The 461,373-nt window shown below is 68.0% G+C and carries 420 protein-coding genes, 10 tRNA genes and 9 pseudogenes (1 of these 439 running past the window's edge); 171 read left to right on the top strand and 268 right to left on the bottom strand.

Annotated features, from left to right (window positions below; all coding sequences use genetic code 11):
• Nucleotides 1–18 precede the first annotated feature (18 nt).
• The 13 genes and pseudogenes from CLV29_RS08250 to CLV29_RS08305 form a co-directional block, all read right to left on the bottom strand.
• The gene (locus CLV29_RS08250; RefSeq protein ID WP_133754442.1) at nt 19–663 is read right to left on the bottom strand and encodes a YitT family protein; all 645 of its coding nucleotides are present in this window, start codon (nt 661–663) and stop codon (nt 19–21) included.
• A 109-nt stretch (nt 664–772) separates the two neighbouring features.
• Entirely contained in the window at nt 773–3,193 is a 2,421-nt protein-coding gene (locus CLV29_RS08255; protein WP_133754443.1) for a permuted SH3 domain-containing protein, read from the bottom strand.
• Nucleotides 3,193–3,471, bottom strand: a complete 279-nt coding sequence (locus CLV29_RS08260) for a hypothetical protein (protein WP_133754444.1) — start codon at nt 3,469–3,471, stop codon at nt 3,193–3,195. The genes CLV29_RS08255 and CLV29_RS08260 overlap by 1 nt, the downstream gene beginning before the upstream one ends.
• Nucleotides 3,472–3,511: 40 nt before the next feature.
• Nucleotides 3,512–4,093 carry a hypothetical protein gene (locus CLV29_RS08265; RefSeq protein ID WP_133754445.1) on the bottom strand — a complete coding sequence of 194 codons (582 nt, stop codon included), beginning with the start codon at nt 4,091–4,093 and terminating at the stop codon, nt 3,512–3,514.
• Between the two features lie 53 nt (nt 4,094–4,146).
• Entirely contained in the window at nt 4,147–4,986 is an 840-nt protein-coding gene (locus tag CLV29_RS08270; RefSeq protein WP_243831799.1) for an ABC transporter permease, read from the bottom strand.
• 92 nt (nt 4,987–5,078) lie between these two features.
• Nucleotides 5,079–5,387: pseudogene (locus tag CLV29_RS16790) on the bottom strand (ABC transporter permease); the annotation flags it as partial.
• On the bottom strand, nt 5,384–6,082 hold the full coding sequence (locus tag CLV29_RS08275; RefSeq protein WP_166649234.1) for an ABC transporter ATP-binding protein: 699 nt from the start codon (nt 6,080–6,082) through the stop codon (nt 5,384–5,386). The pseudogene CLV29_RS16790 and the gene CLV29_RS08275, both read right to left, overlap by 4 nt.
• Nucleotides 6,083–6,222: 140 nt before the next feature.
• Nucleotides 6,223–7,068, bottom strand: a complete 846-nt coding sequence (locus CLV29_RS08280; protein WP_133754446.1) for an efflux RND transporter periplasmic adaptor subunit — start codon at nt 7,066–7,068, stop codon at nt 6,223–6,225.
• Between the two features lie 42 nt (nt 7,069–7,110).
• The gene (locus tag CLV29_RS08285; protein WP_133754447.1) at nt 7,111–7,524 is read right to left on the bottom strand and encodes an efflux RND transporter periplasmic adaptor subunit; all 414 of its coding nucleotides are present in this window, start codon (nt 7,522–7,524) and stop codon (nt 7,111–7,113) included.
• A 260-nt stretch (nt 7,525–7,784) separates the two neighbouring features.
• Nucleotides 7,785–7,857: transfer RNA gene (locus CLV29_RS08290), tRNA-Pro, on the bottom strand.
• A gap of 49 nt (nt 7,858–7,906) precedes the next feature.
• Complete coding sequence (locus CLV29_RS08295) at nt 7,907–9,301, bottom strand: hypothetical protein (RefSeq protein ID WP_133754448.1); 1,395 nt, start codon at nt 9,299–9,301, stop codon at nt 7,907–7,909.
• Nucleotides 9,274–10,080, bottom strand: coding sequence for an Fpg/Nei family DNA glycosylase (locus tag CLV29_RS08300; RefSeq protein ID WP_133754449.1), 807 nt, complete (start codon nt 10,078–10,080; stop codon nt 9,274–9,276). Before CLV29_RS08300 ends, CLV29_RS08295 begins: the two co-directional genes overlap by 28 nt.
• Before the next feature lie 3 nt (nt 10,081–10,083).
• On the bottom strand, nt 10,084–10,536 hold the full coding sequence (locus CLV29_RS08305) for a ribose-5-phosphate isomerase (protein WP_133754450.1): 453 nt from the start codon (nt 10,534–10,536) through the stop codon (nt 10,084–10,086).
• A 55-nt stretch (nt 10,537–10,591) separates the two neighbouring features.
• Here CLV29_RS08305 and CLV29_RS08310 point away from each other — a divergent pair, with 55 nt between their 5' ends.
• A complete protein-coding gene (locus CLV29_RS08310; RefSeq protein ID WP_133754451.1) occupies nt 10,592–11,425 on the top strand; it encodes an extensin family protein in 834 nt (277 codons plus the stop codon).
• Between the two features lie 37 nt (nt 11,426–11,462).
• Here the strand turns inward: CLV29_RS08310 and CLV29_RS08315 are convergent, their stop codons facing one another.
• Nucleotides 11,463–12,080 (bottom strand): mycothiol-dependent nitroreductase Rv2466c family protein, encoded by a 618-nt coding sequence (locus tag CLV29_RS08315; protein ID WP_133754452.1) that lies wholly within the window; start codon nt 12,078–12,080, stop codon nt 11,463–11,465.
• Between the two features lie 209 nt (nt 12,081–12,289).
• Between CLV29_RS08315 and pepN the strand changes: the two genes are divergently transcribed.
• From pepN to CLV29_RS08335, 4 genes are all read left to right on the top strand, one after another.
• Nucleotides 12,290–14,875, top strand: a complete 2,586-nt coding sequence (gene pepN / locus CLV29_RS08320) for an aminopeptidase N (protein ID WP_133754453.1) — start codon at nt 12,290–12,292, stop codon at nt 14,873–14,875.
• A 2-nt stretch (nt 14,876–14,877) separates the two neighbouring features.
• Nucleotides 14,878–16,011, top strand: a complete 1,134-nt coding sequence (locus CLV29_RS08325) for a Nif3-like dinuclear metal center hexameric protein (protein ID WP_166649177.1) — start codon at nt 14,878–14,880, stop codon at nt 16,009–16,011.
• 74 nt (nt 16,012–16,085) lie between these two features.
• Nucleotides 16,086–17,570 carry a DNA-3-methyladenine glycosylase 2 family protein gene (locus CLV29_RS08330; RefSeq protein WP_133754455.1) on the top strand — a complete coding sequence of 495 codons (1,485 nt, stop codon included), beginning with the start codon at nt 16,086–16,088 and terminating at the stop codon, nt 17,568–17,570.
• Nucleotides 17,570–18,082 (top strand): methylated-DNA--[protein]-cysteine S-methyltransferase, encoded by a 513-nt coding sequence (locus tag CLV29_RS08335; RefSeq protein WP_133754456.1) that lies wholly within the window; start codon nt 17,570–17,572, stop codon nt 18,080–18,082. The genes CLV29_RS08330 and CLV29_RS08335 overlap by 1 nt, the downstream gene beginning before the upstream one ends.
• 4 nt (nt 18,083–18,086) lie before the next feature.
• Here CLV29_RS08335 and CLV29_RS08340 read toward each other — a convergent pair whose 3' ends face one another.
• Entirely contained in the window at nt 18,087–18,794 is a 708-nt protein-coding gene (locus tag CLV29_RS08340) for a TPM domain-containing protein (protein WP_166649178.1), read from the bottom strand.
• Between the two features lie 137 nt (nt 18,795–18,931).
• Here CLV29_RS08340 and pyrR point away from each other — a divergent pair, with 137 nt between their 5' ends.
• From pyrR to CLV29_RS08375, 7 genes are all read left to right on the top strand, one after another.
• Nucleotides 18,932–19,552 carry a bifunctional pyr operon transcriptional regulator/uracil phosphoribosyltransferase PyrR gene (gene pyrR, locus CLV29_RS08345; protein ID WP_133754458.1) on the top strand — a complete coding sequence of 207 codons (621 nt, stop codon included), beginning with the start codon at nt 18,932–18,934 and terminating at the stop codon, nt 19,550–19,552.
• Complete coding sequence (locus CLV29_RS08350) at nt 19,549–20,484, top strand: aspartate carbamoyltransferase catalytic subunit (RefSeq protein WP_133754459.1); 936 nt, start codon at nt 19,549–19,551, stop codon at nt 20,482–20,484. Before pyrR ends, CLV29_RS08350 begins: the two co-directional genes overlap by 4 nt.
• On the top strand, nt 20,481–21,767 hold the full coding sequence (locus tag CLV29_RS08355; protein ID WP_166649179.1) for a dihydroorotase: 1,287 nt from the start codon (nt 20,481–20,483) through the stop codon (nt 21,765–21,767). The genes CLV29_RS08350 and CLV29_RS08355 overlap by 4 nt, the downstream gene beginning before the upstream one ends.
• Nucleotides 21,768–21,776: 9 nt before the next feature.
• On the top strand, nt 21,777–22,427 hold the full coding sequence (locus CLV29_RS08360) for a mechanosensitive ion channel family protein (RefSeq protein WP_133754460.1): 651 nt from the start codon (nt 21,777–21,779) through the stop codon (nt 22,425–22,427).
• A gap of 114 nt (nt 22,428–22,541) precedes the next feature.
• Entirely contained in the window at nt 22,542–23,156 is a 615-nt protein-coding gene (locus tag CLV29_RS08365) for a hypothetical protein (RefSeq protein ID WP_133754461.1), read from the top strand.
• Nucleotides 23,153–23,464, top strand: a complete 312-nt coding sequence (locus tag CLV29_RS08370) for a hypothetical protein (protein WP_133754462.1) — start codon at nt 23,153–23,155, stop codon at nt 23,462–23,464. The genes CLV29_RS08365 and CLV29_RS08370 overlap by 4 nt, the downstream gene beginning before the upstream one ends.
• A gap of 67 nt (nt 23,465–23,531) precedes the next feature.
• Nucleotides 23,532–23,975, top strand: coding sequence for a globin (locus CLV29_RS08375; protein ID WP_133754463.1), 444 nt, complete (start codon nt 23,532–23,534; stop codon nt 23,973–23,975).
• A 22-nt stretch (nt 23,976–23,997) separates the two neighbouring features.
• On the opposite strand, the gene aztD is transcribed toward CLV29_RS08375, so the two are convergent.
• Entirely contained in the window at nt 23,998–25,233 is a 1,236-nt protein-coding gene (aztD, locus tag CLV29_RS08380; RefSeq protein ID WP_133754464.1) for a zinc metallochaperone AztD, read from the bottom strand.
• A gap of 144 nt (nt 25,234–25,377) precedes the next feature.
• Here aztD and CLV29_RS08385 point away from each other — a divergent pair, with 144 nt between their 5' ends.
• On the top strand, nt 25,378–27,093 hold the full coding sequence (locus tag CLV29_RS08385; RefSeq protein ID WP_133754465.1) for a glycoside hydrolase family 13 protein: 1,716 nt from the start codon (nt 25,378–25,380) through the stop codon (nt 27,091–27,093).
• A 93-nt stretch (nt 27,094–27,186) separates the two neighbouring features.
• Here CLV29_RS08385 and CLV29_RS08390 read toward each other — a convergent pair whose 3' ends face one another.
• The 3 genes from CLV29_RS08390 to CLV29_RS08400 form a co-directional block, all read right to left on the bottom strand.
• Complete coding sequence (locus CLV29_RS08390; RefSeq protein WP_133754466.1) at nt 27,187–28,008, bottom strand: acyl-CoA thioesterase; 822 nt, start codon at nt 28,006–28,008, stop codon at nt 27,187–27,189.
• Between the two features lie 44 nt (nt 28,009–28,052).
• The gene (locus tag CLV29_RS08395) at nt 28,053–29,897 is read right to left on the bottom strand and encodes an AMP-dependent synthetase/ligase (RefSeq protein WP_133754467.1); all 1,845 of its coding nucleotides are present in this window, start codon (nt 29,895–29,897) and stop codon (nt 28,053–28,055) included.
• Between the two features lie 215 nt (nt 29,898–30,112).
• On the bottom strand, nt 30,113–30,661 hold the full coding sequence (locus CLV29_RS08400) for a YceI family protein (RefSeq protein ID WP_133754468.1): 549 nt from the start codon (nt 30,659–30,661) through the stop codon (nt 30,113–30,115).
• Between the two features lie 228 nt (nt 30,662–30,889).
• On the opposite strand from CLV29_RS08400, the gene CLV29_RS08405 reads away from it, so the two are divergent.
• Entirely contained in the window at nt 30,890–31,393 is a 504-nt protein-coding gene (locus CLV29_RS08405) for a MarR family winged helix-turn-helix transcriptional regulator (RefSeq protein WP_133754469.1), read from the top strand.
• Nucleotides 31,390–34,230, top strand: a complete 2,841-nt coding sequence (locus CLV29_RS08410) for an FAD-binding and (Fe-S)-binding domain-containing protein (RefSeq protein WP_133754470.1) — start codon at nt 31,390–31,392, stop codon at nt 34,228–34,230. The genes CLV29_RS08405 and CLV29_RS08410 overlap by 4 nt, the downstream gene beginning before the upstream one ends.
• A 267-nt stretch (nt 34,231–34,497) precedes the next feature.
• Here CLV29_RS08410 and ettA read toward each other — a convergent pair whose 3' ends face one another.
• The gene (ettA, locus tag CLV29_RS08415; protein ID WP_133754471.1) at nt 34,498–36,180 is read right to left on the bottom strand and encodes an energy-dependent translational throttle protein EttA; all 1,683 of its coding nucleotides are present in this window, start codon (nt 36,178–36,180) and stop codon (nt 34,498–34,500) included.
• Nucleotides 36,181–36,442: 262 nt separating this feature from the next.
• Between ettA and CLV29_RS08420 the strand changes: the two genes are divergently transcribed.
• Nucleotides 36,443–37,105, top strand: coding sequence for an ArsR/SmtB family transcription factor (locus CLV29_RS08420; protein WP_166649180.1), 663 nt, complete (start codon nt 36,443–36,445; stop codon nt 37,103–37,105).
• Between the two features lie 5 nt (nt 37,106–37,110).
• Entirely contained in the window at nt 37,111–38,604 is a 1,494-nt protein-coding gene (locus CLV29_RS08425; RefSeq protein ID WP_166649181.1) for a serine hydrolase domain-containing protein, read from the top strand.
• Nucleotides 38,605–38,628: 24 nt separating this feature from the next.
• Here CLV29_RS08425 and CLV29_RS08430 read toward each other — a convergent pair whose 3' ends face one another.
• Both CLV29_RS08430 and CLV29_RS08435 read right to left on the bottom strand, forming a co-directional pair.
• Complete coding sequence (locus CLV29_RS08430; RefSeq protein WP_133754474.1) at nt 38,629–39,087, bottom strand: single-stranded DNA-binding protein; 459 nt, start codon at nt 39,085–39,087, stop codon at nt 38,629–38,631.
• A gap of 226 nt (nt 39,088–39,313) precedes the next feature.
• Entirely contained in the window at nt 39,314–40,738 is a 1,425-nt protein-coding gene (locus CLV29_RS08435) for a PrsW family intramembrane metalloprotease (protein ID WP_133754475.1), read from the bottom strand.
• A 122-nt stretch (nt 40,739–40,860) separates the two neighbouring features.
• Here CLV29_RS08435 and CLV29_RS08440 point away from each other — a divergent pair.
• Together CLV29_RS08440 and CLV29_RS08445 are read left to right on the top strand one after the other, a co-directional pair.
• Nucleotides 40,861–40,934 (top strand) — tRNA-Arg (locus CLV29_RS08440).
• A gap of 51 nt (nt 40,935–40,985) precedes the next feature.
• Complete coding sequence (locus CLV29_RS08445) at nt 40,986–41,312, top strand: GroES family chaperonin (protein WP_133754476.1); 327 nt, start codon at nt 40,986–40,988, stop codon at nt 41,310–41,312.
• 101 nt (nt 41,313–41,413) lie between these two features.
• Here CLV29_RS08445 and CLV29_RS08450 read toward each other — a convergent pair whose 3' ends face one another.
• The 3 genes from CLV29_RS08450 to CLV29_RS08460 are packed head-to-tail and all read right to left on the bottom strand — an operon-like array spanning nt 41,414 to nt 45,785.
• Nucleotides 41,414–43,444: a glycosyl hydrolase gene (locus CLV29_RS08450; protein WP_133754477.1), complete on the bottom strand. Its 2,031-nt coding sequence runs from the start codon at nt 43,442–43,444 to the stop codon at nt 41,414–41,416.
• On the bottom strand, nt 43,441–44,178 hold the full coding sequence (locus CLV29_RS08455) for an HlyD family secretion protein (protein WP_133754478.1): 738 nt from the start codon (nt 44,176–44,178) through the stop codon (nt 43,441–43,443). The genes CLV29_RS08450 and CLV29_RS08455 overlap by 4 nt, the downstream gene beginning before the upstream one ends.
• On the bottom strand, nt 44,175–45,785 hold the full coding sequence (locus CLV29_RS08460) for a glycosyltransferase family 2 protein (RefSeq protein ID WP_133754479.1): 1,611 nt from the start codon (nt 45,783–45,785) through the stop codon (nt 44,175–44,177). The genes CLV29_RS08455 and CLV29_RS08460 overlap by 4 nt, the downstream gene beginning before the upstream one ends.
• A 461-nt stretch (nt 45,786–46,246) precedes the next feature.
• Between CLV29_RS08460 and CLV29_RS08465 the strand changes: the two genes are divergently transcribed.
• The 5 genes from CLV29_RS08465 to CLV29_RS08485 all read left to right on the top strand — a co-directional run bounded on the left by CLV29_RS08465 (nt 46,247) and on the right by CLV29_RS08485 (nt 50,601).
• Nucleotides 46,247–47,449, top strand: a complete 1,203-nt coding sequence (locus tag CLV29_RS08465) for an MFS transporter (RefSeq protein ID WP_133754480.1) — start codon at nt 46,247–46,249, stop codon at nt 47,447–47,449.
• 36 nt (nt 47,450–47,485) lie between these two features.
• On the top strand, nt 47,486–48,103 hold the full coding sequence (gene orn, locus CLV29_RS08470) for an oligoribonuclease (protein WP_279586461.1): 618 nt from the start codon (nt 47,486–47,488) through the stop codon (nt 48,101–48,103).
• Between the two features lie 55 nt (nt 48,104–48,158).
• Nucleotides 48,159–48,234: transfer RNA gene (locus tag CLV29_RS08475), tRNA-His, on the top strand.
• A 154-nt stretch (nt 48,235–48,388) separates the two neighbouring features.
• A complete protein-coding gene (locus tag CLV29_RS08480; protein ID WP_133754481.1) occupies nt 48,389–49,384 on the top strand; it encodes a bile acid:sodium symporter family protein in 996 nt (331 codons plus the stop codon).
• A gap of 167 nt (nt 49,385–49,551) precedes the next feature.
• Nucleotides 49,552–50,601: a GNAT family N-acetyltransferase gene (locus CLV29_RS08485; protein ID WP_133754482.1), complete on the top strand. Its 1,050-nt coding sequence runs from the start codon at nt 49,552–49,554 to the stop codon at nt 50,599–50,601.
• Here CLV29_RS08485 and CLV29_RS16470 read toward each other — a convergent pair.
• Both CLV29_RS16470 and CLV29_RS08490 read right to left on the bottom strand, forming a co-directional pair.
• Nucleotides 50,573–50,839 (bottom strand): hypothetical protein, encoded by a 267-nt coding sequence (locus CLV29_RS16470; protein WP_208292812.1) that lies wholly within the window; start codon nt 50,837–50,839, stop codon nt 50,573–50,575. The two genes, CLV29_RS08485 and CLV29_RS16470, sit on opposite strands and share 29 nt — an antisense overlap.
• A complete protein-coding gene (locus CLV29_RS08490) occupies nt 50,833–51,843 on the bottom strand; it encodes an MFS transporter (protein ID WP_208292813.1) in 1,011 nt (336 codons plus the stop codon). Before CLV29_RS08490 ends, CLV29_RS16470 begins: the two co-directional genes overlap by 7 nt.
• Before the next feature lie 101 nt (nt 51,844–51,944).
• Here CLV29_RS08490 and CLV29_RS08495 point away from each other — a divergent pair, with 101 nt between their 5' ends.
• From CLV29_RS08495 to CLV29_RS08505, 3 genes are read left to right on the top strand one after another with little or no spacing between them, the layout of a single operon-like run.
• A complete protein-coding gene (locus tag CLV29_RS08495; RefSeq protein WP_133754483.1) occupies nt 51,945–52,256 on the top strand; it encodes an ArsR/SmtB family transcription factor in 312 nt (103 codons plus the stop codon).
• On the top strand, nt 52,246–53,145 hold the full coding sequence (locus CLV29_RS08500; RefSeq protein ID WP_208292814.1) for an EamA family transporter: 900 nt from the start codon (nt 52,246–52,248) through the stop codon (nt 53,143–53,145). The genes CLV29_RS08495 and CLV29_RS08500 overlap by 11 nt, the downstream gene beginning before the upstream one ends.
• Nucleotides 53,146–53,183: 38 nt before the next feature.
• Nucleotides 53,184–54,083, top strand: a complete 900-nt coding sequence (locus CLV29_RS08505; protein ID WP_133754484.1) for an aldo/keto reductase — start codon at nt 53,184–53,186, stop codon at nt 54,081–54,083.
• Nucleotides 54,084–54,192: 109 nt separating this feature from the next.
• On the opposite strand, the gene CLV29_RS08510 is transcribed toward CLV29_RS08505, so the two are convergent.
• From CLV29_RS08510 to CLV29_RS08525, 4 genes are all read right to left on the bottom strand, one after another.
• Nucleotides 54,193–55,488 (bottom strand): carboxylesterase family protein, encoded by a 1,296-nt coding sequence (locus tag CLV29_RS08510; protein WP_133754485.1) that lies wholly within the window; start codon nt 55,486–55,488, stop codon nt 54,193–54,195.
• The gene (locus tag CLV29_RS17215; protein WP_133754486.1) at nt 55,434–55,676 is read right to left on the bottom strand and encodes a carboxylesterase family protein; all 243 of its coding nucleotides are present in this window, start codon (nt 55,674–55,676) and stop codon (nt 55,434–55,436) included. The genes CLV29_RS08510 and CLV29_RS17215 overlap by 55 nt, the downstream gene beginning before the upstream one ends.
• 371 nt (nt 55,677–56,047) lie before the next feature.
• Nucleotides 56,048–56,120, bottom strand: a tRNA-Lys gene (locus tag CLV29_RS08520).
• A gap of 56 nt (nt 56,121–56,176) precedes the next feature.
• The gene (locus CLV29_RS08525; RefSeq protein ID WP_133754487.1) at nt 56,177–56,788 is read right to left on the bottom strand and encodes a TetR/AcrR family transcriptional regulator; all 612 of its coding nucleotides are present in this window, start codon (nt 56,786–56,788) and stop codon (nt 56,177–56,179) included.
• A 59-nt stretch (nt 56,789–56,847) separates the two neighbouring features.
• Here CLV29_RS08525 and CLV29_RS08530 point away from each other — a divergent pair, with 59 nt between their 5' ends.
• Nucleotides 56,848–58,338, top strand: coding sequence for an FAD-dependent monooxygenase (locus tag CLV29_RS08530; RefSeq protein ID WP_208292815.1), 1,491 nt, complete (start codon nt 56,848–56,850; stop codon nt 58,336–58,338).
• Between the two features lie 44 nt (nt 58,339–58,382).
• Here CLV29_RS08530 and CLV29_RS08535 read toward each other — a convergent pair whose 3' ends face one another.
• The 4 genes from CLV29_RS08535 to CLV29_RS08550 all read right to left on the bottom strand — a co-directional run bounded on the left by CLV29_RS08535 (nt 58,383) and on the right by CLV29_RS08550 (nt 62,801).
• On the bottom strand, nt 58,383–59,588 hold the full coding sequence (locus tag CLV29_RS08535; protein ID WP_133754488.1) for an acetate/propionate family kinase: 1,206 nt from the start codon (nt 59,586–59,588) through the stop codon (nt 58,383–58,385).
• The gene (pta, locus tag CLV29_RS08540) at nt 59,585–61,684 is read right to left on the bottom strand and encodes a phosphate acetyltransferase (RefSeq protein WP_133754489.1); all 2,100 of its coding nucleotides are present in this window, start codon (nt 61,682–61,684) and stop codon (nt 59,585–59,587) included. The genes CLV29_RS08535 and pta overlap by 4 nt, the downstream gene beginning before the upstream one ends.
• Before the next feature lie 62 nt (nt 61,685–61,746).
• Nucleotides 61,747–62,388, bottom strand: a complete 642-nt coding sequence (locus CLV29_RS08545; protein ID WP_133754490.1) for an MSMEG_1061 family FMN-dependent PPOX-type flavoprotein — start codon at nt 62,386–62,388, stop codon at nt 61,747–61,749.
• 17 nt (nt 62,389–62,405) lie between these two features.
• A complete protein-coding gene (locus CLV29_RS08550) occupies nt 62,406–62,801 on the bottom strand; it encodes a DUF3618 domain-containing protein (protein ID WP_133754491.1) in 396 nt (131 codons plus the stop codon).
• 77 nt (nt 62,802–62,878) lie between these two features.
• Between CLV29_RS08550 and bcp the strand changes: the two genes are divergently transcribed.
• Nucleotides 62,879–63,358 carry a thioredoxin-dependent thiol peroxidase gene (gene bcp, locus CLV29_RS08555; protein ID WP_133754492.1) on the top strand — a complete coding sequence of 160 codons (480 nt, stop codon included), beginning with the start codon at nt 62,879–62,881 and terminating at the stop codon, nt 63,356–63,358.
• A gap of 46 nt (nt 63,359–63,404) precedes the next feature.
• Nucleotides 63,405–63,478 (top strand) — tRNA-Leu (locus tag CLV29_RS08560).
• 13 nt (nt 63,479–63,491) lie between these two features.
• On the opposite strand, the gene CLV29_RS08565 is transcribed toward CLV29_RS08560, so the two are convergent.
• From CLV29_RS08565 to CLV29_RS08585, 5 genes are all read right to left on the bottom strand, one after another.
• Nucleotides 63,492–64,019 (bottom strand): dihydrofolate reductase, encoded by a 528-nt coding sequence (locus CLV29_RS08565; protein ID WP_133754493.1) that lies wholly within the window; start codon nt 64,017–64,019, stop codon nt 63,492–63,494.
• Nucleotides 64,019–64,813 carry a thymidylate synthase gene (locus CLV29_RS08570; RefSeq protein WP_133754494.1) on the bottom strand — a complete coding sequence of 265 codons (795 nt, stop codon included), beginning with the start codon at nt 64,811–64,813 and terminating at the stop codon, nt 64,019–64,021. Before CLV29_RS08570 ends, CLV29_RS08565 begins: the two co-directional genes overlap by 1 nt.
• Nucleotides 64,814–64,816: 3 nt before the next feature.
• Complete coding sequence (rdgB, locus tag CLV29_RS08575; RefSeq protein WP_133754495.1) at nt 64,817–65,431, bottom strand: RdgB/HAM1 family non-canonical purine NTP pyrophosphatase; 615 nt, start codon at nt 65,429–65,431, stop codon at nt 64,817–64,819.
• Nucleotides 65,428–66,159 (bottom strand): ribonuclease PH, encoded by a 732-nt coding sequence (gene rph, locus CLV29_RS08580; protein ID WP_133754496.1) that lies wholly within the window; start codon nt 66,157–66,159, stop codon nt 65,428–65,430. Before rph ends, rdgB begins: the two co-directional genes overlap by 4 nt.
• A 163-nt stretch (nt 66,160–66,322) precedes the next feature.
• Complete coding sequence (locus tag CLV29_RS08585) at nt 66,323–66,829, bottom strand: PDDEXK family nuclease (protein ID WP_133754497.1); 507 nt, start codon at nt 66,827–66,829, stop codon at nt 66,323–66,325.
• 1,027 nt (nt 66,830–67,856) lie between these two features.
• Between CLV29_RS08585 and CLV29_RS08590 the strand changes: the two genes are divergently transcribed.
• Nucleotides 67,857–68,201 carry a S1C family serine protease gene (locus tag CLV29_RS08590; protein ID WP_133754498.1) on the top strand — a complete coding sequence of 115 codons (345 nt, stop codon included), beginning with the start codon at nt 67,857–67,859 and terminating at the stop codon, nt 68,199–68,201.
• 529 nt (nt 68,202–68,730) lie between these two features.
• On the opposite strand, the gene murI is transcribed toward CLV29_RS08590, so the two are convergent.
• The 3 genes from murI to clpS all read right to left on the bottom strand — a co-directional run bounded on the left by murI (nt 68,731) and on the right by clpS (nt 70,476).
• Nucleotides 68,731–69,534 (bottom strand): glutamate racemase, encoded by an 804-nt coding sequence (gene murI / locus CLV29_RS08595; RefSeq protein WP_392507172.1) that lies wholly within the window; start codon nt 69,532–69,534, stop codon nt 68,731–68,733.
• Nucleotides 69,531–70,097 (bottom strand): DUF2017 domain-containing protein, encoded by a 567-nt coding sequence (locus tag CLV29_RS08600; RefSeq protein WP_133754499.1) that lies wholly within the window; start codon nt 70,095–70,097, stop codon nt 69,531–69,533. Before CLV29_RS08600 ends, murI begins: the two co-directional genes overlap by 4 nt.
• 112 nt (nt 70,098–70,209) lie before the next feature.
• Nucleotides 70,210–70,476, bottom strand: a complete 267-nt coding sequence (gene clpS / locus CLV29_RS08605; RefSeq protein ID WP_341799752.1) for an ATP-dependent Clp protease adapter ClpS — start codon at nt 70,474–70,476, stop codon at nt 70,210–70,212.
• A gap of 281 nt (nt 70,477–70,757) precedes the next feature.
• Here clpS and CLV29_RS08610 point away from each other — a divergent pair, with 281 nt between their 5' ends.
• Together CLV29_RS08610 and CLV29_RS08615 are read left to right on the top strand one after the other, a co-directional pair.
• Nucleotides 70,758–72,101, top strand: a complete 1,344-nt coding sequence (locus CLV29_RS08610; protein WP_279586484.1) for a nicotinate phosphoribosyltransferase — start codon at nt 70,758–70,760, stop codon at nt 72,099–72,101.
• A 13-nt stretch (nt 72,102–72,114) separates the two neighbouring features.
• Nucleotides 72,115–72,771, top strand: coding sequence for a nicotinamidase (locus CLV29_RS08615; RefSeq protein WP_133754501.1), 657 nt, complete (start codon nt 72,115–72,117; stop codon nt 72,769–72,771).
• A 35-nt stretch (nt 72,772–72,806) separates the two neighbouring features.
• Here the strand turns inward: CLV29_RS08615 and malQ are convergent, their stop codons facing one another.
• The 4 genes from malQ to CLV29_RS08635 all read right to left on the bottom strand — a co-directional run bounded on the left by malQ (nt 72,807) and on the right by CLV29_RS08635 (nt 79,545).
• A complete protein-coding gene (malQ, locus tag CLV29_RS08620) occupies nt 72,807–74,882 on the bottom strand; it encodes a 4-alpha-glucanotransferase (protein ID WP_133754502.1) in 2,076 nt (691 codons plus the stop codon).
• Between the two features lie 3 nt (nt 74,883–74,885).
• Nucleotides 74,886–76,787 (bottom strand): hypothetical protein, encoded by a 1,902-nt coding sequence (locus tag CLV29_RS08625; protein ID WP_133754503.1) that lies wholly within the window; start codon nt 76,785–76,787, stop codon nt 74,886–74,888.
• Nucleotides 76,784–78,571, bottom strand: a complete 1,788-nt coding sequence (locus CLV29_RS08630; protein WP_133754504.1) for an outer membrane protein assembly factor BamB family protein — start codon at nt 78,569–78,571, stop codon at nt 76,784–76,786. The genes CLV29_RS08625 and CLV29_RS08630 overlap by 4 nt, the downstream gene beginning before the upstream one ends.
• Before the next feature lie 101 nt (nt 78,572–78,672).
• The gene (locus CLV29_RS08635) at nt 78,673–79,545 is read right to left on the bottom strand and encodes an RDD family protein (protein ID WP_166649182.1); all 873 of its coding nucleotides are present in this window, start codon (nt 79,543–79,545) and stop codon (nt 78,673–78,675) included.
• 145 nt (nt 79,546–79,690) lie between these two features.
• Here CLV29_RS08635 and CLV29_RS08640 point away from each other — a divergent pair, with 145 nt between their 5' ends.
• Together CLV29_RS08640 and CLV29_RS08645 are read left to right on the top strand one after the other, a co-directional pair.
• Complete coding sequence (locus CLV29_RS08640) at nt 79,691–81,061, top strand: serine/threonine-protein kinase (RefSeq protein ID WP_166649183.1); 1,371 nt, start codon at nt 79,691–79,693, stop codon at nt 81,059–81,061.
• A gap of 78 nt (nt 81,062–81,139) precedes the next feature.
• A complete protein-coding gene (locus CLV29_RS08645) occupies nt 81,140–81,934 on the top strand; it encodes a transglutaminase-like domain-containing protein (protein WP_133754507.1) in 795 nt (264 codons plus the stop codon).
• Nucleotides 81,935–81,975: 41 nt separating this feature from the next.
• Here CLV29_RS08645 and CLV29_RS08650 read toward each other — a convergent pair whose 3' ends face one another.
• Nucleotides 81,976–83,745, bottom strand: a complete 1,770-nt coding sequence (locus CLV29_RS08650; protein ID WP_481819215.1) for a DEAD/DEAH box helicase — start codon at nt 83,743–83,745, stop codon at nt 81,976–81,978.
• A 327-nt stretch (nt 83,746–84,072) separates the two neighbouring features.
• Between CLV29_RS08650 and CLV29_RS08655 the strand changes: the two genes are divergently transcribed.
• Together CLV29_RS08655 and CLV29_RS08660 are read left to right on the top strand one after the other, a co-directional pair.
• On the top strand, nt 84,073–84,384 hold the full coding sequence (locus CLV29_RS08655) for a hypothetical protein (protein ID WP_133754509.1): 312 nt from the start codon (nt 84,073–84,075) through the stop codon (nt 84,382–84,384).
• Nucleotides 84,381–85,049: a biliverdin-producing heme oxygenase gene (locus CLV29_RS08660; RefSeq protein ID WP_133754510.1), complete on the top strand. Its 669-nt coding sequence runs from the start codon at nt 84,381–84,383 to the stop codon at nt 85,047–85,049. The genes CLV29_RS08655 and CLV29_RS08660 overlap by 4 nt, the downstream gene beginning before the upstream one ends.
• On the opposite strand, the gene CLV29_RS08665 is transcribed toward CLV29_RS08660, so the two are convergent.
• Nucleotides 85,005–85,604 (bottom strand): TetR/AcrR family transcriptional regulator, encoded by a 600-nt coding sequence (locus CLV29_RS08665; RefSeq protein WP_166649184.1) that lies wholly within the window; start codon nt 85,602–85,604, stop codon nt 85,005–85,007. The two genes, CLV29_RS08660 and CLV29_RS08665, sit on opposite strands and share 45 nt — an antisense overlap.
• Nucleotides 85,605–85,639: 35 nt before the next feature.
• Nucleotides 85,640–87,046 carry an MFS transporter gene (locus CLV29_RS08670; protein ID WP_133754512.1) on the bottom strand — a complete coding sequence of 469 codons (1,407 nt, stop codon included), beginning with the start codon at nt 87,044–87,046 and terminating at the stop codon, nt 85,640–85,642.
• Between the two features lie 62 nt (nt 87,047–87,108).
• Between CLV29_RS08670 and CLV29_RS08675 the strand changes: the two genes are divergently transcribed.
• Nucleotides 87,109–87,369, top strand: a complete 261-nt coding sequence (locus CLV29_RS08675; RefSeq protein WP_133754513.1) for a DUF3039 domain-containing protein — start codon at nt 87,109–87,111, stop codon at nt 87,367–87,369.
• 17 nt (nt 87,370–87,386) lie between these two features.
• Here CLV29_RS08675 and ahcY read toward each other — a convergent pair whose 3' ends face one another.
• The 6 genes from ahcY to CLV29_RS08705 all read right to left on the bottom strand — a co-directional run bounded on the left by ahcY (nt 87,387) and on the right by CLV29_RS08705 (nt 92,797).
• Complete coding sequence (gene ahcY / locus CLV29_RS08680; protein WP_133754514.1) at nt 87,387–88,838, bottom strand: adenosylhomocysteinase; 1,452 nt, start codon at nt 88,836–88,838, stop codon at nt 87,387–87,389.
• A 98-nt stretch (nt 88,839–88,936) separates the two neighbouring features.
• On the bottom strand, nt 88,937–89,557 hold the full coding sequence (locus tag CLV29_RS08685; RefSeq protein ID WP_166649185.1) for a vitamin K epoxide reductase family protein: 621 nt from the start codon (nt 89,555–89,557) through the stop codon (nt 88,937–88,939).
• Between the two features lie 89 nt (nt 89,558–89,646).
• Nucleotides 89,647–90,672 (bottom strand): SIS domain-containing protein, encoded by a 1,026-nt coding sequence (locus CLV29_RS08690; RefSeq protein ID WP_243831800.1) that lies wholly within the window; start codon nt 90,670–90,672, stop codon nt 89,647–89,649.
• 2 nt (nt 90,673–90,674) lie between these two features.
• On the bottom strand, nt 90,675–90,890 hold the full coding sequence (locus tag CLV29_RS08695; protein ID WP_133754517.1) for a Trm112 family protein: 216 nt from the start codon (nt 90,888–90,890) through the stop codon (nt 90,675–90,677).
• A 134-nt stretch (nt 90,891–91,024) separates the two neighbouring features.
• Complete coding sequence (locus CLV29_RS08700; RefSeq protein ID WP_133754518.1) at nt 91,025–92,386, bottom strand: phosphomannomutase/phosphoglucomutase; 1,362 nt, start codon at nt 92,384–92,386, stop codon at nt 91,025–91,027.
• Nucleotides 92,387–92,395: 9 nt separating this feature from the next.
• On the bottom strand, nt 92,396–92,797 hold the full coding sequence (locus tag CLV29_RS08705) for a DUF3499 domain-containing protein (protein WP_133754519.1): 402 nt from the start codon (nt 92,795–92,797) through the stop codon (nt 92,396–92,398).
• A gap of 211 nt (nt 92,798–93,008) precedes the next feature.
• Between CLV29_RS08705 and CLV29_RS08710 the strand changes: the two genes are divergently transcribed.
• Complete coding sequence (locus tag CLV29_RS08710) at nt 93,009–93,434, top strand: metallopeptidase family protein (protein WP_133754520.1); 426 nt, start codon at nt 93,009–93,011, stop codon at nt 93,432–93,434.
• Between the two features lie 33 nt (nt 93,435–93,467).
• Here the strand turns inward: CLV29_RS08710 and CLV29_RS08715 are convergent, their stop codons facing one another.
• The 3 genes from CLV29_RS08715 to CLV29_RS08725 are packed head-to-tail and all read right to left on the bottom strand — an operon-like array spanning nt 93,468 to nt 98,926.
• Nucleotides 93,468–94,877 carry a DUF5719 family protein gene (locus CLV29_RS08715; RefSeq protein ID WP_133754521.1) on the bottom strand — a complete coding sequence of 470 codons (1,410 nt, stop codon included), beginning with the start codon at nt 94,875–94,877 and terminating at the stop codon, nt 93,468–93,470.
• On the bottom strand, nt 94,877–98,629 hold the full coding sequence (locus CLV29_RS17020) for a glycosyltransferase (RefSeq protein WP_133754522.1): 3,753 nt from the start codon (nt 98,627–98,629) through the stop codon (nt 94,877–94,879). Before CLV29_RS17020 ends, CLV29_RS08715 begins: the two co-directional genes overlap by 1 nt.
• A gap of 33 nt (nt 98,630–98,662) precedes the next feature.
• Nucleotides 98,663–98,926 (bottom strand): WhiB family transcriptional regulator, encoded by a 264-nt coding sequence (locus CLV29_RS08725; RefSeq protein WP_133754523.1) that lies wholly within the window; start codon nt 98,924–98,926, stop codon nt 98,663–98,665.
• Nucleotides 98,927–99,434: 508 nt separating this feature from the next.
• On the opposite strand from CLV29_RS08725, the gene cofD reads away from it, so the two are divergent.
• Together cofD and cofE are read left to right on the top strand one after the other, a co-directional pair.
• Entirely contained in the window at nt 99,435–100,457 is a 1,023-nt protein-coding gene (gene cofD, locus CLV29_RS08730) for a 2-phospho-L-lactate transferase (protein ID WP_243831801.1), read from the top strand.
• On the top strand, nt 100,457–101,311 hold the full coding sequence (gene cofE / locus CLV29_RS08735; RefSeq protein ID WP_133754525.1) for a coenzyme F420-0:L-glutamate ligase: 855 nt from the start codon (nt 100,457–100,459) through the stop codon (nt 101,309–101,311). The genes cofD and cofE overlap by 1 nt, the downstream gene beginning before the upstream one ends.
• Nucleotides 101,312–101,326: 15 nt before the next feature.
• On the opposite strand, the gene CLV29_RS08740 is transcribed toward cofE, so the two are convergent.
• Entirely contained in the window at nt 101,327–102,403 is a 1,077-nt protein-coding gene (locus CLV29_RS08740) for a mannose-1-phosphate guanylyltransferase (RefSeq protein ID WP_133754526.1), read from the bottom strand.
• Between the two features lie 103 nt (nt 102,404–102,506).
• On the opposite strand from CLV29_RS08740, the gene CLV29_RS08745 reads away from it, so the two are divergent.
• On the top strand, nt 102,507–103,211 hold the full coding sequence (locus CLV29_RS08745; RefSeq protein WP_133754527.1) for a TIGR03089 family protein: 705 nt from the start codon (nt 102,507–102,509) through the stop codon (nt 103,209–103,211).
• Nucleotides 103,212–103,326: 115 nt separating this feature from the next.
• Here CLV29_RS08745 and CLV29_RS08750 read toward each other — a convergent pair whose 3' ends face one another.
• Nucleotides 103,327–105,027, bottom strand: coding sequence for an LCP family protein (locus tag CLV29_RS08750; RefSeq protein ID WP_133754528.1), 1,701 nt, complete (start codon nt 105,025–105,027; stop codon nt 103,327–103,329).
• Nucleotides 105,028–105,697: 670 nt separating this feature from the next.
• Between CLV29_RS08750 and CLV29_RS08760 the strand changes: the two genes are divergently transcribed.
• Entirely contained in the window at nt 105,698–106,621 is a 924-nt protein-coding gene (locus CLV29_RS08760) for an LCP family protein (RefSeq protein WP_133754529.1), read from the top strand.
• A gap of 18 nt (nt 106,622–106,639) precedes the next feature.
• On the opposite strand, the gene CLV29_RS08765 is transcribed toward CLV29_RS08760, so the two are convergent.
• The 4 genes from CLV29_RS08765 to purE all read right to left on the bottom strand — a co-directional run bounded on the left by CLV29_RS08765 (nt 106,640) and on the right by purE (nt 109,683).
• Complete coding sequence (locus tag CLV29_RS08765; protein WP_133755128.1) at nt 106,640–107,791, bottom strand: acyl-CoA dehydrogenase family protein; 1,152 nt, start codon at nt 107,789–107,791, stop codon at nt 106,640–106,642.
• Nucleotides 107,792–107,832: 41 nt separating this feature from the next.
• Complete coding sequence (locus tag CLV29_RS08770) at nt 107,833–108,309, bottom strand: hypothetical protein (RefSeq protein ID WP_133754530.1); 477 nt, start codon at nt 108,307–108,309, stop codon at nt 107,833–107,835.
• Between the two features lie 6 nt (nt 108,310–108,315).
• Nucleotides 108,316–109,110, bottom strand: a complete 795-nt coding sequence (locus tag CLV29_RS08775; protein ID WP_133754531.1) for an EI24 domain-containing protein — start codon at nt 109,108–109,110, stop codon at nt 108,316–108,318.
• A 78-nt stretch (nt 109,111–109,188) separates the two neighbouring features.
• Nucleotides 109,189–109,683 carry a 5-(carboxyamino)imidazole ribonucleotide mutase gene (gene purE, locus CLV29_RS08780; RefSeq protein WP_133754532.1) on the bottom strand — a complete coding sequence of 165 codons (495 nt, stop codon included), beginning with the start codon at nt 109,681–109,683 and terminating at the stop codon, nt 109,189–109,191.
• A gap of 280 nt (nt 109,684–109,963) precedes the next feature.
• On the opposite strand from purE, the gene CLV29_RS08785 reads away from it, so the two are divergent.
• Together CLV29_RS08785 and CLV29_RS08790 are read left to right on the top strand one after the other, a co-directional pair.
• Nucleotides 109,964–114,265: a glycoside hydrolase family 2 TIM barrel-domain containing protein gene (locus tag CLV29_RS08785; RefSeq protein ID WP_166649186.1), complete on the top strand. Its 4,302-nt coding sequence runs from the start codon at nt 109,964–109,966 to the stop codon at nt 114,263–114,265.
• 111 nt (nt 114,266–114,376) lie between these two features.
• A complete protein-coding gene (locus CLV29_RS08790; RefSeq protein WP_133754534.1) occupies nt 114,377–114,562 on the top strand; it encodes a hypothetical protein in 186 nt (61 codons plus the stop codon).
• Between the two features lie 6 nt (nt 114,563–114,568).
• Here CLV29_RS08790 and CLV29_RS08795 read toward each other — a convergent pair whose 3' ends face one another.
• The 6 genes from CLV29_RS08795 to CLV29_RS08820 form a co-directional block, all read right to left on the bottom strand.
• The gene (locus CLV29_RS08795) at nt 114,569–115,756 is read right to left on the bottom strand and encodes a 5-(carboxyamino)imidazole ribonucleotide synthase (protein ID WP_279586463.1); all 1,188 of its coding nucleotides are present in this window, start codon (nt 115,754–115,756) and stop codon (nt 114,569–114,571) included.
• A 156-nt stretch (nt 115,757–115,912) separates the two neighbouring features.
• Nucleotides 115,913–117,136, bottom strand: a complete 1,224-nt coding sequence (locus tag CLV29_RS08800; protein ID WP_133754535.1) for an acyl-CoA dehydrogenase family protein — start codon at nt 117,134–117,136, stop codon at nt 115,913–115,915.
• A 158-nt stretch (nt 117,137–117,294) separates the two neighbouring features.
• Nucleotides 117,295–118,332 carry a phosphotransferase family protein gene (locus CLV29_RS08805; RefSeq protein WP_133754536.1) on the bottom strand — a complete coding sequence of 346 codons (1,038 nt, stop codon included), beginning with the start codon at nt 118,330–118,332 and terminating at the stop codon, nt 117,295–117,297.
• An 86-nt stretch (nt 118,333–118,418) separates the two neighbouring features.
• Nucleotides 118,419–118,901 carry a GtrA family protein gene (locus CLV29_RS08810; RefSeq protein ID WP_279586464.1) on the bottom strand — a complete coding sequence of 161 codons (483 nt, stop codon included), beginning with the start codon at nt 118,899–118,901 and terminating at the stop codon, nt 118,419–118,421.
• Between the two features lie 29 nt (nt 118,902–118,930).
• Nucleotides 118,931–119,446: a PH domain-containing protein gene (locus CLV29_RS08815; RefSeq protein ID WP_133754537.1), complete on the bottom strand. Its 516-nt coding sequence runs from the start codon at nt 119,444–119,446 to the stop codon at nt 118,931–118,933.
• A gap of 144 nt (nt 119,447–119,590) precedes the next feature.
• The gene (locus CLV29_RS08820; RefSeq protein WP_166649187.1) at nt 119,591–120,442 is read right to left on the bottom strand and encodes a biotin--[acetyl-CoA-carboxylase] ligase; all 852 of its coding nucleotides are present in this window, start codon (nt 120,440–120,442) and stop codon (nt 119,591–119,593) included.
• 82 nt (nt 120,443–120,524) lie between these two features.
• On the opposite strand from CLV29_RS08820, the gene CLV29_RS08825 reads away from it, so the two are divergent.
• From CLV29_RS08825 to CLV29_RS08835, 3 genes are all read left to right on the top strand, one after another.
• Nucleotides 120,525–121,109 carry a GNAT family N-acetyltransferase gene (locus CLV29_RS08825; protein ID WP_208292816.1) on the top strand — a complete coding sequence of 195 codons (585 nt, stop codon included), beginning with the start codon at nt 120,525–120,527 and terminating at the stop codon, nt 121,107–121,109.
• A gap of 113 nt (nt 121,110–121,222) precedes the next feature.
• Complete coding sequence (locus CLV29_RS16160) at nt 121,223–121,417, top strand: acyl-CoA carboxylase epsilon subunit (RefSeq protein WP_166649188.1); 195 nt, start codon at nt 121,223–121,225, stop codon at nt 121,415–121,417.
• Complete coding sequence (locus CLV29_RS08835; protein WP_133754540.1) at nt 121,414–122,052, top strand: Maf family protein; 639 nt, start codon at nt 121,414–121,416, stop codon at nt 122,050–122,052. The genes CLV29_RS16160 and CLV29_RS08835 overlap by 4 nt, the downstream gene beginning before the upstream one ends.
• Nucleotides 122,053–122,076: 24 nt before the next feature.
• Here CLV29_RS08835 and CLV29_RS08840 read toward each other — a convergent pair whose 3' ends face one another.
• Nucleotides 122,077–122,502: a hypothetical protein gene (locus CLV29_RS08840; RefSeq protein WP_133754541.1), complete on the bottom strand. Its 426-nt coding sequence runs from the start codon at nt 122,500–122,502 to the stop codon at nt 122,077–122,079.
• Nucleotides 122,503–122,535: 33 nt separating this feature from the next.
• Here CLV29_RS08840 and CLV29_RS08845 point away from each other — a divergent pair, with 33 nt between their 5' ends.
• The 4 genes from CLV29_RS08845 (at nt 122,536) to CLV29_RS08860 (ending at nt 126,370) form a co-directional block, all read left to right on the top strand.
• Nucleotides 122,536–123,513 carry a decaprenyl-phosphate phosphoribosyltransferase gene (locus CLV29_RS08845; RefSeq protein ID WP_133754542.1) on the top strand — a complete coding sequence of 326 codons (978 nt, stop codon included), beginning with the start codon at nt 122,536–122,538 and terminating at the stop codon, nt 123,511–123,513.
• Nucleotides 123,510–124,868 carry a decaprenylphosphoryl-beta-D-ribose oxidase gene (gene dprE1 / locus CLV29_RS08850; RefSeq protein ID WP_243831802.1) on the top strand — a complete coding sequence of 453 codons (1,359 nt, stop codon included), beginning with the start codon at nt 123,510–123,512 and terminating at the stop codon, nt 124,866–124,868. The genes CLV29_RS08845 and dprE1 overlap by 4 nt, the downstream gene beginning before the upstream one ends.
• A gap of 29 nt (nt 124,869–124,897) precedes the next feature.
• A complete protein-coding gene (dprE2, locus tag CLV29_RS08855) occupies nt 124,898–125,653 on the top strand; it encodes a decaprenylphospho-beta-D-erythro-pentofuranosid-2-ulose 2-reductase (protein WP_133754543.1) in 756 nt (251 codons plus the stop codon).
• 123 nt (nt 125,654–125,776) lie between these two features.
• Nucleotides 125,777–126,370: a hypothetical protein gene (locus CLV29_RS08860; RefSeq protein ID WP_133754544.1), complete on the top strand. Its 594-nt coding sequence runs from the start codon at nt 125,777–125,779 to the stop codon at nt 126,368–126,370.
• Nucleotides 126,371–126,386: 16 nt separating this feature from the next.
• Here CLV29_RS08860 and CLV29_RS08865 read toward each other — a convergent pair whose 3' ends face one another.
• A complete protein-coding gene (locus tag CLV29_RS08865; RefSeq protein WP_133754545.1) occupies nt 126,387–126,968 on the bottom strand; it encodes a DinB family protein in 582 nt (193 codons plus the stop codon).
• 121 nt (nt 126,969–127,089) lie between these two features.
• The gene (locus CLV29_RS08870) at nt 127,090–127,671 is read right to left on the bottom strand and encodes a TIGR03086 family metal-binding protein (protein WP_133754546.1); all 582 of its coding nucleotides are present in this window, start codon (nt 127,669–127,671) and stop codon (nt 127,090–127,092) included.
• Between the two features lie 101 nt (nt 127,672–127,772).
• Between CLV29_RS08870 and CLV29_RS16805 the strand changes: the two are divergent.
• Together CLV29_RS16805 and CLV29_RS17275 are read left to right on the top strand one after the other, a co-directional pair.
• Nucleotides 127,773–127,940, top strand: a pseudogene (locus tag CLV29_RS16805) (helix-turn-helix domain-containing protein); the annotation flags it as partial.
• A gap of 590 nt (nt 127,941–128,530) precedes the next feature.
• Nucleotides 128,531–128,728 (top strand): WCX domain-containing protein, encoded by a 198-nt coding sequence (locus tag CLV29_RS17275; protein WP_166649074.1) that lies wholly within the window; start codon nt 128,531–128,533, stop codon nt 128,726–128,728.
• A 17-nt stretch (nt 128,729–128,745) separates the two neighbouring features.
• Here the strand turns inward: CLV29_RS17275 and CLV29_RS08885 are convergent, their stop codons facing one another.
• Entirely contained in the window at nt 128,746–130,101 is a 1,356-nt protein-coding gene (locus CLV29_RS08885) for a family 4 glycosyl hydrolase (protein ID WP_133754549.1), read from the bottom strand.
• 85 nt (nt 130,102–130,186) lie between these two features.
• Here CLV29_RS08885 and CLV29_RS08890 point away from each other — a divergent pair, with 85 nt between their 5' ends.
• The 9 genes from CLV29_RS08890 (at nt 130,187) to CLV29_RS08930 (ending at nt 141,955) form a co-directional block, all read left to right on the top strand.
• Complete coding sequence (locus CLV29_RS08890; RefSeq protein WP_208292817.1) at nt 130,187–131,341, top strand: carbohydrate kinase family protein; 1,155 nt, start codon at nt 130,187–130,189, stop codon at nt 131,339–131,341.
• Between the two features lie 343 nt (nt 131,342–131,684).
• Complete coding sequence (locus CLV29_RS08895) at nt 131,685–134,228, top strand: DEAD/DEAH box helicase (protein WP_133754551.1); 2,544 nt, start codon at nt 131,685–131,687, stop codon at nt 134,226–134,228.
• 204 nt (nt 134,229–134,432) lie between these two features.
• On the top strand, nt 134,433–137,468 hold the full coding sequence (locus CLV29_RS08900; protein WP_133754552.1) for a Na+/H+ antiporter subunit A: 3,036 nt from the start codon (nt 134,433–134,435) through the stop codon (nt 137,466–137,468).
• Nucleotides 137,465–138,202 carry a Na(+)/H(+) antiporter subunit C gene (locus tag CLV29_RS08905; RefSeq protein ID WP_243831803.1) on the top strand — a complete coding sequence of 246 codons (738 nt, stop codon included), beginning with the start codon at nt 137,465–137,467 and terminating at the stop codon, nt 138,200–138,202. Before CLV29_RS08900 ends, CLV29_RS08905 begins: the two co-directional genes overlap by 4 nt.
• Nucleotides 138,199–139,731 carry a Na+/H+ antiporter subunit D gene (locus tag CLV29_RS08910; protein WP_133754553.1) on the top strand — a complete coding sequence of 511 codons (1,533 nt, stop codon included), beginning with the start codon at nt 138,199–138,201 and terminating at the stop codon, nt 139,729–139,731. The genes CLV29_RS08905 and CLV29_RS08910 overlap by 4 nt, the downstream gene beginning before the upstream one ends.
• The gene (locus tag CLV29_RS08915) at nt 139,728–140,300 is read left to right on the top strand and encodes a Na+/H+ antiporter subunit E (protein WP_133754554.1); all 573 of its coding nucleotides are present in this window, start codon (nt 139,728–139,730) and stop codon (nt 140,298–140,300) included. Before CLV29_RS08910 ends, CLV29_RS08915 begins: the two co-directional genes overlap by 4 nt.
• Nucleotides 140,297–140,629, top strand: coding sequence for an MrpF/PhaF family protein (locus CLV29_RS08920; protein WP_133754555.1), 333 nt, complete (start codon nt 140,297–140,299; stop codon nt 140,627–140,629). Before CLV29_RS08915 ends, CLV29_RS08920 begins: the two co-directional genes overlap by 4 nt.
• Nucleotides 140,629–141,231, top strand: coding sequence for a monovalent cation/H(+) antiporter subunit G (mnhG, locus tag CLV29_RS08925; protein ID WP_133754556.1), 603 nt, complete (start codon nt 140,629–140,631; stop codon nt 141,229–141,231). The genes CLV29_RS08920 and mnhG overlap by 1 nt, the downstream gene beginning before the upstream one ends.
• Nucleotides 141,191–141,955 (top strand): SDR family oxidoreductase, encoded by a 765-nt coding sequence (locus tag CLV29_RS08930; RefSeq protein WP_133754557.1) that lies wholly within the window; start codon nt 141,191–141,193, stop codon nt 141,953–141,955. The genes mnhG and CLV29_RS08930 overlap by 41 nt, the downstream gene beginning before the upstream one ends.
• 81 nt (nt 141,956–142,036) lie before the next feature.
• On the opposite strand, the gene CLV29_RS08935 is transcribed toward CLV29_RS08930, so the two are convergent.
• Both CLV29_RS08935 and CLV29_RS08940 read right to left on the bottom strand, forming a co-directional pair.
• Nucleotides 142,037–143,566 carry an acyl-CoA carboxylase subunit beta gene (locus CLV29_RS08935; protein ID WP_243831804.1) on the bottom strand — a complete coding sequence of 510 codons (1,530 nt, stop codon included), beginning with the start codon at nt 143,564–143,566 and terminating at the stop codon, nt 142,037–142,039.
• 28 nt (nt 143,567–143,594) lie between these two features.
• On the bottom strand, nt 143,595–144,764 hold the full coding sequence (locus CLV29_RS08940; RefSeq protein WP_133754558.1) for an acyl-CoA dehydrogenase family protein: 1,170 nt from the start codon (nt 144,762–144,764) through the stop codon (nt 143,595–143,597).
• A 74-nt stretch (nt 144,765–144,838) separates the two neighbouring features.
• Here CLV29_RS08940 and CLV29_RS08945 point away from each other — a divergent pair, with 74 nt between their 5' ends.
• The 4 genes from CLV29_RS08945 (at nt 144,839) to CLV29_RS08960 (ending at nt 148,510) form a co-directional block, all read left to right on the top strand.
• Nucleotides 144,839–145,279: a MerR family transcriptional regulator gene (locus CLV29_RS08945; protein WP_133754559.1), complete on the top strand. Its 441-nt coding sequence runs from the start codon at nt 144,839–144,841 to the stop codon at nt 145,277–145,279.
• A gap of 71 nt (nt 145,280–145,350) precedes the next feature.
• Nucleotides 145,351–147,141 (top strand): acetyl/propionyl/methylcrotonyl-CoA carboxylase subunit alpha, encoded by a 1,791-nt coding sequence (locus CLV29_RS08950; RefSeq protein WP_243831805.1) that lies wholly within the window; start codon nt 145,351–145,353, stop codon nt 147,139–147,141.
• Between the two features lie 91 nt (nt 147,142–147,232).
• Nucleotides 147,233–147,514, top strand: a complete 282-nt coding sequence (locus CLV29_RS08955; RefSeq protein ID WP_166649190.1) for a hypothetical protein — start codon at nt 147,233–147,235, stop codon at nt 147,512–147,514.
• A gap of 168 nt (nt 147,515–147,682) precedes the next feature.
• The gene (locus CLV29_RS08960) at nt 147,683–148,510 is read left to right on the top strand and encodes a hypothetical protein (RefSeq protein WP_133755136.1); all 828 of its coding nucleotides are present in this window, start codon (nt 147,683–147,685) and stop codon (nt 148,508–148,510) included.
• A 41-nt stretch (nt 148,511–148,551) separates the two neighbouring features.
• Here the strand turns inward: CLV29_RS08960 and CLV29_RS08965 are convergent, their stop codons facing one another.
• The 3 genes from CLV29_RS08965 to CLV29_RS08975 form a co-directional block, all read right to left on the bottom strand.
• Entirely contained in the window at nt 148,552–149,406 is an 855-nt protein-coding gene (locus CLV29_RS08965) for a Sir2 family NAD-dependent protein deacetylase (protein ID WP_133754561.1), read from the bottom strand.
• Nucleotides 149,390–150,784, bottom strand: coding sequence for an NAD(P)H-quinone dehydrogenase (locus tag CLV29_RS08970; RefSeq protein WP_133754562.1), 1,395 nt, complete (start codon nt 150,782–150,784; stop codon nt 149,390–149,392). Before CLV29_RS08970 ends, CLV29_RS08965 begins: the two co-directional genes overlap by 17 nt.
• A gap of 130 nt (nt 150,785–150,914) precedes the next feature.
• Nucleotides 150,915–152,561 (bottom strand): alpha/beta hydrolase, encoded by a 1,647-nt coding sequence (locus CLV29_RS08975; protein ID WP_133754563.1) that lies wholly within the window; start codon nt 152,559–152,561, stop codon nt 150,915–150,917.
• 154 nt (nt 152,562–152,715) lie between these two features.
• Here CLV29_RS08975 and CLV29_RS08980 point away from each other — a divergent pair, with 154 nt between their 5' ends.
• The 7 genes from CLV29_RS08980 to CLV29_RS09010 all read left to right on the top strand — a co-directional run bounded on the left by CLV29_RS08980 (nt 152,716) and on the right by CLV29_RS09010 (nt 159,334).
• Nucleotides 152,716–153,525 carry a purine-nucleoside phosphorylase gene (locus tag CLV29_RS08980; RefSeq protein ID WP_133754564.1) on the top strand — a complete coding sequence of 270 codons (810 nt, stop codon included), beginning with the start codon at nt 152,716–152,718 and terminating at the stop codon, nt 153,523–153,525.
• The gene (locus CLV29_RS08985; protein ID WP_133754565.1) at nt 153,522–155,192 is read left to right on the top strand and encodes a phospho-sugar mutase; all 1,671 of its coding nucleotides are present in this window, start codon (nt 153,522–153,524) and stop codon (nt 155,190–155,192) included. The genes CLV29_RS08980 and CLV29_RS08985 overlap by 4 nt, the downstream gene beginning before the upstream one ends.
• A 61-nt stretch (nt 155,193–155,253) precedes the next feature.
• On the top strand, nt 155,254–155,838 hold the full coding sequence (locus CLV29_RS08990) for a uridine kinase family protein (protein ID WP_133754566.1): 585 nt from the start codon (nt 155,254–155,256) through the stop codon (nt 155,836–155,838).
• Nucleotides 155,839–155,878: 40 nt separating this feature from the next.
• A complete protein-coding gene (locus CLV29_RS08995; RefSeq protein ID WP_133754567.1) occupies nt 155,879–156,430 on the top strand; it encodes a hypothetical protein in 552 nt (183 codons plus the stop codon).
• A 168-nt stretch (nt 156,431–156,598) separates the two neighbouring features.
• The gene (locus tag CLV29_RS09000; RefSeq protein WP_133754568.1) at nt 156,599–157,450 is read left to right on the top strand and encodes an ABC transporter ATP-binding protein; all 852 of its coding nucleotides are present in this window, start codon (nt 156,599–156,601) and stop codon (nt 157,448–157,450) included.
• Nucleotides 157,447–158,232, top strand: coding sequence for an ABC transporter permease (locus CLV29_RS09005; protein ID WP_243831806.1), 786 nt, complete (start codon nt 157,447–157,449; stop codon nt 158,230–158,232). Before CLV29_RS09000 ends, CLV29_RS09005 begins: the two co-directional genes overlap by 4 nt.
• A complete protein-coding gene (locus CLV29_RS09010; protein ID WP_133754570.1) occupies nt 158,225–159,334 on the top strand; it encodes an ABC transporter substrate-binding protein in 1,110 nt (369 codons plus the stop codon). The genes CLV29_RS09005 and CLV29_RS09010 overlap by 8 nt, the downstream gene beginning before the upstream one ends.
• Nucleotides 159,335–159,373: 39 nt before the next feature.
• On the opposite strand, the gene CLV29_RS09015 is transcribed toward CLV29_RS09010, so the two are convergent.
• The 8 genes and pseudogenes from CLV29_RS09015 to CLV29_RS09050 all read right to left on the bottom strand — a co-directional run bounded on the left by CLV29_RS09015 (nt 159,374) and on the right by CLV29_RS09050 (nt 168,255).
• Complete coding sequence (locus tag CLV29_RS09015; RefSeq protein ID WP_133754571.1) at nt 159,374–159,817, bottom strand: PPOX class F420-dependent oxidoreductase; 444 nt, start codon at nt 159,815–159,817, stop codon at nt 159,374–159,376.
• A gap of 51 nt (nt 159,818–159,868) precedes the next feature.
• Nucleotides 159,869–161,542: an NAD(P)/FAD-dependent oxidoreductase gene (locus CLV29_RS09020; RefSeq protein WP_133754572.1), complete on the bottom strand. Its 1,674-nt coding sequence runs from the start codon at nt 161,540–161,542 to the stop codon at nt 159,869–159,871.
• Between the two features lie 99 nt (nt 161,543–161,641).
• Nucleotides 161,642–162,423: pseudogene (locus CLV29_RS09025) on the bottom strand (cholesterol oxidase substrate-binding domain-containing protein).
• Nucleotides 162,424–162,462: 39 nt separating this feature from the next.
• Nucleotides 162,463–163,344, bottom strand: a complete 882-nt coding sequence (locus CLV29_RS09030) for an FAD-binding protein (RefSeq protein WP_133754574.1) — start codon at nt 163,342–163,344, stop codon at nt 162,463–162,465.
• A 3-nt stretch (nt 163,345–163,347) separates the two neighbouring features.
• A complete protein-coding gene (locus CLV29_RS09035) occupies nt 163,348–163,905 on the bottom strand; it encodes a hypothetical protein (protein ID WP_133754575.1) in 558 nt (185 codons plus the stop codon).
• A gap of 358 nt (nt 163,906–164,263) precedes the next feature.
• Nucleotides 164,264–166,048: a methionine--tRNA ligase gene (gene metG, locus CLV29_RS09040; protein ID WP_133754576.1), complete on the bottom strand. Its 1,785-nt coding sequence runs from the start codon at nt 166,046–166,048 to the stop codon at nt 164,264–164,266.
• 164 nt (nt 166,049–166,212) lie between these two features.
• A complete protein-coding gene (locus CLV29_RS09045) occupies nt 166,213–167,139 on the bottom strand; it encodes an aminoglycoside phosphotransferase family protein (protein WP_133754577.1) in 927 nt (308 codons plus the stop codon).
• A gap of 36 nt (nt 167,140–167,175) precedes the next feature.
• On the bottom strand, nt 167,176–168,255 hold the full coding sequence (locus CLV29_RS09050) for an adenosine deaminase (protein WP_133754578.1): 1,080 nt from the start codon (nt 168,253–168,255) through the stop codon (nt 167,176–167,178).
• Between the two features lie 168 nt (nt 168,256–168,423).
• Here CLV29_RS09050 and CLV29_RS09055 point away from each other — a divergent pair, with 168 nt between their 5' ends.
• Nucleotides 168,424–169,791, top strand: coding sequence for an MFS transporter (locus CLV29_RS09055; RefSeq protein WP_243831807.1), 1,368 nt, complete (start codon nt 168,424–168,426; stop codon nt 169,789–169,791).
• Nucleotides 169,788–170,522, top strand: a complete 735-nt coding sequence (locus CLV29_RS09060; protein ID WP_133754579.1) for a 3-hydroxybutyrate dehydrogenase — start codon at nt 169,788–169,790, stop codon at nt 170,520–170,522. Before CLV29_RS09055 ends, CLV29_RS09060 begins: the two co-directional genes overlap by 4 nt.
• 104 nt (nt 170,523–170,626) lie before the next feature.
• Here CLV29_RS09060 and CLV29_RS09065 read toward each other — a convergent pair whose 3' ends face one another.
• Genes CLV29_RS09065 through CLV29_RS09080 form a run of 4 tightly spaced genes read right to left on the bottom strand, consistent with a single transcriptional unit; the run spans nt 170,627 to nt 174,867 of the window.
• Complete coding sequence (locus tag CLV29_RS09065) at nt 170,627–171,484, bottom strand: carbohydrate ABC transporter permease (RefSeq protein WP_133754580.1); 858 nt, start codon at nt 171,482–171,484, stop codon at nt 170,627–170,629.
• Nucleotides 171,481–172,413, bottom strand: a complete 933-nt coding sequence (locus CLV29_RS09070) for a carbohydrate ABC transporter permease (protein WP_208292818.1) — start codon at nt 172,411–172,413, stop codon at nt 171,481–171,483. The genes CLV29_RS09065 and CLV29_RS09070 overlap by 4 nt, the downstream gene beginning before the upstream one ends.
• Nucleotides 172,414–172,415: 2 nt before the next feature.
• Complete coding sequence (locus CLV29_RS09075) at nt 172,416–173,702, bottom strand: ABC transporter substrate-binding protein (protein WP_208292819.1); 1,287 nt, start codon at nt 173,700–173,702, stop codon at nt 172,416–172,418.
• 13 nt (nt 173,703–173,715) lie between these two features.
• Nucleotides 173,716–174,867: an LLM class flavin-dependent oxidoreductase gene (locus tag CLV29_RS09080; protein WP_133754581.1), complete on the bottom strand. Its 1,152-nt coding sequence runs from the start codon at nt 174,865–174,867 to the stop codon at nt 173,716–173,718.
• A 161-nt stretch (nt 174,868–175,028) separates the two neighbouring features.
• Between CLV29_RS09080 and CLV29_RS09085 the strand changes: the two genes are divergently transcribed.
• Complete coding sequence (locus CLV29_RS09085) at nt 175,029–176,075, top strand: hypothetical protein (protein WP_133754582.1); 1,047 nt, start codon at nt 175,029–175,031, stop codon at nt 176,073–176,075.
• A gap of 97 nt (nt 176,076–176,172) precedes the next feature.
• On the opposite strand, the gene CLV29_RS09090 is transcribed toward CLV29_RS09085, so the two are convergent.
• The 9 genes from CLV29_RS09090 to trpS all read right to left on the bottom strand — a co-directional run bounded on the left by CLV29_RS09090 (nt 176,173) and on the right by trpS (nt 186,589).
• Nucleotides 176,173–176,718 carry a type 1 glutamine amidotransferase domain-containing protein gene (locus CLV29_RS09090; protein WP_133754583.1) on the bottom strand — a complete coding sequence of 182 codons (546 nt, stop codon included), beginning with the start codon at nt 176,716–176,718 and terminating at the stop codon, nt 176,173–176,175.
• 219 nt (nt 176,719–176,937) lie between these two features.
• Nucleotides 176,938–177,342 carry a cytidine deaminase gene (locus CLV29_RS09095; protein ID WP_208292913.1) on the bottom strand — a complete coding sequence of 135 codons (405 nt, stop codon included), beginning with the start codon at nt 177,340–177,342 and terminating at the stop codon, nt 176,938–176,940.
• Nucleotides 177,343–177,347: 5 nt separating this feature from the next.
• Nucleotides 177,348–178,769 carry an ABC transporter permease gene (locus CLV29_RS09100; protein ID WP_243831808.1) on the bottom strand — a complete coding sequence of 474 codons (1,422 nt, stop codon included), beginning with the start codon at nt 178,767–178,769 and terminating at the stop codon, nt 177,348–177,350.
• Nucleotides 178,766–180,016: an ABC transporter permease gene (locus CLV29_RS09105; RefSeq protein WP_133754585.1), complete on the bottom strand. Its 1,251-nt coding sequence runs from the start codon at nt 180,014–180,016 to the stop codon at nt 178,766–178,768. The genes CLV29_RS09100 and CLV29_RS09105 overlap by 4 nt, the downstream gene beginning before the upstream one ends.
• Nucleotides 180,009–181,547: an ABC transporter ATP-binding protein gene (locus CLV29_RS09110; RefSeq protein WP_133754586.1), complete on the bottom strand. Its 1,539-nt coding sequence runs from the start codon at nt 181,545–181,547 to the stop codon at nt 180,009–180,011. The genes CLV29_RS09105 and CLV29_RS09110 overlap by 8 nt, the downstream gene beginning before the upstream one ends.
• Nucleotides 181,544–182,656, bottom strand: a complete 1,113-nt coding sequence (locus CLV29_RS09115) for a BMP family lipoprotein (protein ID WP_133754587.1) — start codon at nt 182,654–182,656, stop codon at nt 181,544–181,546. The genes CLV29_RS09110 and CLV29_RS09115 overlap by 4 nt, the downstream gene beginning before the upstream one ends.
• Before the next feature lie 120 nt (nt 182,657–182,776).
• Nucleotides 182,777–184,045, bottom strand: a complete 1,269-nt coding sequence (locus CLV29_RS09120) for an amidohydrolase (RefSeq protein ID WP_133754588.1) — start codon at nt 184,043–184,045, stop codon at nt 182,777–182,779.
• Between the two features lie 110 nt (nt 184,046–184,155).
• Nucleotides 184,156–185,367: an aminoglycoside phosphotransferase family protein gene (locus tag CLV29_RS09125; RefSeq protein WP_133755141.1), complete on the bottom strand. Its 1,212-nt coding sequence runs from the start codon at nt 185,365–185,367 to the stop codon at nt 184,156–184,158.
• A gap of 226 nt (nt 185,368–185,593) precedes the next feature.
• Complete coding sequence (gene trpS / locus CLV29_RS09130) at nt 185,594–186,589, bottom strand: tryptophan--tRNA ligase (protein WP_133754589.1); 996 nt, start codon at nt 186,587–186,589, stop codon at nt 185,594–185,596.
• 108 nt (nt 186,590–186,697) lie between these two features.
• On the opposite strand from trpS, the gene CLV29_RS09135 reads away from it, so the two are divergent.
• On the top strand, nt 186,698–187,825 hold the full coding sequence (locus CLV29_RS09135) for a GNAT family N-acetyltransferase (protein WP_133754590.1): 1,128 nt from the start codon (nt 186,698–186,700) through the stop codon (nt 187,823–187,825).
• Nucleotides 187,826–187,829: 4 nt separating this feature from the next.
• Here the strand turns inward: CLV29_RS09135 and CLV29_RS09140 are convergent, their stop codons facing one another.
• Nucleotides 187,830–189,134, bottom strand: coding sequence for a PucR family transcriptional regulator (locus CLV29_RS09140; RefSeq protein WP_208292820.1), 1,305 nt, complete (start codon nt 189,132–189,134; stop codon nt 187,830–187,832).
• 605 nt (nt 189,135–189,739) lie between these two features.
• On the opposite strand from CLV29_RS09140, the gene CLV29_RS09145 reads away from it, so the two are divergent.
• From CLV29_RS09145 to CLV29_RS09165, 5 genes are all read left to right on the top strand, one after another.
• On the top strand, nt 189,740–190,699 hold the full coding sequence (locus tag CLV29_RS09145) for a helix-turn-helix transcriptional regulator (protein ID WP_166649193.1): 960 nt from the start codon (nt 189,740–189,742) through the stop codon (nt 190,697–190,699).
• Nucleotides 190,700–190,757: 58 nt separating this feature from the next.
• The gene (locus CLV29_RS09150; protein WP_133754593.1) at nt 190,758–191,315 is read left to right on the top strand and encodes a hypothetical protein; all 558 of its coding nucleotides are present in this window, start codon (nt 190,758–190,760) and stop codon (nt 191,313–191,315) included.
• Nucleotides 191,316–191,397: 82 nt separating this feature from the next.
• Nucleotides 191,398–192,048, top strand: a complete 651-nt coding sequence (locus CLV29_RS09155; protein WP_133754594.1) for a TM2 domain-containing protein — start codon at nt 191,398–191,400, stop codon at nt 192,046–192,048.
• A gap of 61 nt (nt 192,049–192,109) precedes the next feature.
• On the top strand, nt 192,110–192,982 hold the full coding sequence (gene purU / locus CLV29_RS09160; protein ID WP_243831809.1) for a formyltetrahydrofolate deformylase: 873 nt from the start codon (nt 192,110–192,112) through the stop codon (nt 192,980–192,982).
• Between the two features lie 236 nt (nt 192,983–193,218).
• A complete protein-coding gene (locus tag CLV29_RS09165; RefSeq protein WP_133754595.1) occupies nt 193,219–194,211 on the top strand; it encodes a malate dehydrogenase in 993 nt (330 codons plus the stop codon).
• Between the two features lie 15 nt (nt 194,212–194,226).
• Here CLV29_RS09165 and CLV29_RS09170 read toward each other — a convergent pair whose 3' ends face one another.
• From CLV29_RS09170 to CLV29_RS09185, 4 genes are all read right to left on the bottom strand, one after another.
• Nucleotides 194,227–194,517 carry a DUF3017 domain-containing protein gene (locus CLV29_RS09170; protein WP_166649194.1) on the bottom strand — a complete coding sequence of 97 codons (291 nt, stop codon included), beginning with the start codon at nt 194,515–194,517 and terminating at the stop codon, nt 194,227–194,229.
• Between the two features lie 93 nt (nt 194,518–194,610).
• A complete protein-coding gene (gene purH, locus CLV29_RS09175; RefSeq protein WP_133754597.1) occupies nt 194,611–196,203 on the bottom strand; it encodes a bifunctional phosphoribosylaminoimidazolecarboxamide formyltransferase/IMP cyclohydrolase in 1,593 nt (530 codons plus the stop codon).
• On the bottom strand, nt 196,184–196,777 hold the full coding sequence (gene purN, locus CLV29_RS09180) for a phosphoribosylglycinamide formyltransferase (RefSeq protein ID WP_133754598.1): 594 nt from the start codon (nt 196,775–196,777) through the stop codon (nt 196,184–196,186). The genes purH and purN overlap by 20 nt, the downstream gene beginning before the upstream one ends.
• 10 nt (nt 196,778–196,787) lie before the next feature.
• Nucleotides 196,788–198,014 carry a cell division protein PerM gene (locus CLV29_RS09185; RefSeq protein WP_133754599.1) on the bottom strand — a complete coding sequence of 409 codons (1,227 nt, stop codon included), beginning with the start codon at nt 198,012–198,014 and terminating at the stop codon, nt 196,788–196,790.
• A gap of 99 nt (nt 198,015–198,113) precedes the next feature.
• Here CLV29_RS09185 and CLV29_RS16175 point away from each other — a divergent pair, with 99 nt between their 5' ends.
• Complete coding sequence (locus tag CLV29_RS16175) at nt 198,114–200,177, top strand: hypothetical protein (protein ID WP_166649195.1); 2,064 nt, start codon at nt 198,114–198,116, stop codon at nt 200,175–200,177.
• A gap of 185 nt (nt 200,178–200,362) precedes the next feature.
• Here the strand turns inward: CLV29_RS16175 and sucD are convergent, their stop codons facing one another.
• Together sucD and sucC are read right to left on the bottom strand one after the other, a co-directional pair.
• A complete protein-coding gene (sucD, locus tag CLV29_RS09205) occupies nt 200,363–201,253 on the bottom strand; it encodes a succinate--CoA ligase subunit alpha (RefSeq protein WP_133754603.1) in 891 nt (296 codons plus the stop codon).
• Nucleotides 201,254–201,269: 16 nt separating this feature from the next.
• Entirely contained in the window at nt 201,270–202,442 is a 1,173-nt protein-coding gene (gene sucC / locus CLV29_RS09210; RefSeq protein WP_133754604.1) for an ADP-forming succinate--CoA ligase subunit beta, read from the bottom strand.
• Between the two features lie 495 nt (nt 202,443–202,937).
• Between sucC and CLV29_RS17025 the strand changes: the two genes are divergently transcribed.
• Nucleotides 202,938–204,032: a M23 family metallopeptidase gene (locus CLV29_RS17025; protein WP_133754605.1), complete on the top strand. Its 1,095-nt coding sequence runs from the start codon at nt 202,938–202,940 to the stop codon at nt 204,030–204,032.
• Between the two features lie 156 nt (nt 204,033–204,188).
• Nucleotides 204,189–204,563, top strand: coding sequence for a hypothetical protein (locus CLV29_RS09220; RefSeq protein WP_133754606.1), 375 nt, complete (start codon nt 204,189–204,191; stop codon nt 204,561–204,563).
• 40 nt (nt 204,564–204,603) lie between these two features.
• Here CLV29_RS09220 and CLV29_RS09225 read toward each other — a convergent pair whose 3' ends face one another.
• On the bottom strand, nt 204,604–207,105 hold the full coding sequence (locus tag CLV29_RS09225) for a UvrD-helicase domain-containing protein (RefSeq protein ID WP_133754607.1): 2,502 nt from the start codon (nt 207,103–207,105) through the stop codon (nt 204,604–204,606).
• Nucleotides 207,106–207,200: 95 nt separating this feature from the next.
• On the opposite strand from CLV29_RS09225, the gene CLV29_RS09230 reads away from it, so the two are divergent.
• The gene (locus CLV29_RS09230) at nt 207,201–208,424 is read left to right on the top strand and encodes a phospholipase D-like domain-containing protein (protein WP_243831811.1); all 1,224 of its coding nucleotides are present in this window, start codon (nt 207,201–207,203) and stop codon (nt 208,422–208,424) included.
• A gap of 33 nt (nt 208,425–208,457) precedes the next feature.
• On the opposite strand, the gene CLV29_RS09235 is transcribed toward CLV29_RS09230, so the two are convergent.
• Nucleotides 208,458–208,820: a hypothetical protein gene (locus CLV29_RS09235; protein ID WP_133754608.1), complete on the bottom strand. Its 363-nt coding sequence runs from the start codon at nt 208,818–208,820 to the stop codon at nt 208,458–208,460.
• 118 nt (nt 208,821–208,938) lie between these two features.
• On the opposite strand from CLV29_RS09235, the gene CLV29_RS09240 reads away from it, so the two are divergent.
• Nucleotides 208,939–209,202: a GlsB/YeaQ/YmgE family stress response membrane protein gene (locus CLV29_RS09240; RefSeq protein WP_133754609.1), complete on the top strand. Its 264-nt coding sequence runs from the start codon at nt 208,939–208,941 to the stop codon at nt 209,200–209,202.
• Nucleotides 209,203–209,525: 323 nt separating this feature from the next.
• Here CLV29_RS09240 and CLV29_RS09245 read toward each other — a convergent pair whose 3' ends face one another.
• Together CLV29_RS09245 and CLV29_RS09250 are read right to left on the bottom strand one after the other, a co-directional pair.
• The gene (locus tag CLV29_RS09245) at nt 209,526–210,209 is read right to left on the bottom strand and encodes a response regulator (protein WP_133754610.1); all 684 of its coding nucleotides are present in this window, start codon (nt 210,207–210,209) and stop codon (nt 209,526–209,528) included.
• The gene (locus CLV29_RS09250; protein WP_133754611.1) at nt 210,206–211,573 is read right to left on the bottom strand and encodes an ATP-binding protein; all 1,368 of its coding nucleotides are present in this window, start codon (nt 211,571–211,573) and stop codon (nt 210,206–210,208) included. Before CLV29_RS09250 ends, CLV29_RS09245 begins: the two co-directional genes overlap by 4 nt.
• A gap of 143 nt (nt 211,574–211,716) precedes the next feature.
• Between CLV29_RS09250 and CLV29_RS09255 the strand changes: the two genes are divergently transcribed.
• From CLV29_RS09255 to CLV29_RS09260, 3 genes are read left to right on the top strand one after another with little or no spacing between them, the layout of a single operon-like run.
• The gene (locus tag CLV29_RS09255; protein WP_166649196.1) at nt 211,717–212,988 is read left to right on the top strand and encodes a PspC domain-containing protein; all 1,272 of its coding nucleotides are present in this window, start codon (nt 211,717–211,719) and stop codon (nt 212,986–212,988) included.
• The gene (locus CLV29_RS16180) at nt 212,985–213,161 is read left to right on the top strand and encodes a hypothetical protein (RefSeq protein WP_166649197.1); all 177 of its coding nucleotides are present in this window, start codon (nt 212,985–212,987) and stop codon (nt 213,159–213,161) included. The genes CLV29_RS09255 and CLV29_RS16180 overlap by 4 nt, the downstream gene beginning before the upstream one ends.
• Nucleotides 213,162–213,207: 46 nt before the next feature.
• Nucleotides 213,208–213,489 carry a PspC domain-containing protein gene (locus CLV29_RS09260; protein ID WP_166649198.1) on the top strand — a complete coding sequence of 94 codons (282 nt, stop codon included), beginning with the start codon at nt 213,208–213,210 and terminating at the stop codon, nt 213,487–213,489.
• A gap of 171 nt (nt 213,490–213,660) precedes the next feature.
• Here CLV29_RS09260 and guaA read toward each other — a convergent pair whose 3' ends face one another.
• A complete protein-coding gene (gene guaA, locus CLV29_RS09265; protein ID WP_133754614.1) occupies nt 213,661–215,244 on the bottom strand; it encodes a glutamine-hydrolyzing GMP synthase in 1,584 nt (527 codons plus the stop codon).
• Between the two features lie 179 nt (nt 215,245–215,423).
• Here guaA and cysK point away from each other — a divergent pair, with 179 nt between their 5' ends.
• From cysK to CLV29_RS09285, 4 genes are all read left to right on the top strand, one after another.
• Entirely contained in the window at nt 215,424–216,353 is a 930-nt protein-coding gene (gene cysK / locus CLV29_RS09270; RefSeq protein WP_133754615.1) for a cysteine synthase A, read from the top strand.
• Between the two features lie 99 nt (nt 216,354–216,452).
• The gene (gene epsC, locus CLV29_RS09275; protein ID WP_133755144.1) at nt 216,453–217,058 is read left to right on the top strand and encodes a serine O-acetyltransferase EpsC; all 606 of its coding nucleotides are present in this window, start codon (nt 216,453–216,455) and stop codon (nt 217,056–217,058) included.
• A 77-nt stretch (nt 217,059–217,135) separates the two neighbouring features.
• On the top strand, nt 217,136–217,339 hold the full coding sequence (locus tag CLV29_RS09280; protein ID WP_208292821.1) for a ribbon-helix-helix protein, CopG family: 204 nt from the start codon (nt 217,136–217,138) through the stop codon (nt 217,337–217,339).
• Entirely contained in the window at nt 217,336–217,713 is a 378-nt protein-coding gene (locus CLV29_RS09285; RefSeq protein ID WP_243831812.1) for a type II toxin-antitoxin system death-on-curing family toxin, read from the top strand. The genes CLV29_RS09280 and CLV29_RS09285 overlap by 4 nt, the downstream gene beginning before the upstream one ends.
• A gap of 18 nt (nt 217,714–217,731) precedes the next feature.
• Here CLV29_RS09285 and CLV29_RS09290 read toward each other — a convergent pair whose 3' ends face one another.
• Genes CLV29_RS09290 through guaB form a run of 3 tightly spaced genes read right to left on the bottom strand, consistent with a single transcriptional unit; the run spans nt 217,732 to nt 220,740 of the window.
• Nucleotides 217,732–218,043, bottom strand: a complete 312-nt coding sequence (locus tag CLV29_RS09290; RefSeq protein WP_133754616.1) for a chorismate mutase — start codon at nt 218,041–218,043, stop codon at nt 217,732–217,734.
• 58 nt (nt 218,044–218,101) lie between these two features.
• Nucleotides 218,102–219,205 (bottom strand): GuaB3 family IMP dehydrogenase-related protein, encoded by a 1,104-nt coding sequence (locus CLV29_RS09295; protein ID WP_133754617.1) that lies wholly within the window; start codon nt 219,203–219,205, stop codon nt 218,102–218,104.
• Nucleotides 219,206–219,222: 17 nt separating this feature from the next.
• On the bottom strand, nt 219,223–220,740 hold the full coding sequence (gene guaB / locus CLV29_RS09300; RefSeq protein ID WP_424991527.1) for an IMP dehydrogenase: 1,518 nt from the start codon (nt 220,738–220,740) through the stop codon (nt 219,223–219,225).
• A 126-nt stretch (nt 220,741–220,866) separates the two neighbouring features.
• Between guaB and CLV29_RS09305 the strand changes: the two genes are divergently transcribed.
• Both CLV29_RS09305 and CLV29_RS09310 read left to right on the top strand, forming a co-directional pair.
• Entirely contained in the window at nt 220,867–221,241 is a 375-nt protein-coding gene (locus CLV29_RS09305) for an ArsR/SmtB family transcription factor (protein WP_243831813.1), read from the top strand.
• Nucleotides 221,238–222,938: a SulP family inorganic anion transporter gene (locus CLV29_RS09310; protein WP_133754619.1), complete on the top strand. Its 1,701-nt coding sequence runs from the start codon at nt 221,238–221,240 to the stop codon at nt 222,936–222,938. Before CLV29_RS09305 ends, CLV29_RS09310 begins: the two co-directional genes overlap by 4 nt.
• Nucleotides 222,939–222,957: 19 nt before the next feature.
• On the opposite strand, the gene CLV29_RS09315 is transcribed toward CLV29_RS09310, so the two are convergent.
• The 7 genes from CLV29_RS09315 to CLV29_RS09345 form a co-directional block, all read right to left on the bottom strand.
• Nucleotides 222,958–224,337 carry an aldehyde dehydrogenase family protein gene (locus CLV29_RS09315; RefSeq protein ID WP_133754620.1) on the bottom strand — a complete coding sequence of 460 codons (1,380 nt, stop codon included), beginning with the start codon at nt 224,335–224,337 and terminating at the stop codon, nt 222,958–222,960.
• On the bottom strand, nt 224,334–225,125 hold the full coding sequence (locus CLV29_RS09320) for an SDR family oxidoreductase (protein ID WP_133754621.1): 792 nt from the start codon (nt 225,123–225,125) through the stop codon (nt 224,334–224,336). Before CLV29_RS09320 ends, CLV29_RS09315 begins: the two co-directional genes overlap by 4 nt.
• A 61-nt stretch (nt 225,126–225,186) precedes the next feature.
• Nucleotides 225,187–226,662, bottom strand: a complete 1,476-nt coding sequence (gene mptB / locus CLV29_RS09325; protein WP_133754622.1) for a polyprenol phosphomannose-dependent alpha 1,6 mannosyltransferase MptB — start codon at nt 226,660–226,662, stop codon at nt 225,187–225,189.
• A gap of 68 nt (nt 226,663–226,730) precedes the next feature.
• Nucleotides 226,731–227,636 (bottom strand): TIGR01777 family oxidoreductase, encoded by a 906-nt coding sequence (locus CLV29_RS09330; protein ID WP_243831814.1) that lies wholly within the window; start codon nt 227,634–227,636, stop codon nt 226,731–226,733.
• Between the two features lie 138 nt (nt 227,637–227,774).
• Nucleotides 227,775–229,376 carry a chaperonin GroEL gene (gene groL / locus CLV29_RS09335; protein ID WP_133754623.1) on the bottom strand — a complete coding sequence of 534 codons (1,602 nt, stop codon included), beginning with the start codon at nt 229,374–229,376 and terminating at the stop codon, nt 227,775–227,777.
• Between the two features lie 15 nt (nt 229,377–229,391).
• Entirely contained in the window at nt 229,392–229,685 is a 294-nt protein-coding gene (gene groES / locus CLV29_RS09340; RefSeq protein ID WP_133754624.1) for a co-chaperone GroES, read from the bottom strand.
• 227 nt (nt 229,686–229,912) lie between these two features.
• The gene (locus CLV29_RS09345; protein WP_133754625.1) at nt 229,913–231,067 is read right to left on the bottom strand and encodes a class I SAM-dependent methyltransferase; all 1,155 of its coding nucleotides are present in this window, start codon (nt 231,065–231,067) and stop codon (nt 229,913–229,915) included.
• Between the two features lie 98 nt (nt 231,068–231,165).
• Between CLV29_RS09345 and CLV29_RS09350 the strand changes: the two genes are divergently transcribed.
• Entirely contained in the window at nt 231,166–231,915 is a 750-nt protein-coding gene (locus tag CLV29_RS09350) for a sulfite exporter TauE/SafE family protein (RefSeq protein WP_133754626.1), read from the top strand.
• A gap of 68 nt (nt 231,916–231,983) precedes the next feature.
• Here CLV29_RS09350 and CLV29_RS09355 read toward each other — a convergent pair whose 3' ends face one another.
• The 8 genes from CLV29_RS09355 to tsaE all read right to left on the bottom strand — a co-directional run bounded on the left by CLV29_RS09355 (nt 231,984) and on the right by tsaE (nt 237,151).
• A complete protein-coding gene (locus tag CLV29_RS09355) occupies nt 231,984–232,418 on the bottom strand; it encodes a Fur family transcriptional regulator (RefSeq protein WP_133754627.1) in 435 nt (144 codons plus the stop codon).
• A 71-nt stretch (nt 232,419–232,489) separates the two neighbouring features.
• Nucleotides 232,490–232,861, bottom strand: coding sequence for a pilus assembly protein TadE (locus tag CLV29_RS09360; RefSeq protein ID WP_133754628.1), 372 nt, complete (start codon nt 232,859–232,861; stop codon nt 232,490–232,492).
• Nucleotides 232,862–232,905: 44 nt separating this feature from the next.
• Nucleotides 232,906–233,358 carry a pilus assembly protein gene (locus tag CLV29_RS09365; protein ID WP_133754629.1) on the bottom strand — a complete coding sequence of 151 codons (453 nt, stop codon included), beginning with the start codon at nt 233,356–233,358 and terminating at the stop codon, nt 232,906–232,908.
• On the bottom strand, nt 233,355–233,723 hold the full coding sequence (locus CLV29_RS09370) for a TadE/TadG family type IV pilus assembly protein (protein ID WP_166649199.1): 369 nt from the start codon (nt 233,721–233,723) through the stop codon (nt 233,355–233,357). Before CLV29_RS09370 ends, CLV29_RS09365 begins: the two co-directional genes overlap by 4 nt.
• A gap of 211 nt (nt 233,724–233,934) precedes the next feature.
• Complete coding sequence (gene tsaD, locus CLV29_RS09375; protein WP_133754631.1) at nt 233,935–234,978, bottom strand: tRNA (adenosine(37)-N6)-threonylcarbamoyltransferase complex transferase subunit TsaD; 1,044 nt, start codon at nt 234,976–234,978, stop codon at nt 233,935–233,937.
• The gene (locus tag CLV29_RS09380; RefSeq protein ID WP_133754632.1) at nt 234,971–235,396 is read right to left on the bottom strand and encodes a GNAT family N-acetyltransferase; all 426 of its coding nucleotides are present in this window, start codon (nt 235,394–235,396) and stop codon (nt 234,971–234,973) included. Before CLV29_RS09380 ends, tsaD begins: the two co-directional genes overlap by 8 nt.
• Before the next feature lie 104 nt (nt 235,397–235,500).
• Nucleotides 235,501–236,187, bottom strand: a complete 687-nt coding sequence (tsaB, locus tag CLV29_RS09385) for a tRNA (adenosine(37)-N6)-threonylcarbamoyltransferase complex dimerization subunit type 1 TsaB (RefSeq protein WP_133754633.1) — start codon at nt 236,185–236,187, stop codon at nt 235,501–235,503.
• The gene (tsaE, locus tag CLV29_RS09390) at nt 236,180–237,151 is read right to left on the bottom strand and encodes a tRNA (adenosine(37)-N6)-threonylcarbamoyltransferase complex ATPase subunit type 1 TsaE (RefSeq protein ID WP_208292822.1); all 972 of its coding nucleotides are present in this window, start codon (nt 237,149–237,151) and stop codon (nt 236,180–236,182) included. Before tsaE ends, tsaB begins: the two co-directional genes overlap by 8 nt.
• Before the next feature lie 129 nt (nt 237,152–237,280).
• Between tsaE and CLV29_RS09395 the strand changes: the two genes are divergently transcribed.
• Nucleotides 237,281–237,856: a TetR/AcrR family transcriptional regulator C-terminal domain-containing protein gene (locus CLV29_RS09395; RefSeq protein WP_166649200.1), complete on the top strand. Its 576-nt coding sequence runs from the start codon at nt 237,281–237,283 to the stop codon at nt 237,854–237,856.
• 88 nt (nt 237,857–237,944) lie between these two features.
• The gene (locus tag CLV29_RS09400; RefSeq protein ID WP_133754634.1) at nt 237,945–239,075 is read left to right on the top strand and encodes a glycosyltransferase family 4 protein; all 1,131 of its coding nucleotides are present in this window, start codon (nt 237,945–237,947) and stop codon (nt 239,073–239,075) included.
• 124 nt (nt 239,076–239,199) lie between these two features.
• On the opposite strand, the gene CLV29_RS09405 is transcribed toward CLV29_RS09400, so the two are convergent.
• The 6 genes from CLV29_RS09405 to ngcE form a co-directional block, all read right to left on the bottom strand.
• Entirely contained in the window at nt 239,200–240,273 is a 1,074-nt protein-coding gene (locus CLV29_RS09405) for an alpha/beta fold hydrolase (protein ID WP_133754635.1), read from the bottom strand.
• 30 nt (nt 240,274–240,303) lie between these two features.
• A complete protein-coding gene (alr, locus tag CLV29_RS09410) occupies nt 240,304–241,479 on the bottom strand; it encodes an alanine racemase (protein WP_133754636.1) in 1,176 nt (391 codons plus the stop codon).
• Complete coding sequence (locus CLV29_RS09415) at nt 241,476–242,933, bottom strand: NAD(P)H-hydrate epimerase (RefSeq protein ID WP_166649201.1); 1,458 nt, start codon at nt 242,931–242,933, stop codon at nt 241,476–241,478. Before CLV29_RS09415 ends, alr begins: the two co-directional genes overlap by 4 nt.
• 334 nt (nt 242,934–243,267) lie before the next feature.
• On the bottom strand, nt 243,268–243,627 hold the full coding sequence (locus CLV29_RS09420) for a holo-ACP synthase (RefSeq protein WP_133754638.1): 360 nt from the start codon (nt 243,625–243,627) through the stop codon (nt 243,268–243,270).
• Nucleotides 243,628–243,674: 47 nt separating this feature from the next.
• Nucleotides 243,675–245,537 (bottom strand): glutamine--fructose-6-phosphate transaminase (isomerizing), encoded by a 1,863-nt coding sequence (glmS, locus tag CLV29_RS09425; protein ID WP_133754639.1) that lies wholly within the window; start codon nt 245,535–245,537, stop codon nt 243,675–243,677.
• A gap of 51 nt (nt 245,538–245,588) precedes the next feature.
• A complete protein-coding gene (gene ngcE, locus CLV29_RS09430; RefSeq protein ID WP_133754640.1) occupies nt 245,589–247,040 on the bottom strand; it encodes an N-acetylglucosamine/diacetylchitobiose ABC transporter substrate-binding protein in 1,452 nt (483 codons plus the stop codon).
• Between the two features lie 570 nt (nt 247,041–247,610).
• Between ngcE and CLV29_RS09435 the strand changes: the two are divergent.
• The 4 genes and pseudogenes from CLV29_RS09435 (at nt 247,611) to CLV29_RS17030 (ending at nt 253,698) form a co-directional block, all read left to right on the top strand.
• Nucleotides 247,611–248,921, top strand: a pseudogene (locus CLV29_RS09435) (ISL3 family transposase).
• A gap of 990 nt (nt 248,922–249,911) precedes the next feature.
• Nucleotides 249,912–250,889, top strand: a complete 978-nt coding sequence (coaA, locus tag CLV29_RS09440) for a type I pantothenate kinase (RefSeq protein WP_133754641.1) — start codon at nt 249,912–249,914, stop codon at nt 250,887–250,889.
• Between the two features lie 245 nt (nt 250,890–251,134).
• Nucleotides 251,135–252,109: an endonuclease domain-containing protein gene (locus CLV29_RS09445; protein ID WP_166649202.1), complete on the top strand. Its 975-nt coding sequence runs from the start codon at nt 251,135–251,137 to the stop codon at nt 252,107–252,109.
• A gap of 1,001 nt (nt 252,110–253,110) precedes the next feature.
• On the top strand, nt 253,111–253,698 hold the full coding sequence (locus tag CLV29_RS17030; protein ID WP_208292823.1) for a hypothetical protein: 588 nt from the start codon (nt 253,111–253,113) through the stop codon (nt 253,696–253,698).
• Between the two features lie 62 nt (nt 253,699–253,760).
• Here CLV29_RS17030 and glmM read toward each other — a convergent pair whose 3' ends face one another.
• The 4 genes from glmM to CLV29_RS09475 form a co-directional block, all read right to left on the bottom strand.
• Complete coding sequence (gene glmM, locus CLV29_RS09460) at nt 253,761–255,110, bottom strand: phosphoglucosamine mutase (RefSeq protein ID WP_133754644.1); 1,350 nt, start codon at nt 255,108–255,110, stop codon at nt 253,761–253,763.
• Between the two features lie 4 nt (nt 255,111–255,114).
• Nucleotides 255,115–255,642 carry a 30S ribosomal protein S9 gene (gene rpsI / locus CLV29_RS09465; RefSeq protein WP_133754645.1) on the bottom strand — a complete coding sequence of 176 codons (528 nt, stop codon included), beginning with the start codon at nt 255,640–255,642 and terminating at the stop codon, nt 255,115–255,117.
• The gene (rplM, locus tag CLV29_RS09470) at nt 255,639–256,100 is read right to left on the bottom strand and encodes a 50S ribosomal protein L13 (protein WP_133754646.1); all 462 of its coding nucleotides are present in this window, start codon (nt 256,098–256,100) and stop codon (nt 255,639–255,641) included. Before rplM ends, rpsI begins: the two co-directional genes overlap by 4 nt.
• A gap of 318 nt (nt 256,101–256,418) precedes the next feature.
• Entirely contained in the window at nt 256,419–257,918 is a 1,500-nt protein-coding gene (locus CLV29_RS09475; protein ID WP_133754647.1) for an MFS transporter, read from the bottom strand.
• A gap of 526 nt (nt 257,919–258,444) precedes the next feature.
• Between CLV29_RS09475 and CLV29_RS09480 the strand changes: the two genes are divergently transcribed.
• From CLV29_RS09480 to CLV29_RS09525, 9 genes are all read left to right on the top strand, one after another.
• Complete coding sequence (locus CLV29_RS09480) at nt 258,445–259,725, top strand: citrate synthase (RefSeq protein WP_133754648.1); 1,281 nt, start codon at nt 258,445–258,447, stop codon at nt 259,723–259,725.
• A 1,553-nt stretch (nt 259,726–261,278) separates the two neighbouring features.
• Complete coding sequence (trmB, locus tag CLV29_RS09490; protein WP_133754650.1) at nt 261,279–262,001, top strand: tRNA (guanosine(46)-N7)-methyltransferase TrmB; 723 nt, start codon at nt 261,279–261,281, stop codon at nt 261,999–262,001.
• 17 nt (nt 262,002–262,018) lie between these two features.
• Entirely contained in the window at nt 262,019–262,246 is a 228-nt protein-coding gene (locus CLV29_RS16190; RefSeq protein ID WP_166649203.1) for a hypothetical protein, read from the top strand.
• Nucleotides 262,243–263,055 (top strand): tRNA pseudouridine(38-40) synthase TruA, encoded by an 813-nt coding sequence (gene truA, locus CLV29_RS09500; RefSeq protein WP_133754651.1) that lies wholly within the window; start codon nt 262,243–262,245, stop codon nt 263,053–263,055. The genes CLV29_RS16190 and truA overlap by 4 nt, the downstream gene beginning before the upstream one ends.
• On the top strand, nt 263,048–263,644 hold the full coding sequence (locus CLV29_RS09505; protein ID WP_133754652.1) for a class I SAM-dependent methyltransferase: 597 nt from the start codon (nt 263,048–263,050) through the stop codon (nt 263,642–263,644). The genes truA and CLV29_RS09505 overlap by 8 nt, the downstream gene beginning before the upstream one ends.
• A 100-nt stretch (nt 263,645–263,744) precedes the next feature.
• Nucleotides 263,745–263,951 (top strand): CsbD family protein, encoded by a 207-nt coding sequence (locus CLV29_RS09510; RefSeq protein WP_133754653.1) that lies wholly within the window; start codon nt 263,745–263,747, stop codon nt 263,949–263,951.
• A gap of 131 nt (nt 263,952–264,082) precedes the next feature.
• On the top strand, nt 264,083–265,246 hold the full coding sequence (locus CLV29_RS09515) for a prenyltransferase/squalene oxidase repeat-containing protein (protein ID WP_133754654.1): 1,164 nt from the start codon (nt 264,083–264,085) through the stop codon (nt 265,244–265,246).
• Nucleotides 265,247–265,352: 106 nt separating this feature from the next.
• Complete coding sequence (locus CLV29_RS09520) at nt 265,353–265,961, top strand: superoxide dismutase (RefSeq protein WP_133754655.1); 609 nt, start codon at nt 265,353–265,355, stop codon at nt 265,959–265,961.
• Between the two features lie 190 nt (nt 265,962–266,151).
• Complete coding sequence (locus CLV29_RS09525) at nt 266,152–267,348, top strand: MFS transporter (protein WP_133754656.1); 1,197 nt, start codon at nt 266,152–266,154, stop codon at nt 267,346–267,348.
• Between the two features lie 12 nt (nt 267,349–267,360).
• Here the strand turns inward: CLV29_RS09525 and CLV29_RS16195 are convergent, their stop codons facing one another.
• The 3 genes from CLV29_RS16195 to CLV29_RS09535 form a co-directional block, all read right to left on the bottom strand.
• On the bottom strand, nt 267,361–268,260 hold the full coding sequence (locus CLV29_RS16195) for a RodZ family helix-turn-helix domain-containing protein (RefSeq protein ID WP_166649204.1): 900 nt from the start codon (nt 268,258–268,260) through the stop codon (nt 267,361–267,363).
• Entirely contained in the window at nt 268,257–268,433 is a 177-nt protein-coding gene (locus CLV29_RS16200; RefSeq protein WP_166649205.1) for a hypothetical protein, read from the bottom strand. Before CLV29_RS16200 ends, CLV29_RS16195 begins: the two co-directional genes overlap by 4 nt.
• Before the next feature lie 159 nt (nt 268,434–268,592).
• Complete coding sequence (locus CLV29_RS09535; protein WP_133754657.1) at nt 268,593–268,952, bottom strand: hypothetical protein; 360 nt, start codon at nt 268,950–268,952, stop codon at nt 268,593–268,595.
• A gap of 175 nt (nt 268,953–269,127) precedes the next feature.
• On the opposite strand from CLV29_RS09535, the gene CLV29_RS09540 reads away from it, so the two are divergent.
• From CLV29_RS09540 to CLV29_RS09550, 3 genes are all read left to right on the top strand, one after another.
• Nucleotides 269,128–269,637, top strand: coding sequence for a VOC family protein (locus CLV29_RS09540; protein ID WP_133754658.1), 510 nt, complete (start codon nt 269,128–269,130; stop codon nt 269,635–269,637).
• Nucleotides 269,638–269,726: 89 nt separating this feature from the next.
• A complete protein-coding gene (locus tag CLV29_RS09545; RefSeq protein ID WP_243831887.1) occupies nt 269,727–270,110 on the top strand; it encodes a DUF4186 family protein in 384 nt (127 codons plus the stop codon).
• 167 nt (nt 270,111–270,277) lie between these two features.
• Entirely contained in the window at nt 270,278–271,762 is a 1,485-nt protein-coding gene (locus CLV29_RS09550; protein ID WP_133754660.1) for an MFS transporter, read from the top strand.
• Nucleotides 271,763–271,851: 89 nt separating this feature from the next.
• On the opposite strand, the gene rplQ is transcribed toward CLV29_RS09550, so the two are convergent.
• The 7 genes from rplQ to infA all read right to left on the bottom strand — a co-directional run bounded on the left by rplQ (nt 271,852) and on the right by infA (nt 275,709).
• Entirely contained in the window at nt 271,852–272,505 is a 654-nt protein-coding gene (rplQ, locus tag CLV29_RS09555) for a 50S ribosomal protein L17, sunset domain variant (RefSeq protein ID WP_133754661.1), read from the bottom strand.
• A gap of 43 nt (nt 272,506–272,548) precedes the next feature.
• Nucleotides 272,549–273,571, bottom strand: a complete 1,023-nt coding sequence (locus CLV29_RS09560) for a DNA-directed RNA polymerase subunit alpha (protein WP_133754662.1) — start codon at nt 273,569–273,571, stop codon at nt 272,549–272,551.
• A 115-nt stretch (nt 273,572–273,686) separates the two neighbouring features.
• Nucleotides 273,687–274,298: a 30S ribosomal protein S4 gene (gene rpsD / locus CLV29_RS09565; RefSeq protein WP_133754663.1), complete on the bottom strand. Its 612-nt coding sequence runs from the start codon at nt 274,296–274,298 to the stop codon at nt 273,687–273,689.
• Between the two features lie 28 nt (nt 274,299–274,326).
• Complete coding sequence (gene rpsK, locus CLV29_RS09570; protein WP_133754664.1) at nt 274,327–274,731, bottom strand: 30S ribosomal protein S11; 405 nt, start codon at nt 274,729–274,731, stop codon at nt 274,327–274,329.
• 12 nt (nt 274,732–274,743) lie between these two features.
• Nucleotides 274,744–275,112, bottom strand: a complete 369-nt coding sequence (gene rpsM, locus CLV29_RS09575) for a 30S ribosomal protein S13 (RefSeq protein WP_133754665.1) — start codon at nt 275,110–275,112, stop codon at nt 274,744–274,746.
• Nucleotides 275,113–275,303: 191 nt separating this feature from the next.
• Nucleotides 275,304–275,417, bottom strand: a complete 114-nt coding sequence (gene rpmJ, locus CLV29_RS09580; RefSeq protein ID WP_020575560.1) for a 50S ribosomal protein L36 — start codon at nt 275,415–275,417, stop codon at nt 275,304–275,306.
• Between the two features lie 70 nt (nt 275,418–275,487).
• Nucleotides 275,488–275,709, bottom strand: a complete 222-nt coding sequence (gene infA / locus CLV29_RS09585) for a translation initiation factor IF-1 (RefSeq protein ID WP_133754666.1) — start codon at nt 275,707–275,709, stop codon at nt 275,488–275,490.
• A gap of 238 nt (nt 275,710–275,947) precedes the next feature.
• Between infA and CLV29_RS09590 the strand changes: the two genes are divergently transcribed.
• The gene (locus CLV29_RS09590; RefSeq protein ID WP_133754667.1) at nt 275,948–276,958 is read left to right on the top strand and encodes a DUF2332 domain-containing protein; all 1,011 of its coding nucleotides are present in this window, start codon (nt 275,948–275,950) and stop codon (nt 276,956–276,958) included.
• A 115-nt stretch (nt 276,959–277,073) separates the two neighbouring features.
• On the opposite strand, the gene CLV29_RS09595 is transcribed toward CLV29_RS09590, so the two are convergent.
• The 7 genes from CLV29_RS09595 to CLV29_RS09625 all read right to left on the bottom strand — a co-directional run bounded on the left by CLV29_RS09595 (nt 277,074) and on the right by CLV29_RS09625 (nt 285,556).
• Nucleotides 277,074–277,814 carry a hypothetical protein gene (locus tag CLV29_RS09595; protein WP_133754668.1) on the bottom strand — a complete coding sequence of 247 codons (741 nt, stop codon included), beginning with the start codon at nt 277,812–277,814 and terminating at the stop codon, nt 277,074–277,076.
• Nucleotides 277,815–277,825: 11 nt separating this feature from the next.
• Complete coding sequence (locus tag CLV29_RS09600) at nt 277,826–279,394, bottom strand: M15 family metallopeptidase (protein ID WP_133754669.1); 1,569 nt, start codon at nt 279,392–279,394, stop codon at nt 277,826–277,828.
• Between the two features lie 408 nt (nt 279,395–279,802).
• Nucleotides 279,803–280,690, bottom strand: a complete 888-nt coding sequence (locus tag CLV29_RS09605; protein WP_133754670.1) for a carbohydrate ABC transporter permease — start codon at nt 280,688–280,690, stop codon at nt 279,803–279,805.
• Nucleotides 280,687–281,628, bottom strand: a complete 942-nt coding sequence (locus CLV29_RS09610; protein WP_133754671.1) for a carbohydrate ABC transporter permease — start codon at nt 281,626–281,628, stop codon at nt 280,687–280,689. The genes CLV29_RS09605 and CLV29_RS09610 overlap by 4 nt, the downstream gene beginning before the upstream one ends.
• Nucleotides 281,625–282,974, bottom strand: coding sequence for an ABC transporter substrate-binding protein (locus CLV29_RS09615; protein WP_133754672.1), 1,350 nt, complete (start codon nt 282,972–282,974; stop codon nt 281,625–281,627). Before CLV29_RS09615 ends, CLV29_RS09610 begins: the two co-directional genes overlap by 4 nt.
• A gap of 408 nt (nt 282,975–283,382) precedes the next feature.
• Nucleotides 283,383–284,267, bottom strand: a complete 885-nt coding sequence (locus CLV29_RS09620; RefSeq protein ID WP_133754673.1) for a GTP-binding protein LepA — start codon at nt 284,265–284,267, stop codon at nt 283,383–283,385.
• Between the two features lie 167 nt (nt 284,268–284,434).
• On the bottom strand, nt 284,435–285,556 hold the full coding sequence (locus CLV29_RS09625; protein WP_133754674.1) for an isochorismate synthase: 1,122 nt from the start codon (nt 285,554–285,556) through the stop codon (nt 284,435–284,437).
• Between the two features lie 76 nt (nt 285,557–285,632).
• Here CLV29_RS09625 and CLV29_RS09630 point away from each other — a divergent pair, with 76 nt between their 5' ends.
• Entirely contained in the window at nt 285,633–286,577 is a 945-nt protein-coding gene (locus CLV29_RS09630) for a glucosamine kinase nucleotide-binding domain-containing protein (protein ID WP_133754675.1), read from the top strand.
• A 105-nt stretch (nt 286,578–286,682) separates the two neighbouring features.
• Nucleotides 286,683–287,249 carry a VOC family protein gene (locus tag CLV29_RS09635; RefSeq protein ID WP_133754676.1) on the top strand — a complete coding sequence of 189 codons (567 nt, stop codon included), beginning with the start codon at nt 286,683–286,685 and terminating at the stop codon, nt 287,247–287,249.
• Nucleotides 287,250–287,253: 4 nt separating this feature from the next.
• Here the strand turns inward: CLV29_RS09635 and CLV29_RS09640 are convergent, their stop codons facing one another.
• Nucleotides 287,254–287,628 (bottom strand): DUF1707 SHOCT-like domain-containing protein, encoded by a 375-nt coding sequence (locus CLV29_RS09640; RefSeq protein ID WP_133754677.1) that lies wholly within the window; start codon nt 287,626–287,628, stop codon nt 287,254–287,256.
• A gap of 101 nt (nt 287,629–287,729) precedes the next feature.
• Between CLV29_RS09640 and CLV29_RS09645 the strand changes: the two genes are divergently transcribed.
• The 4 genes from CLV29_RS09645 (at nt 287,730) to CLV29_RS09660 (ending at nt 292,327) form a co-directional block, all read left to right on the top strand.
• On the top strand, nt 287,730–288,857 hold the full coding sequence (locus tag CLV29_RS09645) for a GNAT family N-acetyltransferase (protein WP_133754678.1): 1,128 nt from the start codon (nt 287,730–287,732) through the stop codon (nt 288,855–288,857).
• A gap of 55 nt (nt 288,858–288,912) precedes the next feature.
• Nucleotides 288,913–289,899, top strand: coding sequence for a 1-phosphofructokinase family hexose kinase (locus tag CLV29_RS09650; protein ID WP_133754679.1), 987 nt, complete (start codon nt 288,913–288,915; stop codon nt 289,897–289,899).
• A 32-nt stretch (nt 289,900–289,931) separates the two neighbouring features.
• Nucleotides 289,932–290,783 carry a class II fructose-bisphosphate aldolase gene (locus CLV29_RS09655; protein WP_133754680.1) on the top strand — a complete coding sequence of 284 codons (852 nt, stop codon included), beginning with the start codon at nt 289,932–289,934 and terminating at the stop codon, nt 290,781–290,783.
• Between the two features lie 86 nt (nt 290,784–290,869).
• Nucleotides 290,870–292,327: an NAD-dependent succinate-semialdehyde dehydrogenase gene (locus tag CLV29_RS09660; RefSeq protein WP_133754681.1), complete on the top strand. Its 1,458-nt coding sequence runs from the start codon at nt 290,870–290,872 to the stop codon at nt 292,325–292,327.
• Nucleotides 292,328–292,357: 30 nt separating this feature from the next.
• On the opposite strand, the gene CLV29_RS09665 is transcribed toward CLV29_RS09660, so the two are convergent.
• Nucleotides 292,358–292,939 (bottom strand): ABC transporter ATP-binding protein, encoded by a 582-nt coding sequence (locus CLV29_RS09665; protein WP_133754682.1) that lies wholly within the window; start codon nt 292,937–292,939, stop codon nt 292,358–292,360.
• A gap of 68 nt (nt 292,940–293,007) precedes the next feature.
• The gene (locus CLV29_RS09670) at nt 293,008–293,964 is read right to left on the bottom strand and encodes an ABC transporter substrate-binding protein (protein WP_208292825.1); all 957 of its coding nucleotides are present in this window, start codon (nt 293,962–293,964) and stop codon (nt 293,008–293,010) included.
• Between the two features lie 26 nt (nt 293,965–293,990).
• Between CLV29_RS09670 and CLV29_RS09675 the strand changes: the two genes are divergently transcribed.
• A complete protein-coding gene (locus tag CLV29_RS09675; RefSeq protein ID WP_208292826.1) occupies nt 293,991–295,031 on the top strand; it encodes a FecCD family ABC transporter permease in 1,041 nt (346 codons plus the stop codon).
• Nucleotides 295,032–295,080: 49 nt separating this feature from the next.
• Complete coding sequence (locus CLV29_RS09680; RefSeq protein WP_208292827.1) at nt 295,081–296,073, top strand: FecCD family ABC transporter permease; 993 nt, start codon at nt 295,081–295,083, stop codon at nt 296,071–296,073.
• Between the two features lie 21 nt (nt 296,074–296,094).
• Here the strand turns inward: CLV29_RS09680 and CLV29_RS09685 are convergent, their stop codons facing one another.
• The 16 genes from CLV29_RS09685 to rplN form a co-directional block, all read right to left on the bottom strand.
• Nucleotides 296,095–297,030 carry a DUF2510 domain-containing protein gene (locus tag CLV29_RS09685; protein WP_133754684.1) on the bottom strand — a complete coding sequence of 312 codons (936 nt, stop codon included), beginning with the start codon at nt 297,028–297,030 and terminating at the stop codon, nt 296,095–296,097.
• Between the two features lie 168 nt (nt 297,031–297,198).
• Entirely contained in the window at nt 297,199–298,044 is an 846-nt protein-coding gene (map, locus tag CLV29_RS09690; protein ID WP_133754685.1) for a type I methionyl aminopeptidase, read from the bottom strand.
• A 6-nt stretch (nt 298,045–298,050) separates the two neighbouring features.
• Complete coding sequence (locus CLV29_RS09695) at nt 298,051–298,620, bottom strand: adenylate kinase (RefSeq protein ID WP_208292828.1); 570 nt, start codon at nt 298,618–298,620, stop codon at nt 298,051–298,053.
• 162 nt (nt 298,621–298,782) lie between these two features.
• Entirely contained in the window at nt 298,783–300,108 is a 1,326-nt protein-coding gene (gene secY / locus CLV29_RS09700) for a preprotein translocase subunit SecY (RefSeq protein WP_133754686.1), read from the bottom strand.
• Nucleotides 300,109–300,252: 144 nt separating this feature from the next.
• Nucleotides 300,253–303,399 (bottom strand): DEAD/DEAH box helicase, encoded by a 3,147-nt coding sequence (locus tag CLV29_RS09705; protein WP_133754687.1) that lies wholly within the window; start codon nt 303,397–303,399, stop codon nt 300,253–300,255.
• A gap of 102 nt (nt 303,400–303,501) precedes the next feature.
• Complete coding sequence (locus CLV29_RS17035) at nt 303,502–304,731, bottom strand: resuscitation-promoting factor (RefSeq protein ID WP_133754688.1); 1,230 nt, start codon at nt 304,729–304,731, stop codon at nt 303,502–303,504.
• Nucleotides 304,732–304,899: 168 nt separating this feature from the next.
• A complete protein-coding gene (rplO, locus tag CLV29_RS09715) occupies nt 304,900–305,340 on the bottom strand; it encodes a 50S ribosomal protein L15 (protein WP_133754689.1) in 441 nt (146 codons plus the stop codon).
• A 1-nt stretch (nt 305,341) separates the two neighbouring features.
• On the bottom strand, nt 305,342–305,524 hold the full coding sequence (gene rpmD, locus CLV29_RS09720) for a 50S ribosomal protein L30 (RefSeq protein ID WP_133754690.1): 183 nt from the start codon (nt 305,522–305,524) through the stop codon (nt 305,342–305,344).
• Nucleotides 305,524–306,126: a 30S ribosomal protein S5 gene (gene rpsE, locus CLV29_RS09725; protein WP_133754691.1), complete on the bottom strand. Its 603-nt coding sequence runs from the start codon at nt 306,124–306,126 to the stop codon at nt 305,524–305,526. Before rpsE ends, rpmD begins: the two co-directional genes overlap by 1 nt.
• A 49-nt stretch (nt 306,127–306,175) precedes the next feature.
• On the bottom strand, nt 306,176–306,559 hold the full coding sequence (gene rplR / locus CLV29_RS09730) for a 50S ribosomal protein L18 (protein ID WP_133754692.1): 384 nt from the start codon (nt 306,557–306,559) through the stop codon (nt 306,176–306,178).
• A 2-nt stretch (nt 306,560–306,561) separates the two neighbouring features.
• On the bottom strand, nt 306,562–307,104 hold the full coding sequence (rplF, locus tag CLV29_RS09735) for a 50S ribosomal protein L6 (protein ID WP_133754693.1): 543 nt from the start codon (nt 307,102–307,104) through the stop codon (nt 306,562–306,564).
• 23 nt (nt 307,105–307,127) lie between these two features.
• On the bottom strand, nt 307,128–307,535 hold the full coding sequence (rpsH, locus tag CLV29_RS09740) for a 30S ribosomal protein S8 (RefSeq protein WP_133754694.1): 408 nt from the start codon (nt 307,533–307,535) through the stop codon (nt 307,128–307,130).
• A 90-nt stretch (nt 307,536–307,625) separates the two neighbouring features.
• Entirely contained in the window at nt 307,626–307,811 is a 186-nt protein-coding gene (locus tag CLV29_RS09745) for a type Z 30S ribosomal protein S14 (RefSeq protein WP_133754695.1), read from the bottom strand.
• A gap of 7 nt (nt 307,812–307,818) precedes the next feature.
• Nucleotides 307,819–308,439, bottom strand: coding sequence for a 50S ribosomal protein L5 (gene rplE, locus CLV29_RS09750; RefSeq protein ID WP_133754696.1), 621 nt, complete (start codon nt 308,437–308,439; stop codon nt 307,819–307,821).
• Nucleotides 308,439–308,807 (bottom strand): 50S ribosomal protein L24, encoded by a 369-nt coding sequence (gene rplX / locus CLV29_RS09755; RefSeq protein WP_133754697.1) that lies wholly within the window; start codon nt 308,805–308,807, stop codon nt 308,439–308,441. The genes rplE and rplX overlap by 1 nt, the downstream gene beginning before the upstream one ends.
• 1 nt (nt 308,808) lies before the next feature.
• Nucleotides 308,809–309,177 carry a 50S ribosomal protein L14 gene (gene rplN / locus CLV29_RS09760; RefSeq protein WP_133754698.1) on the bottom strand — a complete coding sequence of 123 codons (369 nt, stop codon included), beginning with the start codon at nt 309,175–309,177 and terminating at the stop codon, nt 308,809–308,811.
• A gap of 513 nt (nt 309,178–309,690) precedes the next feature.
• Here rplN and CLV29_RS09765 point away from each other — a divergent pair.
• The 6 genes from CLV29_RS09765 to CLV29_RS09790 all read left to right on the top strand — a co-directional run bounded on the left by CLV29_RS09765 (nt 309,691) and on the right by CLV29_RS09790 (nt 315,625).
• On the top strand, nt 309,691–310,680 hold the full coding sequence (locus CLV29_RS09765) for a siderophore ABC transporter substrate-binding protein (RefSeq protein ID WP_133754699.1): 990 nt from the start codon (nt 309,691–309,693) through the stop codon (nt 310,678–310,680).
• 129 nt (nt 310,681–310,809) lie between these two features.
• A complete protein-coding gene (locus tag CLV29_RS09770; protein ID WP_133754700.1) occupies nt 310,810–311,790 on the top strand; it encodes an ABC transporter permease in 981 nt (326 codons plus the stop codon).
• Entirely contained in the window at nt 311,783–312,820 is a 1,038-nt protein-coding gene (locus CLV29_RS09775; RefSeq protein ID WP_208292829.1) for an iron chelate uptake ABC transporter family permease subunit, read from the top strand. Before CLV29_RS09770 ends, CLV29_RS09775 begins: the two co-directional genes overlap by 8 nt.
• Nucleotides 312,817–313,572, top strand: a complete 756-nt coding sequence (locus CLV29_RS09780) for an iron ABC transporter ATP-binding protein (RefSeq protein WP_133754701.1) — start codon at nt 312,817–312,819, stop codon at nt 313,570–313,572. Before CLV29_RS09775 ends, CLV29_RS09780 begins: the two co-directional genes overlap by 4 nt.
• Nucleotides 313,573–313,637: 65 nt before the next feature.
• The gene (locus CLV29_RS09785; RefSeq protein WP_133754702.1) at nt 313,638–314,552 is read left to right on the top strand and encodes a LysR family transcriptional regulator; all 915 of its coding nucleotides are present in this window, start codon (nt 313,638–313,640) and stop codon (nt 314,550–314,552) included.
• A gap of 131 nt (nt 314,553–314,683) precedes the next feature.
• Nucleotides 314,684–315,625: a TauD/TfdA dioxygenase family protein gene (locus CLV29_RS09790; RefSeq protein ID WP_133754703.1), complete on the top strand. Its 942-nt coding sequence runs from the start codon at nt 314,684–314,686 to the stop codon at nt 315,623–315,625.
• A 49-nt stretch (nt 315,626–315,674) separates the two neighbouring features.
• On the opposite strand, the gene glpX is transcribed toward CLV29_RS09790, so the two are convergent.
• From glpX to CLV29_RS16475, 8 genes and pseudogenes are all read right to left on the bottom strand, one after another.
• On the bottom strand, nt 315,675–316,658 hold the full coding sequence (gene glpX / locus CLV29_RS09795; RefSeq protein WP_208292830.1) for a class II fructose-bisphosphatase: 984 nt from the start codon (nt 316,656–316,658) through the stop codon (nt 315,675–315,677).
• 79 nt (nt 316,659–316,737) lie between these two features.
• Nucleotides 316,738–318,372: a GTPase family protein gene (locus tag CLV29_RS09800; protein WP_133754704.1), complete on the bottom strand. Its 1,635-nt coding sequence runs from the start codon at nt 318,370–318,372 to the stop codon at nt 316,738–316,740.
• A complete protein-coding gene (locus CLV29_RS09805) occupies nt 318,372–320,384 on the bottom strand; it encodes a dynamin family protein (RefSeq protein ID WP_133754705.1) in 2,013 nt (670 codons plus the stop codon). Before CLV29_RS09805 ends, CLV29_RS09800 begins: the two co-directional genes overlap by 1 nt.
• Before the next feature lie 99 nt (nt 320,385–320,483).
• Nucleotides 320,484–322,064 carry an NAD(P)/FAD-dependent oxidoreductase gene (locus CLV29_RS09810; RefSeq protein WP_133754706.1) on the bottom strand — a complete coding sequence of 527 codons (1,581 nt, stop codon included), beginning with the start codon at nt 322,062–322,064 and terminating at the stop codon, nt 320,484–320,486.
• Nucleotides 322,064–324,174, bottom strand: a pseudogene (locus CLV29_RS09815) (molybdopterin oxidoreductase family protein). The gene CLV29_RS09810 and the pseudogene CLV29_RS09815 overlap by 1 nt, the downstream one beginning before the upstream one ends.
• A gap of 12 nt (nt 324,175–324,186) precedes the next feature.
• Complete coding sequence (locus CLV29_RS16840; protein ID WP_243831818.1) at nt 324,187–324,753, bottom strand: MFS transporter; 567 nt, start codon at nt 324,751–324,753, stop codon at nt 324,187–324,189.
• Nucleotides 324,750–325,580 (bottom strand): MFS transporter, encoded by an 831-nt coding sequence (locus tag CLV29_RS16845; RefSeq protein WP_243831819.1) that lies wholly within the window; start codon nt 325,578–325,580, stop codon nt 324,750–324,752. The genes CLV29_RS16840 and CLV29_RS16845 overlap by 4 nt, the downstream gene beginning before the upstream one ends.
• A 138-nt stretch (nt 325,581–325,718) precedes the next feature.
• Complete coding sequence (locus CLV29_RS16475) at nt 325,719–326,582, bottom strand: CbiX/SirB N-terminal domain-containing protein (protein ID WP_243831820.1); 864 nt, start codon at nt 326,580–326,582, stop codon at nt 325,719–325,721.
• A 24-nt stretch (nt 326,583–326,606) separates the two neighbouring features.
• Between CLV29_RS16475 and cobA the strand changes: the two genes are divergently transcribed.
• The 5 genes and pseudogenes from cobA (at nt 326,607) to CLV29_RS09845 (ending at nt 331,759) form a co-directional block, all read left to right on the top strand.
• Nucleotides 326,607–327,473, top strand: a complete 867-nt coding sequence (cobA, locus tag CLV29_RS16850; protein WP_243831821.1) for a uroporphyrinogen-III C-methyltransferase — start codon at nt 326,607–326,609, stop codon at nt 327,471–327,473.
• Between the two features lie 194 nt (nt 327,474–327,667).
• A pseudogene (locus tag CLV29_RS17220) lies at nt 327,668–327,943 on the top strand (uroporphyrinogen-III synthase); the annotation flags it as partial.
• Entirely contained in the window at nt 327,943–328,716 is a 774-nt protein-coding gene (locus CLV29_RS17045; RefSeq protein WP_279586465.1) for a uroporphyrinogen-III synthase, read from the top strand. The pseudogene CLV29_RS17220 and the gene CLV29_RS17045, both read left to right, overlap by 1 nt.
• Nucleotides 328,713–330,416 carry a long-chain-fatty-acid--CoA ligase gene (locus CLV29_RS09840; RefSeq protein WP_133754708.1) on the top strand — a complete coding sequence of 568 codons (1,704 nt, stop codon included), beginning with the start codon at nt 328,713–328,715 and terminating at the stop codon, nt 330,414–330,416. Before CLV29_RS17045 ends, CLV29_RS09840 begins: the two co-directional genes overlap by 4 nt.
• A 101-nt stretch (nt 330,417–330,517) precedes the next feature.
• On the top strand, nt 330,518–331,759 hold the full coding sequence (locus tag CLV29_RS09845; RefSeq protein WP_133754709.1) for an amidohydrolase: 1,242 nt from the start codon (nt 330,518–330,520) through the stop codon (nt 331,757–331,759).
• On the opposite strand, the gene CLV29_RS09850 is transcribed toward CLV29_RS09845, so the two are convergent.
• The 15 genes from CLV29_RS09850 to rpsJ all read right to left on the bottom strand — a co-directional run bounded on the left by CLV29_RS09850 (nt 331,747) and on the right by rpsJ (nt 341,636).
• Complete coding sequence (locus tag CLV29_RS09850) at nt 331,747–333,474, bottom strand: D-apionate lactonase family protein (protein WP_133754710.1); 1,728 nt, start codon at nt 333,472–333,474, stop codon at nt 331,747–331,749. The genes CLV29_RS09845 and CLV29_RS09850 overlap by 13 nt on opposite strands.
• A complete protein-coding gene (locus CLV29_RS09855) occupies nt 333,471–334,235 on the bottom strand; it encodes an SDR family NAD(P)-dependent oxidoreductase (protein WP_133754711.1) in 765 nt (254 codons plus the stop codon). The genes CLV29_RS09850 and CLV29_RS09855 overlap by 4 nt, the downstream gene beginning before the upstream one ends.
• Complete coding sequence (locus tag CLV29_RS09860) at nt 334,232–335,017, bottom strand: sugar phosphate isomerase/epimerase family protein (protein ID WP_133754712.1); 786 nt, start codon at nt 335,015–335,017, stop codon at nt 334,232–334,234. The genes CLV29_RS09855 and CLV29_RS09860 overlap by 4 nt, the downstream gene beginning before the upstream one ends.
• Before the next feature lie 228 nt (nt 335,018–335,245).
• The gene (locus tag CLV29_RS09865; protein WP_133754713.1) at nt 335,246–335,983 is read right to left on the bottom strand and encodes a FadR/GntR family transcriptional regulator; all 738 of its coding nucleotides are present in this window, start codon (nt 335,981–335,983) and stop codon (nt 335,246–335,248) included.
• A 176-nt stretch (nt 335,984–336,159) separates the two neighbouring features.
• Nucleotides 336,160–336,444, bottom strand: a complete 285-nt coding sequence (rpsQ, locus tag CLV29_RS09870; RefSeq protein ID WP_133754714.1) for a 30S ribosomal protein S17 — start codon at nt 336,442–336,444, stop codon at nt 336,160–336,162.
• A 2-nt stretch (nt 336,445–336,446) separates the two neighbouring features.
• Nucleotides 336,447–336,707, bottom strand: coding sequence for a 50S ribosomal protein L29 (rpmC, locus tag CLV29_RS09875; RefSeq protein WP_133754715.1), 261 nt, complete (start codon nt 336,705–336,707; stop codon nt 336,447–336,449).
• A complete protein-coding gene (gene rplP, locus CLV29_RS09880; RefSeq protein WP_133754716.1) occupies nt 336,707–337,126 on the bottom strand; it encodes a 50S ribosomal protein L16 in 420 nt (139 codons plus the stop codon). The genes rpmC and rplP overlap by 1 nt, the downstream gene beginning before the upstream one ends.
• Nucleotides 337,127–337,130: 4 nt before the next feature.
• Entirely contained in the window at nt 337,131–337,958 is an 828-nt protein-coding gene (rpsC, locus tag CLV29_RS09885) for a 30S ribosomal protein S3 (RefSeq protein WP_133754717.1), read from the bottom strand.
• Between the two features lie 2 nt (nt 337,959–337,960).
• Complete coding sequence (gene rplV, locus CLV29_RS09890) at nt 337,961–338,413, bottom strand: 50S ribosomal protein L22 (protein ID WP_133754718.1); 453 nt, start codon at nt 338,411–338,413, stop codon at nt 337,961–337,963.
• An 18-nt stretch (nt 338,414–338,431) separates the two neighbouring features.
• Nucleotides 338,432–338,713, bottom strand: a complete 282-nt coding sequence (gene rpsS / locus CLV29_RS09895; RefSeq protein WP_133754719.1) for a 30S ribosomal protein S19 — start codon at nt 338,711–338,713, stop codon at nt 338,432–338,434.
• A 16-nt stretch (nt 338,714–338,729) separates the two neighbouring features.
• Nucleotides 338,730–339,566, bottom strand: a complete 837-nt coding sequence (gene rplB, locus CLV29_RS09900) for a 50S ribosomal protein L2 (protein ID WP_133754720.1) — start codon at nt 339,564–339,566, stop codon at nt 338,730–338,732.
• A gap of 30 nt (nt 339,567–339,596) precedes the next feature.
• The gene (gene rplW, locus CLV29_RS09905) at nt 339,597–339,905 is read right to left on the bottom strand and encodes a 50S ribosomal protein L23 (RefSeq protein ID WP_208292833.1); all 309 of its coding nucleotides are present in this window, start codon (nt 339,903–339,905) and stop codon (nt 339,597–339,599) included.
• Nucleotides 339,902–340,657: a 50S ribosomal protein L4 gene (rplD, locus tag CLV29_RS09910; protein WP_133754721.1), complete on the bottom strand. Its 756-nt coding sequence runs from the start codon at nt 340,655–340,657 to the stop codon at nt 339,902–339,904. Before rplD ends, rplW begins: the two co-directional genes overlap by 4 nt.
• The gene (rplC, locus tag CLV29_RS09915) at nt 340,654–341,313 is read right to left on the bottom strand and encodes a 50S ribosomal protein L3 (protein ID WP_133754722.1); all 660 of its coding nucleotides are present in this window, start codon (nt 341,311–341,313) and stop codon (nt 340,654–340,656) included. The genes rplD and rplC overlap by 4 nt, the downstream gene beginning before the upstream one ends.
• Before the next feature lie 14 nt (nt 341,314–341,327).
• A complete protein-coding gene (gene rpsJ, locus CLV29_RS09920) occupies nt 341,328–341,636 on the bottom strand; it encodes a 30S ribosomal protein S10 (protein ID WP_055964267.1) in 309 nt (102 codons plus the stop codon).
• A gap of 739 nt (nt 341,637–342,375) precedes the next feature.
• On the opposite strand from rpsJ, the gene CLV29_RS09925 reads away from it, so the two are divergent.
• On the top strand, nt 342,376–343,296 hold the full coding sequence (locus CLV29_RS09925; protein ID WP_166649206.1) for an endonuclease/exonuclease/phosphatase family protein: 921 nt from the start codon (nt 342,376–342,378) through the stop codon (nt 343,294–343,296).
• A 42-nt stretch (nt 343,297–343,338) separates the two neighbouring features.
• On the opposite strand, the gene CLV29_RS09930 is transcribed toward CLV29_RS09925, so the two are convergent.
• Together CLV29_RS09930 and CLV29_RS09935 are read right to left on the bottom strand one after the other, a co-directional pair.
• Nucleotides 343,339–345,516 (bottom strand): YhgE/Pip domain-containing protein, encoded by a 2,178-nt coding sequence (locus tag CLV29_RS09930; RefSeq protein WP_133754724.1) that lies wholly within the window; start codon nt 345,514–345,516, stop codon nt 343,339–343,341.
• 140 nt (nt 345,517–345,656) lie between these two features.
• Nucleotides 345,657–346,670 carry an ATP-binding cassette domain-containing protein gene (locus CLV29_RS09935; RefSeq protein ID WP_133754725.1) on the bottom strand — a complete coding sequence of 338 codons (1,014 nt, stop codon included), beginning with the start codon at nt 346,668–346,670 and terminating at the stop codon, nt 345,657–345,659.
• 143 nt (nt 346,671–346,813) lie between these two features.
• Here CLV29_RS09935 and CLV29_RS09940 point away from each other — a divergent pair, with 143 nt between their 5' ends.
• From CLV29_RS09940 to CLV29_RS09950, 3 genes are all read left to right on the top strand, one after another.
• Nucleotides 346,814–347,755 (top strand): ornithine cyclodeaminase family protein, encoded by a 942-nt coding sequence (locus CLV29_RS09940; RefSeq protein WP_133754726.1) that lies wholly within the window; start codon nt 346,814–346,816, stop codon nt 347,753–347,755.
• 92 nt (nt 347,756–347,847) lie between these two features.
• On the top strand, nt 347,848–349,437 hold the full coding sequence (locus tag CLV29_RS09945; RefSeq protein ID WP_133754727.1) for an aldehyde dehydrogenase (NADP(+)): 1,590 nt from the start codon (nt 347,848–347,850) through the stop codon (nt 349,435–349,437).
• 81 nt (nt 349,438–349,518) lie between these two features.
• Nucleotides 349,519–349,923 (top strand): hypothetical protein, encoded by a 405-nt coding sequence (locus CLV29_RS09950; protein WP_133754728.1) that lies wholly within the window; start codon nt 349,519–349,521, stop codon nt 349,921–349,923.
• Here CLV29_RS09950 and CLV29_RS09955 read toward each other — a convergent pair.
• A complete protein-coding gene (locus tag CLV29_RS09955) occupies nt 349,907–350,914 on the bottom strand; it encodes an acyl-CoA dehydrogenase family protein (protein WP_133754729.1) in 1,008 nt (335 codons plus the stop codon). The two genes, CLV29_RS09950 and CLV29_RS09955, sit on opposite strands and share 17 nt — an antisense overlap.
• A complete protein-coding gene (locus CLV29_RS09960; protein ID WP_133754730.1) occupies nt 350,911–352,029 on the bottom strand; it encodes an acyl-CoA dehydrogenase family protein in 1,119 nt (372 codons plus the stop codon). Before CLV29_RS09960 ends, CLV29_RS09955 begins: the two co-directional genes overlap by 4 nt.
• A 105-nt stretch (nt 352,030–352,134) precedes the next feature.
• On the opposite strand from CLV29_RS09960, the gene CLV29_RS09965 reads away from it, so the two are divergent.
• Together CLV29_RS09965 and treY are read left to right on the top strand one after the other, a co-directional pair.
• Nucleotides 352,135–352,917: a crotonase/enoyl-CoA hydratase family protein gene (locus CLV29_RS09965; RefSeq protein ID WP_133754731.1), complete on the top strand. Its 783-nt coding sequence runs from the start codon at nt 352,135–352,137 to the stop codon at nt 352,915–352,917.
• Between the two features lie 55 nt (nt 352,918–352,972).
• Nucleotides 352,973–355,249, top strand: coding sequence for a malto-oligosyltrehalose synthase (treY, locus tag CLV29_RS09970; protein ID WP_133754732.1), 2,277 nt, complete (start codon nt 352,973–352,975; stop codon nt 355,247–355,249).
• Between the two features lie 182 nt (nt 355,250–355,431).
• Here treY and CLV29_RS17050 read toward each other — a convergent pair whose 3' ends face one another.
• The gene (locus tag CLV29_RS17050) at nt 355,432–355,563 is read right to left on the bottom strand and encodes a hypothetical protein (protein ID WP_279586466.1); all 132 of its coding nucleotides are present in this window, start codon (nt 355,561–355,563) and stop codon (nt 355,432–355,434) included.
• A 259-nt stretch (nt 355,564–355,822) separates the two neighbouring features.
• Between CLV29_RS17050 and CLV29_RS09980 the strand changes: the two genes are divergently transcribed.
• Nucleotides 355,823–357,196, top strand: a complete 1,374-nt coding sequence (locus CLV29_RS09980) for an HNH endonuclease signature motif containing protein (RefSeq protein ID WP_133754733.1) — start codon at nt 355,823–355,825, stop codon at nt 357,194–357,196.
• 433 nt (nt 357,197–357,629) lie between these two features.
• Here the strand turns inward: CLV29_RS09980 and CLV29_RS17055 are convergent, their stop codons facing one another.
• On the bottom strand, nt 357,630–357,761 hold the full coding sequence (locus CLV29_RS17055; protein WP_279586467.1) for a hypothetical protein: 132 nt from the start codon (nt 357,759–357,761) through the stop codon (nt 357,630–357,632).
• A 386-nt stretch (nt 357,762–358,147) separates the two neighbouring features.
• On the opposite strand from CLV29_RS17055, the gene CLV29_RS09985 reads away from it, so the two are divergent.
• Together CLV29_RS09985 and CLV29_RS09990 are read left to right on the top strand one after the other, a co-directional pair.
• Complete coding sequence (locus tag CLV29_RS09985) at nt 358,148–360,085, top strand: cytochrome c oxidase assembly protein (protein ID WP_133754734.1); 1,938 nt, start codon at nt 358,148–358,150, stop codon at nt 360,083–360,085.
• Entirely contained in the window at nt 360,082–362,340 is a 2,259-nt protein-coding gene (locus CLV29_RS09990) for a heavy metal translocating P-type ATPase (protein ID WP_133754735.1), read from the top strand. Before CLV29_RS09985 ends, CLV29_RS09990 begins: the two co-directional genes overlap by 4 nt.
• A 44-nt stretch (nt 362,341–362,384) precedes the next feature.
• Here CLV29_RS09990 and CLV29_RS09995 read toward each other — a convergent pair whose 3' ends face one another.
• The 14 genes from CLV29_RS09995 to rpsL form a co-directional block, all read right to left on the bottom strand.
• Nucleotides 362,385–362,831 (bottom strand): hypothetical protein, encoded by a 447-nt coding sequence (locus CLV29_RS09995; RefSeq protein ID WP_133754736.1) that lies wholly within the window; start codon nt 362,829–362,831, stop codon nt 362,385–362,387.
• A complete protein-coding gene (locus CLV29_RS16205) occupies nt 362,828–363,895 on the bottom strand; it encodes a phosphotransferase (protein WP_166649207.1) in 1,068 nt (355 codons plus the stop codon). The genes CLV29_RS09995 and CLV29_RS16205 overlap by 4 nt, the downstream gene beginning before the upstream one ends.
• Nucleotides 363,892–365,019, bottom strand: a complete 1,128-nt coding sequence (locus CLV29_RS10005; protein WP_133754737.1) for a phosphotransferase family protein — start codon at nt 365,017–365,019, stop codon at nt 363,892–363,894. Before CLV29_RS10005 ends, CLV29_RS16205 begins: the two co-directional genes overlap by 4 nt.
• 35 nt (nt 365,020–365,054) lie before the next feature.
• Nucleotides 365,055–366,863, bottom strand: coding sequence for an ABC transporter ATP-binding protein (locus CLV29_RS10010; RefSeq protein ID WP_133754738.1), 1,809 nt, complete (start codon nt 366,861–366,863; stop codon nt 365,055–365,057).
• Entirely contained in the window at nt 366,860–368,044 is a 1,185-nt protein-coding gene (locus CLV29_RS10015) for a glycosyltransferase family 4 protein (protein ID WP_133754739.1), read from the bottom strand. The genes CLV29_RS10010 and CLV29_RS10015 overlap by 4 nt, the downstream gene beginning before the upstream one ends.
• A gap of 2 nt (nt 368,045–368,046) precedes the next feature.
• Entirely contained in the window at nt 368,047–369,294 is a 1,248-nt protein-coding gene (locus CLV29_RS10020) for a glycosyltransferase family 4 protein (RefSeq protein ID WP_243831822.1), read from the bottom strand.
• 25 nt (nt 369,295–369,319) lie between these two features.
• Nucleotides 369,320–370,510 (bottom strand): glycosyltransferase family protein, encoded by a 1,191-nt coding sequence (locus tag CLV29_RS10025; RefSeq protein WP_208292835.1) that lies wholly within the window; start codon nt 370,508–370,510, stop codon nt 369,320–369,322.
• Nucleotides 370,511–370,642: 132 nt separating this feature from the next.
• The gene (locus tag CLV29_RS10030; RefSeq protein ID WP_133754740.1) at nt 370,643–371,314 is read right to left on the bottom strand and encodes a response regulator transcription factor; all 672 of its coding nucleotides are present in this window, start codon (nt 371,312–371,314) and stop codon (nt 370,643–370,645) included.
• Nucleotides 371,299–372,861, bottom strand: a complete 1,563-nt coding sequence (locus CLV29_RS10035) for a sensor histidine kinase (protein ID WP_133754741.1) — start codon at nt 372,859–372,861, stop codon at nt 371,299–371,301. Before CLV29_RS10035 ends, CLV29_RS10030 begins: the two co-directional genes overlap by 16 nt.
• Before the next feature lie 15 nt (nt 372,862–372,876).
• Nucleotides 372,877–373,314 (bottom strand): DUF6918 family protein, encoded by a 438-nt coding sequence (locus CLV29_RS10040; protein ID WP_133754742.1) that lies wholly within the window; start codon nt 373,312–373,314, stop codon nt 372,877–372,879.
• A 177-nt stretch (nt 373,315–373,491) separates the two neighbouring features.
• Nucleotides 373,492–374,685 carry an elongation factor Tu gene (gene tuf / locus CLV29_RS10045; protein WP_133754743.1) on the bottom strand — a complete coding sequence of 398 codons (1,194 nt, stop codon included), beginning with the start codon at nt 374,683–374,685 and terminating at the stop codon, nt 373,492–373,494.
• Nucleotides 374,686–374,859: 174 nt separating this feature from the next.
• Nucleotides 374,860–376,956 carry an elongation factor G gene (gene fusA / locus CLV29_RS10050; protein ID WP_133755158.1) on the bottom strand — a complete coding sequence of 699 codons (2,097 nt, stop codon included), beginning with the start codon at nt 376,954–376,956 and terminating at the stop codon, nt 374,860–374,862.
• An 88-nt stretch (nt 376,957–377,044) separates the two neighbouring features.
• Nucleotides 377,045–377,515: a 30S ribosomal protein S7 gene (gene rpsG, locus CLV29_RS10055; RefSeq protein WP_133754744.1), complete on the bottom strand. Its 471-nt coding sequence runs from the start codon at nt 377,513–377,515 to the stop codon at nt 377,045–377,047.
• Nucleotides 377,515–377,886 carry a 30S ribosomal protein S12 gene (gene rpsL / locus CLV29_RS10060; RefSeq protein ID WP_133754745.1) on the bottom strand — a complete coding sequence of 124 codons (372 nt, stop codon included), beginning with the start codon at nt 377,884–377,886 and terminating at the stop codon, nt 377,515–377,517. The genes rpsG and rpsL overlap by 1 nt, the downstream gene beginning before the upstream one ends.
• A gap of 431 nt (nt 377,887–378,317) precedes the next feature.
• On the opposite strand from rpsL, the gene CLV29_RS10065 reads away from it, so the two are divergent.
• A complete protein-coding gene (locus CLV29_RS10065) occupies nt 378,318–378,863 on the top strand; it encodes an AAA family ATPase (protein ID WP_243831823.1) in 546 nt (181 codons plus the stop codon).
• Between the two features lie 41 nt (nt 378,864–378,904).
• On the opposite strand, the gene selB is transcribed toward CLV29_RS10065, so the two are convergent.
• The 3 genes from selB to CLV29_RS10080 form a co-directional block, all read right to left on the bottom strand.
• Entirely contained in the window at nt 378,905–380,728 is a 1,824-nt protein-coding gene (selB, locus tag CLV29_RS10070; RefSeq protein ID WP_133754746.1) for a selenocysteine-specific translation elongation factor, read from the bottom strand.
• 4 nt (nt 380,729–380,732) lie between these two features.
• Complete coding sequence (gene selA / locus CLV29_RS10075) at nt 380,733–382,046, bottom strand: L-seryl-tRNA(Sec) selenium transferase (protein ID WP_133754747.1); 1,314 nt, start codon at nt 382,044–382,046, stop codon at nt 380,733–380,735.
• 28 nt (nt 382,047–382,074) lie between these two features.
• Nucleotides 382,075–382,170: transfer RNA gene (locus CLV29_RS10080), tRNA-Sec, on the bottom strand.
• Nucleotides 382,171–382,237: 67 nt separating this feature from the next.
• Between CLV29_RS10080 and selD the strand changes: the two are divergent.
• Nucleotides 382,238–383,161 (top strand): annotated as a pseudogene (gene selD / locus CLV29_RS10085) (selenide, water dikinase SelD); the annotation flags it as partial.
• 78 nt (nt 383,162–383,239) lie between these two features.
• On the opposite strand, the gene nrfD reads toward selD, so the two are convergent.
• The 3 genes and pseudogenes from nrfD to fdh all read right to left on the bottom strand — a co-directional run.
• Complete coding sequence (gene nrfD / locus CLV29_RS10090) at nt 383,240–384,331, bottom strand: NrfD/PsrC family molybdoenzyme membrane anchor subunit (RefSeq protein WP_133754748.1); 1,092 nt, start codon at nt 384,329–384,331, stop codon at nt 383,240–383,242.
• Complete coding sequence (locus CLV29_RS10095; protein ID WP_133754749.1) at nt 384,328–385,389, bottom strand: 4Fe-4S dicluster domain-containing protein; 1,062 nt, start codon at nt 385,387–385,389, stop codon at nt 384,328–384,330. The genes nrfD and CLV29_RS10095 overlap by 4 nt, the downstream gene beginning before the upstream one ends.
• Nucleotides 385,390–385,506: 117 nt before the next feature.
• Nucleotides 385,507–388,701, bottom strand: a pseudogene (gene fdh / locus CLV29_RS10100) (formate dehydrogenase); the annotation flags it as partial.
• 241 nt (nt 388,702–388,942) lie between these two features.
• On the opposite strand from fdh, the gene CLV29_RS16865 reads away from it, so the two are divergent.
• Complete coding sequence (locus CLV29_RS16865; RefSeq protein ID WP_243831824.1) at nt 388,943–389,776, top strand: GNAT family N-acetyltransferase; 834 nt, start codon at nt 388,943–388,945, stop codon at nt 389,774–389,776.
• A gap of 62 nt (nt 389,777–389,838) precedes the next feature.
• On the opposite strand, the gene CLV29_RS10120 is transcribed toward CLV29_RS16865, so the two are convergent.
• The 9 genes from CLV29_RS10120 to CLV29_RS10160 all read right to left on the bottom strand — a co-directional run bounded on the left by CLV29_RS10120 (nt 389,839) and on the right by CLV29_RS10160 (nt 405,099).
• Complete coding sequence (locus CLV29_RS10120) at nt 389,839–390,660, bottom strand: transporter substrate-binding domain-containing protein (RefSeq protein WP_208292837.1); 822 nt, start codon at nt 390,658–390,660, stop codon at nt 389,839–389,841.
• Between the two features lie 68 nt (nt 390,661–390,728).
• Nucleotides 390,729–391,364, bottom strand: a complete 636-nt coding sequence (locus CLV29_RS10125) for a class I SAM-dependent methyltransferase (RefSeq protein WP_243831825.1) — start codon at nt 391,362–391,364, stop codon at nt 390,729–390,731.
• 41 nt (nt 391,365–391,405) lie between these two features.
• On the bottom strand, nt 391,406–392,230 hold the full coding sequence (locus CLV29_RS10130) for an alpha/beta fold hydrolase (RefSeq protein ID WP_133754752.1): 825 nt from the start codon (nt 392,228–392,230) through the stop codon (nt 391,406–391,408).
• A 112-nt stretch (nt 392,231–392,342) separates the two neighbouring features.
• A complete protein-coding gene (locus tag CLV29_RS10135) occupies nt 392,343–393,698 on the bottom strand; it encodes an APC family permease (protein ID WP_133754753.1) in 1,356 nt (451 codons plus the stop codon).
• A gap of 264 nt (nt 393,699–393,962) precedes the next feature.
• Nucleotides 393,963–397,817, bottom strand: a complete 3,855-nt coding sequence (locus tag CLV29_RS10140) for a DNA-directed RNA polymerase subunit beta' (RefSeq protein WP_133754754.1) — start codon at nt 397,815–397,817, stop codon at nt 393,963–393,965.
• Between the two features lie 98 nt (nt 397,818–397,915).
• The gene (gene rpoB / locus CLV29_RS10145) at nt 397,916–401,410 is read right to left on the bottom strand and encodes a DNA-directed RNA polymerase subunit beta (protein ID WP_133754755.1); all 3,495 of its coding nucleotides are present in this window, start codon (nt 401,408–401,410) and stop codon (nt 397,916–397,918) included.
• Between the two features lie 402 nt (nt 401,411–401,812).
• The gene (gene codB / locus CLV29_RS10150; protein ID WP_133754756.1) at nt 401,813–403,105 is read right to left on the bottom strand and encodes a cytosine permease; all 1,293 of its coding nucleotides are present in this window, start codon (nt 403,103–403,105) and stop codon (nt 401,813–401,815) included.
• Entirely contained in the window at nt 403,102–403,554 is a 453-nt protein-coding gene (locus tag CLV29_RS10155; protein WP_243831826.1) for a nucleoside deaminase, read from the bottom strand. Before CLV29_RS10155 ends, codB begins: the two co-directional genes overlap by 4 nt.
• A gap of 111 nt (nt 403,555–403,665) precedes the next feature.
• Complete coding sequence (locus tag CLV29_RS10160; protein ID WP_133754757.1) at nt 403,666–405,099, bottom strand: short-chain fatty acid transporter; 1,434 nt, start codon at nt 405,097–405,099, stop codon at nt 403,666–403,668.
• Nucleotides 405,100–405,224: 125 nt separating this feature from the next.
• Here CLV29_RS10160 and CLV29_RS10165 point away from each other — a divergent pair, with 125 nt between their 5' ends.
• Complete coding sequence (locus tag CLV29_RS10165) at nt 405,225–405,587, top strand: TraR/DksA family transcriptional regulator (RefSeq protein WP_166649208.1); 363 nt, start codon at nt 405,225–405,227, stop codon at nt 405,585–405,587.
• A gap of 21 nt (nt 405,588–405,608) precedes the next feature.
• Here CLV29_RS10165 and CLV29_RS10170 read toward each other — a convergent pair whose 3' ends face one another.
• The gene (locus tag CLV29_RS10170) at nt 405,609–406,394 is read right to left on the bottom strand and encodes an SDR family oxidoreductase (RefSeq protein WP_243831827.1); all 786 of its coding nucleotides are present in this window, start codon (nt 406,392–406,394) and stop codon (nt 405,609–405,611) included.
• Nucleotides 406,388–407,692, bottom strand: coding sequence for a hydroxyacid-oxoacid transhydrogenase (locus tag CLV29_RS10175; protein WP_133754759.1), 1,305 nt, complete (start codon nt 407,690–407,692; stop codon nt 406,388–406,390). The genes CLV29_RS10170 and CLV29_RS10175 overlap by 7 nt, the downstream gene beginning before the upstream one ends.
• A 173-nt stretch (nt 407,693–407,865) precedes the next feature.
• Here CLV29_RS10175 and CLV29_RS10180 point away from each other — a divergent pair, with 173 nt between their 5' ends.
• On the top strand, nt 407,866–408,822 hold the full coding sequence (locus CLV29_RS10180; protein ID WP_133754760.1) for a cyclase family protein: 957 nt from the start codon (nt 407,866–407,868) through the stop codon (nt 408,820–408,822).
• A gap of 68 nt (nt 408,823–408,890) precedes the next feature.
• Here the strand turns inward: CLV29_RS10180 and CLV29_RS10185 are convergent, their stop codons facing one another.
• The 17 genes from CLV29_RS10185 to CLV29_RS10265 all read right to left on the bottom strand — a co-directional run bounded on the left by CLV29_RS10185 (nt 408,891) and on the right by CLV29_RS10265 (nt 426,804).
• Nucleotides 408,891–410,054, bottom strand: a complete 1,164-nt coding sequence (locus CLV29_RS10185) for an NAD(P)-dependent malic enzyme (RefSeq protein ID WP_133754761.1) — start codon at nt 410,052–410,054, stop codon at nt 408,891–408,893.
• Between the two features lie 254 nt (nt 410,055–410,308).
• The gene (gene rplL / locus CLV29_RS10190; protein WP_133754762.1) at nt 410,309–410,701 is read right to left on the bottom strand and encodes a 50S ribosomal protein L7/L12; all 393 of its coding nucleotides are present in this window, start codon (nt 410,699–410,701) and stop codon (nt 410,309–410,311) included.
• 86 nt (nt 410,702–410,787) lie between these two features.
• A complete protein-coding gene (gene rplJ / locus CLV29_RS10195; protein WP_133754763.1) occupies nt 410,788–411,405 on the bottom strand; it encodes a 50S ribosomal protein L10 in 618 nt (205 codons plus the stop codon).
• A 244-nt stretch (nt 411,406–411,649) separates the two neighbouring features.
• Entirely contained in the window at nt 411,650–412,348 is a 699-nt protein-coding gene (locus CLV29_RS10200; protein ID WP_133755165.1) for a response regulator, read from the bottom strand.
• Complete coding sequence (locus CLV29_RS10205) at nt 412,348–414,903, bottom strand: DUF4118 domain-containing protein (RefSeq protein WP_133754764.1); 2,556 nt, start codon at nt 414,901–414,903, stop codon at nt 412,348–412,350. The genes CLV29_RS10200 and CLV29_RS10205 overlap by 1 nt, the downstream gene beginning before the upstream one ends.
• A 1-nt stretch (nt 414,904) precedes the next feature.
• Nucleotides 414,905–415,516 carry a potassium-transporting ATPase subunit KdpC gene (kdpC, locus tag CLV29_RS10210; RefSeq protein WP_133754765.1) on the bottom strand — a complete coding sequence of 204 codons (612 nt, stop codon included), beginning with the start codon at nt 415,514–415,516 and terminating at the stop codon, nt 414,905–414,907.
• A gap of 24 nt (nt 415,517–415,540) precedes the next feature.
• A complete protein-coding gene (gene kdpB, locus CLV29_RS10215; RefSeq protein WP_133754766.1) occupies nt 415,541–417,715 on the bottom strand; it encodes a potassium-transporting ATPase subunit KdpB in 2,175 nt (724 codons plus the stop codon).
• A 4-nt stretch (nt 417,716–417,719) separates the two neighbouring features.
• The gene (kdpA, locus tag CLV29_RS10220) at nt 417,720–419,390 is read right to left on the bottom strand and encodes a potassium-transporting ATPase subunit KdpA (protein WP_133754767.1); all 1,671 of its coding nucleotides are present in this window, start codon (nt 419,388–419,390) and stop codon (nt 417,720–417,722) included.
• Nucleotides 419,391–419,754: 364 nt separating this feature from the next.
• Nucleotides 419,755–420,807 (bottom strand): zinc-dependent alcohol dehydrogenase, encoded by a 1,053-nt coding sequence (locus CLV29_RS10225; protein WP_133754768.1) that lies wholly within the window; start codon nt 420,805–420,807, stop codon nt 419,755–419,757.
• 145 nt (nt 420,808–420,952) lie between these two features.
• The gene (locus CLV29_RS10230) at nt 420,953–421,456 is read right to left on the bottom strand and encodes a Dps family protein (protein WP_133754769.1); all 504 of its coding nucleotides are present in this window, start codon (nt 421,454–421,456) and stop codon (nt 420,953–420,955) included.
• Between the two features lie 227 nt (nt 421,457–421,683).
• Nucleotides 421,684–422,388 (bottom strand): 50S ribosomal protein L1, encoded by a 705-nt coding sequence (gene rplA, locus CLV29_RS10235; RefSeq protein WP_133754770.1) that lies wholly within the window; start codon nt 422,386–422,388, stop codon nt 421,684–421,686.
• Nucleotides 422,389–422,489: 101 nt separating this feature from the next.
• On the bottom strand, nt 422,490–422,921 hold the full coding sequence (rplK, locus tag CLV29_RS10240) for a 50S ribosomal protein L11 (RefSeq protein WP_133754771.1): 432 nt from the start codon (nt 422,919–422,921) through the stop codon (nt 422,490–422,492).
• 88 nt (nt 422,922–423,009) lie between these two features.
• The gene (nusG, locus tag CLV29_RS10245) at nt 423,010–423,891 is read right to left on the bottom strand and encodes a transcription termination/antitermination protein NusG (protein WP_133754772.1); all 882 of its coding nucleotides are present in this window, start codon (nt 423,889–423,891) and stop codon (nt 423,010–423,012) included.
• Nucleotides 423,891–424,346 (bottom strand): preprotein translocase subunit SecE, encoded by a 456-nt coding sequence (secE, locus tag CLV29_RS16870; protein ID WP_243831828.1) that lies wholly within the window; start codon nt 424,344–424,346, stop codon nt 423,891–423,893. The genes nusG and secE overlap by 1 nt, the downstream gene beginning before the upstream one ends.
• Before the next feature lie 108 nt (nt 424,347–424,454).
• Nucleotides 424,455–424,527, bottom strand: a tRNA-Trp gene (locus CLV29_RS10255).
• A gap of 262 nt (nt 424,528–424,789) precedes the next feature.
• The gene (locus CLV29_RS10260) at nt 424,790–425,419 is read right to left on the bottom strand and encodes an Arc family DNA-binding protein (protein WP_133754773.1); all 630 of its coding nucleotides are present in this window, start codon (nt 425,417–425,419) and stop codon (nt 424,790–424,792) included.
• A gap of 131 nt (nt 425,420–425,550) precedes the next feature.
• A complete protein-coding gene (locus tag CLV29_RS10265; RefSeq protein ID WP_133754774.1) occupies nt 425,551–426,804 on the bottom strand; it encodes an aspartate aminotransferase type Ic in 1,254 nt (417 codons plus the stop codon).
• 98 nt (nt 426,805–426,902) lie between these two features.
• Between CLV29_RS10265 and CLV29_RS10270 the strand changes: the two genes are divergently transcribed.
• Nucleotides 426,903–428,381, top strand: a complete 1,479-nt coding sequence (locus tag CLV29_RS10270) for a long-chain-fatty-acid--CoA ligase (protein WP_133754775.1) — start codon at nt 426,903–426,905, stop codon at nt 428,379–428,381.
• Here the strand turns inward: CLV29_RS10270 and treZ are convergent.
• Genes treZ through CLV29_RS16210 form a run of 4 tightly spaced genes read right to left on the bottom strand, consistent with a single transcriptional unit; the run spans nt 428,374 to nt 432,029 of the window.
• Nucleotides 428,374–430,128 carry a malto-oligosyltrehalose trehalohydrolase gene (treZ, locus tag CLV29_RS10275; RefSeq protein ID WP_133754776.1) on the bottom strand — a complete coding sequence of 585 codons (1,755 nt, stop codon included), beginning with the start codon at nt 430,126–430,128 and terminating at the stop codon, nt 428,374–428,376. The genes CLV29_RS10270 and treZ overlap by 8 nt on opposite strands.
• A 2-nt stretch (nt 430,129–430,130) precedes the next feature.
• Nucleotides 430,131–431,153: a UDP-N-acetylmuramate dehydrogenase gene (locus tag CLV29_RS10280; RefSeq protein ID WP_243831829.1), complete on the bottom strand. Its 1,023-nt coding sequence runs from the start codon at nt 431,151–431,153 to the stop codon at nt 430,131–430,133.
• Nucleotides 431,146–431,556, bottom strand: coding sequence for a MaoC/PaaZ C-terminal domain-containing protein (locus tag CLV29_RS10285; RefSeq protein WP_133754778.1), 411 nt, complete (start codon nt 431,554–431,556; stop codon nt 431,146–431,148). The genes CLV29_RS10280 and CLV29_RS10285 overlap by 8 nt, the downstream gene beginning before the upstream one ends.
• Nucleotides 431,553–432,029, bottom strand: a complete 477-nt coding sequence (locus CLV29_RS16210) for an FAS1-like dehydratase domain-containing protein (protein ID WP_166649209.1) — start codon at nt 432,027–432,029, stop codon at nt 431,553–431,555. The genes CLV29_RS10285 and CLV29_RS16210 overlap by 4 nt, the downstream gene beginning before the upstream one ends.
• Before the next feature lie 213 nt (nt 432,030–432,242).
• On the opposite strand from CLV29_RS16210, the gene CLV29_RS10295 reads away from it, so the two are divergent.
• Nucleotides 432,243–433,121 (top strand): alpha/beta fold hydrolase, encoded by an 879-nt coding sequence (locus tag CLV29_RS10295; RefSeq protein WP_133754780.1) that lies wholly within the window; start codon nt 432,243–432,245, stop codon nt 433,119–433,121.
• A 136-nt stretch (nt 433,122–433,257) separates the two neighbouring features.
• Nucleotides 433,258–433,461, top strand: coding sequence for a hypothetical protein (locus tag CLV29_RS10300; protein ID WP_133754781.1), 204 nt, complete (start codon nt 433,258–433,260; stop codon nt 433,459–433,461).
• Between the two features lie 157 nt (nt 433,462–433,618).
• Here the strand turns inward: CLV29_RS10300 and rpmG are convergent, their stop codons facing one another.
• From rpmG to CLV29_RS10315, 3 genes are all read right to left on the bottom strand, one after another.
• Complete coding sequence (gene rpmG, locus CLV29_RS10305; RefSeq protein ID WP_133754782.1) at nt 433,619–433,786, bottom strand: 50S ribosomal protein L33; 168 nt, start codon at nt 433,784–433,786, stop codon at nt 433,619–433,621.
• Between the two features lie 45 nt (nt 433,787–433,831).
• Nucleotides 433,832–433,905 (bottom strand) — tRNA-Met (locus CLV29_RS10310).
• A 30-nt stretch (nt 433,906–433,935) separates the two neighbouring features.
• Nucleotides 433,936–434,008: transfer RNA gene (locus CLV29_RS10315), tRNA-Thr, on the bottom strand.
• Between the two features lie 180 nt (nt 434,009–434,188).
• Between CLV29_RS10315 and cls the strand changes: the two genes are divergently transcribed.
• Nucleotides 434,189–435,667, top strand: coding sequence for a cardiolipin synthase (cls, locus tag CLV29_RS10320; RefSeq protein ID WP_133754783.1), 1,479 nt, complete (start codon nt 434,189–434,191; stop codon nt 435,665–435,667).
• Nucleotides 435,668–435,794: 127 nt separating this feature from the next.
• Here the strand turns inward: cls and CLV29_RS10325 are convergent.
• Nucleotides 435,795–435,876: transfer RNA gene (locus tag CLV29_RS10325), tRNA-Tyr, on the bottom strand.
• A 207-nt stretch (nt 435,877–436,083) separates the two neighbouring features.
• Here CLV29_RS10325 and CLV29_RS10330 point away from each other — a divergent pair.
• Together CLV29_RS10330 and CLV29_RS10335 are read left to right on the top strand one after the other, a co-directional pair.
• Nucleotides 436,084–436,776, top strand: coding sequence for a DUF4190 domain-containing protein (locus CLV29_RS10330; protein WP_133754784.1), 693 nt, complete (start codon nt 436,084–436,086; stop codon nt 436,774–436,776).
• A gap of 93 nt (nt 436,777–436,869) precedes the next feature.
• Nucleotides 436,870–437,361, top strand: a complete 492-nt coding sequence (locus tag CLV29_RS10335) for a YajQ family cyclic di-GMP-binding protein (RefSeq protein WP_133754785.1) — start codon at nt 436,870–436,872, stop codon at nt 437,359–437,361.
• On the opposite strand, the gene CLV29_RS10340 is transcribed toward CLV29_RS10335, so the two are convergent.
• The gene (locus CLV29_RS10340) at nt 437,352–438,137 is read right to left on the bottom strand and encodes a class I SAM-dependent methyltransferase (protein ID WP_243831830.1); all 786 of its coding nucleotides are present in this window, start codon (nt 438,135–438,137) and stop codon (nt 437,352–437,354) included. The two genes, CLV29_RS10335 and CLV29_RS10340, sit on opposite strands and share 10 nt — an antisense overlap.
• A 125-nt stretch (nt 438,138–438,262) precedes the next feature.
• On the opposite strand from CLV29_RS10340, the gene CLV29_RS10345 reads away from it, so the two are divergent.
• The 10 genes and pseudogenes from CLV29_RS10345 (at nt 438,263) to CLV29_RS10385 (ending at nt 448,650) form a co-directional block, all read left to right on the top strand.
• A complete protein-coding gene (locus CLV29_RS10345; protein WP_133754786.1) occupies nt 438,263–439,891 on the top strand; it encodes an FAD-dependent oxidoreductase in 1,629 nt (542 codons plus the stop codon).
• Between the two features lie 74 nt (nt 439,892–439,965).
• Nucleotides 439,966–440,187: pseudogene (locus CLV29_RS17125) on the top strand (MarR family winged helix-turn-helix transcriptional regulator); the annotation flags it as partial.
• Nucleotides 440,188–440,313: 126 nt separating this feature from the next.
• The gene (idi, locus tag CLV29_RS17130) at nt 440,314–440,892 is read left to right on the top strand and encodes an isopentenyl-diphosphate Delta-isomerase (protein WP_341799753.1); all 579 of its coding nucleotides are present in this window, start codon (nt 440,314–440,316) and stop codon (nt 440,890–440,892) included.
• Between the two features lie 28 nt (nt 440,893–440,920).
• Entirely contained in the window at nt 440,921–442,018 is a 1,098-nt protein-coding gene (locus CLV29_RS10355; protein WP_133754788.1) for a polyprenyl synthetase family protein, read from the top strand.
• Nucleotides 442,015–443,487, top strand: a complete 1,473-nt coding sequence (locus tag CLV29_RS10360; protein ID WP_133754789.1) for a phytoene desaturase family protein — start codon at nt 442,015–442,017, stop codon at nt 443,485–443,487. The genes CLV29_RS10355 and CLV29_RS10360 overlap by 4 nt, the downstream gene beginning before the upstream one ends.
• The gene (locus CLV29_RS10365) at nt 443,484–444,428 is read left to right on the top strand and encodes a phytoene/squalene synthase family protein (RefSeq protein ID WP_243831831.1); all 945 of its coding nucleotides are present in this window, start codon (nt 443,484–443,486) and stop codon (nt 444,426–444,428) included. Before CLV29_RS10360 ends, CLV29_RS10365 begins: the two co-directional genes overlap by 4 nt.
• The gene (locus CLV29_RS10370) at nt 444,425–445,450 is read left to right on the top strand and encodes a Rieske (2Fe-2S) protein (RefSeq protein ID WP_133754790.1); all 1,026 of its coding nucleotides are present in this window, start codon (nt 444,425–444,427) and stop codon (nt 445,448–445,450) included. Before CLV29_RS10365 ends, CLV29_RS10370 begins: the two co-directional genes overlap by 4 nt.
• Before the next feature lie 73 nt (nt 445,451–445,523).
• Nucleotides 445,524–446,660: a lycopene cyclase family protein gene (locus tag CLV29_RS10375; RefSeq protein ID WP_133754791.1), complete on the top strand. Its 1,137-nt coding sequence runs from the start codon at nt 445,524–445,526 to the stop codon at nt 446,658–446,660.
• Nucleotides 446,661–446,746: 86 nt separating this feature from the next.
• Nucleotides 446,747–447,544 carry an exodeoxyribonuclease III gene (locus CLV29_RS10380; RefSeq protein WP_424991533.1) on the top strand — a complete coding sequence of 266 codons (798 nt, stop codon included), beginning with the start codon at nt 446,747–446,749 and terminating at the stop codon, nt 447,542–447,544.
• A gap of 95 nt (nt 447,545–447,639) precedes the next feature.
• On the top strand, nt 447,640–448,650 hold the full coding sequence (locus CLV29_RS10385) for a 3-hydroxyisobutyryl-CoA hydrolase (protein WP_133754793.1): 1,011 nt from the start codon (nt 447,640–447,642) through the stop codon (nt 448,648–448,650).
• Nucleotides 448,651–448,661: 11 nt separating this feature from the next.
• Here the strand turns inward: CLV29_RS10385 and mptB (CLV29_RS10390) are convergent, their stop codons facing one another.
• Both mptB (CLV29_RS10390) and mptB (CLV29_RS10395) read right to left on the bottom strand, forming a co-directional pair.
• The gene (gene mptB, locus CLV29_RS10390) at nt 448,662–450,203 is read right to left on the bottom strand and encodes a polyprenol phosphomannose-dependent alpha 1,6 mannosyltransferase MptB (protein ID WP_133754794.1); all 1,542 of its coding nucleotides are present in this window, start codon (nt 450,201–450,203) and stop codon (nt 448,662–448,664) included.
• Nucleotides 450,203–451,729 (bottom strand): polyprenol phosphomannose-dependent alpha 1,6 mannosyltransferase MptB, encoded by a 1,527-nt coding sequence (gene mptB, locus CLV29_RS10395; protein ID WP_133754795.1) that lies wholly within the window; start codon nt 451,727–451,729, stop codon nt 450,203–450,205. The genes mptB (CLV29_RS10390) and mptB (CLV29_RS10395) overlap by 1 nt, the downstream gene beginning before the upstream one ends.
• 234 nt (nt 451,730–451,963) lie before the next feature.
• Here mptB (CLV29_RS10395) and rarD point away from each other — a divergent pair, with 234 nt between their 5' ends.
• Nucleotides 451,964–453,055: an EamA family transporter RarD gene (gene rarD, locus CLV29_RS10400; RefSeq protein ID WP_133754796.1), complete on the top strand. Its 1,092-nt coding sequence runs from the start codon at nt 451,964–451,966 to the stop codon at nt 453,053–453,055.
• Entirely contained in the window at nt 453,048–454,322 is a 1,275-nt protein-coding gene (locus tag CLV29_RS10405; RefSeq protein WP_133754797.1) for a hypothetical protein, read from the top strand. Before rarD ends, CLV29_RS10405 begins: the two co-directional genes overlap by 8 nt.
• 51 nt (nt 454,323–454,373) lie before the next feature.
• Here the strand turns inward: CLV29_RS10405 and CLV29_RS10410 are convergent, their stop codons facing one another.
• Nucleotides 454,374–454,757: an ArsR/SmtB family transcription factor gene (locus CLV29_RS10410; RefSeq protein WP_243831832.1), complete on the bottom strand. Its 384-nt coding sequence runs from the start codon at nt 454,755–454,757 to the stop codon at nt 454,374–454,376.
• 77 nt (nt 454,758–454,834) lie between these two features.
• Between CLV29_RS10410 and CLV29_RS10415 the strand changes: the two genes are divergently transcribed.
• The gene (locus CLV29_RS10415; protein WP_208292838.1) at nt 454,835–455,764 is read left to right on the top strand and encodes a methyltransferase domain-containing protein; all 930 of its coding nucleotides are present in this window, start codon (nt 454,835–454,837) and stop codon (nt 455,762–455,764) included.
• Nucleotides 455,765–455,896: 132 nt separating this feature from the next.
• Here the strand turns inward: CLV29_RS10415 and ppsA are convergent, their stop codons facing one another.
• Both ppsA and CLV29_RS10425 read right to left on the bottom strand, forming a co-directional pair.
• Nucleotides 455,897–458,266 (bottom strand): phosphoenolpyruvate synthase, encoded by a 2,370-nt coding sequence (gene ppsA / locus CLV29_RS10420; protein ID WP_133754799.1) that lies wholly within the window; start codon nt 458,264–458,266, stop codon nt 455,897–455,899.
• Nucleotides 458,263–459,132, bottom strand: coding sequence for a pyruvate, water dikinase regulatory protein (locus tag CLV29_RS10425; RefSeq protein ID WP_133754800.1), 870 nt, complete (start codon nt 459,130–459,132; stop codon nt 458,263–458,265). Before CLV29_RS10425 ends, ppsA begins: the two co-directional genes overlap by 4 nt.
• 157 nt (nt 459,133–459,289) lie before the next feature.
• Here CLV29_RS10425 and CLV29_RS10430 point away from each other — a divergent pair, with 157 nt between their 5' ends.
• Together CLV29_RS10430 and CLV29_RS10435 are read left to right on the top strand one after the other, a co-directional pair.
• Nucleotides 459,290–461,221 (top strand): M13 family metallopeptidase, encoded by a 1,932-nt coding sequence (locus tag CLV29_RS10430; RefSeq protein ID WP_133755170.1) that lies wholly within the window; start codon nt 459,290–459,292, stop codon nt 461,219–461,221.
• Nucleotides 461,218–461,373 carry the beginning of a glycosyltransferase family 87 protein gene (locus CLV29_RS10435; protein WP_133754801.1) on the top strand. Its footprint extends 999 nt past the window's final position, so the window shows 156 of its 1,155 coding nt (coding positions 1–156); the start codon lies at nt 461,218–461,220; its stop codon lies off the right edge, out of view. Before CLV29_RS10430 ends, CLV29_RS10435 begins: the two co-directional genes overlap by 4 nt.

The raw sequence follows: 461,373 nt of genomic DNA on the forward strand, positions 1-461,373 counted from the left end.
ACCGGAGGCGACAGGGCCTCAGTGGCCGATGTAGCGGCCCGGCCGATGGTTCAACGCGATCACCAGATTCAGCACCAGTGCGCCGAGTGCGCTGAGCAGCACCATCGGCCAGTCGAGGACGGTCAGCGACAACAGGACCACGCAGCTGTCGAAGATCATCAAGGTCCAGCCGGCCCGGAATCCGGTGCGATCGTGCAGGACCAGGGCGACGATGTTGAACCCGCCGAGGCTGGCCCCGTGACGGAACAGGACCAGCAGGCCGACTCCGCAGATCAGGTTGCCCAACAGCACCCCGTACAGCGGCGGGAAGTCGGCCAGCGGCAGCACTGCAGCGTTCCACGCCGACATCAGTGAGACGCAGACGATCGCCAAGGCGGTACGCAGGGTGAATGCCCATCCACGCTGCAAGACTGCCAGCACCGCGAACGGCAGATTGACGAGCGAGAACAGCACCGGGAACCCCAGTGGCGTGAGCTGGCCCAACAGCAACGAGAGCCCGGCGGTTCCCCCGGTGACGGCACCGATCGCCCGGAGCATGGCCAGGCCGAACGCTGCCAGGACGATCCCGGTGACGAACCCGACGATGTTCTCCGCCAGGCTGTGCGAGGTGTCCTTCCACTCATAGACGATGCTGGGTTGTTCCTGCTCCGATGGCGTGCCCACGGGCGCACCCTACGTCGGTTCCTCCGACCGCCGCAGCCGCGCGGCCCGATGTGACCCGGCCGGACGGGTTGCCACGGCGACCGGGTCGCCGGGGCCGTCGGCCGGAGGCTCAGTTCGGAGGCATACCGCCACCCATGCCACCGCCGCCCACGCCACCACCGCCCATGCCGCCACCGCCCATGCCGCCACCAGCCGGCGCACCACCGCTGCCGCCGCCGAAACCGGTCCCGGTGTCATCACCGCTGGGCAGGGCCTGCTCCAGATCGGCCAGGACGACGACCTGTCCTGCATCCAGGCCGTCGGCGATCTGAGCCGTGGTGGCGCTGACCACGCCCAACGTCACCTCGACGGTCTGCAGTTGTTCGCCGTCGAGAACGTTGACCGTGGTCCGGCCGTTCTCGGTGGTGTAGGCCGACCGTGGGATGACCACGGCGTCGCTCGCCGAGCCGGTCGTGATCTCGGCGCTCGCCGGCAGATCGGGTACGGGTTGCGCGGCCGGATCGACCTCGGTGAGATCCAGGGTCAGCGTGACCGGGAACTCCGGACTGCCCGAGCTGGTGTCGGCGATGTCGGAGACCGCACTCACCTCGGCCGGGATGGCGGTATCGGCACCGGCCGGGGTGACGGTTGCCGTCTGTCCCACTTCGAGGTCGGCGATCTGGTCCTCGTCGGCCGTGGCGCTGATGGTGGTCGCACCGTCCCCGACCACCGTGATCACCGTCGTACCCGCAGTCACGCTGTCGCCTTCGGCGACGCCGACCGAGACGACCTCACCGGAGCTGCGAGCCCGAACGGTCGCACCCGCCAGATCGTCATTGGCTGCTGCGACCGCGGCCTCGGCGCTGTCGATGTCGGCCTGGTCCTGGGCCAGGGTCGCCGCGGTCACCTCCTGCCCGCCGGCCTCGGTTCCGGCCGCGCCGGTGGCATCAGCAGCGCCGGCCGAGGCAGCACCGGTGCCGGATGCGGCGGAGGCATCTCCGGTCGGCACCTCACCGGAGGCCGCTGTCTGGTCGGATCCGCCACCGGCAGCCGCGTCACCGGACGCAGTGTTCGCACCGGCTCCGCTGGTGCCGGTCGTCGACGGTGCCTGGGTCGAACCGGAATCCGCTGCCGCGCCTTCTCCGGTGCCCGTTTCCGGGGCACCCGACCCCTGACCGGTGGACCCGTCGGCGGAACCGGTCTCGGCCGGTTGCGAACCCGATCCCGCGCTGGCTGCCTCGAGGGTCCCGCTCAGTTCGGTCAGGGCCGTCTGCAAGGAGTCCTGGGCAGCAGCCGCCTGACCCTGAGCGCGTTGGACCTCACCCAGTGCGGCCGTGCACTCCGCCAATGCCCCGGCAGTTCCCTCCTCAGCGCCGGAATCCTCCCCAGGGCTGGCCGGGGACGAAGCGCTCGCACTCGCTGCCGGTTCGGCCGGGCCGGTACCGGCCGAGGCCGTCGGACTCACCGTGACCGCCGTCGTCGGTGAGACAGTCGGGTCGGTGTCGGTCGTCGCAGTCGCTGTTGGCGAGGCGGTCGCATTCGGTGATGCCGAAGCACCGGCTGCGGCACTCGAGGAGGCCGCGGCGCTGGGGCTGATCGACGCGCTCGGTGTCGCCACACTCGGGGTGGACGAGACACCCGCGGTGGCAGAATCGCTCGGCGTGGACGGAGCACTCGGGGTGGATGAGGCACTCGGGGTGGATGAGGCACTCGGGGTCGGGGTGGCCGATTCCTCGCCCTCGGATCCGCCGTAGGCATCGCTGCAGATGTCCTGTTGCTGCTGCAGCGCGTCGTCGGCGGCCTGCAGGGCTGCTCGACTCTCCGAGGCGGCGCTGGTGACCGCCTGTTGCTGCCGGCCGAGTTCGGCCAGCGCCTCCGAGACCGCCGAGTCCTCTCCGGCATCGGCCGGTTCTCCTGCGTTCGCCTCCTCGCCTCCACTGGTCTCCTCGGGCCCGCCGGCCTGAGCTTCCCCGCCAGCCTGAGCTCCCCCGCCGGCCTGTGCACCTGAGTCGGCCTGTGCTCCCCCATCGGCCTGTGCTCCTGCATTGGCCTGCTCGCCGGTCGTACCGGCCACGCCACTGCCCTGCGCAGACGTCCCGGCGCCCGTACCGGAGGCCGCCGACGGTGAGGCGGACGCACCGGTGGCATCGGCCTGTGCCGACTCCGCCACCGCGTCGGCCTGGGCCTCGGTGTCGGTCTCCAACTGCGCCTGCGCTGTTGCGAGCTCGGCCTCGGCGTCGAGCAGTGCGCTCTGCAGCGGCTCGGTGTCCAGCTCGGCCAGGACGTCGCCGGCACTCACCGTGTCGCCGACGCCCACCGCGACCTCACTGACGGTGCCGTCGGTGCCGAAGCTCTGGTCATGCCGTCCCGCCAGCACGACGGTGCCGGACAGTTCGGTGACCTGTTCCACCGCTCCCTGGGTGGCGACCACCGTCCGGTACGGCGATCCCTCCGATGCCGCCGACCAACCGGCCCAACCCGCGATCAGGACACCGACTGCCAGTACCGGTACGCCCGCACGCAGCCAACGGCGTGCCCGGGTGCGCGCCATCAGGAGGTCGCCTGTCCGCTCGGCGCCACACCACCACCGCGAGCTCCCATGCCCGGGCCGGCCATACCTGCGCTGCACTCACCGTCGGAACTCTCGGAGACGGCGATTGTCGAGGCGGCCATCGCCCCGGTGTCATCGGTCTCCCCCTGCGCACTCAGGCAGACACCGGTGACCACCGCGTCCGGATCGGCATCGACCGTCGCGGTGTAGTCGGTGTCGTCGCCGACGGTGACCGTGACCTCGGTGGTCTCGTCCCCGGCGTCGGGTCCGATGGGCATCGACGCGACCGTGAAGCCGTCATCGGCCACCGCGGTCACCTCACCGCGGGTGATCCCACCGGCCATCCCGCCGGCGCCACCCGGACGGCATCGCATCGGGGCGAGCGGACGGCATCCCTGCGGGTGCTTCACCCTCGGCGGGCGCCCCGCTCGGTGGTTGGCCGCCGCCGGGAGCCTGCTCGGCCTCGCTGCAACCCTCGTCCCCGGTGATCCCGACCGAGGTGGCGCTCACGGTGCCGTCGACGCTCTCACCGATCACGGTCACGCACACCCCGACGGTGACCTCGGCGAGCTCTGCCGACTCCTCGGCACTGAACGAGGTGTCGTCGTCCCAACTCACCGCGGTCTGTGCCTCGTTTCCTTGGACCTGAGCGGTGTCACCGTCGACCGCGGCGACCAGTCCGGAGACCCCCGGACCGGAAGAACCCGGGTTGCGTCCACCACCACCGGCTGCCGGCGCGGGTGCGGCCGTCGACCCGGTTGCCTCCGCGCTCGATGCCCCGTCCTCGCTGCCGCAGGCGGTGAGACCGAGGGTGAGTGCACCGACGACGGTGGCGCAGAGCACCACCCGGGAGAGCCCGGAAGTGCCGGACGGGCTCGAGCCCTGGCCGTGGGTGATCATGGAAGTCCTTTCGTGGAGCGTTCGATGGTGGGGATCGGCGGACCGGCCGATCATCAGTCCGACCTCAGCGCGTCGATCGGGGTCAACCGGGCGGCTCTGCTCGCCGGGTAGACGCCGAAGCCCACACCGAGCGCGAGTGAGGTCACCAGGGCGGCAGCGGTGGCCAGCCACGACAGTGTGACCGCCTGGTCGACGAGGGCGGGCAGCACGAGCGCACCGACCGCACCGATGGCCACTCCGATCGCGCCGCCGATCAGGCCGAGGATCGAGGCCTCGACCAGGAACTGTCGACGGATCGTGCTGGGTGTGGCACCCAGTGCCTTGCGCAGACCGATCTCCTTCACCCGTTCGGTGACCGAGACGAGCATGATGTTCATCACCCCGATACCGCCCACCAGCAAGGAGATTCCGGCGACCCCGGCGAGCAGGACGGTGAAGGTCTCGCTGGTCTCACTGGCCGTCTCCAGCAGCGAGGTCTGGCTGGTGATCGAGAAGTCGGCATCCTCGGTGCTGACCCCGTCACGGGCGAGCAGCAGGGAGTTGATCTCCTGGTAGGCGGCGCTGAGTTGATCGGCGCCGGCGGCCTCGACGTAGATCATCGAGACCGTCAGCTGATCACCACTGGACTCACCGCTGAGCTGCCCGGCGGTGGACATGGGGACGATGATCTGATCATCCTCCGAACTCGTCCCGGACGACGAACCGGTGCTGTCGAGGATGCCGATCACCGTCAGTGTCGCGCCATCGACGCGTACTGTCTCACCGACCGGGCTGATCGAAGAGTCACCGAACAGCTCGGAGGCGGTGTCAGGGTCCAGCACTGCCACCGGTGCTCCCGAACTGGCCTCTGCGTCGGTGAAGAAGCGACCGGCATCGAGGGTCCGGGTACGCACGTCGAGCCACGATGTGCTGGTGCCGACCGCGAGGTGGTCCAGTTCGTGGCATCGACGGTGGCCGTCACCGACGTCGAGGTCGTGGCCGCCACCTGCGCCACATCGGGTACCGCGGATCTGTCACCGATCGCCTCGGCGTCGGCGAGGGTCAAGGTGGAGGCCGAGCCGAACCCACCCCGGGTGCCGTCGCTGGACGTGGTCGATCCGGGCGCGACGATCAGCAGGTTCGAGCCGAGTGAACTGATCGGGTCCTCGACCTCCTCCTGTGCCCCCTGGCCGAGGCCGACGGTGAGGATCACCGAGGCGATGCCGATCACGATCCCGAGCATGGTCAGCACCGAGCGCAGCCGGTTGGCGCGTACCGCGTCGAAGGCGGTACGGAAGGTCTCCGCCCAGTTCATCGGCCGACCCCCACCGCGGCACCGGTGAGCACGTCGTCGACGATCTGCCCGTCGGCGATCACCAGATTCCGGGCGGCCCTGGCCGCCACCTCGTTCTCGTGGGTGATCACGATGATCGTGCGTCCGGCGGCGTGCAGATCGTCGAGCAGCCCCAGGACATCGGCGGTGGAGGTGGACTCCAGGTTCCCGGTCGGTTCGTCGGCCAGCACCAAGGCCGGTTCGGTGACCAGGGCACGGGCGATCGCCACCCGTTGCTGTTGTCCTCCGGACAGCTCGCCGGGACGGTTCTCCACCCGATCGCCGAGTCCCACCTGCTCCAGTGCGGTGATCGCCCGCCGGCGTCGTTCGGCGCGCGGGGTTCCGCGATAGACCAGGGGCAGTTCGACATTGCGCCAGGCCGGCAACGACGGCAACAGGTGGAACTGCTGGAAGACGAAACCGATCTGCCGGTTCCGCACCTCGGCCAGTTCGGCCTCGCTCATGTCCGCGACCGGATCACCGGCCAGCCGGTAGACCCCGGCGGTGGCGACATCCAGACAGCCCAGGATGTGCATCAGCGTCGACTTGCCCGAACCCGACGGACCGATCACCGCGACGTACTCGCCGCGTTCGATCTGCAGGCTCACGCCCCGCAGCGCCTCGAACTCGATCGCACCGGTGCGATAGGTCTTGCGTACCGCGTCGAGTTCGAGGATCGGGTGACCGGCCGCTTCGGAGCCCTCGGCCCCACCGGCATCCTGCACCGGCAGCCGCCGGGTCGGGTCGTCGTCGAAGTCCCACTCGCTGGTCTCGCGGACAACGGTCGGATCGTCCTCACCGAAGTCGTCGCGGCCGCTCACTGACCACCGTCCATATTCGGCACCGCGCCACCGCCGGGCATCTGTCCCGATCCCCCGGGCATACCCTGCCCACCACCGGGCATACCTTGGCCACCACCGGGCATACCTTGGCCACCACCGGGCATACCTCCGGCACCGCCTTGTTGCCCACTCCCGGTCGGCAAGGTGATCCCCGGCACCTCGACGACATCACCGTCGGCCAGGCCGGAGACGATCTCGGTCGACATACCCGACACCTCGCCGATCTCGACCGGGACCCGTTCGGTCGCGGTGACCGCACCGTCCTCGTCGGTCACGGTGACGAGGTCGACATAGGTGGCATCGTCCTCGCCGGTCTGGATCGCGGCGATGCTGACTGCCAGCACGTCGGTCCGCTGGGAGACCATGATCGACACATCGACGCTCACCCCGGCATACAGGTCGTCGCGTTGGCCGGTGATCTCGATGGTGACCGGGAACCCGGCCGATCCCGCATCGTCCACCTCGGGCAGCACTGCCACCTCCGAGACGGTGCCGAAGACAGGTTCGGTGAGATCGGTGGCGGTCAGTTCGACCTGCATCCCGTCGGTCACCTGGTCGACCTCGTCGGCGCTGACGGTGGCGTCGACGACGAAGGTGCCGTCGGAGACCAGGGAGATCGCGGCGCTCTCGGCCGTGGACTCGGTGCTGGTCGACGTGCTGGTCGAGGTGCCCGTACCCGTACCACCGGCGGCCGCCTGTTCGGTCGAGGTGTCGGTCGACCCGCTGGTCTGACCGGTCCCGGTGCCGACGACATCACCCACCTCGTACCCGACCTCGGTGACGATGCCGTCGATGTCGGCGGTCAGGGTCGCATTGTCCAAGGCGGTCTCGGCATCGGTGACCGCGGACTCGGCCTGGGCGAGCTAGGTGGTGGCAGCCGCCTCGGTGGCATCGGTGTCGGCCTCGTCGACGGCTTCCTGCGCTGCTTCGTAGGAGGCTTCGGCAGCGGTCAACTCGGCAGCCGGGACGGTGTCGTCAACCACCGCCAGTTCGTCACCGGCGCTGACGCTGTCCCCGGCCTCGACCAACACCTCGGTCACGGTTCCGGAGACCTCGAAGGATTCCTCGGCACTCTCCGCAGCGGCGACGGTCCCGCTGGTGGAGATGGTCTGTTCGAGTGTGGTGGTGGCCACCGTTGCCGTCGTGCTCCGGGCTGCCTCCTGATCTGCCGGATCCCGAAGGACGAGCCGGCCGCCGACGGCGACCAGCGCAACGACAATCAGTCCAGCGGCGATGATCATGATTCGACCTCGCCGTTTCAGGGCGTGCTTCGCCACGCAGGTCCTCCTCGTCGGAAGTCCGGGCCGGGAATGCGAATGCGTGCGCACCCCTACGCGGTCACGGACTCGACAACTGTGTCGGTACCGACTGTGGGGTTGGTCGAATCCTCATGTGTTTCCCCTGTGGGGAAGGGTTCGAAGCTGTGAGTTCGTGCGTCATCGCGGGCTTCACCACCGATGCCGGATCGCAGTTCGTGGTCGGAGGCCGATCTCGCCTCCCGCACTCGGCCTCGGCCGACCCACCGCGGATTTCTCGGTCGGGGCGACAGGACTCGAACCTGCGATCCCCTGCTCCCAAAGCAGGTGCCCTAGCCACTGGGCCACGCCCCGGTCACCCCGACGGGGGCGAACCGCGTACGAGTCTAGCCGAAACGCCGCCTCATCCGCGTACGAGTTGCTGGTGGATGGCCAGCCAGGCGATCGCCCGCAGGTCCTCGACGCTGAACGGCGCCTGTGGTCGCAACCGCGCCAGTGCCCAGCTCTCGGCCCGATCCAGGATGCTTCCCGGCAGATCGGCCAACTGTTCACCCGTTCCACCGGCCGGGCCCAGCTGTGCCCATACCTCGTCGGGCTGGGTGGCTGCCCAGGCCAGCAGTTCGCCCACCTCGGCCGGGGACAGCCCATCGGACTCCCCCGGCAGCCCGGCTCCCAGCCGCAGCAGCACCTGATCGGGGCTGGTCGCCATCCGCGGTGGCGCCGGGGTCGCCTCGCCGAGCAACAGTGCTGCCCCCCGGACGTGCATCCGGGCGAGGTCGCCACCGGGCCCGGTCATGGTCTGCGCGGCGGCGGCGAACTCGGCCGGGACGACCCCGTCGTACCACCCGGCCGTGCTGGCTCCGGTGGCCGCAGTGATCACCGCCAGCGGATCGGTGGGGGGCAGCCGCTGAGCCGTCTCCTCGGCCAGGGCGACGGCATCGGGATGGGCTCCTCGGGCCGAGGCGTGCAACAACACCAACGCCTCGGCGATCCGCCCTTCGTCACTGCGCACCCCGGTCTGTTCGGTCGCCGAGGCCACGGCCTCGATCAACGCGTCCAGCCGGTACGGCAGGCTCAGCGTCAACTCGGTGGTGCCGGTCCCCTGGTGCACCAGCACCTGTTGCACCCCGGGAGCCTCGCCGTGATGCACCAGCGCGGCATCCGGCAGGTCCAGCTCGAGTGCGGCACCGGGCTCCAGCTCGAGCCGGCGGGGCAGCCAGCGCGGCAGGCCCCTCGCAGCGGCGGCCGGATCGGGAAGGCGCTCGGCCCGCCACAGGACGACATGCTGCTCGCCCGGCGCCAGCTCACGGGCATCCATGATCACCGCCGCCTCGGTCCCTGCCATCGGAGTGGTCGAAGCAGCCGGATCATTCAGCTGCAGGGTTCCCAACCGCGGACGCAGCGACCAGACCGGACCGATGCCTCGCGGGGGCAGATTCACGATCAACCCGTCGGCACCGGCCAGCCAGCTCCGCCGCTGCCACCCGTCGGTGGCCTCGATGTCGAGTACCGCAGCGACCCGGGTCGCCGTCTGCCGACGGTTCGCCAACCGGATCCGCCAGTTCCAGATCCCATCGGCTCCATGCCGTTGTTCGACACCGATGCCGTCGATCTCGGTCCGACACTCCACCTCGTCGACATCGGCCCGGAGGTCCCAGCGCCCGGCCGGCCGGAACTGTCCGTCGACGACCAGACCCCGCAGCGCCAGCCGTACCCCCGCAGCAGCCGCCACCGCCTCGGAGTCGATCACCACCGGGGTCTGGTCGATGATCAACTGCGCCGCTGACAATTCCCGCACCAGAACAGATTACGCCCCTCCACGACCTTGGTCCGGATCCGGGAACCGCAGACCAGGCAGGGAAGATCGTTGCGGCGATAGACGTAGACCTCGCCACCATGATCATCGACGCGTGGATCGCGGCCCATCGCTTCGGGGGTGTGCTCGGGCCGGACGGTGTCGATCCGGTTGTCCCGCACCCCCAGCGGCATCAGCTGCACCAGGTCGGACCAGATCGCCAGCCAGCTCGTGCGCTTCAGCCGACTGCCCGCGGTAAACGGGTTGATCCGGTTCCGGAACAGGACCTCGGCGCGATAGACGTTGCCGATGCCGGCGATCACCGACTGGTCCATCAGCAGTGCGGCGATGGACTTGCCCGAGCGATGGATCCGCTGCCAGGCGATCTCGGGGTCGGCATCGGCACGCAAGGGATCGGGCCCGAGTCGGGCGACCACCGCCACCAACTCCGCCGGGGTGATCAACGCACAGGTCTGCGGACCGCGCAGTTCGGCGAAGTGTTCGTCCACCTCGATCCGAAGGCGTGCCGGGGCGGCCAGCGGCTGGTCGAAGCGAAGGCTGCCGATCAGTCCCAGATGGATGTGGATCACCAACTCCGAGCGGTCACCGAACCCGAGGAACAGATGCTTGCCGTAGCTGTCGGCCCCGGCCCACGGCTGGCCGTCGACCAGTGCCGCGGAATCGGCGAACCGGCCCTGCGGACTGCTGATCCGCGGACGGGTGCCGGCGAACACCGCGTTCAGGTCCTGGGCCAGCCGCCGGAGTGTATGTCCCTCCGGCATCGCTCAGCGCTTGGACTCTTCGTAGGCGGTCAGTTCATCGATCCTGCGCTGGTGCCGGGGTGCCTGGGAGAAGGGGGTGGACAAGAACAGCTTGGCCAACGCGATCGCCCCCTCGGTGGTGTGCATCCGGGCACCGATCCCGGCGACCTGGGCGTCGTTGTGCTCGCGGGCGGCGAGGGCGGTCTCCTCACTGTGGACCAGGGCGGCCCGAATGCCCTCCACCTTGTTCGCCGCGATCTGCTCACCGTTGCCCGAGCCGCCGATGACGATGCCCAACGCATCGGTCTCCTCGCGTACCGCCTCGGCGCACTCGATGCAGAATCCCGGGTAGTCGTCCTCCGGGTCGTAGGCGAAGGCACCGTGGTCGGTGACGTCGTACCCGTCGTCGACGAGCGCCTTCAGCAGTTCGGCCTTGAGTTCGAAACCGGCATGGTCGGCAGCCAGATGTACACGCATGGGTCAACTATGGCGCATCGGACCGGCTCTTGGCGGGCCGCTGTAGCCTCCGAACGTGCCATTCACAGGTCCCGGCGGCCCGCAGCGACCCGCACGCTGGTCGCGTCGGGCCGCGCTCGGCCTGGGGATCGGTCTGGGTACGGCAGCGGTGACCGGTTGCAGCGACCAGGGCGACTCCACCGGGCAGAGCGGCGCTACCTCCACCGCCTACTGCGTGGATCGCGCCGAACTCGCCACCCGGGAGCGGATCGCCGACGTCCGACTGGCCTATGAGGAGACCAACCAATTCGACTCGGTACGCATCGACGGCGGCTTCGCCGACCAGCTCGACGAGTGGCTGGGCTTCTTCATCGAGAACTCCGGCCTGCCGAGGCCGGACCGGATCCGGCACTTCGGGACCTGGGTCGACGGCAGCGGCTCCGACAACTGCACCTCCTGGCACAACTCCGGCCGGGCGATCGACTTCACCCGGTTCGTCGCCGGCGACGACGAGTTCGTCTCGCTGCGCTACGACCAGTGGCGAGATCGCGATGACCTCGAGCAGATCCGGCGACGCTATTGGGCAACGGCAGCCAGCCTGTGCCGGCACTTCTCCTATGTGGTCACCTATCTCTACAACGACGCCCATGCCAACCACATCCACATCGACAACGGCTTCTCGGGCTCGTCCATGGCCTGGTTCACCAGCGGCTCGCAGACGCAGGTGCAGGCCGCCCAGGCCATCTGCACCTATTTGTTCGACGTCGAGGTGGAGATCACCGGCAGCTGGGACCGGGCGACCCGCCGCGCCACCGACCAGGTGCTGGAGCAGATCGGGGTCGGCGGCAGCCTGACCGATGACGGTGCCTGGACCGAGTTCACCGGTGCCGCCACCGGCCGGGGTGCCTGAGTCGGCGACCCGGCCGGTGGCGTGGCGCCACTGCAGCTCAGTCGAAGACCAGATCGGTGTCCCGGCTGCGCTTCAGCTCGTAGAAGTAGTCGAACTCGGTGACCAGGGAGAAGCCGTCGAAGAGTCGGCCGGCCGCCTCACCCTTCGGCGCCCGGGTGATCACCGGGCCGAACAGCGACTTGCCGTTGATCCGTACCACCGGCGTACCGACCTCGTCGCCGACCGGGTCCATGCCCTGGTGGTGGGATTCCCGCAATGCCACGTCATTGGCATCGGAGTCACCCAGCTCGATCAGCTCGGCCGGCAGTCCGAGATCGGCCAGGGCGCCGACGATGGCGTCCTTGCGGTCCTCCTTCTGCACGTGGATCCGGGTGCCGATGGCGGTGTAGAACTCCGCCAGTTTCTCCGATCCGTACTGTTGCTCCACGGCCAGGGCAACCCGGACCGGGGCCCAGGCGGTGGCCAGCATCTCCCGGTAGTCGGCCGGGATGTCCTTGTTCTCGTTGAGCACGGCAAGGCTCATCAGGTGCACGGCCACCTTCACCGGTCGTACCTTCTCCACCTCGAGCAGCCAACGTGAGGTCAGCCAGGCGAAGGGGCAGACCGGGTCCACCCAGATGTCGACCTGCGCATGTTCGTTTGCCGGATTCGTCATGTTTTCAGCCTAGACCCCTCCCAAATCCCGGGTTTGGGTTGTCCAGTAGGCCAGAATCGAGGGCAGGGAGAGCCGTCGCGGCGGCACCCTGACGCAGTGATCGGCCGTTTCGGTCCGATCACAGACAAGATCGCACGATCAGGACAAGGTCGACCCCAAGGCCAGGTGATCACCGCCCGGGTGTCGTCGCCGAGAAAGGTTGCCGGGGCATGTACGCCAACATCACGCGAGCCGAGGCCCAGGCCCGCTCAGCACTGATCTCCACCCACCACTACCACGTGACGGTCGACCTCACCGGACGCTTCCCCGACGGCTCCCCACTGCCCGAGCCGGAGTCGACCTTCGGTGCGAGCTCCTCGATCACCTTCACCTCCGGTGCCGGACAGACCCATGTCGACGTGATCGCCGAGCGGCTGCTCGGCGCCCGGCTGGACGGCGAGCCGATCCCGACCGACGGATTCGACGGTACGCGGCTGCCGATCACCCTGACCGAAGGTGATCACCGGCTGGAGGTGACGGCCATCCACCGGTACAGCCGTTCCGGGGAGGGTCTGCACCGCTTCGTCGACCCGGCCGACGGCAAGATCTACCTCTACACCCAGTTCGAGACCGCCGATGCACGGCGGATGTATGCCAACTTCGAGCAGCCGGACCTGAAGGCGACCTTCGACTTCGTCATCCGCGCACCGCAGGGCTGGACGGTGATCAGCAACACCGTCGCCGACTCCCCCGCCGACATCGGTGACGGCTTCGCCCAGTGGACCTTCGCCACCACCGCACCGATCTCCACCTACATCACCGCGCTGGTGGCCGGTGAGTACCACCGGGTGACGCGGGAACACACCACCGCTGCCGGCACTCGCGTACCGATGTCGCTGGTGGCCCGCCAGTCCTTGGTCGACCATCTCGACGCCGACCGGATCTGGGACACCACGACCGCCGGATTCGACGTCTTCGAGAAGCACTTCGGGCAGCAATACCCCTTCGGCAGCTACGACCAGGCCTTCGTCCCCGAGTACAACATGGGCGCGATGGAGAACGCCGGTTGTGTCACCTTCCGCGACGAGTACCTGTTCCGCTCCCGGGTGACCGAGGCGGCCTACGAGAGCCGCGACAACACGATCCTGCACGAACTCGCCCACATGTGGTTCGGCGATCTGGTGACCATGAAGTGGTGGGACGACCTGTGGCTGAACGAGTCGTTCGCCGAATGGGCCTCGCACTTCGCGCAGTCGCAGATCATGGATGATCCCGATCATGCCTGGGCGATCTTCGGCTCGGCCCGCAAGACCTGGGCGTATCGGGTCGATCAACTTCCCACCACCCACCCGATCGCGGCCGACATGGTCGACCTGGCCGCGGTGGAACTCAACTTCGACGGCATCACCTACGCCAAGGGCGCCTCCTCGTTGCGGCAACTGGTGGAGTACGTGGGTCAGGATTCCTTCCTGGCCGGGCTCCGGGACTACTTCGCCGAGCACAAATGGGGCAACACCGAACTCGGTGACCTGCTCGTGGCACTGGAGAAGGTGTCGGGGCGGGACCTCGGGAGCTGGTCGGCGGCCTGGCTCGAACAACCCGGGGTGAACACCCTGCGCGCGGAGTTCGCTGTCGACGACCAGGGCAATTTCACCGAGTTCGCGGTCCGGCAGAGAGCCCCCGAGCTGTGGCCGACCCTGCGGCCGCACCGGATCGGCATCGGCCTGTACCGGTTGACCGACGGGAAGCTGACCCGTACCCAGCTGATCGACACCGACGTCGACGGCGAGCGCACCGAGGTCCCCGAACTGGTCGGGCTCAGCCAACCGGACCTGGTCCTGTTGAACGACGGCGACCGCACCTACGCCAAGGTACGGCTGGACGACCGTTCCCTGCAGACGGTGATCGAGCACCTGCCCGAACTCGATTCCGAACTGGCTCGGGTGGTCGTCATGGCCGCAGCCTGGGACATGTGCCGCGATGCCGAGTTCTCGGTGGCCGGATACGTCGATCTGGTGGTCGGCAGTGTGGGCAGCGAATCGGATCTGACCGCGGTCCAGCGCACCCTGGGCCAGGCCTTGCTCGCGGTGCGCCGCTATGCCACCGATCCGGCACCGGGCAATGCCCTGGTCGCCGGATTGGTCGGTCTGTTGAAGGATGCCGCCCCGGGATCGGACCACCAGTTGGTCTTCGCCCGCTCCCTGGCCAGCGCGGTGAGCAACGCCGCCGGGATCGACCTGCTGCAGGGCTGGCTGGCCGGTGAGGAGGTCCCGCAGGGGCTGACCATCGACCAGGACTTCCGCTGGCACCTGATCACTCAGCTCTCCCGTCTCGGGGGTGCCGACCTGGCGGTGATCGAGAACGAGGCCGAGACCGACAACACGATCACCGGTTCGGAGCGGGCGGCTGCGGCCCGGGCAGCGGGAAACACCGCCGAGGCCAAGGAATGGGCCTGGCAGACTGCGACCGCCGATCCCTCGGTGCCGAACGAGACGCACCGGCAGATCTGCACCGCGTTCAACCAGCCGGGGCAGACCGAGCTGCTGGCGCCCTACCTGGGCCGCTACCTGGACGTGGCGAAGGAGATCTCCGAGGGCGGTTCCTGGAACGATCGCGGTTCGCAGGCAGCGCAGAATGTGCTGGAGTACCTGTTCCCGGCGGCGGCTGCCGATGATGCGTTCCTCGGCCGGGCCGAGGCATGGCTCGCCGAGACCTCACCGAGCGACACTGTACGACGGGTGTTCACCGAGCAGCTCGACGACGTCGCCCGGACCCAGCGCTGTCGGGAGTTCAACTCCACCCCCACGGCCGGTTGATCATGGCCGGCACCGTGGGCGAGCTGACCGAGCTGGTGCACCGGCACTGGCCGCCGAGCACTGCCGAGTCCTGGGATCGGGTCGGTCTGGTCTGCGGCGACCGCGAGGCGACAGTGGACAAGGTCCTGCTCAGTGTCGACGTCACCTGGGAGGTGGTACGCCAGGCGCAGCAGGTCGGTGCGCAGATGATCATCGCGCACCACCCCTTGCTGTTGAAGGGAATCCATTCGGTCGATCCGCAGACACCGAAGGGACGGATCCTGACCGAGTTGATCAGTTCCGGCATCGCCTTGGTCTGTGCCCACACGAATGCCGACATCGCCGCCGACGGCGTCTCCCAGGCGATGGCCGAGGCGATCGGCCTGATCGATCTTCGTCCGTTGGTCCAGCGACAGCGCCAACCAGCTCGTGATCAACTCGTCGTCCAGGTGCCGACCGATCACCTGACCGAGCTCGTCGATGCCCTGTCCGAGGCGGGTGCGGGCGCGATCGGTGACTACGACCGCTGCTACTTCGCCAGCGACGGCACCGGCAGCTTCCGGCCCGGGGCCGGGGCGAATCCGTACCTGGGCACACCCGGTGAGATCGAGCAGGTGGCCGAGACCCGGGTGGAGATGATCATGCCTCGCACGCGGCGCGATCACGTGGTCGCGGCGCTGCGGCGGGCCCATCCCTATGAGGAACCGGCCTGGCATGTGATCGAGTTGCCGCCCGAACCGTCGGCGGAGGGTCTGGGCCGGATCGGCACCGTGCGGCCGCCGATGCGGTTGGCCGATTTCGCCGCCCGGGTCGCCGATGCGCTACCCGCCACCGTCTCCGGGGTACGCGTCAGCGGTGACCCCGATGCCCTGATCGGCACCGTTGCCCTGCTGGGCGGGGCGGGTGACTCCGAGCTGTCCACCGCGGCAGCCGCCGGTGTCGATGCCTATCTGACCTCCGATCTGCGTCACCACCCCGCCAGTGAGTTCCGCGAGGCCGCCGATGCCCCGGCACTGCTCGATGTCTCCCACTGGGCTGCGGAATGGACCTGGTTGCCGCTGCTCGGACGGATCATCGCCGCCGAGACCTCGGCTGCTGCGGTGGTCTCCGAGTTGCGCACCGACGCCTGGAACTTCGCCGTCCACCGGGCCGGCTGAACGGATCGGCGTCCTCGGGTCGCCATGTCCGATTTCCGCCAGAGCCGCTCGCTCGGCAGTGTCATGCTGGAGCCATGACCAGCACCGGCCCGATCACCGCACCGCCCGCCGGCGGTGCCGGGCAGTTGCCCGATGAGGCGACCTGCTACCGGGCGCTGAGCGGTCGCGACCCCCGGTTCGACGGTTGGATCTACGTCGGCGTCACCTCCACCGGCATCTACTGTCGCCCGTCCTGCCCGGCCCGTACCCCGAAACCGGGCAACTGCCGCTGGTTCGCCGCCGCCGGCGCCGCCCAGCAGGCCGGATTCCGCGCCTGCCGCCGCTGCCACCCCGATGCGGTGCCCGGCTCCCCGGCGTGGAATCTGCGCAATGACGTCGCCGGCCGGGCGATGCGGTTGATCGCCGACGGCACCGTCGACCGGGAAGGGGTGGCCGGTCTCGCCAGTCGGCTGGGGTACAGCGAGCGACAGTTGCAAAGGGTCCTGATCGCCGAGACCGGCGCACCGCCGCTGGTGCTGGCCCGCGCCCAGCGCGCCCATGCCGCCCGGCTGCTGATCGAGAACAGCGCCCTGCCGATGACCGACATCGCCTTCGCCGCCGGGTTCTCCTCGGTGCGCCAGTTCAACGAGACGGTACGCGAGGTGTTCTCCCTCACCCCGACCCAGTTGCGTACCGCCCGCAAGGGCGTGGCGCCCGGCCCCGGGGTCCTCCGGTTGCGCCTGCCCGTGCGCCAACCCTTCGCCGGCTGGGCCCTGCTGGAGTTCTTCGGCCGCCGCACCGTCACCGGGCTGGAGGCATCGAGGTTCACCGACGAGACGGTCAGCTTCACCCGTTCGGTACGCCTGCCTGCCGGTGCCGCCACCTTCACCCTGCACTACGACGGCGAATCCCTGCAGGCCCAGGTTCGGCTGCAGGAACTGTCCGATCTCGGACCGTTGGTAGCCCGGTTACGACGGATGTGTGACCTCGATGCCGATCCCGAGGCCGTCGATCGCAGCCTGGCCCGGCATCGGGGTCTGGCGGCCATGGTCCGGGCCCGGCCGGGACTTCGGATCCCGGGCACCCCGGCTGCCGACGAACTGGTGATCCGGGCGCTGCTCGGTCAGCAGATCTCCCTGCAGGGCGGAACCACCGCCACCTCACGGCTGGTCGCCGAGTACGGCGAACCGTTGCCGGACAACCTGGTCGACGGATCGGTCACGATGCTCTTTCCGAGTGCCGAGCGGCTCGCCGCGGCGGACCCGGAGGCATTGGCGATGCCCCGGGCACGCGGCCGGGCGCTGGTCGGACTGGCGAGTGCCCTGGCCACCGGCGCACTCGACCTGAGCCCCGGCAGCGACAGCCGTCAGGTCTGCCGACAGCTGCTGTCATTGCGCGGGATCGGGCCCTGGACCACCGGTTACACGGCCCTGCGCGGGCTCGGCGATCCCGATGTGTTGTTGTCCTCCGACCTGATCATCGCCCGCCAGCTGCAGCGCCACGACCTGACCGACGACACCTCGTACCTGGCACCGTGGCGCAGCTACGCCACGGTCCATCTGTGGAATGGAGCCTGCTGATGACCGACCGATCCCCCGCCTTCACCGCCACCATCTCGACCGTCGGCGGCGAGTTGACCTACCTGTGGCGCGACCGCGGGGGCGCACCGGTGATCATTGCCAGTGGCTGGGCAGAGGCAAAGACGCTGCAGGCGCTGGTCCATCCGGATCTGCGCCCCGAACAGGTGAGCCGGCGATCCCACCCGGCGGTCACCGAGGCGGTCGGCGGCTGGGCCGACGGTGCGGCCGACTCACTCGATGCGATCGCAGTGGAACAACGCGGAGGGGCGTTCATCGGCCACGCCTGGCAGGTCCTGCGGACGGTACGCGGCACGATCACCTACACCGAGTTCGCCGCCAGGTCAGGCAACCCGCGGGCGGTACGGGCAGCGGCCACCGCCTGTGCCCGGAACGCTGCAGCCCTGTTCGTGCCCTGTCACCGGGTGCTGCGCAGCGACGGCTCGCTGGGCGGATTCCGCTACGGTCTGCAGGTCAAACAGGCACTGATCGCCCACGAGAAGCGTGCCGGCTGAGAAGTCAGTGCTCGAGCGCGAACTCGGAGCTGCGGCGACGGTTCGGCAGGTCCCGCCCGGCACGCCCGAGCAGATTCAGACCGGCCAGGATGCCGTCGGCCGTCTTGCCGAGGGCGACCTCCTGCTGAATCGTCGACGCGGCTCGGGCACACTCGGCATCGCTGATCCGCCGCGCGGCCTCGGTCCCGGTGGCGACCTCCACCGCCAGCGAATCAGGATCGACCACCAGGACCACACTGGAGGCGGGTTCACGCTGGCCGGAGATCACCTTCTTCGCGAACTCCTTCGGGTCACCGTCCGGGCCGCCGACGAACAGGCAGAAACGCATCCCGGAGCGGTCCTCGGCCTCGACCAGTGCGCTCTTGAACGCCTCGATCTCGGCGGAGTTGAAACTGGCGCCGGGCTCCTCCAGGTAGGACCAGGACTGCCGGGTGGCGGGGGCTCCGGCGCCGTGGGCGGGAACGGTCCGATTCAGATGCGCCAGCCCCGGTGAGTACACCGCACCCAGCCACAACGGCTTGCGGGCGAAGCTCTTGTCATCACCGCGCTTGGCCAGGGCGGGGGCGTAGACCAGCAGGGCCAGCAGCAGCGCCAGCCCGACCGGAATGCCGATGATCCCGAGCAGGAGTTGCAGACCGGACAGCTGATCTGCCGCCGGCCAACCGGGCAACGTCTCAAGGGGCACGATGGAGATGCTGAAGATTCCGCTCACGGCCCCTAGGCTAGTGCAGCCGCGCCCCCGACGCGCGCCCACCCGTAGCATGTGTGGCCGACCCGATCGTCGACCGCCCGCTGCGGCAGGGTGTGGTCGACCGGGCCCCAGTGGCCGAGGAGAGACGGAGACCGCACGTGACCACCGATCCTGCACCGCAGCCCACCGGTGACGGTGGGGACACCGGTACCGAGGCATCCGATTCCCGGGCCCGGGTGGTGCTCGACAGCGAGGAGATCGGCCGGACGGTCACCCGGATGGCGCACGAGATCCTGGAGGCCAACCGCGGCGCCGAGAACCTGGTGCTGCTGGGCATCCCGACCCGAGGAGTACCACTGGCCGAACGGCTGGCCGGCGCGATCGGCGCCGTCGAAGGCACCCCACCCCCGCTCGGTCAGCTCGACATCACGATGTACCGCGACGATCTGCGCCGGCAACCGACCCGCAGTGTCGGGCGGACCAGCATCCCGAACAGCATCGACGACGCCACCGTGGTGCTGGTCGACGACGTGCTGTTCTCGGGCCGCAGTGTCGCCGCGGCACTGGATGCGCTGAAGGACCTGGGCCGGCCACGGGCGATCCGGTTGGCGGTGCTGGTCGACCGCGGGCACCGGCAGCTGCCGATCCGTGCCGATCATGTGGGCAAGAATCTGCCGACGGCAGCCGAGGAACGGGTTCGTGTGCGTTTCGCCGAGACCGACCCGGCCACCGAGGTGACGATAGAGCCCGAACCGCGCAAGGAGGGTGAACGCCTGTGAGGAACCTGTTGTCGGCGGCGGATCTGAGCGCCGAGGAGGTGTTCTCCATCCTGGACCTGGCCGAGGAGATGTCGGAGGTGCAGGCGCGGCCGATCAAGAAGCTGCCCGCACTGCGTGGCCGGACCGTGGTGAACCTCTTCTTCGAGGACTCCACCCGTACCCGCTCCTCCTTCGAACTGGCCGGCAAGTGGCTGTCGGCCGACGTGATCAACGTCTCGGCGAAGGGTTCGAGTGTGTCCAAGGGTGAATCCCTGCGGGACACCGTGCTGACCATCGCCGCCATGGGGGTGGACGCCATGGTGATCCGCCACTCCGCCTCGGGTGCGCCGGCACAGGCAGCCGCCTGGACCCAGATCCCGGTGCTCAACGCCGGCGACGGTACCCATGAACACCCGACCCAGGCACTGCTGGACGCCTTCGCGATCCGTCGGCACCTGCGACGCAGCGACCCCGAGGCCGAGATCGCGGGGAAGAAGATTGCGATCGTCGGCGATCTCACCCACTCCCGGGTGGCCCGCTCGGGGGTCTCGCTGCTCCGTACCCTGGGCGCCGAGATCGTCCTGGTCGCCCCGCCCACGCTGATGCCCAGCGGCGTCGGGACCTGGCCGGTCAGCCTGTCCACCGATCTGGACGAGGTGCTGGGCGAGGTCGATGTGGCGATGATGTTGCGGGTGCAACGCGAACGGATGTCCGGTGGCTACTTCCCCACCCCGCGGGAATACACCGTCGGGTACGGATTGACCAGGGATCGGCTCGCGAAGCTGAAGCCCGGCGCTGCGATCTGCCACCCGGGTCCGATGAACCGCGGCCTGGAGATCAGCGCCGATGCCGCCGACGCCGCCTCCTCCCTGGTCCTGGAACAGGTCGCCGCCGGGGTCGCGGTGAGGATGAGCGTGCTGTACCACCTGTTGGGTGGGGAGGAGGACCAGTGAGCACATCACAGCGACCGCTGTTGATCACCGGCGTCGAGTTCGTCGACGGTTCCGGCGGGGATCTGTTGATCATCGACGGTGCATTCGTCGATCCGGACCGGGCGCCGGCCGATGTCGAGCGGGTCGATGCCACCGGTCTGCTGGCCCTGCCCGGGCTGGTCGATCCGCACACCCATCTGCGCGAACCCGGCCGGGAGGACACCGAGACGATCGCCACCGGTACGGCTGCGGCCGCCCGTGGCGGTTTCACCGCGGTGGCGGCGATGGCCAACACCCAGCCGGTCACCGACACCGCCGAGGCGGCCGAGTTCGTCCACGACACCGCGATCCGCGAGGGTGCGGCGAAGGTGCAGCCGGTGGGCGCGGTCTCCAAGGGCCTGGCCGGGGAGGAACTGGCCGAACTGGGGTTGATGGCGCGCAGTCGGGCCGGGGTGCGGATGTTCTCCGACGACGGTCGATGCGTCGCCGACCCGCTGCTGATGCGACGTGCGTTGGAGTATGTCCGCGCCTTCGACGGTGTGATCGCCCAGCACGCCCAGGATCCACGACTGGCCGGACCGGGAGCCTGTTGTCACGAGGGTGAGATCTCGGGCCGGCTCGGACTGGGGGGATGGCCGGCCGTTGCGGAGTCGGTGATCGTCGCCCGGGACGTACAACTCGCCGAGCTCACCGGATCCCGGTTGCACGTCTGCCATGTCAGCACCGCCGAGAGCGTCGAGGTCCTCCGGTGGGCCAAACAACGCGGGATCAGGGTGAGCGCCGAGGTCACCCCGCACCACCTGCTGCTGACCACCGACGAGGTGCTCGGTTACGACCCCACCTACAAGGTGAATCCGCCGCTGCGGCCGGCCGAGGATGTGCAGGCCCTGCGCCAGGCACTGGTCGACGGCACCATCGACGCGGTCGGCACCGACCATGCACCGCATGCGCGACAGGACAAGGAACATGCCTTCGCCGATGCCGCGTTCGGCATGCTCGGCCTGGAGACCGCGCTCGGGGTGGTGATCGAGACCATGATCGATTCCGGGTTGATCGACTGGTTCCGGCTAGTCGAGGTGATGAGTGCAGCCCCGGCCAGGATCCTCGGCCTCTCCGACCAGGGGCAGCCCCTGGTCGAAGGGTCACCTGGCAACCTGACCCTGATCGATCCCGGTGCCCGGGCGAGGGTGGATGCCGGTGATTCACTGTCGTTGTCGCGGAACAACCCGTGGCACGGCCGGGATCTGCCGGACCCGGTCCAGCTGACGGTCTGGTCGGGCCGGATCACCTACCGACGCAGCTGAGGAGCGCCCATGCTGGACTGGATTCCCACCCAGGTCGTGGAGGTACTGCAGTCGGTCCCGTTCCGGATCCTGATCCTGATCGTCCTGGCCCTGGTGGTACGCGGTGTGCTGGCCCGGATGATCACCAGCGCCTTCCGCCGCGCCGCCGACAGCCGGCCGTACCTGTCGCTCGGCTCGAAGCCCGACGTACGGCGTGCGCAGCGGTTGAAGGCACTGGGGTCGATGGTCCGGTCGGTGACCAGTGTCCTGGTCTTCGTGATCTTCGCCTCGATCATCCTGGCCGAGTTGGGATTCAACATCACCGGGTTGTTGACCGGTACGACGATCGTCGCCGCCACCGTCGCCTTCGGTATGCAGAACGTGATCAAGGACCTGGTGGCCGGTGTCAGCATGTTGATCGAGGACCAGCTCGGGGTCGGTGACTACGTCGACCTCGAGGAGGCGTCGGGAACGGTCGAACGCGTGGGGCTGCGTACCACCACCGTGCGCGATGACAACGGCAACGTCTGGTACGTCCGCAACGGTGAGGTGACCCGGGTGGGCAACTTCTCCCAGGGCGGGACCGCTCGCCCGGTGCCGACCGACCAGCAGGTGTTGCCGGTCCGGTTGGTCGAGCCCGCGGACGAACAGCAGCGGGGTCCCGCGGACGGGGAGATCTGACCCTGTGCGAGTCGGCCGTCGGGCCAGGAGCACTGCCCGCACGCCGACTCCGGACAACAGTGCCGGCGCCGAACGGGGCCCGGCCACTTTGATCCGCCGACTACCCTGTCGGTCGTGTCAAACCTGTCGATCCTGCGAGGCTGCGTGGTGGCCTGTGCGATCGGCATCATGGGGTTGAGCGGTGGTTGCGGGACGACCGAGGCCGGACCGGTGGATCTCCCCTCCCCCAGTAGCGCTGTGCCGGACAGTCCGGCGACCACCGAGGCGCCGCAATCGACCCAGGACCCGGCACCCGAGCCTTCCCCGAGCAGCGATGCCGGCGACCAGCCGGAGTCCGATGCGGACGGTCCGGCCGATGCGGACGATCCGGCCGATGCGGGCACCGGGGATTCGGGCACCGGGGATTCGGGCAACGACGATCAGGGCGACGACGGTTCCGCCGATTCCGACACCGGATCGGCCGAATCCGGTCCTGAGGCGGAAGAGCGCGACGGGGCCAAACCCGACCGCGACGAGGTCCGGGCGGGGCTGCAGGAACTGGCCAACCTGGCCGCCGGTGACTCCGAGGGGCGACTGGAGCCCTACTACGACTGCGTCGTCGATGAGCTCTACGACGAGCTGGATGCCGACAGACTCCGCGAGATCGCCGACAGTGAGCTGCCCGGCGATGCAATCGGTCCCCTGCGCAGCGCCGTCCTGGCCTGCGTCGACGAACACGGATCCGCATGAACCTCCCCTACCGCCGACCGATCGGCCTGCTGGGCGGCACCGCTGTTGCGGTGCTGCTGCTGGGTGGTTGCTCCCCCGCGATTCCCGCCGACACCGAACTGCACAGCGGCGTGACCACGATCATGACCGATCTCGGCCTCACCGAGGTCGGTGCCGCCAGGGTCGCCGACTGCATGACACCGCAGTTGCTGTCCTGGGCCGATCCGGACAGTCTGCAACGCCTCGCCGAGGGGCGGCACGCGGTCGTACCGGCCGACGAACGCACGGTCAGTGCCCTCGAGGCCCAGTGCCTGCTCGCTGCGCAATGAACCCGGCCTGTGGGGCGCCGACAGCGGATCGGCCGGACGGTACGACAACGCGTAGGCTGGTCATGTCATGACGAACTCCCCTTCCACCGATCACCCGGTGACGCAGAGCTTCTTCGAACGCATCGGCGGGCACCCGACCTTCGACAAGCTGACCTCCGAGTTCTACAAGGGGGTGGCCGGTGATCCGCCGTTGCGGGAGATGTATCCCGAGGAGGACCTCGGTCCGGCCGAGGATCGGCTACGGATGTTCCTGGAGCAGTACTGGGGTGGTCCGACCACCTATTCGCAGTTGAAGGGACATCCGCGGCTACGGATGCGCCACGCCCCGTTCACCATCACCCCCGACATGCGCGACCGTTGGCTGCTGCACATGCGCAATGCCGTGCTGTCGCTGGGACTGGCCGACGACGATGCGCAGGAACTCTGGGACTACCTGTGGCGAGCAGCCCACGCGATGGTCAATGCCGCCGATGACCTCGGCCCGGGCGAGGGACGCACCAGCCTGATCTGACCGACGCACCCCCCGCCCCGGGTCAGTGCGCATGCACCTCACCCACGCCGCTGATCTCGTTCGGCACCTGCGGCAGCTCGACCGAATCGACGACCTTGTTCTGCGGCAGGTAGACCACGTGGATGGTCGAGGTGCTCGGTTCGGTGACATAGGCGATGTCCTCGTCCACCATCAGCGTCGGTCGCGGCTGCTGCCAGTCGGTGGGTTCGCTCCAAGGTGCGGTCACCGCGATCCGCTCGGTGACCTCGCCCGAATCGGGGTCGATCACGTGCAGGGAACCGTCGGTGCCCAACACCAGTGCCTCTCCGTCAGGACCACGCCCCAGGGAACGGAACGAGTAGCTGGTACCCAGTTCCACCAGTTGCAGTTCCTCGGACTCGGTGTCGACCAGGCTGATCCGGGTGGGTTCCTCGAGCTCGGCATCGGGATCGGTCTTGTAGTCGCCGAGGATCACCTCGGACTCCTCCGACCCGGCCTGGTTGCCGATCCGGCCGTAACTGTCGGGGCTGTCGATCTTGCTGAACTCACCGTCCTTCCACAGCAGTACTCCGTCGGTGCAGCCGGCCAGCACCGTGCCGTTGCCGGACGTCGCCTCACCGTGCAGATCCGGGCACTGGTCATTGGCGGCCAGTTGATTGCCCTGCGCATCGACGATCGCCGCTCCGCTGCGCCCTTCTGAGTCCCCCACGCTGACGAACAGTCCGCCGTCGGCCAGTGGTACGGCAACCCCATGATGTGGCTGCGGAGCCGTCCAGACCGGTGCTGCCGGCGGTTCCATCACATCGTGCGGGTCCAGGACCTGGACGGTTCCGGCGCCGTCGCTGAACAGGGCGACCTTGTCGGCATGGCGGACCACATGACCGGGCTCGGGTGCGGTGAACACCTGATCGGTGAGCTGTGCATCCCCGGCGTAGTAGTGGTTGTGATCACCGTGGCCCTTGACCTCCACCCCGGTGTCGAGGACCTGGAACCCTTCGGCGGTGGAGACGAACAGGTGCTGGGCGTCACCGACCGGGTTCAGGCGGAGGAATCCGGGCAGGGCGATGTCGGCCACCGGTTGCAGGCTGTCGGGGTCGAGCACGAGCAGACCACCGTCGTAGGTGACGGTGATCCGGGTGCCGGTCACCTCGACCGGGGCACTGGGTCGTTGTTCGGCCTCGCCCGGTTCGGCGGGGGTTCCGGCGCATCCACTGACCAGGGCAGCACCGAGCAGCACGCCGGCCGCTGCGGTGATCCTGGGGTGTCGGGAAGGACTCATGGGGCCCCCTATCGATAATGGTTTTCATTTCGAGACAGACCGTAGTCGAAACCGGACCGCAGTGCCACCCGGTGCGGGCGCGAATTGTCCGCCTACCCCTCGGCAGGGCACAGTGAAGCCGTGGCGATTCCAGATTCCGCACCCGTGACCCGTTCGCTCGGCGATGCCGACTGGTGGCGCAGCGCCGTCGTCTACCAGATCTATCCGCGCTCCTTCGCCGATGCCGATGGCGACGGCACCGGTGACCTGCGCGGCATCATCCAGCACCTGCCGTACCTGGCGGAGTTGGGTGTCGATGCCTTGTGGATCAGCCCGTGGTATCCCTCCCCGCTGCTCGACGGCGGGTACGACGTGGCCGACTACCGGGACATCAATCCCGACTTCGGCACCCTCGACGATGCCCGCGAGTTGATCGACTCCGCCCACCGGCTCGGCATCCGGATGCTGATCGACCTGGTGCCCAACCACTCCTCCTGGGACCACCCGTGGTTCGCCCGGGCGATCGCCGATCCAGCCGCCCCGGAGCGCGGCCTCTACATCTTCCGCGACGGTCGCGGTCCCGACGGTGACGAGCCGCCGTCGAACTGGCCGGCGGTCTTCGGCGGCTCGGCCTGGCGGCGGACGACGAATCCGGATGGCTCCCCGGGGCAGTGGTATCTGCACATGTTCGACGTCTCCCAGCCGGACTGGGACTGGAGCAACCCGGCGGTGGCCGAGGAATTCGACTCGATCCTGCGGTTCTGGTTCGACCTGGGTGTGGACGGCTTCCGGATCGACGTGGCCGACTCGATGGCCAAGGACCTGGCCCTGCCCGACGTACCGATCGATCCCCGGACCGGCGAACCGACCGTCGACAAGTTCGTCGGCTCCCCGATCTGGGATCACACCGGAGTGGACGGGATCCACCGACGCTGGCGCGCGGTGGCCGACAGCTATGCCGATGACCCGCTCGGTGCCCGGGTGTTCGTCTCCGAGGCCTACCTGACCCCGTCCGAACGCCTGGTCCGCTACGTGGAACCGGGGCGGTTGCACACCACCTTCAACTTCGACGCCCTGTTGGCCGAGTGGACCGCGCAGACCCAGCGCAATGTCATCGACGCCACCATCGCCGCCCACGCCGCGGTCGGTGCTCCGTGCACCTGGGTGCTGTCCAACCACGACAACCAGCGGGTCGCGACCCGGTACGGCAAGGCGACCACCGGTTCGTCCTTCGGCCCGGGTGGTGTGATCACCAGCGACAACGGCCAGCCGAACATGATCACGAACGACGAACCGACCGACATCGCATTGGGTCGTCGGCGCGCCCGCGCCGCCGCACTGCTGGAGCTCGCCCTGCCCGGCGGGGCCTACATCTACCAGGGCGATGAATTGGGCCTGCCCGAGGTGGAGGACCTGCCGATCGAGGTGTTGCAAGACCCGATCTGGGAACGTTCGGGCCATACCCAGAAGGGCCGCGACGGTTGCCGGGTCCCCCTTCCCTGGTCGGGTACCAGCGCCCCCTACGGTTTCAACTCCGGATCCGAACAGCCCTGGCTGCCCCAACCCGACGACTGGGCCGAGTACACCGTCGCTGCCCAGGAGCGGGCACCACGTAGCCACCTGCAGTTGTACCGCGCGGCACTGGCCGAACGGCACCGCAATCCCGCCCTCGGTGACGGGGATCTGACCTGGGACGAACTGGACAACCGCGATCTGCTGTCGTTCAGCCGGACGCCGGGATTCCGTTGTGTGATCAACTTCGGCACCGAATCGGTGTCCCTGGAGTCCCTCTCCCCCGGCGCCACCGTGCTGCTGCATTCCGGCGACCCGGACAGCGGCGTCCTCGGAGCCGACGAGGCGGTCTGGCTGTCGGTCGGCTGAACCGGGAATCCCCTGCGACGATCATCCGCCGCTGATCCAGCCCCCGTTGATCGACGGGGGTTTGATCAACTGGGTTTGATCAACTGGGTTTGATCAACTGGGGTTGATCGGGACCGGTCTGCCTTCGGGATCGACCGCCACCAGGACGGTGTTGGCGGTGGCGAACACCCGGCCCGTGTCCGGATCGTCGATCTCGGCGGCGAGCTGCACCGAGCTCCGGCCGACCTCGGCCACCGTGGTCCTCACGCGGTACGGCTGCAGCCGATGGGTGATCTGGTCGACGTACTTCACGTCCTGGCGCGCCACCACCCAATGGGCGTCGATGAGCAGGAGATGATCATCGAGGAACCTGACCCTCGCCTCCTGCAGGTAGTCGAAGAAACGGACGTTGTTCACATGTCCGTAGGAGTCCAGGTCCGACCACCGTACCGACAACGGCCACTCGGCCACCTCCGATGCCTTCTCGACCGAGACCTTCGGCAGCGTTCGCAGGTCGGCCCGTACCTCTTCGCGCACGGAGGCGAAGAAGTCGCGCTCGGTCCCGGTCAGCCGACGGACCCGACCGGCGGTGAAGTCGTAGGGACAGGCCACGGTACGGGCGACCAGCGCCTCCCGACCACCGCTGCGGAGCACGTACCCGAGGGAGAACCGCGCTGCCCCGAGCTGCTCCACCCACAACTCGGCCTCCACCGGAGCCGAGGTGTCGGTGATCGAGTACCGGTGTTCCACCTGGTGCTCGGCGACGATCACACCGCCCCCGAGCAGTTCGCTCACCGGGCCGGTGCCGTCGGGACCGCGAAGCAGCAACGCCACCCGGGCCTCCTGCAGACAGTCCACGTAGGCACCGTTGTTGACATGACCGTAGGCGTCGAGGTCACCCCAACGCAGGGGGACCTCCACCGCGAAGCGGGGCAACGACGTGTTCTCCTTCTCGTTCGGGCCGAGTGGGCCGAACGTCCTCAGTCCTCGGGATACAGATCGTCGAGCTGGTCCTGGTAGCGCCGGACGACGGCCTTTCGGCGGATCTTCATGCTCGGCGTCACCTCGCCGGCCTCGACCGAGAGTTCAGAGCCGAGGATCACGAAATCCTTCACCGTCTCCCAACGTTCCAAACGGGTGTTCGCCTGATCGACATAACCCTTGATCAGTTCGCGAACCTTGGGCTCGTCCACCAACTCCTCGACCGACTTGCCCGACAGACCGTTCTCCTCGGCCCAGGCGGTGATCGCCTCCGGGTCCAGTGCGATCAGGGCGGTGATGAACTTGCGGCCGTCACCGTAGATGACCACCTGAGAGGCGTACGGACAGTTGGCGACCACCGTGCCCTCGACCTTCTGCGGGGCGACGTACTTGCCGCCGGAGGTCTTCATCAGGTCCTTCTTGCGATCGGTGATCCGCAGATAGCCGTGATCATCGAGTTCGCCGATGTCGCCGGTGTGGAACCAACCGTCGACGAAGGACTCCGCGGTCTCCTCCGGCTTGTTGTGATACCCGCGCGCAACGCCCGGACCGCTGAGCAGCACCTCACCGTCGTCGGCGATCTTCACCGCCATACCCGGCATCGGCGGACCGACGGTGCCGAACCGGGTGGCCCGCGGGTCGTTGACGAAGCTCACCGCAGAGGTCTCGGTCAACCCGTACCCCTCGATGATCAACAGTCCGGCCGCGTAGAACCAGTCCTGCACCTGCTTGGAAAGCTTCGCCGAGCCCGAGACCATGAAACGCATGTTGCCGCCGAGACGGTCGCGAAGTTTGGAGAACACCAGCTTGTCGGCGAGCTTCTCCTGCCGGGCCAGCCCCTTGGGGATCGGCTTGCCCGCAAGGCGGTACGGGGCGGTGCGCTGGCCGACGGAGAAGGCCCAGCGGGCGATCTTGCCCTTCAGCCCGCCCTGGGTGCCCATCATCACCTTCGCCCGGACCTTCTCGAAGATCCGGGGTGCGCCGGCCATCCAGGTCGGCTTCACCTCGGCCAGGCCGTCGACGATGGATTCGATCCGGCCGTCCACCGCGGTCCGGAAGCCGATCTGCAACTGGATCGACAGCAATGCCTTGCCGAAGACATGGGACAGCGGCAGCCACAGGAACTGCACGTCGTCGGGGTCGAGGATCCCGAAGAGCTCCACCGCGCGACCGATGTAGGACCACGAGTCGTGCGGGATCTCCACACCCTTCGGCCGGCCGGTGGTGCCGGAGGTGTAGATCAGGGTGGCCAGATGCTCCCCGGTGAGACCGGCGACGATGTCGGTGATCAGGTCGGGCTGGTCGGCCAGCTTCTCCCGGCCGAGCCCGCGCAGCTGTTCCCAGCTGTGGACCTTCTCATCGGCAGCCGAACCGTTGATGATCACCAGCGCAGTCAGCCGGTCGTAGAGCTCGGGATGTTCGCGTACCTTCTCCAGCTGCTCGGCGTCCTCGACGATCGCGATGCTGACGCCGGCATCGTCCATGATGTAGGCAACGTCGTCGTGCTGGGTGGTCGGGTAGACCGTGGTGACCGCTCCACCGGCACACATGATGGCCAGGTCGGCCAGGATCCACTCCATCCGGGTGGTGGCGGCGATGGAGACCCGCTGCTCGGGCTGCAGTCCGAGGGAGATCAGACCGGCGGCGAGTTCGAAGACCTGGGTCTGGGTCTCGCGCCAGGTCAGGGTCATCCATTGCTGATCGGCTCCGCGATACCGGAATGCCTCACGATCGGCGGATTTGACCCCCTGGTCGACGAACATCTGGGCCATCGACGCCGCTCGGTCGGTCAACTCGTCAGCCAGTCCCGGATTGTTCCCGGTGTGCACGGGCGCTTCGGTCATCAGGTCCTCCTTGTCCCCTCGCGGAAGCCTACCGCGGAGTAGCCCCGTTCTGAATCCGCCCCTGGATCGCCCACCTGGGATCGACGACGAATGGTGCTCGATCCCGGGCTCGAATTCGCGTCCCCGGCAGAACGCCGAAGGCGGCCACCCGCTGCGCGGGTGACCGCCTTCGGACGGTTCGTCGGACAGGCCATCGGGCCTGCCGGACGACGCGATCAGGACTTGGTGGCCTCGACGCTCAACTCGATGTCGACCTTGTCGCCGATCAGCGCACGACCGCCGTCGAGCGGGATGTTGAAGTTGACTCCGAACTCCTTGCGGACGATCTGGGTACGAGCCTCGGCACCCAGGCGGGTGACACCGTAGGCATCGACGTCGACACCGAAGAACTCCGCCTCCAGGTCGACCGACTTGGTCACACCGGTGATGGTGAGGTCGCCGGTGATGGTGTAGGCGTCACCACCCTTGGCGGTGATCCCGGTCGAACGGAAGGTGATGGTCGGGAACTGCTCGGCGTTGAACACGTCGGCGGTCTTCAGGTGACCATCGCGCTGTTCGTTGTTGGTGCTGACCGAGGAGACGTCGATGGTGACCTCGACCGTTGCCTGGGTCAGGTCGTCCGACGGGGTCTGGATGGTGCCGGAGAAGGAGGTGAAGATGCCGCGCACCTTGCTCATCAGGTGACGGACGACGAAGGCGACCTCGGAGTGGGCCGGGTCGATCTCCCACGTGCCGACGATCTGCTCGGAAGTGGTCTGGGACATGTGCATCTCTCCTGGGTCGTGAGTCGTGGCGACTCACGGGACGATTTAGATTTCAACTACAAGGCCTACGTTACCCCGGCTCCCTCTGCCCGGTCAAGGAGGACCACTCGAGAATTGCACACTTCGGATCGTGAGCCGTCCGATCCCAGTGATGAAACCTTCAACTACTACTCTGGGGGCTGTTTCATCGTGCCCGACGCCCGGGCTCTCGACGCTAAGGTGGAGATCATGTCGATAGCACCACGACCGGCTTCGGCAGCCTCGCCCGCTGCTCGCTGGTTGACCCCGGATCAGCAGCGTGTCTGGCGTACCTATCTGCTCGGGGTCGCCCGGCTCGACGAGTACCTCGATGCTGACCTGCGCAAGCACGGTCTGGATCTCGGTGAGTACGAGATCCTGGTCTGCCTGGAGGAGGTCGAGGGACGACAGCTGCGGATGTCGGAACTGGCCGACCGCGTCCACCAGTCCCGGTCCCGGCTGACCCACACCATCGCCCGGATGGAACGGGCCGGCCTGGTCGAACGGCTCACCTGCCCGACCGACCGCCGCGGTGTCTGGGCGCACCTGACCGAGGCCGGGTACGAACTGTTGTCGGCCGCGGCTCCCGGACATGTGGCGGCTGTCCGACATGCCTTCCTGGAGGCGGTCGGCGAGGAGGACTTCGCTGCCATCGGCCGGGCGTTCACAGCCGTACTGGAGGCGACCGAAGAGAACCGCCAGGATCCAGCTTGACCGCCACCCCCACCGCGACGACCTCGAACTGGACCGAGTTCCGACGCGGTCTGGAACTCGCCGGGTTGTCCGATCTGGTGGACGACTCGACGCTGACCCGCGCTCTCTACTCCTCCGACGCCTCGCTGTACCGGATTCCGCCCCGGGCGGTGGCCAAACCCCGCGACCGAGGACAACTCGAACAACTCGTCCGGATCGCCCTGGACAACGAACTGCCGATCACACCTCGGGGGACCGGCACCTCCTGTGCCGGGAACGCGGTCGGTCCCGGTCTGGTGATCGACTTCCGCGCCGGCCTGAACCGGATCATCGAGCTCGACCCCGAGCAGCGGACCGCGGTGGTCGAACCCGGTGTGGTGCAGGCCGACCTGCAGCGCGCTGCGCTGCCCTACGGACTGCGATTCGGCCCTGACCCGTCGACCCACACCCGCTGCACCATCGGCGGCATGATCGGCAACAACGCCTGTGGCCCCCGGGCCCTGGGTTACGGGAAGACCGCGAGCAATGTGCTCGGGCTGAAACTGCTCACCGGCACCGGTGACCTGCTGCGCGTGGGAGCCGGCGCCGAGGGTGGTCCCCGTGGGACCCAGCTCGACCGTCTGCAGGCACTGGTGCAGGCCAATCTGGCGACGATCCGGACCAACTTCGGCCTGTTCGATCGACAGGTCTCCGGCTACAGCCTGGAGCACCTTCTCCCGGAGAACGGCTTTGCCGCCCATCGTTTCCTGGCCGGCACCGAGGGCACCATCGGGGTGCTCACCGAGGCGACGGTCAACCTGGTGGCCGATGCCCCGCATTCGATCATGGTCGCGCTGGGCTACCCCTCCATGCCGGAGGCCGCCGACGACATCCCGACCGTGCTGCCGTACCGCCCGACCGCGGCCGAGGGCCTGGACAGTCGGATCGTCGATGTGATCATCGACCACCACGGCCCCGGTGCGGTCCCGCCGTTGCCGCAAGGGAAGGGCTGGTTGTTCATCGAACTCGTCGACGACGACCCGGTACGCCTGCGCGAGCGCGCCGAAGCGGTGCTCGCCGACAGTCACGCCCTCGACGGTGTCGTGGTCACCGATCCGGCCAAGGCACGTGCCCTGTGGAAGATCCGCGAGGACGGGGCAGGCCTGGCCCAGGTCTCCCTCGGTGCCCCCGCCTACCCGGGATGGGAGGACGCGGCCGTTCGCCCCGCGCAACTCGGCGCCTATCTCCGTGACTTTGATCTACTGCTGCGTGAGCACGGATTGCAGGGTCTGCCGTACGGGCACTTCGGCGACGGGTGTGTGCACTGCCGGATCGACTTCCCGCTGACCAGTCCCGGCGGTTCTGCCCGTTATCGCGCCTTCATGTTCGACGCCGCCGCCCTGGCCGCCCGCTACGGCGGCTCCATGTCGGGTGAGCACGGTGACGGGCGTGCCCGCTCGGAACTGCTTCCGATCATGTACAACGAGGCGTCGTTGTCGCTGATGGCACAGGTGAAGTCGATCTTCGACCCTGCGAACCTGCTGAACCCCGGTGTTCTGGTCGATCCCGACCCGACCGATGCCGACATCCGAGCGGTGGAGAGCATCGGTACGCCCCTCACCCTGATCGAGCCCGAGTTCGCCGCCGCGGTCCACCGGTGCAGCGGCGTCGGGAAATGCGTCGCCGACATGACCGGCAGCGGCGGTGTGATGTGCCCGTCCTATCAGGCGACCGGACAGGAGAAGGACTCGACCCGGGGACGTGCCCGAGTCCTGCAGGAGATGATCAACGGGTCGATGATCACCGACGGCTGGCGTTCACCTGAGGTGCACGAAGCGCTGGATCTGTGCCTGTCCTGCAAGGGATGTCGTCGCGATTGCCCCACCGGGACGGATATGGCCAGCTACAAGGCTCAGGTGTTGGACAAGGCCTACGCCGGTCGGCTCCGCCCGCGTTCGCACTACACGATGGGCTGGTTGCCGCTGTGGGCCCGGTTGATCACCACTGTCCCGGGCCTGGCCGCGTTGGTGAATGGTGTCGGCAAGGCACCGGTTCTCCGCAACCTGTTGAAATGGACCGCCGGAGTCGATCAACGCCGACCGCTGCCCCAGTTCGCTCCGAAGTCGGCCAAGGCCCGGCTGCGGCGGCACCGCCCACCCTCGGGGCGCACCGTGATCATCTGGGTGGACTCCTTCGACAACGCCTTCGCCGGCAGTCCGAATGTGGAGGCCGCTCTGGAGGTACTGAGTGCGGCCGGGTACGCACCGCAATTGCTGCAGCGCAATGCCTGTTGCGGCCTCACCTGGATCAGCACCGGCCAGCTCGACGGTGCACGACACCACCTCCGGCAGTCCTTGGACGTGCTGCACCCGCTGATCGCCGACGGAACCCCGGTGATCGGTCTGGAACCGTCATGTCTGGCGGTCTGGCGCTCCGACGCCGAGGAACTGTTGCCCGACGATCCGCGGGTGCCGGAGGTCGCCGCCGGGTTGAAGACCCTGGCCGAATTCCTGCGTACCGCCCCGGAGTTCTCGCCTCCCGATCTCAGCGGCCGCCGGATCATCGCGCAGCCGCACTGCCACCACGCGGCAGTGATCGGGTTCGGCCCGGATGCGGAGTTGCTGAAGCGCACCGGCGCCGAGGTGACCACTCTGGGCGGTTGTTGCGGCCTGGCCGGGAACTTCGGTGTCGAGGCCGGACACTACGAGGTCTCGGTGAAGGTCGCCGAACACGATCTGTTGCCGGCGCTCGACGCCGATCCGGACGCGATCGTGCTCGCCGACGGATTCTCCTGCCGGCTGCAGGCCGATCAGCTCGCCGGCCGGAAGGCGATCTCGTTGGCCGAGTTGCTGGCCGACGCGGCTTCCGGATCGATCTGACGCGATCTCGACGAGCCGGCCGAGCCGGCGAGCGCCCGCTGGATCGCACGCATCCGTGTCGCCCGCGGCGGCGGGATGGGCCCGGGCCGGTGGCGATCCGGTGTGGTGATCAACCGGATCGGCACCTGGGGCACCGGCGGAGACACCGACTGACCACCTCGCTCCGCCCCGTATCAGCGCGCGCCGCCGAGATCATCTCGGAGACAGAACGCGAGGGCCCGCCGGGATCACTGGATCCCGACGGGCCTGCTCGAGCGTTGCCCCGGCTCAGCCGCGGGTGAGCCTGCGGTGCGTGGTACGGGTCGGACGAGCCGCCTCGGCGCCGAGACGTTCGACCTTGTTGGTCTCGTAATCGGCGAAGTTGCCCTCGAACCAGAACCAGTTCGCCGGGTTCTCCTCGTTACCCTCCCAGGCCAGGATGTGGGTGGCCACACGGTCGAGGAACCAGCGGTCGTGGGAGATCACCACGGCACAGCCGGGGAACTCCAACAAGGCGTCCTCCAGTGACTGCAGGGTCTCCACGTCGAGGTCGTTGGTCGGCTCGTCCAGGAGCAGCAGGTTGCCACCCTGCTTCAGGGTCAACGCCAGGTTCAACCGGTTGCGTTCACCACCGGACAGCACTCCGGAGGGTTTCTGCTGGTCCGGACCCTTGAACCCGAAGGAGGCGACGTAGGCCCGCGACGGCATCTCGAAGTTGGCGACCTTGATGTAGTCCAAGCCGTCGGAGACGACCTCCCAGACGTTCTTCTTCTCGTCCAGACCGGAACGGCTCTGGTCGGTGTAGCTGATCTTGACGGTCTCGCCGAGTTCGAGCTTGCCGCCATCGGGAGTCTCCTCGCCGACGATCATCTTGAACAGGGTCGATTTGCCGACACCGTTCGGGCCGATCACACCGACGATCCCGTTGCGGGGCAGGGAGAACGAGAGGTTGTCGATCAGCACCCGTTCGCCGAAGCCCTTCTTCAGGTGGTCGGCCTCCAGCACGGTCGATCCCAGGCGCGGACCGGCGGGGATGTTGATCTCCTCGAAGTCCATCTTCTTGTTCCGCTCGGCCTCGGCTGCCATCTCCTCGTACCGGGCAAGGCGGGCGCGGTTCTTCGCCTGCCGTGCCTTCGGGTTGGACCGGGCCCAGTCGAGCTCACGGGCCAGGATCTTCGCCCGCTTGGCATCCTTCTTCCCTTCGACCTGCAAGCGCTCGCGCTTGGTGTCGAGGTAGGTGGAGTAGTTGCCCTCGTAGGGGTGCAGGCGGCCGCGGTCGACCTCACAGATCCACTCGGCGACGTTGTCCAGGAAGTACCGGTCGTGGGTGATCGCGAGGACTGCACCGGGGTAGGACTTGAGGTGACCCTCCAGCCAGTTCACCGACTCCGCGTCGAGGTGGTTGGTCGGCTCGTCCAAGAGCAGCAGATCGGGCTGCTGGAGCAGCAGTTTGCACAACGCAACCCGTCGACGCTCACCACCGGACAGGTTGTCGACGATGGCATCGGAGGGCGGGAGCTGCAGGGCGTCCATCGCCTGCTCGAGCTGGTTGTCGATGTCCCAGGCGTTGCGGGAGTCGAGCTCGGTCTGCACCTCGCCCATCTCGGCCATCAAGGCATCGAAGTCGGCATCGGGTTCGGCCATGGCCATCCCGAGTTCCTCCAACTTCGTCTGCAGCCCCTTGATGTCGGCAACGGCCTCCTCGACGTTCTCGCGGACGGTCTTGCCCTCGGTGAGCGGCGGTTCCTGCAACAGGATTCCGACGGTCGCGTCCTTGGCCAGGTGGGTGTCGCCGTTGTTCACCGGTTCCAGACCGGCCATCACCTTGAGCAGCGTCGACTTTCCGGCGCCGTTGGGTCCGACGACGCCGATCTTGGCGCCGGGGTAGAACGACATCGTGACGTTGTCGAGGATCACCTTGTCACCAACGGCCTTGCGGACACGGGACATGGAGTAGATGAATTCAGGCATGTCGCGGAGTTCAACCTCTGAATGATCGGGGGTGCCGGGGTACCGGCGGGACCGTCCCAGTATGCCAGCAGACCGAGGACCCGGCCCCAGTCCGGGTGTTCCCTGCCGGACGATGTCGGCATTTGCGGTCGTCACACGGACATTGCTGCCGAATACGGCAGCTGTTGCCGTCTGACGACCCCCTTTCTGCCCGGACCCCATGATGTGCCCGCCCGATCGAGCTGGGATTGACCTAACTACAGAAGTACGTAATTCTGTAGTTGTGGATCTAGAGAGGCGGCTCACTGCCTTGGAGTCGGTCGTCGCCGACCTCCGGCGGCGGCTGCACGAGCATGTTCCGGCCGATGGCGCGGGCAGCACCGAGGCGAACGCCCGTCATCCGGCTGAGGACACGGGCGGCACCGAGGCCAACTCGAGGTCAGATCCAGCCGCGGGCGCGGCCGACGCCGAGCCGAACGACCCGAACATCAGTCCTGCCCCGACCGCGGGCAGTGGCGACCCGAACACCGATCGCCACTCGGCCGCGGTGCCGTGGCTGGTCGGGGAATCCGAGCGCGACGGGTCGCCCGGTGGCACCGTTGCCTACGGGGGTGAGGTCGACCTGCCGACCGGTGAGCATTACCAGTGGGAATGGCATCGCCCCACCACCGCGGTGCTTTCACTCGGCTGGGATCAGGTCGCGGACCGGCTCGATGCCCTCGGCAGCCCGGTCCGGCTGCGCATCCTGCAGGCGGTCCTGAACGGTACGCAGACCACCGCCGGGCTCAGCGAAGTTCTCGGCCTGGGCACCGGCGGGCAGTTGCATCATCACCTTCGATCACTGTCCGCGGCGGGATGGCTGACCTCGACCGCCCGCGGGCACTGGACCGTGCCCGGGCCCCGGGTGATCCCGCTGCTCACCACCATCCTTGCGACAGGAGAATGAACGCGATGACCGAACGGTTCACCGACCGACGGACCCTCCTGATCAGCCTGGGGATCAACCTGTGCGTCGGCCTGGCCATCGCCCTGCTGATCGCCCCGACCACCCATCTGGGTGACCGAACCGACGGGGACCCAGCACTGGCCGAAAGGGTCCGCAAGACCCTCGGATCGGGTGCCGGCTACGGTTCCGTCGCAGCCGCGGAGATCACCACCGATTCGGTCAGCCACGCCGGTCTGGGGCCGGAGGGCGAGGTCCCGAACGCCGATTCGAGCTTCGAGCTCGGATCGATCACCAAAACCTTCACCGCGAGCCTGCTGGCTCTGGCGATCGAGCGCGATGAGGTCACCCTGGACGATCCGGTCGCCGATCATCTGCCCGAGCTGGCCGCCAGCGAAGCCGGCACCGTCACCCTGCGGGAACTGGCCACGCACACCTCCGGCATCCCCAGCATCCCGCCGGCCATGGCGACCCGCTGGTCCTTCTTCGGCCCCGGGACGTTCACCGCGGTCGGCGGAAACCCGTATCGGGGTGTCGCGACCGCCACCTTGCTCCAGTGGGTGGCACAGACTCCGCTGGACGGCCGCGGAGAGGACCGCTACTCCAATGCCGGGGTCGCGGTACTGGGCCACGCGCTCGCGGCAGCGGCCGGCACCGACTACTCGACGCTGCTGCAGGATCGGCTGCTCGACCCGCTCGGGATGGAATCCACGGTGTTGCTCGGTGACGACTCTGCCGAACCGGAGCAGTTCAGCGGATCACACATGACCAACGGCATCCGTGCGGTCCCGTGGTCAGGTGAGGCATTCGCCCCGGCCGGCACCTCTACCCGTACCACCGCCGCAGACATGAGCCGCTATGCCCAGGCGCTGCTCGACGGCACCGCCCCGGGCGCCGCTGCCATGGAGCCGATCGCAGAGGTGGTCTCCGACGGCGTCCCCACCCCCGGCGCCATGCTGTGGCAGTTGGAGGACGTCGACGGCACATCGATCACCTGGCACAACGGAGGCACTGCCGGCAGTTCCTCGATGCTGGCGATCGACCGGGAGGCGGGGCGGGCGGTGCTGTTGTTGTCCAACCATTACAACGACGAGTCCGGCGCGACCACGGATGCCGGCATCTTGCTGGTGACCGATTCCGAAGCCTCCACAGATAGCCCGCCGCTGACCCTCACGAGTTTCGTGCCGGTGCTGATCGGGTTGTTCTTCGGGCTGTCACTGCCGATCGCCGCCTTTCGCCGCAAGTCACCGACCCGTCTGCAGGTGGCCGACGGCGTGGTCTGGGGGCTGGCCGGGGTCCTGGTGATCCTGATCGGCGGGCCCTGGGCGAACATCCCGCCAGCCCTGCTGGCGGTCCCGATCGCGCTGCTGCTCGGGGCCTCCTCCCCCGCTGTCCGTCGTCTGCTCACCGACGACACCACGAAGACCGGTTGGTGGTCGATACCGAGCCTGCTGATCGGAGCGGCCGTCCTCGCCTACTGTCTGGCCTGCGTCGCCCGCTGAGGCCTCCGGATCCCGGACCAGGTCTCAGGCGGCGATCTCACCGGTGACCGGGTCGACCGATTCACCGTCGGCCATGGTGACCGGAGCGGACTCGGCGTCATCGGATTCGGGACGCGGCTGTGGCGACTCCCGCTTCTTGAACACCGTGGTGCCGTAGGTCAGGTCGTGGCCGACCACATCGGCATGGATCACCAGCCGCTCCCGCGGTTCGCCGTCACGGTTCTCCCACTGCTCGGTCCGCAACCGTCCCTGGACCAGGACCGGCTCGCCCTTGCCCAGCGAGAAGCCGACGTTCCAGGCGAGTCGACCGAAGACCTTCACCGTCACCCAGGTGGTCGGCAGGTCCGTCCACTCCCCTGATGAACCATCGCGCTGACGCGGGGTGCAACCGAGCCTGAACGTCGCCACGCGCACCCCCTGCGGTGGTCCGTGGACCTCGATCGGCCCGCCCACTCGTCCGCTCAACATCACGCGCGCTTCCATCTCTGCCTCCGATGTTCCGACATCCCGGACCGCCCGGGCTCATCGAGACAATGGGTGCTCGGGCACCTGACGCGCGGACGCGCGGAGAATCTGTGGAGAACTTCGAGAACCACCCGAGCTGTGGAAAGTGGCCGGGACACCGATCCGCCGGCGGCCGGGGAAACAATCCGCCGGCGGCGGAGGGAGACGATCCACCGGCGGCGGACCGACCCGAGACCGACCCCGGTCAGCGACCGGAGGAGATGTACGGCGAGTGCGTCCCGGTCGGCTGCCGGCCGGCATCCGGTGGCGCGAACTGCGGGCCGAGGTGCGGCTCCGCCGGCCGACCACCGAGCATCGGAGCGTTCGACACCTGAGCGCGCCGCCGCCGACCCGGCAACCGTGGCCACGGTGTCTTGGTGAACGGCTCCACCACCGCCTGCGGCCGATTCTGCGCGATCACCGCCAACAACTCCCGTTCGCGCTCGTGCCCGGCGCCGTCGACCAACCCCCGGGTCATCGCATCGCGCAGGTACGCCAGCTCGATCATCGCCCGTTGCAACCGCCAGGTGGCAGCCACCCGCCTGGTCAGCACGGCGTGGAAGAAGCCGACGAACCGCTTCCGCAGGCTGGACATGACCACCGGGTCACCGGCCTGCAACTGACCGGTACGGGCGTAGTCGGTGAGCCTGGCCCGGACCAGCTTCGACTCCCGGAACAGCTGACGAATGGCGAAGATGGTCATCGTCACCACCAGCCCCCAGTAACCGAAGATGTAGATCAGCGTCTGCTGGGCACCGGCCTGGCTCAGGCTCGCGACCGAGTTGAAGATCATGTGCAGCAGCACGGCGACGACGAACCCGACCAGCGGCGCCATCACCCGTACCAGCTTGGACTTCGCCCGGATGCCGATGGCGATGCCGAGGCCGATCATCATGGTGAACAGCGGGTGGGCGAAGGCCAGCATCAGCCCCCGCATCTGTGCGAGCTCGGCCATCGCCTGTTCCGGCGGTGCGGCGCCGATGGTCTCCCGGGCGGCGAAGCCGACCCGGCCGTAATAGATCATGTTCTCGATGAAGGCGAAACCGACTCCGGACAGGGCACCGAGGACCAGTCCGTTCAGCCGATTCACCCACAGATTGCGGGCGAACACCGCCAGCAGGAACAGCACCGTTCCCTTCGTCGCCTCCTCCACGAACGGCGCCACGAAGATGGCTGCCCTCGGCGCGGTCTGCGGGTCACCGGCACCGGCGATGCTCAGGTAGGCAGTGGCACAGGTGTTGATCATCAGCGACGCATAGGTCGCGGCGCCCGCGCCCCAGGCGAGGCAGACGATGGAGGCGAACGGGCGGGGTCGCCACCGACCGGCGAGCAGGAAGAGCAGCACCAGCACCGCCGCGGTCGGCCAGGCGAATCGGAAGGCCATCTCCCAGAAGTCGCCGATACCGACCACCCGGTCGCTGCCGGCCTCGGTGTCCCGGCAGACCAGCGCATCCCGGGTCGGCACCACCTGTTGAACCAGCGCCCACAGCCCGATCAGCGAGACCACCAGCAGCCCGAGATAGATCCAGGTGAGCCGATCGGTCAGCACCCGCTTGGGGAACGGTACGTCGGAGCGATCCGGCGGCAGACCGGAGCGCTGACGTTCCTTCACGGCAGGATCGGACGACATGGCCGCCAGCGTACCCAAGCCACGGACCGACCCGGTTGTCCCGATCAGGCACGGCCCCCCACGCCGGCTCCTCGTGCAGCGACTCTGCCCGACGAGATCGACCCCCTACAATGTCGGGTCGGGCCCCCGTAGCTCAGCTGGATAGAGCAGGTGACTTCTAATCTCCAGGCCGCAGGTTCGAGTCCTGCCGGGGGCGCTCGGTGTCCCGACCGCCGACCTGCTCGGATCGGGCCTAGACTTCGTGGCGATGACTGCCACCGATCACACCAGCCTGGGCGTGCAGATGTTGAACGACCGGGTGCTGGTCAAGCCGAGCAATCCGGGCGAGCGGACCACCCGGGCCGGGATCCTGATCCCCGCCACCGCCGAAGTCGCCAAACGCCTGATCTGGGGTGAGGTGGCTGCGGTCGGCCAGCACGTACGCAGTGTCAAGGCCGGGGAGATGGCGTTGTTCAGCCCCGAGGATCGCTCCGAGGTGGAACTCGGCGGCGACATCTATGTGGTGTTGCGAGAACGCGACCTCGACGCAGTCGCCAGCGACCGCAATGCGGGCGGTACGGGGCTCTACCTCTGAATCGCGGTTCGTGTCGGTGGTGCCCGGAACACCGACCGGCACCGCTGCCGATCGGCAGACCCGCCGACGCGACCAGCCAGAGCCTGTCAGGACACCGGTCATCACGGCTGGGTCAGGATCCAGGCCAACAGATAGGAGCGTGAGTTCCCGTCGTCCAGGAACTCCTCGGGCAGAGAGGTCGCCTCGGCGATGGCACGCTCCCGGTCCTCACCCCCGGCCATCGCCAGATACATCAGCAGATAGTCGCCGAACGCCTGGTCGAACCCGGCGGCGGACGCCTCGTCGACCCGCTGCCGGATCCGCTCCGGATCGGTCGCCAGATAGGACATCGACGGGTTGAGCGGAATCAGCAGGATTCCCAGTTTGGCTGCCGGCTCGGGTGAGAACCAGGTCGCATACTCCCGTTTGCCCGACCAGTTCAACGAGACGATGTCGTGGTCGTAGCCGGAATAGACCGGATCGGACAAGTCGATGTCGGTCCAGTACTGCAACCCCGACGCCGCCTCCAACGACAACAACCACTCCGCCTCGTCCAGCAGGTCGGTGTTCTCACTGGCTCGGGCCCACAGCGCCAGGCCGGTCCAGGCGTTGACCGCCTCGGAGATCGACTCCTGGTTGTTGCCGTCCCCGAACGGAGCGGTTCCCGAGGCCCAGGAGTGGCCCATGTAGGTGTCGAACACCCGGCGCTGCGGGAAGCTGTCATTCGCCTCCGAGGTGGCGATGTCGGCGGCCAGAAGGTCCATCACCGGTGACAGCTGATCACGCAGCTCCGGCTCGTACAGCAGCAGGATCGCTGCAGCGTAGAGGAAATGTCCGTAGTGGAAGTGATGATCATTGAACTGTTCGGAGCCGAACGCGGTGACCTGGCCGATCATCCCCTTGGCCTCGGGGTCGTAGACGAAGCAGCGCTCGGCCCGCGAGGCACACCCTTGTTGTTCGGCCCACAACAGCAGTTGCTCGCGCAGCCGGGCGCGGATCGTGTCCGCCTCCGCGGTCAGCTCCAGTCCGCTCGCCAGGTTCAGCAGTTGGGCCTCGCGTTGCAGCGCCTTCCCGCCGAAGTAGCTGTCTGCCGGGAACTCCGGTACGGCGGCAGCATCGGCCTTCACCGTCTCGATCAGCAACTCGCGATCGGCATCGTCGAGGGAATCCAGGTCCAGATCGGTGACCACATCGATCACCGGGGTACGCCAGCTGAGCCGGCTGCCGGTGCACAGTGCGAGTGTCCCGGTGACACTGGCGTAGGCCGCGCTGATGCACTCCTGATCGCCGCCGGCTCCCCCGGTGCGTTGATGTGGTTCCACCACATAGGCCGTGCTCCCGGAGTCGGTCACGTAGTCGAGGGTGGTGATCAACTCCTCACCGTCGCGCTCACGATGCAGTTCGACATCGGTCACCGGGGAGGTCGCTGCCTGCGCCAGCGCCGTGGTCTCTGCCCCCTCGGGTACCGGCCACCAGCCGATCACACCACCCTGGTCGATCGTGACGCTCGAACCGTCCAGGCTGCCGTCGGTGATCGCCATGCCGTACCGAGACCCCGCGACGGTGGTCTCCCACACGCCATCGGCCACCTCCGTCGGTGCACCGTCAACGGTCAACGTACCGGCCTCGTCGGCGGTCCAGGTGATGAACGGCGACCCCCGTGTCAGTTGCACCGTGCCGACCGCTCGCTCACCGGTGACCGCGATCTTGACGATGAACTCGTCATGCTCGGTCACCGTCGCCGCGGCCGCCCCCGTACCGACGGTGATCGCCGGCGTGTGGGATCCAGCGATCAGGTCCGCGGTCGTGGTCACCGGCGGCAGACCGAGGCCGAACCCCTCCGCAGTGAGGCCGAACGACATCGGGACCGGGTAGACCGCCATCGGCTGCTCGCCGTAGACCAGACCGGAGTACCACCGGTTGGTTGCCGGCGCGACACCGTCGGCCAGCCGCGATGCAGGCAGGCCCCCCAGTGATTCCTGGGTCTGTGCCTCGACCAGCGGTTCCACGACCGATTCGTCCATCGCCCGGTCGCCGAGCTCGCCGCTGGGTCGACCGGTCCCACCACCGTCCGGATCCGGGGCACCCGGGGTGCAGGCGGTGGCCAGCAGACAGATCACCAGAACCGGAATCGCCCCTCTCAGTCGACTCACCGCAGACCCACCTGATGCAGGAAGTCCAGCCAGAGGTCGTTGACCCCGGCAAGCGGACCGGTGTCGACCAGATCGATCGTCACCATCACCGGCGTGCCCGGCGCCGTCAGACTGGCCGGCTCGACCGTGTTCAGTCTCCTCGACTCGACCACCACGGTGCTGGTCGTGCCTGTCTCGTCGGTACTCACCGAAACCGCCTGCACCTGTCCGTCGATGATCGAATTGTCCGGCAGGGTCACCCGCGCCGGCGACCCGATCGACAACCGCCCGTACTCCCGGGCGGTCAGGTGGAACTTCGCCTGCACCCGGCGCCGCTGGTCGACGGTCAGTTCGGCCAGCGGTTGGCCGAAGGCCAAGGAATTGCCTTTCTGGGCGTTGATCTCGGTGACCGTCCCGTCGACGACCGCTCGGTAGGTCAAGGTGCCGGTCTCGGTGTCGACGGTGTAGGCATCGTTGTCGGTCACCATCAGGCCGTTCTCGATGTCCTGCAGCAGCTGCAGGCTCTGCACCGCGAACAGCCGGTCCCCTTGTTGCACCTGGTCCCCCGCCCGGACCCACTGCTCGACCACGGTGCCACCGTGGTCGGCTCCGACCACGTAGCGATCGGCGACCACCTCACCGCTGAACGAGGCCAGTTGGTTCTGTCGCTGATTGAAGACCAGCACCAGTGCCGCACTGATCACCAAAGTCAGGATCAGGGTACCGAGCAGGCGGAATCGGCTGCGCCAGGTCATGCTGTTACCTCGACGATCTCGGTCTGGTTCCGGGCGGCCACGGTGATCGATTCGGGATCGACCGGTTCGCTCGCCTTTTGCTTCCTGGCCTCACGTCGAGCGATCCGGGCCTCGCGGCGCATGGCCGAGGATTCCCGCAACGCCAGGATCACGAAGGCGAGGATGATCAACGTGTTGATCACGTTCCAGATGGTTGCCAGTGTCAAGTGCCAGTTGGCGGTGTCCCGCCAGACGGCGACAGCGGAGGTGACCAGCAGGAAGACGAGCACCGCGACCTGAGCCTGGATGGAGTTGAACGGCGAACTGCGTTGGCCGGCCGAGCCGGTCACATGCCACTTCTGGTCCCGGCCCAGGAATGCGTTGATCAAGGCCTTGCCGTAGATCGGGAAGGACACCGCCGCCAAGGTCAGCACCTCCCAACGGAAGGACCCCACGGTGTAGGCGGCGAGCAGGATCTGCATCCCGTACAGACCGCAGTAGAACAGCAGCCAACTGGACACCGAGATGCTCAGGTCCATCGGCCGCAGATCCAGATAGATCTCCAGCGCAGGTACGAACAACAGGATCCCCGGCGCCAGCCCGGTCATGTAGTGCGTCGCCGTGACCAGGTACATCAGCCGCTGGTCGAGGGTGAGCGACACCCGGGGACTGAGCGGGTTCCTGTTCAGCAGAATCTCGAAACCTCCGGTGGCCCACCGGGTCTGCTGCCGGGTGTAGTCCTCGATGGTCTCGGGTGCATCGCCGACCGCCAGCGGGTCGGAGATGTAGATCGTGCGCCATCCTCTTTCGTGCAGCATCAGGCTGGTCCACACGTCCTCGGACTTCGATCCGGTGTACATACCACCGACGTCGTTGATCGCGGCCCGCCGGAAGATCACGTTCGTACCGACACAGAAGGCGGCGTTGAAGTGGTTGCGACCGGGTTGGATGAACCGGTAGAAGACCGACTGCATGTACCCGGCCCCGCGGGCGATGAAGCTGTGCATGTTCCCGTACACCTGCGGAGTCTGCACGAAGGCGACATTCTGATCGACGAAGAAGGGGACGGTCTCGACCAGGAACTCCGGGTCGGGTACGAAGTCGGCATCGAAGATGCAGAAGAACTCACCCCGGCTGAGGCTCAGGGCGTGGTTGATGTTCCCGGCCTTCGCGCCACCCGAACTCAGCCGCCGAACGTAGCGGACCCCGAGTTCGGCGGCCATCGCCTTCACCTCGTCGGAATGCCCGTCGTCCAGCACCCAGGTGAGGTGTTCACCCCGAAGATCTCTGGCCGCCAGCACGGTACGCCGAAGGATCTCCACCGGTTCGCCGTAGGTGGTGATGAACACATCGACTGCGACCCTGTGGCCGGCGATCACCATCGGCGTCCCGACCGACGGTTCGGCCCCGCCGAACAAGGCCGTCCTGGCCGCCCAGAACGCCTCGTCGCGCGGGCCTTTGGCACCGGCCAGGATGGTGCACATCGCCAGCATGATGTGGAAGACGATGACCGCCTCGGCGATGATCACCATCAGGTATGGCAGCAGGTCACCGCGGTTGTCGGGGTTGAGCAGGAAGGTGGCGTAGGCGAGCACCCCGAAGGTCGCCAACAGGCTCAGCAAGATCATCACCGGTGAATAGGGTCGGCGCACCCGTGCCCGGCGGCTGTTCGGTTCGTGGTTGTCGACAGGGGCAAGATCGTGGACAGGTTGCAATGCACACAGCCTTCCGGACAACGGGCACCCGGGCCCGTTGATGTCGTCGTGGGCGCACCCACGACGGACCGCAAACTCACATGCTCGGCGTCCGAGTCAGATGGTCTCGGACCGTGGTCGATGATCGACCGACAATGACCGCCGTGTCACCGGGTGGGGCACTCAGGGGCGTCCGGGCTGACCTACTCCTGGCCCGTAGCAGCCATTCCCACCGAACTGGCTGGCACCAGTCTAGACAGACGGTGGCCTCGCGGGAGGTCAATTTAGGGTGAACTCTTCGCCTCCGCCGACTCCCCCTGTCGGTACCGTGCCGGTCGCTCGCCACTCGGAGCGTTCGCCCGGACCGGAACGGATCGGAGTTGTACGTTCGGAGGGTGTCCCAGCCCTCCATCGGTTTGGCCCGACTGGCCTTCTCCACCTACGCTCCCACCCTGGTCTCGACGATCGGGCTCGGCGCGGTCTATCCGCTGATCGCGCTGACTGCCCGCGACCTCGGCGCTTCGGTCGGCACCGCTGCATTCATCGTCGCCCTGTTGGGTGTCGGGCAGTTGTTGGGAGACCTGCCGGCCGGTCAACTCGCATCGCGGTTCGGTGAGAAATGGGCGCTGGTCGGTGCCTGCGTCATCGACGCCGTTGCCTTCTGCGTGGCATGGCAGGCACCGAATGTCGGAGTGCTCGGTGCCGCGGTGCTGGTGGCCGGGATGTCGGCCGCGGTGTTCGGGCTCGCCCGCCAGGCGTACCTGACCGATGCGATCCCGAGCCACCAACGTGCCCGCGCGATGTCGACCCTGGGCGGGGTGTTCCGGATCGGGATGTTCATCGGACCGCTGATCGGCGCCTTCGTGGTCACCCATTTCGGGCTCCAGGAGGCCTATCTGCTGGCCGCTGCCACCAGTCTCCTGGCGGCGGTGATGAATCTGAGCCTGCCTCCGCTGCCCGAACGTACCGACCAGGCCGTGGCCGGTCAGCGGTTGGGCTTCTGGCGGTTGTTGTCCGATCACCGCAAGGTCTTCGCCACCTTGGGGGTCGGGGCGCTGCTGATCATGATGGCGCGTGCGGCCAGACTCAGCCTGGTCCCCCTGTGGGCGGAGTCGCAGGGCATCGATGCAGCGACCACCAGCATCATCTTCGGCATCTCGGCTGCTGCCGACATGCTGCTGTTCTATCCCGGCGGGATGATCATGGACCGCTTCGGACGGTTCTGGGTCGGCGTACCGGCCATGGTGGTGATCGGTGCCGGTCTGGTGCTGCTCGCGCTGACCCACGATCCGGTGACCGTCGGTGTGGTGGCGGTGCTGATCGGCCTGGGCAACGGCATCTCCGCCGGCATCGTGCTCACCCTGGGAGCCGATCATGCCCCGGTCGCCGGCCGACCGAAGTTCCTGGCCCTGTGGCGACTGTTCGCCGACGGTGGCAATGCACTCGGCCCATTGCTGGTCTCCGCCGTGGTCGCGGTCGCGCCCTTGGCGGCCGCGGTGGTGGTGATGGGCGGTCTGACCCTGGCCGGCGCAGGCTGGCTGGCGCGCTGGCTGCCGGTGGCACCACGGCTTCGACGGCTCGACCCCGGTGATCGATGACCGATCCGCCGGTGATGATGCGTAGAGTTGGCCCATGTGAGTCCCAAACAGAACACGCTGGTCTGGATCGACTGTGAGATGACCGGGCTTGACCTCGACAGTGATGCGTTGATCGAAGTCGCGGCCCTGGTCACCGACAGTGAGCTGGAGATCCTCGGCGACGGCATCAAGGTCGTCATCAAACCGACCCCCGAGGCGCTGGCGGCGATGGGCGACTTCGTCCGGGAGATGCACACCAAATCAGGTCTCATCGATGAACTGGACGACGGGTTGACCATGGCCGAGGCCGAGCAGCGGGTGCTCGACTACGTCCGGGAGTACGTACCCGAACCGAGGAAGGCCCCGCTGGCCGGCAACACGATCGGCACCGACCGGATGTTCCTCGCCCGTGACATGCCGACCCTGGAGAGCCACGTCCACTACCGCAACGTGGATGTGTCCTCGATCAAGGAACTGGCCCGCCGGTGGTACCCGAAGGCGTTCTACCAGGCGCCGCCGAAGTACGGGAACCACCGGGCCCTGGGCGACATCGTCGACTCGATCAACGAGTTGCGGTACTACCGCGAGGCGGTCTTCGTGCCACCACCCGGACCGCAGAGTGCCGAGGCCAGGGAGATCGCCAGCCGGGTGACGAAACCGCACCAGCTGAACTGATTGGCCCCCGAGCCGGGACACGGGCTAAGATGTGGCGGTCCCGGAAACGGGCATGGTGGCTATAGCTCAGCTGGTAGAGCATCGCGTTGTGGTCGCGAGGGTCGCGGGTTCAAGTCCCGTTAGCCACCCCAACTTGCGGCGAGGGAGTCCTCCTGCTGAGACGGTGTTGCCACCGTCGGAGTGATGTTCGACGATGAGCCGGACAACGTAAGCAGCCACCAAGCCCCCGGTTGCGCAGCATCGGTCCGGGGGCAGACACGAGACACGAGACACGACGGAGTGTTGATGAGCCACGAAGTTCCCGTCACCAACAGAGAGGCAGAGGACCGTCAGGGGTACTTCGCCGTGCTGGTCTTCCCGGTGTTGATCATCCTCGGCGGAGCGGTTGGTTACTTTTTCGCCGAACCCGTGAGCGGACTGTCCGGCTTGGTGAATCCCCTGCTCGGCGTGGTGATGTTCACCATGGGCCTGACCCTGCGGCCGGTGGACTTCGCGCTGATCGCCAAACGGCCGCTGCCGGTGCTGATCGGAGTGGTCGCCCAATACGTGATCATGCCCTCGGCGGCGGTACTGGTGACCGTCCTCCTGCAACTGCCACCGGAGCTGGCGGCCGGGGTGATCCTGGTCGGCTGCGCCCCTGGTGGTACGGCATCCAATGTCGTGTCCTACCTGGCCCGCGGTGATGTCGCCCTGTCGGTGACGATGACCTCGGTCTCCACCCTGCTGGCGCCGATCATGACGCCGCTGCTGACGCTCTGGCTGGCCGGTCAGTACATGCCGGTGAATGCCGCGTCGATGGCGATCACGATCGTCCAGTTGGTGTTGCTACCGGTGGTCGCGGGTCTGCTGATCCGGCTGCTGTTGCCAAGGGTCGTCGACCGGTTGCTGCCGGTGCTGCCCTGGTTGTCGGTCGCCACCATCGCGGTGATCGTCGCCGTGGTGGTCTCCGGCAGTGCCGACAGGCTGATCTCGGCCGGGCTGCTGGTACTGGCTGCGGTGGTGCTGCACAACGTGATCGGCATGGCGCTCGGGTACGGTGTCGCCGCGCTCACCGGGCAGCCGTACTCGGTGCGGCGTACCGTCGCCATCGAGGTAGGGATGCAGAACTCCGGTCTCGCCGCCGGCCTGGCGGCGCAGTACATGAGCCCGCTGGCGGCCCTGCCGGCAGCCGTCTTCTCGGTCTGGCACAACATGTCCGGGGCGCTCTTCGCCCTGCTCTGCCGACGCCGTGACCAGCAGCGCGCGCTGGGCGCGCCGGCCCCCGATCCGCTGCCCCGCTGACCGACCGGGTGGATCCCCGACACACGCGGGCCCACCCCGGATCTGTGGCCGCGGTGACGCGGCCGTACCCCGCTCCTCGACCTCCCCCGAGTTGGCCGATTCCCGCACTTGGGTAGGTTGGGACCGATGCGGACCGTTCGAATCCAGTCCCGGGGGTTTACCGACTGATGTCCTTCGACCTGCTGCCCGACGACGTCGCGCGCGCCGACGTCCCGGTGATCGCTCACCAGGATGTGACCCTGCGAGAACCCGGACCCGGGGACACCGCGGTCATGGCCGAACTTGCCAAGTCACCGTGGACCTCGTGGTGGCGTACCGACACCACCCCACCGAATCAGGTGTTCTGGGTGGTCGAGCACGACTCCGAGGTGCTCGGCATCATCACCTGGGCCCCGACACCCGTGGTGGCCGACCTCCGCTTCACCGTCCACCCCGATGTCGAGGACCTCGCCCCGATGGTGCAGGCCGTCTCGATGGTCCTGGACCACGCGTTCGCCGAGGGGACGACCAAGTCGGTCCGCTGGACGGCCATGGCCGGCGACCTCGCGGGAACCAAGGTGGCCCACGCCGCGGGCATCCGGTTGCACCAGCAGTTGCCCGACCATCTGGCCGACGGCGACGGCAACCTGCACGATGCCTGGCTCGGCAGCATTCGCGCCGAGGAGGACCGGGAGCCGAAGACCGTGTGGCGGTGGACCGAACTGCGTACCGAGCGTTTCCTGCTGCGCCCGCTCGCCGAATCCGACGATCCGCGGATCCGGGAGACCTTGGACGATCCGATCTCCCGTACCTTCCTGTTCGATCGACCGAAGCCGTTGACCGATGCCCATGCTGGCGCCGAGCGGATCACCAAATGGTGGAACGCGGCCCGCGGACTGAGCTGCACCTGGGCAGTGGCCGACGCCGGGACCGACGACTACCTCGGCGACATCTCGCTGTTGAAGATCGACGCCACCACCGGTGCCGAGCTCGGCTTCTACACCCATCCGGGGGCCCGTGGTACGGGTGTCCTGGCCGAGACCGTACCGGTGATCGTCGCCCATGCGTTCGACGACCTGGACCTGCGGCGACTCACCCTGATGGCCGCCGAGAGCAACCTCGGTTCACAGAAGCTTGCCGAGAAGGCCGGGTTCCACCACTTCGGCACCCAGCCGTCGGCTGCCCTGTCCGGTGAGGTGATGGAGGACCTCATCGGGTACGAGCTGCTGCGGGACTGATCCTGGCGGCGCCGATCGAGGCCACCACGAAACCGATCAGACAGACGACCAGCAGGCCCAGACTGATCCCCACCGCAACGGCCCAGCCCTGCTGGTAGACAGCGGGCTGCCCGAACGCCCCGCCGGCCACAGCCTCCCCGACCGGAGCGGGCAGGATCGCGGTGATTTTGGTCGTCACCACGCCGGCGAACAGTGCGACGAAGATCGCCTCGGCACCGATCCGGAACAGGTTCAACACACCCGCTGCGGCACCTGCTCGCTCCGGCGGTACGGCAGCCAGGGCTTCGGCGTCGACGAAACCGAGTGGTAGCCCGAACCCAGGCCCAGCAGGATCATCGGCACGACCAGGACAGCGAGCGGCAGTTCGGCGCGGAGCAGGAGCATGCCGGCGGCACCGAACAGCAGACAGAGCAGTGACAACACCACCACGGTGGTGGTCGAGATGGGCACGGCGGCCCGCAGGCGGTGCACGGCGGCGGGGGCGACCAGCACCGGAATGGTCATGATCAACAACATCGACCCGGCGGTGCCGGGCTGTACCTCGTGAACGGCGTGCAGAGCACTCGGCAGATAGATCAGCAGGCAGACGAAGCCGATCGCGCCGGCGACGGGCACGATGGTCATCGCCAGGAACCGGTGCGAACGCAGGGCACCGAAGTCGAACAGCCGCGCCCGGGATGCGGCGGGTTGTCGGCTGCTCGACGGGATCCGGCCACTGGCCGCCAGCGCGAGCAGCAGGACCAGTGCATGGGCCACGAAGATCGCTCGCCACCCCGCGATCGTGAGCAGTACGCCGGACAGGAACGGTCCGGCGGCCAGGCCGAGACCGTTGACGGTGCCGAAGAGAGCGAATGCCCGGCTGCGCGCCGCTCCACTGAACAGCGCATTGATGATCGGTGCCGCGCCGGTGAGCACCGCGGCGGCCCCGATCCCGGCGATCACCCGCGCGAGGTCGAGCAGCAGCAGGTTGCCGGCCACGGCGGAGACCGCGGACCCCAGGGCGGCCAACCCGACACCGATCCGGAACGACCGGGTGTGCCCGATCCGGTCCGAGGCGACTCCCCAGACCACGGTGCACAGGGCGAATGCCAGGTTGAAACCGTTGACCACACCGGGCAGTCCGACCGGATGGAAGCCGAGCTCGGCCCCGATCTGCGGCAGGGCGACCGCCGAACCGGCGATCGACAACGGGATCACGAATTGGGCCGACAGCACCACTGCCAGCACACCGCGTTGCTGCATGGACGTTCCTCCAGACGAACGATCAAACTCGTAGGTTCCATTTTGGTCGAACCTAAGACACGATGAGGTACGATGCAACTCGAACCTTCACGAGGAGCCGGATGTCGATCGAACCCACCACGGATGAGCTCGAACTGGGTCCCGTACTGACCGCACTCGCCGATCCTCACCGGCGACGGGTGATCCAGGACCTGATCGAGGACTCGACCGGTGCCGAACGCACCTGCACCAGCTTCGGCCTCCCGGTCTCGAAGTCCACCCGGAGTCACCACTTCAAGGTGCTGCGGGAGGCCGGGCTGGTCCACCAGGTCGATCGCGGGAACATGAGCGGCGTGACCTTGCGCCGGGAGGAGATAGAGTCCCGCTTTCCGGGCCTGCTGGAACTGCTGCGGAGCGAGCCGGTTGAGCCCTGAGACCGACGACCGGCGCCGATTGGCAGGTGGACTGGCTGCCTCCCTCGGCGCCTCGGTCAGCAACCAGACCGGGGCCGCGGTCGGCGCCCTGGCCTTCGCGATGATCGGTCCCACCGGGGTGGTCGCGGTACGCCAGGTGGTGACTGCCACCGCCTTGGCCGTGATCGCCCGCCCGCGGATCCGGTCACTGAGTCTTCATCAACTGGCACCGGCCCTGGCGCTGGCCGCGGTCTTCAGCGTGATGAACATCAGCCTCTATGCCGCGATCGACCGGATCGGCCTCGGCCTGGCCGTCACCATCGAATTCCTCGGCCCGCTCGCGGTCGCGGTCGCCGCCTCCCGCAAGCCTCTCGACCTGTTGTGCATCCTGGGCGCCGGGATCGGCGTCTGGGTGCTGGTCGATCCCTCCCCGACCAGTGACCTGCTGGGCATCGGACTGGCCCTGCTCGCAGCGACCGCCTGGGCGGTCTACATCCTGGTGAACCGCTCACTGGGCGCCCGACTGCCGGGAATCGAGGGTACGGCCGTCGCCAGCATCCTCAGTGCCGGTGTCTGGGCGCCGATCGGGCTGCTCTGGTTCCTCCTGCATCCACCGAGTGCGGTTGCCATCGCACTGGCCGCGGTCTGCGGCCTGCTCGCTTCCGCACTGCCGTACTCACTGGACGTGATCGCGCTGCGTCGGATCCCCGCGGGACTGTTCGGCACCATCACCAGTGTGAACCCGGTGCTGGCCGCCCTGGCCGGACTGCTGATCCTGGGCCAGACCCTGTCCGGCAGGGAATGGCTCGGGATCGCGATCGTGGTGGTCTGCAACATCGTCGTCACCGCCCGGCAGTTCCGGCAACGACGACCCGGCCCGGCTCCGGCCGATCTGGATCCCCCGGCCTGATCGCCGCGCTGACGGTGCCACGTACTAGCGTCGGAGCCATGCGTACTCGACAACTCGGCCCGTTCACCGTCTCCGCCATCGGTCTCGGTGGCATGCCCTTGTCCATGAACTCCTCCGGCCTGCCACCCACCGACCGGGCGATCGCCACCGTCCATGCCGCCCTGGACGCCGGCGTCACCTTCATCGACACCGCCGACATCTATGCCCCGAGCTGGGATGCGATGGGCCACAACGAACGGCTGATCGCCGAGGCGCTGAATGCGTGGTCGGGCGACAAGTCGACCATCGTGGTGGCCACCAAGGGTGGTATCACGCGCGGCGAGGGTGAAACCTGGGGTCGCGACGGTACGGAGGCGTACCTGCGGGCTGCCCTGGAGAAGTCGCTGGACGCACTGCAGCGCGACACGATCGACCTGTACCAGTGGCATCGCCCCGACCGCAGCCTTGTCTATGCCCAGGTGATCGAGACCTTCGCGAAGTTCAAGGCCGAGGGGCTGATCTCGGCGATCGGCATCTCGAACGCCAATGTGGAGGAGATCGCGGTGGCCCTGGACGCCCTCGGCGACGGCGGCCTGGCGAGTGTGCAGAACCGCTTCTCGCCGCAGTTCCGCTCCTCTGCCGATGAGCTCGAACTGTGCACCCAGGAGGGGATCGCCTTCCTGCCCTGGAGCCCGCTGGGCGGCATCGGCAACGATGCGGAGAAACTGAATGCCGACTACCCCGGAATCGCAGCAGTGGCCCGGGCACATGCGGTCAGCCCGCAGCAGGTGACGCTGGCCTGGGAACTGGCACTGGCGCCGAATGTGATCCCGATCCCCGGTGCCAGTCGTCCGCAGTCGATCACCGATTCGGTGAAGGCCGCCGAGCTGGACCTGAGTGATGCCGAAGTGCAGCAGATCAGTGATTCCTGGGGCCCACAGATCCCCTACGCCGACTGACCACAGCTCGATCCGGCGAGGAACACGCGGACCACCCTGTGCGGCCTCGACGCCGGCCACCGCGGCGTCGAGGCTGTGCTCGGGAGCCGGATCGCATCGTCGTACCCCATCAGCGATAGTAGGGGAACTGCTCCCACGCCTCGCGGCGATCGGCCCGAGGATCTGCTTCGACGTGCGGGCGCGGGGTGACGATGAGGGTGCTCCGATCCGGCGCTACGTACTGGTCCCATTGCTGGCTGTGGCGGGTGACCATCTGCATCCACGTGGCTTGCATGGTGGCGGTGACGCGAGCGAGGTCCTTGCGTCCGCCGAGGAGGTGGGCCTTGCGTCCGAGCTCACTGTTCGCCGGGCCGAAGACGGCCATCAGATCCATGCCGTGGGTCGCCCCCAGGCGCAGGGCGCGCAGCAACGGCGTGGCGTAGTCGTAGCGGTACATCCACACCGGGGCGATGCGCGCCTGACCTTCGGCGGCACGGACGCTGGGAGCCCAGAAGAGGAAGTCACCACTGAGCGCGATGGCAGCACGGGATCTGGGTAGACCGGGATAGGCGGCACGCAGCCGGGAGGCTGCCGCCGGGCCCGCGTGCGTGAGCAGGGTCTCCACCTGCTGCGCGGGCGAGACCTTCGCTCCCCGCGCGAAGAGCGTGCCTTCGTTGTCGGTGGTGCCGATCAGCAACGGCACCGGATGCGCACGCCCCTCGGCGAGCACGTCCAGAGGGTGTTCGGGCAGCAGCTCGCCGTCGACGACCGATGCGTAGCTGAGGATGCCGGGGAACTCGTCCTGCTCGGACGCGAGCCCCGTGTCGGCGGCGGCGAGCAGGCGCGGCGAGTCGGCCTCCGCGAGCGCCTCGGCGGGGGTGCGATCGGAGGCACCGAGGGCCTCGACGACGCGCCGGGCGCGGTCGTCACCGCGGGCGCGGTCGACGACGGAGGCGACGGGTGAGGACTGTGCGATCGCTGCGTGGAAGAGCCCGGCCGCGCGCGGCACGGTCATCAGGGTGCTGACGCCAAGGGCGCCGGCGGACTGTCCGGCCAAGGTGACGTTGCCCGGGTCGCCACCGAAGGCGGTGATGTTGCGGTTGACCCACTCGAGGATCGCGAGCTGGTCGCGCAGTCCGAGGTTGCCGTCGATGGGGTGTTCCGGGCTGGAGTACCTGCTGAAGTCGACGAAGCCGAAGGGGCCGACGCGGTAGTTGCCGGTGACGTAGACCATGTCGTCGGCCTCCAGGAACGGAAGACCCTCGAACATCGGGTACGAACTCGTACCGCCGATGTTGGCACCGCCGTAGAGGAACACCAGCACGGGCCTCGGGCCGGGCGCCGTCGTGTGGCGGCGACTGACGTTGATCGTCAGCGCGTCCTCGCTGATGTGCCCCTCGCTGGCACCGAGCCCGACCCGCTGGATGGGGGCTCACCGAACTGGCTGGCATCGCGCACTCCCTCCCACGCGTGGACCGGTTGCGGCGCGCGGAATCGGAGCGGCCCGAGCGCAGGCGCGGCGAACGGAATGCCGCGCCACGTGTCAACGGGACCACGCCGGACGCCCCGCACGGACCCCCCGTCGACCGTGACGGTCAGGGCATGGTCGGGCACGTCTCCTCCTGGGGGATGCGGGCGAGCGTCTTGCCGATGTTCGTGTCGCGCATCAGGTCGAGGATGAAGACGTCGACCAGCGCCGCGAGGACCGCGAGCAGCAGACCACCGATGATCAGATGATCATTCGGGTCCCTCCGTGAGCGAGCACCAATTCTGTAATGACCAGTTCAGTATGCCGGCGACCCGACCGACAGAAGTGAAGCCATGACACCGGCACCCGACGTCGGGCTGCGCGTCGAGGAACGCGACCGTTCGAGACGCTGCGCGCCGCGACCAACACCGACACCCTCACCTGGGCCGCAGACGCGAACAAGGCCCGAACCCCGGGCCCTTGCTTCCTGGGCCACGGTTCGAGCCTTGTACTTGGGTGCGCCGCGAGGGAATCGAACCCCCAACCCGCTGATTAAGAGTCAGCTGCTCTGCCAATTGAGCTAGCGGCGCGCGATGAGAAAATATACCCGCAGTGGGCCCGGTTGTGAAATCGAGGTCCCCTGGGATCAACGGACCACCTCGGAACCGGACAGGTCGCCGGTCAGGTATCTCTGCACCGAAGGCCCGACCAAGGACACCAGCTCATCGATGCCCTGGTCGGCGAGCGGGCTGATCCGTACCACGTACCTGGCCATCGCCAGTCCGATCAGCTGCGATCCGGCCAGCTGCACTCGCAGTCGGACCCGGTCGCCATCGAGACGGTCGACCACCGGGTCGAACAACCGCTGAGTGACGATCTCGCGGAGCACGGCCGCCGCCTGCTCGTTCGTCGCTGCCGAGCGCAGCATCGCCAGCGCCACCGGTGCGGATCGCGGGGATTCCCACACCCCCAGGTAGATCTCGACCAGCCGCTCCCCCAGGCCGTCCACCGGGCACGAGTCCAGACCCAACTCACCCCGGCCGGTCAATGCCAAGCCCATCACCGCACCGAACAAACCGTCCTTGGAGCCGAAGTAGTGCAGGACCAGCGACGGGTCGACGCCGGAACGGCGTGCCACCTCCCGTACCGACGACCGGTCGTAACCGCGTTCGGCAAACAGCTCCAGCGCAGCCTGCAGGACACCGGCGCGGGTGTCGGGCTCCCCGGGACGACGCCCCCGCAGCTTCGGTTCGGTCATCCCCCGAGCGTAATTCATCAGCCATTGAATTCGACGCGTGTTGGATTTACGCTGAGCGGGTGCACACCGAGGTGATCATCTGCGGAGCCGGCCCGACCGGCTTGATGCTGGCCAACTGGCTCCAGCGGCTCGGTGTCGCCCACCGGATCCTCGACCCCAAACCGGGTCCGACCAAGCAGTCCCGGGCGTTGGCCGTCCAGGCGCGTTCGCTGGAAATCTACGACCAGCTCGGGATGATCGATCAGGTACGCGATCGGCTGGTTCCCGCTCGGGTGGTGCAACCCGGATGGCGGGACCGTCCGACCCGTGGTTCGATACCGCTCGCACGTCTCGGTGCCGAGCTGTCCCCCTACGGCGGAATGCATGTGCTGGAACAGTCGGAGAACGAACGCCTGCTGCTCGAGCAGCTACGTGCGAGCGGCGGCAAGGTCGACTACGGCCAGGAGGTGATCGACCAACGCGAGCGGCCCGGCGGTGTGCACGTCGGCGTCCGGACCGGCGACCGTACCGAGACTCTCACCGGTCGATGGCTGGTGGGCGCCGACGGCAGTTCCTCCCCGACTCGCGAACGCGCCGGGATCGCCTTTCCCGGAAGCACCCACGAGCAACACTTCTGGGTGGCCGATGCCTTCGAGGTACGCGGCCTGCGGGAGAACGCGGTGAACCTGCGCCTGTCCGAGGAACACCCGTTGATCGGTTTCCCGATGACCGGCAGCAGACACCACCGACTGGTCGGGGTCCTGCCGCGGCAGACCGAACCGACCGAGGAAGCGGCCCGGGCGGATCTGGCCCAGCGGTTCGGTGTGCGATGGGGACGCTCGGAGTGGTTCTCCCCCTACCGGGTGCACAGCCGGGTCGCCGAACACTTCCGGCGCGGCGCAGTACTCCTGGCCGGTGACGCCGCCCATGTGCATTCCCCGGTCGGCGGACAGGGTATGAACACCGGTCTGCAGGACGCGCACAACCTGGCCTTCACACTGGCGGCGGTGATCGGCGGCGCACCGGACAGTCTGCTCGATCTGTACGAAACGGAACGTCGCCCCGTGGCCAGGCGGTTGGTGTCGACCGTCGACCGCATCTACGCCTTCGCCGTCGACCCATCGGCACTCGCCCGAACCACTCGCCGGCTGCTCGTACCCGTGGCCGCGCCGGTGGTGGCAACCATGCTGCCACGGTTGCCGTTGAGTCGTCGGTTGATCGGCTACGTGCAACAGACCCGGATCCGTTACCCAATGCCTTCACCGGACCGAGGACGACGAAGCGACCCGGTGGTGGGTCGGCGGCTGCCCTGGACCGGGGACAACCACCAGGTGCTGCGCAGCGCGGACTGGCAGGTGCACAGCTATGGAGCAGCGTTGCCCGCGGTTGCCGAACTGCCACCCCAGATCAGGCGGGTGCACCGGTTCGAGCCGCGACGAGACCTCGGCCTCGATGCCGAACGCTGGTTCCTGATTCGTCCCGACGGATTCGTCGCCGCCGCCGCGCGACCGGCCGAAGCAAGAACGATCTTCGTCGACGTTCTGCGCGCGCAGGCGGCGCCGGCCGATTGATCATGGAAGTCGCTGGTCAGGGAACCTGCGCAGCTCCTGGATGATCAGCTGCCGTAGCTCTCCGCGATCACCTCGGCGGTTTCGCGGGCGATCTCCCACTCCTCGTTGGTCGGGATCACGAACACCTTCACCGCCGAGTCGGCGGTGCTGATCTCGCGGGCGGTCTTCCCCGGTGACTCATTGGCGACCGGATCGAGTTCGATGCCGAGCACCCCAAGATCCTGCAGGGTGAGAGCACGCACCACTGCCGAGTTCTCCCCCACCCCGGCGGTGAAGGCGATCGCGTCCACCCGGCCCAGCGCGGCGGTGTAGGCACCGATGTACTTCCGTAGCCGATAGCAGTACACCTCCAGCGCCGTTGCCGCATCGGTGTCACCATCGGCCACGGCCTGCTCCAGGTCACGCATGTCCTGGCGCCCGGACAGTCCGAACACCCCGGACCGCTTGTTCAGCAGGGCATCGATGTCATCGACACCCAGCTCGGTGGAACGCAGCAGGTGCAGCACCACAGCCGGATCGAGATCGCCACTGCGGGTCCCCATCACCAGGCCCTCCAGTGGCGTCAACCCCATCGAGGTGTCGACCGAGATCCCCCCGCGTACCGCACAGGCCGAGGCCCCGTTGCCCAGATGCAGCACGATCACGTTCACCTGCGCCGGCTCGGCCCCCAGCATCGCTGCCGCCTGCCGGGAGACGAAGGCATGTGAGGTGCCGTGGAAACCGTAGCGGCGGATCCGGTGCTCGGCCGCCACCTGCTTGTCCAGCGCGTAGGTGTAGGCATGCTCGGGCATCGTCAGGTGGAAGGCGGTGTCGAAGACCACGACCTGCGGCAGGTGCGGGAACTGCGCCCGGGCCACGGCGATCCCGGCCAGATTCGCCGGGTTGTGCAACGGTGCGAGCCCGGCCAGATCCTCGATGATCGACACCACCCGATCGTCGATCAGCACCGAACGGCCGAAACGGGCGCCACCTTGGACCACCCGGTGGCCGACCGCCAGCAGATCCAGCGCAACCAGATCCGGGCCATGCTCGGTGAAGGCATCGGTCATCGCCTGCATGGCCGCTGCATGATCGGCGACCTCGCAGCCGTAGTCGTGGATGCCGTCGATCGTGGAATGCCGTACCCGACCACCGGGACCGCCGATCCGTTCCACCAGGCCGGTGGCACTGGCAGTGCCCGATTCGGCATCGACCACCTGGTACTTCATCGACGAGGACCCGGAGTTGATCACCAGCACATTGCCGCTCATGCCGACGTCCCCCCGGTCAACTCGCCGCGGCCCTGGGCCTGGATGGCGGTGATCGCCACGGTGTTCACGATGTCTTGTACCAACGCTCCCCGGGAGAGATCGTTCACCGGCTTGTTCAGCCCCTGCAGCACCGGTCCGACCGCCACCGCCCCGGAGGAACGCTGCACCGCCTTGTAGGTGTTGTTGCCGGTGTTCAGGTCCGGGAAGATGAACACGGTCGCCTGACCGGCCACCTGCGATCCCGGCAGCTTCTGCTGACCCACCGAGGCATCCACCGCGGCGTCGTACTGGATCGGCCCGTCGACCACCAGCTCCGGGGCCCGTTCGTGCACCATCTCGGTGGCGATCCGTACCTTGTCCACATCGGCACCCGACCCCGACGAACCCGTCGAGTACGACAGCATCGCCACCCGCGGTTCGACACCGAACTGCTTGGCGGTGGCGGCGGAGGAGATCGCGATGTCGGCCAGCTGCTCGGCGCTCGGATCGGGGTTCACCGCACAGTCACCGTAGACCAGCACCCGGTCGGCCAGACACATGAAGAAGACCGAGGAGACGATGGACACCCCGGGGACGGTCTTGATGATCTCGAACGACGGTTTGATGGTGTGTGCCGTGGTGTGCATCGCACCCGACACCATGCCGTCGGCCAGGCCGAGCTGGACCATCATCGTGCCGAAGTAGGAGACATCGACCACGATCTCCCTCGCCCGGTCCAAGGTCATTCCCCGATGCGCACGTACCTCGGCGTAGGCCTCGGCGAACCGTTCCCGCAACTCCGGGTCGGAGGTGGACAGAATCCTTGCCGGACCAAGATCAAGTCCGAGTTCGCTGCCGCGTGCGCGAATGGCGGCATCGTCGCCCAGGATCACCAGATCGGCCACGTCCCGGGAGATCAACGTGCTGGCGGCACGGAGGATCCGGTCGTCCTCACCCTCAGGAAGCACGATCGTCTTCCGCTGCGACCGGGCACGTTCGATTAGGTCGTACTCGAACATCAGCGGGGTGACCACGCCCGAGCGGGGCAGATCGACCGCCCGCAGGAGTTCGGCGCCGTCGACATGCTGGGCGAAGGTGGCCCGAGCCGTGTCCAACTTGCGCTGCGATCCCTTGGACAGCAGGCCTTTGGTCTCGGCGACGGTACGCGCGGTGTCGTAGGTACCAAGATCGGTGGCCACGATCGGCAACCGTTGCGGCAGCCCGGCGATCAGCCGGCTGACCTGCGGCGAGGGCTCGAAACCGCCGTTGAGGATCAGCCCGGCCAGGGAGGGGAAGTTCTCCGAGGCGTGGGCGGCCACCACTGCCAGCACCACATCGGAACGATCCCCCGGTACCACCACCACGGCCCCGTCGACCAACCGGTCGAGGATGTGGTCCATGGTCATCCCGCCGACGATCGTCGATTCGGCCTCCCGTTCGAGCAGTTCGACATCACCGGCCACCAACCGACCGTCCACCGCCGTCTGCAGATTGGCCAGGGTGGGAGCCGACAACAGCGGTACATCGGGCATCACCCAGGTGGGAATCGGATGCTGCGAATCCTGGGCTGCTGCCAGCTCGCGCCGCAACGGTTCGAGCTGATCGGGATCGGCCCGGTTGGTGATCACCGCCACCACCTCGGCATGGCCGGCACGCAGTTCGCCGGTGGCGATCTCGACCATCTGCCGTACCTCGTCGACCTGCCGGTGCAGGGCCGAGACCACCAGCACCACCGCCGACCCCAGGTTGGCCGCGATCCGCGCGTTGTAGGACAGCTCGGTCGGTCCGGCGACATCGGTGTAGTCGGAGCCGACGATCACCACCACGTCACACAGGCTCTCCATCTTCCGGTAGCGGCCGATGATCTCGGCCAGGGCGGCGTCCGGGTCGGCGTGCACCGCGTCGTAGGTGACACCGATGCACTGTTCGTAGTCCAGGTCGACACCGTCGTGCTGCAACAGCAGCTCCAGCACCGAATCGGGTTGCTCGTCGTCGCGGGCGATCGGCCGGAAGACGCCGACCCGTACCTGGGCGGCCAGCAGTTCGATCAACCCCAGTGCCACCGAGGACTTGCCGGTGTGCCCCTCGGCCGAGGTGACGTAGACGCTGCGTGCCATTCGTGCAGCCTTTCTCCTCTTCGCGCGCCGGTCCCGCCGAGCGGGGCTGCCCGCGTCAGCGGTCAGTACAGGTGATCGGCATAGCGCGGCCCGTAGTGGCGCCGGAGATCGCCGATCTCGGCCTCGGGCCGTTCGAGCTCCTTGGCGAGCTGCGCCCGCTCGGGCAGCTGATCGGGATGCCACTGCTCGGGCTGCCACAGTTTCGACCGCAGGAATGCCTTGGAGCAGTGGAAGAACACCTCGTCGATGTCCACCACCAGGGCCAGGATCGGTCGCTTGCCACGGACCGCCATCTCGTCGAGGAACGGCGCCTGGTCGACCAGACCGGCCCGGCCGTTGATCCGCAGCGTGTCGCCTCGTCCGGGAACCACGAAGATCAGACCGACATGCGGATTGCGCAGCACATTGTGGTACCCGTCCACCCGGCGGTTGCCGGGGCGTTCGGCGATCGCGATCGTGGTCGCGTCGAGCACCGTGACCAGGGAACCGGCCGGATCACCTTTCGGCGAGGCATCGCAGTTGCCCTCGTCGTCGGCGGTCGCCAGGACGCAGAAGGGGCTTGCGGCCAGCCATTCGATGTGCCGTTCGGCCAGCGCCGGGCGTACCTTGTCCCGGACCGCCGGCAGCGGTTCGCCGACCAGCTCGGTGAGCGCCTGCTGGGTCTCGATCCGTCGCCAACGAGACCGGTCGACCGAATCGGACACCGCAGGCACTCGCAGGCTCAGTTGCCGGACTTGTTGCGGGCGGCCGCCACGATCGCCCGCAGGACCAGCACGAAGACGGCGCTGCCGACGACCGCGCCACCGACGAGGGCGATCCGGTCCCACCGCGGCTTGTGGTCCTCGACGAACTGGGCCTTGGCATTGTCGAACTCGGTGCTGGCGAACTCCTTCGCCTCACCGATCACGCGCTCCTTCACCCGGTTGGGCTGAACCCGGTCGACGAACTCCTCGACATCGGCCGACAGTCGCGCCCGGGAGGCGGCGATGTCGGACTCGATCTCCTCGGCGCTGCGCGGGTCGCTCGCCTTGGTGTTCTGCTCGGACAAAGGGTCCTCCTCGGTCGGTCCGGCCCCGGGGCCGGGGGCAGTCACCTCGTACTCTAGCGGCACGGACATGGGACCGGTGGACCTCCCCGGTTGCGGCAGCGAACCAGCCGGTGGCGGTGTCGGCGCCGGTCGCTAGGCTGCGCGGTATGTCGACCCGTCTGGACGTTGGTTCCACCGCCCCCGCCTTCACCCTCACCTCCGCCTCCGGCGACCAGGTGTCGCTGTCCGACTTCGCCGGACAGCGAGTGATCGTCTACTTCTACCCGGCAGCGATGACCCCTGGCTGCACCACCCAGGCGGTCGATTTCACCGCCGCCGAACCGGATCTCAGCGGCGCCGGGCTGAAGGTGCTCGGTCTCTCCCCCGACCCGGTGGACAAGTTGCAGAAGTTCCAGCAGAAGGAGCACATCGCGATCGAGTTGCTGAGCGACCCCGACAAGGCGGTGCACAACGCCTACGGCGCCTACGGCACGAAGAAGTTGTACGGCAAGGAGGTGGAGGGAGTGATCCGCTCCACCTTCATCGTCGACGTCGACGACTCCGGAGTCGGCACCATCGCCGTCGCCCAGTACAACGTGAAGGCCACCGGGCACGTGGATCGTCTGCGCAAGCAGATCGGCGTCTGAGCCGGGTCTCTGGATCGGGCGGCCGAGCGGGTACGCTGGCGCCCGCGCGGCCGTAGCCCAATTGGCAGAGGCACAGGTTTTAGGTACCTGCCAGTGCGAGTTCGAGTCTCGCCGGCCGCACCGGTTGCCTCGTTCAGGAGCTGTTGTTCGCCCTGTCCGTACCGCGTTCGGGCAGCAGTTCCCAGGTCTGGAACTCATACCCCTCGCGGGGCTGGACCTGCGAGAGGAACCAGCGGTCGACGTCGATCACCGGGAAGGTGACGTCACCGGGTGCCTCGGCATCGACCTCGGTGACCTCGAGGCGGGTCAGCCGGTCCCAGTACAGCCGATAGATCTCGCCGCCGCCGCAGATGAAGACCTTCCGATCGCGGGCCCGAGCGCACTGCAGGGCCTGGTCCGGATCGGCGAACACCTCGACCCCGTCGTCGGACCAGTCCCGGTCCCGGGTGAGCACGAATGTCTGCCGACCGGGCAGTGGCCGGCCGATCGCCTCATGGGTCTTGCGGCCCATGATCAACACGCCCCCCATGGTGAGCGACTTGAACCGCTGGAAGTCCTCCGAGATCCGGAAGGGCTGGTCCGCACCGTCCCCGATCACCCCGCCGCGTCCCTTGATCACGATCGCGGTGAGGTCCTCGACGGCCGGAACTGCGGCAGGCATCAGACGGCCACCGGGGCCTTGATCCCCGGATGCGGGTCATAGCCCAGCACCTCGATGTGTTCGAAACCGAAACCGTCGATGTCGCGTACCGAGGGATCCAGCTGCAACCTGGGCAGCGGCCGGGGTTCGCGCTGCAGCTGGCGCTCGACCTGCTGCAAATGGTTCAGGTAGAGGTGGGTGTCGCCGGTGGTGTGCACGAAGTCACCGACCCCGAGTCCGCAGACCTGGGCGACCATGTGGGTCAACAACGCGTAGGAGGCGATGTTGAACGGTACGCCGAGGAAGACATCGGCCGAGCGCTGGTACAGCTGGCAGGAGAGCCTGCCGTCGGCGACGTAGAACTGGAACATGGTGTGACACGGCGGCAGGGCCATGGAGTCGAGTTCGCCGACGTTCCAGGCACTGACCAGGTGCCGGCGCGAGTCGGGTGAACGCTGGATGCCGTCGATCACGCCCTTGATCTGGTCGACATGGCGGCCGTCCGGGGTGGGCCAGGAGCGCCACTGGTAGCCGTAGACCGGGCCGAGTTCGCCGTTCGCGTCGGCCCATTCGTCCCAGATGCTGACTCCGTGGTCATGCAGCCAGGCGACATTGGTGTCGCCGCGCAGGAACCACAGCAGTTCACCGATCACCGACCTCAGATGCACCTTCTTGGTGGTCACCAGCGGGAACCCCGCGTTCAGGTCGAAGCGCATCTGGTGACCGAAGATGCTGCGCGTCCCCGTACCGGTCCGATCGGACTTCTCGACCCCTTCGGACAGGATCTTGCGCATCAGGTCGAGGTACTGCTGCATCGTCTACTCCCGGGTGAGGTCTGCGACCACCAGCGGTGCCATCAGTTCCAGCGCCCGGCCGCGGTGGGAGATCTGGTCCTTCTCCGCCGGTGTCAGTTCGGCCATGGTCATCGTATGTCCATCGCCGACGAAGATCGGGTCATAGCCGAAACCGTGTCGACCGCTCGGCTGTTCGGTCAGTCGTCCGCTGACCTCGCCGAGCACCACATCCTCGGCGACCTCACCGTCCTCGTTCGGCCGGACGAAGGCGAGCGCGCAAACGAAGTGGGCGCCGCGGCGTTCGGGCTCGACATCGGCCAGCTGCCGCAGCAGCAGTTCGACATTGTCCACATCGGTCGCGTCCGGGCCGTACCAGCGGGCGCTGCGGACTCCCGGCATCCCGTTCAGCACGTCGACCGAGATCCCCGAGTCATCGGCAAGCGCGGGCAGTCCGGTCTCCCGGCTGGCGGCACGGGCCTTGATCAGGGCGTTCTGCTCGAAGGTGCTGCCGGTCTCGGCCGGCGGCTCGGCGTCGGTGAGGGTGTTCAACCCGACGACCTCGATTCCCTGGCCGCCGAGGATCCGCTGCAGCTCCTGCAGCTTCTTGGCATTGTGGCTGGCCAGGACCAGCCGACTCATTGGTCGCTCGCACTCAGTGCCACCTGCTGGATGCCGGTCAGTTCGGCGCAGCCGGTGACGCCGAGGTCGAGCAACTGGTTGAGCAGGTCACGGTCGAACGGGTCGGCCTCGGCGGTGCCCTGGATCTCGACGAACTTGCCGGAGCCGGTCATCACCACGTTCAGGTCGACATCGGCGCCGGAATCCTCGGTGTAGCACAGGTCCAGCATCGGCGTGCCGCCGACGATGCCGACCGAGACCGCGGCCACCGAATCCTTCAACGGCTCGCCGGCCAGGGCGTTGCGTTCGCGCAACCAGCTGACGGCGTCGGCCAGGGCGACCGAGGCACCGGTGATGGCGGCGGTGCGGGTGCCGCCGTCGGCCTGCAGGACATCGCAGTCGAGGACGATCGTGTTCTCCCCCAGCGCCTTGTAGTCGATCACCGCGCGCAGGCTGCGGCCGATCAACCGGCTGATCTCGTGGGTCCGGCCGCCGATCTTGCCCTTCACCGATTCGCGGCCGGAACGATCGTGAGTGGCCCGCGGCAGCATCGCATACTCGGCGGTCACCCACCCCAGCCCACTGCCCTTGCGCCAGCGGGGCACACCCTCGGTGACGCTGGCGGCGACCAGCACCCGGGTGGCCCCGAACTCGACGAGCACCGAGCCCTCGGCGTGGTCCAGCCAATTTCGGGTGATCCGCACCGGGCGGAGCTGATCGAGGGCACGGCCATCTGCACGGGAGGTCATGGCCGAGACCTTACCGGGATCGACCGAGGAAGACCTCTCGGCGCCTGGAAGCACTCCTGCCGCCAGGTAGGAAGACCTCTCGGCGCCTGGAAGCACTTCTGCCGCCAGGTTCTGGTCACCTTCGGAGAGCAGTCGCGCACGAATCGTCCAGAACCCGGCTCGATCACGCGACGCCCTGCCACCACTCGGGGTCCGGAACGCTGTGGCAGCGGCGGCATCTCCCGGGATGTCCGTCCCATCCCCGCAGATGCAGGACCCGGGCCACCTGTGCAGCCACCGCACAGGGATCGCCGTGCACATCGGACCACCCGAAGCGGAGCGTCACCCTTCCCAGCAGCGCCTGGCCGTTGTCCCGTCGCAGATCCCGGACTGCACCACGTCCTGTGTGTCCTGCTCGGCCGTCCAGTTCGATCAGCAATCCGTACTCTTCGTAGGCGACATCCGAGCGGGTCCGGCTGCGGCCATGACGCAACTGTCGCCGTGCCACCGGCAGCGCATGTGCCCGCTCGACGTCGAGCAGGTATCGGTGTTCGAGCACGCTCTCGATCCCGCCGAGTTCGAGCAAGATCGCCAGTACCCGACGACGGTTCCTGAAGCAACGTTGCCGCGCACGCGCCAGGAGGCGTTCGAGGGTGGTTCGGCGAGCGTTCAGCACCGCGGTCAAGGCCATCGACGATCTCGTCGTCCCGGGACGCCGTTGTGCAGATGTCGAGGGTCAGGTCCTCGACGCCGATGGTCCTCAGCATCCCTCGTGCACGAGACGACCGGCCGACGCTGTCGCGACGAAAGTTCCACTCGGTTCGTTCGCTGCGCACCCGCGTCTGCGGACCGATCCAGTAGTCGATCCGACCCGGTTCTTCCCCCAGACCGAGCAGATGTGCCGCGGCCTCTCCCCCGACGGCTGCGCGGTCGCCGGCAGTGAGCAATCCAGCCCACACCAGCGATCGCCAGGGGATCGGCCCGTTGTGGCAGAGGTACATTCCCCGCGCCACACGCTGCCAACTCCCCCGGTCCAGCAGACCGCGGAGCTCGGGGCCGGTCAGACCGAGTCCCAGGGCCTGCTCCTTGGAGCAGACGTCGCCCTGCAGTCGGCACAACTCGAGCAGTGCACGGTCCGGGCGGCCACGTCGTCTCATGGCTCCGACCCTCACACCCAGTCGCACCCCATTGACACAGTTCGCCGGCAATCTGTGGATGCGAGCTCGACTTCTGGTCACTTCGAGACCGCAGATTGTCATCAAGTGACCAGAACCCGGAGCGGGCGGCCCGCCGGGTTGGTGTGGGCGGCCCGCAGTGTCGGTATGGGCAACCCGCAGTGTCGGTGTGGGCGACCCGCGGGGTGTCGGTGTGGGAGACCCGCGGGGAGTCGGCGAAGTCGGTACCCGCTTGGCCGCCGAGGACCGCCGGCTTGGCTGGGCGGGCATGGGCGAACCCGCGGGCTTGCCGTTCGACCTGGATCGATCAGGAAGTCAGCTGCCGGGTGGACAGGGTCCGGCGCCCGCGGGTTCGGGTAGCTCGTGTGGATTCGCTACCGCGTCCAAGGACTGGCCGCTGGATCAGCGACGAGCCACCTCACTTGTCCGTAAGTCATTCATGTATCGGACCACCTCCCTTCCGTGTACCGACCACGCTAGGTCCCCGATGCGGCGGGATCAATCGATTATTCGCGGTTCCTCGCGAGGTTCGCTCTCGGAGGAATGGGCCGGACCACGGCGCTGTCGCGCATCGGCATCGATCAGGCGACGGCTGTCGGTGAGGAACTGGTCGCAACGGGACGGTCGAGCTATCCGGTGATCGGGGCCAGCGTCACCACCGCCCAGGACGGCAGCGGTGTCCTGCTGCAGGAGGTGACCCCGGGCGGGCCGGCCGCGGCGACAGGGCTGAGCGCCGGTGATGTGGTGACTGCGGTCAATGGTGAACCGGTCACCGAACAGGTGGAGTTGATCGTGAAGATCCGGGCCGAGCGCCCCGGAGACGAGATCACCCTGAACATCCAGGGCAGGGGCGAGGTGCGCGTGGTCCTCGGCGGCGTGCAGGAGTGAGGCGCCCGGGTCATTCCGGTGGGGTCCTGTTCACACAGACTGCAGCAGGGTCCCGTCTGTCGCGCCTCGTCCCGCCACGGTTCTGGCCAAGTGGTGCCGCCAGTCGTGGCTCGGTGTTCCGCGCGGCGATTCGATCGCCCGAGCTTCAAGGCGATTCTTCGTCGATTGTGGCCCCCTGGATGGCCGCCAGGGGGCCATCGTTGCCGAAGAGTTCAGTACGCGCGTCCGGAGCGGCACTCAGTCACGCGGTCCGGGCGGTTGCACGAACAGGCCCGGCACTCCGCCGACAGCACGCGGCACGCTCGTACCCCCGCCCACAGCACCGCCCGCGAACAGGCCGGCACTTAGCCGACAGCACACGGCACGCTGGTACCTGCGCCCACAGCACCATCCCGCGAGCAGCCCGGCACTCCGCCAACAGCACCGCACCCGCGAGCGGCCCGGCACTTAGCCCACAGCACCGCCCGCGAACAGCCCGGCACTCGGCCAACAGCAGCGCACCCCGACGCTCGGGGAACCCGTCACCGACTCAGAGGAACTGCTCTGCCGAGGTCACGAACTCGCCCATCAGCCGCTGGCCGATGCCGGCGAACTGCTCGGGGTTTCCGGTGGTCAGGAATCGGTGATCGCGCTGCCGGGGCCGATCATGGACCAGGTTCCGGCGGGTGAGGGTGGCATAGGTCTCCTTCGCGCATTCCTCGGCGCTGGAGATCAACGTCACCCGATCACCGAGGACGTAGGAGATCACCCCGGTGAGCAACGGGAAGTGGGTCGAGCCGAGGATCAGCGTGTCCACCTGGGCGGAGCGCAGCGGCGCCAGGTAGTCCTCGGCACAGGCCAACAGTTCCGGCCCGCCGGTGATCCCGGCCTCCACGAACTCGACGAAGCGCGGACATGCCTTCGACACCACCTCGACCTGCGGTACGGCCGCGAAGGTGTCGGCATAGGCACCCGATGTCGCCGTCGCCTCGGTGCTGATCACACCGACCCGGCCGGACCGAGTCGCAGCGGCGGCCCGCCGTACCGCGGGGACGATCACCTCCACCACCGGTACCTCGTAGCGTTCCCGGGCATCGCGCAGCATCGCCGCCGAGGCGGTGTTGCAGGCGATCACCAGCGCCTTCACCCCCAGCGACACCAAGTGGTCGAGGCATTCCAGCGCGTTCTCCCGTACCTGCCCGATCGTCTGCACACCGTAGGGTGCACGGGCGGTGTCGCCGAGGTAGATGATGTCCTCGTTCGGAAGTTGATCAACGACCGCCCGGGCCACCGTGAGCCCGCCGAAACCGGAATCGAAGATGCCGATCGGGGCGTCGGTGTCGGGCAGGCTCACAACGATTCCACCAGGGTTTCCTGGGCGAAACCGAGCCACTCGAAGATCGAGTACATACCAGCCCGCGGATCGGCGTCACGCAGTCCGGCCAGCTCCTCCACACTCTCGGCATCGGTCACCCCGAGCCGGGTCGCCAGACTCAATCGCAGCGCCCCGAGCAGCTTCAACCACGGCTCCACCCCGTCACCGGTGATGGTCACCGGCTTGCGGCCGTCCTTGGTCCGCGACAGATCCTGCAGCACCCGCTCGGCATTGCCGACCAGTTCGTCGCGCAGCTCGCTGCGGCTGTAACGGCGGTACTCCGCAGCCGCCTTCGGATCATGCGGGTACGGATTGGGGAAGAGCCTTTCGATCACCGGGTCGGAGGTCTCCGGTGGCTCGCTGTCGGCCTCGGCGAGCTCACGTTCCAACCGCGCCAGCGGATCGTCGTTGTCGGTGTCGGGCTCGCCCAGGGTGCTGGTGGTGAGATCGATCAACTGACCGGTCAATGAGGCCAACATCGCGACCTCGTCCTCGGTCATCTCTGCGGTGATCTTCGAGCCCTTGCGGGTGAAGCGTCTCATCGTCCCTTCCCGATACTGCTGCGGCAGCGGATCAGTCGTCTGGAGGAGACTACTCCGCCCGCTGCGCCTGCCGGCGGTCCCACGCCCCCGGCAGGACGGCCAGGGCCTCGGATCACTCGGCCTTGTCCAAAGTGGCCCACAGACCGAACCCGTGCATCGCGTTGCAGTCGCGTTCCATCTCCTCCCGGCCACCGGAGGAGACGATCGCCTTGCCCTCGGAGTGGACCTGCATCATCAGCAGTTCCGCCTTCTCCCGCGGGTAGTGGAAATAGGTCACGAAGACGTGGGTGACATAGGACATCAGGTTCACCGGATCGTCCCAGACGATCGTCACCCAGGGGTTGTCATCGACCTCATCGGTGACCGGGACCTCCGCGATCGCGGCCCCGCCACCGGGGTCCTCGCTCGCCTCGATCACGGCGTACTGCGAGGAGTGGGGTACGAGGATCGACGAGGGTGCGCTCACGTCGGGTCCCTCCTGAGTTCCAGCGATGCACAGCGGTAAACCACCATTGTGGCAAAAGCCGCGTCATCGACAAACCTCTGCGGCGGGTTCACCCCGGGCTGCGCCCGGACCGAACCGGGCGACATCCGCCGTTCGACCGATTCGGCCCTGCTCACCGAAGACGCGATTCGGCGATTACGCTGCGTGACGTGACCATCACCAGTCCCGACCCCAGCTGGGGTCCGTCGCAGACACCGACCACCGCCCTGCTGACCGACCACTACGAGCTGACGATGCTGCAGGCCGCGCTGCAGGCCGGTACGGCCGATCGGCACAGCGTCTTCGAGCTGTTCGGTCGACGGTTGCCCGAGGGTCGCCGCTACGGAGTGGTGGCCGGTGTCGGCCGGGCGCTGCGGGCATTGGAGTCGTTCCGCTTCGACGACGAGGCGCTGGCCTTCCTGGGCAGCCGGCAGGTGGTCGACCGACCCACCCTGGACTGGCTGGCGGACTTCCGGTTCAAGGGCAACATCTGGGGCTATCCCGAGGGCGAGATCTACTTCCCCGGATCACCGCTGATGGTGGTCGAGGGCAGTTTCGCCGAGGCGGTGCTACTGGAGACCGTGCTGTTGTCGATCTACAACCACGACTCGGCGATCGCTTCGGCGGCCTCCCGGATGACGGCGATGGCCGACGGCCGACCCTGCATCGAGATGGGCTCACGCCGGACCCAGGAACTGGCTGCCGTCGCCGCCGCCCGGGCCGCCTATGTGGCCGGCTTCGACGCCACCTCCAACCTGGAGGCCGGACGCCGTTTCGGCGTACCGACCACGGGTACGGCTGCCCACTCCTTCACCTTGTTGTTCGACTCCGAGCGGCAGGCGTTCCAGGCGCAGATCGACTCCCTGGGCACCGGAACGACGCTGCTGGTCGACACCTACGATGTGGCCGAGGCCGTACGTACCGGGGTCGAACTGGCCGGTGGTGAACTCGGCGCGATCCGGCTCGACTCCGGCGATCTGGCCGAGGCCGCCCGACGGGTACGCCGGCAGCTGGATGATCTTGGTGCCACCGAGACCAAGATCATCGTCACCTCCGATCTCGACGAGTGGAACATCGCAGCGCTGTCCGGAGCGCCGGTCGACGGCTACGGGGTCGGTACGGCGCTGGTCACCGGTTCGGGCCATCCCACCTGCGGCTTCGTCTACAAACTCGTCGCTCGGGCCGAGTCGGCCGATCCGAGCGCACCGCTGTTCCCGGTGGCGAAGAAGTCGACCAACAAGTTGTCCATCGGTGGCCGCAAGTACGCCTTGCGCCGGCTGGATGCCCAGGGCATCGCCGAGGCCGAGGTGATCGGGATCGGCGAACCGCCGAACGGCGACGACAACGACCGGCCGCTGCTGGTGCCGCTGGTCACCGCCGGTGAGATCGTCGGCGCCGAACCGCTGTCGGTGGCTCGTGATCGGCACCGGGCCACCCGCGCCGAACTGCCCCTGGATGCCCTGAAGATGTCGCGTGGTGTGCCGGCGATCCCCACCACCTACATCGATTCCGACCACTGATCAGGAGTTGATCATGACTCATACCGATGTCAATCAGGCCGATGTCAAACAGGCCGATGTCAAACAGGCCGACGCCAACGAAACTGCCGCCAAGACCTCCGGTCGCCGGGCGCTGATCGTGGTCGATGTGCAGCGCGACTTCTGCGAGGGCGGTTCGCTGGCCGTCGCCGGGGGACGCGCCGTGGCCAGCCGGATCTCCGAACTGCTCGCCGGTCAGCACGGTTACAGCCGGGTGGTCGCCACCCGGGATCATCACATCGATCCGGGTGGCCACTTCTCGGACAACCCGGACTTCGTCGACTCCTGGCCACGCCACTGCGTGGTCGGCACACCGGGTGCGGAGTTCACCGAGGAGTTGACCTTCGACGACTTCGACGCGATCTTCGACAAGGGTGAGTACACCGCCGCCTACTCCGGGTTCGAGGGTGCCGAAGGCGACGGCACCGGTTTGCGGCAGTGGCTGGCCGGGGCAGGTGTGACCACGGTCGAGATCTGCGGCATCGCCACCGATCACTGCGTCCGGGCCACCGCCCTGGACGCGGTTAAGGCCGGCCTGGACACGACGGTGCTGGTGGACCTCACCGCAGCCGTCGACCCGTCGTCGATCTCCGAGACCCTCGACGAGTTGGCCGCGGCCGGCGTCTCGTTCCGCGGTCGACTGCCGGGCTGATCACTGGCCGGGCTGACCTGCCCGCCCGTACCGCCTCAGGACTCGACCGGCCGACGGTTCGCCGCCATGCGCATGATCTCGGCCAGCTCATTGGCCTGCGGATCCACGAAGAGCTGATCCAACGTCACCGGCTCCCCCGCCGCATCGCCCAGCGGTATCCGCCAGTTCGGGTATTCATTGCTCGTACCCGGCTGGTTCTGTGCCCGCCGCTCCCCGACCAGGTCGGCCACCGAGACACACAGCAACCGCGAAGGCGTCAGTCCGAGGAACGTGTGCAGCGCCTTCGACAGCTCCTCGTCGTCGGCGTCGATGCTCGGCAGCAGCCCCAGTGCGTGCAACTCGGTGCGCCACCGCTGCACATCGGCGGCGAGCGCCTGCTCCTCCTTGGCCTTGGGTACGGTCAACAGGCCGAGCCGGTCCCGTAGATCGATGTGCGCCCCGGCCAGGTAGCCCTGCGTCGGCGGCAGGTCATGGGTGGTGACCGCGGCCAGACAGTCCCGCCGCCAGGCCTGCGGCGGCAGGGGCACACCGGCATCCCAGTCCTGTTCGAACCAGAGGATGGAGGTGCCGTAGACACCGCGCGCGGCGAGTTCGGTACGTACCTGCGGCTCGACCGTACCCAGGTCCTCACCGACGATCACCGCCCCCGCGCGAGCTGCTTCCAGGGCGAGGATTCCGAGCATCATGTCGGAGTCGTAGTGCACATAGGTCCCCTGGTCCGGACCTTGATCACCCGGCACCCACCAGAGCCGGAACATCCCCATCGCATGATCGATTCGCAATCCTCCGGCATGGGACAAGATGGCGTGCACCATCTCCCGGAACGGCGCGTAATCGGTCTGCACAAGGCGGTCCGGACGCAGCGGATGCTGACCCCAGTCCTGTCCCAGCTGGTTGAACGCATCCGGCGGCGCACCGACCCGGCAGTGGTCGGCGAAGACCTCCCCCAGGGCCCAGGCATCGGCACCGTCGGGATGCACACCGACGGCCAGGTCGTGCATCACTCCCAGGGCCATGCCGGCATCGACGGCCTGCTGCTGGGCACGGGCGAGTTGGCTGTCGCAGCAGAACTGCACCCAGCACCAGAAGTCGATCTCGGCGGCGGACTCGGCGACGAAGGACTCCACCTGCGGCGTCCGCGGCCGTCGGAGCTCCTGCGGCCAGTCCCGCCAGTGCCCGCCATGACGCTGCACCAAGGCGCACCAGGTGGCGAAGTCGATCAAGGCCTGCCCCCGTTCCCGACGGAACTCGGCGAAGCCGTCGACCTCGGTGCCGACATGATCGAACAGGATCCGCAGTGCGGCCAGTTTCGCCGGCCAGATCCGGTCCCGGTCGATCAGCTCCCCGAGACCGGTTCGGGCCTGTTCGGCGAGTGCGTCCATCGCTGCCCGTGCATCCGGGTCGAGTTCGGCGAATCCGGGCAGTTGATCGATGGCCAGATAGATCGGATCGGTGAACCGGCGACTGCTCGGCAGGTACGGCGAAGGCTCGAAGGGTACGGTCACCGAGCCTGCCTGCAGCGGATTCACCAGGACGAACCCGGCCCCGTGATCGGCGGCCGACCAGCGAGCCAGACGGGCAAGATCATCGAAATCACCGATCCCCCAGGATCGCTGCGAGGGCGTCGAGTAGAGCTGGGTGGCACTGCCCCACAACCGGCCGTCGACCAGTTCCGGCGGGGTCGGGATCACCTGCGGCGCCACCAGCAGCATCCGCGCCAGCTGCCGCCCGGCGCTGCTCAGGTGCAACCGGTGATACCCCAGCGGCAACCCGGCAGGCAGGTCGACGATGCCGTCGGTGGCGATCCCCAGGGCGATCCGCTCACCCTGCTCGGTCCGCAGCTCGGCGGTCGCGCCGACCGGGGCGCCGGCCGTACCGCCCTGTTCGGCGATCACCACCACCGGCGAAAGATGATCATCGCTCGCCTCGGCGGCCAGGGCTGCCTCGATCGCGGCATCGGATGCGGCATCGACGTCCAGATCGGCCAGCACCGCGACCAGGGTCTGGTCACTGACCTGCTGACGTACCTGCCGCCAGTCCTCGTACTCCACCGCCACCCCGTGGGCGGTCGCGAGCCGCTGCAGCGGTGACAGCCGGGCCGCGGTGGTCATACCTCACCCCGGGTCGTCGGCCGGCGCCGATCGGCGTACCGGGGTGTCGGGACCGCCGACCACCCCCACCCGCGACGGGTCGGGTTCGGGCAGTACCGGGACGGATCGGGATTCACCTACGGGCTCCTGTGGGTTCGGGGGCAGTGACGGGATCTGCGGAAAGGCGTCGGCCACCATCCTCGCCGATTCCTCCTCGCGTTCGAACCTGCCCGGCCGAATTGCCACCCAGATGCCGGCGAGGATCACCCCGATCAGCAGGGTCGTACCGAGCAGATCGTCACCCAGCCCGGTGAATCCCTCGAGGTCGTAGTACTCGGTCCCGCTGCGCATCAGCGAGGCCAGCGACAGCATCGCCGAGGCGAAGGTCAGATTGGCGCAGAAGAACAGCACCCGGGAGCTCAGCGGGAACCGGGAACTGCCGTGGTTGATTCCGCCGGCATCGGTCAGCATGGTCCACAACAGGCCCAGGGCGGCCGCGGCGACACCGACCGCACCGGCAAAGACGAGGACCGGTTCGGCGACCAACTGGCGGTACGGGTACAGACAGCAGGTGATCAGCACCGTCAGCACGGCCAGCAGCCGGACACCGTGCAGGCGTCGCCCGATCAGCAGTACCAGGCACACCGCGGCAGCCACGAATCCCCCCAGGGCAGCGATGGTCTGCGGCCACCACGACGCGCTGAGCACCGTGCCCGGCGGGTTCGGCAGCACCGCCCAGAGGGACACCCCGACCAGACCGGCCAGCGCCAGAGCCGCCACCGGCTGTCCGGCTCGGGTACGCCGGTACGCCCACACCGCCAGCACCAGCGACAACAGCAGGCGGTACCAGTTGCGGACGGTGGCGTCGGTGCTGAACACCCGTACCCACTCCTCGAGGGTGTCGGCGGACCCTCCCCAGCCGAGAACGCGCAGGACCACGCCGACGAAGGTGGCCAACAGGGTGGGGACCTGCATGGCCGGGATCGCGATCGCGATCGGCCAGATCAGCGGGTGCAGTTGGCTGACCAGACTGTCCTCCCGGGTGATCACCTTCGAGCCCGGTACGCGGCGGCCGAGGGCCAGGATGATCACTGCCGCCAGTGCGCTCAGCAGCACGATGATGCCGCCGGAGGCCATCGCCAGCGGGGTGAAGGCCTGATCGGTGCGCCGGATCGACTTCCACAGCGGTACGAACACCGCAACCGCGGTCAGCACCAGCGTCACCACGACGGCGAACCGCGCCCCGTTCTGCTTCACCGCGGTACCGGTCCACTGGGCGGTGACCACGACGGCCTCGGCCAGACCGAAACCGGCGACGATCAGTGCCGGGATCGCCAACAGCGACAGCACCACGAAGGTCAAGGACAGGCTCTGCACGCGGAAGTCGATACCGAAGGTGTGCCCTTCGCGCAGTCCGGCCTGCGAGGTCAGCAGCAGCGCGCCGACCAGGCCGGCCATGACCCAGAACTCCCACCACCGGGCGGTGCGGCGGCGACGTAGGACCATCAGCACCACGATGGCGATGATCAGCATCGGGTACGCCAGCATCAGCAGGCTCGGGGGTTGGATCATCGCGATCACCCCGAGGGCGATCAACACGTAACCGGCCACCGGGGCGAACCAGATCGGGAGCCGGATGGCGGCGGTGAAGAACATCGCCACCGAGAGGCAGATCGCCAGGTTGAGCACCGGGATCGCGACCACCGGCAGGCTCGTTCCCCCCGAACCGACCGCCAGCGGGACGAGTTCGCGCAGCGGTGTGGCGAGGATGCCCAGGCACAGCACCCCGACAGCGCAGAGGGCAGCGACGGCGGCGACCACCCGGACCCAGACCGGCCACTGTCCCGGACGCGGTCGCCCCTGGGCGATCCGGTCCCAGAAGACGCCCCGGGCGATCGTGGTCAACCCTGCGCGCAGGCCGGTCATGGCCGCTGCCAGAGGGTGATCGTGGACGAGTTGTCGTTCACGAGGTAGCCTCCACCGGCGCCGAGCGAGGCCACCGGCGTCATCGACGAGGCGACCACGGTCTGCGACCAGCGGGCGAGTTCGCGGCCGTCGGCACCGAGCAGCAGCTGCTCGTTCGTACCGGTGACGAAGATCTCGGCACCGTCGGTGGCCAGGGAGCGTACCGGCGCGGGCACCGACCACAGATCCCTCCCGGTTGCCGCCTCGATCCCCCGTACCCCCACCTGCTCGGTGTGCAGGATCACCACCGGGCCGGCCGCGGTCATGCCCTGGTGGTCCACGGCGCGGCGTCGCCAGACGACCTCGGCCGTGGCGGCCGAGCGCGCCACCAACGATTCGGCGGTTCCGGTGATCAACAACTCGCCACTGGCCACCACACCGTCGGTGACCTCGGCTGCCTCGGTCCACCGCACCGAACCGTCCGGTTCGAGCAGCCGCAGTTCACCGGTCCGATCGGTCACCGCCACCGCACCGTCGCCCAGGACGACCGGTGCGCCGGTGATCGGCTCGGTACCGCGGTTTCGCCAGCCGAGACCACCGTCGGCGATCCGGTGCATGACGGTGTCACCGCCCAGGGTCGTCGCCAGCAGGTGCTCGTCGTCGTAGCGGGTGAGCGTGGTGACGATGTCCGGGGTGGGGACGGTCCACAACCAGATCCCGTCCGGGTCGTAGGCCGTCAGCTCCCGGTTGCTGGTGGCGGTGACGACGACGTCGCCGAAGACGCCCGCCTGCATCAGCGAGCCACCGGGATAGGCCTGCCAGTCCCGCTCGCAACGGTCGACGACCGGGGTGCAGAGCAGGACCGAACCGTCGACGTCACTGGCGACGGCCAATTGACCGGACGGCAATTCGGCCACCGCACCGAGAGTGCTCACCCCGGTGATGTCGAGATCGGCGCGGACCGGACGCAACGAGCGCACCTGCAGTTCGTCGGGGGCACCGGCGGTCCGTTGCGGGTCTGCGGTGGTCAGCGCTTCGGCGCGGCCGGGTACGGCCGGCGACTCGGAGTAGGTCCGGTCCCCCACACCGATCGCGACGACGCCCCGGTCCGGGCAGCGGGTGATCACCGAGGACTCCCGGTCCTCACCGATGGTCGTTTCGTAGTCGAACCGCAGGCAGTCCCCGGCCAGCGCCGTGGCCGTCCCCCGGAAGCTGTAGGGAACTTCGCCGATCACCTGCAGGCCGTCGCTGATCAGCGCCGTCCCGGCCGCGGTCCAGCTCTGTCCGGCGACGGTTCCGGCCGGTAGATCGGGTCTGGGCGGCTGGAACGACACGGCGTCGCTGCCCCGCGCCAGGGAGGCCACCGACAACCCGGTCTCGTCGGCACGGTAGAGAAGTTCGCGCCGGTCGTCCCCGTGCCAGTTCTCGATCACCCAGTTCCCCTGGCCGAGACCGTCGACGTTCGACCAGCCGGCCGGTCCGCGCTGATGCGGTACGAACCCGCTGACCGGCACCGACTCCACCCCGAGCAGCGATCCGCCGACCTGGCCCTCGCCCCTCAGCACCGTCCGCGACCCCTCGGAACCACCGGCCAGTGCGAGTGAGGTACCGGCGATCGTTCCCGTCCGAGGCGGAATGGCGACCGCGATCGCGGTCAGCAACAGGGCCAACACGGCCAGCACCGAGACGACGACCATCGGGGCCAAGGCCCCGTCACCGCCGGCATCGGCGCTGATCCTCCGCGGATCGGGCAGGTGTCCGTGCCAGCGGAGCCGACGGGCGGAGAGGTGTCCGCGCCAGGGCATGCTGCGCACTGTCCCCGCTCGCCCCCTGGCCGCCACGGGCTGATCCTAGGCGGCAGCCGGTTCGTTGCCCATGGTTCGGTTGCCGGGAACCCGCGGACAGTTCAGCGGCGGCGAATCACCTGGGTCTCCGAGAGCCGGTCATGCCAGGACTGTCTCCGCGGATTGAAGGCGGCGGTCAGCCCGTCGACCAGCGCGACCAGCATCAGCCAGCCGAGCTGGGGGAAGACACCGCGGAAGAGGGTACGCATGGCGACCGCGCGGCCGGTCAACTTCGGTGATCCGTCGGTCTGCACCGGTCGGATGCCCAGCAGCAGCTGGCCCGGGGTGGCGCCCTTCCAGAGCAGGAACACCAGGTGCAGTCCAATGGCCGCGCCGATCACGGCCGCAGTGGACCACAACTGGTCGGTGGCCGACAGGATCGTCGTCGGGTCCGGGGTCGGCGGCGGGTTCTGACCCTGCTCGACCGCGGCCAGGGAGGCGGCGTAGTAGTCGGCGACCACCCCGGCCAGCCGCTGCCACACCGGCAGGCTGAACAGCACCGACAGCACCGTGATCATCACCATGTCAAGCAACCAGGCCGCGAACCGGGCCCACCACGAGGCGAGCGGACGTCCGTCGGCAGTCAGCAATTCCTTGCCCGAGGCCGCCGGCTGCGCCCAGGGATTCTGGCCATACGAGTTCTGACCATACGGGTTCTGGCCATACGGGTTCTGGCCCGGGCCGGGCTGCCCGTACCCCTGCTGCCCGTAGTGCTGTTGGCCCTGGGGTGGGTTCCCCCACTGCCCCGGCTGTCCGGGCTGGCTGCCGGCGCCTGGTTGCCCGGCAGCCGATTTGTCCTCGCGGGTCTCCCGGCTCCACTGCCACCCGTCCCAGTACCGGGTACGTCGGGGGTCCAGCGGATCGGGGTACCAGCCGGCGGGCGCGGCATGGCGTCCGGGCGGTGCGGGCGGGCGGCCGACGGGAATGTCACTCACCCCACCATTGTGGCCGATCCGTCCGGTACGGACTGCCCGCACCGATCCGCCGACACCCGCGGAACCAACGAAACCGGGCGCGAGGGCGAAAACCGGCGGGAGCCGGTGGCCAATGGGCACCGTCTGTAGTCACACTATGGGTGTCATGGAACAGATCGGACGCTACCGGCTCGTCGCGCGCCTCGGCGCGGGCTCCTTCGCCACCGTGTGGCAGGGGCACGACGACCAGCTCGACGTACCGGTGGCGATCAAGGTGCTGGCGGAGAACTGGTCCTCCCGGGAGGACGTCCGGAACCGCTTCATGTCCGAGGCCCGGCTGATGCGTCGGATCCAGGACAGCCGGGTGATCCGCGTCTACGACGTCGGAACCCTGCAGGACGGCCGACCGTACTTCGTCATGGACTACTGCGATTCCGGTTCGCTGGATCAGTGGCGCCGAGAACTGCGCCCACCGGCGCAGGCGATCCGGGCCGCGGCCCAGGCTTGTCGCGCCCTGCAGGTGCTGCACGACCATCACGTGGTGCACCGGGATGTCACCCCGGGCAATCTGTTGTTGGATTCGAGTTCGGACGGTTCGTTGGTGGTCCGACTGGCCGACCTGGGCGTGGCGAAGTCGATGCTGGACGACCTGGGCAGCACGATGACCGCGGGCACACCGTCCTACATGGCGCTGGAACAGGCCACCGGAGGCAACTTCGACCACCGGGCCGACATCTATGCCATGGGCTGCGTCACCTACGCGCTGCTCACCGGGGCGCCACCGTTCCGGGTACGCAACCTGCCCGATCTGCTCAACCGCCAGGAGGGACAGCACCCCGAGGCGCTGGCCGGCCGGCTCGGGGTTCCCGCCGAACTGGATGAACTGCTGCGTCGGGCATTGTCGAGGGCACCGCAGGGACGTCCGGCCTCGGCCAAGGCGATGGCCGACCAGCTCGACCGGATCGCCGGTGCGATCGAGGCCGGTGGCACCGAACCGGGCCGGACCTCGATCGCCTTCACCCACTTGCGCACCCCCGCCCCGGCCTGGCCGACGATGCCGAGCGACGACGAGGATGCCGCCCTCACCCGGCGACAACCAGCTCCCCGTCGCGCCGCCGAGCCACCGTCCCCGGCCAGTTCAGCGACACCGGCCGGCCAGCCCTCCGCGGATCGTCCGGCCGCCTCGGTACCGCCCCCGCAACAACCGGTCGGACCGATCTCCGGTGGCCGATCGGCCACGCCGGTACCGACCCCGAACCCGGCCCGACATCCGGGCCCGCTGCCGCCTGCAGCCGGATGGACCCCGCCCCGGGGCTACGGGCAACCGCAGGGATCGTCACCGGCACCGCACCGGTACGGCGAGCACCCCGCCCCGACCCCGCAGTGGCCGGGGCAGATGGTGAACGACTGGAGCTACCTGCCGCCGGAACGGACGCCTACCCCCAGTGGTCGCGGTGCAGGCTTCTGGTGGATCATCGCGGTCGCGGCGTTCCTCATCCTGATGATCGTCGTCTGGGTGATCTTCCAGCTCACCTGAACCGACTCCCGCAGGCCGGTGCAGCCCGGATTGTCCATTGGTTGGTCGCCGGAGCAGTACTTGGGCAAAGATGTCGGCATGAAACGCGAAGTTCACTCCAGGATCGTCTGCCAGGTCACCGCCGAGGCGGACAACGTCGTGTCGATCAGTGTCACCGACACCGACCTGTTGACCTCGGAGGAGCTGACCGTCACCGTCGACGGCACGCCGGTCGAACCGACCGAGCTGACCGATGTCCACGGCACCCGGTTGCACCGGGTGATCACCCCTCCCGGTGAACTGGTGATCGCCTACTCCGCCGTCGCCGAGGGACAATCGGCGCCGGCCCCGTCGGAGGATGTGGACCTGATCCGCTACATGCGGCCGAGCCGCTACTGCCCGTCGGATGTGCTGGCTCCGGTCGCCTCCGGCCTGTTCGGCGAGAAGTCGGGGATCGAACTGGTGCAGGCGGTACGCGAATGGGTGAACAACCACCTGTCCTACATCAGCGGCTCCTCCGGCCCGACCGACGATGCAGTCGACACCTATCTGCGGCGGGCCGGTGTCTGCCGCGACTACGCCCACCTGTGCATCACCCTGCTCCGGGCCCGGGAGACTCCGGCCCGACTCGCCGCGGTCTATGCCCCGGGCCTGTCGCCGATGGACTTCCATGCCGTGGTCGAGGCCCATGTCGACGGTCGGTGGCAGCTGATCGACGCCACGAACCTGGCGCCGCGGGAGTCGATGCTGCGGATCGCCACCGGCCGCGATGCCGCCGACACCGCCTTCCTGACCACCAATTCCGGCGGATTGTTCCTGAACGAGCTGAAGGTCACCGCGGTGGCCGACGAGCTGCCGACCGAGGACCCGTCACAACTGGTGCAGCTGCGCTGAGGCGCCGCTCGACACCGGCCGTCCGACACCGGGGGTGACGGTCAGCCGCGGGTCGCCCAGGACCGGATCCGCTCGATCCGTTCGGTCAGCTGTTCCCCGGTCGCCGCCACGGCCGCCGGACCACCGCAGGCCTCCCGCAGCTCGTTGTGGATCACCCCGTGAGGTTTCCCGCTGCGGTGGTGCCAGGCGGCCACCAGCGTGTTCAACTGCTTGCGCAGCTCGCGCAGGTCCTCGTGGGCGGCCCGTGGCCGCTCCGGAGCACCGGCGGCCGACTGCGCCCGGGCCGATTCCGAACGTTCCACCTGGGCGGCCTGTCGGCGCCGCAGCAGATCCTTCACCTGATCCGGTTCCAGCAGCCCGGGCAGCCCGAGGTAGTCACGTTCCTCATCACTGCCCGACATCGTCTGCAGCCCGAACTCGCCGCCGTCGAAGACGACCTTCTCGAAATCGGCCTCACTGGCCAGGGCGGTGAACGTCCCCTCGACCAGGTCCGGCTCGGACTTCTCCTGCTGCGCCTCGGCCAGCAGCGCCGCCTCGTCCTCGGGAGTCTTCGGTTTCAGCGCGTGGTCCCGCTCGGTCTCCAGGCCGGCGGCCAACGACAGCAACGGGGCGATGCTCGGCAGGAACACCGAAGCGGTCTCCCCACGGGAGCGGGCGCGGACGAACCGGCCGACGGCCTGGGCGAAGAACAGCGGGGTCAAGGTGGCGGTGGCGTAGACGCCGACCGCCAGCCGAGGCACGTCGACACCCTCGGAGACCATCCGTACCGCGACCATCCAGCGGTCCTCGGACTCGGCGAACTCGGTGATCCGCTTGCTCGATCCCGGTTCGTCGGACAACACCAGGGTGGGTGGCTCACCGGTGATCTGCTGCAGGATCTTGGCATAGGCCCGGGCGTGGCTCTGGTCGTTGGCGATCACCAACCCGCCGGCATCGGGTACGCCGGAACGTACCTCGGTGAGCCGGGTGTTGGCCGCCCGGAGCACGGCCGGGATCCAGGCACCGCCGGGATCCAACGCCGTCCGCAGGGCCTGGGCGGTCAGGTCCTTGGTCAGCGGTCCCCCGAGCCGGGCAGCGAGTTCCTCGCCCGCCTTGGTCCGCCACTGCATGTCACCGCCGTAGGCCATGAATAGCACTGGCCGGACGATGCCGTCACTGAGCGCCGGGCCGTACCCGTAGGAGTAGTCGGCCCGGGAGCGCAGTGCGCCGGTGCCGTCGGGTTCGTAGCGGACGAAGGGGATCGGGTTGGCATCGGAACGGAACGGGGTGCCGGTCAACGCCAGTCGCCGCCGGGCGGGTTCGAAGGCCTCCCGCACCGCCTCACCCCAGCTGCGCGCATCACCGGCGTGGTGGATCTCGTCGAGGATCACCAAGGTGTTGTTCTGTTCGGTACGGATGCGCAGCGCCAGCGGGTTGGCCGCCACCCCGGCATAGGTCAGGGCGTAGCCTTGGAAATCGGCGGAGCTGGGTCCTTGTCGAGTGCCGAAGTTCGGATCGATCTGAATCCCCACCCGGGCCGCGGCCTGCGCCCACTGGGTCTTCAGGTGCTCGGTCGGCGCGACCACGATCACCCGGTTCACGATCCGCCGGTTGAGCAACTCCGCGGCCACGGTCAGGGCGAATGAGGTCTTGCCCGCACCCGGCGTCGCCACGGCCAGGAAATCCTTCGGCTCATCCTCGCGGTAGCGGTTCAGCGCGGCCTGCTGCCACGCCCGCAGCTGCTTGACGGTGCCCCAGGCGGCCCGGTCGGGGAAGGCCGGGGGAAGTCGATCGGCGTTCGCAATCGGCGTCAGCGGGTCGGGCACGTTCACTGGCCCCATTGTAGGAGCGTGCGCCGACGTTGGGTGGGAACGACCGGGCCGGCGTCTCTCAGGTCACACCTATCTCAACTTTAGGACCTATGGTCTAATCTGACGTTGGCGATCCGGATCAACGTCCGGGTGTCCGGCGACCTGGTCGCCGGTCTCGACGTCTCCCCGCTGGCCGCCGCCGGTGCGAGCTGATGGCCGGCCTGGACACCCGGGGAACTGGAGTACGCCTATTACGTCGCCAACACCGGCAATGTCCGCGCCGTCGGTTACGAGACCGTCACCGTCAGCTCCCTCGGCGGCCTGGTCAGCACCACCCAACGCGGCACCTTGGAGGAGATCCTGGTCGACGGTGCGGCCGAACGACGGTCGGTGGTCACCGGGGTCTGGCCGCTCGGCCCGAGCACCGTCACCGTGGAGGTCGTCCCCGAGGGCGTCGGCGGGCAGGTCGCCGACCCGGTGTCGGTGCAGACACAGGTCTGGTCCATTCCCTGGGCCTGGTTGGCGGTGCTGCTGCTGATCATCGGCCTGGCGGTCTTCATCAGCTGGCGCCGTGGCGTTCGCCGGGCACAGCAGGCAGACTTCTACGACGACGACTTCGATCCGATCGATCAGGACCACGAAGCGAGGGCCCACTCATGACCAGCCCGATCACGACCGAACCCGGTGCTCCGCTGGCACCGTTGTCGACGACCCTGCGGGTACGTACCCGCGCCGAACACGAACGCGCCGAATCCCGACCGTTCATCGCCGCACTGATGAACGGCGAACTGCACACCGGCGCCTACATCGACCTGGCGGTCCAACATGCGGCGATCTACCGCGCGCTGGAGGCCGGCGGCCATGGGCTTCGTACCGATCCCCGACTCGGCGCCCTGGTCCGACCGGAACTGTTGCGCACCGAACGGGTGGAGGCCGACCTGACCGACCTGGTCGGGCCGGACTGGCGCGAGCGTACCTCGCTGACCGAGGCCACCCGGCGCTACGTCGACCGGTTGGACGAGGTGGCGGCCACGCCGACCGGTTATCTGGCCCATGCCTACACCCGCTACCTGGGCGACCTGTCGGGTGGACAGGTGGTGCGCACGATGTTGCGACGCCACTACGGGCTGGCACCGGAGGTGCTGCGGTTCTACGACTTCGAGGTCGACAAGCCGAAGCCGTACAAGGACGGCTACCGCGAGGCCATGGACCAGGTCACGCTGAGCAGCGAGGAGTACGCCGCGGTGGTGGACGAAGCGACGGTCGCCTTCGACCTGAACTCAGCCGTCTTCGCTGATCTGGGCCTTCGGCACCTGGCCGCGTGAGGCGCCGACCAGCGAGGGCCAGCGGGCACCGGCGGCATTGACCACCAGCCGCTGGGCCTCGGCGAGCCCGTCGGTCAGTTCCGGTGCGGCATCGATGGCGGCATCGATCATCGGTACGGTCACCGCCAGATCCTGCGGCCGGAACACCCCGGAGGTGATCCCCTGCTGCAGGATCCGGCCCAACAACTCGTGTCTGCCCGAGGGGTTGCTGCCGATCGGTACCGAGCCGGTCGAGGCGGTCTCCTGGCGGTGCTGCAGCCGGGCCGCGACATAGGCGGCGAGCTGCTCGCGTGGATCGTCGGCCGGGTCCACCCGAATGCCGAGGTCGATCGTCGCGGTTTCCGACTCGTCCTCGGCCAGGGCCGCCAGCAGCCGCTCACGATCGGGGAAGTGGTTGTAGATCGCCGACCGGCCGATCCCGCTGCGGCGCGCCAGCTCGGCGTAGCTGATCGCCCCGAAGGGTTTCTCCGCCAGCAGGTCGCGCAATGCCGCGATCAGTCGGCGACGGACCCGCTGCCGGTGGTCGGCAACGCTCCCTCCTTCGATCTTCGGCACACGGCCATGGTGGCACGCCGGGAAAGGAATCCGCCTCAGGCGGGCTGATCTCGTACCGCGCCGATCCGCAGGGCGAACGGGATCGCCAGCATCGCGACCACGGCCATGGCCGTGATCACGGTGCCGAAACCGAGTTGGGAATCAGCAGCGATCTGCAGACTGCTGAAGATCGATCCGGCGATACCGGCGAACACCGCGTACCCGATGCCCTCGCCGATCTGCAACGACGCCGCGTTGCGGCCCTGCTGGTTGTCCGGGGACAGCGCCATCACGACCAGGCTGGTGGTGGCCACCGCCAGCCCCATGCCCAGGCCACCGATGGACCAGGCGATCGCGAGCACCCAGCCGGGAACCCAGGACAGCCAGGCCGGAACGGCTGCCAAGGCGATCGCGGTGAAGACCGCCAGCACCCCGGCCAGGATCAACCGGTCGCGCCGGACCCGGACCCACGACTGCGACTGCAACCAGGCACCGATGGCCCAGCCCACCGCGCCGATGCTGAGCACCGCTCCGGCCAGGCTGAGGCCCATCCCCCGGGTCTGTACCAGCATCAGCGGTACGAACGCCTCGGCCCCGAAGAAGGCGCCGGGAAACAGCAACCGGCACCAGACCGTGGAGGACAATCCGCGCCGGAAACGGAGGAATCCGGCCGGCATCATCGGCGGCAGCGCGATCAGCAGGGCGACCACACCGATCAGCGCTGCGGCCACCGCCCACCAGAGCCGGTCGGTGGCGAACAACTGACCCGCCGCCTGCAGACCGATCGCGCCGACCGCAGCGACCACGGGTGCCCACAAGGGCACCGGATCGGTGTCGGCGGACGACCCGTCGAGCAGGCCGTCCCGGCTGACCCCGGAGACGATCGGCCGCACCAGCAGACCAGCGGCGAGCACCAGCGGGACCACGCTGAAGAAGACCCAGTGCCAGGAGGCGCGTTCGGCCAGCGCGCCGGCGATCGGCGGGCCGACGAAGGCCGGCACCACCCAGGCCGCCGACATCCAGGCCATCACCTGCGCGCGGTGGGTGGGGTTGAAGATCCGGGCGACGATCACCGTCAGGCTGACGAACATCGCACCCGCACCGAGGCCCTGGATCCACCGGCCGAGCAGCAGCTGCGGCCAGCTGAACGCGAACCCGGCGACCAGCAGTCCGACCACGAAGACCGCCATCCCGGCATACATCGGCCGGACCGGGCCGATCCGGTCGGCCAGCCGGCCGGCGACCGCGGTACCCATCAACTGGCCGATGATGAACAAGGTGAACGACCAGGCATAGGCGCCCAGTCCACCGAGGTCCTCGGCCGCGCGCGGCATCGCGGTGGCGACCGCGATGTTCTCGAAGGCGGCGCCGAAGACACCGATGACGATGCCGCCGACCATCGCCGGGGTGGGAACGACGGTGCGCCGCTGGTCGGCGGCGGCGCTGGGGGAACTCTCCGTCATGAACTCATCGAACCACCTCCACCCAGGTTCAGCACAAGCGGTCGCGGACTACAGTGGGCGCCATGACCCAGATGAGCCCCGGCGCCGACACGATCCTCGACGAACGGACCGACACCACCCCGTCGGAACCTGGCGATCACGAGCGGCTTTCGCACTATGTGGCGAAGGACAAGCTCACCGAGGCGATGGTCATGGGTACGCCGGTGATCGCGCTCTGCGGCAAGGTCTGGGTACCGAGCCGGAACCCGGAGAAGTTCCCGGTCTGCCCCGACTGCAAGAAGATCTGGGAAGAGATGCGGCCCGGGGACGACGACGGCGAGTGACCCGTCGGCACGGCGGCTCAGTAGCGGTACGCCTCCGGTTTGTACGGCCCCTGCACCGGCACCCCGAGGTAGGCGGCCTGCTCGGCGGTGAGTTCGGTCAGCCCGACCCCGAGGGCATCGAGGTGCAGTCGGGCGACCTCCTCGTCGAGGTGTTTGGGCAGCACGTGCACCCCGAGCGGATAGTCGTCGGTACGGGTGAACAACTCGATCTGGGCCAGCACCTGGTTGGTGAAGGAGTTGCTCATGACGAAGCTCGGGTGGCCGGTGGCATTGCCGAGGTTCAGCAACCGGCCCTCGGACAAGACGATGATCGACCTGCCGTCGGCGAAGGTCCAGGTGTGCACCTGCGGTTTGATCTCGGTCCGGCGGATGCCGTCCAATCTGGCCAGGCCGGCCATGTCGATCTCGTTGTCGAAGTGGCCGATGTTGCCGACGATCGCCTGGTGTTTCATCCGCGACATCTGCTCGGCGCTGATCACGTCCAGGCACCCGGTGGCGGTGACGAAGATGTCGGCGTACCCGACCACCTCGTCCAACCTGGCGACCTGGTAGCCGTCGAGGGCGGCCTGCAATGCGCAGATCGGATCGATCTCGGTGATGATCACCCGCGCCCCCTGCCCACGCAGGGATTCCGCGCATCCCTTGCCCACGTCGCCGTACCCGCAGACCACGGCGACCTTGCCCCCGATCAGTACGTCGGTGCCCCGGTTGATGCCGTCGATCAAGGAGTGCCGACAGCCGTACTTGTTGTCGAACTTGGACTTGGTGACCGAATCGTTGACGTTGATCGCCGGGAACAGCAACTGACCGTCGCGGGCCATTTCGGCCAGGCGGTGGACGCCGGTGGTGGTCTCCTCGGTGACCCCCTTCACCGCGTTCGCCAGGGCGATCCAATCGGTACGCTGCGCGGCCAGGTTGTTGCGCAGCGTGGCCAACAGCACCCGCAGTTCCTCCGGGGTGTCGGCAGTGGCCTCCGGCACCGCCCCGGCCTTGGTGTACTCGACCGCCCGGTGCACCAGCAGGGTCGCATCCCCACCGTCGTCGAGGATCATGGTGGGCAGTTCACCGCCGGGCCAGTCGAGGATCTGCTCGGTGCACCACCAGTACTCCCCCAGCGTCTCCCCCTTCCAGGCGAAGACCGGCACCCCGGCCGGTTCGTCCACCGTTCCGTCGCCGACCGCCACTGCCGCGGCGGCGTGATCCTGGGTGGAGAAGATGTTGCAGGAGGCCCAACGGACCTTCGCCCCGAGCGCGGTGAGGGTTTCGATCAGCACCGCCGTCTGCACCGTCATGTGCAGTGACCCGGCGATCCGGGCCCCGGCCAGCGGTTGCTCGGCGGCGTACCTCTCGCGCATCGCCATCAGGCCCGGCATCTCGTGCTCGGCCAGGGTGATCTCCTTGCGGCCGAACTCGGCCAAGGAGAGATCGGCCACACCGAAGTCGGGCGTCGTGCGCGGATTGGAACTCATCGGATCCCCTCACTGGCGAAGGGTGGGCGGACCCACCTCACGTGAGCACATCCTAGATCGCGGGCGACCTCACCGGGCCCTGATCCGCCGGTCGGAGATCAGAGCACGAACAGCAACATCCCCAGCACCAGAGCGGCGGCGGCGACGTACCAGATGATCAACAGCGCCACGGCCATCCGGGCGAAGAAACCGGCCACGCCCGCCAGGGCACCGTCGCGCCCCGAGGCGTAACGGTGGGCATTGCGCGCGGTGACCACCACGAACATCGGCATCGTGATCGCCCAGACGACCATGCAGTACGGGCACATGGCACCGATGTCGAACAGGGTGTTGATCATCAGCCAGTGGATGAAGACCGCACCGAAGGTCACCCCCAGTTGCAGCCCGATCCAGTACCAGCGGGCGAATCGGGCGCCAGCGAGCAGGGCCATGCCGACGGCGATGGTGATCCCGAATCCCACCAGCCCCAGGAACGGGTTGGGGAACCCGAACACGCTGGACTGCCAGGACCGCATCACATCGGTGCACTGGACGGCGGCGTTCAGGTCACAGGTCAGTGCCTGATCGGGATTCTGCAGCAGATGGACCTTCTCGATACTCAGGGCCATCGCGCAGAACAGGCCGATCGCCGAACAGATCGCCAGGACCAGACCGATGGTGCGGTAGGAGAACGGCGGCGCCTCTTCGATCACCTCGTCATCGACCAGATCAGTCGCCATTCCAGTCCTTCCTCGCGGTCCTCGGCCCGGTAGCACCGGGTCCATCGCTCACTGTAGTTCGCCCGTGGCGGGCGACAGGAATCGTGGGTTCACCGCGCCAGCCGGTCCAGGCCGATGGCCAGGTACGTGGCGGCGTAGAGCCCGACCTGCAGGATCGACACATACCGCTCCAGGTCGCTGCCGTGGTGGCAGGAGATCGGACAGATCCGGATCTCGTGGAACTCGGCACAGTCGGTCAACCGCCGACGGTCGACGACCAGCGACTCCTCCGGTGACCCATCGTCCAGCATCACCAGTACCGGTCGCCGATCGCTCGGCGTGAGATCGGTGAACGGGTCGGCGAACGGGTCCCGTCGGCCGGCCGCCTCCAGCAGCGGCAGCAGGTCCTCGGCCTCACCGGCCAGGGCCGGTCGGCCGGTGGCGGCCCGGATGGCCTCGGCGATCCGCCGGCTCGCCCGGGCCGCCAGGACCGAGCCACCCCAGATCAGCGGCTGGGCGTCGGCCAGTCCGAGGGCGATGTCCTTGGCCGGGTTGGCGGCGATCGAGGCGCGGGGGGAACAGTCGGTGGCGGCCTGGTCGAGCGCGTCGGCGATCAGCTCCGGCGAGGTCGCCGGGGCCAGACCGGCATCGTGCAGTCCAGCCAGCGCCACCACTGCGGCGGCGAGCGGATCGGAGGTGGCGGCCGGCAGCACGATGCTGGCACGGCCGGTCGCGAACTCCGAGATCAGCGACGGGACCGGGCAGGCGATCAGCAGCGCCGCGCCCCGGCGCACGGCTTCGCGGGCGGTGGCCACCAGGCCCGGTGAGCCGCCGTCGGCCGCGCTCACCACGACCAGGTCCAAGGGGCCCACCCACCCCGGCAGTCCGGGTTGCGGCCAGGCCATGAACGGGACCGGGCAGGTCGGCTCGACCAGGACCCGGATCAGTCGCGCCTCGGCACCGGCAGCGATCACGGCTCGCGGTACGGGGAGTTCGCGCAACTCCTCCCGGCCGCGGACGGCTCCGTCGGCGGCCTGTCGTACCCGGGCCCCGGCCAGGGCGAGCGGGCGCAGCAACCCGTCGGCCCGCTCCAGACAGGCCGGGTCGTCCAACCGGGAGTCGTCGAAATCGGCCACGGTCAGCGGTGGTAGCCGGCCAGGGTGGGACGGGCCTCGTCGACCAGCAACACCGGGATCCGGTCGTGCACCGGATAGGCCAGACCGCATTCGGTGCCCAGACAGACCAACTCACTGGTCTCATGATCGACGGCCAGCCGTGCCCGGCAGCGGGGACAGGCCAGCAGTTCGAGAAGTTCACCCGGCAGGTCGAGGCCGGCGGTCGTTTCGACACCCATGGCGCAAGTCTAGGACTCCGTGCTCCCGGCTGTCGGCTGCGACTCGGCCGGCTCGGACGCTCCGCCCCGAGCACCGCCGAGCCCGGGGTGGACGAGGGTCACGACCCGGTGGTGACCGGGGCAGGTCTCGCCGCTCAGCTGCGGACCAGCGCCAGCACCTCATCCCGCAGGGCATCCATCTGCCGGCGGCTGCGCGCCTCCACGTTCAACCGCAACAACGGCTCGGTGTTGGACGGTCGCAGGCTCACCCACCAGTCCTCGGCGTTGATCATCACGCCGTCGCCGAAGTCGATCTCGCCCCGACCGGCGAACGCCTCGGCAACCTGGTTCATCACCGCCTGCGCGTCGTCGACGGTGGAGTTGATCTCCCCCGACGCGACGTAGCGGTTGTAGTCGGTGAGCAGCTCCGACAGCGGTTTGTCGGAGCGGCCGAGGGCGCTCAGCACGTGCAACCCGGCGAGCATCCCGGTGTCGGCGGACCAGAAGTCGCGGAAGTAGTAGTGGGCGGAGTGTTCCCCACCGAAGATCGCATCATTGGCCGCCATGGCCGCCTTCACGAAGGTGTGACCGACCTTCGAGGTGACGCACCGCCCGCCGGCCTCGGCGACCACCTCGGCCACGGTCCTGGAGGTGATCGTGTTGCGGACCACGACGCCACCGGGTTCGCGCTGCAGTTCGGCGGCGGCGATCATCGCGGTGATCGCCGACGGCATCACCACCTCCCCCTGGTCGTCGATCACGAAACAACGGTCGGCATCACCGTCGAAGACCAGTGCACAGTCGGCGCCGTGCTCGCGTACCGCCCGCTGGGCATCGACCAGGTTCTCCGGTTCCAGGGGATTCGGCTGGTGGTTGGGGAAGCTGCCGTCCAGCTCCAGATAGAGGCCGATCAGTTCAAGATCGAGTCCGGCCAGCACCACCGGCGCGGTCAGCCCGGCCATACCGTTCCCGGCGTCGACGACCACCCGCAGGTGACGCATCCCGGACAGGTCGACCAGTGAACGCAGATAGTCGGAGTAGGCAGGCAGCAGATCCTCTTCGGTGATCCGGCCCGGCGCCTGCTCGGCAGCGAAACCGTCACGTTCGATCTGCCAGGCCCGATCACGGATCTCGATCAACATCTGCGGTGTCATCGGGCGTGCCCCGGCCAGGCAGAACTTGATCCCGTTGTAGGCCGCAGGGTTGTGGCTGGCGGTCAGCTGGGCGCCGGGGAGATCCAGGCTGCCGGAGGCGAACCAGAGCTGATCGGTGCTGGCCAGTCCGATGTCGACCACGTCGACACCGGTACGGGCGACCCCGCGGGCGAAGGCAGCACCGAGTTCCACCCCGGACTCGCGCATGTCGCGGCCGAGGACGCACCGATCCCCGGGACGGAGTTGAAGGGTTTGGGCGAATGCGGTGCCGAGTGCCTCGGCGCCGGCGACGTCCCACTCCGGGCTGCTCCCGGCGATGAGACCGCGGATGTCATTGGCCTTGAAGATCTGCGGCTGCAACACGCGCGCAGCCTACCGGTTACGGTCCTCGCCCGGCGGATCCTCGGCAGGTTCTGCCAGGACCGTCAGATGCGCCTTCCGGGCCACCTCGACCATGCCACTGCGGCCGGGATGGATCGCCTCGGCCAGCGGGTCCTCGTAGGAGCGGCCGGCTTCGCGTACCGCATCGGCCAGGGCCAGCAGGTCGTCGACCCGGGCCTGTTCACGTTCCTCGGTGTCGTCGGGCAGACGGATCACCTCCCAGCCGCGGGGCACCGACAGGGCCGAGGAGTGTTGCTGGCACAGGTCGTAGCAGCCCGGCTCGGCGCGCAGCGCGAGCGGCCCCAGCACCGCAGTCGACTCGGCATAGACGTAGGTCAGGGTGGCAACTGCCCACCCCGCACAACCGGTGCGGGTACAGCGTCGACGTGCCATAGCTGCTCCTGTCATCCCCGATCGATGGACGATCGGACCGGATCGGTCGGGCGAGATCGGGTGGGCCACCCGAACAGTGCCGATCAGCAACCGGACTCCGCCTCGGGGATCGAGGCTAGTCCGCCCGAGTGCCCGGACCGGGCTCCGACACCCGGGCAGTTGTATCGGCTTCCGAGCCGGCAGCCCCAGCTGCGCGGCTAGGGTGGGCTCCATGCGTCGGGACCGTCATGAGCGTGGCTTGCGCGGACCTCTGGCCGCACCCAATCCCCTCACCGCGCAGCCGGTGACTCCTCGACAGCCTCCGGGCCGGACGGCCTTCTTCGACGATGTGGTGGCGGCCTCGCTACGGCTGATCCGCCGCAACTGTCCCCAGGCGTTGGCCGGGGTGGAGATCGGTGTGGTCGACGTACCGGAGATCACCGCCGCCTGGACCGACCCCGAACCACCGGTCGCAGCAGCGGTCGAGGCCACCGTGACGACCAGGGCGAAGGTCGTGCTCTACCGCCGGCCGTTGGAGCACCGCTCGGCCTCCCGGGCCGATCTGCGCGTACTGGTGCACCGGGCGCTGGTCGAACAGCTGTCCGCCCTGACGACCATCAGTGTTCGCGAGATCGATCCCGAGCTGGACGAGGACTGACCGGCTTCCTCGGTCGAGTCCGTGGGCGCGACCTCAGCGCGCCACCTCGGGGTCGAACTGGGGCGGATCCTCCTGCAGCACGCGGCTGGCGGTGATCGGTGCCGCCGACAAGGTGCTCACCCCGTCGACATCGCCGGCCAGTGCGATCCCGGCGAACAGCTCCACATCTCCCACCGGGGTGATGTGCACGGCGAGCTGCCCCTCGTCCGGCATCTGCACCGCCGAGGTCCCCTCGGCCGGGACCGTCTCGGTACCCTCGCCGACCACGGAACCGTCCTCGCCGTAGGCCTGCCATTCGTAGGAGGACTCGACCGCCGCCGACGAGCTCACCATCAGGGTTCCCCGATGGTCGGCCAATCCGCCCACTGCCGCCACACCGAAGGCACCCACCGCCGCGCTCGCCGGGGAGTAGCTCACATCCGAGCTCGCGGCATCGTCGGTGCTGCGGGAGACCACGCCGGCGGTCACCGGCTGTTCGGCGGTGATCCGCACCGCCACCGGTTCCCCGGCGGCTGCCTCGGCCAGCTCCACCGATCCGACGGACTCAGCTGCCAGGTCGAGCTGGTCGGCATCGGCGGGCGGGAACGCCCCGTCGCTGCCGAGCAGTTCCACGCTGACCTGGTTGCGTTGGTCACCGGGGTTGGCGACCACCAGTTCGCGACTGCCGTCGCCACCGGGAACCCCGGGGATCACCACCGTGGTGTCGGTCAACCCGGCACCGGCGACCCAGTCGGCCCCGGCCGGATCCGATCCGGTACCGGTCTCGACCTCCGCGGCAGCCGAGACGCGTCCGCTGGTCGCCAGCACCTGCACCGCCAGCGGGTCGTCGGAGCTGAGCAGCGACTCCATCGGGACCTCCCGGGTCTCCCCGGGTTGGACGGCGATGCCGCTGGTCCCCGCGACCGCAGCGAGGCCCTCGGCGGTGTAGATGTTCAGCGACACCTCGGCCGCCTCACTGTCGGGATTGGTGATCAGCAGCACGGCGCGTTCGGTGTCGTTGGACCGGAAGCCGGTGAACCATGCCTCGGTGGAGGCGCTGACACAGGGCGAGATCATCAGGCCACGTTTCGATCCCGAGGTCTGCTCGGCCAGGCTGGACTGGCCGGTCAAGGTGGCCGCATCGCCGTTCGCCCGGGCGATCGTCGTCGCCGACTCCTCGACGGCGACGCGGCGCAGCTGGCCGCCCGGTACGGTGCCGAGCTCGGTGCCGTCGGCACGCTGCAGCTGCACCGCGGACTCCGGCGGTGCCGACAGCGAGTCGACGACCACCGAACCGCCGTCCTCACCGCCGGTCAGCGCCGGGCAGACCCGCGTCGCCGAGGTCGCCCCGGCGACCGCCTGCGGCGGTGTCGGGGCGGTGGTGCCGAGCTGCTGTCCGAGCAGGACCGTGCCGAGGATGAGCACCGCACCCAGCAGCGGTACGGCGAAGCGCAACGCACGCATCAGCTCTCCTCCTCGTCATCGATGATCGCCCGCGCCGCCCGACGTGGTGGTGGCGAGATCTCCTCGTCGTCGTCGTCGTCAGGTGCCTCGTCGGGGTCGTCGGGCAGTGCCCGGGCGGCACGGCGGCCGACCACCGGGGGTTCGTCGTCAGCCCGGGATTCGTCAGCCCGGGAGTCGTCAGCCCTGGAGTCGTCGACGGCCAACCCCCGCCTGCCGGTCGCAGCCGGCGGTGCCTCCTGCGCGGCCGACGGTTCCTCGTGCGCGACTCGCGGTGCCTCCTGCGCGGCCGACGGTTCCTCGTGCCGGGGCGTCTGTTCGTGATGCGAGGCCGGCGGTTCGTGATGCGAGGCCGGCGGTTCGTGATGGGACGACGGCGGGGCCTTCGGCAGCGGCTTCTCCGCGGCCGGGGTGGTCTCCACCGGTGGCGTCGGATCGGCATCCGCGGCCGGTTCGCCGAGCCGGCCCAGTTCGCTGAAGTCTCCCAATGTCCGGGACTTGCGCAGCGGCTCGCCGTCGGGGCGGACCCGTACCGGCGCCTGGGCGGCGGCCGCACTCAGCTGTCCGACCGGTGCCGGGGTACGCCGGCGCAGCGCCGGCAGTGCCATCACCACCACCAGCAGCAGCCCGATCAACTGGGCGACGGCGACGAACCCGTATCCGTTGTCGGTCAACCGGTAGCTGAGCTGGCCGCCGGCGGCCCCGACGGCGAAGGTCGGTCGCCCGTTGTCGCCCTGCACCGGGGCGAGTTCCGCCCCGTCGAGGAAGGCCTGCCAGCGCGGATCAGCGGGCTCGGCCAGCACCAGCACCCGATCCTGGTCACCGGGCAGGATCTCGGCGCCGGCGCGGCCGACCGGCACCGACACCTCCCCCGAGATCACCTCGGCCCGCGCTGCGCTGCTCGGTACGGTCCAGATCCGGGCCACCTCGTCGCTGCTCCCGGTCCCCAGACCCGGCACGTTGCCGATCTGGGCAAGTTGTTCCTCACTACCGCCCTGCACCCAAAGATAGGCCACCCCGAGCTGATTCAGGTCACTCAGCAGGGCATCATCGGAGCCGGCGAGCAGACGGGCCGTGACACTGGCCGTCAGGGCCTCGAACTGCGGGTCGGCACCGAAGACGTACCCACGATCGGCCGAACCGAGCCGATAACCGGCATCCTCCAGCAGCGCCCAGCGCACCTGCTCACCCCGCAGATCCAGGCTCAGGGTGCGTACCCCTGCATCGGACTGCATGGCGTTGGTGATGAAGGCGGGCAGGGCCGAGCCGGCCCGACGATCCACCGGTCCGGTCATCGACCCGACCAGCCACCAGCCACTACCGGCCAACAGACCCACCGCGACGACGGTCAGGGTGATCTTGGCCGCGACACCGCCGATCGGGTACGCACCACCGGCCGCCCGGCGGCCACCGTCGGAGCGGGCCAGCCCACCGAAGGCACCGGCCAGGCCGGCCGCCCCGGCCACCAGCGCACCGGCGAATCCGACGAACAACCAGACCAGTGCCTCGGGGCGTGCCTGGTCACCGGTCGGGCCGACGGCGACCACCGCCCCGGCGAGCAGCACCGCCATGGCGATACCGACCACCGACAACAGCCAGCCGACGGCGACGGCGGTGGAGAAGCGCAGCAGACTGCCGATCAGCGCCGCCAGCCACAGCAGGCCGAAGAAGACCGCACCGAGCCACCACGGGGAGCCACCGGCGAGCTGTCCGAGCAGCACCGAGGGGTCGAAGCCGCCCTCCGCCGAGAGTGCCTGGGCAGCGTCTGGCCCGGTGAAGAAGCGACCGGGGAACACCAAGAGGCTGGGAATCCACGGAAACAGCAGGATCAGCGGGATTCCCAGTGCCACCAGCACCCGACGCCAGGTCTGTGGCGCCAACCAGCAGAGGATGGCAGCACCGAGGACACCGAGCAGGAACAGCGAAGGCACCACGGTGGTCAGCACGAGCAGCACCAAGCCGCCGGCGAAGGCGGGGCGGAAGGCATCGATCCGCCGGCTGTCCGGTCGCTCGCGCAGGCGCTCGTCGGCGCTGATCAGATCGTGGCCGGCCGCGCCGAGGGCGGGCAGCAGCACCGCGACCACGACGGTGGCCACGGAGGCCTGGTTGAGCACCCCGAGCATGGGCAGCAACAGACCGTAGGCCAGGGGCGCCAGCCACCGGACCAGCCGGGAGCTGAAGAGCCGCTTCGCCAGCAGCCAGGCGCTGAGGAAGGCCAGACCGACCGAACCGAAGACCAGCACGGTGATCAACAACTCGGGCTGCCCGACGGTGACCAACGAGGCCAGGGCGGTCAGGCCGATCCACGGACTGGCTGCCTGGAAGGGAGCCCCGGGGATCGGCTCGAGGTAGGCATCGAAGGCCGCCGAGAGGTCCGGCTGGCTGGGCAGCAGGTAGGGCCCGGTGAGCAGCCCGGGGCCGATCAGCAACCGTCCGGCCACCAGGCTCAGACCGATCAGCAGGGCGAAGGTGATGGCGGTCGGGTTCTGCCAGGCCGGCCGTGCGTTGTCACCGTGATCGGAGTAGGCGTCACCGGTGAGTTCGTCCAGCGAACTGCTCGCGCCCTCCCCGGCCAGGGCACGCCACCGGCGACCGATGGCCCTGCCCGCGGAGTCGACGGCGAGCCCGAGTGCGGCGAACCGGGCCGGCCGCAGGGAACGGGTGCGCTGACGATCGGAGCTCGAGGCCGAATCCTCACCGGAACGTTCCCGCAGCGCGGTCACGATCTCGCGCGATCCCAGGTAGTGCCGGGCAGCGCGCCACTCGTCGGCGGCGGCCGACGGGTCCTTGCCCAGCAGATAGCCCAGTGAGCGCAGGACGCAGGCCAGGACCAGCCGGATCGAGGACCCGACGGCGGCCAGACCGCTGCGGTGGGAGTTGACCACGATCATCGACAAGGCGCGTTCGGTGGCCCGGGGGTGATCGCCGATCACCCAGGAGTCGCGCAGCCCGGCATGACCTGCCTGCAGATGGGTGATCTTGGCGGTCGGTACGGCCAGCGCCCGGTGCCCGGCGAGGTTCGCGCGCCAACCGAATGCCACCCCGTCCCGGAACAGACCGAGTTCGGAATCGAGGCCGTCGAGCTCGTCGAAGACCCGGCGCCGAACGAGCAGGCCGCAGGTCGACAGCCCCAGGACCTCACGGGAACCCCGCTGGTGCTGGTCGATCTCCCCCGGCTCCAGACCCGTGTCGCGACGCGCCGAGTTGCTCAGCGACTCACCGAAGCCGGTGATCTCGGCCGGACGGCCGGCCTGATTGGGCCGTAGCAGCATCGGACCGAGGAGATCGGCGGTCCGTCCCTCGGTGAGGGCTGCGGTGAGGAGTTCTGCCAGTGCCTCGGGGCCGGGCACGGCATCGTCGTGGAGCAGCCAGATCCAGTCGCTGGGCGCCGGTTCGGACTCCAGTCCCTCGGCGACGGCCAGCCCGAAGCCCGCATCCGAGCCCGTGCGGATCTCGTCGACGATGCCGTCTGCCCTGGCGGCCTGCAACAACTCGGGGGTGGCGTCGGTCGATCCGGCGTCGACGGCGATGACTGCGCTGGGACGTACCGTCTGCGACTGCAGACCGTGGAGCGCGGCGGGCAGCCACTCCTCACCGTTGTGGGCGACGAGGACCGCGGTGACGGTCGTCCTACTGAGGTCGACGGTCTCCCGTTCGTCCTCACGGTCGAGCCAGGACCAGTCGAAATCGGCAGTCGTCGTCGGGTGCGAGGATGACGCGGGTGGAGGATTGGACGTCATCTCTGCTGCGGACACGGCTCGATCTTCTCAGACAGCCCGGGGAAGGACTCAGACGGCTCGCTTCTTCAGCTTGCGGCGTTCACGTTCGCTGAGACCGCCCCAGATGCCGAAGCGCTCGTCATTGGCCAGCGCGTACTCCAGGCACTCGCTGCGGACATCGCAGGAGAGACAGACCTTCTTCGCCTCTCGTGTGGAACCGCCCTTCTCGGGGAAGAAGGCCTCCGGATCGGTCTGCGCGCACAGGGCACGCTCCTGCCAACCCAGGATCCCCTCGTCATCCTCCGCGGGTTCACCCACGTGAAGCTCCAGCATGTTTCCTCCTCGACCCGAACCGGCTCGAGCCCGGTTCCTGCCTGAAATTACATGCCTGTAAGTCCATTAAGTCAAGCGGTACGACAAGCTACGACCGCCGATCCTGCCGCAAACCTACTCGTGGGTACCCCCAGCGCGGTTCGAGATCGTCCTGCCGCCACCGGTGCCGACTCCGACCATCGCCGGCTGCCGCGGCGCTTCGTCGGACGGTCTGTTCGGCCGACCATCGGGCGATCCGTGCGGTGGCATGCAGCGGCGATGTCGGTCACCCGGCCACCTCGGACCGGACCAACGCCCCATTCCTGCTCCGTTCGTTCGCTCGGCCGACCGGTCTGGGACGACCCGCCGGCTCGATGCACTCAGAGTAGGTCGGGGATCCTCGATCCGGCAGGCACGACACACCGGCGTTTTCCACAGGCGGGACATCCCGCGCCGCACCCGGTACGCCCCCGTCGCTCGCCGATCCGGAAAGTCGATCCCCGGAGTCGGCAGATGCCAAGATGGGAGCGTGGCACCAGTTCCCGAACCCTCTGCACCGCGATCCATCACCGTGCTGGCCGGCGGGGTCGGCGGATCCCGCTTCGTCCGCGGGGTGCGGCAGGCCTGGCCGGAGGCGTCGATCACGGTGATCGCCAACACCGCCGACGACATCACCCTGCACGGTCTGCGGATCTGCCCCGACATCGACACCATGCTCTACACCCTGGGCGGGGGAATCGACCCCGAGAAGGGCTGGGGCCGGCGCGAGGAGACCTGGTCGATCGCCGAGGAGTTCACTGCCTACGGCGCCGAGCCCCGGTGGTTCGGCCTGGGCGATCGGGACATCGCCACCCACCTCGTGCGCACCCAGCTGCTCGACAACGGCTATTCGCTCAGCGAGGTGACCCAGGTGCTGGCAGACCGCTGGCTGGCCGAGCTGCCGGGGGTCCGGGTGCTGCCGATGACCGATGATCGGGTGGAGACCCAGGTGGTGATCACCGACCCCGACACCCCGGCCGGCCAGCGGGCGATCCACTTCCAGGAGTACTGGGTACGCCACCACGCCGAGCCCGAGGTACGCCAGATCGTGCAACTCGGGATCGAGGACGCCCGCCCGGGCCCGGGAGTGATCGAGGCGATCACCGACTCCGAGCTGGTACTGCTGGCACCGAGCAACCCGGTGGTCTCGATCGGTCCGATCCTGGCCGTGCCGGGCATCCGGGGCGCCATCGGTACCACCGAGGCAGCGGTCCTCGGCTTCTCCGGGATCCTCGGCGGCTCCCCGATCCTGGGGATGGCGCACAAGTTGTTGCCGGCGATCGGGGTGGAGGTGAGTGCAGCCGGTGTCGGCGCGCATTACGGGGCTCGGTCCAGGACCGGCATCCTGGACGGCTGGTTGGTCGACACCGCCGATGCCGCCACGGTGGACGAACTGCGCGCGGTCGGCCTGCCCACCCTCGCCCATCCGCTGCTGATGACCGACCCGGAGCTGACCGCGCAGTTCGTCCGGGCCGGCGCCGACTTCGTCACCCGGAACCGGCCGGCCGCCTGATGATCGAGATCTTCGCCCCCGAGGGGATCGGCGAGATCTCCGCCGGTGATCAACTCGCACCGATCCTGCTCCGGGCACTGGCCGATGCCGGTGGCCTGCGCGACGGGGACATCGTCTGCGTCACCTCCAAGATCATCAGCAAATCCGAGGGACGCTTCCGCGAGTCCTCCCAGGCGGCCCGGGCACTGACCGAGGAGACCGTCGAGACCGTCGCCCGGCGGGATCGGGTACGGATCGTCCGCAACCGCCAGGGCATCGTGCAGGCCGCCGCCGGGATCGACAGCTCCAATGTGGCCGCCGGTTCCATCCTGTTGCTGCCGATCGACCCCGACGCCAGTGCGGCGCGATTGCGCGCAGAACTCCTGGCCGGCTCCGGGCGCCGGGTCGGGGTGTTGATCACCGACACCGCCGGCAGGGCCTGGCGGATCGGCCAGACCGATCAGGCGATCGGCGCCAGCGGGGTGCGTACCAGCCTGGGTTATGCCGGGCAGACCGACGATTACGGCAACGACCTGGTGGTGACCCAGATGGCGGTGGCCGACGAACTCGCCGCCGCCGCGGATCTGGTGAAGGGCAAGCTTCGCCAATGTCCGGTGGCCGTCATCCGTGGCCTGCCCGAGCTGGTCGTCGACGCCGAGGAACCGGCCGCACAACTGCAGCGGGACCAGGCTTCGGACATGTTCGCCCGGGGCACCCGGGAGGCCGTGCTGTGGGCGCTGCTGGATGCCTGGGACCGGACCGCGGACTACCCCCGGCTGGTCGAGCTCGACGGCGAGGAGCTGATCGACTCGACCCTGGCAGTGCTCGACGGCGAGGAATCCACCCTGCGCCGGATCCTGGCGACCATCGCCTGATCGGCGGGGCGGACCTCAGGCGAACTGCGAGGCCCGGGCCTCCACCTGTGCGACCAGATCCTTGATCCGCTCCGACTCCGAGGCCGGACAGACCAGCAGGGCGTCACCGCTGTGCACCACGACCACGTCGGAGAGCCCGAAGACGGCGATCAGCGACTCGTCAGCGGCCCGGTTGATCACCACGTTGTCATGGGCATCGACCAGCAGCGCCCGGCCGTCGACACTGTTGCCCTGGTCGTCGCTCGGCAGGTGTTCGGCCAGCGCCGAGTACCCGCCCACGTCCTGCCAGGTCACCGGCAGCGGCACCGCCACCACATGCGCGCTGCCGCGGCCGCCGGCGACCGGCTCCATCACTGCGTAGTCGACGCTGATCTTCGGCAGCTTCCGGAACAGTTCCTCCAGCAGTTCGGGCTGGGCGGCGATCCTGGTGACCAATTGATGACAGTCGGGAACCAGCCGCTGCAGTTGGTCCAGCAGGGTCTGCGCGCGCCAGACGAACATCCCCGAGTTCCACCAGTAGTCGCCGGTGGCCAGGTACCGCTTGGCAGTCGGCAGGTCCGGCTTCTCCCGGAAGCCGGTGACGGCGTACACACCGGGGACCTCCCCCACCTCCTCGCCGCGCTTGAGGTAGCCGTACCCGGTGTGCGGTGAGGTCGGGACGACCCCGAAGGTGACCATCGCCGAAGGATCGGTCTCGGCTGCCTCGAAGGCCGTCGCCAGGGCCTGCTGGAAGACCTCCACCGGTTGCATCACCTGATCGGCGGTGACCATCGCCACCACGGCGTCGGGGTCCGCGTGGGCCAGGACGGCCGCCGGCCAGGCGACCGCGTTCAACGAGTCGCGCCCCTCGGGCTCACCGAGGATCTGGTCCTCACCGAGCTCGGGGATCTCCTTGCGTACCTCCTGCTGGTACTTCGCGCCGGTGCAGACCAGGATGTGCTCATCGGGCACGGTGCCGCGGACCCGCTCGTAGGCCAGTCGCAGGAGTGAGGAGTCACCGATCAGGCGCAGCAACTGTTTGGGAGTCCCCTGCCGCGACAGCGGCCACAGACGCTTTCCCGAACCTCCGGCCATGATCACCACATAACGCATGGTCGCCAGCGTAGGGCAGTGCCGGAGCCGGTAGGTACAAACGCTTCGGCAGCGGCACGAATTGCCGCCGTCGCACCCACGCCCGGCCCCGTAGGCTGGCCGGGTGCCCACACCTGTCGATCTGCTCGCCGAGCGTGTCCGCCACGACGGTGCCCGACCGTTGTTGACCCAGTACCGCGACGGTGCCCGCACCGAGCTGTCCGCAGCCAGCTTCGCCAACTGGGTGGACAAGACCGTGAACTGGCTGGACGAGGAGGACCTGACCGATCTCGACGGTACGGGCGAGTCCCTGCTGGCCATCGAACTGGCACTCACCGAACCTGCCCACTGGATGACCTTCGTCTGGTGGATGGCCGCCTGGCAGGCAGGTCTGCCGGTCACCCCGGTACCGGCTGCCGAGGCGGCGGTACGGGTCGGCGGGCCGACCATCACCGCCGGCGGGGCGGAGTTCGTGATCGGGTGCTCACTGCATCCGTTCGCCATGCCCGGCCCGGTGGCGCCGGGGGTGCTCGACTTCAGCGACGAGGTACGTCCGCAACCGGATGTGCATCAGGCCGCACCCGTCGACCCGGAGCGTCCCGCCTGGCTCGACCGGCGCGGGGAGGTCACGGTCGCCGGGTTGCTGGACGACCTGACCCCCACCACCCGGGTGGGACTACTCACCACCCCGACCGATGCGTGGACGGCGCTGCGCCAGGGGTTGTTGAGCCCCCTGCTCGGCGGCGGGTCGGCGGTGTTGGTCAGCGGCACGGTGAGCGATGCCGAACTGGCAACGATCACTCGCTCCGAGGGCATCCGCAGCGACTGACCGCATCCGGCGAGCTGCCCTCACCCGACGATCTGACCGACCCGACGGTCTGACCGGTCACGGGGAGGAGGATCGCCCTCGGCCGGCCCCGGTCGCCACCGACGCGGTGCGGGGATCAGGCCACCGAGCAGACCGGCTCGCTCTCGGACTCCTCGGGCTCGGTCGAGGCATCGCCGGCCGAGCTGTCGCTGCTCTGTTCGGCCTCCGAGCCTTCCGACCCCGAGCTGTCCGACCCCGAGCCTTCCGATCCCGCGCTGTCCGACCCCGAGCTGTCCGACCCCGAGCCTTCCGATCCCGCGCTGTCCGACCCCGAGCTGTCCGAACTGTCGGGCTCGCTCGATTCCGGCTCGGCCGGGGTCGACTCGGGCTCGGCCGATTCCGCCTCCGGCGCCTCGCTTCCGCCCTCGGCCGGTGCCGGGGTGGCAGGCTGATCGGCCGCCTCGGCCTTGGCGATCTCGTCGGCGACCAGGGTCCGGATGGCCGGCAGGTCCGGATCGGCCGGGGTCACCTTCGGCGGGACCAGGGCGAGGGTCTGCAGATCGTGGTCACGGGCCTTCAGCGCCAGCTCGGCCATGTTGTTCACCTCGGCGGTCGGGATGTCGGTGTGCACGATTCCCTGTCCGGCATTGGCGATGTCGGTGAACCGGGTGACCACGGTCAGCGGGTCCAGCTGCTTCAGCATCGCGTTCATCACGCACTTCTGCCGTTCCATCCGTTCGTAGTCACTGCTCTCCGCCCGCGACCGGGCCACCCACAAGGCATCCTCACCGTTCAGCGTGATGTTCTCCCCCGGCTCGATGTAGCGGCTGATCGGGGCTGCGCCACCGCCCACCGGGACGGCCTTGTTCAGATTGAGTCGGATGCCGCCGACGGCGTCGACCAGGTTCTCGAACCCGGCCAGATCGACCATCGCGTAGTAGTTGATCTGCAGACCGACCAGTTCCCCGACCACTTCCCGCATGGCCTGCAGACCGGGATCGCCCTTGGACTCGTCGTAGAGACCGGGATGGACCTCGGTGGCCTCGGTGTAGATGCCGTTGATCATGCATTGTTCTTCGGCGCACTCGAAGCCGTTGGGATAGAACTGCTTCAGCGGTGAGGAATCCGGGAACGGGGCCCCCTGCAGGTTCCGCGGGATCGAGATCAGCACCGAACGGCCGGTCTCGGCATCGATGCTGGCCACGCTGATCGAATCCGGTCGCAACCCCACCCGGTCGTCACCGTTGTCGGCACCCAGCAACATGACGTTGATCCGGCCCGCACTGTGCTCGACCTGACCACCACCGGCGAAGACCGAGGACAGCAACGCACCCTGCGCCCAGACGGTACGGGCGGTGCCGATCGAGCCGACCATACAGGCGAGGATCAGCACCAGCCCGAGCAGGGCGAAACCGGGTCGGTGTTTGCGCGCCAGTTCCGGCGGACGCGAGATCCGCCAGGCGTCGGCGAACAGGAGAGCCCAGCCGAAACCGGCGGCGACGACCAGCAGGCAGAGCAGAGCGGTCACCGGCCAGAAGGCGATGATGGCCACAGTCGTGCCCCGGAACAGGGTCAGCCCGACGAGCAGCAGCGCGATCAGCGCGAGCATCCCCAGCCAGCAACGGATGGCCAACAGGCCCAGCCGTCGCTCACCGGCGACCAACTGGGCCGAACCGGGCACGAGAAGGGTCGCCAGCAACCGGCCGAGACCTCGACGTAGGCGCAGACGCTCGGTGACGGCCTCGGCCTGACTGCTGGGCGGGCGGCCGACGGGGGTTCGACGTTCGCGGTAAGTGGACCGCGCAGAGGTCCGCGGACGACTCTCGGAAATGCTCACGCTCCGCCTCTCAGGTCTGGGGAAGACAGTGTCCGGGCGAGAGACACTGGGACTCAGTATGGAAGTCCGACCACGGGCTGCACCTGCTGCCACGCCGGTATCACCACCATCCCGGCGATGTTCCTCGCCCAGCGCGGCATCCCGCCGCTCGGCCTGGTGGCGGTCACCCTGGTCGGCGGCTTCTTCGCCGCGGCCAGGCACAATCTGCGACAACCCGGCCGAGTCGGGCCATGGTCTCGAACCCGGTCCGCGGCGGCACTGGAAGCGGCGCCCCATGCCCGTGGCGGCTACCTTTGGGCCCATGGCAGGCAACCCGCGTGACGAGGATCCGAGGAATCTCGACTGGCTCTATCGTCGAGACGACCAGGACGATGCCACCCGCCTGGACGCCGATTCCGGGCGCGAGCCGGACCGATCCTCCGAGGGACATCGACGGGCTTCCTTCGGCGAGGAACCCGGGCGACGGCGTGCCTCCTTCTCCGATCCCGGTGACCCGGCGCGCTCCCGGACCCGCTCGGGCCTACCGTCGGAGGCTGCGGCCCGCCCCGCCCGACCGACCCGACCGGCGGCCCCGCCGCCGGCACAACCCCCACCCCCACCGGCCCCACCGGCTTCCGCGCCGAGACCGCGCAAACGCCGCGGAAGGCATCCTGTTCGGCGGACGATCCTGATGTTGCTGGTGGCCTGGCTGGCCTTCCTGATCGGTACGCCGCTGTACGCCTGGACCCAGACCATCCGGATCGAGGCCATGCCCGACGGTGAGCGTCCGGCCGATCAACCCGGCACCTTGTGGGTGCTGATCGGCTCCGACAGCCGCGACGACCTCAGCGAGGAGGAGAAGGCAGAGCTCAGCACCGGTGACAGCGAGGGCCAGCGGACCGACACGATCATGCTGCTGTACCGGCCCACCTTCGGCGATCCGGCACTGATCTCGGTCCCCCGCGACTCCTGGGTGGAGATCCCCGGGCACGGGAACAACAAGATCAACGCCGCCTTCGCCATCGGCGGTGCGCCGTTGCTGGTGGAGACGATCGAGCACAACACCGGCCTACGCGTGGACCACTTCGGTGAGATCGGGTTCAGCGGCTTCGCCGGCATGGTCGACGCCGTCGGCGGCATCGAGATCTGCCCCGAGGATGCGATCGAGGATCCGAAGGCCGGTCTGGACATCGAGGCCGGCTGCCAGGAGGCCGACGGCGCCACCGCCCTGGGCTATGTCCGTACCCGGTACGAGGACCCGACCGGCGATCTCGGCCGGACTGCCCGGCAGCGCGAGGTGCTGGGCAAGATCGCCCGCAAGGTCGTCTCTCCGCTGACCTTGATCAACCCGTTGCGCTGGTGGGGCGTGAACATGGCTGCTGCCGGCTCCTTCGGTGTCGATGAGGACGCCGGCCCGTTCGGCATCGGCCTGCTGGGTGCCGCGCTGCTCGGCACCACCGGTGACGGACTGACGCTGATCGTACCGATCAGCGATCCCGACTACCGCACCTCCGGTGGTGCCTCGGCGGTGCTGTGGGACGACGAGCAGGCGCAGGTGATGTTCGAGGCGATCGCCGACGGTGACACCGCCGAGCTGGAACAGTTCAAGGAATGACGCCGGCCCGCCGGCGCCTCAGACCTTCGGCAGACCTGCCAACAACTGCCGGGCCATCACGATCCGCTGCACCTGGTTCGTCCCCTCGTAGATCTGGGTGATCTTGGCATCGCGCATCATCCGCTCGACCGGGTAGTCCTTGGTGTAGCCGTAACCTCCCAGCAACTGCACCGCGTCGGTGGTGATCTCCATCGCCACATCGGAGGCGAAGCACTTGGCCGCGGCGCCGAAGTAGGTCAGGTCGGCATCCTTGCGCTCGGACTTGGCGGCGGCGACGTAGGTCAGCTGCCGGGCCGCCTCCAGCTTCATGCCCATGTCGGCGATCATGAACTGCAGTCCCTGGAAGTCGGCGATCGCCTTGCCGAACTGCTTGCGTTCCTGGACATAGCCGAGGGCGTAGTCGAGAGCGCCCTGGGCGACGCCGATGGCCTGGGCGGCGATCGTCACCCGGGTGTGGTCGAGGGTCTTCATGGCGGTACCGAAACCGGTTCCGGGCTCACCGATCAGCCTGTCGTCACCGACGAAGACCTTGTCGAGGTAGACCTCCCGGGTCGGCGATCCCTTGATCCCGAGCTTCTTCTCCGGGGCGCCGAAGCTGACCCCTTCGTCGGACTTGGCGACGACGAAGGCGCTGATGCCACGGGAGCGTGCGTCGGGATCGGTGACGGCGAAGACGGTGTAGTACCCCGATTCACCGGCATTGGTGATCCACCGCTTCACCCCGTTGAGCTCCCACCCGTCACCGCTGCGGGTGGCCCGGGTGGTCATCGAGGCAGCATCGGATCCGGCCTCGGGCTCGGACAGGCAGTAGGAGAACATCGCCTCACCGGCAGCCACCGGCGGCAGCACGGTCTTCTTCAGTTCCTCCGAGGCACTGATCAGCAGCGGCATGGTCCCCAGCTTGTTGACCGCCGGGATCAGCGAACTGGAGACGCAGGCACGGGCCACCTCCTCGATCACGATCACGGTGGCCAGGGCGTCGGCGCCGACGCCCCCGTACTCCTCCGGAATGTGCGGGGCATGGAAGTCGGCCTTGCGCAAGGCGTCATAGGAGGCCTGCGGGAACTCGGCGTTCTCGTCGACCTCGGCGGCGTTCGGCGCCACCTTGGCATCGCAGATCTCCCGCACGGCCTCGCGGAAAGCCTCGTGGTCCTCACTCGGGCGGTACATCTCGCTGAAATCACTCACCCGGCTTAGCGTACGCTAAGCACTCATCGGTGCACGACCTCGGTCCCGACGACCACCGGGTCGGGCAGGGTCTCCCAGTCGAGCCAGACGACGCGGACACTCACCTGCGAGCGGTAGCACTCGCGGTTCAGGTCCCGGGTCCGGGCAGTCACCCGGTCGCCGACGAGTTCGAACCCGAGCAACTCGGTGGTGCAGGCGTCGTACTGCCAGACCCAGACGAAACCGTCGGCCGGGTCGCGAGCCGACCAGTCGATCGGCTCGAGTCCCAGGTCGGCGTCGAGCCTGCTGAAATCGTCACGGTAGATCCCCGCCCAGGTGACCCAATGACCCATGGGTGTCGTGTCGGGAATCTCCGCCAGGATCTCCCCGACCGGCCTCCGACCGAGCAGTGAGGACGGGCGTATCGCAGCCACGACGACGGCGATCGCGATCACCACGACGACGGCGGCAAGGGCGACCGTCGGCCAGGCCGGTCGTGGCCGGGAGCGGTGCTCGCCCATGGCCGTTCAGGCCCGCGGGCGGGCCGGACTCGGCGCCGCGGCGGCCGATGCGGTGGACAGGGTCCACGGCTCGGCGTGCAGTTTGCGGGTGAGCAAGACCCCTCCGGCTGCCGCAGCCGGGAAGGCGATCACCGAGACGAACGGGATCGCCAACAACCAGAAGGCCGGTACGCCGAAGCCCCAGACCGCCAGCCGGTTGCTTTTCATCATGGCGCTCCGTTCCCGGAGCGTGCCGAGGCCTCGGGAGGCGGCCGGTTGGCCGACCAGTTCGAGCGCGATCAACCAGCCACCCACCAACGCATTGACCACCAGTCCGGCGGCCGTACCCACCGCCGGGACCAGGCCGAGGACGAACGCGAGCACGGTGCCGAGCAGGCTGAGCACGACCACGATGATCGACTGTCCGATCGAACGCCCGACGCCGATCTCGACCGCCCTGCCGGCCGGGGCGCCACCGAGCTCGGTCTCCACTGCGGCGGCGATCCGCTCGTAGAACGGCCCGCCCAGCAACAAGGTGAGGGAGGAGAAGGCGACCACCAGCACAACCAGGATGCCGGCGAAGAGCAGGATCGAGGCCACCACCTGCACGGTGGTGTCGAGCCACGGCGCCCAGCCGGCGGCGAAACCGGTGAGTCGATCGGCCAGCGGCGGCACCCAGAAGAACATGCTGATCACGACCCCGATCAGTAGCACCGAGGTGATCAGCGGCGGGATCGCCCCGAGCCCGAAGAGCTTGGGTCGGCGCAGGATCCACCCCGCGCCGCGCAGCAGGCAACTCAGGCCGGAACCGATCGCATTCATGGTCGGAATCCTAGTGGCCGGCGGGGCGCTGGCCCCGGTGACGCCCGGCGGGCTGCAGCCAGGGGGAGGAACACGGACTCAGGACTGCTGCTCGCGTACCTTCGCGCCCTTGGCCTCGGCTGCCTGCCGCAGCTCGTCCTGGAAGTCGATCATGGCCGCGGTCAGTCCCGGATCACCGATGGCAAGCATCCTCACCGCCAGCAGACCTGCATTGCGGGCATTGCCGATCGACACCGTGGCGACCGGGACACCGGCCGGCATCTGTACGATCGACAGCAGCGAATCCATTCCGTCGAGATACTTCAGCGGTACCGGGACACCGATCACCGGCAGCGGGGTGACGGCGGCCAGCATCCCCGGCAGATGGGCCGCTCCCCCGGCACCGGCGATGATCACCTCGAGGCCCTGTTCGTGCGCGGTCCGGCCGTAGTCGATCATGGCGTCGGGCATCCGGTGGGCGGAGACCACATCGGCGGCGTAGTCGATACCGAACTCGGCCACGGCCTGTCCGGCGGCCTGCATCACCGGCCAGTCCGAGTCCGATCCCATGACGATCCCGACGCGAGCACCCATGCCGGAACCCTAGCGCGGACCTGCCGCCCCGGCCCCCGATCGACGGTCGTTGACAGGTTCGCCAGCATCCGGCTGTGACCGGGATCGACCACGGGCGGGAACGGGTCGCGCAACGGGACCGGTCGTGGCGCGAGCACCTCGACGTCCCACATAGTGATCAGTGTCACGTTGAGGGCTGACCAACTCTCCGATGTTCAGTACTGTGCCTTTCATACCCCCCCATTGTTTGCTTCTGGAGAGTTTCAACAGAACCAAACCATCTCCGACAAGGAAGTCTCAGATGCCTGATTCCCCCCTCCCTGCGACCACCCGTCTCGGCCGGATCGGCGCGATCCCCCTCGCACTCGGTATCGCATTGACCATGGGCGCCGGCTCGGCCGGCGCCGCCGATCCCGCCTATCCGGAGTGGAACAACAATCCCGACGTCTTCGAGGTCAACTCCGAACCGGCGCACTCGACGTTGATGCCCTACGGCAACCTCGAGCAGGCACTCGCCGCCGACCGCACCGACTCGCCCTATCGCCTCAGCCTGGACGGTGAGTGGGACTTCGCCTGGTCGGAGAACCCGGACTCGCGGATCCAGGACTTCTGGCAGGCCGACACCAGCGACTGGGACCAGATCACGGTGCCCTCGCACTGGCAGCTGGAAGGTTACGACTTTCCCATCTACACCAACGTCACCTACCCGTTCATGGGTGCCAACGGGAAGAACGAGAACCCCGAGTACCCGGCCGCGCCGACCGAGTACAACCCGGTGGGTCAGTACCGCACCAGCTTCGAGATCCCGGAGGGCTGGGACGGCCGCGAGACCTTCCTGCATTTCGAGGGCGTCGAATCGGCCTTCTACGTCTGGGTGAATGGTGAGCGGGTCGGCTACCGGGAGGACTCCTTCACCTCTGCGGAGTTCAACATCGGCGACTACCTGCGCGCCGGCACCAACGAACTCGCAGTCGAGGTCTACCGCTGGTCCGACGGCTCCTGGTTGGAGGACCAGGACTTCGTCCGCTACTCCGGCATCTTCCGCTCGGTCTTCCTCTTCTCGACACCGACCACCCACATCCGCGACTTCCGTATCGACACCCCGCTCAGCGAGGACTACAGCGCCGCCGAGATCGACCTCGGGGTCGACATCCGCGACTACGCCGGACAGGACCCGCACGCCGTCGGGGTACGTGCCCAGCTCTACGACGATGCCGAGCGTCCCGTCTGGGAGGATCCGCTGACCACCGGTGGTACGACCACCGGGAACACCGATGATGATCTGCACCTGCAGGCGTCCAGGTCGGTCCCCGAGCCCAGGCTCTGGTCGGCCGAGGACCCGTACCTGTACACCCTGGTGATCGAACTCCTGGACGCCGAGGGTTCGGTCACCGAGACCCTGTCCCACCGGGTCGGGCTGCGCGAGGCCCGGATGGGCACCGCCGAGGACGGCAACGAGGTGTTCCTGATCAACGGTGAGGTGGCCTCCATCCGGGGCGTCAACCGCCATGAGAACTCACCGCACAACGGTCGCGCGGTGACCGAGGAGGAGATGATCAAGGACGCCGAACTGCTGAAGCAGAACAACATCGACTTCGTCCGCGCCTCCCACTACCCCAACTCACCACGGTGGTACGAGATCGCCGACGAGTACGGGCTCTTCGTCCTCGACGAGACGAACCTGGAGACCCATGGCGCCTGGGACGACATCCCGCAGAGCCGTCCCGAGCTCACCGAGAACGTCGTCGCCCGGGCACAGAACATGGTGCTGCGGGACAAGAACCATGCCTCGGTGGTCATGTGGTCACTCGGCAACGAGGCCGGCGGCGGTTCGAACTTCACCGCCATGTACGACTGGATCCGTGACTACGACCCGCTGCGGCCGATCCAGTACGAGGGCGGCGGCAGCCAGCCCGAGCACTCCGATCTCCACTCCCGGATGTACAGCTTCCCCGACTCGATCGCCGACTACGTGCAGAACAGCGACGACGAGCGTCCGTTCCTGGCCATCGAGTACTCCCATGCGATGGGCAACTCGAATGGCAATCTCGACGAGTACTGGGACCTGGCACGTGAGTACCCGACCCGCTTCCAGGGCGGCTTCATCTGGGAATGGGCAGATCATTCGATCTACGGCGAGCTCCCGCAGTGGCAGTCGGTGACCGAGACCGGTCCGCATCACCTGCAGGCCAGGTTCAACGGTCAGTCGAGCATCCGCGAGGGCCGACTCGACGGTTCGGTGACCTTCGCCGATGCCGAGCAGACCCAGCTCACCGGACCGGTGACGGTGGAGGCAGTGGTCCAGCCTTCCAGCCGCTCCACCGAGCACGGACCGATCATCGGCAAGGGCGACAGCCAGTGGGCGCTGAAGCAGACCGGCGAACGCTTGGAGTTCTACGTCCACAACGCCGCCGACGGCTGGGTGACCGCGGTCGCCGACCTGCCCGAGGACTGGACCGAGGCCAGCCATCACGTTGCCGGGTCGTTCGATCCCGAGAACGCACTGTTGTCGCTCTACATCGACGGTGAACTCGTCGGCACCAAGCAGACCACTGCCCAACCGTCGGCCTCCGGACACCCGGTGGGCATCGGCATCGACACCCAGAACGACGACCGTACCTTCGACGGCGCCATCAGCTCGGCGGCCGTCCACGACCGTGTCCTCAGCGCCGAGGAACTCAGCGACGACAGCCGCGGGCCCCAGGATCGGGGTGTCGTGCTGTGGTTCGACGCGGCCACCGCCGAGGTGGAGACCCACGGCGGCGATGGTGAGACCGGTCTGATCTATGGCGGCGACTTCGGTGACAACCCGACCGACGGCAACTTCATGAATGACGGGCTCGTCCTGCCCGACCGGGAGGAGACCCCGAAACTGGCCGAGGTGGCCCGGCAGTACCAGCAGGTCAATGTCACCGCGGTCGATCTCGCCGCCGGCCGGGTGGAGTTGACCAATGAGTTCGCCTTCAGCGACCTGTCCGAGTACGAACTGACCTGGCAGGTGTTGCGCGACGGCGAACCCGTCGCCCAGGGAGAACTGTCCGGCGATCAGCTCCTGACGCCACCGCGCAGCAGCCGCGAGCTCGAACTGCCGCTCGACGGGTTCGAGCCGGAGGCCGACCGCGAGTACCACCTGGACGTGGCGGTACGTACCACCGAGGATCAGCTGTGGGCCGAGGCCGGTCATGTCCTCGCCGAGTCCCAACTCGCGTTCGCCGACGAGGTGCCGGTGCACACCGGCCCCGAGTCGGTGACTTTGCCGACGACCACCACCGCCGACACCGACGATGCGGTGACGGTGACCGGCGAAGGGTTCTCGCTCGGGATCGACAAGACGACCGGGCGCCTGGAGTCGCTGGTCCATGACGGTCGCGAGTTGATCACCGAGGGGTTGCGTCCCAACTACTGGCGCTCCCCGACCGACAACGACCTGGCGAACTCCTACATGACCGAGGGTGCGAAGTGGCGTCATGCCGGTCGTGACTTCAGCGTGGAGACGGCGCGGGTCGAGCAGTGGGACCCGTCGACCACCAGGATCACCATCGAGGGCACGCTGCCGACGCCGAGTGCCTCGAAACAGACACTCATCTACACCGTCTTCGGCTCCGGGGAGGTGGACGTCGCCTCCACGGTCGAGCCGGGATCGGATCTCAGCTACATCCCCGAGGTCGGCACGCTGCTGGAGATCGACGAACGCTACGACACCTTCTCCTGGTTCGGCCGGGGTGAGTTGGAGACGATGGCCGACCGCAGATCCGCCGGCGATGTCGGCACCTGGTCGGTGCCGGTGTCGGAGGCCGCGACGAAGTACATCCGCCCGCAGGAGAGTGGCAACCGAACCGATGTGCGGTGGGCAAGCCTCACCGATTCGGCCGGTGACGGACTGTTGGTGGCCGCCGATCCGCTGCTGGAGGTCAGTGCCACCGAGCGCACCCCCGAAGACCTGGCACAGGGTGCCCGGCACTGGCAGGATCTGGCCGCCCCGGATTCGACCGTGCTCCGGCTGAACCACCGGCAGATGGGGGTCGGCGGGGACGATTCGTGGGGCGCGGAGACCCATGATGCCTACAAGATTCCGGCCGACCAGAGCTACAGCTTCAGCTACCGGCTGATGCCGTTGCGAAGCGGTGAATCGGCGCAGGAGCAGGCCGACGCGCGGGCAGTCGTGTCCGACGACCAGCCGACCCCGGAACCCAGCCCGACCCCCGAACCCAGCCCGACCCCCGAACCCAGCCCGACCCCGGAACCCAGCCCGACCCCCGAACCCAGCCCGAGCACGGAACCCAGCCCCACACCGGAGCCGACCGGCACCACCGAACCGACCAGCACCAGCGAACCGACCGGTACCACCGAACCGAGCTCACCGGGATCGACCGAGCCGAGCCCCGGTGAGGGTGAACACAGTGACGGCGGACCGGGTGACGACGGGTCCGGTAGCGGCGGGTCCGATGACGGCGGATCAGGTGACGGCGGATCAGGTGACGGATCGGCCCGGCCCCCGTTGGCCGACACCGGAGCACCCCTGCTCGGTGTGCTCGTCCCGGCATCGGTGCTGCTGATGTGCGCCGGCGGAGTCGGCACCTGGCTCGGCCGGCGTACCGGCTGAGACCGGACGCGAACGCCTCGACGGACGCGCCGACGGCATTCCCGTGCCCGGTGGGTGGCCGCCAGGTCACCCACCGGGCACTGCCGCGTACCGACTCGTTAGTCTGCCCGGGTGAGATCGAGCAGATCCCCCGGGCTCTGGATCGCGACCGCGCTGCTGCTGGTCGCCTCCATCGTCCTGGCCAGCCTCAGCCGGGTGGTCGACAGCTATGCCGGGGCACTCTACGCAGGCGGCTTCCTGACCCTTTTCGCGGCCGCGATCGTGGGTTACAAGGCCTACAGCCGACCGACGAAGTAGCGCCCCTCAGCCTCGTTCGGCCGGGTCGCCCATCAGATATCCCGCAGCATGCCGGGCCCGCCGACGGACCGACGCAAGCTCCTCGCCGTAGGCATTGACATGGCCGACCTTGCGGCCCGGGCGCACCTGCTTGCCGTACAGCTCGACCCGCAGGTCCCGGTCCCGGGCGAAACAGTGCAGCAGTGCCGAGGGCAGGTCCGGTTCGTCACCACCGAGGATGTTACCCATCACCGTCCAGGGCTCGCGGGCGCGGGGGTCACCGAGCGGCAGGTCGACCACTGCTCGTAGATGGTTCTCGAACTGTGAGGTGACTGCCCCGTCGATCGACCAATGGCCGGTGTTGTGGGGGCGCATCGCCAGTTCGTTGACCACCACCGAACCGTCCTCGCGCTGCATCAGCTCCACCGCGAGGACCCCCACCACACCGAGCTCGTGGGCGATTTGCAGGGCGAGCTTCTGCGCACCGACGGCCTGCTTTTCGGTCAGTCCGGGGGCCGGTGTGGTGGTCTCCACACAGATGCCGTCGCGCTGCACCGATTCACTCACCGGGTAGGCCGCCGCCTGGCCCGAGGGCGAGCGGACCACCAGCGCACTCAACTCCCGGACGAACGGTACGAACTCCTCGGCGACGATCCGTACCCCCGGCGTCAGGTTCGCAAACGGCTCAGCGGCCTGCGCGGCGGAGTCGAGCTTCCACACACCCTTGCCGTCGTACCCTCCGCGGGAGGTCTTGGCGATCAGCGGCCAGCCGTGGGCGTCGCCGAAGGCGATCAGGGCCTGCTCGTCGGCGACCACCTGCCAGCTGGGCACCGGCGCACCCATGGCCGTCAACCGCTCCCGCATCACCGCCTTGTCCTGAGCATGCACCAGCGCATCCGGGCCGGGGCGCACCGCCGTACCGGCCTGCTCCAGCGAGCGCAGGATCTCGGTCGGTACGTGTTCGTGGTCGAAGGTGATCACATCGCAGCGGGCCGCGAAGGCCTGCACCGTCTCGGCATCGGTGTAGTCGCCTACGGTGACATCACCGACCACCTGTGCCGCGCTGACGTCCGGGCCCTCGGCGAGCAGCCGTACCTGCAGCCCCAGCCGGATCGCGGCCGGATACATCATCCGGGCCAACTGGCCGCCGCCGATGATGCCGACGACGAACGGCCGCGGGGAGGTAGGCGGGGAATCGGGGTCTGTCGCGCTCACATCGACCAACGCTAGTGGACAGCCACGTCACCGGTTGACCGTCGGCGGGATCCCGGTCCGGAACGAACGACACCGCCGAGGTGGCCCACGATCGACGAATCGTCCCCGAAAACACCGAAAAATCGATCTGGCGCCACCCCAGCGGTGTTCGGCGGATCACACCAGGTTGTGCGCATCCTCGGTGTAGGGACGCTCCCGCTTCAGCTCCAACCGGCCGACGGTCCGGCGGTGGACGGCGTCCGGGCCGTCGACGATCCGCAGCGTGCGGGCATTGGCGTAGAACCGGGCCAGCACGAAGTCGTTGGTCACCCCGGCGGCACCGAAGACCTCGATCGCCCGGTCGACGACGGCGCAGACGACCTTCGGCGCCAGCACCTTGATCTGGGAGATCTCGTTCTTCGCACCCTTCGCACCGTGCTGGTCGATCAGCCAGGCGGTCTTCTGCACCAGCAACCGGGCGGAGTCGATCTCGATCCGGGAATTGGCGATCAACTCCTGCACCACTCCCTGCTCGGCCAGCGGCCGACCGAAGGGGGTACGTACCTTCGCCCGCTCCACCAGCAGCCCCAACGCCCGCTCGGCCATGCCGAGGGCACGCATCGCATGATGGATCCGACCGGGCCCGAGCCGGGCCTGGGCGATCATGAAACCGTCCCCCTCCCCGGCCAGCAGGTTGCTCGCAGGCACACGCACGTTGTCGAAGATCAACTCCGAGTGTCCGTGCTGATCCTGGTAGCCGAAGACCGGCAGATGCCGGCCGATCGTCAGTCCCGGGGCGTCGCGGGGAACCAGGATCATCGACTGCTGCCGGTAGATCTCGGCCTCGGGATCGGTCTTGCCCATCACGATGAAGATCTTGCAGCGCTCGTCCGCACTGCCGGAGATGAACCACTTGCGCCCGTTGATCACGTAGTCGTCGCCATCGCGTTCGATGCGGGTCTCGATGTTGGTGGCATCGGAGGAGGCGACGGCCGGCTCGGTCATGGCGAAACCGGACCGGATCTCCCCGGCCAGCAGCGGTTCCAGCCATCGCTCGCGCTGCTCCTCGGTGGCGAACAGGTGCAGCGTCTCCATGTTCCCGGTGTCGGGTGCGCCGCAGTTCAGCACCTCCGGTGCGATCCAGGGGGAATGACCGGTGATCTCGGCGATCTCGGCGTACTCCAGGTTGCTGAGGCCGGACTCCGAGGGCAGGAACAGGTTCCACAGACCGCGTTTGCGGGCCGAGGCCTTCAGCTCCTCCAGCACCGGCGGATGATCATGTTCACCATGGGTGGCCAGGTACTCGTTGTAGACGGGCTCGGCGGGAAACACCTCGGTCCGCATGAAGTCCCACAACTCGTCCTTGAGTCCGCTGACCCGCTCGCTCGGCGCGAAGTCCATCTGCCGCTCCTTCCAGTCGTTCGGCAACCACTGCCGAAATCCTTGCCGTCGGTCGGCGACGAACGACGCCGACCGGATGTTCAGTTGCTCCTGCGTTCAGTTGCCCTCGAGTTCGATCACCCGAGGATTCGTCGGCCCGGTTGTGATGAACCCCGAGATCAGTTGTCCTCGAAGATCTCCAGACCGGCGACGGCGCACTTGGCCACCAGCTGGTCGAAGTCGGAGAAGTCCTGATCACCCATCGCTCCACCGCGGCTGCGCATCACGACCCCCTGCACGATCACGGCGAACTTGAAGTACGCATAGGCGGTGTAGAAGTCCAGGTCGGACAGGTCCAGACCTGTGCCCTCGGCATAGCGCTGGGCCAGCTCGGCACGATCAGGGAACCCCTCGGCGGCGGTGACCGCGGAGATCGGCACCACCTGGTCCCCGGGGTCGGTCCAGTAGAGCATCAGCATTCCGAGATCGGCCAGCGGGTCGCCGAGGGTGGACAGCTCCCAGTCCAGGACCGCGTTCACCCTGCCGGGGTCGTCGGGGCTGATCAGGACGTTGTTCAGCTTGAAGTCTCCGTGCACGATGCCGTTGCGCTGGGCCTGCGGTACGCCGTCCGACAGCAGGTCCCGCAGGCGGTCGAGCTCGGGCACCTCCTCGGTCTTCGACAGTTCCCACTGCTTGCTCCAGGTACGTACCTGCCGTTCGAGGAAACCCTCGGGACGTCCGTAGTCGGACAGCCCGACCCGGTCGGGGTCCACCTGGTGCAGGGCGATCAAGGTGTCGATCAGGCCCAGCCCGATCGCCCGGCGACTGTCCGGGTCGTCGTAGGCCTCGGGCAGGGTGTCGTTGATCACCAGCCCGGGCACGTCCTCCATCACGTAGTAGGCGGCGCCGAGCAGTTCGGGTCCCTCCAGGGTGTGCACCTTCGGCACCGGCACCCCGGTCGGGTACAGCGCCTGCTGGATCCGCGCCTCGCGCCCCATGTCGTGGGCCTTCGGCAGCACGTGACCGGTGGGCGGCCGGCGGAGGACGACGCTGCCGGCCGGGCTGATCAGCCGGTAGGTGAGGTTCGAGCGGCCACCGGCGATCAACTCGGCACGCAGGTCGCGCCAGCGCGGCTCGTCGAAGAGTTCGGCCAGTCGTACCCCGACGGCATCCGGATCAAGACCGGGTGTGGCGGTGCCGGCTGCGGACTCGGTCATTCGGCGACTCCTTCGTCGACCTGGACGGGCATGATGGATGCAACTTAGCGTACGCTCAGCAACCGGCCGACGGCGAACCCACCCGGTCAGATCAGGCGGAAGATCACCGTGCGCTGGACGATGAAGTTCACCGTGGTGGCCACCCCCTGGGCGATCACGAAGCAGAGCACCATGGTGATCTCCACCATCGACGTGCCCAGCCGCGGATTCAGGAACCAGTACAGCAGCGAGTACAACCCGACCTGCAGGGCGAAGGTCACCCCGTAGAGCACCACGATCGCGCCGAACCGGCGTTTGGACGGTTCGGCCCGGAAGGTCCAACGCCGGTTGATCAGGTACGCGGTGGTGGTGCCGAGGATGAAGGAGATGGCCTTGCCGCTGACCTGATTCAGCCCGGCCTGCTGGGTGAGCAACCACAAGATGCCGAAGTCGACACAGGCCGAGAGGATCCCGGTGGCGAGGAACCGCAGCATCTGCACGTGCAGGGCGACCGCAGTAGCCCGCTCCTCGACCGGCAGCTCGATCGGCTGCGGGAAGTTGGTGCCGGTGGGCTCGGAGGACTCAGTCACGAGGGCCCATGGTACGTCGGCCGGCGGGATCAGGCGGTTGCCCAGGCCGCATGCGGCGGCGGCAGTGGCCGGGCGTAGGACTCTGCGCCCAGTTCGTGAATCGCATTGCGTACCCGTTTCACATCCGGCACCTTCCGCAGGTCGAGCCAGAAACCGTCGACGGTGACGATCCGCAGGTTGCCGCAACCGGTGAGCCAGCCGGTTGCGCCGCGGCGGCACTCGACCTGGCTGATCGCGGCCAGCGGGATGTCGTGGACGATCCGGCCGAAGGCACCGATCCGGGTCAACAGCCGACGGGTGGTGAGTACGTAGCGGGTGTTGCGCCAGCGCAGCAGCGGCCGGAACACGAAGACGAACCCGAACACACAGACCAGGCCGACCAGTACCCAGCGAAGTTCAGGAACCAGCTCGGCGATGGCGCGCAGCCCGGCCCCCAGCCCCAGCGCCAACAGCAGCAACATCACGATCGGGAACCAGATGCTGCTGGCATGCGGGCGCAGGGTGATGACCTCCAGCTCCCCGTCTGCCAACCAGCGCCGCGCCATGGGCCCAATGCTGTCACATCGGCCCAGCAGGCCAGGTCGGTTCGAGGTCTGAGAGCCCCGGGACGGACCGGGACCGTGGTCGGCCCTGAGCGATGGCCCCGTGCGCGCACGGTCGGCGGGCGGACCGGGTAGGTCCTGTCCGGGTCAGTCCTGTCGGCGTAGGTGGACGACGTCGCCGGCGCTGAACGCCCGGACGGTCTCCCCGGCGCGGACCAGCAACCGCCCGTCGGTGTCGATCGACTCGGCCCTGCCGTGGAACCGGGAGTCCCCCAATTCCACCCGGACGTCGCGGCCGACGGTGTCACTCAGCCTCAGCCAGGCCTGCCGTGACCGCTCGATCGCCTCAGCTTCCGGTCCGGTCTCGAAATCGACGAGCCGGTCGGCCAGATCGAGCAGGATCTCCCCCAGCACCCGGGTCGCGTCCGGCGCCGGGAGGCCGTGGTCGGCACAGGCCAGCGACAACGAGCCGGCGGTCGGTACGGGCAGCTCGGTCTGGTCGAGCCAGGTGTTCAGTCCGAACCCCAGCACCACCGACGGCGGCGTCCCGGGCAGATGCTGCCCGAGGATGCCGCAGACCTTCCGGTCGTCGATCAGCACATCGTTGGGCCACTTCAGCAGCGGTGGGAGACCGGTGCTGCGGGTGATCCCGGTGGCCACCGAAAGACCGACCAGCAGCGGGAACCAACTCCAGGTGAGGACCGAGCGGGCCGGCCGCAGCACCACCGAGGTCGCCACCGAGGTCCACGCCGGGGCACCCCAGGACCGGCCCAGGCGCCCGCGGCCCGCCACCTGGTGCCCGGCCAGCAGGACAGTCCCCGCTCCGGCCTCACCCCGGGCAACGGCTGCCGCCAGGTCGGCATTGGTGGATCCGGTCACGTCGACCACCCGTACCTCTCGCCAGCGGTCGCGAAGAATCGTGCGCAGACCGGCCTCGTCGACCCGGCGCGATTCGGGATCCTCGGTGGCCGACTGCTCGCCCGCGGCGTTCTCCTGCACAGCTGCGACCCTATCCCCGGCCGGGCCCTGTGCCACCGAAACTGGTTGGTCGGCCCGCACCCCGGGTGCCTACGCTCGACGCGTGCACGACGACGGGACCGCGGGCGAGGCAGTGCAGGATGCTCGCCCGACCATGAAGACGGGGCGGATGTGGCTGGTCCCGCTCGGCCGCCAGCACCTGCCCGACCTCGTGCGACTCGACGCCGACCCGGCGGTGATGCGCTTCCTCGGTGACGGTCGACCACGAAGTGCCGCCGAGGTGGCCTCGCGAATGGCCGGCCGCACCGACCCGGCTGCGGCGGCGCGGGGGCTCGGCTACTGGTCGACATTCGAGGCCCGAGCCTTCATCGGCTGGGGCCTGCTGATGCCGACCGAGGTCGCTGGTGAGGCCGAGCTCGGGTACCGGTTGCGACCGGAGTTCTGGGGCCGGGGCCTGGCGACCGAGATCGGCGCCGCCCTGATCGACCACGGGTTCTCCACCGTCGGCCTGCGGACCATCCTCGCCCAGACGATGGCGGTGAACAGCGGTTCCCGGGCGGTGATGGCGAAACTGGGGATGCGCCACATCCGTACCTTCACCTGGGAAGGACCGGAGCAGCCGATCCCCGGCTCCGAGCACGGTGAGGTCGAGTACCGCCTCGACCGCGACGCGGCCACCGGCAGGTGACCTGCACCGACGATGACCCGGGGCCGGCCCGCGCCGGGGTCGGATCTCTGCGCCATACTGCAATCGACGGTACGACCGATCGACCGCATGGGCAGCTACGGGAGGATGAGCAGGTGACCGATACCGAGCCTTGGCAGATCGGCGGGAACCCGACCGCCGAGGAGGTGGCCGCCGTGCTCGCCCTGCTCGGCACCCAGGCACAGGCACGGGCACAGGCACCGCAGGAGGTGCCCGGCTGGGCCGGGTACTGGCGTCGCAGCGCGGACACACCACCGCGGTCGAGCTCGACCCGGTGCAGCCGCCGATGAGCCGGCCGATCCCGACGATCATCCTCGCCTCGGCCTCCCCCGCCCGGATGGAGACGCTGCAGAATGCGGGGGTCGATCCGCAGGTGATCGTCTCCGGTGTCGACGAGACCGGGATCGGAGCCGACTCGGTGAGCGAGCTGGTCGCTTCCCTCGCGGAGTTGAAGGCAACCGCGGTCCATGATCAACTCCTCGACCTCCCCGGCGGGGAGCGGCGCCCCCGGGTGGTGATCGGTTGTGACTCGCTGCTGGAGTTCGAAGGCCTGCCTTTCGGCAAGCCCGGCAGCGTCTCGGCCGTGGTCGAGCGGTGGCGCCGGATGCGCGGTCGTTGCGGGGTCCTGCGTACCGGTCACCATCTGCTGGTCGACGGCGCGCCGGGGACCCGCCGGACCGTGGTCCGGAACAAGGTCGCCTCGGCGACGGTGTACTTCGCCGCTGTCGACGACGACGAGATCGAGGCCTACGCCGCCACCGGTGAGCCGGCCCAGGTCGCCGGCGGGTTCACCATCGACGGTCTCGGCGGGCCGCTGATCGAACGGATCGAGGGCGATCCGCACACGGTCGTCGGGATCAGCCTGCCGCTGCTGCGGGCTGAGCTTCGCTCCCTCGGGCTCGGCTGGCCGGCATTCGGCGGCTGACCCGGACCGCCGGGGCCCGCGGCCTCAGTCCTGGTCGCGCCGCAGGGTCAGTGCGGTCGCCTCGCCGGTGGTGGCGCCGCCGGTCCAGCCGTACCCGCTGAAGACGAGGCCGGTCTTTGATGCCGACTCGATGCTGAATCCGGCTGCCGGCAGCTGTTGATCGAGGAAGTCGATGAACTGTTCCCCCTCGGGGGCGAGCACGATCAGGGTGACGACGTTCTCCTGGTCGACGACCTCGCCGACGGAGATGTCGGCCGGCAACGGCGTCCAGGCGGCCGGACCGTTGTCCACCCCGAGCTCGGCCAGGCTGGTCACGCCGTCACCGAGATTCGGGGCGGTCGACGGTACGGGCTCCGGTGTCGGCTCGGTGGCCGAGGCCGCACATCCACTTGCCAGGACCAGCACACTCGCCGCCGCCAGCAGGGCCCGGCGGCCCGGCGAACAATTCACCTCCCCACGATAACGCGGTACGCTCGGGCGGCGATGAGCACTGAACCAGCCTCGGCCGACGGCGCGCCGAAACCGGCCCCCGAGACCGAAGCCCCCGCGACGGGCAGCCCGGGTCTCCCCGAACCCTCGCAACGACGCTCGCGCACCCCGGCCGCGATCCGGGCGGTACGTCCGAAGCAGTGGACCAAGAACGTCCTGGTCTTCGCCGCCCCGCTGGCCAGTGGCAGCCTGCTGAACCTCGACGTGCTGGGCCGTGCCCTGCTCGGCTTCGTCGCCTTCTGCCTGATCAGTGGTTGCATCTACCTGATCAACGACATCCGCGATGTCGCCGAGGACCGGCTGCACCCGAAGAAGCGGTTCCGGCCGATCGCCTCCGGTGAACTGGGCGTCCCGGCAGCCTGGGTGCTGGCGGCCATCTGTGGTCTCGCCGCGCTGGCCATCGGCTTTTGGACCTCGCCCTATCTCGGCGCGGTGCTGGTGGTCTATGCGGTGCTGCAAATCATCTATTCGTTGTTCCTGAAGCATCAACCGGTGATCGACCTGGCGGTCGTCTCCTCCGGCTTCCTGCTGCGCGCGATCGCCGGCGGTGTGGCCGCAGGCATCGAGCTCAGCCAGTGGTTCCTGCTGGTGGCCGCGTTCGGCTCGCTGTTCATGGTGGCCGGCAAGCGCTATTCGGAGTTCATCGAGCTCGGCGCCGATGCCGGCACCCGCAAGTCGCTGGCCGAGTACTCGGCTTCGTACCTGCGTTTCGTCTGGATCCTCTCGGCCGCGGTGACGGTGATGGCCTACTCGCTGTGGGCGTTCGAGCAGAGCAGTGCCGCACCCCAGTTCCTGGACGTCCCCTGGGCGGTGCTCTCGGTGGTGCCGCTGACCCTGGGGGTCCTGCAGTACGCCCGTGAAGTCGATGCCGGAGATGCCGGTGCACCCGAAGATGTCGTCCTGCGGCACCGGTCACTGCAGGTGATCGGGGTCGTCTGGCTGGCATTGGTCGCGATGGGAGTGTTCTTGTGAGTCTGCAGACCCTGCACGGATTCGGCCGGGCGATGTCCACGGTCGGCACGGTCGTGCGCATCGGATCACAGGCCGATGCGGTGGAAGCCGTGGAGGCCGCCCACGGTGGCCGGGGGCTGATCGCCCGCGGTCTGGGCTCGTCCTACGGCGACCCGGCGCAGAACTCCGGTGGCCTCACCCTGGACCTGACCGGGATGGACAGGATCCTGCAACTCGATGCCGGTTCCGAAGTCCCCTTGGCGGTCGTCGAAGCCGGGGTCAGCCTTGATCAACTGATGCGGGCGGCGCTGCCCCTGGGACTGTGGGTGCCGGTGCTGCCGGGAACCCGGCAGGTCACCGTCGGTGGTGCGATCGCCGCCGATGTGCACGGCAAGAACCATCACAAACAGGGTTCCTTCGGCAATCACGTGCTGGCCATGGACCTGCTCGGCGCCGACGGTGAGGTACGTACCCTCACCCCCGACGACGAGAACTCCGACATCTTCTGGGCCACCGTCGGCGGCATGGGCCTGACCGGCATCGTGCTCCGGGCGACGATCCGGATGCAGCGGTGCGAGACCGGTTACTTCACCGTCGACACCGACCGCACCCAGAACCTCGCCGACACGATGGAACTGATGCATCGTGACGACGACAACTACACCTACACGGTGTCCTGGATGGACGCGGTCACCAGCGGCAGGCACATGGGCCGGGCGGTCTACACCCGGGGCGAGAAGGCGCTGATCTCGGAGCTGCCGAGGAAACTGCGCTCCGACCCGTTGAAGTTCGTCGGCCCGAACTTCGGCACCATCCCCGATGTCTTCCCCAACGGCATGGTGAACCAGCTCACCGCCGCCGCGTTCAGCGAGCTGTGGTACCGCAAGGCGCCGAAGCATCGGGTCGGTGAGGTGCAGAACATCACCCAGTTCTTCCAGCCGCTGGATGTGTTCAACGACTGGAACCGCGGGTACGGTCCGGCCGGTTTCCTGCAGTACCAGTTCCAGATCCCGTTCAGCGCCGAGCGCGACTTCGAACGTACCGTGGAGATGATCACCGGTTCGGGTCACGTGTCCTGCCTGAACGTGTTGAAGCGCTTCGGCGAGGGCAATCGCGGCCTGTTGTCGTTCCCCCGCCCCGGCTGGACCTTCACCGTCGACCTGCCGATCCGTCATGGCCTGGACCGTCTGGTGCATGCGCTGGACGAGGTCGTGCTGGGAGCAGGCGGGCGCCTCTACCTGGCCAAGGATTCCCGGGTCGACGCCTCGGCGTTCGCCCAGATGTATCCGAAGCTGGACGAGTTCCGGGCGATCCGCGAACGCCTCGATCCCGAGGGGATCTTCATCTCCGACCAGGCCCGTCGACTCGGGCTCTGAGCCGTACCGACACAATCCGAAGGAATTCCATGATCGACGCCGTCGGCAACCCGAAGAACCTGCTGCTGCTCGGGGGTACCTCCGACATCGCCTTGGCGATCGCCCGCCGGTACGCCGAGACCTCGAAGCCGAAGGTGATCATCGCCGCCCGTCCGGGTGCCCGCCGCGACGCCGCCGTGGCCGAGGTGGAGGGCTACGGCCTGACCACCCAGGTGATCGACTTCGACGCCGCGGTCGAAGGCTCGGCCGAGTCGGCGGTCCGCGACGCCTTCACCGCCGGTGACGTGGATGTGGCCGTGGTCGCCTACGGGGTGCTCGGCGACAACGAGAACGACTGGACCGATCCGCTCGCGGCGCGCCGCCTCGCCGAGATCAACTACGCCTCGGCCGTCGAGGTCGGTGTCCTGTTGTCGAATGCGATGAAGGCCCAGGGCCACGGCCGGATCGTCGCCCTCTCCTCGGCCGCCGGTGAGCGCGCCCGTCGCTCGAACTTCGTCTACGGTTCCTCCAAGGCCGGGTTCGACGCCTTCTACACCGGTCTGACCTATGCCCTGGCCGATTACGGGATCAAGGTGCTGGTCGTCCGGCCCGGTTTCGTGAAGTCGAAGATGACCAAGGGCCTGAAGCCTGCCCCTCTGGCCACCACCCCCGATGCGGTGGCCGATCAGGTGGTCGACGCGGTACGGGCGGGCAAGGAGCAGATCTGGTCACCGAAGCTGTTCCAGCTGGTGATGCTGGTGCTGAAGCTGGTGCCGCGCCCGATCTTCCGGAAACTGCCCTTCTGAGGATCGGTACGCGGGTATGGGCCATTCGGTCGTTCATTGCTCCGGTGCCCCTGCCGCGCCCCGGTTCGTCCTTTCGATCCGCCGGGAACCGGCAGCACCAGCCGTGAGGAAGGACTGACAGCGATGGAATTCGATCATGATGGCTCGTCGGTTCGCCGCAGCGTGAACGTCTTCCGGGCCACCGGCGCCATCGGCGTGCTGATCATGGTTGGTTACGGTGCCTGGTCACTGGCCGATGCCAAGGTCGCGGTGGCGGTGGTGGCCTTCCTGGCCGCTGCCACCGGTGCATTCGTGTTCTTCTTCTGGGTTCCGCATCCGTTGATCTCCCGCAGCCGCAAGCTGGCCGCGCTCCGCCCGTTGCTGCGGGTGACCGACTCCGAGATCGTCCACGGGGACCTGGTCGTACCGCTCACCGCGATCCGGGCGATCAGCCGGGCCGAGGTCCCGGCCGGCCAGTTGCCCCGGAACTACCAGGGCCCGCTGTCGGTCGGTCGGCAGCTGATCATCCTGCACACGGCTCCGTCGACGACCGGCGATGCGGCCCCCTGGGCCGGCAGCAGTCGCGCGGGCGGTTCCTTGACCGTGCCGCTGAACCAGGTCACTGGGTCCGACGAGCTCGAGAACGAGATCCGGCGTCTCGCCGATCGGCATCACATCAGGGTCGTCGACACCCAGGGTTATGCCGACACCGACAAGTTCCTGACCAGCGTGCGCTGAGCGAGGACGGCACGACTCAGCTGCCCTTCGCCAGCCGTTCCAACCGCTGCACGTAGCTGTCCCAGTCGCCCCCGTACAGGTTGTCGTTGCCCTGTTGCAGACCGGCGGCGCCGTCGATCTGCTCACGCAGGATGTCAGCGTGGCCGGCGTGCCGGTCGAGATCGCTCAGCACATGGATCACGATCTGTGCCAGGGTCCGCTGGTTCCGGTCCGCCGGCCAGTGCGGCACCGTACCCACGCTGTCCAGGGGGAACTGATCGATCGTCGCGTCGGCGAAGACCCACACCCGCCGGTAGAAGTCGAGCACCCAGGCCACGTCCTGGTTCTCGGTGAGGTACCAGTCGAGCTGCGGGTCATCGGCGAACTGCTGGTCCGTCACCGCCTCCTCGGTCGGCCAGGAGCGACCGAAGGTCGGTCCGAAGTATCCGATCTCGACGTTGGCGCAGTGTTTGACGATCCCGGCCAGATTCGTCCCCGTGGGGGTCATCGGCCGCCGGGCCTGATACTCGCTGAGCCCCTCCAGCTTCCAGACCAGCGCCTCCCGCACCGATTGCAGATAGCGCTTCAGATAGGCCTTGTGGTCTGCTTCGTCACCCATCGACCGAGTCTTGCAGACCTCGTGACCGCCGGGGAAGGAACCGCTCGACTCCTACCCCGAGCATCGTCGCAGGTGCACGCTGGTTCCACGGCTCCCGCACACCGGCGTCCACCTCCTCAGATCACCCCGGTTGCCGGGACACCCGCCCGAAGAAGTTGGCCAACCGCTCGGTCGGTCCGGCGTCGACTGCAGGTTCCACCACCGTCTCGAAGGGCACCTCGGGGATCACCCGGAGCTGAGCCGGCACGATCTCGGCCGCACCGGCCAGGGCGAACTCGGCCAGTACCGGATCGGCCTCCGAGGGTTGCCCGGTCGCGGTCGCCAGATCCCACCCGTGGGTGAGGGCCTCACCGACCCAGCCGGCCAGGGCCCCGCCGAGCGTGACCTCTCCCCGCGGGATCGTCACCACCGTGTCCAAGTCGAGCGGCTCGGGCCAGGCCTCGCGTGCCCGCCGGGTGATCGCCCGGTAGTCGCCACCCCAGTCGGATTCCCCGATCTCGCTGACGAACGGCACCTCCATCGGATCGGTCCCTTCGGCCAGTGCGGTGACCAGCGAGGCACCGGTGAACAGATGCCCGAGCAGCTGCCGCACGTCGAACTCGGTGCACGGGGTCGGATCGGGCAGTTGTGAGTGGTCGACGTGATCGATCAGCTTGGCCACCCAGTCCTGCGCTGCTGCCAGTCGTGCACGGGGATCATTCATGATTCCTCCATCGGTCTGTGGAGTCACCGGTCGGCGACAAAACCGAGTCTGCAATCGATCAAGTGACACCCTGTGTCATCTTTTCGTGCTGGACTGAGGGCGTGCGCGCCGACCGACTGTTGACCTTGCTGGGCCTGTTGCGCCGTCATGGTCGACTGACGAGTGCTCAACTTGCCGAACGCCTGGAGGTCGACCGCCGTACCGTTCTGCGCGATCTGACCGCGCTGTCGGCCTCGGGCGTACCGGTGATCACCGAACGCGGTCGCGGCGGCGGGGTGTCGTTGATGCCCGGATATCGACCCGATGTGGAGGATCTGACCGCCGACGAGGCCCGGGCATTGTTCCTGGCCGGCGGGGACGCAGCCGCGGAGGCACTGGGGGTACGCGGTGCGCTGGCCTCGGCCATGCGCAAACTCTCCTCCCGGTTGCCCGAGGACACCGAACGCGAGCTCGGACGACTGCAGGACCTGATCATCGTCGATGCTCCCGGCTGGCATGATCGCGATCCACCGCCACGGGAGTTCGGGATCGTGCAGACCGCGGTGCTGGAGGGGCGTCGGCTGGTGCTGGACTACACCCCCGGGACCCGGCCGATCGCGGCCGTCGCACCGTCGATCCCCTGGGCATGGTGTTCGCCGGTTCGACCTGGTATCTCGTGGCCACTCACCGACGGGTCCGCAAGACCTTCCGGATGGAGCGGATCAACCGAGCCACCCTGCTGCCGGACCGGGTTGGGCGGCCCGAGGGTTTCGACCTGCGGCAGAGCTGGTCCCAGATCCGCGACGGCTATCGCGATGCCGACGGGGTCGACATCGCCGTCGAGGTACCTGTCGACCGGGTGCAGTTGGTGCGGCGGTTGATGTCGATCAACCTGCTCGGAGCGGTCACCGAGGAGGCGCGCGACGGGCGTACCGTGCAATTGATGCGGGTGCGGTCACTGCGCGGTGCGGTGGCGATCCTGCTCGGGTTCGGCGATCTGCTGACCGTGATCGACCCACCGGAACTGCGCGCGCTGATGGTCGAGGTGGCCGAACAGGCGATCAGCGCCCACACCTGAAGGGATGCCTGCGAAGCTCAGCGGTGGAGAATCGCGGCCAGCCCCGGTTCGGCGGCCAGATACCCCTCCAACAGTCGCCGGCCCAGGTCGATCGAGGTGACCAGGGGGTGCAGCGCGAACCCCTGCCAGGCCAGGTCCCGACTGCCCGTCAGCGCCGCCCGGGCGATCAGCCGTTCGGAGCCGCGCAGCTGGGCCATCAGGCCGAGCTGACTCGGGTCCGGTGCGCCGACCGCGCGAGGGTTGACCCCGCCGGCGTCGACCAGGCACGGCACCTCCACCACCAGGTCACCCGGCAGGGACGGTACGAGGGTGCTGCCTGCGGATTCGTTGCCGACGTCAAGGATCATCCGTTCCGGCCCGGACGCACCACTGACCGCGGCCATGAACCGCAGTGCCACCTCCTGGTAGCCGCCGCCGGCGATGTCGGCCGGATCGCGTTCCTCATCGCGGGACTCGGCCATGTAGGTCGACTCCCGTTCGGCCAGGGCATCCCGCCACAGGTCGGCTGCAGGCGTACCGGTACCGCGCGCGGCGCGGTAGAACTCGCCCTGCTGGGCAACCAGTTGTTCACCGCGGGTACGCGGTGCCGCCAGGATCCGGTCCCGGGCACTGTCAGTGTGCAGGTAGTAGTACAGGTACTCGTTCGGCAGAACGCCTTGGGCCCGCACCCAAAGCGGTCCGAGGATCCGCGCCTCCTCGATCTGCAGCAGCAGCCGGTCATCGGCCAGCAGCGCAGGCAACCGGTCCTGTCCGTCGATGCTGAAGCTGCGGAGCCATCCGAGGTGGTTCAGTCCGAGGTAGTCGTAGTCGACATCGGGGTCGGTCAGCGAATGCCCGAGGACCCGGGCGACGCGGCGTACCAAGCCGATCGGGGTGTCGCAGATGCCGACCACCCGGTCACCGAGGACGGTACGCATCACCTCGGTGACGATCCCGGCAGGATTGGTGAAGTTGATCACCCAGGCGTCAGGAGCGTGACGGGCGATCGCTTCGGCGATCCGCCGCATCGGGCCGATCGTCCGCAGTGCGTAGGCCAGACCACCGGGCCCGATCGTCTCCTGGCCCAGCAACCCCAGTCCGAGGGCCACCCGCTCGTCGACGGTCCGCCCAGCCGCGCCGCCGACCCGGATCGCGGAGAAGACGAAATCGGCGCCGGCCAGCGCCCGGTCCAGGTCGTCGGTCACCCGGAAGGCGGGCGCGCCCGGCCGCTCGGCCATCGACGCGATCACCCGCTCGATCACCGCCAGCCGATCCGCATCGATGTCGTACAGCACGACCTCGTCGACCAGCCGCGTGTCCGAGGGGTCGATCGTCGCCTCGTAGACCAGCGGTACGCGGAACCCGCCACCGCCGAGGATCACCAGTCGTGCCACGGTTCCACGCTAACCGATTCCAGGCAGCGGCAGAGCGAGGCTCTCGATCGCCTTCGCGGCTCGGCACTGTGAAAGACTCCGCGAGGTGAGCGTTGATCATTCCGGACTCGAACATGAGCATGTCGAGCCCGTCTGCGCCGACTGCTGGGCCTGGGACCCGCTGGCGAGCCAGCGCCGGGACACCGATCCGCCACTGGACGTGTTGTTGACCGGCACGGTCTTCTTCGATCTGATCTTCACCGGTTTGCCGAAGCTGCCCGAACCGGGTGAGGAGATCTGGAGTTCGGGTCTCGGCTCGGGCCCCGGCGGGATCGCCAACCTGGCGGTGGCGGCGTCACGGCTGGGTCTGCGTACCGGCCTGGTCGCCGGCTTCGGGGACGATGCCTACGCCGACTGGATGTGGGAGACCCTGTCCGGACAGGAGCGGATCGATCTGTCCGCCTCCCCCCGGTTCGAGAACTTCCACTCCGCGGTGACGGTCTCGATCGCCCATGACGGTGATCGGGCGATGGTCACCCACGGGCATCCACTGCCGGCCCCGCTCGGTCCGCAGGTCGTGCGGGCACCGGCGGCCCGCTCGGCGCTGGCCGACCTGGCCGGTGACACCAGCTGGTTGCCCGAACTCGCGCGCCGGGGTACGGCGATCTTCGCCGACACCGGTTTCGACCCCAGCGGGCACTGGGATCCGCAGCATCTGGCGCCGCTGACCGATTGCTTCGCCTTCACCCCCAATGCCCTGGAGGCGATGCGGTACACCCACACCGACACCGTGGAAGCCGCGGTCCGGGCGCTGGCAGAACGGGTGCCGCTGGCCATCGTCACCGACGGCAGCCGCGGGGCCCATGCGATCGACTCGACCACCGGTGAGCAGGCCTACTGCCCCGCTCTGCCGGTGAATGCCCTGGACTCCACCGGTGCCGGTGACGTGTTCGCCGCCGCCACGATCCTCGGCACCCTCGCGGGTTGGCCGCTGGTGAACCGGTTGCGTTTCGCCAGTCTCTGCTCGGCCCTGGCGGTGCAACACTTCGGCGGGTCGCTGGCCGCGCCCGGGTGGGGTGACATCAGCGACTGGTGGCGCACCGTCTCCGCGGCCGCTGCCGCGGGCGAGGCGCGCGCCGGCTGGATCGCCGAACAGTACGGTTTCCTCGCCGAGCTCTTGCCCAAACACCCGGTGCAGGGCGTACGCCGCGCCGAAGGGACCTTCGCCCTGTCCTCCGACGCCGAGCACGGACACCGCTGATCCGGGCTGCCGGCGCGGTTCATCTGCACCGGTCTGCCGACGCTGTGCTGTCGGTCACCGCTGTTCGCCGGTCGGCTCGGATGCTCATGTCTGGGATCCGCCACACCGATTTAGTGGCTCCAGATCGCTCAACCGGCCGTTCGACACACGAAATGCCCATCTGGAGCCACAAAAGCGGTGCGCCACCCCTCGCAACCGGCTCCTCCCGGAGAGTCGCTGACTGCCCGCGTGCCCACGGGACGCCCCAGCGACCGAACCCAGGCACCAACCCCCACCCCAGGCACCGAAGCCGAACCTGCAAGACGCACCGGCGCAGCAACCGATGTGGCACGCTGGCACTGCCATGGCGACCACCCTCACCGACACGATTCCCGACGATCCGACTCCCGACGCCCTCTACGAGGCATTCAGCGAGTGGGCGCGGGATCGTGGCACCACCCTCTATCCGCACCAGGAGGAGGCGCTGCTGGAACTGGTCAGCGGCAACAACGTGATCATCTCCACACCCACCGGTTCGGGGAAGTCGATGGTGGCACTGGCGGCGCACTATGCGGCCCTGGCCCGGGACGAGGTGAGCTTCTACTCCGCGCCGATCAAAGCCCTGGTGAGTGAGAAGTTCTTCGACCTGGTAGCCGTCTTCGGTGCCGACAATGTGGGCATGGTGACCGGCGACGGTTCGGTCAACGCCGACGCACCGATCATCTGCTGCACCGCCGAGATCCTGGCCAACATCGCGCTCCGGGAGGGCAGCGAGGCCGATGTCGGTTGCGTGATCGCCGACGAGTTCCACTTCTACTCCGAGCCCGACCGCGGCTGGGCCTGGCAGGTGCCGCTGCTGTTGCTGCCGCAGGCCCAGTTCGTGCTGATGTCGGCGACGTTGGGCGATGTCAGCCTGTTCACCGAGGATCTGACCCGCCGCACCGGCCGGGAGACGGCGGTGATCGCCGGCACCGAGCGCCCCGTACCGCTGGAGTTCGAGTGGTCGGAGGTGCCGATCGGGGAGAAGATCGCCGAGTTGATCGAGGCCGATCGGGCACCGGTCTATGTGGTCCATTTCTCCCAGGCGGCGGCGCTCGAGGGTGCCCAGTCGCTGGTCGGGCTGAACCTGGTCGGGCGGGCCGAGCGGGATGCGATCGCCGACAAGATCGGCGACTTCCGGTTCGCCGCCGGCTTCGGCCGTACCCTCAGCAGGCTGGTACGGGCCGGCATCGGCGTCCACCACGCCGGGATGCTGCCGAAGTACCGCCGGCTGGTGGAACAACTGGCGCAGGCCGGTCTGCTGAAGATCATCTGCGGTACCGACACCCTCGGGGTCGGGATCAATGTGCCGATCCGAACAGTCTTGTTGACCGGCCTGACCAAGTTCGACGGTACGAAGATGCGCATGCTGAAGGCCCGCGAGTTCCACCAGATCGCCGGCCGCGCCGGCCGCGCCGGTTTCGACACCCGCGGCTGGGTGGTGGTGCAGGCACCGGAGCATGTGATCGAGAACAAGCGGGCGATCGCCAAGGCCGGAGATGACCCGAAGAAGCAGAAGAAGGTGAAGAAGAAGCAACCGGCCGAGGGACAGATCAATTGGACCGCCGAGACCCTGGACCGACTGATCGCCGCCGAGCCCGAACCGTTGCAGCCGCGGTTGCGGGTCACCCATTCGATGTTGATCAACCTGCTCGCCCGCCGCGGCAATCCGGTGGCGAACGCCTGGACACTGCTCACCGACAATCACCAGGACGAGGCCTCACGCCGGCGGCTCCGCAAGCACGCCGTGGTACTGGCGCGGGAACTGATCACCTCCGGGGTGGTCGAACGCCTGCCCGAAGCCCGCGAGGACGGGCGCCGCTACGACCTGACGGTCGATCTGCAACGCGACTTCGCGGTGAACCAGCCGATGGCGCCCTTCGCGCTGGCAGCCCTGGAGACCCTGGACCCCGATGGGGAGACCTATGCCCGCGACATCGTCTCGGTGATCGAGTCGATCCTGGAGGACCCCAAGGCGGTCCTGTTCGCCCAGCAGCGCAAGGCCCGCGGTGAGGCGATCGGCGCGATGAAGGCCGAGGGCCTGGACTATGCAGAGCGGATGGAGCTGGCCGAGGAGGTCAGTTGGCCGAAGCCGCTGGAGGATCTGCTGGACACCGCGCTGGAGGCGTACCGGCAGAGCCATCCGTGGTTGTCGGCCGATGCCTTGTCGCCGAAGTCGATCGTCCGGGAGATGTACGAATCGGCGATGACCTTCGGCGAGTACGTCAGCCTCTACGGCCTGGCCCGCTCCGAGGGCGTGCTGCTGCGGTACCTGACCGACGCCTACCGGACCCTGCGGCACACCGTTCCCGAACAGCTGCGGACCGAGGAGTTCGACGATCTGGTCGAGTGGCTCGGCGAGGTGATCCGGCAGACCGATTCCAGTCTGCTGGACGAATGGGAGGCGTTGACGAATCCGGCCGAGGCGGTCACCGGCAGTGCCCCGGTGACCACGATCCGCCCCTTCACCGCGAACCGTCGCGCGCTGACCGTCGCGGTACGCAATGCCATGTTCGCCCGGGTGATGGCGGCGGCCCGCGATGATCCGGACGCCCTGGCGGCCATCGACCAGCGGGTGGCAGCGCTGACCGACCCGCCGCAACAGGTGCCACGGAATGCCGAGGACTGGGCCGATGACCTGGACGCCTACTACGACACCCACGACGACATCGGGATCGACGCCGCGGCCCGCTCACCGCAGCTGCTGCAGATCACCGAGGCCGGTGACCAGTGGTCACTGCGGCAGGTACTGGACGACCCGGCCGGTGACCACGACTGGGCGATCATCGCCCGGCTCGATCTCGCCGCCAGCGATGCCGCGGGTACGGCGATGGTGATCGCCGACGGTCTGCGCCGGCTGGACGGCTGAGAGGACAGACGGCCGATCAGATAACAACTGGGCCACAGTTTCCTCGGCCCAGCGAGGAACGGCGGCGACAGGGATGTCCTTGCCGACGGTCGATCCGGGCACTATCGCCGCACCGATCGGTGGTGCTGGCACCTTGCCCGATCCACTAAAGTGAGAGTCCCGCCACCCCCCGCCTGCCTGGGCCTGATCGACGAGAGGACGTAGGTGACACTCCTCATCGCCGTGCACTTCTGCATTGCGGCCTTGGCGCCTGCCCTGATGCGCTTCCTGGGAGCCCGTGCCTACTGGTTGTTGGCGGTCGCCCCGCTCGTCGCCTTCGGCTGGTTGATCAGCATCGGACCGACCGTACTGGCCGGTGGCGCGGTGGTCGAGACGGTGCCCTGGATCCCCTCGCTGGACATCGCGATCTCGTTCCGGATCGCCACCCTGCAGTGGGTGCTGGCCCTGTTGGTGACCGGGATCGGGGCCCTCGTCCTGGCCTACTGTCGCTGGTACTTCGGATCCGGGGACCCGGCCGCCCGTACCGGCGGTGTGCTGACCGCCTTCGCCGGCGCCATGTTGGGCCTGGTGCTGGCCAACGACCTGATCGGGCTCTACGTCTTCTGGGAGCTGACCACGGTCTTCTCCTACCTGCTGGTGGGTGGTTACAACCCGGCCAACAATGCCAACCGCCAAGCCGCGCTGACAGCCCTGATCGTCACCACCTTCGGCGGTCTGGCGATGCTTGTGGGCATCCTGATCCTGGGTGTCACCGCCGGCAGCTTCCGTTTGTCGAACGTCTTCGACACCCCACCGATCCGGGCCGTCATCGAGGATCCGACCCATGCCCCACCGGCCATCGTGGTGGCGGTGATCCTGCTGCTCGTCGGCGCGTTGACCAAGTCGGCACTGGTCCCGTTCCACTTCTGGCTCCCCGGGGCCATGGCCGCCCCCACCCCGGTCAGCGCCTACCTGCACGCCGCGGCTATGGTGAAGGCCGGCATCTACTTGGTGCTGCTGCTCGCCCCCTACTTCGCCGGGATCCCCGGCTGGCGGCTGATCCTGCTCACGCTGGGAGCGACGACGATGCTCCTCGGCGGCTTCCGGGCATTGCGGCAGCACGACATCAAGGTGCTGCTGGCCTACGGCACGGTCAGCCAGCTCGGTTTCCTGATGGTCCTCGCCGGTATCGGTACCCAGTCGGCGATGCTGGCCGGTCTGGGCATGGTGGTTGCCCACGCACTGTTCAAGTCGGCCCTGTTCCTGATCGTCGGTGTGGTGGACCGCAGCGCCAGGACCCGCGACATCCGGGCACTGTCCGGGGTCGGCCGGGCGATGCCGGTGACCGCGATCGCCGCTGTCCTGGCCGGTGCCTCGATGGCCGGTATCCCGCCGTTGCTGGGTTTCGCGGTGAAGGAAGCCGCCTTCGAGTCCCTGCAGTACCTGGTCGTCGACGGTGACGGCACCGGCGTCCCGGTACTCACCGCAGCGCTCCTCACCGGTGCGCTGATCCTCGGCTCCGCGCTCACCGTGGCCTACACCCTGCGTTTCCTCTGGGGCACCTTCGCCACCGACAAGTCGGCCGAGATCAAGCCGGCCCCGCCGGTCAGCGAGTGCCGCCCGCCGGCGACCGGATTCGTCGCGGTCCCAGTGCTGCTGGCACTGCTCTCGCTGGCCGGCGGATTCCTCGGACCGCAGCTGACCGCAGCCCTGGAGCCCTATGTCGCGCTCGGCCGGATCGGCGAGCCCAGCCATGGCATCGCCTTGTGGCACGGGATCAAGCCGCCGCTGGTGATGTCGATCGTGGCCCTCGCCGTCGGTGGGCTGATGTTCTGGCGCCGCAATCAGCTGGAGCGTCTGCAGGTCTCCCTGCCGCGGGTTCCCGAGGCCCGCGAGACCTATCAGCTGATCATGCGCTCGGTGGACCGGGTGGCGGTGGAGGTGACCGCCCGTACCCAGCGCGGTTCGCTGCCGCTCTACCTGGGCACGATCCTGATCGTCTTCGTGGTCGGTACGGGCTACGTGCTGTTCACCACCTCGTCGTTCCCCACCGAGTTCCGCCTGTTCGACTCACCGGCCCAGCTGGTCGTCGCCGGTGTCACCGCTGTCGCCGCCGTGCTCGCCGCCTCGGCCCGCGGACGGATGAAGGCCGCGATGCTCGCCGGCGTCGTCGGGTACGGCGCCGCGGTGCTGTTCATGCTTCACGGTGCGCCCGACCTCGCCCTCACCCAGACTCTGGTCGAGACCGTCACCTTGGTGATCCTGGTGCTGGTGTTGCGGAAGCTGCCGAAGTACTTCACCAGCCGACCGCTGCAGTCGACCCGCTGGTGGCGCTTCACCATCGCCGCGGTCTCCGGTTTCATGATCAGCGCCATGGTGGTCTTCGCCGCCGGTTCGAGGATCAGCGCCCCCTTGTCGGCGGAGTTCCCCGAGTTGTCCTACGAATTCGGTTTCGGCAGCAACATCGTCAACGTCACCCTGGTCGACATCCGCGCCTGGGACACCGTGAACGAACTCTCGGTGCTGGTGGTGGCGGCCACCGGTGTGGCCAGCCTGATCTTCATCCGTACCCGCAATGCCGAGCTCAGCGGGGTGGCCGCCCGCCGTCGCCGGGCGACCCTGTCCGAACGGCGTACCTTCCGCCGCAAGCGTCGGGCCGGTCAGACCTCCGCCGGCCCGATGGTCTGGCTGCGTGGCGGCACCACCTTGTCCCCGACCAACCGCTCGATCGTCTTCGAGGTGATGACCCGGCTCCTGTTCGGTGTGATCATGGTGGTCTCGGTCTACTTCCTGATCGCCGGTCACAATCTGCCCGGAGGCGGCTTCGCCGGCGGTCTGATCGCCGGTCTCGCGCTGGCCATCCGCTACCTCGCCGGCGGCCGAAACGAACTCGACGAGGCCGCTCCGATCGATGCGGGCAAGCTGCTCGGCGGAGGTCTGCTGGTCGCCGGCCTGAGCGTCTTCGCCCCGGCGTTCTTCGGCGGCCGGATCGGTGAGAGCTACAAGATCTCGCTGACCGTCGACCAGTTGATCGACCTGCCGACGCCGTTCGGCCCGATCCAGTTGCTCGGCGAGCCCTACCTGGTCACCTCCATGATCTTCGACATCGGCGTCTACCTGGTCGTCATCGGTGTGATGCTCGACCTGATCCGTACCCTCGGTTCGGGTATCGATCGCCAGGAGGAGGAGGACCAGACTCCGAGCCCTCAGGTGACCACCGGACCGCGGGCCTACAGCGCACTGGTGAGGGGTGAGCAGTGAACCCCGACATGACGCCCAGCCTGGCCCTGGTGCTGGTGGGAGCAGTGGTGATCAGCGCCGGCATCTATCTGCTGCTGGAACGTTCGCTGACCCGGATCCTGATCGGTGTCTTGCTGGCCAGCAACGGGGTGAACATGCTCTTCCTGGTCGCCTCCGGCCGGGCCGGCACACCGCCCCTGGTGGGGAACTCACCGGCCGAGGAGATGGCCGATCCGTTGCCCCAGGCGCTCGTGCTGACCGCCATCGTGATCACCTTGGGTACCTCGGCCTTCGTGCTGACGCTGGCCTACCGCAGCTTCCAGCTGAACGGCAATGACGAGGTCGCCGACGACGTCGAGGATGCACAGATCCGCGAGCTGGCCGACCTGGATCAGGCCTCGCAGTCCTTCGACGAGGCCGACACCGCGATGCCGTCGGAGGACGAACGGGTGATCATCTCCGAGGACGAACGCCCCGAGGAGCCCGAGCCGGAGTTGGACTCCGACGCCGACGAATCCGGTGACGACACCGACGACGGTGAGGAGTCCTTCGACTCCGACGGAACCGACGAATCCGAGGGCGACGACCAGCCCGACAGCGACGAGGCCGACGACGAAGCCTCCGGCGAAGGCCCCGCCGAGGACGATCAGCAGCCCGACCCGGCCGATGAACTCGACGAGCACATCGCCGAGAGCGACGCCGAGCACACTGCTGAGGACACCGGCCCGACCGACAACAGGAAGGAACAGCGATGAACAACCTGTTGCCGCTGCCGGTCCTGTTGCCGCTGCTGGCCTCCGGACTGGCTCTGGCCCTGGGCCGCAAACCCAATGCCCAGCGCCTGATCTCGACCACCTCCTTGTTGATCGTGCTGATCATCGAGGGATACCTGATCTATCTGACCGACCAGTCGGGTCCGATCGCGCTGTCCCTGGGTGCCTGGCCGAGTCCGCTCGGGGTCAGCGTGGTGGTCGACCGGTTGTCGGCGCTGATGCTCTTCGTCTCCACCCTGGTCTCGCTCACGGTGCTGGTGTTCAGCATCGGCTCGGAGCTGGAGGAACGGCGACGGCAGACACCGGTCTCGATCTACCACCCGACCTTCCTGCTGTTGACCGCCGGCGTCTCGGCCGCATTCATCGCCGGTGACCTGTTCAACATGTTCGTCGGTTTCGAGGTGCTGCTCTTCGCCTCCTACGTACTGCTCACCCTGGGTGGTACGGCCGAACGGGTCCGTGCCGGCATCACCTATGTGATCGTCAACCTGCTGTCCTCGATCCTGTTCCTGGTGACCATCGCGGTGATCTATGCCGCCACCGGCACGGTGAACATGGCCGAACTGTCGGTCCGGCTGGCCGAGTTGCCACCGGAACTGCAGTTGGCGCTGCAACTGATGCTGCTGACCGTGTTCTCGATCAAGGCCGCGGTGTTCCCCCTGTCGGCCTGGTTGCCCGACTCCTACCCGACCGCCCCTGCGCCGGTGACGGCGGTGTTCGCCGGTCTGCTGACCAAGGTCGGTGTCTACGCGATCATCCGTACCCAGACCCTGTTGTTCCCCGACTCGCCGTTGGAGGACCTGCTGCTCTGGGCGGCACTGTTGACCATGGTGATCGGCATCCTCGGTGCGGTCGCCCAATCCGACATCAAACGTCTGCTGTCGTTCACCCTGATCAGCCACATCGGTTACATGATCATGGGCATCGCCCTGGCCACCGAGGCCGGACTGGCCGGTGCCATCTTCTACACCGCCCACCACATCACCATCCAGACCACTCTCTTCCTGGTGACCGGGTTGATCGAGGTACGCGGTGGCAGTACGTCGTTGAACAAGCTCGGCGGTCTCGCAGCACTGTCACCGATGCTGGGAGTGTTGTTCTTCATCCCGGCGATGAACCTGGCCGGTATCCCCCCGTTCTCCGGCTTCATCGGCAAGATCGGTCTGCTCAGTGCCGGTGTGGAGAGCGGGCATCCGCTGTCGTACCCGCTGGTGATCAGTGCGGTGTTGACCAGCCTGCTGACGCTCTATGCGGTGGCGAAGGTGTGGAACCGTGCGTTCTGGCGGGAGATCCCCGATGAGGTACGTTCCGACGGCACCTCGCTGATGGTTCAACGTCGCTGGGTCCGGCTGCCCCAGGGCATGGTCGTCACCGCCGGGGTGCTGGTGCTGATCGGTATGGGCATCACCGTCATCGCCGGCCCGCTGTACGGCTACACCGACCGTGCGGCGATCGACATCCTCGCCGTGGAGCCCTACCTCAGGGCCGTTCTGCCTGCGGAGTACCGATGACACCTGACAAGAACACCGAGACCGATCCGCTGCCGCCGCGGCGATTCGGTCTGCAACCGCGGACGATCCTCGTCCTGGCCGTCATCTGGGTGATCCTGTGGGGCGAGTACACACTGTTCTTCCTGATCAGCGGTGTGCTGGTCGGTCTGATCATCACCCTGGTCTTCCCGATGCCGCCGGTCTGGTTCGCCGGCCGCTTCCGTCCGCTGCGGGCCCTGCAGGCGCTCGCCGGTCTGCTGGTCGACATCGTCCGCTCCAGCATCTCGGTGGTCGCCACGGTGCTGCGCCCCGGGCCGCCGGTACGCAGCGGGATCATCCGGGTGAACCTGTTGAGCGACTCAGATCTGTACGAGGCGCTGACCTGTGAACTGGTCAACCTGGTTCCCGGCACCCTGGTCGTCGAGGCCCGTCGGAGCACTCGCTCGGTCTACCTGCACGTGCTCGACATCGAGGCCGACAATGCGGTCGACGATGCCCGGGACAACTTCCGCAAGGCCGAACTCCGGGTGCTGCGGGCACTGGCCAGCAAGGACGAGATCCAACAGGCACTGAGCAAGGAGGGTGCATGATCGCCGATCTGATCCTGCTGCTCGCGGCAGCACTGATGATTGCCGCCGCCGTGTTGACGCTGATCCGGATCACCCGCGGCCCGGGAACCCTCGATCGGGTGGTCGCCACCGACGTGTTGATCTCGGTGTTGATGTTGACCGTGGCACTGCGCACCGTGCAGACCGGTGACACCAGCTATCTGCCGGTGATCCTGGCCCTTGCACTGATCGGCTTCGCCGGCTCGCTCAGCGTCGCCCGGTTCGTCTCCGACCGGGACAAGGCCGTCAAGTGGGGCCCGTCCAGCAAGGGCCGGGACGGCACCCGTCCCCCGAAGGCAGGGGGACGCTGATGCTCGACCCGGTACTGGACGTGGTCGGTGCTCTGCTGCTGCTCACCGGCGCCTTTCTCACCTTGGCCGCGGCGATCGGCCTGATCCGACTGCCCGATGTGGTGACCCGGATGCACGCGGCGACCAAACCGCAGACCCTCGGACTGATCTGCGCCATGATCGGCGTCGCGATCTACATCCGGGATCCGTCGATCACCGGCTGGGTGGTGCTGGCCATCATCCTGCAGATGATGACCGCACCGATCGCCGCGCACATGATCGGGCGTACGGCGTACCGCACCAACCAGGTGCATCGTGACCTGCTGGACATCGACGAGCTCGCCGATGACCTGTCCTCGGCCGGCTTCACCCTTGCCTCGGCGCCGAAGAAGCCGAGTTCGGACGACGAGAACGACGACCCCGATGACGACGGTCCCGATCACGACGACGATCCCGATCACGACCAACCCGATGACGACCATGACCAGGTCGGGGAACCCGGGACCGATCGCGACGACGCACAGCCCGCTGCCGGGGCCGAACCGACCGGGGTCGATCATCCCCGAACCGAGGAGCAGACCGATGACGCAGACGCCGGAACCACCGACGGCCACCGACCCTGATCCGGCAGATGCCTCCGCAGTGATCGATCCGCCGCGTCCGGTGGCACTGGTCACCGGTGGCACCCGCGGCATCGGTGCCGCGATCGCCCGCAGCCTGGCCCCCGACCATCGGGTGTTGATCGGTGGGCGTGACGCCCGGGCCGCTGCTGCCCTGGCGACCGAGTTGCCCGACGCAGAACCGTTCGTCGTCGACCTGAACGATGCCCGGGCCACCGCCGAGGCGGTCGATACCTGTGCGGCCCTCGCCGACGGGCTGGATGTCCTGGTGCACTCGGCCGGGGTCTACAACGTCCAGCCGGTGACCGAAGCGACCCGCGAGGACTGGCGGCAGGTGCTGGAGACCAACCTGGTCGCCGTCGCCGACCTGACCCGCCTGCTGCTGCCGGCACTGCGGCTGCGGAAGGGAATGGTCGTGGCGATCAACTCCGGGGCAGGAATGACCCCCGGCCCCCGCGGCATCCTGTACTCGACCTCCAAGTACGCACTGCGTGGCTGGACCGAGTCGCTGCGGGAGGAATGCCGTGGCGACATCCGGGTCACCGGCATCTTCCCGGGCAAGGTCGACACCGATATGCAACGCGAGGTCCAGGCCTCCCGTGGCAATGACTACCGACCCGAGCTGTACCTGCAGCCGGAGGCTGTCGCGGCAGCGGTACGGACCGCGGTCGACACCCCGCCCAACGGCGTGATCGATTCGCTGATCATCCGCCCGGTCAGCCGCTGAGGGGAGCCGCACCGGCGGCACTCCGTGCCACCTACACCGGCGGCACTCCGTGCCACCTACACCGGCGGCACTCCGTGCCACCTACACCGGCGGCACTCCGTGCCGACGCTCGGAGAAGTGGCGGTCCTTGCCCGCCGCCGCGGCGAATCGGGCGATCAATTCCGATCGCACCTCGGACGGCTCGATGATCGCGTCGATCACCAGATCGGCGGCCAACCGGAGAATGTCGATGTCGGCCTCGTACTCGGCGCGCAGGCTGGCCACATAGGTCTCCCGCTCGGCAGCCTCGTCGATGGCGTTGATCTTGTTCGCATAGACCGCGTTCACCGCCGCCTCCGGGCCCATCACCGCAATCTTCGCCGTCGGCAGGGCCAAGGTCGCGTCCGGGCCGAATCCGGGACCGCTCATCGCGTACAGACCAGCACCGTAGGCCTTGCGGACGATCAACGACACCGTCGGCACCGTCGCCTCGGAGACCGCAGTGATCATCTTCGCCCCGTGCCGGATGATCCCCTGCCGCTCAACCTCGGACCCGATCATGAAACCGGGCACGTCGGCCAGGTACAACAACGGGACGTTGAAGGCATCACACTCGGTGATGAACCGGGCTGCCTTGTCCGCCGAGTCGACGAACAACACACCCCCCTTGACCGCAGGCTGGTTGGCGACGATCCCGATCGGCCGTCCCTCCAACAACCCGAAACCCACCACCAGCTCCGGGGCGAATAGCGGCTTCACCTCGAAGAAGGAGTCCTGATCGATGATCGCAGTGATCACCGTGCGGATGTCGTAGCCGACCGACTCGTTCGCCGGCACCAGCTCGTCGGTGAACTCCTCGGCCGGGGGCAGCGGATCGTAGACCGGCGGATGCCGGCGAAAATTCGACGGCAGATACCCGAAGTAGGCCTTGGCCTGCTCGATCGCGTCGTGATCGTCGTCGGCCAGTTGATCACCACAACCGGAGACGCTCGCATGCATCCGGGCACCGCCCATCTCCTCCAGGCTGACCTTCTCCCCCACCACCATCTCGGCCATCCGGGGAGACCCCAGGTACATCGAGGCATTCCCCTCCACCATGATCACCAGATCGCAGAAGGACGGGATGTAGGCACCCCCGGCAGCCGAGGGCCCGAACAGACAACAGATCTGCGGCACCTTGCCCGAGAGAGCCACCTGGTTGTGGAAGATCCGGCCGGCACCGCGTCTGCCGGGGAAGAGCTCGACCTGATCGGTGATCCGGGCACCGGCGGAGTCGATGAACCAGAAGATCGGCAGTTCGTCGCGCAGGGCCGTCTCGGTCACCCGGATGATCTTCTCCACCGTCCGGGCACCCCAGGAACCGGCCTTCACCGACGGGTCGTTGGCCACCACCAGTGCCGCTCGCCCGTCGACCAGACCACGCCCGGTGACCACCCCGTCGGCCGGGAGCCCGGTGGCCAGTGCATTGGCCAGCTGCCCGTCCTCGACGAAGGTCCCCTCGTCGAAGAGGGCACCGATCCGCTCCCGGACGAAGAGCTTGTTCTGCTCGGCGAGTTTCGCCGCTGCCCGCTCGCTCGGAGCCATCGTCGCCCGCCGGGCTGCCCGGATGGCATCGACATCGTTCTCGGTCACCGCTGAATCCCTCCCTGGCCCTGGACGCTCACTCGACCGGAAGACCCAGCCCCCGGGCGATCAGCATCCGCTGCACCTCCGAGGTGCCCTCACCGATCTCCAGGATCTTCGCATCCCGGTAGAACCGGGCCACCGGGTACTCCTCCATGAAGCCGTACCCGCCGAAGATCTGGGTGGCGATCCGGGTCGCACTGACCGCCATCTCGGTGGTCTGCAGTTTCGTGATCGCGGCAATCCGCTTGAACGCGGCAGGATCGGCACCGGCGTCCTTCATCCGGGCCGCGGTGTAGACCAAGGTGTGCGCGGTGTGCGCCATCACGTCCAGGTCGGCGATCTGGAAGGCCACACCTTGTTTGGATCCGATCGGCACACCGAAGGTCTTCCGTGAGCCCGCGTAGTCGAGTGCGTGGTCACGACAGGCGCGGATGCAGCCGAGGGCGAGCGCGGCGATCGCCAGCCGGCCGTCATCCAGGGTGGCCAGAAACTGGGCGTACCCGCGACCCCGTGCGCCGAGCAGATGATCTTCGGGCACCCGAACGCCGTCGAAGGTCAGGGGATGGGTGTCGGAGGCATTCCAGCCGAGTTTGCGGTAGGCCGGCTCCACGGTGAATCCCGGGGTGCCGGAGGGGATCATGATGGTCGAGAGCTCGGCCCGCCCGTTCTCCCTCGTACCGGTACGCGCGGTCACCGTGACCACCGAGGTGATCGGCGTCCCCGAGTTGGTGATGAACTGCTTCGAGCCGTTGATCATCCACTCCCCGTCGACCAGCTCGGCCCTGGTCCGGGTCGCACCGGCATCGGACCCCGCCTCGGCCTCGGTCAGCCCGAATCCGGCCAGGGCGCGCCCGGCGATCAGGTCCGGCAGCCAGCGCGACTTCTGTTCCTCGTTGCCGAAGGTGGCGATCGGGTTGATCCCGAGTCCGACCGCCGCCTCCAGGGTGATCCCCAGTGACTGGTCGACCCGGCCCAGTTCCTCGATCGCGATGCAGAGGCTGGTGAAGTCGCCGTACCCGCCGTACTCGGCCGGGGCATGCAGCCCGAAGAGACCCAGCTCCCCCATCCGCCGAACGGCCTCGGTCGGGAAGTGGTGATCGACATCCCACTGCTCGGCATGAGGCGCCACCTCCTCCCGGGCGAAATCGGCGACCACCTGCCGGAAGTCGGAGTGCTCATCGGTCAGCAGGACATCGGGCGCCATCGCCTCTCCATTCACCGTGGGAGTGGGTCGCACAGGTTTTCCCTGTGCACTGACGCTTACGTTAACGTAAGCGCATGGCGCGGCGCACCTGGTCGATCTCCGAACTCGCACGGGAGTTCGACGTCACCTTGCGCACCATCCGGTTCTACGAGGACAGACAGATGGTCTCCCCTGCACGCGACGGACAGCGCCGGATCTACTCCGAGCGGGACCGGGTACGGCTGCAACTGATCCTGCGCGGGCGCCGGCTCGGATTCAGCCTGGACGAGATCTCCCGGATCATCGACATGTACGACTCCCCGCCCGGTGAGGACGGCCAGTTGCGCTACCTGCTGGCCGAGATCGACCATCGCCGCGAAGACCTGCTGCGCCGCCGCGCGGACATCGAGCAGACCCTGGCCGAACTGGACGATCTCGAACGACGATGCCGCAGCGATCTCGACCGGCTGCTCGACCCGGCGGGGCCCCGACGAGCAGCACCTGGGCGGACAACCCATGCCCATCCAGACCAGTGATCATCCAGACCAGCAGTGACTTCCAGACCACCAGTGATCACCCAGACCATGGGTGACAACCCATCCTGACCATGAGCAATCCGGAGAACGAGGGAGTTCAGATGGCCATCAGCAAGGTGCTCGTCGCCAACCGCGGGGAGATCGCGGTCCGCGTGATCCGGGCCGCACGCGACGCCGGCATCGGCAGCGTCGCGGTCTATGCCGAACCCGACGCCGAGGCACTGTTCGTCCGGCTCGCCGACGAGGCCTGGTCCCTCGGCGGCGAGACCGCGGCCGACAGCTACCTGTCGATCGAGAAGATCCTCTCCGCCGCCTCCGCCAGCGGCACCGACGCCATCCATCCCGGGTATGGCTTCCTCGCCGAGAACGCCACCTTCGCCCGGGCGGTGATCGAGGCCGGACTGACCTGGATCGGGCCTCCCCCCGAGGCCATCGAGGTACTCGGCGACAAGGTACGGGCACGCCGGCTCGCGCAGCAGGTCGGCGCTCCCCTGGTGCCCGGAACCGCCGACCCGGTCGCCGATGCCGATGCCGTGCTCGCCTTCGCCACCGAGCACGGCCTGCCGATCGCGATCAAGGCTGCCCACGGTGGTGGCGGCCGGGGGATGAAGGTGGCCCGGGAACTGGACGAGATCGCCGAGCTCTTCGACTCCGCGACCCGGGAGGCGACCGCCGCCTTCGGTCGGGGTGAATGCTTCGTCGAACGCTATCTCGACCGCCCGCGGCATGTGGAGACCCAGTGCCTGGCCGATGTCCACGGCAACGTGGTGGTCGTCTCCACTCGCGACTGCTCCCTGCAGCGGCGCTTCCAGAAGCTGGTGGAGGAGGCCCCGGCCCCGTACCTCAGCGATGAGCAGGAGCAGATCCTGCGTACCGCCTCCAGCGACATCCTCCGGGCGGCCGGGTACGTCGGTGCCGGGACCTGCGAGTTCCTGATCGGAGTCGACGGCGCGATCAGCTTCCTGGAGGTGAACACCCGACTCCAAGTCGAGCATCCGGTGACCGAGGAGGTGACCGGGATCGACCTGGTCCGGGAGATGTTCCGGATCGCCGACGGCGAGGAACTCGGCTACACCGATCCCCCACCGCGGGGTCACTCGATCGAGTTCCGGATCAACGCCGAGGAGCCGGCCGCTGACTTCCTTCCCGCGGCGGGCACCCTGACCGCCTGGCAGGCACCGACCGGTCCGGGGGTACGGGTGGACGAGGGCTACCTGGCCGGGATGAGGGTGCCGAACAACTTCGACTCGTTGATCGCGAAGCTGATCATCACCGGTGCCGATCGGCAACAGGCGATCGAACGCGCCCGCCGGGCCCTGTCCGAACTCGTCATCGAAGGTATGCCCACCGTCGTACCGTTCCATCGTGCCGTGCTCGGTGACCCGGCCTTCACCACCGCCGAGGGTGACTTCGCGGTACACACCCGCTGGATCGAGACCGAATGGGACAACCAGCTGGTCCCCTACGCCGGTCCGGCCGGTGAGACCGCCTCTCCGGTGGAGATGACCGAGCTGGTGGTCGAGGTCAACGGCAAGCGGCTGCCGGTACGTATGCCGGTCGGCCACACCGCTGCGCCCGGTGGGACGCCGGGCCCCCGCCGCCGCAGCCCCCGGGCCACCGCCTCGGCCGGTCCGGCTGCGGCCAGCGCACTGGTCAGCCCGATGCAGGGGACGATCGTCAAGGTGCTGGCCGCCGACGGTGACGAGGTCGCCGCCGGTGACCCGATCGTGATCTTGGAGGCGATGAAGATGGAGCAGTCCCTGAAGGCGCACCGAGCGGGCGTCGTGACGGGCCTGCAGGCCGAGGTCGGGCAGTCCGTCTCCGGGGGCAGCGTCATCTGTGACGTGGTGGACGCCGGTTGAATTACCGAAACACTACCCAGCCCAGTGACTCGCGGGTAACAATGGTCGAGGGGTGTGCCACCAGTCGCGGAATCCACCGTCTTCGGGGGCCATGAATGAGGAGAGGGGCGGTTTCATGTTGGACGCCGACGCGCACAAGCAGGTGAGCAACGAAGACATCGACGCCAGCCTGACCGTGGAGGAGCTCGAGACCGCTTCGGGCAGGGTCAAGTTCGCCGGGCACTACACCATTCCACTGGGAACCGAGGACGACACCCAGATGACCCTCACCTTCAAACCGGCCCGCGGTGAGGATGCGCCGGTGTCGCTGGACGAGTTCGCCACCATCGTCGGCCAGGCGATGGAGCACCTGATCGAGCACCGCACCCACTGATCCGGGTCTGCGATGACGGTCGGTGGCCGCTGCTCGCCGGGTCGGCGCGGGCCGACCGCAACGGCGGTACAGTGACCACTTCACCCGATGTCGATAGCACTTCTATCGACATGAAGAAACGCTGAAAATGTCGGCGTCAGGTTTCGTCGCACCCACTTGTCGAACATGATGGTCGTTGTGGAACTTATTCTCCCCCTGATCCTGATCGGAGTGGTCGCGGCGGTGATCGCCATCATGATGCGACGCCGAGCCCTGGAGCAGGACCGCACCCGACGCGCGGAGCTGGAGTCCCAACTGTCGGCCTCGATGAAGGTGGCCGAGGAGGACGTGACCCGCTTCGGTGAGGAACTGCAGAACCTCGACGCCGATGTCGCCGGACACCCGTTGAACGAGGCGATGCAGCAGGACTACCACCGGGCACTGGATGCCTACGACAACGCCAAGACCTCCTTGGCTGCGGTGAAGGACCCCGACGAGATCGGCAACGTGACCGAGATCCTGGAGGACGGCCGTTACGCCGTCGCCTGTGTGAAGGCACGGATCGCCGGTGACCCCTTGCCGCAGAAGCGTCCGCCGTGCTTCTTCAACCCGGCCCACGGCCCCTCGGTGAAGAACGTCCTGTGGGCGCCACCCGGCGGCGCCGAACGAGACATACCGGCCTGTGCCGCCGATGCCGAGCGCGTCGAGGCCGGTGCCGACCCCTACGTCCGTACCGTTCCGGTGGGTTCCAAGCGCGTTCCCTACTGGGAGGGCGGCCAGGCCTATGCCCCGTGGGCGCAGGGTTACTACAACTCCTGGCGCGGTTCCGACATGCTCACCGGCATGATGCTCGGCGGTCTGCTCTTCGGCGGCGGAGGCAACATCTTCGGTGGTATCGGTGAAGGCATCGGGGCCATCGGTGAAGGCATCGGCCAGGGCTTCGAGGGCATCGGCGAGGGCTTCGGCGACATCGGTCAGGGCATCGGCGACATGTTCGGTGACATCTTCGGCGACTGACCGACAGCGTCGGATCGCACTCGACCGGTCGGTGCGGAGTCTCAGCGAACTGCTGTCTCGAGGAGTTCCTGCAACCCCAGTATCGTCTCGGTCGTACCGGCCTCCAGGCGTACCGTCGCCAACTCGTCGCCACGGGTCGCTCCCCGATTGACGATCGCCACGGGCAGGTCACGTTTGGCCTGATACCGGACGAGCCGTAGGCCCGACATCACCGTCAACGACGATCCGAGCACCACCAGTACCTGCGCGGCCTCGACCATCGCATAGGCCCGGGCGACCCGCTCCTTGGGTACCGATTCACCGAAGAACACCACATCCGGTTTCAGGATCCCGGCGCACCGGGGACAGTCCGGTACGACGAAGCCGCTCTCGTCATCGATGTCCAGGTCACCGTCGGGACGCAGTTCGGCCTCACCGGCCGGTACCGACAGCTCGGGCAGGCCGGGGTTGAGCGCCTCGAGCTGTCGCTGGAAGGCGGCCCGGTCGATCGACGCACGGCAGTCCAGGCAGATCACCTCGGCCAGCCGCCCATGCAGTTCCAGGACCGGATCGCTGCCGGCCTCGGTGTGCAGCCCGTCGACGTTCTGGGTGATCACCCCCTGCAACCCGCTCGCCTGCCCGAGTGCGGCCAGCGCCCGGTGCCCCGGGTTCGCAGCGACCTGTCGCATCCGCGGCCAGCCGTAGTAGGAACGCACCCAGTAACGGCGGCGGTTCGCCGGGTCGCCGACGAAGTCGGCGTAGAGCATCGGGTTCGCCGGAGGTGAAGCGGGGCCGCGGTAGTCGGGTATGCCGGAGTCGGTGGAGAAGCCGGCGCCGGTCAGCGCCAGCCAGCTCCGGCCGGCGATCAGCTCGGCCAGTCGCTGCACACCGTCGGACACCTCAACCCACCTGGTCACGACGGTGCATCTTCCGGGCGGCTTCGGCGATCGAACCGCTCAACGAGGGGTAGACGGTGAAGGTGGAGGAGAACTCGTCCACGGTCATCCGGGTCGAACAGGCCAGGGCGACCGGGAAGATCAACTCACTGGCCTTCGGTGCGACCACCACCCCACCGACGATGATCCCGGTCAGTGGCAGTACGAACAGTTTGATGAAGCCGTCGGTGATCGCCTGCATCTTCGCCCGTGGATTGCCGGCCAGGGCAAGGGTGACCGATTTCGCGGGCAGTTCCCCGGCGTCGAGCTGACGCTGGGTGAAGCCGACCGTCGCGATCTCGGGGGAGGTGAAGACATTGGAGGAGACCTTCTTCAGGTCCAGCGGTTCGACCGCATCGCCGAGCGCATGCCACATCCCCTTGCGCCCCTGCATGGCAGCCACCGAGGCGAGCATGAAGACACCGGTGCAGTCGCCGGCGGCATACACCCCGGGCGCGGTGGTACGCGAAACCCGGTCCACCTTGATGAATCCGCCCTCGTCGAGTTCCACCCCGGCCTCGACCAGTCCCATGTCATCGGTGTTCGGGATCGACCCGACCGCCATCAGGCAGTGGCTGCCCCGTACCTGCCGGCCGTCGGTGAGGGTGACGACCACTTCGTCGCCTTCGCGCTCGACCGATTCGGCCCGGGATTTCGCCATCACCTGCATGCCACGCTTCTCGAACACGTCCTGCAGCACCCGGGCGGCGTCGTTGTCCTCCCCCGGCAGCACCGTCTCCCGCGAGGAGACCAGTACGACCTCCGAACCGAGCGCGTCGTAGGCGCTGGCGAACTCGGCGCCGGTGACCCCGGAACCGACCACGATCAGCCGTTCGGGCAGCTCGTCGAGGTGGTACAGCTGGGTCCAGGTGAGGATCCGCTCCCCGTCGGGACGGGCCGAGGACAGCACCCGCGGATGCGTACCGGTGGAGATCAGCACCACATCGGCGTCGAGCCGGAACTCGTCGTCCTCGGTGGAGACCACCACCGCATCCGGTCCGTCGAGCCGGCCTCGTCCGGCGATCACGGTCACCCCGGCGGCCGAGAGCTGCTTGGCGATGTCGCGCGACTGGGCCTTGGCCAGCGCGCGTACCCGCTGGTTCACCGCAGCCAGGTCGACCTCGACATCGTCGAAGGGTGATTCCTCGCGTCCGCGCAGGCCGAGGGTCTCGGCGGTCCGGATCGTGTCCATCACATCGGCGGTGGCGATCAGGGTCTTCGACGGCACGGCATCGGTCAGCACCGAGGCGCCTCCCAGGGCAACCTCCTCGACCAAGGTCACCTCACCGCCGAGTTGGCTGGCCACCAGCGCAGCCTCGTATCCGCCCGGGCCTCCACCGACAATCACCACGCGAGTCACGGGCCGAGTCTAAGGGTCGGTCGCCTCCGCCGCGTGGTCGGCGTACCTCACCGCTGGAGTGGCTCCAGTTGCCGTTCAGGCCCGATCGGCGCCCGATCGGGGCATCTGGAGCCACCCCAACGGTGTCGGTTCAGCGGTTCGCCTGCGCCTGGCGGAGTCCCTCGCGCAGGTCGGCCGGCATCGCGTCCTCCGCCTCGACCGCCGGGCCGGTGCGTTGGGCCACCGCCTTGGCCGTGACCTCGGCGTCGGCGGTCGCCGGCACCGGCGCCGGAACCGGGTCGCACTGCTTGTCGCTGCGGTTGCCCGACTTGCGATCCGGCAGCTCACCGGTGTCGAGGTAGGCGGCGATCGTGTCGTCGGTGCAGGCGATGCCGGACAACGAACCCGAGTGGGTGGTGCCTCCGACACCCTCGATCAGGACCGAGTCCGGGAACTTCTTCCGGGTCGCCAGGGCACCGGAGAACACCGTCGCCGCGTCGTAGGTCTCGGCCACCATCAGGATCGGACTGTCCACCTTCGCACCGCTCACCTTGAACGGCTGCTTGTTCGCAGCGGCCGGCCAGTTCAGGCAGGGCGCGTTGTACCAGGTGTTGTTCCAGGCCATGAAGGGATGCTCGTCATGCATCGCCCAGGCATCGGCCTTGGTCGTGTTCCAGTTCGGCCACGGCGCATCGGTGCACTGCACGGCGTTGTAGGCCGCGAAGCTGTTGTCGTCCCCGGGCCCGCCGTACTGGTCCAGCAACAAGGAGCCGTCGCCGTCGTGGACCAGGGCCGCATAGGCCTCGGCGATGTCGGTCCAGCCGTAGACGTAGTAGCCGGCGCTGAGCATCACGTCGTTCAGCTCATCGGGACCGAGTTTGCCGTCGGCGGCCGCGCGCTTGTCGAGTTTGTCCAGCTGCTGGTAGTAGCCCCGTTTGATCTTGCGCCAATCGCTGCCCAGGCCGTACACGTCGTCGTAGTCGGCCAGCCACTGGAAGTAGTAGTCCAGGTTCTCGTCGAACTGCCGTTCCTGGTCCAGATTGGCCTCGTAGAAGGCGTTGTCGGCATTCAGCACCCCGTCCCAGACGAAGCGACCGACCTGCTCGGGGAACAAGGTGGCATAGACCTGACCGAGATAGGTGCCGTAGGAGAAGCCGTAGTAGTTGAGCTTCTCCTGCTCCTCGGCCTTGCGCAGGCTGTCCAGGTCCTTGGCCACGTCGGTGGTCCGCAGGTACGGCAGCAGCGCCCGGGCGTCGGCGCTCTTGCAGTCCTTCGCGTACTGCTTGGTGGTCTGCCGCCACCACTTCATGTCCTTGGCCTTCTCCGGTACGTAGTTCGGCCGGTCATAGCCCGCGCCGGCATAGTCCGGGTCGCAACTGAGCGCGGGCTCACTGCTGCCCACACCGCGGGGGTCGAAGCCGTACCAGTCGTACTTCGCGCCGACACCGTCGGGGATCGAACCGCCGAGGACGGAGTAGATCAGGCCGGATCCACCGGGTCCGCCGGGGTTGACCGCGATCATTCCCCGGTAGTCGTCATCGGTGTGCAGTTTGCGACTGACCGCGATCTTGATCTTGCGTGCGTTCGGCCGGTCGTAGTCCAGCGGGACCTCCAACATGCCGCATTCGGCGCCGGCATTGACCAGCCGGGCGCTGTCACACTCACCCCACTCGATGGCCGGCGGGATGTAGCTACTGGTCTTCTCCAACGGCGCCGCGACGGCGCCGGTCAAGCTGAGCGGGGCGATCAGGGCGGATGTGGCCACCACCGATGCCGCGAGCAACAATGCCTTCTTCACTCATTTCTCCCTTGTCCTTCCCCCCGGCTTTCCTGGAAGGTCCAGGTGATCACCGACTCAACACCCGGTTGTCGCTCGCCGTCCAGTGGTTCGGCGAAACTCGCCTCCGGGGCTTGTCGCTGCCCCGGTCGGCCGAACGTGGCATAGTGCCCGCGTGAGCACGAACCTCGACGATCCTGCAGCCCTGGCCGAGGCGGCCGCCCGGACGATCCGCCGCGAGGCCGGCATCGGCACCCTCGACCTGGCGATGGTCCTCGGCTCCGGCTGGTCGGCCGCCGCCGACGATCTCGGCACGGTGGTGCACACCTTCGAGCTGGCCGATCTGCCCGGTTTCTCCGCACCGGTGGTCGCCGGTCACGGTGGGCAGTTGCGGATCGTCGAGACCCCGAACCGGCGAATCGCCGGGGTGTTCACCGGGCGTACCCACTTCTACGAGGGTCGCGGCGCGGTACCGGTCGTGCATGGGGTACGCACCGCCGCCGCTGTCGGCGCGACGGCGATCGTGCTGACCAACGGCTGCGGCAGCCTGAACCCGGACTGGGGTCCGGGGACACCGGTGCTGATCGCCGACCACATCAATCTGACCGGCGCCTCACCGCTGGCCGGGGCCACCTTCATCGACCTCACCGATGCCTACTCCCGGCGGTTGCGAGAGCTGGCCCGCGAGGTCGACCCGGCCCTGCCCGAGGGGGTCTATGTGCAGTTCCGCGGCCCGCAGTACGAGACTCCGGCCGAGGTACGGATGGCGAAGGTCCTCGGTGGTGACCTGGTCGGTATGTCGACTGCACTGGAGACGATCGCCGCCCGGGAGGCCGGGATGGAGGTGCTCGGGATCTCGCTGGCCACCAACCTCGCCGCCGGCATCTCGCCCACCCCGCTGGACCATGCCGAGGTGATCGAGGCCGGGCAGGCAGCTGCACCGAAACTCCGTTCGTTGTTGCGTGGTCTGGCGGAACGGCTGTGAGCACCGGCGACCCGCTGCTCGATCGTGCCCGGGCCTGGCAGGCCGCCGACCCGGATCCGGTCACCGCTTCCGAGCTCGGCGCTCTGGTCGCGGCGGCCGAAGCCGAGGATCGCACTGCCCTGGCCGAACTGGCCGATGCCTTCGACGGTGACCTGGAGTTCGGCACCGCCGGTCTGCGCGGTCGGCTGGGCCCGGGTCCCAACCGGATGAACCGGGTGGTGGTCGGCCGGGCGGCGGCAGGACTCGGCGCCTATCTCGATCGACAAGGTCTCGGCGGCGGGCGGGTGATCATCGGTTTCGACGCCCGGCACAACTCCGAGGTGTTCGCCGCAGACAGTGCCGAGCTGCTGGCTGGAGCCGGTTTCGAGGTGTTGCTGGCCCCGGGCCCGGTGCCCACTCCGGTGGTCGCCTGGGGCATCGGCGCCGCCGACTGTGTGGCCGGGATCGTGGTCACCGCCTCGCACAACCCGCCGGTCGACAACGGTTACAAGGTCTACCTGGGCGATGGTTCGCAGATCGTCCCGCCGGCCGATGCCGAGATCGCAGCCCAGATCGCGGCGGTCGGTGATCTTGCCGACCTGCCCCGCTCCGAGGACTGGGCCCATTGGGGTCCGGAGATCCTCACCGGTTACATCGACCGGGCAGCCGAGCTCGGCGCCCGGGCGGCCGGTTCTTCCCTGCGCTGGGTCCACACCGCGATGCACGGAGTGGGCTCGGCCGTGGTCCGCCAGGTGGTGGCGCGGGCCGGGATCCCGGCACCGATCGAGGTCGCCGCACAGGCCGAACCGGATCCCGACTTCCCCACCGTCAGCTTCCCCAATCCCGAGGAGCCCGGTGCCATCGACCTGGCGATCGCCACGGCGGTACGGGCGGCCGAGGCCGACGGAGAGCCGGTCGATCTGGTGGTCGCCAACGATCCCGATGCCGACCGTTGTGCGGTGGCGATTCCCACTGCCGACGGGTGGCGGATGCTCACCGGCAATGAACTCGGATGGCTGCTCGCCGAGGATTTCCTGGCCCGTGGGGTGCAGGGCGCCTATGCCTGTTCGATCGTCTCCAGCATTCTGCTGTCGCAGATGGCCGCTGATCATGGTCAGCGCTTCGTACCGACGCTGACGGGGTTCAAATGGATCGGCCGGGTGCCCGGTCTGGCCTTCGGGTACGAGGAGGCGATCGGTTACTGCTGCGATCCGCAGCACGTACCCGACAAGGACGGCATCACCGCCTTGTCGACGATCCTGGCCATCGCCGCCGAGGCGAAGGCGGCGGGTACCTCGTTCGGCAGCCGGCTGGACCGGTTGGCGACGCGGTACGGCCGGCATCTGACCGACCAGCTCTCGGTCCGGGTGGAGGATCTCTCGATCATCGCCGAGGCGATGTCACGGCTGCGGGCGCAGCCACCGTCGATCTTGTGCGATCGCCCGGTGGAGGTCACCGACCTGTTGTCCGGCAGTGATCGACTACCCCCGACCGACGGTGTACTGCTGGAGGGCGATGGGGTACGCGCGGTCGTCCGCCCCTCGGGTACCGAGCCGAAGCTGAAGGCCTACCTGGAGGTCTGGAGCGCGCCGCCGGCCGAGGGTGCGTCGGGATCAGCCGTCGACCCGGAGCTGTCGGTCCGACTGACCCGGTTGCGGGCGGACATGACGACCGCACTCGGGCTGTGAACACAGCTGTGTGCGGCCCCGGTCGCCTCACCACCGGGGCCCCGCCGGACGAGGTTTCGGGATGATCGTCCTGGTGGCCGGCCCCTCGGGCAGCGGAAAATCGCGGCTGGCGAGGCTGTCCGGAGCAACCCATCTCGCGCTGGACGACTTCTACTTCGATCTGGATCATCCGGGGCTGCCGATGATCACCATCGGTGAGGAGCCGATCGTCGACTGGGACGACTCGCGGAGTTGGAACTGCGAGGCGGCCATCGTCGCCCTGCAGGAATTGGTGGCAACCGGGTCGGCCACGGTGCCGGTCTACTCGATCAGCAGCAGCCGCCGCACCGGCAGCAAGCGGATCGAGTCGAACGATTCGGGTGTGATCGTCGCCGAGGGGGTCTTCGCCCCCGAGGCATTGGCCCCGATGCGTACCGCCGGTCTGCAGATCACCCCGATCTGGCTGGACCGGCCGCGGACGCTGAACGCGATTCGCCGGCTCGTCCGTGATCTGGCCGAGCGACGCAAACCTCCGCATGTGCTGATCCGCCGCGGGCTCTCCCTGTGGCACGCGGAGAGCAGGCGGAAACGGTGCGCGCTCGAAGCCGGGTTCCGCCCGCTGACGATGAACCGGGCCCGCCGACTGCTCGAGGCTGGCCGCCACTGACCGCAGTGCGACTGCCCTGTTCCTCGCGTACCCTCTTCCGGTGCCGACTCGTTCCCTGCGCGCAGTGATCCTCTGCCTCGCCTGGTGGTCGCCGGCGGCGGGGCCGCTGCTCGCCTCCCGGATCGTCCCGCGGGAGGAGAATCAGGGCGTCAACCTGTTCGGCCTCACCCAGGCTCAGTTCTCGGCGATCATGATCGGCTTCCTCTGCGGCTGTGCAGTCATGATCCTGCTGCCCTTGGTGTGTCGGCAGGGAGCTCGCTGGTTGCTGATCGCGTTTCCTACCGGATTGCTGGTGATCGCTGCACTGATCGGCGCCAGCGCCGTCGGCCTGCTCCCCGATCAGCGTGCGGACGAGACCGTGCGCTCGGTCGGACAGGTCATCATCCTGCTCGCTGTGTTGGTGGTTCCGCCCGTCGTCGCCGCCTTGCTCACCCAGCGACCGCAGCCGAGTCCGCCCCCTCGTCCCCACCGCACCGGTTCCAAACGCACCGGTTCCAGACGCACCGGTTCCAAGCAGACCGGGACGAAGCGGGCGGGCAGCGGACGCACCGGGTCCAGGCGACCGGCTCAGCACCGCCGTACCAGGGCCTGATCAACTCCCGCAACCGGATCGGCGGCGCGTTCACAGGTCACCATTGCGCCACGGTCGACACCACGACCCACCGTTCACCGCCGGGCTGGGTACGGTGGCCCTTGCCAGAATCCGTCACACCCGCCGGGCGAGCTCGATTCGCCGGGTCACCTCGTCCAGGAGCCGCCTGTGTCTGCCGCGCACGACCGGCCGACCGCTGTCCGGGTCACCCATGTGTCCAAGACCTACTCCGACGGTGAACGGCCGGTCACGGCGCTGGCCGACGTCGGCCTGGACATCGGACGCGGAGAGTTCGTCAGCATCATCGGCCCCAGTGGCTGCGGGAAGTCGACCCTGCTGCGCATGGCGGCGGGATTGGAACGACCCGACCGAGGTGCCGTCGAGGTTTTCGGTCTCGGTCCTGCCGAGGCCGGGGAGGCCAAGCTGCTCGGCCTCGTACCGCAGCGCCCCGCCCTGCTGCCCTGGCTGGACGTCGGGTCCAACATCGCGCTGCCACTGCGACTGAATCCGGCGGCGGCCCGCCGTCGAGCGGAGTTGTCCACGGTGCCGAAGTCCGGTGACCTCGACGTCACCGAGCTGCTGCGCGCAGCCGGTCTGGCCGGCACCGAGAAGCTCCTCCCCCACGAACTGTCCGGCGGGATGCAGCAGCGGGTCGCAGTGGTCCGGGCCTTCGCACTGCAACCGGCGGTGCTGCTGATGGACGAACCGTTCTCGGCCCTGGACGAGTTCACCCGCGAAAGCCTGCAGGGCCAGCTGCTGAGCATCTGGGCCGAGTTCTCCACCACGGTGATCTTCGTCACCCACTCGGTGACCGAAGCGGTACGGCTGTCGGATTCGGTGGTGGTGATGGCCCCGGGCAGGATCATCGACCGGATCGACATCGATCTGGACCACCCTCGCAACGGTGAACAGCTGCAGTCCGCCCGGTTCCACCACTACGAGGATCTGCTGCGTTCGCGACTGCAATCGGCATGGCGCGAGAGCGCCCGGGGCACCGAGGCGCCGGAGGCACCACGATGAGCCACCGGCTGCGCCGGATCTGGCATCCGGCGATGTGGGGTCCGCTGGCTCTGTTGCTGATCGTTCTCGGCCTGGCCTGGCAATGGGGATCGCGGACCATGCCGTACCTGCTGCCACCGTTGCAGCGGGTCGCGGAGACTCTGGTCGAGGACTGGGACTTCTATCTCACCAATGCCGCGATCACCTTGTACGAGGCGTTGCTCGGGTTGGCGATCGGTACGGTCGTGGCGATGGTCGCGGCGATCGCGATCAGTGAGTCCCGGATCCTCCGGCGCGCGATCCTGCCGCTGGCGGTGATCCTGAACGTGACCCCGCTGGTCGCGATCGCACCCGCACTGGTGGTCGCCTTCGGATTCGGTCCCGCCCCGAAGCTGATCGTCACCGCCTTGATCGTCTTCTTCCCGGTGTTGATCAACGTCGCCGCCGGTCTGCGTTCGGTGCCCGTGGAGGTGATGCAGTTCTACACCGTGATCCGTGCCTCTCGCACCGAGGTCCTCGTTCACCTCCGCCTGCCGACCGCGCTGCCGAACCTGCTGACGGCACTGAAGATCGTCTTCCCACTGTCGATCATCGGCGCCGTGGTCGCGGAGATGTCTGCCCCCGGTGCCGCCGACGGGCTCGGCACCGTGATCAGCGTGGCCAGTTCGTCGAATCGTCTCGCGGTTGTCTGGGCGGCCATCGGAGTGTTGGCGGTGATGGGATCATTGCTGCTGTTGTTCGTCACGGTGATCGAGCGGTGGGTGCTGCGGTGGCACCGGGCCACGGTGGCGGGAGATGTCTGATCGAACGGAGTACCAGAACGTGCGCAGGTCCCTTCCGAAGGCACTCGTGGGGGCTCTGGCCGCTGCCTTGATCCTGACCGGGTGCACCGGTGGGACGCAGGAGACCGACACCGGGCGCGGCAGCGCCATCTCCGCCAAACGGTGTGCGCAGAACGAGGCGGCCGGGGAGATCACCTACCTGACGGGGTACCAGTACCAGTCCTCGGCGTCGATCCTGGAAGTGATCTCGGCCGAGGCGCTGGGTTATTACGACGCCCTGTGCCTGGACGTGACCATCGAGCCGGGCAACGGTGACACCGGTACGAACGCGCAGGTGCTGGCGGCGAACACGGTCCAGTTCAGCGCCGTCAGCCAGCAGGACCTGTTGCTGTTCCACGACAACGGTGTGCAGATCCGCGGCATCTCCTCCTACTCCGATGCCGGCCTGGAGATCTTGATGACGATGCCGCAGATCACCGAGTTGCCGCAGCTGGACGGTACGACCTTGGGGCACAAGGGTTCGATGCCGACCACCGTGTTGGCGATGTTGGACAGTGCCGGGGTCGATGTGGACTCCCTGACCCAGGTCACGGTCGGATTCGACCCGAGTGTGCTGCCGCGCGGACAGGTGCAGTCGCTGACCGGGTTCTTGTCCAACGAGCCGAACCAGCTGGCTGCCGCGGGTACCCCGCCGACGGTCTGGCGTCCCTACGACTACGGTGTTCCCTCCTCCCTGGGCGCCCTGGCGGTGAATCCCGCTTTCGCCGATGCCAACCCGAGCGCCACCGAGGATTTCCTGCGGGCCACCTTCCGGGCCTTCGACCACTGCGCGGTGAATGCCGAGGAATGTGTCGGCTATGCCGCCGACGTGGCCGAGGCCGGTTACGACACCGAGCACAACCTGTCGGTCTGGCAGTCCGAGGTGGAGGTCATCCGGGAGACCGCCGAGGGTCCGCTCGGGGAGATCGATCCGAGCAACATCGCCGCCATCAACCAGATGTTGATCGACTACGGCCTGGTGAACACACCGCTCAGTGATGCCGAGGCCGAGCAACTGTTCGACCCGTCGGTGGTGCCGACGTTGTACGACGACTCCGGGGCCTTGATCTGGCCTGCTCCCTGATCGGACGCACTCACCCCAGTGCGCGCGCTCGCGGGCGGATCAGCGGAGCTTGCGGCCGTAGACCCGTGCCACCTGCATGACCATCAGTACCCGACGTTCGTCGACCATCACCTGCCGGTACTCGTCCCAGTCCGGATGCTCCCCCGACGCCTTGCGGTAGTAGTCCACCAGCGCCTCGACGGCGGGGTCGTCGGCGGACTCGGCAGGGCCGTGCAGGGTCACCGGACCCTCCGCGGTCGCCCAGCTGTAGCCGTCGGGACCGGTCACCTCGATCGCTGCCCGCGGGTCCCGGGCGAGGTTGCGGCCCTTGGCCCGATCGGCGGTGATCGAGACCTCGACGGTGTCGGTGTCGCGGTAGTAGAACTGGCTCACCGGTGACAACTGCGGCATCCCGCTGGCCTTGATGGTGGCGAGGATGCCCAAAGTGGTCTCGGCCAGGAGTTGGCGGGGGTCGAAGGAGTCGGGTGCGGCTGTTTCACTCATACGGCCATCATGCCTGCCCTGCGCGCGGCGATCACCCGTACCGGACAGTGATCAGTCGGCCAGCGATGCCAGGTACCGATGCACCAACGGCACGACGGCCGATCCCTCGCCGCTGGCGGCGGCGACGCGCTTCATCGACCCTGCCCGGACATCGCCGGCGGCGAAGACTCCGGGTACCGAGGTGGTCAGCGCCTCCGGTGGCACCCCGTCGATCCAGTACTCCTTGGCGACGTCGTTCCCGGTGTGGACGAATCCGTGTTCATCGCGCTGGATCTCGGCGGGCAGCCAGTCACAGTGCGGGTTGGCACCCAGCAGCAGGAACAGCGCCCCGGCCCCGACCTTCTCCTGGGCCCCGGTCAGGTTGTTGCGCAGCTTCAGCCACTCCAACCGTCCGTTGCCACCACCGTCGACCACCTCCGAATTGGCCCGGACGGTGATCCGCGGATTCGCCGCGATCTCCCTGATCAGGTAGTCCGACATGGTCTCGCGCAGGTCGGCTCGGCGGATCAGGATGGTCACCGACCGGGCGAAACGGGAGACGTGCATGGCCGCCTGGCCAGCAGAATTGCCGCCGCCGACGACGTAGGCGTCACAACCCACGCAGTCGCGCGCGGCGCTGGCCGCGGCGCCGTAGTTGACGCCGAGGCCGACCAGTTCCTCGATCGAGTCCACCCCCAACCGCCGGTACTTCACACCGGTGGCGATGACGATGCTCCGGGCACGTACCTCACCCCGCGGGGTGTGCAGGACATGGCCGTCGGTACGCGGGTCGCCGAGCTCGAGCCGCTTCACCGGCATCGCTGCCTGCAGCAGGGCGCCGAAACGGCCGGCCTGGAAACGTGCGCGCTGGGTCAGCCGCATCCCCGAGATCCCGTTGGGGAACCCCAGATAGTTCCTGATCATGGAACTGCTGCCGGCCTGGCCGCCGATCGCATCGGCATCGACGACCGCGGTACTCAGCCCCTCGGAGGCGCCGTAGACCGCCGCCCCGAGCCCTGCCTGCCCCGCACCGACGATCACCAGATCGAACACCTCCGACTCGAATCGACCCGGCTGCTGCATCGGGGCGGCGAGTTCGGACAGGGTCGGACGCACCATCACCGGCATCGACTGGATCTTCACCAGGGGGTACTCGGCCTGCTCCGGATCGACCCCGAGCTCGTCGAACACCTCGGCGGCGTGGGGCGAATCGGGGGCGAATCGGTGGTGCGGGATTCCCTGCCGGTCGAGGAAGTCGGCGATCCGGTTCACCTCCGGGTCGGGCCCCGGCGTGATCACCTTCACCATCGCCACGATCGGGGATCCCGAGGTCCAGCCCCAGTCCGACAACAGGTCGGTGAAGGATGCATGCAATTCCTCGTCCCGGGGTCCCCGGGGAATCACCGCGCCCAGGTCGATCCGACCGGTGGCCTTCGCCTCGCCGAGTTCCTCCCGGGCGAGCGACCAGTCATCCCAGCTGGCCATCAGCACCCGTTTGGAGGTCGGGCTCAGTGCCCGCAGGCAGTCCAGGGTGACCAGGCCGCCGGCATCGGGCAGGGAATGCTCGGCGACCACCATGGCGATCGGTGTCTGCCCGGCCAGCAACCGCTGGATCAGGCCCAGCGACTCGGCGAGCCCGTGGGCGGTCTCCACCCGGTACTCGGCCGCGTACCGGAGGAACGTCTGCTGCAGTGCCTCGGCGTTGGCCGAGCTGACCACGACGATGGCCGGAACCTGTTTCTCCACGGCATCAGCCTAGGCCGGGGCGGACCGGTGCGCTCGGCGCGAGACTCCTCGGCGACACCGATCCGGCCGGGACGTAGCGAGTACGACTGCCCGGATCGCTCAGTCGATGCCCAGCAACTCGTGCAGATCGGTGACGAACACCTTGTGCGGCTCGTGTCGGTGAAGCACCTCCACTGCTGCGTCCCAGCCGGGCAGACTGGCCTTCGTCTGCGCCAGGTGCTCCGAACTCCGCCAGGCCACGCCGTCGGCATAGCCCCACCGTTTCGACCACTCCACCCGCACCGTCGCCTCGGCCGGGTCGATGGCGGCGAACCATCGATCGAGTTCGGTGAAGAACGACGCGAGGTGAGGTGTTTCGGGCAGGGACAGCGTGTCCATCCAGACGATCGTGTCCCGTTCGGGATGATCGGGATCGGGCGCCGCCGCCGAGAACGCCGGGACGACCGCGGCATCCACGTCGACCTCGGAAGGATCATCGGTACCGGTGATCCTGATCTGCATCCCCGAGTTGATCGGATATCGACGCTGTGAGCGGTACTCGGCCAGCAGCCCGGCGTAGAACTCGGTGAAGCCGTGGACGACCTGCTGCAGTCGTGCCCGTTCCACCAGTACCCCGTGGCTGCCTGCCGTGACCCGCAGCGTGGTCGGACGTACCCAGTTCAGGAAGTTGTTCGACGCACCCACATGCTGCGGTTTCCGCCGACGGTCAGACCGGTGTCGGTGACCGCCAACATGGTGTTGCAGAAGCTCGGCGCGAGGGCGGCGTTGCCCGAGGCGATCTCGCCGATCATCTGCGGGATCGGATCCGGCAGGTTGTCGGCGAACACGTAGTTGTACGGGCTGAACCGCGGGATCGCACCGCGCGGGCGTTCGTCCTTCACCTCCCAGGTCTGGACCCACGCCCGCTTGGTGAAGGCGTATCAGATCAGCCCGACCCGCCCGTACCGGTCGACCAGTGCGGCCAGGGAGTCCGAACCCGCCTTGTCAGGATGGGCGAACAGCGTGGAGACGCCGATGTCGGTGCGGTTGCGGCAGTGGAAGTGTTCCTTCGCGCCGGCCTGAAGCGTCAGGTCGATGATCACACCGCGCCCCAACAGGGTCAGGTACGGCGCGATCTCGGCGGAGTCCCGTTCCAGCTCGGTGATGCCGAATCCGCCCTTGACCTCGTCCCAGGTGACCACGGTCACGGCCACGATCAGGTTGGACATGCTGCCGAACCTCATCCCCGGCGACCGTTCCTCACCGTCCGCGGGTACGGCGGTGCCGTGGCCGTTGATCGCCACCGCACCGGCGACCGTGATCTGTCCCGGAGCCGGACAGGCCGCAATCCCCCGGTCATGATCGTCCAGGTGGGCGAGCAGGGACTCCACCGTCGCCCCGGCCTGTACCCGCACCCGGTCGTCGGCGATCATGGCGACATCGGTGAACCGGTCCCGCAGGTCCAGCAGGACGACCTGCTCGGCCTGCTCCTGGTCGTCGGTAATCGTCCACGGTGCCCAGGAGTGCTGATGCCCCCTCACCCTGACCCGGTAGTCGTGTTCGACTGCCCAGTCGCACACCACCAGGATCTCCGAGCGTTTGGTCGGCACCGCAGTCCACACCGAGGAGACCGAAATGGTCTGGTCCCAGTTGCGGTACCGGTCCCGACGCAGTGACACGTCGGGGAAACCGGGCAGCACCTGATCGGCCCGGGCCGGCGTCTCGTAACCGATCCACCCCAGCGCAGCACCGGCCGCCGCACCCAACGGGCTGCGGCGGCGGATCGGATGCTGCCCGGATGGATCGCACTGTCCACCCGGCACGGTTCAGTCCCGCACAGACGCGCAGAAACCGAGAATGTCGCGCAAGGTGGCGGGGATGTGGAACAGCGTGTCATTCACGGCGTAGACCGGAATCTGCAGGAACGGCTTGAGGATCAATTCCAGGACACGCCATGGCTGGGCGCTGCCGTTGAGGATGGCCACGAGCAGTTCGAAGTTGCCCTCGACGAACTTCGAGAGGTCCCGGCCGTGGTCGGCAAAGTTGGGAATGAGCCATTTGAGGAATCCGACCGGTCCGGCGCAGATCGGAATGATCGCGAGTTCCTCGTCATGGCTCGGCGCCCACTCCCCGTCGCCGGTGAACGGCGAGGATGCGCTGAACCGGGACTTCGAGGCGGCACTGACCTGCTTGCTGCTGGCCGCGGTCCTGGTGGCCTTGGCCAACAGTTCGGTGGCATCGGCGCGCAGTTCTGCGTCCTCGATGGTGCTCAGCACGGACCTGACCTCGCTGGCGCTCACGCCGACGGCTGCGCCGACCGAGGTGTCGTCTGCATGGGCAGTGGTCATGCCGGACATGCCGACGGCCAGACATCCTGCGGCCACGATCGCAGCGAGGCGGCCCGCTGTGCGGGAACTGATCGAGGGCAAGGGCAGCTTGGGGGTGGTGGGGGCATGATGAATTTCCTGTCGTCAACGAACTGAAATGTCCTCGGTGACGATTGCTCACACCGCGAGCACGCGTACCGATTGCGAGGATGCTAACCACAGATCAGAGAATCCCACAAGAAATTAGGAAGAACGTCTCAGCCTTTATCCGAATTCATCGATAGTTCCTCTTTCAATTGAATTGACGAGCTGGCGAATCCGAACAGAACTCAACGCGGGCAGACATGAAAGGACCCGGAGGTGATGCCGGATGCCGGCATCGTCCTTCCGGGTCCTTCGACCGCCGAGGCGCCGATCAGCCGATCGGCGCCCACTCCGGTCCGGTCCGCCCCAACTCCGCATCCAGCTTCGCGAACAGCGGTTTCGGCTTGTCCAACACGGTTCCGGCGACGATCGGGCGCGACTCCCAGACCGCCTGCTGGGTGGCGTAGTCACCCATCAGCACCGGGTAGTCCGGTCCGTCGTCCTGACTGACGGTACGGATCTGCGGCTGGGCGGCCCAGACGCCTTCACCGCCGAGCGCCTCGAACACCTTCTGCGCGGCATGGGGCAGGAACGGGGTCAGCAGGGTGTTCGCATCGCTCACCACCTGCAGTGCGACATGCAGCACGGTGTCCCGGCGGGCCGGGTCGTCCTTGAGCTTCCACGGCTCGGTCTCGGAGAGGTAGGCATTGGCCAGCCCGACCAGTCGCATCGCCTCGGCCAGGGCGTTCTTGAACCGCCGCTTGCCCAAGAGGTCACCGACGGTGTCGAAGGCCGCCCGGGAGGCGGTGAGCAGCCTGTCGTCGGCCTCGGTCAGCTCGCCGGCGGTCGGGATCTCGCCGTTGTTCTTGTGCGCCATGGAGATCGACCGGTTGACCAGGTTCCCCCACTCGTTGGCGAGTTCGGAGTTGTTCCGGCGGACGAACTCCTCCCAGGTGAAGTCGGCATCGGCGTTCTCCGGACCGGCGGCGGCGATGTAGTACCGCAAGGCATCCGGCCCGAACTCGGCCAGGAAGTCGCGGACGTAGATCACCAGACCGCGGCTGGTGGCGAACTTCGCACCGCTCATGGTCAGGAACTCGCTGGAGACCACCTCGTCGGGAAGATCCAGCTGCCCGTAGACCCCCTCGGTACCGCCGTGGTCACCCTTGCCGTTGTGTCCCAGCAGCAGCGCCGGCCAGATCACGGAGTGGAAGACGATGTTGTCCTTACCCATGAAGTAGAACCCGAGCGCCTCGGGATCCTGCCACCACTGCTTCCAGGCGTCGGGGTCACCGCTGCGCTGCGCCCATTCGATGGAGGCCGAGAGATAGCCGATCACCGCGTCGAACCACACATAGAGCCGCTTCATCGGCTGGTCGCGCCAGCCCTCCAGCGGGACCGGAACCCCCCAGTCGAGATCGCGGGTGATCGCCCGCGGCTTCAGGTCGTCGATGAAGTTCTGGGAGAACTTCAACACATTCGGCCGCCAGTCCTTCCGGGTCTTCAACCACGCGGTGAGCGCCTCGGCGAAGGCCGGCAGGTCGAGGAAGAAGTGTTCGGTCTCCACGAACTCCGGAGTCTCACCGTTGATCCGGGAGACCGGATTGATCAGGTCGGCCGGGTCGAGCTGGTTGCCGCAGTTGTCGCACTGGTCGCCGCGCGCCCCCTCGTACCCGCAGATCGGGCAGGTGCCCTCGATGTAGCGGTCCGGCAGGGTACGGCCGGTGCTCGGGCTGACCGCACCGAGGGAGGTCTTCGCCACCACGTAGTCGTTCTCGTACAGCGCGGTGAAGATGTTCTGCACCACGGTGTAGTGGTTGTTCGTGGTGGTACGGGTGAACAGGTCGTAGGACAGGCCGAGCCCGGCCAGGTCCTCCACGATCACCCGGTTGTACTTGTCGGCCAGCTCGCGGGTGGACAGCCCCTCCTTCTCCGCCTGGACCTGGATCGGAGTTCCGTGTTCATCGGTGCCGGAGACCATCAGCACCTGGTTGCCGATCATTCGCTGGTAGCGGGCGAAGACATCAGCAGGTACGCCGAAACCGGACACATGCCCGATGTGGCGCGGACCATTGGCATAGGGCCATGCCACGGCGGTCAGCACATGAGAACTCATGGTCACCCAGCCTACCGATCCCAGCCGGGGCCGCCGAACCGTCGTCACCCCTCGGATCGGACGTCAGCCCCTCGGATCGACACCGCTTGCACCATCGGTTCCGCAGCAAACGCAGCCATCGAGACCCCATGACTGCATCCACTGCGGAACCGATACGACGGGGGTCAGTCCTGGACGGCCTTGGCGACGGTAATGCAGCGGGTGATCCAGGACCGATCGGCAGCATCCAGGCCTCGCCCGGTACGTTCGGCATCGGCCAGGGTCCAACCGGCGTTGATGATCATGCGGACGATCACCCAGTCCCGTGCCCGCTCCTCGTCCAGTCCGGCGGCATCGATCAGCGTGTGGAAGCGCTGGCGCAAGCCCTCCCGCAGCAGACTTCCCGTACCCAGCTCCTGCATCCGGTTGATCAACATCGGCGCAGGCTCGAACTGCGGGTCACCGGCGACCGGCTTCGGGTCGATCGCCAGCCAGGGCTCCCGGTCCGCGGCGAGGACGTTCCCGTAGTGCAGGTCGGCGTGCAGCAGACGGGCCGGTGGCGGGTCGGCCAGCAGGGAACGCCCCGTCGAGACCGCCTGTTCGACGTAGCGGTGAGGAATCGGCGCCGACCGCGGCAACCGGGCGAGGCGGTCGAGATCGGGGCTCACCCAGTCGGCGAGGTCGCCGAACCTGGGTGAAGCCGGTACGTGCAACTGCCGGTACAGCCCGGCGACCAGCTCACAGGCCTCGACATCCCAGCGCTCGGCCAGGTCGGTGCGTTCCAACCGCTCCAGCAGCAACGCCCTTCGCCTCGGGTCGGCGCGTAGCAACCGGACCGCCCCGGCGCCGTCCCAGGTCCGCAGCGCCAACGGCTCATCGACGCTCTCGGTGTCCCCGTCGTAGGCCAGCTTCAGCACCGCCGGCCGGCCGTCGTCGAGGACCGGCAGCACCAAGGAGGCATGGCCGTGCCAGGCATGCTCCCCGTCGCGACGCAGCCCCCACTCGTCCAGCACCGCGGCCGCCCGGGCGGGCAGGGCGTCCAGCCAGGTCTGCCAGGACTCGCCGAGCACCGATCGGGCGAGCAACCCGGGAGGGAGGACGATCGGGCTCATCGGCACCACCGGGCGACCTCACGGCCGGAACAGCTCTCAGCCGGCGGTACGCAGCCGCGCATAACCCGGTTTGATCACCTCGTTGATCAGGGCGAGTCGCTGATCATGGGGCAGGAAGGCCGACTTGGCCGAGTTCAGGGTGATCCATTCGATGGTGTCGAGGTCGTAGCCGAACGCCTCGCTGAGCAGGGAGAACTCGCGGCTCAGCGAGGTCCGGCTCATCAACCGGTTGTCGCAACTGACCGTCACCCGCATCCCGGCCCGCACCAGCACGTCGATCGGGTGCTCGGCGATGCTGGGGGCGATCCCGGTCTGCAGATTCGACGACGGGCACACCTCCAGCGGGATCCGAAGGTCCCGGATGTAGGCGGCCATCCGACCGAGTTGCAGCCCGTCGGCCGTCTCGGAGATGTCGTCGACCAGCCGTACCCCGTGGCCGATCCGCTGCGCCCCGCACAGATGGACCGCCTCCCAGATGGAGCGCACCCCGTGGGCCTCCCCGGCATGCACGGTGAAGCGGGCATTGGCCGCCCGCAGGCGGTCGAAGGAACGCTGGTGGCGACTCGGCGGGAAGCCGTCCTCGGGGCCGGCGATGTCGAAACCGGCGACCGAGTCGTCGCGATAACGGACCGCCAGGTCGGCGATGTCCAGCACATCCACGTGCTGGCGCATCCCGGTGATGATCTGCCGGGCGATGATGTCGTGGCCCGCCTCGGCGGCTGTCTGCATCCCCTCGGCGAGCCCGTCGCGTACCGCCTCGATCGCCTCGCCCAGCCCCAGGCCGGGCCCGACATGTTGCGCCGGTGCCCAGCGGGCCTCGGCGTAGACCACCCCGTCGGCTGCCTGGTCCTCGACGAACTCCTTGGCCACGCGGTGCAGCGCCGAGGCGGTCCGAGTCACCGCGATCGTGTGGTCGAAGGTCTCCAGGTAACGCACCAGGGTCCCGGAGTCGGCCGCTTCGAAGAACCAGTCGCCCAGGGACTCGGCATCGGCGGCCGGCAGTTCGTGGCCGACCTCGGCGGCCAGGTCGATCACCGACTGTGGCCGCAACCCACCGTCGAGATGATCATGCAGAGCGACCTTCGGTGCGGCACGCAGGGTGTGGATGTCGACCATGGAGGCAGGCTACTCGTCAGCTCCCGGGCTCGGAGGCTGCACACCCCACCCCTGTGCATCGATGCACATCCGGCGTGCATTGCTGGCCACCGAGAGTGCGTTGATCCCCAGACCCGATCAGCCATAGTGTGCTCGCAGTTCCCTTCGAGACTGACAAGGAGCTCAACGATGAGCACAATCCCTGCCGCTCCGTCGAAGCAGACCCAGCTTCGCCGTGTGGTCGCCGCCTCCATGGCCGGCACGATCGTCGAGTGGTACGAGTTCTTCCTCTACGCCTCGGCCGCCACCCTGGTCTTCAGCCACATCTTCTTCCCCGAGTCCGACAATCCGCTGGTCAACGTCATGTACGCGTTGGGCACCTATGCGGTCGGCTTCATCGCCCGCCCGTTGGGCGGGATCGTCTTCGGCCACTTCGGCGACAAATACGGCCGGAAGAAGCTGCTGCAGTTGAGCATCATCCTGGTCGGCGCGGCCACCTTCCTGATGGGGTGCATCCCCAGCTACGACACGATCGGCCCGCTGGCCATCGGGATCCTGATCTTCCTCCGTCTGCTGCAGGGATTCGCCGTCGGCGGCGAATGGGGCGGCGCGGTGCTGCTCGTGGCCGAGCACTCACCCAAGGAGCAACGCGGCTTCTGGGCCAGCTGGCCGCAGTCGGCGGTGCCGCTGGGCAACCTGCTCGCCACGGCGGTGCTGTTCATCCTCAGCGCCACCCTCACCAGCGAACAGTTCCTGGCCTGGGGCTGGCGGATCGCCTTCTGGCTGTCGGTGGTGATCGTGATCGTCGGCTACTACATCCGGACCAAGGTCAACGACGCACCGATCTTCGAGGCTGCCAAGGCCGAGATCCAGGAAGGTGGTGCCGGTTACGGCGCGATCGAGGTCTTCAAGCGCTTTCCCCGCGGGGTCTTCACCGCCATGGGCCTGCGCCTGCTGGAGAACGTCTTCTACTACCTGCTGGTGACCTTCACCATCACCTACCTGACCTTCTCGGTCGATCTGGGGCAGAGCGACGTCCTCGGGTTGCTGTTGGTCGGCCACATCTTCCACGCGATCGCCGTACCGCTGATCGGCAAACTCACCGACCGGATCGGACGCAAACCGGTCTACGCCGTCGGTACGGTGCTGGCCGCGACCTGGGGCTTCTGGGCCTACCGGCTCTACGACACCGGCCAGGATCTCTACATCGGCATCGCCCTGGTCGCCGGCCTGTTGTTCCACGGGCTGATGTATGCCGGACAGCCTGCGATCATGGCCGAGATGTTCCCCACCCGGATGCGCTACTCCGGAGTCTCCATCGGTTACCAGCTGACCGCGATCGTCGCCGGCTCGCTGGCGCCGATCATCGCCACCGCCCTGCTGAATCGGTACGAGAGCTCCACCCCGATCGCGATCTATCTGCTGATCTGTGGCGTGATCACCATGATCGCGGTGATCGCCTACCGGGAGACCAAGGGCCTGGACCTGCACGAGCTGGACAAGGCCGATGACGACTACCGGGCCGACCTGCGCGCCAAGCAGCAGGACGCGCTGTGAGCCGACGGGTACTCGTCACCGGCGGTGGTCAGGGTCTGGGAGCTGCCATCTCCCGGGCCCTGGCCGTCGGCGGGAATCGGGTGATCGTCGCCGACCGCGATGCCGAACATGCCGAGGCCGTGGCCGGTGAGATCGGCGGTGAGGCCTGGGTGGTCGACCTGTCCGACACCGAGGCACTGGACGATCTCTCGCTCGAGGTCGACATCCTGGTCAACAACGCCGGGATCCAGCGGATCCACCCGATCGAGGAGTTCCCGCCCGAGGAGTGGCGGCTGATCATGCGGGTGATGCTGGAGACCCCCTACCTGCTGACCCGGGCGGCGCTGCCGTACATGAAGCATCAGGGATGGGGACGGGTGATCAACATCTCCTCGGTGCACGGGCTGCGGGCGTCTGCCTTCAAGAGCGCCTATGTCGCGGCCAAACACGGTCTGCAGGGGCTGACCAAGACCACGGCGCTGGAGGGCGGACCGTTCGGGATCACCGCCAACACGGTGAATCCCGGCTATGTTGGGACCGCCCTGGTGACCTCGCAGATCGCCGACCAGGCGCGCAGCCGTGGGATCACCGAGGAGCAGGTGACCGATCAGGTGTTCCTCGCCAAGTCTGCGATCAAGCGCCTGGTCGAACCCGAGGAGGTCGCTGCGCTGGTCCGCTTCCTGGCCTCCGACGAGGCAGCGATGATCACCGGTGCGGCGCACAGCATGGACGCCGGCTGGTCGGCGGGCTGATCGGCCGGAGTCATCGATCCCCGTCGGCCACCGACGGGGATCGCGACACCCGACGAAGACGGACACCGCGAAGCCGGTCCTGCACTGCGACCTCGACGCCGGGCTCAGCCCTTCAACGATCCGGCCGTCATCCCGGCCACGAACCACCGCTGCAGGAACACATAGGCCACGACCATCGGGATGCTGGCGATGATCACCCCGGCGAACAGCATCGGATAGTTGGTGCTGTACTCCCCCTTGAAGTCCAGCAGTGCCTTCGGCAGCGTCGCCTTCTCCGGATCGGTGATGAACAACAGCGGGTACAACAGATCGTTCCAGTGCATCACGAACAGGAAGATCGCCACCGCCGCCACCGACGGTGCCGAGATGGGCAGCGCGATCTGCCAGAAGATGTGCCAATTCGAGGCGCCGTCGACCTCCGCGGCCTCGAACAGCTCCTTCGGCAGGGTCTGGAAGAAGCCGGTGAGGATGAAGATCGCCACCGAACAGGTGACGGCGATGTTGATCAGGATCAACCCCAGCAACGAGTTCGTCAGCCCGAGCTGCCGGAAGATCACGTACTGCGGGATCATCGCCACCTGTGCGGGAACTGCCAGACCGAGCGCGAACAGCACATAGATCACGGTGCCTGCCCGACCTCCGAGCCGGACGATCGCGAACGAGGCCAGGGAAGTCAGCAACAAGGTCGCACTGACCGAGACCACAGTGACGATCGCCGAGTTGGCCAGACTGCGACCCAGTCGGTCACCGCCGAGCAGCTCGGTGAAGTTCGACATGGTCGGATCGGTGGGCAGGCCGAACGGATCGGCATACATCTGCGTGGTCGTCTTCAAGGCGGTGAAGACCACCACCGCCAGCGGTACGACGATCAGCACCGCATAGATCGCCAGCACGATCCAGCGGGGCAACTCGGTGAGATCCCGGCGGCGGCGACGCCCGGGTACGGTTTCGCCGACGCTCATCGGTCACCGCCTCCCGAGGCCAGGGCGACGGCCCTGCGCTGCAGCACCGTGATCACCGCGATCAACACGACGAAGATCACCGACTGCGCGGCGGCGTAACCCATCTCGAAGTTTCGGAACGCCGAGGTGTAGATCAGCGTGGACAGGATCTCGGTGGCGTAGTTCGGCCCGCCGCCGGTGGAGGCGATGATCAGGTCGAAGGCCTTGAACGACTGGATCGTGGTGTAGGCGACGACGATCATGGTGGCCGGCCGAACCAGCGGGAAGGTGACCTGGCTGAACTGCTGCCACCGGCCGGCACCGTCGATCGCCGCGGCGTCGTACAACTCCTCCGGGATCTGTTGCAGCCCGGCGATGAACACCACCATCATCTGCCCGGTGTGGAACCAGATCTGGGCGATCGCCAGGTAGTAGATCGCCAGCTGCTGATCACCCAGCCACGGCTGCTGCAGACTCTGCAGCCCGACACCGGCCAGCAACCGGTTGGCCAGGCCGAAGGTCGGGTCGTAGATGAAGGTCCAGATGAACGCGACCGAGACCGAGGACAGGATCGTGGGGAAGAAGAACAGGGCCCGCAGCGCCACCGAGGTACGGCTGTTCCGCACCAACATCAGCGCCAACAGCAAGGACAGCACGGTCTGGCCGATGACCACGGTGAGCATGAACTTGAACGAATTGCCCACCGCCTTGGCGAAGACGCTGTCATTGGTCAGCAGGTTCGTGTAGTTGTCCAACCCGACATTGGTGTATCCCGCCGAGATCCCGTCCCAGTCGGTCAGCGAGTAGTGCACCGCCTGCACCGTCGGCCAGAGCACGAACCACAGGTAGATCACCGCGGCCGGGGCGAGGAAGACCAGCAGCAGCGGGTCGACCCGCCGGCGGTGCCGACGTCGGATCGCGCCGGCCGGAACCCGGGCCGGCGCGGTCACGCTCAGCGGTTCTCCTCGACCAGCTTCTGTGCCTGTTCGGCAGCCTGTTCCGGGCTGGCGCCGGTGGCGACGGCGACCAGGGAGTTCTCGATCGCCGACCGGATGTCCAGGTTCAGGAACTGGAAGCGTGGTGCCAACAGGTTGTTCCGGGTGGCCCAGGGTGCCAGTGCCTGCAGATCGGCGTTCTCGTACTCCACGCCGCTGACCGTGACGTGCTGGGAGGTGCCGTTGGCATAGACCGCGGCATTCTCCGGCTGGGACAGGAACTCCACCCAGGCCAGGGCGCCGGCAGCGTTGCCTGCTGCGGAGTTCACTCCGAGGATGAAGGTGGAGTTGAAGATGCCCTCGTACTTCGGCTGTTCGTCGGCGCTGTTGGTCATCAAGGGGGCGAACTCCAGGCCGAACTCTCCCCCGGCCTCGCGTACCTGTCCGATCTGGTAACTGCCGGTCGGCAGGATCGCCGCCTCCCCCTGGCTGAACTGGGCGAGCACCCCATCGACCCCGGCACCGGCGAAGTTATCCTGGAAGTACCCCGACAACTCCTTGAACTGCGTCAGCGCCGCGATCCACCAGTCGTCGGTTGCGGCGTAGCGACCGTCCTCGATCCCGGCGAACATGTCGTCGCTCGGCCCATGGTTCATCACCAGCGAGTTGATGATCTGGAACGCGTTGGCGGGGTCGTTGCCCGGCCAGGCGATCGGCACCACGCCGATACCGCGCAGCTTGTCCAGCGCATCCAACCAGGCGTCCCAGTCGGCCGGCGCCTGACTGAGGCCGGCTCGTTCGGCCAGGTCGGTGTTCAGCAGGGGCATGTTGAAGATCAACTGGTACGGAAAGCCCAGCTGGCTGCCGCCGGAGGCACCCGGAGTGATCAGGTTCGCCTCGTAGTTGCCACCGAAGGCGGCATCACTGAGATCGGCGAACAGCCCCAACTCGGCGAACTGGTTGAACTGCGCACCGGCCAGCGCGGTCAGGGAATCACCGATCGCACCGTCGCGGGCCTTCTGCGCGGCCGTCGACTGGTACTGCTCGGACGGATCGATGGTCTGGGTCAGCTCGACCCCGGCGTGCGCCGCCACGAAGGAGGCGGCCAGCTCGTCCAGGATCGCCTTGTCCTCGTTGCGCCAGTGGTAGAAGTTCACCTCACCGGTGATTTCACCCCCGGACTCGACCGGGTCGGCTGCGCCACCGGTGGTGCTGCCGGGACCGCCGCAGCCGAGGGTGGCGGCGATCCCGAGACCGGCCAAGGAGCCCAGCATCCCGCGACGGGTGATGGTTTTCGCAGTCATCGTCGACCTTCCCTCAGAACCCGGCAACCAGCCGGTTCGTACGTACCATAGCCGCCCGACGGGCGGCGAACCGAGGCAGCACCTCGGCGCCGACTCGAGCAGCCTCCTCGCGGTGTGGATATCCGGAGAGGATGAACTCGTCGATGCCGAGGTCGGCGTACTCGACCAATCGGTCGACCACCTGGTCGTGACTGCCGACGATGGCGGTGCCCACCCCCTCACGGACCAACCCGATACCGGTCCACAGATTCGGCGCGATGGTCAGGTCGGCCACATCGGCGGGTACGTCGGTGCTGCGCAGGCCGCGCATCCGGGCCTGCCCGACCGAATCCATCGCCTGCAGCCGCTGCTGCACCTTGGCGACCACCTCGGGGGCGAAACCGGCCTGCATCTGCGCCGCCACCTGCCAGGCCTCCTCGGCGGTGTCCCGACTGATCACATGCACCCGCAGACCGAAACCGATCGGCCGCTCGCCGGCCAGCTCCCGTACCCGCGCGATCCGGGGAGCCAGTTCGGCGGGCGGTTCGGCCCACAAGAGATAGCTGTCGGCCGCCTTCGCGGCGACTTCCAGCGCGGCATCGGAGGCGCCACCGAAGAAGATCGGCACCGGTGCTCCGGCCGGCGCCACGAGCTGGGCGCCGACCAGCCGCAGATGCCGTCCCTGCAGATCGACCCGCTCCCCCTGCAACAGCGGGGTCAGCGCCTGCAACACCTCGTCGGTGATCTCGTACCGTTCGTCGTGGGCGACATGGCTGCCGTAGGCGGCCTGCTCGGCCGGGTCCCCGCCGGTGACGACATTCAGGATGATCCGGTCCCCGTGCAGTTTCCGGAAGGTGTCGGCCTGCTGGGCGAGCAGGGTCGCCGAGGACAGACTCGGCCGAAGGGCGACGATGAAACCGAGCCGTTCGGTCCGGGCGGCGATCGCCGAGCAGACCACCCACGGGTCCGGGCAGCCGATGCCGACAGGGGTCAGCGCGGAGTGGAAACCACCACGCTCGGCCGCCTGTGCCACCTCGGTCAGGTAGCTCAGGTCGGCCTCCCGGGCGCCGGCCCGCGGTCCGGACCGGAATGCCGGAACGACTCCGGGGGTCGAGGCGTCGCCGCGAGTCGGCAGGAACCAGTGGAATCGGGTCGTTCCGAGGCGGGTCGGTACATGATCAACCATGAACACGAGTCTATTGATCGAGTTTGTGTAGATGGTGGACCGTCTCCCGGTTCGAGACGACGCCCTCCCATGTTGACTGTAACCGGGGGTCCGCAGCGCGGCGGGATAGCCTCGGCACATGGACCGTCCGATCGCCGAGCTGCCCACCCGGACCGCAGCCGATGGCCGACGAGTGCACTGACCGACAGCCGCCGGCCGAGCGCAACTGGGAGTTGCTGGACGAACCGACCAGCGGCTCCCGGACGGCCGTTCGCGAGGGCTCGTGGAAACCGCAGCCCGTCCCCCGGATCCGGCCGAGGTTCACCGCGGCCGACCGGCGAGTGGGTCTGGTCCTGGCCGGCCTGCTCGCGTTCGTCGCGGTCTGCGGTCTCACCCTGCCCGGTCTGATGGGCACCACCCACCCCGATTACCGGGCGGCCTGTGCGAGCCTGCCGATCGAACCGGTACGTGCCCTGCTCGGCCCCGATGCACGGGCGGAGGGATTCAGCGCCTCGACCTTTCACTGGCAGTGCGGGTTCGCAAGCACCTCCAATGCCGGGTTCTCGTCGCTGACGCTGACCGCGAGGTACGACCGGGACGATTCACACCTGGAGGGCGCCGAGCCGGTCGAGGTCGCGGGCACGGATCGGGCCGGCCTGGTCATCGACGACAGCTGGGCCGCTTTGTGGACACTGACCGATGCGATCGCCTACGACATCGATCTGCAGGGGCCCGTGGTCTCCCAGCCGCTGTCCGCACAGGACCTGCTGGCCGTCGGCAACGCCTGGGTGCCGCGGCTCACCGAGCTCGGCATCAGCCAGCGGGACGTGCGTGATGCCGCCGGCGATCCCTGCCGGGACGTGATCGCCCGGCCGGTCGAGTCGGCGTTCGATCGGCCGGTCGTCGTCAGCGGGATCTGGCAGGAGGTCGGAACGAGCAGCTGCACGGTCTACGACGCCCTGACGGTCGAACCATTGACCGAGATCACCTGGGACCGTGACCCCGCGCGGGAGGTGTACGACGCCGCATTGCGTCCCCTCCCCACGGATGCACCCGGGCTTCGCGGACCGTACGAGGGGTCGTCGATCCCTCGGGGCAGACGTGCGATCGCCCACCGCGACGGTGTCACGGTGGGCGTCACCTTCCCGGACCGGGAGTTCCGCGATGGCCGGCTGCCGGAGACGTTGATCAACTCCGCCGCCCGCCGGATCCCGCCCGATCTGGACTGACGATCCCAGCCCGACCGCGAGTGACGGACCCGGATGAACCGATCCCGGCCGCACCGCAGTGCGGTCCGCCGGGGCCGGGGTCGCGGGACCGTGTCGGTCAGCCGTTCAGTTCGTCGATCACTGCGGTGTTGAAGGCCTTCAGGTCACCGGGGTTCCGGGAGGTGATCAGCACCCAGCCGTTCGCCGGGCAACGCTTCACCTCCTGATCCACCCAATTGGCCCCGGCGTTCTCCAGGTCGATCTTGACGCTCTCGTAGGAGGTCAGCGTCTTGCCCTTCGCCACACCGGCGTCGATCAGCGCCCACGGCGCGTGACAGATGGCGGCGATCGGCTTGCCTGCGTCGGCGAACTCGTTGATCAGCCGCTGGCTGTCGGCGTTGCCGCGCAACGTGTCGGCATTGACGGTCCCACCGGGCAATACCAAGATGTCGTATCCATCGGCGGAGACACCCTCCAGGCTGCCGTCGGGCTCGTAGGTGGAGGCCCAGTCCTTGTCGCCGGTGACGGTCTGCACCGTCTTGCCCGAGGTGCTCAGGACGCTCACCTCGACTCCGGCCTCGGTGAGCGCGGACACCGGCTCGAGGAGCTCAGGCTCCTCCACGCCGAAATCGGTAACTGCAATCAGTGCTCGTGAATTGGCCATGTCTTCGAGGCTACCCGCGGCCCCGGGAGCTGCCCAAGGGCCAGGATCCTGGTAGCACGGCATGCCGTCGGGTGGTTACCGCATCCAGCCGGGGTCGGCGATGGCATGCAGGCGTCCACGGCCACGACATTTCAGGTCGTCATTCGGCCACTGCTGCCGTATCCGGCAGCTGCGACCGGATGACGACCACAAATGCCCGGCCCGGATCGTGCCCCGGGGTCAGCCGCGTTCTGCCCAGGCGTCCAGATCGTCGGAGCCGAAGGCATAGGGCAGGATCCTGCTCATGGGCACCGGGCCGTCCGGACTGTCGACCAGCAGCTCCGGGCCGCCGTGCTCCCACAACAGCTGGCGGCAGCGCCCGCAGGGCATCAGCAGCTGGCCGGCACCGTCGACACAGGCGAAGGCGATCAGCCGTCCACCGCCGGTCGCCGCCAGTTCGGAGATCAGACCGCATTCGGCGCACAAGGTCACCCCGTAGGCGGCATTCTCCACATTGCACCCGGCGACCATCCGGCCGTCGTCGACCAGCGCCGCTGCCCCGACCGGGAACTTCGAATAAGGCACGTAGGCGCGTGCGGTGAGGTCACGCGCACGCGCCCGCAGTGCCTCGAAGTCGACCTCCAAGGCACTCACTCGCTCTTGTCGAACGGCTTGCCGCTGGCTGCCGGGGAACGCACCCGGCCGACCAGCCCGGCGACGGCGATGATCGTGGCGATGTAGGGCAGCATCAACAGGAACTGGCTCGGCACCGGAGTGCCCAGGGTCTGCACCTGCGAGGCGAGCTGGGTGACGAAGCCGAAGAACAGCGCCATCAGCGTCGCCCAGATCGGATGCCAGCGCCCCATGATCAACGCAGCCAGGGCGATGAAGCCGTTGCCACCGGTCATGTCCTTGATGAACGCGCCACTGAAGCCGATGGTGAAGAAGGCGCCACCCAGGCCGCCGAAGACTCCGGCCAGCAGGACCGCCGACCAACGGACCCGGTTGACGTTCACACCGACGGTGTCGGCAGCCTCGGGGTGTTCACCGACCGCCCGGACCCGCAGGCCCCACTTGGTCCGAAAGACCAGGAACCAGACGAAGATCACCGCAGCCACCGCGAGATAGACCAGGGCGGTCTGCTCGAACAGCACCGAACCGAAGAACGGGATGTCGGAGAGCAGCGGGATCGCGATCTGCTTCATGATCGGCGGCGAGTTGAACGCGCTCGTGTCCTCCTGCACCAACTGGTCGAAGAGGAATCCGGTGATACCGGAGGCGAACAGGTTCAACACGACACCGAGGACGACCTGGTCGACCTTGAAGTTGATCGAGAACACCGCCAGCAGGGCCGACATGGCGACGCCGCCGAGAACCGCCGCGATCAATCCCGTGGTCAGCGCCACCGCATTCGAGGCGCCGGCCTCGGAAGCGATCGAGGCACACAGTGCGGCGGTGAAGGCTGCGGTCAGGAACTGACCCTCGATGGCGACGTTGACCACACCGGCTCGTTCACACAGCACACCGCACAGCGCACCCAGGATCAGCGGCGTGGCGAAGGTCAACGTTCCGCTGATCTGATTGCTCAGCGGGAACGGCAGGTCACGGCCGGCCGCAGCCCAGGTGAGGAACCCGAGCAGGACCGCCACCGCGGCGATCGTCCCGAGCAGACGCATCCAGCGGCGGAACTGCTTGCCGTACAGGTAGCCGACGGCGACCCCGACCAGCAGCAGACCGCAGATCAGCACCGTCGGCTGACCGGGCAGGGTGATCGTCGGCAACTGCACCGTGTCGAAGGCATTCGACAAGGCGAAGTGCGCCGCACCGGCCGTGGAGGTCAGGGCCAGCGCGAGCAGCACGACCCCCACCACACCGATCAGGACGCCGACCGATCGACGCTGGCTGCGGGCCTGCGCCGACTCCAGCCGGACCGGATCCTGCTCGGCCTGCGGAGCAACGCTCTGTCCGTCCTTGCCTCGGCGCTCGACCGACTCGTGCGGCTTCACCGGACCGGCCGTCGACTCGTCGACCATCGACCGACCCTCCTCCGGGTTCTCCTCCTGCGGGCTCATGCCGGTGCCCCCCGTCGTCCGGCGGGTCGCAGCAGCAGTGTGATGAACGGGGCGACGGTACGCACCAGCGCCGGCGCCGCGACGAACAACACGATCAGGGCCTGCAGCACCACGGTCAGCGTCAGCGGGGTCTGGGCCACCGACTGCATCGACAGCCCGCCGGCCTTGAGTGCGCCGAAGAGCAGGCCGGCGAAGACCACACCGCCCGGCTTGGAGCGACCGAGCAACGCCACCGTGATCGCGTCGAACCCGACCGTGCCGACCAGGCCCGCGCTCAGCGGCACCGCGGTACCGCCTGCACCGGGTGCCAACGCCGCCTGGGCGCCGGCCAGACCTCCGAGACCACCGGCGATCATCATCGTCAGCACGGTGGTCCGGGCGACCGAGATGCCGGCGGTGGCGGCGGCGTGCGGGTTGGCACCGACCGCCCGGATCGAGAACCCGAGGGTGGAACGGTCCAACAGCCACCACATCCCGACCGCCGCGAGGACGGCCAGGAAGAATCCGAGATGCAGCCGGGTCCCCTCGATCCGCGGCATGGTGGCGAACCAGTCGATGATCGGCGAGATCGGGTCGGTACGCCCGGGCCGCTGGAAGGCGGTGGTGGTCAACAGCCAGGCGAGCAGACCGGAGGCGATGTAGTTGAGCATGATCGTGACGATCACCTCGTGGGCACCGAACCGGGCCTTCAGGAATCCGGCGATGCCGCCCCACAGGGCACCGGCGAGGAAACCACCGATGATCGCCAACAGCAGGGCCAGGTACCAGATGCCGGTGATCGAGAAACCGACCCAGGCGGCAACGATCGCCCCGACCACGGCCTGGCCCTGGGCGCCGATGTTGAACAGACCGGCTCGGAAGGCCAATGCCACACCCAGACCGGCGCAGATCAGCGGTGCCGCCTGGGCAGTCGTCTCGGCCAGTGGCCGCAATCCGCCGATCGAACCGGCCACCAGTGCCGAGTAGGCGCCGGAGACCTTCTCCCACGACGCCCCCAGGGGAAGCTCGGGCGCGGTGAACAGGTACGCGTACTGACTGATCACGGCCGGATCGGAGATGATCATCAGGACCGCGCCGACCAGGAAGGCGAGGATGATCGCGATCAAGGTCGTCAGCGCATCGGCGTACCAGGTGCGCCGCCGGTTCACATCCGAGAGGAAGGCCCGCAGCCCTCCCCGCCCACCCGGCGGGGTCGAGGCACCGCCGCCGGTCAGCGCGGGCTCGGTCGGTGCGAGTTGATCAGACATTGCTGCTCGCCTCCTCGTAGGGAACACCGGCCATCATCAGACCGAGCACTTCGCGGCCGGTGTCACCGGGGACGATGCCCACCACGCGTCCGCGATACATCACCGCGATCCGGTCCGACAGGGCCAGGATCTCATCGAGTTCGGTGGAGATGATCACGACCGGGGTCCCCTTGTCGCGCTCGTCGACGATCCGTTTGTGCAGGAACTCGATGGCGCCGACATCGACCCCGCGGGTCGGTTGCGAGGCCACCAACAGCGACAGCGGGCGGGAGAGTTCACGGGCGAGCACGACCTTCTGCTGGTTACCTCCCGACAGCGACTGCACCGGCGTCGCTGCCGAGCCGGTACGGATGTCGAACTCCTCGATCAACTTCGCAGCGTTGTCGGCGATCGCGCGACCGTTCAGTGCCAACCCGCGAGCGAACGGCGGTCGATCGAACTGGTTCAGGATCAGGTTCTCCGAGACCGAGAAGGGACCGACGAATCCGTCGTGCTTGCGGTCCTCGGGCACGAATCCGATCCCGGCCTCGATGGCCTGTTTCGGGCTCAGCTGGGTGATGTCGCGCCCGTCGAGGACGATCGACCCGCTGTTCACCGGCGCCAGCCCGATCAGGGCATCGGCGAGTTCGGACTGTCCGTTGCCCTGTACCCCGGCCAGGCCGAGGATCTCCCCGCCCTCGACCTCGAAGCTGACCTCGTCGACGACCACCAGGCCCGAGGGCGAGGTCATCGTCAGGTCATTGATCTGCAGCCGGGCTCCGGTCGGCCGCGCCGGTTCCTTGTCCACGGTGAGGCTGATCGCCCGACCGACCATCATCTCGGCGAGCTCTGCCTCGGTGGCGCCCGGTTCTGCCTCACCGACCACCGCGCCGCGGCGGATCACGGTGGTACGGTCGGCGACCTCGCGTACCTCACGAAGTTTGTGGGTGATGAAGACCAGGGCCTTGCCCTCGTCCCGCAGTTCGCGCATGACGGTGATCAACTCGTCGATCTCCTGCGGCGTCAGCACCGCGGTCGGCTCGTCGAAGATCAAGTAGTCGGCGTCATTGGCCAGTGCCTTGATGATCTCCACCCGCTGCTGCACACCGACAGGCAGGTCCTCGACCACGGCATCGGGATCGACCGACAGTTTGTACCGCTCGGAGAGCTCCCGGACCCGGGTGCGTGCACGATTCGCGCTCAGCACACCGGCGGTGCTCTCCTCCCGGCCGAGCATCAGGTTCTCGGCCACGGTGAACGGCTCGACCAGCATGAAGTGCTGGTGCACCATGCCGATCCCGCGCGCCATCGCGTCCTTGGGATTGTCGATCCGGATCGGCCGGCCGTCGATCAGGATCTCTCCCTCATCGGGCTGCAGCAGCCCGTAGAGGACATTCATCAGGGTCGACTTGCCGGCGCCGTTCTCCCCCAGCAGGCAGTGGATCTCGCCGGGACGGATCAGCAGGTCGATGCCGGAGTTGGCAACGACCGGGCCGAAGCGCTTGGTGATCCCTCGCAGCTCCAGCCCGGTCGTCGTTGTGGATTCGGTCATCCCTGGGGCTGTGCCGCGGACTCGATGGTGATCTCGCCGGCGACGATCTGGCCCTTCAGGGTCTCGATCTCGGTCTTCAGCTCCTCGGGAATGGTGGACTCCGCCTCGTGGTACGGCGAGAGACCGGTGCCGTCGTTCTCCAGGGTGCCGACATAGGCCTCGTTGGTGAACTGATCGTTGAACGAATCGGTGATCGCCTGCTGCACGGCCAGGTCCATGCCCTTGTAGACCGAGGTCAACAAGATGTCGCAGTAGCTCTCGGCGCTCTCACAACCGTCGGTGTCGACCCAGATGCCGCGGACATCGCCGCCACTCTGCTGGGCGACCTGCAGCGCACCCTCACCGGCCGGTCCAGCGACCGGCAGGATCACGTCGGCGCCCTGGCTGGCCAGGTTCTGCGCGGTCTGCTGTCCGCCCTGGACGTTCTCGAACGGGGTGTCACCGGGGACGAACTGTCCGTCCTGGGCCTCGGAGTCCCAGCCCAGTACCTGGACGTCGGTGCCCTTCTGCTGATTGTAGTACTCCACACCCTGGGCGTAGCCGTCCATGAAGATGGTCACGGTCGGGATGTTCTGGCCACCGAAGGTGCCGACCTTGGCGGTCTGCGAGACACCTGCGGCCAGGTATCCGGCGAGGAAGCTGGATTCGGCGGTGTTGAACTCCAGCGGCTTCAGGTTGTCCAGGTCCTCGTAACCCTCCGGTGCCGCGTCGACGATCGCGAAGTCGACATCGGGGTTGGCCTCCGCGGCAGCCATCGTGTCATCGGCCAGCAGGAAGCCGACGGTGACGATCACACCACAACCGGCATCGACCATCTGCTGGATGTTCTGGGCGAAGTCGGCGGTACTGGTCGACTCGATCTCGTTGGTCTCGATGCCCAGCGCCGAGGCGGCGTCGGTCATGCCCTTGTGGGAGGTCTGGTTGAACGACTTGTCGTCGAAGCCGCCGGAGTCCGAGACCATGCAGGCGGTGAAATCGGACGTCGCCGCGGTGCTACCGCCGGTGGCCTCCCCGCCGGGCTCGGTCTCCCCGGGAGGTGCGGCACATCCGGCCATCGCCAGGGCAAGTGCGCCAACCGTCGTACCGGCGGCGAGGAATGACTTCTTCATGTATGCGACTCCTGAACATCGGTGGGTTCTCCCACATGACAGGGTCGAACACTACCGAGCCGAGTCCGCGTTGTGAGACTTTCCGCAGCGCCGATACTGAGCTGTTACCTGCGGGTACGCTCAGAGCGCCGCGGCGGCGGTCAGGAAGTGCACACCGACCTCGATCGCACCCTCATCGGCCATGAAATCGGGACGATGCAGATCGGGCCAGTCGTGGCCACCGACCGAGCGCACACCGAGCCGGGCCATCGCTCCCGGGGCATGCGACAGCAGCACGCCGAAGTCCTCCCCGCCGAGCGACTGCGGGGTGTCCACCATCGCCTCCCAGCCGAGCACAGCCTGCCCGGCGCGGGTCAGCCGGGTGACACCGGCGGGGTGGTTCACCGTCGGCGGGATGTCCCCGCTGAGGAAGACCTGCACCTCCAGCTCCCCCCAGGGGGCGGCGACTTCCTTGGCCAGTCCCGGGAGTGCGGTGCGAGCCGCCCGCCAGGTGGCCGGGTCCAGGCAGCGCAGCGTTCCCTTCAGGGATCCGGCCTCGGGAATGGCGTTGTTGGCATGGCCGGCCTCGATCACACCCCAGACCAGGGAGGCCGTACCGCGGGGATCCACCCGCCGGGACAACAGCAGCGGCAGCCGATTGGCCAGATCGGCCAGGCCGCCGATCAGGTCGGCCGACAGCTGGGGCCGCGAGGTGTGGCCGCCGGGACCGTGCACCTCGATGGTCACCTTGTCCGCCGCGGAGGTGATCGGGCCGGTCCGCAGGCCGATCTGGCCGACGTCGACACCGGGATCGCAGTGCAGCGCGTAGACCTCGTCCACGCCCAGCATCCGGTTGTCGCCGACCACGTCGATGGCCCCACCGGGTGAGGACTCCTCGGCCGGCTGGAAGATCAACCGGACACCGCGGGCCAGCTTTCCCTGGTCGCGGAGCTCGGTGAGCAACTGGGCCACCCCGAGCAGGATCGTGGTGTGCACGTCGTGACCACACGAATGCGCCACCCCGGTGTTGGTGGAGGCGAACGGCAGACCGGTGGTCTCGGTCAACGGGAGTGCGTCGATGTCGGCACGGAGCCCGAGCAGTCCCGCATCGGGGTCGACAAAGTCGGGGACGATGTCGCAGGTCAGGCCGGTGCCAACCCGGAGGACCGACGGCTGCAACCCGAGTCGCCGCAGCTGTTCGGCGATCACCTCGGTGGTGCGCACCTCTTCGCGGCCCAACTCCGGGTGTGCGTGCAGGTCGCGCCGGACGGCGACCAGACCGGGCTGCAACTCGGCTGCGCGGGTGGTGATCCACTCGGTGAGTTCGCGTTCGCTGGGGACCGCCGCAGCTCCCGTACCCGCCGAGCGGTCGGCCGTCACTGCGCGATCGGGTGCTGACGGGTCGGACATATCCGTTCTGTTTGCCTCTCTCATGACGAAATTCGATCCTAGCCCTTGGGCCGCGGTCATGGTTCGGCCGTTCGCCACGTGGCCGCGCCGGTCGGCACCGCGGGCGAGGTTCAGCCGGCTCGGCGGGCCAAGGTGTCGGCCGCGTCGACGATGCCGACCGTCTCGGCATGCCAGTTCGGCTCCTGCACCCGGTACGGCCCGGTGGCCAGGGAGATCGCGATGGCCGAGGCACGCAATCGCAGTTCCACCGGATCCACCCGGTCGTCGAAGACCGGCACCCAGGTGGCCAGCAGGTTCTGCACCCGTTCGGCCTGCCGGGTGTTCATCCGCTGCACCGTCGAGAGGTGGGCGACCATGCAGGCGAGGTCGTCGGCGCGGCGTCCGGGACCGATGGTGTCGATGTCCAACAATCCGACGACCCGGCCGCCGGAGACGTGGACCTGTCCTTCGTGGAAGTCGCCGTGGGTCGGCTCGGTGCCGGCCGGAACACCGGCCAACCCCTGTTTGACGATGGCCGCGATCTCGTCCAGTCGCCGGGCCTGGTCCGGCGCCGCGCGACTGACCATCTCCACGTAGTGATCGAGAGAGGCGACCCACGACGAGCGCGAGTTCAGCGCCGCCACCGCCGGCGGCATCGCGTCCAAGGTGGCGATCAGGTCCTCGGCGGTGCACGGTGCGGTCGGTTCGAAGAGGGCCGAGGCCAGGGGCACACCGGGCAGTTCACGCAGGATCAGCAGATGGTCCTCGGTGATCGTGAGCACCTCCGGGGCGGGCACACCGGCACCGGACAGCAGTTGGTGACGGCGTCGCATCGGACCGACGGCCCGGGTGCGTACCGCCTTCACATAACAGGCACCGAGGCCGCGGACGACGATCCTGGCCACCGCCCGGCGGCGTGGGCGATACCCGAGGAGTTCGATCTCCACCTCGTCGGCGGAGATGTCGCGCCCGACCAGCGGGCCGAGTACCTGGGCCATCTCGGCCGGATAGGCCAGTCGCCGCAAGCCCGGCAGATCGGGGTCCTTCGGGTGGATCCAGACCACCACCTCCCGATCGCCGTCGTGGAAGATCTCGGCCCGGGAATCGGATCTGGTGGTCTGCCCCGCCCGGGCGCTCACCCCCAACAACTCGGTCCGCCGCCCCTGCGGCCAGTCGACCACCGTGGAGAAGGTGGCGGTCGTCGAATGGTTGGGCTGGGTGTCGACGTGATCGATCCGCCACTCGACCAGCCGGCCTCCGGCATGGGAGACGGCGGCGCTCAGCAACGGGCCGACACGCTCGGAGGTCAGCAACTCCGATCCGTCGTCGGAGCTGACCGTCATTCCCGGCACCACCACGTTCGGCAGCCTAACCAACACCGGTTCGGGCACCGGAGAGGTGGTCAGGTGTGTTCACACCGAGCAGCAGCACTAGCCGAACGTCACACTCGATCCGGCGGCGGTGCCGGTCCCTCGGCGTGTCGACGGACCGGCGCGATCGAGTGTGACGTTTGTCTTCTGCGCGGCGCAGGTGAGCCAGCCGCGGATCAGCACAGGCCGAACGCGACGATCAGAGCAGGCCCAACTTGCGGTAGACGTCGACCTGGGTCACCGAGGCGACCTCCCGCGCACGCTCGGCGCCGCGGGCCAGGATCCGCTGCAGTTCTGCCGGGTCGTCGAGCAGTGCGAAGGTCCGGGCGCGGAACGGTACGACGAGTTCGTCGACCACCTGGGCCGCTGCCTTCTTCAGGTCGCCGTAACCACCGCCGGCCAGTTCCTCGGCCACTGCCGCGACGTCGGTCCCGCGCAGCGCGGCGATGATCGTCAGCAGGTTGCTCACCCCGGGCTTGTTCTCCGGGTCGTAGACGATCTCCCGACCCGAGTCGGTGACCGCGGAACGGATCTTCTTCGCCGTCACCTTCGGCTCATCGAGCAGTTCGATCAGACCGGTCGGCGAGGAGGCCGATTTCGACATCTTGATCGTCGGATCCTGCAGGTCGACGATCCGGCCGACCGACTTCACGATGTGCGGTTCGGGCACCACGAAGGTCTGCCCGTACCGGCCGTTGAAGCGCACGGCGAGGTCACGGGTCAACTCCAGGTGCTGGCGCTGGTCCTCCCCGACCGGGACCTTGTGCGCCTGGTAGAGCAGGATGTCAGCGGCCATCAGCACGGGGTAGGTGAACAGGCCGACGTTGGTCGTCTCCGACCCGCGCCGCTCCGACTTGTCCTTGAACTGGGTCATCCGGGAGGCCTGCCCGAAGCCGGTGTAGCAGCTCAGTGCCCACATCAGCTGGGTGTGCTCGGGGACCGCCGACTGCAGGAACAGCACCGAGCGTTCGGGGTCGATGCCGCCGGCGATCATCTGCGCCGCGCTGCGCACCACCCGATGGCGCAAGACCTCGGGGTCGGGCTGTTCGTTCAGCGAGTGCAGATCGGCGATGCCGAAGAAGGTCTCGTACTCCCCCTGCATACTCGCCCACTGCCGCAGCGCACCCAGGTAGTTCCCCAGGTGGAAGGAATCACCGGTCGGCTGGAACAGGGACAGGACGCGCTCACTTGCCATGGCTCCGATCCTCCCACCAGCCTGTGCGCGATTGCCAACCGATCGGTCCACCCCGGTGGAGCGGAAACCGGCTTGCGGCAGCCCACCGGTCGCCGATTGCATACGGCCATGGACAATGCGAGCCGACGGACCAGCTTCCCCGACGGTGTCCCGGAGCTGCAGGACACCCTCACCGGGGTACGGCTGCGCCCGCTCGCCGAGGAGGATCTACCGGCGGTGATCGAGCAGTCCCGGGATCCGGAGACGATCCGCTGGACCACCGTGCCCGCCCCCTACGGCATCGCCGAGGCGCGCGGCTTTCTCGAACAGGTCCAGGCCCGGGGTTGGCGAGAAGGCACGCAGGCGGGTTTCGCGATCGAGGACGAGGTCGACGGTGTCCGGCGATACTGCGGCCAGGTCGACCTCCGGTTCACCGACCCCGGACAGGCCGAGGTCGGGTTCGTCCTGCACCCGACCGCCCGCGGTCGCGGTCTGATGGCCCGTTCGGTACGTCAGGTCGCCGTCTGGGCCTTCTCCACCTGTGGGGTGCAGGTGATCCGCTGGTACGCAGCGATCGGCAACTGGGCGTCGCGGAAGGCGGCCCACGACGCCGGTTTCATCTTCGAGGGGGTGGGCCGGCTGCGGGTTCCGCTGCGCAGCGGACTGGTGGACGGCTGGATGGGCTCGCTGAGCCTGCCCGACCTCCACCGACCGGTGGTGCCCTGGCTGCAGATCCCGACCCTCGACGGTCGGACGGTACGGCTGCGCCCGCTGCGTGAGGACGATGCCGACCGGTTGGCCGAGGCCTTCGCCGATCCCGAGTCCCGGCAGTACCTGGTGAACCTTCCCGACCCGTACCGCCGCAGCGATGCGCTGAGCTTCATCGAGGACTGTCGCGACGGCGCCGCGCGTCGCCGACTGGCCGCCTTCGCCCTGGCCGATCCGGGAACCGACACATGCCTGGGCGCGCTGCACCTCAACCATCTCGACCACTACGCCCGCCGGGCCTCGGTCGGGTACGTGGTGCACCCGAGAGCTCGCGGACGCGGGGTCGGGGTGGAGGCCCTGCGGCTCGCCACCGACCACGCCCGCACAGCGGGCTGGTCGCCGTCGATGCATCTGCTCGCCGACCCGCGGAACCGGGCCTCGCAGCGGGTTGCGGAGAAGGCCGGCTGGCGACGGGTCGGTGAACTGCGGCAGACCGAGCCGGAACCGGACGGCAGCTTTTCCGACCTGGTGATGTGGGCCCATCCGTGACCGGTCAGCCCGCCACCAGCAGCGCGTACCACAGCTCGGCCCGGACGGCGAAGGAGGACAGGTCGCGTCCCAGCAGTTGCTCGGCCTGACGGATCCGGGATCGGACGGTGTGTCGATGCGTCCCCAACGCCCGGGCGGTGTCCTCGATCCGTGCGTCATGCAGCAGCCAGGTCCGGACGGTGGCGCACAGGTCGGTACCGCGAGCGGTGTCGTGGTCGGCGAGCGGACGCAACAGTGCCCGGGCACGGGCGACGGTTCGGGCATCGGCGTCGGCCAACAGGCCCACCGCCATCGGGCTGAATCGGTTGACTCCGCTGCCGCGCCGCCGGGCGAGTTGTGCCTCCTCGACGGCCCGGTCGAATTCGCCGAGGGTGGTCGGGGTGGACACTCCGATGGCCACCCCGAACCGCTCGGCGATCCCATTCAGCAGTTCGTCGCGTTCACCGGGGATGATCAACAACAGCCCGTCCGGACCGGCACCGAAGAACAGGTCGCCGTCGTGCAGCCGCAGGTGAGCGGACAGGCCATCGGCCTGTTCGGTGGCGGCAACCCGCACCCGGCCGGTCGGCAGATCGCCCCAGACCGCCTTGGCGATCTCCCGTGCCACCGTCTCGTCACCGGCGAGCAGCGCGCCGATCACACCGGCCCGCAGCGAGGCATGGGTACGCGCCAGGGTTTCGTTCTGGCGCAAGGCGAAACCGGCCATCGCGGCCACCGAGGTGACCACGCCACGGGCCTCGCTGTCGAGACGTTCGGCGGCGATCGCGAGCGCCCCGTGGTGGATCCCTCCGGCACCCAGGGTCTGCAGCAGGACGGTCCGCTCGCCCACCCGAGCGGCACCGCCGGCGCTGGTCCGGCGGGCGAGCAGTCGCCGCACCTGTGTACCCATCTCCTCGGCCACATCCGCCGCGAGCGGTCCGGAACTGCGCACGAGTCCGGCAGCGCCGTCGTAGAGCCCGACCCAGGTCTGCAACTGACGCCCGAGCTCGTCGATCGTCGGGCCCAGGCCGTCCTCGCGCAGGGCGGCCAGGGCGATCGCCCGTTGGGCCGCGATGGCCCAGCTGCTGCGGGCATAGGCAGCGGCGGCGATCCGCGGTGCCTCCAGCAGTTCGATCTGCGGGTCGAGCAGACTTCGGGCCCGGGCGAGCTCGGTCGGGTCGACCACCATCACCACCGGTTCGTAGGCGGCGACGGCGTTCGCCACCTCCGACCATGCGTGGTAACCGGAGTCAGGATCGGCACCGAGGGTGATGCCTTCGCGGGGAAAGGCCATCCAGGTCCGCCGGTGCGGTGCGGTTTCGGCAGGCATCCGCCAGTTCATTGCTCCCCCTGTCGACGAATCTCGAAGCACGGTGACGGAACCGATGAGTCGGCGACGGGCCGAGCGTTCCGATCACCGGTGGATCGGTATCTCGCTGACGGTATCCCGCGCTCACACGTACCGGCGCCGTTGGCAGCAAAGTCCCGGGAAGAAAAATGAGCACCGCGCATCGCGCGGTGCTCATTCTGGGGGGGAGTCTTCGATGGGTCGCGTCCGGTCGGCTACCAGCCGAATCCGTTCGCGACGCGGACCGATTGCACGGAGGTGTCACCGGTGGTGCTGGGCGCGACTGCCGCAGCGTTTCCGGCAACTCCCACAAGCAATGCGGTCGCCAAGGCAACCTTCACAAATACCGTTTTGATCGTCACCGCGCACGACTCCTCAGCCAGATTTTTCTACGAAGGCGGGGGGCACGCGGCCCGGGGTCCGAGACTTGGCGGGGGGACACATGTCTGCCGAATCTCCGAGGAGTTCGACCATCGAACCCCGGGTGCCGCGTAGCAAGATCATTGCAACCGAACCATCCTCATGTCTCGCCAGATCACTGGCAGGATGATGCATGGCATCTTGTTGCCCATTACGGAGGAGAGTCAGTGATCGAGTTGGGGGACGCCGAACGCTTGGTGTACCGGGAGCTGCTGAAGACGCCCGGGGCCGCGTTCCCACAGCTTGTGCAGCGATTGCAGATCGACCACGACCAAGCCCGCTCGGCGCTCGACAATCTCCTGTCGGTGAAGCTGGCCACCGCCGATGAGCAGGGCGGGCTTCATGCGGTGCCGCCGCAGCTCGGTTACGCGGGCCTGATCGGCGAGGTCGAACGTGACGCCCAGGACCGACTCCGCGCGGCGGATCTGGCTCGGGGACAGATCACCGAGATGGCCTTCGAGTACGCCGAGTTCCGCAGTCACGAGGCGATCATCGAGCTGACATCCCTCGACGCGGTCCGGATGCGGCTGGTCGATCTGAGCCAGCAGGCGAAGGTCAGTTGTGACGCGCTGGCACCCCAACGCAATGTGTCCACCGACACCATCGAGGCAAGCCGTCCGTTGAACAACCAGGCCCTGGAGCGTGGTGTGGTCATGCGCTGCATCTACCCGGACAGTCTGCGAAATGAGCCCGGCACACTCGAGTACGCACGCTGGCTGGCCGATCACGGCAGCGGCCTGCGGACCACCCCGGTGGTGCCGCTGCAGATGGTGCTGATCGACTCCGAGGTCGCCTTGATCCCGATCGATCCCGATGAACCACAACTCGGCGCACTGGAGGTGCACAGCCCGGGGGTGGTCACTGCCTTGACGGCACTGTTCGACATCACCTGGGAGCGTTCGACCGAACTCGATGCCGCCCCGGTCCCGAACAGCCGCGGACTGACACCCCAGGAGGCGGAGGTGTTGCGCCTGCTCGGCAGCGGCCACACCGACGAGTCCGCAGCCCGGCGGCTGCAGATCTCGGTACGCACCCTTCGCCGGTTGATCGCCGATCTGACCGATCGCCTGGAGGCCCACAGCCGCTTCGAGGCCGGGGTGAAGGCAGCGAACCGCGGCTGGATCTGAGCGGCGACGCGCATCGCGCCTGAGCTGGCACGGATGCCGATCGTGGCATCATCGGCGGGTGCGCAACCGCCTTCTCGCCGGAGTCGCCGTCGGCACCGTCCTGCTCGCCGGCGGCTGCGGCGGCACCACGGTCACCGCGCCGGAACCGACCACCCCACCGATCGCCTCGGGCAGCCCGCCACCGCTTCCCGACGAGAGTGCCACGCCGAGCTTCGAGCCCGACGACGTCGAGCCGCGCTCCGGGCCGGAGACCGAGTTCGTCTCCCAGACCGGCCGGGGAACCCTGCAGGTGGTGGAGTTCGCCTGGCACGAGCAGGGCGCCGATGCCGAGGCCGTACCGCCGGAGAAGTCCTACCTGGTGCTGAAGTTGAAGATCACCTGCGCCGACGGCGAGTGCTACCACAATCCCGCCGCCTTCCGGGTGGACAGCGGCGACGGCGAGGTCACCTTCACCGGTGGACGCGACGGGTACGGCCCGTTGCTGGGCAGCGGGACACTCGACACCGACGACGAGGTGGAGGGCATCGTCAGCTTCGACCTCACCCAGTCCGAGGCCACCCTGCAGTTCCTGGACGAGTTCGACGATGTCGCCGGTGAGGTCGAGATCCCCGAATGAGCCCGGGGATTGCTGCCGCTGCCCTCCTCGATGTCGGACCGAGCGCCTAGAATCGACGGAGGTTCGACGGACAAGGAGCCCCATGTCGCAGCAGTGGCCCGGTTATCACACCAATCCCTCCCCGTCGGATCCGTATTCCCCAGCAGACCCCTACGCCACCGAGCAGGGGTACGTCCCGACGGGGTACGAGCCCAACCCGGCAGCCGGTGAGCCACCTCGACAAGGCATTGGCACCCCAGGCGCCGATGCCCCGCCCTGGGCCGCCGAAGCGACCGCCCCGTACCGGACCCCGGACCCGACGGCGGACTGGGGACAGCCGCAGTCCGGTTTCGACCCCGCCACCGCCGGTCGCCCCTACGATCACGGGTACGGCAACCAGACCACCAGCAGCGACCACGGGTACGGCGCCCCCTACGGTTACGGCCCCGGTCACGACCACCCGGGTTCGGCGATCGCGCCGTACCCGGCTGCGTCCCCCTACGCCCAGTTCGGCGACCGCCCGAACTCGTCACGGTCGAAGGTGGCGGCTGCCCTGCTGGCCTTCTTCCTCGGCACGTTCGGTGTGCACAACTTCTACCTCGGTCACACCGGTCGCGGGATCGCCCAGTTGCTGATCACCGTCCTGTCGCTGGGGTTCCTCGCGCCGTTCACCGCGATCTGGGCGCTGATCGAGTTCGTGCTGATCCTCACCGGCTCCTTGACCGACGCCGACGGCCGACCATTGTCCAACTGACCAACTGTCCAACTGACCTCACCATTCGGCCCGCCGCAGGCCGGACGGGTACCCTGCCGGGGTGTCGCAGTCCCCGCAGAACCTGCCCGAAACCCCAGAGTCGCACCTGGTGCTCACGCTGACCTGCCCCGATCGCCCCGGCATCGTCCACGCCGTCACCGGTGCGGTCGTCGAGGCCGGTGGCAACATCACCGAGTTGCAGCAGTTCTCAGCCGACTCCGGACAGTTCTTCCTCCGGCTGCAGGCGAAGGTCAACGACCCCGCAGTCCTGCGTACCCGACTGGCCGAGATCTCCCCCCGCTTCGACGCCGGCTGGAACCTGGACCGGGTCGACCGGAAGGTACGGACGCTGATCCTGGCCTCGAAGGCCGGCCACTGCCTGAACCAGCTCCTCTTCGCCCAGCGTGACGGCACCTTGCCGATCGAGGTGCCGCAGGTGCTGGCCAACCACCCGAACCTGGCCGAGCTGGCCGACTTCCACCAGGTCCCGTTCGAGCACCTGCCGGTGACCCCGCAGACCAAGTCCGCCTTCGAGGACCGGGTACGGCAGATCGTCGCCGAGCACGACATCGAACTGGTGGTGCTGGCCCGGTACATGCAGATCCTCTCCCCCGAGCTGTGCGCCGATCTGGCCGGCAAGGCGATCAACATCCACCACTCGTTCCTTCCCGGTTTCAAGGGCGCCAACCCGTACCGGCAGGCACACGAACGCGGAGTGAAGCTGATCGGTGCCACCGCACACTTCGTCACCAGCGAGCTCGACGAGGGACCGATCATCGAACAGGACGTGATCCGCGTCGACCATTCCCGCACCCCGAGTGAGCTGGTCCGGATCGGCCAGGACGCGGAGTCGCGGACCCTCACCGAGGCGGTACGGCTGTTCGCCCAGCACCGGGTGCTGCTCGACGGTCGCCGGACGGTCGTCTTCTCCTGACTCGCTTCACCTGGGAGCACACGCTCCTTCAGCAGCCGGTCCCGCCTGACCCGTTCCCATCGGTGCCCGCCGGGGCTCTCCCCTGCCGTGCGGCCAGCCGCCGACCGCCACCTCGCAAGTGTTCCGGTCGGCCCGGGTCGGCCGATCGCCCGGACCGATCCCACCCGGCGCCACCGGCCGCCGCAGTGCTAGCGTCGGTTCACCGATCCGCCACCGCTGCCATCAGGAGAAGTCTCGTGAGCAAGTCACCAGTAACCGTCGCCGTCACCGGAGCCGCCGGCGCGATCTGCTACAACCTGCTGTTCCGGATCGCCGCCGGGGACATGCTCGGCACCGACCAGCCGATCAAATTGCGACTGCTCGAGATCACCCCCGCGCTGAAGGCGCTCGAGGGGGTCGTGATGGAACTCGACGACTGCGCCTTCGAGCTTCTCGACTCCGTCGAGATCGGTGACGACCCGAACACCATCTTCGACGGTGTGAACCTGGCCATGCTGGTCGGCGCCCGCCCCCGGACCAAGGGCATGGAACGCGGTGACCTGCTGGAGGCCAATGGCGCCATCTTCACCGCCCAGGGCAAGGCGCTGAACGCTCACGCAGCCGACGACGTGAAGGTGCTGGTGACCGGCAACCCGGCCAACACCAATGCCCTGATCGCGCAGAGCAATGCACCCGACATCCCGGCCGAGCGGTTCAACGCCCTCACCCGGTTGGACCACAACCGGGCCATCGCCCAGGTCGCACAGAAGGCCGGTGTGCCGGTCTCCGCGGTCACCAACATGACCATCTGGGGCAACCACTCCGCCACCCAGTACCCCGATGTCTTCAACGCCCGGATCAACGGCGAGAACGCCTTCGAGGTGCTGGGATCGGACTTCGACTGGGTGGAGAACACCTTCCTGCCGACCGTGCAGAAGCGCGGTGCGGCGATCATCGACGCCCGCGGCGCGTCCTCGGCGGCCTCGGCGGCCAATGCCACCTTGGAGCACGTACAGAACTGGGTGCTGGGTACGCCGGAGAGCGACTGGACCTCCATGGCGATCCCGACCTCGGGCGCCTACGGCATCGACTCCGGCATCATCTCCTCCTACCCGGTGACGGTGACCGATGGCACCACCTCGGTGGTGGAGGGGCTGGAGATCAACGACTTCTCCCGGGCGAAGATCGACGCCAGCGTCGCCGAGCTCCGCGAGGAGGCCGCCGCGGTGAAGGAACTCGGGCTGATCTGAGCCGCCGGGGCCCGGTCAGAAACCCGGGCCCGGCGGTGGGATCACCACGGCCAGGACAACGATCCCGGTACCGCTGAGCAGCAACACCGCGGTGTCCATCGCCCGTGAGCGCACCTGCAACGGTCCGGCCAGCCGAACCGGCAGCAGCAGACGACACAAGGCGGCGAGCAGGACCGCCCCGCCGCAGATCATCAGGCCGAGTCTCCACGCCCCGACCGCGGTGACCAGCAGACCGGCCAGCAGCACTGCGCACGCCGTGAGCACCGCCACCAGGTCACCTCGAGCGCCCTGGGTGTCGTCGGTCACCGGGCCCCTGTCAGCCCCCCTGTCAGCCATTGTCCCGCCCTCTCCGCGGCCGGGCTCCCGGCCCGACCGCTCGGCGCCTGCGCAGCCAGGCCATCAGTGGAAGAAGTGCCGGGTCTGGGTCAGGTACATCGTCACCCCGGCCGCCTGGGCGGCCTCGATGGTCTCGGCGTCGCGGATCGAACCACCGGGCTGCACGATAGCCCGTACCCCGGCATCGATCAGGATCTGCGGACCGTCGGCGAACGGGAAGAACGCATCGGAGGCGGCCACCGAGCCGTAGACCCGGTCACCGGCGCGGCGTACCGCCAGGCGACAGGAGTCGACCCGGTTCACCTGGCCCATGCCGACACCGACCGCGGCGGTGTCCTTGGCCAGCAGGATCGCATTGGACTTGACCGCCCGTACCGCCCGCCAGGCGAAGGCCAGATCGGCCAGGGTGGCCTCGTCGGCTGCCCGGCCCGACACCAGCTGCCAGTTGGCGGGATCGTCCCCCTCGGCCTGGTACCGATCCACCTGCTGCACCAGCAGCCCGCCGGAGATGGAACGCTGCTCGGTCGGACTCGGTTCGGTGATCGGGCACCGCAGGATCCGCAGGTTCTTCTTCGCCTGCAGCCTCTCCAGCGCCTCGGGGCTGTAGTCAGGTGCGACGATCACCTCGGTGAACACCTCGGCCACCTGGGCGGCCATCTCCGCGTCCACCTCCCGGTTGGTGGCGATCACCCCGCCGTAGGCCGAGACGGGGTCGGTCGCATGGGCGGCCCGATGGGCGGCGGCGATGTCTGCGGCAACTGCGATGCCGCACGGGTTGGAATGCTTGATGATCGCCACCGCGGGCTCGGTGAAGTCGAGTGCGGCCCGGCGGGCGGAATCGGCATCGACCCAGTTGTTGTAGGACATCGGTTTGCCGTGCAGCTGTTCGGCGCCGGCCAGCCCCGGCTCCTGACCGCGGTAGAGCGCGGCGGCCTGGTGGGAGTTCTCCCCGTACCGCAGCACCTCGGCCCGCCGCCAGGTGGCCCCACGCCATTCGGGAAAGCCGGTGCCCTCGGAAGTGTCGGTGAGCACCGATCCCATCCAACCGGCGACGGCGACGTCGTAGGTGGCCGTGTGCTGGTAGGCGCGGGCGGCCAGCAGGGTCCGCTCGGCCAGGGTGAAGCCGCCGTTGTCGAGTGCGGCGAACAACTGCGGGTACTGGTCGGGAGAGGTGATGATGGCGATCGAGGCGTGGTTCTTGGCCGAGGCCCGGACCATCGCCGGCCCGCCGATGTCGATCTGCTCGATCACCTGCGCCGGGGCGGCACCGGAGGCGACCGTCTCGGCGAACGGGTACAGGTTGCTGACCACCAGGTCGAACGGCGCGATCCCCAGTTCCTCGAGCTGAGCCAGATGCTCGGGCCGTCGCTGATCGGCCAGGATCCCGCCGTGGATCGCCGGGTGCAGCGTCTTCACCCGTCCGTCGAGCATCTCCGGGGAGCCGGTCACCTGTTCCACCTCGGTCACCTGCAGGCCGGCGGCGGCCAACTGCCTGGCCGTCGACCCGGTGGAGACGACCTCCACCGAAGCGGCCTTCAGCGCCGCGGCGAGCTCGGACAGGTGCGCCTTGTCGTAGACCGAGACCAGCGCCCGGCGGATCGGCCTGCGACCGTCGGCACCGGTGCCTTCGACGGGATCAGACGGGGCGTTGCTCATGGTTCTCCTCCTCGGCGAGCCGGCCGACGGTGTCGATCAGGATCTGCCGTTCGATGGTCTTGATGCGTTCGTGCAACGAGTCGGCGGTGTCATCGGTCTGCACCGGTACGGCGGCCTGGTCGATGATCCGGCCGGTGTCGACACCCTCGTCGACCCAGAAGATGGTCGCCCCGCTCACCCGTACCCCATGGGCGAGGGCATCGCGTACCGCATGCGCACCCGGGAAGGAGGGCAGCAGGGACGGGTGGGTGTTGATCATCGCGCCGCCGAAGCGCTGCAGGAACGCGGGCCCGACGATCCGCATGAACCCGGCGCTGACCACCAGATCGGGTGCGAACTCCTCCACCGCGCGGCACAGGGCCCGATTCCATTCGTCACGATCGGCACCCTTGGCCAGCGGTACGACCGCCGTCGGGATCCCGGCCGTCGCTGCACGCTGCAGGGCCTGCGCCTCGCCACGGTCGGTGACCAGCCCGGCGATCTGCACCTCGAGAGTGCCGTCGGCGACGGCATCGATCAGGGACTGGAACAGGGAGCCGGTACCGGAGGCCAGTACGACGATTCGGTACGCCACGCGCAGCAGCCTAACCGGTCGCCTGCTGTTCTCGCCTCGCCCGCAGACCCACGATCATCATGGCGAAGAAGGCTGCGGTGAGCGCCATCGCCCCGGGTACGTAGGCGAGCAGCTGCGGCAACCGGGGTCCGAGGTCGACCAACCGCTCGGTTCCCAGGTCGCCGCCGGCAGACCACCCCAGCAGCACCCAGCAGGCACCGGCCAGCAGCCCGGCGGTGCCGGCGACCGCGATCGCCTCGGTCAGCGATGCCTGGGGACGCCTGCCGGTGACCATCACGGCAGCGCCGAGCCCGGCCAGTGCGGCCACCACGAACCACGCCGCGGCAGCGATCGGCGGCATTCCCTCGGTCGGCAAGGCCCCGAACAGCGGGATCCCCGGCAGCAGGCCGAGCTCCACCCCACCCGGTGCCACCACCGAGGCGTCGCCGAGGCCGAAGCCCGCGCCCAGGGCGTAACTGGTCGCCCAGATCACCGCGTTCACCAGATAGGCCAATTGGGCCACCGCCAGGCCTGCCGAGGCCAGTCCCCCGACCTGCAGCCCGGTGACCAGGGCTGCCACCTGCTCCCGGTGGGTGAACAGGCTCCAGCTGAACAATGCCGCCCCGACGATGCCCGGGATCACCACCGCGGTGGCGGTCGCCAGCGGCAACGCGGCCACCGGCGCCGGGAGCAGCGCCGGCGCTGCGGGCAGCGCGCGCACCGCCCCGAGACCGCTGCCGATCAGCGCCACCACGGCGGCGCCGATCAGGGCCGCACCCAGCGGTCGTCCGACCAGCGCGGCGATACCGGTGATCACCACGACATAGGTGCCGGTGATCGTGGCGGTCACGACCAGGGCGCTCCTGAGCGGCCCCTCGGCCTGCGGATGCGGTGTGGGCGGATGTTCCTCCCGACGACCGCGTACCGCGATCGAACTGAGCCACCCCAACAGGGCGATGATCGCCGCCGTGAAGGTCAACGGGATGATCGTCCAGCCGGGTTCGGACACCCCGTGGGCGAGCAGCCAGACGGTGGTGCCGTAGCCGATCGCGTCGGCGAAATCCTCGGTCGGCCCGGCCAGCCACCCCAGGACCACCGCAGCGGTGGCCAAGGTCCAGCCGGCGACCGCGGTGAGCCCCGCAGCACCCAGCGCCAGCATCCACCAAGGGAGTTTCGGCGCTTCACCGTGGGAGCGTTCTTCTGCTCGCACTCGGAACCGCAGCGGGGTCGCATGCGTTCGGGTGGTGGAGCTGCTCATACGGCCCCATGTTTCCGCACCAGCGGCGAGGAAATCGCGATGACGCGCTGGCCGAGCTAAAGTTGTTCGGTCTCTGTCAACCAGAAAGGACGTCGCCCCGTGACTGAAGGGCAGGAGAACCGCCCCCGTCGGGCAGCCTCCGACGATGACCGATCAACCCCGTCGACGGACGCCGCGAGCCCCACAGGTGGGCGCCGCGCTGTCGACGCAGATGCGTCATCGGCAGCCCCGACGACTTCTGGTGGCTCCCCGTCCTCGCCCGATGGCGATGTCGATGCCGCGGCGAAGGCCCGCCGGGGCCTGCTGCCGGAACCGGTGCTGCAGGCCGATCAGCGTCCTGCCCGGCAGGTCCGCGTGCAGCGGTCCAGTTCGTCGCCGACGACCGACGAGGCGCGCAACGCCGAGACGGTGATGCTGCCGAAGGTCACCGACGACTCACCGGCCCCCGATTCCACCAGGCCCGCTGCCGGTACGGCGGCCGCGGCGGTCGCCGGGTCCGCAGCCGCGGCCGGTGCCGGTGCCGGCAAGGAACAGGCGGCCGCGGCGACCTCGCACGACCCCGACGCGACCAATGTCATCCCGGTGGTGAAGGAACCGCTGGCCAAGCCGGAGCCGGCGGCGAGCAGTGGCGCTGCGGCCACGACCGGCGACGCCGAAGCAGCCACCGCGCCCGGTGTTGCGGCGGCCGCCCAGCCCAACCCCTGGGCGCGTCCCGGTTCGGCCTCGGCCTCGGCCGCCTCACCGGGTACCGCCCAGCAGCCCAAGGTGGCCGCGGCGCAGGCGGCGAAGGATCCGGCTGCCGACGCCAACGAGCCACAACCGCCGAAGGTCCGTCGCTCCCGCAGCGCCGGCTGGGCGCCGGCCGACGGTGCGGATCGGACCCGCCGGCGCCGGGTGATCGCGCTGAGCGTCGCCACGGCAGCAGTGCTGCTCTCGGTGATCTCGCTGGTCACCTTCGCCGCGCTCGGTCCGCAGCGCGGCGTGGTCGCCGGTGAACCGGCGCAGACCGTGGAACCGACACCGCCGGCTGTGGTGAACGCCGATTCGTTGATGACCGCCGAGGAGGCGACGAAGATCGACGACTCCCGTGACTGGACCGTCCGCGACACCCAGCCGGGCCGTGGTTCCTACGAGCCGGTCTGCATCGGTTCGGACCCCAACCTGCCGGCACCGGAGCTGAGCCACTGGCGCAGCCTGGAGGCCACCGGTGACGACAGCACCGCAGCCCTGCACATCGCCGATGCCTACTCCACGGCCGAACAGGCCGAGGAGGTCTACGACAACTACCTCGCCGCGCTCGGTGACTGCAGCCGCGGGGGTACGTTCTGGCTCCGCAACGGGATCGAGATCTCCGGTCTCGGCGATGAGGCAGCCGGCGCCGTCGCCACCTACCAGTCCACCGAGGACGACGAGCAGCACAGCGTCGTCGTCTCGCGTACCGGCCGGATCGTCGAGGTCGTGGACGCCACCCGGACGAAGGACACCTTGGACTCGCAGAACATCGTCGACGCCTTGGCGCCGGCGGTGAACCGCCAGTGCAACATCGCCGGCGGGCTGTGCGCCTCGGGCAAGCTGGAGGCCTCCGACACCGCACCGGCGCAGCCGGCGGATCCGCAGGGCTTCCTGGTCGGTGCCGACATCCCCCGGATCAGCAAGGGTGTCGGCCAGTGGGGTGAGGGTGCGATCAGCGACTCGGTCGATCTGCGTACCAGCCAGTGCGTCGGTCAGGACCTTGCCGATGCCGGAGGCTCGGACGCCGAGGGTCAACAGATGACCATGTTGCTCACCGACGACACCGCCCTACCGGACAACTTCGGTCTGGACGAGGTCGTGATCAGCCTGAAGGACGCCAATGCGGCCAACGAGCTGCGGGACAACATCGTCGAGAGCCTGGAAGGGTGCGCCGATGCACGACTGACCGCCAAGGCCGACAAGGTCGGTGACGACCTGAAGTTCGACGTCGGTGACGACGAGGCCGTCGGTGCGGCCTACACCGCCGAGGACAAGGTCGACGAGTCGCAGGCGACCAACTTCCGGCTCGGTCTGGTGACGGTGGACAACAAGATCGTCTTCGTGCAGGCGACCAACGTGACCGATGACTTCAACTTCACCGACGACCAGTGGCGGGCCGTGGTGACCCGCGCCGCCGAGCGCAGCGTCTGAGCCACGACCGAACACGGCCCCGGAGCAGCCTTGCTCCGGGGCCGTTCGTCGTCCCGGGCGGAACTGCCAGCCGGAACACCCGAGCCATGACCTGCACGCCGGGCATTCGAGCCGGGACATGCAGGCCGGGACATGCAAATGGGGCCCGGCCCCAACGGACCGGACCCCATGCGGGAACGCTGCGCTCAGGCAGACAACCCCTGCATGATCTCGCGCATGCGCTCGGCGGTCTCGCTGGGGGTCTTGCCGACCTTCACCCCGGCTGCCTCGAGTGCTTCCTTCTTCGCTGCCGCAGTACCGGCCGAACCGGAGACGATCGCACCGGCGTGACCCATGGTCTTGCCCTCCGGTGCGGTGAATCCGGCGACGTAGCCGACAACCGGCTTGGTGACATTGGCCTTGATGTAGTCGGCAGCCCGCTCCTCGGCGTCGCCACCGATCTCACCGATCATCACGATGGCATCGGTCTCCGGGTCGTTCTGGAAGGCCTCCAGGGCGTCGATGTGGGTGGTGCCGATGATCGGGTCACCACCGATACCGATCGCGGTGGAGAAGCCGAACTCCCGCAGCTCGTACATCATCTGGTACGTCAGGGTGCCCGACTTGCTGACCAGACCGATCCGGCCGGGGCCGGCGATGTTGGCCGGGATGATGCCGGCATTGGACTTCCCGGGGCTGATCAGACCCGGGCAGTTCGGTCCGACGATCCGGGTCTGCTTGCCCAGTGAGTAGTTGAAGAACTCCGCGGAGTCCTTCACCGGGATGCCCTCGGTGATCACCACGGCCAACGGGATGTCGGCGTCGATCGCCTCCACCACGGCGGCCTTGGCGAAAGCCGGCGGGACGAAGAGCACCGAGACATTGGCCCCGGTCTCCTTCATCGCCTCGGCGACCGTACCGAAGACCGGCACCGAGACACCGTCGGGGAAGTCGACAGTGGTGCCGGCCTTGCGGGGGTTCACCCCGCCGACGACCTTGGTCCCGGAGGCGAGCATCCGGGTGGTGTGCTTCATGCCCTCGGAGCCGGTCATGCCCTGGACGATGACCAAGCTGTTGTCATCCAGAAAAATAGCCATTCTGTTGCGTCCGTCCTTACTTCGCTGCCAGCTCGGCGGCCTTCTTGGCCGCGCCGTCCATGGTCTCCTCGATGCTCACGAGGGGATGGTTGAAGTCGGCCAGGATCTGCCGGCCCTCCTCCACGTTGTTGCCGTCCAGTCGGACGACCAGCGGCTTGGTGGCGTCGTCACCGAGCGTCTTCAACGCACCGACGATGCCGTTGGCCACCGCGTCACAAGCGGTGATGCCACCGAAGACGTTGACGAAGACCGACTTCACCTGCTCGTCACCGAGGATCACGTCCAGGCCGTTCGCCATCACCTCGGCCGAGGCACCGCCGCCGATGTCGAGGAAGTTGGCCGGCTTGGCCACGCCACCGGTGTAGTCCTCACCGGCATAGGCGACGACGTCCAGGGTGGACATGACCAGTCCCGCACCGTTGCCGATGATGCCGACGTTGCCGTCGAGCTTCACGTAGTTCAGGTGCAGCGCCTTCGCCTTGGCCTCCAGCGGATCGGCGGCCGCCGCGTCCTCGAACTCGGCATGCGATTCCTGACGGAAGTCGGCGTTCTCGTCCAGGGTCACCTTGCCGTCCAGGGCGACGATGTCACCGGCACCGGTCTTCACCAGCGGGTTCACCTCGACCAGGGTGGCGTCCTCTTCGTTGTAGACCGTCCACAGGGTCTTCAGCACCTCGGCGATCTTGGCCGCGTCCTCACCCTCGAATCCTGCGGCGGTGACGATCTCGGTCGCCTTGGCATCGTCGATGCCGACGTTCGGATCGACAGGTACGCGGGCCAGCGCCTCGGGGCGCTCCACGGCGAGCTGCTCGATCTCCATGCCGCCCTCCTTGGAGCACATGGCGAGGTAGGACCGGTTCGCCCGATCCAGCAGAATCGAGAAGTAGTACTCCTCGGCGATGTCTGCGCCCTCGGCGATCATCACGGTCCGTACCTCGTGACCCTTGATGTCCATGCCGAGGATCTCTGCCGCCTTCTGCTCGGCCTCCTCCGGGCTCTTGGCGACCTTCACGCCGCCGGCCTTGCCGCGGCCACCGGTCTTGACCTGTGCCTTGACGACCACCACCGGGCTGCCGATCTGCTCCGCGGCCTGCTTCGCCTCGGCCGGTGTGGTCGCGGTCAGCCCCTTGAGCACCGGCACGCCGTGCTTCTCGAACACGTCACGCGCCTGGTATTCGTAGAGATCCACTAGCGCTCCAATCCTGTTGTGTGAATGGGCGGCGGACGAGCCGCCGCCAGAGGCGACTGTATCCCGTCAGCGCTGTGGATCGCGCGCCGGGTCGGGCCGGTCGCGTGGTGCTCTCTCAGGCGACACCCGCCGTTCACTCAGACAACCGCCCGGCCAGTCTGAGAGAGCCCCTCAGACAGAACCCCGGGTGCGCGCCTGCGACGCGCCGGAACCGCCTCCTCGCTATGTGTTTCAGGTCACTCCCGACCCTGGGAGGGGAATCGCCGGAATCCCGGGAACTCTCCGTGCAACCGCACCAGGCCTGGCTCTGCGCGGGCCGAACCGGGACCGCGGCGGTACCGGCAACGCACCGGCAACTCCGGAGTTGGAAGTCTCCCTGAGAATTGCTAAGGTTTTTTCCACGTTCCGATTGATCTCCGGTGCCCGGCTGGTTATCGTCGAGCGGAGCGTGAGCAGGCGGGAACGACGAGAGACGTCGCCCTTTGAGGAGATTTCGTGACGAAGAACGCGTGGGGATTCAAGAAGAGTCGCAGCGGGCACACCGCCGATGACACTTCTTCGATTCGCACCACCGTCACCCAGGGCATCGGAGCACTCGCCATCTCCGCGCTCGGACTTGCAGTCGCCGCCACCATCACCTTGAACTCCACGGTGAACACGGTCAATGCATCGCAGACCGCCGTCGCCTCCGAAGCGGGTCAGCCCAACTCCAACCGCGCCGAGCCGGCTGCAGGCGCCGAAGGTACCAGCAGCGTCGACGCCGAGGCCGCAGCCGACGCCGCCGACAGTGCCGAGAACGCCGAAGCCTCCGCCGAGGACGGCGATCTGGAGCAGTTCTCCCGCGACCGCGAGGGCAGGGCGAGCCGGAGCACCATCCGGGTGGCACTGGACACCGCCGTCGAGAGCGAAGTCGCCGCCGACCGCACCGAGAGCCTGGACGAGGTCGCCGAGAACGCCGGCAGCGAGTCCCGCAAGGCCGTTGCCTCCGCCCGGAACGAGGCCCTCGAGGCCGAGGTCGAAGCGGCCCGCCGCGAGGAGGCCCGCGCCCAGGAGGCCAAGAAGAAGGCCGAGGAGGAGGCCAGGCAGGCCGAGGACTCCGGCACCTTGCAGAACCAGCAGAACGACACCAGCGCGCCGACCACCAGCATCGCCAGTGGCGAGGTGTCCGGTGAGGGTGGCGTCAGCCCGATCGCCAAGGGCTCCTACCGGGTCGGCGCCCGCTGGGGTGCAGTCGGCTCCTGGTCGCGCTACCACACCGGCCAGGACCTGCCGGCCTCGGTCGGCACCCCGATCCGCGCAGCGGTCGACGGCACCGTGATGCCGGCCACCGGCGGTGGCTGGGCCGGCACCCACGTGATCATCAAGGCCGCCGACGGCAGCTCGACGCTCTACGCGCACATGTCCAGCACCTCGGTCAGCCCGGGCCAGAGCGTCAAGGCGGGCCAGAACATCGGCGCCGTCGGCATGACCGGTCGTACCTTCGGTCCGCACCTGCACTTCGAGTACTACAAGGCCGGCGTCAGCCCCGGCGATGTCTACAGCAGCTCCGACCCCTACGCGTGGATGCTGTCCAAGGGCGTCCAGCTCTGATCCCGTGGTTCCCAGCCCTCGGGCTGCACGGCAATGGCCGGCCCACTCGGGCCGGCCATTGCTGCGTCCACGGCCTCGGTGAGGCTCGGCGCACGCCTCCCCACCGGCTGGACCGAGCCTGGGCTGCCCGTACTCTCGGGGCCGTACTCTCGGGGGATGGGTTGGGAGGCTGAGGACTGGGTACTGCAGGCGAAGGCGGCCAATGCTGAGCGGCACACACGCACGGCCGGTCGGCGGGATCTGGTGAACGACCTGGCCTCGATGCTGTTCGTCGCTGACCCGATCGGCCTCGACTCCGGCACCAATACCGACGAGTACCTCCCCGAGGCCGAGACCGTGGTGATCGGCTTGCCACCGACCGCCGGCCCGGACGACGTCCTGACTTTGCTGCACACGACGTTCGTGACGCTCTTCGACAGCGACATCGCAGGACCGCGCAACCGGCACACCGAGCTTGCCGGTCGGATCTGGAAGCACTGGGCCACCTACCGCGATCAATCATCCGACAACGAGAGTCCGCGGAGTACGTGACGAGGTCGGGCCGGGTCCCATCGGCCGGCCCCGAGGATCGCTACAGCTTCTCCAGCGGCGCGTGGCGCAGCGCCAGCCGCTTCGTCCCGGCGGAGCCGAAGTCGACATCGGCCTTGGCCTCCTCGCCACTACCGGAGGTGGCGACGACCGTACCGAGACCGAAGACGCTGTGCAGCACCTTCTCCCCCACCTCGACGCTGGCCAGACGCTGCCGCGGCTGCTTCGGACCGGCGCTGAACGGTGACGGTCCGGCGCTGCGCCGTCGGCTGCTGTCGGCACCGGCCCAGGTGAGCGGCGTACCGCCGAGCTTGCGCCAGTCGAACAACCGGTCGGGGATCTCGGCGATGAACCGGCTGGCCGGGTTGTACTGCGGCGCGCCCCACATGGTGCGACGCTCGGCGCGGGTCAGGTAGAGCCGTTTGCGGGCGCGGGTCAGTCCGACATAGGCCAACCGGCGTTCCTCCTCCAGCTCGGCGGGATCGGTGAGTGCCCGCTGGTGGGGGAACAGTCCCTCCTCCATCCCGGACAGGAAGACGGTGTCGAACTCCAACCCCTTGGCGGTGTGCAGGGTCATCAAGGTGACCACCCCTTCCCCGTCCTCACCGTCGGGCACCTGGTCGGCATCGGAGACCAGTGCCACCCGCTCGAGGAAGGCCGACAGGGAGGGATCGGGTTCGGGCGAGCCGTCGGCCAGGCCGATCGCCTCCCCGTCATCGGCCTCTTCCGAATCGTCGTCGGCGACCTCGTCGTCGTCGGCGACATCGCTCAGATCGACCGCCGAGGCGGTGGCGACGAACTCGGCAGCCACCGCCACCAGTTCGGCCAGGTTCTCGATCCGCGACTGGTCCTGCGGATCGCTGCTGTTCTGCAGTTCCTCCAGGTAGCCCGAATCGGTCAGCACACTGGACAGCACCTCATCGGCCGGGGTGCCGTCGGTGGCCATCCGACGGTGCCGTTCCAGGAACTCCACGAAGGAGGCGATCTGCTTCGCCGACCGGGTGGCCAGCCCGGGCGCCTCGGTGTGCCGGGCCAGGGCATCGGAGAAGCTGATCGACTCCCGCTCGGCGAGCGCGGCGATCGCCGCCTCGGCCCGGTCGCCGATCCCCCGCTTCGGTACGTTCAGGATCCGCCGTACCGAGACGTCATCGGCCGGGTTGGCGATCGCCCGCAGATAGGCGATGGCGTCGCGTACCTCGCGGCGTTCGTAGAAGCGGACGGCGCCGACGACCCGGTACGGATGCCCGCTGCGGATCAGCACCTCCTCGAACGCCCGGGACTGGGCATTGGTCCGGAAGAACACCGCGACCTCACCCCAGGTCGTCTTCCCGGCCCGCCGCAGGGCGCTGATCTCCGAGGAGATGAACTCGGCCTCCTCGTACTCGGTGTCGGCCACGTAGCCGGTGATCAGGTCGCCGTCACCGGCATCGGACCACAGCCGCTTGTCCGGCCGCCCGGTATTGCGGGTGATCACCGCATTGGCCGCGGAGAGGATGTTCTGCGTGGAGCGGTAGTTCTGTTCGAGCAGCACCGTCTCGGCCCCGGGGAAATCGCTCTCGAAGTCGAGGATGTTGCGGATCGACGCCCCGCGGAAGGCATAGATCGACTGATCGGAGTCACCGACGACCATCAGCTCCGGCGCCGCCTGATCGGGATCGGGTTCGGCCTCGCCGTCCGCCCCGGTCAGGCACAGCTCTCGGATCAGCGCATACTGTGCGGTGTTGGTGTCCTGGTACTCGTCGACCAGCACATGGGCGAACCGTTTGCGGTACTTCTGCCGTACCTCGGCGAAGCCCTGGAACAGGTGCACGGTGTGCATGATCAAGTCGTCGAAGTCGAGGGCGTTCGCGGCGACCAACCGGCGCTGGTACTCGGCGTAGGCCTCGGCCTGCACCGCCTCGTCGGTGTCGACCGTCTGACTCTTGGCCGTCTCGAAGTCGCGCAACTCGTTCTTCGCCTTCGACACCCAGTTCAGCAGCGACCGGACCGGGTACTTCTTCGGGTCCAGACCAAGATCAGCAGCGACCAACTGCATCAGTCGTTTGGCGTCGGCGTCGTCGTAGATGGAGAAGCTGGACGACATCCCGAAGTGGGAGATCTCCGAGCGCAGGATCCGGGCGCACGCGGAGTGGAAGGTGGACACCCACATCATCCGGGCCCGCCGGCCGACCAGCTCCTCGACCCGGTGTCGCATCTCCGCGGCGGCCTTGTTGGTGAAGGTGATGGCCAGGATCGAACCGGGGTGGACGTTGCGCTCACCGACCAGCCAGGCGATCCGGCGGGTGAGTACCCGGGTCTTGCCCGAACCGGCACCGGCAACCACCAGCACCGGTCCACCGGTATGGGTGACGGCCTGGCGCTGGGGCCCGTTCAGCCCTGCCAGCAGTTCCTCTGCCGGCACCCCAGCCGACCTCGCGACCGGAGTCCCCCGGTCCGGTGTCGCAGTTCCGACGGCCGCGTCGGGGCCCGTCGCCGACCGATCCGCCGCAGCATCGGGTCGCTGATCGACGGGTTCACTGAGGCCGGGCAACGGGTCGGAGGTCATCGGACCAAGAGTAGTCCTCCGGACCGTCATGGCGACCCGTCGGGACACCCCAGCACCAGGGATCGGCTTGGGTAGTGTCTGACATGATTGGGTACGTGAATCTGAGGCGTCTGGGAACCTGGCTGCGGCGGATTCTGCTGGGCCTTTTCGGCAGCCAGCTGCTGATCATCGCAGTGCTCACCGGGATCGACTCCTACCGCAAGCGATTCCGGCCCCAGCCGAGCTTCCCCTACTGCCTGCCGCAGACCCTGGCCGACGACTCCGGTGACGTCCGGATCTACACCTTCGGTGCCGATCTGTACGACGACATGTTGGCCGACATCGATGCGGCCACCACCCGGATCGATTTCGAGACCTTCATCTGGAAGAGCGACGGGTACGGGCAACGGGTCAAGGACGCACTCACCCGGGCCGCCCATCGCGGTGTCGACGTCCACGTGATCTACGACCGGTTCGCCAACCTGGTCGTCCCCCGCCGGTTCTTCGACCTCGACCCGAAGATCCATGTCCACGAGCACCCGCTGCTTCGCCGGGGGCAGCCGGCCTGGCTGCCGACGAGCTGGGCGCGTACCCACCGCAAACTGCTGATCATCGACTCCAAGGTCGCCTACCTGGGCGGGTACAACATCGGTGACCTGTACGCCACCGACTGGCGCGACACCCACATCCGGCTCTCCGGTTCCCCGGTGCCGGAGCTGGAGAACGCCTTCATCGACTTCTGGAACGCCGACGCCCGCCCGGTTCTGCCGGAGGTCACCGAACGGACCTGGGACAGTCCGGTCAGGGTCCATCGCAACATCCCGTCGCTGTTCACCTTCCCGATCCGCTCGATGTATCTGGAGGCGATCGACCGGGCGAACCGCAACTGCTGGATGACCCACGCCTACCTGATTCCCGACGAAGGACTGACCTCCACCCTGATCGCGGCCGCCAGCCGCGGGGTGGACGTGCGGATCATCGTTCCGGCCGCGTCCAACCACGTCGTCGCCGACTGGCTCTCCCGGGGTTTCTACCGCCGACTGCTGGAGGGCGGGGTACGACTGTTCCTGTTCCAGAACGCGATGGTCCATGCCAAGACTGCGACGATCGACGGGATCTGGTCCACCATCGGCACCGCGAACATGGACAATCTGTCCCTGGCGTTCAACTACGAACTGAACGTGGAAATCTTGGGCGCCGAGACCGCGCAGGTGATGGAGGGCATCTTCTCCCAGGACCTGGGCAACTGTGTCGAGGTGACCTTGGAGGAGTGGGAACGCCGCTCGATCGTGGCCAAGGCCACCGAGGCGATCCTGGCGCCGCTGCGCCCGCTCTTCTGACACCCGGTCGGGTGTCCCCCAGGAGACTGACCCTCAGGAGAACTGCAACGTCTCGCCCCACAGGACGACGACCCCCATCACCGCGACGCTGAGCAGCGCCAGCAGTCCGAGCAGTCCCCGGGGGATGGTCTCGAAACGCCGGTTGAGCGCCGAGAGCACCGCGATCACCACCATCAGCACCAGGGTGACGATCAGCTTGCCCACGCGAAGCGGTTCGGATGCCACCGCGGTGATCACCATCAGGGCCGCGGACGAGATCAACTGACCGAAGGATCCGACCAGCATCATCCGGGTGATCTCCGGCGATGGCAGTCGCAGTTGCGAGACCGCGCTGCCCAGCAGCAGCGCCCAGGAGACGAGCTGCAGCAGCACGATGCACTTCTCAGCCCACAGCATGCCCGAACCGTAGACCCGCAGCAGGCGTGATCGGGCACCGACTCGCCGGGAAACCGGCAACCCTGAAACTTCCCTCAGTAAAATGGCGTTTCTCATACCGAACCCCTAGGCTTCCGGCATGGGAACTATCATCGCCTACATCGTTATCGGTCTGATTGGTGGGGCAATTGCCAAAGCAATTCTCCCCGGAAAGCAGGGTGGTGGCTGGATCGCAACGATCATCCTCGGCATCGTCGGAGCATTGCTCGGAGGGTTCCTCGGTGGTCTGCTGTTCAACGTCAAGTACACCGACGTGTTCAGCTTCCAGGGCTTGATCACCTCGGTCATCGGCGCGATCCTCGTGCTCGTGATCTGGGGCTTCATCCAGAAGCGTCGCGCTTGATCATCGTCGATTGAGTCCATCCACGGATGACTCAGACACGGAGGGCCCGGACATCTGTCCGGGCCCTCCGTCTGTCTTCTGCGTGTCCGGCACGCATGATCAACCCGGTATCCACCTCGACGCCGGCTGGCCACCGGCACCGAAGGTCGTCATCCGGCCATCACTGCCGCATCTGGCAGCTGTGGCCGAATCACGACCGTTCATGCCGCCGGTTTCCCAGTCCCGATCGGCCCAGCCGGGGCGAACGGAACCGCCCGGGATCAGACCAGTCCATGATCAACCAGCCCACGATCACACCAGCCCACGATCAGGCCACCCCGTGATCAGACCAAGCGCCGGTCGGTGGCCCATCGCGTCAGCTGGTGCCGGTTGGAGAGCTGCAGCTTGCGCAACACGCTGCTGACGTGGGTCTCCACGGTCTTGATCGAGATGAACAACTCCCGGGCGACCTCCTTGTAGGCGTACCCGCGAGCGATCAACCGCATCACCTCACGCTCGCGCTGGGAGAGCCGGTCGAGATCCTCGTCCACACTCGCCACGTCGATCGCACCGGAGAATGCATCCAGCACGAAGCCGGCCAGCCGCGGGGAGAAGACCGCATCCCCCTCGGCGACCCGACGGATGGCATCGATCAGCTCATCGGCGGCGATCGACTTGGTGACATAGCCGCGGGCGCCGACCCGGATCACGCTGATCACGTCCTCGGCGGAATCAGAGACCGACAGGGCCAGGAATCGCTGCTCCGGCAGCACCTGCAGCACCTGTTTGATCACCTCCACGCCGCCGCCGCCGGGCATGTGCACATCGAGCAGGACGACATCGGGGCGGGTCTGCGTGATCGCCTTCACCGCACTCGGCACATCGGCGGCCTCGGCCACCACCTGCACCCCGCGGTCGATCTCACTGCGAACCCCGGCCCGGAACATGGCGTGATCATCGACCACCACCACCCGCAGGGGGCCGGTCGGGGCCGGGTTCGTCTCGACGGGCTCGGTCGGTTCGGTCATTGCTTCAGCTCCAGTCTCACTTCGGTTCCCTCACCCGGCGCGGATCGGATCCGGGCCGTGCCACCATGTCGTTCCATCCGACCGGTGATGCTCTGTTTCAGTCCCAGCCGGTCCTCATCGACCGCCGCGGGGTCGAAGCCACATCCGCGGTCGCGGACGAAGACTTCGATCGTGTCGTCGAAGGCCTCGGCGTAAACGTCGATCTTGTCCGCACCGGAGTGCTTCGCCGCATTCACCATCGCCTCGCGGGCCGCGCGCACCAGCGCCTGACCGGCTTCGGTCAGGTCGGTGTCACCGACCACCACCACCTCGACCGGAACACCGCGTTCGAGCTCGACCTCCGAACCGGCCTGCTGCAACCCGGCCTTCAAGGTCGTCTCGGCGGTCTCCTCGTCGTACAGCCAGGTGCGCAGCTCACGCTCCTGCCGCCGGGCCAGGGTCTGCACCGCCTTCGGGTCGGCCGCCTGGCGCTGGATCAGCGCCAGGGTCTGCAGCACCGAGTCGTGCAGATGGGCTGCCATGTCGGCACGCAACTCGGCGCGTACCTTCTCCTCCCGGGCATCGATCAGTGCGCGTCGCGAGGAGTGGATCCACGGCGCGGCGATGATCGCCACACCGGCCAGCGCCAGCGCGCTGACCGCGAGCACCCCGGGGACGACACCGACGCCGAGCTCGGCGGCGGTGACCCAGACGATGGCACAGCCCACCAGGCCGATACCGAGGATCACCCGGATCACCGACAGCGCCCTGCCGGAGGCGACGAAGGGCTGCAGGAAGGTCGGCGCGCGGACACTCCCGCGGTCCTTCTTCACCGGGTCGGCGGTACGCCAGACGAGCGCCACCCCGGCGGTGGCGATCGCCAGCGGCCAGAAGAACTGCGGGGCGTAACCGAGGCCGAGAACCTGGGACAGCCACATCGCACCGACCGCGAACAGGCCCAGGGCGACCACCGCACCGAGATCCCGTTTGCGGCGGGCCCGCACCACCGTCCGGTTGCCGGCCCGGTCGTTGGCCGCCAGCCCGGGCGCCTGGCGCGGATCGGCCTGTGGCGGCATCAGCAGCCACAACACCCCGTAGATCAACGGGCCGAGGAACTGGAAGAGGGTCAGCCCGACGAAGCCCAGACGGACCGCCAGCACCGGCACCCGCAGGTGATAGGCCAGTCCGGAGCAGACGCCGGCGAACCAGGCGTCCTCGGCCCGCCGTTCGGCCTTCGGCTGGGGTTCGGCCGGCTGCTCGGTGGACCGCCCGTCGTCGTGCTGACCGGTGGGTTCGTCGTACCTCGGTGGACCGGTGGGTACGGGCGGGCGCGCCGCAGCGTCCGGCTGCACCGGATCACTGTCTCCTCGCACCTCGGCACTCATCGTCCCCAGCCTCACACGGCACACGCGGGCGTGCCACCATTTCCATCCCCCAGTCTGCCCTGAAGCACCAGCGGCCCGATGGCCCCGGATATGGGGGACAGCCCCGATACCGCGGGGCCGGCACGTGGGTAAGGATGGGCCTCATGAGTCAACCGGTCCTTCGTCGCCGCCGTGACGGTGGTGTGGTCGCCGGCGTCTGTCGCGGCGTCGCCGACCGGTACCGGATCGATCCCACGCTGGTCCGGTTGGCGGCGGTGTTGCTCGCGCTCAGCGGGGGTGTCGGGCTGGTCCTGTACGGACTCGGTGTCCTGTTGCTCCCCCGCGAGGGCGAACAGGCCCCGGTCGAGCGCTACCTCCCCGGCGCCTCGTCCTGGCCGGCCTGGGTCTGGGCGATCTTCACCGTCCTCGCCTGCATCGTGGTCGCCGCCGTCCTGGGGCCGGTTCTTCCGTTCGGGGTGATGCCGGCGGTGGTGCTGGCTGCTGTCTGGTACTTCGGATACCACCGGTCGCGGCATCGGCGGACGAACCACCGCCAGCCGCTGCCTCCGCCGGTGAGGATCGACCCCCCGGTCCTGCCCGACACCGAGTTCGGCCGGGCCGCGGCCGCCTGGCGTGCACGGATCGCCGAACTCGACCGCTGGGGCGGATCCGACACCGCCGGTGCCTGGCCGAGCTACTCCCCGCAGGCGGCAGCGAACGATCCGGTCAGCGACCCCGACCGCCCGAGCCCAGCGGCCGGTGACGCCCGGTTCGTCCCCATCGCGCCGCCGGTTCGACAGGCCGCGGCCACGACCCGTGCGCGACGGCGAACGCAAACCACCCCGATCGGCAGGGCATTGCGCTGGACCGGGCTGATCCTGGCCGGACTGGCCTTGTTGACCTTGGGAATCCTGAACGCCAATGGGCTGCAGGTTCCCGCCCTGGTGTGGTTGGCAGCCCCCACGGCGGCGTTGAGCCTGATGTTGGTGATCGGCGCCTTCGTCGGCCGGCCACGCGGTCTCGGCATCGCCACCGTGGCACTGGTGATCGTCACCTCGATCGCCGCGCTGGCGGGGCAGGCATCCTCGATCGCCACCCCGTACACCCAGCTGACGCATTCGGCCGAGGCAGCTGCCCCGACCAGCCGGGATCTGGACCTCGGCACCCTCGACGTGGACCTGACGGCGTTGCGTACCGATGCCCCCCGGGCCTACTCCTACTCGGTCGAGGCCGGGACGCTGCGCCTGCACCTGCCCGAGGAGGAACGGAACCTGATCGTCGTCTATCGCGTCGATGCCGGTTCGGTCACCGGTCCCGGCCTGACCGAATCAGGGGTCGAGCTGAGCGGCACCAAGACCTACGTCACCGACCCGTCGGCGCCGCAGGTACGGGTCAACCTGACCGTTGACGTCGGCACGGTGCAGGTGATCGGATGAAACTCCATCTGGGCTCATTGCTGCTGGGACTCTGCGGCCTTGCGGTTGCCGCCGGGGTCACGCTGATCGCCTATGACCAACCGGTCCCGTGGAATGCGGTGGCCATCGGCGCACCCGCCACCTTGGTGGTGGTCGGCCTGCTCGGCATGTTCTCCTCCCGCAGACGTACCTGACCCCCTCGATCGCCCAGAACCCGAACCAACCGAAAGGACCATTCCCATGGCCAAGCAACTGACCCGTAACACCAACGACAAACTCCTCGGCGGTGTCTGCAGCGGCGTCGCCCAGTACCTCGGCGTGGACACCGGGCTGACCCGGTTGATCACCCTGGCGATCGTCCTGCTGACCGGGATCGGCCCGTTCCTCTACCTCGGCGCCTGGTTCCTGCTGCCGGACGAGACCTCCCGATCGGGCATCACCTGGGTCACCGACGAGATCCGCAGCCGGAAGAACTCCACCACCGACGCGCCGGCACCGCACAACCCCGACGACCTGCGCTGACCTCGCAGTGACGAGATGAGCAACGACCCGGCCGACCGGTACGCACCGGCGGGCCGGGTCGTTGTCCCCGCGCGAGTCGACCCGCCCGGAGGGAGCATCACCTGCATCGTTGCTCGCCGATCGGCGCCGGCCACCAGGCCGACACCGCCCCGGCAGCTCAGCTCAGCGAGATCACTCCCACTCGATGGTGCCCGGCGGCTTGCTGGTGATGTCCAGCACCACCCGGTTGACCTGCGGCACCTCGTTGGTGATCCGGGTACTGATCCGCTCCAGCAGTTCATGCGGCAGGCGTGACCAGTCGGCGGTCATCGCGTCCTCCGAACTCACCGGGCGCAGTACCACCGGGTGGCCGTAGGTACGGCCGTCGCCCTGCACACCGACCGAGTGCACATCGGCGAGCAGGACCACCGGGAACTGCCAGACGTCACGGTCCAGCCCGGCATTGGTCAACTCCTCGCGGGCGATCGCATCGGCCTCCCGCAGCAGGTCGAGTCGCGCCGGGTTGACCTCACCGACGATCCGGATCGCCAGCCCCGGGCCCGGGAACGGTTGTCGCCAGACCATCGCCGAGGGCAGGCCGAGTTCCTCGCCGACGGCTCGTACCTCGTCTTTGAACAACGCCCGCAGGGGTTCGATCAAGGTGAACTTCAGGTCCTCGGGCAGACCACCGACATTGTGATGGCTCTTGATGTTGGCAGCTCCCTCACCACCACCGGACTCGACCACATCGGGATAGAGAGTGCCCTGGACCAGGTACTCCACCTCCCCCTCGGCCTGCACCTCACGGGCAGCGGCCTCGAAGGTACGGATGAACTCGCGGCCGATGATCTTGCGCTTCTCCTCCGGGTCGATCACTCCCGAAAGCGCACCCAGGAAGCGATCGGTGGCATCGCTGACCTTCAGGTCGACACCGGTTGCGGCGACGAAGTCACGCTCCACCTGTTCGGCCTCGCCCTTGCGGAGCAGACCATGATCGACGAAGACACAGGTGAGTTGATCACCGATCGCCCGCTGCACCAGGGCTGCCGCGACCGCCGAGTCCACGCCACCGGAGAGTGCGCACAGGACACGTTTGTCACCGACCTGCTCGCGGACGGCGCGCACGGTGTCGTCGACGATGTTGGCCGCCGTCCAGTCCGGTTTCACTCCGGCGATGTCGAACAGGAAGTTCTCCAGCACCTGCTGGCCCAGCTGGGAGTGCAGCACCTCGGGATGCCATTGCACACCGGCCAGGGCGACCGAGAGATCCTCGAAGGCAGCGACCGGGGTGTCGGTCGTACCCGCCAGCACCTCGAAGCCCGCGGGGGCCGCCGAGACGGCGTCGCGGTGCGACATCCAGACCGACAGATCGCTCGGCAGGTCGGCCAGCAGGCGACCTCCACCGGCCACCTTCAGCGGGGTACGGCCGTACTCGCTGCGCCCGGTCTGGGCGACCGTACCGCCGAGTGCTGCGGCCATGGCCTGGAAGCCGTAACAGATCCCGAAGACCGGGGTGCCGGCACCGAAGAGCGCCGGGTCCACCTGCGGTGCCCCCTCGGCGTAGACCGAGGCGGGGCCTCCGGAAAGGATCACCGCCTTCGGCTGCTTGGCCAGCATGTCGGCCGCACTCATGGTGTGCGGGACGATCTCGGAGTAGACATTCGCCTCCCGTACCCGGCGGGCGATCAACTGCGCGTACTGGGCGCCGAAGTCGACGACCAGGACCACGTCATGGTCGCGCTCGGGATCGGGTGCCACCGGTGAATCTGAACTCATGGCCCGGAGTCTAGTGAGAAATCGGAGTCCCCACCTCGCCCCCGGGGAGCAGGTATGGCTCGGTTGTCGTGGCGCGGGAGGCCGCCGGCGATCTCACGAGACAAAGAAGTTGAACACGATTGAAATTTCACTATCCGAGACGGAGGGAATCATGTCTACTTCTCCGGTGTTCTTCTCATATGCCTATCTTTGAAGATGCGACGAAGCTCATCGGTCGCAGCCCGCTTGTGAAGTTGAACCGCGTGACCGGCGAGAACGATGCCACGGTCCTGGCGAAGCTGGAGTTCTACAACCCGGCGAACTCGGTGAAGGACCGCCTGGGGGTGGCCATCATCGACGCCGCCGAGGAGTCCGGCGAGCTGAAGCCCGGCGGCACCATCGTCGAGGGAACCTCCGGCAACACCGGTATCGCGCTGGCCATGGCCGGTGCGGCCCGTGGCTACAAGGTGATCCTGGCGATGCCGGAGTCCATGTCGCTGGAGCGTCGCGCCCTGCTGCGCGCCTTCGGTGCCGAGCTGGTGCTGACGCCGGCCTCGGAGGGCATGAAGGGTGCGGTGGCCAAGGCCGCCGAGCTCGCCCAGGAGGACGGTGTGGTGCTGGCCCGGCAGTTCGAGAACCCGGCCAACGTGAAGATCCACCGCGAGACCACCGCCCAGGAGATCCTCGCCGACACCGACGGCAAGGTCGACTACTTCGTCGCCGGTATCGGCACCGGTGGCACCATCACCGGTGTCGGCCAGGTGCTGAAGGAGAAGAACCCCGACGTCAAGATCATCGCCGTGGAGCCCAAGGAGTCTCCGCTGCTGAGCGAGGGCACCGCCGGCCCGCACAAGATCCAGGGCATCGGCGCGAACTTCGTGCCCGACGTGCTGGACCGCGACGTGATCGACGAGATCCTGCCGCAGGATGCCGAGACCGCCTGGAAGGTCGCCCGGGAGACCGCTGCCAAGGAGGGCCTGCTGGTCGGCACCTCCTCCGGTGCTGCGATCGCCGCGGCCACCGAGATCGCCAACCGTCCGGAGGCAGCCGGGAAGACGATCGTCGTGATCGTCCCGGACTTCGGCGAGCGCTACCTCTCCACCCCGCTGTACGCCGATCTGCTCAACTGAGCCGCCCGGCCCGACGAACGACGTAGGCAGATGAGCGCCGCGACGGTGGACGGGGTGACCCGTCCACCGTCGACCGGCGGTGCTGCCAGTGAGGAATCGATGGTGACCACCGATGCCGACCGCCCCGCATCCGAGGGCGGTTCGTTGCTCGACCGGGTGCGTATCCGGTTCGCCGAGGACTGCGAAGCGGCCTTCCGCAACGACCCGGCTGCACGTAGCCGACTCGAACTGGTGCTCGCCTACCCCGGATTGCATGCCATCTGGCTGCATCGGGTGGCGCACGCGCTCTGGGAGACCAAGGTCCTCCGCCTCCCGGCCCGCGTGCTGTCGCACCTCACCCGGGTGCTGACCGGGATCGAGATCCATCCCGGCGCCACCATCGGCCGCCGGTTCTTCATCGACCACGGTGTCGGTGTGGTGATCGGTGAGACCGCCGAGATCGGCGATGACGTGATGCTCTACCACCAGGTCACGCTGGGCGGCCGTACCCTCTCCCAGGGCAAGCGCCACCCCACCCTGGAGGACGGCGTGGTCGCCGGTGCCGGCGCCAAGATCCTCGGCCCGGTGACCGTCGGCGCCTACTCCCGCATCGGCGCCAATTCGGTCGTCACCAAGGACGTTCCGGCACACAGCACGGTGGTCGGCGTACCCGGCAAGGTACGCGAACCCGCCGCGGCACCGGCCGAACCCGAATGGATCATCTGACCTGCGTCGATGCCGTGGTCAGCCGCCGTACGCACGGAAACCGCCACCCGGTGGTATCACAGCGGTATCATGGCCACATGGCGATGACACTGCGGCTGACGAAGGCCGAAACGGCTGCGCTTCGAGCACGGGCCGAACGCGAGAACCGCTCAATGCAGGCGGTCGTGCAGGCTGCCATTCGCAGTTACTTGGACGACGCCGAACGGCGTGAACGCCTCGATACCGTTCTGGACACTGAGCTGCCGCGCTATGCCGATGCGCTCGAGCGTCTCGGTCAGTGATCCGCTATCTGTCGATCGATGACCTTCTGCATGTGGCCGAAAGGACACTCCCGTCCGTGTCCGTCCGCGACGCCGGGCTGCTTGCCTCTGCTGTCGCGCGACCGGCACAGACGGTGTTCGGGAAGGAAGCCTATCCCGGCCTCTTCACGAAGGCGGCTGCGCTACTTCACTCGACCGCACGCAACCACGCCCTGGTCGACGGAAACAAGCGACTCGCCCTTGCCGGAACGATCGCGTTTCTGGGTATCAACGGGTATCGACTGACGCTCAGCAATGATCAGGCCTACGCCTTGATCATGGACGTTGCTTCCGGTCGGACGAACGAGTTGGAAGAGATCTCCAGCCGCCTCAGCGCGGGAAGCGCACCGTGGTGACCTAGTCCCGGATCGGCCTCAGGACTGCCCCTCGGCGATCGCGGCATGGTGCCGGACCACCTCGGCGACGATGAAGTTGATCAACTTCTCGGCGAAGTCCGGGTCGAGATGCGCTTCGGTGGCGAGACGCCGAAGGCGCTCGATCTGCTCGGCCTCCCGGCCGGGGTCGGCCGGCGGCAGTCCCTCGGTGGCCTTCAACTCACCGACCCGTTGGGTGATCTTGAACCGCTCCGCGAGCAGGTGGATCAGCGCTGCATCCATGTTGTCGATCGAACCGCGCAGGCGCAGCAGTTCGGCCGGCACATCGGCATTGGAGGGCGTCTCGGTCATGACCGGTCTCCCCCGACTTCAACCACCATGGGGCGTCGACGATCCGGGCGGCCGATGATCAAGAGACCACGACCTCGACCCGCTGGAACTCCTTCACCTCGGTGTACCCGGTGGTTGCCATCGAACGGCGCAGGGCACCGACCAGGTTCATCGTGCCGTCCGGCACCCGGGAGGGCCCGTGCAGGATCTCGGCCAGGCTGCCGACCTGCGGCCGCTGCACCCGCTCACCGCGCGGCAACTCCGCATGCCAAGCCTCGGCACCCCAGTGCCATCCGCGACCGGGCGCCTCATGTGCCCGGGCCAGCGGGCTGCCGACCATCACCGCATCGGCGCCGCAGGCGATCGCCTTGGCGATCTGACCGGATTTGCTGATCGAACCGTCGGCGATCAGGTGCACGTAGCGCCCACCGGACTCGTCGAGGTAGTCCCGTCGGGCCTCGGCCACATCGGCGAGTGCGGAGGCCATCGGCACCTCGATCCCCAGCACATCGGCGGTCGTATGTGCCGCACCCCCGCCGAAACCGACCAGCACACCGGCAGCACCGGTACGCATCAGGTGCAGGGCAGCCTGGTAGGTCGCACATCCGCCGACGATCACCGGCACGTCGAGGTCGTAGATGAACTTCTTCAGGTTCAGCGGTTCCCGATCACCGGAGACGTGTTCGGCCGAGACCGTCGTACCGCGGATGACGAAGAAGTCGACCGCGGCCGCCTCGACCACCTGGTAGTAGTCCTGGGTGTTCTGCGGGGACAACGATCCGGCGACCGGTACGCCGGCCTCCCGGATCTCCTTCATCCGGGCGGTGATCAACTCCGGCTTGATCGGCTCGGCGTAGATCTGCTGCATCCGCGCCGTGGCCGCCAACTGGTCGTCGATGTCGGCTAGCTCGACCAGCAACGGCTCGGGATCGTCGTAGCGGGTCCACAGCCCCTCGAGGTTCAATACCCCGAGTCCGCCCAACCGTCCGATCTCGATCGCCGTCGCCGGCGACATGATCGAGTCCATCGGGGCGGCGATCAGAGGGAAGTCGAAGGTGAGCGCATCGATCCGCCAGTTCAGGGAGACCTCCTCGGCCCCGCGGGTACGGCGCGACGGCACGATCGCCACGTCGTCGAGCGAATAGGCACGGTGGGCGCGTTTGCTGCGGCCGATGTCGATCATGTCAGTGGTCCCCTGGCTCAGCGGTTGTAGTTCGGTGCTTCGACGGTCATCTGGATGTCGTGCGGGTGCGACTCACGCAGCCCCGCCGAGGTGATCCGGACGAACCGTCCCTTGGCGTGCAGCTCGGGGATGGTGTGCGAGCCGGTGTAGAACATCGACTGCCGCAGACCGCCGACGAGTTGATAGGCGACCGCACCGAGCGGACCGCGATAGGGCACCTGTCCTTCGATGCCCTCCGGGACCAGCTTGTCGTCGCTGGTCACATCACCTTGGAAGTAACGGTCCTTGGAGTACGAGGCCTTGCGCCCGCGGGCGGCCATCGCGCCCAGCGAACCCATCCCCCGGTAGGTCTTGAACTGCTTGCCGTTGATGAAGGTCAACTCACCGGGGCTCTCGTCACAACCGGCCAGCAGACTGCCCAGCATCACCGCATCGGCACCGGCCACCAGGGCCTTGGCGATGTCCCCGGAGTACTGCAGCCCGCCGTCGCCGATCACCGGCACCCCGGCCTCCCGGCAGGCCCGGGCCGCATCGTGGATCGCGGTCACCTGCGGTACGCCGACACCGGCCACCACCCGGGTGGTGCAGATCGATCCCGGCCCGACACCGACCTTCACCGCATCGGCCCCGGCATCGCACAGCGCCTTGGCCCCGGCATAGGTCGCGACATTCCCACCGACCACGTCGACACCCTCGGCCAGCGGCTCGGCCTTCAGCTTGCTGATCATGTCCAGCACTCCGCGGGCGTGGCCGTTGGCGGTGTCGACGATGAGCAGATCGACCCCCTCCTCGACCAGTGCCATCGCACGTTCCCAGGAGTCACCGAAGAATCCCACTGCGGCACCCACCCGCAGCCGGCCCTGATCGTCCTTGGAGGCGTCGGGGTACTTGTCGGACTTCACGAAGTCCTTCAACGTGATCAGCCCGGTCAGCCGGCCCTCGCCATCGACCAGCGGCAGCTTCTCGATCTTGTGCTGGGCCAGCAGGCCCATCGCCTCGTCCGGGCTGATTCCCTGGCGGCCGGTGACCAGTGGCATCGGGGTCATCACCTCGCGTACCGGCCGGGAGGCGTCGGTCTCGAAGCGCATGTCCCGGTTGGTGACGATGCCGAGCAGGCGGTTGTCGGGGTCGACCACCGGAATGCCGGAGATCCGGTAGTGGCCGCAGAGTTCGTCGGCCTCGCCGAGGGTGGCATCGGGGCCGATGGTGATCGGCTCGTCGATCATCCCGGCCTCGGAACGCTTGACCTGGTCGACCATGGCCGCCTGGTCGGTGATCGACAGGTTCCGGTGCAGGATGCCGATCCCTCCCTCGCGGGCCATCGCCACGGCCATCCGGGTCTCGGTGACGGTGTCCATCGCCGAGGAGAGCAGCGGGATCCGTACCCGGATGTTCTTCGAGACCCGCGACGAGGTGTCGGCCTCGCTGGGGATCACATCGGTCTCGTTCGGCTGCAGCAGAACGTCGTCGAAGGTCAGACCGAGAGTGGCGAACGGCACAGGTACGCCGGAGGGAGAAAGCTGATCGTCGGACACCCCCTCATGGTAATGCCCGGCGCCCGATGACCCCGATTCGGCCGCAGTCCGGCCCGAGTTGCCCCCGTCACCGGAATCCGTATGATGACTTGCACAAAGTGTCAATCCCTCAATCCAAGGTCCGCCGTGCCCGACCAGATCGCCATCACCCGCCACCGCCCGCTCTACGAGATCAAGGCGAACCTGTTCAAGGCCCTTGCCCACCCGGTGCGGATCCGGGTCCTCGAACTGCTCTGCGAGACCACCGAACCCCTACCGGTGAGCCGATTGCTGACCGAGACCGGGCAGGAGGCGACCGTGCTGTCCCAACACCTCGGAGTGCTCCGGCGCCACCACGTGGTCACCAGCCGGCGGGTCGGCAATGCCGTGTTCTACCAGCTGGCCGATCCCTCCATCGCCGATCTGCTGGTCACCGCCCGCAGCTTCCTGAACAGCCTGCTGACCGAACGCAGCGCCGATGCCGCTGCGCTGGCCGACCTCCCCCCGGTGCATCGCCGATGAGCCCGTCACGTGCGGCATCGGCAGCCGTTCGTACCGGCACCGAGGCGGTGCGACGGCTGCTGCCCCGACGCGCCGACTACGCCGGGCTGCGACGCAGCTGGCGCTCCGATGTGCTGGCCGGCATCACCGTCGGCGTGGTCGCCCTGCCGCTGGCCCTGGCCTTCGGCATCAGCTCCGGGGTGGGCGCCGCGGCCGGACTGATCACCGCGGTCGTCGCCGGGCTGATCGCCGCGATCTTCGGCGGCTCCAACGTCCAGGTCTCCGGCCCGACCGGGGCGATGGCGGTGATCCTGGCCCCGATCGTCGCCGAACACGGCATCTCCAGCCTGGCCCTGGTCACCGTGCTGGCCGGCATCCTGGTGCTGTTGCTCGGGATCTTCCGGCTCGGCCGCGCGGTCACCTTGATCCCCTGGCCGGTGATCGAGGGGTTCACCCTCGGGATCGCCGCGATCATCTTCCTGCAACAGGTTCCTGCCGCCTTCGGCGTCGACACTCCGGCAGGGATGCGTACCCTGCCCGCAGCCTTGCACGTGGTGACCACCGCCGACTGGTCGCTGGCCGTCCGGACCCTCGCCGTGGTCGCCGCAGTCGCGCTGCTCATGATCGTGCTGCCACGGATCCGGGCCGGATTCCCCGCCAGCCTGGCAGCGGTCGTGGTGGTCACCGTGGTCGTCCAGTTCGCCTCCGTACCGGTGCCGCGGATCGGTGCCCTGCCGACCGAGCTGTCGACCCCGGCCCTGCCGAATTTCGATCCGGTGATGGTGCAGTCCCTGGCCGGTGCAGCCCTGGCGATCGCCGTACTGGCCGCCATCGAGTCCCTGCTCTCGGCCCGGGTGGCCGCCTCGATGGCACCGACCGGCCCCTACGACCCCGACCGGGAGCTCACCGGGCAGGGATTGGCCTCGGTCGCCTCCGGGCTGTTCGGCGGGATGCCGGCCACCGGTGCGATCGCCCGGACCGCGGTGAACGTCCGTTCCGGTGCCCGTACCCGGGTCGCGGCGGTGACCCACTCCCTGTTGCTGCTCGGTGTGGTCTACCTGGCGACCGGCCCGGTCGCGGCGATTCCGCTGGCCGCCCTGTCCGGGGTACTGATGGTGACGTCGTTCCGGATGGTCTCGGCCACGACGATCCGGCAGATCCTGCGCTCCACCCGCTCCGATGCGCTGATCTTCGTGGTGACCGCCGTGGTGACGGTCTGTTTCGACCTGATCGAGGCGGTGCAGATCGGGATCCTGATCGCCGCCTTACTCGCCCTGCGCGGAGTTGCCGGCCGGAGCACGGTGGAACGGGAGGAACTGCCCGGTGAGCACCATCGCGGAGATGAACGGATCGCCCTGTACCGGCTGGACGGTTCGATGTTCTTCGGTGCCGCCGACCGGCTGGCCACCGGGATCGCCGACCAGGCCCATGCCGCCGACGCCGATGTGGTGATCATCGCCATGTCCCGGTTGGGGATGCTGGATGCGACCGGTGCGAACAGCCTCGCCCAGCTGGTCCAGCAGCTGGAGGCGCGCGGCCTGACGGTGTTGATCAAGGGGGTACGCCCGGAGCATCGTGCCCTGCTGGACCGGGTCGGGGTGCTGGACAGCCTGCGGCACCCGAACCACCTGCTGGACAGCCTGGACGCCGCCGTGGCCCACGCGCGTTCCCATGTCGCACGTCTGCGTACCGGCGCGCCGGGGACCAGCGACTCCTGAGCGGGGGGTACGGACCGGCTCAGAGTGCGATGCAGATGTTCTTCACCTGGGTGTAGGCCCAGATCGCGTCCATCCCCTTGCCCCGGCCGTACCCGGACCGTTTCATGCCGCCGAACGGGATCTCCACCCCACCCGCGACACCGTAGGTGTTGACGAACACCTGTCCGGCCCGGATCGCCCCGGCCACCCGGTGGGCGGTGGACAGATCGGAGGTCCACACTCCGGCCACCAAGCCGTAGGGGGAGTCATTGGCCAGTGTGACCGCCGCGGCCTCGTCGTCGAAGGCGGTGACGGCCAGCACCGGGCCGAACACCTCCTCGGTGAAGATCTCCATGTCCGGGGTGACCTCGGTGATCAGCGTCGGTTCGACGTACCACCGGTCGGGAAATGCCTCCGGCGCGCCGCCGCCGGTCACCACCCGGGCACCGTCGGTGCGGGCCGTCTCGATCATCGACAACGCCCGCTGCAGCTGCTGGGGTGCGACCACAGGCCCCAGATCGGGGTCCTCGAGGCCCGGACCGATGCTGAGGCCGGCGAAGGCCGCGGCCACCCGGGTCACCAGTTCGTCGTGGATCTCGCGTTGCACCAGCAGCCGCGAACCGGCCGAGCAGCTCTGCCCGGCGTTCTGGATCAGCGCCTTCACCACCGCCGGTACGACCCGCTCGAGATCGGCGTCGGCGAAGACCACATTCGGTGACTTCCCACCGAGTTCCAGTTCCACCGGGACCAGTCGTTCGGCGGCCGCCTTGGCCACGATCGTGCCGGTGGCCGCCGAACCCACGAAGGTCACGTGGGCGATCTCGGGATGCTGCACCAGGGCGGCGCCGGCCTGCCCGTGCCCGGTGACGATGCCGACCATCCCCTCGGGGATGCCTGCCTGCACTGCGAGTTCGGCCCAGCGCAACGGGGTCTGCGAGGCGAGTTCGGAGGGTTTCAGGACCACCGCATTGCCGCCGGCCAGGGCGGGTGCGGCAACCCGGGTGATCATCTGCAGGGGATAGTTCCAGGGGATGATCTGCCCGCAGACACCCCAGGGCTCGCGGACCGTGAAGTCGACCGTCTCCGGGCCCAGCGGGATGCTGCGGCCCTCCAGCTTGTCGCAGGCACCGGCGTAGAAGTCCAGATAGCGCGTGCTGACCGCGACATCGGCCCGTGCCTGGGCCAGTGGTTTGCCGGTGTCGCGAGTCTCGGTGCGGGCGAGCTCCTCGGCATGCTCGGCCAACAGCTCCCGCAGTCGCCGCAGTGCCTGAGCCCGGTTCACCGGGAACCGCCACTCGTGGCTGGTCCGGTACGCCGCAGCTGCGGCGTCGACGACGGCAGCGATCTGCTCGGCGTCCATCTCGACCACCTCGGCGAAAGCCTGCCCGGTGGCCGGATCGATCGCGGGGAAGGTGCTCACAGGTCACGACCCCCGTCGACGTTCAGGGCGATCCCGGTGACGTAGCGGGCATCGTCGGAGGCCAGGTAGGCCACCGCGGCAGCGATGTCCTCGGCGTCGATCGCCGTACCGAGCGGGATCGTCGCCGCCATCTTGTCCAACAGCTCGTCCTCGGCCGCGAGCCCGAACTCGCTCAGCATCGGCGTCTTCACCGCGACCGGGTTGATCGCATTCACCCGGATCCGGTCGGTGGCCAGCTCCAGGGCCAGCTCGCGGGTGAGCCCGAGGACACCGCTCTTGGCCGCGGCATAGGCCGACAGCCCGGGCCGGGGGTGGACCGCCGAGGTGGAGGCGGTGGCGATGATCACTCCGCCACCGCGTCGACGCATGGCCGGGACGACCGCCTGGGCACCGAGGAAGAAGGCGGTCAGATTCACCGCGATCAACGCATCCCACTCACCCCGCGTCACTTCTGCCAAGGGTTTGGCCGCCTGGGCCAGACCGGCGTTGTTGTGGAAGATGTCGACCCCGCCGAAGGTTTCGACGGTCCGCTCCACCGTGGCCGCCAGTGCTTCGGCGTCGGTGACATCGGTGAGGCTGGCGATCGCCCGCTGCTCCCCCGCCAGCGCAGCGGTCGCCTCGGCACCGGCGAGATCTCGATCCGCAGCGACCACCCGGGCTCCCTCGGCGGCAAGCCGCAGGCAGGTGGCGCGGCCGATGCCGGATCCGGCACCGGTGACGATCGCCACCTTGTCCTGCAGTCGGCCGGCCACGGGCCGGGGTGTCGCTGTCGTTGTCGTCCCATTCATCGATGACCACCTTTGTCACGTGAGGTCCTTGCCGCGGCGCTGGGCGGCGCTGCACGGCTCATCATGCCGGGTCCGCCCGGGGCGGGGAGATCGGCATCCTGCCGGCGAAGGCAGGCCAGACATAGGCGGCCTGGACGAGCACGATCGCCACGGCGAACCCGATCAGCGCCTGGGCCAGCAGCGGAATGATCCCGATGTACTCGGCCATCGAGAGATAGACCAACATCAAGATCATCACCGTCACCAGCGCGCGTTCGGCCATCGGCCCGAATCGGGCCAGGGCGAAGAAGCACACACCCCAGGCCAGGTACCAGCCGTGCAGCACCGCACCGGTCAGGGCCAGCGCCAGCATCGTGCCCACCAGTACCCGCCAGGGGTCGCGCGATCCGTACCGGATCAGCAATCCGATCACCAGCGCTGCCAGCACGAACCGTCCCAGCCACAGCGCCACCGCACCGGGTACCCCCAACTGGGTCAGGACACTCACCGGGGCCGGACTGGGGACCGAACCCGGGGTGCTGAGCGAGTACAGCCAGCCGAGGCCGAACCCGAGTGCGTAGGAGACCGCCACCAGGGTCAGGATGGACACCGCCGCAGTCACCGCCACCGGGAGCAGGCAGCGTCGGGCGTCGGCGACGACCGCGGACCAGCCGCGCCAGTCGGGATCGACCGAGCTGTGGTGCAGCCGCTGGACGATCAGCAGGGCGATCCCCAGACCGGCGAGGGCGGCCGGCTGTTTCACCGCCACGGCCAGTCCCAGCAGCACCGGCGCTCCGAGCAGCGGCCAGCGACCGGCCACCGCCCACCAGAGGGCGGCGGCCACCAACCCGACCATCAGGGCGTCGTTGTGGGCACCGCCGAGCTGGTGGACGACGACGATCGGGTTCAGCAGGCAGAACCATCGGGCGGGCCCCACCGCGACCCCGGCCGCCCGTGCAAGTCGCGGCAGACACAGACCGAGCAGGACGACTCCGAGCACTGCCGGCAGCCGCATGGCCACCACCCCCCAGTAGGGATGGAAACCGGTCACACCGGCGGCCAGCCAGGTGGTGATCAGGTGCAGCGCCGGGTAGACCGCGGTCGACCCCTGCCAGACCCCGTCCACCTGGTCGGAGTACGGACCCGGCAGGGCGGACAATCCGACCAGGTAGGGATTCGCTCCCTGCTGGACGGTCCAGGCCTGATCGGCGTACAGGTAGGGATCGTTCGACATCACCGGCGGTACGAACAGCAGCGGCAGCGCCCAGAGGCCGAGCACCGACCAACTGTTGATCGGCCGGGTCGAGCACATCTCCGGCCGTAGCAGCAGCCAGCCGAGCACACTCAGCAGCACGCCGACGACCACCGCTGTCTGACCGGTCTGCAGGGGTATGGGCAGGAGGCCGAACACCGGGCTGGTCGTCGGCAGGAAACCCGGGGTGAACATCGCCACCCCGAGGACCAGACTGCCGAGGAGACCGACCAGCACACCGGGCACCCAGCTGGGCGTGACGGGCGGGGACGGGTGCTGAACCGACCGGGGTTGGGCTGCGGACATCGGGCCCATCATGGCAGAGCCCGGCAGCGCCTCGAGCGATCCAACGGCCGAGGCGCGGTGATCCCGGCTCAGCCGACCTCTGCCCGGACCGTTTCGGCAAACGAGGTGTCGCCGAAATCGAAGTCGTCGGCGAGCAGCTTCGCCGGTACGGCCCGTTGCGAGGCCAGCAGCAGTTCGTCGACGAAGTCGGTGCCCATCAGCACCCGGATCGGCAACAACGGGGTGGGGATGATCGCCGGACGGTGGACCGCCGCGGCGAGGGTACGGGTGAACTCCCGATTCGTCACCGGCGTCGGGGCGGACAGGTTCACCGGCCCGGAGAGCTGGGAGCCGAGCAGATGCACCTGGGCGCGGACATGGTCTGCCAGGGAGATCCACGGCATCCACTGCCGACCCGACCCCAGGCGTCCGCCGGCACCGAGCCGGAAAATGGGGGCGAGCGAGCCCAGCAGCCCGCCGGATCCGGAGAGCACCAGGCCGGTCCGCAGCGACACCACCCGCACCCCGTTCGGGGCGGTTGCGGCCAGCTGCTCCCACTCCTCGACCAGGTCGGGCAGGAATCCCTCGCCCCGGACATGCTCCTCGGTCAGTTCGGCGTCACCGGCGGTGCCGTAGTAGCCGACGGCCGAACCGCAGAGGAAGGTCTGGCACCGGGGTGCGTCGGCCAGTGCGGCGACCACTGCGGAGACTGGCTCGATCCGCGAGCTGCGCAACAGCTCGCGGCGCCTGTCGGTCCACGGCCGGCCCGCGATACCGGCACCGGACAGGCAGATGACGGCATCGACGTCGCTCAGTCCCGGTCCGTCGATCCAACCCGATCCCGGCTCCCACTGGCGCTGCCCCGGCTGCTCGGCCGGATGCCGTACCAACTGCACCGGTTCGTGCCCGGCCTGGCCCAGGGCCTGCAGCAGGGCCGTCCCGATCAGGCCGGAACCACCGGCCACGGCCACCCGCAGTGTGCGCTGCTCATCCATGGCTCGACCCTACGTGCCCGGACCGACATCGCCGGCCCACGGGATGAGGGACCGGACAGGAAAAGGCGCATGGCGCCGGACCGTGCGGTCCGACGCCATGCGCCGTGTTCACCCGGGATCACCGGGTTTCGGGTCAGCTCAGTGGCTGTGCCCGGCGGGTTCGTCGTCGTCCTCCGGCTTCTCGGCCACCAAGGTCTCGGTGGTGAGCAGCAGGGAGGCGATCGAGACCGCATTGGCCAGGGCCGAGCGGGTGACCTTCACCGGGTCGATGACGCCGGAGCCGATCAGGTCGCCGTACTCACCGGTGGCGGCGTTGTAGCCCTCACCGGGTCCCAGCTCGGCAACCTTCGAGACCACCACGTAGCCCTGTTCGCCACCGTTCTCGGCGATCCAGCGCAGCGGCTCGACGACCGACTTGGCGACGATCCGTACGCCGACGGCCTCGTCACCGGTCCGGTCGGTCTTGTCCAGCACCTTCGCAGCGTGGATCAGGGCTGCGCCGCCGCCGGCGACGATGCCCTCCTCGATGGCTGCCCGGGTGGCCGAGACCGCGTCCTCGATGCGGTGCTTGGTCTCCTTCAGCTCCACCTCGGTGGCCGCACCGACCTTGATCACGCAGACACCGCCGGCGAGCTTGGCGACCCGCTCCTGCAGCTTCTCGCGATCCCAGTCCGAATCGGTGTTCTCGATCTCCTTGCGCAGCTGCGCCACCCGTCCCTCGACCGCAGCGGCATCGCCGGCACCGTCGATGATGGTGGTGTCGTCCTTGGTGACGATGACCCGACGGGCCCGCCCCAGGGAGTCCAGACCGACCTGGTCCAGCTTCATCCCGAGATCGGAGGTGATCACGGTTCCGCCGGTCAGGGTGGCGATGTCCTCGAGCATGGCCTTGCGGCGATCACCGAAGGCCGGGGCCTTCAGTGCGACCGAGGAGAAGGTGCCCTTGATCTTGTTCACGACCAGGGTCGACAGCGCCTCACCCTCGACGTCCTCGGCGATGATCACCAAGGAGCCGTTGGCCGCGATGACCTTCTCCAGAACGGGAAGCAGGTCGTTCATCGAGCTGATCTTCGTCTGCGAGATCAGGATGTAGGGATCGTCCAGGACGGCCTCCATCCGATCGGTGTCAGTCACGAAGTAGGGCGACAGGTAGCCCTTGTCGAACTGCATACCCTCGGTGAACTCGAGCTCGGTGCCGAAGGTCTGGGACTCGTCGACGGTGATCACACCGTCCTTGCCGACCTTGTCGAAGGCATCGGCGATCAGGGCGCCGATCTTCTCGTCCCGGGCCGAGATGGTGGCCACATGCGCCATGTCCTGGGTGGTCTGCACCTCACGAGCATTGTTCTTCAGCTCGTCGGTGACAGCCGCCAGGGCGGCATCCATGCCCCGCTTCAGGGCGATCGGGTTGGCGCCGGAGGCGACGGCCCGCAGGCCTTCGTGCACCAAGGCCTGGGCGAGCACCGTGGCGGTGGTGGTTCCGTCACCGGCGATGTCGTTGGTCTTGGTGGCGACTTCCTTGGCCAGCTGGGCGCCCATGTTCTCGTACGGATCGTCGAGCTCGACGTCACGGGCGACGGTCACGCCGTCGTTGGTGATGGTCGGCGCGCCCCACTTCTTGTCCAGCACGACGTAGCGGCCCTTCGGGCCGAGCGTCACCTTGACTGTGTTGGCGAGGATGTCGACGCCACGCTCCAGTGAGCGCCGCGCCTCCTCGTCGAACTGAAGGGTCTTTGCCATGGTGTGGGATTCCCCTTACTTGTTGACGACCGCGAGGATGTCGCGGGAGTTGAGCAGCAGGAGGTCCTTGCCGTCGTACTTGACCTCGGTGCCGCCGTACTTGCTGAAGATCACGACATCGCCCTCGGCGACATCGGACGGGATGCGGTTGCCCTTGTCATCGACCCGGCCCGGACCGACCGAGAGGACCTTGCCCTCCTGCGGCTTCTCCTTGGCGGTGTCCGGAATGACCAGGCCTGAAGCGGTGGTCTGCTCGGCCTCCAGCGGCTCCACGAGCACGCGGTCCTCGAGCGGCTTGATCGTTGCCACGACTAACCCCTTTCACGGGTGTGAATGTGTCTGTCTACCTGTCGACCCGACGATGTCGTCGCGGGTGCCACCACCGGATCTTGTTGGCACACTCCCACGGAGAGTGCCAACTACGAATCTAGGCCCTGATTAGCACTCGGTCAAGCCGAGTGCCAAAGTATCGAGGTCCTTCGTCACAGCCCACGTCCGAGCAACGATCGACGACCGGCAAGCATTCCGGGCAGCCGTCAGAGCCGGTCCACCACGACCGCCACCGCACCCTCCGCGGTCGGGGTGAGGATCAGCGTGGCTGCACCCGTTCCCCGGGGACGCAATCGACGACGCAGTTCGGCCGGGTCGACCTCCACCCCTCGCTTCTTGATCTCCACGGTGCCGATCCGATGCTGCCGTACCCAGGACCGCAACAGCTTCTCCTTCAGCGGCAGCACCTCCCGTACCTGGAAGCTGCGTGCCCAGGGTCGACCCTCCCCTTCACCGGTGAGATAGGCGATGCCCGGGGACAGGCGCGCCCAGCCGTGGGCCGCAGCCAGGCTGTCGACCGCCCGGGCGGCGATCACCGCCGGGTGCGGTTCATGGATCCGGTCCTGCAGCGCCGACAGCGGAGCCGGGCCGGCCGCGGTTGGCCGGAACTCCTCGGCCGTACCGTCGGCGGCCAGCAGCGTCACCGCACGCCGCCCGGGATCGGCCAGCCGCCCGGTGAGGACGGTGAGCTCGACCGCGTCGTTGCCGATCCCGACCCAGTGAGCCTGCCAGTCGTCGGCGAGCAGATCATGGGGTGCCCCCGGACCCAACTTCACACAACCGCCCGGCGCCCGGTCGAGCAGGGCCGTGACCGTCGCCCACGACGGTGACAGGTCTTCGATCCGCCAGCTGCGCCGGGCCCCGGCCCGTCGGGCTGGATCGCAGTAGACGAGCTCGTCGGTGAGGGTGAGGTCGGCGCCATCGGCCCGTTCCACCTCGACCCCGAGGTTGGCCGAGGCCAGGACCGCGGTCACCGGGTCCAGCTCGACCGGGCGTATCCGCAGCCCCGCATCGAGCAGCGCGAGGGCATCGATCCCCAACCCGCAACCGAGATCGGCCACCTTCGCTGCCGGTGCCGCAGCGGCGATCAGACCGGCTCGCCACCGTGCCAGCACCGGCCGGGTCGCCTGTTGCAGACCCGCATCGGTGAGGAACAACCGCTGCGCCAGCGGCCCCAGTTTCGTCTCGCCCTTGCGGCGCAACGCGATCTGCTGCAATGCCGCAGCCGCCAGATCGGCGGGGAAGTGGGTACGCAGGGCCGCGGCCGCAGCCAGTGACGTCGGATCGGGCTGCGCGGCGGCCACCGCCAGGGCCCGGGCGCCGTCTTCGCTGACCAGGAGTTCGGCGGTGGGCTGATCCATGTCTCCGAGACTAGGGCCACCACGACCGGGGCCACCACGACCGGGCCACCGACGGAGCAGCCGCCCTGAGCCGATAGGCGACCGCTAGCCTGAACCCGGTGAGTCCCCTGATGTTGATCACCTGCTGCGCCGTGGTGATCCTCGGCGCGGCGCTGCAACGTGTCGCCGGGATGGGCATGGGGCTGGTCGCCGCACCGATGCTGACGTTGTTGCTGGGTCCGCTGGTCGGGGTGACGATGAGCAATTCCGTGGCGGTGGTGGCGGCGACCCTGGTGATGCTGGCGACCCACCAGCACGTGGACTGGCGACGGTGGCTGCAGATGGCGCCCCTGCTGTTGATCGGGACGGCCGCCGGCACGCTGGCGGTCGACCGGATCAGCATCGCCTGGTTGGACGTGCTGGTCGGGCTCAGCGTGCTGCTGGCATTGTTCGTCAGTTTCCTGATGGCACGGACTGCGACGGTACGGGGTGGTCGCCCGCTCGCCATGGGCGCCGGTTTCGCGGCCGGTTTCATGAACACCACCTCCGGTGTCGCCGCGCCGGCGCTGACCGCCTACGGACTGGCGATCAAATGGGAGCAGCGCTCGTTCGCCGCCACCTTGCAACCGACCTTCCTGGTCGCCAACGTGGCCTCACTCGTGGCCAAGGCCGGAACCGGTGCCGTGCCGCTGACCAGCCTGCCCGCCTGGTGGGCGACCCTGATCCTGCTGGCGGCCGTCCCGGTAGGGGTGTTCATCGGTCGGGTGCTACACAGCCGTACCCCGGTCGCGGTGGCCCGCGGGCTGGGGGTCGCGATCGCCCTGATCGGTGGCGTGGTGGCCGCGGTACGTGGCTTCATCGCGATCTGAGGCCTGTGATCCGAGCCTGTGATCCCGGGGCCTGCGACCTCAGGCCTGCGATCAGCCGAGGCCCGTGATCAGCCGACGGCGGCCGCTCGGTCGGCGGCACAGTCGGCACACCACCCCCAGAACGTCACCTCGGCCTCGTCGATCACGAAACCGGGGGTCTGTTCCGGTCCCAGACAGGGTGCGGTGCCGATCTCGCAGTCGAGGTCGACGATCGTGCCGCAGCCGCGACAGACGAGGTGGTGGTGATTGTCCTCGGTCTGCAATTCGTACCGCGCAGGCGAACCCGCCGGTTCCACCCGGCGGACCAACCGGGCACCGTGCAGCACCCGCAGGACGTCGTAGACGGCCTGGGTGGAGACGGCGGTCCGCGAACGGACCGTGGCCAGGATCTCGTCGACCGACTGGTGAGGTTGATCGTGCAGGACCTGCAGGACGGCAGCGCGCGGACCGGTCACCCGAAGGCCGGCGTCACGGAGAATCGCTGCTGTGTCCACGCCCTCCATGGTACGCCCGAACTGGAATCACTCCAATCTGAGGGCAGCCTCCGAGTGTCCGACCGTGGGTGACCGGCCGATCAGGGGGTCCGGGGCAACAAGGCCGCCTCGGCCCGACCTTCCGCGCTGACCGAACCGATACCGATCGCAGCGAGGAAGACCGTCGGTGAGCTCACCTCGGTGACGACCCGGATCCGGGCATCGGCGACGCTCACCCGGCCTTCGACTCCGGCATCACCGAGTGCCTGCCGGGCGGCATGGCCGGCCCGCGCGGCGTCGAACGCACCCACCAGACTGCCGGCCGCACCGGCATCGGCACCGGCTCGCGCTGCTTGCAGGGCGATCGCCTCGGCCCGTTGTTGGGCGGCGAGCTGCCGGCCGCCGTCGACCACCAGCCCCAGCAACAACACCACCATCGTCATCGACGAGGCCAGCAGCACACTGGCCGACATACCGCGCTGATCCCGAACCGGTCGCCACCGGCTGCTCCGGCGGTTCATTCCCGCCCCCGGTACCGATCCAGGGCCGCGGCTCCCTGCTGCTCGACGATCACCGTGCCCAGCGGCAGCCCGAGATCCGCGGTCCGCAAGCGGCAGGCGACACTCACCCGGACCTGGGCGGGTTGTCCTGCCGGTACGGCGAAACCCGAGGTGTCGACGACGACCGTGACGCCTTCGCAGCGCAGCCCCGAACTGGCGAGATTTGCCTGCGCCACCGAGGTCGCATCGGCCCGGGCGATCGCCGCGCTGCCGGCCAGCGAGGCCGCCCTGGCGGCCGAACCGGCGCTGGCCTCGACCGCCGTCGTGGCCAGCGCGTACCGCGACCAGACGACCACCATCGCGAGCAGCGCGACCAGGACCGGGAGCAGGATCACCGCCTCGGTCGAGAGGGCGAAACCGCGCTGAGTTCGACGGCGCTTCGATCGCGGCACGAGCCGGGTGCCGGTCATCGGCCGACCACCCGTTCCCGGGGCATGGTCGCGGTCTCGCTGATCACACCCACTCCGGGAAGCAGCACCACCGACGGGGCGACGCCCCGAACGGTGACCCGTACCTCGGTGACCCCTCGCTGGACCTCGATGCTGGCGTGTTCCAGCCCGCCGCGTTCGGCGATCCGCTCACCGGCCGAGGTGGTGATCGCGGCGTCGTGGCCGCGATTGTGCTCCGCGGTCAGCTGGGCGGCGGCGAGGGCGGCATTGCGCGCATGCCAGAACGCCGCGAGCTGGACCAGACCGATCACCAGCAGCAGGAGCAGCGGCAACAGCAGGCTGGCCTCGACCGTGTGCGCCAGACCGCGTTCATTGCGTCTGCCCATGGTGACTCCCTCGCCGGTGCATCGAGTCTCCCCCGAGGACGCCGCGGTGTCCATGGATCCGGCGAGTTGTGAACAGGGATTCGGCGAACCGACCCGGCCCCTCACCTGCGTGATACTCGGGGTGCGGCCCAGGCCACGACGATCACCGTCACCGCGGCCCCGCCGTGCATCACCCGGTCGGCCGACGGTCGCCCCGCCGCGACGAGTCGGGTCAGATGGAGATCCGGGTGACCGGCAGCCCGGGGTCGGCGCCGAAGTCGAGACCGGAGGGTGCGATGCCGGCGGCGGCGAGCCGGGCGCCGACGACGGCGATCATCGCACCGTTGTCGGTGCACAGTCCGGGACGGGGCCGGCGTACCTCCACCCCTGCCTGGGCTGCCCGTTCGGCCAGCAGCGACCGCAGCCGCGAGTTGGCAGCCACCCCACCGCCGATCACCAGGGTGGAGATCTGCTGCTCGGTGCAGGCGTCGATCGCCTTCGCAGTCAGCACATCGGCAACGGATTCCTGGAAACCGGCCGCGACATCGGCCACCGGGATCTCCCTGCCCTCGAGTTCGGCGGTCTCCACCCAGCGCGAGACCGAGGTCTTCAGGCCGGAGAAGGAGAAGTCGAAACGGTGCCTTTCCAGATCGCGCCGCGAGGTCAGGCCGCGAGGGAACCGGATCGCCTTCAGGTCACCCTCGGCAGCGGCTGCGTCGATCACCGGACCACCGGGGTACGGCAGCCCCAGTGCCCGGGCGACCTTGTCGTAGGCCTCCCCGGCGGCATCGTCGATGGTCGAGCCGATCGGCGTGATCGAACGGGTGAGATCGTCCACCCGCAGCAATGAAGTGTGGCCACCGGAAACCAGCAGCGCCATCGACGGTTCCGGCAGCGGACCGTGGTCGAGGATGTCCACGCCGACGTGACCGACCAGGTGGTTCACCCCCCACAGCGGTTTGCCGGTGGCCAGCGCCAGCGCCTTCGCCGCGGCGATGCCCACCACCAGCGCACCCATCAGACCGGGACCGGCGGTGACGGCGATCCCGTCGAGTTCGGACAGATCGACATCGGCGGCGGCCAGCGCCCGCTGCAGTGTCGGGCGCAGCGCCTGCAGATGGGCACGGGAGGCGACCTCGGGGACGACTCCACCGAAACGGACGTGCTCGTCGACGGAGGAGGCGACCTCGTTGGCGAGCAGTTCACCGCCGCGGACGATCCCGACCCCGGTCTCGTCGCAGGAGGTCTCCAGGCCGAGGATCAGCGGCTCACCCATGTTCCCTCCCGGTTCCGGTTCGATCGCACACCGGTCGGTTCATGATCACCGCATCGATGCCCCCGGGATAGTAACCGCGACGCCTCCCGATCTCGCTGAATCCGAGCCCGGCATAGAGTTTGCGGGCGGGCAGGTTGTCGGCGGCCACCTCCAACCACAGTTCGTCGACCGTGTCCGGCAACCGGCCGGCCGCCTCGTTGATCAACAACTGCGCGATGCCCTGACGTCGGTGATCGACATCGACGACGATCCGATTCAGTTCGGCGACATCGCTGATCCGAATGGCGATCACCCCCGCCACCGACGGGCCGGTGGCCTCGGCCAGGCGGACCAGCCGGTCCTCACCGTCCACCTCCTCGGACCAGGCACGTTCGGACCATCGCTGGGCCGCGGGAAATCCGGTGAGCTCCAAGTCCATCAGGGCCGGAAGATCGTTCGGGCCGACGGCCCTGGTTGCGAGTCCGGTCCGTTGTGGATCGACCGGGTTCGGCAGTACTCCCGGGTTCGTCGGTGCGCTCGGGTTCACTGCGGACCTCGCAGACGGATCCGACCGGCGCGGTTGACCAGCGTCGATTTCCGACTGGTGGGGGTCACGGCATCGGCTTGGCGCAGGTAGAGCGGTTCGGGCCCGACCTCGGGGAGTTCGGCACCGATCCGGGCGAGCACCCCGGCATCGATCCTCACCGGTCCGCCCGGAACCGGTTGCCGCTGTGGGGCAAGTGCTGTCCCTGGCCCGGTCACCGGCAATTCGCGCAGGTCGTCGGCCGGCCCCACGGCAGGCCCCTCGAGGCGTACCCCGTCGGCACCGTAGCGGGCCCAGTAGACCTCCTTGCGGCGGGCATCGGCCAGGACCAGGAAATCGGCCGGCGGGTCGATCACCGTGGCCGCGACCGCATCCAGTCCGCAGACCGGGCGGACCTGCGCGCCGACGGCCTCGGCCAGCGCCAGGGCGGTGGCGATCCCGACCCGGAGTCCGGTGAACGGCCCCGGCCCCATGCCGACCACGATGGTGTCGAGATCGGCCGCGGTCACGTCGGCCTCGGCCAGCGCCTCGGCGATCAGCGGCGTCAGCCGTTCGACATGTTGCCGGGAATCGTCGAGCCAGCGCGTCGCCCGTACCTCCCCATCGACAGCGACCCCCACGGCCACCGCAACCGAGGTGTCGATGCCGAGCACGACCCTGCGGCGTGAACCGGTCGGTTCAGACATGTTCGGCCTCACCGATCCGGGCAGCCAGGTCGCGCAATCGCTGCCGGTCCCAGCGTTGTCCGACCGGTTCGGCCAGGACGGTACGCGAGTCATCGGCCTCGACCAGGAAGTCGAGCTCGAGCCGCTGTGGCGCCAACTGTTCGGCCAGCCCCCGTCCCCACTCGATCACGGTCAGCGAACTGCCGAGAGAAGCCTCCAGGTCCAGATCGTCGAGTTCGGCCGCCGATCCCAGCCGGTAGGCATCGACATGCACCAGATCCGGATGCGAGGGCCCGGTGCGGTGGATCCGGGACAGCACGAAGGTCGGCGAGATGACGTCCTCGCCGACACCGAGCCGGTCACCGATCCCCTGGGTCAGGGTGGTCTTGCCCGCACCCAGCCCCCCGGTCGCGATGATCACGTCACCGGGTTCGGCCAGATCGGCCAGTTCCCGGCCCAGGGCTTTCATCGCCTCGGCATTCGGTACGCGGATCGCCACCGGCAGGTCGGTCACCCAGACCCCGCCGTCGGCGTGCTCCTCGGCCAGCCGGTACCCGCGCCGCTGCCACCATCGGGCCAGTTCGGGGAACTCGGATCGGACGAACAACCGGGCAGAGCGGAACCCCGCCCGGGCGGCCAGGCCCTGGGCCCCGGCGACCATCTCCGAGGCCAGGCCGTGACCCTGGAACTGCGGGTGCACCGAGACCCGGGTGAGGACAACCTCGCCCTCCGGGGTCGGTGCCAGGACGATCCCGCCTGCCGGACGGCCGTCGACCCGGGCGATCACCCCACTGCCCTCGGCCAGGGCGGCCGCGACGCTCTGCGGGGTCTCCGACAGCGCCGCCGGCGGCGGGTCGACCGGTCCACGGGCGGCGAAGGCGGCATGCATCACCGACACCAGGTCGGCGGCGTCGGCCGGCACCGCCTCGGCGATCTGCAGACCGGACCGGCCGATCTCCGGGGTGGTCGAACTGTCTTCGGGCACCGGACGATTGTAGTGCGCGCGGCAGCCCCGGCAGGCGAGGTACGAACAGCGGCCGCAGGTACCCGAAACTGCACGCAGCTGAGCCGCCGACCAGAACCGCGGCCACCGACGTGGCAGCATGTGGGCCAAATGCCTCTGACTGCCGATGAGATCGAGCGCAGTGCCCTCGAGATCCTGGACCGCTACGGACTGGGCGACCTGTCCATGCGCCGGATCGCCACCGGTCTCGGGGTGGCGCCGGGGGCCCTGTACTGGCATGTGGCCAACAAGCAGCAGTTGCTGATCGGGCTGGCCCGGCGCATCGTCGGTGACCCCGAACCGCTCGACGGGCCGTGGCAGAGTGCTGTCGGGCAGTGGGCGCGGTCGTTGCGGTCGCGGCTGCTGGAACATCGCGACGGTGCCGAACTGGTTGCCAGTGCCGTGGCGCTGGCCGATCCGGTGGATGCCGATCATCCCGACGCCCTGGCGCCGGCGGCGTCGCTGGGTCGTCTGCTGGTGGCGGCCGGGATGTCGGCCGGCGACGCTGTCGCCGCGGCCGACACGGTGCTCCATTTCACCCTGGGCCAGACGATGGCCTGGCAGTCACGCGCGCAGTTCCGTGAGCTCGGGATCACCGGCCCGGGTGCGGTGAGCGACAGTTTCGACCTCGGGTTGGAACTGATCATCGACGGGATGCAGAATCGGGTCTCGACGACCCAGCGCTGAACGGTGTTGCCGAGTCGTCATCTCGAATTGGTGAAGCTGTCGGCTGGCTGACGTCGGTTGTCGGATCCGGTCGGGTGAGGTGGTGGATGTGAAGGTTGCCATCGTGGCCGAATCGTTCCTCCCCCAGATCAACGGGGTCACCCACTCGGTGCTCCGGTTGCTGGAGCACCTGCGTGATCGCGGACACCAGGCGATCGTGCTCGCCCCGGCCACCACCGGGCGTACCCCACGGCGCTATGCCGGATTCCGGGTCGTGTCGTTGCCGTCGGTGCCGGTGCCGGGCTATCCCTCGGTGCGGGTGGCAGCGACCCCGCAGTGGGTGCTCGAGCGCGAACTCGCCGCCTTCGCCCCCGACGTGGTGCATGTCGCGGCGCCGTTCGTGATCGGCAACTCGGCCCTGCTGGTGGCCCGGCGACTGGGACTGCCCAGCGTCGCCATCTATCAGACCGAGATCCCCAGCTATGCCGCCCGGTACGGTCTGCCGCAGGCCGAGCCCTTGTTGTGGCGATGGGTACGCACGGTGCACCAACTCGCCACGCTCACCTTGGCGCCATCGCGGTACGCCCGTGAACAGCTGACCGACATCGGGGTGCAACGGGTCGGCATCTGGGGCCGCGGTGTCGACTCCGAACGCTTCGACCCCCGCAAACGTGACCCGGCGTTCCGCCGCCGGTACGCACCCCACGGTGAACGACTGATCGGCTATGTCGGCCGGCTGGCCAGCGAGAAGCAGATCGAGGATCTGGCCGTGCTGGCCGATCTGCCGCGGACGAGGACCGTGGTGATCGGTGACGGGCCGCGGCGCGAACAGTTGCAGCGGGCCTTGCCGCGGGCGAGGTTCCTCGGGCAGCTGACCGGTGAGGCCCTGCCCCGGGCCATGGCCTCCCTCGACCTGTTCGTCCATCCCGGTGAGTTGGAGACCTTCTGCCAGACCATCCAGGAGGCCCAGGCCAGTGGGGTCGCACCGATCGCCCCGGCACGTGGTGGACCGTTGGACCTGATCGACTCCAGTCGTACCGGTTGGCTCTACGAACCCGGAGACCTCTCCCAGTTGCGCGCCCGTGCCCGTGACCTGCTCGGTGATGATCACAAACGTTCGCGCTTCGGCGCCGACGCCCGGGCGGCGGTCGAACACCGCACCTGGCCGCTGATGTGTGAGCAGTTGCTCACCTTCTACGCCGAGGCGATCTCGGAGCACCGTTCGACCAGGATCCGCTGAGCCGACCGCACGGCTGGGTATCCGTGCAGCGACGGACCCGTTGCAGGCACCGGCGTCGGCAGGGTCGGCGCCTGCCGAGATGCCGGTGGACCGGAACGCTCGCCGACAGCAGTCGAGCAGGTGTTCAGTCGGTCCGGCGTGCCTTGGCGAACAGGCGTTCCAGGGCGTTGTTCACCTCGGTGTCCTTCTCGATCATGGTCTGGTGACCCGCGCCGTCGAAGATCAGCAGATCGGCCTCGGGAATCGCTTCGGCCAGCACCTCGGTGTGGGCGTAAGGCGTGATCGGGTCACGTCGTGAGCCGACGATCAGCACCGGCACCCGGCAGATGATCGGCAGCGCATCGTGTTCGTCCAGTTCGGTGAAGGCGGGATAGAAGTCGGCGGCGTTCTCCAACGGGAACCGCTGCATCATCGCGTTCACGAACTCGATCTTGCGCTCGGGCACCCGGTCGGTACCGAAACCGATCCTCCGAGTGGCCAGATAGGCGACATCGTTGCCTCGGCTACGGGCTGCGGTGACCACACCGGGCGCCCGCCGCAGGACCGCGGCGAGCCGCGGCACCACCGCGCTGAAGATCGGACCGGGGACACCGGGGATGATCGAGATCTTGGCCATCTGTCCGGAGCTGGTGTTCAGCAGTCCGACCGCGCGTACCTTCCTCCCCGGTCCGAACCATTCGGGTCGACGTCTGGCCAGGTGGAGGATGGCCATCGCTCCCATCGAGTGTCCGACCAGGATGATCGGTCGCTCGGCGGCGGTGGCGGTGATCACCTGCTCCAGGTCGGCACCCAGCTGCGGTACCCGGTCCAGTTCCGGAGCCGAGGTCTGGGATCGCCCGTGTGAGCGTTGATCGAAGAACACGCTGCGATACCTCCCGAGGAAGCGTCGCCGCTGGAAGAACCAGTTGTCCAGATTCAGGGCGTACCCGTGCACCCAGACCACCGTCGGTCGGTCGGGGTGGCGAGGGGCCTCGTCGATCTCGACATGCAGGTCGACACCATCGGGGGTGGTGATCGTCGTCGCGTCGGAGTGCAGCCCGAAGTACTCCTCACTGGAGCGGTCCAATCCGCGCAACCGCCGTCGGGTGATCACGGTGGCGGCGGTGACCGCGCCTCCGGCGGCGACGAGACAGGCTCCGACCAGCCGTACCGGCATCGAACGCCGGCGCTTGCCGAACCTGTCACCGCGGTCACCCATCGGACTCCTCTCCTGCCACCTTCACGATGATCATCGATCGAGGCTCACCCGGGGTACGCGGAGCCCGATCCGGGTGACGATCTCGTAGCCGATGGTGCCGATCTGCCGAGCCCAGTCCTCGGCCCTGGGACCGGCCGGATCGCCGAACAAGGTGACCTCGTCACCGGGACGCTCCTTCGCCTGCGGCCCCAGGTCGACGATGAACTGGTCCATGCAGACGCGGCCCCGTTGGGGAACGATCCGGTCACCCACCCGTACCTGGATCCGGTCACTGCCGGCGACCGGGATGCCGTCGGCGTACCCCAGCGGGACCAGCCCGATGGTCGTGTCCCGGTCGGCGGTCCAAGTCAGCCCGTAGGAGACCGATTCGCCTGCTCGCAACGGTTTCACCGCGATCAACTGCGCCCGCAAGCGCATCGCCGGACGAAGCTCGACTCCGACCGAGGACGCAAGCTCACCATCGGCGGGATCGATGCCATAGGCGCCGATGCCCAGTCGGACCAGGTCATAGCGGATCCCGGGGGTGCCCAGGGCTCCCCCGGTGTTCGCCAGGTGTCGGTACGTCGGCCGCAGGCCGGCCCGGTCGGCGATCGCCAGCGCCTGTTCGAACTCCTCGGTCTGGGCGGCGATGCTGCGATCTCCCGGCAGTTCACCGCTGGCCAGATGCGACCAGATGCCGACCACCTCGATCCGGCCGCTGCGCTCCAGCTCCCTCGCTGCGGCGCACAAGGAGGCCCACTCCTCGGCCGGTGAACCGTTGCGGTGCAATCCGGTGTCGATCTTCAACTGCACCCGGGCCGGGCGGTGCAGCGAGGCCGCCTCGGCCACTCGGTCCAGCTGGGACCTGCGATGCACGGTCAGGTCGATGTCGGCGACCACGAACGGGGTGAGATCGGTCTGCTCGCCATAGATCCAGGCCAGGATCCGGCCCGTGTCACCGGCCTCCCGCAGGGCCAGCGCCTCCTGTGGCGTCGCCACCCCGAGCCAGGCGACTCCGGCCTGCCGCAGCGCGGCGGCCACAGTGGTCATGCCGTGGCCGTAGGCGTCGGCCTTCACCACCACCATCGTCTCCGCCGGTGCCACCAGCGCGCGGATCGCGGCCACATTGTGCCGCAGGGCGTCGAGATCGATCACCGCCGAGGCGGTACGCGGGTCGATCAGGCCGGCAGCGGTTGTCCGTTCGCTCGGTACGGGTGCGGCAGTCATCGATCGATGATCCCTCTCCTGGTGAGTGTCTCGGGGAAGAAGCGTGCCAGATCCTGGGGCGGGTACGGGCCAGGGTGGGCAGCTGCGGTGATCGCCTGCAAGGAGGCGGCGGCCGCGGCCGCGGCCGCCGGGTCCAGCCCGGCGGCCAGCAGGGTGCCGCAGACCCCGGCGAGCACATCGCCGGATCCGGCCTGGCCGGTCCAGGCGGGCCCGGGGATGGCGAGGTGAACCTGGTCGGCATCGGGGGTGAACACGTACTGGTTGGCGCCCTTCAGCAGCACCGTAGCGCCGGTACGGTCGGCGACCGCCCGGCCGGCGGCGATCGGGTCCTGCTCCACCGATCTCCGGTCGCTGTCCAGCAACCGGGCGAGTTCGCCGGCGTGCGGGGTCAGCAGCACGCCGCGGTGCACCCGGCGCTGCCCAAGTGCGGACAGGGCGTCGGCGTCGATCACCGTCGGCAGTTGCTGGTCGAGGATCTGCCCGACCCGTTCCTCGGCATCGGTGCGATCGCCCCATCCCGAACCGAGCAACCAGGCCTGCACCCGTCCCTCACCGAGGGTGACGTTGGGCAGGGCACGGACGATCTCCGCCCCGTCGGCCCGTCCGACGTAGCGGATCATCCCGGCCCCGGACCAGGTGGCGCCGATGCAAGAGAGGACGGCCGCTCCCGGGTACCGCTGCGACCCGGTGTCGATGCCCAGGACCCCGCGGGAGTACTTGTTGTCGCTCGGGCCGGGTACGGGCCAGGAATTCGCCAGGTCGGCCTGCGTCCAGGCGGCCAGAGTTGCCGCTGCCGGTGGGAGGTCGATACCGATGCCGGCGACCTCGACCGCACCGCAGTGCGGGCCCGCCGGGCCCAACAGGTGGCATTGTCGATACCCGCCGAAGGTGACCGTGGAGTTCGCCCGGATGCTGGTGCCGGTGAGCTCACCGGTGTCGGCATCGAGCCCCGAGGGAAGGTCCACGGCCAGCACGACCTGGGCTCCGGCGTTCGCCGCTTCGGCGAGCCGGGCCGGGTCACCCTGCAACCCCGGACGAGCGCCGATGCCGAACATCGCGTCGATGATCAGACCGGGAGCACCGGCGATCCATTGCAGTGCTGCATCGACGTCCAGGAACTCTCCACCTGCCTCGGTGAAGGCGGACCCGGCGGCCTCGTCGCTGGTGCCGAGCACCGCGCAGGCACGTACCCGCTCCCCGGCCGTAGCCAGGCGCTGACCGGCCCAGAGCCCGTCGGCACCGTTGTTCCCGGGGCCGACCAGGATCAGCGTCCCGGTCGGAGAGCCTGCAGCAGGCTGCGTTCCGGGCAGGTGGTCGCGATCACCGCCGCGCAGGTACGTGGTGGCCGCCTTCGCCACCGCATCGGCCGCCCGCTGCATCAACTCGCCGGTGGCCAGCTTCGGGCTCGCCTGCTCGGCGGCTCGGATCTGCGCGACGCTCCATGCGTACCTCATCGTTCCATCTTCGCCCATGGCGCAACCGGGAGGCGGGCGACGGCCCGGGGGATGCGCGAGCTCGGCGGGGCACCTCGGTCGCCGGGCACGCCCGGGCGTCAGCCCCGATCGATCAGACAGTTGCAGGTCGCGACGAACCCACCGGCACCTAACCCACCGGCACCTCTCGCCCCACCGGCACTTCTCGGCCCACCGGCACCCTCAGCCCACCGGCACCCCTCTCGGCCCACCGGCACCTCCCACCGGTCCAGACGATCTCCACCTTCCGGGCCTGCACCTGCTGATGGCTCGACGTGCCCCGGGACCGGCGAGCGTCCGGATCGATCCCGAGACCTCAGGAGTCCAGTCGCTCGCAGATGACATAGGCCGCTGCGATCCCCGCGTCGTGGGAGATCGACAGATGGACCCGATCGACACCGAGTTCGGCGGCGCGGGCCGCGACCGTACCGCTGATCAGGAAACTGGGCCGACCATGGTCATCCTTGGTCACCTCGGCGTCATGCCAGCGCAACCCACCCTCGGACAGCAATGCCTTCGCCAGTGCCTCCTTGGCCGCGAACCGGGCCGCCCGCGACGACAGCGGCAGCGCAACCTCGGCCGGCGTCAGCCAACGGGCGGAGAAACCCGGACGGCGTTGCTCGGCCGCCGCATAGCGATCGATCTGGCAAACGTCGACACCGATACCGATGATCATGATCCGACCCGCAGCTGGTGATCAGCCGACATCGGTCGCACCGATGATCACTCGACGGTGACCGACTTGGCCAGGTTCCGCGGCTGGTCGACGTCGTGGCCCTTCAGGGTCGCCAATTCGCAGGCGAACACCTGCAACGGCACCGTCGCCACCAACGGCTGCAACAGGGTCGAGACCTTCGGCAAGGTGATCAAGGTGTCGGCGTACCCGATCACCTCGGTGTCCCCCTCCTCGGCGAGCACGATCGTCCGCGCACCACGGGCCCGGATCTCCTGCACATTGGAGATCACCTTGTCGTGCAACTGATCCCGGCCCTTCGGCGGCACCACGACGAAGACCGGCAGGTCCTGCTCGATCAAGGCGATCGGACCGTGCTTCAGCTCGCCGGCAGCGAACCCCTCGGCGTGGATGTAGGCCAGTTCCTTCAGCTTCAGCGCACCCTCCAGCGCAACCGGGTAGCCGGCATGCCGACCGAGGAAGAGCACCGAGGGTACGTCCACCAGGTCGCTGGCCAGCTTCATCACCGCACCAAGATCATTCAGCACCTTGGCGATCGCGTCCGGGGTGGCTCGCAGATCCTCCAGCACATTCGCGATCTCGTCGCCGAAGAGTGTTCCCCGCTCCTGGGCGAGGTAGAGACCCAGCAGATAGCAGGCGACCACCTGGGTCAGGAATCCCTTGGTGGAGGCGACACCGATCTCCGGCCCGGCGTGGGTGTAGATCACCGCGTCGGACTCCCGCGGGATCGTCGAACCGTTGGTGTTGCAGATCGCCAGCACCCGAGCGCCCTGCTCACGTGCGTGCCGGATCGCCATCAGCGTGTCCATGGTCTCGCCGGACTGGGAGATCGCCACCACCAGGGTGCGGGAGTCCACGATCGGGTCGCGGTAGCGGAACTCGCTCGCCAGCTCGACCTCACAGGAGATCCGGGTCCAGTGCTCGATCGCGTACTTCGCCACCAGACCGGCATAGTTCGCCGTCCCGCAGGCGATGATGATCACCTTGTTGATCTCCCGCAGGTCGCCGGGCGAGATCGTGGACTCGTCCAGCTTGATCCGCCCCTGCTCGTTCAACCGGTCCAGCAGCGTTGCCGCCACCGCCCCCGGCTGTTCGAAGATCTCCTTGCGCATGAACCAGTCGTAACCGTCCTTCTCCGCCGCGGTCAGATCCCAGTCGACGTGATAGGCACGGGTCGGTGCCGGGTTTCCGTCGTAGTCGGTGACGATCACCTCATCGGCGGTGATCTCCACCATCTGGTCCTGACCGAGCTCGATCGCCTCCCGCGTGTACTCGATGAAGGCGGCGACATCGGAGGCGACGAAGTTCTCCCCCGTACCGACTCCCACCACCAGAGGCGAATTGCGGCGGGCAGCCACCACCCGGTTCGGCTCGTCGGCGTCCAGCGCCACCAGGGTGTAGGCACCCTGCAGCCGGCGGCAGACCTTGCGCATGGCCTCGGCCAGGCTGAACCCGCGGGAGACCTCGCGTCCGAGCAGCAGCGCCACCACCTCGGTGTCGGTCTGCGAGATCGGGTGCAGTCCGTCGGCTGCCAGTTCAGCCGCCAGCTCCGCGTAGTTCTCGATGATCCCGTTGTGGATCAGCGCGACCCGGCCGTTGCCGTTGCCCTCCCGGCCGATCCCGGTGTGCGGGTGGGCGTTGACGTCGGTGGGGCCGCCATGGGTCGCCCACCGGGTGTGGCCGATCCCGGCGGTACCGTACGGCAGCGGATGCGCCTCCAGTTCCTCGGCGAGGTTGGCCAGCTTGCCGGCCTTCTTGGCCCACCGCAGCTCACCGTTGTCGACGACGGCGATGCCCGCCGAGTCGTACCCGCGATACTCCAGCCGTCGCAGACCACCGACGAGCACCTCCGGAAGGGCCCGCGGGCCCACATAACCGACGATTCCGCACATGGGCGGCAGGATACCTGCACCGGCCCAACCGAGGACGAATCGCCGGCCGAATCAGGAGGTGCGTTCGAACTTGGTGACCGTGACATCGGTCCGCAGGGAGTCGGCCGCCTCCTGCATCGCCTCGCAGAACTCGTCGGCCTTGGTCTGCCCCGTCGTCAGCCGCGCCATCTCCGACTGCAGCGCCTGCTGCAGCCCGGGGTACCAGGGGACGGTCGTGGACAACACGTTGACGATGTTGTCACCGGCCGCGCGGGTCGCCCTGGCCATCGATTCCAACCCCGACGGCGGGTCGGTCAGGTTCTCCCAGGCGCCCTTCACCGCGGCCAGGGTCTGGGTCCGGGCGGTGAACTCCTGGCTGGCCTCCTCGCTGAGCAGGATCCGCAGGTACTCCAGTCCGCCCGGCTTGTTCATCGCCGCCTCGCCGATCACGTACCCGGCACCGGTACCGCCGAAGATGGTCTCGTAGGGCATCTCGTCGTCCTCGGCGGACGGGTGCGGGGCCACCTTCATCTCGAAGGTCATCGGTACGGTCGAATCGAGGTCACGCTCCAGCCAGGAGCCGCTGGGCAGCATCGCCGCCCTGCCCTGAGCCCATTCGGTCCGGCTGGTCGACAGGTCGAGTTCCTCGGATCCGGAGAACAGGAAGCCCTGGTCGTACAACTCCTGGAACTGCTCGGCGGCCAGCAGCAGATTGTCATTGGTCCAGCTCTCGGGGGTCAGGTTGTCGATGTCCAGGGCCACCTGGTTGCCACCGTGCTTGATCGCCGCGGTCAACACCATCACGCCGAGCTGCTCGGTGTTCAGACCCGGATGGATGATCGGCGCCAATCCGGTCGACTTGATCGTGTCGCACAGGGCCAGGAACTCGTCCCAGGTGTTCGCCGGTGACCACCCGTTGTCGGCGAACAGGGTGTTCGAATACCACCAGCCCCACATGTGGAAGGCATAGTTCAGCACCCGCATCGTCCCGTCGAAGGACCCGAGCTGTTCGGTTCCGGGCATCAGCTGATCGCGTACCTTGGTGTTCGGGTCGTCGATCGTCGGCGCGTCGAGCAGGACCGACAGATCGGCCAACCGATTCGCCTCCACCAGTGCGGGGGTGGACATCGCCGCGACCGGCATGCCGGTGCCGGCCTCCTCCGACATCGCCTTGTTCTCCACCACATCCGGGGGATTGCCCGCGTCGAAGCGCGGTTGCACATCGGCTGCGACATTCGCCGTCACGGTCAGCGTCGCGACCTGCCCGCCGGCCCAGGTGTTGTACATGCCGATCTGGTGATCGGCATAGGAGTTGGCCGGGTCGGTACCGAAAACCACGGCGGCCAGCGCTGCGGCCTTGTCCACCCCGAAGGGATTCTCGGCGGTGCGTTCCTCGGTGCCGGTCGGCGTCGTCGTCGGTGCCGGCACGGGTAGCCGCGTGCAGCCCGTCAGGCCACCCACCGCCAGCGCGGCGAACGCACCACGGAGCAGGCTCCGTCGACTCAGCCCGCTCGCATCGCCCATCCGTACCGTCACCTTTCGTCATTGCGGCCGACCGGTCGTGAACCGATTCCCCCGGCCGGAGAACATCCGGTGCATCGAGCCATCTGGCTCGGTGCACCCACACCTCGCGGACCCAACCGGCGCCCACGGGTGGACGATCGATTGCGGCGGCGCGAGCGTGAATACCGTACCCGGTGCCGCGGGCACCTGCTGGGCCCAACCCGCCCCGCGCGGTCTGCCCGGTTCCGCAGGTCCGTTTCGCCGTTCCGCCGCCCGCTCGTCGATCCGATCCCTCACCACCCAACCCGACCCTGCAAGTACCACTCCAACTGCTCGCGTCCACCACCCCACCGACTGGTCCACTCGCCCCCCTGTTCATGCCCGACCCGCGAGTCCAGTACCCGACCCGCGCGTTCAGTACCCGACCCGCCCGTCCAATGCCCGACCTGCCCATCCACTGATGCAACTCGCGGAAAACGGGCTCTTCACGAACGAGGGTGTAGTCGGTTGCGCGCGTCGGTGGCGGGGTAGGGGTCGAGGTCTCCCGGATGATGGAAGTTCTTCACGCTTGCCATCCCGAAAGACCTCGACTTGCTCCACCCTACGTTCGCAACCCCTGACCTGACCACGTTCTGCCGCCTTGATGAGCTCGGGCTCGTCGCTGTCGGCCAGTTGATCGAGCCGGACCGGGCGACGATCGAGTGCCGGCCAGTGGAGAGACAGACCCGTGGTGTCGGAAATGCGGGGCTGAGGGCATGCCGAGAGACACGGTGACGCGTCGGCTCGCGCATGAGCCGTTCGGGCACCGGCCGACCACGCTGCTGGTCCGGGTGCGTCGGTACCGGTGCGCGCACTGCCGACGGACGTGGCGGCAGGACATGACACGCGCCGCCGCGCCACGAGCGAAGATCTCCCGCCTCGGCTTGGAGTGGGCACTGCGGGGCATCGTCATCGACCACCTCGCCGTGACACGTGTCGCCGCGGGCCTCGGCGTGTCCTGGAGCACCGCGAACACTGCGGTGCTCGCCGAGGGCAAGCGTCGACTCATCGACGATCCCGCCCGGTTCGACGGGGTGACCACGATCGGTGTCGACGAGCACGTCTGGCGACATACCCGCCTCGGCGACAAGTACGTGACCGTGATCATCGACCTCACCCCCGCGAGGAACAAGACGGGCCCGGCGAGGCTGCTGGACATGGTCGAGGGACGCTCGAAGGCGGTGTTCAAGCAGTGGCTCGCCGCCCGACCTTCGGACTGGTCGAAGCGAATCGAGGTCGTCGCGATGGACGGGTTCGCAGGCTTCAAGACCGCCGCCGCCGAAGAACTCCCCGACGCCGTCCCGGTCATGGATCCCTTCCACGTCGTCCGTCTCGCCGGCGACGCGTTGGACCAGTGCCGACGACGCGTTCAGCAGGACCTGTTGGGCCGCCGCGGGATGAAGAACGACCCTCTCTACAAAAGCTCGCCGCACCTTGCACACCGGCGCCAGCCTGCTCACCGACCGTCAGCGGGCACGACTGGACGCGGTGTTCGCGGTCGAGGAGCATGTCGAAGTCGAAGCGACCTGGGGCATCTACCAGCGCATCGTCGCCGCCTACCGTGAGCCCGACAAGAAGAAGGCCAAGCAGGCCATGCAGGCCGTGATCGACACGATCACCAGCGGGGTTCCCGCAACGCTGGTCGAGATACGCAAGCTCGGCCGCACGATGAAGCAGCGCGCCGCCGACATCCTCGCTTTCTTCGACCGGCCCGGAACCAGCAACGGGCCGACGGAGGCGATCAACGGCCGGCTCGAGCACCTCCGCGGCTCCGCGCTCGGCTTCCGAAACCTCACCCACTACATCGCGCGTTCGCTGCTCGAAGCCGGCGGCTTCAGGCCTGCGCTACACCCTCGTTCGTGAAGAGCCGGAAAACGACGCTTCACCGCGCAATCCGCCCCCTCCAGCGCCCGAAATCGACGATTCATCGCCACCACCCGTCGTTTCCCGCGCCCTGCACCGCCCATCCCGCGTGAGCGTCACCCGCCTTCGGCAGGATGATCTCGGCCGAGGCCCCGGTACCTGTTCAGTACTCCTCGACTTCACTACCCCTCGACTTCACTACCCCTCGACCGGGACGGGGCTGAACGGTCCGACGACTCCCGAAGCCGAGTCCATGCCGCCCGTCGGTCGATCGCGGCCGAACACCCCACACCCGCGCCAACACCCCGGCTCCGAGCCCCGTAACGCAACGCTGACAAGCGCAAACCCCTGGCATCCGCCTGATCGGGATCACCGGAAAACGACGTCTCATGACGCGATCCACCCCCGCAGGCACCAGAAAGCGACGATCCGTCACCACGAACCGTCGTTTCCCGCGTAATCCAGTCCCCAGGGCCCGATACCGCTGCCGCGTGCGAGGCCCGTCATACGCGCGGCGACCGAAGACGGCACCCGGCTCCTACCGATCGCGGCTGCACACCCACCAGCCACCGACGCCACTCACTCCGCAGCGATCGGGTCAGGTCATGGACAGACTCCGCCCACGGTCGTAACCGATTGGCGGTCCGCATCACCACCTGCGCCGAGATGCGAAGGACCGCGCTCGACCAGAAGAGCGTCTCCCGGAAAACGACGCTTCATCGCGCAATCCGCCGCCTCAGGCACCCGATATCGACGATTGACCACCGCCACCCGTCGTTCTCCGCGTGCCGCCGGAGGTCCCGGGTGAGGATCCCCTCGCCACCGGTACCGATCACCTCGTCGGTGACCAGATCCACCGGTCCGTCACCGCGACCCACCAGGTTCCGGCACCGAAGGCGCCGGTGCACAGTGACTCACCTCACAGCATCAGGGCCCGCCAACCGATCATCGCGCTCGAATGTGCTGTGCACACTGGTGCAGAATGGCCTCATGAGCGAAGTGGCCACCGACCGGTCGTCGCCTACCGGATCGGGAGCTACCAGCCCTTTCGTCCAGTTGCGGCGCGAGGCGTGGGCGCGCTTGGCCTACTCGACCCCGATGACCGTCGACGAGCAGACCCTGGCCGAGCTTCGGGGAAAGGGCGACCCGACCAGCCTGACCGATGTCGTCGAGGTCTACCTACCTCTGACCCGGCTGATCTCCAAGTACGTCGAGCACACCGGTGATCTCTACACCGCGAGCAACAAGTTCCTCGGGTTGTCGGTGCGCCGTACCCCGTTCGTGATCGGAATCGCAGGCTCGGTCGCCGTCGGCAAGTCAACCACCGCCCGATTGCTCAGGCAGTTGCTGGCCGACCTGCCGCAACATCCGCGGGTCAGCCTGGTGACCACAGACGGGTTCCTCTATCCCAATGATGAGCTCGAACGCCGAGGCCTCCTGCATCGCAAAGGTTTCCCCGAGTCCTACGATCGGCGCGCGCTGCAACGTTTCGTGGTCGACGTGAAATCGGGCCTGCCGCAGGTGTCCGCCCCGGTGTACAGCCACCTCGTGTACAACATCCTTCCGGACGAGAAGGTGGTCGTCGAGCAACCCGACATCCTGATCGTCGAAGGGTTGAACGTGTTGCAGCCGGCAGGCATCCGTAGTGACGGCACCTCCGGACTGGCGCTGAGCGACTTCTTCGACTTCTCCGTGTATGTCGACGCCGCGGTCGAGGACATCCGCCAGTGGTACATCGACCGGTTCCTGATGTTGCGACAGACGGCCTTCCGGAACCCGTCGTCGTACTTCCGTCGGTACGCCGAGCTGACTGCCGAGGAGGCCGTCGAGGAGGCCACCGGGATCTGGAGCCGGATCAACGGCCCGAACCTGGTGAACAACATCGCACCCACCCGCGGTCGGGCCACCGCGATCCTCCGCAAAGGCGCCGACCACGGCGTCGAGTGGGTGCGGATCCGCAAGCTCTGACGCGGATCGCTCCGGCGGAAGCCGCCGCAGGGGACGGTCAGGATCAGCTGTACCTGGGCCCGGTCACGCCGTACGGCGCCTGCACGGTCCGCAGCCGGTCAATGACAAGGCCTCCGGTGCGGGCTGCTTCTCAGGACGGGTCCAGTGCGGAGATGCCGCTCACCCACGCGTCTTGTCGGCGCTCGGAGTCTTTGCGGAATCCGACGTTTGGTCACCGCAAGAGGTGGTGTGGACCGCGCCGTCAAATGGGGCGCGGCGCCCCGCCCTACCGCCAACCGTCAGATTCCACAGATCCGTCGCCGGACCCGTTTGTCCACAGATTCCGTCGATCGGGGCACAGCAGCAGGTCGAGTTCCCATGCTCCCGACATGAATGCCGAAACCACGCATCTCCTCGCCACACAACGGTTCATCGACCTGGGAGAACGTCCCGATCTCCGGCGTACGGTCGAGCATCTGTCACGCCATAACCTGCTGGTGAAGGTCCTGCCCAACATCTGGAGCACGCCAGAGCTCGCGGCCAGAGCGGACGTGCGCGCAGCGGCTGTCCAACAACGCCATCGCGATGCGGTCCTGATCGGTGACACCGCCGCGTGGCTGGTGCTCGACGGACCGGCGCCGGCGGTGATCGAGGTGTCGGTCAGCGGCCATCTCCGTCCGCAACAGGGGTTCAGGTTCAGCGAGAAACAGGTGCCGGTCGAGGACATCGTGGTGCTGCACGGGCTGCGGGTACATTCGCCCGCCGGCACCGCTGTGGACCTGGCTGCACGGGACAACGGCGCAGCGATCGACAATGCTCTTCGTCTCGGCCGCGCACAGTTGGAGGGTCTCCACCGGGTGATGGGATCCATTCGCGGCCGTCGAGGCAACCGTCGCCGGCGGGAGATTCTGGCGGATTCCCGGGACGAACCGTGGTCGGCGGCCGAACGGGTGGCACACCGCCTCCTCCGGGAAAGCCAGCTGACGGGTTGGGTCACGAACCGACCTATCCTCACCTCGACCGGCCGCTACCTCGCAGACCTCGTCTTCTCCGTGGCGAGGCTGATCGTGGAGATCGACGGTTACGCGACCCATGGGACGCGGAACGCGTTCGAGAGCGATCGAGAACGCCAGAACGCGCTGGTGCTCGACGGCTGGCGAGTCCTTCGCTTCACTTGGCGAACCCTGACCAGCCAGCCCGATGTCTTCCTTGCGCAGATCCGCCATGCCTTGGCGAACTGACGTGCATCCCAACCGAGAGGGGGCGGGTCATCCACAAGTTTCGCCGCTGGGGGCGAAATCCGGCGATACGGGTGCAAGAATCAGGGCCACCGGAGACGTCCCCCACGAGGTGAGCCCATGGTCCGCTGCAGAACCGTGTTGACATGCTCGGTGTTGCTGGTGTGCGCACTCGCCGGGTGCACACCACAGACTCCGCCCCATGATCACCCCGAGCCGACTCGGGTTCCGTCGCCCAGCACCACCCCATCGCCTGACGAAGCGGAGGCAGAGGCTGCGATCAAGGCGTTCAAGGCATATCAGCAAATGCTCACAGAAACTGCGCGGGGTGGCGGTTACGACATTGTCGACGACGGTGAAGATGCCCGTCCAAGATCCGTCCTAGCCACCACTATGGGTGACGAAACGGATTATGTGGACGGGTCGAATCAGCGTTTGAAGAGAGATGGCGAGCGCCAGGTGGAGGGGGACACAGAAATTGTGTCCCTAGAGGTTGTCACTAGCAAACACGACCCGAGCGTTCTCGGTGGCCACATCGTAATTTTGCGAGCCTGCGTCGACCGCTCGTCCGTAGTTTACGAAGGCCCAGATGGCGAGCGACCAGCTCCAGCAGATTTCATTTCGAAAACCCCAACCCTGTACTACGACGACAATGATCCCTCAGGTTGGAAAGTGGCCGTCATGTCAAGCGAGGCGGTGGACTCATGCTGAACCGGGTCCTAGCCGTCACAGCGTCACTATCTTTTTGCATCTCACCGTTCCTATCTGCGCCTGTGGCATTCGCGTATTTCGATCCACCGCGAGAGGACGATAACGGGCCAAGCTCAACCACTGTCGATCTAGGCGCGAACGACGGAGGCGACTCCTCGAACAGGTCGACTGACCCCCGCCCAGACGGTGGCGGATCAGGCAGTGGTGGATCAGGCAGTGGCGGATCAGGCAGTGGCGGATCAGGCGGAGGGAGCGCCAACGGTGACTCCCAGACCCCGCCGATCGAGTGCTTCGTGGTGGACGCAGGCTCCGATGATGAGGGATGGTGCGATGTCGGTGACGGCGGCGGCGGTGGTGGTGGCCCCACCGGTGGCGGGGGTGGCGGGGAGCCGACCATCGCGCCGGGAGAGGCGGCGCGCCGGGCGGTCGCCAATCTGACCCTGACCGCGGTGCCACCGGAGCTGTCGCCGGACTGGAACCGGAACGAATGGAAGATGCTCGCGGTCGGTTTTCCCGTCTGGGTCTCGGCCGACCCCGATTCGCTCGCGCCGTTGTCGGACGCGGAGTCCGTCGAGGGGCTGACCGTGGAATTGCGGGCCCACTCCCCCGAGGTGTCGGTCGCCATGGGCGACGGCACCACGCTCACCTGTGCGACCGAGGGACGCCCATTCGTGGTCGGTTCGGCTGAACCGGGTTCAAAGGGCCCTTGCTCCCACACCTACCAGGAACTCGGCGTGTACACCTCCACCGCGACCTACACCTGGCAGGTCGACTGGGAGGCTGGTGGCGAGTCCGGCACCATCGAGGTGTCCAACTCCGCATCGTCGGAGATACCCATCGGCGAGTTGCACGCGGTCGGCACCGGCGAGGGCCCGAATTGAGCCCGTGATCTCGGTACCCGGGTACGTCGCCCGTCCACGGGGCGACTTCCAGCAATCCCGTCTTAGAGCGCGAGCCGGTCGCGTACCACTGCGGCCAGGGAATCGGCGATGCCGAGGGCTTCCTCATGGGTGCCGGCCTCGACCATCACCCGCACCAGGTTCTCGGTGCCCGAGGGACGCAGCAACACCCGTCCGGTGTCTGCCAACTTCTCGCTGGCCGCGCGTACCTCGTCGAGCAACACCGGGTCGGTACCCGCCCGCGACTTGTCCACCCCGCCGACGTTCACCAGCACCTGCGGCAGCCGATGCATCACCGAGGCCAGATCGGCCAGACTCTTACCGGTCTCGGCCATCCGCCGGAGCACCTGCAATGCAGTCAGCGTTCCGTCACCCGTACCGGCCCACCGGGACAGGATCACGTGACCGGACTGCTCTCCGCCGAGCGTGAAACCCTCGGCGTTCATCGCCTCCAGCACGTACCGGTCACCGACCGCGGTACGGCGTACCTCGATGTTGGCCTCGTGCATTGCCTGCACCAGGCCTTGGTTGGTCATCACCGTCCCGACGACGGTCTCCCCGACGAGCTCACCGGCCTCGGACAGCGCCAGGGCGAGGATCGCCAGCAACTGGTCGCCGTCGATCATCCGGCCCTCGGCATCGACGGCCAGACAGCGGTCGGCGTCACCGTCGAAGGCGAAACCGGCGTGGGCGCCGCGCGCGACGACCTCGCGCTGCAAGGACTCGATGTGGGTGGAACCGCAGTCCTCGTTGATGTTGGTGCCGTCCGGCGCATCGTGGATCACGGTCACTTCGGCGCCGAGTTCACGGAAGGCGGCAGGAGCGCTGTCGAAGGCCGCGCCGTTCGCGGTGTCCAACACGACCTGCAGATTGTCCAGACCGACCGGCCGGACGGATTCGACCAGATGCGCGACGTACTCGCCGATCGCCGCCGGATCGTCGCTCACGCGACCGACATCGGTCCCGGTCGGGCGCTGCCAGGGCTGGCGCAGCTGCGACTCGATCCGAGCCTCCAGCGCGTCGTCGAGCTTCACCCCGCCCCGGGAGAAGAACTTGATGCCGTTGTCCGGCATCGGATTGTGCGAAGCCGAGATCATCACGCCGATGTCGGCGGCACGCGACTTCACCAGGTACGCCACGCCGGGCGTGGGTACGACCCCCAGGCGGACGACATTCACGCCTGCGCTGGCCAGGCCGGCCACGACCGCGGCCTCCAGGAATTCACCGGAGGCACGCGGGTCGCGACCGACCAGGGCAACGGGTTGGTGGCCCTCAAAGGCACCGATCTCGCCGAGAACGTGCGCAGCGGCGACCGACAGGTCGAGCGCGAGCTCGGCTGTCAGATCGACGTTGGCACGACCACGGACCCCGTCGGTGCCGAAGATTCCGGCCACGAAATCAGCGCTTGGAGTACTGCGGCGCCTTGCGGGCCTTCTTCAGACCAGCCTTCTTGCGTTCCTTGATCCGCGCGTCGCGGGTGAGCATGCCGGCCTTCTTCAGCCCGGCGCGCGAGGCCTCGGCGTCGACGGCGTTCAGGGCCCGGGCAACGCCCAGACGCAGTGCGCCGGCCTGGCCGCTGGAGCCACCACCGTCGATCCGTGCGATCACGTCGTAGGAGCTCTCTACACCGGCGGTGCCGAAGGGCTCGTTGACGAGCTGCTGGTGGACCTTGTTCGGGAAGTAGTCCTCCAGGGTGCGTCCGTTGACGCTCCACTGGCCGCTTCCGGGGATGATCCGGACGCGGGCGACAGCCTCCTTGCGGCGGCCGGTGGCGGCAGCCGGGGCGACGATCGCGGGGCGTGCCCCCTCAGCGGCGGAGCTGGTGCTGCCGGCGGCCTCGGAACGGTACGCGATGTTGCGGCCGTCCTCGGCGAACGGTGCCGGCGTCTCCTCGACGTCGGTCTGCGGTGCGGTCTGCTCGGTCACTTGGCAGTCCCCTCGGTCTGGCTGATGCGGGTGATCTCGAATGGTTGCGGCTGCTGCGCGGTGTGCGGGTGCTCGGCACCGCCGTACACCTTGAGCTTGCGAATCTGCTTGCGGCTCAGCTTGTTCTTCGGCAGCATGCCCCAGACGGCGAGCTCGACGGCCCGACGCGGGTCCTTCTCGAGCAGTTCACCGTAGGAGACCTGCTTCAGGCCGCCGGGACGACCGGAGTGACGGGTCGCCATCTTCTTGGTGCGCTTGTCACCGGACAGGGCGATCTTCGAAGCGTTGACGACGACGACAAAGTCCCCGGCGTCGACGTGTGGGGCGAAGGTGGGCTTGTGCTTGCCGCGGAGCAGGGTGGCTGCATTGACTGCGAGCCGTCCCAACACGATGTCCTCGGCGTCGATCACATGCCAGCTCCTGGTCACCTCGCCAGGCTTCGGGCTGTATGTGGACACGTTAATCCTCAATGGTTGTAGCGTTCTGTGGTTTCCCGCGGTACGGGAGCCGTGCGCTGCACGTCGTCTCGGCCTGGCCAAGTAGGCCTCGTCGACGGCGAGCTCTTCAGAAGCGGGGACACCTGAAGGCATGCCTGAGCGCAACAGCGATTAAAGATACTCCGAGGCTCGGACAGGGTCAAAACCGGCGACGGTCCGGGCCGGCTCACCCAGACCCTCGTCCCCCCGGCGGTTCACCGCCCGCGGCGACCGTGGCCACCTGCGTTGCGGTGGGGCGGGACAGCGCGTCTCGTACCGACCGTGCAGGCCCTTCGCGCCTCAACCGCGCTGGATCGGCATGGTGGAGGTGTCGATCAGCGGGTTGTCGTCCTGCTCCTGGCACAACTGTTCGGCCTCCTCCCTGGTCTCCACGGTGGGGACCGACCCGATCAGCGGCCGGTTCGCCGATTCGCGCATGGTGAGCAGGGCGACGCCGCCGAGCAGGGCGAAGAACATGATGTAGAAGGCGGGCATGTAGCCGTTGCCGGTGAGGTTGATCAAGGTCTGGCTGATCAACGGCGTGGTGCCCCCGAACAGCGAGACGGCGACGTTGTAGGCGATCGCCATCGCGCCGAAGCGGGTGGCGGTCGGGAACAGGGCCGGCAGCGCGGAGGCGGAGATGGCGACGTAGAAGCCGACCGGCAGGGCGACCATGAACAGGGCCACCATCACCGCCCAGAACTCACCGATGTGCATCATCCAGAACGCCGGCAGCATCAGCACCAAGGTGGAGCCGACCGCGATCGCGTACACGGTTCGGCGACCGATCCGATCACTCAGCGCGCCGATCAGCGGCAGACAGGCCGACATCACCAGCAGTACCGGTACAGTCGCGGCCGCGGCGGTGATCGAGTGCATCCCGATCTCCCCCTCCAGGTACGCCGGCATGTAGCTGGTGAGCGCGTACCCGGCGGTGTTGGTGGCCGAGACCAGCGCGATGCCGATCAGGATCACCCGCCAGTGGTGACGGATGATGCCGCCGATCCCGTGGCGGGCCAGCGGATCGTGGTTGTCCAGCTTGATGTGGCCGGTGTTCTCGGCGCTCTCGAAGCTCGGGGTCTCCGGGATCTTCAACCGGAACCAGATGGCCACGACACCCAGCGGGATGGCGATCAGGAACGGGATCCGCCAGCCGTAGTCGACCATCCCGTTCGCGCCGGAGACGTTGGTCACGATCAGGCTGGTCAGGGCGACCACCGAGGCCCCGGCGGCGAATCCGGTGTAGGAACCGACATCGAGCCAGGAAGACCAGAAGCCACGCGACTTGTCCGGGGAGAACTCCGAGACATAGGTCGTGGCGCCAGCGTACTCACCACCGGTGGAGAAGCCCTGCACCATCTTCAACAGGTACAGCGGGACGATCGCCCACAGCCCGATCTGCGCCGAGGTCGGCAGCACCCCGATCAGGGCGGTGGCCACGGCCATCATCGCCATCGTCAGGAAGAGCACCTTCTGCCGCCCGATCCGGTCGCCGAGCGGGCCGAGCACCAGACCGCCGAACGGCCTGACCAGGAAAGAGATGGCGAAGCCGAGCAGGGTCACCACCAGCGCCCAGGGTTCGGGTACGTCGGAGACGAAGACCACGGCCAAGGTGACGGCGAGGTAGCCGTAGATACCGAAGTCGAACCACTCCATGAAGTTGCCGACGACGGTGCCGCCAATCGCGGTGCGTACCTTCTTCTTGTCGACGACGATGACGTCATCGGGCTCCAGGCGACTGTCCCCCTGCCGGGTCGGTCGGCCCTCCGGGCCATGGTTTGCCTTCTGATTTGCGGTCATGGGCACTCCCTCGGTCGTTCCTCACCGTAGACCCGTCGGTCGGGGAACTGCCAGCAGAATGGCAGATTGTCGACAAACTGGCTGGTTCTGGTGATAAATGTCCTCCAGCCGTCGGGTCCGCTTGCACTGGGGGTTGTCTGCCAACTTCTCCGTGCGGAATGTGCCCCGATCGAGCCAGCCCCGCCGGGAAGATCGGATCCAGCCAACCGCCGGACCCGATCCAGCCAGCCACCGGACCCGATCCAGCCAGCCACCGGACCCGATCCAGCCAGCCACCGCGAACCATGAGGCGTGCTGCCGGGTGCCGTCACACGACAGCTGGCCAGCCCATCGAGTCTGTTCGGATCCGTGCGATATGGGTGATTCCGGTCGATCACCTCAGTTGATCGGGCTGCATCCAGAACTCCGTCGGCCCGCATGACGGGCTGTTCCCAGGCGAACCGCCACGCCTCGACGTGACCGGGATCGCACACCTCGACGCATACCCGGTTGGGCAAGCAGTGCTCTCGCACCCTAGTTTGTTCCCATGACCGATTCGCTCAGCATCCGCGACAACCGTACGGGTGGCGAACAGGAGATCGCGATCAGCGACGACACGATCCGGGCCGGCGACCTGAAGCAGTTCGCTGTCGACGGAGAACGCGCGCTGGCGACCTACGATCCCGGATTCGTCAACACCGCATCGTGCAAGAGCGCCATCACCTACATCGATGGCGAGAAGGGGATCCTCGAGTACCGGGGTTACCCGATCGAACAACTGGCCGAGAACTCCACGTACCTGGAAGTGGCCTACCTGCTGCTGAACGGCGAGCTGCCCACCCAGGAACAGCTGGACCCGTGGGTGTACGAGGTGACCAACCACACCTTCGTCCACGAGAGCCTGAAGACCTTCATGCAGGGCTTCCGTCACGATGCGCACCCGATGTCCATGCTGAACTCGTCGGTGGCCGCACTCTCGTCGTTCTACCCCGAGGCGAACCAGATCAAGGATCCGGAGGTCGCCGAACTGCAGATCATCCGGCTGATCGCCAAGATGCCGACGCTGGGCGCCTTCGCGTACCGCCACGTGCAGGGCAAGCCGTATGTGTATCCGAGCAACGACCTGTCCTACACCGCCAACTTCATGTCCATGCTGTGGAAGATGTCGGAGCCGGAGTACAAGCCCGACGAGCGGTTGGTACGGGCGCTGGAGATCCTGTTCATCCTGCACGCCGATCACGAGCAGAACGCCTCGGCCAATGCGGTGCGGGCGATCGGTTCCACCCAGGTCGACCCCTTCACCGCTGTCGCCGGTGGCATCGGCGCCCTGTACGGTCCGCTGCACGGCGGCGCCAACGAGGCCGTTCTGAAGATGCTGCGCCGGATCGGTGATGTGAAGAACGTCCCCGGCTTCATCGAAGGGGTGAAGAACGGTGACGAGCGGCTGATGGGCTTCGGCCACCGGGTCTACAAGAACTACGACCCGCGGGCGACGATCATCAAGAAGGCCGTCGATGACGTCTTCGAGGTCACCGGGGTGAACCCGCTGCTGAAGATCGCCCAGGAGTTGGAGAAGATCGCGCTGGAGGACGAGTACTTCGTCAAGCGCAAGCTCTACCCGAATGTCGACTTCTACTCGGGCCTGATCTACGAGGCCTTGCAGTTCCCGCCGGAGATGTTCACCGTGCTCTTCGCCATCCCCCGTACCTCCGGCTGGCTCGCACAGTGGAAGGAACTGGTCAACGACCCGGAGCAGAAGATCGCCCGGCCGAAGCAGATCTACACCGGTTACCGGACCCGCGACTTCGTCCCGATGAACAAGCGCTGAGCCGATCGGTCGAAGCGGGTGGCACCTCTGGGTGCCACCCGCTTCGTCGTTTGCGGGAGGCCGGAGTCGAGCCGCGGCTCCCCGCCGGCGTCGAATGAGCCGGCCTCGACTGAACCGGCCTCGACTGAACCGGCCTCGACTGAGCCGGAATGGATTGAGCGGAAGGGATGGGCAGCGCGGAAGATGACGGCTGGCACTCCCCCAACCGCGGAACCGAGCAGTTTCGGGGCGAAATCTCATATCGAACCGTCGCTTTCCGCCTCACCCGACGGCGAGCACGTTCCCAGCCGGTTGCGACTGGGCCCCGCTGCCAGGTCGTCGATGCGGAACTGCACCCGTCGGTGTCGCCGCCCGACGGCACGGTCGAACAAGTCTCATCGCAGGCACCCTCTACCGCCGGACGAGGCTGTTGTGCCCAGCGCAGCACGCCCTGGATCACCCCGGCCAGCGTGCATGCCACGTCACACCAACCGATCAGGGATTGGGTGCGCCTGATCAGAATCAGTACGTCTGGACCAGGGGGTGTGGTCCAGGATCCTGCGACCAGCACGCGCGGCTTTCGCGGAGAACGACGGCCCACGCCGCCCAAACCGAGAAATCTGGCCCAGATCCGGTCGAATCTGCCAGCGAGCCGTCACTTTCCCACGGTTTCCACGTGCCCAAGCCGATGAAGCGATCAGGGAACCGCGAGCGCCGAGCAGCCCCGGCACCAAGGCCGAAATCCGACTCCGGACCACCAGCCCGCTCGCCATGTCACACCAGCGGATCAGGGATTGGGTGCGCCTGATCAGAATAAGTACGCCTGGACCAGGGGGTGTGGTCCAGGATCCTGCGACAGCACGTTCGGCTTTCGCGGAGAACGACGGCCCACGCCACCCAAACCGACGAATCTGGCCCGGATCCGGTCGAATCTGTTGCCGAGCCGTCACTATCCGCGGCACCCCGATTCGGAGCACCTGCCGTGCCCGCAACGTCACGCCATCGGATCAGGGGATCAGTGCGTCTGGACCCGGGCCCGGTGTGTCGTGCGGATCCTCCGGGCCCGCACCCGCAGCTTTATCCGGAGAACGACGGCCCACGCCGCTCAAACCGCCGATTTGGGGCACAGATGCGGACGAATCTGCTGGCGAGCCGTCACTATCCACGATGCAGCCGAGGCGATGAGGTGATCGGGGTGGTGCGAGCGCAATCCCTCCGCCAGCCAAGCACCCCAAGCCCGCAGCCAAGTCCGTCGGCACCGACGACCGCTGCGCGACGATCACGGGTTCGCCCAATCCAGTGCCGCGCCACTCGAGCACGCACCACCACGCCCAACACGCAACTCCGCGCCCCAAGAAGCAACGCCGCGCTCGGGCACGCGGCTCCACGCCCAACACGCAACTCCACGCCCAACACGCAACTCCGCGCTCGGGCACGCGACTCCACGCTCCGACGGGCAACTGCGCCCCGATACCACGGGGGCCGCGCTCGGAATGTTGCGGCGCCGCGCTCCGGTGCGGGTCGACAGGCTTCGCTTTCGGGGTTCGGGCGCTGGTCGCCTAATCTGATCGGCGATGAAACCCGAGGCCGCACCCGACCACCGCCGCGAGGTGGTCTCCTTCGTTCGCCAGCGAGCGAGGATGACACCTGCCCAGCAGCGGGCCTGGTCCGACTTTGGTCCGCGCTACCTGCTCGAGGTCCCTCACGGGATCGGGCACGGTGAACTCGCCGCCACCGAGCCGCTGGACACCGCCGCTGCCTTCGGGCGGGAGGGCGAGTTGATCGTCGAGATCGGCTCCGGCGCCGGCGACTCCTTGGTCGCCATGGCTGCCGAACGACCCGATGCCGACATCCTGGCCTTCGAAGTGTTCCAGCCGGGCATCGCCGCCACCATGATCAAGTTGGACGCCGCCGGGGTGGACAATGTCCGCATCATCGAAGGCAACGGCGTGCACGGCCTTCGACAGCTTTTCCCCGAGGGCTCCCTGTTCGGCATCTGGGTCTTCTTCCCCGATCCGTGGCCGAAGACCAAGCACCACAAGCGCAGGTTGATCAACAGCAACTTCGCCACCTTGGCCGCATCCCGGCTGGCCCCGAACGGTGAGTTGCTCTGTGCCACCGACTGGGCGCCCTACGCCGCCCAGATGCGGAAGGTGCTGGACGCCGAACCGCTGTTGATCAACGACCATCCCGGCAGTTGGGCACCCCGGCCCGCAGGTCGCCCGATCACCCGGTTCGAGGGTCGCGGGGAACGCGCCGGCCGAGACATCCACGACCTGTCGTACCGACGTCGATGATCGGTTGCCTGAGGCCGATGATCGGTCGCACGACAACCGACGAGCCGTCCCATGACACCCACGAGCCGTCACACGGCACCCACGCCCTGTCGCACGACACCCACGCCCTGTCGCACGACAACGACGCCCTGTCGCACGACAACGACGCCCTGCCGCACGACAACGACGCCCTGCCGCACGACAACGACGCCCTGCCGCACGACACCAACGAGATTGCGGCAATGATCAGGGGAAAGCGGCCATGAGGTTCCGAATCGACCTGGCCTATGACGGCACCGATTTCTCCGGGTGGGCGAGCCAACCCGGACTGCGGACCGTCCAGGGCGAACTCGAGACCTGGCTTCCGCGCGTACTGCGACTGGCCGGCCCCACCCCGCTGACGGTGGCCGGGCGCACCGATGCCGGAGTCCACGCCAAAGGGCAGGTCGCCCATGTCGAGCTCCCCGACGAGACCAATCCCTCGGTGCTCACCCGGCGCCTGCAGCGTGTACTCCCCGCCGACCTCACCATCTGGTCGATCGGCCCGGCGCCCCCGGGATTCGACGCCCGCTTCTCGGCGATCTGGCGACGCTACTGCTACCGGTTGACCGATCGGCCACTCGATCCGCTGCAGCGCCACCAGGTCACCGTGGTACGCGAACCGCTGGACCTGCCGGCAATGAACGCGGCCGGGCAGAGCCTGCTCGGTCTGCGCGACTTCGCACCGTTCTGCCGCCGCCGCGAAGGGGCGAGCACCATCCGTACCCTGACCGAGCTCAGCGCCAGCCGGACCGAGACCGGTGTGGTCGAGCTGACCGTCCGTGCCGACGCGTTCTGCCACTCGATGGTCCGCTCGCTGACCGGTGCGCTGGTCGCAGTGGGCCAGGGACGTCGCGATCTGACCTGGCTGTCGGAGGTGGCGGCCAGTCCGCTTCGCCCTTCCTCCATCCAGGTGATGGCGGCCGGTGGGCTGACCTTGGAGGAGGTCGGCTACCCGCCTGCCGCCGACCTCGCCGACCGGGCCGAGACAGCCCGGGCGCGTCGCGACCCGAGGGAACTGAACTGTCATGGCTGACCACTACTTCCACACCCCCGACGGCCCGATCCGCACCCGCGAGGTGACGACCACGATCTTCGGCCACGACCTCAGCTTCACCACCGCGAACGGCGTCTACTCCGGTGCCGGGCTGGATCCGGGTACGGCGATCCTGCTCCGCGAGTCCGCCCCACCCACCTCCGGACGGATTCTCGATCTCGGTTGCGGTTGGGGGCCGATCGCGATCGGCCTGGCGGTCGCCTCGAAGCAGGTACGGGTCGATGCCGTCGACGTGAACGAACGGGCCCTGGAGTTGTGCCGGTTGAACGCCGAGCGAGCCGGGGTCGCCGAGCGGGTACCGGCGATGCTTCCCGACCAGGTCGCCGACACCGCAACCTATGACGAGATCTGGTCGAATCCGCCGATCCGGATCGGCAAACCGGCCCTGCACGAGCTGTTGCTGCACTGGCTGCCCCGACTGGCCCCGACCGGCAGCGCGAGGCTGGTCGTCGGTAAGAACCTCGGTGCCGACTCCCTGCAACGCTGGTTGATCGACCAGGGTTACCCGGCCGAACGGACGGCCAGCGCCAAGGGCTTCCGGGTCATCCGGGTCCTACCCGGCGGTTGAACGCAGCACACCCACCATTCAGCCCTTTGCGGGCGCTCGGTAGAATCGGCGACGAAGGGCAACGCAAACCGTGCGTCCCATTTCGCGGAAGGACGACCCCATGGCCATTGGAGATCGCATCGAGAACGCTGCCGAGAAGGTGGCAGGCAAGGTGAAGGAAGGCGTCGGCAAGCTGACCGACGACGAGCGTCTCAAGACCGAGGGCAAGACCGATCAGGGCAAGGCCGAGGTCAAGGACTTCGGTGAGGACGTCAAGGACCGCGCAGCGGGCGTCGCCGATTCCTTCAGCGACAACGACAAGAAGTGAGCTGATCACTCGCCACAACGGCCGCCGACCTGGTGTCGGCGGCCGTTGTGCGTCTGCGCTGCGGCATTCGGCCGCCGAACTCGTGGCGTAGTGTGTGCCGCGTCCTGTCCGATGTCTCCCCGAGGTTGTCGATGTCGTCCCTGCGCGCCGCTTTCCGTTGGCCGATCGCCCTGCTGCTGTCCTCACTGTTCTTCATCGCCCCGACCTTCCGTGCCCTTGCCGAACCGATCACCACCGGTCCGGTACCGGCGGCGGTCTGGATGCAGGACAATCTCGACGCCGCCGAGGGTGATCCGTCGTTGTTGATCGATGTCGCCCTGGGGATGATCGCGGCCGGCCAGCACGATCAGGCCGATCCGATCCGGGAACAGGTGCTCGCACAGGCCGCCGAGCTCGATCCGGCCGTGATCGCCAAACTGATCGTGCTGGTACGGATCGGCGGCGAGGATCCGACGACCGCCGGTGATGTCGATCTTGTCCAGCTGTTGGCCGACGGCACCAGCGTCGACGGTCAGGTGGGTGAGTATGCGTCGGCCTTCGGGCAGTCCTGGGCGATCCTCGCCCACAACTGGATCGGCGAGGACGTACCGCAGCCGGTGCTGGACACCCTGCTCGGTTTCGTCGATCCGGAGGGTTCGGGCGCCTTCGGTTTCGACGACGGCAGCGGATTCACCGCCGATGTCGACAGCACGGCGATGGCGGTGATGGCCCTGTCCGGTGCCGGCAATGCGCCCAGTGAGGTGCAGTCCGAGGCGATCGACTGGTTGGAGTCGCAACAGGCCGAGGACGGCAGCTTCCCCGGTTACGCCCAGGTGAACTCGACTGGTCTGGCCGCCGGTGCGCTGGGCGACCTCGGCCGGGACATCGGCAGTGCCCAGGAGTGGTTGGAATCACAACAGGATTCCGACGGCGGCCTGCCCGCCGAGAGCGACGGGCCGTCCGATCTGCGCGCGACCAGCCAAGGTGTCCTCGGCCTGGCCGGAGTGGGGTACGCGACCCTCGGCGCGAGCCGTGGATCCGATCTCGGTGGCGAGGTCAGCACCTCGGACATGGAGTCCGCGGAGGGCGTCGGCTTCAGCCCCGCGTTGGTGGTCGGGATCGCCGTCGCGATCGGCGCCTCCGTACTCACCGCGGGCTTCCTGCTCACGCGTCGCCCCAAATCCGGCTACGCCGAGGATCCCGATGCCGAGGGACCTGCGGGGGCCGCCGCGCCGAGTGAAGCTGATCATCGCAAGGGTACGCAGGCGCCTTCGGGCGAGCCCGAGGACGGTCCGTCCGAGGACCGACCCCACTGACACACAAGCTTGACCGGCGCCTAAGCTGGACGGGTCAGGAGTTGAACAACAACTCTGCTGATCGTGTCCATGAGGGTCCGATCAGGGCTCAACAGAAGAGGGAGAAATCATGACCTACGAACTTCCCGACCTGCCCTACGACTACGGCGCACTCGAACCGCACATCTCGGCGAAGATCATGGAACTGCACCATGACAAGCACCATGCGACCTACGTCAAGGGCGCCAACACTGCGCTCGAGAAGCTCGACGCCGCCCGCGAGGCGGGTGACTACGCGACCATCAACCAGCTCACCACGGATCTGGCATTCAACCTCGGTGGTCACGTCAATCACTCGATCTTCTGGAACAACCTGTCCCCGGACGGCCCGGATCGCCCGGTGGGCAACCTCGAGGTGGCGATCGACGAGTTCTACGGTTCCTTCGCCGACTTCCAGGCCGCGTTCACCGCTGCCGCCACCGGCATCCAGGGCTCCGGCTGGGGCATCCTGGCCTGGGACCAGCTGGGCAAGCGCCTGAACATCTTCCAGCTCCGTGATCAGCAGGCGCAGGTTCCGCTGAACCAGACCCCGATCGTGTTGCTGGACATGTGGGAGCACGCCTTCTACCTCGATTACCAGAATGTGAAGCCGGACTACGTCAAGGCGTGGTGGAACGTCGTCAACTGGACCGACGCGGCCGAGCGGTTCGAGAACGCCCAGTCTCCCGAGAACTGATCGGATGATCATCGCGGCGGCCGTCACTCGTTGACGATCGACGTCCCGCACAGAAGCGGTCGGCCTTGGCCGGCCGCTTCTGTGCTGTCCGGTCACGGCGGAGTGGAGGAGTACTTCAGGTTCTGCCGGGTGTTCGGAGCAGTTGATCAAGACTGCTCACGGGCTCGGAGTCCCCGCGGAAGGAGCCAGTGTGGATTCGGTTGCCGACGACAGTGAGTGGCATGGTCACGCCCGCGGCAGCGCCGAGTATCGACGGATCCTGATCGCCCTCGGCGCAGCGGGCCTGGCGACCTTCGCCCAGCTGTACTCACCCCAGGGGTTGCTGCCCATGATCGGCCGGGAGCTGCAGGTCAGCGCCGATCGCGCTGCCCTGACCATCTCGGTCAGCACCTTTGCGCTGGCCCTGTCGGTACTCGCCTGGTCGGCCCTGGCCGACCGGATCGGCCGGTTGCCGGCCATGCGGATCGCGTTGATCATGGCCGCTTGCCTGGGGCTGTTGAGTCCGCTCGCCCCGACCTTCGAGGCGCTGTTGATTCTCCGGTTCGTCGAAGGCGTGGCGATCGGCGGCGTACCCGCTCTGGCAGTCACCTTCCTGCACGAGGAGGTGGCCGCCGAGCACACGGCGGTGGCCGCCAGCACCTACATCTCCGGAACCAGCATCGGTGGTCTGCTGGGCCGATTGGTCGCCGCACCGTTCGCCGACCTTGCCGGTTGGCGGGCAGGAATGGTCGCCGTGTCGGTGATGGCTGCCTTTGCGGTGGTGATCTTCCTGGTCGCCGTACCCCGAGCCCGCGGATTCCGACCGACGCAGGCACAGCACAACGTGTGGCACGGTCTGTCGGCGAATCTGCGCGACCGCTCGATGCTGGTGCTGTTCGCCCAGGGCTTCCTGCTGATGGGCGGATTCGTCGCGACCTACAACTACCTGACCTTCCGGCTGGAGGACCCGCCGTTCGACCTACCGGTGTCGATCATCGCGTTGATCTTCCTCGCCTACCTGGCCGGCACCGCCTCCGCCAGGGTTGCCGGCGGCCTGGCCCAACGGTACGGACGCCGACCGGTGCTGTTGATCTCCGTGGCGGTGATGATCATCGGCGTACTGATCACCTTGCCCGATTGGTTACCGAGTGTGTTGTTCGGCCTGATCGTGCTGACCACGGGGTTCTTCGCCGCCCACTCCATCTCCGCCGGATGGGTCGGGCACCGGGCGACGGCAGGACCGGCCCAAGCGACCTCGTTGTACAACCTCGCCTACTACGGGGGGTCCAGCCTGTTCGGCTGGGCCGGTGGTTTGGCCTTCCTTCTCGGTTGGGGAGGTACCGCCGCGATGGTGATCGCGCTGGCCCTGGTCGCTCTGCTGCTGGCGGCCGGTAGCCGACTGCGCTGAGCCGCGCCCGTCTCAGCGGCGCCGCAGGGTGAGAGCGGCACCGGCGAGTGCACCCAGCCCGGCGATCAACACGGCGATCGACCCGGCACCGGTGTCGGTCAACGACCCGCCGGTACTCGACCCGTGGTCGGCACCCGAGCTGTTGTCGCCCGGAGTGGTGCTGCTGCCCGACCCGTCGGTCGGTTCAGGGGTGCCTGGCTCCGAAGTCGGAGCAGACGACGATGGACCCTCCGTCGGCGCAGACGTCGGGACCTGCGTCGGCGCAGACGTCGGGACCTGCGTCGGCGCAGACGTCGGAGCCTGCGTCGGCGCAGACGACGGAGCAGACGTCGGGGCCAGCGTCGGCGCCGACGACGGAGCCTGCGTCGGCTCCCGATCGGGATCGGCGACGGTGATCCGGACCGTTGCCGTACCCCCGGCCACCGTCACAACCTCGGCGGTGATGTCGCCGCTGTGCCAGGGGACTCCCACGGGCACGGCGAACTGGATCTGCTCCGGATCGTCGCTGGAGACGAAGTTCAACGCCACGGCGTCGCTCTCACTGGTCTGCTCGGTGACGACCACTCCGGCAGGGAACATCTCGGGGAAGTTCGTGTACTGCGCCCCCGCGTCGATGCCCGACCCGTCGCGATACTCCAACCAGAGGACTCGGCCGTCGGGTGCCACGACCCGCAGCCCCCGCGGGTTCGCGAAATCCTCCCCGCCGATGGGCCGCAGTTCGATCGTCTCGGTCACCGTCGCCTGGTCATCGGCCAGCTCCACGGTCGGGATCTCGTCATCGGCCAGGAAGCCGAGACGGTTGAGCTCGAAGGCATTGAACGAGCTGAAGGCCGAGTTCCCGCTCGAGCCGTACCCCATCGGGGTGTAGCGGTTGCCGTAATCACTGATCCGATCACAGCCCAGGTCGGTCACCGGGCAGTCCTGGCTGTGGGCATGGGCCAGGCCGAGGTGTGTCCGAGTTCGTGCGGCAGGGACGAGTAGAGCCAGCTCCGCCCGGCCGAGATGTAGATGCCGAAGGTCCCCTCCGCATCGATCGTGGACCCGTGGCGAGCGTTGCCGACCCCGCAGTCGTCCGGAACCACCATGATGATCCGATTACGACCGGACTCGAAGTCGACCTCGGGATACAGCTCGGTACGGATACGCCTCTCGATGTCCTCGTTCTGGGGCTCGCAGACGCCCTCCTCGGACTGCAGGTGGGCGATCGGGCCCTGCTGTTCGAAGGCAGCGATCGTACCTCGGGACTACAGGCGCACGTTCTCCAGCGCTGCGCTGACATCGGTCTGGACCTGATCCTCGGTGGAGGTCCAGCCCGGTGTGATGCCGTCGACCATGACCAGGTAGATGTTGAAGGTGAGCGGGTCGGCTGCCGCGTCCTCGACCGCACTGCCGACATCGACCGGCGCCTCCGGTACCGCCCCGACCAATGCGTTGGCAGCCGGACCGGCGGTCAGGTCTGCGCGCGGCACGGTCCCGGCCGCCGGATCGGCGGCGCCACCTGCGGCGGAATCACCGACGGCAGCCTCTGCGCCGAAGGACGTTTCCAGGCCGACCACGGACAGTCCCAGCGCCGGCGCGAGGAGGAGGGCAGCGCCGAACTTCATTGCTCGTCGCTGCGCGGAAGAGAAGCGGGGGGGATTTCATGGCCTGAAGATACTGGAAAACACCGAGAAGTCCTCAGTGACCGCGAGAATGAGGCCAGAATCTCCTCGGAGCACGCGACGGAACCCGACGGATTCCGAGATATAGTTGAACTCTCAACACTTCAAGGGAGTTTTCATGCCCATCCAGCGCCTCAACCACGCCGTGCTCTACGTCAGCGACCTCGACCGCAGCCTCGCGTTCTACACCGAGATCCTCGGGTTTCGTGTCAAGGAGCAGGTCGACGGGGCTGCCTTCCTGCAGGCCGAGGGCAGCAGCAACGACCATGACCTGGGGTTGTTCGCCTCCCCCACACCGCTCGGCCCGTCGACCGCCGGTCGGAGCACTGTCGGCCTCTACCACCTGGCCTGGGAGGTCGACACCCTGGGCAGCCTGCAAGAAGTCGAAGGGCGCCTGCGCTCGGCCGACGCACTGGTGGGAGCCTCCGATCACGCGACCACCAAGGCCCTGTACGGACACGACCCCGACGGGCTGGAGTTCGAGGTCTCCTGGTTCCTGCCCCCGGAGCTGCTGACCCCCGATGTGCTCGCCCGCGGTGTCACCATCGCGCCCCTCGACCTTCCGGCCGAGGTCGAACGTTACGGAGCCGAGACCCTCGGGTTCTCCGCCTCCGCACTGGCTCGCTGACCCGGGCGGTGTCGGTACGCCGACCTGGTATCTCCGGCGTGGACGGCCCCGCAGCAGCACCTCGTGCGTACCCCACCGATCTCGAAGCCGTGTTGGACCGGCTGGCGAGACACCGGTTCCGTGCCCGGTTCCACCTGCGCCCGCCGGAGCGGCGAATCGCCCAGACGAGGGGCCTGCCGGTGATCCGAATGCATGCACTCGATCTGCTCACCTCCAGGCTGGCCCCTGCCCGGCCACCCAACGACGGACGGCAGACCCCGTGGGGCGGTCATCCGGTCTTCCGCGCCCAACATGCGACCGGTACCTGCTGTCGCGGCTGTCTGGAACGACTGCACGGTCTCCCCCGTGGCCATCGACTGACAGCTGCCGACCTGCGGTTCGTCACCGCCCTGATCACCGCCTGGGTGGCCCGCGAACTTCGCGCCGCCGCTGCACCCGGTCCGGCCGGACCCGATCACCTGCCCGGGCTCTGATCCGTACCGGTTCCCGGTACCGATCCATCGAGGCGGACCCGGTGATGCACCTCACCGGCACCGGGCTAATCTGAGCAGGCTGACCTTCCGCAGTGTCAGACCGGCCACCCGACCCGGGCGCGTGACCGCATTTCCCTGTCCCCACCACGACGAATGGGTGAGCACACGTGAGCACGACAACCGATCCGACGGACGAGCGCAAGAAGTGGCGGGCCTTCTGGGTCGCCGTGGCGGTGGCCGGGGTGACGATCCTCGACCTGTCCAAGGTCAACGTGGCCCTGCCCTCGATCGAGTCAGCCCTCGGCGCCGGTTCCACCGAACTGCAGGTGATCGTCTCCGGCTACGTGCTCACCTTCGGTCTTGCCCTGGTTCCGATGGGACGGCTGGGTGACCAGCGCTCACGGCGAACACTGTTCATCATCGGGCTCTCCCTGTTCACCCTCACCAGTCTGATCTGCGCACTGGCGCCGAATGCGACGGTTCTGCTGATCGGCCGCCTCCTGCAGGGAATCGCCGCCGGGATTCAGATGCCACAGGTCCTCGGGCTGATCCAGTCCCAGTTCCAGGGCAAGGAACGTGGCCGCGCCTTCGGGCTCTTCGGTGCCACCATCGGCATCTGCACCGCGATCGGGCCCACCCTGGGCGGTCTGCTGATCGCCCTGGGGGGCGAGCCCGACGGATGGCGGCTGATCTTCTGGATGAATGTTCCGCTGTGCGTGATCGCGATCGGTCTGGCGATCTTCCTGTTGCCCGACACCCGGCCGGCGACCAAGGAGCCCCTGCACCTCGATCCGGTCGGCGTGGTCCTGCTGGGTGGGACCATCCTCTGCCTGCTGCTGCCGTTCCTGCTGACCACCGGTGGCTCGGACGACGATCCGCGCCGCTGGTGGTCGCTGGTGGGGTTCGTCCTGCTGGCGGCGGCGCTGGTGGCCTGGGAGCGTCACTACGCCGCGCAGGGACGCAGTCCGCTGATCCCGTTCAAGCTGTTCGGGATCTCCTCGTTCCGCAACGGGACGCTGCTGGTGGCGATCTACTTCACGGCCCTGCCGTCGATGTTCCTGACCACCACCTTGTTCCTCCAGGAGGGGGTCGGACTGACACCGTTGCTGGCCGGCCTGGTGGGCATGGGGTTCGCGATCGTCAGCGCCACCGCCTCCTATGTCGGCGGCGGTCTGGTCGGCCGGATCGGTCGCCCGCTGGTGATCGGCGGTCTGGTGATCATGCTCTGCTGCACGGTCGGGATGAGCCTGGTGGCCCATTTCGTACCGCAGCAGCTGATCCCCTTCGCGCTGGCCGCTGTGATGCTGCTCGGCGGCGTCGGTGGCGGTGTCGTGGTCTCCCCGAACCAGACCCTCACCCTGGCCGACGTACCGGTGAGCCAAGGCGGGCTGGCGGGCTCGATGGGCCAGTTGGGCCAGCGCATCGGTACCGCGATCGGTACGGCAGTCACCTTGTCGCTGTTCTACGCCGCGGTCTACAGCACTCAAGGGGAGCCGGGGCTGGATGCCTACCGCGACGCCTACAACCTCGGCATGGTGGCGGTCTCGGGATTCATCGCCCTGGCGTTGTTGATCGGCGTCATCGATGCCGGGTCCCGGCAGCGACGAGCCCGACCCACGCCGGTGGCCCAGGGCGTCGACTCACCCGGCTGAGCGCTGACCCGAACCACGAGAGGTCCCGAGACGACAACAGGGCCGATGCCCTCTGGGGGAGCATCGGCCCTGTCGAGCGTGTGCGGAGCTCAGCCGGCCTTGGTGAAGCCGGCGGCCTCGGCAGCCTCCTCGGAGTTGAACCAGACCTCGGCATCGGTCTGCTCGTACCACCGCGACTCCGGGGTGTGGAACTTCATCGAGTCCTCATTGCCCTTGATGTCGAAGCCCTCGGGGGCCTCGGTGCCACGGAAGGAATTCTCGCCGTAGTCCACGATCTCGGCGGTGTCCTCGGCCGGGGTCTCCTCCACCGGCGCCTCGGCGGCGGCGACCGCAGCAGCCTTGGCGTTGGTCTCCTCGGCGGTCTCGGCCTTCGGCTTCGACTTGACTACCTCGGTGATCACCTCGAGGACGGCCATCGGGGCGTTGTCACCCTTGCGCGGGCCGATCTTGACGATCCGGGTGTAACCACCCTCCCGCTCGGCGACCGCCTCGGCGATCTCGGTGAACAACACGTGCACCACCGACTTGTCGCGGATGTGGGTCAGCACCTGCCGACGCGCAGCGAGGTCACCACGCTTGGCCTTGGTGATCAACTTCTCGGCCAGCGGACGAACCCGCTTGGCCTTCGCCTCGGTGGTGGTGATCCGACCGTGCTCGAACAGCTGGCTGGCCAGGTTGTCGAGGATGATCCGCTCGTGGGCGGGGCTGCCGCCCAGACGCGGACCCTTGGTTGGGGTTGGCATTTCTCAGTTCTCCAATGTTCGCCCGAGCCTGTACTGCTCGGTGTCAGTACTGCTCGGTCTCGACGTACTCGTTGTCGCTGCCGTCCTCGTCGTCGTAACGACCGATGGCGGTCAGCGGATCGAAACCAGGAGCGCTGTCCTTCAGCGACAGGCCCATCTCGGCCAGCTTCAGCTTCACCTCGTCGATCGACTTCGAGCCGAAGTTGCGGATGTCGAGCAGATCCTGCTCCGACCGCGACACCAACTCACCGACGGTGTGGATGCCTTCGCGCTTGAGGCAGTTGTAGGACCGAACGGTCAGGTTCAGGTCCTCCACCGGCAGCGCGAGGTCGGCAGCCAGTTGCTCGTCGACCGGCGACGGGCCGATCTCGATGCCCTCGGCCTCGCTGTTCAGCTCATGTGCCAGACCGAAGAGCTCGACCAGGGTGCGACCGGCCGAGGCCACGGCATCGCGCGGGGTGATGGCCGGCTTGGTCTCGACGTCGACGATCAGCTTGTCGAAGTCGGTGCGCTGTTCGACACGGGTGGCCTCGACCTTGTAGGTCACCTTCAGCACCGGCGAGTAGATCGAGTCGACCGGGATCCGGCCGATCTCGGTCTCGTACCCCTTGTTCTGGACGGCGGAGACGTAGCCACGGCCACGCTCGACGACCAGTTCCATCTCGAGGCGACCGGAGTCGTTCAAGGTGGCGATGTGCAGCTCCGGGTTGTGGATCTCCACACCGGCCGGCGGGGCGATGTCGGCAGCGGTGACGGCACCGGCACCGGACTTGCGCAGGTACATCACCACCGGCTCGTCCTCCTCGGAGGAGACGACCAGCGACTTCAGGTTGAGGATGATCTCGGTGACGTCCTCGGTGACACCCTCGACCGTGGAGAACTCGTGCAGGTTCCCCTCGATCTTGATGCTGGTGATCGCTGCACCGGGGATCGACGACAGCAGGGTCCGACGCAAGGAGTTGCCGAGGGTGTAACCGAAGCCGGGCTCCAGCGGCTCGATCACGAAGCGCGAGCGGAACTCGTCGACCTTCTCCTCGCTCAGGGTGGGGCGCTGTGCAATCAGCATGTGTTTCTCTTTCCTTTCCGCCGACCGCTATTTGACGGCGAATGGTTGGTCCTGTGCGGTGGCTCCGCACAGGAAGCGCCGGTACGCCGCGGTTGCGGCGTACCGGCGAGGAGGGTCAGCTCACCTTCGAGTAGAGCTCGACGATCAGCTGCTCCTGGACGTCGACGGTGATCTGCTCACGCTTCGGCAGCGCATGCACCAAGATCATCATCGGATCGGTACGGGCTTCCAGCCATCCCGGAACCTCGCGCTCACCGTGGGTCTCACGAGCGATCACCAGCGGGTGCAGGTCCTTCGACTTCTCCTTCACCGTGATCACGTCATGCGGCGAGACCCGGTAGGAGGGGATGTTGACCTTCTTGCCGTTGACCTCGAAGTGGCCGTGGTTGACCAGCTGCCGGGCCTGCCGACGGGTGTTGGCGAAGCCGGCGCGGTAGACCACGTTGTCCAGCCGGGTCTCCAGGATCTGCAGCAGCAGATCACCGGTACGACCGGTGGCCCGGTTGGCCTCTTCGTAGTAGCGGCGGAACTGCTTCTCCAGCACGCCGTAGGCGTAGCGGGCCTTCTGCTTCTCCCGCATCTGGAGCAGGTACTCCGACTCCTTGGTGCGTCCGCGGCCGTGCATACCCGGGGGGTACGGACGGCGCTCGAAAGCCTTGTCGTTGCCCACCAGGTCGGTGCCGAGACGACGCGACTTCTTGGTCAATGGGCCGGTGTAACGAGCCATCTGTCAGTCCTTTCTTTCGTCTCGGTGATCAGACCCGACGCCGCTTGGGCGGACGGGTGCCGTTGTGGGGAACCGGGGTCACGTCGGCGATCGCGCCGACCTCGAGGCCGACCGCACCGAGTGAGCGGATGGCGGTCTCGCGGCCCGAACCCGGGCCCTTGACGAAGACGTCGACCCGCTTCATGCCGTGCTCCATGGCGCGTCGGCCGGCGGCCTCGGCAGCCATCTGGGCGGCATAGGGGGTGGACTTGCGGGAGCCCTTGAAGCCGACGGTGCCGGCGGAGGCCCAAGCGATCACTGCCCCGGTCGGGTCGGTGATCGTGATGATCGTGTTGTTGAACGTGGACTTGATGTGGGCCTGGCCCGACACCACGTTCTTCTTCTCCTTGCGGCGCACCTTCTTGGCGCCGCTGCTGCGTCCTGCAGTAGCCATCTAGGTGCGTCCTTACTTCTTCTTGCCGGCGACGGGCTTGCGCTTGCCCTTGCGCTGACGGGCGTTGGTACGGGTGCGCTGTCCGCGGACCGGCAGTCCGGAGCGGTGGCGACGTCCCTGGTAGGTGCCGATCTCGACCTTGCGGCGGATGTCGGCGGCGATCTCGCGGCGCAGGTCGCCCTCGGTCTGGTAGTTCGCGTCGAGGTGGTCGCGCAGCGCGACGAGCTGCTCGTCGTTCAGCTCGTGGACGCGGAGGTCGCCGGAGATCCCGGTGGCCTTCAAGGTCTCCAGGGCGCGGGTACGTCCCACCCCGAAGATGTAGGTCAGTGCGACTTCCAGGCGCTTGTCACGCGGGAGGTCGACACCAAGCAGGCGTGCCATATGTGTCTCTTTCACTCATCGGAGGTGTCTGCGTGAAGCGTCCCGGTCTGGCTGCCGGGCCCCGGCCTCCGACCGGGGGTGTGCCCGCTGCTGCGGGTTGCATTCACGTTGGGTTATTCAGTTGTGGTCGGTCCTGACGGACCGTCTTGCGTGCGAGCCGGAACTGCGGCCCGGCCGCAGCTTCGGGCCTGTCAGCCCTGGCGCTGCTTGTGGCGCGGGTTCTCGCAGATCACCATCACGCGACCGTGCCGGCGAATCACCTTGCACTTGTCGCAGATCTTCTTCACGCTCGGCTGAACCTTCATCGAGCTCTCTTTTCGATCTGTGGGGTCGGTACGGACGACCGGCCCCTCATGGTTGAATCTTCGATCCCGGTCACCGGTGCCGGTAGACGATGCGACCGCGGGTCAGGTCGTAGGCGGAAACTTCGACAACCACCCGGTCCGAGGGAAGGATTCGGATGTAGTGCTGGCGCATCTTGCCACTGATGTGTGCAAGCACCTTGTGACCATTGGACAGCTCGACGCGGAACATCGCGTTGGGCAGTGCTTCGATCACAGTTCCCTCGAGCTCGAGGGCGCCTTCCTTCTTTGCCATCGTTTCCTAAACTGTTCCTGCTCGGAACTCCTGTTTGCGGACATGCGGTACCGACATGGGTAACCGACGGAAAATACTAGCCCGCGCCGCGGGACTTCCCCAAATCGGCTCCTTCTGGCCAGTACTGCCTGCAACGCCGTCTCCTGTCCCGGTATTCCCCCGCACCGACGAGCCGGGTCTCGCAACTGCGGTTACGGCCGGCGGGCTGCGGCGCCCGACAACGGGATAGCCTCGGCGCGTGGACGGAACCGAGGCCGACCTGCCGCTGGCCTACCGCTCGTTCGCCCGGCAGGCCGGCGGGTACTGCCCGGAGTACGAACGACTGGCGCTGGGCGTCGCCGACGATGCGGAGCTCCTCAGGCGCCTGAGCGACCTTCCGCAGTCCCAGCGACAACCCAATCTGCTGTTCGGCGTCACGCGGCTGCTGGGCGGCCCGGTCGAGAACTGGCCCGATTTCCGGAGCTGGGTGCTGGCGCACTGGTGGCAGGTCCACCGGGAATTGTTGCGCCGCTCGACCCAGACCAATGAGGCCGGCCGCTGCGCCACCTTGTTGCCCTACCTGCCGCTCGATCGGCCACTGGCGCTGCTGGAGCTCGGCTGCTCGGCCGGGCTCTGCCTGCACCCCGACCGGTACGGCTACCGCTACACCGGCACCGACCGGAGCACTGCGCCGGTGCTGCTGGCCGGCGAGCAGGAGCCCTTGTTGGACTGCCGGCTCGGTGTCGGCATCACGCCCCCTGCCGGGCTCCCCCAGATCGCCTGGCGCGCCGGCCTCGACCTCAACCCGCTCGACTTGAGACGGCCCGACAACCGTGCCTGGTTGCGGGCTCTGGTCTGGCCCGGCCAGCCGATCCGGGAGGCGCGACTCGATGCAGCCATGGCGGTCGCGACAGCCGATCCGCCGCGGCTGTTCACCGGAGATCTGGTCGACGACCTGCCGACACTGTTGGACGACGTACCTGCCGGGGTGACACCGGTGATCTTCCACAGCGCCGTGCTGGCCTACGTCACCGATCCGCAACTGCGGGCCCACTTCGTCGGTCAGGCCCTGTGGGCGGTCGAACACCGTGGTGCGGTGTGGATCGCCAACGAGGCACCGACGGTCCTCGGCCCTCAGCTGATTCCCGACCATGGCAGTCGGGCCCGTCTGCTCGACGCTGCCGAGGGTCGCTTCCTGCTCACCGTGAACGGCGAACCACGCGCCTGGGCAGGCCCCCACGGCCAGAGTCTCGACCGGTTGGATCACTGACCCGGCGAGTTCACCGTGGATCGATGATCAGAACCTCCGGCATCGGGACCAAGCTCGCCACCCTCTTGCGCGCGGCGGGCCGGGGCTCCGATCCGACCGACCGGGCCGTAACGGTTCAGCGTCCGCTGAGCTCGGTACCCAGTCCGGACAGCGCCTCGGCATCGGAGCCCTCGTCGTCGTTCACGATCACCAACATCACCCGGTCACCGTTCACCGCCACCACCTCCGACCACCGGTCACCACCGGCGTAGTCACGGTGTCCGCCGTACCATCCGTCACCGGTGGCCACCTCCTCGGCCGACGGCATGCCGTCACTGCTGGGACAGCTCTCCAGCACGTCGAGATAGGTCTTGTAGTAGTCCTCGGCCTCCTGCTCGCCGGCGAACTGCAACAACAAGCCATTGCCGGGCCGTCCCCGATCGTCGACATAGGTGGCGGCGAGAGCGAACTCGGGATCGGGCCATCCGCCGCCGGTGTTCGCCTCACAGGTCGGCACTGCCTCGTACCCGGCCTGGGTGCTCTCGACCTCATGGGTCCAGGTTCCGTTCGGGTTGTACTCGCTCTCTGCCGGCTCGCGGAACTGTGCCGAGAACCCGAGCACCTGCTGCGGCAGGTCCTCGGAGGTGAGCGGCCCGGCGGACACCGCGGCCGGTGTGGCCTCCCTCGGCGGCGCCTCCCGCGGGCTGGACTCCGGAGGCAGGGTCTCCCCCGGTGGCAGCGGCGCGACCGAGACCTCTCGCTCCGACGGCGAGGGCTCGACCGCCGCCGGCGGCGGCGACGCGGTGCAGCCCGCGGCCGTCGTCACAGCCAACCCCAGCAGCAGACGAGACGCCAGCGGCAAACCCGGCACACGCATCCGATCACCTCTCATCGCTCGAAGTGCTGCCAGTCACGACCGGTGGTCCACCGGCCACCCCAGAAGTAGCCACGGTCCTCCAGTGCATCGGTCAAAGGGCTGGAGCTGACCAACATCGCCGGATGGGTCACCTTCCGGTTCAACCCGGCATTGCCCACGTACTTGCGTCCGTTGCTGGGCAGCCAGCGCCCCTGGGAGTCGCGGAACGGGTTCTGCACCGTGTTCACGTCGATGGCGGTGCCGTAGGAGTGGGGTGACATCGACTGCGGGTTGCCGGTCACATGGCGGCAGTTGAAGGCCGAGGTGTTGTTGGCCGCCATCATCGGTTCGTCATCGGCGCGCCACTTGTCGGGATTGTCCATCCGGGCGATCGGGTAGCGGTTGTCCAATGCGATCTGGAAGGCATCGACGACCGCGCCGACGGTGTCCTCGCGGACGATGATCATCCCCCGTTTCAGATCACCGTCGAAATTGAGGTAGTTCATCTCGATGGTCCGCAACCGGCTGAGACCGACCGGGCAACCGCTCGACTTCATCGTGTACTTGACCTCGCTGCTGCGTGTCCGGTGCACCGACTCGTTCAGTCGGTACCGGGAGCGGGACTTGTCGCTCGACTTGGTCCAAACGATGCTGCCGTTCTGGAAGTTCTGCTCGCAGCTCGAACGGCCGCATTTCTCCATCCCGGTCGGGTAGGCAAGGTTGCCGTTCTCCGAGCCTTCCCGGGCCCAGAGCCGGGCGATCGAACCCCAAGTCGGCCACGCTCCCGATTTCTGGCTCCAGTGCATCGACCCGCCTTGGAACTTCTGGTAGCAGCCTCCGTTCCGCAGCCCGCACTTCTCGGCGCTGATCGGGTAGCCCAGACGCCCTCGTTCCCACTTCATCTTGCTCCACCGCGAGTACATCGAACCCCAGACCGGTTGCGCCCCCGACTTCTGGCTCCAGTAGATCGAGCCACCCTGGAACCGCTGATAGCAGCCACCATCGCGCAAACCGCACTTCTCAGAACCGGTCGGATAGCCCAGGCGGCCCCGTTCCCACTTCAGGTCACTCCACCGCGCATACATCGAACCCCAGATCGGATATGCCCCCGACTTCTGGCTCCAGTAGATCGAGCCACCCTGGAACCGCTGATAGCAGCCACCATCGCGCAAACCGCACTTCTCAGAGTCCGTCGGATAGCCGAGGCGCCCGTGCTCGGACTTCAGCTCGCGCCAGCGTGACTGGATCGAACCCCAGATCGGGTCTGCACCGGTCTTCTTGGTCCAATAGATCGAGCCACTCCGGAAACGTTGATAACAACCGCCGTCACGCAACCCGCAGATGGTCGATCCGACGCGGGCTCCCAACCGCCCCTTGTCCCCGCCCAGTCTGGCGTGGCGTTCCCGGATCGCCTTCTCCGCGGCAGATTCGGCCTCGGCCTTGCGGGCAGCTGTCGGAGCCGAGGCGGTTGGCGAGGCAGAGACCGAGGGTGTCTGCTCGGCCGTCGGCGACGAGGGGGTGCTGACGGGTACGGAGGCAGTGGCCGTCGCACTCGGGGTGGCCGACGACGGCGTACCTGCCGAGGTCGTCGCGCTCGGCACCGGGGTGGGCGACACCGATGGCGTGGGGCTGACGGGGGGCGACGGTGTCGGCGACGGCGCCGCCTGCGCCCAGCCCACCCCCATCACCAGAAAGCACATCGTCAGACCCGCTACCAGACTTCGCCGCATCGCGTACCTCGCTCCTGTCGTCCGGCGCATCCCCGCGCCGGTGACAGTATCGATGCCGGCTCGGCCCGAGAAGTTCGCCATTCGCTCCGAAATCTCGAAAACTGCCGCTTTCCGATGCCGCGGGCCGGGCGACAGCTCGGGTCACGAATCGACTGGTGAGGGCGACCTGGTGCTGTCCGGCGGGCAGACGCCACGAGCGGCCGCCACCCGGGACGACCGCTCGCTCGACGGACCATCATCTCCCTCACCGACACTCCTGCCAGTGCATGGATCAGTTGATCATTTGACCGCACCCATGGCCAGGCCGGCGACCAGGCGCTTCTGCGCGACCCAGCCGGCGATGATCACCGGGATGATGGCGATTGTGATCGCGGCGCTCAGCACCGCCAGGAACTGCCCGCGCCCGTCCACGAAGGACCCGAGGAAGGGCGGGGTGGTCATTGCCGTGACCGAGGTCAGCAACAGGGCCAGGAAGTACTCGTTCCAAGCGAAGATGAAGCAGATCAGCGCAGCCGCCGCCGCTCCGGGAGCGACGATCGGGAAGGCAATCCGCCACAGTTCCTTCCAGTAGCTGGCGCCGTCGACATGGGCCGCCTCGACGATCGCCGCCGGCACCTCGTCGAAGAACGAACGCATCATCCAGATCGCCAGCGGCAGGTTCATTCCGACGTAGAGCACCCCGAGCACGGTCAGGTTGTCCAGCAGGCCGAGCTCCCGCAGGAGCAGGAAGATCGGGATGATCACCGCGGCGAACGGCATGAACCGGGTGGAGATCACGAAGAACAGTGCATCGGTCCAGCGCCGCACCTTGCGTACCGACAAGGCATAGGCCGCGGGGATCGCCAGCGCCATCACCACCACGGTGGACAGCACCGCCACGGCGGCGGAGTTGAGCAGGTACAACCCCATTCCTCGCCGGAACACCTCGGCGTACTGCTCGAAGCTGAGCGGGGTGAAGATCAACGGCGTCGCCGACGCCGCCGCGGCCTCGGACTTGAAGGAGGTGAAGATCGTCCAGCCGACCGGGAAGAAGAAAAACAGCACCAGCAACCAGGTGAGCACGGTCAGCGCGAGACCACCGATCCTGAATCCGCCCTTGCGCCCGGTGCGGGCAGTCGAAGCAGACGACATCTCGTTGGTCCTGGTGGGTTCGGCGACAGCGGTCATCGGCCCTCCTCCTCGGTGAAGACACGGAAGACCTTCCGCAGCGCGAAGGTCGCAATGACGATGATCAGGACGACGGTGACCACACCGTAGGCGGCGGCTTCACCGACCTGCTGACCGATGAAGGCACGCTCGTAGAGCAGGTACGGCAGAGTCTTCGTACCACCGGCACCCTTGGTGATGATGTTCACCGGGTCGAACAACTGCAGCATCAGGATCGTGCCCAGCAGCACCGCCAGCTCTGCATAGGTACGCAGATGCGGCAGGGTCATGAAGAAGAACTTGCGGAACGCCCCGGCCCCGTCGACATCGGCGGCCTCCAGCACCTCCCGGTCCTGCGATTGCAGACCGGCGAGCAACAGCAACATGAAGAACGGCGTGTACTGCCAGATCATCACGATCATCACGCTGAACACCGGATGGTCGGTGTTCCATGCCACCGGGGGGATCCCGAACAGGCCGATGAACCAGTTGACGATGCCACCCTCGGAATTGAACAGCGACCACTTGAAAACCAACGAGGCCGCCGCCGGCATGACCAGGAACGGGGTGATCATCAGGGTTCGCGCCACCGGCCGACCGAAGAACTCGCGGTTCAGCAGCAGCGCCATCACCAGCCCGAGCAGCAGTGAGACGATCACCGATCCGCCGACGATCTTGATCGTCGCCCAGACCGACGGCAGGAAGTAGCCATTGGTGAAGACCGCGACGTAGTTGCTCAGCCCGGCGAAACCCCGGATGTCGGGCCGGGAGAGGTTCCATTGCTGCAAGGAGTAGTAGATCGTCACCAGGAACGGGATCTGGGTGATCAGGATCAACGCCACCAGCGAGGGGGCGAGCAGCTTGCGTGCGAATCGCCGCGAGGCCTCGACCTCGGTATGGCGGGACTCATTCGTCGACGGCCGGGAATCCGGCCGTTGATCAACCTCGGTCGCTGTCACTGTCCGGTCTCCTGTCGCTGCTGGGCGGCACCACGCTCGGCGATCCGTTGTGCCTCATCGAGTGCCTCAGCGGTGGTCTTCCGCCCGGCGAATGCATCGGCGAAGGCCTGCGTCGCCTGGTTGCCGACATCCTGGAACTCGGGGATGCTCACGTACTGCACACCGACCCACGGCTGCGGCAACACACCCGGATGGGCCGGATCGACCTCCGAGATCACCTGTTCGGTCAGCGGACCGTAGGCCGAACTCACCTCCTGGTACTCCGGCAGCTCGTAGGTGGATTCACGCGTACCCGGGGGCAGGTTGGACCATCCCTGTTCCTCGCCGACCAGTTGCAGGTACTCGGGGCTGGTCGCCCACTTCACGAACTCGGTTGCGGCCTCCTGCTTGGTCGAGGCGGCGTTCACGCCGAGGTTCCACGACCACAGCCATCCGGCCTGCTCGGTCTCGACCACCGGCGCCGGTACGTATCCGACCTCACCCTGGACCGGGGAATCGTCGGACTCCAACTGCCCGGCGGCCGAGGTGGCGTCGTACCACATGGCTGCCCCACCCTGACCGAAGAGGTTCAGGCACTCGGTGAATCCGTAGGAGACCGGATCGGCCTCACCGGCGTTGCGGACCAGATCGACGTAGAAATTGGTGGCCTCGGCGAAACCGCCGGTGTTCACCGTGGCATTCCACTCCATGTCGTACCACTGCCCACCGAAGGTGTTGACCATGGAGCCGAGCACGGCGCCGGTCTCACCCCAGCCGGGCTTGCCACGCATGCAGATGCCCGCCCGGCCCTCCTCGGGTGCGTTCGCCTGTTCGGCCAACTGGGCGACCTCGTCCCAGGTCGGGTTGTCCGGGATCTGCAGTCCGAGCTCTTCGAAGATGTCCTTGCGGTACATCAGGAACGACGACTCGCCGTAGAACGGTGCAGCGTAGAGGCGGTCCTCGTAGCTCGCCGCCTCCCGGATCGGACCGATCAGATCATCCAGGTCGTAATCGGGGTCACTTCCAAGATCATCGGTGAGGTCGCGAAGCCAGCCGTTCTGCCCCCAGATCGGCACCTCGTAGGAGCCGACGGTCATCACGTCGTACTGCCCGCCACCGGTCGCGACATCCTTGGTGATCGCCGCCCGGAGATCGTTCTCCTCCATGAACAACATGTTCACGCGGATGTCGGGGTGCGCAGCCTCGAAATCATCGATCAGCTCCGACATGTCCTGCATTTGGGAGTTGTTCACCGTGGCGACGGTGATCGTCGTGACACCGGCCTGCTCCCCCAGACGGCCGAAACCGGCACATCCGGAGGTGGTGAGCACGGCCCCGGCCAGAAGAACCGGGAAAACCTTCTTCATCTTCACATCCCGTCCACGGTCCACACGGGGGCCGTTCTCGTCCATGAGGGGACCGACTCTAGCGAAACAGGCTGTGTTGCGCGAGGGGGAACGAGCGTTGCGCGGTGCGAAACGGGGCTCCGGCTCTACAACGGCCGAAGATCACGTGGAGGCCGACCCGGGCTGCTGCGGGGACACGGGGATGCAGCGCTCACCGGGCCGACCTCCCACGCCAAGCCATTGCAGCAGCCGATGCTGCGAAACCCTTGTCCGAGAGCTGTGGGGGAACTGTGCACCTTCGCGAACGGCACACCGGTTGCGGACCACCCGAGAGCGACGGGCGCCGTCAGGATCAGGTGCCGTCAGGATCCGGGAATGACCCACCGGTGGCCAGGCACGACCCGTCCGGAGATCGATGTCAACCGGTGATCAGGGAACGACCCGTTCACCCAGACCGCCACGCTCCCGGTACATCTCCACCGATTCGCGCAGCGCCTTCAGCACATAGGAGGGGAAGTCCAGGCCCTTCACATTGGCGAACAACGCCGCCTTCTCCACCCGGGAGATCTCCCGGGCATAGGCCTCCATGTCATCGGCGAAGCCCAACCCGACCATCAGACCGCCGGCATCGGCGGCGTACTGCTTCTTCTGGTTGGTCCCGACGACTCCGTAGGAGTAGCGACGAAGCTGCCGGATCAGCCACAACTGCCACGGCTTCAACACCTCGTCCTGCACCATCAGCTCCGCCGACATCTTGTAGAAGGCGAAGTGGCCCGGCTCCTGGCGCTTGATCTGACCGATGATCGTGTCGGCGATCGCCTCCTCACCGAGGTGCTGCATCCCCTTGGTCATGGCGTTGTAGGCCAGCACCGCCTGCCGCTCGGTGGCCGCTCCGGTCAGGTAGTACATCATCCGGGCCACCTCCTGGATCGGCTCGATGTGGGCCAGTGCGCCGAGCATCTTCATGCTCATCTGCACCTCCAACATCGGCTCCGACGGCTGCAGACCGAGATCGGTCTGCAGCCGGTCCAGGATCAGCCCGTGCTGAATCTCCTGGGGCTGCCAGACGTCGGCGTAGAAGTAGCGGTCGACCTCGCTGACCTCGGGCAGCAGCACCAGCAGTTCCAACACATTGCGGTCGACCTCGAGCTCGACCCGGGCGAGGTAGTCCAAGATGTGCCCGTAGTCCCGGGCGACCAGTTCCGGTCGCTTCACCGTCCGATCCACGGTCTCCAACAGGATCGGCGGATGCTCATCGCCCAACTTGCTCACGTGGTCCATCAAAATCGTGTCGGTGATCCGGCGGCGTGCCATGCCACCGACTGTAGTCGACCTCCGACCGCGTCTTAGGGTTACCTCAGTCACAGCCGGCCCGACCTCGGCAGCGGGTCATTCGGACGGCGTTCGCGAGCAGAATCCGCCACTCGATGAGCGAATCGGCCGCCGACGGGCCGCTTGAGCGATCGAGTGGCAGAATCCGCTCAGGAATCGGATCGTCCGGGGCGCAGCGCGTCCAGCATCGGCTCCAGCTTCGCCTCGGTCTCGGTGTACTCCCACTCCGGATCGGCGCCGGCGACGATCCCGCCTGCCGCATACAGGCGCACCCCACCGGGTTCGAGCTGTCCGCAGCGCAGGGCCAGGCAGATCTCGGCATTGCCCTCACCGTCCAACCAGCCGACCGGCCCGGCGTAGCGGCCGCGATCGCGGAACTCCAGTTCCTCGATCAAGGCCACCGCGGGTTGCTGCGGCACGCCGGCCACCGCTGGTGTCGGGTGCAAACGGTCGACCAGCGCCAGCGGACTGACGGCCGGGTCGAGGACCCGTCCGGCGATGTCGGTGGCCAGATGCCACAGGTTCGGCAGTTCCAACAGGTGCGGTTCGGGATGCACTTCGTCCAGGACCGCCACCTCACCGAGGGAGGTCAACACCGGATCGGCCGCCAGCCGGTGTTCGCTCACCCGACGCTCGTCGCTGACCAGCACCCCCGGCTCCCGGGCGGTACCGGCCAGCACCCGGGTCCGGAACCGCTCCCCGGTGCGAGCCAGCAGCAGTTCAGGGGTGGCCCCGAGCAGGCCGTCGACAGCGAAGGTCCAGACATCGGGATAGGCCGCGGCCAGCGCCTCCAGCGCCCGACCACAGACCTCGGGGTCGGCGGGGACGAACTCGTCTCGACCCACCACCACCTTGCGTACCCGGTCACGTTCGATCGCGGCCAGCGCCCGCTCGACCAGCAGGCGATGCTGCGCCCTGGTGGGAGTGGAGCCCGGAGCCGTCATCGACGGCTGCTCCCCCAACCGCAGTTGCGGATCCGCAGCCAGCAGCTGCGCCGCAAGCTCCGAGGGGACGGACTGTTCGAGTTCGACCTGGTCACGCCGCAGAAGAGCCGGGAGCCGCAGCACACTCGGCAAGGCCGAAGTGTCGTCGAAGGCCGCACTGACGAAGGCCGTGGGTGAGTACGGCAGCGCGGACAACAGCGCCTGCCAGACGCGATCCATCCGCCGCAGCCGGTCCGTCCCGGTGAACGCGAAACGCCAGCCACCGGACCCGGTGATCGGTTCACCCCCGCGCTGCCAGTGCAGCAACTGGGCGAACGGAGGACTCACACCTCGATCATTCCACGTCGGCGCACCGGGGCGCGAAACCACGAGTTCGCCCCGATCGCGCTGTTACCGTTGATCGGTGTTCTGCGGAATTGATCTTGGCAGGTCCGGATGCCGACTGGCCGTCGTCGATGACCGCCCGCTGGTCGTGAGCAGCGAAGGCGGCGCCTCGTTGATCGACGCGGTCGACTCCGAGGGTGCACACAGTGAAGTGGTGACCGCGGCACTGCAGGCAATCCTCACCGCCCGCGACCAGTTGCCCGCCGAACGGCGCCATCCGGCCGGATCGCTCGTCTGCGGTGTCGCGGGGGCCGGTGCCGAACCGGAGCTGGCGGCCGAACTCGCCACCCGCCTGCAGGCTGAGCTTCCCGGAACCACCGTCCAGGTGACGAGCGATCTGGTGATCACCCATGCCGGGGCACTGGGTGGCCGCAGCGGCAGCGTGGCCAATGTCGGCACCGGGGCCGAGGTGATCGCCCTGTCGCCCGGTGGTGAGCTGCGACAGCTCGGCAACTGGGGCCCCTGGCTCGGTGACGACGGTTCCGGCGCCTGGCTCGGCCGCGAAGCACTCCGCCGGGTGCTGGCGTCCCGGGAGGCCGACTACGACCTCGGGCCGCTGGTCGGCGCAGCCACCGAACGCTACGGAGACCTGGACCGCTTGCACCAGACCCTGGCCACCAGCGGTACGCCGGCACGCAGCACGGCGGCCTTCGCCGGTGATGTCCTGCGCCTGGCCGAGGACGGAGAACCCGGGGCCCTGGAGGTGACCCGGTCCGCCGCCGACGCCCTGGCCTCGGTCCTGCAACGGTCCGGTCCCGGACCGTATGCGATCACCGGCGGCCTGTCCGGCCATCAGGTCTATCTGGACGAGATCGCCGGGGCACTCGGCCAGCCGGTCACGAATGCCGAGGGTACGGCGCTGGACGGCGCCCTGCTGCTGGCCGGCGGGACCACCACCGCTCCACACCTGGGGCTGCTGATCGGCGCCGCGACCCGCACCCCGCCCGAGTCCGCGACTTCCTGAGCTCCTACCTGCCGTTCGCCGTACCTGCCGTCGGAGTTGGTTCGGCGTGGGCACCGGAGCAGGATGGAGGTGCCCCCGCTCGGAGGCGATGACCAGGAGCCGACAATGCCCCACAGCAGTACCCAGCAGTCCGCCGCCGACGAGCACGGACCGCTGCCCCGCGGCATCAACCACATCGGACTGACCGTTCCCGATCTGGACCTCGCCACCCGTTTCCTTGCCGAGGCCTTCGGCGCCAAGGTCGCCTATGACGGTCTCACCCTGGACGATGAGGCACGCAGCGGGGCCGAGACCGAACGGCAGCTGGGTCTGCCGCAGGGCGCCCGGATCATCCGCCAGAGGATGATCCAGATCGGGGTCGGACCGAGCCTGGAGGTGTTCGAGATCGAGGTCGACGACCGCCATCCCGCCGCCCGGCTCTCCGACCTCGGCTGGAACCACATCTCGCTGCTGGTCGACGACATCGAAGGGGTGCTCGCACGCGCCGTCGCCGCCGGCGGGCAGGCCCTGTCCGAGGTCCACGACAACTCCCGGCATGAGGACACTCCGGGCAATGGCAGTGTCTACGTCCGGCCGCCGTGGGGCGGGCTGATCGAATTGCAGACCCTGCCGAACGGCCACTGGTACGGACCCGACTCCGAGTCCGAGGTCTGGTCACCGCCGCAGCGCTGAGCGTTCAGAGTACGGCGAGGAAGATCACCCCGAGGATCACCAACAGGACCACGGCCGCGGCCAGCACGGCGAAGAGGACCAGCCCGAAACGGCGCCCGTCGGTGGGTTGACCCACCTCGCCGGGCCGGCCGGTCTGTTTGACGATCTCCGGCTCCTCGAAGGTGGCCAGTGGCGCCAGGCCGCTGACCACCGGGACCAGTTCACCCAAGGTGGAGGCGCCGTAGAGTGTGTCCAGCCGGTGCTGGTAGTCGTCGGCGTCGAGTTCGCCCCGGGTGAAGGCGTCGTTCAGCTGCCGACCGAGCCGCTCGCGCTCCTCGGTGTCCACCGGTTTGGCCGGTGTGCTCCGGTACTTGCTCGAGATCGGCAGGTCTGCGCTCATGGACCAAGCCTAACCAGCGGCCGGGTTTCGCGTATCGGGTGCGCTTGCGGGCAACGGGAAAACCCGTTGCCCGGCCGCGGCACAACCGGCAGGCTCCACGGATGGACACCCGCGCAGACGACGACCAGCAGGCCGAGGTCCCCGGCCGAACCGGTTCCGCCGCGATCCCCCCGGCCGGTTACGCCATCGCCGAACTGGATCCGACCGACCGGGCGGGATTGGCGGAGGTGGTCGCCCTGGAGGCTGCGGGGTGGTTCGAGGTGCTGGGCACCGACGACCTGGCCGTCGACCTCGACGTCTGGGCCTCCAACCTGACACCGACCCCCTATCGCGAACGAACCGTGCTGATCGCCCGCCACCTCACGACCGGCCGGATCGACGGGTACGTCATGTGCTCCCTGCGTCTGCGTGAGGACACCGACCTGCTCGACTTCGAACTGCAGGTCCGCAGTGAATGCCGTCGACGCGGCATCGGCCGGGCCTTGTTGGCTGCGGCGCAGGAGTTCGGCGCGCGCTCCGGACGTACCCGGGCGATGACCTACTGCACCCAGCGGGAGGCCGCGCCGGGCGATCCCGAGGCACTGATCCCGGCCACCGGTTCCGGCCGGGTGCCGGCCGACAGCGCAAGCACCCGGTTCGCCCTCGCAACCGGTCATCGGCTGGAGCAGACCGAACGGCACTCGGTGCTGGACCTGCCGGTGGACATCGAGGGTCTGTGGTCCACGCTCGGGGAGCGCACCGCCGGTTACCGGTTCCGGACCTGGACCCGGTTCACCCCCGAGGACCTGCTCGAGCCGCTGGCAGCGCTGCGCAGTCAGATGAGTGTCGACGTACCGACCGGTGAGTTGCCGAGGGAACGGGAGATCTGGGACGCCGAACGGGTACGCCGCGCCGACCAGCGGGTGGCCGACTCCGGCTCGGTGGTGCTGTTCACCGTCGCCGAGCGGATCGCCGACGGCGAGCTGGCCGCCTACACCGTGCTCGAACAACTCCCGTCCCGTCCCCAGGTCGCCCACCAGGGCGACACCTTCGTGCTGGCCTCCCATCGCGGCCACGGGCTCGGCCTGGCGGTCAAACTGGTCAACCATCAGGCAGCGGTCGCCGCGTTCGACCGGCTGCAGCGGGTGCACACCTGGAATGCGGAGGAGAACCGGTGGATGCTGGAGATCAACCAGTCACTGGGCTACCGCCCGCTCGCCGTGGAAAGCGTCTGGGCCAGGCAGTTCTGAGCCACGGTCCGATCCGTGACCGATCACGGATCGGGGTCTGGAAGAATCGGCGACGATGAACCGTACCCATGCACCGGCCGGCCGCGACCAGTTCGGCGGCATCCTCACCGTGACGCCGAATCCGGCCCTCGACATCACCTATCAGGTACGCCTGGTTCCCGGTGAGGTGCACCGGGTCGAGCCACCGCGACGGCGTGCCGGCGGCAAGGGGTTCAACGTGGCCCGGGTGGTGGCGGCGAACCAGCACCGGGCGGTGGCCGTGGCCCCGGTCGGGCAGGCACAGATCGCGGCCTTCGCCGAGGAACTGCGCAAGGCCGGAGTGGGAGCCGAACTGGTCGCGGTGGCCGCCGACACCCGCAACTCGATCGCCCTGGTCGATGCCGACGCCGATCAGGTCACGGTGCTGAACGAACCGGGGAGCGCGCCGACGACGGCCGAGGCCGAGGAACTCGACCTGCGGGTACGCGACTGCATCGCCCGGTACGCACCGGCCGTGGTGGTCATCGCCGGCAGCCTTCCGCCGGGCACCGATTCGTCATTGTTCGCCCAGTTCACCCGCTACGCCCACGATGCCGGTGCGCCGTGCATCATCGACACCTCCGGCAGCGCCCTGCTCGACGCGGTACGCGCGGGCGCGGACCTGATCAAGCCGAACGCCGAGGAAGCGATGCAGGCGACCGATGCCACCGATCACCTGACGGCCGCCACCGCACTGCTGCAGCTGTCCCCCAATCCCCGGGCCCGGGCGCTGATCTCCCGCGGCCCGGACGGGATCTCCTTGTTCACCAAGGGATCCGAGGTCGTCACCACCGCCCGCCCCGGGGAACGACTGAGCGGCAATCCCACCGGTGCCGGGGATGCCGCCGTGGCCGCGGCCGCGGTCGGTCTGGCCGACGGCCTCGATGATCATGCCCTGGTCCGGCTCGCCGTGCAGTGGTCGTCGGCGGCGGTGCTCGCCCCGCTCGCCGGAGACCTCGGCCCACTCGCCGAACCGGAATCGATCACCGTCAGCACCGAAACCCTTCCGCACAAGATCATCTGATCTGCGCCGACCGATCTCAGCCAGGAGTTCCCATGCCCATTCGTCCCACACTGGAACTGATCGATGCCGCAGCCCGGCAGAACGTGGGCATCGGCGCCTTCAACGTGATCCACCTCGAGTCGGCCGAGGCATTGGTCGCGGGGGCCGAGGATGCCGGGCTGCCGGTGATCCTGCAGATCTCGGAGAACTGCGTGAAGTACCATGGCGGACAGTTGACCCCGATCCTCGCCGCCACCTCCGAGATCGCCCGGCAGGCCGCTGTCGACGTGGCACTCCATCTTGATCATGCCGAGGACGAGTCCTTGGCAATCGCCGGGATCGAGGGCGGTTTCGGTTCGGTGATGTACGACGGTTCCCGACTCCCCCATGAGGCCAACCTGGCGACCACCCAGCGGGTGGTGGCCCTGGCCCATGAGCGCGGGGTGAGCGTGGAGGCCGAACTCGGTGAGGTCGCGGGCAAGGACCTGCCGGGACGCAGCGCCCATGAGCCGGGGGTGCTCACCGACCCCGAACAGGCCCGCGTATTCGTCGCCGAGACCGGGGTCGACGCCCTGGCGGTGGCTGTCGGGTCGCGCCACGCGATGACCGAACGCAATGCGGTACTGGACCTGGAGCTGATCACCCGCCTACGCGATGCGGCCGGCGTACCGCTGGTGCTGCACGGCTCCTCCGGCGTGGACGACGCGACCCTGGTCGCGGCGATCGCAGCCGGGATGACCAAGATCAATGTCTCCACCCACCTGAACCAGGTCTTCACCTCCTCGATCCGCCGGAGCCTGAGCGAGGATCCGGGCCTGGTCGACTCCCGCAAATACCTGGGTCCGGCACGTATCGCCATGGCTGCCGAGACCGCCCGGTTGCTCCGGTTGTTCCGCGGGGCCTGAGGGGCCGTTCGCCGTACTCCCGCCGGTGTCGGCCACGGTGGCCCGGAGTACCGTGGTCGGGTAGCAGTCGATCAATCGGAGGATCAATGACAACGCCGGCAGCGGTCAGCAAGCTCAACACCAATCTGTTCATCGACGGGCAGTGGGTGCCTGCTCGCAGCGGCGCCACCTTCGATGTCGTCAACCCGGCCACCGAGGAAGTGTTGGCCGTCGTCGCCGACGGCGCCGCGGCCGATGCGACCGCAGCCCTGGACGCGGCCGTGGCGGTACAGGCCGAGTGGGCGGCCACAGCCCCCCGCGAACGCGGCGAGATCCTGCGGCGCGCCTTCGAATTGATCACCGAGCGGACCGACGAGATCGCTTCGATCATGACCGCCGAGATGGGCAAACCGCTGGCCGAGGCCAAGGGTGAGGTCGCCTACGGTGCGGAGTTCTTCCGCTGGTTCTCCGAGGAGGCGGTACGGATCAGCGGCGATCAGCTGCTGGCCCCCGACGGCAAGACCCGCTACTTCGTGCAGCGGCAACCGGTGGGCCCCTGCGTCTTGGTGACCCCCTGGAACTTCCCGCTGGCGATGGGTACGCGGAAGATCGGCCCGGCCGTCGCCGCCGGCTGCACGATGGTCTTCAAGCCCGCCGAACTGACCCCGCTGACCTCACTGGCCCTGGTGGAGATCCTGGCCGAGGCCGGACTGCCCGACGGGGTGCTGAACGTGGTGAACACCACCGATCCGGGGGACGTGGTCACCGCCTGGATGACCGATCCGCGGGCCCGAAAGGTGAGCTTCACCGGATCCACCCCGGTGGGCAAGCAGCTGTTGAAGCAGGCCGCGGACAATGTCATGCGGACCTCCATGGAACTGGGCGGCAATGCGCCGTTCCTGGTCTTCGACGATGCCGATCTGGATGTGGCGATCGGCGGCGCGATGGCGGCCAAGATGCGGAACATGGGCGAGGCCTGTGTCGCGGCCAACCGGATCTACGTGCAGTCGGGGGTGGCTGAGGAGTTCAGCAACCGGCTGGCCGAGAAGATGAGGGCACTGACCGTCGGCGACGGAGCCACCGAAGGCGTCGGTGTCGGCCCGCTGATCGAGCAGAAGGCACTGGACAAGGTGGTGCAGCTGGTCGATGACGCCGTGGAGCGTGGCGCCGAGGTGAAGGTGGGCGGTGACCGACCCGAGGGGGACGGCTTCTTCTACAACCCGACGGTGTTGTCGAATGTGAGCAGCGAATCCGACCTGATGAGCACCGAAATCTTCGGTCCGGTGGCGGCGGTGGTCCCGTTCGACACCGAGGAGGAGGCCATCGCGCTGGCCAATGCCACCCCCTTCGGCCTGGCCGGCTACCTGTTCACCACCGACCTGAACCGTGCGTTCCGGGTCAGCGACGCCATGGAGGTGGGCATGGTCGGCCTGAACACCGGCATCGTCTCCAACCCGGCGGCCCCGTTCGGCGGGATCAAGCAATCCGGTCTCGGCCGCGAGGGGGGCAGCGAGGGCATCGATGAGTTCCTCGAGGTGAAACTGATCGCAATGCCGCAGCCCTGAGCCGTCGTCCCTCGCGCCTCGGTGGCGTGATCAGTCCCGCGGGGGTGCCGGCAGCACCATCGGGGATCCGGTCAACGGATCCGGCAGCACCCGGCAGCGCAGACCGAAGACCAGGATGGGGGTCTCCTGGGCCAGCGCCATGGCGATCCAGACCCGTTGACGCTGGCCCCCGGACAACTCGTCCAGGCGCCGGTCGACCAGGTCGGTCATCCCGGTCCGGGCCAGGGCGGAGATCACCGCACTCTGGTCCTCCTCCGACCACTGCCGCAACAGGCTCTGATGCGGGAAGCGACCTCGGGCGACCAGTCCGCCGACGGTGATTCCTTCCGGCGCCTGCGCCCCCTGGGGCAGCAGACCCATGCGACGGGCGAGTTCCTTCGAGGGCAGCTGGTGGATCTCGGATCCGTCGAGCAGGATCCGGCCGCTGCTCGGCCGGATCAAGCGGGAGAGCGCCCGCAGCAGGGTCGACTTGCCACAGGCGTTCGGCCCCAGGATGACGGTGAACTCACCTTCGGTGATCCCGACGTCCAGTCCGACGCTGACGGTCCGACTGTCATAGGCCAGGGTGACCGCGTCGGCGACCAGGAAGGGCTCCGCGCCGTCAACTGCCAAGGCTGGTCTTCAGCCGGTTCAGGACCACCCTGGCAGCCGTCGTTCCCGCGTTCAGGAAGAACGGGTCGTCATCGACCTGGATCGCGTGCTGCTCCTCCACCGCGACCAGGGTCGGCCACAGTGGCATGTCGGTCAGCTCGGCCGCATCGCCTCCCCGCACCCCGTAGAAGATCCAGCTCGCATCGGCCAGGTCCGAGTTCCTCCGGACTTATGTCGACCGAGGTCTCCTCGGTGTCACGCTGGCTCTCCGGTCGGGCCACCCCGACGTCCTCGGCGATCGAACCGGGGAAGGAGGCGATCTGGAAGATCCGCAGCCGGTCACCGTTCAGCCGGGTGAAGGACACCGTCGTGGCCGGGTCGACAGTCTGGCCGAAGGTGGCCGCCTCGGTCTCGAAGTCGCTCAACCAGGTTTCTGCCTGCTCCCGCTTGCCCAGCGCATCGGCGACCAGCAGCATGTCGGGCTTCCAGTTGATTCCGGCGCCCTCGGTGGAGATCGTGGGCGCGATCTGGCTCAGCGCCTCATAGGTCTGCTCCTTGTTGTCACCCCGTGAGTTCATCAGGATCAGGTCGGGCTCGAGCGCCCCGATCGCCTCGATGTTCGGTTCGGTACGCTGACCGACCGGACTGATCGCGGCCAACTCCTCGGCCAGCTCGGGGAAGCTCTCCGGCAGGTACGACGGGACCGCCTCGGCCCCGTCACCCGCGGCGGCGCCGACCGGGACCACGCCTAGGGTGACCGAGACGTCCAGCTGACCGGTGGCGATCACCACCACCCGTTGCGGTTGCGCCGGGATCTCGGTCTCACCGGCGAAGTGGACGACCGTCCGGGGGAACTCACCGTCGGCGGCATCACTGCCCTTGCCCTCGGCCATCGTGTTCGGGGCGACCTTCTCCGTGGCCGGCGCCGAACTCACCGGATCCACACTCGGCTCTCCTTCGGATCCGGCGGCGCTGCAGCCGCTGAACGCCAGGAGCAAACTGACCAGGACCGCGGTGCCGGCACCGAAAACTGCACGCTGGTTCATGCGCGTAAGGTTAGGGTTACCTTGTGGTGCTGCTCAACACATGGCCGCGTGATCTTGGCCGCAGTTCCCTGCAGTGGGGCCGGATCGGCGTTTCGCTGATCGTCTGCACCCTGACTCTGGGGCTGTTGACCCTGGCGAGCCTGGCGATCGGTGCCCGCGAGCTCAGCCTCGCCGAGGTGTGGCAGGCGGTCTTCGCCCCCGGTGGCGCCGAGACCCGGGCCGGCATCATCATCCGCGAACTCCGTCTCCCCCGTACCCTGCTCGGCCTGCTGGTCGGTGTCGCACTGGGCATCGCCGGTGTGGTGATGCAGGTGATCACCCGCAACCCGTTGGCCGAGCCCGGACTGCTCGGGGTCAATGCCGGCGCCTCACTGGCGGTCGTCCTCGGGATCGCGGTCTTCGGCGTGACCGATGCCTCGGGTTGGCTCTGGTTCGCCCTGTTCGGCGCCGGGCTGGCGGCGTTGGTGGTGAACTGGCTCGGCATGCGCAATGCCGGTACCGAGGTGACCCATCTGGTGCTGGCCGGGGTCGCACTGTCGGCCAGTATGTCGGCCGTGGTCGGGGTGATCACCATGTTTCGCAGTGACGCCTTCGACACCTATCGGTTCTGGATGGTCGGCGCCCTCTCCGGCGCCGATCTGCCGACCGTACTCGGGCTCGCCCCGGCGGTGACCGTGGCCGTGGTCGGCGCCCTGTTGCTGGCCGGACATTTCAACGCGATGGCATTGGGTGACGAGGTCGGCAGTGGCCTGGGGGTTCGGGTGACCCGGGTACGCCTGCTCGGCCTGTTGTTGATCACGATTCTCTGTGGCTGCGCGGTCGCCGCTGCCGGGCCGATCGGTTTCGTCGGCCTGGTCGTCCCGCACACCGTCCGCCTGCTGGTCGGAGTCGATCAGCGGGCGGTACTGGCACTGTCGCTGCTGGTCGGACCGATCCTGGTGCTGGCCGCCGACATCATCGGTCGGGTGGTGGTCCGCCCCGGTGAGCTGGAGGTCGGCATCGTCACCGCCTTCATCGGCGCACCGGTGCTGCTCTTCCTGATCCTGCGGGCGCGGAGCCGGGTATGAATCGAATCGACCCGCTCCCCGACTTCTCGCTCGCCCGGCTGCCCGGGCGTTGCAGTCTCCTGCTGCATCGCCGAACCCTGGTCGTCTGCTCGGTACTCGTCGCCGCGGTGGCGATGCTGATGCTGCTCACCATCGGTACCGGTGCCTACCGATCAGCCCGTCGGAACTGCTCACGATCCTGCTCGGCGGTGGGGAACCGACGGCGCGATTCTTCGTGCTGGAGCAACGCGCACCCCGCGCCGTCGCGGCGGTCGTGGTGGGGATCTGTCTGGCCCTGGCCGGGGCGATCTTCCAAACCCTGTCCAACAACCCGCTGGGCAGCCCCGACATCATCGGTTTCACCACCGGAGCGGCCACCGGTGGTCTGGTGATGATCCTGGTGGCGGGGGCCTCGGTGCCCGGCGGGGTGGCCACCGGCGCCACCCTCGGTGGGCTCGCCACGGCCCTGCTGGTCTGGTCGCTGAGTGTCGGCCGTGGCCTGGCCGGGGAACGGTTGATCCTGGTTGGGATCGCCGTCGGGGCGATGCTCTCCTCGATCAACGACTACCTGCTGACCCGGGCCGATCTGGAGTCCGCCGAGGCGGCCCGGGCCTGGCAGTTCGGCAGCCTGAATGCGGTGGGCTGGGGCCAACTGAGCGGACCGGTGGTGATCGTCGGGCTGCCACTGCTCGTGCTCTGGCTGTGGTCGCCGTCGCTGCGCGCACTGGAGACCGGGGACGACCTCGCCGCCGCCCTGGGGGTACGGGTGACTCGCGACCGTACGATGCTGCTGGCCACCGGTGTGCTGTTCACCGCGATCGGCGTGGCCATCGGTGGGCCGATCGGTTTCGTCGCCCTGGCGGCACCGCAGATCGCCCGGCGGTTGACCGCCTCACCGGGAATCTCCCTGCTCGGGAGCGCGGCCCTCGGCGCTGCCCTGCTCGGCTCGGCGGACCTGCTGGCAGCGCGGATCCTCAGTCCCTTCCAGATCCCGGTGGGCCTGGCGACCTCCGCGGTCGGCGGCCTCTATCTGGTCTGGCTGCTCAGTCGCCGACGTCGCTGACTGGGCGGTCCGGTACGCGGCTCACTGCCTGCTGACCGATTCCCGGACCTGCTCCAGCGTCGCCGCCGAGGACTCCGGGCCGAAGGTGACCACCACCGCCAGACTCTCCGGATCACCGCTGTCCAGCACGTTCACGTCGAACACGGTCCGCACACCGGCCTGGTCGATCGCGAAGGTCCGCTGCCAGCCGTCGAGGCCACCGAGGGTGATCGACCCCGAGTCGATCGGTTCGGGCTGCAACCCCTCGCCCGCATAGGGGCCGTAGTCGACGATGCAGGTGATCACCTGATCGCTCGCTTCCTCGGGTGCGTCGAAACCGTTGTAACCGGCCAGGCCTCCCAGGACCATCCCCTCGACCTCCTCACCGTCGAGCGTCCTGCCCCAGGCGGCCTGATCGTCGAGGAAGACCCACAGGGATTTGTCGAACCGGAACCCCCAGTCCTCGGGGACATCGACCGAGACACCGGCCGCGCTGTAACTGCTCTGCTGAGCGTCGGCGGAGCGTCCATTACCACCGAGGCAGTTCAGTTCGCCCCCGCCGGGCGCGGGTCCGGTCTCGGTGCCGCCGGTCTCGGTGGTCGGCACCGGTGGCAGCGGTTCGGTCGGTTCGATCGGTTCGTCACCGCCACCGAAGACCTGGGTGACGACCAGGGCGACCACCAAGGTGAGCGCCACTGCCGCTGCGGCGAGCAGCATCACCGGCACCAGTGAACGCTTCGGCCCGGTCGCGGGCTGCCACGGCACCTCGGCGGGTTGACCACTTCCCGGTTGCCCGCCCAGCGGGTGATCGCTTCCCGGGTGGCCGGCCGCCGGGCCGGTGGCACCGGGAGGTCCCGAAGGTGCTGGTGGCGGTACCGACGGGTCGGTGCTCACCTCGTGGGACCACTGGTGCCCGTCCCAGTACCGGAACTGTCCGCTGCTGCCGCTCGGATCGTGATACCAGCCGGGCATGCTCATCGAAGCGTGGTTCCTTTCGGTTGGTCGGTACGCGCCGCCGGGCGCCCCCACAGGCTACGGGTCCACCGGCTCGCCCAGCTGCAAACCGTCGGGAGCTCTGGCGACCTGACGCGATGCCGAAGTCGCCATAACTTCCGACAATTTGCGGTACGGAGGAGGCGGCGCTCCTCAGTCGGAGAGCGGACCGAACGGCAACCCGTGCTTGGCCAACAGCTCCTCGCCGCCGTCCTCGGCGGTGAGCACCCACAGCCCGTGCTCGGTGACGGTGATGGTGTGCTCCCAGTGGGCGGCCCAGGAGCCGTCGACGGTGACCATGGTCCATTCGTCGTCCAGGGTCGCGGTCTGCGAGCTGCCCAGGGTGAGCATGGGTTCGACGGCCAGGGCCAGACCCTCGGTGATCCGCGGCCCACGACCCGGACGCCCCTCATTGGGTACGTCGGGTTCCATGTGCATCGCCGAGCCGATCCCGTGACCGACCAGGCCCTCGGCGATCCCGTAGTCCCCCTGGGCGGTGACGAACTCTTCGATCGCGGCACTGATGTCGGTCACCCGCCCACCGAGACGGGCCGCTCCGATACCGGACCAGAGGGCGTCATGGGTGACCTGGGACAGCTTCACCGCCGCTGGATCACCCGGCTCCCCGACGAAGACGCTGCGGGCGGCGTCACCGTGCCAGCCCTCGACGATCGCCCCGCAGTCGATGGACACCAGATCCCCGGTCTGCAGCACCCGGTCCCCCGGGATGCCGTGCACCACCTCGTCGTTCACCGAGACGCAGATGACCCCGGGGAAACCGCCCTCGCCGTTGATGTCGGCGCCGTAGTCGAGGAAGGACGGTTCGGCACCGGCGGAGGCGATCACCTCGGCGGCGACCGCGTCCAGTTCGCAGGTGGTGATACCGGCTCGTACCTCGGCGCTGGTCGCGGCCAGTGCCTGGGCGACCACCTGTCCGGCACGACGCATCAACCGGAGCTGGTCCGGGGTCTTCAGCTCCGGACGACGGGATCCGAACACTGTCGCTCAGCCGCGCTCGTCCAGGGCCGAGGCGATCCGTTGACCCACCTCGTCGACCGAGCCGAGACCGTTCACGCGTACCAGCTGGCCACGCTTGGCGTAGACGTCCAGCAGCGGCGCGGTCTCCTTCACATAGGTCTCCTGGCGCACCCGGATGGCCTCCTCGGTGTCATCGGCGCGGCCCTCGATCTCGGCCCGCTTGGCCAACCGCGCCACCACCTCGTCGGTATCGGCCTCCAGACAGATCACCGCGTCCAAGGACTGTCCGAGACCCTCCAGCACAGAGTCGAGGGCCTCGACCTGGGCGAGGGTACGGGGGTAGCCGTCGAGCAGGAAACCGTTGGCCGCATCGCCCTCGGCCAGCCGGTCGGCCACGATCTGATTGGTGATGTCGTCGCCGACGTACCCACCGGACTTCATGATCCGATCCACCTCGAGCCCCAGCGGCGTCTTGTTCTTGACGTTGGCCCGGAAGATGTCTCCGGTGGAGATGGCGGGGATGCCGTACCTCTCGGCGATGCCCTTGGCCTGGGTTCCCTTGCCCGCCCCGGGCGGCCCCATGATCAGCAGACGCATCCGTGCGCCCTCCCTTCCGTGGGTGTGGCTTCGAGCCTCACCAGTCTGTGGACGGTCCGACTCTAGCGTCTGCCCGCCGTTACGGTCCCCTCCGGTCGGGCGGATCCCGCAGGAAAGTACTACCGAGTGTCGCAGATCACCTGTGGCGCCGGGGCGTACCGATCAGCGCAGGAATCCCTCGTAGTTGCGCTGCTGCAGCCGGCTCTCGATCTGCTGCACCGTGTTCAGGCCGACACCGACGATGATCAGCAGCGAGGTGCCGCCGAAGGGGAAGTTCTGGTTCGCCCCGGGCAGGAAGGCGAAGGCGATCGTCGGCAACAGGGCGATCAGGCCCAGGTAGAGCGAGCCGGGCGTGGTCAGCCGGTTCAGCACATGGGCCAGATAGCGCGCGGTCGGGTTGCCGGCCCGGATGCCGGGGATGAAGCCGCCGTACTTCTTCATGTTGTCGGCCACCTCGTCGGGGTTGAAGGTGATCGAGACGTAGAAGAACGCGAAGGCGATGATCAGCAGGAAGAACGTCACCATGTAGACCGGGTGGTTGCCCTGCACCAGGTTGTTCTGGATCCAGCTGGAGACCGGGCTCTCGGGATCGAACTGGCTGTAGAGCACCGGGATGTACATCATCGAGGAGGCGAAGATCACCGGGATCACACCGGCCTGGTTGACCTTGATCGGGATGTAGGTCGAGCTGCCGCCGAAGACCCGGGTACCGACGGTCTTCTTCGCATAGTGCACCGGGATCCGGCGCTGGGCCAGCTCGATGTAGAGGACTGCCGACATGACCAGCAGACCGACGGCGATGACCAGGAAGAAGGTGACCCATCCGGCCTGGCCCGGCTGGGCCTGCTTGATGCCCCACAGGGCGCCGGGGAAGGTGGCCGCGACCTGGGTGAAGATGAGGATCGACATGCCGTTGCCGATGCCCTTCTCGGTGATCAGCTCGCCGAGCCACATCACCACACCGGTGCCGGCGGTCATGGTCAGCACCATCACCACGATCGGGAACAGCGAGGTGTCGTAGACCAGTCCGTCACAGCCGGGGAAGAGCTGGCCGGAGACGGCCAGAGAGACGAAGGCGGTGGAGTTCAGCACCGCCAGGACGATCGTCAGGTAGCGGGTGTACTGGGTGATCTGCGCCTGACCGGAGGCGCCTTCCTTCTTGATCGCCTCCAGCCGCGGGATCACCACGGTCATCAACTGCAGGATGATCGAGGCGGTGATGTAGGGCATGATGCCGAGCGCGAAGATGGACAACTGCAGCAGTGCGCCGCCGGAGAAGAGGTTGATCAGCGAGTAGATCTGCTGGCCGCCGTCGCCGCCGATGCCACCGGTCATACCGAGCTGTCGGCACTCGTTGACCCGCTGGGCGTTCACATTGGGTGACGGCAGGACCGACCCCAGACGGAAGATGGCGACAATGCCGAGCGTGAACAGGATCTTCATCCGAAGTTCGGGTGACCTGAACGCGTTCCCGAAGGCTGATAGCACCGAGCCCTCTCCTCGTAAATCCGTCGTTGTCGGACGCCGCTCGCACGGCGCCACCGCATGTACGCATACGGCAACCACGAGAGACTATCAACCGATTCTCAGTTGCCGTAATCCTGCTCCGGGCCGAGCCGACCGCTCGTGTGCTCAACCGGTGAACAGACTGCGCAGCTCGTCGGGATCGAGTCGGTTCGCCGATCCGGACCGGCCACCGATCACCTGGGTGAAGAGGTCGCGTTTGCTCTGCTGCAGCGCCAGCACCCGCTCCTCGATCGTCCCGGCCGAGATCAGCCGGTAGACCATCACCGGCCGCTGCTGCCCGATCCGGTGGGTACGGTCGATCGCCTGCTCCTCGGTCGCCGGATTCCACCACGGATCCAGCAGGAAGCAGTAGTCGGCCTCGGTCAGGTTCAGTCCCACTCCGCCTGCCTTCAGGCTGATCAGGAACACCGGCGCCTCACCCTCGCGGAAGGCCTCGATCACCGCCGCCCGGTTCTTCGTCGCACCGTCGAGGTAGGCGTGGGCGATGCCCTCGGCCGACAGCCGCTCGGCGACCTGTGCGAGGAAGCGGGTGAACTGGGAGAACACCAGGGCCCGATGCCCCTCGGCAGCCAGCTCCCGGACCCGGCCGAGCAGGGTGTCGATCTTCGCCGACGGTACGCCGGCCAGCCCGTCGTCGATCAGTTGCGGACCCAGTGCGAGCTGCCGCAGCCGGGTGAGTGCGGCGAAGATCTGCATCCGATTGCCCTGGGGATCGTCGAGCAGCCCGAGCACCCGCTGCCGTTCCCTCGACAACCGGGTCCGGTAGGCGCGTTGGTGGGCCGGGGCGAGCTCCACCCGGACCACCTGTTCGATCCGCGGCGGCAGATCGGCGGCCACCGATTCCTTCGTCCGGCGCAGCAGGAAGGGCCGGATCCGGCCACGCAGCTGGGCCAGCCGCTGGTCATCGTGGTCGCGTTCGATCGGACGCTGGTAGTCGGCGGCGAACTGCTCCGGATCATCGAACAACCCCGGCGCGCAGATCGACAGCAACGCCCACAACTCCATCAGCTGGTTCTCCATCGGGGTGCCGCTGATGGCGATCACCGAGTCGGCGCGGAGTCGGCGGACCGCCTGGTACCCCTTCGACCGATGGTTCTTCACCGTCTGCGCCTCGTCCAGCAGCACCACCGACCACTCGATGCCGGCGTACTCGGCCGAGTCCAGCCGCAGCAACGAGTACGTGGTGACGACCAGATCGTTGACCGCAACCAGGTCCGGCAGTGACTCGCCTTGACGACGCAGGGTGGACTCGATCGTCCGTACCCGCAGGTCGGGGGTGAACCGGGCGGCCTCGGCGGCCCAGTTGCCGACCACCGAGGTCGGCGCCACCACCAGCACCGGCCGCTGCTCCCCCGCCTCGCGGCGCTGCTGCACCGCGGCCAGGGCCTGTACGGTCTTGCCCAGTCCCATGTCGTCGGCCAGCAGACCACCGAGGCCGGCATCCATCAGCGCCGTCAGCCAGCCGTACCCCTGCTTTTGGTACGGGCGCAGGCTCGCCCGCAACCCGGCCGGCGGGTCGGGTGGCGGCTGCGGACTGTCCTGCACCAGGCGTTCCACCCGGCGGCGCCAGGCCGCGGCCTGCCGCCCGACCACCCCCAGAGCGACGAGTTGTTCGTAGAGCCCGAGTTGTTCGACACCGATGCGCAACTCACCGGTCTCGGGATCGGCCAGCCGACGTGCCTGCAGCATCAGGCTGCGCAGCTCGTCGAACTGTTCTCCGGCGGTGTCGACGACGAGTCCGTCGGGCAGCACCAACTTCTGGATGCTGCCGACCGCCTGCATCACCAGGCCGATCGGAACCTCCCGGCCGGCCACCCGGACCTCGACCTGCAGACTGAACCAGTCGGTCCTGCCGAGGTCGCCGACACCGACCTCGACCACCGGCGCATCGGTACTGCGGCGGTACTCGGGCAGATCGCCGATGACCACCACCTCGACCCCGGCCTCGGCGAGCAGCGGCAGCTGGTCGGTGACGAAGTCGGCAGCAGCCAGACCCTCCAGTTCGGCGGTGGCTGCCAGGTGCCCGTCGTCGGTGCGGGGCAGCCGAAGATCCGGGCGTTGCAGCCGACGGAGCAGTGCGGCCTCGGCATCATGGTCGCGGGCCAGCGGGTCGTCGGGATCCAGCGCCAGCCCCACGGTCAGGTCCAGCTCGGCACTGCGGTACCGATGTCCCCAGACCAGCCCGATCCGGTGTCCGCCCAGGTAGGTCAGGGTCAGTTGCAGCGCCGGTTCGGGGTCGGCCGGCAGCGGCACCGACGCATCGAGTGAGCCGACCAGGTTGCTGCGGCGGATCCGGGGAAGGTACTTGGCACGGAAGGCTTCCCGTTCCGCGGCCGGGATCCGCAGCGGGCGACCCCGCCGCGCCAGACCGGCGGTGACCGGGTCGGTACTGCGTTCGATCCGGTGCAGCCTGGCCCGTTCACCCTGGGTCGACCAGACCGCGACCGGTGGCTCGCCGATCATGTCCGCCCCGACGACCTGCTCACCGTGGCTGGTCGACAGTCCCGGCTGCAAGGACAGGCCGCCATCGGCCTCGGCACGCAGATCCACCCCCAGCAGCAGCGGCTCCTCGACCAGTTCGACATGGCCCTGCCTGCACCAGACCAGTTCCACCTCGGTCGCGGCGATCTCACCCAGCAGCCGCCAGGCGACCGGATCGCCGTTCAGCACCACCGGCGCATGGTCGTACCAACCGGTGTCGACCAGCAGCTGGCGCAGGCTGTTCAGGGTCGGCGCCGCGGGATGGGCGGCCACCGGCTGGTGCCGGTGTCGCAGATCGGCCCAGTCGATGCCGGTCCGTACCCAATTGCCCAGTCGGCCCCGCTGGACCGGGGTGAGGGTGATCCGGCGTTGTGCCCCGGTGCCCTTCCCCGGGTCGAACTGAAGTCCCAGCCGGGGATGCTGCACCCGTTCGTCCAGCAGCGCGTCCAGTTCATGGCGCCACTGGCCCAGTTGCCGCTGCGCGCTCAGCAGGGCGACGGCCGCGACGTGGGGACAGCCACCGGCCAGCGGACAGCTGCAGCCCTGGTGCAGCAGCGACCCGTCCTCGGCCAACCCCACCAGCACCTGGTACGGACGCCGCCCGCTGCCGGCCACCTCGGCCATCGTCAGACGGTCGCTGTCCTGCAAGCTGACCACCCGATCCTCGTGCAGGTAGCGCCGACCGCGCTCGAGGACCGTGGCGCCCAGCTGTCGGGCGAGCATCACCTCGACTTCTTGGGCGAGCGTCACCTCGACTGGATCCGACGGCACCTGTTCAGCCTAGAGGCCCCCACCGACCGAGCACCCCGACTGCGCACATGACAACGGCCCGCTCCCCCGAGGGAGCGGGCCGCCTGTCGCAGGACCGGTCGATCAGCGCAGACCGAGCTTCGAGGTGCAGGCCGGCCACTGGCCCCAACCGGCCTGGGCCTGCAGCTTCTTGCCCAAGCGGATCTGCTCGGCCTTCGAGTTCTCGTGCGGCAGACCGGATCCACCCATCGACTTCCAGGTCTGCTCGGTGAACTGCAACCCGCCGTAAAAGCCGTTGCCGGTGTTGATCGACCAGTTGCCACCGGATTCGCACTGGGCCAGTCGTTCCCAGACCGCGTCGTCACCGGGACCGCTGTCGGTCTGATTGCTCGAACCGGAACCGGAGGAGTCATCGGAATCGGACTCCGAGCTGCCCGATCCCGAGCTGCCCGATCCCGAGCTGCCCGATCCGGAGCTGCCCGATCCCGAGCCGGAGTTCGAGCTGGAGGACTCTTCTTCCTCCTGCTGCTCGCGAGTGCCGACGGCGACCCGCTTGTTCACCGGCTCGGTGAGCACCTTGGAGTCCTTCTCGGAACGCTTGACCTCCTTGCCGTCTTCGTAGACGACGTCGAAGGTGAGTTCGCGCTGACCCTTCTTGCCCTCGGCCAGGACCTTGGTCTCGCCCTTGTCCAAGCTCGAGCTCTTGACCTCTTCGGTCTTGAAGTCGATGTCCTTCTTCTGCTTCTCGGTCTTCTTCTCCACCTGGGTGTAGGTGATCTTCATCCCGTCGATCAGCGCCTCGTCGACACCCGGATCGACCTTGTCGTCGTCGTCGGCCTCGACCTCGGCAGCTTCCAGCGCGGCCTGCACATCATGGCCGTTCGTGTGCACCGTCTTCGACTTGCCGCGAACGACGACCTCGACCGACTTCTCGGTGCCGATCTCCAGCGCCAGACCCTCGCGCGGGATCTCGGTGTCCCGCAGCGGGGAGACCGAGGCGGTCTCGTCGTAGCCCAGCTCGTCGAGCGCCTCGGAGACGGTCAGCGCATTGGACCAGACCTGCGACTGCTCACCGTCGACGGTCAGGTCGAGCGGGCGGGCGTAGCGGATGGCGATCGTGGTCTCGCCGTCGATCGGAGCATCAGCGGCCGGTTCGACCACGTCACGCTCACCGAGTGCGATGCCGCTCTGTTCGAGGTAGGCACCGACCGTGGGCGCCAGGGTCCCTTCGGAGCTGACCACTCCATCGACCGACAACGACACCTGGTCGTTCATGGCGGCGTAGCTGGCCCCGGCTCCACCGGTGGCGGTGAGCAGGCCTGCGGCAACGAGTCCGACTGTCTTCTTCCACACGTTCCTGAGTCTAACTGAGAGTTTTTCAGTATCCCAATCGAGGGACCGCTTCACATGTTGCACACAGGGACCGGCCCGAGCGAGTTCGTCACCTCGCCCGAACGGTCCCGGGAACGAAACAGGGCCCGTCCCCGAGGGGAACGGACCCTGTGCCTGGTCGACGCCGGTTCAGAGCTGAGTGGCCGAACCGCCGGCGGCCTCGATCTTCGACTTCGCCGAGCCGGAGAACGCATGCGCGCTCACCTGCACCGCGACCGAGATCTCACCATTGCCGAGGACCTTCACCAGTTCGCCCTCGCGCACCGCACCCTTGGCGACCAGATCGGCGACACCGATCTCTCCACCGTCGGGGAACAGCTGGGCGATCTTCGCCACGTTCACGATCTGGTACTCGGTACGGAACGGGTTGTTGAAGCCACGAAGCTTCGGTACCCGCATGTGCATCGGCATCTGACCGCCCTCGAAGGCCTCGGGCACGTTCTTGCGTGCGCCGGTGCCCTTCGTACCGCGACCTGCCGTCTTGCCCTTCGATGCCTCACCGCGACCCACACGGGTCTTGGCGGTCTTGGCGCCCGGAGCCGGGCGAAGGTGATGAACCTTCAGTGCCATGTCAGTCGACCTCCTCGACGCTGATCAGGTGCGAGACCGTGTTCAGCATTCCTCGAATCTCGGGGCGGTCCTCCTTGACGGCGGTGTCCCCGATGCGCTTCAGGCCGATGGTCCGCAAGGTGTCGCGCTGGTTCTGCTTGCCACCGATACCGGACTTGACCTGGGTGACCTTCAAACGAGCCATCAGGAGGCCACCTCCTGCTTCTCGCGCGAGGCCTTCAGCAGTGCAGCCGGGGTGACATCCTCGACCGCCTTGCCGCGGCGCGCCGCGACGGCTTCGGGGGTCTCCAGCATCTGCAGGGCCGCCACCGTGGCGTGCACCACGTTGATCGCATTCGGCGAACCGAGCGACTTGGCCAGGACGTCGTGGATACCTGCGCACTCCAGCACTGCACGGACCGCGCCACCGGCGATCACACCGGTACCGGGCGAAGCCGGGCGCAGCATGACCACGCCGGCCGCCTTCTCACCCTGGACCGGGTGTGGCACGGTGCCCAGGATGCGGGGGACGCGGAAGAAGTTCTTCTTCGCCTCCTCGACGCCCTTGGCGATCGCCGCGGGCACCTCCTTGGCCTTGCCGTATCCGACGCCGACGGTGCCGTCACCGTCACCCACCACAACCAGTGCGGTGAAGCTGAAACGGCGGCCACCCTTGACGACCTTGGCGACGCGGTTGATCGCCACCACGCGCTCTACGAAATTGCTCTTCTCGGCGTCCCGGCCACGACGATCGTCCCGGCCGCGACGCTCGCCCCCGCGGCCACCGCCGCGTTGGGTTCCACTCATCGCTTGTTCCTCTCGTACCGCCCGGGGGCGGTCTCCGATTGTCGTGTTGTCAGAAGTCCAGGCCGCCGGAGCGTGCACCGTCGGCCAGTGCAGCCAGACGCCCGTGGTACTTGTTGCCGGACCGGTCGAAGACGACCGCCTCCACGCCCTTGGCCTTGGCCCGCTCGGCGAGCAGTTCGCCGACGCGCTTGGCCTTCTCGGACTTGTCACCGGTGGTGCCGCGCAGGTCGGCCTCCATGGTGGAAGCCGAGACCAAGGTGGCACCGGCGTTGTCGTCGATGACCTGGGCGAAGACATGCTTGCTCGAGCGGGTGACCACCAGCCGCGGACGCTCGGCGGAGCCGAAGATCCGCTTGCGTCCACGTACCTGGCGACGGTGCCGAGCGGCAGCCTTCGGTGCGGTGTGCTTGCCAGCATCCAGTGAGATACCCATCGTCACTTACCAGCCTTTCCAACCTTGCGCCGAACGTGCTCGCCGGCGTACCGCACACCCTTGCCCTTGTAGGGCTCGGGCTTGCGGAGCTTACGGATGTTCGCAGCGACCTCACCGACCGCCTGCTTGTCGATGCCCTGGACGCTGAACTTCGTCGGGTTCTCGACGGCGAAGGTGATGCCCTCGGGGGCCTTCACCACGACCGGATGCGAGAAGCCCAGGTTGAACTCCAGCTCGGTCGGGCCCTTGGAGATCACGCGGTAACCGACACCGACGATCTCGAGCTTCTTCTCGTAGCCATCGGTGACACCGGTGACCATGTTCGACACCAGCGTCCGGGTGAGACCGTGCAGCGAACGGCTGACGCGCTCCTCATCGGGACGCGACACCTCGATCTGGCCGGCATCGTTCTTGGCCACGGTGATCGGCTCGGCGACGACGTGGCTGAGGGTCCCCTTCGGGCCCTTCACCTCGACCTGCCGGCCGTCGAGCTTGACCTCGACTCCGGACGGAATGGCGATCGGGAGCTTGCCAATACGCGACATGTTCTTCCTCCTCTACCTTTCCGTCACCACACGTAGGCGAGGATCTCCCCGCCCACGTTCTTGTTGGTGGCGTCCCGGTCGGTCAGCAGACCCTGGGACGTCGAGATGATCGCGATGCCGAGGCCACCGAGGACCTTCGGCAACTGGGTGCTCTTGGCATAGACCCGCAGGCCGGGCTTGCTGATCCGGCGGATGCCGGAGATCGACTGCTCGCGGTTCTGGCCGTACTTCAAGGTGATCTCGAGCGACTTGCCGACCTCACCCTCGGCGGGTTCCTTCACCTCGTAGGAGGAGATGTAGCCCTCCTGCCGCAGGATCTCGGCGATACCGGCCTTGATCTTGGAGTGCGGCATGGTGGTGGAGTCGTGGTGCGCCTGGTTCGCATTGCGCACACGCGTCAGCATGTCTGCGATTGGATCAGTCATTGTCATGGCTGAGTTGCTTCTTTCTCGAAATGGTTTCCCGGCCCACCGCGGTGGACATCAGGGGACCTGTTCCGTTGGATTAGAGGGAGGTACGCCTCACCAGCTGGACTTGGTGACGCCGGGCAGTTCGCCACGATGGGCCAGGTCCCGCAGGCAGATGCGGCACAGGCCGAACTTGCGGAACACGGCCCTGGGGCGGCCACAGCGGTTGCAGCGGGTGTAACCGCGGACGCCGAACTTGGGCTTGCGGGACTGCTTGACCTTCAGTGCGGTCTTCGCCATCAGTAGATCACTTCCGTCGTGCGTAGGCCGGGCCGCTGCGGCGAGCCTTGGCCGGCTTCGGGTTGTCGTTGAAGGGGAAGCCCAGGTTCTTCAGCAGTGCCCGGCCTTCGTCGTCGTTGGTCGCCGAGGTCACGAAGGTGATGTCCATCCCTCGGCTCCGGTCGATCTTGTCGGGGTCGATCTCGTGGAACATGACCTGTTCGGTGAGACCGAAGGTGTAGTTGCCCTGGCCGTCGAACTGGTGGCTGTTCAGACCGCGGAAGTCGCGGATCCGGGGCAGCGCCAGGCTCAGCAGGCGGTCGGCGAACTCCCACATCCGGGTGTTCCGCAAGGTGACGTGGGCACCGATCGGCTGTCCCTCACGCAGCTTGAACTGGGCGATCGACTTGCGGGCCTTGGTCACCTGCGGCTTCTGACCGGTGATGGTGGTCAGGTCGCGGATGGCGCCGTCGATCAGCTTGGAGTCGCGAGCAGCCTCACCGACACCCATGTTGACGACGACCTTCACCAGGCCCGGGATCTGCATCGGGTTGGCGTAGTTGAACTCGTTCTGCAGAGCCGGTACGACCTCGTCGCGGTAACGCTGCTGCAGACGCGGCAGGGTGCGCTCGGTGGTGGTGGCGGTCATCAGATTTCCTCTCCGGTCTTCTTGGCGATCCGGACACTGCGGAAGGCGGCGTACTCCGAACCGTCGGGGCGACGCTTGGTCACCTCACGGCGCTCGTAACCGACCCGGCTGACGACTTCCTCGCCGTCCACCTTGACGACCAACTGGACGTTCGAGGCGTGGATCGGGGCCTCGGAGCTGATGATGCCGCCCTCGACCCGCTTGCCCTGCGGGGTCGCCGTCTCGCGGACATGGCGCTGGACCACGTTCACGCCCTGGACGACCACCTTGGTGTTGGTGGGGTCGACGGCGAGGATCTCACCGACCAGACCCTTGTCCTTGCCTGCGATGACCTTCACCCGGTCACCCTTCTTCACGTGCAGGCTCATGTCAGATCACCTCCGGGGCGAGCGAGACGATCCGCATGAACTTCTTCTCGCGAAGCTCACGACCCACCGGGCCGAAGATGCGGGTGCCTCGGGGCTCGCCGTTCGTGTTCAAGATGACGGCAGCGTTCTCGTCGAACTTGATGTAGGAACCATCGTTGCGACGACGCTCCTTGACGGTCCGCACGATGACGGCCTTGACGACCTCACCGCGCTTCACGTTGCCGCCGGGGATGGCGTCCTTCACCGTTGCGACGATGGTGTCACCGACGCCGGCGTAGCGACGACCAGAGCCACCGAGCACGCGGATGCAGAGGATTTCCTTCGCACCCGTGTTGTCGGCGACCTTCAGTCGCGACTCCTGCTGGATCATGTGTTGTGTCTCCTGGTTGTTTCACCGGTTCCCGCCCACGCACGTACCCCCACCACAGCGTGGAACGGGAACGCACCACAGCAAGGGCACGAGGCGAACAGGCCTGATGGAACGGACGATTGTGTGCGATGCTCAGAAAAGGTCCCCGTCGGCCGTTTCACCGTGAGATGTGACTCGGAGATCCGCGGGCACAGTCCTGCGCAACCGGTCAATCGTAACCCATCGGCCGCGCGGGATGAAATCGGGCCATCGGTAGGCTGCGGACGCACCGCCGGGCAACGCACCGCAACCCCGCTTTCGCGTCCGTCGCATCTCCGCCGAAGCACAGCCCCCGCCCGTGAGTCCGGTCACCTGCGCCGGGTGTTCTCGGTTACAGCTCGGCCACAGGCTTTGCGCAGCCCGATCACAGCCGGTTAGGGTTACCGACGTTAGGACACGCTTACCTGACGATCCCATGCGAAAACTCGTGGCGGTAGAGCAGTTCGCCCCCGCCACTCGTTCGAAAGTCGACCCATGCGCCGTTCCCGTTCCCTGTCCGCCATCGCCGCCATCGCGGCCTCCGCAGCGCTGCTCACCGCCTGCTCCTCCGGTGAAACCGAGACCCCCGCCGGTGACAGCTCCGCCGCCACCACGACGGTCCAGGTCGAGGACAACTTCGGCACCCAGACCGTGACCGTCCCGCCCACCTCGGTGGTCGCCACCGACAACCGCACCTTCGAGACCCTCTCGGACTGGGGCGTCCAGCTGGCCGCCGCACCGCGCGCCCTGATGCCGGAGACCATCGCCTACAAGAACGACGAATCGATCGTCGACCTGGGCAGCCACCAGGAGCCGGACCTGGAGGCCGTCGTCGCCGCCGAGCCAGATCTGATCATCAACGGTCAGCGCTTCTCCCAGTACCGGGAGGACCTGGCCACCCTGGCCCCCGATGCCGCGATCGTGGAACTCGACCCGCGCGACGGGGAGCCCTTCGAGGCCGAGCTGAAGCGGCAGACCACCGCGCTCGGACAGATCTTCGGCAAGGAGACCGAGGCCGAGCAGCTGAACACCGGCCTCGACGATGCGATCGCCCGTGCCCAGGCTGCCTACGACTCCGGTGAGACCGTGATGGCGGTGAACTCCACCGGCGGTGAACTGGGTTACCTGGCACCGAGCAACGGACGTACCCTCGGGCCGGTCTTCGACACCCTGAGCCTCACCCCGTCGCTGGAACTCGAGGGCTCCGACTTCCACGAGGGTGACGACATCTCGGTGGAGGCGATTGCCGAGTCCAACCCCGACTGGATCCTGGTGATGGACCGCGATGCAGCGGTCGGCAGCGACGAGGCGGACTACCAGCCCGCCGCGCAGGTGATCGAGGAGTCCCAGGCGCTGCAGAACGTGACCGCGGTGCAGGAGGGCAACATCGTCTACATGCCCGATGACACCTACACCAACGAGGGCATCCAGACCTACACCGAGTTCTACAGCAGCCTCGCCGACGCCTTCGAGGCCAAGGGCTGAGTGGTCCCGACCCGACCCGTCGACCGCGATCGATGACCGTCGCACCGGCCCCCGCGCAGTTGCGGGGGCCGGTGCCACGACGGTCACGGCCGAGCTCCAGGACTCCACTGCCACGATGACACCCACCTGATGACGATCACCACCACCACCGCCGCCCGCAAACAGCGGCTCTTCGACCCCAAGTTGCTGCTCGGCATCCTGGTCGTCGCCGCCCTCCTGGTCGTCTCCTTGTTCACCGGGGTCTATGACATCTTCGGCAACACCGATGGCGGTGAGATGTTCGCCATCACCCGGATCCCCCGCACCATCGCGCTGGTCCTGGCCGGCGCCGCGATGGCGATGTGCGGTCTGGTGATGCAGTTGCTGACCCAGAACCGTTTCGTCGAGCCCACCACCACCGGCACCACGGAATGGGCCGGTCTGGGGATGCTCACGGTGATGATCACCTTCCCCACCGCCGGTTTGAACCTGCGGATGATCGGCGCGATCGCCTTCGCCTTCGTCGGCACGATGATCTTCTTCCTCTTCCTGCGGCGGGTGACCCTGCGTTTCTCCCTGATCGTGCCGATCATCGGCATCATGCTCGGCGCCGTCGTCAGTTCGATCTCCACCTTCGTGGCCCTGCAGACGAACATGTTGCAGAGCCTCGGCGTCTGGTTCGCCGGCAGTTTCACCTCGGTGCTGCGGGGGCAGTACGAGCTTCTCTGGATCGTCGCCGCGGTCGGTGTCGTGGTCTTCCTGGCCGCCGACCGATTCACCGTCGCCGGGCTCGGCGAGGACATCGCCACCAATGTCGGGGTCAACTACAACCGGGTGATCTTCCTGGGTACGGGGTTGATCGCGATCGCGACCGGGGTGGTCACCGTGGTCGTCGGCAACCTGCCGTTCCTCGGCCTGATCGTGCCGAACCTGGTCTCGATGGTCCGCGGGGACGACCTGCGCAGCAACCTTTCCTGGGTCTGCCTGACCGGGATCGCCATCGTCACCGTCTGTGACCTGTTCGGCCGGTTGGTGATCATGCCCTTCGAAGTACCGGTCTCGGTGATCCTGGGGATCTTCGGTTCGGTGGTCTTCATCGCCTTGTTGTTGAGGCAGCGTCGCCGTGGCTGAGTCGACCCGTACCGCCGAGACGGTCTCCCACCCCGGTTCCGGTGCCCTCTCGGCCCCGGGTGCCGCCCGTCGCTACTGGCTGGTCCTCACCGCGCTGGCCCTGGTCGGCGGGCTCAGCGGTTTCGGCCTGCTCGCCTGGGACAATCCGATGCCGGTCGGCTCCCGCGGGTTCTGGTTGATCGCCAACCTGCGGACCGAGAACCTGATCGTGATGGCGGTGGTCGCATTCTGCCAGACCCTGGCGACCGTCAGCTTCCAGACCGTCACCAACAACCGGATCATCACGCCCTCGATCATGGGCTTCGAGTCGCTCTACGTGGCGATCCAGACCGCCTCGGTCTACTTCCTCGGTGCTGCCGGACTGGCGATGCTGCAGGGCGTACCCCAGTTCATCCTGCAGGTGTTGTTGATGGTCGGCTTCGCCCTGCTGCTCTACGGCTGGCTGCTGTCGGGCAGGTACGGGAACCTGCACGTGATGTTGCTGATCGGCATCATCACCGGCGGTGGCCTCGGGTCGGTCTCGGCCTTCATGCAGCGGCTGTTGACCCCGAGCGAGTTCGACCTGCTGGCTGCCCGGTTGTTCGGCTCGGTCAGCAATGCCGATGCCGACTACCTGCCGATCGCGATCCCGCTCTGCCTGGTCGCCGGGATCGCCTTGTGGTGGAAGGCCCGGAGCCTGAACGTGCTCGCCCTGGGCAAGGACGTCGCGCAGAACCTGGGGCTGCGGCACCGCACGCAGACCATGCAGGTGTTGTTCCTGGTCTCGATCCTGATGGCGGTCTCCACCTCCCTGGTCGGACCGATGACCTTCTTCGGCTTCCTCGCCGCGACCCTGGCCTACCAGTTCGCCGGCACCTACGACCATCGCTACATCTTCCCGGTCGCCCTGCTCACCGGGTTCTCGGTGCTGACCCTGGCCTACTTCGTGATGAACCACATCTTCTACGCCCAGGGTGTGGTCTCGATCATCATCGAACTGGTCGGCGGCTCGGTCTTCCTGATCGTCATCCTGCGGAAGGGACGCCTGTGATCACCCTCAACGAGGTGCAGAAGCGCTACAGCTCCGAGGTCGAGATCGGCCCGGTCAGCCTGACGATCCCCGCCGGCGGGGTGACCGCGCTGATCGGACCGAACGGTGCGGGCAAGTCGACGCTGCTGACCATGATCGGCCGTCTGCTGGACATCGACGCCGGCAGCGTGGAGGTGGCCGGTCACGACGTCAGCACCACTCCTTCACGGGAGCTGGCCAAGATCATCTCCATCCTCCGGCAGGAGAACAACTTCGTCACCCGGTTGACCATCCGGCAGCTGGTGGCCTTCGGCCGCTTCCCCTACAACCGGGGGCGGCTGACGACCGAGGACGAGCAGATCATCGACCGGGCGATCGACTTCCTCGATCTGGCCGAGTTGCAGGATCGCTATCTCGATCAGCTTTCCGGCGGCCAGCGGCAGCGCGCCTATGTGGCGATGGTGCTCGCCCAGGACACCCCCTTCGTGCTGCTCGACGAACCGCTGAACAGCCTGGACATGAAACATGCCCGGGCGATGATGCAGCAGTTGCGGCGGGCCGCCGACGAACTCGGCCGGACGATCGTGGTGGTGCTGCACGATGTGAACTTCGCCTCCCACTACGCCGATTGGATCTGCGCGGTGAAGGACGGTGTGGTCGCCGAGTTCGGCACCGCCGAGGAGATCATGACCGACGAGGTGCTGAGCCGGATCTTCGACACCCCGGTGCAGGTGATCGACGGCCCGCACGGGCGCCTGGCCGCCTACTTCTGATCCGCCTGCCCAGGGCCGGGTGAGAACACGCCGGTGAGAACCCGCCGGGGTGAGAAGCTGGGTCGGTGGACCGACGCCAGCTGACCCATTTCCTCGCGGTCGCCCATGCCGGCAGCCTGACCCGGGCGGCGGCCCATCTGCGGATCGCCCAGCCCTCGTTGTCCCACAGCATCCGGGCCCTGGAGACCGAACTCGGCACGCAGTTGTTCGAACGTCTCGGCCGCGGGGTGGCGCTGACGCCGGCCGGCGAGGCACTGGTGGAACCGGCCGCGCGTACCCTGCGTGCCTTCGAGATCGCCGCCAGCACGGTCCGCTCGGTCGACAACGACGAGTTCGGCACCCTGCGGATCATCGGCAGCACCCTGTGGGCGCTGACACCCCTGGTGCCCCTGGTCACCGAGTTCCGGCGGTTGATGCCGAATGTCCGGGTGAGCGTCTCCGATCCCGAACATCGCGACGACGTGCTGGAGCAGGTACGTACCGGCCGGGTGGATCTCGGCCTGTTGGAAGGTCCACCGCCGGCCGGTCGGTTCGCCAGTCAGTACCTGGCCGATCTGGAACTGCTGGCGGTCCTGCCACCGAACCACGCCCGGTCGGTCGACAGTGAGACACCGGTGACGATCGAGGAGCTGGCCGAGATCGGCCTGATCTCCACCCCGACCGGGACCGCCCTGCGCACCCACCTGGACCAGCGACTGGATCTGGCCGACCGCTCCGGTCAGGTGCAGATCGAGACCGCCCACCTCGCGGCCCTGGTGCCCCTGGTGCTCTCCGGTGCCGGTGCGGCACTGCTGCCCGAGGGCATGGCCGCCACGGCGATCGAGAAGGGAGCGACCGTGGTCGGGCTGGCACCGCCTTCGCTGGCCCGCGTCTCGCTGATCTGGCGAGCCGGGCAGCTCGACCCGCGGTCACGCACGATGCTCACCCTGGCGCGCGAGTTCTACGGCACTGTGGAGACCGATCAGTCCGGCGAACTATAGATAGCGTCTATACCTGGAACAGAAGACTGGTCTCGGTCACATCCTGGAATCCACTCCTCACAACGAATTAGGAACCTAACCTCTTCAGTGTCGTATCGTGCATTTCGAGATGAGGCACCGAAGGAGACAGCATGACCCTGACCAGCGAACCCCTCGCCCGCACCACCGGTGACACCCTGTCGGTACAGCAGCTGAACGGCCGGATCGGTGCATCCCTCAGCGGCGTTCGCCTGAGCGGTGACCTGGACCCGGCCACGGTCGCCGCGATCCGTGCCGCCCTGCTGCAGCACAAGGTCGTGTTCTTCCGCGGTCAGCATCACCTCGACGACGATTCCCACGCCACCTTCGCCGAACTGCTCGGCACCCTCACCACCGCCCATCCGACGGTCAACACCGGCAGCGCGAAGGTCCTGCGGGTCACCGCCAACCGGGGTATGGCGGCCAATGCCTGGCACACCGACGTCTCCTTCGTCGATCGCGTGCCGGCGATCAGCGTGCTCCGGCCGGTCACCCTGCCCGAGTACGGCGGCAACACCGTCTGGGCCAACACCGTCGCCGCCTATGACGCCCTGCCGGCGCCGCTGAAGGCCCTGGTGGACAACCTGTGGGCGGTGCACACCAACTCCTACGACTACGCCCAGCGCGACGAGGAGCATGACGAACCCGACGCCAACTACTCCCGCGCCGACTTCGCCGCGACGCCGCTGGAGACCCGTCATCCGGTCGTCCACGTGCACCCCGAGACCGGCGAGCGGGCGCTGTTGCTGGGCAACTTCGTGAAGGGCTTCGAGGGCTTCAACCACACCGAGTCGGTGCAGCTGTTCAACCTGCTGCAGAACCGGATCCAGAAGCTGGAGAACACCATCCGCTGGCAGTGGCAGCCCGGCGACGTGGCGATGTGGGACAACCGCGCCACCCAGCACTATGCGGTGGCCGATTTCGACACCTGCCCGCGGGAGATGCGACGGATCACCGTCTCCGGCGACGTCCCGGTCTCGATCGGCGGCGAGCGCTCGGTGATGCTGAAGGGCGACTCGGCGGTCTATGCCCGCCTGGACTCACTGATCAGCTGAGCGAGGATCGGCTGCGGGTCCGGGCACCGAGCCCGGACCCGTACCTGTCTCAGCCCAGCCACTTCTCCACCAGGTGGTCGGCGCTGACCCGCCGGATGGTGCCCGAGCGACCGCGCAGGATGATGCTCTCGGTACGGATGATCGGGCCCAGCTGATGCACCCCGGAGACCAGGCTGCCGTCGGTCACCCCGGTGGCGACGAAGAAGGTGTTGTCGCCCCCGACCAGTTCGTCGGCGGTGTAGACGTGGTCGAACTTCAGCCCGGCATCGATGCCGTGCTGCTTCTCCTCGTCGTCCTTCGGCGCGAGCACGGTCTGGATCAATCCGCCCAGCGCCTTCACCGCGCAGGCGGTGGCCACTCCCTCGGGGCTGCCGCCGATGCCCAGGCACATGTCGAACTGGCCGTCGCGGCTGGCGGCATCGATACCGCCGGCGACGTCGCCGTCGAGCAACAGGCTGGTCCCGGCACCGGCCTCGTGCACCTGGGCGATCAGCCCCGCATGCCGCGGCCGGTCCAGGATCGCCACCTTCAGCTCCCCGACCGGTTTGTCCAGGGCCTTGGCCAGCGCCCGCAGGTTCTCCCCCACCGGCTGCCGGATGTCGACCACGCCGATCCCGGCGGCGCCGCAGACCAGCTTGTCCATGTAGAAGACCGAGGAAGCGTCCAGCATGGTCCCGCGGTCGGAGGCGGCGATCATCGAGATCGCATTCGGCCGGCCGGCGGCGGTCAGCGAGGTGCCGTCGATCGGGTCCACGGCGATGTCACATTCGGGGCCCTCGCCGTTGCCGACGACCTCGCCGTTGTACAGCATCGGGGCCTCGTCCTTCTCCCCCTCGCCGATCACCACGGTGCCGCGGAAGTTGACCGTGGCGAGGAACTTGCGCATGGCATCGACCGCCGCACCGTCGGCAGCGTTCTTGTCCCCCTTGCCGATGAACGGCACGGCACGGATCGCCGCTCCCTCGGTCGCCCGGACGAGCTCCAGGGCGAGGTTGCGGTCGGGGTGCTGGTACACGTCGGCAGTCTCGGACATCAGCTGGTCACTCCGTCGGATCGCGGGCGGTACGGCGCCTCCGTACCCAGCGCCCATGCTACTGGTCGGCGACCACCGCTCAGCGGGCGGCTCGGACCGCCGCAGCGCGTGCGGTCTGCAGTGCCGTCAGCTCGGTCTCCACCTCACCCAGCAGCAGCCGCGAGGCGACCTCCTCGACCCCTCGACGCAGCTCGCGGCGTACCCGCCGGGCGCGTCGTGCGGCGCCGATCCCGGCGCACCATCGGCTGATCAGGGCCAGCAACAGACCGGCCAGCACCCCACCCACCAGCATCAGAGTCGGTACGGGAATGCCGAACTCACCGACCTGGACCAGCGGCAGGGCGCCGTCACCGATGTCGAACCGCAGGTAGTCCAACAGCGCCAGACCACCCAGCCAGAGCCCGCCGAGCACCGCCACGGCCAAGAACAGCCACTGGAACGCACCCGCCACCGGCCACCAGGGCGCCCGCCGGATCCGCACCGAGCGGGCCACGGTGGAATCGAGCGCATCGGCGACCGACCCGGTGGCGGCGACGACCCGGGCATTGACCTGTTCCCCGAGGGCCGGCGGCAGACTGGCCGAGGCCGCCGCAACGTAACCCCGGGCAGCCGTCGCGATCTGTGCGGTGACCGCCGGGGAGGCCGTCGGCAGGGAGGTACGGCGCAGCTCAGCCAGGTCCTCGGTGGTCGATGCCCCCTGGTCCGGGGAAGGTCGCAGACCGAGCGTCGCCAGCGGGTCCGCCCGCAGCTTCTGCACCCAGCGCAGCGGTGGCCAGCCGGTCGCCGCGACCGCATCGCGGATGCTGGAGACCCGGACCGCCTCGACCACCGCCGGCACACCGGCTGCATGTTCCATGGCGGTCAGCAGCTGATCCCGGGAACGGGTGAGCTCACCGCCACCCGTCGACGGTGCCGCCAGTTCCGCCTCGATCGCCGCGGCTGCCGCCCGTACCTCGGCCACCAGTCGGGCGGTGGCGGCCTCCCGCCGGCGCACGGCCCGGGCGATCAGCTCGGTCAGTTCCTCGATCCCCTGCCCGGTGACCGCGGAGGTACCGACCACGGTGGCCCGCAGGCCGTCGGCGGCGACCAGCCGCCGAAGATCGTCCAGACAGGCCCGCTGCTCGGCCGGTTGCAGCCGATCGAGCTGGTTCAGCACCACCACGATCACCTCGTCGCGGCCGGTCAGCCGCTGCAGATAACGGGTGTGCAAGGTGGCATCGGCGTACTTCTGCGGGTTGGTCACCCAGATCAACAGGTCGGCACGTTCGGTGACATGGTCGGCCCGGAGCCGGTGGTCGGCGACCACCGAGTCGTGGTCGGGCAGGTCCAGCAGCACCAGCCCGTCGGGATGGGCCCGGTCGACCTGGAGGTCGTGCCGCTCACTGACACCCAGCCAGTCCAGCAGGTCCCCGGCGCCGGCGCCGAGGGCAGCGGTCTCGGCGACCACACCGATCGGGTGGGCGGTGGTCGGGCGTTTGCTGCTGGTGGCGGCGAGTTCGGCGCCGACCAGGGCATTGAACACCGACGACTTGCCCGCACCGGTCTGACCGGCCAGCGCGACCACGGTGTGCTCGGCGGAGAAGTGGGTACGTTCGCCCGCCCGTTGCAGCACCTCGCCGGCACGGATGCGCACCGGCTCGGGAAGTCGGTCACCGGCAGCGGTCAACGCCTCCTGCAGCGCGCTGACCCGGTCGGCCAGGCTGGTCCGCGGCATCAGCGTCCCCCGCCGAACAGCCGTCTCCAGAATCCGGGGCGTTCGTCCTCCTCGGCGACGACCACCTCGGTCGAGACCGGTGCTTCGAGTTCGGGCTGTCCGCGCAGGCCCGCACCGCGCAACACCGGGCCGGGTCGTTGCACCCCTTCGGCGGGCAGCTGGGCACGCCGACCGGCCCGCTCGTCGGCATCGGCGGCCTCGAGCGCGTCGGCCGCCTGCCGCAGTTCGTCACCGGCGACTGCGGTCAGCCCGAGCGCAGCGACCGCGGTACGGGCGATCGCGGCATCGGCGTCCAGCACCGCCTGCAACCGGGCGTTCAGCCGTTCGGCCGCCTCCTTGGCCAGGCGGCGCACGGCATCATCACCGAAGACGGCCTCCAACAGTTTCTGCGCGGCGAGCGCCGTACCGCCGGCGATACCGACCTCCACCCCGGTCAGCCCGCCGGTGCTGGCGAAGACCACCAACATCAGGGCCACACCGAGGCCGTTGACACCGAAGCTGAGACCGCGAGCCAGGCCACGTTTGGCCGCACCCTGTTCGCTGACGATCTCCAGCACATCGGCCTGCCAACCGCGGATCTGCTCGGCGACGGTGGAGCGGAGTTCGGCGGTACTGACCCCGGTCACCCCGGCGGTCGCCGAGGCGTCGACCAGCAGACCGGACCCGGCGGGGTCCGAGCGCCAGGCCGAACGCACCCGCTCCCGGGCACTCTCCAGGGCGTCGATCATCACCGCTTCGAGTCCGTGGGCGATCGCCAGCTCGACCGGTCTGGCCGACGGCTCACCACCGCGCAGGAAGGAACGCAGACCGTCGCGTACCCGGCCGACGCCGCGGTCGATGGAGCGGATGAAAGCACTCGCGCCGACGAAGTCCTGCCACCGCGCCAGCACCTCCCCGCGCAGCATGGCACCGTCGGCGGTGGCCTCGACCACCTTCGCCCGGGCGTCGTCGTAGGCGCTGTCGACGATCTGCAACAACCGCTCGGCCGAGGCGTACTGCTCATCGGCGGCACTGGCGAGCTGCCGCAGGGATCCGGCGAGATCACCGATCACCCCGTCGCGGGTGGCGAGCGCGACCTGGTCCCGGGCACCGGCATCACCGCCGAGGTCACTCAGCCAGCCGGCGATCTCGGCGACCGCCCGTTCCGGCAGCAGACCTTGGTCGTCGAGTGCGCTCTCGGGTACCGAGAACAACGGCGCCGGGCCCAGGTCGTGGGCGTCCATCATCCGCCGCAGGTCGCCCACCACGGCCAGTTCCGAGCCCGGATCGACCCGATCGATGACCAGCGCGATCTGGGCATGTCGGCGGGCGGCGTCACCGAGCAGTTCCCACGGCACGGCATCGGCGTAGCGGGCGGCGGTGGTGACGAAGAGCCACAGGTCGGCGGCGGCGAGCAACTGCCCGGCGAGTTCCCGGTTGGCGGTCTCCACCGAGTCGATGTCGGGTGCGTCGAGCAGCGCCAGCCCGGGCGGCATGGCCGGGAAGGGGGCCAACCGCAGGGACCGTACGTCCTCGGTCCGGGTGCCGTCGCGGTCCGGTGCCGGGACAGCTCCGGCACCGGGCGAGACGGTACGGGTGTGCACCCGTTGCAGTCCGGGCAGGATCCGTTCCGGTGCGAACCACGGAGCATCGGCGGGGTGGAAGACCAGCACCGGCGAGCGGGTGGTCGGGCGCAGCACACCCGGGGTGGTCAGCGGCGCCCCGAGCAGGGAGTTCACCAGAGTCGACTTACCGGCTCCGGTGGACCCGCCGACCACCACCAGCAACGGTGCACCGTCGGCCCGCAACCGGGGCAGCAGATAGTCGTCGATCTGGTCGATCACCGATCGGCGTTGCCGACGGGCCTGGTCGACCCCGGCCCCGGCCAACGGCAGCGCGAGTGCGGCGAGCCGACCGCGGGCACGGTCGACGGCGCTGATCAGGCCGGGCCGTACCGCTGCGGCAGCCGGTACGGCCGGCTCCAGGGCGGGCTGCTCCCGCGCACTCGGCAACGGTGCTTCTGGCTCGGTCACAAGGCCATCCTGCCCGACCCCGGCTCACGGTGACCGGTCACCCGGCCGGCGCCGCTGTGATTCCTCGCCGGCCCGCTGCACCCGACGGTTCCTCACGGCTCATCCCACGGTGGCCTGCCTGCCGATCAGCTCGGCGATCCGGCCGCGGCAACCGCCGCAGCCGGTGCCGGCCCGGGTCCGCCGCCCGACGCACTCGACACTGTCGTCCCCGGCAGCCACACCATCCATGATCGACTTCACGACCACCCCATTGCACCAGCAGACGACCGCCTCGGGGGCGAACCGGTCGACCGCCCCGCCGGTGGTGAGGGCGGGGGCGTCGAGGCGCAGCAGAACGCTGCGATCGGTGGGCAGTTCGGCCTGCCCGTTGTAGAGCACGGTCAGCTCGGCCCCGACCCGGGGCATCCCGACACAGACGAATCCCTCCAGCACGTCATCGACGGTGACCAGCTTGACGTAGGCACCCCGGGCCGGATCGACCCATTGGGAGACCTCGACACCACCGCTGCAACCGAGGGCATGGCTGCCGCTGTCCCATGGATCGGCCATCACCCGGCCGGCGGCCAGCACATCCACCCCGTCGGCCTTCAACATCACCACCGGCGGACGTTCCTCGGTCTCGGGCAGCACCGGCCCACCGGCCCGTCCGGCCTCGGCCACCAGCTGTGCGGCGACGAACTCGGCCTGTCGCCATCCCGGGCCGATCAGGCCGCGCGGCCCGCCGGGTACGGACTCGGCGCCGGCGCCCACCCGGCCGGTGGCCACATGCGCACAGTCACCGATGGCGAAGATCGACCGATCGGCCCAACTGCGCAGGCTCGGATCGACCAGTATCCCTGCGGCGGTGGGCAGACCGGCGGCCGCAGCCAGCCCCACCCGTGCCCGGACACCGGCCGACAGCACCAGCAGATCGCCGGGGATCCGCTCCCCGTCCTCACCGAGCAGGGCACCGAACCGCGCACCCTCGCCCGGTACGGGCTCACAGATCACACCGGTGGCCCGGAAGTCACCGAGCATGATCACCCCGGCCCGTCGGGCCGCCCGGGCCAAGGCCTGTCCGCCACCATGATCGAGATTGCGGGCCATCGGCACCGGCCCGCTGTGGATCAGCACCACCTCCGCACCCTGATCGGCCATCGCCAACGCCGCCTCGGTACCGAGCACCCCGCCACCCAGGACCAGGATCCGCCGGCGGTCGCTGACGGCCCGGGCGACCACCTCGGCATCGGCGAGATCGCGCAACCCGACGATCCCGGCGGGCAGTCCCCGTACCTGTCGATCGTCGGCGGGTACGGCGGGATCGGTCGACGCTTCGACCTGCGACAACCCGGCCAGCGCCGGCACATGGGCCCGGGCCCCGGTGGCCAGGACCAGCCGGTCGTAACCCAGGGACTGCCCGTCACCGAGTGTCAGCCGGCGGGCTGTCCGATCGATCGCGGTGACGGCCGTACCGGTGAGCACCCGGACGCCGGTTGCTGCAACGGCTTCAGCGTCGATGATGTCCAGCGCCCGGCGGTCCACCTTGTTCGCGGCGAACTCCGAGACCAGTACCCGGTTGTAGGCCTGCTCGGGTTCGGCACCGACCACCGTCAGGTCGATCCGCCCGGTTTCGACCGCCGGCAGCACCTCCTCGACGAACCTGGCCCCGACCGGCCCGTACCCCACCAGCACGACACGCATCAGCCCTGCACCTCCACCGGGTCGGCGCGGCGGACGCTCACCTGGGTCCGTTTGAACTCCGGCATCGCCGAGATCGGGTCGACCACGGCCTCGGTCAAGGCGTTCGCCGTCTGTCTGCCTCCGAAATGAAACGGCAGGAAGACGGTGTCGATCCGGATCCCGGTGCTCAACTCGGCGCGGGCGAAGACCTCACCGCGGAGGTTCGAGATCGCACCCGGTCCCCCTCGGCGATGCCCAGCCGCTGTGCCGTGGCCGGATCGATCTGCAGATCGGCCTGCGGGCGGGCGCTGCGCAGTTCCTCCACACGACGGGTCTGGGCGCCGGACTGGTAGTGCTCCAGCAGCCTCCCGGTCACCAGGGTCAGCTCATCGGTCGCCACCGGCCGGGGCGCGTGGCGCCGGGAACGCACCGGAACCATCACGGCGCGCCCGTCGGGATGGGCGAACCGCTCGGCGAACAGTCGCGGGGTCCCCGCGGATCCGCTCGGGTACGGCCAGTAGGCCTCGACCTCGGTGTCCAGCAACTCATGGCTCAGGCCGGAGTAGTCGGCGATGCCGCCGGCCGAGGCGCGGGCGAGTTCGTCGAAGACCGCCGCAGCTTCGGTGTCCCAGACCCCGGGGGCCGCCAACCGCTGCGCCAGTTCGGCCATGATCCACAGTTCGCTGCGTACCCCCTGCGGTGGTTCGATCGCCCGCCGTCGGCGCAACACCCGGCCCTCGAGATTGGTCATCGTCCCCTCCTCCTCGGCCCACTGGGTGACCGGCAGGACGTAGTCGGCATGGGCAGCGGTCTCGGAGCAGAAGAAGTCGCAGACGACCAGCAGATCGAGTTGGGCCAGACGGCGGGCCACCGCACCGGCGTCGGGGGCCGAGATCACCACATTCGACCCATGGACCAGTAGTGCCTTGATCTGCTCACCGAGCCGGCCGAGCAGTTCGGTCGCCGGCACCCCGGGCCCGGGCAACCGGTCGGGGTCGACACCCCAGACGGCGGCCACCTGAGCCCGTGCCTGGGGATCGGTGATCTTGCGATAGCCGGGGAGTTGGTCGGCCTTCTGCCCGTGTTCGCGACCGCCCTGGCCGTTGCCCTGTCCGGTGAGGGTGCCGTACCCGGAGCCGGGCCGGCCGCAGAGCCCGAGCAGCAACGACAGGTTGATCGCCGCGGTCACCGTGTCGGTGCCGTCGACATGCTGTTCGATCCCCCGGCCGGTCAGGATGTAGGTGCCCCGACCGCCGGCCAGCCGGTGGGCCACCTCCCGCAGCTGACCGGTCGGCGCACCGGTCACCTCCTGCACCCGCTGCGGCCACCACTGCGCGACCGAGCGCCGCACCCCTTCCCAGCCGACGGTACGGGTCTGCACGTAGTGCTCGTCGTACAGCTTCTCGTTGAGCACGATGTGGGTGATCCCCAACAGCAGCACCAGATCGGTTCCGGGCACCGGTTGCAGGTGCAAACCACCGCCGTCGTCGGTCAGCCGGGCGGTCTCGGAGCGGCGCGGATCGACCACGATCAGACCGTTTCGTTCGCGGGTCCCCTCGAGGTGACCGATGAACGGCGGCATCGTGGCAGCGACATTCGATCCCACCAGCAAGATGGTCTGCGCACCGTCGAGATCGCTGACCGGGAAGGGCATCCCGCGGTCGATGCCGAATGCCCGGTTCCCGGCGGCGGCTGCACTCGACATGCAGAACCGGCCGTTGTAGTCGATCATGGAAGTGCCGAGCGCGATGCGCGCGAACTTGCCCAGCTGGTAGGCCTTCTCGTTCGTCAGCCCGCCACCGCCGAAGACCCCCACCGCGTCCTTGCCGTGACGCTCACCGATGCTTCGTAGTCGGTCGGCGATGTCGTCCAGGGCCTGTTCCCAGCCGACCGGTACGAATTCGGAACCGACCCGCCGCAGCGGGGTGGTCACCCGGCCGGCGGAGTTGATCAACTCCGCCGAGGTCCAGCCCTTCTTGCACAGCCCTCCCCGATTGGTCGGGAAGTCCCGACTGCCGATGCCCACCGGCGGCCGATGATCAACTTGCTGTTCCGGGAGGTCGGCACCGGTCTGCAGGGACATCGCGCATTGCAGGGCACAGTAGGGGCAGTGACTGGCGGTGGTGGCCATGGGCGCGTCCGTTCAGATGACCAGGCCGCTACGGCGGCCCGACCGCAGGTAGACGCCGTAGGTGATCGCCGCCATGATCACGTAGGCGCCGACGAAGCAGAGCAGACCCGCCTGATAGCTGCCGGTGGCGGTCTTGGACAGGCCCAGTGCCTGCGGGATCACGAAACCGCCGTAGGCGCCGATCGCGGAGATGATGCCGAGCGCCGCGGCGGCCTTGCGCTGCGAGCCGATGTCACCGGCGCTGCGGTGGGCATCGGCGGTTCCTCCGCGCCAGGCGAAGACGGTCGGGATCATCCGGTAGGTGGAACCGTTGCCGATCCCACTGGCGGCGAACAGCACCAGGAACAGGGCCAGGAACACCCAGAAGGAGGCGGAGGGCAGCACGGCGACGACCGTCACCACCACCAGCGCCATCACCGCGAAGGCACCGATGGTGATCTTGGCACCGCCGAAGCGGTCGGCGAGCCTGCCACCGTAGGGTCGCGAGAGGGAACCCACCAGGGCACCGAGGAAGGCCAGCGACACCGAGGCCGTTCCGATGTGCAGCGCGGAGAAGTGGGGGTACTGGTCGGCGATCAACTTCGGAAGACCCCGGCGAACCCGATGAACGAACCGAAGGTGCCGATGTAGAGGAAGGCCAGCACCCACAGGTGGGGCTCCTTGACCGCTGCGATCGCCCCGGCGAAATCGGACTTCGCGTTCGACAGGTTGTCCATCCGCAGTGCTGCCCCGAGGGCGGCGATCACGATCAGTGGGACCCAGATCATGCCGGCGAGTCCCAGGTTGACCGTTGCCGCAGCGCCGATGGTGACCGCGATCGGGACGACGAACTGCGCCACCGAGGCACCGAGGTTGCCACCGGCCGCGTTCAGCCCGAGCGCCCAGCCCTTCTCCCGCTGCGGGAAGAAGTAGGTGATGTTGGCCATCGAGGAGGCGAAGTTACCGCCGCCGAGCCCGGCCAGGGCTGCGACCAGCAGCATCGTCGCGAACGACGTCTCCGGATTGCTCACCACCACCGAGAGCCCGATCGTCGGGATCAGCAGCAGCAGGGCGGAGACGATGGTCCAGTTGCGCCCACCGAATCGCGCGACCATGAAGGTGTAGGGGAAACGCAGGGTGGCCCCGACCAGGCTGGGGATCGAGATCAGCCAGAAGATCTGGGAGGTGCTGAAGTCGAATCCGGCCGCCGGCAGGGAGACGACGACGATCGACCACAACTGCCAGACGACGAAGCCGAGGAACTCGGCGAAGATCGACCAGCGCAGGTTCCGCCGGGCCATCGCCCGCCCGGGCCCTTCCCACTGTGCGGCGTCCCCGGGGTTCCAACCGTCGATCCAGCGGCCGCGGCGCCGGACCAGCCCGGAGCCTTGAGGGGTCTCGGTGGGCAACGTGGGTATGGCGTTCATGGCTGACTCCAGTTCTCGGACGAGGATCTCGGGGAGCGGATGGGCGACGCGGTCGCGGGTTCATCGGGCCGGCGTCGACGCCGTACCGGGAGGGTGATCAGGAGTGCTGCCTGCCGATCGAGAGCAGCAGTCGGGCGGTCAGTCGCGACCGTCGTAGAGTTCGCCGACGATCTCGACCAGTTCGGGTGGTACGGGGCCGTCGGCGGTCAACAGGGGCTCGGTGGTGACATCGGCGCCGGCGGCTGCCGCGCGGCCGGCGAAGAAACCGGGGGCGAGCAGGTAGGTGGCGACGAAGACCCGCCCCGAGCCCTCCGCGCGGACCTGCTGCACGGCTGCTGCCAGGCCCGGTTCGGCATGGGCCAGGAAGGCTGCGGTGACCGGTCGCTGCACGAGCTCGGCCAGGTACGCCGCGGTCAGTCGGCAGTCGCGTACCGCCGAGGCATCGGTGGACCCGGCGGCACCGAGCACCACCCGATCGGTGGACTCGGCGTCGAAACCGGCCTCCAGCAACCGTCGGTGCAGCAGTTGCGCCAACCGCCGGTCCGGGCCGAGTGCCCCGCTCACCGTGACCGGGCGCTGCGTGGCCTGCCGGGTCTGCTGCAGGTCCACGTGGACGTGGAATCCGGCCGAGAGCAGCAACGGCACGATCCGGGCCCCGACCTCGTCCGGCAACCCGGCCAGGGTACGGGTGACATCGGGCTCCTGGACGTCGACGAAACTCGGCTCGACGACCAGCTCCGGCCGGGCCGCACGGACCGCGTCGACCAGTCCGGCGACGGCGCGCTGTCCGGCCGGGTCGGCAGTCCCGTGCGAGGCAGCGACCAGTACTGGTCGAGGGGCCACGAAGATCACCCCCTCATCCTCTCGTACCCACCAGGTCGGCAGGTGCAGCTCCCCCGGACGGGTGTAGCACTCCCCGGTCTGGAGGTCGAAGACATCCTTGTGCAGCGGCGAGGCGATGGTCGCCCGGCCGGCTCGGGAACCGACGATCCCCCGGGACATGACCGCGGCCCCGGTGGCCGGGTCGTGGTTGGAGACCGCGAAGATCCGGCCATCGGGGACCAGGGCGCCGAGCCGTTGCCGCCGACCCCGGCGGGCTGGGTGAGCCTGGTCGGGGGCGGGCCCGGTGACCCCGGGTTGCTGACCGGCCGGGCGGTCCGGGCGATCGGCGAGGCAGATGTGGTGCTGCACGATCGACTGTGCCCGCGCGAGGCGCTGCTCGACCTGGCTCCGGGTGCCGAGTTGATCGACGTCGGCAAACGTCCCGGCCACCACGCCATGCCGCAGGAGGAGATCGAACGACTGATGGTGGACCGGGCCCGGCGCGGATTGCGGGTGGTACGGCTGAAGGGCGGCGACCCGTTCGTCTTCGGCCGGGGCGGTGAGGAGGTCCTGACCTGCCGTCGGGCCGGCGTACCGGTGGAGGTCGTACCCGGTGTGTCCAGTGCCATCGCCGTTCCCGCTGCCGCCGGGATCCCGGTGACCCACCGCGGTGTGGCCCATGCCTTCACGGTGATCTCGGCCCATGCCGGACTGGGTGAGGACGAACTGCAGCAGCTCGCGCAGCTGGATGGGACGATCGTCGTCCTGATGGGGGTCGGCACCTTGGACCAGGTGCTCGACGGGTTGCGCCGTCACGGCATGTCCGATCACACCCCGGTGGCGATCATCGAGCGCGGGTTCAGCGCCGACGAGCGTCGGCTGGTCTCCACGATCGGTGCGATCGGTGCACAGGTACCGGAGTTCGCACCTGTCTCGCCGGCGGTGATCGTGATCGGGGCGGTGGTCGCCGCTCTGACCGAAAACGTCTCGGGGTCGGCCCCGCAGTGCGAAACTGACCCCGACACCAAGACGGTGCTCGGCCCGGTCCTGCAGGCACTCGGTCCGAGCTGAGCGTTGGGACTCCGATGTCAGGAACGCCCGGACCGGGCACATGCGATCGGCCCGGACGCACATCATCGACCGGGTTCGCCCCCGACCAGTTGCGCGGTTTCCGGATCGGTGTGACCGCCGACCGGCGGGCCGAGGATCTGATCGCCGCCTTCGAACGACGCGGTGCCGAGGTGCTCCACGCCCCGACCATCCGGATGACCGATGTCGCCGACGACGGTGAGGTGCTGGCCTCCACCGAGGAGGTGATCGCCGCCGCCCCCGATCACCTGCTGGCCACCACCTCCTACGGGATGCGTCGCTGGTTCGAGGTCGCCGACGCCGCCGGTCTGGGTGAACCACTGCTGACCTGCCTGAGCTCCTCCCGGATCCTGGTCCGCGGACCGAAGGCCCGCGGTGCCGTCCGCGCGGCCGGTCTCGATGATCATGGAATGAGCGAGCGGGAGACCACCGCCTCGTTGATCGATCTGGTGTGTCGGGAGGATCTGCGCGGGTCCACCGTGGCCGTGCAGCTCCACGGCGACAGCGGGCGGTCGAGCTGCAGCGGTTGCGCTATGCCGGTGCACGGGTGGTCACCGTCGCCCCCTACTTCTGGCGGACCAGACAGGACGACACCCGGGTCCAGCGACTGGTCGAGGCCATCTGTGGCGGCGGTCTGGATGCCGTCACCTTCACCAGCCCGCCGGCGGTGCACGCCCTGCTGGAGGCCGCCGACGATGTCGCCCGACGCGACGAACTGCTGGCGGCGATGCGATCCACCGTGACCCCGGCGGTGGTCGGGCCGGTGACGGCGGCGCCGTTGATCGAGGCCGGGGTGGAGCCGATCATGCCCGAACGGTTCCGGATGGGGGCGCTGATCCGGTTGGTCTGCGAGAACCTGTCCGAGCGCCGGGTGATCCGGCTGTCGACCTCCGCCGGCACGGTGGAGCTCCGCGGCCGGCTGGTGATCCAGGACACCGGCACGGTCGAGTTGACCCCGACCTCCCTGGCCCTGTTCCGTACCCTGATGGAGGCAGGCGGGTCGACCGTGTCCCGGGCGACACTGGCCGAGTCGCTGCCCGGGGAGAACGAGGACCATGCGGTGGATGTGGCGATCAGCCGCTTGCGCCAGTGCCTGCCCGACCCCTCGGTGCTGGCGACGGTGATCAAACGCGGTTACCGGATCGACGTATCGGGGTGTGACCCAGATCTCCCCCGATGTCGCGATGTGAGTCCTCGGTCGAGTCGGAATAGTCTGGATCGGTGACCGACTTCGATCCCCCGCGCCCCTGGACCGCCAGCTACGCCGAGGGCGTACCGACCGATCTCGGTGAGGTCGGCGGTTGTCTCACCGACATCGTCGCCGAGTCGGCCCGGGACTACCCCGACGCGCCGGCCCTGGAGTTCTTCGGCCGGGAGACCAGCTACCGCCAGCTGCAGGAGATGATCATGCGCGCGGCGGCCGGGTTGAAGGCGCTGGGTGTCGGACCCGGTGACCCGGTGGCGATCGTGCTGCCGAACTGCCCGCAGCACATCGTCGCCTTCTACGCCGTGCTCCGGCTGGGAGCGGTACCGATCGAACACAACCCGCTCTACACCGCCCGGGAACTGCGCAAGCAGTTCGAGGACCACGGTGCCCGGACCGCCATCGTCTGGAACAAGGTCGTCGCCACGGTGCAACAGTTCCCGGCCGATCTGCGGGTGCACAGCCTGATCAGTGTCGACGTGGTGAAGGGGATGCCCCGACTCACCCAATTGGCCCTGCGCCTTCCCTTGCCGAAGGTCCGTGAATCGCGGGAGGCACTGACCAGCAAGGTGACCAACACGATCGTCTGGGAGTCCGTGTTCGCCCGCGATCCGCTGCCCGATGATCATCCCCGCCCGGGCACCGATGATCTTGCGATCATCCAGTACACCTCGGGCACCACCGGTGCCCCGAAGGGTGCGAAGCTGACCCATCGCAATCTGCTGGCCAATGCCCGTCAGGCCCAGGCCTGGACGCCGACCATCCAGCGCGGCCGGGGTTGTGTGGTCTATGCGGTGCTGCCCATGTTCCATGCCTACGGCCTCACCCTGTGCCTCACCTTCGCGATGTCGATGGGTGCCCGGTTGGTGCTGTTCCCGAAGTTCGATCCCGACCTGGTGCTGAAGGTGACCGAGAAGCACCCGGCGACCTTCCTGCCCCTGGTGCCGCCGATCGCCGAACGGCTGCTGAGTGCCTCGAAGGAGAAGGGCATCTCCCTGGCCGGGACCGGGATCGCCATCTCCGGTGCGATGCCGTTGCAGCAGTCGCTGGTGATTCCCTTCGAGGAGGCCACCGGTGGCTACCTGGTGGAGGGTTACGGATTGTCGGAGTGCTCCCCGGTGCTGATGGCCAACCCGGTGGCCGACAACCGAAAGGCCGGTACGGTCGGCCTGCCGCTGCCGGGCACCGAGTGCCGGGTGGTCGATCCGGAGAATCCGACCGTCGACGTACCCGCCGGGGAACCGGGCGAGCTGCTGGTCCGTGGACCGCAGGTCTTCAGCGGCTACTACGGCAAGCCCGAGGAGACCGAGGAGGTCTTCGTCGGCGACTGGTTCCGTACCGGTGACATCGTACAGATCGACTCCGACGGGTTCGTCTCGATCGTCGACCGGATCAAGGAGTTGATCATCACCGGCGGTTTCAACGTCTCCCCGAGCGAGGTCGAGAGCGTCCTGCGCCAGCACCCCGATGTGGATGACGCGGCGGTCGTCGGCATGCCCAGCGACCACTCCGGCGAGGAAGTGGTGGCAGCGATCGTGGTGGCTGCCGATGCCGGTGAGGTCGACCCCGAACAGGTCCGTGGTTTCGCCCGCGGGATCCTCACCCCGTACAAGGTCCCGCGTCGCCTGGTGATCGTCGACGAACTGCCGAAATCCTTGATCGGCAAGGTGTTGCGACGTGAGGTACGCGACAAGCTGCTCGCCGAGACCACCGACGCCTGATCGGTTTCGTACCCCGTCAACCGGGGCGGATCACTTCGATCACTAGGATCTGGTCAGGACAGCGCGACCCGCTCGTGCCCACCGTCGACCGGAGGCCCCCGATGACCCTGCCCGCTGCGATCACCGACACCCTGCAGGACGAACTGCCGTCACTGGTGGAGACCTACCGCTGGTTTCACCAACATCCGGAGTTGTCCATGCAGGAGGTGAACACCGCCACCAGGATCACCGAGATCCTCACCGGGTACGGGATCGACAGTTTCCGCTGTGGCGGTACGGGTGTGGTGGCCGTCCTGGAGAACGGTGACGGGCCGGTGGTGGCCTACCGCGCCGACACCGATGGTCTGCCGATCGACGAGGGCACCGGCTTGCCCTATGCCTCCACCGCGGAGGGGGTGTTGCCCGACGGAACCGGTACCAAGGTGATGCACGGTTGTGGCCACGACTCCCACATCACCGCCGGGCTGGCGATCGCCCGTCTGTTACGCCAACACCCCGAGGCCTGGTCGGGCACGGTGGTGATGCTCTTCCAGCCCGGGGAGGAGACCGGTGCCGGCGCCCGAGCGATGATCGCCGATGACCTGTGGCAGCGGGTGCCCCGCCCGGAGGCCGTCCACGGCCAGCACATCTGGCCCGGCCGGGCGGGTCAGGTGGAGGTGTCGGTCGGCACGGCGATGGCGATGGCCGATTCCCTGCGGGTGACCGTCCGGGGCAAACAGGCCCACGGTTCGCAACCGGAGAACTCGATCGACCCGATCGTGCTCGGCGCGGCGATGATCACCCGCCTGCAGACCGTCGTCTCCCGGGAGATCCCGGCCACGGCGATGGCGGTACTGACGATCGGGTCCTTCCACGGGGGACTGAAGGAGAACATCATCCCCGAGGAGGCGTGGTTCACCATCAGCGTCCGCAGTTTCGACCCGGACATCCGGGCCACCGTGCTGGCCGCGATCGACCGGATCATCACCGGTGAGGCGATCGTCGCCGGGGCACCGGAGCCGGTGATCGAGACGATGTACGACTTCCCCCGCTGCTACAACGATCCCGAACTGGCGACCGGACTGATCGGTTCCCTGGAAGACGAACTCGGTGCCGGGCAGGTGATCGTCCGCGACCCGGTCACCGGGTCGGAGGACTTCGGGCTCTTCGGCGACAGTCTCGGCGTGCCCTACGTCTACTGGTTCTTCGGCGGGTACAGCGCGGCACATCTGGACTCCGGCGACCCGGTCCACGGCAACCACTCGCCCTACTTCGGGCCGGATGCGATCGAGCTCAGCCTGGACACGGCGGTACGCGCCGGGATGACTGCGATCCTGCGCCACCTGGGGCCTCAGCCTCGCTGATGTTCGCACCACTGCCCCGGGGCCAGGCGCAGTGGGATCCTCGTACTTCGGTCGCTCAGGACCACCCGCCGGGGCACCTGGTCGAGGTTCGCCACCAACAGGCGTCGACGGTCGGCCAGGACCCAGACCAGGTGATCACTGCTGTGACCACCCGACAGCGATCCGCGCAATGTCCCCAGACGGCGCAGGGCCGCGGCGACGGGGCGGTCGCCGCGATGATCACGGACTCCCTGCGGCCCCCAGTCCTCGAAGTAGGTGAGGGACTCCACGGTCGGCACCGCCAGTGCTGCTGCGCTGGCAATGGTCCAGGCAGCGAGTTCGGGTGAGTCCTGCCGGTCGTCGACCGGTTGCGACGGTCCGTAGCCGCTGCTGAGGTCGCTGCCGGTCCGTACGCCTGCCTGGGTGGTGGCGACGTTGTTGAAGCGCGGACGCAGGGTGATCGGGCCGATGTGCAGCGGCCGACCGGCGGCGATCCCACGGGCCTGTTCGGCCACCAACCGTTGGATCGGCAGTGACTCGACGAGTTGTACCGTGCTCCGGCTGTGGAACATCGGGGTGATCGAGAAACCGATACCGGCCAACTGCTGCGGGAGCCGATCCTGCCCCCGGTTCAGCTCGGTGAAGTGGGACCGGGCCCCGCCGATCACCGGGATCGACGACAGTCCCAGCCGATCGAGTGCCGTCCGCAGCAGGGTGACGGCCGAATCCGTGCTCAGGTGGGTGTGCGCATCGAAGGCGCCGATCCGTACCACCCGAGCGGGGTTCAGTGGATTCAGCAGCTCGGTCAGCTCACTGACCGTCTCCGAGCCGATGACCACCCGCAGGTCGAGCTCACAACCGGTGGCCATTGCCCGCCGCAGGGCCGCCGGACTGTTCGGCGCACCGACTATCAACTCGCTCAGCAGGATCCCGCTGACCGGTTCACCACCCGGGGCAGGATCGGCTGCGGTCGAGGCGGCCACCGCAATCGCCGGAGCCTGATCGGTCAGCTCGCTGAGGGTGATCGGCTCCGGCTCGATCCTCACCGGTCCGTCGTTGTCCGGCGGCGGCTCGCTCACCTGGATAACGAGCCGCTGACGTACCTGTTCCCCGGCCTCGATCCGATACGGGAAGGGTGCGGCCAGTGGCCGGTTGTAGGTCTTGAACGACGCGTCGGTCCAGTTCCGCTGGTCCTCCATCTCGAAGATGTCGCCGCTGAACTCCAGGCGCACCCGGCCCGCACCGGCGCGCCAGGTCAGACCCGTGATGTCGAGTGCCGGTTGGTGCGGACTGATCGCCGACGGGAAGGCCGTCAGCTCCTGCGACCCCTTGGTGTGATCGACTGCCAGTGGCGTACCGCTGAGTTCGGGGGGATGCAGGACCACCATGCCGACCCGGTTGGTCCAGAACGTCTGCCGGGCCCGCAGTCCGAAATCGACCAGCAGCCGATCGTCACTCGCGCGCACGCGGAGCTCGGCGTCGGCTCGGGCGGCCTGGTCGACCCGCAGGCTGATACTCAGCTCCTGATCACCCAGTTCGATCCCGTCGACGGTCCAGTCGATCGTGTTCCAGTCCGGATCCCGGAGGACTGCTTGCACCCCACGCAGGACCCGGCGTCCCCGGTGGGTCAGCTCGGCGAGTTCGTCGTCACGCAGCTCGAGCTGCCAGGGTCCGAGGACGCAGACCCTGCGATGCTCACGCCCGGCCTCCCATGCGCCCGGCACCGTGGCGCTCACAAGGTGGTCATCCCACCGTCGACGGTGAACAGCGCGCCGGTGGCGAATGCCGCGTCATCACCGGCCAGGAAGACCATCGCGCCACAGACGTCTGCCGGTGTCCCCGGCCTGCCCAGCGGGATCCGGGAGGTGATCGCCGCGCGGGCCTCACGATCGGAGCTGATGGCCGTCACCAAGGGGGTCTCGGTGTATCCGGGGACCACGGTGTTCACCCGGATGTTCTGCTCGGCGTAGGCGGCGGCGACCGCACGTCCCAGGCCGTGGATCCCGGCCTTGGACGAGCTGTAGGCGGTGAAGTCCCTGCCTTCGCCGTTGATCCCGGTCGGGCTGCCGGTGAGGATGATCGAACCGCCACCGGTGGTGAGCATCGAACGCACCGCATGTTTCACCGTCAGGAAGGTCCCGGTCAGGTTGACGTCGATCGTCCGGCGCCAGGTGTCCAGCTCGAGGTCGGCGATCGGCGCATCGGAACCGAACAGCTGGACACCGGCATTGGCCACGACCACATTCGGTGCAAGATCGGCGGCGGTGAGCTCGGCGAACGCGTCGACGACGGATTGTTCATCGGCGATGTCCATCACCACCGCCCGGGCGGAGTCCCCGATCCGCTCGGCGGTCTCCCGGGCAGCGGTCGCATCCCGGTCGGCGATGATCACCCGCGCCCCCTCGATGGCGAACCGTTCGGCGACGGCTTTGCCGATGCCGCTGCCCGATCCGGTCACCAGTGCGATCCGGCCGATCAGCGAACCCTGCTGGCTCATGCGATTCCCTTCAGGTAGTCGATGGTGGTGCGGGTCCATGCACGCTCGGCCCGGACGGTCTGCTCGGGTGTCTCCTGCCACGGCAGCCAGTGCTCGACGATCTCGTTCACCCCACGCTCGCGCGGACGTACCTGTGTGAGCAGATGTCGGTAGTCGTGCAGCCCCGAACCCATGGCCGCCCCCGAGTAGGTGAAACCCACCCAGCCAGGCTGCCGGTCGAAGGCGAAATCCTTCACATGAACGTTGATCGCGGTCTGGCCGACGGTCTCCACGCACTGTTTCGGGTTCTCCAACCGGGCCACCACGTTCGCCGGGTCGAGGCAGATCCCCAGGTGGGAGCTGTCCAGCTCGGTGACCAGCCCGACGAGGTCGGCGGTGCCGATCTGCTCATAGGTCTCCAGGGCCAGGCTGACGCCGGCGCGCTCGAAGTCGGGCAGCACCTGCCGCAGGCTCTCCCGCGACCGATCACGATCGACATCGGGTGTGATCATGCTCCGCAGCAGGGTGGCGCCGAACATTTCGGCGATCTCCAGGTGGCGCTGCAGGTGCTCGATCTGCACTCCGCGGGTGCCCAGTTCTACGGTGAGTTCCAGATCACGGGCGATGGCGGCGAGTTCGGCCAACTGGTTCCGGTCGTAGGCGAGCAGACCCCGATGATCACAGATCTGGAACAGCTCGACGCCCTGGGCGCGGGTATCCTCGAAGGCCTCCCGCAGGCCGATCGGTGCCTCCACCCGATCCGACATCTGCCAGAAGTAGGCGTAGGTGCTGAGTCCGATCATCGGCTGCCACCGGCTGCCCGAAGCAGGAACCGCCCGAAGGCTCGGCGTCCCGACCGCTCAGTCCCGGCGGGGGCCGACCCGCGCCATCTGTACCCGGCCGTCCGACCCTGCGCACCTGCCACCATTGGCTCCCCTTTGAACGTCCCAGCCGACCGGCCCAGAATAGGTCAACCGGTTGGCCGGGTCAACGGTTCGGCTGCAGCGACCCCGCGGTTCGGGAGCCGCAGATCAACCGGCCTCTCCCCGCAATCTCTTGGTGGCGGTACGCATGTGCGCGGTCATGGCCCGCGCAGCCTGGTCCGGATCCCGGCGGGCGACGGCGTCCAGGATCGCCCGGTGCTCGGCGACCGCTCGCTCCGCCCCCGGTCGATCCTGCACTGCCCGGTCGGCATAGACGCGCAGCAGCGAACGGGTCACATGCAACAGGTCGAGCAGCACGCTGTTCCGCGCAGCCACCGCGAGGCGCTGGTGGAACTCCTGGTCGGTGGCCGAGAACGCAGCGAGATCCTCGGCGACCTGCCGGTCCATCCGAGCCACCAGTTCGGCCAATTCGGCCTGTCCGTCCTCATCCGCCCGTTCGGCGGCCAGCCGGGCTGCATAGGTCTCCAGACCGGCACGCAGCTCCAGCAGTTCCTGGGTGCTCTCCCCGCCGATCAGCAACCCCCACCGCAGGCTCTGCGGCAACAGTTCACTGGCCGAGCCACGCAGATAGGTGCCCGAACCGGGTCGGACGTCTACGATCCCCAGTAGCTCCAACGCGGCCAGCGCCTCGCGTACCGCCGAACGCCCGACGTTCAACGATGCCGCGAGCTGGCGTTCGGGAGGAAGCCTCGTGCCGGGCGGGATGGAACCGGTGGTGAAAAGTTTCAGCAGGCTCTGGGCGACCTCCGAGACCGGACTGCCCGTCGGTATCGCGTGGAGCGAATCGATCAGCTCGCTGGACCGGTCCGGTGGATAGGCAGGCATGGCGCCAAATTATCGCGCCGTCCAGACCGCCACACATCGACCGCCGAACCCACCCCGGGGAGCCGGTCCGAGCACAGACCCGGTGCCAGGGGCCCGCTCACGCACCGGCCCGGGAACGACGAACGGCCCCGGTACTCACGTACCGGGGCCGTTCGTTCAGCGGGTGGGCCGATCGATCACTTGGCCTTCTCGCGGATGTCCAGCAACCGCCAGCGCTTGGTGGCCGACAGCGGACGGGTCTCGACGATCCGCACGCGGTCGCCGATCCCGGCCTCGTTGTTCTCGTCGTGGGCCTTCAGACGAACCGTCTTCCGCATCACCTTGCCGTACAGGGCGTGCTTCTTCCGGTCCTCCACGGCAACCACGATGGTCTTGTCCATCTTGTCGCTGACCACGTAACCGGTACGCACCTTGCGAGCGGTGCGCTCGGTCGACGTGGCCTCAGTCGTCGCTTCGCTCATGGTCATGCCTTCTTCGTGGTGGTGGACTCTGCCTCGGCGTCAATCTCGGGCTCGGCAACGATGCCCAGATTGCGCTCCTGCAGCACGGTGTAGATGCGCGCGATGTCCTTGCGCACCTCGCGAAGCCGGCCATGCGATTCCAGCTGGCCGGTGGCAGCGGCGAAGCGGAGCGTGAACAGCTCCTCCTTCAGCTCGCCCACCTTGGAGTTCAGCGACTCCCGGCTCAGGCCGCGCAGATCGGCGGCAACAAGTGACTCAGCCATCAGGCGTCGCCTCCTTCGCGCGAGATGAACCGCGCCTTCATCGGCAGCTTGTGGATGGCGAGCCGCATGGCCTCACGGGCAACGTTCTCATCCACACCGGAGAGCTCGAACAGAACTCGTCCCGGCTTCACGTTGGCGACCCACCATTCCGGTGAGCCCTTGCCCGAACCCATGCGGGTCTCAGCGGGCTTCTTCGTCAGCGGACGGTCGGGGTAGATGTTGATCCACACCTTGCCGCCACGCTTGATATGACGGGTCATGGCGATACGAGCGGACTCGATCTGCCGGTTGGTGACGTAGGCGGCTTCCAGTGCCTGGATGCCGTAGTCACCGAAGGCCAGCTCGGTGCCGCCCTTGGCCATGCCGCGACGCTTCGGGTGGTGCTGCTTGCGGTACTTCACCCTGCGAGGGATCAGCATGTGCTCACGCTCCTGTGTTCTCGGCGCCGGCGGGGGCGCTCTCAGCCGGGGCGCTGTCGGTACGCGGGGCGCCCTGGGCGCCCTCGCGACGACGGGCGCCACCGCGCTCGGGACGATCGGGACGGTCGCCGCGGCGGCCACGGCCCGGACGCTGACGTCCCGGGGCGTTCTGCCGGGCGGCCTTCTGGGCGGCACGCTCGGCGCGGGTGCCGGAGACGTCGCCCTTGTAGATCCACACCTTCACACCGATCCGGCCGAACGAGGTACGGGCCTCGAAGAAGCCGTAGTCGATGTCGGCGCGCAGCGTGTGCAGCGGCACCTGGCCCTCGCGGTAGAACTCCGAGCGGCTCATCTCGGCGCCGCCGAGACGACCGGAGCACTTGATCCGGATTCCCTTGGCGCCCGAGCGCATGGCGGTCTGCTGTGCCTTGCGCATGGCGCGGCGGAAGGCGACGCGGGCAGCGAGCTGCTCGGCAACTCCCTGGGCGACCAGCTGGGCGTCGATCTCGGGGTTCTTCACCTCGAGGATGTTCAGCTGGACCTGCTTGCCGGTGAGCTTCTCCAGCTCGGTGCGGACCCGCTCGGCCTCGGCGCCGTTGCGGCCGATCACGATGCCCGGACGCGCGGCGTAGAGGAAGATGGTGACCCGCTCGGAGCGGCGCTCGATCTCCACCGAGGAGATGCCCGCGCGCTCGAGGTTCTTGGCCAGCCACTCGCGGACCTTGATGTCCTCGGCCACGTTCTCGGAGTAGTTCTTCTCTCCGTACCAACGCGTGGTGTGGTCGGTGGTGACGCCCAGCCGGAAGCCGTTGGGGTTGATCTTCTGACCCATGCTCAGGCCTCCTTCTGCTCGTCGGTGGACTTCTTGGTCTGCTTGGCGGCGTCGCGAGCGCTCTTCGGCTCAACGACGACGGTGATGTGGCTGCCGCGCTTCAGGATCCGGCTGGCCGAGCCCTTGGCCCGGGCACGGATCCGTCGCAGGGTGACGCCCTCGTCGACGAACGCCGCGGAGATGAACAGCTCCTCGCTGTTCAGACCCTCGGTGTCGGCGGCGTTGGCGGCCGCGCTGGCGACGACCTTGTAGACCTGCTCGCTGGCGGCCTGCGGGGCGAACTTCAGCACATCGAGTGCCTCGGTGACGTCCAGACCCCGGACCAGGTCAACCACCCGGCGGACCTTCAACGGCGACATCCGGACGTGGCGCGCGATCGCGTACGACCCCGCCCGATCGCCGAGCAGCGCATGGCGGCGGCTCTTCGGCCGGGCCTGCGTATCAGTGGTGCTCATCTGTGTCTGCTTCCTTGATCAGCGGCGACGCGACTTGCGGTCGTCCTTGATGTGGCCCCGGAAGGTACGCGTGGGCGCGAACTCCCCGAGCTTGTGGCCGATCATGGCCTCGGTCACGAAGACCGGGACATGCTTGCGACCGTCGTGCACGGCGATGGTGTGTCCGAGCATGTCGGGCACGATCATCGACCGGCGCGACCAGGTCTTGATCACGTTCTTGCTGCCCTTGTCGTTGGCTACTTCCACCTTCTTCATCAGGTGGTCGTCCACGAAGGGACCCTTCTTCAAGCTGCGTGGCATATCTGGTTGCTCCTGCTCAGCGCTTCTTGCCGGTCTTGCGGCGTCGAACGATCATCGAGTTGCTGGCCTTGTTCTTGTCGCGGGTGCGGCCCTCGGGCTTGCCCCACGGGGAGACCGGGTGACGTCCACCCGAGGTCTTGCCCTCGCCACCACCGTGCGGGTGGTCGACCGGGTTCATCACGACACCGCGGACGGTCGGGCGCTTGCCCTTCCAGCGGTTGCGGCCTGCCTTGCCCCAACTGATGTTGGACTGCTCGGCATTGCCGACCTCGCCGATGGTCGCGCGGCAGCGGACATCGACCATCCGCATCTCACCCGAGGGCAGACGCAGGGTGGCCATCCGGCCCTCACGGGCGACCAGCTGCACCGATGCGCCGGCCGAGCGGCCCATCTTGGCGCCGCCACCGGGCCGCAGCTCCACGGCGTGCACCGTGGTGCCGACCGGGATGTTGCGCAGCGGGAGGTTGTTGCCGGGCTTGATGTCGGCACCCTCGCCGGCCTCGATGGCCGTACCCTGGCCGACTCCGAGCGGAGCCAGGATGTAGCGCTTCTCACCGTCGGCGTAGTGCAGCAGGGCGATCCGCGCGGTCCGGTTGGGGTCGTACTCGATGTGTGCGACCTTGGCCGGCACACCGTCCTTGTCCCAGCGACGGAAGTCGATGATGCGGTAGGCCTGCTTGTGTCCACCACCGATGTGACGGGTGGTGATGCGGCCGGTGTTGTTGCGTCCACCGGTCTTCTTCTTCGGTGCCAGCAGCGACTTCTCCGGGGTCGAGCGGGTCACCTCGGCGAAGTCGGCAACCGACGAGCCACGACGGCCCGGGGTTGTCGGCTTGTACTTGCGAATACCCATGAGGTTGGTTCCTTATTCTCTTTCCCGGGCTCAGGCGCCGGCCTGGCCGAAGATGTCGATCCGCTGGCCGTCGGCGACGGTGACGATCGCACGCTTGACGTCGGGGCGCTTGCCGTACCCGTAGCGGGTGCGACGAGTCTTGCCCTTGCGGTTCTGGGTGTTGACCCGGGTGACCTTGACGCCGTACACCTTCTCCACGGCGATCTTGATCTCGGTCTTGTTGGCCTGCGGCGCCACCTCGAAGGTGTAGCTGTTCTGGTCGATCAGGCCGTAGCTCTTCTCACTGACGACGGGCGCCAGCAGCACATCGCGGTGATCGCGAATCTTCAGCTCGCTCACTTCGCATCCTCCTCAGCAACTGCTGCGGTCTCGGTGGCGACGGTGGTCTCGCTCTCGCGAGCAACCGCCTTGGCGCCCTTGCCGGTGGCCGGTCCGGCAACCAGCTGTGCCAGCGCGGCCTCGGTCAGGATCATCGAGTCGCCGACCAGGACGTCGTAGGCGTTCAGCTGGTCGACCGCGATCACATGGACGTCGGTGACATTGCGCAGGCTCAGGTAGGCGTTCTCCTCCTCGCGGGCCAAGGCGACCAGCACCTTGCCCTGCGGGGCGACGGTACGCACCAGGCCGAGGGCCTCCTTGGTCCGCGGAGCGTCGCTCGACAGACCGGAGACGACGAAGACCAGGTTGTCCCGGGCGCGATCGGACAGCACACCACGCAGGGCGGCGGCCACCATCTTCTTCGGGGTCCGCTGGGCGTAGTTGCGCGGGGTCGGTCCGTGGACCACACCGCCACCGGTCCACTGCGGAGCGCGGCGCGAACCCTGACGGGCGCGGCCGGTGCCCTTCTGCCGCCACGGCTTGGCGCCACCACCGCGAACCTCGCCGCGGGTCTTGGTGTCGTGGGTGCCCTGACGTGCAGCCGCCAGCTGGGCCACCACGACCTGGTGGATCAGCGGGATGTTGGTCTGGGTGTCGAAGATGCTGCCGGGCAGCGTCGCGGTGCCGACCTTTCCGCCGGAGAGGTCCACCACGTCGACGGTCTTGTCGGTGAGGTTGCCGAAGCTCTCGGCCACGTCGATCTTGGTGCTCATGCCAGATCTCCCTTCTTGGCAGCGCTGCGGAGAACCACCAGGCCGCCCTTGGTGCCGGGTACGGCGCCCTTGACCAGGATCAGGCCGCGCTCGGTGTCGACCGAGTGCACCTGCAGGTTCTGCACGGTGACCTTGTCCACACCCATGCGACCGGCCATCCGCAGGCCCTTGAAGACGCGACCGGGGGTGGCGCAGCCACCGATGGAACCGGGTGAGCGGTGCTTGCGGTGCACACCGTGGGAGGCGCGCAGACCGTGGAAGCCGTGCCGCTTCATCACACCAGCGGTGCCCTTACCGCGGCTGACACCGGTGACGTCGATGACGTCGGCGGCCTCGAACACGTCGGCGGTCAGTTCCTGACCGGGCTCGTAGTCGGTGGCGTCGGTGGTGCGCAGTTCGACCAGGTGCTTGCGCGGGGTCACCCCGGCGGCAGCGAAATGGCCGGCGTCGGGCTTGTTCACCCGCTGCGGCTTGACCGCGCCGAAGGCGAGCTGGACGGCGGAGTAGCCGTCCTTCTCCTCGGTGCGGACCTGGCTGACCACACAGGGGCCGGCCTGGATCACGGTGACCGGGACGACCTTGTTGTCGGCGTCCCAGAGCTGGGCCATGCCGAGCTTGGTGCCCAGCAGACCCTTCACTTTGCGTTCAGTAGTCATATCGGCGTCGTTCCTCAGAGCTTGATCTCGATGTCCACGCCCGCCGGAAGGTCGAGGCGCATCAGCGAATCGACGGTCTTCGGGGTGGGATCGATGATGTCGATCAGGCGCTTGTGCGTGCGCATTTCGAAGTGCTCGCGGCTGTCCTTGTACTTGTGCGGCGAACGGATAACGCAGTACACGTTCTTCTCCGTCGGCAGCGGCACTGGGCCGGCGACCGAGGCACCGGTACGGGTGACCGTGTCGACGATCTTGCGCGCCGAGGTGTCGATCACCTCGTGGTCATAGGCCTTCAGCCTGATGCGGATCTTCTGTCCCGCCACAGTTCGTCCTCTTCTCGTCCCTGCACTTGCTGACCAGCCTTGCCGGTCTCTCGATCCAGCTCCTGGATCGAGCGGTGCCGCCCGGGTGTCCCCGGCCGGCTTCACCGATGTTCGGACCCCTTCGGGTCCTCCGACCGGCATGGCCGATGCCGCCGACCTCTTTCGGTCCGTCACGGCGCTCGCTGTGGAGTGCCTCGCTGTTCTCGAGTCACATGTTGCGGTCGGCACCCGGAGGTGTGACCTGCTGCTCCGACCCCCGATGTCGGGCGTGTCGCGGGCTTCGGACGCACGACAGGCCGATCACTGATCTGGTCTGTGTGTTTCCGGCCTACTCGGATCTTGCGATCCCACGCCGTTTTCGGTTGATCTCTCGGTACGGTGTGTCGCACTGGAAGCGCGCCACACCCCGGCGACCTTGTCGAGGCAACCAGAAGATTCTGTCAGAGATCGGGCAGAGAACCAAATCCGGCGCCGAATCGGCAGATCGGCCCCTCGGGGACCCGCCTCCGATGCTACCGGGCGTCCGGCGCCCGTGATATGCAGCGGGCCGGAACGCGGTCGGCATCTGCTCCGACGGTTACATCTCGGGCCTGTCCCTGGCCGACGGCATCTTCAGCGGACGGCGGGCCGGCGGGCACGCGGCCGCCGGACTCACGAGCTGATCGCTCGGCATCGTCCCTGCCCTGACTAGCATCGGAGTCGTGTTCGGTACCCGTTCCACGCCTCGACCCGGATCCCGTTGACCGCGCAGCAGCGTCGAGTCAGCGGGATTCGGCGTTCCCTCGGCCTCGGACTGACCCTCGTCGGGGGTGCGTGGTACGCCCTGCGTTGGCTCCCTTCGCTCGACTTCGGCCTGCCCGCCTGGCAGACGACCTCCCTGGCCGGGCTGGTCGCGGCCGCGACCGGGATCACGCTGCTGCTGCCGGTCCGCCGCCGGGTGTCGCTGGGCACCTTTCTGGTGGCGGTCGGGGTGGTCGCAGCTGCCTCCTGGGTTCGGCTCCCGGTCCAGCCACCGCAGACGCCGGCGTTGCGGGTGGCGGCGATCAACCTCCAGTTCTCCGAGGCCGACCCGGCCGAGCTGCGTGAGGAGTTGGCGGCCCTCGACCCCGATGTGCTGGTGCTGGCCGAGGTCGATCCCGCAGTGGTCGACGACCTGGTGCAGGCCCTGCCGCGACTCGAACTGGCAAGCCCGACTCCCACCGGCGCGGATTCGGGTACGGCCGTGCTGCTCGCCCGTACCCTCACAGGCTCCTCGACGGTGCGCAGCACCGAGACCTCCGAGCCCGCAGGACATCAGCAGCCACTGGTCGAGACCCCGGGATTGTCGGTCCAGGCGGTGCACACCCAGGCCCCGACGACACCCGACGCCTGGCAGTCCGACCTCGACCGCCTGGACCGGGTGGCCGCCGAACGCAGGCAGCCACTGATCATGGTCGGCGACTTCAATGCCTCGGCCGACCATCCCGGCTTCCGGCAGCTGGCCGAGGGCGGCACCGAATGCCGTGACACCCTGCTCGGCTCACCGACCTGGCCGGCTCCGGTTCCCTATGTCCGGATCGACCACATCGTCATCTTCGGCGGCAGTTGTGGGGCCGCCGGCAGCTTCGGGGTGAGTGGTACCGACCACCGCGGCATCTGGGCCGACGTCACTCTCGACTGACACGACTCCCAGCGACCGCCCGGATCACACCCACAGAATGGGTCACAGCGACAGGCTGGGATGCAGCCGGGTCATCGACACCGTTCGCTTCCGGGCGCAGACCAGTGTGGTCGCGGCCAGTGCCAGCACCATGGTCAGCACCAGAGCCCCGACCGACTGCCACACCGTGGCCAGGTCGCCACCGGCGATCAGTGCCCGCAACCCGGAGACACCATGGGTCATCGGCAACCATGGGGAGATCGCCTGGAAGAAGGCCGGTGCGGTCTCCACCGGATAGGTACCTCCGGCGGCGCCGATCTGCACCATCAGCAGTACCAGTGCGACCAGTCTGCCGACGCCGCCGAGGGCGGCGATGCAGAGCTGATGGATCGCGTGGAAGCTGACCGCGATCAGGATCGAGAAGGCGATGGTGCCCAGCCAGACCCCGGCGGTGAAGTCGAGGGCGAAGACCAGCACACCGTAGAGCACGATGACCTGACCGATGCCGAACAGTGCGCCCGGAACGTATCCGGCCCAGGCGACCCGTCCGGAACCGGTGGTACTGGCCAGTGCCCGGTACGGGATGGCGTTGATCACCATGAAGGTGATCATGCCGCCGATCCACAGCGACAAGGTGATGAAGAACGGCGCCAGCCCCTCGCCGTAGACGCTCACCTCGTTCATCCGGTCCTGCTGGGCATCGATCGGTGTCGCCACCACCGAGGAGCGTTCCTCCCGGTCGTCGGCCGAATAGGTCGGGATGTCTTCCAACCCGGCGGACAGCCGCTCGGCCAGCTCACTCGCGCCGTCGGCGAGCTCCTGGCTGCCGTCGACGGCCTCCCCGGTGCCCTCGGCGAGCTGTCCGGCACCGGTGGAGAGCTCGCGGGCTCCGCTGAGCGCGGTGCCGGTGCCCTCGACCAGCTGACCGGTCCCGGTGGACAACGTGGCGGCGCCGTCGACGAGCTGGCGACCACCGGTGTCCAGGGTCACCATTCCCGAGGCCAGGGTGTCGGCGCCGGTGGAGACCTGTTGCGCACCGTCGTTCAGCCGGTCGATCTGCGCATCGGCCTCGTTGACCTGCGAGATCACCTGGTCCGAGGCCGATGCCAACCGCTGTTGCAGGTTCTGGGCCTGCGCAGCAGCGGCATCGGCACGGGTACGGGCGGTGCCGAGATCGTCCTGCACGGCGGTCAGCTCGTTGGCCAGCTGGGCGACGTTCTCGTCGTCGGGGTAGTCCTCCCGCAGCTGGGCGATCCGGTCGGCCAGCCGTTCGTCGATCCGGTCGGCGGCCTGGTCGAAATCGTCCCCGGCCTGTTCCAGTTGCGGCTGCGCATTGGCGACCAGCTCGTCGGCCCGGTCCTTCACCTCGTTCGCCCGGGCGGTGGCGGTGTCCGCGGTGGCGGCCAGGGTGGCCGTACCGTCGGCTACCTGGGCGGCACCGTCGGCCAGGGTCTCCGAACCCGACCGCGCCGTCGAGATGCCGGTGGACAGTTCGCCGGCTCCGCTGGAGAGCTCGGCGGCGCCGGTGTCCAGTTGCCTGGCGCCGTCGTCGAGCTCGACCAACCCGTCGACCAGGGTCGTGGTGCCCTCGTCGAGCTGTGTGGCTCCGTCGTCCAACTGCACCGCCCCGGCGGCGAGCTGGTCCGCACCGTCGCTGACCTGGGCGGCACCATCGGCGGCCTCGGCCACCGAGTCGTGGATGGTGTTGAACCCGACGTAGACCTGGGAGACGTAGTCGGCGGTGACGGTGGCGTCGAGGGCGTCGGCGATCTCCCGCAGCACGGTGCCGGAGAGCTGGCCGACGATGAAGCTGTGGGCATCGTCGCTGCGCAGGGTCAGGTCGGCCTGCTGGGGGTCGTCGCCACCGGTGGAGACGATCGAGGAGGAGAAGTTGGCCGGGATCTCCAGGATCGCGAAGTAGCGACCGTCGGCCAGCCCCTGGTTCGCCTCCGCGAGCGAGGTCTCGTGCCAGTTGAACCCGCTGTCGGAGTTCCCGGTGATGTTGTCGACCAGTTCGTCACCGGCCTCCACCCGCTCGTCGTCATCGGTCGGTGAGTCCGCACCGCGGTCGAGATTCACCACGGCCGCCTGCAGCTTGTCCAGGTTGCCGGTCGGGTTCCAGTTGGACGCCAGGTAGAGACCGGCGTAGATCGCCGGGATGACGATGATCACCACCATTGCCAGGCGGGTGATCGTGTGGCGGCGGAATCGGCTCAGTTCGAGCCAGGGAAGGGAAAACACGCGCAGCTCCTCGTTCGGGTGCCGTCACCGGCCAAGGTGGCGGGATGATCTCGGGCCGGTCTGCTCCTCGGCCGGTCTGGTTGCTTCGGCGGTACGCCCTGTTCCGGTACGCCCTGTTTCGGTATGTGGGGATGGCCGCGTCACAGGGTCACCCGTTCGATCTCGGTGGCGGCCAGTTCCGGCCCCAGCGCGGTCAGCGTCGACCCGAGCTCGGAGTCGTCCTCACAGGTGACGAGCAGGGTGAGCGGACCGCGGTCGCGGCGCTCGTCACGCAACCGTTGGACCAGGCACAGTCCGGCCCAGGCACGTTCACGGTCGACCCCCTGACGCAACAGATCCAGGTTGTCGACGGCCAGCACGGGTGCGGCCTCGAGCATCGCCAGCCCGATCTGCAGGAAGAACTGTTGCAATGGGGACAGATCCCCGACGAAGGTCTGCTCCTCCAGGTCGGAGAGGAAGTCGGCCCGCCGGGCGTCGTCGCTGCCGAGGCGGGCTTCGTCCGGTCGGGCGTCGAGCAGCTCGCCGGCCTCGGTGAAGGCGTGCCGAATCCGTTCCGCAGCGGCCCGGACCGACTTCCTGGACACGAACGGCGGCTTGTACCAGGGCTGCACCATGATCAACCGCTCGGCGATGTGTTGGGCGACGGTGAAATTGTCCTCCAGATCGGTGATGCCACCGACATTGGCCAGGGCGACATGTTTACGTACCCGCCCGGGATGTTTGCGCAGATCGTCACCACAGACCTGCCCGGTTCCGTCGCTGACCTGCATCCGGCCGGCCAGGGACAGCAGCAACGCGGTCTTGCCCGAGCCTCCCGGCCCGCGGATCAGACCCATCCCGCCTTCACCCACGACCAGGTCGACACCACCGAAGACGGGCTGCTTCTTCACCGTCATCGTCCAGTCGGAGACCTCGACGACCGGCCGGGCGGAACGGTCGTCGCCCTCACCCTCGGGTTCGGTCGACACCCGGCGGGCCGGGTTCAGCGGTCCGTCGTCGTAGGGATCGGCTCCGGCCAGTGCATGTTCGGGCGCGGCATGCTCGGGCGTGGCCGGTCCGGCTGCGGGCGCGGCGGGCCGGTCGGGACCACCCAACAGTTCCTCGGTCAGCTCACGATCCGACCGGGAACCATCGGCTCGACGACTCCGATTCACACCTGCTCCACTCCACGTACCGGTCCACACCGGTGTGCGAGGACCGCCCCAACAGCGTAGGCCACGGACCCGATTCGGTGGCCTAGGCTGACCTGCACCACCCCGCGCCGGGGGCACCCGATCGATCAGGACTGGAGCACCAGGTGACTGCCTCGCCCGCCCTTGCCTTCATCACCGCCGACGAGGTCACCGAACTGGTCGACCCGGGCACCGCCCGGGAACTGCTGCGGCAGACGCTGCTGGACGGTTTCGATCCGGCCGGCGACCCGGCCCGCAGCCATCTGCACAACGCCGCCGGGGAATTGCTGTTGATGCCCTCGGCGCTGAACGACTGGGTCGGGGTGAAGTTGGCCGGGGTGGCCCCAGAGAATCCTCGGCTCGGTCTCCCCCGGATCCAGGCCGTGTACGTCTTGTTCGACGGTGCCACGTTGAGCCCGCGGTTGATGATCGACGGTGCGGCGCTGACCAGCCTGCGTACCCCGGCCACCTCCGCGGTGGCTGCCGCCGAACTGGCAGATCCCGACCCCGCGAAGCTGCTGGTCTTCGGTTCGGGGCCACAGGCGGTCGGTCACGTGGTGGCACTGACGACGCTGTTCCCGCGATTGTCGGTCTCGATCGTCGCCCGCCGCGCCGAAGGGGTGGCAGCCGCGATCGGGAAGCTCGATGCGCTGGGGATCGAGGCCACTGCCGGCAGCGCCGACGAGGTGCCGGAGGCCGACCTCATCGTCACCGCCACCTCCTCCAGCGAGCCGGTCTTCGACGGTTCCGGGGTACGTGACGGAGCGTGCGTCCTGGCCATCGGCTCCCACTCACCGGCCCGTCGTGAACTGGACAGCACGCTGATGGGCCGCTCGCTGGTGGTGGTCGAGGATCTCGGCACGGCGCGTCGTGAATGCGGTGACGTGGTGATCGCCGCCGGCGAGGGACGGCTCTCGTTGGGCACCTTGCCGAACCTGTCCGACCTGGTCTGCGGCCGGATCAGCCGGGCCACCGACCGGCCGAATGTGTTCAAGGGTTCGGGGATGGCCTGGCAGGACCTGGCCGTGGCGGCCGGGATCGCCGAGCGGTACACCGGGAACGACTGATCCGTACTCCCCGCTCGGTCAGGACCGGCTGTCGATCTCGCCTAGGCTGGGATCCTAATCGTCATCAACCTGAGCAAGAGGTACCCCGGCCCATGCCCACAGATCTCCCCCTGTCCACCGACCTCAGCGGCGCATCCCTGATCGGCGATCAGCCGACCACGCCCTCGTCAGGTACGTTCCGCGCCATCGATCCGCGGACCGGTGAGCAGCTGGAACCGGCCTTCGCCGAGGCCGGCCCGGCCGAGGTCGAACGGGCCACCGTGCTCGCCCAGGAGGCGTTCGGCACCTATCGGCGGACCGACCCGAAGACCCGAGCCGCCTTCCTGGAGTCGATCGCCGCCAACATCGAAGCGCTGGTTGAGACCTTGTCCGACCGGGTGCAGGCCGAGACCGGACTGCCCGCGGCCAGGGTCGCCGGCGAGACCGGTCGTACCGCCGGTCAGCTGCGGATGTTCGCCCAGGTGGTCCGCGACGGCGGCTACCGCGAGGTACGGATCGAGACCGCGCTGCCGGACCGCAAACCGCTCCCCCGGCCGGACCTGCGGGAGCGGAAGATCCCGCTCGGGCCGGTGGCGGTCTTCGGTGCCTCCAATTTTCCGCTCGCCTTCTCGGTCGCCGGCGGTGACACCGCCTCGGCACTGGCCGCCGGCTGCCCGGTGGTGGTGAAGGGCCACCCGGCACACCCGGGCACCTCCGAACTGGTCGGCCGCGCGATCGCCGCAGCGGTCGCCGAACACGACCTGCCTGCGGGTACGTTCTCCCTGCTGCAGGGGACCTCCCACGAGCTCGGCACCGCTCTGGTCCGCGATCCGCGGATCACCGCGGTCGGCTTCACCGGTTCCCGGGCCGGTGGCCTGGCCCTGGTCGACGTGGCGAACTCCCGGCCGGTACCGATCCCGGTCTATGCCGAGATGTCCGCGGTCAACCCGGTGTTCCTGCTGCCCGGTGCCCTGGCCGACCGTGCCGCGGGGATCGGCGAGGACTTCGTCACCTCGGTCACCGGCAGCAGCGGCCAGCTGTGCACCAAGCCCGGGCTGGTCTTCGTCCTCGACGATCCCGCAGCCGACGAGTTCATCACCTCCGCGACAACCGCCCTCACCGGTGTGACCAGTGCTCCGATGCTGACCTCCGGTATCGCCGGGGCGTTCGCCGACGGGGTCGCCGCAACAGCGAAGGTCGACGGCGTGCAGACCGCCGCCCAGGGCCGGCCCGATGAGTCGATCACCAGCGCCGGACTGCCGGCACTGTTCGTCACCTCCGGGGAGCGGTTCCTGGCCGAACCGCAGCTGGCGGCCGAGATGTTCGGACCGGCGGCTGTCGTGGTGAAGGTCGCCGATGTCGACCAACTCCGGCAGATCGTCCGGAGCCTAGAGGGACAGCTCACCGCCACCCTGCATCTCACCGAGGCCGACGACGCCCTGGCTGCCGAGCTGCTCACCGAGTTGGAGCTGCTCGCCGGGCGGGTACTGGTCAACGGCTGGCCGACCGGTGTCGATGTCGGCCAGGCGATGGTCCACGGTGGTCCGTTCCCGGCCACCTCGGCCCCGGGCACCACATCGGTCGGCACATTGGCGATCGACCGTTTCCTGCGGCCGGTGGTCTACCAGAACGTTCCCGAACGGCTGCTGCCGCCGGAGATCCGGCCGGACAATCCGTTCCAGGTGCCACGACAGGAGAGCTGAGTCGGACGCGGCGGCAGAACCAGCCCGAAACGCTGAGCGACGTGGTGGGGCGGTGACCCGACGGTGGTTATCGTTGGTGCCATGAACGGCGTCGACCAAGCAGCCGCTCCGCGACGGGCGGCGCCTCCGCGCGCCTCCACCTCCCTGATCGTCGGCACCGTGGCTGCCTTCGTCTCCTGCGCCGGGCTGGGCACGGGAGTGCTGGGCTACCTGACCGGCAACCTGGCGATGGGAATCGCCGCGACGGTGGCGCTGATCGGAGCCATCGGTACGGTCATCCTGCTCTCCCTCTCCCTCGACTCGAAGACCCCGCCCACCCCGTTGTGGTTGCGGATCTGCGGCGGGGTGGCGATCGTCGCCGGCGGCGCGGCCTTCGCCGCGTTCCTGGCCTTGAGCGTCTTCGAGATCTTCACCCCGGTGGCCCTCGGCATCAGCATCGTCGCCCAGTTGCTGATCATGGTCGCGAGTTTCACCCACTACGACTGAGCATGACCTGCGGCAACAGCCGGTCCTCCCTGGTCACGGCGGGCCGCAGCAGTTCCAGCAATCGCTGCTCCCAGTAGGTCTGCGTACCGAATTCCGAGCGCCAGGCGAGCAGCGGGACGGTACTGCGGTGGAGTCGGTGCTCGGCCGTCGTACCGATCGCACCGTGCACCTGATGGGCATTGCGGGCGATCACCGAGGCTGCCTGTCCGGCACAACTGCGGGCGACCGCCACCGCATGGTCCAGGTCGTCGCCGACGGCGCCGTCGGCAAGCCGTCCGAGCGCCCAGTCGGTGGCGGTACGGGCGAGTTCGGCCTCGGCCGCAGCATCGGCGATCAGCTGCTGCACGGCCTGGAACCGGGCGATCGGCCGACCGAACTGTTCGCGTTCGCGGGCATGGTCGATCATCAACTCCACCGCCCGGGCACCGGTGACCACCATCTGCACCGCACGTACCAGGGCACCCCGCGCCAGCAGCCCGTTCCGCACCGGCGCACCGACGTCGACCCAGTCCACCGGTTGCGTCAGCCGGAGTTCGTCACGGCCCTCGCCGGCCAGGTTCTGGCCGGGAGTGAGCGTGAACTGTTCCGGCCCGGTGACAGCGATCCGGCCAGCGGGATCGACCAGCAGCACCCGCTCGGCGGCCACTGCCCAGGGCACCGCATGCGCCCTCTCGTCGGCATCGAGGAAGCCCACCGTGGCGATCCCGCTCAGCCGCTCGATCCCGGCCAGTCCGCACAACCAGCCGGCCAGCAGGTCGTGCTCGGCCACCGGCAGCAACGCCCCGGCTGCGGCCAGCTCACCGACCACCGTCATCGTGGCGCGTACCCCGAGCTCCTCGACCTCGCCCAGTTGCAGCAGTTCCGAACCGGCCAGCGCCTGCCACAGCTCGGCGTCGAACCCGGTCGGCAGGCCGGCCTGTCGATGATCATCGAGGATCTCGAGGACCAGCTGCCGCACGTCGCCGAGCAAAGAGGTGTCGATTCCGGTCATCGCAGTCCCAGTCCTCTCGCGATCACACCACGCAGTACCTCGTTGGTGCCGCCCCGGATGGTGAAACCGGGACGCTGCAGTACCCCGATGTCGGCGAGAGCCCGCAGTGGATCCGCGGCCGGCAGCCGGGCATCGGCATGATCGACGATGTCGCCCTCGGTCAGGGTCCCCAGGTGCTTCACCATGGCAGCTGCCAGGTCGGGGCGCTCCCCGGTCTGCAGCCGTTCGGCGATCTGTGACGACATCAGGTGCAACCCGACCACCCGGGCCGCCAACCTTCCCAGCTCGGGGTCGGCGGGTGTCGCGGATCGGGTGTCCAGCAAGCCGTTCAACAGCACCTGGGCCGACAGGAAACGCTCCGGCCCCGAACGCTCGTAGGCCAGTTCCGAGGTCACCTGCTGCCACCCCTGACCGAGTTCACCCAGCACCCGGGAGTCGGGTACGAAGACCTCGTCGAGAGTGACCTCGTTGAAGTGATGGGAACCCGACATCGAGATCACCGGGGAGATGTGCACCCCCGGGGCGCGCAGGTCGACGATGAACTGGCTCAGCCCGGCATGGCGATGGTTCACCTCCAGCGGTTCGGTGCGTGCGAGGGCGAAGAAGGCATCGGCCAGGTGTCCACCCGAGGTCCAGGACTTCGTACCCGAGATCAGCCAGCCACCGTCGGTCCGTACCCCCTTGGTGCGGACGCTGGCGAGATCCGAACCGCTGGTCGGTTCACTCATGCCGATCGCGAAACACAAGTCGCCGCGGGCGATCCGCGGCAGGTACGCGTGCTTCTGTTCCTCGGTGCCGACGCTCAGCAGGGTGGGCGCGATCTGCCGGTCCGCGACCCAGTGGTAGCCGACCGGCGCACCGGCCGCGACCAGTTCCTCGGTGACCACGAAGCGTTCGAGGAAGCTCCGCCCATTGCCCCCGTACTCCTCCGGGATGGTCATCCCGATCCACCCGCGCTCGGCCAGGAGACGGCTGAACGCGGGATCGAACCGGGTCAGCCAGGTGTCGACACCCGGGGTGAACCCGCCCGTCTCCCGCTGCTCGGCGAGGAACCGGCGCACCTCGCGGCGCAGTTCGACCAATCCGACGGCTTCGTCCGAACCCAGCGTGCTCATCGCACCTCCCGTTCGGCACGCTACTACGCAGCCTGGAGCCGGCTGCAGGGCAGGCACGGTCGTCACCTAGGGTCGGGCGATGAACCACCGATGACGGAGGAAACGATGAGCGAGGCACTCCTGATCGATCGCGACGGCGCGGTCGCCACCTGGACGCTGAACCTGCCCGAGCAGCGCAATCCGATCTCCGACCCGACGGTGGTCGAGGCCTTGATCGCGGCGATCGATGCGGCGAACACCGACCCGGAGCTGGCGGTGATCATCCTCACCGGTGCAGGCAAGGGCTTCTCCGCCGGCGGCAATGTGAAGGACATGGCCGCCGGGGTCGGTATGTTCGGCGGGTCGGGGATGGAGTTGCGTTCGGGTTATGAGTACGGGATCCAGCAGATTCCGCGGGCGATGCAGCGGCTGGCCGTACCGATCATCGCCGCGGTGAACGGAGCCGCGGTGGGCGCCGGCTGCGATCTGGCCTGTATGTGCGACCTGCGGATCGCCTCGGAGAATGCCTTCTTCGCCGAGAGCTTCGTCAAGCTGGGCATCATTCCCGGGGACGGTGGCGCCTGGTTCCTGCCTCGGTTGATCGGCCGTTCCCGCGCTGCGGAGATGACCCTCACCGGGGACCGGGTGGACGCCCGTACCGCATTGGAATGGGGTCTGGTCTCGCAGGTGGTCGCGGCGCAGGAGTTGCTGCCCGCCGCCCGCACCCTGGCCGACCGGATCGCGGCCAACTCGTTGCCGGCGGTACGGCTGGCCAAACGCCTGCTCCGAGAATCCGACGGCCAGCGCCTGGACACCGTGCTGGAGCTGTCCGCGGCCTATCAGGCACTGGCCCACCAGACCCCGGAACACCGGTCCGCACTGGACGCCCAGCTGAACCGTGGCCACTGAGAATCGTCGCACCCACCCCTGCCTTCGGAGGGGGCATCGGGACTAGGGTCGGGGTGTGCGCGCTCCCACCTCCACCTACCGCTTGCAGCTGACCGCCGATTTCACCCTCGGCGATGCGGCCGGGCTGGTTCCGTACCTGTCGGCGCTGGGCGTCGGCGCGGTCTACCTCTCCCCTGTCCTGCAGGCCACCGAGGGCTCGACCCACGGTTACGACGTCACCGATCCCACCCGGATCGACGTCGAGCGTGGCGGTGAGTCCGGGTGGCGAGCCCTGGTGGAGGCCACCCGCAGCCACGGCCTCGGGCTGGTCGTCGACATCGTGCCGAACCATCTCGGGGTGGCCGTACCGGCAGAGAACCCTGCTTGGTGGAGTGTGCTGCGGCTGGGGCAGGACTCGCCCTATGCCAACTGGTTCGACATCGACTGGGAGTCCGGACCGTTGCTGCTGCCGGTGTTGGGTGAGGACTCGCTGACCGACCTGGAACTGCACCCCACCGACGAGGGCGGTGAGCTGCGCTACTACGAACATCGCTTCCCGCTGGCCCCGGACAGTTGGGCTCCGGGCGACTCACTGACCACGGTGCTCGACCGGCAGGCGTACCGGTTGGTCGATTGGCGACGCGGTGACAGCGAGTTGAACTACCGGCGGTTCTTCACGATCACCTCCCTGGCCGGCCTGCGGCAGGAGGACCCTGACGTCTTCTCCGAGACCCACGCCCTGATCGGCACCTGGGTGCGGCAGGCCGAGATCAGCGGGTTGCGGGTCGATCATCCCGATGGCCTGGCTGATCCCCGGAATTACTTCGAACGGCTGCATTCGCTTGCCCCACAGGCATGGACGGTGGCGGAGAAGATTCTGGAGCCGGGCGAGCGACTGCCCGACTGGGAGGTCTCCGGCACCACCGGGTACGACGCGCTGAACGAGTTCACCGGTGTGTTGATCAATTCCGGCGCCGCCCCGGAGTTCGACCGGATGTATCGCGAGCTCACCGGTGATCGACGCGGGGCGATCGCCCATGTACGCGAGGACAAGGAGCGGGCCGCGAGCAGCCTGTTGCGTGCCGAGGTGAACCGGATGTGCCGGCTGGTCCATGATCATCCGGCCGATCAGGTGGCGCAGGTGTTGATCGACCTTGCCGTGGAGTTCCCGACCTACCGCAGCTATCTGCCGGAGGCGGGTGAGAGTCTGCAGCAGGCGGCGGAGAATGTGGATCATCCGTTGTTGGCGGCCTTGCTGGTCCGGCTGCAGGATCCCGAGGACGAGCTCGCACGTCGCTTCCAGCAGCTGACCGGTGCGGTGATGGCCAAGGGCACCGAGGACACCGCCTTCTATCGGTACGGCCGGTTCGTGGCATTGAACGAGGTGGGTGGCGATGCCTCCCATTTCGGCCTCACGCCGAGCGAGTTCCACCATCGGCAAGCTGAGCGCCAGCAGCACTGGCCGGAGGCGATGACTGCCCTGTCCACCCATGACACGAAGCGCTCGGAGGATGTGCGGGCCAGGCTGGCGGTGTTGTCGGAGATGCCCCAGCAGTGGCGTCGGTTCGCCGAGGCGTTCCTCGCCGCGGCCGATTTCGACGACCGCCCGCTGGCGTACCTGTTGGCGCAGGTGGCGGTCGGGATGGATCCGCAACCGGGTGATACCGATGCCCGTGGACGGTTGCGAGCCTATGCCGAGAAGGCCATGCGCGAGGCGGCGGTGCACACCAGTTGGACCGATCAGGACGCCGACTTCGAGGCCGCGGTACTGCGACTGGTCGATCACCTGTTCGACGACGCCGATCTCACCGATGCGTTCTCCCGGTTGCAGACGCTGGTCGAGCAGCCTGCCTGGTGCAATGCCCTGGCACAGAAGCTGTTGCAGGTGAGCGGGCCGGGGATTCCCGATGTCTACCAGGGCACGGAGTTGTGGGACGACTCGCTGGTCGACCCGGACAATCGGCGGCCGGTGGACTTCGCGGCACGGGCGGGGATGTTGGCCGAACTGATGTCTGCCCCGGCGGTGGACGACAGCGGCGCGGCGAAGCTGTGGGTCACCCGCCAGGCATTGCATCTGCGTCGCGATCGACCGGATCTGTTCACCGGATACACACCGCTGGCGGCGACCGGTACGGCCTCGGACCATCTGCTCGCCTTCGACCGGGGCGGTGCGATCACCGCAGTGACCCGCTTGCCCTGGACCCTGGCCGAGGACGGTGGTTGGCGCGAGACGACTCTCGAGCTTCCCGCCGGTACCTGGGGCGATGTGCTGAGTGCCCGTACCCACAGCGGCACGGTTCCGGCCACTGAGCTGTTCGGTTCACTGCCGGTGGCGTTGCTCGTCCGGGAGTGAGCCGGCGATCCTTCGGGACTCGTGCGCTTGCGGCACGGCTTCGTCGAGTTCCACCCTCGTGTCCCGCCGGACGATCGTGTCGCACCGGGCCATCCGTGTCGGGTCATCGCGTCGCGCCATCTCATGGCGATGCTGGAGCAACCGATCGAACCATGATCAACTCGCGTGGGTGACGGCCGCGATCAGGCTGACCGAGCCATTCCGTCGAGCGCATCGGCGGTCAGCTGCATCTCCTTCGTCCCACCGTGCCCCTCGTCCTCCACGATGATCAACTCGCTGCCCGGCCATGCCCGATGCAGCTGCCAGGCCGTCACCACCGGGCTGCCGTGATCGCGGCGGCCGTGAATCAGAGAGCTCCACCGAACACCCGCTTGACACCGGATCGCCACGGTGGCGCCGGCGCTGATCCGTGCACCACCATCGAGCCCCGGGAGCATGAGCGGGGCGCCGAGGCCGATCGCCACCCAGCAGACCCACGTAGGCCTGAATCGGTTCGCCGCATCTCCCCGATCATCTTGTGGACAACGGTTCTCGGCGAACTCGACTGTCAGTGGTCACGGTTAGATTGGTTCCATGACAGGGACCCACATCGTCGATCAGCACGCAGCGTTGCGTGCTGCGACGACCCGACTGTGGGAGGCGCTGCGCGACCGGCTCAACGGCGCCTGCGCCTGGGCCGACACCCACCCGCTGACCGATCAACTCGTGGACCGTCTGGCAGATCCTGATCAAGCAGTCACCGGTGGAGAAGGAACTCCACTGGTCGATCCGGCCTCGGTCGCCGAGTTCGCCGCCCTGCTCGGCAAACCCACAGGGGCAGGTTTCCGGATCATCGGTGAGGCGCTCGAGCTGCGGCATCGGCTGCCCCGCCTGTGGGAACGTGTGCAGTCGTTGGAGGTCAGCGCCGAAGATGGCTGTCGGGTGGCCGCGCGCACCATGTCACTCTCCCCGACCGCAGCCCGGTGGGTCGATGATCAACTGGTGCACTTCGTCGGCGCGCTGTCGACCTCCCAACTCGAACGCACAGTCGAGGCCGCAAAGACCTCGACCGGTGCACCCGCCGAAGACGAGTCTTCGGTTTTCGTCCATCTCGTCCATGACCGGTCCAATGTCAACGGCCACAGCCGCCTGTTCGGCGAGCTCAGTCGGCTCGATGCCCTGGAGCTCGACCAAGCATTGCAACACGGCGCCGAGCTGCAGAAGCTGTGGGGGAACCAATCCTCGGTGGAGGTACGACGGGCTCACGCGCTGGCCGAGCTGGCGCGCAGCCAGTCCATGCTGCCTCCGCTCCCGCAGCCGCCTCGCAGCGACGACGGTGACCACGAGGTCGAGCCGATGCCGATCTCACCGGACAGGTCGGTGAACGGCCTGCCTGCTCCGGTCGAGCCACGGCCACCGGCACCGCGCCCGATCGCCCTGACCCTGATCCTGCCCGAGCCCGGGGCGAACCCGGCCGGCACTTCGGGCCATCCGGCGCCCGGGCGTCTGGGCAACCTACCGGTGACTGCCGAACAGGTCGCGATCTGGTGCGGCGCACCCGGTGCGCAGATCACCGTCCGGCCGGTGATCGACCTCAACCTGCCTGAGTCCACCGACTGTTACGCCCCCACCGACCGGATCCGCGAACACGTCCGGGCGACCCACCCGACCTGCGTGTTCCCGTTCTGCGATGTACCGGCCGAGCGAGCCGATCTCGACCACATCGTCCCTTTCGACGCAGGTGGCACCACCACCACGGACAACTTGGCACCCCTGTGCCGTCGACACCACAGACTGAAGACCCACCACGGTTGGCGGTACCGCCGACTCGGCGCGCGGTTGTTCGGATGGTCCAGTCCCGAAGGGGAGTCGTACCTGCGCGACGGGCCACGGACCCTTCCATTCCCCACCGGGCCGGCCCGGCGCCTCGGGCCGGAACCGATCGACGAGCCAGCCGACACAGGCTGAGCTGCCGGACCCACGCTGTCGAGCTGCCGGGGTCTTGAGCGAAGGTTGCTGCCCATCCTGCACACCAGACAGGTGTGCCCTGAACCGACTTGCGAGGTCCGGATCACAGTCGATCCGGTTTCGGAGGGGACCTACTGCGCTGAGTGCAGCACACTCCCCGCGCACGCGTACGGCCCGTCCCGCAGGCAGTAACGCCGTCGTCCCCACGGCAACTGGGAGCGCCGGGGCACCACTGTCCGTCCGTCCCGAAGGGCGCCGGATGAGCCACGGACAGATGTGGTGACGACCCTACGAACTCGCGTACCCGAACTCGACGACCCGGGTCACCCGCCCGCACCGCATCAGTCCAGGTAACCGGTCTCAGGATTGATCGCTCCGAGGAAGGCCTGGATTTCGGAGATCATCTGCTCGCGCGAGGGTGCCGAGCCATCACTCACCCCCAGCTGAACCCGTACCCGTTGTTCGGTCCGGTCAGCCAGGTGAAGTCCCAGGTCGTCCCGCGCTTCGCCACCAGCCAGCGTTCACCGTCGACTTCGATCTCGACGACCCGCCTTCCCTTGGCCACGTGCCGATCATCCCACGCAGACCATTCATCCATCTGGTCGGGGAGCTGGTACGCGGGCGCCCACGCACCGCAACCACACGGCAGTCGGGCGGATTTGCTCGCCCTGGCAGGCACCCGAGACGACCATCACCGACTACCCGCCACAGACATCGATCGACTACGCGCCACAGACACCGATCGAGACTCCCCAGCAGGCCTGTTCGGGCAACTGGTCGGCGAGACCCCCGCATCCGTTCCGCAGCAAACGCAGCTCAGGGGACCGTTGAGGTGCGTTTGCTGGGGAACAGATTGAACCGGGGGACCCATCGTTGCCCGGCTCACAGAAATAGGCTCCGTCGGCTCCCGAGACGTAGTCTGTGCAGGTCCATCATCGACAAGGATCCGGAGTGGCCGCAGTGCAAGGTACCGACCGTCCGATCGGCTGGCCGGTCGTCCTCGGGGCAGTGCTCATGGCTGCCCTCGGGATCGTGCTGCGCCAGTCCGAGCCGCCGCTGCCCGGCTTCGCCGAGCAGGAGCTCTTCACCCAGATCGGCGCCGCCGTCTTCGGCCTGGCCGCGCTCTTCCTGGCCCTCGGCACGCTCGCCCACCTGCTCGGGCTGACACTGTTGCGCCGCCGACCGGAGCGCGGCGAATCGGAGTGGCTGCTGGCCCCCGACGACCTGCGGCAACTGCGGGTGGCCGGCATCTGGGCCATCGGTTGGGCGATCACCGCAGCCCTGCAGACTCCTTTCGCCGGTGCGAACAGCATCGGCGTACCGGTCCGCTACGCCTTCACCGACCTCTCCAGCTTCCTCAGCGGTACGCAGACCACCCCGACCTGGTTGTTCACCGCCCTCGGCGCCCTCGTCCTCGGCATCTGCTGCCTGATCGGACGCAGCTGGCCGAGTGCCATCGCCGGGGTCTGGCTGAGCCTTTTGCTGAGCCTGCCGACCGTGGTCACCGCCCAGGTGTCGGTCGGCCGCGACCACGACTTCGCCACCGACGCCGCAACCATCGGCACCCCGGCCTTCCTGCTCGCCGGCGCCGCCGCCTGGGCATTCCTGCACCGCGGGGACGACTCGGTCGCCGCGGCCACCCGTACCCGCCGGATCGTCGCCGTCGCCGGTCTGCTGGCGCTGCTGCTGCGGATCGGCATCGGCGTCTTCGAACTCGCCGGCACCGCCCCCTGGGCATCGCGCTACGGCATCGTGATGCTGATCGGCCTGCTGCTGCTGGCGGCCCTGCCGCTGACCGCACTCGGCAGCTGGAACCGCCGGCGCGCGCGGATCGCGGTCACCCTGGCCGGGCTCTCCCTCGGCAACCAGGTCGCACTGCTCGCCCTCTTCCCGCCCCGGTTCCGGGTCCCGCAGACCGACCAGGAGAACTACCTGGGCTTCAACCTGCCGAGCCCGCCGATGCTGCCCGAACTGCTCGGACCGGGCCGCCCGAACCTGTTGCTGGCCACGGTCGCGCTCACCGCGATCGTGCTCTACCTGCTCGGCTGGCTGCGGCTGCGTCGCGGCGGGATCGAGTGGCCCGTGGTCCGCACCATCTGCTGGACCCTCGGCTGGTTGCTCATCTGCTACGCCGCCACCAGCGGGCTGTGGGAGTACGGCTCGGCGATGTTCAGCTACCACATGCTGGTCCACGTCACCTTGAACATGCTCGCCCCGGTGCTGCTGGTCCTCGGCGGCCCGGTCACCCTGGCGCTGCGGGTCGGCCACCCGGCCGCCGTGGACGGTCTGCAGACCGTCCGCGACGGTGTCGAGGCGATCATGGGCTGGCGGGTGCTCGGAGTACTGGCGCACCCGCTGCTGGTCTGGGCGGCATTCGTCGGCTCGCTCTACGTGCTCTACCTGACCCCGCTGTTCGATCTGAGCATGCGGTTCCACTGGGCGCACCAGCTGACCACCTTCCACTTCCTGATCACCGGCTTCTTCTACTACGCCGTGGTGATCGGGGTCGATCAACCGCCGCGTCCGCTGCCGCACATCGCACGGCTGGGCTACGTCTTCGCCGCGATGCCCTTCCATGCCTTCTTCGCGGTGATCGTGATGAGCGCCGAGGTGATCATCGGCGCCGACTTCTACCCGCTGCTCGGTCTGACCTGGGGGCCGGACCTGGCCACCGATCAGGAACTGGGCGGCCAACTGACCTGGGCGCTCGGGGAGTTCCCGCTGCTGGTGGTCGTGGTCGCCCTGCTGATCCAGTGGTTTCGCCAGGACAACCGGGAGGCCAGGCGCAAGGACCGGGCGATGGATGCCGGGTACGACGACGCCTACGAGGAGTACCAGCGCACCCTGGCCGCCCTGGCCGAACAGGACCGTCGGCGGGAGAGTCGATGACCGAGCTCACCCGCACCGAGGCCGGGACCGACCTCTCCACCCGGATCGAACTGGATCTCGGCGGAATGACCTGTGCTGCCTGCGCGAACCGGATCGAACGCAAGCTGAACAAGATCGACGGGGCCACCGCGGTGGTCAACTTCGCCACCGAGCGGGCGGTCGTCACCGGTCTGCCCGCCGAGCGGACCGACGACCTGATCACCGTGGTGGAGAAGGCCGGTTACACCGCCGCGCCGGTGCCCGATGCCGACGACCCGAACGAGACCTCCGCCCCCGACCGGGCCCGGATGCTGCTGAAGCGACTCGCGGTCGCGGCGATCCTGACCATTCCGCTGGGCAATCTGGCGATCGTCCTCGCCCTCGTACCCGGCGTCCGGTTCCCGGGCTGGGAATGGGTCTGCGTCGCCCTGGCGATCCCGGTCGTCTTCTGGTCGGCCTGGCCCTTCCACGCCGCCACCGTGAAGAACCTGCGCCACGGCGCGTTCAGCATGGACACCCTGGTCTCGATCGGGGTGCTGTCGGCGTTCTTCTGGTCGGTCATCTCGATCATCACCGGCGGCTCGGACGAACCCGGCTACTGGCTGGGGTACGGCGTGACGCCGGCCGGTGCGGATGCGATCTACCTGGAGGTGGCCGCCGCGGTCACCACCTTCCTGCTGGCCGGCCGCTACTTCGAGGCCCGCGCCCGCCGGGCCGCCCGGGACGTACTGACCGCGCTCACCCGGCTGGCGCCCGATGAGGTACGGCTGCTCGCCGCCGACGGCACCGAGCAGCTCGTAGGGGCCCGACGGCTGCGTGCCGGTGATCGTTTCGCCGTCCGCCCGGGCGAACGGATCGCGGCCGACGGGGTGATCATCGAGGGACGTTCGGCGATCGACACCGCCACCATGACCGGCGAGCCGGTGCCGACCGAGGTGGAGCCCGGCGCCGCAGTGTTCAGCGGCACCGTCAACCTCACCGGCCGGTTGGTGATCACCGCCGAACGTACCGGCGAGCGCACCCAGCTGGCGCAGATGGCGGCCCTCGCCGAGCAGGCCCAGGCCCGCAAGGCGAATGTGCAGCGGTTGGTCGACCGGGTCGTCTCGGTCTTCGTACCGGTCGTCCTGCTGATCGCCGTCGGCACCCTGGTCGGCTGGTTGCTGAGCGGCAACCCCGCCCGGGAGGCGTTCAGCGCCGCCGTCTCGGTGCTGATCATCGCCTGCCCCTGTGCGCTCGGGCTGGCCACCCCGACCGCCCTGATGGTCGGTATCGGCCGGGCCGGCCAGCTCGGCATCGTGATCAAGGGACCGGATGCCCTGGAGGCTTCCGGGGCGGTCGACGTGGTGGTGCTGGACAAGACCGGCACCGTCACCTCCGGAGCGATGTCGGTCGACCGGGTCGCGGCCTGGGGCATCTCCGAACCCGAGCTGCTGCAACTCGCCGCCGCGGTCGAGGCCCATTCCGAGCATCCGATCGCAGCCGCCGTCGTCGCCGCCCACACCGGCGACCTGCCACCGGCCGCCGATCATCGGGCGCTGCCCGGTATGGGTGCGGCCGCAACCGTCGACGGTACCGAGGTGCTGATCGGCAATGCGGTGCTGATGGAGTCGGCCCAGGTACGGCTCGATGCGGTGGCCTGCGAATTCGGCGAGGCCGCCGAGGAGTCCGGCAGCACCTGCGTCTTCGTCGCCCGCGCCGGGGAACTGGTCGGCGCCATCGCCGTCTCCGACCAGGTCGCCGATTCCGCCGCCGAGGCGGTCGCCCAGTTGAAGGCCTTGGGGCTGCGGACGGTCCTGCTCACCGGTGACCGCCCCCGGCCGGCCGAACGGGTCGGCGCCGAGCTCGGTGTCGACGAGGTGATCAGCGGGGTCCTGCCGACCGAGAAGGTGGCAGCGATCGCTGCCCTGCAGGCTGAAGGCCATCGGGTTGCGATGGTGGGCGACGGGATCAACGATGCCGCGGCGCTGGCCAGTGCCGACCTCGGTCTGGCCGTGCTGCACGGCACCGACTTGGCATTGAAGTCGGCCGACATGATCCTGGTCCGGCGTCACCTGTCGGTGATCGCCGATGCGATCGGTCTGGCCCGGGCCAGCCTGCGGACCATCCGCGGCAACCTGATCTGGGCCTTCGGTTACAACGTGGCCGCCATCCCGCTGGCCGCGGCGGGTCTGCTGAACCCGCTGATCGCCGGGATCGCGATGTCACTGTCCTCGGTCTTCGTGGTCGGCAACAGCCTGCGGCTGCGTCGCTACCGCTCCCGCGCCGGCCGGCACTGACCGCGCCAGCGGCCGGCCGCGATCACCGGGACGCTCGCCGCGACTCAGTCGTCGTCATCCCCGTCATCGTCATCATCATCGTCGTCGTAGTCATCATCATCGTCGTCGTCATCGACCGAGCCACCTGAGCCGCCAGAGCCGCCAGAACCACCCGAGCCACCCGAGCCACCACCCCCGGTGGCGCTGCGACCGTCACCATCGGTGTCGGGGTAGATGATCGTCGGCTCGACGGCCACCGGCTTCGGACGCTCCGGTGTGGCCACCGGTGTCGGCTCCGGGCTCGGACTGGCCGAGCCTGCCGACGCACCCGGTGCCGGTGACTCCGGTGTCGACGACGGGTCGGTGCTCGGCGAGGCCGAGGCTCCGGCAGCAGGGTCGCCGACGACCACCCCGGCACTCGGCGTCTGCGTTCCCCCCTGGGTGCCGGTCATCAGGTAGATCCCCGTCATCCCCACCAGCAGCAACAGCACCACAGCAATCCCCACCTTCATGAGACCGATTCTTCCCTGTCCGCAGGAGGGTTCGGTGAGGTGTCGATGAGAAAAGCCTCATCTGCGGCCTCGGCCAGCAACTGGGCCGCCAGCTCCCGCCACGGTGGCCGGAAGGCGTAGACACAGCCCAGCCGCAACCGGGTGGCCCACCGGTACGCGGCAAGCCGCGGCGCCGGCACCTGCAACCGCTCGGCGAGGTCGAATCCGGTCCGCTCGACCACGGCAGCAGCCTGCGGTGACCACCGTCCCTGTCGCCGTCGGAGCTGGGCGTGCTCGATCAGATTGGCCTGATCCAGGGCCAGCTCACCCCACGCCAGGGTGTCGAAGTCGAGGATTCCGACACCGGCATCGGCGAACATCACCTGCTTGTCGTGCAGATCGCGGTGACTGACACCCACCGGGCCCGCTGCGGCCAGCAGCACCGGGGCCAGCGCGGCGAGGCCCCGGCGCGCCAGGACCGGGTCGACGGCGCCGAAATCGATCGCTCGGTCCACCCATCGCTGCACCACGGCCAGTTCGGCCTCGGCATCGTGCAGCGGCAGACCGTCCGTCGGCGCACCGGCGAAATCCACCCAGGCCTCACCGAAGTCGCCCCACCAGGATCGCCAACTCCGTGCCGTCGCCACACCACCCAGGTGGTGGGCATCGGTACCCGGGACGACACTGAAGCGAACCCGGTCCTCACCGTGCTCCAGCACCGCTGCAGCCGCCAGGCCGGCCGCAGCCGCGATCCGTTCACCCCTCTCGGCGCGTTCGACCACCGGCGCCACCGGTGAACGGGTGAGCTTGACGAAACCGGACTCCACCGCGATCACCGCGCGCTTGCCCGGACGGTGGGCCACCAGTCGACCGTGTGCGGCCAGCTCCGACAGGCCGGGCAGCTTCGGATCGACCGCATGGGCGAGCAGCTTCACCTGTCCCTGCCGGTCCACCGACCCCGCACGTACCCGTCCCCGCGGATCGGAACCGGCGAAGGTGAGCTTGCCCCTGCCCGGCCAGGCCCGTTCCACCTCGATCCTCTGTCCGGCATCGATCACTTCGGCCGGTACGGGGCCAGCGCTCATGCCAGCACCCCCGCAGCCAACTCGATCACCTTTCGGGTACGTGCGCGCCACTCGGGATCACCTGCCCGGAACGGTTGGTCCAGGCGGGTCAACAAGGCATGCCCGATCCACGGCCGAAGATCATCGGCCGCGGCGCCGTATCCCTCAAGCAGTGCCTCGGCCCGGCGCGACGACCCATGATCGATCAGTTCGACGGCGACGAAACCGGCCAGGTCCAGACGCGGATCGCCGAATCCGGAACGGTCCAGATCGGCCACCACACAACGACTGCCGGCGTCGACCAGCACCTGGTCGGCGGAGAAGTCCCCGTGCACCCGGACGTGGCGGCGTTCGACCAGCCGCACCGCGGTCTCGACCTCGGCGGCCTGCTCGGCCAGTTCGGTGTCGACCAGCCGCAGGGATCGGAGCTGCCGAGCGCGTTGTTCGGCGAGTTGATCCGGACCGTGATGCGGCCCGGGACCACCGGCGACACGGTGCAACCGGGCGAGTTCCGCCCCGGCCTGTTGCAGCAGCTGCCGGTCGTCACAACCCGCCAGGTCACCGGGCCCGTCGATCCACGGCCAGAAACTGATCCGGCCGTTGCGATGCACCTCGGTCGGGACGAGTATCCGCACGCCGTGCGCGGCCAGGTGGGCAGGGACCCGCAATGCTTCCGGATCGGCGGCGGCATTCAACCGCACCAGCAGATCGGAGTCATTCCGGGTGGTACTGCCGACGGCCCAGCGAGCCACCATCCGTCGCGAGGGGTTATAGCGCAGCACCGGCAGACCACCTCCGGCCCAGCGTTCGATCACCTGCCGACCGGCGGCAGAGCTGCCTGGCCGGGCGGCGCGCAGCAGGATCGGATCGCTGGCTGCCGGACCGTGTGCCCAGTGCAGATCGGTGCCGCAGATCGCACCGGTGACCACCGTCGCACCGTGCGCCTCGGCGGTACGGATCGACCGCTGCAGCTTGTCGGCATGACCCGGCGTACTCACCCGGATCCAGCGCAACTCCCCCGACAGCTCCAGGGCAGCCACGGTCGACAGCCCGGGTTTGTGCCGCAACCGGGTGGCCTGGGCCGGCGCGCCGAGATCGGCGGCCAGCCGTTGCCGGTCGAGCAACCACGCCGCTGCCTGGTCCATCCGGTTCCTCTCGACGGTCCTGGTCGGGTCGACTGTCACTGCACTCCCCCGGCCGGCTGCAGCGAACGGGACCGGTCCCAGACGTCGTCGGCGGACTCGGCCATCAGACCGGCCGGCCAGGGCGCTGCGGCGGGCCCGTCCCAGCGCACCCTGCCCTCGCTCAACCAGACCACTCGGTCGCAACTGCGGGCCATCAGCTCGTCGTGGGTGATCATGATGGTGGTACGCCCGACGCTCAGCGCGCCGATCGCCTCCCGTACCGCCGCCGCGTTCTCCCGGTCTAGACCGCTGGTCGGTTCGTCCAGCAGCACGATCGGGGCATCGCGCAACAGTGCCCTGGCCAACGCGATCCGTTGCCGCTGACCGCCGGACAGGGTACCGCCGCGCTCACCGATCTCGGTCTCGTACCCCTCCGGGAGCCGGGAGACGAATTCGTCGACCCGGGCCGCCCGGGCCGCCCGCCGCAGTTCGGCATCGCTGGCCTCGGGATTCCCTTGCCGGATGTTGTCGGCGATGGTCCCGGTGAACAGCACCGCCTCCTGCGGTACGAAGGCGATCCGCTCCCGCAGCTGGCGCAGATCCAGCTCCCGCAGGTCGTGGCCGTCTAGGCTGACCGCCCCCTGCACCGGATCGATCATCCGCAGCAGCAGGCTGGCCATGGTCGACTTGCCCGAACCGGACGGGCCGACCAGCGCGATCTGCTGTTCCCGCGGGATCGTCAATGACAGCTCCCGCAGAACCGGCACCTGGTTGTCGTAGGCGGCGGTGACCGAATCGAGCACGATATGTCCGGCATCGGCCGGCACCGGCACCGGATTCGGCGGGCTGACGATGTCGAAGCGTTCGTCGAGCAGATCGGCCACCCGCTCACCCGAAGCAGTGGCCTTGGCGATCCGGCCGGTGTACTTCGCCATGTCCCGCAGCGGTTTCATCGACGTCTTCAGATAGGTCAGGAAGAGCACCAGGTCACCGGGGGTCATCTGCATCTGGGTCACCCGGTAGCCGCCGAAGACCAGCACCAGGGCGACACAGACGCCGACCACCACATCGGTGGAGCGTTCCAACGAGGCCGACAGACGACGGGCCTGCACCCCGTCGGTGAGCGACTTCGAGTTCCGGCCCCGGAACTGGTCGGCGGTCGCATGCTGCAGGTTGTAGGCCTGCACCGTCTGCATCGCACCGAGGGTCTCGTTGGCGATGTTGGCGAGATCGCCCTCACTGCGTCGGGTCTTCCGTGCGGCCTTGGTGATCTTCGGGCTCATCTGCCATGCCAGCAGCAGGTACGCCGCCGAGGCTCCGACGATGGCCAGGGTCAGCAGCGGATCCATCCACAGCATCACTCCGCCCATCGCGAGCAGGGTCACCACATTGACCACCATCGGCATCCCGGCGGTGATCAACACCTCCTGCAGCCTGCCGACATCGGAGACCAGCCGTTGCACGACATCGCCGCGCCGGCTGCGCGAGTGGTAGCGCATCGACAACTCGGTGACATGTTCGAAGACCTGTTGCCGCAGGCGGGTGGTGACCTTGGAGCCGACCAGGGCCAGGGCGACCGTACCGAGGTAGTTGCAGACCGCGCGCAGGCCGATGATCGAGATCGTGGCCAGGCCACAGGCGACCAGGAACTGCACGGTGGCCCGCGGGGCATCGACAGCCAGATCGGCGCCGAGGGAGGTGGTCACCGCATCCACCACGAACTTCACCGGCCAGGGTTCCAGCACCCGGAAGACGACCTCGAACAGCAGGGCCACACCGCCGGCCGCGGCCAGGGCCCGCTGTCCGCCGGTGTGCGGACGCAGGATCTGCAGGGTACGGCGCAGCGCGCGTTCCTTGATCTTCATCGCTCACCTCCGATGACGGCGGGGATCAGATCGCCCACCGTGGATCCCAGCACCGCATCCCAGGAGTGGGCAGCGCCGACCAGCAACCGTGCCGAGGCACCCATCCGGGCAGCCCGGGACGGATCGGCGACCAGTCGCCGAATGGCGGCGTCCAACAGCTCCGGGCGCGGTTCGGGGAGCAGTTCGCCGGTGGCCGGCCGGACCACATCGGCGATGTCACCGATGTCGGTGGCGACGATCGGCAACCCGGCGGCGGCATACTCGTAGACCTTCAGCGGGGAGAAATAGTGATCACCACTGACCGGATAGGGAGCAACGCCGACGGTGCATCCCTGCAGCTGTCCGGGGACCTCGCTGGGGGCCACGGCACCACGGAAGTCGACGCTGACGCCGAGCTCTGCAGCGAGTTTGCGCAGTGCCGGCCCCTCGGGACCGTCACCGATGATCCGCAGGGTCCAGTGACCGTCGGCGAGCGCCGCGGCGCGCACCAGTTCGGCGGCACCGTGCCAGGGCTTCAACGTACCGACGAAGACCGCGACCGGTGTCCCGGTGCTCGGACTCACCTGCCGGATCCGGTCGGTGTTCACACCGTTGGGGATCACCCGCACCGGGACCGGGACGTGTTCGGTGAGCCACTCCGCCACGGGTGCGGACACGGCGACCACCACATCGGCAGCCTGCAGTTGGCGGCGCAGACAGGTCTGCGCCAGTGCGGCGTCGACCAGTTCCCGATGCCGCCGCTGCTCGTCGATCAGCGGCGCGTTCACCTCCAGCACCGCCGGCACCCCGAGGGCTGCGGCCACCTGCTGGGCGACGGTGGAGAACAGCGAGTACCGCTCGTAGACGAGGTCGCAGCCGTCCTCGATCACGCGGGCGGCGATCTCGTCGGCGGCCGCGGCCACCGCCTGCTCCCGGGCTGCGGTGTCACTGCGGTCGGCGCGCACCTTGATCCGGGTGACCGGAACCGTTCCGAGGTCATCCGGCAGGTCGTCACCGGTGCGCAGGCAGTAGAGGTGGGGATCCCAGCCGCGGTTGCGCCAGGCACGGGCGATCTCCTGCACGTGCACCGAGGCACCCTTGCGGCCGAACACCCCGATACCGGGATCGGCGACCACCTGGGCGACGCGTGGCCGCTGCTTCCGGCCGGGATCGACGGCGGGGATCCGGGCTGCTGTGGACATGATCATCTTCCTGCTTCCCGACCGCTGGTGATCGTCTGCAGGGCCGCCAGCTTGGCCGCCTGCCTGCGGGAGTCGTATTCGGTCTCGATCAGTCGCCGGGCATTGGCGGCGATCTGCATCCGCGGATGGGACGGGTCGGCTGCTGCGATCAGGGCGGTGGCGAGTGCGGCCGGATCACCCGGTGGTACGAGCGTCCCGGTTCGCTCCCCGGGGTTCTCCGCCGGCCAGATCGCCTCCGGGATACCGGTGACCGCCGAGGCGATGCAGGGCACGCCCCGAGCCATCGCCTCCAGCAGCACCGTCGGCAGGCCCTCGGCATTGCCGTCGGCGGCGTTGACGCTCGGCACCACCATCACATCGGCCCAGTTCATCAACTCCTGCAACTCGGTCTGGCTGCGGGGTCCGATCAGCTCGACGGTGTCGACCAGCCCGTTGGCGATGATCTGGGTCTGCAGCTCGCGGCGCAGCTCCCCGTCGCCGGCGATCCGTACCCGGCACCGCAGGCCCGCCCCGGTGGCGACCGACACGGCATCGATGAGTACGGCGAACCCCTTCTTGGCGACCAATCGGCCCACCGCGGCGATGTTCAGCGTCTGTCCGACCTCATCGGGGGCGGTGAAGGGGAAGCGTTCCAGTTCGAGCCCGTTGCGTACCACGGTGACCCGGGCACCGAGCTCACCGAACTGTTCGCGCAGGTAGGCATGGTTGTAGTCGCTGATGGTGATCACTTGGTCGGCGTCGCGCAGGATCAGCGCCAGCACCTCACGGTCGATCGACTTGTGGAAGATGTCCTTGGCATGGGTGGTGACCGAGAAGCTGATCCCCAGCAGTTTCGCCGCCAACCAGGCAACCCGGGCCTGTACCGAGGCGAAGTGGGCATGCAGGTGATCGATACCCGCATCGGCGGCGGCGGTCGCCACCTCGACGCCCTGCAGCACATCCACCGGATCGAACCTGACCAGCCAGGGCATCAGTGCGCCGAAGCGCGGGCCGAAGTCGGGAAGCACCCGCTCGGCGGCGGCCATCACCACCGCGGCATCGCTCAACTTGTGCGGTTTCCCGACGTGGTGCACCGGTGCCTGGACCCGGGCGATCTCGGGCTGGAACCGGGCATCGGTGGTGGGGCGCAGGGAGAAGATCGACAACTTCTCCCCTGCCGCCTCCCGGGCCAGGATCTCGGTGACGATGAAGGTCTCCGAATAGCGCGGGTAGACCTTCACCACGTATCCGATGTGCGGTTTCTCGGTCACAGGTCCTCCGTCGACGGTGATCGGTTCAGACAGCAAGGCCGGCTCCCCTCGTGCGTCCCTGGGCGAGTTGGGCGGCGGCCAGCCCCGGTACGGCTGCCAGTCCCGACAGACCGATCACCTCGCGGTCGACCTTGCGGCCGATGGCGGTCCGCAGCCAGTCGCCGATCACCGTGCCGGAAACCTGTTCGATCCCGACGGTGTCGGCGAGGCCGTGCCTGGCGAAGGCATCGGCGCGGATCTTCTGCTCCAGACGCGGCTTCTCCCGCGGCACCAGCAGCGCGGGCACCTGGGTGTTCAGGATCTCGCAGGCGGTGTTGTAACCGACCATCGAGATCACGGCTGCGGCCCTCCGGACCAGCGCATGCACATCCGGTACGTCGCTGAGCACACTCGTCTGCAGTCCGGCCGCGCGGCGTACCTGCTCCTGGTCGGCCTCGGGCATTTGCGGGCCGGTGACGATCAGGTGCCGATGGCCGGCCGGCACCTCGGCGCGAGCAGCTGCGGCACAGACGGCAAGGCCGTCGGCACCACCGCCGACCGTGGTCAGCACATAGGGCTGCTCGGCCTCGTCATCGGAACAACGACGACCGTGGGCGAGGTAACCGGTGTGGAAGACCTTCTCCGCCAGGCAGTCGGGCAGTTCGGCGCTCAGGTCGTGCACCATCGGGTCGCCGTAGACCCAGACCGCGTCGATCAACTCGTCGACGCCACCGTGACGGGTCAGCTCCTGCGACTCCGCACGGACCACCCCGGGCGAATCCAGCACATCGCGCAACCCGAGCACGATCCGTGCCTGCGGATGTTCCTCGCGCAGCCGACGCAGGCTCGGCAGCAGTTCGCCACCGATCCCGAACGGATGGCGGTCGATGATCATCAGGTCCGGCAGCAGCTGGCGTACCGTCGCATGCAGTACCGCCGAGCGCAGGTCGACCACCGATTCCAGGGTCATCTGCAGGTGGCGCGGCTTGTAGGCGTGCTTCGATTTCCGGATGGCCGGCAGGCGTACCGCATCGAATCCGCTCGGCAGACCGGCCGACGGTGTCTCCAGACCACTGACCAGCAGCCCGGTCACCGACCGCTGGGTCAGCTCCGGCAGCGACCGCGCCAAGGCGTGTGCAAGCTCTCGGTTGCGTCGGGTGTGTCCCAGACCGACCGAGTCGTGGGAGTACAGCATCACCCGATGCGGTCTGCCTGATGTGCCGCTCTCGTCGATCATTCCAGAACTCCTCAGTGTGTCGAACTGAGCACTATCAAAGCCCAACGAAATGAAGTGGCCGTGAGTCGATCATGAGAGAGTTCTCACCTGGAATGTGTGCTCGATCACCCAGCAGGGTTCTCGAGTTCTTGATCAGTTCGAGCCGAGCCGGTAGCCGACCCCACGCACGGTCTGGATCACCTCGGCGCCGAGTTTGCCCCGCAGGTAGCGCACATAGACATCGACCACATTCGATGCGGAGTGGAAGTCGAAGCCCCACACCCTGGAGAGCAGCTGCTCGCGGGTCAGCACCTGGTTGGGGTGGTCGAGGAACTCGCGCAGCATGGAGAACTCACGGGCCGACAACTCGATCTCCCGGCCGGCCTTGCGTACCGATCGATTGACCGGGTCGAGTTCGATCAACCCATGGGTGATCGTCGACGGTGTCTGCACCCCGGCACTCAGCGGCGGCCGCAACCGGGTTCGGATCCGGGCCAGCAGTTCCTCGAACCGGAAGGGCTTCACCAGATAGTCATCGGCCCCGCTGTCCAGTCCGTTGATCGTGTCGTCGACACTGTCGCGGGCGGTGCACATGATGATCGGAATCGGGTTGCCCATGTTCCGCAATGCCTTCAGTACGGTGAATCCGTCCATCCGCGGCAACCCGACATCCAGCACCAGCAGGTCGTAGCCACCACTGCCGGCATGATCAACAGCGCTCAGGCCGTCGGTCACCACCGCCGTGCCGTACCCGGCGGTCCGCAATCCCTTGTCGATGAACCGGGAGATGTTCTGTTCGTCCTCGGCGATCAGGATCGTTGCCATACCTGTTCGTCCTCCTCGCTGGTCTCGTCCTGGGCCTTGCTGCCCGATCCGGCCACGGCGGGGATCCGGATCTCGAAGATGCTGCCGACACCGAAGGCCGAGCGGACCCCGACCTCGCCGCCGTGCCCGACAGCGATCGCCCGAACGATCGCCAGGCCCAGTCCCAGGCCCTCACCGCGCGTACTCTCCCGCACCTGCTGGAAACGGTCGAAGATCCGGCGCAGCTGGTGCTCCTCGATGCCGACCCCGGTGTCCCGCAGGGAGATGACCAGGACCCGGTCGCGGTCACCGGTCTCCCATTGCAGACCCAGCTCGATCAGGTCCCCCGGGGCGCTGTACTTCACTGCATTGGCCGCCAACTGGACGATCGCCTGCAGCAGCCGCTGACGATCGGCCACCACGGTCCCGCCGACCGGATCGGTCAGACGCCACTCGCGCTCGCTGATCACCCGGATCCGAGCGAAGGCCTCGGCTGCCAGATCGTCGACATCCACCGGTTCCCAGCGCAGGAAATCGGGGCGACGGCTGCGAGCCAGCAGCAGCAGGTCGTTCACCAACCGGTCCATCCGGTCCACCTCGTCGACAGCCAGGGAGCGGACCTGGTCGACATCGGTGGGATCGTGGACATCCATCGTCTCCAGATTTCCCCGCAGGATCGTCAACGGTGTCCGCAACTCGTGGGCGGCATCGTCGAGGAACTGCTGCTGATCACGAAACCCGCCCTGCAGGCGGTCGAGCATGGCGTTGAAGTTGACCGCGAGCCGGGCGACATCGTTGTCCGGTTCACGCACCTGCACCCGCCGCGACAGATCACCACTGTCGATGGTGGAGGTGGCCTCCCGCAACTCCACCAGCGGCCGCAGCAGTCGCCCCGCGATCAGGTAACCGGCGACCGCGGCGATGATCAACGCACCGGTCGCCAGTGCCGCATAGTTCATGATCGAGGCATAGATCGCCTCCCGCTGGGAACCGATGTCGATGGCCACCACCAGCAAATACTGCAGATTCGGGTCGGCACCCTCCACCTGCACGGTGGCGGTGATCATCTCCAGGGTCGTGTCGCCGACCTGCAGTTCACTGATCACCGCCTGCCCCGGTGTCGCCACCCGCAACGCCTCGGCCAGGACCAGCGGATTGGTCACGTCGACGTTGTTCTCCGGTTGCCGGTAGACGATCCGGTCGTCGACGATGCCGATCATCGCCTCGTTGGTACCGGGTACGGATTGGCGCAGGAAGTCCCGGAACAACTCGTCCGGATCGTCATAGGGCGCCACCCCTTCGTCCGGGACCCCGTCACCGAGGGTCTGCAGCTCCTCGACCTCCTGCTGCAGATCGGTCCGCACCCGGGTCTCCAGCTCGGTCAGCTGGGCCGAGTACTGCAGCGCCCCGATCAGGAACATCGAGCCGGCCAACATGCTCAGGATCGCCGCCAGAATCCGGACCCGCACCGATCCCCGCAGTCGGCTCCCCGGACGTGGGCGCCGAGGTGCGGGCTGCTCACCGAGCTCGGCCGGGCCCTCGGCCTGCCGGGTGAGCTCAGTCGACATACCCCGATACTGCCATCAACCCGACCATTTCTGGACCAGGGCGCCGAGCCGCGGCAGGGCGGCGATGACGTTCTTCTTGGCCGAGGGGCGCATCGTGGAGTAGACCTTCTTGATCGCCTGCTTGCTGGTGACGGCGATCCTCTCGTCGGTCACCCCGAGCAGCGCATCCGCGGCCTCGTCGGCATGACTTGCCAAGAAGGCACCGAAGTCACCGGCACCGGCCCAGCGGTTCCAGAGCGGTTCGAGGGCGGTCACGTACTTCGGCCACAGGCTCTTCACCGCGTCATCGATGACCGACGGGCTGACCTTCTTCACCGCCGCGTACCCGCCTTTCACCGCGAGTCCGCTGGGTCCGGTCTTGTCGGCCACCTCGGCATCGATCAGGGCGCGGAGATCGGCATGGACGCCGGGCAGGTTCGCCGGCGAGAGCAGGACTTCGGACAGGGTGGGCACATCTACCTCCGGGTCGTGGGTCGGGGGAAACGACGGGCCGCGATCCGCCCCTCGTGATCCTAGCGGTGCGCGGTCGATGCAGTAGGGGCCGAGCTCGGATGAATTGCCCCGACGACGCGCGAAGGCCCGGGACCCTTGTGGGGTCCCGGGCCTTCACTGCCGCTGCAGCGGCTCAGATCACTTGAGGATCTTGGTCACACGGCCGGCGCCGACGGTCCGACCGCCCTCACGGATGGCGAACTTCAGCTCCTCCTCCATGGCGATCGGGTGGATCAGCTTGACGGTCATGTCGGTGTTGTCACCGGGCATCACCATCTCGGTGCCCTCGGGGAGCTCGATCTCACCGGTCACGTCGGTGGTACGGAAGTAGAACTGCGGGCTGTAGTTCGAGAAGAACGGCTTGTGACGGCCACCCTCGTCCTTGTTCAGGATGTAGACGCGGGCCTCGAACTCGGTGTGCGGGGTGGTCGAACCCGGCTTGATGACAACCATGCCGCGCTCGACGTCTTCCTTCTTGGTGCCGCGGAGCAGCAGGCCGACGTTCTCACCGGCCTGGCCCTCGTCGAGCAACTTCCGGAACATCTCGACACCGGTGACCGTGGTGGTCTGCTTGGTGTCGCGGATGCCGATGATGTCGACGGTCTCGTTGACCTTGACGACGCCACGCTCGATACGACCGGTCACCACGGTGCCACGACCGGTGATGGTGAAGACATCCTCGACCGGCATCAGGAACGGCTTGTCGGTCTCACGCTCGGGCTGCGGGATGTACTCGTCCACGGCGTTCATCAGCTCGAGGATGGAGTCGGCCCACTTCTCGTCACCCTGCAGCGCCGGGTAGGCGGCCACGCGGACGACCGGAGCGTTGTCACCGTCGAACTCGTTGTCGGTCAGCAGTTCGCGGACCTCCATCTCGACGAGCTCGATGAGCTCCTCGTCGTCGACCATGTCGCACTTGTTCAGGGCGACCACGATCGACGGCACGCCGACCTGGCGGGCCAGCAGCACGTGCTCGCGGGTCTGCGGCATCGGACCGTCGGTGGCGGCCACGACCAGGATCGCGCCGTCCATCTGCGCCGCACCGGTGATCATGTTCTTCACGTAGTCGGCGTGTCCGGGGCAGTCCACGTGGGCGTAGTGCCGCGCCTCGGTCTGGTACTCGATGTGGGCGATCGAGATCGTGATACCGCGCTGACGCTCTTCGGGTGCCTTGTCGATCTGGTCGAACGGCGATGCCTCGTTGAGGTCGGGGTACTTGTCGTGGAGCACCTTCGAGATCGCCGCGGTCAGAGTGGTCTTGCCGTGGTCGATGTGCCCGATGGTGCCGATGTTGACGTGCGGCTTGGTCCGCTCGAACTTGGCCTTTGCCACTGGGGCTCCTTCTTCGATGTTTGCCGCGCGGTAGCGGGCAGCTTTTCCTTGGTACTTCTGATTGATCGGTCCACTGCGCGCAGCAGGGCACCCGACCAAGTTTTGTGCACGAACCCGTGACAGTCAAACCGCGAGGGTCTACCATCCCGGGCTCGTGCGCAAAGGACTAACGGCTCACTCGCCGCGAGCCTTGGCGATGATCTCGTCCGACACCGTCTTCGGGGTCTCGGCGTAGGAGTCGAACTCCATCGAGTACGACGCCTGTCCCGAGGTCTTGGACCGCAGGTCGCCGACGTAGCCGAACATCTCCGACAGGGGCACCAGAGCCTCGACAACCTGGTTGCCGTGCTCCTCGCGGGTGCCCTGCATCTGGCCACGACGAGAGTTGATGTCACCGATGACCGTACCGAGGTAGTCGTTCGGCGTGGTCACGTCGACCTTCATCATCGGCTCCAGCAGTGCCGGGTCGGCACGGCGGGCGGCCTCCTTGAAGACCTGGATGCCGGCGATCTTGAAGGCGAGCTCGGAGGAGTCGACGTCGTGGTACGCACCGTCGACCAGGGTCACCTTGATGTCCTCGACGGGGTAACCCGCCAGCACACCGGTCTGCATGGCGTCCTGGATGCCCTCGTCCACGGCCGGGATGTACTCCCGGGGGATGCGGCCACCGGTGATGCCGTTCACGAACTCGTAGCCCGCGCCGGCCTCCTGCGGCTCCAGGTTGATGATCACGCGGGCGTACTGACCCGAACCACCGGACTGCTTCTTGTGGGTGTACTCGACCTTCTCCACCGGGCGACGCAGGGTCTCGCGGTAGGCGACCTGCGGCTTGCCGATGTTGGCCTCCACGCGGAACTCGCGCTTCATCCGGTCGATCAGCACCTCCAGGTGCAGCTCGCCCATACCGGCGATGATGGTCTGCCCGGTCTCCTCGTCGGTGTGGACGCGGAAGGTCGGGTCCTCCTCGGCCAGCCGCTGGATGGCGGTCGACAGCTTCTCCTGGTCCGACTTCGTCTTCGGCTCGATGGCCTGTTCGATGACGGGTGCGGGGAAGTCCATCGACTCCAGCACGATCGGGTTCTGCGGATCCGACAGCGACTCACCGGTGGTGGTGTCCTTCAGACCCATCACGGCGACGATCTGCCCGGCGCCGACCGACGCGATCTCCTCACGCTTGTTCGCGTGCATCTGGTAGATCTTGCCGATCCGTTCCTTGCGCTGCTTGGTGCTGTTGATCACCGTCGAGCCGGCCTCGAGCTTGCCCGAGTAGAGCCGGATGAAGGTCAGCTTGCCCAGGTGCGGGTCAGCAGCGATCTTGAATGCCAGGGCCGAGAACGGCTCGTCGTCGCTGGGACGGCGATGCATCTCCACCGACTCGTCACCGGGCTTGAAGCCGTCGATGGCGGGAACGTCGATCGGGCTCGGCAGGTAGGCGATGACCGCGTCCAGCAGCGGCTGCACACCCTTGTTCTTGAAGGCGGTGCCACAGAACACGGCGGTGATCGCCGAGGACAGGACGGCGCGACGGACAGCGTGCTGCAGCTCGTCGGCGCCGATCTCCTCGCCCTCCAGGTACTTCTCCATCAGGTCGTCGTCGTGATCGGCGACGGTCTCGATCAGCTCGGCCCGGGCAGCCTCGGCGGCATCGACCAGGTCGGCGGGGATGTCCTCGATCTCGTAGTCCTCGCCGATCTTGGTCTCACCGCGCCAGGTGTAGGCCTTCATCTTGACCAGGTCGACCACACCGAGGAAGTCGCCCTCGGCGCCGATCGGCAGCTGCATCACCGCAGCGGTCGCGTTCAACCGCTCACGGATGGTCTGCACACAGAAGTCGAAGGACGCTCCGGTCCGGTCCAGCTTGTTGATGAAGCAGATCCGCGGCACGCCGTACCGGTCGGCCTGGCGCCACACGGTCTGGCTCTGCGGCTCCACGCCGGCCACGCCGTCGAAGACGGCGACTGCACCGTCGAGCACGCGCAGGGAGCGCTCCACCTCGACGGTGAAGTCGACGTGCCCGGGGGTGTCGATGATGTTGATCTGGTGGTTCTTCCAGTGGCAGGTCGTCGCGGCGGACGTGATCGTGATGCCGCGCTCCTGCTCCTGCTCCATCCAGTCCATGGTGGCACCGCCGTCATGAACCTCACCGATCTTGTAGTTGATACCGGTGTAGTACAGGATGCGCTCGGTGGTGGTGGTCTTGCCGGCATCAATGTGCGCCATGATGCCGATGTTGCGGACCTTGCCCAGGTCAGTCTCGATGTCGACGGCCACGAAAGCGTTCAACCTCTAATTCTGTGTGATGTAGGGACGTTGGGGACAACGCCGGATCCGGGCCAGAAATTCCGGCCCGGATCGCGGGTCACCAGCGGTAGTGGGCGAAGGCGCGGTTCGCCTCGGCCATCTTGTGGGTGTCCTCGCGCCGCTTGACCGCAGCGCCGAGTCCGTTGGAGGCGTCGAGAATCTCGTTCATCAGACGCTCCGACATGGTCTTCTCGCGACGGGCGCGGGCGAAGCTGACCAGCCACCGCATCGACAACGTGGTCGCGCGGGCGGGCTTCACCTCGATCGGCACCTGGTAGGTGGCGCCGCCGACCCGGCGGCTCTTGACCTCCAGGCTCGGACGGACATTGTCGAGCGCGCGCTTCAGCGTCTGCACCGGATCGACACCGGTCTTCGCGCGGGTGCCCTCCAGCGCGCTGTAGACGATGTCCTGTGCGGTGGTCTTCTTGCCGTCCTTGAGGACCTTGCTGACCAGCTGGCTGACCAGCGGCGACCCGTAGACGGGGTCGGCCATGACGGGACGCTTCGGGGCGGGACCCTTGCGTGGCATTACTTCTCCTTCTTCGCGCCGTAACGGCTGCGGGCCTGCTTGCGGTTCTTGACACCCTGGGTGTCGAGGCTGCCCCGCACGATCTTGTAGCGCACACCCGGGAGGTCCTTCACACGACCTCCGCGAACGAGCACCATCGAGTGCTCCTGCAGGTTGTGCCCGACGCCCGGAATGTAGGCGGTCACCTCGATGCCGCTGGACAGCTTCACACGGGCCACCTTGCGCAGAGCCGAGTTCGGCTTCTTCGGGGTGGTGGTGTAGACGCGGGTGCAGACGCCGCGACGCTGGGGCGAACCCTTGAGCGCGGGTGTCTTGTTCTTGGCGACCTTGTCGGACCGGCCCTTGCGGACCAACTGCTGGATTGTGGGCACCGGTTGGTATCTCTTTCTTGTCTGTCTTGCGCTGGTTCGGATCCGCCAGGCGGATCTAATTCCGTGGGCCCCGTCAGCGGGCGATCCGCGATTCGAGCTCGGTACGCATCAGCCAGACGAGGTTGCGTGCCTGCTCGGGGCAGTCGTGGTTGCTCCGGGGCAGCACACATGGTCCGGGCGAGCCGAACACGAGGATCAATGCTACTCGACGCGCCGGTGCGGGTCAAAATAGCGCTGACGTACCGGCACAGCGGGCCCAGAGCGGCCCGTTCACGACGAGTCCCAGCCTACAGGCGTCGCCCAAGGCCCGCCCCGGGCCGACGGACCCGGCCCCGCCGCGCCGGGGCCGTAACCGGTTCGCACCGTCGCCGATGCGTACGATGGAGCTCGTCCGACCCCCCGCCTTCCTCCACCCGACTGGGAGTTCCGTCGTGCAGACCCCGCCCCCGACGACCGGGCGCGTCATCGTCATCACCGGTGCCATGGCGGCAGGCAAGTCGACGGTCGCCCAGTTGCTGGCCGCCCATCTCGAGCGGTCGGCCCACGTTCGCGGCGACCTGTTCCGGAAGATGATCATCAACGGACGGCACGACCTCACCCCGCAGCCGGATCCGCAGGCGGTACGACAGCTCTCGCTGCGTTACGACCTCGCCGCACACACTGCCGATACCTATGCCGGTGCAGGTCTGGACGCCATCGTGCAGGACGTGATCATCGGTGAGCACCTGGCCTCCTTCATCGACCGGATCCGTACCCCGGAGCGATTCCTGGTGGTGCTGTCGCCCAGCGTCTCGGCCCTGGAGTGGCGCGAGGAACAGCGACAGAAGGCCGGCTACGTGCACTTCTCCCCCGGTGCCCTGGACAACCAGTTACGGCAGCAGACGGCACGTATCGGCTACTGGCTGGACTCCTCGGCGCAGACGCCGGAGGAGACCGTCGAGGACATCTTGACCAACCTGGAGAAGGCCCGGGTCTGAGCTCTTCGGCCCACCGACGAAGTCCGGGTGCGGTCACCGGCTCAGCGCACCACCTCGCGATGGCCACCGTCGATCCGGCGGGTCCAGCCGCGCCGGTCCAGATGCTCCAGCAGCGGGATCGCCACCCGCCGGGTGGCCCCCAGAGCCTGTCTGGCCTGGCTGGTGGTGAAGGGCTGTGACAGTCCCTCCAGGGTCCGCATCGCCAGCGCCGGGGCGTTCGGCAGCACCACCACGGCATCGGTCAGTCGCAACAACCGCCCCCGGTGCTCGGCGGCGGCCAGTTCTCGCGTACCGATGCCCTCAGCGGTCAGCTGATCGGCCTCGGGAGCGTCGAACGGATGGCTGGCCAGCCGCTGTTCGATCCGCCGGAGGGCCTGTTCGGCCTCACCCATCCCGGTGTGGTCCGGGTCGGCGACGTAACCCCCGGCCAGCTGCAGCGACCCGGCGCGATCGGTCACCGTGGCGAGCAGGGACGGGTCGGGCAGTCCCAGCAACTCGATCGCCGCACCCTGGGACAGGCCCGCGGCCAGCGGATCGGATCGGTGGCCTTCGACCACCGCGTCACGCAGCTTCCGGCTCGCCGCGCTCAACCAGTCCTCGTCCAACCACCACGGCCCCACGTCGACCACTCCGGCCGGTGGCGGTCCGTCGGCACCGGTGACCCCCAGCAGGACGAGTTCGGAGCGGGCGACCACCCCACGACGCCGCACCTCGGCCCGGGCGTCGACGGCGCTCGCCCCTGCGGCCAGGGCGTCTGCCCTGCGCGCGGCGTCGCCTCGTCGGGTGAACTGCGGCGGGTCGACGTCCAGCACCACCGCGCCGGCGATCCGGGCACTGCCCGGATCCCGCAGGACCACCCGGTCCCCCGGAGCCAGTGGCAGGCTGCGTTGCAACCGCACCCGGGCGAACTCCCGGGCCAGGGGCCGCAGCGCCACCCCGACCGCGGCAGTACCCAGGTGCAGGGTCGGTGATTCGGGAAGGTCGGCGAGCTCGACACCGCTGACCAGCCGCAGGTCGACCAGCTCGATCGGTCGCCAGGCACCGGGGCTCAGCAGTTGTTCACCCCGCGCGATCCCCTCGGCCCCGACCCCGCGCAGGTTCACCGCCACCCGACTCACCGGGAGCGCCCGCTCGATCGGATCGTTCTCGGTCTGCAGTCCGCGCACGGTGACCGGGGTGATCCCCCGTTCACCGTGCAGGTCCAGGCGGTCGCCGACCGCGATCGAACCGGACTGCAAGGTCCCGGTGACCACGGCCCCGGCGCCGGTGATGGTGAACGCCCGGTCGAGGAAGAACCGCAGGCGACCGGCCGGCGACGGTTCGGGGGTACGGCTGAGCATCGCGTCCAGGGCACCGCGCAGTTGCGGCAGGCCGTGGCCGGTGGGCGCGGCGACCTCGACCAGGCCTGCTTCGGCCAGTCCGGTACCGGCGAACTCGGCACGGATCCGTTCGCTCACCTCCGCGATCCGATCGGTATCCACCCGGTCGGTACGGGTCAGCGCGATCACCCCGTGTTCGATCCCGAATGCGGCCAGAGCGTCACGGTGTTCACTGGACTGGGCCTGCCAGCCGCCGTCGGCGGCGACCACGAACAGCACCGCACCGACCGGGCCGAGTCCGGCGAGCATATTGGTGACGAACCGTTCATGACCCGGGACGTCGACATAGGCGACGTCGATGCCCGAGGGAAGGCTCGCCCAGGCGAAGCCGAGGTCGATCGTCAGCCCGCGTCGTCTCTCCTCTGCCCAGCGGTCGGGCTCGATCCCTGTCAGGGAACGGATCAAGGTGCTCTTTCCATGATCGACATGCCCCGCCGTCGCGACCACACTGTGCCGGCGCGAAGGCCCGGAGGACTTGTCGATCATGGTCTCAGTTCCGAGGCAGGTTGCCGATCGCGGTCTGCACGGCCAGCAGCAATCGTTGATCATCTTCTTCCGGCACGCAGCGCAGATCGACCAGACAGGCATCGTCGTGCACCCGGGGCAGGACCGCCGGTTCCCCGGTCCGCAGCAGTGGCGCCGCCGCCACCGGCAACTTCAGCGCCCAGCCGGCCAACGGGTGCCCCGGGGCGCCACCACCCCCCACCCGGCCGTCATGGGTGAGGACCGGCACCTCGAGTTGTGCGGCCAGTGCCGCGGTACGGTCCCGCAGGCGCGCGGGGTCGGCATGCAAGGCCCGCCGGACCGGCGGCTGCGGACCCCGCAGCGTCGCCTCCAGTGCGGCCAGAGCCAGCTTGTCCGCGCGTACCGCCCGGGCGAGCGGGTGCCGGGCCAACTGGGCGATCAATTCCTTGCAGCCCAGCAGGATCCCTGCCTGCGGCCCGCCGAGAAGTTTGTCGCCACTGGCGATCACCAGCTCCGCACCGGCCGACAGCGCGGTGGTCGCATCCGGCTCCTCGGGCAGCAGGGGATCGGCGGTGAGCAACCCGCTGCCGAGGTCGGCGATCAGCGGCACCCCCGCCTGCCGGGTCAGCGGTGCCAACTCGGCAAGATCGACACTGCTGGTGAAGCCCTGCACCCGGAAGTTGCTGGGATGGACCTTCAGCAGACAGCCGGTCTGCGGTCCGATCGCCTCGGCGTAGTCGGCCGGATGGGTACGGTTCGTCGTCCCCACCTCGTGCAACCGGGCACCGGTGGAAGCGATCAGGTCGGGCAGCCGGAAGCCGGCGCCGATCTCGATCAGCTCACCCCGGGAGATGATCACCTCGGCCCCGGAGGCGAGCGCTGTCGTTGCCAGTACCAGGGCAGCCGCACCGTTGTTCACGATCAAGGCGTCCTCGGCGACCGGGCAGGCCTCCAGCAGGGCCCGTCTGGCACCGGCCCCGCGCTGTGCGCGGGCACCGGAGACCAGATCCAGTTCCACGTCCACGTACCCGCTCGCCTCGGCGACCGCCCGGGCTGCGGCCGGTGACAGCGGAGCCCGACCGAGATTCGTGTGGATGATCACGCCGGTGGCGTTCAGCACCGGGCGCAGGCTGCACACCCGCAGGGATTCGAGCTCCGTGAGCAGTTCCTGGCGTACCTGTTCGGGGGTGATCTCACCGTCGCGGGCGCGTTGCTGGGTACGCCGGACCAGTGCCGAGACCGCGGCCTCCCCCAGTTCGTCGAGGGCCGAACGCAGTTCGTCGAGGGCCAACAGCTCATCGGTCCGGGGGATCCGACGCCGCGGGTCGCGCTGATCCATCGGTCTCCTTCGGCGCTCGGCTCGATCGTGGCGGAGGCGGACGGGAATCGAACCCGCCAGACCGAGATGCTCGGCCTCACCAGTTTTGAAGACCGGGGGGACCACCAGGAACCCAGACGCCTCCGCGTGGCCCCACGCTAGCGAACACCCCGGATCGCTGAGCGTCGGTCCGCCGGACCTATGCTCGATCCATGCAGACCACCGAGCTCGACGCCATCCGCCTGACCGGGTACGCCTCCGGCGGCGGTTGTGCCTGCAAGATCCCGCCCGGTGAACTGGAGCAGGCGGTCGCCGGGCTCACCGGTCAGCACGGTGACGACATCATCGTCGGCCTGGACGACGGTGACGACGCCGCCGCGGTCCGGGTACGCGAGGACCTGGCCGTGATCTCCACCGCCGACTTCTTCACCCCGGTGGTCGACGACGCCTACGACTGGGGCAGGATCGCCGCCGCCAATGCCCTGTCCGATGTCTACGCCATGGGCGGTACGCCAGTGGTCGCGATCAATCTGGTCGGTTGGCCGCGGGAGAAGCTGCCGCTGGAGCTGATGACCCGGGTGCTCCAGGGCGGGCTGGACATCGCCGCCTCGGTGGGCTGCCCGGTGATCGGCGGCCACTCGATCGACGATCCCGAACCGAAGTACGGCATGGCGGTCACCGGTACCGCCGCCCCGGACAGGCTCTTGCGCAATGACGCCGGTCGACCGGGGCTGCCGATCACCTTGACCAAACCGATCGGCGTCGGCCTGCTGAACAACCGGCACAAGCGCACCGGCGAACGCTTCGAGGCGGCGATCGAGACGATGACCACGCTGAATGCCGACGCCTCGGCAGCGGCCCTGGCCGCCGGCGCGGTCTGCGCCACCGATGTCACCGGCTTCGGCCTGCTGGGGCACCTGCACAAGTTGTGCCGGGCCTCCGGGATCGGTGCGGTGATCGAAGCCGGTGCCGTACCCCAGGTCGACGGCGCCGAGCAGGCGCTGCGTGACGGTTATGTCTCCGGCGGCACCCGCCGGAACCTGGACTGGGTACGCCCCCACCTGAGCGCCGGGGCGGGTGTCGAGGAGGACGATCTGCTGCTCCTCGCCGATGCCCAGACCTCCGGCGGCCTGCTGGTCGTCGGTGAGGTGCCCGGGTACCCGGTGATCGGTGAGACGGTCGCCGGCTCCGGCATCGCTGTCGCCCGATCCGGTTCAGCCGGCGGTGGTGATCGAATCGTCGACCACACCCTCGGCCCGCCGCTTGGCCAACCGCCGCTTCTGCGGCACCACCGTGTAGCGGGGGTCCTTGGTCGACTCCAGACCGGCCTCGAAGACGCCGAACCGGGTCAGCGTGGAAGCCGCGACCAGGGCCGCACCCGACAGCACCGCGGTCGGCCGCCACCCGCCGCCGAGCAGGGCACCGATCCCGCCGAGGATGGCCAGCCGCTCGCTCCAGCGCAGCATCGCGCCGGGATGACCGTGGTGCAGCGGCTCGGCCGCGGTCGGATCCATCTGCGACTCCGTCCAACGCATCGCCACGACATCACCGAGCACCCCGAGCACCGCCAGGGCCCGGGCCGGCCGGGTCTGCGCGGTCGGCGTGGTGATCATCGCCAGGCCACTGGCGGCCAACGAGGCCGAGGAGACGAAGACGAACGGCAGGTCACGATGCATCGCATTCCAGGTGGGTACGGCGGTGTCGGACAGCAGCACCGCGGTGTAGGCGGCCAATGGCGTACCCATGATCCCGGCCTCGACCCCAGCCGGCCCCTCGAGGAGCTGCAACAGCTTCCGCAAGGGCCCGAGTGGGACACGTTCACCACTCAGTCGGTCCAGTTCGGCCACGGCGGTGATGCCGGCGCCGGCACCGAAGCTGGCGAGGATCCAGGAGCCGACGCTCATCGGTGAGGTCACCTTGAAGGTACGCAGCATGTTGTAGAACCGGTCCGGTCGGCCCAGGTCGGCCACCAGCGCGGCGCCGCCGACGATCACCGCGCCGAGTGCGGAGAGTCGGGTGTTGCGCCGCAGCTTCGGCAACCCTGCGATCTGCGCGCCGAGCCCGAGCAGCCCCGACCCGCCGGCGATCCCGCCGAGCACCAGGTAGGCAGCCACCTCATGACCCCACGGCGGCGCCTTGACCACCGGTTTGTCGTAGTAGGAGGCGAACTCGACATCGGGAACCATGAAGGCCTCCCGGCTGCCGTCGCCCCCGCCGCCCCAGCCGCGTCGCGGTCCGCGCCTGCGGCGGCGTCTGCGCCGGGGCGGTTCGGGTGGGCGGGTCTCGTCGAACGGTGAGCTGCTCATCGCCCGCCCACCACGAAGGCGGTGGCCGCGGCGGCGAGCATCCCCAGTGCCGCCAGACCTGCCCGCTTGTACATACTCGGCAGGTCGGCGGTGCAGACCCGCGGATCCGGCGGCAAGCCGTAGACCTCAGGTTCGTCCAGCAGCAGGAACACCGATCCGGTGCCGCCGACGCCGTCGAGCTCATTGGCACCGTAGAGCCGGGCCTCGGTCATTCCCTGCCGATGCAGGGTGGCCACCCGTTCCCGGGCCTGGTCGACCAGATCGTCGTGGTCACCGAACTTGATCGAGGTGGTCGGGCAGGTCTTGGCACAGGCCGGGGTCTGATCATCCAGCAGCCGGTCGTAGCACAGGGTGCACTTCTGGGCGACGCCGCGTTTGGGTACCTCGGGCTGCTCACCCTTGCGTTCGCCACTGCGCAGGGTCGGCGCAGCCGTACCGTCGGAGCGCCGTTCGACCACACCGAAGGGGCAACCGGCGACGCAGGTGCCGCAGCCGTTGCAGACATCGTCCTGGATCACCACGGTGCCGAACTCGGTACGGAACAGCGCACCGGTCGGGCAGACGTCCAGGCAGCCGGCGTGGGTGCAGTGTTTGCACACGTCCGACGACATCAGCCAGCGGAACTCCGGGGTGTCCGGTGGCGTGATGTCGGTGCTCGACAGATCGGACAGACTGCCCAGCTCGGTCAGCGGCGGCGCCATGGTGGCAGTGGCCGTGGCGGGTTCGGGTTCGGTCTCGGCGGGCCGGATGCCCGGCATCCCGAGGCTGACCAGTCTGCGGCCGGATTCCTTGGCCTCGGCGATCCGTTCCGCCCCCTGCTCGATGAATGCCACGTGGCGCCAGGTGCTGGCCCCCAGGGAGACGGTGTTGTCGTACGACATACCGGTCAGGTCCAGATCGCCGTCGCGGGGGTTGTGGTTCCACTCCTTGCAGGCGACCTCACAGGCCTTGCAGCCGATGCAGATGGAGGTGTCGGTGAAGAACCCCTTGCGTGGCTGCGGGTGCTCCCAATGGGCGTCGGTGGCCGGATCAGTGGGGCCGCTGAACTGATGTCCCATCGTCTGCACCTCCTCCGGGCTGCGGGTCGGTCATGGTCTCGTCCCTCATCCTTGCGTACCACCCTCGACCTCGGGCATCGGCCGCTGCGTGCCGTCGGGCCTGCCGACATCGTCCTCGTCGCCGTGCCGGGAGTTGTCGGTATCCACGCTCACCCGGGCCTGCTGCCGATAGGACTCGACCAGTTCCTCCAACGCTGCACCGCGCGGACGACGGCCGGGCACCACCGCACAGGAGGCCACCTTCGACTCCTGGATCTGCGCATTCGGGTCCAGGGCGACCCCCAGCAGGTCGTTGGTCGCATCCCCGGAGACGATCGCGTCGGTACCCACACCCCAGTGGTACGGCAGACCCACCTGATGCACCTGTCGGCCGTTGATCGTCAACGGCTGCATCCGATCGGTCACCAGCACCCGGGCCTCGATCGCCGAGCGCGGCGAGATGATCGTCGCCCAGCCGGCGTTCTCCAACCCGATCTCGGCCGCCAGCTCCGGGGAGACCTCACAGAACATCTCCGGCTGCAGTTCGGCCAGGTACGGCGACCAGCGGCTCATGCCGCCGGCGGTGTGGTGTTCGGTCAGCCGGTAGGTGGTGAAGACATGCGGGTAGACACCGACCCCGTAGTCGCCGGCGCTCGGCGCACCGAGGTTGTCGGTCCGGGCGAAGGTGACCCGGGCCGGTGCCTGCTGCTGGTTGTACAGCGAGTTGACGACCGGGGACTCCTGCGGTTCGTAATGCGCCGGCAGCGGACCGTCGACCAGACCCGACGGCACGTAGAGCCAGCCCTTGCCGTCGGCCTGCATGATGAACGCGTCGTCACCGTCGAGCGCTGCCGGACCGCCCTTGTCCAGGTCACCCTTGGCGCCGGGGGCCCGTTCGACCACGAAATCGGGATTGTCGTGCCCGACCCAGCGCTGCGTCTGCTCGTCCCACCAGATGTAACGCTTGCGTTCGCTCCACGGTTTGCCCTCGGGGTCTGCCGAGGCGCGGTTGTAGAGGATCCGCCGATCGGCCGGCCAGACCCAGCCCCACTCGCGCTGGGCAGGGGTGTCCCCACCGTTCGGGACCCGGCGGGCGGCCTGGTTCTCCCCGCCGGTGTAGACCCCGGTGTAGATCCAGCAGCCGCCGGAGGTCGAACCGTCGGGTTGCATCTCGACGTAGTTGGTCAGGTGCTGCCCGGCCTTCTCCCCGGTGAGGAACTTGCCGTTGATCTCGCTCAGGACGGCCTCGGGATCGGGGTTGCCGTGGGCGTCTGCCGGATAGTCCCAGGTCAGGTCCAGCAGCGGCCGGTCCCGGGGATCGGTGGAGCCGGCGAGTTTGGCCCGGATCCGTACCCCGAGTTCGTGGAAGAAGTCGAGTTCGCTCTCGGCCTGGCCGGGCGGGCGCACCGCCTGGTGGCGCCACTGCAGCATCCGTTGGGTCTGGGTGAAGGAGCCGGCCTTCTCCACATGGGTGGCGGCGGGCAGGTAGAAGATCTCGGTGCCGATCTCGGTGGTCTTCAACTCACCGGACTCGATCTCGGGTCCCTCCTTCCACCAGGTGGCGGATTCGATCATGTTCAGGTCGCGCACGACCAGCCACTTCAGGTGCGACATCGCCATCCGCTGCTGCCGGCCGTTGGCCGAACCGACTGCCGGGTTCTGGCCGAGTACGAAGTACCCCTCGACCTCGTCGTTCAGCATCGCGACGGTCGTCTGGTACGTACCGTGCGCACCGGTCAGCTTCGGCAGGTAGTCATAGACCCAATCGTTCTCGGCCGTCGCCGCCTCACCGAACCAGGCCTTCAACAGATTCACCGCATAGGTCTCGGAGTTGGCCCAGAACCCCTTCTGCTGTTTGGATCCGATCGCCTCCACCCAGTCGGCGAAGGTGTCGTGACGACCGGCGATCGGCATCGGCAGATAGCCGGGCAACAGGTTGAACAGGGTCGGGATGTCGGTCGAGCCCTGGATGCTGGCGTGTCCTCGCAGGGCCATGATGCCCCCGCCCGGACGACCGACATTGCCCAGCAGCAGCTGCAGTACTGCGGCGGTGCGGATGATCTGCACACCGAGGGTGTGCTGGGTCCATCCGGTGGCGTAGCCGATGGTGGTGGTGCGTTCGCGACCGGAGTTGGCGGCGATGGTCTCAGCGATCCAGGCGAACTCGGCGGGCTTGATGCCGCAGAGTCGTTCGACCATCTCCGGGGTGTAACGGGCGAAGTGTCGTTTGAGGATCTGGAAGACGCAGTTCGGGTCGGTCAGGGTCTCGTCCCGCAGCAGACCGACCTTGCGTTGCTGCTCCGGCGTTTCGGGAAGGTCCTCGGAGGTCGCGTAGCTCCAGGTCTTCGTGTCGTACTGACCGGTCTCGGGGTTGTAACCGGAGAACAGCCCGTCGAGGTCCTCGGTGTCCTGGTACTCCGGGTTGATGATGGTCGCCGCATTCGTATAGGCGAGCACGTAGTCACGGAAGTACAGCTCGTTGCTGATCATGTGATTGATCAAGCCACCGAGCAGGACGATGTCGGAACCGGCTCGGATCGGTACGTGCCGGTCGGCGACCGCAGAGGTACGGGTGAAGCGCGGATCGATGTGCATCACGGTCGCGCCGCGCAGCTTCGCCTCGGTGACCCACTGGAAGCCGACCGGGTGCGCTTCGGCCATGTTGCCACCCATGAGCAGGATGCAGTCGGAGTTGGCCATGTCCTGCAGGGATTGCGTGGCGCCACCGCGCCCGAAGGAGGTCCCCAGACTGGGAACCGTGGCGGAGTGTCAAATACGCGCCTGGTTCTCGATCTGGATCGCCCCGGCGGCAGTGAACAGTTTCTTGATCAGGTAGTTCTCTTCGTTGTCCAAGGTGGCCCCGCCGAGGGAGGCGATCGACATCGTGCGCCGCAAGGGGCGCCCTTCGTCGTCGGTGTCCTGCCATCCGCGGCGACGCGAATCGATGAACCGCTGAGCGATCATGTCGATCGCGGTGTCGCGGTCCAGATCGGTCCACTCGGTGGAATACGGCGCCCGGTACCTGATCCTGGTCTGCCGCAGCGGGTTGTTCACCAGTTGCTCACTGGACGATCCCTTGGGGCAGAGCCGTCCGCGGGAGATCGGCGAGTCCGGATCGCCCTCGATGCCGATCACCTTCTCGTCGGCCACGTAGACCTTCTGCCCGCAGCCGACGGCGCAGAACGGGCAGACACTCTGCACGACCCGGTCGGCGGTCTTGGTCCGTGGGGTGATCCGGCGGGTGTGGGCGGACTGGACCGCCGGGCCACGCCCGAGCTTGTCACCGCCGCGAAGTTGCCGCAGAACCGGCCACTCCAGAGGACTCCACGCCATGGGCCGAGGCTACTACCCGCTTCGCCGTGCCGTCGCGCAGGTGGGCCGAAACACTTCCTGCGCGGGTGCGGTCCGCCAACAAGACAAACGTCACACTCGATTACCGTGTCCGCCCGGAATCCGCGGAACCGCGGGCCGGCCGGCCGACGGGACCCGATCGAGTGTGACGTTTGTTTTGTTGGTGCCTGGTGGGGACTGACCGGGGGCGGGATAGTATCTCGACATCAAGATACTTGGAGGGATGATGATTCACCACGTCCAACTCGCATCGCCACCCGGTTCGGAGGAACGCAGCCGACGGTTCTTCGTCGATCGGATCGGCCTCACCGAGGTGGCGAAACCTGCCGCGCTGGCCGGCCGGGGTGGCTGCTGGTTCACCGGCCCGGGGGTTGCGGTGCATATCGGCACCGAAGCGGGTTTTCGCCCCGCCCGGAAGGCGCATCCTGCGATCAAGGTTCCCGATCTGGACCGGTTGCATGCCGAGTTGACCGATGTCGCGGCGACCACCGCCATCGATGACACCGAACTCCCCGGTCACCGCCGCTTCTACACCTGTGATCCCCATGGCAACCGCCTGGAGTTCCTGGCCGAACTGCCGCACCGCTGGACGCTCGGTGAGGGTTGCATCGTCCGCCGTGCCACTGTCGCCGATGTGGCAGCGATCGTCAGCCTGCTCCGCGACGATGTCCTCGGTTCCAGCCGGGAGGCCGACGATCCGGACCTCTACGCCGAAGCGTTCCTGGAGATCGATGCCGACCCGCGCCAGTTCCTGGCCGTCGTCGAGGACCCGTCCGGGTCGGTGATCGGCACCTGCCAGTTGACCTTCACCACCACCTTGTCCCGGCAGGCTGCGACCCGGATGAGCATCGAGGCGGTGCGGGTGGCGAACGCGGTACGCGGATCCGGAGTCGGGAAACGGTTGATCACCTGGGCGCTGGATCAAGGCGTGCAGCGCGGCGCAACCCTGGCCCAACTGACCACCGACCGCACCCGGGAGGATGCGCATCGGTTCTACCGGTCACTCGGGTTCAACGACACCCATCACGGGATGAAGCTGGCACTGCCTCCCAGCTGAGTCGAGCACCTTTTGGGCGAAACGGGGCGCGCCACTCGATGCCTGGCAATGCAGGGCGCCTCTCAGCCGAACCACGGCTCCTCCGCCTCGGCATAGGTACCGTCACTCTGCGCTTCGGTCAGCCAGGCGTCGACGGTGTCGCGCCACTCCGGGTCGTCCTCCGGCAGCAGGTAGCCGTTCTCGAAACTCGTGAACGGCTGATCGGGATTGACCGCACACAACACCCCTTCGTGTTCATGGGCCACCCACTTGGTCTCCGAGGCATCGGTGACCATGACATCGGCCTCACCATCCACGATCTGGTCGAAGATCGTGTTGTTGTCGTCCCACTTGATGATCTCGGCATCGGCGAAGTTCTCGTCCGCGAACGCCTCGTTCGTACCGCCCACCGGGGTGATCACCCGAACACCGGGCTGATTGATGTCCTCGATCGTCTGGAATCTCTCGGCGCTCTCGCAGGTGGTGATCGGCGCCTTTCCGTCCTCCACGGTGGGCTCGCTGAAATCGACCTGCTGGTCCCGCTCGTCATTGAACGAGATTCCGCCCATCGCGATGTCACAGTCACCGTCGGTGATCGACCCCACGAGCTCGGACCAGGAGACCTGGACCAGTTCCCGTTCCACGTCCAAGGTTTCGGCGAGGTCCTCGGCCAGGTCCAGGTCGATGCCACTCCAAGACCCTGTTTCGGGGTCGCGGTAGGTGTAGGGCCGGTAGTCCCCGGTGGTGCAGACGCGAAGCGTGTCAGCACTTCGGACCTCGGCCAGTGTGCCCTCGGGCTCTGTCGACGGCTGCTCCGTCACCGCCGGCGGCACAGGTGCCGTACATGCGCCCATGGCCATAATTCCGAAGAGGACGAACGGTGCCGTCCGGGTGATGCGTCGCATCCGCCCATCCTGATGCAAACCGCCCTCGCTTGCCGGTGAAACCGGCGGAAAGCACCGGAACGAGACTGTCAGGCTCTGCGCAGAACGGCAATCATGAACCCCTCGGCTCCCGTCCAGGGGCGCAGGTCCCAGGTGCTGAGCAGCAGCTCCCGCTGCAATCCGACGGCATCGAGATCGTCGAAGAAGTCGTGGACGCGATATCCCCGGTCGGTGCCGAAGCCGATCACGAGCCTGCCGTCGGGAGCCAACCGGTCGCGGAGTTGTCCGAGCGCGGCCCGACGCAACCCCGGTGCGACGAAGGTGATCACGTTCCCGGCCGAGACCTCGAGGTCGAAGACCTGATCGGCCAGACCAGCACAATGATCGAGATCTGCCAGGTCTCCGACGTACCACTCCGCGTCCGGGTGGTCGGAGAGTGCCACCTCGATCAGGACCGGATCGAGATCGATTCCCACCACCCGGTGACCAAGGGCGGCGAGCCGACCGCCGGTACGTCCGGTGCCACAGCCGGCGTCCAGGATCCGGCTCCCCCGGGCCGCCATCGCATCGATCAACCGGGCTTCACCGTCGAGGTCGTGCCCGTCGGCACGTAGTTGCACCCAACGCCGGGCGTAGCGCTGCGAATGCTCCGGGTCCTTGGCCAGGATCCGCGACCACAGATGGGTACGGTCGGCCCCGGTGCTGTCCTCGTTCGGCTCGTCCACCCGGCGATTCTCCCGCGTACCCGCCGCCGGCACCAGCCGACTCAACCGAGGTCCAGGATCTCCTGGGCTACCCGGTCGGCGGCCAACTCGGGCACCCAGTGGCCGACTCCCGGCAATTCCACGAACCGGTAGGGGGCATCGACGAAATCCCCGCAGCGCTCGGCCCCGGCGCGCCGCAGGGCCGTGTCGTCGGCGCCCCAGAGGAAGGTCGTCGGCAGTGTCACCGGACCGAGGTCGCGGTAGTCGCGCATGGCCCGGTACCAGTTGAGCGCACCGGTCAAGGCGCCCGGCTCCAACAGGCAGTGCAGATGCGCCTGGGCGAGGTCGGCGGGCATCGGCTCGTACATGGCACGCAGGCGGCGGGCACCTTCTGCCGACAGGACGTCCTCGGCCTTGCCCTCGATCCGGAACAGTTTCATGTACGCCGAAGCCTGCTGCTGTTCGGCGTCGTGGCGCAGCGCCCAGCCGAAGGCAGCAGGATGGGGTACGGAAACGGCGACCAGGCGGTCCACCCTGTCGGGATGCCGGACGGCCACGAACCAGGCGACGATGGCCCCCCAGTCATGGCCCCCCAAGGTCACCTGCTGAATCCCCAGCGCATCCAACAGCCCGATCACGTCGTCGACCAACGCATCGACGTCGTAGTCGTCGACGGCCGCAGGTCGCGCCCCCGGGGAGTACCCCCGCTGGTCCGGCGCGATCACTCGTCGGCGCTGTGTAACCAAGGCCGGGATCACCTCGCGCCAGGCGGCCTTGGAGGCCGGGAACCCGTGCAGCAGCAGCACCGGTGCTCCGTCGGGCGGTCCGGCGAGATCGGTGCGGAAGGTGAAGCGGCCGACTCCGATCTCGTCCTCGGTGACGTCCATGGGCCTCAGGGTACGCCGCGGTCCGGATATGAGTTCGCGCCCCCACGCCGGACGCAGATGACGGCGGCAGGGTCATCCCTGCCGCCGTCACTGGGCATTCCGCGCGCTCGGATCAGCCGAGGTCGACCTCACCGACTGCTTCACCCTTGCGGGCAGCGCGGGCGATCAGGTAGAGGATGACTCCGACCACGATGTAGCCGCCGGCGATCAGCCAGGTCGTTCCCGACTGCTGGGTCAGCAGCACCACGCTGGCGACCAGCGCCAGGACCGAGACGACCCGCGGACAGGTGAAGTGCTTGTGGTCGACCTTGTCCTTCTTCAGCACCAGCACCGAGATGTTGGCGGAGATGAAGACCAGCACCAGCAGCAGCACCGTGGTGTCGGCCAGGGTTCCGACATCGCCGACGAAGCTCATCCCCAAGGTGGCGGCGCCGACCACCAGGATGGCGACCCACGGGGTACGGCGCAGCGGCGCGATCTGACCGAAGACCTTCGGCAGCAACTTGGCTTCGGCCAGGCCGTAGGTGGCCCGGCTGGCCATCACCATGAACAGCAGCGCGCCGTTGCCGATGGCCACCAGGGCGATGATCGCGAACAACCACTGCGGGAAGGCGATGCCGGAGTAGTTGATGACCTCCAGCAGCGGCCCCTCCGACCCGGCCATGACATCGGCAGGTACGACGATGCCGGCGCCCAGGGCGATCAACAGGTAGACGACACCGGCGGTCAGGATGGCCCCGAACAGCGCCCGCGGGTAGGCCCGTGAGGGCTCCTTCACCTCTTCGGCCATGTTCGCCGCCGCCTCGAAGCCGAGGAAGCTGAAGAATGCGGTGACCGAGGCGGCGAAGGCACCTGACAACGGGGAGACCCCGTCCGGCATCGAGGCGAAGGTGACGTTCTCCAGGCTGCCGACCCCGCCGCCGAAGGCGATCGCGGCGACGATGATCACGATCAGCAGACCGGTCATCTCGATCAGGGTGGCGACCACATTGGCCATCAACGACTCCCGCACACCGCGCAGGTTGATGATCACCAGCAGGACGATGAAGACGATGGTCACCGGGACCGAGGGAATCGACGGCACCAACGCCTGGAAGTAATCACCGGCGAAGGCATTGGCCAGCGCAGCCGAGGTGGTGATGCCGGAGGACAGCATCATGAAGCCGATCAGGAAGGTGACGAAGGGCATCTTGAAGGCCCGTTCGGCATAGCGTGCGGCCCCGCCGGCGTGGGGGTACTTGGTGATCAACTCGGCATAGGTGCCCGCGGTCAGCAAGGCCAGCACGAGGGCGATCAGCAGCGGCATCCACAATGCACCACCGACATCGGCGGCCATCGTGCCGACCAGGGTGTAGATGCCTGCACCCAAGGTGTCGCCGACGATGAAGAAGAACAACAGCAGCGTGGTGATACTCCGCTTGAGCTTGGTATTGGTTTCGCCGTGCTCGCTGGTTTCAGTCTCAGCCATGGCGCACACGCTCCCACGCATTCACCCGTTCCGTCACTCCTTTGAACAAAACTGTTATGTCCATGTCGAGAGTTGCCCTGCCGATCGGCACCACCGACACCACCCCCAGGCCCGCGCAGCCCCCTTCACCCGGCCCGCACCGTCTGGGCGCAAGGTGCACGCTGCCACACGGAGGAGGACCGCTTCCCCGCAGACGCAGCAGGGCCCGGGTGCGCCTGTCGCGCACCCGGGCCCTGCTCAACCGGGAATCAACCCGTCACCGACTCAGCGGAAGTCGCCCCCGAGGTCGTAGTCCTCCAGCGGAACCGCGGCACCCGAACCGGAGCCGAAGCCGTAGTCGTAGGACTCGTAGCTGATGGAGTACGCATTGGCCTTGGCCTCCGCGGTCGGCTCCACCCGGATATTGCGGTAACGGTCGAGACCGGTACCAGCCGGGATCAGCTTGCCGAGGATCACGTTCTCCTTCAGACCGACCAGGGAGTCGGACTTGCCGTGGATCGCCGCATCGGTCAACACCTTGGTGGTCTCCTGGAAGGAGGCCGCCGACAGCCAGGACTCGGTGGCCAGCGATGCCTTGGTGATACCCATCAGCACCGGACGACCCGAGGCCGGTTGACCGCCCTCGGAGACCACCCGACGGTTCTCCGACTCGAAGGCCTGCCGGTCGACCAGGTCACCGGCCAGCATGGTCGTGTCACCGGACTCGATGACGGTGATCCGACGCAGCATCTGCCGGATGATGATCTCGATGTGCTTGTCGTGGATACCTGCACCCTGGGTGCCGTAGACCTGCTGGACCTCGTCCACCAGGTGCTCCTGCACCCGACGCACACCGAGCACCCGCAGGACGTCCTGCGGATCCGGGGTACCCACGGTCAGCTGCTGTCCGACCGACACGTGCTGGCCGTCCTCGACCAGCATCCGTGCCCGGCGGCCGACGGAGATCTCGATCTCCTCGCTGCCGTCGTCGGGGGTCAGCGTCAGCTTCCGGCTGCGATCGGCGTCCTCGACCGAGATCCGCCCGGCGAGCTCGGCGATCGGCGCCTTGCCCTTCGGGGTACGGGCCTCGAACAGCTCGACCACACGCGGCAGACCCTGCGTGATGTCGTCACCGGCCACACCACCGGTGTGGAAGGTACGCATCGTCAGCTGGGTACCGGGCTCACCGATCGACTGCGCGGCGACGATACCCACGGCCTCACCGACGTCGACCAGCTTGCCGCTGGCCAGCGAGCGGCCGTAACACATCGCACAGGTGCCGGTGGCGGCCTCACAGGTGAGGACCGAACGCACCTTGACCTGGGTGATGCCGGAGTTGATCAGCATCGCGATGTTCACATCGCCGAGGTCGACCCCGGCCGGCACCAGCACATCACCGTTGGCGTCGAGCACATCGGTGGCCAGGGTACGGGCGTAGACGGCGTTCTCGACCTTCTCGTCGGGAACCAGCACACCGTTCTCCTCGACCGCGATGGTCTTGGTCAGGCCACGCTCGGTGCCACAGTCCTCCTCGCGGATGATCACGTCCTGGGAGACATCGACCAGACGACGGGTCAGGTAACCGGAGTCTGCGGTACGCAGCGCCGTGTCGGCCTGTCCCTTCCGGCCACCGTGGGTGGAGAAGAAGTACTCCAGCACCGACAGGCCCTCGCGGAAGTTGGACTTGATCGGCTGCGGGATGATCTGCCCCTTCGGGTTCACCACCAGGCCACGCATGGCGGCGATCTGACGCATCTGCACCAGGTTTCCGCGGGCACCCGAGTTCACCATCATGAAGATCGGGTTGGTGGGCTCGAAGTTCTTCTCCATCGCCACACCGAGCTGGCCGGTTGCCTCGGTCCAGATCTCGATCAGTTCCTGACGCCGCTCGTCCTCGGTGATCAGACCGCGATCGTACTGCTTGTCGATCTTCGCGGCCCGGTCCTCGTACCCGGCCAGGATCTCCGGCTTGTCCGGCGGGGTCATCACGTCGCTGATGGACACGGTGACACCGGACCGGGTGGCCCAGCGGAAACCGATGTCCTTCAGGTTGTCCAGCGTGGCGGCGACCTCGACCTTGGTGTAGCGCTCGGCGAGATCGTTGACGATCACACCCAGCTGCTTCTTCCCGACCTCGGTGTTGACGAACGGGTAGTCCTCGGGCAGGGCCTGGTTGAACAGCGCCCGACCCAGGGTCGTCTCCAGCAGCACCGAACCGTCGGCGCGCAGTTCCACACCCTTCGGCGGGACGATGTCGCGCAAACGCAGGCGGACCTTCGCACCGATGGCCAACTCACCGCGATCGAAGGCCATGATGGCCTCCTCGACGGTGCCGAACACCCGTCCCTCACCGATCACGCCATCGCGCTGCTGGGTCAGGAAGTAGTGACCGATGATCATGTCCTGGGTGGGCATGGTCACCGGGCGACCGTCGGCCGGCTTCAGAATGTTGTTGGTCGACAACATCAGGATCCGGGCCTCGGCCTGAGCCTCGGCACTCAACGGCAGGTGCACAGCCATCTGGTCACCGTCGAAGTCGGCGTTGAAGGCGGTGCAGACCAGCGGATGGATCTGGATGGCCTTGCCCTCGATCAGCTGCGGCTCGAAGGCCTGGATGCCCAGACGGTGCAGCGTGGGGGCACGGTTCAGCAGTACCGGGTGCTCGGTGATGACCTCTTCGAGGACATCCCAGACCACTGGACGCTGACGCTCGACCATCCGCTTGGCGGACTTGATGTTCTGCGCGTGGTTCAGGTCGTCCAGGCGCTTCATCACGAACGGCTTGAACAGCTCCAGGGCCATCGGCTTGGGCAGACCACACTGGTGCAGCTTCAGCTGCGGGCCGACCACGATCACCGAACGACCCGAGTAGTCCACCCGCTTGCCGAGCAGGTTCTGCCGGAACCGGCCCTGCTTGCCCTTCAGCATGTCCGAGATCGACTTCAGCGGACGGTTGCCCGGACCGGTGACCGCACGACCACGACGCCCGTTGTCGAACAGCGAGTCCACGGCCTCCTGCAGCATCCGCTTCTCGTTGTTCACGATGATCTCGGGCGCACCGAGGTCCAGCAGACGCTTCAACCGGTTGTTCCGGTTGATCACCCGGCGGTAGAGGTCGTTCAGGTCGGAGGTGGCGAAACGTCCACCGTCGAGCTGCACCATCGGACGGATGTCCGGCGGGATCACCGGTACGCAGTCCAGCACCATCCCGGTGGGGCTGTTGCCCGTGGACAGGAACGCCGAGACGACCTTCAACCGCTTCAGGGCACGAGTCTTGCGCTGTCCCTTGCCGGTGGCGATGATCGTCTTCAGGTTCTCGGCCTCGGCCTGCAGGTCGAAGCTCTCCAGACGCTTCTGGATCGCCTCGGCACCCATGTAGCCGGTGAAGTACTTGCCGAAGCGCGCCTTCATCTCCCGGTAGAGGATCTCATCGCCCTCGAGGTCCTGGACCTTCAGCGACTTGAACCGATCCCAGACCGCGTCGAGCCGGTCGAGCTCGCGCTGGGCGCGGTCACGAAGCTGCTTGACCTCCTTCTCGGCGGCGTTCTCGGTCTTCTTCTTGATGTCGGCCTTGGCGCCCTCGGACTCCAGACGCTCGAGGTCCTCCTCCAGCTTCTTCAGCCGGGTCTCGACGTCGGCGTCCTTCTTCCGCTCGATCTGGGCGCGCTCGACACCGACCTTGCCCTCCAGGGAGGAAAGGTCGCGGTGACGGGCATCCTCGTCAACCGAGGTGATCATGTAGGCGGCGAAGTAGATGACCTTCTCCAGGTCCTTCGGCGCGATGTCCAGCAGGTAACCCAGCCGGCTCGGCACGCCCTTGAAGTACCAGATGTGGGTCACCGGGGCGGCCAGCTCGATGTGGCCCATCCGGTCGCGGCGGACATTGGAGCGGGTCACCTCGACGCCGCAGCGCTCGCAGATGATGCCCTTGAAGCGCACCCGCTTGTACTTGCCGCAGTAGCACTCCCAGTCCCGGGTGGGACCGAAGATCTTCTCGCAGAAAAGGCCGTCGCGCTCGGGCTTGAGCGTGCGGTAGTTGATGGTTTCGGGCTTCTTGACCTCGCCGTACGACCAAGCACGGATCTCGTCGGCAGTCGCGAGTCCGATTCGGAGCTCTTCGTAGAGGTTCACGTCCAGCACGTGTTTTCCGTTCCTTCGAATGAGTGGTGAAGAGTTTGGGGTGGTTCACGAGTGAGGGGGCCGGCGCCGGCGTGGATCACGCCGGCGCGGCCCGTACCTCACACCTCTTCGACGTCGGCCAGGCCCTCACCGGGTCGGCGGCTCAGGTCGATTCCGAAGTCGTCGGAGGGACGGTAGTTGTCCTCCTCGGTGTCCTTCAGGTCGACCAGGGTTCCGTCGCTCGACAGCACCTCGACGTTCAGGCAGAGCGACTTCATCTCCTTGACCAGCACCTTGAACGACTCGGGGATGCCGGGCTCGGGGATGTTCTCGCCCTTGACGATGGCCTCGTAGACCTTCACCCGACCGGTCACGTCATCGGACTTGATGGTCAGCAGCTCCTGCAGCGCCCAGGCGGCGCCGTAGGCCTCGAGCGCCCAGACCTCCATCTCGCCGAACCGCTGGCCACCGAATTGCGCCTTACCGCCCAGCGGCTGCTGGGTGATCATCGAGTACGGACCGGTGGAACGGGCGTGGATCTTGTCGTCGACCAGGTGGTGCAGCTTCAGCATGTACATGTAGCCGACACCGATCGGTTCGGGGTACGGCTCGCCGGAGCGTCCGTCGAACAACCGCGCCTTGCCGGTGCCGTCGACCATGTGGTTGCCATCGCGGTTCGGCAGGCCATTGCCCAGCAGACCGGTGACCTCCTCCTCGGTGGCGCCGTCGAAGACCGGGGTCGCGAGGCGGGAGTTGGCCTCCACACGCTCGAGCCCGACGCTCTTCAGCCGATCGGCCCAGGCGACACCCTCGGGCACACCGCTGATGTCCCAGCCGGTCTTGGCGACCCAGCCCAGGTGCATCTCCAGCACCTGTCCCAGGTTCATCCGGCCCGGCACACCGAGCGGGTTCAGCACGATGTCGACCGGGGTCCCGTCCTCCAGGAACGGCATGTCCTCGACCGGGTTGATCTTGGCGATCACACCCTTGTTGCCGTGGCGGCCGGCCAGCTTGTCACCGTCGCTGATCTTGCGCTTCTGGGCGACGTAGACCCGCACCAGCTGGTTCACACCTGGAGGCAGCTCGTCACCCTCGTCGCGGTCGAAGACGCGCACGCCGATGACGGTTCCGGACTCGCCGTGCGGCACCTTCATCGAGGTGTCGCGGACCTCCCGGGCCTTCTCACCGAAGATCGCCCGCAGCAGCCGCTCCTCCGGGGTCAGCTCGGTCTCACCCTTCGGGGTGACCTTGCCGACCAGGATGTCGCCGGTGCCGACCTCGGCACCGATCCGGATGATGCCGCGCTCGTCGAGGTTGGTGAGCATCTCCTCGTTGACATTGGGGATGTCGCGGGTGATCTCCTCGGCGCCCAGCTTGGTGTCGCGGGCGTCGACCTCGTGCTCCTCGATGTGGATCGAGGTCAGGACGTCGTCCTGCACGATCCGCTGGCTGAGGATGATGGCGTCCTCGTAGTTGTGGCCCTCCCAGGGCATGAAGGCAACCAGCAGGTTGCGGCCCAGGGAGACCTCGGCGCCATCGGTGGCCGGACCGTCGGCCAGCGGCGTACCGACCTCGACCCGGTCACCCTCGACCACCAGCGGGCGCTGGTTGATGCAGGTGCCGGCATTCGACCGCTTGAACTTCTGCAGCCGGAAGGTCTGGTAGGTGCCGTCGTCGGCGGCGATGTCGATCAGGTCTGCCGAGACGCTGGTGACCACACCGGGCTTGTCGGCGACGGTGACATCACCGACGTCGACCGCGGCGCGGTACTCCATACCGGTGCCGACGAACGGGGCATCGGAACGGATCAGCGGCACGGCCTGACGCTGCATGTTCGAGCCCATCAGGGCGCGGGATGCGTCGTCGTGCTCCAGGAACGGGATCATCGCGGTCGCCACCGACACCATCTGCCGCGGCGAGACGTCCATGTACTCGACCTCTTCGCGCGGCACGGTGTCGACGTCACCGTGGTGCTTGCGGACCAGCACCCGTTCCTCGGCGAAGGACATGTCGTCGTTCAGCGCGGCGTTGGCCTGCGCGATGACGTAGCGGTCCTCCTCGTCGGCAGTCAGGTAGTCCACGTCATCGGTGACGATGCCGTTGACGATCTTCCGGTACGGGGTCTCGATGAAGCCGAACGGGTTCACCCGGGCGAACGAGGCCAGCGAACCGATCAGCCCGATGTTCGGGCCTTCAGGGGTCTCGATCGGACACATCCGGCCGTAGTGGCTGGGGTGCACGTCACGGACTTCCATCTGCGCGCGGTCACGGGAGATACCACCCGGGCCGAGCGCGTTCAGGCGCCGCTTGTGGGTCAGGCCGGCCAGCGGGTTGTTCTGGTCCATGAACTGCGACAGCTGCGAGGTGCCGAAGAACTCACGCAGGGCGGCGGTGACCGGACGGATGTTGATCAGGGTCTGCGGCGTGATCGCCTCGATGTCCTGGGTGGTCATCCGGTCGCGGACCACGCGCTCCATCCGACCCAGGCCGGTGCGCAGCTGGTTCTGGATCAGCTCGCCGACCGTCCGCAGACGGCGGTTGCCGAAGTGGTCGATGTCGTCCTTCTCGACCAGTACCTCGGTGCCGTTCGGCGCCGGCAGGGTCTCCTTGCCCTCGTGCAGAGCCACCAGGTAACGGATCGCCGAGACGATGTCGTCGGTGGTCAGCACCTGGGTGTCGAAGGCCTCGTCGGTGCCCAGCTTCTTGTTGATCTTGTAGCGACCAACCTTGGCCAGGTCGTAGCGCTTGGGGTTGAAGTAGTAGTTCTCCAACAGCTGCTGAGCCGCCTCACGGGTCGGCGGTTCGCCCGGGCGCAGCTTGCGGTAGATGTCCAGCAGCGCCTCGTCGGTGTTGGCGGTGTGGTCCTTCTCCAGGGTCAGCCGCATCGACTCCGAGTCGCCGAACTCCTCCAGGATCTGCTCATTGGTCCAGCCCAGGGCCTTCAGCAGGACGGTCACGTTCTGCTTGCGCTTGCGGTCCAGGCGGACACCGACGAGATCGCGCTTGTCGATCTCGAACTCCAGCCAGGCACCGCGCGAGGGGATCACCTTGCAGGTGAAGATGTCCTTGTCGGAGGTCTTGTCCGGGGTCTGCTCGAAGTAGACACCGGGGGAACGGACGAGCTGGGAGACGACGACCCGCTCGGTTCCGTTGACAATGAAAGTGCCCTTGTCGGTCATCAGCGGGAAGTCACCGATGAAGACGGTCTGGGACTTGATCTCACCGGTGTCGTTGTTCACGAACTCGGCGGTGACGAACAGCGGCGCGGCGTAGGTGACGTCACGCTCCTTGCATTCGTCGACGGTGAACTTCGGCTCTTCGAAGCGGTGGTCGCGGAACGACAGCGACATCGTCCCGGGGTAGTCCTCGATGGGGGAGATCTCGGCGAACATCTCCTCCAGACCCGACTTGGTGTTGACGTCGGTCCGTCCGGCTTCCAACTGAGCGTTGACACGCTGCTGCCAGACTTCGTTCCCGACGAGCCAGTCGAAGGATTCGATCTGCAGATCGAGGAGGTTCGGGACCTCCATCGGCTCGGCGATCTTGGCGAAGGAGATGCGGCCAGTTGAGGAGATGACGTTGGTGTTCTTCGAGGCGGTGCGCGAGGCGGCCAACAGATTGGTCCTTCCAGAACAGCTATATGTTTTTCGGCACACTGAGCGGCCCGTGTCAAGACGGGCAGACAGGTAGCGATGGGGCAAGGAAAGAGCCTACCAAGCCGAATATGCGAAGTCAACTGCCAGACGGCAGGACAAGTAGCGCCCGTCAAAGCCGAGCGGTGCGAGCACCAGCATACCGATCCGGGGAGCGGGTGCAAGCACCACCTGTGCGCCGGCGCTTCGCGTGTTCATGGTCAGCGCTTCGCGCCTCCGCTTCATGGTCGGCGCTTCGCGCCTGCGCGCAATCCCATCGGGACTTGTGGTGGGCAGAACCGGGCGCAAGGCCACCAGATCCCCCGAAGAGATGACGCTGTCCGGGGGAAACCACGAGCCGCCCCGGGCCGACGGCGCCCGAACTCAGCCGCGGACGGTACGTCGGGGCAGCTGTAAGGCCATCACCAGACCGGCGGCGACCAGGATGCCGAACAGCGGCGGGATCCCCAGTTCCCACTGGCCGGTGACATAGGCGACCACGGTGCCGGCCACGAAGGCCGCGAGATTGCGCCAGTCGAAGGCCGGCAGTACGTACCCCTCGGGTACGCCGTTGCGCCAGCGGCAGAACCAGTCGGCGATGATCACCCCGCCCAGCGGCGGGATGAACGTACCGACCAGGCCGAGGTAGTCGATCAGGCTGTTCTGCACGCCGAGCAGCGCCGGTGCGGTACCGATCACAGCCCCGCCGATGACGAACGGGCCCTTCTTCGGCCGGTTGAACAGCTCGGCACCGGCGACGCCGAAGGCATAGGCGGTGTCGGCATTGGAGGTCCACAGGTTACCGAAGAGCAGGAACAGACCGGCCCCCACCAGCCCCAGCTGGAAGAGCACGACCACGAAGTCACCCTCACCCTGGGTGAGGGCACCGATCGCACCGAAGACCACCATCGCACCGTTGCCGACCACGAAGGCGACCAGACAGGCCGTCACCGCGGCCGAGCCGGAACGGGCGAACCGGGTCCAGTTCGGCACCTGGGTACCGGCGGAGACGAAGGTGCCGACCACGGCGGTCACCGCGGTGGCCACACTCATGGTCGTCACCGGTTCGATCGCGTTCAGCCCGTCGATGCCGCCGACCGAACCGACCGAGGTGAAGGCCACCCAGACCGCCAGGATCAGCACCAGCGGGGTCGCCACCAATGAGGCCCAGTACATCCCGTGGTAGCCGTACAACGCGGTCACCACCATCAACGCCGAGGTGACGAGCATGATCGCCGCCCGGGCCCACCAGGACTCCCAGCCGGTCGCCTGGGCGGTCAGATCGCCGACCGTCCCCACGGTCACCCCGTACCAGCCGACCTGGGTGCCACCGAGGATGATCGAGGCCAGTTTCGAACCCGAGGTGCCGAAACTGCGCCGGGCCATCACCACCGTGGTCAGGCCGGACCGGGCACCGACGTAGCCCATCAGCGCGACATAGGTGCCCAGGATCGCCGAGCCGATGGCGATCACGCCCATCAGGGCACCGAAGTCGAATGCCGGGCCGAGCCCCGCGCCGGCCGCCATCGTCGGGGTGAAGACGGTGAAACCGAGCAGCACCACCAACAAGGTGAACCCCGAACGGCGGGCGCTGCGCGGGACCGGTGTCACCGGGTAGTCGGGGTCGATCGGTTCGACCGGATCGATCGGGTCCTGCTCGGCCACCTGCCCGGTCATACTTCCTCCCCGATGTCCTCGGCCCAGATCTCCGGGCGTTCGCTCAGCGTCTTGTCCATCAACCCCAGACACGTCGGGTCGTCGAGCACGGTCAACTCGACGCCGCGACTGCGCAGCAGGTCCTCCGACACCGAGTACGTGCGGTTCTCGCCGATCACGATCCGTGGGATGTCGTAGAGCAGGGCCGTACCGGCGCACATCCAGCACGGCGAGAGCGTGGTGTAGAGCACGCTGGTGCGGTACACCCGCGCCGGCTGCCGGCCGGCATTCTCCAGACAGTCGGTCTCACCGTGGCGGATCGCACTCCCCCACTGCACCCGGCGGTTCCGGCCGACGGCCAGCACCTGGCCGTCATGGACCAGGACGGCACCGATCGGCACACCACCCTCGTCCCACCCGAGCTGGGCCTGCTCGATCGCCAGAGCCATGAAGCGTTCGTCGTCGGTCACGGTCCAACTCTGGCCCACAAGGGGTCGGGGCCGCAGCCGGAATCGGTGTCGGCCTTGTTACGACTGTTCACCCGTCACGACTGCTCACCGGACCGGGGGCCAGGGCTGCGATCAGGGAATCACCGGTGGTTCGTAGGTGAAGGTCATGCCCAGACCCCAGCAGAGCAGGATGATCACCGGCAGGTGGAGCATGAACTGCAGACCGGTGAAGCCGACGATGTCGCGGGCACGCAGGTGCAACAGGGCCAGCATCGGCAACATGAAGAACGGGTTGATCATGTTCGGCAGGGCCTCGGCCATGTTGTAGATCTGCACCGTCCAGCCCAGGTTCATGCCGATGTCGGTGGCCGACTGCATCACGTACGGCGCCTCGACCAGCCACTTGCCACCACCGGACGGTACGAGCAGCCCCAGCAGCGCGGTGTAGATGACCAGCACGACCGCGAACCAGCCACCGCCGCCGAGAGCGGTGAAGATCTCCGACACCCGGTGGGAGACGGTGGTGCCGTTGAACCCCTCGGCCTCGGTCAGCACCGCACCCATCGCCGCGTACAGCGGGAACTGGATCAGGATGCCGGCGGTCGCCGGAACCGCCTTGGCGACCGCATCCAGGAACCGGCGCGGGGTGCCGTGCAGGACCAGGCCGAGCATCAGGAAGACCAGCAGGTACCCGTTCAGCGAGGAGGCGACGGTCAGGAAGGGTTTGCTGACGAACTCGTTGATCAGCCAGCCGAGGGTCAGCAGGCCGAGCAGCCAGGGCAGGATCGGTGAGTACTCCGGCCGCTCCCCCGGCCGGGTGGGTTTGCCCGCCGGTTCCGGTTCGTCGTTCAGATCCACCTGCATCTGCTCGGCGGTACGGATCGCCGCCCCGCGTGGGGCGGAGAAGGCCGCGATGATCACCGTGATCACGATCAGCACCGCCGCCGAGAGCAGCGACTGCCAGGTGAAGATGGTCTTGCCGAAATCGAACACGCCGGTGATCTGCAGCAGGCTCTCGGGGATCGAGGAGGCCGTCGCCTGCAACTGTGCTGCCGAGGAGGACAGGCCCAGTGCCCAGACGCTGCCCAGGCCCATGAAGGCCGCCGCACCGAGCGCGCGGTAGTCGACGGCCAGATCCTTGCGGCGAGCGATCGCCCGGGCCAACAGACCACCGAAGACCAGGCTGAGCCCCCAGTTCAGCATCGACACCAGACAGGCCAGCAGGGCGACGAAGGCGATCGCCGAACGCGGACCGTTGGGCCGCCGGGCAAGCCATTCGATCAGCTTGGCCACCGGCGGCGAGGTCGCCACCACGTACCCGGTGAGGACGACCATCGCCATCTGCAGGGTGAAGGCCGTGAGGTCCCAGAAGCCGCCACCGAAGGACTGGGCGACGGCAACCGGTGAGGCGCCGTTGATCATGGCCAGGACGGCGACCAGGACGACGCCGACGGCGGCGAAGATATAGGCATCGGGGAACCACTTCTCGGTCCACCCGGCGAGTTTCTGGGCGACCCGCGCAAGACCGCGCTCGGCTGCCTCCGGTTCATGATCGACGGCACTCACCACTGTCCTCCTTGACGTTGGTTGTTCGGAACAGCCGCAGACTAGCGGCAGTTCCCGCACCGGAGGGCGGTGGTCGCGAGCGGCGTTGCGCTGGCAGGTGACGGCACCGCACTAGGCTGGTCGAGGTGGACGAGCAACTGCGCACCGAGTTCGAGGCACTGCTGCACGGTCACCGCCGGGCGGTCGAGGACCGGATCGGCGAACGCACCGCGGAGATCGACATCCTGCGCAGTTCGAGGGCCTCGGAGTTCACCGACGACGAGCACGACCCGGAGGGCACCACCCTCTCGGCCGAGTGGACCTTGCGCGAAGGACTGCGCGAGGCCGATGCGGCCGAACTGGAGGCGATCGATGCCGCCCTGGACCGGCTCCGCGACGGAACCTTCGGTCGGTGCCTGCGCTGCGGCCGACAGATCCCGGTCGAGCGCCTGCGGATCCGCCCGACCGCAACGTTGTGCGTACCCTGCGCCGCTCGTCGGGACCGTTGACCCGGATTCAGCTCTCGCCGCTCAGGCCTCACTGCGTTGTTGCAGTTTGTTCATCCCTGCCAGCCATTTGTCCGGATGGGTGGCCCGTGTCACGTAGTAGTCGGCGACCTGCGGATGCGGCAGCACGAAGAACTGCCCGGACTCGATGGCGGCGAACAGGGCATCGGCCACCTGCACCGGTTGCAGGACCCCCTCGGCCTCCATCACCTCCCGCCCCTCGCTGCTGCGGAACAGTGCGGTGTCGACCCCCTGCGGGCAGATCGCATGCACCGAGATCCCCCGATGGGCGTAGGTCAACTGCAGCCACTCGGCGAAGGCGACCGCGGCGTGTTTGGTCACCGAATAGGCCGCGCCGCCGAGCAGGGTGAGCAGACCGGCGGCCGAGGCGGTGACCACGAACCGGCCTCCCCCGGTCTGCGACCAGCGGGGTACGAGCAGCTGGGCGGCTCGCACATGAGCCATCGTGTTCACCTGCCAGGTGAGGTCCCAACCGGGCTCGTCGAGCTGCAGGCCGACTGGTCCACCGACCCCGGCATTGGCCACCCAGCAGTCGATCCCGCCGAGCTCGGCATCGGCCGCCGCGACCAGTGCGGCCACCCCCTCGGCACCGGCGGCGTCCCCGGCGAAGGCCACCGCACCGATCTCCTCGGCGGTGCGTTGCAGTCGATCATGATCAAGGTCGTTGATCACCACCGAGGCACCGCGAGCGACGAAACCGGCGGCGATGGCGGCACCGATCCCACCGGCGGCACCGGTCACCACCACTCGCTGTCCGGCGAAGGACGACGGCTCACCCGGGATCACCACAGCTGCAGGCTCCGGTTGAAGATCCCGGCAAGATCATCTGCCTCGACCGGTTTCGGTGCCGTGCTCAGCAACCGCTCCTGCTTCAGCGATCCCTCCACGAGTTGATCGACATCGGCTTCACCGAAGCCGACCGCGCCGATGCCATTGGGGATCCCGATGTCGCGCATCAGGGCGATCAGCACCTCGGGCAGGAACTCGCGGGCATCCTGCGGGCACTGTGCACTCGGGTCCAACAACCTGGCCGCCTCGACATGCCGCTCGGGGTCGGCATCGAAGGTGAACCGGAATGCCTCCGGCGCGGTCAACGCGACCGCCATGCCGTGCGGCACCATGGCTTCGGTCCCGGGGTAGTCGGCGGGATGGAAGTCGGTGACCTGCCCGGCGATCGGGTACGCATTGGCGTGCGGGATGTGGACCCCGGCGTTGCCGAATCCCATCCCGGCGAAGGTGGCCGCCATCGCCATCGCCTGCCGGGCCTGGGCGTCCTTGCCGTCACGAACCGCAGTCCGGAAGCTGCCCGACAGCAGGGACATGGCCTTGGCCGACCACATGTCGGAGATCGGGTTGGCGCCGCAATAGGGGACCCGCTGCTGCGGCTGCTTGGCCGGATAGGAGTCGTAGGGGCGTGCGGTCCAGGACTCCAGTGCGTGACAGAGAATGTCCATCCCGGCTGCGGCGGTCACCCCCGAGGGCTGGCTGAAGGTCAACTCGGGATCGATCACAGCCATGGCCGGGCGCAACCGCGGATGGGAGATCCCGGTCTTGACCTTCAGCGACAACACGTCGAGGACGCAGATGGTGGTGCTCTCGGCACCCGTACCGGTGGTCGTCGGTACCGCCACCAGCGGATGCAACGGTTCGCTCGGCGCCCTGCCCTGGCCGATCGGCGCATTGATGTAGTCCATCAACTCGCCCGGGTTGGTGCTCAACAGGTTGATCGCCTTCGCCGTGTCGATCGTCGACCCACCGCCGACCGCGACGAAACCGTCCCAGGGTCCGTTCTCCCGCGCCCACCCGACCGCCAGCGCCAACGACTCGTCGGTCGGTTCCACATGCACCTGGTCGAAGACCTGGGCCTCGATCCCGAAACGGCCCATCTGATCGGCGATCCGCTGCGGATGGCCGGAGGCGGCGATCCCGGGGTCGGTCACCACCAGCACCCGCTTCGCCCCGGTCAGGCTCAGGTCGTACCCGATCTCGGCCGAGGCACCGGAACCGAACTTCAGTTGCGGAGCCCCGTAGGTGAAGATCGTCTCGGTGGCCTGACCACCGTCGTGCGGCTGGTCGTTGTCGGACATGGTCCCTCCTGAGCGTCATTGCCGGATGGCTTCGGGCTGCTGCCCGAGTGTCGGTTCCCGAGGCCACTTCGGCCCCGGGGCACCAGTCTTACGCAGCCGCTGATCGAGCGCTAGGTTGGGGTCCATCCGCGGGTCCGGCAACAGGGCCGGACCGGTAGCCGAAAGGGTCAACGATGACCGAGAACGCACCGTCCATGGCCGAGTTCCTTGCCGGAGCCCCGAAGAACTGGGGCAAGTGGGGACCTGATGACGAAGTCGGATCGCTGAACTACCTGACCCCGGCGGAGGTGCTGCGCGGGGTCGCCGAGGCCCGGGAGGGCAAGGTGTTCACGCTGCAGCGGCTGATCGGTGACCCGGCCGGTGATCCGGTCTGGCCGGGGCGCGAGCCGGCGAAGCGGACGATGATCCTCGACGAGGCGACCTGGGACCACGACGGCGCACCGCAATTCCCCGGGGGGTTGCACTACGCCGACGACAAGATCGAGGCCTTCCTGCAGGGATCGACGCAGTACGACGCGCTGGGACATGTCTGGTACGACGGGCAGCTCTGGAACGGTTACGACGCCCGTACCACCGTCGGCGGTATGGACAAGGCGAGCGTCGAGCCGATCGCCGAACGGGGTGTGGTCGGGCGCGGGATCCTGCTGGACATGGCCCGTTTCCGGGGCAAGCAAGCGCTGGACAAGGCCGAGACGTTCACCCACGAGGACCTGCTCGCCTGTGCCCAGGCGCAGGGCCAGCAGATCGAGAAGCACGACGTCGTGGTGATCCGGACCAACTTCTTGTCCTGGTTCCACGAGCTGGGCGACGCCTTCTACGACGGATTCTGCGAACCCGGTCTGCGCTACTCGGTCGAACTCGCCGAGTGGTTCCAGCAGATGGAGATCCCCAACCTGGTCACCGACACCATCGCCAACGAGATCACCACCGACCCCGACAGCGGGGTGGCCCTGCCCTTGCACAATGCGTTGATGCGCAACCTCGGGGTGACCCTGACCGAGATCTGTGATCTGGAGAAGTTGGCGGCCGACTGCGCCGAGGACGGCCGCTACACCTTCCTCTACGCCGCCGCCCCGCTGAAGGTCCACCAGGCCACCGGTAGCCCGGTGAACCCGATCGCGATCAAGTGATGATCAGCTGACCGCAGGCGAGTTGATCACCGCACAGAAGTTGATCATGGGGGTCCCACCGATCGGGCTCAGCGGTTCAGCCAGGCCTGCCGTACCGCGTCGGAGACCGCCGGCACCACCCGCGGGTCGAACGGGCTGGGAATGATCAGGTCCGGACGCAGCTCGTCGACGATCACATCGCTGAGGGCGTCGGCAGCCGCCAGTTTCATCTCCTCGGTGATCGTGGTGGCCCCGGCATCCAAGGCCCCCAGGAACACCCCGGGGAAGGCCAGCACGTTGTTGATCTGATTGGGGAAGTCGCTGCGCCCGGTGGCGACCACACTGGCGTACCTCGCGGCGACCTCGGGATGGATCTCCGGGGTCGGGTTGGACAAGCCGAAGATGATCGCCTCCGGTGCCATGGTGGCGACCACCTCCTCGGCGATCGTGCCACCGGACAGGCCGACGAAGACATCGGCATCCCGCAGGGCCTCGGCGATCCCGCCGACGATGCCGCTGCGATTGGTCCAGCCGAGCAGCTCCGACTTCACCGGGGTCAGGTCGTCACGTTCGTCGCCGATGATGCCGCGGGAGTCCAGCATCAGGATATCGGCCACACCGTGGGCGTACAGCATCTTGGCGCAGGCGATCCCGGCAGCCCCGGCACCGGAGATGACCACCTTCAGCGAACCGTCCTCCCGGCCGGTCAGTCGCCGGGCATTGCGCATCGCCGCGGTCACCACGATCGCCGTACCGTGCTGATCGTCGTGCATCACCGGGATGTCGAGGCGTTCGCGCAGCCGGTCCTCGATCTCGAAACACCGGGGTGCCGAGATGTCCTCCAGGTTGATCGCACCGAACGACGGGGCCATCCGTACCACCGTCTCCACGAACTCGTCGACATCGGTGGTGTCCAGGGCGATCGGGAACGAGGCCAGCCCGGAGAACTCGGTGAACAGGCAGGACTTGCCCTCCATCACCGGCAGCGAGGCGACCGGCCCGATGTCGCCCAGGCCGAGCACGGCCGTACCGTCGGTGATCACCGCGACGGTACGTGGGGAGGAGAGGTACTTCGGTGCCTCCGACGGGTACTCGGCCAGCCGCCGGGACACCTCGGCGACACCGGGTGTGTAGACCAGGGACAGGTCGGCGGCATCGCGGATCGGTCGCTTCGAACCGATGGACAGTTTGCCGCCGTCGTGGGCGTCGTAGATCGGCTGCAGCGCAGCGTCGATCGGCGGTGGGGTGGTCATGGCGGGTACTCCTGGAACGAAGGTCTCGACTGCGAGGGTCACCCGCGCTGATGACTCCGGGGGTCACCCGGCGACCGCCATGCTCGCACAGACTCCGGCCCTTGGCCAGCACCGGCCGGGCGCCGATTCCCAACCGTGACCAATGACACCGGCGCCCCCCACCCCGGCAGCGGGCCGAACACACAGGAGGCGGGACCGGAAGATCCGGACCCGCCTCCTGCGGTACTTCGATCACCCCCTGACGGGGGCAGCAATCACTTCAGGGTGACGCTGGCGCCGGCGGCCTCGAGGGCCTCCTTGGCCTTCTCCGCGTCTTCCTTCTTGGCGCCTTCGAGGATCGCCTTCGGAGCGGACTCGACCAGATCCTTGGCCTCCTTCAGCCCGAGGCTGGTCAGCGCACGGACCTCCTTGATGACGGCAATCTTCTTGCCACCATCGGAATCCAGGATCACGTCGAAGGAGTCCTTCTCCTCCTCGGCCGGGGCGTCGCCACCGGCGCCGCCGGCAGCCGGGGCCGCGACAGCCGCGACCGGAGCAGCGGCCTTGACGTCGAAGGTCTCCTCGAACTGCTTCACGAACTCGGACAGCTCGATCAGGGTGAGCTCCTTGAAAGCATCGAGGAGCTCTTCGTTGCTCAGCTTCGCCATGGTGGCGTTCCTTCCTTCAGCTCCGGCTGGTGCCGGAAGTCTTGTTCGGCCCGATTGAGCCGGTTGGTGTGGTGGTGTTGCGGGTCTTACTCTGCTGCGGGCTCTTCGGCGGCTGCCGGGGAGTCCTGCTGCTCCTGCGCTGCGGGTGCCTCGGCCGCCGGCGTACCGGCTCCACCGATCAGCTCCGGGTTCTCCTCCGCTGCAGCCTGCAGCGCAGCGAAGGTACGCACCGCTTCGGTGAGCGGGGCGGCGAACAGGGCTGCGGCATTGGACATGGAAGCCTTCATGGCACCTGCGAGCTTGGCGAGCAGAACCTCGCGCGACTCCAGGTCGGCCAGCTTGGTCACGTCCTCGGCGCCAAGGACGCGGCCGTCCATGACACCACCCTTCAGCACCAGGAGCGGGTTTGCCTTGGCGAAATCACGCAGGCCCTTGGCCACAGTGGCCACGTCACCGTTGATGAAGGCGACAGCGGTCGGCCCGACGAGCTTGTCGTCGAGGCCGTCGATGCCGGCATCCTTCGCGGCACGCTGGGTCAGCGTGTTCTTCGTCACGGCGTAGGTTGCTTCGTCACCGAGCGAGCGCCGAAGTTCCTTCAGCGCCGACACGGAGAGTCCGCGGTACTCGGTGAGCACGACGGCATCGGAGTCGCTGAACCGTGCAGTCAGCTCCTTGACCGTGGCTACCTTGTCTGGCCTCGCCATGGGTATCCCTTCCTTGATTGCTGGTTGCCGAGGACCACAGGCTGGAAGGCATCAAAAAAGCCCCGGCGCACAGGCGCAACGGGGCGTCACGGATCGGGTTCGTGATCGAACGGCGATCCTGCTTCGTTTCTCCTGCGCGGGCTTCCTGACGGAATTTCGGTCACGCGGACGTGACACCAGCGGTCTTCGGCAGCGCCCACTTTACGCGGCCCGCGGTGCTGGACAAAATCGAGCACCCGACGGCTCACCGGGCGGGCGGAACCTGCAGCCGGTATCCCATGCCGGCCTCGGTGATCAGGAACTGCGGTGCGGCCGGGTCGGGTTCGAGCTTCTTGCGCAGTTGGGAGAGGTACAGACGCAGGTAACCGGTGTCGGTGACATGGTCACTGCCCCAGATCTCGGTCAGCATCGTCTGCCGGGTGATGAGCTTCCCCGGGTTCCGGGCCATCAGCTCCAGCACCTGCCACTCAGTCGGCGTGAGCCGTACCGGCCGCTCCTGCGGTCCGCTGCCCCGGGTCACGGTGCGCGCACTCAGGTCGATCGTCACCTCGCCGAGGACCAGCATCGGCTCGCTGCCGCCGGCGGGGACGATCCGCCGGGTCAGCGCCCGGACCCGCGCCAGCAGTTCGTCGATCGAGAACGGCTTGGTCACGTAGTCGTCGGCACCGGCGTCCAGGGCCTGCACCTTCTCCGCCGAACCGCTGCGTCCGGAGACGACCAGGATCGGCGCACTCGACCACCCGCGTACCGCCTCGATCACGGCGATCCCGTCGAGTTTCGGCATTCCGAGATCGACCATGATCAGGTCCGGACGGCGATCGATCGCCGCCGCAATGGCCTGCTCACCGTCGGCGGCGAGGATCACCTCGTACCCCTTCGCGCCCAGGGTGATCCGGAGGGCACGCAGGATCTGCGGATCGTCGTCGACGATCAATACCTTGATCACCGTGTCGCCTCCGGTTCTCCGGCCCCGGCCAGTTCGAGGGTGATCACCATCGTCAGCCCACCGCCGGGGGTGTCCTCCGGGCCGATCGTGCCCCCCATACCCTCGACGAATCCTCGCGACAGCGCCAGCCCGAGTCCCAGTCCGGTGGTGTTGTCGGTGTCGCCCTCGCGCTGGAACGGTACGAACAATCCCGCCAACCGTTCCGCCGGCACCCCGGGACCGTGATCGATCACCCTGATCTGCAACTGGTCGGCGAAGGTGCTGGTGGCGATCCGTACCGCGATGCCCTCGGGTGAGTAGCGCTGTGCGTTCAACAACAGGTTCACCAGCACCCTCTGCAACAGGATCGGGTCGGCGAGGACTTCGCGCTCACCGTGCGCCAGGTCGATCTCCAGGTCGTCGGGACCGAGCCCGAGCTCGTCCAGGGTGAAGACGATCACCTCGGCCGGATCGACCGGTACGGGAGTGATGCTCAGCGCACCGGCCTGCAGTTTGCTCACGTCCAGCAGATCGTTGATCAGGGTGGACAGGGCGCCGAGGCTGTCGTCGGCGGTCTCGAGCAGGTCCTGGCGGTCCTGTTCGGTGAGGTACGGCCCGGTGATCCGTAACCCGCTGACCGCGGCGGTGGCCGAGGCCAGCGGGCGTCGCAGGTCGTGTCCGAGTGCGGCCAGCAAGGCACTGCGTACGCGCTCCGAGGCCGCCAACGGGGCCACCTCGCTGGCGGTCTCGGCCAGATCGCTGTGTTCCAGGGCGGCATCGAGTTGGGCGATGAGCACATTCAGCAGCCGCCGCTCCGAGGCGGCCGGATCCGGTCCGGTCAGCTCCAGCACGGCCCGTTCCCCCACCTCGAACCGGGAGGTTGTCGTACCCCCTGCCGGGTTCGCCCCCTCGCCGACCGACTCGGTCAGCAGCTCACCCGGTGCCCTGCCTGCCTCGAGCGGCCCGCCGGTCCGGGACGGACCGAGTGCGCGGAGCCGGACCGCCGACAGTCCGAACACCTCGCGGGTGCGTTCGACGATCGCCTGCACGGCGTCCTGCCCGCGCAGGACACTGCCGGCCACAGTGGCCACCACCTCCGACTCCGCCGCCGCCCGCCTGGCTGCCCTGGTCTGTCGCGCCCCCCGATCGACGACCACGCTGACCAGGACGGCGACCAGGGTGTAGAGCAGCAGGGTTGCCCATCCCTGCGGGCTGGCGATGGCGACGGTGAACCGCGGCTCGATGAAGAAGACGTTCAGGGTCAGCCCGGACATCACGGCGGTGAACACCGCCGGCCAGAGACCGCCGACCAGGGCCACCACGACGACCAGCAATTGGTAGAACAGCACATCACTGGTGATCGAGGTGGCCGAGCGTCCGATGACCAGGGCGATGGTCAGCAGTGGCCCTGCCAGCAGTGACAGGCAGAAGCCGGCGATACGTCGGCGGCGACTGAGCGCCCCGCCGGCCCGGGGCAGGCGCAGCGGCCGGGCGGCTGCTGCATGGGTGACCAGGTGGACGTCGATGTTGCCCGACTCCCGGACCACCGTCGCCCCGATCCCCGGCCCGGTCAGCGCCGTCGCCAGCCGTCCACGTCGGCTGGCCCCGAGCACCAACTGGGTGGCGTTGACACCGCGGGCGAACTCGACCAGTGCTTCCGGCACGTCGTCACCGACCACCTGGTGGTAACTGCCACCGAGGCGCTCGACCAGGGATCGTTGCGCGGCCAGCAGCGCGGGGTCGGCCGAGCGCAACCCGTCCTGGCTGACCACATGCACCGCGAGCAGTTGGCCACCGGCGGAACGGGCGGCGATCCTCGCGCCGCGGCGCAGCAGGATCTCCCCCTCCGGCCCGCCGGTGAGTGCCACCACCACCCTCTCGCGCGCCTCCCAGGTCTGGGAGATGCCCTGTTGGGCGCGATAGTTCACCAGCGCCGAGTCGACCTCGTCGGCCAGCCACAGCAGCGCCAGTTCTCGCAGCGCGGTCAGGTTGCCCAAACGGAAGTAGTTCGACAGGGCCGCATCGATCCGCTCGGCCGGGTACACCTGTCCGGCCGACAGCCGATCCCGCAGTGCCTGGGGAGCCAGGTCGACGACCTCGATCTGCTCGGCCCGGCGCAGGAAGTCATCGGGAACCGTCTCCCGTTGCGGAACCCCGGTGATCTGCTCCACGACATCGTTCAACGACTCGATGTGCTGGATGTTCAACGTCGAGATCACATCGATGCCGGCGTCGAGGATCCGTCGGACGTCCTGCCATCGCTTGCCCTCGGCCGAGCCGGGTGCCCTGGTGTGCGCCAACTCGTCGACCAGCGCCACCGCGGGACGGCGGGCGATCAGCGCCTCGGTGTCCATCTCCGACAGGTCCACCCCGCGGTGCCGGACGGTGGTTCTCGGTACCTGTTCCAGGCCCTCGCAGAGCCGGGCCGTCGCCTTCCGACCGTGGGTCTCCACGATCGCCACCACGACATCGGAGCCCTCGTCCTGCAGTCGGTGGCCCTCCTCCAACATGGCGTAGGTCTTGCCGACGCCGGGGGCGGCCCCGAGCAGCACCCGCAACCGCCCCCGACCCATCTCAGCCTCCCAACCGATCCAGCGCGATGTTCAACTCCAGCACGTTCACCCGCGGCTCACCGAGGAACCCGAGGTCGCGGTCCTGCGTGTGCGCGATCACCAAGTCTTGCACCTCGGACACCGGCAGACCGCGGGCCTCGGCGACCCGGCGTACCTGGATCCCGGCATGGGCGGGACTGATGTCGGGGTCCAGCCCGGATGCCGAGGCGGTCACGGCGTCGGCCGGTACGGCTTCGGGTGCGATCCGGTTGAAAGCCGCGACCTCGGCCCGACGCTGCTCGATGGCGGCGATCAGGTCGGGGTTCTCCGGCCCGGCATTGGACCCGGCCGAGGAGGTGGCGTCGTATCCGTCCCCGGCAGCCGAGGGGCGTGGCTGGAAGTACTCGGGCAGCGGGTTGCCGGCCGGGTCGGCGAAGGACTGGCCCAGAAGTGCGGAGCCGACCACCTCACCGGAGGCATCGGTCACCATCGAGCCGTTGGCCCGGTGATTCCACAGCAGTTGTCCGACCGCGGTGATCACCAACCCGTAGGCGATCACCAGTACGGTCAGCACGATCATGCTCCGGACGGCGACGGCGGCCGTCCTCCCCAGACTTCTGGTCGAGGTACTCATGTGGTTGTTCTCCTTCGCAAGCTGTCAGAATCCCGGGATCAACCGCACGAGTTGATCGATGAGCCAGATACCGATGAACGGTGTGACGACACCGCCGAGACCGTAGATCAGCAGGTTGCGACCGAGGATCGACGAGGCCGAGGCCGGCCGGTACCGGACCCCTCGCAACGCCAGCGGGATCAGCGCGATGATCACGAGGGCGTTGAAGATCACTGCCGACATCACCGCCGAGGCCGGTGAGTGCAGCCCCATCAGGTTGAGCACCGCCAGACCCGGGAAGATGCCCATGAACATCGCCGGGATGATCGCGAAGTACTTCGCCACGTCGTTGGCGATGGAGAAGGTGGTCAGAGCACCGCGGGTGATCAACAACTGTTTGCCGATCCGGACGACATCGATCAGCTTGGTCGGGTCGGAGTCGAGATCGACCATGTTGCCGGCCTCCTTCGCTGCCGAGGTACCGGTGTTCATCGCCACGCCGACATCGGCCTGGGCCAGGGCAGGCGCGTCGTTGGTCCCGTCACCGGTCATGGCGACCATCCGGCCACCGGACTGCTCGGCCCGGATCAGCTCCAGCTTGTCCTCCGGGGTGGCCTCGGCCAGATGGTCGTCGACCCCGGCCTCCTTGGCGATCGCGGCTGCGGTCAGGGCATTGTCGCCGGTGATCATGACTGTGCGGATACCCATCGAACGCAGTTCTGCGAACCGGCTGCTCAGGCCCTCCTTCACCACATCCTTCAGGGCGATCACGCCGAGCACCCGGGCGCCGGTGGAGTCGGCCTCGGCCACCACCAATGGTGTTCCACCGGCATTCGCGATCCGATCGGTCTGCTCGGTCAACTCACCCGCCACCGCATCCGGTAACGGTCCGGCCAGCGACTCGGCCCAGGCCCGGACGGCGGAGCCGGCGCCCTTGCGGATCATGCTGGCGTCGGACAGGTCCAGACCCGACATCCTGGTCTGTGCGGTGAAGGGGACGACCTCGGTGCCGGTTCGGGCGTCCCCATCGGCAGCCCCGACCTCGATCCCCAGCTTCCTGGCGAGCTCGACCACCGAACTCCCTTCCGGGGTGGGATCGGCGACCGAGGCCAGTGCAGCGGTTCGGGCGAGTTCGATCACCGACACACCGTCGATCGGTACGAACTCACTGGCCCGGCGATTGCCGTGGGTGATGGTGCCGGTCTTGTCCAGCAGCAGGGTCGTGATGTCACCGGCAGCCTCGACCGCCCGGCCGGACATGGCGAGCACATTGTGCTGCACCAGCCGGTCCATGCCGGCGATCCCGATGGCCGACAGCAAGGCACCGATGGTGGTCGGGATCAGACAGACCAGCAAGGCGACCAGAACTGCCAGGCTGACCGGCTCGGCCGGGTAGGCCGCGATCGGGTTGAGCGTCAGCACGACCATCACGAAGACGATCGACAGCGAGGCCAACAAGACCGTGAGAGCCACCTCGTTCGGTGTCTTCTGCCGGGTTGCCCCCTCGACCAGGGAGATCATCCGGTCCACGAAGGTCTCCCCCGGCCGGGACGTGATGCGAACCACGATCCGGTCGGACAGGACCCGCGTACCACCGGTCACCGCGCTGCGATCGCCCCCGGATTCGCGGACCACGGGTGCCGATTCGCCGGTGATCGCCGACTCGTCGACCGAGGCGATGCCATGCACGATGTCACCGTCACCGGGGATCGACTGCCCGGCTTCGACCACGACCAGGTCGTCCGGCCGCAGGTCGACCGAGGAGATCTCGGTGAGCGTCGCGGTGGTCGCGCCCGGGTCGGTCACCGGATCGTAGTCCTCCACCCGGAAGGCGCTGGTCCGGGTCCGGGTCTCCCGCAGGCTGGCGGCCTGCGCCTTCCCCCGGCCCTCGGCCATCGCCTCGGCCAGGTTGGCGAACAGCACCGTGAGCCACAACCACGCGGCCATGATCGCTGTGAAGGAGGCCGGGATCACTGCCCCGGCGGATCGTTGTGGCCCGTCACCGATCGCCTCGGCGATGGCCAGCACGGTGATCAACACCGCACCCAGCCAGACGATGAACATCACCGGGTTGCGCCACAACCTGCGCGGATCGAGCTTGCGGAAGGCTCCCGGTATTGCAGCGCGGACCTGGGCGAAGCTGAATCCGTTGCGCCCTCCGGTGGGCCGACGTTCGGTGTCGGCAGGTCCGGCCGGGGCCGTGGTGGTTTCGATGATCATGTCCTCAAGCCAATCCCTCGGCCAATGGGCCGAGTGCGAGTACGGGGAAGAAGACCAGCGCGGTGACCAGGAGCGTCACGCCGATCACCAATCCGATGAACAGCGGTCGGTGGGTGGGCAGGGTGCCGCTGGTGGGCGGTACCTTGTCCTGCCCGGCGAGCGCACCGGCCAGCGCGAGTACCAGCGCCATCTGCGCGAAGCGACCGATCAGGATGGCAACACCGAGTGCGGTCGCCAGCCAAGGTCCACTGGCGGTCAGGCCGGCAAAGGCCGAGCCGTTGTTGTTCGCCGCGGAGGTGAAGGCGTACAGCACCTCCGACAGACCGTGGGGCCCGGTATTGGCCAGCGCCTCGTTCTCCACGGTTGCGCGCAATGCCGGTACACCGAAGCTCAGCGCCACACCGGCGAGCACCGTCGAGGGCATGATCAAGATGTACAGACTGACGAGCTTGATCTCCTTCGGTCCGATCTTCTTGCCCAGGTACTCCGGGGTACGGCCGACCAGCAGACCGGCGATGAAGACCGCCAGGATGGCAATGATCAACATCGCGTACAACCCCGACCCGACGCCACCGGGAGCGAGCTCGCCGAGCATCATGTTCAGCATCGGCATCATCCCACCCAGGGCGGTGAAGGAGTCGTGCATGGCGTTCACCGCACCGGTGGAGGTGAGAGTGGTGGTGGTGGCGAAGAGAATGCTGCCCGCAATCCCGAATCGCTGCTCCTTGCCCTCCATCGGAGCACCGGCGAGCTCCGGTGCAGTGCCGGTGCCAGCGGTCTCGAAGATCGTCAATGCGGTCAGCGAGAGGATCGCCAGCGCGGCCATGATGGCCAGCACCGCGTACCCCTGTCGCCGATCGCCGACGAGTCTGCCGAAGGTACGCGGCAGGGAGAACGGGATCAGCAGCGTCAGCAGGATCTGGAACAGACTGCTCCACGGTGTCGGGTTCTCGAACGGGTGGGCGGAGTTCGCGTTGTAGAAGCCGCCGCCGTTCGTTCCCAGCTGTTTGATCGCTTCCTGGGAGGCGACCGGTCCACCGGGGATGCTCTGGGTGCCACCGGCCAGGGTGCCCACCTCGGTCCAGCCGTTGAAGTTCTGCACCACCCCGGCCCCCAGCAGTACCAACGCCGAGAGCGTTGCGATCGGCAGCAGGATCCGCAGCACGCCACGGACGAGGTCGACCCAGAAGTTCCCGACCGTAGTGCTGCGACTGCGGGCGATCCCGCGTACCAGGGCGATGGCGACCGCCATCCCGCAGGCGGCGGAGACGAAGTTCTGCACCGCAAGTCCGACGAACTGCACGGTGTAGCCGAGTGTCTCCCCCGAGTAGGACTGCCAGTTCGTGTTGGCGACGAAGGAGGCGGCGGTGTTGAACGCGAGCGCCGGATCCTGTCCTTCGGCGCCCAGGGAGAACGGCAGCCAGGCCTGCACCCGCAGCAGGGCGTAGAGGCCGAGCATGCCGACCAGCGAGAACAGCAGCAGCGACCGCAGATAGGCCGGCCAGGTCTGCTCCGACCTGGGGTCGACACCGATCAACCGGTAGAGGCCGCGTTCGACGGCCAGATCCCTGGGTGAGGAGTAGACCAGGGCCATGTAGTCACCGAACGGACGGTGACACAGGGCGAGGACGATGACGAGCGTCGCGGCAGCGGCGAGGACGAACAGTGCATCCATCAGAACCACTCCGGACGAAGCACCGCGAGCAGCAGCAGGATCAGCGCACAGAAGCCGAGGCCCGCGGCGACGATGTCGATGATGATCACAGCTTCTCGACCGCCTTGCCGAGGGCACCGAACAGCGCGAAGAGGGTGAGCGTTCCGAGCACGTAGATGATGTCGAACAACGTCGAACTCCAGGATCGAGGTCACCGGGGTGGTGCGCGAGCACCGTCCGGGCGCCGGCATCGGCGCATTGACCATCGAACTCGCCGGGGCCGGGGCACGGCGAGTGCCCTAACGGGATCCATACGGGCCGCGGCGGGTTCCTTACGGCTCACCGACGCGGCCCCGGCCGAGTCCGTCCCGCGGAGTCCGGCGCGTCAGCTGCGGGCGCTGACCAGCACCTTCCCCACACCCGGCGCGATCGCCCTGCTGAAGGCGGAGGCCGCCTCGGTCAGGTCGAGCACATCGGTCACGATCTCCTCGGCGGGGATCTCGCCACCGAGTGAGAGCGCGGTCTCGAAGTCGGCCTCGGTGTAGCTCGCCGAGCCCTGCAGCCGCAGTTCCCAGTCCTGCAATTGCACGGTGGGTACGACATAGTCCCGGGCCGGTACGCCCACCAGCACCACGGTCGCCGCCCGACGGACCAGGGCGGTCCACTGCCGGGCCGAGCCCTCGGCGGCGACGCAGTCGAACAAGACATCGGCGCGACCACCGAGCGCTTCGGTGACCTGGGCCGGTAGTGCGGGGTCGGCGGCGTCCAGCCCGGCGGCGGCACCCAGTCGTACCGCCCGTTCGCGTTTGACCGGGTCGAGGTCGGTGATCACCACGGCCCTGGCACCGGCCTTCCGCGCGGCCAGCAGGGTGAGTACACCGATCGTGCCACCCCCGAGGATGACCACCGTCGCATCGGTCAGGTCGCCGGCGATCCGTACCGCATGAACCGGGGTGGCCAGACATTCGACCAGTGCTGCCTGATGATCACTGATCCCCTCCGGCACGGGGTACAGATTCCTGGCCGGAGCCAGGAAGAGGTCGGCCATCGCACCGGGGTGCTGCCCGCTCGGGTCGCAGCCGATCCAGGCGAGTTCGACGCAGGCGTTGCTGCGTCCGGCAAGGCAGTTCACGCAATGGCCGCAGACGACATTGGGCTTCAGCACGACCCGCTGCCCGGTCTGCAGGCCGCTCACCTGCGTACCGCAGGTCTCCACCAGACCGATCGCTTCGTGGCCGGGTACGTAGGGAGGTTTGAGCAGGGGATGGTGGCCGGCGATCGCGTGGGTGTCGGAACCGCAGATACCGGTCAGCAGCATTCGGACCACGACTTCGTCCGGGGCCGGCTCGGGCGGTGCCACCTGCCGTACGGTGACGGCGTCCAGAGCGGGTACGAAGGCCTGCAGCACACCCACCGGTTGTTGATCATGTGAACTCACGGGCACAGTCTAGGGCTGCACCGATGGCCCGGAAACGCTCATCGGCCACCCCGCGAACGGGATGGCCGATGTGAGAACGAGACCCGCCGACGACGGTCGAGGGTCCGGGGCCCTGGGCGATGCACCCAAGAACCCCTGGGGCCGGTCAGGCCTTGGGGGTACGGTTCTCCGCGCCCACCATCCAGGCCAGCTGCTCGATGCGCTCGATGATCGAGTGCAGCAGATCGGCAGTGGTCGGGTCCTCGGCGTCGACGGCGTCGTGCACCTGACGGGTGGCAGCGGCGACGGTGTAGAGCGCGCTGGTGATGCGGTCGACCGCGTCGGTGGTCAGGACCTCGCCGTTCGGGAACTCGGCGAGCTCACTGGTCTGGGCGACGGTGACGGCGCGACCGTCGGGGACGACGTCGAGCGCACGCATCCGCTCGGCAACCTCGTCGACGAAGCCCTGGGCGGCCGCGACGACCTCATCGAGCTGCAGGTGCAGATCGCGGAAGTTCGGGCCGACGATGTTCCAGTGGGCCTGCTTGCCGACCAGAGCCAGGTCGATCAGATCGACGAGGATCCGCTGCAGGTTCTGCTGCATGTCCGTGGTTGCCTGGAATGCCTCGGCAGCTGCCTGCTGGGCCGGAACGACTGGTGACTGGGTCATGCTGGTCTCCTCTCAAAGATGTCTGTGACGTGCGGGCTGTTCACGCCTGCTGTCATTCGGTACAACCGATCCTAATCTGGATCTATTCCAAAAAACAGGCAGGTACGGCGTTCCTTCCTAAGCCTCGCCTCACCGGCAGGGAACTGTGCACCCTCACCAGCAACGAAAAAGACGGCGTCCCCGGCACCAGGTGCCGGGGACGCCGAATTGTCTGCAGATGCCTGGGCTCAGGCGCCTTCGGGCTTGGTACGCGAGGGATCGATCTGCACACCGGGACCCATGGTCGAGGACACGGTGATCTTCCGGATGTACCGGCCCTTCGATGCCGACGGCTTCAACCGCAGGACCTCTTCGAGCGCGGCGAAGTAGTTGCCCTCGAGCTGCTCGGGGGTGAAGGAGGCCTTGCCGATGATGAAGTGCAGGTTCGAGTGCCGGTCGACCCGGAACTCGATCTTGCCACCCTTGATGTCGGAGACGGCCTTGGCCACATCCATGGTGACGGTGCCGGTCTTCGGGTTCGGCATCAGACCACGCGGGCCGAGCACCCGGCCGAGCCGGCCGATCTTGCCCATCATGTCCGGGGTCGCAACGACCGCGTCGAAGTCCAGGTAGCCGTCGGCCACCTTCGCCACCAGTTCGTCCGAACCGACCTCGTCGGCACCGGCGGCCTCGGCCGCGGCGGCCTTGTCGCCGGTGGCGAAGACCAGCACCTTGGCGGTCTTGCCGGTTCCGTGCGGCAGGTTCACCGTGCCGCGGACCATCTGGTCGGCCTTACGGGGATCGACGCCGAGACGCATGGCCACATCCAGGGTCTCGTCGAACTTGGCCGAGCTGTTCTCCTTCACCTGCGCGATCGCGGTGCTCGGTGCCAACAGCTCGTCGACACTCATCTTCTCTTCTGCGGCCTTGTAGGCCTTGCTGCGCTTGGTCATCCTGGTTCCTCTCCAGTGTGTGGTGCGAGCCGCGCCTGGCTCTTCCACGGTTGATTCGTTCGGCGCCGTGCGCCTCACGTGATGCTCGATGTGGCTGGGTTTCAGCCCTCGACGGTCACGCCCATGGAACGGGCGGTGCCCTCGACGATCTTCATTGCGCCCTCGACGTCATTGGCGTTGAGGTCGGGCAATTTGGTGTTGGCGATCTCACGCACCTGGTCCTTGGTCAGCTTGCCGACCTTCTCCTTGTGCGGCACCGACGATCCCTTGGACAGACCGGCTGCCTTCTTGATCAGCTCGGCGGCCGGCGGGGTCTTGGTGATGAAGCTGAACGAGCGGTCCTCGTAGATGGTGATCTCGACCGGGATCACCTGACCGCGCTGGTTCTCTGTCTGGGCGTTGTAGGCCTTGCAGAACTCCATGATGTTGACGCCGTGCGGGCCCAGAGCGGTACCCACGGGCGGGGCCGGGGTTGCCGAACCCGCGTTCAGTGCGACCTTGACCAGGGCCGCAACTTTCTTCTTCGGAGGCATTTTCGCGTTTCCTTGTTGCTGTGTGTTGATGGTTCCCGGGATGTGGCCCGGGAGGTGCCGGAAAGGATCCGGCAATTCCTTGGGTCGCTCAGACCTTCTCGATCTCGCTGAACGACAGATCGACCGGGGTCTCGCGTCCGAGGATCTCCACCAGCGCCTTCAACCGTTGGCTGTTGGCGTTGATCTCGGTGATCGTGGCATGGACACCGGCGAACGGACCGTCGATCACCATCACCGAGTCACCCTCGGTGTAGTCGGCGACCTCGATCTTCTTCTGCTTCTTCTTCTGCTTGCCACCCTCGGAGCCGGCCGTGGCGGCCGCGATCACCGACGGGGCGAGCATCTTCTCGACCTCTTCGAGGCTGAGCGGCACCGGCGAGGTCGCGTGACCGACGAAACCGGTGACCGACGGCGTGTGCCGTACCGCTGCCCAGGACTCATCGGTCAGGTCCATCCGGACCAGCACGTAGCCGGGCAGAACGGTCCGCTTGACCGTCTTCTTGGCACCGTTGCGGATCTCGGTGACCTCCTCGGTGGGGACCCGCACCTCGAAGATGTAGTCCTCCATGTTCAGCGAGGTGGCACGGTTCTCCAGGTTCTGCTGAACCCGGTTCTCCATCCCGGAGTAGGTGTGCACGACGTACCAGTCGCCGAACTTCGAGGCCAGTTCCTCGCGCAGCTCGGCGAGCGCCTTCTCGGCCGCATCGTCGGCTTCGGCGGAATCTTCTTCCTCGGCCTCGTCGTCCAGACTCAGGTCGACCTCCGGCTCGCCGCCGGCATTGTCGGTACCGAGGTCGATCCCGGTGTCCTCCGACTCGGCGTCGAACGGACCGAGATCGATCTCGAAATCGCCCTCACTGGTGAGGTCGTCATTGGTGTCGTCGGTCGGGCCGAGGTCGATCTCCGGCTCGGTTGCCGTGTTGTCGGGCTCGAACTCGTCGGCCACTGCATCCCTTTCGTTGTCGTTCATCAGCCGAACAGCCTCAGCATCAGTGCGCCGAAGCCCAGGTCCAGCAGGCTGGCGAAGGCGATCATCACCACGACGAAGACCAGCACGACGACGAAGTACTGCCGCCACTGGTCGCCGGTCGGCCAGACGACCTTGCGGAGCTCATCGATGCACTGCTTGACGAAGGTCAGCGGCCCGGTCCGTTCGGACTCCCGGTCCACCTTCGGCTTGCGATCGCGCTTCTTGGTGAGCACTCCACGGGCCGGCTCGTCCTCCTCCTCGACCAGATCGGCCTTGCGCTTCGGCATGGTCGCCCGGGTACGGGTGGCGGGGACGGCCTCCTCCGAGGCCGATTCCTCGCTCGCCTCGGGCTCGGTCGCGGGATCGGACGTGGCGTCGGCGTCGGTGACGGAGTCATCCGCCGCGACGGCGTCGGTGTCCGGCTCGTCCGGATCCTTCCGCTTGTCGTCTGCCACCTGAGTTCCTTCGTCCTGCGTCGAGTGCTGTTGCCGTTCTCATGCCTCCGGCCCGGTCAGTCAGGGCTCCGCCATGTCGGAGCGCCTGCCGCCGGGCCGGAGGATTCGCACGGGAAGAGGGACTTGAACCCCCAACCTTCGGTTTTGGAGACCGATGCTCTGCCAATTGAGCTATTCCCGTCCGATGGTGAAGTCATCGCCCGGACACGCCGAATGATGGTGCTTCCCCACCAAGACGACGAGTGTACGCGGTGATCGCGAATTGGTCGAACCGACCGGAGCCCGTCCTGCTGCCTCGCGAACCATCTCGGCATCCGAGCCTACCCGCCGGGTGAGGCCGATCGGAACCGCGCGGTCACCCGCCGTTCCGACCGCCCGGGTCGCCTTCGGGGTCACTCACCGAACGGTACGTCGCTCGTCGGCGAACCCGGGGCCGAAAGGGGTCAACGTTCACCGCGGGGACCGCGTTCACGCCAGTGGTCGCGCCCGGGTCCACGCCCCCACTCCTCGGGACCGAAGCCGGGGCGCCCGGGCCCACCGGGCGGCATCGGCGGCATGAATCCGGGACCGAAGGGGCCACGTGGACCACGCGGTCCACGGCCGCGGCCACCGCGTCGCCCCCAGGCCAGGGACAGCAGGATGCGCTGCAGCAACCAGGTGTTGACCGAGACCCCCTCGGCGGAGGCGGCCTCGTCCACCTTGCCCTTCACCGACTGCGGCAGCCGGAGACTGACCCGGGCCTGCGGCTCGTCGTCGGCATAGTCGAACTCGGCGCCCTCCTCGGAGTCGGCCGCCTCGGGATCGTAGGTCTCGAAATCAGCGTCGACCTCGACCGGTGCGGTCACCTCGAAGGCCGGCTCCTCGCCGTTCAACGACAACCGGACCGTCCCGGCCCCGAGTTGTGCGTTGATCTCCTCGGCGGCGTCGCCGAGAGCGCTGATGATGGCCAACCGGGTCGAGGAATCAACCGCGGTCGCCAACTTGTCTGCCACCTGCTGGGTGGGATCGTCTGCCAGTGCGGCGGCATCGGCCAGACCCGCACGGACCTTCTGTGTGTATGTTGACATCTTCATGACACCATAGTGACACCATTGATGGCGTCACTCAAGGGGTTGATGATGTCATTTTGCTGTCATATGAATCTGAACCGCGTCCAGCGCTCCCCCAACGCACGATCAAACGGCGAAGCGGCCCGCCCGCGACCTCAGCGCTCGGAGGCCGCCAGCAGCACACAGGTGGCCAGGCCCTCGATGGCCTGTTCCAGTTCCGGCAGCTGCGGGAAGCTCGGCGCGATCCGGATGTGCCGGTCCCGCGGGTCCTTGCGGTACGGGTACGCCGCACCGGCCGGGGTCAGCGCGACCCCGGCGGCCTTGGCCAACTCGACCACCCGGGTGGCCGTACCGTCGGGCACCGCGAGGTTGATGAAGTAGCCGCCCTCGGGCGCCTCCCACTCCCCCACGCCGACCGGCCGCAGCCGACGGGTGAGGATCTCGTCGACCAGCGCGAACTTCGGCGCCAGCTGGTCGCGATGCTGCCGCATCAGCGTGCGTACCCCCTCGGCGTCACCGAAGAACTGGGCATGGCGCAGGTGGTTGACCTTGTCCGGCCCGATCGAGCGGACCGCCACATGGCTCAGGTACTCGGTCAGATTGGCCTTCGAGGAGGCGAGGAAGGAGACACCGGCACCGGCGAAGGTGATCTTGGAGGTGGAGGCGAAGATCAGCACCCGGTCAGGATTGCCCGCGGCGGCGGCCATCCCCAACACGTCCAGCGGCGGGTGCTCATCGGCGGTCAGGTGATGGAAGGCGTAGGCGTTGTCCCAGAAGATCCGGAAGTCCGGCGCCGCCGGCATCTCCACCAGGGCCCTGGTGGTGGCTTCGTCGTAGATCGCGCCGCTGGGGTTGGCATACATCGGCACCGCCCACAGGCCCTTGACGCTCGGGTCGGCGGCCAGTTCCCGTACCTGATCCAGATCGGGGCCGTGCGGACCGAGCTCGACCGGGACCATCTCGATGCCGAGGTGTTCACAGATCGCGAAGTGCCGGTCGTACCCGGGGACCGGGCAGAGGAACTTCACCTTCTGGCCCGCCCACGGGGGGTTGCCGCCGAAGCCGTAGAGGATCCCCTGGACGACCAGGTCGTGCATCAGGGCCAGGCTTGCATTGTCCTGGGCGATCAGCTGGTCGACCTCGACGCCGAGCAGTTCGGCGAAGATCGCCCGCAGTTCGAGCAGCCCGAGCTGGCCGCCGTAGTTGCGGGTGTCGGTGCCGTCGTCGGCGATCCCCTTGCCGCCGGGCAGTTCGAGCAGGGCATTGGACAGGTCCAGTTGGCTGGCCGCCGGCTTGCCCCGGGTGAGGTCGAGTTTCAGGCCGGCCTGTTGCAGTTCTGCATAGGCGGTTTCGGCCTCGGTACGGAACTGTGCGCGCTCGGCATCCGACATCTCCGACAAAGTTGGCATGGCCCGATGCTATCGCTGGCGGCCCGGCCGGACGTACCGGAGATGCCACCCGGGACGGACTGCTGAGCGAGCGTTCGACAGACGGCTAGGCTGACGCCATGAACATTGCGACATGGGTGTCGGAACAGGCCGCCGCACGCGCTGATGCGCCGGCCATCAAACAGGGGGATCTGGTGCTGACCTACCAGGTCCTCGATTCAGCTGTCAGCCGCTGTGCCCGGCTGCTCGCCGACGCCGGCGTGGGGGTCGGTGATCGGGTGGCGCTGATCATGCCGAATGTGGCCTACTTCCCGATCGTCTACTACGCGGCACTGAAACTGGGGGCGGTGGTGCTGCCGCAGAACCCGCTGCTGAAGTCCGGTGAGATCGAGTATCTATGGAACGACGCCACCCCGAAGGTGGCGGTGGCACTCAGCCCGGTCGCCGAGGAGTCGTCGAAGGCCGGCGAGCTCACCGGTGTGCCGGTGATCGTGGCCACTCCCGGTGAGTTCGACGCCACGATCGCCGGGGCCGAGCCGATCACCGAGGTCGTCGACCGTGACGGTGACGACACCGCGGTGCTGCTCTACACCTCCGGCACCACCGGCCAGCCGAAGGGTGCCGAACTCACTCACAACAACATCCGCTCGAACACCGTGACCATGATCGAGGTGTTGCAGGCGACCTCGGAGGACGTGATCTTCGGCGGCCTGCCGTTGTTCCACGTCTTCGGCCAGACCTGCGCGATGAACCTGTCCGTCGCCGCCGGGGCGACCCTGGACCTGTTGCCCAAGTTCGACCCGGTCGAGGCGCTGCGGATCATCGCCGAGGACAAGGTGACCGTCTTCGAGGGCGTTCCGACGATGTACATCGCCCTGCTCGCCGCCGCGGAGAAGGTCGAGTTCGACGCCTCGTCGGTGCGGGTCGCGGCATCGGGTGGCGCGGCCATTCCGGTGGAGACCCTGACCAAGGTCGAGCAGGTGCTGAAGTTCCCGGTGCTGGAGGGGTACGGCCTGTCCGAGACCGCTCCGGTCGCGACCTTCAATCAGTTCAGCAAGCCCTCCAAACCGGGTTCCATCGGCTGGGAGATCTCCGGGGTGGAGGTACGCCTGGTCGACGAACAGGACAACGACGTACCCGAAGGCGAGATCGGTGAGATCACGATCCGCGGTGAGAACGTGATGAAGGGGTACTGGAACAAGCCCGAGGCCACCGAGGTGGCGATGCGCGGCGGTTGGTTCCACACCGGTGACCTGGCCCGACGCGATGCCGACGGCTTCATCTTCATCGTCGACCGGAAGAAGGACATGATCATCCGCAACGGGTACAACGTCTACCCGCGGGAGGTCGAGGAGGTGCTGTACACCCATCCGGACGTGGTCGAGGCCGCGGTGGTGGGCGTACCCCATCCGGTGCACGGCGAGGAGGTCGCGGCCATGGTCACCCTGCGCGAGGGGTCGGCGGCGACCGAGGAGGAGATCGTCGACTACGTCAAGGAGCGGGTGGCGGCCTACAAGTTCCCGCGGATCGTCCGCTTCGGCGGACTGCCGAAGGGACCGACCGGAAAGATCCTGAAGCGGGAGATCTCGATCAACTGAGCAGAAGCACCGCACTGGAGTGGGGGCCGAGGGCCAGCGATTCGGCCACCTCGACGTCACCATGGGCGAAGATCAGTTCGGCATCGTCGTACCCGCCCTCGGTCCCCCCGGGCACCAGTGTGGTCAGCTCACCGAAGTTGACCGCGATCACCATGTTCCCGCGGCGGATCCGCAACCAGCCTGCCTCGGCATCGAAGTCGACCTCGGAGGCGGTGAATGCCGGATCGGTGATGGCGCTGTAGCGGCGCCGGATCGCCAGCAACTCGGTGTGCACCGCCAACAACTCGGCGAACTCACCCGCACCGGGTTCGGCCCAGTCCAGCTTCGAGTTCTCGAAGGTCGAGCGCTGTTGCGGATCGGGAATCACCGACAGATCCCAGCCCATCGCCTCGAACTCGCCGATGCGGCCGCGACTGACCGCCTCACCCAGTTCGGTCTCGGGATGTGAGGTGAAGTAGGCGAAGGGCGTCGAGGCACCCCATTCCTCCCCGGCGAAGATCATCGGCGTCTGGTTGGCCAACACGGTGATCACCGCGGCGATCACCAGTTGGCGCTGATCGAGTCGCGTCCGGGGCCGGTCACCGGAGGCCCGGTTCCCGATCTGATCATGGTTCGCCGCGCAGATCACGAGCCGGTTCGCCGGTACCAGGGCGGTGTTGATCGGCTGACCGTGGTGTCGCTTGCGGAACCCGGAGTATCCGCCGTCGTGGAAGAACCCCTGGTCGATCACCTTGGCCAGCGAACCCAGTCCGGCGAAGTCGGCGAAGTAGCCGGAGGTGTCGCCGCTCAGATTGGTGACCAGCGCATGGTGGAAGTCGTCGCTCCACTGCCCGGCCAGACCGAGACCACCGGCCTCGCGGGAGGTGATGGTGAGCGGGTCGTTGCGATCGGATTCGGCGATCAGGGTGAGCGGGCGTCGCAGGTGGGCCGACAGCCGATCGGTACGTTCGGCCAGTTCGGCCAGCAGGTGTTTGGCCCGGTGGTCGACCAGGGCGTGGACCGCGTCCAGCCGCAGCCCGTCGACGCCGTAGTCGTCGAACCAGCCCAGGGCATTGTCGATGATGTAGCGACGTACCTCATCGGATTCGGGACCGTCGAGGTTGAGCTGACTCCCCCACGGGGTCTGCGCCTCCTCGATCAGGTACGGGCCGAAGCGCGGCAGGTAGTTGCCGCTGGGTCCGAGATGGTTGTAGACGACGTCCTGGATCACGCCGAGTCCGCGGGCGTGGCAGGCGTCGACGAAGCGGCGGTACGCCTCAGGTCCCCCATAGGCCTCGTGCACCGCGTACCAGGCGACACCGTCATAGCCCCAGCCGTGGTCGCCGTTGAAGGCGTTGACCGGCATCGGTTCGACGAAGTCGATGCCCAGGGAGACCAGATGATCTAGCTTCCCGATCGCCGCGTCCAAGGTGCCGGCCTCGGTGAACGTCCCGATGTGCAACTCATAGATCACCGAGCCGGCGAGCTGCCGGCCGGTCCAGTCGCTCTCGGTGCGCAGTGCCGTCAGGTCGACGGTCCGCGACAGGGCGTGCACACCGTGCGGCTGACGTCGGCTCCGTGGATCCGGCAGCGGATGATCATCGTCGCCCAGCAGGTAGCCGTAGTCGATGTCGGGCCGGTACAGCTCGGTCGGCAGGTCGAGTGGATGCCACCAGCCGTCGTCGGTGCGTTCCATGGCGTAGAGCTGTCCATCGGCCAGCAGCCGGACGCGGTCGGCCGCGGGTGCCCAGACGTCGTAACTGATCATGCTCACAGCTCCTCGCCGATGATCACGGGTTCATTGACCAGGCGGATTCCCCACCGGTCCTCCACCCCGGCCCGCACCTGGCGGGCGAGGTCGAGCAGATCCTTGGCGGCGGCGTTGCCACGGTTGGTCAGTGCCAGTACATGTTTGGTCGACAGCGATGCGGCGCTGTTGCCGTACCCCTTGTCGAAGCCGGCGTTCTGGATCAGCCAGGCGGCGCTCAGCTTGACCCGCCCGTCGGTCTGCGGGAACCGCGGCGCCGAATCCGGCAGGCTCGCAGCGACCGAAGCCTCCACGATCGGGTTGGTGAAGAAGGATCCGGCACTCCAGGTGTCATGATCATCGGCGTCCAGGACCATTCCCTTGCCGCCGCGGAGCGCCAGCACTGCGGTACGGACCGCCGGCGCCGGGGCACGGCACCCGATCTCGACCCCGAGCCTGTCGGCCAGTTCGCGATAGCGCACCGGGGCCGACAGCTCGCCCAGCGGCAACTGGAAGGTGACGCTGAGGACCACCCACCGACCGGGGTGGGCCTTGAACCGGCTGTGGCGGTAGCTGAAGTCGCACTCGGCCCCGGTGAAGGTCGTGATCTTCTTCTGCTGTCGGTCATAGGTCCGGACCCGGGCGATGGTCTGGGCCACTTCGGCGCCATAGGCCCCGACGTTCTGGATCGGTGTCGCCCCGGCCGAACCCGGGATGCCCGACAGCGCCTCCAGCCCCGACCATCCACGATCCACGGTACGGGCGACGAAGGCGTCCCAGCTCTCGCCGGCGGCGACGGTGACCATCGCCCCGGAGCAGCTATCGACCTCGGAGGTGTCTCCGGTGGTGGCGATCCGGATCGCCAGCCCGTCGAAGCCGCGGTCGCCGATCAGCAGATTCGACCCACCGCCGATCAGCAGCACCGGTGTACCGGCATCGTCGGCCGCAGCGACGGTCCTGATCAGTTGATCTTCGTCGGTGGCGGTGACGAACTCCCGGGCCGGTCCACCGACCCGGAAGGTGGTCAGCTCCGCCAACTCAGTCAACGCGCACCTCGACCGCTGCCTGCCCGAGCACCTTCTCGCCGTTGCAGGTGGCCTCCAACTTGATCTTGGCCACCCCATCGGCGACCTCGGCCACCTCACCGCTCACCTGCAGCTGGGTGCCGATCCCGTCATCGGGCACCGGGACGGGTTTACGGAAGCGGGCGTACTGACCGACGACTCGTTGGGGTCCGCCGAGTTCGGTGGTCACCGCACGCATGGCCAGGGCCATGGTCAACATCCCGTGGGCGATCACCCCGGGCAGTCCGAGCTCCGCGGCGGCATGATCGGAATGGTGGATCGGGTTGAAGTCGCCGGAGGCGCCGGCGTACCGGACCAGGGTGGTACGGGTGATCGGGACGGTCAGCGGACCGATGGTGTCCCCGACGGACAGGTCGAGACTCATGCCGTACCCTCCTGGTCGTCACCGGCCGGTCGGCTGTGGACGAACGTGGATTCGGCCACACAGACCTCCTCGGCCCCGGTGTCGATGCCCTCGGCGACGGCCTCGGCCTCGCGAGCGGTGATCGAGACCCGGATGCCGATCGTCTCGTTGCCGCCCCGCGCGCGGACGTTGGTGATCGTCAGCTGCGGGGTGATCAGGTCGCCGGCGCGCAGCGGCCGGTGCCAGAGGAATCGTTGATCGGCATGCACCGTGCGGGCCAGCGACAACTCCAGCTCGGGATCGTCGAACATGGCCTGCCAGGCGCTGGCTGCCGCGCTCATCACGAAGGTGGGCGGGACGAGGGCGTCGGCTCCCCGGTAGATCGGGTCACTGTCGCCGAGCGCGTCGGCGAAGGCGGCCACCCGCTCGGGGCTGATGAGCTGCGGGTCACCGGGCGGGAAGGTCCGCCCGATGTGCTCGGCTGAGATCGGCATGGCACCACCGTAGCGGCCGGTCAGCGGTGGTGATGACGACAGGAGAAGCCGGGCGGCGCGGATCGGGTCGCCCGTACGACCGCGGCGCCGCCCACCCGGTACGGCAGAATCCCTCTCGTGACAGCCAGCCGTGGGACAGGCCGCGCCATCGGCGCCGCATGGAGCCGCCGACCGGGCCTCGCAGGGCAGTCGCCGGACAGGAAGCGGCAGCGAATGATCCCCGAGGGTGCCGAAGCCTCGACGGTACGGATCGGGCACCGGGAACTGCGGCGGTTGCGTTCGAGCGCCGACCATCCCGATGGTCGGCTGCCGCTGGTGCTGATCCACGGCGGCGGCGCCGACAACTCCGCCATCTCCTGGTTCCACGCATTCGTCGACTTCGGTATCGACCGGCAGGTGCTGGCCTTCGACCTCCCCGGATTCGGCGGTTCCAGCGACGTTGCGCCCGTGGGTGGCCCGGTGGCCATGGCCGACCTGGTCGCCGAGGCCATCCGGGCCAGTGGATTCGACCGGGTCGCGGTGGCCGGTGTCAGCATGGGCGGTGATGTCGCCCTGAACCTGGCGCTGCGAGATCGCGAACTGTGCGCGGGACTGATCCTGATCGCACCCGGCGGTCTGATCCCGGTGCTGCGCAACCGGTTGGTCCAGGCCGCGGCGAAGGCCACGGCATGCCTACCCGATCTGCTGTTGCTGCCCGCGACCGCACTGGCCAACCGGTTCGTCGGCCAGGCATTGCGGGCGATGGTGCACGCCCCGGATCGACTGCCCGACGAGGTCGTGGCCGAGTTCGTCGCCGAAGCCCGCGCGCCACGAGGAGGCCTGGGCTACCTGCGCTACAACCAGGCCACCCTCGGTTGGCGGGCGATGACCAACGACCTGCTGCCGCAGGTGCAGCGGATCACCGTGCCGACCTTGTTCTTCCACGGCGCCGAGGACCGTTTGGTGCCGCTGGCGGGCTCTCGCGAGGCGGCCCGGCGGATGCCCGACGCCGAACTGCTGGTCGTGCCCGATTGCGGCCATTGGGCCCAGTTGGAGGCTCCGGTCCGGTTCGCGGCCGCCGCCAACCGGTTCCTGCACCGGCTCGACACCTGAACCGGGGGTTCGCGGATCAACACCCGAGCCGGGGCTTCCGGATCCCCGGCTCAACACCTGAACGAGGCTTCCGAGACCTCCGCACGGCCCGGGTCGTCACACCCTCCTTCGGTGCCCGGCCCCTACAATCGGGCCCATGAGCACTTCTCGGTCATCGATGATGGCGTTGCTGATGTTCAGCCTGGCGCTGTTGTCGGTGCTGGCCGCGAACTTCCCGCCGGGCAACTCCGCACCGATGGTCTGCATCATGATCGCCGTCGTCCTCGCCGCCACCGGTCTCGGTTTCCGGTTCCGGGCAATCCGCGAGCAGTACCGCGCCCAGCGCAAGGACCGCCGCTGAGCCCTCGGCTCGACAGACAAGTGAGCAGATTTCGCCACTCGATGACCGATCCAGCCCGCAACCGGGTCGTTCGGCGATCGAGTGGCAGATTCTGCTCAGCCCGGGCATGACAAAAGCCGCCCGGTCGAGAACCGGGCGGCTTTCCGCGGCGCTGGGATCAGCGGGTCTCGCGGTGCGCGGTGTGGTCGTTGCAGCGGAAGCAGTACTTCTTCAACTCCAGACGATCCGGGTCGTTGCGCCGGTTCTTCTTGGTGATGTAGTTCCGCTCCTTGCACTCGGTGCAGGCGAGGGTGATCTTCGGCCGGACGTCCGATGCCTTGGCCATGTCGGTATTCCTTCGGGTCTGGTACGTGGTGTGGCGAGTGAGGAGTAGCGAGAGCGGGATTCGAACCCGCGACCTCACGATTATGAGTCGTGCGCTCTCACCAACTGAGCTACCTCGCCAGGGAAGCGGCACGCCTGGCCACTTCTCAGAGCCCCCAAGCAGAATCGAACTGCTGACCTTCTCCTTACCATGGAGACGCTCTGCCTACTGAGCTATAGGGGCGCGACACAAACCCTCGTGCCGACGGTCGAGGATACACGTACCTTCGCAGATATTTCCAATCCGCTCCTCGCCCGCCGATGGCCGCGACCTGCCGGGTCGGAATCACCCGCTGCGGATACCATCCGGGGACAGGCTACCCGCACCGACCGCTGCGGGACGAACGGTACGAAGGAGACGCCCATGTCGCCGGAGGCAGTGATCGCGCTGGCGTTCCTCGTCTTCGAGTACATCCTGCGTTTCATCGCCATCGGGACCGTGCCGGAGAACCGTCGCCCGAGTTCGGGCACGGCCTGGTTGTTGTTGATCCTGATCGTGCCCGCTGCCGGCTTCCTGCTGTTCGCGCTGATCGGGTCCCCTTTCGTGCACGGGCGTCGCCACCGGTTGCAGCAGGCGGCGAACAAGGCTATCGAGGACTACGTCGGCGATCACCCGCTGGTGCCCGAGCAGTTGCCAACGACCTCCGGGTTCGCCCGGCTGGTGCAGCTGAACCGCGAGCTGACCTCGATGCCCTGCGTTCCCGGGCACATCCAGGGCCTGCACGCCGGTTACGACGAGTCGATCCGTGCGATCACCGAGGCGATCGGCAAGGCACGGACGTATGTGAACCTGGAGATCTACATCCTGGCCCTGGACAAGACCACCGAGCCGATGTTCGACGCACTCGCCGAGGCGGTCCGACGCGGGGTCAAGGTGCGGGTACTGTTCGACCAGATCGGTTCCCACAAGTACCCGGGCCGCCGGGCGATGAAGCGGCGGATGGACGAGGCCGGCATCGAGTTCTACGAGATGATGCCGATCGACCTGCTGCGGGGACGCTGGCGCCGACCGGACCTGCGCAACCACCGCAAGCTGGTGGTGGTCGACGGGGTGGTCGGGTTCATGGGCAGCCAGAACATGATCGACTCCAGCTACCTGATGCCGAAGAACCGGCGGGCCGGGCGGCACTGGGTGGACACGAACATCGAGGTCACCGGGGAGATCGTGCAGTCCCTCGACGCGGTCTTCGCCACCGACTGGCTGACCGAATCGGGCGAGGAGGTCTTCGATGTCGACGCCGACTACTCCGATGCCCTGGCCACCCGCCCCGATGTCACCCTCGAGGGTCCGGAGGTGCCGATGCAGCTCGTACCGTCCGGCCCCGGTTTTCCGACCGAACCGAACCTGCGACAGTTCACCTCGATGCTGTACATGGCGCAGCGCCATGTGGCGATCGTCAGCCCGTACTTCGTTCCCGACGAATCGCTGCTCGCCGCCATCACCACCGCCAGCTACCGCGGTGTGGTCGTCGAGCTGTTCGCCTCCGAGCAGGCCGACCAGTTCATGGTCCACCACGCCCAGCGTTCGTACTACCAAGGTCTGTTGGAGGCCGGGGTACGGATTCATCTGTACCCGAAGCCGGCGGTGCTGCACACCAAGCTCGTGACCGTCGACCGACACCTGGGCCTGATCGGGTCGTCGAACATGGACATGCGTTCGTTCGCCCTCGACTACGAGATCATGCTGCTCGGTCTCGGCGACGAGTTCACCGATCAGCTCGACGACATCGTGGCCGACTACCGGGCGCGGTCGAAGGAGATCACCTTGGAGGAATGGCGCCAACGCCCCTGGCACGAGCGCTATCTGGACAATGCGTTGCGGATCACCTCGGCGCTGCAATGAGAAATGGTGCCACGCTCCATCCGACGGGTACGACCGCCGATTCCGCCCCGGCCGAGCCTGCCGCTGCCTGCGGGCCGAACGCGAAGCGGCCCTGACTGCTCGGGCAGTCAGGGCCGCATTCTGCGGGTGGCAGGTGTTGGATTCGAACCAACGTAGGCGATGCCGACGGTTTTACAGACCGCTCCCTTTGGCCGCTCGGGCAACCTGCCGTGGTCCTCAGCGGACCGCCAAGGAGGATAGCAAGAAGGACCGATCGCAGACCAATCGGTACCGGCCATCAGCTCGAGGTGGGCGGGGCGGAACCGTGGCGTCGACCGCTGCGTCCACCGATAGACTGCCGCTGATTCACGGGCATCGCGACCGCGGGCACAGCGTGCCCCGCCCGACCGAACCGTCGACCACGACCGAGGAGCACGATGTCCGGCCCGAACTTCTCCCGCCCCGATTCCCACGAACCGACGAACTGGGGTGCCTCCGGACAGGGCCCGGCCGAATATGGGCAGAGCGCTTACGGTCAGGGCGGCTACGACCAAGCCGGGTACGGCCACGACACCCAGGGTTACGGGTCCGACAGCTCCGGGTACGGCAGCGTGCCGGCCGATCAAGCCTTCGCTTTCTACGATCCCTACGGACAACCATCGAGCGGGTACTCCGACTCGGGTTACGGGGCGAGCGGTTACGCCGAGCCGGACGGTTACGGACAACCATCGAGCGGGTACTCCGACTCGGGTTACGGGGCGAGCGGTTACGCCGAGCCGGACGGTTACGGACAGCCCTCGAACTACGGCGACCACGGCTACGGCCAGTCCTACCAGCCCGACCTCGTCCAGCCCGCTGCGCCGTACCCCTACCTCGCCCCGCGCCCCACCAATGCCTTGGCGATCGTCTCCCTGTGCTGCGGGCTCGGCTCGTTCGTGGTCGGGATCTCCTGGATCGTCGGCATCATCACCGGACACCTGGCACTGCGGCAGATCGCCCGTACCGGCGAACAGGGCCACGGACTCGCCGTGGCCGGTCTGATCGTCAGCTACCTCTTCGGCGCCTTCTTCGCCGCCATCGTTGCGATCTACATCGTGGTGATCGCGCTCGCCATCGGCTCTTCGGTCTGAACCGCGATCCGTCCAGCGGACTAAGGTGTTCGCCACGCCCGGACCGTCACCGCGGTCCGTTCATCGACATCGGTTCAACGACCAAGGAGAGACGTGGCCAAGGAGAGTTCGTTCGACGTGGTGAGCAAGGTCGATCGCCAGGAGGTCGACAACGCCCTGAACCAGGCGGCCAAGGAGGTACGCCAGCGGTTCGACTTCAAGGGCACCGACGCCTCCATCGCCTGGTCCGGTGAGGCGATCGAGATGGAGGCCAACTCCGAGGAGCGGGTGAAGGCCGTGCTCGACGTCTTCGAATCCAAGCTGGTACGTCGCGGGGTAAGCCTGAAGTCCCTCGATGCCGGTGACCCGCGCAGCTCGGGCAAGTTGTTCAAGATCACCGCCACCACCACCGAGGGCATCAGCCAGGAGAACGCGAAGAAGGTCTCCAAGCTGATCCGCGACGAGGGACCGAAGGGTGTGAAGGCGCAGATCCAGGGCGACGAACTGCGGATCTCGGGCAAGTCCCGCGACGATCTGCAGGCGATCCAGAAGTTGATCAACGACGCCGACTTCGACTTCGCGGTGCAGTACGTCAACTACCGCTGAACGGGCCCTGCCGGGCCTGCGGCCCGGGCCCGCAGCAGGTGCAGGATGTCGCGCTGCCAGCCGCTCACGGTGCGGTGGGCGAGGTCGGAGAATCCCGCCCGGGCAAGCCGCTGGGCGAGTTCGTCGATGCCGATGAACTCGTTCACCGAGGCATGCAGGTAGCGGTAGAGCTCGGCCTGGCCGGCCACCAGCCTGGCCAGCGGGTCGATGATCATCGTGTTCACCGCCTGCCAGCGACGCCGGGCCGCAGCCGACTCGGCCACCGAGTACTCCTCGATCACCAGCGGCGCACCGGTCCGCAATGCCGCATGCAGCTGCTGCAGCGTCTGCTGCAGATCGGTGACATTACGCAGCAGATAACAGGCGAGGATGCCGTCGGCAGCCGGAAACCCACGCTCGCCGAGTTCCTCGGCCCGGGCATGGACGAACTGCACCTCGGCGGGCCACTGCCGTCGGCGGGCCTGGGCGAGCATGCCGGCCGAGGCGTCGACACCGATGATCCGGGGTCGGATCCCCCGCTCCCGGGCCGCGTCCAGCAGCGCCCGGGTCGACAGCCCCGAACCGCATCCGAGGTCGAGCAACACCGGGTCGGACACCAGCGGCCGAGCTGCCTCCACCTCGTCGAGCAGGGCGTCCGCGGCCAGCCGTAGGTGCCGCCCGTACCCCGGGTTCAACCCGACCATCGTGTCGTAGGTGTCGGCCACCCGGTCGAATTCCCCCGCCACCTGCGCCTTGCGCAACGGGCCCACCCGGTCGGCCGCAACACCCATGTCCATCACCCCACCCTGTCACGGACCGATCCCGATCGGGCCGAAGTCGGAGCGATCGGTGCCCGTCCCGTCAGCACCACCGGCAGCGATCCAGCCCGGGCACCATGATCGGCACCCGCTAGGCTCACCGCATGAGAGCCGTTCCCCCGTACCGCCCGCGACAGTGGCGACCCGGCCGGGACCGGCGCGCAGAATGTCATCGAGGCCCGAGCGGCGCACCCCGCAGCAACGGACGCTCGGTGATCGTCGTCGGCGGTGGCATCGCCGGGCTGTCCGCGGCGGCGGAACTGGCCGAACGCGGCGTCACCGTGACCGTGCTGGAGTCGTTGCCCCAACTCGGCGGACGGGTACGTTCCTGGCCGGTGGAACTGGCCGACGGCACACCGGCCACCATGAGCCGAGGATTCCACGCCTTCTTCCGGCAGTACTACCAACTGCGTGCGCTGTTGCGTCGCGGCGATCCCGAGCTGAACGGGTTGCGCGCGGTGGAGGACTACCCACTGCGCCATGCCGCCGGACAGACCGACTCGTTCACCCGGGTACCGCGCACTCCCCCGCTGAATGTGCTCGGCTTCGTCCTGGGTTCCCCCAGCTTCCCCTTGCGACGACTGCCGCAGGTCGACGCCGAGCGGGCGATGCGATTGCTGGACGTCGAGTTCCCGGCCACCTTCAGCGACTACGACGGGATCTCGGCGGCCGAACTGCTGGACCGCCTGCGCTTCCCCGACGAATGTCGCCACCTCGCCCTGGAGGTCTTCGCCCGCAGCTTCTTCGCCGACGCCGAGGAGTTCTCGGCCGGAGAGCTCGTGGCGATGTTCCACAGCTACTTCCTCGGCTCGGCCGAGGGTCTGCTGTTCGATGTCGCCGCCGACGACTTCGACCGTGCCCTGTGGGCACCCCTGGCGCAATGGCTGACCCAGCAGGGGGCGCAGCTGCGTACCGACACCCCGGTCCGGTCGATCGAACTGGCCGACCGCGGGGTACGGGTCGGCATCGACGGGCAGACCCTCAGCGCCGATGCCGTCGTCATCGCCACCGACCTGCAGGCGACCCGGTCCTTGATCGACACGGGCGGATTCGACCAGCGCGGATTCGACCAGCGCGGATTCGACCAGCGCGGATTCGACCAGCGCGGATTCGACCAGCAATGGGTGGACTCGGTCGGTGCACTGCAGACCGCACCGGAGTTCGCGGTGTGGCGCCGCTGGTTCGACACCGGAGTACGCGCCGACGCAGCCGACTTCCTCGGTACCACCGGGTACGGACCGCTGGACAACGTGTCGATGATCCACCAGTTCGAGTCCGGTGCCGCCGACTGGGCGGCCACCAATGGGGGCAGTGTGGTCGAGCTCCACGCCTACGCATTACCGGCCGGGTTCGATCACGAGCAGCTGCGCGCGGAGTTGGACCGCCATCTATGGTCACTGCATCCCGAGCTGCGCCATGCGCGGACCCTCGGTGACCAGTGGCTGGTGCGTGCCGACTGCCCGCTGCCCGGCCTGACCCCCTGGCACGAACGCCCCGGAGTGGTCACCCCGTCCTCGCGGGTGGTGCTGGCCGGCGACGGGGTGCGCTGTCCGTACCCGGTCGCCCTGATGGAACGTGCGGCGACCACCGGAGTGATGGCGGCCAATCGACTGCTGGAGAACTGGGGTGTCGCCGGAGCCGACATCTGGACCACACCGACGTCGCCCCGGGCTGCCTGGATCCAGCCGGTGCACCGGCTGCTGCAGCGCACGACAAAAGAATCAAATGTTTGATACATTGCGGTATGCCGTCACCGCAGGCGCCGACCAGCCCGCTCGAGTTCATCCGCTCGTCCACCTTCTGCACGATGGCGCATGTGGTGCACCGGCTGACCCTGGAATTGGCACCGCATCTGGAACCCTACGGACTGACTCCGACAACAGTCGCAGTCCTGGGACAGCTGGCGGCCCAGCCCGAGCAGACCCCGGCAGAACTCGCCCGCACCTGCGACATGAGCCCGCAGCGGATGTCCGGCATCGTCCAGCGGTTGGAGGCCGACTCGCTGATCTCCCGCCAGGGCACCCGCGGCCGGGGGCGGCAGACCACTCTGCGACTGACCAAGACCGCTGAGTCCCGGCTGGTCGCGATCTGGCCGCATCTGGTCGACGCCGGCTCCCCCGACTCCCTGCAGGTCAGCCCGGCCGAGGCCGAACACCTGCGCGACCTGCTGCTCTGCGCGCTGACCCCGCAGAGCCCACCCACCTCCGATCCGGTGGTGCTCGTCGACGAGCAGGGCACCCGCCTGGGGACTGCGGAGAAGTCCTTGGTCCATGACAGCGACACCCCACTGCATCTGGCCTTTTCCACCTACCTGCGGGCTCCCGACGGCCGGGTGCTGATCACCCGGCGGGCGCTGACCAAGCGGACCTGGCCGGGGGTCTGGACGAACAGTGCCTGCGGCCACCTGCGTCCCGGGGAAACACCGGCACAGGCAGCCGAACGCCGCGTCACCGAGGAACTCGGCACCGCCCCATTGGACCTGCAGACGGTCCTGCCCGACTTCGCCTACCGGGCGGTCGATGCCGGCGGAGTCGTGGAGAACGAACTCTGCCCGGTGCTGGTCGGTGGGATCGACCCGGCGGGCATCGACCCCGATCCGAGCGAGGTGGCCGAGTACGACTGGGTCGGCTGGGACGACCTGCGCGACTGTGCAGCCCGTACCCCCCGATTGTTGAGCCCGTGGGCGGTCGAACAGATCGTCCAGCTGGGCCCGGACCCCTGGGGGCGTTCATGATCATCCACCTCTGTGCCGGAACACGATCATGATCAACGATTCCGCAGCAACCTGGGCCGAGGTCACCGACGACCATCGTGCGGTCGGTACCACCTTGGCCGCGGTCGAGCACGCACTGTGCACCAGCATCGCCGAGCTCACCCGGCAGTGGAACGCCCATGCCGGTGACCGGGCACCGATCCTCGGCACCACCGATCTGCCGTCCCTGCTCGCCGCAGCAGTCGGCGGCGGCAAGCAGGTACGCCCGGCCATGGTGCACTGGGGATGGCTGGCCGCCGGCGGCCCCGACCACAGCCGGCAGCAGATGATCACCGCCGGCGCGGCCTTCGAGCTGTTGCACGCCTTCGCGATCATCCACGACGACGTGATGGACCGTTCGGAGACCCGTCGCGGGCACCCCACCTGCCATGTCCTGGCCACCGAGGCCTACCGGCAAGCCCGAGGGGACCACGGGGCCGAGCTCTTCGGCGACAGCATCGCGATCCTGGTCGGTGACCTCGCCCATGCCGAGGCCGACCACCTGATCGGCGCTCTGCCGTCGGCGACCCGATCGATCTGGCGGGCGATGGTGATCGAACTCGTCCTGGGTCAGCGCGCAGACCTCACCGGCACCAGCCCCGACGACCGGATCGCGGCCCTGGAGGTGGCCCGGTTGAAGACCGGTTCCTACACCATCGAACGCCCGTTGCAGATCGGCGCCGACCTCGGCGCGGCGAGCGCGTCGGCGATGGAGTGCCTGGCCGGGTACGGACGGCATCTCGGGCGAGCCTACGGTCTGCGCGACGATGTGCTGGGGACCTTCGGCGATCCGAGCAGGACGGGCAAATCGATCGACGACGACCTCACCTCGGGCAAGCAGACCGTGTTGTTGTTGCTGGCCGAGAAGCGGTTCTCCACCGACGGGCGCCGCCGACTGCGGCGGGTCACCGCCAACCAGGCGGGTTCGGACGAGGTCGACCGGGTACGCCAGGAGATGATCGACACCGGCATACGCCAGGAGGTCGAGGCCATGATCGACAACGAGATCGACACCGCCCTGGCCGCACTGGACCGACACCATCTGGATCCGGTGGCGGTCGACGGGTTGACCCGATCAGCCGAGCAGCTCCGGAGGCGGACCGCATGAGCCATGTCGTGATCATCGGCTCCGGTCTGGCCGGGTTGTCCGCCGCCTGCCACCTGCTGGGGGCCGGACACCGGGTGAGCATCGTCGAGCGCGACCACCAGCTCGGTGGCCGAGCCCGGCGGGTGAGCCAGGACGGGTTCACCTTCGACCTCGGGCCGACCGTGATGACCATGCCCGAGTTGCTGGACGAACCGCTGCGCGCGATCGGTTCCAGTCAGCAGCGGGCGGTGCCGATGCGCCGGCTCGACCCGGGCTACCGGGGCCGTTTCGCCGACGGCAGCGAACTGCTGATCCGCGACAGCACGCCGCGGACCGCCGCCGAGATCGCGGCCCTGGCCGGTTCTGCCGAGGGAGAGGCCTTCTCGGAGTTGGCGCAGTTCCTGCACCGGTTGAACACGATCGAACTGCTGAACTTCATCGACCGCAACTTCGACTCCCCGCTGGATCTGTTGCGCAATCCGGTGGCGGTGGCCCGGCTGGTGTCCATGGGCGCCTTCGGTTCCCTGCAACGCATGATCGACAAGCGGATCTCCGATCCCCGGGTCCGGCGCATGCTGACCTTCCAGGCCCTCTATGCCGGTCTCCGCCCGGACAAGGCGCTCGGTGTCTACGGCGTGATCACCTACATGGACACCGTCCGCGGGGTCTACCTGCCCGAGGGAGGTATGGGTGCGGTCGCGGCGGGGCTGGCTGCCGAGCTCGCCGACAAGGCGACGATCATCACCGACACCACGGTCACCGAACTGCTCCGGCGCAGCGACGGTGTGATCGCCGGCGTGAACACCACCGGTGGCACGATCGCCGCGGATGCCGTGGTGATCACCACCGATCTGCCCGAGGCGTACCGGCGGCTGCTGCCCGAACTGCAACCACCCCGCGCGGTCCGCAGACCGGTGTACTCCCCCTCGGCGGTGGTCTGGCATCTGGGGGTACGCGGAGAGCTGCCGCAACGTGCCGCCCACCACAACATCCACTTCGGTGAGCAGTGGGCCGAATCCTTCGAGGCACTGGTCGATCGAGGTGTCTGCATGCCCGACCCGTCACGGCTGGTCACCGTCAGCAGCCTCGGCGAACCCGGTCTGGCGCCCGACGGGGCCCACACGCTCTACGTCCTCGAACCCGTACCGGGGACCGGTCGCGGTGTGGACTGGACCCGCGAACGCGGACCGATCCGCGAACGCCTGGCCGAGTTCCTCGCCGCCAACGACTACCCGACCGACATCGTCACCGAACGGCTGGTCACACCGACCGAATGGGAGGCCGAGGGCCTGGCCGGCGGCACCCCCTTCGGCCTGGCCCATGTGTTCTCCCAAACCGGCCCGTTCCGCCCCTCGAACCTCGAACCCCGCGTACCGGGGGTGTTCTTCGCCGGCTCCTCCACCGTCCCCGGGGTCGGTGTACCGATGGTGCTGATCAGCGGCAAGCTGGTCTCCCACCGGGTCGACCGATGGTTCGGCAGACGCCGATGACCGACACCGCGATGAGCGACAGCGAGCACATCGAAGCCGGGTACGCCCAGTGCAGCAGGCTGACCTGGGCCCACGGCACCACCTACTTCTGGGGTGCGATGCTGTTGCCGAAGCAGGATCGGCGACATGTCCACGCGGTCTATGCACTGTGCCGGCTGGCCGATGACATCGTCGACGCCCCCGGCGCCACCCTCGGCCCGGCCAACACCGCTACCCGGCAGGCATTGCAGGACTTCCGAGCCGAGTTCGACGAGAGCCTGCGTACCCCGCACCGGGCCCGTCCGGTGTTCGCCGCGATCGCCACCAGTGTCCGCAGCGCCGGCATCGAACCGGAGTGTTTCGACCGCTTCTTCGACGCGATGGCGATGGACCTGGTGACCGACAGCTACCAGACCTGGCAGGACCTGCTGGGTTACATGGAGGGCTCGGCGGCGGTGATCGGGGAGATGATGTTGCCCGTCCTGCACCCCCGCTCGGCGCGGGCACTGCGACCGGCCCGTGCGCTCGGCTTCGCCTTCCAGCTGACCAATTTCCTGCGCGATGTCGGCGAGGACCTGCAGCGCGGTCGGGTCTACCTGCCGCAGGAGGACCTGCGACGCTTCGGCACCGATCCGGCCGATCGCCGCAATGACCGCGCCTGGCGGGAGATGCTGGCCTTCCAGATCGCCCGCAACCGCGAGCTGTACGCGATCGCCGATGAGGGACTGACCTACCTGCCACGTCCCTCGGCCACCTGCGTCGGTACCGCCCGGGTGCTCTATTCGCAGATCCTCGATCGGATCGAGGCCAACGACTACGACGTGTTCGCCCGCCGGGCACGGGTACCGCTGCCCCGCAAGGCCGCCACCGCTGCCCTGGCGGCGATCGTCGGACCGACGGTCCACGCACGGATGCACCGACTGCAGCCCAGATCTCCGGTGACGGTGGAGGGAATCCAATGAGCGAACACGGACGACTGGCCCGGCTGCAGCAGGAGGTCCACCGGCGAACCCCGATCCGCTACCTGCCCGAGGACTCCCTGGACCGGATCCGCCCCACCTGGCAGCAGGCCCGCATCGGCCGGATCGAACGTGCCCTGCGACGGGCCAAGCAGGGCGATCCCGGCGGCTGGCATGTGGTCGGCTCTTCGGCCTCCCTGCCGACGGCCGAGTCGATCACCCGGACCGTTGCGGGCCAGGAATTGGTGCTCTGGCGCGCCGACGGCAGGGTCCATGCCGGACCGGGGTCCTGTCCGCACATGGGAGCCCTGCTCGACCGCTGTCCGGTCTTCGACGGGGTCCTGCACTGCCGGTGGCACGGGATGCAGCTGCCACCCGAGGGGATCGGCGCCTGGCGTACCCTGCCGGCCGTCGACGACGGCGTCCTGTTGTGGGTACGCCTGCCCACCCCCGGTGAGGAACTGTCGGCCGAGCCGACCATCACCCCGCGACCGCCGCTGGACCGGGCGATCAGTGCGGTCGCGGCCCGGGCACTGGTCTGTGAACCCGATGACGTGGTGGCGAATCGACTGGACCCGTGGCACGGCGCCTGGTTCCACCCCTATGCCTTCTCCGACCTGACCGTCGACGAATCGGCCAGCGACGACGAGGTGCTGACCGTCGATGTCACCTTCCGGCTCAGTCGTACCTGGGGTGTGCCGGTGACGGCGGAGTTCCGCTGTCCCGATGCGCGGACGATCGTGATGACGATCGTGCGGGGTGAAGGCGCGGGCTCGGTGGTGGAGACCCATGCCACCTTCCTCGGACTCGACTCCCAGGGACTGCCCCGGACCATGATGACCGAGGCGACCATCGCCCACTCCGATCGCCCCGGGTTCTCCCTCGGCCGGGCAATGTCCGGTGTGATCAAACCGTTGATGCGGCGGACCGCATTGCAACTGTGGGTCGACGACGGTGAGTACGCCGAGCGCAGGTACGAGATCCGCCACCGGCAACAGGTTCGCCAGGAGTCCGGTTCCCGGTGAACGACCACTCACCGGTTGTGATCATGGAATCCGATGATCTTCGTGCCGGAATGATCATGGACGGGCAGCGGTCGTGAATCGGTCGACGGGCAGGTCGTCGCAGGTCGACGTGGCCGTCGTCGGGCTGGGGCCGGCGGGCCGGGCGTTGGCCCATCGACTGTTGCAGGCCGGTGCCGAGGTGTTGGTGATCGACCCCTGTCCGGAGCGGGTGTGGCGACAGACCCTGTCGGGCTGGCGGCACCAGTTGCCGGGCTGGCTGGACGACCAGGTGGTGGCCAGCACGGCTCGCCCGGTGCTGCGCACCCGGGGCACCCAGGAGATCGACGACCCCTATCTCGTGCTCGACAACACCGCGCTGCACACCCGGCTGAGCCTGGCCGGTGCGCGGGTCGAGGAAACGCGGGTCGGGCCGGACGGTTTCGCGGCGCTGACCAGCAGGGCCCACTGGGTGATCGACGCCCGCGGGGCCACGCCGGCCGGTCGGCGACGCCGGGTGCCGATGCAGACCGCCCACGGGGTGGTCGTACCGACCCGGGCGGCCGCCGGTGTGCTGGCCGGCGCCGAGGCGGTGCTGATGGACTGGACCCCCTTCGACGGGTCGTCACGGTGGCAGGAACCGGCCTCGTTCCTCTATGCCGTCGAGGTCGCACCGGGGCGTGAGCTGCTGGAGGAGACCTGCCTCGCCGGTGAGCCACCGCTGCCGCCGGCGGAGCTGCAACGGCGGCTGCATCGTCGCCTGCAGCGCTACGGGGTGCCGCCGGATGCGATCGAGGGACCCGGCGCGACGATCGAACGAGTCCGGATCCCGATGCTGCCCAGTGCGGCCGACCCGTTGCCCGACCGGGTGATCCGGTTCGGGGCGGCCGGTGGACAACTCAACCCGATCACCGGGTACTCCGCGCTGGCATCGCTGCGGGACACCGACACCTGGGTGAACGCGCTCACCCGGGGTGACCCGGGCCGCCTGCCGCAGCGGCCCGATCCGCTGGCGCGGACCGCACTGGGGGCCTTCCTGCAGCTCTCCCCGGCGGCCACGGTGGAACTCTTCGACGCCTTCGCCAGACTGCCGACCGAACAGCAGCGGGTGGTCTTCGACGGCCGCGGTGCCGGTTTCCCGGCGGCGCTGTTCGCGCAGTGGCAGGCGATGCCACCGGCCGGCCGGCTCGCCCTGATCGCTGCCACTGCCCGCAGCCTGCTGACGGCTCGGTGAGCGCGCCCACCGCCCGGTTGCTCCTCGCCCGGTGAGCATTCGTGGTCGGTCGGTCGGCCCGGCTAGCATCGCTGGCTGTGCTCAGGATCGGAACCCTCAACGTCAACGGCATCCGGGCTGCGGACCGCCGCGGCCTGCGGCAGTGGTTGGCCGAACACGACCCGGATGTCCTCACCCTGCAGGAGGTACGGGCCGAGCCCGACCTGATCCCCGAAGGGGTCTTCGACGGGTACCACCTCAGTTGCGACGCCGGCAGCCTGAAGGGCCGCAACGGTGTCGCGGTGCTCAGCAAGGCCAAGCCGCTCGACGTCCGTACCTCCATGGGCGCGAAGGAGTTCGCCGCCGAGGGGCGCTGGATCGAGGTCGACCTGCCCGAGCTGACCGTCGCCTCGCTGTACCTGCCGAAGGGCGCCTCCCCCGACGACGCCGAACGGATCGAGGCCTACCACCGCAAGATGCGCTACCTGCCGGCCCTGGCGCGGCATCTGACCAAGGCCCGCCGGGCCGCGGCCAAGGCCGGCCGCGAGTTCCTGGTCACCGGCGACTTCAACATCGCCCACACCGAGAACGACCTGAAGAACCCGAAGACGAACCGGCGCTCGCCCGGCTTCCTCGCCGAGGAGCGCGAATGGTTCAGCCAGATCCTCGGCCCGCGGACCCTCACCGATGTGGTCCGCGCCCTGCACCCCGACCAGGCCGGCCCCTACTCCTGGTGGAGCTGGCGCGGCCAGGCCTGGACCAACGATGCGGGCTGGCGGATCGACTACCAGCTCGCCAGCCGGGCCCTGGCCGATGCAGCGGTCACCGGGGGTACCTACCGCGACCCGTCCTACGAGGCCCGGATCAGCGATCACGCACCGGTGGTGGTGGACTACCGGGTCTGACCCCGAGCACCGGGCGGCAAACCGGCCGGACCCCGCGCAGGCCGGTCGGCCCACCCGCCGAGCCAGACCGCGTCCCGGGGCATTACGCTGCCGACGTGGTCGACTACTTCACTGCAGAAACCGATCAGGTCCGCTTCGCCGTGGACGGCCGGCTCGGGCTGATCGAGCTCAACCGACCGAAGGCGATCAACGCCTTGACCTGGGAGATGGTCGACGCGCTGAATCGACAGCTCGACGAATGGGCCGAGGACGACGCGATCGCCACGGTGGCGATCACCGGCGCCGGCGACCGTGGCCTGTGTGCCGGCGGCGACGTCCGTTCTATCCGCGAGGCGATCCTCGCCGGTGACCTGGAATCGCCGACGAACTTCTGGCGCGACGAGTACCGGCTGAACGCCACGATCGCCGACTACCCCAAGCCCTATGTGGCGATCATGGACGGCGTGGTGATGGGCGGCGGAGTCGGCGTCTCGGTCCACGGGCAGGTACGTCTGGTCACCGAGCGGACGAAGATCGCGATGCCGGAGACGATCATCGGGTTGTTCCCCGACGTCGGCGCGATGTGGTGTCTGTCCCGGGCACCACAGAACTTCGGGGTGCACATGGCACTGACCGGCACCACGATCGACGGCCCGACGGCGATCGCCATCGGGTTCGCCGATGCGCAGATCGACTCGCAGCGAATCCCCGAGGTGCTGGCAACCCTGGGCCGTGGCGAGTCGATCGACCACTTCCTCAGCACCCCGGCGGCAGCGCCCTTCGGGGACTGGCTGCAGGCCTACGACAGCACCGACCCGGTGCAGATCCTGCGACAGTTGAGGGCCAGCAGCGACCCGGCGGCTCGTACCGCCGCCGAGGACATGGCCAAGCGCTCGCCCTACTCGGTCGCGGTCACCCTGGCGGCCCTGCGGCGGGCGGCGACGATGTCTTCGGTGAACGAGGTGCTGGACCAGGACTTCGTCCTCGGCAAGCACTTCCTCGGCAATCCCGACTTCGTGGAGGGCGTCCGGGCCCAACTCGTCGACAAGGACCGGAACCCGACCTGGCGACATTCCTCCTTCGACCAGGTCACCGACGACGAGGTGGCGGCCGCCTTCGAGGACTGACCGCCGACGGCTCAGCCGACGTGCTGGCGCGGATGGTCGGCCTTCACCACCATCCGGGCCGGCGCGGAGTTGAACTCGTTGTCCCGGGTCCACACCCGATCGTTGGTCCAGCCGAACCAGATGATCGAAGCTGCCCCGATCAGCCCGAGCACCATCATCTCGTTCCGTTCGGCGAACTGCATGAAGCTGTAGGCCAGCACGATCACCACACCCCAGGCCGAGATCCGGATCGCCCGCCGGTTGAAGTGGGTGAGCGGCAGGAAGGTCCCCCACCAGGTGAGGTACCACGGGTGCAACGCCGGGCCGCCACACGTGATCGCAATCAGCGCATAGGCGAGGAAGTCGATCGGTTTGCGGAAGGCGTGCCGGAAGTACAGGTAGAGCACACCGAAGACGGTGATGATCATGCCGACCTGGCGGAAGATCCGGACCATCCGGCGAGCCAGGTCGTACTGGCCGAAGACGTTCAGCACTTCCGCCGCGGCGCTGCCCATCAGGGTCGTCGGGGCGATCGTGAAGACCATGCCGGGTACGTTCAGCCCCTCGATCCAACCCCAGCCCAGACCACAGGCCAGGGAGATCACGACGAACGCGAGCAGGCTGGTGATCGTCCCCACCGCGACCACGATGGCGGCCTGGAACTGGCGTTGGAAGGTGGTCGCCCGTCCCGCGGGGGGCGGCGGCATGGCGATCAGGGCAACGGCCACCACACCGACGATCGCCGGGATCTTCACCGCCGTCGCGGCGGCCACCAGCGTGCAGCCGACCAGGAACCGTCCCTTGTTGGCCATCCACAGCGCCAACACCAGCAGGGCGAGCATCAGCGCGTCGTTGTGCGCCCCGCCGATCAGGTGCAGCATCACGATCGGGTTGCCGATGGCGAACCAGAGCGCGACCGCCGGGTCGGCTCCGACCCGCTGGGCCAGGGCCGGCAGACAGGCGGCCACCACGACCATGCTCACCAAGGAGACCAACCGCATGCCCAGGGTCGCCGACCAGTACGGGTCGAGGGCGAACAGGCTCACCACCAAGTGGTTCACCTGCAGCGCCAGCGGGCCGTACGGTGCGGCGGTGTAGCGCCAGACCGGAACCACCTGCTCGGCCCAGAACCCGGGCAGCTGGGAGACCCCGCCCACTCCGTAGGGGTCGACCGCGTTGTGGATCAGCCACCCCTCCGCGGCGTAGGCGTAGGAGTCGTCGCTGAACACCGGCGGACCGAACAGCATCGGCAGTGTCCACAGCGCGACCACCACCCGCATGTCGACCTGCGGCCGGTCGAACCGGGGCCGCAACCGGAACCAGGCGTCGGCCAGCATGATCACGCCGAACAGCGTCAGCCCGGTGGTCAGGGCCCGTACCGGGTTGGTGGTGAGGAACGGGACCAGGTCGTACCACGGCGAGTTCTCCGGCAGGTACGCCGGGGAGATCGCCCCCAGGGCGACCAGCAGGCTCGCCAGCATTCCCCGACGGACGGCCGGGACCGCCCAGGCTTCGCGTACCAGCCCGCTGACCACCAGCCAGCGGGCGTGCATCTGTGCCAACCAGAGATCCATCAGGCCACCGGATTCCCTACCGGCACCGGTTGCTTCAGCTCGGTGCCCCGGACATGGATCCGATCGTTCACCCAGGCCAGCCAGCAGAACGGGATGAAGGCGATCAGCCCGATGGCCAGCGCGCCGTTGAAGTAGCACAGCAGCACCACCGAGGCGTACATGCCGAGGGTGATCGCCAGGTAGGTCAACCGCCGCAGCATCGGGGTGGGGTCACTGAACGGGAACAGGGTGAGCCCCCAGGTGAAGTACCACGGGTGCAGCGACGGTCCGCCGAGGGCGATCAGCGCCATCGCCGCTGCGCCGAAGTTGTTCGGCTTGCGCAGCAACCAGCGGCGGAACAGGGCGAGGATGGCGATGATGGTGACCGCGATCCCGGTGTCGGTGAAGATCCGGCCCATCCGTCGCCCGATGTCGTAGAAGCCGAACTGGTTCATGATCAGACCGAGGAACTCACCGGTGGCCCGCCAGGGTGCCATCGTGACCACGATGCCCGGTACCGACAGTCCGGCGATCCAGCCCCAACCCAGGCCGCTGGCCATGGAGATCGCCAGGAAGGCCGCCAGGCTCAGGGCGGAGGCGACCGAGACGTGCAGGATGGCGGCGAACTCGCGGTGCCAGCGGCGGCCGGTGGTGGGTGGGGGGAAGGCGATCAAGGCGACCGGTACGGCCACCACGACGGCCGGCAGTTTGATCGCGGTGGCCGCGGCGACACAGGCGCAGGCCAGCAGGAACCGATGCTTGACGGCCAGCCACAGTGCCAGCACCACCAGCCCGAGCATCCAGGCATCGTTGTGTGCCCCGCCGATCAGGTGGGTGATGGTCAGCGGGTTCACCGCGGCGAACCAGACCGCCGACTGCGGGTCCTTGCCGAAGTGACGGGCGATCGCCGGGGTGCAGCCGGCGATCAGTGCCACCCCGGCCAGCGACACCAGTCGCATGCCCAGGGTCGCCGACCAGTACGGGTTGTAGTTGAACAATCCGACCACGAGTTCGCTGATCTGCAGCGAGATCGGCCCGTAGGGGGCGATGGTGTAGCGCCAGACCAGCACCGCCTGCTCGGCGAACTCGCCCGGCATCATCCCCACCCCGAGGGTGTAGGGGTCGGCATTGTTGTGCAACATCCAGCCCTCGGCGGCCAGAGCGTAGGAGTCCTGACTGAAGATGGGCGGACCGAGCAGCATCGGCAGCGTCCACAGCGCGATCACGATCCGCAGGTCCGGATGCGCACGACCGATCCGGGGCCGCAACTGGAACCAGGCGTCGATCAGCATCAGCGTGCCGAGCACACTGAGCACCGAGGCGACGAGCTGCCAGCTGGCGGAGGTCTCCAGCCAGGGCAGCGCGTCCAGCCACGGCGAGTTCTCCGGGGTGAAGGCCCGGCTGAATCCACCGATCGCGATCAACGAGGTGGCCAGCAATCCCCGTCGGACACCGCTGTGGGACCACGTCCGGACGGTCTCGGTGCGCAGCCATCGCAGCTGCCCGGCGGTTCGGGAGAGCAATGCCGAGGCGATGACGTGCGGCATGTCACTCCTTCCGGGCTCGACTGGGCAGGGCACAACTGACCGCGAGCGGTGCCCGCTCGGGTCAGGTTACGTGAGTCCGCGCCACTGTTCGATCGGTCCGTGGTCGTAGCTGCCGCAGATCCGGCCACCGGGCGGCGTCGGCGGACCGGCTGCACCCCGCCCGATAGCCTGCCGGGGGTCTGTCGGTCGACGACGGGCCCCGTACGACAGCAGAAGCAGGACTGAGGAGGGGCGGTGGGTGATCGAGCAACCGATCCGGCCGGTGAGTTCGGTGCCCCCTCGGTGACCCCCGAGCCGGTGGCGGTGCCGGACGGGCAGGCCGATCGACGCGCCTCGCGCCGCGGTCTGGCGGCGGCCATCGGTGCCTACGTCTTCTGGGGTCTGGTTCCGCTGTTCTGGCCGTTGCTCGATCGCAGCGGTGCGGTGGAGTTGCTGGCCCATCGGATCGTCTGGGCCTTCGTGCTGGCACTGCTGATCGCCTTGCTGGTGGCCCGCCGGGAGCTCCGGCGTACCCTCGGCAGCCCGCGGGCGCTGCTGTTGCTCGCCCTCGCCTCGGTGGTGATCAGCGTCAACTGGGGTACCTACATCTGGGCGGTCACCCACGAGCAGGTGGTGCAGGCCTCGCTCGGTTACTACATCAATCCGATCCTCTCCATCCTGGCCGGGGTGTTGGTGCTGGGCGAGCGGTTGTCGGTGCCGCAGTGGGTGGCGGTTGGTCTGGCGGCTGCGGCGGTGGTCGTGCTCACCGTCGACTACGGACGCCCGCCCTGGGTGTCGCTGATCCTCGCGGCCAGCTTCGCCACCTACGGCGTCTGCAAGAAGTTCACCGATGCCGATCCGATCGTCACCCTGGTGATCGAATCCGGGTTCGTCCTGCTGCCCTCGATCGGCTACCTGGTCTGGCTGGGACTGCAGGGCCGCGGCACCTTCGGCGCCCTCGGGACCGGGTACTCCCTGCTGCTGGTGGTCAGCGGCGTGATCACGGTCGCACCGTTGCTCGGGTTCGCCTATGCGGCGACCCGGCTCGGTCTGTCGACGATGGGCCTGGCCCAGTACCTGGCACCGACCCTGCAGTTCGTCCTGGGGGTCTGGTGGTTCGGCGAACCGATGGGGACCGCCCGGTGGATCGGCTTCGGTCTGGTCTGGCTGGCCCTGCTGGTGCTCACGGTCGGTGCACTGTTGCCCGCACCTCGGGTTAGGCTGAGGGCCGCCGACCACGCATCCGGGCACGACGGTACGACCGCCGGTCCGCCGACCCGGGGCCCCGGCGATCCGGGACGCAGGCGCAGGACCGATCGACACAGGAGGAGATCTGCCGATGGCTGACAGGCCACGCCGGGCGGCCGACGAGGAGTTGGCCGCCGAGACCAACGTCCGCGGCTTCGACGCAGCAGACGTGGCGGCAGCCGGTCCGGCCACGCCGACCGATCCCCCCGCCGATCACCGGGCGGCAGACGATCCCGACGCCACCCGGTTGATCACCGAACCGGGTACCGGGCAGGCCGGTGCCGAGGATCCCGCGGAGCAGACGATGCTGCGTACCTCGGCTGTCGCCGGATTCGATCCCGAGGACGACGATGCCGACTACTCCGGTGACGACGACTACGACGAGGGTGAGGATCCGAAGGAGCGTCGGCGCCGGATCGCCGGTTGGGTGATCGTCACCGTCCTCGCCCTGGTCGCGGCATCCGGCGCCTTCCTGGTCGCCCGCAATGCCTTCGGCGCAGCCGACCAGGCGATCAAACCGGACCGCTTCGTCGAGGAGTACCTGCAGGCGATCGCCGCCGGCGATGCCGAGGAGGTTCTGGGCTACGGTCCGCGACCGCCGGCGGACTCGCCGCTGCTGACCGACGAACTGCTTGCCTCGTCGAACAATCGCGCCCCGTTGACCGACATCGAGGTCGTGGCCAGCAACGACACCCAGGTGCAGGTCGAGTACCAGCGGGGCGGCCAGCCGGTCACCGGCATCTTCGACGTCAGCAAGGCCAACGGGCGCTGGACCATGCAGACCTGGGGGGTGCTGCAGGTCACCGAGAACGATCTGCGGATGCCGTTCCTGCTCGACGGGGTGGAACTGCCCGGGCCGGGCGCCTACCCGGTCTTCCCGGGCAACTACCTGATCACCTCCAGCAGCGAGGCGCTGGACATCGACACCCGGTTGCAGGTGCCGGACAATGCTTCGGACCGACCGCTCGGCGTGGTGCCGATGGAACTCACCGATGCTGGCCGCCGCGACGCGCTGTCGCTGATCAGCAACGAGCTCGACCGGTGTTTCGCCGCCTTGAACGAGGGCAACCTGACCCCGGACAACTGTCCGATCAGGGTGAACTCCGAGATCGACGGCGACGGTGAGGTGCTGCCGGAGACGATCGACGTGGAGATCCAGAACGACCCGCTGCACGGGGTCGAGGTCAACGTGGTCGACGACTCACCGATCGCGGTCGCCGATCTGAGCATCGACTACACCATCAGCGGCCAGGCCCAGCGGGCCGGCGAGACGCTGGACATCCTGCCCCGGACGCAGACCGCCGAGACCACCGCCACCGTGGCCTTCGACCAGGATCCACCGACGGTCGGCTGGGCGCAGCGCTGAGCTGGGCTGGGCTGATCGCACGCTCCCACCCTCGTCAGACTCGATCCGCGCTCAAGCATCAGGACCGTCACCGCATCTCTTCAGCAAGTTCGGCCTCTGCGCAGCCTGTGGAGGGGCCGAACTTGCGGAAGGGATTGCCGTCGCCGGGCTCCACGAGAATAGACCCAGTTCCTGCACGGGCTCGAGCGCCTCCGGCAGCGCCCAGTAGTACACCCAGGTCCCGCGCCGCTCACAGTCGACCAGGCCCGCTTCGCGCAGCTTGCGCAGATGATGGGAGACCGTCGGCTGGGAAACCCCGAGCTCACCCAGATCGCAGACGCAGATGGCCGCCCGGCTGCCGGCGATCCGCAGGTGCAGCCGAAACCGCACCGGGTCGCCGAGGACCTTGAAGATCTCCGCCGCCCGTAGTTCGAGTGAGTTCACCAGCTGATTCACCGCTCCATATTGGCACATGTCAATACAGCATCGACGATTGATTCGACAGTCATCGAATCACTCCGACGGGAGCAACCGTGCCCGAACCGACCCCGACCGGAACACCCGAGGTCGAAACGACTCCGGCCGGAACACCCGAGGTCGAAACGACTCCGGCCGAGCACCCCAGGGACATCCGTGAACAGGTACGGCAGCGCTATGCAATCGCAGCCGGCCGACCGATCCGCCAGCCGGCCGGTTGTTGCGAACCCCGCACTCGCCCCGAGAAGCCGGACGTCATCGACACCGGCACCTCCACTGACACAGAGCCCACCGCCGACGCCGACGCCGATGCCCACAGCGCGACCAGCGCAGGCATCGTCACCGACGGATCGGACGCCATGGCCTTCGGCTCTGCCCTCTACGCCGGTCTCGACCTGGCCGGGGCCGAGACCGCGGTCGAGGCCTCCCTCGGCTGCGGGCTTCCCACCGAGGTGGCCGATCTGCACCCGGGCGAGACGGTCCTCGACCTCGGTTCCGGTGCCGGCGGTGACGTATTGATCGCGGCCGCCCGGGTGGGGCCCGGCGGCCGGGTGATCGGGGTGGACATGACCAGTGAGATGCTCGACCTCGCCCGGGCCAATGCCGCCGCGGCAGGCGTCTGCAACGTCAGCTTCGTCTGCGGTTACCTGGAAGACCTCCCACTGCCCGACGGGTCGGTCGACGTGGTGATCTCCAACTGTGTGATCAACCTCGCCGCGGACAAGTCGTCGGTGCTCACCGAAGCGGCCAGGGTCACCCGCTCCGGCGGCCGGTTCGCGGTCTCCGATGTGATTGCCGACGACGATCTGGACCAGGCCACCCGCGCCGACCTCGCCGCCTGGACCGGCTGCATCGCCGGCGCCCTGACCGAGGACGACTACCGCCGGCACCTGAGCGATGCCGGCTGGTCCAGCATCGAGATCCGCTACACCCACCCGGTGCACACCCATGCCCGGGCAGCGATCATCCGCGCCGTTCGCCGATGAGCCACGGCTCGGCGGGACCGGATCGATCCGCGCCCCGAGCCACCACCGAGGGGCCGAGCGGTGGATGCTGATCCTGCCGAGGACCACCGCCCCTGAACAAGGCGCGACCCTGGCGCCAACGCTCGCTCGGCCTCAGACCCTGGAGCGTTTCGCCAGCCGCAGCCAGGTCTCGACCACGGTGTCGGGGTTCAGCGACATCGACTCGATGCCCTGGTCCAGCAACCAGTCGGCCAGATCCGGGTGGTCCGAGGGACCCTGGCCACAGATGCCGACGTACTTGCCCTGCCGCCGGCAGGCCTCGATCGCCATCTGCAACATCTTCTTCACCGCCGGGTCACGCTCGTCGAATCCCGCGGCCACGAGTCCGGAGTCGCGGTCCAGTCCCAAAGTCAGCTGGGTCATGTCGTTGGAGCCGATCGAGAATCCGTCGAAGTGCTGCAGGAACTCGTCGGCGATCACCGCATTGCTCGGCACCTCGCACATCATCACCACCTGCAGATCGTTGCGGCCACGTTCCAGACCGTTGCGCCCCAGCAGTTCGATCACTCCCTCGGCCTCGGCGAGGGTACGGACGAACGGGATCATCACCTTCACGTTCGTCAGTCCCATGTCGTCGCGGACCAGTCGCAGCGCCTCGCACTCCATCGCGAAGCAGTCCTCGAAGTCCGCTGACAGGTACCGCGAGGCGCCGCGGTAGCCGAGCATCGGGTTCTCCTCGTCCGGCTCGTAGGCCTCACCGCCGAGCAGCCCGGCGTACTCATTGGACTTGAAGTCCGACATCCGGACGATCACCGGCTCGGGCCAGAACGCGGCAGCCAGCATGGACACACCCTCGGCGACCCGCTTGACGAAGAAATCCCGCGGGCTGTCGTAGGCCGAGATCAGCGCCCGGATCTGCTCGGCCAGTTCGGCGGGCTGGTCGTCGAGTTCCAGCAACGCCCGCGGATGGATCCCGATCTGCCGGTTGATGATGAACTCCAACCGCGCCAACCCGATGCCGGAGTTCGGCAACCGGCTGAACTCGAAGGCCTGATCGGGGGTGCCCACGTTCATCATGATCTTCACCGGAATCTCCGGCATCTGGTCCAGGGCGGTCTCCTCCACCTCGAACTCGCGCCTGCCGTCGTAGACGTAACCGGTGTCGCCCTCGGCACAGGAGACGGTGACCTCCCGGCCGTCGGTGAGTTCTCGGGTGGCGTTCCCGGTGCCGACCACGGCCGGGATCCCCAGCTCGCGGGCGATGATCGCGGCATGGCAGGTACGGCCGCCGCGGTTGGTGACGATCGCCGAGGCCCGTTTCATGATCGGTTCCCAGTCGGGATCGGTCATGTCGGCGACCAGCACCTCACCGGGCTGGAACTCGTGCATCGCCTCGATCGAGGTGAGTGAACGCACCGCACCGGCGCCGACCTTCTGGCCGATCGCCCGGCCTTCGGCCACCACCGGCCCGCGTTCGAGCACCTTGTAGCGCTGCAAGGTCGACCCGGTGGCCCGCGACTGCACGGTCTCCGGGCGGGCCTGCAGGATGTAGAGCAGCCCGTCGTCACCGTCCTTGCCCCATTCGATGTCCATCGGCCGCCCGTAATGTTCCTCGATCGCCAGCGCATGCGTAGCCAGCTCGGTGACCTCGGCATCGGTCAGCGACAACCGCGCCTGGTCCTCGGGTTCGACGTCGACGAAATGCACCGTCTCCCCCACCACCTCGTCACCGGTGTAGATCATCTTCGTCGCCTTGGCACCGACCGATCGCTTCAGGATCGCCGGCCTGTCCTGGCGCAGTGCGGGCTTGTAGACGTAGAACTCGTCGGGGTTCACCGCCCCCTGGACCACCCCTTCACCCAACCCGTAGGCCGAGGTGATGAAGACCGCCTCCCGGAAACCGGATTCGGTGTCCATGGTGAACATCACCCCCGACGAGCCGATGTCGGAGCGGACCATCCGCTGCACCCCGGCCGACAGTGCCACCAGCGAGTGGTCGTACCCGGCGTGCACCCGGTAGGCGATCGCCCGGTCGTTGTACAACGAGGCGAAGACCAGCTTGATCGCGTGCAGGATGTTGTCGATCCCGCTGATGTTCAAGAAGGTCTCCTGCTGGCCGGCGAAGGAGGCATCGGGCAGGTCCTCGGCGGTCGCGCTGGAGCGGACGGCGAAGGTCGCCCCACCCTGTTCGGCGGTGAGCTGGGCGTAGGCCGAACGGATGTCGTCGGCCAGGTCGTCGGGGAACTCCTGGGCCTCGATGTCGCCACGGATCTTCGCCCCGACCCGGGCCAGTTCCTTCACGTCGTCGACGTCGAGCCCGTCCAGGGCCTCGTCGATCGCGGCCTTCAACCCGGTGTCGACCAAGAATCGCCGGTACGCCTCGGCGGTGGTGGCGAACCCGGTCGGTACCCGTACCCCAGCCTTCGACAGGTGCTGGACCATCTCACCGAGGGAGGCGTTCTTGCCACCGACGGTCTCCACGTCGCCCATGCCCAGGTCGGCGAACCATGCGATGTTGCTCATTGTCTGTCCTCTCCGCGGGGTCGGTTCCGACTCGCTCGTCGACGCCCCGATTTGCGGGTCTGAATGATCACTGCAGCCATCTCCTCGACCGACATGGACGAGGAGTTGATGTAGGGAATCTTGTTCGCCCGGAAGATCGCCTCGGCCCGGCGCAGCTCATAGGTGCACTGGGCCAGGGAGGCGTACGGCGAGCCCGGGCGGCGCTCATTGCGTACCTGACTGAGCCGAGATGCCGTCGACAACAGCCCGAAGCACTTGGCGACGTGGTCGCGGATCGGTCGCGGCAGCTCGTCGTCGTCGAAGTCCTCCTCGACCAGCGGGTAGTTGGCGACCTTCAGGCCGTACTGCAACGCCAGGTACATGGTGGTCGGGGTCTTGCCGCACCGCGAGGGCGCGGTCAGGATCAGGTCGGCGGCCTCCAGTTGGCGCAGGCTCTGCCCGTCGTCGTGTTCGATCGCGAACTCGACGGCCTGCATCCGGGCGTCGTACTCCCGGGGGTCCTTCACCCCGTGGGCGCTGTTGGCGTTCCGGGCGGCGTTGACGTGCAGCACCCGTTCGACGGTGCTCAGGTGGGAACCGAAGAGGTCGATGAACGCGCACTGGGTGGTGGCCAGAATCTCCCGGATCTCCTCCACCGCGACGGTGGAGAAGACCAGCGGGGTGACCTCCTCGGTCCGCGCGGCATCCATCGCCGCCACCGCTTCCCTGGCCTGGTGGACGGTCTTGATGAACGGCATCTTGTCCCGCACGAAGGTCAGCCCGGGAAACTGCTGCAGCATCATGTTGCCCAGCGTCTCGGCCGAGATGCCGGTGCCGCCGGCCACGAAGAAGACCGGCGTTGCCGGAGTCTGAACATCGGTGTTCACAGGGTGCACTTTGTCATATCGCGCGGGCCCGTACCTCGCTGACTGCCGGGTGTAACCACGAACACGTGGTGGCGACGGTGGATCGGGGTCCGAACAGGCTCCTCGGCGAGGATCCGACGGGGATTTCGGTTAGCCTCGGCAGGTGACTTCTGAGCTGATGCGTTATGCAGACACCTCGATCCGACCGCAGGACGACCTGTACCGCCATGTCAACGGCCAGTGGCTGCGGACCGCGACGATTCCCGACGATCAGCACTCCACCGGGGCGTTCATCGAATTGCGCGACGCCGCCGAGGAGGCGGTCCGCGACATCATCACCGAGACCATCGAGGTCGCGGCACCCAATGCCTCCCAGCAGCGGATCTCCGCGCTCTACCGCAGTTTCACCGATGTCGACGCCGTGGAGGCCCGCGGTGCCGGGCCGCTGCAACCGCTGTTGCAGCGGGCCGAGCAGATCGTCGATGCCGATTCCCTGGCGGCCTGGACCGGATGGGCGATCCGGCACGGGGTGACCTCCGTGGTCTCGTTGTCGGTCGATGCCGACCCGGGGCAGCCGAGCCGGGTCGTGCTGTTCCTCGGGCAGTCCGGCCTGGGTCTGCCCGATGAGGAGTACTACCGGGCCGATGCGTTCGCCGAGATCCGGACCGCCTATGTCGGGCATCTGGAGAAGGTCTTCGCGCTGATCGGCAGCCCGGACCCCGCAGCCGAGGCGGCCGCGACCATGCAGACCGAGACCGCGATCGCTGCCCGGCACTGGGACAAGGTACGCACCCGCGACATCCGTCAGATGTACAACCCGCAGACCCGGGACGAGCTGGCCTCGGCGACCGCCGGTTTCGACTGGCAGGCGGTCCTCGACGGTGGTGACCTACCGGCAGCGGCACTGGCCGAGATCGTGAACGCCCAGCCGTCGTACTTCGAAGGCTTGGCGGAGTTGATCGACTCGCTGCCGATCGAGCACTGGCGCTCGTGGGCCCGGTGGCAGACCGCCACCGCCTTCGCCGGTTACCTCGACAGCCGGTTCGTCGACGCCGACTTCGCGTTCTACGGCACCACCTTGTCCGGTACACCGGCGCTGAAGGAACGCTGGAAGCGCGGCGTCTCCCTGGTCGAGGCCAGCATCGGCGAGGACGTCGGCAAGTTGTACGTGGACAAGCATTTCCCGCCAGTCGCGAAGGCACGGATGGACGAGCTGGTCGCGAAGGTGATCGAGGCCTACCGGCACTCGATCAGCGAGCTGGAGTGGATGACCGCCGAGACCCGGGCCGAGGCGCTGCGGAAGCTGAGCAAGTTCCGGCCGAAGATCGGTTTCCCCGCCAAGTGGAAGGACTACTCCTCACTGCAGTTCAGCACCGACGACCTGGTCGGCAACGTCCTGGCGGTACGTTCCTGGGTGATCGACGACGAGCTGGACAAGCTGACCCGGCCGACCGATCCCGACGAGTGGTTCATGACCCCGCAGACGGTGAACGCCTACTACCACCCGCTGCGCAATGAGATCGTCTTCCCGGCCGCCATCCTGCAGCCTCCGTTCTTCGACCCCGAGGCCGATGACGCGCTCAACTACGGCGGCATCGGCGCGGTGATCGGTCATGAGATCGGTCACGGTTTCGATGACCAGGGTTCGACCTGTGACGGCGACGGGGTGCTCCGCAACTGGTGGACCGATGCCGACCGGGCGGCCTTCGAGGAGCGCACGAAGGCACTGATCGAGCAGTACGCCCAGTTGTCGCCGGAGGGGGCCGACGGGCAGAAGGTGAACGGTGAGCTGACGATCGGGGAGAACATCGGTGATCTCGGCGGCCTCTCGATCGCCCACAAGGCCTGGCTGCTGACCGGGGCCGATCCCGAGGAGTTGGTCGAGGACATCCCCTCCGGCAAACGCCTGTTCTACAACTGGGCGGCGGTCTGGCAGTCGAAGATGCGTCCGGAGGCGGTCAAGCAGCGCCTGGCCACCGATCCGCACTCGCCGCCGGAGTTCCGTGCCAACCAGACCGCCCGCAATGTCGATGCCTTCCACGACGCCTTCGGTACGACCGAGGAGGATGAGTTGTGGCTGGCTCCGAGCGAGCGCGTGAAGATCTGGTGAGTCGGCGCAGTTCGCTGCGGGCCTTCTGGGCCTGTCTGCCACTGCCCTTCCTGGCCGCCGCCTACGTCGCCGGCAGGGCCCAAGGTGGGAGCTGGTCGCCCTTTGACCCGGCGATGGTCGACCTGCAGGCGATCATCGGTGCCGCCCAGCGG

The organism is Naumannella halotolerans (assembly GCF_004364645.1).
Taxonomy (GTDB): domain Bacteria; phylum Actinomycetota; class Actinomycetes; order Propionibacteriales; family Propionibacteriaceae; genus Naumannella; species Naumannella halotolerans.

Bases quoted from the DNA above. Each gene is read 5' to 3' on its own strand.
- CLV29_RS08940 (WP_133754558.1), bottom strand. From the start codon at position 144,764: ATGGCGCCCGATGTCCTGCTGACCGATGAGCACTCCGACTTCCGGCAG.
- CLV29_RS08480 (WP_133754481.1), top strand. From the start codon at position 48,389: ATGAGCCACGAAGTTCCCGTCACCAACAGAGAGGCAGAGGACCGTCAG.
- rplJ (WP_133754763.1), bottom strand. From the start codon at position 411,405: ATGGCGAGGCCAGACAAGGTAGCCACGGTCAAGGAGCTGACTGCACGG.
- CLV29_RS08740 (WP_133754526.1), bottom strand. From the start codon at position 102,403: ATGCGTTATGTGGTGATCATGGCCGGAGGTTCGGGAAAGCGTCTGTGG.
- CLV29_RS10035 (WP_133754741.1), bottom strand. From the start codon at position 372,861: ATGTCGACTGAGCTCACCCGGCAGGCCGAGGGCCCGGCCGAGCTCGGT.
- pta (WP_133754489.1), bottom strand. From the start codon at position 61,684: ATGGCACGCAGCGTCTACGTCACCTCGGCCGAGGGGCACACCGGCAAG.
- CLV29_RS09650 (WP_133754679.1), top strand. From the start codon at position 288,913: ATGAACCGTACCCATGCACCGGCCGGCCGCGACCAGTTCGGCGGCATC.
- CLV29_RS08760 (WP_133754529.1), top strand. From the start codon at position 105,698: ATGTTGCTGGTGGCCTGGCTGGCCTTCCTGATCGGTACGCCGCTGTAC.
- purE (WP_133754532.1), bottom strand. From the start codon at position 109,683: ATGGGTGCTCGCGTCGGGATCGTCATGGGATCGGACTCGGACTGGCCG.
- kdpA (WP_133754767.1), bottom strand. From the start codon at position 419,390: ATGGATGCACTGTTCGTCCTCGCCGCTGCCGCGACGCTCGTCATCGTC.
- CLV29_RS08360 (WP_133754460.1), top strand. From the start codon at position 21,777: ATGCTGGACTGGATTCCCACCCAGGTCGTGGAGGTACTGCAGTCGGTC.
- pepN (WP_133754453.1), top strand. From the start codon at position 12,290: ATGTACGCCAACATCACGCGAGCCGAGGCCCAGGCCCGCTCAGCACTG.
- guaA (WP_133754614.1), bottom strand. From the start codon at position 215,244: ATGAGTTCAGATTCACCGGTGGCACCCGATCCCGAGCGCGACCATGAC.
- dprE2 (WP_133754543.1), top strand. From the start codon at position 124,898: ATGATCGACGCCGTCGGCAACCCGAAGAACCTGCTGCTGCTCGGGGGT.
- CLV29_RS09965 (WP_133754731.1), top strand. From the start codon at position 352,135: ATGAGCGAGGCACTCCTGATCGATCGCGACGGCGCGGTCGCCACCTGG.
- kdpC (WP_133754765.1), bottom strand. From the start codon at position 415,516: ATGAGTACCTCGACCAGAAGTCTGGGGAGGACGGCCGCCGTCGCCGTC.
- sucD (WP_133754603.1), bottom strand. From the start codon at position 201,253: ATGGCTATTTTTCTGGATGACAACAGCTTGGTCATCGTCCAGGGCATG.
- rplX (WP_133754697.1), bottom strand. From the start codon at position 308,807: ATGAGCCTGCACGTGAAGAAGGGTGACCGGGTGAAGGTCATCGCAGGC.
- CLV29_RS08930 (WP_133754557.1), top strand. From the start codon at position 141,191: ATGACGCAGACGCCGGAACCACCGACGGCCACCGACCCTGATCCGGCA.
- CLV29_RS17275 (WP_166649074.1), top strand. From the start codon at position 128,531: ATGTCGATCAACCTGCTCGGAGCGGTCACCGAGGAGGCGCGCGACGGG.
- infA (WP_133754666.1), bottom strand. From the start codon at position 275,709: ATGGCAAAGAAGGAAGGCGCCCTCGAGCTCGAGGGAACTGTGATCGAA.
- CLV29_RS08630 (WP_133754504.1), bottom strand. From the start codon at position 78,571: ATGCCCTGGCGCGGACACCTCTCCGCCCGTCGGCTCCGCTGGCACGGA.
- CLV29_RS10005 (WP_133754737.1), bottom strand. From the start codon at position 365,019: ATGGACCAGGCAGCGGCGTGGTTGCTCGACCGGCAACGGCTGGCCGCC.
- CLV29_RS09645 (WP_133754678.1), top strand. From the start codon at position 287,730: ATGGACACCCGCGCAGACGACGACCAGCAGGCCGAGGTCCCCGGCCGA.
- CLV29_RS10430 (WP_133755170.1), top strand. From the start codon at position 459,290: ATGCGTTATGCAGACACCTCGATCCGACCGCAGGACGACCTGTACCGC.
- rpsK (WP_133754664.1), bottom strand. From the start codon at position 274,731: ATGGCTACTGCAGGACGCAGCAGCGGCGCCAAGAAGGTGCGCCGCAAG.
- rplQ (WP_133754661.1), bottom strand. From the start codon at position 272,505: ATGCCAACCCCAACCAAGGGTCCGCGTCTGGGCGGCAGCCCCGCCCAC.
- CLV29_RS09365 (WP_133754629.1), bottom strand. From the start codon at position 233,358: ATGACCGGCACCCGGCTCGTGCCGCGATCGAAGCGCCGTCGAACTCAG.
- CLV29_RS08490 (WP_208292813.1), bottom strand. From the start codon at position 51,843: ATGCAGCAACGCGGTGTGCTGGCAGTGGTGCTGTCGGCCCAATTCGTG.
- CLV29_RS09415 (WP_166649201.1), bottom strand. From the start codon at position 242,933: ATGAGGTACGCATGGAGCGTCGCGCAGATCCGAGCCGCCGAGCAGGCG.
- CLV29_RS09235 (WP_133754608.1), bottom strand. From the start codon at position 208,820: ATGCTGTGGGCTGAGAAGTGCATCGTGCTGCTGCAGCTCGTCTCCTGG.
- CLV29_RS09360 (WP_133754628.1), bottom strand. From the start codon at position 232,861: ATGTCGGCCAGTGTGCTGCTGGCCTCGTCGATGACGATGGTGGTGTTG.
- CLV29_RS09355 (WP_133754627.1), bottom strand. From the start codon at position 232,418: ATGGAGGGCGTGGACACAGCAGCGATTCTCCGTGACGCCGGCCTTCGG.
- CLV29_RS09155 (WP_133754594.1), top strand. From the start codon at position 191,398: ATGTCGCAGCAGTGGCCCGGTTATCACACCAATCCCTCCCCGTCGGAT.
- mnhG (WP_133754556.1), top strand. From the start codon at position 140,629: ATGCTCGACCCGGTACTGGACGTGGTCGGTGCTCTGCTGCTGCTCACC.
- CLV29_RS09250 (WP_133754611.1), bottom strand. From the start codon at position 211,573: ATGAGTGCCGAGGTGCGAGGAGACAGTGATCCGGTGCAGCCGGACGCT.
- CLV29_RS09005 (WP_243831806.1), top strand. From the start codon at position 157,447: ATGAGCCACCGGCTGCGCCGGATCTGGCATCCGGCGATGTGGGGTCCG.
- CLV29_RS08430 (WP_133754474.1), bottom strand. From the start codon at position 39,087: ATGGAAGCGCGCGTGATGTTGAGCGGACGAGTGGGCGGGCCGATCGAG.
- CLV29_RS08255 (WP_133754443.1), bottom strand. From the start codon at position 3,193: ATGGCGCGCACCCGGGCACGCCGTTGGCTGCGTGCGGGCGTACCGGTA.
- CLV29_RS09050 (WP_133754578.1), bottom strand. From the start codon at position 168,255: ATGGTCGACATCCACACCCTGCGTGCCGCACCGAAGGTCGCTCTGCAT.
- CLV29_RS08910 (WP_133754553.1), top strand. From the start codon at position 138,199: ATGAACAACCTGTTGCCGCTGCCGGTCCTGTTGCCGCTGCTGGCCTCC.
- rpsE (WP_133754691.1), bottom strand. From the start codon at position 306,126: ATGAGTGGAACCCAACGCGGCGGTGGCCGCGGGGGCGAGCGTCGCGGC.
- CLV29_RS08770 (WP_133754530.1), bottom strand. From the start codon at position 108,309: ATGGGCGAGCACCGCTCCCGGCCACGACCGGCCTGGCCGACGGTCGCC.
- CLV29_RS09120 (WP_133754588.1), bottom strand. From the start codon at position 184,045: ATGTCCGACCCGTCAGCACCCGATCGCGCAGTGACGGCCGACCGCTCG.
- CLV29_RS09515 (WP_133754654.1), top strand. From the start codon at position 264,083: ATGTCGTCCCTGCGCGCCGCTTTCCGTTGGCCGATCGCCCTGCTGCTG.
- CLV29_RS08315 (WP_133754452.1), bottom strand. From the start codon at position 12,080: ATGACGAATCCGGCAAACGAACATGCGCAGGTCGACATCTGGGTGGAC.
- rplD (WP_133754721.1), bottom strand. From the start codon at position 340,657: ATGAGCACCAAGATCGACGTGGCCGAGAGCTTCGGCAACCTCACCGAC.
- CLV29_RS09010 (WP_133754570.1), top strand. From the start codon at position 158,225: ATGTCTGATCGAACGGAGTACCAGAACGTGCGCAGGTCCCTTCCGAAG.
- CLV29_RS08460 (WP_133754479.1), bottom strand. From the start codon at position 45,785: ATGATCTTGCTGAGCCTGTTGGCGACCTTCGGGGTGCTCGCCTACGCC.
- CLV29_RS08425 (WP_166649181.1), top strand. From the start codon at position 37,111: ATGACCGAACGGTTCACCGACCGACGGACCCTCCTGATCAGCCTGGGG.
- CLV29_RS09955 (WP_133754729.1), bottom strand. From the start codon at position 350,914: ATGACCGGAATCGACACCTCTTTGCTCGGCGACGTGCGGCAGCTGGTC.
- glpX (WP_208292830.1), bottom strand. From the start codon at position 316,658: ATGTCCGAGACTGCCGACGTGTACCAGCACCCCGACCGCAACCTCGCC.
- CLV29_RS09980 (WP_133754733.1), top strand. From the start codon at position 355,823: ATGACAGGGACCCACATCGTCGATCAGCACGCAGCGTTGCGTGCTGCG.
- CLV29_RS09505 (WP_133754652.1), top strand. From the start codon at position 263,048: ATGGCTGACCACTACTTCCACACCCCCGACGGCCCGATCCGCACCCGC.
- CLV29_RS09655 (WP_133754680.1), top strand. From the start codon at position 289,932: ATGCCCATTCGTCCCACACTGGAACTGATCGATGCCGCAGCCCGGCAG.
- CLV29_RS08535 (WP_133754488.1), bottom strand. From the start codon at position 59,588: ATGAGCGGCAATGTGCTGGTGATCAACTCCGGGTCCTCGTCGATGAAG.
- CLV29_RS09535 (WP_133754657.1), bottom strand. From the start codon at position 268,952: ATGAAGTTCGGCGCTGCCCTCCTCCTCGCGCCGGCGCTGGGACTGTCC.
- CLV29_RS09540 (WP_133754658.1), top strand. From the start codon at position 269,128: ATGCCCATCCAGCGCCTCAACCACGCCGTGCTCTACGTCAGCGACCTC.
- CLV29_RS09695 (WP_208292828.1), bottom strand. From the start codon at position 298,620: ATGCGTCTGCTGATCATGGGGCCGCCCGGGGCGGGCAAGGGAACCCAG.
- tsaB (WP_133754633.1), bottom strand. From the start codon at position 236,187: ATGTCTGAACCGACCGGTTCACGCCGCAGGGTCGTGCTCGGCATCGAC.
- CLV29_RS10330 (WP_133754784.1), top strand. From the start codon at position 436,084: ATGTCCGGCCCGAACTTCTCCCGCCCCGATTCCCACGAACCGACGAAC.
- CLV29_RS08305 (WP_133754450.1), bottom strand. From the start codon at position 10,536: ATGCGTGTACATCTGGCTGCCGACCATGCCGGTTTCGAACTCAAGGCC.
- CLV29_RS09085 (WP_133754582.1), top strand. From the start codon at position 175,029: ATGGCCGACGAGTGCACTGACCGACAGCCGCCGGCCGAGCGCAACTGG.
- CLV29_RS08710 (WP_133754520.1), top strand. From the start codon at position 93,009: ATGCGTCGGGACCGTCATGAGCGTGGCTTGCGCGGACCTCTGGCCGCA.
- CLV29_RS09290 (WP_133754616.1), bottom strand. From the start codon at position 218,043: ATGACCGAGACGCCCTCCAATGCCGATGTGCCGGCCGAACTGCTGCGC.
- rpsS (WP_133754719.1), bottom strand. From the start codon at position 338,713: ATGCCACGCAGCTTGAAGAAGGGTCCCTTCGTGGACGACCACCTGATG.
- CLV29_RS08375 (WP_133754463.1), top strand. From the start codon at position 23,532: ATGACGAACTCCCCTTCCACCGATCACCCGGTGACGCAGAGCTTCTTC.
- rplR (WP_133754692.1), bottom strand. From the start codon at position 306,559: ATGGGTATCTCACTGGATGCTGGCAAGCACACCGCACCGAAGGCTGCC.
- CLV29_RS08445 (WP_133754476.1), top strand. From the start codon at position 40,986: ATGACTGCCACCGATCACACCAGCCTGGGCGTGCAGATGTTGAACGAC.
- CLV29_RS08715 (WP_133754521.1), bottom strand. From the start codon at position 94,877: ATGCGTGCGTTGCGCTTCGCCGTACCGCTGCTGGGTGCGGTGCTCATC.
- CLV29_RS08805 (WP_133754536.1), bottom strand. From the start codon at position 118,332: ATGACCGAGTCCGCAGCCGGCACCGCCACACCCGGTCTTGATCCGGAT.
- CLV29_RS08260 (WP_133754444.1), bottom strand. From the start codon at position 3,471: ATGCCCATCGGACCCGACGCCGGGGACGAGACCACCGAGGTCACGGTC.
- CLV29_RS08640 (WP_166649183.1), top strand. From the start codon at position 79,691: ATGGAACAGATCGGACGCTACCGGCTCGTCGCGCGCCTCGGCGCGGGC.
- CLV29_RS08625 (WP_133754503.1), bottom strand. From the start codon at position 76,787: ATGACCGGCCTGCGCGCAGGGTTGACCACGATCGCCCGGGGCGTCTTC.
- CLV29_RS08785 (WP_166649186.1), top strand. From the start codon at position 109,964: ATGCCTGATTCCCCCCTCCCTGCGACCACCCGTCTCGGCCGGATCGGC.
- CLV29_RS09845 (WP_133754709.1), top strand. From the start codon at position 330,518: ATGACCCTGCCCGCTGCGATCACCGACACCCTGCAGGACGAACTGCCG.
- mptB (WP_133754795.1), bottom strand. From the start codon at position 451,729: ATGCCGCACGTCATCGCCTCGGCATTGCTCTCCCGAACCGCCGGGCAG.
- rpsH (WP_133754694.1), bottom strand. From the start codon at position 307,535: ATGACAATGACTGATCCAATCGCAGACATGCTGACGCGTGTGCGCAAT.
- CLV29_RS08895 (WP_133754551.1), top strand. From the start codon at position 131,685: ATGGCGACCACCCTCACCGACACGATTCCCGACGATCCGACTCCCGAC.
- CLV29_RS10370 (WP_133754790.1), top strand. From the start codon at position 444,425: ATGAGCGAACACGGACGACTGGCCCGGCTGCAGCAGGAGGTCCACCGG.
- CLV29_RS09660 (WP_133754681.1), top strand. From the start codon at position 290,870: ATGACAACGCCGGCAGCGGTCAGCAAGCTCAACACCAATCTGTTCATC.
- purH (WP_133754597.1), bottom strand. From the start codon at position 196,203: ATGAGCAACGCCCCGTCTGATCCCGTCGAAGGCACCGGTGCCGACGGT.
- CLV29_RS10295 (WP_133754780.1), top strand. From the start codon at position 432,243: ATGATCCCCGAGGGTGCCGAAGCCTCGACGGTACGGATCGGGCACCGG.
- CLV29_RS08645 (WP_133754507.1), top strand. From the start codon at position 81,140: ATGAAACGCGAAGTTCACTCCAGGATCGTCTGCCAGGTCACCGCCGAG.
- CLV29_RS10360 (WP_133754789.1), top strand. From the start codon at position 442,015: ATGAGCCATGTCGTGATCATCGGCTCCGGTCTGGCCGGGTTGTCCGCC.
- rdgB (WP_133754495.1), bottom strand. From the start codon at position 65,431: ATGAGTCGGCTGGTCCTGGCCAGCCACAATGCCAAGAAGCTGCAGGAG.
- CLV29_RS08550 (WP_133754491.1), bottom strand. From the start codon at position 62,801: ATGTCCGTGCCGCTAGAGTACGAGGTGACTGCCCCCGGCCCCGGGGCC.
- CLV29_RS10285 (WP_133754778.1), bottom strand. From the start codon at position 431,556: ATGAGTCTCGACCTGTCCGTCGGGGACACCATCGGTCCGCTGACCGTC.
- CLV29_RS08525 (WP_133754487.1), bottom strand. From the start codon at position 56,788: ATGACCGAACCGAAGCTGCGGGGGCGTCGTCCCGGGGAGCCCGACACC.
- CLV29_RS08485 (WP_133754482.1), top strand. From the start codon at position 49,552: ATGTCCTTCGACCTGCTGCCCGACGACGTCGCGCGCGCCGACGTCCCG.
- ettA (WP_133754471.1), bottom strand. From the start codon at position 36,180: ATGCCTGAATTCATCTACTCCATGTCCCGTGTCCGCAAGGCCGTTGGT.
- CLV29_RS09100 (WP_243831808.1), bottom strand. From the start codon at position 178,769: ATGAGCCCGCAGGAGGAGAACCCGGAGGAGGGTCGGTCGATGGTCGAC.
- CLV29_RS09670 (WP_208292825.1), bottom strand. From the start codon at position 293,964: ATGAACCAGCGTGCAGTTTTCGGTGCCGGCACCGCGGTCCTGGTCAGT.
- CLV29_RS09015 (WP_133754571.1), bottom strand. From the start codon at position 159,817: ATGAGTGAAACAGCCGCACCCGACTCCTTCGACCCCCGCCAACTCCTG.
- CLV29_RS09765 (WP_133754699.1), top strand. From the start codon at position 309,691: ATGCGCCGTTCCCGTTCCCTGTCCGCCATCGCCGCCATCGCGGCCTCC.
- CLV29_RS08705 (WP_133754519.1), bottom strand. From the start codon at position 92,797: ATGGCACGTCGACGCTGTACCCGCACCGGTTGTGCGGGGTGGGCAGTT.
- CLV29_RS09370 (WP_166649199.1), bottom strand. From the start codon at position 233,723: ATGGGCAGACGCAATGAACGCGGTCTGGCGCACACGGTCGAGGCCAGC.
- rpsQ (WP_133754714.1), bottom strand. From the start codon at position 336,444: ATGAGCGAAGCGACGACTGAGGCCACGTCGACCGAGCGCACCGCTCGC.
- CLV29_RS08405 (WP_133754469.1), top strand. From the start codon at position 30,890: ATGTCGATAGCACCACGACCGGCTTCGGCAGCCTCGCCCGCTGCTCGC.
- CLV29_RS08865 (WP_133754545.1), bottom strand. From the start codon at position 126,968: ATGGGTGACGAAGCAGACCACAAGGCCTATCTGAAGCGCTATCTGCAA.
- CLV29_RS09635 (WP_133754676.1), top strand. From the start codon at position 286,683: ATGCCCCACAGCAGTACCCAGCAGTCCGCCGCCGACGAGCACGGACCG.
- CLV29_RS10095 (WP_133754749.1), bottom strand. From the start codon at position 385,389: ATGGGACATCAGTTCAGCGGCCCCACTGATCCGGCCACCGACGCCCAT.
- CLV29_RS10120 (WP_208292837.1), bottom strand. From the start codon at position 390,660: ATGCGACGCATCACCCGGACGGCACCGTTCGTCCTCTTCGGAATTATG.
- CLV29_RS09865 (WP_133754713.1), bottom strand. From the start codon at position 335,983: ATGCCTGCCTATCCACCGGACCGGTCCAGCGAGCTGATCGATTCGCTC.
- CLV29_RS09240 (WP_133754609.1), top strand. From the start codon at position 208,939: ATGGGAACTATCATCGCCTACATCGTTATCGGTCTGATTGGTGGGGCA.
- CLV29_RS09280 (WP_208292821.1), top strand. From the start codon at position 217,136: ATGGCGATGACACTGCGGCTGACGAAGGCCGAAACGGCTGCGCTTCGA.
- CLV29_RS08835 (WP_133754540.1), top strand. From the start codon at position 121,414: ATGAGCCGGCCGATCCCGACGATCATCCTCGCCTCGGCCTCCCCCGCC.
- CLV29_RS08815 (WP_133754537.1), bottom strand. From the start codon at position 119,446: ATGGCGCGGCGCTGGTTGGCAGACGGGGAGCTGGAGGTCATCACCCTG.
- CLV29_RS08330 (WP_133754455.1), top strand. From the start codon at position 16,086: ATGACCAGCACCGGCCCGATCACCGCACCGCCCGCCGGCGGTGCCGGG.
- CLV29_RS09445 (WP_166649202.1), top strand. From the start codon at position 251,135: ATGGGGCGCGGCGCCCCGCCCTACCGCCAACCGTCAGATTCCACAGAT.
- nrfD (WP_133754748.1), bottom strand. From the start codon at position 384,331: ATGAGCAGCTCACCGTTCGACGAGACCCGCCCACCCGAACCGCCCCGG.
- CLV29_RS09420 (WP_133754638.1), bottom strand. From the start codon at position 243,627: ATGATCATCGGTATCGGTGTCGACGTTTGCCAGATCGATCGCTATGCG.
- CLV29_RS16865 (WP_243831824.1), top strand. From the start codon at position 388,943: ATGATGATTCACCACGTCCAACTCGCATCGCCACCCGGTTCGGAGGAA.
- CLV29_RS09260 (WP_166649198.1), top strand. From the start codon at position 213,208: ATGGCCAAGCAACTGACCCGTAACACCAACGACAAACTCCTCGGCGGT.
- CLV29_RS08775 (WP_133754531.1), bottom strand. From the start codon at position 109,110: ATGAATGCGATCGGTTCCGGCCTGAGTTGCCTGCTGCGCGGCGCGGGG.
- CLV29_RS09075 (WP_208292819.1), bottom strand. From the start codon at position 173,702: ATGACTGCGAAAACCATCACCCGTCGCGGGATGCTGGGCTCCTTGGCC.
- CLV29_RS10135 (WP_133754753.1), bottom strand. From the start codon at position 393,698: ATGGCTGAGACTGAAACCAGCGAGCACGGCGAAACCAATACCAAGCTC.
- malQ (WP_133754502.1), bottom strand. From the start codon at position 74,882: ATGACCACCGCGGCCCGGCTGTCACCGCTGCAGCGGCTCGCGACCGCC.
- treZ (WP_133754776.1), bottom strand. From the start codon at position 430,128: ATGATCAGTTACGACGTCTGGGCACCCGCGGCCGACCGCGTCCGGCTG.
- CLV29_RS08960 (WP_133755136.1), top strand. From the start codon at position 147,683: ATGGTCGTTGTGGAACTTATTCTCCCCCTGATCCTGATCGGAGTGGTC.
- rplB (WP_133754720.1), bottom strand. From the start codon at position 339,566: ATGGGTATTCGCAAGTACAAGCCGACAACCCCGGGCCGTCGTGGCTCG.
- CLV29_RS09990 (WP_133754735.1), top strand. From the start codon at position 360,082: ATGACCGAGCTCACCCGCACCGAGGCCGGGACCGACCTCTCCACCCGG.
- CLV29_RS08670 (WP_133754512.1), bottom strand. From the start codon at position 87,046: ATGACGGAGAGTTCCCCCAGCGCCGCCGCCGACCAGCGGCGCACCGTC.
- CLV29_RS09255 (WP_166649196.1), top strand. From the start codon at position 211,717: ATGAGTCAACCGGTCCTTCGTCGCCGCCGTGACGGTGGTGTGGTCGCC.
- CLV29_RS09810 (WP_133754706.1), bottom strand. From the start codon at position 322,064: ATGCGTGTCGTGCTGGTGGGGTACGGGCCGGTCGGGGCCAGGTTCGTC.
- nusG (WP_133754772.1), bottom strand. From the start codon at position 423,891: ATGAACGACAACGAAAGGGATGCAGTGGCCGACGAGTTCGAGCCCGAC.
- CLV29_RS08870 (WP_133754546.1), bottom strand. From the start codon at position 127,671: ATGAATGATCCCCGTGCACGACTGGCAGCAGCGCAGGACTGGGTGGCC.
- CLV29_RS09310 (WP_133754619.1), top strand. From the start codon at position 221,238: ATGAGCCCGTCACGTGCGGCATCGGCAGCCGTTCGTACCGGCACCGAG.
- rplE (WP_133754696.1), bottom strand. From the start codon at position 308,439: ATGACCGCCACCACCACCGAGCGCACCCTGCCGCGTCTGCAGCAGCGT.
- glmS (WP_133754639.1), bottom strand. From the start codon at position 245,537: ATGTGCGGAATCGTCGGTTATGTGGGCCCGCGGGCCCTTCCGGAGGTG.
- rplV (WP_133754718.1), bottom strand. From the start codon at position 338,413: ATGAGCACCACTGATACGCAGGCCCGGCCGAAGAGCCGCCGCCATGCG.
- mptB (WP_133754794.1), bottom strand. From the start codon at position 450,203: ATGGATCTCTGGTTGGCACAGATGCACGCCCGCTGGCTGGTGGTCAGC.
- ppsA (WP_133754799.1), bottom strand. From the start codon at position 458,266: ATGAGCAACATCGCATGGTTCGCCGACCTGGGCATGGGCGACGTGGAG.
- CLV29_RS08565 (WP_133754493.1), bottom strand. From the start codon at position 64,019: ATGCCTGCCGCAGTTCCGGCCGTCGAGGACCTCACCGCGATCGTGATC.
- CLV29_RS08585 (WP_133754497.1), bottom strand. From the start codon at position 66,829: ATGGCCTTGACCGCGGTGCTGAACGCTCGCCGAACCACCCTCGAACGC.
- CLV29_RS08435 (WP_133754475.1), bottom strand. From the start codon at position 40,738: ATGTCGTCCGATCCTGCCGTGAAGGAACGTCAGCGCTCCGGTCTGCCG.
- CLV29_RS08455 (WP_133754478.1), bottom strand. From the start codon at position 44,178: ATGACCTGGCGCAGCCGATTCCGCCTGCTCGGTACCCTGATCCTGACT.
- CLV29_RS10015 (WP_133754739.1), bottom strand. From the start codon at position 368,044: ATGTCCACAGCAGCCCGGATCCCCGCCGTCGATCCCGGCCGGAAGCAG.
- CLV29_RS09560 (WP_133754662.1), bottom strand. From the start codon at position 273,571: ATGCTGATTGCACAGCGCCCCACCCTGAGCGAGGAGAAGGTCGACGAG.
- rpsM (WP_133754665.1), bottom strand. From the start codon at position 275,112: ATGGCACGCCTGCTTGGTGTCGACCTCCCGCGTGACAAGCGCCTGGAA.
- CLV29_RS10340 (WP_243831830.1), bottom strand. From the start codon at position 438,137: ATGGACATGGGTGTTGCGGCCGACCGGGTGGGCCCGTTGCGCAAGGCG.
- CLV29_RS10230 (WP_133754769.1), bottom strand. From the start codon at position 421,456: ATGACCCAGTCACCAGTCGTTCCGGCCCAGCAGGCAGCTGCCGAGGCA.
- CLV29_RS08590 (WP_133754498.1), top strand. From the start codon at position 67,857: ATGGGCCGGACCACGGCGCTGTCGCGCATCGGCATCGATCAGGCGACG.
- CLV29_RS09480 (WP_133754648.1), top strand. From the start codon at position 258,445: ATGACCGATTCGCTCAGCATCCGCGACAACCGTACGGGTGGCGAACAG.
- CLV29_RS09110 (WP_133754586.1), bottom strand. From the start codon at position 181,547: ATGACCGAATCCACAACGACGACCGGGCTGGAGCTGCGAGGGATCACC.
- CLV29_RS09380 (WP_133754632.1), bottom strand. From the start codon at position 235,396: ATGGACTTGGAGCTCACCGGATTTCCCGCGGCCCAGCGATGGTCCGAA.
- CLV29_RS10185 (WP_133754761.1), bottom strand. From the start codon at position 410,054: ATGACCACCCCACCGCCGATCGACGCTGCGCTGCAGCCGATCTACGAC.
- CLV29_RS09860 (WP_133754712.1), bottom strand. From the start codon at position 335,017: ATGATCGGACTCAGCACCTACGCCTACTTCTGGCAGATGTCGGATCGG.
- CLV29_RS10180 (WP_133754760.1), top strand. From the start codon at position 407,866: ATGACCGAGAACGCACCGTCCATGGCCGAGTTCCTTGCCGGAGCCCCG.
- rplL (WP_133754762.1), bottom strand. From the start codon at position 410,701: ATGGCGAAGCTGAGCAACGAAGAGCTCCTCGATGCTTTCAAGGAGCTC.
- CLV29_RS09045 (WP_133754577.1), bottom strand. From the start codon at position 167,139: ATGAGCCCGATCGTCCTCCCTCCCGGGTTGCTCGCCCGATCGGTGCTC.
- CLV29_RS16845 (WP_243831819.1), bottom strand. From the start codon at position 325,580: ATGAACGCCATACCCACGTTGCCCACCGAGACCCCTCAAGGCTCCGGG.
- CLV29_RS10270 (WP_133754775.1), top strand. From the start codon at position 426,903: ATGAACATTGCGACATGGGTGTCGGAACAGGCCGCCGCACGCGCTGAT.
- CLV29_RS09345 (WP_133754625.1), bottom strand. From the start codon at position 231,067: ATGGATCAGCCCACCGCCGAACTCCTGGTCAGCGAAGACGGCGCCCGG.
- CLV29_RS10355 (WP_133754788.1), top strand. From the start codon at position 440,921: ATGATCAACGATTCCGCAGCAACCTGGGCCGAGGTCACCGACGACCAT.
- CLV29_RS08955 (WP_166649190.1), top strand. From the start codon at position 147,233: ATGAATGAGGAGAGGGGCGGTTTCATGTTGGACGCCGACGCGCACAAG.
- CLV29_RS08615 (WP_133754501.1), top strand. From the start codon at position 72,115: ATGACTCATACCGATGTCAATCAGGCCGATGTCAAACAGGCCGATGTC.
- CLV29_RS09995 (WP_133754736.1), bottom strand. From the start codon at position 362,831: ATGAAGGTGGGGATTGCTGTGGTGCTGTTGCTGCTGGTGGGGATGACG.
- CLV29_RS10300 (WP_133754781.1), top strand. From the start codon at position 433,258: ATGAGCACTTCTCGGTCATCGATGATGGCGTTGCTGATGTTCAGCCTG.
- CLV29_RS10205 (WP_133754764.1), bottom strand. From the start codon at position 414,903: ATGGGTCGGGGGCGGTTGCGGGTGCTGCTCGGGGCCGCCCCCGGCGTC.
- CLV29_RS10175 (WP_133754759.1), bottom strand. From the start codon at position 407,692: ATGTCCGACAACGACCAGCCGCACGACGGTGGTCAGGCCACCGAGACG.
- alr (WP_133754636.1), bottom strand. From the start codon at position 241,479: ATGACTGCCGCACCCGTACCGAGCGAACGGACAACCGCTGCCGGCCTG.
- CLV29_RS16190 (WP_166649203.1), top strand. From the start codon at position 262,019: ATGATCGGTCGCACGACAACCGACGAGCCGTCCCATGACACCCACGAG.
- kdpB (WP_133754766.1), bottom strand. From the start codon at position 417,715: ATGATCATCGAAACCACCACGGCCCCGGCCGGACCTGCCGACACCGAA.
- CLV29_RS08860 (WP_133754544.1), top strand. From the start codon at position 125,777: ATGGAATTCGATCATGATGGCTCGTCGGTTCGCCGCAGCGTGAACGTC.
- CLV29_RS08265 (WP_133754445.1), bottom strand. From the start codon at position 4,093: ATGATCACCCACGGCCAGGGCTCGAGCCCGTCCGGCACTTCCGGGCTC.
- CLV29_RS08920 (WP_133754555.1), top strand. From the start codon at position 140,297: ATGATCGCCGATCTGATCCTGCTGCTCGCGGCAGCACTGATGATTGCC.
- CLV29_RS09295 (WP_133754617.1), bottom strand. From the start codon at position 219,205: ATGATCGACATCGGCCGCAGCAAACGCGCCCACCGTGCCTATTCGCTC.
- CLV29_RS10365 (WP_243831831.1), top strand. From the start codon at position 443,484: ATGACCGACACCGCGATGAGCGACAGCGAGCACATCGAAGCCGGGTAC.
- CLV29_RS09945 (WP_133754727.1), top strand. From the start codon at position 347,848: ATGCCCACAGATCTCCCCCTGTCCACCGACCTCAGCGGCGCATCCCTG.
- CLV29_RS08675 (WP_133754513.1), top strand. From the start codon at position 87,109: ATGACCCAGATGAGCCCCGGCGCCGACACGATCCTCGACGAACGGACC.
- CLV29_RS09245 (WP_133754610.1), bottom strand. From the start codon at position 210,209: ATGACCGAACCGACCGAGCCCGTCGAGACGAACCCGGCCCCGACCGGC.
- CLV29_RS16475 (WP_243831820.1), bottom strand. From the start codon at position 326,582: ATGTCCCGGGGGATCGTCGGTTCCCGAGCCGGCCGGGCGACCATCGCC.
- CLV29_RS10010 (WP_133754738.1), bottom strand. From the start codon at position 366,863: ATGAAGATCAAGGAACGCGCGCTGCGCCGTACCCTGCAGATCCTGCGT.
- codB (WP_133754756.1), bottom strand. From the start codon at position 403,105: ATGACCGGGCAGGTGGCCGAGCAGGACCCGATCGATCCGGTCGAACCG.
- truA (WP_133754651.1), top strand. From the start codon at position 262,243: ATGAGGTTCCGAATCGACCTGGCCTATGACGGCACCGATTTCTCCGGG.
- CLV29_RS08685 (WP_166649185.1), bottom strand. From the start codon at position 89,557: ATGGCGACTGATCTGGTCGATGACGAGGTGATCGAAGAGGCGCCGCCG.
- CLV29_RS09320 (WP_133754621.1), bottom strand. From the start codon at position 225,125: ATGAATGGGACGACAACGACAGCGACACCCCGGCCCGTGGCCGGCCGA.
- rpsD (WP_133754663.1), bottom strand. From the start codon at position 274,298: ATGGCTCGTTACACCGGCCCATTGACCAAGAAGTCGCGTCGTCTCGGC.
- CLV29_RS10265 (WP_133754774.1), bottom strand. From the start codon at position 426,804: ATGCCAACTTTGTCGGAGATGTCGGATGCCGAGCGCGCACAGTTCCGT.
- CLV29_RS09395 (WP_166649200.1), top strand. From the start codon at position 237,281: ATGCCTCTGACTGCCGATGAGATCGAGCGCAGTGCCCTCGAGATCCTG.
- CLV29_RS08400 (WP_133754468.1), bottom strand. From the start codon at position 30,661: ATGTCCCAGACCACTTCCGAGCAGATCGTCGGCACGTGGGAGATCGAC.
- CLV29_RS10025 (WP_208292835.1), bottom strand. From the start codon at position 370,510: ATGATCGACGAGAGCGGCACATCAGGCAGACCGCATCGGGTGATGCTG.
- rpmC (WP_133754715.1), bottom strand. From the start codon at position 336,707: ATGGCTGAGTCACTTGTTGCCGCCGATCTGCGCGGCCTGAGCCGGGAG.
- trpS (WP_133754589.1), bottom strand. From the start codon at position 186,589: ATGGCAAGTGAGCGCGTCCTGTCCCTGTTCCAGCCGACCGGTGATTCC.
- bcp (WP_133754492.1), top strand. From the start codon at position 62,879: ATGTCGACCCGTCTGGACGTTGGTTCCACCGCCCCCGCCTTCACCCTC.
- ahcY (WP_133754514.1), bottom strand. From the start codon at position 88,838: ATGAGTTCCAATCCGCGCACGACGCCCGACTTCGGTGTGGCCGATCTC.
- CLV29_RS09685 (WP_133754684.1), bottom strand. From the start codon at position 297,030: ATGAGCATGCCCGGCTGGTATCACGATCCGAGCGGCAGCAGCGGACAG.
- selB (WP_133754746.1), bottom strand. From the start codon at position 380,728: ATGATCGACAAGTCCTCCGGGCCTTCGCGCCGGCACAGTGTGGTCGCG.
- CLV29_RS09135 (WP_133754590.1), top strand. From the start codon at position 186,698: ATGGACAATGCGAGCCGACGGACCAGCTTCCCCGACGGTGTCCCGGAG.
- rpmJ (WP_020575560.1), bottom strand. From the start codon at position 275,417: ATGAAGGTTCAGCCGAGCGTGAAGAAGATCTGCGACAAGTGCAAGGTG.
- CLV29_RS09615 (WP_133754672.1), bottom strand. From the start codon at position 282,974: ATGAAGAAGGTTTTCCCGGTTCTTCTGGCCGGGGCCGTGCTCACCACC.
- CLV29_RS09405 (WP_133754635.1), bottom strand. From the start codon at position 240,273: ATGGGTGACCGCGGTGACAGGTTCGGCAAGCGCCGGCGTTCGATGCCG.
- CLV29_RS08335 (WP_133754456.1), top strand. From the start codon at position 17,570: ATGACCGACCGATCCCCCGCCTTCACCGCCACCATCTCGACCGTCGGC.
- CLV29_RS09125 (WP_133755141.1), bottom strand. From the start codon at position 185,367: ATGACGGTCAGCTCCGACGACGGATCGGAGTTGCTGACCTCCGAGCGT.
- CLV29_RS08660 (WP_133754510.1), top strand. From the start codon at position 84,381: ATGACCAGCCCGATCACGACCGAACCCGGTGCTCCGCTGGCACCGTTG.
- CLV29_RS08950 (WP_243831805.1), top strand. From the start codon at position 145,351: ATGAGCAATCCGGAGAACGAGGGAGTTCAGATGGCCATCAGCAAGGTG.
- CLV29_RS09220 (WP_133754606.1), top strand. From the start codon at position 204,189: ATGGGTTGGGAGGCTGAGGACTGGGTACTGCAGGCGAAGGCGGCCAAT.
- CLV29_RS08570 (WP_133754494.1), bottom strand. From the start codon at position 64,813: ATGCAGCAGTACCTCGACCTGATGCGCAAGATCCTGTCCGAAGGGGTC.
- epsC (WP_133755144.1), top strand. From the start codon at position 216,453: ATGGTGACCACCGATGCCGACCGCCCCGCATCCGAGGGCGGTTCGTTG.
- CLV29_RS09950 (WP_133754728.1), top strand. From the start codon at position 349,519: ATGAACGGCGTCGACCAAGCAGCCGCTCCGCGACGGGCGGCGCCTCCG.
- tsaD (WP_133754631.1), bottom strand. From the start codon at position 234,978: ATGGGTGAGCCGCTGATCCTCGGCCTGGAGACCTCCTGCGACGAGACC.
- CLV29_RS09475 (WP_133754647.1), bottom strand. From the start codon at position 257,918: ATGACCGCAAATCAGAAGGCAAACCATGGCCCGGAGGGCCGACCGACC.
- CLV29_RS16200 (WP_166649205.1), bottom strand. From the start codon at position 268,433: ATGGTGGTTCCGGACGACTGCGGGGTCGGCAACGCTCGCCACGGGTCC.
- CLV29_RS10030 (WP_133754740.1), bottom strand. From the start codon at position 371,314: ATGGCAACGATCCTGATCGCCGAGGACGAACAGAACATCTCCCGGTTC.
- CLV29_RS08325 (WP_166649177.1), top strand. From the start codon at position 14,878: ATGGCCGGCACCGTGGGCGAGCTGACCGAGCTGGTGCACCGGCACTGG.
- rph (WP_133754496.1), bottom strand. From the start codon at position 66,159: ATGACCTCCCGTGCAGATGGCCGTGCCCTCGATCAGCTCCGCCCGGTG.
- CLV29_RS09055 (WP_243831807.1), top strand. From the start codon at position 168,424: ATGAGCACAATCCCTGCCGCTCCGTCGAAGCAGACCCAGCTTCGCCGT.
- trmB (WP_133754650.1), top strand. From the start codon at position 261,279: ATGAAACCCGAGGCCGCACCCGACCACCGCCGCGAGGTGGTCTCCTTC.
- CLV29_RS09115 (WP_133754587.1), bottom strand. From the start codon at position 182,656: ATGAAGAAGTCATTCCTCGCCGCCGGTACGACGGTTGGCGCACTTGCC.
- CLV29_RS08915 (WP_133754554.1), top strand. From the start codon at position 139,728: ATGACACCTGACAAGAACACCGAGACCGATCCGCTGCCGCCGCGGCGA.
- CLV29_RS08725 (WP_133754523.1), bottom strand. From the start codon at position 98,926: ATGCTGGAGCTTCACGTGGGTGAACCCGCGGAGGATGACGAGGGGATC.
- CLV29_RS09080 (WP_133754581.1), bottom strand. From the start codon at position 174,867: ATGGTTGATCATGTACCGACCCGCCTCGGAACGACCCGATTCCACTGG.
- rplK (WP_133754771.1), bottom strand. From the start codon at position 422,921: ATGCCTCCGAAGAAGAAAGTTGCGGCCCTGGTCAAGGTCGCACTGAAC.
- rplC (WP_133754722.1), bottom strand. From the start codon at position 341,313: ATGACTACTGAACGCAAAGTGAAGGGTCTGCTGGGCACCAAGCTCGGC.
- mptB (WP_133754622.1), bottom strand. From the start codon at position 226,662: ATGTCCGCAGCCCAACCCCGGTCGGTTCAGCACCCGTCCCCGCCCGTC.
- rplF (WP_133754693.1), bottom strand. From the start codon at position 307,104: ATGTCGCGTATTGGCAAGCTCCCGATCGCCATTCCGTCCGGAGTCGAG.
- metG (WP_133754576.1), bottom strand. From the start codon at position 166,048: ATGAGTTCTCATGTGCTGACCGCCGTGGCATGGCCCTATGCCAATGGT.
- rpmG (WP_133754782.1), bottom strand. From the start codon at position 433,786: ATGGCCAAGGCATCGGACGTCCGGCCGAAGATCACCCTCGCCTGCACC.
- CLV29_RS08370 (WP_133754462.1), top strand. From the start codon at position 23,153: ATGAACCTCCCCTACCGCCGACCGATCGGCCTGCTGGGCGGCACCGCT.
- ngcE (WP_133754640.1), bottom strand. From the start codon at position 247,040: ATGGGCGATGCGAGCGGGCTGAGTCGACGGAGCCTGCTCCGTGGTGCG.
- CLV29_RS09960 (WP_133754730.1), bottom strand. From the start codon at position 352,029: ATGAGCACGCTGGGTTCGGACGAAGCCGTCGGATTGGTCGAACTGCGC.
- CLV29_RS09185 (WP_133754599.1), bottom strand. From the start codon at position 198,014: ATGAGCAGCTCCACCACCCGAACGCATGCGACCCCGCTGCGGTTCCGA.
- CLV29_RS16180 (WP_166649197.1), top strand. From the start codon at position 212,985: ATGAAACTCCATCTGGGCTCATTGCTGCTGGGACTCTGCGGCCTTGCG.
- CLV29_RS08495 (WP_133754483.1), top strand. From the start codon at position 51,945: ATGTCGATCGAACCCACCACGGATGAGCTCGAACTGGGTCCCGTACTG.
- CLV29_RS09090 (WP_133754583.1), bottom strand. From the start codon at position 176,718: ATGGCCAATTCACGAGCACTGATTGCAGTTACCGATTTCGGCGTGGAG.
- CLV29_RS09140 (WP_208292820.1), bottom strand. From the start codon at position 189,134: ATGCCTGCCGAAACCGCACCGCACCGGCGGACCTGGATGGCCTTTCCC.
- CLV29_RS09800 (WP_133754704.1), bottom strand. From the start codon at position 318,372: ATGCCGCGGACCAGCCTGGCCGACCGGGTCAGCGCGCTGCAGGAGGCG.
- rplA (WP_133754770.1), bottom strand. From the start codon at position 422,388: ATGACCAAGCGCAGCAAGGCCTACAAGGCCGCAGAAGAGAAGATGAGT.
- CLV29_RS09225 (WP_133754607.1), bottom strand. From the start codon at position 207,105: ATGACCTCCGACCCGTTGCCCGGCCTCAGTGAACCCGTCGATCAGCGA.
- selA (WP_133754747.1), bottom strand. From the start codon at position 382,046: ATGGATCAGCGCGACCCGCGGCGTCGGATCCCCCGGACCGATGAGCTG.
- CLV29_RS09790 (WP_133754703.1), top strand. From the start codon at position 314,684: ATGACCCTGACCAGCGAACCCCTCGCCCGCACCACCGGTGACACCCTG.
- CLV29_RS08845 (WP_133754542.1), top strand. From the start codon at position 122,536: ATGAGCACTGAACCAGCCTCGGCCGACGGCGCGCCGAAACCGGCCCCC.
- CLV29_RS10130 (WP_133754752.1), bottom strand. From the start codon at position 392,230: ATGGACGTCACCGAGGACGAGATCGGAGTCGGCCGCTTCACCTTCCGC.
- CLV29_RS16210 (WP_166649209.1), bottom strand. From the start codon at position 432,029: ATGCCGATCTCAGCCGAGCACATCGGGCGGACCTTCCCGCCCGGTGAC.
- CLV29_RS09855 (WP_133754711.1), bottom strand. From the start codon at position 334,235: ATGAGCCAGCAGGGTTCGCTGATCGGCCGGATCGCACTGGTGACCGGA.
- CLV29_RS09620 (WP_133754673.1), bottom strand. From the start codon at position 284,267: ATGGCACGCCGCCGGATCACCGACACGATTTTGATGGACCACGTGAGC.
- CLV29_RS08990 (WP_133754566.1), top strand. From the start codon at position 155,254: ATGATCGTCCTGGTGGCCGGCCCCTCGGGCAGCGGAAAATCGCGGCTG.
- aztD (WP_133754464.1), bottom strand. From the start codon at position 25,233: ATGAGTCCTTCCCGACACCCCAGGATCACCGCAGCGGCCGGCGTGCTG.
- CLV29_RS08945 (WP_133754559.1), top strand. From the start codon at position 144,839: ATGGCGCGGCGCACCTGGTCGATCTCCGAACTCGCACGGGAGTTCGAC.
- CLV29_RS09745 (WP_133754695.1), bottom strand. From the start codon at position 307,811: ATGGCGAAGACCGCACTGAAGGTCAAGCAGTCCCGCAAGCCCAAGTTC.
- CLV29_RS08505 (WP_133754484.1), top strand. From the start codon at position 53,184: ATGCGTACTCGACAACTCGGCCCGTTCACCGTCTCCGCCATCGGTCTC.
- cofE (WP_133754525.1), top strand. From the start codon at position 100,457: ATGATCGAGATCTTCGCCCCCGAGGGGATCGGCGAGATCTCCGCCGGT.
- cls (WP_133754783.1), top strand. From the start codon at position 434,189: ATGTCGCCGGAGGCAGTGATCGCGCTGGCGTTCCTCGTCTTCGAGTAC.
- rpsG (WP_133754744.1), bottom strand. From the start codon at position 377,515: ATGCCACGCAAGGGTCCCGCCCCGAAGCGTCCCGTCATGGCCGACCCC.
- CLV29_RS09330 (WP_243831814.1), bottom strand. From the start codon at position 227,636: ATGGATGAGCAGCGCACACTGCGGGTGGCCGTGGCCGGTGGTTCCGGC.
- CLV29_RS08395 (WP_133754467.1), bottom strand. From the start codon at position 29,897: ATGACCGAAGCGCCCGTGCACACCGGGAACAATCCGGGACTGGCTGAC.
- CLV29_RS08765 (WP_133755128.1), bottom strand. From the start codon at position 107,791: ATGTACCGCCCGAGTGAGGACCACGAGGCTTTCCGCGAGGCCGTGCGG.
- CLV29_RS09640 (WP_133754677.1), bottom strand. From the start codon at position 287,628: ATGAGCGCAGACCTGCCGATCTCGAGCAAGTACCGGAGCACACCGGCC.
- CLV29_RS09605 (WP_133754670.1), bottom strand. From the start codon at position 280,690: ATGACCGCTGTCGCCGAACCCACCAGGACCAACGAGATGTCGTCTGCT.
- groL (WP_133754623.1), bottom strand. From the start codon at position 229,376: ATGGCAAAGACCCTTCAGTTCGACGAGGAGGCGCGGCGCTCACTGGAG.
- coaA (WP_133754641.1), top strand. From the start codon at position 249,912: ATGAGCGAAGTGGCCACCGACCGGTCGTCGCCTACCGGATCGGGAGCT.
- rpmD (WP_133754690.1), bottom strand. From the start codon at position 305,524: ATGGCTCGTTTGAAGGTCACCCAGGTCAAGTCCGGTATCGGTGGCAAG.
- rplO (WP_133754689.1), bottom strand. From the start codon at position 305,340: ATGGCACTGAAGGTTCATCACCTTCGCCCGGCTCCGGGCGCCAAGACC.
- rplN (WP_133754698.1), bottom strand. From the start codon at position 309,177: ATGATCCAGCAGGAGTCGCGACTGAAGGTCGCCGACAACACGGGTGCG.
- CLV29_RS09065 (WP_133754580.1), bottom strand. From the start codon at position 171,484: ATGAGCGTCGGCGAAACCGTACCCGGGCGTCGCCGCCGCCGGGATCTC.
- CLV29_RS16205 (WP_166649207.1), bottom strand. From the start codon at position 363,895: ATGAGCGCTGGCCCCGTACCGGCCGAAGTGATCGATGCCGGACAGAGG.
- CLV29_RS09105 (WP_133754585.1), bottom strand. From the start codon at position 180,016: ATGTCTGATCAACTCGCACCGACCGAGCCCGCGCTGACCGGCGGCGGT.
- rpsC (WP_133754717.1), bottom strand. From the start codon at position 337,958: ATGGGTCAGAAGATCAACCCCAACGGCTTCCGGCTGGGCGTCACCACC.
- CLV29_RS10260 (WP_133754773.1), bottom strand. From the start codon at position 425,419: ATGAAGATGTCAACATACACACAGAAGGTCCGTGCGGGTCTGGCCGAT.
- CLV29_RS08600 (WP_133754499.1), bottom strand. From the start codon at position 70,097: ATGAGACGCTTCACCCGCAAGGGCTCGAAGATCACCGCAGAGATGACC.
- CLV29_RS08800 (WP_133754535.1), bottom strand. From the start codon at position 117,136: ATGGACTTCGCGCCGAGCGAGCGGGTCAGCGGACTCAAGGACGAGTTG.
- CLV29_RS08300 (WP_133754449.1), bottom strand. From the start codon at position 10,080: ATGCCGGAGGGACATACACTCCGGCGGCTGGCCCAGGACCTGAACGCG.
- CLV29_RS10405 (WP_133754797.1), top strand. From the start codon at position 453,048: ATGGCTGACAGGCCACGCCGGGCGGCCGACGAGGAGTTGGCCGCCGAG.
- CLV29_RS08695 (WP_133754517.1), bottom strand. From the start codon at position 90,890: ATGGGTGTCGAAACGACCGCCGGCCTCGACCTGCCGGGTGAACTTCTC.
- cysK (WP_133754615.1), top strand. From the start codon at position 215,424: ATGCCTATCTTTGAAGATGCGACGAAGCTCATCGGTCGCAGCCCGCTT.
- CLV29_RS09595 (WP_133754668.1), bottom strand. From the start codon at position 277,814: ATGCGTGTGCCGGGTTTGCCGCTGGCGTCTCGTCTGCTGCTGGGGTTG.
- rplP (WP_133754716.1), bottom strand. From the start codon at position 337,126: ATGCTGATCCCTCGCAGGGTGAAGTACCGCAAGCAGCACCACCCGAAG.
- CLV29_RS10345 (WP_133754786.1), top strand. From the start codon at position 438,263: ATGAGAGCCGTTCCCCCGTACCGCCCGCGACAGTGGCGACCCGGCCGG.
- CLV29_RS09770 (WP_133754700.1), top strand. From the start codon at position 310,810: ATGACGATCACCACCACCACCGCCGCCCGCAAACAGCGGCTCTTCGAC.
- CLV29_RS09510 (WP_133754653.1), top strand. From the start codon at position 263,745: ATGGCCATTGGAGATCGCATCGAGAACGCTGCCGAGAAGGTGGCAGGC.